The 405,521-nt window shown below is 56.5% G+C and carries 392 protein-coding genes, 11 tRNA genes, 1 other RNA gene and 2 pseudogenes (1 of these 406 cut by a window edge); 203 read left to right on the top strand and 203 right to left on the bottom strand.

Features of this window, described 5'->3' with window-relative positions:
- The first annotated feature begins 94 nt into the window (after positions 1-94).
- Positions 95-607: a GNAT family N-acetyltransferase gene (locus GOX73_RS05640; protein WP_171121665.1), complete on the top strand. Its 513-nt coding sequence runs from the start codon at positions 95-97 to the stop codon at positions 605-607.
- Positions 608-783: 176 nt separating this feature from the next.
- Positions 784-951, top strand: a complete 168-nt coding sequence (locus GOX73_RS05635) for a hypothetical protein (RefSeq protein ID WP_171121664.1) — start codon at positions 784-786, stop codon at positions 949-951.
- Positions 952-999: 48 nt separating this feature from the next.
- On the opposite strand, the gene GOX73_RS05630 is transcribed toward GOX73_RS05635, so the two are convergent.
- The 3 genes from GOX73_RS05630 to mazG form a co-directional block, all read right to left on the bottom strand.
- Positions 1,000-1,449 (bottom strand): N-acetyltransferase, encoded by a 450-nt coding sequence (locus GOX73_RS05630; RefSeq protein ID WP_171124695.1) that lies wholly within the window; start codon positions 1,447-1,449, stop codon positions 1,000-1,002.
- A complete protein-coding gene (locus tag GOX73_RS05625; RefSeq protein ID WP_171124696.1) occupies positions 1,446-2,387 on the bottom strand; it encodes a nucleoside hydrolase in 942 nt (313 codons plus the stop codon). The genes GOX73_RS05630 and GOX73_RS05625 overlap by 4 nt, the downstream gene beginning before the upstream one ends.
- A gap of 62 nt (positions 2,388-2,449) precedes the next feature.
- The gene (gene mazG, locus GOX73_RS05620; RefSeq protein WP_171125298.1) at positions 2,450-3,307 is read right to left on the bottom strand and encodes a nucleoside triphosphate pyrophosphohydrolase; all 858 of its coding nucleotides are present in this window, start codon (positions 3,305-3,307) and stop codon (positions 2,450-2,452) included.
- A 66-nt stretch (positions 3,308-3,373) separates the two neighbouring features.
- Between mazG and GOX73_RS05615 the strand changes: the two genes are divergently transcribed.
- The 4 genes from GOX73_RS05615 to GOX73_RS05600 all read left to right on the top strand — a co-directional run bounded on the left by GOX73_RS05615 (position 3,374) and on the right by GOX73_RS05600 (position 6,999).
- Positions 3,374-4,537 (top strand): M20 aminoacylase family protein, encoded by a 1,164-nt coding sequence (locus tag GOX73_RS05615; protein ID WP_171124698.1) that lies wholly within the window; start codon positions 3,374-3,376, stop codon positions 4,535-4,537.
- 12 nt (positions 4,538-4,549) lie between these two features.
- Positions 4,550-5,515 carry an agmatinase gene (gene speB, locus GOX73_RS05610; RefSeq protein WP_171124700.1) on the top strand — a complete coding sequence of 322 codons (966 nt, stop codon included), beginning with the start codon at positions 4,550-4,552 and terminating at the stop codon, positions 5,513-5,515.
- Positions 5,516-5,578: 63 nt separating this feature from the next.
- Positions 5,579-6,526 (top strand): agmatinase, encoded by a 948-nt coding sequence (gene speB / locus GOX73_RS05605; protein WP_171124703.1) that lies wholly within the window; start codon positions 5,579-5,581, stop codon positions 6,524-6,526.
- A 65-nt stretch (positions 6,527-6,591) separates the two neighbouring features.
- The gene (locus GOX73_RS05600; protein WP_171124705.1) at positions 6,592-6,999 is read left to right on the top strand and encodes a DUF1499 domain-containing protein; all 408 of its coding nucleotides are present in this window, start codon (positions 6,592-6,594) and stop codon (positions 6,997-6,999) included.
- On the opposite strand, the gene GOX73_RS05595 is transcribed toward GOX73_RS05600, so the two are convergent.
- Positions 6,940-7,227, bottom strand: coding sequence for a hypothetical protein (locus tag GOX73_RS05595; RefSeq protein ID WP_171124707.1), 288 nt, complete (start codon positions 7,225-7,227; stop codon positions 6,940-6,942). The two genes, GOX73_RS05600 and GOX73_RS05595, sit on opposite strands and share 60 nt — an antisense overlap.
- A 64-nt stretch (positions 7,228-7,291) precedes the next feature.
- Here GOX73_RS05595 and prfA point away from each other — a divergent pair, with 64 nt between their 5' ends.
- The 3 genes from prfA (at position 7,292) to GOX73_RS05580 (ending at position 10,002) form a co-directional block, all read left to right on the top strand.
- On the top strand, positions 7,292-8,347 hold the full coding sequence (gene prfA / locus GOX73_RS05590; protein ID WP_171124709.1) for a peptide chain release factor 1: 1,056 nt from the start codon (positions 7,292-7,294) through the stop codon (positions 8,345-8,347).
- Positions 8,344-9,189, top strand: a complete 846-nt coding sequence (prmC, locus tag GOX73_RS05585; protein WP_171124712.1) for a peptide chain release factor N(5)-glutamine methyltransferase — start codon at positions 8,344-8,346, stop codon at positions 9,187-9,189. The genes prfA and prmC overlap by 4 nt, the downstream gene beginning before the upstream one ends.
- Before the next feature lie 237 nt (positions 9,190-9,426).
- A complete protein-coding gene (locus tag GOX73_RS05580) occupies positions 9,427-10,002 on the top strand; it encodes a DUF4167 domain-containing protein (RefSeq protein ID WP_171121654.1) in 576 nt (191 codons plus the stop codon).
- 56 nt (positions 10,003-10,058) lie between these two features.
- Here GOX73_RS05580 and rsmA read toward each other — a convergent pair whose 3' ends face one another.
- The 5 genes from rsmA to lptG all read right to left on the bottom strand — a co-directional run bounded on the left by rsmA (position 10,059) and on the right by lptG (position 16,454).
- A complete protein-coding gene (gene rsmA / locus GOX73_RS05575) occupies positions 10,059-10,901 on the bottom strand; it encodes a 16S rRNA (adenine(1518)-N(6)/adenine(1519)-N(6))-dimethyltransferase RsmA (RefSeq protein ID WP_171121653.1) in 843 nt (280 codons plus the stop codon).
- 84 nt (positions 10,902-10,985) lie between these two features.
- Positions 10,986-11,951: a 4-hydroxythreonine-4-phosphate dehydrogenase PdxA gene (gene pdxA, locus GOX73_RS05570; protein WP_171124714.1), complete on the bottom strand. Its 966-nt coding sequence runs from the start codon at positions 11,949-11,951 to the stop codon at positions 10,986-10,988.
- Positions 11,948-13,201, bottom strand: coding sequence for a peptidylprolyl isomerase (locus tag GOX73_RS05565; protein ID WP_171124716.1), 1,254 nt, complete (start codon positions 13,199-13,201; stop codon positions 11,948-11,950). Before GOX73_RS05565 ends, pdxA begins: the two co-directional genes overlap by 4 nt.
- Positions 13,192-15,354 carry an LPS-assembly protein LptD gene (locus tag GOX73_RS05560; protein WP_171134814.1) on the bottom strand — a complete coding sequence of 721 codons (2,163 nt, stop codon included), beginning with the start codon at positions 15,352-15,354 and terminating at the stop codon, positions 13,192-13,194. Before GOX73_RS05560 ends, GOX73_RS05565 begins: the two co-directional genes overlap by 10 nt.
- The gene (gene lptG / locus GOX73_RS05555; RefSeq protein ID WP_171121649.1) at positions 15,354-16,454 is read right to left on the bottom strand and encodes an LPS export ABC transporter permease LptG; all 1,101 of its coding nucleotides are present in this window, start codon (positions 16,452-16,454) and stop codon (positions 15,354-15,356) included. Before lptG ends, GOX73_RS05560 begins: the two co-directional genes overlap by 1 nt.
- 240 nt (positions 16,455-16,694) lie before the next feature.
- On the opposite strand from lptG, the gene GOX73_RS05550 reads away from it, so the two are divergent.
- From GOX73_RS05550 to GOX73_RS05540, 3 genes are read left to right on the top strand one after another with little or no spacing between them, the layout of a single operon-like run.
- On the top strand, positions 16,695-18,161 hold the full coding sequence (locus tag GOX73_RS05550; RefSeq protein WP_171124721.1) for a leucyl aminopeptidase: 1,467 nt from the start codon (positions 16,695-16,697) through the stop codon (positions 18,159-18,161).
- A gap of 4 nt (positions 18,162-18,165) precedes the next feature.
- On the top strand, positions 18,166-18,624 hold the full coding sequence (locus GOX73_RS05545) for a DNA polymerase III subunit chi (protein ID WP_171124723.1): 459 nt from the start codon (positions 18,166-18,168) through the stop codon (positions 18,622-18,624).
- Positions 18,625-18,660: 36 nt separating this feature from the next.
- Positions 18,661-19,707 carry an aldo/keto reductase gene (locus GOX73_RS05540; RefSeq protein ID WP_171124725.1) on the top strand — a complete coding sequence of 349 codons (1,047 nt, stop codon included), beginning with the start codon at positions 18,661-18,663 and terminating at the stop codon, positions 19,705-19,707.
- 73 nt (positions 19,708-19,780) lie between these two features.
- Here the strand turns inward: GOX73_RS05540 and GOX73_RS05535 are convergent, their stop codons facing one another.
- Positions 19,781-20,767, bottom strand: coding sequence for a GlxA family transcriptional regulator (locus GOX73_RS05535; RefSeq protein ID WP_171124727.1), 987 nt, complete (start codon positions 20,765-20,767; stop codon positions 19,781-19,783).
- Between the two features lie 132 nt (positions 20,768-20,899).
- Between GOX73_RS05535 and GOX73_RS05530 the strand changes: the two genes are divergently transcribed.
- The 3 genes from GOX73_RS05530 to GOX73_RS05520 all read left to right on the top strand — a co-directional run bounded on the left by GOX73_RS05530 (position 20,900) and on the right by GOX73_RS05520 (position 24,106).
- Positions 20,900-21,814 (top strand): 3-keto-5-aminohexanoate cleavage protein, encoded by a 915-nt coding sequence (locus GOX73_RS05530; protein ID WP_171124728.1) that lies wholly within the window; start codon positions 20,900-20,902, stop codon positions 21,812-21,814.
- A gap of 67 nt (positions 21,815-21,881) precedes the next feature.
- On the top strand, positions 21,882-23,348 hold the full coding sequence (locus GOX73_RS05525) for a carnitine 3-dehydrogenase (protein ID WP_171124730.1): 1,467 nt from the start codon (positions 21,882-21,884) through the stop codon (positions 23,346-23,348).
- On the top strand, positions 23,345-24,106 hold the full coding sequence (locus GOX73_RS05520) for an SDR family oxidoreductase (RefSeq protein ID WP_171124732.1): 762 nt from the start codon (positions 23,345-23,347) through the stop codon (positions 24,104-24,106). Before GOX73_RS05525 ends, GOX73_RS05520 begins: the two co-directional genes overlap by 4 nt.
- Here GOX73_RS05520 and GOX73_RS05515 read toward each other — a convergent pair whose 3' ends face one another.
- Positions 24,107-24,289 (bottom strand): hypothetical protein, encoded by a 183-nt coding sequence (locus tag GOX73_RS05515; RefSeq protein ID WP_171121641.1) that lies wholly within the window; start codon positions 24,287-24,289, stop codon positions 24,107-24,109.
- A gap of 71 nt (positions 24,290-24,360) precedes the next feature.
- On the bottom strand, positions 24,361-25,221 hold the full coding sequence (locus GOX73_RS05510) for a helix-turn-helix domain-containing protein (protein ID WP_171124734.1): 861 nt from the start codon (positions 25,219-25,221) through the stop codon (positions 24,361-24,363).
- Between the two features lie 107 nt (positions 25,222-25,328).
- Here GOX73_RS05510 and GOX73_RS05505 point away from each other — a divergent pair, with 107 nt between their 5' ends.
- The 3 genes from GOX73_RS05505 to GOX73_RS05495 are packed head-to-tail and all read left to right on the top strand — an operon-like array spanning position 25,329 to position 27,333.
- Complete coding sequence (locus tag GOX73_RS05505) at positions 25,329-25,532, top strand: DUF2061 domain-containing protein (RefSeq protein WP_171121639.1); 204 nt, start codon at positions 25,329-25,331, stop codon at positions 25,530-25,532.
- Positions 25,525-26,409 carry a fatty acid desaturase gene (locus tag GOX73_RS05500; protein ID WP_171124736.1) on the top strand — a complete coding sequence of 295 codons (885 nt, stop codon included), beginning with the start codon at positions 25,525-25,527 and terminating at the stop codon, positions 26,407-26,409. The genes GOX73_RS05505 and GOX73_RS05500 overlap by 8 nt, the downstream gene beginning before the upstream one ends.
- 21 nt (positions 26,410-26,430) lie before the next feature.
- The gene (locus GOX73_RS05495; protein ID WP_171124738.1) at positions 26,431-27,333 is read left to right on the top strand and encodes a DMT family transporter; all 903 of its coding nucleotides are present in this window, start codon (positions 26,431-26,433) and stop codon (positions 27,331-27,333) included.
- Here GOX73_RS05495 and GOX73_RS05490 read toward each other — a convergent pair.
- From GOX73_RS05490 to GOX73_RS05475, 4 genes are all read right to left on the bottom strand, one after another.
- The gene (locus tag GOX73_RS05490; protein ID WP_171121636.1) at positions 27,330-28,688 is read right to left on the bottom strand and encodes a DEAD/DEAH box helicase; all 1,359 of its coding nucleotides are present in this window, start codon (positions 28,686-28,688) and stop codon (positions 27,330-27,332) included. The genes GOX73_RS05495 and GOX73_RS05490 overlap by 4 nt on opposite strands.
- Before the next feature lie 184 nt (positions 28,689-28,872).
- Positions 28,873-29,802 (bottom strand): glycosyltransferase family 2 protein, encoded by a 930-nt coding sequence (locus GOX73_RS05485; RefSeq protein ID WP_171134813.1) that lies wholly within the window; start codon positions 29,800-29,802, stop codon positions 28,873-28,875.
- On the bottom strand, positions 29,799-30,593 hold the full coding sequence (locus GOX73_RS05480) for a hypothetical protein (protein WP_171124742.1): 795 nt from the start codon (positions 30,591-30,593) through the stop codon (positions 29,799-29,801). Before GOX73_RS05480 ends, GOX73_RS05485 begins: the two co-directional genes overlap by 4 nt.
- Entirely contained in the window at positions 30,594-32,198 is a 1,605-nt protein-coding gene (locus GOX73_RS05475; protein ID WP_171124744.1) for a peptide chain release factor 3, read from the bottom strand. It abuts the gene before it with no gap.
- A gap of 109 nt (positions 32,199-32,307) precedes the next feature.
- Here GOX73_RS05475 and GOX73_RS05470 point away from each other — a divergent pair, with 109 nt between their 5' ends.
- The 8 genes from GOX73_RS05470 (at position 32,308) to GOX73_RS05435 (ending at position 39,730) form a co-directional block, all read left to right on the top strand.
- Positions 32,308-32,670, top strand: a complete 363-nt coding sequence (locus tag GOX73_RS05470; protein WP_171124746.1) for a SnoaL-like domain-containing protein — start codon at positions 32,308-32,310, stop codon at positions 32,668-32,670.
- Positions 32,671-32,743: 73 nt separating this feature from the next.
- Complete coding sequence (locus tag GOX73_RS05465; protein ID WP_171125302.1) at positions 32,744-33,523, top strand: SDR family oxidoreductase; 780 nt, start codon at positions 32,744-32,746, stop codon at positions 33,521-33,523.
- A gap of 3 nt (positions 33,524-33,526) precedes the next feature.
- On the top strand, positions 33,527-34,639 hold the full coding sequence (locus GOX73_RS05460; RefSeq protein WP_171125304.1) for a hypothetical protein: 1,113 nt from the start codon (positions 33,527-33,529) through the stop codon (positions 34,637-34,639).
- A gap of 101 nt (positions 34,640-34,740) precedes the next feature.
- The gene (locus GOX73_RS05455) at positions 34,741-35,787 is read left to right on the top strand and encodes a methyltransferase domain-containing protein (protein ID WP_171124748.1); all 1,047 of its coding nucleotides are present in this window, start codon (positions 34,741-34,743) and stop codon (positions 35,785-35,787) included.
- 80 nt (positions 35,788-35,867) lie between these two features.
- Positions 35,868-36,953, top strand: a complete 1,086-nt coding sequence (locus tag GOX73_RS05450) for an ABC transporter ATP-binding protein (protein WP_371808570.1) — start codon at positions 35,868-35,870, stop codon at positions 36,951-36,953.
- Positions 36,954-37,074: 121 nt separating this feature from the next.
- Positions 37,075-37,857, top strand: coding sequence for a 5'/3'-nucleotidase SurE (gene surE / locus GOX73_RS05445; protein ID WP_171134812.1), 783 nt, complete (start codon positions 37,075-37,077; stop codon positions 37,855-37,857).
- Positions 37,854-38,504, top strand: a complete 651-nt coding sequence (locus tag GOX73_RS05440) for a protein-L-isoaspartate(D-aspartate) O-methyltransferase (RefSeq protein ID WP_171124753.1) — start codon at positions 37,854-37,856, stop codon at positions 38,502-38,504. The genes surE and GOX73_RS05440 overlap by 4 nt, the downstream gene beginning before the upstream one ends.
- A 62-nt stretch (positions 38,505-38,566) precedes the next feature.
- Entirely contained in the window at positions 38,567-39,730 is a 1,164-nt protein-coding gene (locus GOX73_RS05435; RefSeq protein WP_171134811.1) for a M23 family metallopeptidase, read from the top strand.
- 63 nt (positions 39,731-39,793) lie between these two features.
- Here GOX73_RS05435 and GOX73_RS05430 read toward each other — a convergent pair whose 3' ends face one another.
- Both GOX73_RS05430 and GOX73_RS05425 read right to left on the bottom strand, forming a co-directional pair.
- Positions 39,794-40,465 carry a YafY family protein gene (locus GOX73_RS05430; RefSeq protein WP_171124757.1) on the bottom strand — a complete coding sequence of 224 codons (672 nt, stop codon included), beginning with the start codon at positions 40,463-40,465 and terminating at the stop codon, positions 39,794-39,796.
- Positions 40,466-40,486: 21 nt separating this feature from the next.
- Positions 40,487-40,792: a hypothetical protein gene (locus GOX73_RS05425; RefSeq protein ID WP_171124758.1), complete on the bottom strand. Its 306-nt coding sequence runs from the start codon at positions 40,790-40,792 to the stop codon at positions 40,487-40,489.
- A gap of 218 nt (positions 40,793-41,010) precedes the next feature.
- On the opposite strand from GOX73_RS05425, the gene GOX73_RS05420 reads away from it, so the two are divergent.
- From GOX73_RS05420 to GOX73_RS05405, 4 genes are all read left to right on the top strand, one after another.
- Positions 41,011-41,226: a twin-arginine translocase TatA/TatE family subunit gene (locus GOX73_RS05420; RefSeq protein ID WP_039531114.1), complete on the top strand. Its 216-nt coding sequence runs from the start codon at positions 41,011-41,013 to the stop codon at positions 41,224-41,226.
- 6 nt (positions 41,227-41,232) lie between these two features.
- Complete coding sequence (gene tatB, locus GOX73_RS05415; RefSeq protein WP_171121623.1) at positions 41,233-41,691, top strand: Sec-independent protein translocase protein TatB; 459 nt, start codon at positions 41,233-41,235, stop codon at positions 41,689-41,691.
- On the top strand, positions 41,688-42,566 hold the full coding sequence (gene tatC / locus GOX73_RS05410) for a twin-arginine translocase subunit TatC (protein WP_171121622.1): 879 nt from the start codon (positions 41,688-41,690) through the stop codon (positions 42,564-42,566). The genes tatB and tatC overlap by 4 nt, the downstream gene beginning before the upstream one ends.
- 118 nt (positions 42,567-42,684) lie before the next feature.
- Positions 42,685-43,527 carry an ATP-binding protein gene (locus GOX73_RS05405; protein WP_171124759.1) on the top strand — a complete coding sequence of 281 codons (843 nt, stop codon included), beginning with the start codon at positions 42,685-42,687 and terminating at the stop codon, positions 43,525-43,527.
- Positions 43,528-43,588: 61 nt separating this feature from the next.
- On the opposite strand, the gene GOX73_RS05400 is transcribed toward GOX73_RS05405, so the two are convergent.
- The 3 genes from GOX73_RS05400 to purF all read right to left on the bottom strand — a co-directional run bounded on the left by GOX73_RS05400 (position 43,589) and on the right by purF (position 46,317).
- Entirely contained in the window at positions 43,589-44,233 is a 645-nt protein-coding gene (locus GOX73_RS05400) for an SDR family oxidoreductase (RefSeq protein WP_171124760.1), read from the bottom strand.
- Positions 44,234-44,275: 42 nt separating this feature from the next.
- Entirely contained in the window at positions 44,276-44,524 is a 249-nt protein-coding gene (locus GOX73_RS05395) for a hypothetical protein (protein WP_171124761.1), read from the bottom strand.
- Between the two features lie 269 nt (positions 44,525-44,793).
- Positions 44,794-46,317, bottom strand: coding sequence for an amidophosphoribosyltransferase (gene purF / locus GOX73_RS05390; RefSeq protein ID WP_171134810.1), 1,524 nt, complete (start codon positions 46,315-46,317; stop codon positions 44,794-44,796).
- Positions 46,318-47,388: 1,071 nt separating this feature from the next.
- On the opposite strand from purF, the gene GOX73_RS05385 reads away from it, so the two are divergent.
- On the top strand, positions 47,389-48,837 hold the full coding sequence (locus GOX73_RS05385; protein WP_171134809.1) for an IS1 family transposase: 1,449 nt from the start codon (positions 47,389-47,391) through the stop codon (positions 48,835-48,837).
- Between the two features lie 389 nt (positions 48,838-49,226).
- Here the strand turns inward: GOX73_RS05385 and GOX73_RS21005 are convergent, their stop codons facing one another.
- Complete coding sequence (locus GOX73_RS21005) at positions 49,227-50,219, bottom strand: helix-turn-helix domain-containing protein (protein WP_171124764.1); 993 nt, start codon at positions 50,217-50,219, stop codon at positions 49,227-49,229.
- Positions 50,220-50,470: 251 nt separating this feature from the next.
- On the opposite strand from GOX73_RS21005, the gene GOX73_RS05375 reads away from it, so the two are divergent.
- From GOX73_RS05375 to GOX73_RS05350, 6 genes are all read left to right on the top strand, one after another.
- Complete coding sequence (locus GOX73_RS05375) at positions 50,471-52,000, top strand: amidohydrolase family protein (RefSeq protein WP_171106006.1); 1,530 nt, start codon at positions 50,471-50,473, stop codon at positions 51,998-52,000.
- Between the two features lie 117 nt (positions 52,001-52,117).
- A complete protein-coding gene (locus tag GOX73_RS05370) occupies positions 52,118-53,452 on the top strand; it encodes an amidohydrolase family protein (protein ID WP_171106004.1) in 1,335 nt (444 codons plus the stop codon).
- Between the two features lie 31 nt (positions 53,453-53,483).
- Entirely contained in the window at positions 53,484-54,239 is a 756-nt protein-coding gene (locus tag GOX73_RS05365; protein ID WP_171134808.1) for a DUF481 domain-containing protein, read from the top strand.
- Between the two features lie 108 nt (positions 54,240-54,347).
- Positions 54,348-55,880 carry a DUF3299 domain-containing protein gene (locus tag GOX73_RS05360; protein ID WP_171124765.1) on the top strand — a complete coding sequence of 511 codons (1,533 nt, stop codon included), beginning with the start codon at positions 54,348-54,350 and terminating at the stop codon, positions 55,878-55,880.
- A 210-nt stretch (positions 55,881-56,090) separates the two neighbouring features.
- On the top strand, positions 56,091-57,302 hold the full coding sequence (locus GOX73_RS05355) for a BamA/TamA family outer membrane protein (RefSeq protein WP_171105997.1): 1,212 nt from the start codon (positions 56,091-56,093) through the stop codon (positions 57,300-57,302).
- 130 nt (positions 57,303-57,432) lie between these two features.
- Positions 57,433-58,458, top strand: a complete 1,026-nt coding sequence (locus GOX73_RS05350) for a mechanosensitive ion channel family protein (protein WP_171105995.1) — start codon at positions 57,433-57,435, stop codon at positions 58,456-58,458.
- A gap of 347 nt (positions 58,459-58,805) precedes the next feature.
- On the opposite strand, the gene GOX73_RS05345 is transcribed toward GOX73_RS05350, so the two are convergent.
- The 4 genes from GOX73_RS05345 to GOX73_RS05330 all read right to left on the bottom strand — a co-directional run bounded on the left by GOX73_RS05345 (position 58,806) and on the right by GOX73_RS05330 (position 62,332).
- The gene (locus GOX73_RS05345; RefSeq protein WP_171121617.1) at positions 58,806-59,423 is read right to left on the bottom strand and encodes a CvpA family protein; all 618 of its coding nucleotides are present in this window, start codon (positions 59,421-59,423) and stop codon (positions 58,806-58,808) included.
- Between the two features lie 40 nt (positions 59,424-59,463).
- Positions 59,464-60,828 (bottom strand): DNA repair protein RadA, encoded by a 1,365-nt coding sequence (gene radA, locus GOX73_RS05340; protein ID WP_171125309.1) that lies wholly within the window; start codon positions 60,826-60,828, stop codon positions 59,464-59,466.
- 120 nt (positions 60,829-60,948) lie between these two features.
- On the bottom strand, positions 60,949-61,593 hold the full coding sequence (locus GOX73_RS05335) for a DNA repair protein (RefSeq protein WP_254429118.1): 645 nt from the start codon (positions 61,591-61,593) through the stop codon (positions 60,949-60,951).
- 286 nt (positions 61,594-61,879) lie between these two features.
- Positions 61,880-62,332: a paraquat-inducible protein A gene (locus GOX73_RS05330; RefSeq protein WP_171124769.1), complete on the bottom strand. Its 453-nt coding sequence runs from the start codon at positions 62,330-62,332 to the stop codon at positions 61,880-61,882.
- 31 nt (positions 62,333-62,363) lie between these two features.
- Between GOX73_RS05330 and GOX73_RS05325 the strand changes: the two genes are divergently transcribed.
- Positions 62,364-62,867 (top strand): hypothetical protein, encoded by a 504-nt coding sequence (locus tag GOX73_RS05325; RefSeq protein WP_171124771.1) that lies wholly within the window; start codon positions 62,364-62,366, stop codon positions 62,865-62,867.
- On the opposite strand, the gene GOX73_RS05320 is transcribed toward GOX73_RS05325, so the two are convergent.
- The 3 genes from GOX73_RS05320 to alr are packed head-to-tail and all read right to left on the bottom strand — an operon-like array spanning position 62,864 to position 65,420.
- A complete protein-coding gene (locus GOX73_RS05320; protein WP_171124778.1) occupies positions 62,864-63,610 on the bottom strand; it encodes an ABC transporter ATP-binding protein in 747 nt (248 codons plus the stop codon). The two genes, GOX73_RS05325 and GOX73_RS05320, sit on opposite strands and share 4 nt — an antisense overlap.
- Positions 63,607-64,389, bottom strand: coding sequence for an ABC transporter permease (locus GOX73_RS05315; protein WP_171124780.1), 783 nt, complete (start codon positions 64,387-64,389; stop codon positions 63,607-63,609). Before GOX73_RS05315 ends, GOX73_RS05320 begins: the two co-directional genes overlap by 4 nt.
- On the bottom strand, positions 64,386-65,420 hold the full coding sequence (gene alr / locus GOX73_RS05310) for an alanine racemase (protein ID WP_171124782.1): 1,035 nt from the start codon (positions 65,418-65,420) through the stop codon (positions 64,386-64,388). The genes GOX73_RS05315 and alr overlap by 4 nt, the downstream gene beginning before the upstream one ends.
- Before the next feature lie 228 nt (positions 65,421-65,648).
- On the opposite strand from alr, the gene GOX73_RS05305 reads away from it, so the two are divergent.
- The gene (locus GOX73_RS05305; protein ID WP_171121610.1) at positions 65,649-66,191 is read left to right on the top strand and encodes a GNAT family N-acetyltransferase; all 543 of its coding nucleotides are present in this window, start codon (positions 65,649-65,651) and stop codon (positions 66,189-66,191) included.
- Between the two features lies 1 nt (position 66,192).
- Here the strand turns inward: GOX73_RS05305 and GOX73_RS05300 are convergent, their stop codons facing one another.
- The 6 genes from GOX73_RS05300 to GOX73_RS05275 form a co-directional block, all read right to left on the bottom strand.
- On the bottom strand, positions 66,193-67,683 hold the full coding sequence (locus GOX73_RS05300; RefSeq protein ID WP_170383012.1) for a replicative DNA helicase: 1,491 nt from the start codon (positions 67,681-67,683) through the stop codon (positions 66,193-66,195).
- A gap of 238 nt (positions 67,684-67,921) precedes the next feature.
- Positions 67,922-68,599 carry an orotate phosphoribosyltransferase gene (locus tag GOX73_RS05295; RefSeq protein WP_171121609.1) on the bottom strand — a complete coding sequence of 226 codons (678 nt, stop codon included), beginning with the start codon at positions 68,597-68,599 and terminating at the stop codon, positions 67,922-67,924.
- Positions 68,600-68,742: 143 nt separating this feature from the next.
- On the bottom strand, positions 68,743-69,924 hold the full coding sequence (locus tag GOX73_RS05290; RefSeq protein ID WP_171124784.1) for an ammonium transporter: 1,182 nt from the start codon (positions 69,922-69,924) through the stop codon (positions 68,743-68,745).
- 145 nt (positions 69,925-70,069) lie between these two features.
- Positions 70,070-70,552: a CinA family protein gene (locus GOX73_RS05285; protein ID WP_171124786.1), complete on the bottom strand. Its 483-nt coding sequence runs from the start codon at positions 70,550-70,552 to the stop codon at positions 70,070-70,072.
- Complete coding sequence (locus GOX73_RS05280; protein WP_171124788.1) at positions 70,549-71,046, bottom strand: phosphatidylglycerophosphatase A; 498 nt, start codon at positions 71,044-71,046, stop codon at positions 70,549-70,551. The genes GOX73_RS05285 and GOX73_RS05280 overlap by 4 nt, the downstream gene beginning before the upstream one ends.
- Positions 71,043-72,173, bottom strand: coding sequence for a bifunctional 2-C-methyl-D-erythritol 4-phosphate cytidylyltransferase/2-C-methyl-D-erythritol 2,4-cyclodiphosphate synthase (locus GOX73_RS05275; RefSeq protein ID WP_171124791.1), 1,131 nt, complete (start codon positions 72,171-72,173; stop codon positions 71,043-71,045). Before GOX73_RS05275 ends, GOX73_RS05280 begins: the two co-directional genes overlap by 4 nt.
- Positions 72,174-72,357: 184 nt before the next feature.
- Between GOX73_RS05275 and dusB the strand changes: the two genes are divergently transcribed.
- The 10 genes from dusB to GOX73_RS05225 all read left to right on the top strand — a co-directional run bounded on the left by dusB (position 72,358) and on the right by GOX73_RS05225 (position 85,047).
- Positions 72,358-73,341: a tRNA dihydrouridine synthase DusB gene (gene dusB / locus GOX73_RS05270; protein ID WP_256367681.1), complete on the top strand. Its 984-nt coding sequence runs from the start codon at positions 72,358-72,360 to the stop codon at positions 73,339-73,341.
- On the top strand, positions 73,338-74,405 hold the full coding sequence (locus GOX73_RS05265; protein WP_171121604.1) for a nitrogen regulation protein NR(II): 1,068 nt from the start codon (positions 73,338-73,340) through the stop codon (positions 74,403-74,405). Before dusB ends, GOX73_RS05265 begins: the two co-directional genes overlap by 4 nt.
- 39 nt (positions 74,406-74,444) lie before the next feature.
- Entirely contained in the window at positions 74,445-75,812 is a 1,368-nt protein-coding gene (locus tag GOX73_RS05260; protein ID WP_171121603.1) for a response regulator, read from the top strand.
- Positions 75,813-75,911: 99 nt separating this feature from the next.
- Complete coding sequence (locus tag GOX73_RS05255) at positions 75,912-78,200, top strand: PAS domain-containing sensor histidine kinase (RefSeq protein ID WP_171124795.1); 2,289 nt, start codon at positions 75,912-75,914, stop codon at positions 78,198-78,200.
- Positions 78,197-79,606: a sigma-54 dependent transcriptional regulator gene (locus GOX73_RS05250; RefSeq protein WP_171124797.1), complete on the top strand. Its 1,410-nt coding sequence runs from the start codon at positions 78,197-78,199 to the stop codon at positions 79,604-79,606. Before GOX73_RS05255 ends, GOX73_RS05250 begins: the two co-directional genes overlap by 4 nt.
- A gap of 589 nt (positions 79,607-80,195) precedes the next feature.
- Positions 80,196-81,572, top strand: coding sequence for a Trk system potassium transporter TrkA (gene trkA / locus GOX73_RS05245; protein WP_171124799.1), 1,377 nt, complete (start codon positions 80,196-80,198; stop codon positions 81,570-81,572).
- Positions 81,572-83,110 (top strand): TrkH family potassium uptake protein, encoded by a 1,539-nt coding sequence (locus GOX73_RS05240; protein WP_171124801.1) that lies wholly within the window; start codon positions 81,572-81,574, stop codon positions 83,108-83,110. Before trkA ends, GOX73_RS05240 begins: the two co-directional genes overlap by 1 nt.
- A gap of 125 nt (positions 83,111-83,235) precedes the next feature.
- Complete coding sequence (gene hfq / locus GOX73_RS05235; RefSeq protein WP_010440340.1) at positions 83,236-83,475, top strand: RNA chaperone Hfq; 240 nt, start codon at positions 83,236-83,238, stop codon at positions 83,473-83,475.
- The gene (hflX, locus tag GOX73_RS05230; RefSeq protein ID WP_171134807.1) at positions 83,475-84,746 is read left to right on the top strand and encodes a GTPase HflX; all 1,272 of its coding nucleotides are present in this window, start codon (positions 83,475-83,477) and stop codon (positions 84,744-84,746) included. The genes hfq and hflX overlap by 1 nt, the downstream gene beginning before the upstream one ends.
- Positions 84,747-84,762: 16 nt before the next feature.
- Positions 84,763-85,047 carry a putative quinol monooxygenase gene (locus GOX73_RS05225; protein WP_171121597.1) on the top strand — a complete coding sequence of 95 codons (285 nt, stop codon included), beginning with the start codon at positions 84,763-84,765 and terminating at the stop codon, positions 85,045-85,047.
- 6 nt (positions 85,048-85,053) lie between these two features.
- Here GOX73_RS05225 and GOX73_RS05220 read toward each other — a convergent pair whose 3' ends face one another.
- The 4 genes from GOX73_RS05220 to hemB form a co-directional block, all read right to left on the bottom strand.
- The gene (locus tag GOX73_RS05220; RefSeq protein ID WP_171124806.1) at positions 85,054-85,449 is read right to left on the bottom strand and encodes a nuclear transport factor 2 family protein; all 396 of its coding nucleotides are present in this window, start codon (positions 85,447-85,449) and stop codon (positions 85,054-85,056) included.
- A gap of 107 nt (positions 85,450-85,556) precedes the next feature.
- Positions 85,557-88,019 carry a penicillin acylase family protein gene (locus GOX73_RS05215; protein WP_171124808.1) on the bottom strand — a complete coding sequence of 821 codons (2,463 nt, stop codon included), beginning with the start codon at positions 88,017-88,019 and terminating at the stop codon, positions 85,557-85,559.
- A gap of 174 nt (positions 88,020-88,193) precedes the next feature.
- Positions 88,194-88,766: a YSC84-related protein gene (locus GOX73_RS05210; RefSeq protein WP_171121594.1), complete on the bottom strand. Its 573-nt coding sequence runs from the start codon at positions 88,764-88,766 to the stop codon at positions 88,194-88,196.
- 140 nt (positions 88,767-88,906) lie between these two features.
- Complete coding sequence (gene hemB, locus GOX73_RS05205; RefSeq protein WP_171124810.1) at positions 88,907-89,905, bottom strand: porphobilinogen synthase; 999 nt, start codon at positions 89,903-89,905, stop codon at positions 88,907-88,909.
- A 120-nt stretch (positions 89,906-90,025) separates the two neighbouring features.
- On the opposite strand from hemB, the gene GOX73_RS05200 reads away from it, so the two are divergent.
- Both GOX73_RS05200 and mfd read left to right on the top strand, forming a co-directional pair.
- Positions 90,026-90,550 carry a component of SufBCD complex gene (locus GOX73_RS05200; protein WP_171121592.1) on the top strand — a complete coding sequence of 175 codons (525 nt, stop codon included), beginning with the start codon at positions 90,026-90,028 and terminating at the stop codon, positions 90,548-90,550.
- Positions 90,551-90,571: 21 nt separating this feature from the next.
- Positions 90,572-94,024: a transcription-repair coupling factor gene (gene mfd, locus GOX73_RS05195; protein WP_171124812.1), complete on the top strand. Its 3,453-nt coding sequence runs from the start codon at positions 90,572-90,574 to the stop codon at positions 94,022-94,024.
- Positions 94,025-94,050: 26 nt separating this feature from the next.
- Here the strand turns inward: mfd and GOX73_RS05190 are convergent, their stop codons facing one another.
- The 5 genes from GOX73_RS05190 to GOX73_RS05170 form a co-directional block, all read right to left on the bottom strand.
- Positions 94,051-94,704: an SH3 domain-containing protein gene (locus GOX73_RS05190; protein WP_171124814.1), complete on the bottom strand. Its 654-nt coding sequence runs from the start codon at positions 94,702-94,704 to the stop codon at positions 94,051-94,053.
- Entirely contained in the window at positions 94,701-96,365 is a 1,665-nt protein-coding gene (locus GOX73_RS05185; RefSeq protein WP_171124816.1) for a hypothetical protein, read from the bottom strand. Before GOX73_RS05185 ends, GOX73_RS05190 begins: the two co-directional genes overlap by 4 nt.
- Positions 96,366-96,422: 57 nt before the next feature.
- Positions 96,423-97,631, bottom strand: coding sequence for a multidrug effflux MFS transporter (locus GOX73_RS05180; RefSeq protein ID WP_171124817.1), 1,209 nt, complete (start codon positions 97,629-97,631; stop codon positions 96,423-96,425).
- 76 nt (positions 97,632-97,707) lie between these two features.
- Positions 97,708-98,367, bottom strand: coding sequence for a DsbA family oxidoreductase (locus tag GOX73_RS05175; protein ID WP_171121587.1), 660 nt, complete (start codon positions 98,365-98,367; stop codon positions 97,708-97,710).
- Entirely contained in the window at positions 98,364-99,881 is a 1,518-nt protein-coding gene (locus tag GOX73_RS05170) for a class I adenylate-forming enzyme family protein (protein ID WP_171124819.1), read from the bottom strand. The genes GOX73_RS05175 and GOX73_RS05170 overlap by 4 nt, the downstream gene beginning before the upstream one ends.
- Before the next feature lie 65 nt (positions 99,882-99,946).
- Here GOX73_RS05170 and GOX73_RS05165 point away from each other — a divergent pair, with 65 nt between their 5' ends.
- Positions 99,947-100,570 (top strand): helix-turn-helix domain-containing protein, encoded by a 624-nt coding sequence (locus GOX73_RS05165; protein WP_171121585.1) that lies wholly within the window; start codon positions 99,947-99,949, stop codon positions 100,568-100,570.
- Here GOX73_RS05165 and GOX73_RS05160 read toward each other — a convergent pair.
- Together GOX73_RS05160 and GOX73_RS05155 are read right to left on the bottom strand one after the other, a co-directional pair.
- The gene (locus GOX73_RS05160; protein ID WP_171121584.1) at positions 100,559-100,795 is read right to left on the bottom strand and encodes a hypothetical protein; all 237 of its coding nucleotides are present in this window, start codon (positions 100,793-100,795) and stop codon (positions 100,559-100,561) included. The two genes, GOX73_RS05165 and GOX73_RS05160, sit on opposite strands and share 12 nt — an antisense overlap.
- Before the next feature lie 483 nt (positions 100,796-101,278).
- Positions 101,279-103,093, bottom strand: a complete 1,815-nt coding sequence (locus GOX73_RS05155) for an extracellular solute-binding protein (RefSeq protein ID WP_171124821.1) — start codon at positions 103,091-103,093, stop codon at positions 101,279-101,281.
- Positions 103,094-103,385: 292 nt separating this feature from the next.
- Here GOX73_RS05155 and GOX73_RS05150 point away from each other — a divergent pair, with 292 nt between their 5' ends.
- Positions 103,386-104,159, top strand: coding sequence for a 3-hydroxybutyrate dehydrogenase (locus GOX73_RS05150; protein WP_171124823.1), 774 nt, complete (start codon positions 103,386-103,388; stop codon positions 104,157-104,159).
- A gap of 63 nt (positions 104,160-104,222) precedes the next feature.
- Positions 104,223-105,248, top strand: a complete 1,026-nt coding sequence (locus GOX73_RS05145) for a patatin-like phospholipase family protein (protein WP_171124825.1) — start codon at positions 104,223-104,225, stop codon at positions 105,246-105,248.
- Here GOX73_RS05145 and GOX73_RS05140 read toward each other — a convergent pair whose 3' ends face one another.
- The 4 genes from GOX73_RS05140 to GOX73_RS05125 form a co-directional block, all read right to left on the bottom strand.
- Positions 105,249-105,926: a DUF502 domain-containing protein gene (locus GOX73_RS05140; protein ID WP_171121580.1), complete on the bottom strand. Its 678-nt coding sequence runs from the start codon at positions 105,924-105,926 to the stop codon at positions 105,249-105,251.
- A 62-nt stretch (positions 105,927-105,988) separates the two neighbouring features.
- On the bottom strand, positions 105,989-106,894 hold the full coding sequence (locus tag GOX73_RS05135) for a pseudouridine-5'-phosphate glycosidase (RefSeq protein WP_171124827.1): 906 nt from the start codon (positions 106,892-106,894) through the stop codon (positions 105,989-105,991).
- The gene (locus GOX73_RS05130) at positions 106,891-107,784 is read right to left on the bottom strand and encodes a PfkB family carbohydrate kinase (protein WP_171124829.1); all 894 of its coding nucleotides are present in this window, start codon (positions 107,782-107,784) and stop codon (positions 106,891-106,893) included. The genes GOX73_RS05135 and GOX73_RS05130 overlap by 4 nt, the downstream gene beginning before the upstream one ends.
- A 45-nt stretch (positions 107,785-107,829) precedes the next feature.
- On the bottom strand, positions 107,830-108,447 hold the full coding sequence (locus GOX73_RS05125; RefSeq protein ID WP_171124831.1) for a thiamine phosphate synthase: 618 nt from the start codon (positions 108,445-108,447) through the stop codon (positions 107,830-107,832).
- A gap of 162 nt (positions 108,448-108,609) precedes the next feature.
- Between GOX73_RS05125 and GOX73_RS05120 the strand changes: the two genes are divergently transcribed.
- From GOX73_RS05120 to GOX73_RS05110, 3 genes are read left to right on the top strand one after another with little or no spacing between them, the layout of a single operon-like run.
- A complete protein-coding gene (locus tag GOX73_RS05120) occupies positions 108,610-109,353 on the top strand; it encodes an RNA methyltransferase (RefSeq protein ID WP_171121576.1) in 744 nt (247 codons plus the stop codon).
- Positions 109,354-109,412: 59 nt separating this feature from the next.
- Positions 109,413-110,558 (top strand): heme A synthase, encoded by a 1,146-nt coding sequence (gene ctaA / locus GOX73_RS05115; RefSeq protein WP_171124833.1) that lies wholly within the window; start codon positions 109,413-109,415, stop codon positions 110,556-110,558.
- A gap of 1 nt (position 110,559) precedes the next feature.
- On the top strand, positions 110,560-112,029 hold the full coding sequence (locus GOX73_RS05110; protein WP_171124835.1) for a carboxypeptidase M32: 1,470 nt from the start codon (positions 110,560-110,562) through the stop codon (positions 112,027-112,029).
- 211 nt (positions 112,030-112,240) lie between these two features.
- Here the strand turns inward: GOX73_RS05110 and gyrA are convergent, their stop codons facing one another.
- Complete coding sequence (gene gyrA / locus GOX73_RS05105) at positions 112,241-114,964, bottom strand: DNA gyrase subunit A (RefSeq protein ID WP_171124837.1); 2,724 nt, start codon at positions 114,962-114,964, stop codon at positions 112,241-112,243.
- A gap of 192 nt (positions 114,965-115,156) precedes the next feature.
- Here gyrA and GOX73_RS05100 point away from each other — a divergent pair, with 192 nt between their 5' ends.
- Positions 115,157-115,426: an usg protein gene (locus GOX73_RS05100; protein ID WP_171121572.1), complete on the top strand. Its 270-nt coding sequence runs from the start codon at positions 115,157-115,159 to the stop codon at positions 115,424-115,426.
- Positions 115,427-115,495: 69 nt separating this feature from the next.
- A complete protein-coding gene (locus GOX73_RS05095) occupies positions 115,496-116,194 on the top strand; it encodes a hypothetical protein (protein ID WP_171134806.1) in 699 nt (232 codons plus the stop codon).
- On the opposite strand, the gene GOX73_RS05090 is transcribed toward GOX73_RS05095, so the two are convergent.
- Entirely contained in the window at positions 116,195-117,148 is a 954-nt protein-coding gene (locus GOX73_RS05090; protein WP_171124840.1) for a radical SAM protein, read from the bottom strand. It lies immediately after the preceding gene.
- Between the two features lie 162 nt (positions 117,149-117,310).
- On the opposite strand from GOX73_RS05090, the gene zwf reads away from it, so the two are divergent.
- The 4 genes from zwf to GOX73_RS05070 all read left to right on the top strand — a co-directional run bounded on the left by zwf (position 117,311) and on the right by GOX73_RS05070 (position 122,827).
- Positions 117,311-118,759 (top strand): glucose-6-phosphate dehydrogenase, encoded by a 1,449-nt coding sequence (zwf, locus tag GOX73_RS05085; protein ID WP_171121569.1) that lies wholly within the window; start codon positions 117,311-117,313, stop codon positions 118,757-118,759.
- On the top strand, positions 118,756-119,427 hold the full coding sequence (pgl, locus tag GOX73_RS05080) for a 6-phosphogluconolactonase (protein WP_171121568.1): 672 nt from the start codon (positions 118,756-118,758) through the stop codon (positions 119,425-119,427). The genes zwf and pgl overlap by 4 nt, the downstream gene beginning before the upstream one ends.
- Before the next feature lie 5 nt (positions 119,428-119,432).
- A complete protein-coding gene (pgi, locus tag GOX73_RS05075; protein WP_171124842.1) occupies positions 119,433-121,043 on the top strand; it encodes a glucose-6-phosphate isomerase in 1,611 nt (536 codons plus the stop codon).
- A gap of 164 nt (positions 121,044-121,207) precedes the next feature.
- Entirely contained in the window at positions 121,208-122,827 is a 1,620-nt protein-coding gene (locus GOX73_RS05070; protein WP_171124844.1) for a long-chain-fatty-acid--CoA ligase, read from the top strand.
- Positions 122,828-122,847: 20 nt separating this feature from the next.
- Here the strand turns inward: GOX73_RS05070 and GOX73_RS05065 are convergent.
- The 3 genes from GOX73_RS05065 to GOX73_RS05055 all read right to left on the bottom strand — a co-directional run bounded on the left by GOX73_RS05065 (position 122,848) and on the right by GOX73_RS05055 (position 124,118).
- A tRNA-Asn gene (locus GOX73_RS05065) sits at positions 122,848-122,922 on the bottom strand.
- A gap of 131 nt (positions 122,923-123,053) precedes the next feature.
- Positions 123,054-123,128, bottom strand: a tRNA-Asn gene (locus GOX73_RS05060).
- Positions 123,129-123,203: 75 nt separating this feature from the next.
- A complete protein-coding gene (locus GOX73_RS05055) occupies positions 123,204-124,118 on the bottom strand; it encodes an MBL fold metallo-hydrolase (protein WP_171124846.1) in 915 nt (304 codons plus the stop codon).
- 44 nt (positions 124,119-124,162) lie between these two features.
- On the opposite strand from GOX73_RS05055, the gene GOX73_RS05050 reads away from it, so the two are divergent.
- The gene (locus tag GOX73_RS05050; protein WP_171134805.1) at positions 124,163-125,482 is read left to right on the top strand and encodes an ATP-binding protein; all 1,320 of its coding nucleotides are present in this window, start codon (positions 124,163-124,165) and stop codon (positions 125,480-125,482) included.
- Between the two features lie 346 nt (positions 125,483-125,828).
- On the opposite strand, the gene GOX73_RS05045 is transcribed toward GOX73_RS05050, so the two are convergent.
- A tRNA-Ile gene (locus GOX73_RS05045) sits at positions 125,829-125,905 on the bottom strand.
- A gap of 107 nt (positions 125,906-126,012) precedes the next feature.
- On the opposite strand from GOX73_RS05045, the gene purM reads away from it, so the two are divergent.
- The 3 genes from purM (at position 126,013) to rnd (ending at position 128,926) form a co-directional block, all read left to right on the top strand.
- Positions 126,013-127,059 carry a phosphoribosylformylglycinamidine cyclo-ligase gene (gene purM / locus GOX73_RS05040; protein ID WP_171124853.1) on the top strand — a complete coding sequence of 349 codons (1,047 nt, stop codon included), beginning with the start codon at positions 126,013-126,015 and terminating at the stop codon, positions 127,057-127,059.
- Complete coding sequence (purN, locus tag GOX73_RS05035; RefSeq protein WP_171124855.1) at positions 127,056-127,652, top strand: phosphoribosylglycinamide formyltransferase; 597 nt, start codon at positions 127,056-127,058, stop codon at positions 127,650-127,652. The genes purM and purN overlap by 4 nt, the downstream gene beginning before the upstream one ends.
- A 116-nt stretch (positions 127,653-127,768) precedes the next feature.
- A complete protein-coding gene (gene rnd / locus GOX73_RS05030; protein ID WP_171124857.1) occupies positions 127,769-128,926 on the top strand; it encodes a ribonuclease D in 1,158 nt (385 codons plus the stop codon).
- Positions 128,927-128,932: 6 nt separating this feature from the next.
- On the opposite strand, the gene GOX73_RS05025 is transcribed toward rnd, so the two are convergent.
- On the bottom strand, positions 128,933-129,460 hold the full coding sequence (locus GOX73_RS05025) for a hypothetical protein (protein ID WP_171124859.1): 528 nt from the start codon (positions 129,458-129,460) through the stop codon (positions 128,933-128,935).
- Between the two features lie 136 nt (positions 129,461-129,596).
- Here GOX73_RS05025 and GOX73_RS05020 point away from each other — a divergent pair, with 136 nt between their 5' ends.
- On the top strand, positions 129,597-130,007 hold the full coding sequence (locus GOX73_RS05020; RefSeq protein WP_171121559.1) for a SufE family protein: 411 nt from the start codon (positions 129,597-129,599) through the stop codon (positions 130,005-130,007).
- Positions 130,008-130,012: 5 nt separating this feature from the next.
- Here GOX73_RS05020 and GOX73_RS05015 read toward each other — a convergent pair whose 3' ends face one another.
- The 3 genes from GOX73_RS05015 to GOX73_RS05005 all read right to left on the bottom strand — a co-directional run bounded on the left by GOX73_RS05015 (position 130,013) and on the right by GOX73_RS05005 (position 132,644).
- Positions 130,013-130,681 (bottom strand): DUF1638 domain-containing protein, encoded by a 669-nt coding sequence (locus tag GOX73_RS05015; RefSeq protein ID WP_171124861.1) that lies wholly within the window; start codon positions 130,679-130,681, stop codon positions 130,013-130,015.
- 76 nt (positions 130,682-130,757) lie between these two features.
- Positions 130,758-131,792: a Hint domain-containing protein gene (locus tag GOX73_RS05010; RefSeq protein WP_171124863.1), complete on the bottom strand. Its 1,035-nt coding sequence runs from the start codon at positions 131,790-131,792 to the stop codon at positions 130,758-130,760.
- A gap of 153 nt (positions 131,793-131,945) precedes the next feature.
- The gene (locus GOX73_RS05005) at positions 131,946-132,644 is read right to left on the bottom strand and encodes a B12-binding domain-containing protein (RefSeq protein WP_171121556.1); all 699 of its coding nucleotides are present in this window, start codon (positions 132,642-132,644) and stop codon (positions 131,946-131,948) included.
- A 297-nt stretch (positions 132,645-132,941) separates the two neighbouring features.
- Here GOX73_RS05005 and GOX73_RS05000 point away from each other — a divergent pair, with 297 nt between their 5' ends.
- Entirely contained in the window at positions 132,942-134,006 is a 1,065-nt protein-coding gene (locus GOX73_RS05000) for a PA0069 family radical SAM protein (RefSeq protein ID WP_171124865.1), read from the top strand.
- Between the two features lie 53 nt (positions 134,007-134,059).
- Here GOX73_RS05000 and gltA read toward each other — a convergent pair whose 3' ends face one another.
- Positions 134,060-135,355 carry a citrate synthase gene (gene gltA / locus GOX73_RS04995; RefSeq protein WP_171124867.1) on the bottom strand — a complete coding sequence of 432 codons (1,296 nt, stop codon included), beginning with the start codon at positions 135,353-135,355 and terminating at the stop codon, positions 134,060-134,062.
- 121 nt (positions 135,356-135,476) lie between these two features.
- Positions 135,477-136,877 (bottom strand): glutamate--tRNA ligase, encoded by a 1,401-nt coding sequence (gene gltX / locus GOX73_RS04990; RefSeq protein ID WP_171125311.1) that lies wholly within the window; start codon positions 136,875-136,877, stop codon positions 135,477-135,479.
- Between the two features lie 78 nt (positions 136,878-136,955).
- On the opposite strand from gltX, the gene GOX73_RS04985 reads away from it, so the two are divergent.
- On the top strand, positions 136,956-138,383 hold the full coding sequence (locus tag GOX73_RS04985; RefSeq protein WP_371808569.1) for a ComEC/Rec2 family competence protein: 1,428 nt from the start codon (positions 136,956-136,958) through the stop codon (positions 138,381-138,383).
- Positions 138,384-138,392: 9 nt separating this feature from the next.
- The gene (locus GOX73_RS21000) at positions 138,393-138,995 is read left to right on the top strand and encodes a hypothetical protein (RefSeq protein WP_371808568.1); all 603 of its coding nucleotides are present in this window, start codon (positions 138,393-138,395) and stop codon (positions 138,993-138,995) included.
- Here the strand turns inward: GOX73_RS21000 and lexA are convergent.
- The 6 genes from lexA to GOX73_RS04955 form a co-directional block, all read right to left on the bottom strand.
- Entirely contained in the window at positions 138,989-139,687 is a 699-nt protein-coding gene (gene lexA, locus GOX73_RS04980; RefSeq protein ID WP_171124869.1) for a transcriptional repressor LexA, read from the bottom strand. The genes GOX73_RS21000 and lexA overlap by 7 nt on opposite strands.
- A 78-nt stretch (positions 139,688-139,765) precedes the next feature.
- Complete coding sequence (glp, locus tag GOX73_RS04975) at positions 139,766-140,938, bottom strand: gephyrin-like molybdotransferase Glp (RefSeq protein ID WP_171124871.1); 1,173 nt, start codon at positions 140,936-140,938, stop codon at positions 139,766-139,768.
- The gene (gene moaC, locus GOX73_RS04970; RefSeq protein ID WP_171124873.1) at positions 140,938-141,408 is read right to left on the bottom strand and encodes a cyclic pyranopterin monophosphate synthase MoaC; all 471 of its coding nucleotides are present in this window, start codon (positions 141,406-141,408) and stop codon (positions 140,938-140,940) included. The genes glp and moaC overlap by 1 nt, the downstream gene beginning before the upstream one ends.
- Positions 141,408-142,220 carry an indole-3-glycerol phosphate synthase TrpC gene (gene trpC, locus GOX73_RS04965; protein WP_171124875.1) on the bottom strand — a complete coding sequence of 271 codons (813 nt, stop codon included), beginning with the start codon at positions 142,218-142,220 and terminating at the stop codon, positions 141,408-141,410. Before trpC ends, moaC begins: the two co-directional genes overlap by 1 nt.
- Positions 142,217-143,236, bottom strand: coding sequence for an anthranilate phosphoribosyltransferase (gene trpD, locus GOX73_RS04960; RefSeq protein WP_171124877.1), 1,020 nt, complete (start codon positions 143,234-143,236; stop codon positions 142,217-142,219). Before trpD ends, trpC begins: the two co-directional genes overlap by 4 nt.
- Positions 143,233-143,814 (bottom strand): aminodeoxychorismate/anthranilate synthase component II, encoded by a 582-nt coding sequence (locus GOX73_RS04955; protein WP_171124879.1) that lies wholly within the window; start codon positions 143,812-143,814, stop codon positions 143,233-143,235. The genes trpD and GOX73_RS04955 overlap by 4 nt, the downstream gene beginning before the upstream one ends.
- 132 nt (positions 143,815-143,946) lie before the next feature.
- On the opposite strand from GOX73_RS04955, the gene GOX73_RS04950 reads away from it, so the two are divergent.
- The gene (locus GOX73_RS04950; protein ID WP_371808567.1) at positions 143,947-145,431 is read left to right on the top strand and encodes a divergent polysaccharide deacetylase family protein; all 1,485 of its coding nucleotides are present in this window, start codon (positions 143,947-143,949) and stop codon (positions 145,429-145,431) included.
- Positions 145,432-145,467: 36 nt separating this feature from the next.
- On the opposite strand, the gene trpE is transcribed toward GOX73_RS04950, so the two are convergent.
- The 5 genes from trpE to fabI form a co-directional block, all read right to left on the bottom strand.
- Complete coding sequence (trpE, locus tag GOX73_RS04945; RefSeq protein ID WP_171124881.1) at positions 145,468-146,979, bottom strand: anthranilate synthase component I; 1,512 nt, start codon at positions 146,977-146,979, stop codon at positions 145,468-145,470.
- Positions 146,980-146,990: 11 nt separating this feature from the next.
- On the bottom strand, positions 146,991-148,832 hold the full coding sequence (locus GOX73_RS04940) for a peptidyl-prolyl cis-trans isomerase (protein ID WP_171124883.1): 1,842 nt from the start codon (positions 148,830-148,832) through the stop codon (positions 146,991-146,993).
- A gap of 82 nt (positions 148,833-148,914) precedes the next feature.
- Positions 148,915-150,090, bottom strand: a complete 1,176-nt coding sequence (locus tag GOX73_RS04935) for an aminotransferase (protein ID WP_171124886.1) — start codon at positions 150,088-150,090, stop codon at positions 148,915-148,917.
- A gap of 46 nt (positions 150,091-150,136) precedes the next feature.
- Positions 150,137-150,646 carry a xanthine phosphoribosyltransferase gene (gene gpt / locus GOX73_RS04930; RefSeq protein WP_170413262.1) on the bottom strand — a complete coding sequence of 170 codons (510 nt, stop codon included), beginning with the start codon at positions 150,644-150,646 and terminating at the stop codon, positions 150,137-150,139.
- Between the two features lie 4 nt (positions 150,647-150,650).
- The gene (gene fabI / locus GOX73_RS04925; protein WP_171124888.1) at positions 150,651-151,457 is read right to left on the bottom strand and encodes an enoyl-ACP reductase FabI; all 807 of its coding nucleotides are present in this window, start codon (positions 151,455-151,457) and stop codon (positions 150,651-150,653) included.
- A gap of 135 nt (positions 151,458-151,592) precedes the next feature.
- Between fabI and pdxH the strand changes: the two genes are divergently transcribed.
- The 4 genes from pdxH to GOX73_RS04905 all read left to right on the top strand — a co-directional run bounded on the left by pdxH (position 151,593) and on the right by GOX73_RS04905 (position 153,443).
- Entirely contained in the window at positions 151,593-152,198 is a 606-nt protein-coding gene (pdxH, locus tag GOX73_RS04920) for a pyridoxamine 5'-phosphate oxidase (RefSeq protein WP_171124890.1), read from the top strand.
- A 121-nt stretch (positions 152,199-152,319) separates the two neighbouring features.
- Positions 152,320-152,847 carry a cold shock domain-containing protein gene (locus tag GOX73_RS04915; protein WP_171121541.1) on the top strand — a complete coding sequence of 176 codons (528 nt, stop codon included), beginning with the start codon at positions 152,320-152,322 and terminating at the stop codon, positions 152,845-152,847.
- 110 nt (positions 152,848-152,957) lie between these two features.
- Positions 152,958-153,323: a DUF192 domain-containing protein gene (locus GOX73_RS04910; protein ID WP_371808566.1), complete on the top strand. Its 366-nt coding sequence runs from the start codon at positions 152,958-152,960 to the stop codon at positions 153,321-153,323.
- Positions 153,324-153,366: 43 nt separating this feature from the next.
- Positions 153,367-153,443 (top strand) — tRNA-Pro (locus GOX73_RS04905).
- A gap of 7 nt (positions 153,444-153,450) precedes the next feature.
- Here GOX73_RS04905 and GOX73_RS04900 read toward each other — a convergent pair.
- Positions 153,451-153,888, bottom strand: coding sequence for a hypothetical protein (locus GOX73_RS04900; RefSeq protein ID WP_171124892.1), 438 nt, complete (start codon positions 153,886-153,888; stop codon positions 153,451-153,453).
- A gap of 530 nt (positions 153,889-154,418) precedes the next feature.
- On the opposite strand from GOX73_RS04900, the gene GOX73_RS04895 reads away from it, so the two are divergent.
- Positions 154,419-158,036 carry a vitamin B12-dependent ribonucleotide reductase gene (locus tag GOX73_RS04895; protein WP_171124894.1) on the top strand — a complete coding sequence of 1,206 codons (3,618 nt, stop codon included), beginning with the start codon at positions 154,419-154,421 and terminating at the stop codon, positions 158,034-158,036.
- Between the two features lie 299 nt (positions 158,037-158,335).
- Here the strand turns inward: GOX73_RS04895 and GOX73_RS04890 are convergent, their stop codons facing one another.
- Positions 158,336-159,880, bottom strand: a complete 1,545-nt coding sequence (locus tag GOX73_RS04890; RefSeq protein ID WP_171124896.1) for a trimethylamine methyltransferase family protein — start codon at positions 159,878-159,880, stop codon at positions 158,336-158,338.
- Between the two features lie 404 nt (positions 159,881-160,284).
- Between GOX73_RS04890 and GOX73_RS04885 the strand changes: the two genes are divergently transcribed.
- Positions 160,285-160,812, top strand: coding sequence for a porin family protein (locus tag GOX73_RS04885; protein ID WP_171124898.1), 528 nt, complete (start codon positions 160,285-160,287; stop codon positions 160,810-160,812).
- A 6-nt stretch (positions 160,813-160,818) separates the two neighbouring features.
- Here GOX73_RS04885 and GOX73_RS04880 read toward each other — a convergent pair whose 3' ends face one another.
- On the bottom strand, positions 160,819-162,006 hold the full coding sequence (locus tag GOX73_RS04880) for a pyridoxal phosphate-dependent aminotransferase (RefSeq protein ID WP_171124900.1): 1,188 nt from the start codon (positions 162,004-162,006) through the stop codon (positions 160,819-160,821).
- A gap of 265 nt (positions 162,007-162,271) precedes the next feature.
- Here GOX73_RS04880 and cysS point away from each other — a divergent pair, with 265 nt between their 5' ends.
- From cysS to GOX73_RS04865, 3 genes are read left to right on the top strand one after another with little or no spacing between them, the layout of a single operon-like run.
- Positions 162,272-163,669: a cysteine--tRNA ligase gene (gene cysS, locus GOX73_RS04875; RefSeq protein WP_171124902.1), complete on the top strand. Its 1,398-nt coding sequence runs from the start codon at positions 162,272-162,274 to the stop codon at positions 163,667-163,669.
- Complete coding sequence (cimA, locus tag GOX73_RS04870) at positions 163,669-165,303, top strand: citramalate synthase (protein WP_171124903.1); 1,635 nt, start codon at positions 163,669-163,671, stop codon at positions 165,301-165,303. Before cysS ends, cimA begins: the two co-directional genes overlap by 1 nt.
- Positions 165,300-166,082, top strand: coding sequence for a squalene/phytoene synthase family protein (locus GOX73_RS04865; RefSeq protein ID WP_171124905.1), 783 nt, complete (start codon positions 165,300-165,302; stop codon positions 166,080-166,082). Before cimA ends, GOX73_RS04865 begins: the two co-directional genes overlap by 4 nt.
- 3 nt (positions 166,083-166,085) lie before the next feature.
- Here GOX73_RS04865 and GOX73_RS04860 read toward each other — a convergent pair whose 3' ends face one another.
- Positions 166,086-167,312: an MFS transporter gene (locus GOX73_RS04860; protein WP_171121531.1), complete on the bottom strand. Its 1,227-nt coding sequence runs from the start codon at positions 167,310-167,312 to the stop codon at positions 166,086-166,088.
- Positions 167,313-167,411: 99 nt separating this feature from the next.
- Here GOX73_RS04860 and GOX73_RS04855 point away from each other — a divergent pair, with 99 nt between their 5' ends.
- Genes GOX73_RS04855 through GOX73_RS04840 form a run of 4 tightly spaced genes read left to right on the top strand, consistent with a single transcriptional unit; the run spans position 167,412 to position 169,510 of the window.
- Positions 167,412-168,044: a DNA-3-methyladenine glycosylase gene (locus GOX73_RS04855; RefSeq protein ID WP_171124907.1), complete on the top strand. Its 633-nt coding sequence runs from the start codon at positions 167,412-167,414 to the stop codon at positions 168,042-168,044.
- Entirely contained in the window at positions 168,041-168,706 is a 666-nt protein-coding gene (locus GOX73_RS04850; RefSeq protein WP_171121529.1) for an alpha/beta hydrolase, read from the top strand. Before GOX73_RS04855 ends, GOX73_RS04850 begins: the two co-directional genes overlap by 4 nt.
- Positions 168,707-168,728: 22 nt before the next feature.
- Positions 168,729-169,205: a GNAT family N-acetyltransferase gene (locus GOX73_RS04845; protein WP_171125315.1), complete on the top strand. Its 477-nt coding sequence runs from the start codon at positions 168,729-168,731 to the stop codon at positions 169,203-169,205.
- 2 nt (positions 169,206-169,207) lie between these two features.
- Positions 169,208-169,510 carry a putative quinol monooxygenase gene (locus GOX73_RS04840; RefSeq protein ID WP_171121527.1) on the top strand — a complete coding sequence of 101 codons (303 nt, stop codon included), beginning with the start codon at positions 169,208-169,210 and terminating at the stop codon, positions 169,508-169,510.
- A gap of 2 nt (positions 169,511-169,512) precedes the next feature.
- Here GOX73_RS04840 and GOX73_RS04835 read toward each other — a convergent pair whose 3' ends face one another.
- Both GOX73_RS04835 and GOX73_RS04830 read right to left on the bottom strand, forming a co-directional pair.
- The gene (locus GOX73_RS04835; protein WP_171121526.1) at positions 169,513-169,938 is read right to left on the bottom strand and encodes a VOC family protein; all 426 of its coding nucleotides are present in this window, start codon (positions 169,936-169,938) and stop codon (positions 169,513-169,515) included.
- Between the two features lie 31 nt (positions 169,939-169,969).
- On the bottom strand, positions 169,970-170,575 hold the full coding sequence (locus GOX73_RS04830; RefSeq protein WP_171124909.1) for a pseudouridine synthase: 606 nt from the start codon (positions 170,573-170,575) through the stop codon (positions 169,970-169,972).
- 213 nt (positions 170,576-170,788) lie between these two features.
- On the opposite strand from GOX73_RS04830, the gene GOX73_RS04825 reads away from it, so the two are divergent.
- A complete protein-coding gene (locus GOX73_RS04825; protein ID WP_171121524.1) occupies positions 170,789-171,376 on the top strand; it encodes an HNH endonuclease in 588 nt (195 codons plus the stop codon).
- On the opposite strand, the gene GOX73_RS04820 is transcribed toward GOX73_RS04825, so the two are convergent.
- Together GOX73_RS04820 and GOX73_RS04815 are read right to left on the bottom strand one after the other, a co-directional pair.
- Positions 171,373-171,840: a disulfide bond formation protein B gene (locus GOX73_RS04820; RefSeq protein WP_171124911.1), complete on the bottom strand. Its 468-nt coding sequence runs from the start codon at positions 171,838-171,840 to the stop codon at positions 171,373-171,375. The two genes, GOX73_RS04825 and GOX73_RS04820, sit on opposite strands and share 4 nt — an antisense overlap.
- The gene (locus GOX73_RS04815; protein WP_171121522.1) at positions 171,837-172,415 is read right to left on the bottom strand and encodes a YqaA family protein; all 579 of its coding nucleotides are present in this window, start codon (positions 172,413-172,415) and stop codon (positions 171,837-171,839) included. Before GOX73_RS04815 ends, GOX73_RS04820 begins: the two co-directional genes overlap by 4 nt.
- Before the next feature lie 145 nt (positions 172,416-172,560).
- Here GOX73_RS04815 and GOX73_RS04810 point away from each other — a divergent pair.
- Positions 172,561-172,646 (top strand) — tRNA-Leu (locus tag GOX73_RS04810).
- 136 nt (positions 172,647-172,782) lie between these two features.
- Here GOX73_RS04810 and GOX73_RS04805 read toward each other — a convergent pair.
- Entirely contained in the window at positions 172,783-173,556 is a 774-nt protein-coding gene (locus GOX73_RS04805; protein WP_171124915.1) for a bifunctional 2-polyprenyl-6-hydroxyphenol methylase/3-demethylubiquinol 3-O-methyltransferase UbiG, read from the bottom strand.
- A gap of 649 nt (positions 173,557-174,205) precedes the next feature.
- Here GOX73_RS04805 and wecB point away from each other — a divergent pair.
- The 8 genes from wecB to GOX73_RS04765 are packed head-to-tail and all read left to right on the top strand — an operon-like array spanning position 174,206 to position 183,117.
- On the top strand, positions 174,206-175,453 hold the full coding sequence (gene wecB / locus GOX73_RS04800; protein WP_371808565.1) for a non-hydrolyzing UDP-N-acetylglucosamine 2-epimerase: 1,248 nt from the start codon (positions 174,206-174,208) through the stop codon (positions 175,451-175,453).
- Positions 175,450-176,295: a glycosyltransferase family 2 protein gene (locus tag GOX73_RS04795; RefSeq protein ID WP_171134804.1), complete on the top strand. Its 846-nt coding sequence runs from the start codon at positions 175,450-175,452 to the stop codon at positions 176,293-176,295. The genes wecB and GOX73_RS04795 overlap by 4 nt, the downstream gene beginning before the upstream one ends.
- A complete protein-coding gene (locus GOX73_RS04790; RefSeq protein ID WP_171124922.1) occupies positions 176,295-177,521 on the top strand; it encodes a DegT/DnrJ/EryC1/StrS aminotransferase family protein in 1,227 nt (408 codons plus the stop codon). Before GOX73_RS04795 ends, GOX73_RS04790 begins: the two co-directional genes overlap by 1 nt.
- A 5-nt stretch (positions 177,522-177,526) precedes the next feature.
- Positions 177,527-178,552 carry a Gfo/Idh/MocA family protein gene (locus tag GOX73_RS04785; protein WP_171124924.1) on the top strand — a complete coding sequence of 342 codons (1,026 nt, stop codon included), beginning with the start codon at positions 177,527-177,529 and terminating at the stop codon, positions 178,550-178,552.
- A complete protein-coding gene (locus GOX73_RS20995; RefSeq protein WP_171124926.1) occupies positions 178,549-179,169 on the top strand; it encodes an acyltransferase in 621 nt (206 codons plus the stop codon). Before GOX73_RS04785 ends, GOX73_RS20995 begins: the two co-directional genes overlap by 4 nt.
- The gene (locus GOX73_RS04775; RefSeq protein ID WP_171124928.1) at positions 179,166-180,512 is read left to right on the top strand and encodes an FAD-dependent oxidoreductase; all 1,347 of its coding nucleotides are present in this window, start codon (positions 179,166-179,168) and stop codon (positions 180,510-180,512) included. The genes GOX73_RS20995 and GOX73_RS04775 overlap by 4 nt, the downstream gene beginning before the upstream one ends.
- Positions 180,509-181,522, top strand: coding sequence for a polysaccharide deacetylase family protein (locus tag GOX73_RS04770; protein WP_171124930.1), 1,014 nt, complete (start codon positions 180,509-180,511; stop codon positions 181,520-181,522). The genes GOX73_RS04775 and GOX73_RS04770 overlap by 4 nt, the downstream gene beginning before the upstream one ends.
- Positions 181,519-183,117 (top strand): DUF2723 domain-containing protein, encoded by a 1,599-nt coding sequence (locus GOX73_RS04765; RefSeq protein WP_171124932.1) that lies wholly within the window; start codon positions 181,519-181,521, stop codon positions 183,115-183,117. Before GOX73_RS04770 ends, GOX73_RS04765 begins: the two co-directional genes overlap by 4 nt.
- A gap of 14 nt (positions 183,118-183,131) precedes the next feature.
- On the opposite strand, the gene GOX73_RS04760 is transcribed toward GOX73_RS04765, so the two are convergent.
- Positions 183,132-183,485 (bottom strand): multidrug efflux SMR transporter, encoded by a 354-nt coding sequence (locus GOX73_RS04760; RefSeq protein WP_171124934.1) that lies wholly within the window; start codon positions 183,483-183,485, stop codon positions 183,132-183,134.
- A 258-nt stretch (positions 183,486-183,743) separates the two neighbouring features.
- On the opposite strand from GOX73_RS04760, the gene GOX73_RS04755 reads away from it, so the two are divergent.
- Entirely contained in the window at positions 183,744-184,751 is a 1,008-nt protein-coding gene (locus GOX73_RS04755) for a sterol desaturase family protein (protein WP_171124936.1), read from the top strand.
- A gap of 105 nt (positions 184,752-184,856) precedes the next feature.
- Here GOX73_RS04755 and GOX73_RS04750 read toward each other — a convergent pair whose 3' ends face one another.
- The gene (locus GOX73_RS04750; RefSeq protein WP_371808564.1) at positions 184,857-186,350 is read right to left on the bottom strand and encodes a BCCT family transporter; all 1,494 of its coding nucleotides are present in this window, start codon (positions 186,348-186,350) and stop codon (positions 184,857-184,859) included.
- A gap of 395 nt (positions 186,351-186,745) precedes the next feature.
- On the opposite strand from GOX73_RS04750, the gene GOX73_RS04745 reads away from it, so the two are divergent.
- From GOX73_RS04745 to GOX73_RS04735, 3 genes are all read left to right on the top strand, one after another.
- A complete protein-coding gene (locus GOX73_RS04745) occupies positions 186,746-187,714 on the top strand; it encodes a TAXI family TRAP transporter solute-binding subunit (protein WP_171121507.1) in 969 nt (322 codons plus the stop codon).
- A 103-nt stretch (positions 187,715-187,817) separates the two neighbouring features.
- Positions 187,818-190,427 carry a TRAP transporter permease gene (locus tag GOX73_RS04740; protein WP_171124938.1) on the top strand — a complete coding sequence of 870 codons (2,610 nt, stop codon included), beginning with the start codon at positions 187,818-187,820 and terminating at the stop codon, positions 190,425-190,427.
- The gene (locus GOX73_RS04735; RefSeq protein WP_171124940.1) at positions 190,424-190,855 is read left to right on the top strand and encodes a universal stress protein; all 432 of its coding nucleotides are present in this window, start codon (positions 190,424-190,426) and stop codon (positions 190,853-190,855) included. The genes GOX73_RS04740 and GOX73_RS04735 overlap by 4 nt, the downstream gene beginning before the upstream one ends.
- A 3-nt stretch (positions 190,856-190,858) precedes the next feature.
- Here the strand turns inward: GOX73_RS04735 and GOX73_RS04730 are convergent, their stop codons facing one another.
- The 3 genes from GOX73_RS04730 to GOX73_RS04720 are packed head-to-tail and all read right to left on the bottom strand — an operon-like array spanning position 190,859 to position 194,947.
- Entirely contained in the window at positions 190,859-191,899 is a 1,041-nt protein-coding gene (locus GOX73_RS04730; RefSeq protein ID WP_171134803.1) for a lipocalin-like domain-containing protein, read from the bottom strand.
- On the bottom strand, positions 191,889-194,303 hold the full coding sequence (locus GOX73_RS04725) for an ABC transporter permease (RefSeq protein ID WP_171124944.1): 2,415 nt from the start codon (positions 194,301-194,303) through the stop codon (positions 191,889-191,891). Before GOX73_RS04725 ends, GOX73_RS04730 begins: the two co-directional genes overlap by 11 nt.
- Positions 194,300-194,947: an ABC transporter ATP-binding protein gene (locus GOX73_RS04720; protein ID WP_171124946.1), complete on the bottom strand. Its 648-nt coding sequence runs from the start codon at positions 194,945-194,947 to the stop codon at positions 194,300-194,302. The genes GOX73_RS04725 and GOX73_RS04720 overlap by 4 nt, the downstream gene beginning before the upstream one ends.
- Before the next feature lie 170 nt (positions 194,948-195,117).
- Between GOX73_RS04720 and GOX73_RS04715 the strand changes: the two genes are divergently transcribed.
- Positions 195,118-195,552, top strand: coding sequence for an ion channel (locus GOX73_RS04715; RefSeq protein WP_171121501.1), 435 nt, complete (start codon positions 195,118-195,120; stop codon positions 195,550-195,552).
- Here GOX73_RS04715 and cls read toward each other — a convergent pair.
- From cls to GOX73_RS04700, 3 genes are all read right to left on the bottom strand, one after another.
- On the bottom strand, positions 195,549-196,961 hold the full coding sequence (cls, locus tag GOX73_RS04710) for a cardiolipin synthase (protein ID WP_171124947.1): 1,413 nt from the start codon (positions 196,959-196,961) through the stop codon (positions 195,549-195,551). The two genes, GOX73_RS04715 and cls, sit on opposite strands and share 4 nt — an antisense overlap.
- A 23-nt stretch (positions 196,962-196,984) precedes the next feature.
- Entirely contained in the window at positions 196,985-197,959 is a 975-nt protein-coding gene (locus GOX73_RS04705) for an HAD family phosphatase (protein ID WP_171124948.1), read from the bottom strand.
- 80 nt (positions 197,960-198,039) lie between these two features.
- Positions 198,040-199,650, bottom strand: a complete 1,611-nt coding sequence (locus GOX73_RS04700; RefSeq protein ID WP_371808563.1) for an arylsulfatase — start codon at positions 199,648-199,650, stop codon at positions 198,040-198,042.
- Positions 199,651-199,848: 198 nt separating this feature from the next.
- On the opposite strand from GOX73_RS04700, the gene GOX73_RS04695 reads away from it, so the two are divergent.
- Entirely contained in the window at positions 199,849-200,529 is a 681-nt protein-coding gene (locus tag GOX73_RS04695) for a Crp/Fnr family transcriptional regulator (RefSeq protein ID WP_171124949.1), read from the top strand.
- A gap of 3 nt (positions 200,530-200,532) precedes the next feature.
- On the opposite strand, the gene GOX73_RS04690 is transcribed toward GOX73_RS04695, so the two are convergent.
- From GOX73_RS04690 to GOX73_RS04655, 8 genes are all read right to left on the bottom strand, one after another.
- Positions 200,533-201,765, bottom strand: coding sequence for a BatD family protein (locus GOX73_RS04690; RefSeq protein WP_171124950.1), 1,233 nt, complete (start codon positions 201,763-201,765; stop codon positions 200,533-200,535).
- The gene (locus GOX73_RS04685) at positions 201,762-203,267 is read right to left on the bottom strand and encodes a VWA domain-containing protein (protein ID WP_171124952.1); all 1,506 of its coding nucleotides are present in this window, start codon (positions 203,265-203,267) and stop codon (positions 201,762-201,764) included. The genes GOX73_RS04690 and GOX73_RS04685 overlap by 4 nt, the downstream gene beginning before the upstream one ends.
- Positions 203,264-204,250 carry a VWA domain-containing protein gene (locus tag GOX73_RS04680; protein WP_171124954.1) on the bottom strand — a complete coding sequence of 329 codons (987 nt, stop codon included), beginning with the start codon at positions 204,248-204,250 and terminating at the stop codon, positions 203,264-203,266. The genes GOX73_RS04685 and GOX73_RS04680 overlap by 4 nt, the downstream gene beginning before the upstream one ends.
- Positions 204,247-204,720: a DUF4381 domain-containing protein gene (locus GOX73_RS04675; protein ID WP_171124956.1), complete on the bottom strand. Its 474-nt coding sequence runs from the start codon at positions 204,718-204,720 to the stop codon at positions 204,247-204,249. Before GOX73_RS04675 ends, GOX73_RS04680 begins: the two co-directional genes overlap by 4 nt.
- The gene (locus tag GOX73_RS04670) at positions 204,720-205,664 is read right to left on the bottom strand and encodes a DUF58 domain-containing protein (RefSeq protein WP_171124958.1); all 945 of its coding nucleotides are present in this window, start codon (positions 205,662-205,664) and stop codon (positions 204,720-204,722) included. The genes GOX73_RS04675 and GOX73_RS04670 overlap by 1 nt, the downstream gene beginning before the upstream one ends.
- Positions 205,665-205,673: 9 nt before the next feature.
- On the bottom strand, positions 205,674-206,651 hold the full coding sequence (locus GOX73_RS04665; protein WP_171124959.1) for a MoxR family ATPase: 978 nt from the start codon (positions 206,649-206,651) through the stop codon (positions 205,674-205,676).
- Positions 206,652-206,769: 118 nt separating this feature from the next.
- Positions 206,770-207,876, bottom strand: a complete 1,107-nt coding sequence (locus tag GOX73_RS04660; RefSeq protein WP_171124960.1) for an acetoin utilization protein AcuC — start codon at positions 207,874-207,876, stop codon at positions 206,770-206,772.
- Positions 207,877-207,879: 3 nt separating this feature from the next.
- Positions 207,880-208,998: an AI-2E family transporter gene (locus GOX73_RS04655; RefSeq protein WP_254428766.1), complete on the bottom strand. Its 1,119-nt coding sequence runs from the start codon at positions 208,996-208,998 to the stop codon at positions 207,880-207,882.
- A 133-nt stretch (positions 208,999-209,131) separates the two neighbouring features.
- Between GOX73_RS04655 and GOX73_RS04650 the strand changes: the two genes are divergently transcribed.
- The 3 genes from GOX73_RS04650 (at position 209,132) to GOX73_RS04640 (ending at position 212,179) form a co-directional block, all read left to right on the top strand.
- Positions 209,132-209,998 (top strand): YihY/virulence factor BrkB family protein, encoded by an 867-nt coding sequence (locus GOX73_RS04650; protein WP_171124961.1) that lies wholly within the window; start codon positions 209,132-209,134, stop codon positions 209,996-209,998.
- Complete coding sequence (locus GOX73_RS04645) at positions 209,995-211,893, top strand: cytochrome c3 family protein (RefSeq protein WP_171124962.1); 1,899 nt, start codon at positions 209,995-209,997, stop codon at positions 211,891-211,893. The genes GOX73_RS04650 and GOX73_RS04645 overlap by 4 nt, the downstream gene beginning before the upstream one ends.
- A gap of 145 nt (positions 211,894-212,038) precedes the next feature.
- The gene (locus tag GOX73_RS04640) at positions 212,039-212,179 is read left to right on the top strand and encodes a hypothetical protein (RefSeq protein WP_171121488.1); all 141 of its coding nucleotides are present in this window, start codon (positions 212,039-212,041) and stop codon (positions 212,177-212,179) included.
- Here GOX73_RS04640 and GOX73_RS04635 read toward each other — a convergent pair.
- A complete protein-coding gene (locus tag GOX73_RS04635; RefSeq protein WP_171124964.1) occupies positions 212,176-212,898 on the bottom strand; it encodes an RlmE family RNA methyltransferase in 723 nt (240 codons plus the stop codon). The two genes, GOX73_RS04640 and GOX73_RS04635, sit on opposite strands and share 4 nt — an antisense overlap.
- On the bottom strand, positions 212,898-214,010 hold the full coding sequence (locus tag GOX73_RS04630) for a Ppx/GppA phosphatase family protein (protein ID WP_171124965.1): 1,113 nt from the start codon (positions 214,008-214,010) through the stop codon (positions 212,898-212,900). Before GOX73_RS04630 ends, GOX73_RS04635 begins: the two co-directional genes overlap by 1 nt.
- Positions 214,011-214,250: 240 nt before the next feature.
- Here GOX73_RS04630 and GOX73_RS04625 point away from each other — a divergent pair, with 240 nt between their 5' ends.
- The 5 genes from GOX73_RS04625 (at position 214,251) to GOX73_RS04605 (ending at position 217,666) form a co-directional block, all read left to right on the top strand.
- Positions 214,251-214,547, top strand: coding sequence for a virulence factor (locus tag GOX73_RS04625; protein ID WP_171121485.1), 297 nt, complete (start codon positions 214,251-214,253; stop codon positions 214,545-214,547).
- A gap of 26 nt (positions 214,548-214,573) precedes the next feature.
- Positions 214,574-215,500, top strand: a complete 927-nt coding sequence (locus GOX73_RS04620) for a methylenetetrahydrofolate reductase (protein ID WP_171125321.1) — start codon at positions 214,574-214,576, stop codon at positions 215,498-215,500.
- A 9-nt stretch (positions 215,501-215,509) separates the two neighbouring features.
- Positions 215,510-216,571, top strand: a complete 1,062-nt coding sequence (locus GOX73_RS04615; RefSeq protein WP_171121484.1) for a methyltetrahydrofolate cobalamin methyltransferase — start codon at positions 215,510-215,512, stop codon at positions 216,569-216,571.
- A gap of 127 nt (positions 216,572-216,698) precedes the next feature.
- Entirely contained in the window at positions 216,699-217,526 is an 828-nt protein-coding gene (locus GOX73_RS04610; RefSeq protein WP_171124968.1) for a polyphosphate kinase 2 family protein, read from the top strand.
- Positions 217,527-217,592: 66 nt separating this feature from the next.
- Positions 217,593-217,666 (top strand) — tRNA-Gly (locus tag GOX73_RS04605).
- A 1-nt stretch (position 217,667) separates the two neighbouring features.
- Here the strand turns inward: GOX73_RS04605 and GOX73_RS04600 are convergent.
- Positions 217,668-218,525 (bottom strand): class I SAM-dependent methyltransferase, encoded by an 858-nt coding sequence (locus tag GOX73_RS04600; protein WP_171124970.1) that lies wholly within the window; start codon positions 218,523-218,525, stop codon positions 217,668-217,670.
- Between the two features lie 24 nt (positions 218,526-218,549).
- Positions 218,550-220,595: an ASKHA domain-containing protein gene (locus tag GOX73_RS04595; protein WP_171124972.1), complete on the bottom strand. Its 2,046-nt coding sequence runs from the start codon at positions 220,593-220,595 to the stop codon at positions 218,550-218,552.
- A gap of 217 nt (positions 220,596-220,812) precedes the next feature.
- Here GOX73_RS04595 and guaB point away from each other — a divergent pair, with 217 nt between their 5' ends.
- The 3 genes from guaB to GOX73_RS04580 all read left to right on the top strand — a co-directional run bounded on the left by guaB (position 220,813) and on the right by GOX73_RS04580 (position 225,885).
- The gene (gene guaB / locus GOX73_RS04590) at positions 220,813-222,261 is read left to right on the top strand and encodes an IMP dehydrogenase (protein WP_171124974.1); all 1,449 of its coding nucleotides are present in this window, start codon (positions 220,813-220,815) and stop codon (positions 222,259-222,261) included.
- Between the two features lie 71 nt (positions 222,262-222,332).
- Positions 222,333-223,490: an RsmB/NOP family class I SAM-dependent RNA methyltransferase gene (locus GOX73_RS04585; protein ID WP_171124976.1), complete on the top strand. Its 1,158-nt coding sequence runs from the start codon at positions 222,333-222,335 to the stop codon at positions 223,488-223,490.
- 103 nt (positions 223,491-223,593) lie between these two features.
- Positions 223,594-225,885: an ATP-binding protein gene (locus tag GOX73_RS04580; RefSeq protein WP_171124978.1), complete on the top strand. Its 2,292-nt coding sequence runs from the start codon at positions 223,594-223,596 to the stop codon at positions 225,883-225,885.
- Positions 225,886-225,890: 5 nt separating this feature from the next.
- Here the strand turns inward: GOX73_RS04580 and GOX73_RS04575 are convergent, their stop codons facing one another.
- Entirely contained in the window at positions 225,891-226,484 is a 594-nt protein-coding gene (locus GOX73_RS04575) for a sulfotransferase family 2 domain-containing protein (RefSeq protein ID WP_171134802.1), read from the bottom strand.
- 192 nt (positions 226,485-226,676) lie between these two features.
- Here GOX73_RS04575 and recA point away from each other — a divergent pair, with 192 nt between their 5' ends.
- The 4 genes from recA (at position 226,677) to GOX73_RS04555 (ending at position 231,831) form a co-directional block, all read left to right on the top strand.
- Complete coding sequence (gene recA / locus GOX73_RS04570; RefSeq protein ID WP_171124983.1) at positions 226,677-227,744, top strand: recombinase RecA; 1,068 nt, start codon at positions 226,677-226,679, stop codon at positions 227,742-227,744.
- A gap of 136 nt (positions 227,745-227,880) precedes the next feature.
- Complete coding sequence (alaS, locus tag GOX73_RS04565; RefSeq protein ID WP_171124985.1) at positions 227,881-230,550, top strand: alanine--tRNA ligase; 2,670 nt, start codon at positions 227,881-227,883, stop codon at positions 230,548-230,550.
- Position 230,551: 1 nt separating this feature from the next.
- Complete coding sequence (locus tag GOX73_RS04560) at positions 230,552-230,839, top strand: DUF1330 domain-containing protein (protein WP_171124987.1); 288 nt, start codon at positions 230,552-230,554, stop codon at positions 230,837-230,839.
- A 368-nt stretch (positions 230,840-231,207) separates the two neighbouring features.
- Positions 231,208-231,831 carry a transglutaminase-like cysteine peptidase gene (locus tag GOX73_RS04555; RefSeq protein WP_371808156.1) on the top strand — a complete coding sequence of 208 codons (624 nt, stop codon included), beginning with the start codon at positions 231,208-231,210 and terminating at the stop codon, positions 231,829-231,831.
- Positions 231,832-231,946: 115 nt separating this feature from the next.
- Here the strand turns inward: GOX73_RS04555 and GOX73_RS04550 are convergent, their stop codons facing one another.
- From GOX73_RS04550 to GOX73_RS04540, 3 genes are all read right to left on the bottom strand, one after another.
- Complete coding sequence (locus GOX73_RS04550; RefSeq protein ID WP_171134801.1) at positions 231,947-232,936, bottom strand: hypothetical protein; 990 nt, start codon at positions 232,934-232,936, stop codon at positions 231,947-231,949.
- 272 nt (positions 232,937-233,208) lie between these two features.
- A complete protein-coding gene (typA, locus tag GOX73_RS04545; RefSeq protein ID WP_171121474.1) occupies positions 233,209-235,026 on the bottom strand; it encodes a translational GTPase TypA in 1,818 nt (605 codons plus the stop codon).
- A gap of 76 nt (positions 235,027-235,102) precedes the next feature.
- Positions 235,103-235,438, bottom strand: a complete 336-nt coding sequence (locus tag GOX73_RS04540) for an SMR family transporter (protein ID WP_171121473.1) — start codon at positions 235,436-235,438, stop codon at positions 235,103-235,105.
- Between the two features lie 199 nt (positions 235,439-235,637).
- On the opposite strand from GOX73_RS04540, the gene GOX73_RS20905 reads away from it, so the two are divergent.
- Positions 235,638-235,769 carry a hypothetical protein gene (locus GOX73_RS20905; protein WP_256367684.1) on the top strand — a complete coding sequence of 44 codons (132 nt, stop codon included), beginning with the start codon at positions 235,638-235,640 and terminating at the stop codon, positions 235,767-235,769.
- A gap of 47 nt (positions 235,770-235,816) precedes the next feature.
- On the opposite strand, the gene GOX73_RS04535 is transcribed toward GOX73_RS20905, so the two are convergent.
- From GOX73_RS04535 to GOX73_RS04525, 3 genes are read right to left on the bottom strand one after another with little or no spacing between them, the layout of a single operon-like run.
- On the bottom strand, positions 235,817-236,974 hold the full coding sequence (locus GOX73_RS04535) for an HD domain-containing protein (RefSeq protein WP_171124991.1): 1,158 nt from the start codon (positions 236,972-236,974) through the stop codon (positions 235,817-235,819).
- Positions 236,971-237,216: a hypothetical protein gene (locus GOX73_RS04530; RefSeq protein ID WP_171121471.1), complete on the bottom strand. Its 246-nt coding sequence runs from the start codon at positions 237,214-237,216 to the stop codon at positions 236,971-236,973. Before GOX73_RS04530 ends, GOX73_RS04535 begins: the two co-directional genes overlap by 4 nt.
- Entirely contained in the window at positions 237,216-237,869 is a 654-nt protein-coding gene (locus GOX73_RS04525; protein ID WP_170450609.1) for an alpha/beta hydrolase, read from the bottom strand. Before GOX73_RS04525 ends, GOX73_RS04530 begins: the two co-directional genes overlap by 1 nt.
- A gap of 178 nt (positions 237,870-238,047) precedes the next feature.
- Here GOX73_RS04525 and GOX73_RS04520 point away from each other — a divergent pair, with 178 nt between their 5' ends.
- From GOX73_RS04520 to GOX73_RS04480, 9 genes are all read left to right on the top strand, one after another.
- Positions 238,048-238,506: an Rrf2 family transcriptional regulator gene (locus GOX73_RS04520; RefSeq protein ID WP_171121470.1), complete on the top strand. Its 459-nt coding sequence runs from the start codon at positions 238,048-238,050 to the stop codon at positions 238,504-238,506.
- Positions 238,507-238,566: 60 nt separating this feature from the next.
- A complete protein-coding gene (locus tag GOX73_RS04515; protein ID WP_171124993.1) occupies positions 238,567-239,610 on the top strand; it encodes a cysteine desulfurase family protein in 1,044 nt (347 codons plus the stop codon).
- 18 nt (positions 239,611-239,628) lie between these two features.
- Positions 239,629-241,149 (top strand): Fe-S cluster assembly protein SufB, encoded by a 1,521-nt coding sequence (gene sufB, locus GOX73_RS04510; RefSeq protein WP_170413089.1) that lies wholly within the window; start codon positions 239,629-239,631, stop codon positions 241,147-241,149.
- Positions 241,150-241,222: 73 nt separating this feature from the next.
- On the top strand, positions 241,223-241,978 hold the full coding sequence (sufC, locus tag GOX73_RS04505; RefSeq protein ID WP_171124995.1) for a Fe-S cluster assembly ATPase SufC: 756 nt from the start codon (positions 241,223-241,225) through the stop codon (positions 241,976-241,978).
- The gene (gene sufD, locus GOX73_RS04500; protein ID WP_171124997.1) at positions 241,978-243,258 is read left to right on the top strand and encodes a Fe-S cluster assembly protein SufD; all 1,281 of its coding nucleotides are present in this window, start codon (positions 241,978-241,980) and stop codon (positions 243,256-243,258) included. The genes sufC and sufD overlap by 1 nt, the downstream gene beginning before the upstream one ends.
- Positions 243,258-243,743, top strand: coding sequence for a YIP1 family protein (locus GOX73_RS04495; RefSeq protein WP_171124999.1), 486 nt, complete (start codon positions 243,258-243,260; stop codon positions 243,741-243,743). The genes sufD and GOX73_RS04495 overlap by 1 nt, the downstream gene beginning before the upstream one ends.
- Positions 243,740-244,306 carry a Yip1 family protein gene (locus GOX73_RS04490; RefSeq protein WP_171125001.1) on the top strand — a complete coding sequence of 189 codons (567 nt, stop codon included), beginning with the start codon at positions 243,740-243,742 and terminating at the stop codon, positions 244,304-244,306. Before GOX73_RS04495 ends, GOX73_RS04490 begins: the two co-directional genes overlap by 4 nt.
- A gap of 13 nt (positions 244,307-244,319) precedes the next feature.
- Positions 244,320-245,540: a cysteine desulfurase gene (locus tag GOX73_RS04485; protein WP_171134800.1), complete on the top strand. Its 1,221-nt coding sequence runs from the start codon at positions 244,320-244,322 to the stop codon at positions 245,538-245,540.
- Positions 245,541-245,606: 66 nt separating this feature from the next.
- Positions 245,607-245,683: transfer RNA gene (locus GOX73_RS04480), tRNA-Arg, on the top strand.
- A 686-nt stretch (positions 245,684-246,369) separates the two neighbouring features.
- On the opposite strand, the gene GOX73_RS04475 is transcribed toward GOX73_RS04480, so the two are convergent.
- The 4 genes from GOX73_RS04475 to GOX73_RS04460 all read right to left on the bottom strand — a co-directional run bounded on the left by GOX73_RS04475 (position 246,370) and on the right by GOX73_RS04460 (position 249,664).
- Positions 246,370-246,630: a hypothetical protein gene (locus GOX73_RS04475; RefSeq protein WP_170756673.1), complete on the bottom strand. Its 261-nt coding sequence runs from the start codon at positions 246,628-246,630 to the stop codon at positions 246,370-246,372.
- Positions 246,627-246,836 (bottom strand): hypothetical protein, encoded by a 210-nt coding sequence (locus GOX73_RS04470; protein ID WP_170756674.1) that lies wholly within the window; start codon positions 246,834-246,836, stop codon positions 246,627-246,629. Before GOX73_RS04470 ends, GOX73_RS04475 begins: the two co-directional genes overlap by 4 nt.
- A 646-nt stretch (positions 246,837-247,482) precedes the next feature.
- On the bottom strand, positions 247,483-248,715 hold the full coding sequence (locus tag GOX73_RS04465; RefSeq protein WP_171125011.1) for a lipopolysaccharide assembly protein LapB: 1,233 nt from the start codon (positions 248,713-248,715) through the stop codon (positions 247,483-247,485).
- 34 nt (positions 248,716-248,749) lie between these two features.
- Positions 248,750-249,664, bottom strand: a complete 915-nt coding sequence (locus GOX73_RS04460; RefSeq protein WP_170756676.1) for a transferrin-binding protein-like solute binding protein — start codon at positions 249,662-249,664, stop codon at positions 248,750-248,752.
- A 210-nt stretch (positions 249,665-249,874) separates the two neighbouring features.
- Between GOX73_RS04460 and GOX73_RS04455 the strand changes: the two genes are divergently transcribed.
- The 4 genes and pseudogenes from GOX73_RS04455 to GOX73_RS20705 all read left to right on the top strand — a co-directional run.
- Positions 249,875-250,480, top strand: a complete 606-nt coding sequence (locus tag GOX73_RS04455) for a thermonuclease family protein (protein ID WP_254429115.1) — start codon at positions 249,875-249,877, stop codon at positions 250,478-250,480.
- 126 nt (positions 250,481-250,606) lie between these two features.
- Complete coding sequence (locus tag GOX73_RS04450) at positions 250,607-250,852, top strand: hypothetical protein (protein WP_170756678.1); 246 nt, start codon at positions 250,607-250,609, stop codon at positions 250,850-250,852.
- A 57-nt stretch (positions 250,853-250,909) separates the two neighbouring features.
- Complete coding sequence (locus GOX73_RS04445; RefSeq protein WP_171134799.1) at positions 250,910-251,476, top strand: transglutaminase-like cysteine peptidase; 567 nt, start codon at positions 250,910-250,912, stop codon at positions 251,474-251,476.
- Positions 251,477-251,645: 169 nt separating this feature from the next.
- Positions 251,646-251,784, top strand: a pseudogene (locus tag GOX73_RS20705) (IS5/IS1182 family transposase); the annotation flags it as partial.
- Here the strand turns inward: GOX73_RS20705 and GOX73_RS04440 are convergent.
- Both GOX73_RS04440 and GOX73_RS04435 read right to left on the bottom strand, forming a co-directional pair.
- Positions 251,779-252,702 (bottom strand): AraC family transcriptional regulator, encoded by a 924-nt coding sequence (locus tag GOX73_RS04440; RefSeq protein WP_171125013.1) that lies wholly within the window; start codon positions 252,700-252,702, stop codon positions 251,779-251,781. The pseudogene GOX73_RS20705 and the gene GOX73_RS04440 overlap by 6 nt on opposite strands.
- Positions 252,703-252,714: 12 nt before the next feature.
- Positions 252,715-253,284: a DUF882 domain-containing protein gene (locus GOX73_RS04435; RefSeq protein ID WP_171121460.1), complete on the bottom strand. Its 570-nt coding sequence runs from the start codon at positions 253,282-253,284 to the stop codon at positions 252,715-252,717.
- Positions 253,285-253,640: 356 nt separating this feature from the next.
- Between GOX73_RS04435 and GOX73_RS04430 the strand changes: the two genes are divergently transcribed.
- Genes GOX73_RS04430 through GOX73_RS04415 form a run of 4 tightly spaced genes read left to right on the top strand, consistent with a single transcriptional unit; the run spans position 253,641 to position 257,877 of the window.
- A complete protein-coding gene (locus tag GOX73_RS04430) occupies positions 253,641-255,242 on the top strand; it encodes a murein L,D-transpeptidase (RefSeq protein WP_171125015.1) in 1,602 nt (533 codons plus the stop codon).
- Positions 255,243-255,277: 35 nt separating this feature from the next.
- Complete coding sequence (gene lpxD / locus GOX73_RS04425; RefSeq protein ID WP_171134798.1) at positions 255,278-256,369, top strand: UDP-3-O-(3-hydroxymyristoyl)glucosamine N-acyltransferase; 1,092 nt, start codon at positions 255,278-255,280, stop codon at positions 256,367-256,369.
- Positions 256,370-256,401: 32 nt separating this feature from the next.
- On the top strand, positions 256,402-256,659 hold the full coding sequence (locus tag GOX73_RS04420) for an acyl carrier protein (protein WP_171121457.1): 258 nt from the start codon (positions 256,402-256,404) through the stop codon (positions 256,657-256,659).
- Positions 256,660-256,668: 9 nt separating this feature from the next.
- Positions 256,669-257,877 (top strand): beta-ketoacyl synthase, encoded by a 1,209-nt coding sequence (locus GOX73_RS04415; RefSeq protein WP_171125019.1) that lies wholly within the window; start codon positions 256,669-256,671, stop codon positions 257,875-257,877.
- Positions 257,878-257,934: 57 nt separating this feature from the next.
- On the opposite strand, the gene GOX73_RS04410 is transcribed toward GOX73_RS04415, so the two are convergent.
- Positions 257,935-258,528 (bottom strand): invasion associated locus B family protein, encoded by a 594-nt coding sequence (locus tag GOX73_RS04410; RefSeq protein ID WP_171121455.1) that lies wholly within the window; start codon positions 258,526-258,528, stop codon positions 257,935-257,937.
- A 436-nt stretch (positions 258,529-258,964) separates the two neighbouring features.
- On the opposite strand from GOX73_RS04410, the gene GOX73_RS04405 reads away from it, so the two are divergent.
- Positions 258,965-260,506 carry a helicase HerA-like domain-containing protein gene (locus tag GOX73_RS04405; protein ID WP_171125023.1) on the top strand — a complete coding sequence of 514 codons (1,542 nt, stop codon included), beginning with the start codon at positions 258,965-258,967 and terminating at the stop codon, positions 260,504-260,506.
- 45 nt (positions 260,507-260,551) lie between these two features.
- Here GOX73_RS04405 and GOX73_RS04400 read toward each other — a convergent pair whose 3' ends face one another.
- The 7 genes from GOX73_RS04400 to GOX73_RS04370 form a co-directional block, all read right to left on the bottom strand.
- Positions 260,552-260,824, bottom strand: a complete 273-nt coding sequence (locus tag GOX73_RS04400) for a hypothetical protein (RefSeq protein WP_254428763.1) — start codon at positions 260,822-260,824, stop codon at positions 260,552-260,554.
- 140 nt (positions 260,825-260,964) lie between these two features.
- Positions 260,965-262,278: a branched-chain amino acid ABC transporter permease gene (locus tag GOX73_RS04395; protein ID WP_171125025.1), complete on the bottom strand. Its 1,314-nt coding sequence runs from the start codon at positions 262,276-262,278 to the stop codon at positions 260,965-260,967.
- Positions 262,275-263,285: a branched-chain amino acid ABC transporter permease gene (locus GOX73_RS04390; RefSeq protein WP_171125027.1), complete on the bottom strand. Its 1,011-nt coding sequence runs from the start codon at positions 263,283-263,285 to the stop codon at positions 262,275-262,277. The genes GOX73_RS04395 and GOX73_RS04390 overlap by 4 nt, the downstream gene beginning before the upstream one ends.
- On the bottom strand, positions 263,285-263,686 hold the full coding sequence (locus GOX73_RS04385; RefSeq protein WP_171125029.1) for a hypothetical protein: 402 nt from the start codon (positions 263,684-263,686) through the stop codon (positions 263,285-263,287). Before GOX73_RS04385 ends, GOX73_RS04390 begins: the two co-directional genes overlap by 1 nt.
- A 10-nt stretch (positions 263,687-263,696) precedes the next feature.
- Complete coding sequence (locus GOX73_RS04380; protein WP_171125031.1) at positions 263,697-264,527, bottom strand: ABC transporter ATP-binding protein; 831 nt, start codon at positions 264,525-264,527, stop codon at positions 263,697-263,699.
- The gene (locus GOX73_RS04375; protein ID WP_171121450.1) at positions 264,524-265,312 is read right to left on the bottom strand and encodes an ABC transporter ATP-binding protein; all 789 of its coding nucleotides are present in this window, start codon (positions 265,310-265,312) and stop codon (positions 264,524-264,526) included. Before GOX73_RS04375 ends, GOX73_RS04380 begins: the two co-directional genes overlap by 4 nt.
- 127 nt (positions 265,313-265,439) lie before the next feature.
- Positions 265,440-266,621: an ABC transporter substrate-binding protein gene (locus GOX73_RS04370; RefSeq protein WP_171134797.1), complete on the bottom strand. Its 1,182-nt coding sequence runs from the start codon at positions 266,619-266,621 to the stop codon at positions 265,440-265,442.
- Positions 266,622-266,774: 153 nt separating this feature from the next.
- On the opposite strand from GOX73_RS04370, the gene GOX73_RS04365 reads away from it, so the two are divergent.
- Positions 266,775-267,872 carry a PQQ-dependent sugar dehydrogenase gene (locus GOX73_RS04365; RefSeq protein ID WP_171125035.1) on the top strand — a complete coding sequence of 366 codons (1,098 nt, stop codon included), beginning with the start codon at positions 266,775-266,777 and terminating at the stop codon, positions 267,870-267,872.
- Here the strand turns inward: GOX73_RS04365 and GOX73_RS04360 are convergent.
- A complete protein-coding gene (locus tag GOX73_RS04360) occupies positions 267,869-268,873 on the bottom strand; it encodes a GlxA family transcriptional regulator (RefSeq protein WP_171121447.1) in 1,005 nt (334 codons plus the stop codon). The genes GOX73_RS04365 and GOX73_RS04360 overlap by 4 nt on opposite strands.
- 168 nt (positions 268,874-269,041) lie before the next feature.
- Here GOX73_RS04360 and GOX73_RS04355 point away from each other — a divergent pair, with 168 nt between their 5' ends.
- Positions 269,042-270,412: a class II 3-deoxy-7-phosphoheptulonate synthase gene (locus GOX73_RS04355; protein WP_171121446.1), complete on the top strand. Its 1,371-nt coding sequence runs from the start codon at positions 269,042-269,044 to the stop codon at positions 270,410-270,412.
- 39 nt (positions 270,413-270,451) lie between these two features.
- On the opposite strand, the gene GOX73_RS04350 is transcribed toward GOX73_RS04355, so the two are convergent.
- Entirely contained in the window at positions 270,452-271,126 is a 675-nt protein-coding gene (locus GOX73_RS04350; protein WP_171125037.1) for a PAS domain-containing protein, read from the bottom strand.
- A gap of 256 nt (positions 271,127-271,382) precedes the next feature.
- Here GOX73_RS04350 and GOX73_RS04345 point away from each other — a divergent pair, with 256 nt between their 5' ends.
- From GOX73_RS04345 to GOX73_RS04295, 11 genes are all read left to right on the top strand, one after another.
- Positions 271,383-272,261, top strand: coding sequence for a YicC/YloC family endoribonuclease (locus tag GOX73_RS04345; RefSeq protein ID WP_254429114.1), 879 nt, complete (start codon positions 271,383-271,385; stop codon positions 272,259-272,261).
- A 15-nt stretch (positions 272,262-272,276) separates the two neighbouring features.
- The gene (gene gmk, locus GOX73_RS04340; RefSeq protein WP_171121443.1) at positions 272,277-272,918 is read left to right on the top strand and encodes a guanylate kinase; all 642 of its coding nucleotides are present in this window, start codon (positions 272,277-272,279) and stop codon (positions 272,916-272,918) included.
- A complete protein-coding gene (locus GOX73_RS04335; RefSeq protein ID WP_171121442.1) occupies positions 272,915-273,436 on the top strand; it encodes a gamma carbonic anhydrase family protein in 522 nt (173 codons plus the stop codon). The genes gmk and GOX73_RS04335 overlap by 4 nt, the downstream gene beginning before the upstream one ends.
- 22 nt (positions 273,437-273,458) lie before the next feature.
- Positions 273,459-274,505 carry an ATP-binding protein gene (locus GOX73_RS04330; protein WP_171121441.1) on the top strand — a complete coding sequence of 349 codons (1,047 nt, stop codon included), beginning with the start codon at positions 273,459-273,461 and terminating at the stop codon, positions 274,503-274,505.
- Positions 274,506-274,701: 196 nt separating this feature from the next.
- Entirely contained in the window at positions 274,702-275,742 is a 1,041-nt protein-coding gene (locus GOX73_RS04325; RefSeq protein ID WP_171125041.1) for a substrate-binding domain-containing protein, read from the top strand.
- A gap of 84 nt (positions 275,743-275,826) precedes the next feature.
- A complete protein-coding gene (gene pstC, locus GOX73_RS04320; protein WP_171125043.1) occupies positions 275,827-277,299 on the top strand; it encodes a phosphate ABC transporter permease subunit PstC in 1,473 nt (490 codons plus the stop codon).
- Positions 277,296-278,657, top strand: a complete 1,362-nt coding sequence (pstA, locus tag GOX73_RS04315; protein ID WP_171125045.1) for a phosphate ABC transporter permease PstA — start codon at positions 277,296-277,298, stop codon at positions 278,655-278,657. Before pstC ends, pstA begins: the two co-directional genes overlap by 4 nt.
- 10 nt (positions 278,658-278,667) lie before the next feature.
- A complete protein-coding gene (gene pstB / locus GOX73_RS04310) occupies positions 278,668-279,465 on the top strand; it encodes a phosphate ABC transporter ATP-binding protein PstB (protein WP_171125047.1) in 798 nt (265 codons plus the stop codon).
- A gap of 16 nt (positions 279,466-279,481) precedes the next feature.
- A complete protein-coding gene (phoU, locus tag GOX73_RS04305) occupies positions 279,482-280,192 on the top strand; it encodes a phosphate signaling complex protein PhoU (RefSeq protein ID WP_171121436.1) in 711 nt (236 codons plus the stop codon).
- Positions 280,193-280,195: 3 nt separating this feature from the next.
- On the top strand, positions 280,196-280,885 hold the full coding sequence (phoB, locus tag GOX73_RS04300) for a phosphate regulon transcriptional regulator PhoB (protein ID WP_171121435.1): 690 nt from the start codon (positions 280,196-280,198) through the stop codon (positions 280,883-280,885).
- Between the two features lie 123 nt (positions 280,886-281,008).
- The gene (locus tag GOX73_RS04295) at positions 281,009-282,238 is read left to right on the top strand and encodes an acyl-CoA dehydrogenase (RefSeq protein ID WP_171125049.1); all 1,230 of its coding nucleotides are present in this window, start codon (positions 281,009-281,011) and stop codon (positions 282,236-282,238) included.
- A gap of 168 nt (positions 282,239-282,406) precedes the next feature.
- Here GOX73_RS04295 and GOX73_RS04290 read toward each other — a convergent pair whose 3' ends face one another.
- Positions 282,407-283,276: an acyl-CoA thioesterase II gene (locus GOX73_RS04290; protein WP_171125051.1), complete on the bottom strand. Its 870-nt coding sequence runs from the start codon at positions 283,274-283,276 to the stop codon at positions 282,407-282,409.
- Positions 283,277-283,522: 246 nt separating this feature from the next.
- Here GOX73_RS04290 and GOX73_RS04285 point away from each other — a divergent pair, with 246 nt between their 5' ends.
- Positions 283,523-284,128: a 2-hydroxychromene-2-carboxylate isomerase gene (locus GOX73_RS04285; RefSeq protein WP_171125053.1), complete on the top strand. Its 606-nt coding sequence runs from the start codon at positions 283,523-283,525 to the stop codon at positions 284,126-284,128.
- 90 nt (positions 284,129-284,218) lie between these two features.
- On the opposite strand, the gene GOX73_RS04280 is transcribed toward GOX73_RS04285, so the two are convergent.
- Positions 284,219-285,037, bottom strand: coding sequence for an SDR family oxidoreductase (locus tag GOX73_RS04280; RefSeq protein WP_171134796.1), 819 nt, complete (start codon positions 285,035-285,037; stop codon positions 284,219-284,221).
- A 388-nt stretch (positions 285,038-285,425) separates the two neighbouring features.
- Here GOX73_RS04280 and aroQ point away from each other — a divergent pair, with 388 nt between their 5' ends.
- Together aroQ and GOX73_RS04270 are read left to right on the top strand one after the other, a co-directional pair.
- A complete protein-coding gene (aroQ, locus tag GOX73_RS04275; protein ID WP_171125057.1) occupies positions 285,426-285,875 on the top strand; it encodes a type II 3-dehydroquinate dehydratase in 450 nt (149 codons plus the stop codon).
- Positions 285,872-286,621 (top strand): LuxR family transcriptional regulator, encoded by a 750-nt coding sequence (locus GOX73_RS04270; RefSeq protein ID WP_171121429.1) that lies wholly within the window; start codon positions 285,872-285,874, stop codon positions 286,619-286,621. The genes aroQ and GOX73_RS04270 overlap by 4 nt, the downstream gene beginning before the upstream one ends.
- A gap of 383 nt (positions 286,622-287,004) precedes the next feature.
- Here the strand turns inward: GOX73_RS04270 and tsf are convergent, their stop codons facing one another.
- The 5 genes from tsf to GOX73_RS04245 form a co-directional block, all read right to left on the bottom strand.
- Entirely contained in the window at positions 287,005-287,880 is an 876-nt protein-coding gene (tsf, locus tag GOX73_RS04265) for a translation elongation factor Ts (protein ID WP_171121428.1), read from the bottom strand.
- Positions 287,881-287,956: 76 nt separating this feature from the next.
- The gene (gene rpsB / locus GOX73_RS04260) at positions 287,957-288,754 is read right to left on the bottom strand and encodes a 30S ribosomal protein S2 (protein ID WP_171121427.1); all 798 of its coding nucleotides are present in this window, start codon (positions 288,752-288,754) and stop codon (positions 287,957-287,959) included.
- Between the two features lie 166 nt (positions 288,755-288,920).
- Positions 288,921-289,796 (bottom strand): 1-acyl-sn-glycerol-3-phosphate acyltransferase, encoded by an 876-nt coding sequence (locus tag GOX73_RS04255; RefSeq protein WP_171125059.1) that lies wholly within the window; start codon positions 289,794-289,796, stop codon positions 288,921-288,923.
- Entirely contained in the window at positions 289,762-290,517 is a 756-nt protein-coding gene (locus tag GOX73_RS04250; protein ID WP_171125061.1) for a GNAT family N-acetyltransferase, read from the bottom strand. Before GOX73_RS04250 ends, GOX73_RS04255 begins: the two co-directional genes overlap by 35 nt.
- Before the next feature lie 98 nt (positions 290,518-290,615).
- Complete coding sequence (locus GOX73_RS04245; RefSeq protein WP_170388360.1) at positions 290,616-290,798, bottom strand: DUF3553 domain-containing protein; 183 nt, start codon at positions 290,796-290,798, stop codon at positions 290,616-290,618.
- Between the two features lie 43 nt (positions 290,799-290,841).
- Here GOX73_RS04245 and GOX73_RS04240 point away from each other — a divergent pair, with 43 nt between their 5' ends.
- Complete coding sequence (locus tag GOX73_RS04240) at positions 290,842-291,438, top strand: histidine phosphotransferase family protein (RefSeq protein WP_171125063.1); 597 nt, start codon at positions 290,842-290,844, stop codon at positions 291,436-291,438.
- Here GOX73_RS04240 and GOX73_RS04235 read toward each other — a convergent pair.
- The 9 genes from GOX73_RS04235 to GOX73_RS04195 form a co-directional block, all read right to left on the bottom strand.
- On the bottom strand, positions 291,435-292,697 hold the full coding sequence (locus tag GOX73_RS04235; protein ID WP_171125065.1) for a glutamate-5-semialdehyde dehydrogenase: 1,263 nt from the start codon (positions 292,695-292,697) through the stop codon (positions 291,435-291,437). The genes GOX73_RS04240 and GOX73_RS04235 overlap by 4 nt on opposite strands.
- Positions 292,698-292,722: 25 nt before the next feature.
- Positions 292,723-293,829, bottom strand: coding sequence for a glutamate 5-kinase (gene proB / locus GOX73_RS04230; RefSeq protein WP_171125067.1), 1,107 nt, complete (start codon positions 293,827-293,829; stop codon positions 292,723-292,725).
- Positions 293,817-294,851, bottom strand: coding sequence for a GTPase ObgE (gene obgE / locus GOX73_RS04225; RefSeq protein WP_171125069.1), 1,035 nt, complete (start codon positions 294,849-294,851; stop codon positions 293,817-293,819). The genes proB and obgE overlap by 13 nt, the downstream gene beginning before the upstream one ends.
- A gap of 37 nt (positions 294,852-294,888) precedes the next feature.
- On the bottom strand, positions 294,889-295,425 hold the full coding sequence (locus tag GOX73_RS04220) for a GNAT family N-acetyltransferase (protein ID WP_171125071.1): 537 nt from the start codon (positions 295,423-295,425) through the stop codon (positions 294,889-294,891).
- Positions 295,422-295,580, bottom strand: a complete 159-nt coding sequence (locus GOX73_RS04215; protein ID WP_171121419.1) for a hypothetical protein — start codon at positions 295,578-295,580, stop codon at positions 295,422-295,424. The genes GOX73_RS04220 and GOX73_RS04215 overlap by 4 nt, the downstream gene beginning before the upstream one ends.
- A gap of 94 nt (positions 295,581-295,674) precedes the next feature.
- Complete coding sequence (gene rpmA, locus GOX73_RS04210) at positions 295,675-295,944, bottom strand: 50S ribosomal protein L27 (protein ID WP_010440093.1); 270 nt, start codon at positions 295,942-295,944, stop codon at positions 295,675-295,677.
- Between the two features lie 11 nt (positions 295,945-295,955).
- The gene (locus GOX73_RS04205) at positions 295,956-296,573 is read right to left on the bottom strand and encodes a 50S ribosomal protein L21 (RefSeq protein ID WP_171125073.1); all 618 of its coding nucleotides are present in this window, start codon (positions 296,571-296,573) and stop codon (positions 295,956-295,958) included.
- 209 nt (positions 296,574-296,782) lie between these two features.
- A complete protein-coding gene (locus GOX73_RS04200) occupies positions 296,783-297,583 on the bottom strand; it encodes a DUF2059 domain-containing protein (RefSeq protein ID WP_171121417.1) in 801 nt (266 codons plus the stop codon).
- Positions 297,583-298,425 carry a DUF2059 domain-containing protein gene (locus GOX73_RS04195; protein ID WP_171125076.1) on the bottom strand — a complete coding sequence of 281 codons (843 nt, stop codon included), beginning with the start codon at positions 298,423-298,425 and terminating at the stop codon, positions 297,583-297,585. The genes GOX73_RS04200 and GOX73_RS04195 overlap by 1 nt, the downstream gene beginning before the upstream one ends.
- Before the next feature lie 124 nt (positions 298,426-298,549).
- Between GOX73_RS04195 and GOX73_RS04190 the strand changes: the two genes are divergently transcribed.
- From GOX73_RS04190 to GOX73_RS04150, 9 genes are all read left to right on the top strand, one after another.
- Positions 298,550-298,639 (top strand) — tRNA-Ser (locus tag GOX73_RS04190).
- 177 nt (positions 298,640-298,816) lie between these two features.
- Entirely contained in the window at positions 298,817-299,275 is a 459-nt protein-coding gene (locus tag GOX73_RS04185; RefSeq protein ID WP_171125078.1) for a hypothetical protein, read from the top strand.
- A 204-nt stretch (positions 299,276-299,479) separates the two neighbouring features.
- Positions 299,480-300,508: an alcohol dehydrogenase catalytic domain-containing protein gene (locus GOX73_RS04180; RefSeq protein WP_171125079.1), complete on the top strand. Its 1,029-nt coding sequence runs from the start codon at positions 299,480-299,482 to the stop codon at positions 300,506-300,508.
- 75 nt (positions 300,509-300,583) lie between these two features.
- On the top strand, positions 300,584-301,459 hold the full coding sequence (locus GOX73_RS04175) for a branched-chain amino acid ABC transporter permease (RefSeq protein WP_171125081.1): 876 nt from the start codon (positions 300,584-300,586) through the stop codon (positions 301,457-301,459).
- A gap of 4 nt (positions 301,460-301,463) precedes the next feature.
- Positions 301,464-302,561, top strand: a complete 1,098-nt coding sequence (locus GOX73_RS04170) for a branched-chain amino acid ABC transporter permease (RefSeq protein ID WP_171125084.1) — start codon at positions 301,464-301,466, stop codon at positions 302,559-302,561.
- A complete protein-coding gene (locus GOX73_RS04165; RefSeq protein WP_171125086.1) occupies positions 302,558-303,322 on the top strand; it encodes an ABC transporter ATP-binding protein in 765 nt (254 codons plus the stop codon). The genes GOX73_RS04170 and GOX73_RS04165 overlap by 4 nt, the downstream gene beginning before the upstream one ends.
- Positions 303,319-304,092, top strand: coding sequence for an ABC transporter ATP-binding protein (locus GOX73_RS04160; protein ID WP_171134795.1), 774 nt, complete (start codon positions 303,319-303,321; stop codon positions 304,090-304,092). Before GOX73_RS04165 ends, GOX73_RS04160 begins: the two co-directional genes overlap by 4 nt.
- 5 nt (positions 304,093-304,097) lie before the next feature.
- A complete protein-coding gene (locus tag GOX73_RS04155; RefSeq protein WP_171125090.1) occupies positions 304,098-305,984 on the top strand; it encodes a long-chain fatty acid--CoA ligase in 1,887 nt (628 codons plus the stop codon).
- Between the two features lie 29 nt (positions 305,985-306,013).
- A complete protein-coding gene (locus tag GOX73_RS04150) occupies positions 306,014-307,174 on the top strand; it encodes an ABC transporter substrate-binding protein (RefSeq protein WP_171125092.1) in 1,161 nt (386 codons plus the stop codon).
- Between the two features lie 60 nt (positions 307,175-307,234).
- On the opposite strand, the gene rpsI is transcribed toward GOX73_RS04150, so the two are convergent.
- The 3 genes from rpsI to GOX73_RS04135 form a co-directional block, all read right to left on the bottom strand.
- Positions 307,235-307,720, bottom strand: coding sequence for a 30S ribosomal protein S9 (gene rpsI, locus GOX73_RS04145; RefSeq protein ID WP_170388395.1), 486 nt, complete (start codon positions 307,718-307,720; stop codon positions 307,235-307,237).
- A 6-nt stretch (positions 307,721-307,726) separates the two neighbouring features.
- Positions 307,727-308,185, bottom strand: a complete 459-nt coding sequence (gene rplM / locus GOX73_RS04140; protein WP_039536983.1) for a 50S ribosomal protein L13 — start codon at positions 308,183-308,185, stop codon at positions 307,727-307,729.
- Between the two features lie 163 nt (positions 308,186-308,348).
- On the bottom strand, positions 308,349-309,752 hold the full coding sequence (locus tag GOX73_RS04135; protein WP_171125094.1) for a PLP-dependent aminotransferase family protein: 1,404 nt from the start codon (positions 309,750-309,752) through the stop codon (positions 308,349-308,351).
- Positions 309,753-309,850: 98 nt separating this feature from the next.
- Between GOX73_RS04135 and GOX73_RS04130 the strand changes: the two genes are divergently transcribed.
- The gene (locus GOX73_RS04130; protein ID WP_171121406.1) at positions 309,851-310,078 is read left to right on the top strand and encodes a DUF1127 domain-containing protein; all 228 of its coding nucleotides are present in this window, start codon (positions 309,851-309,853) and stop codon (positions 310,076-310,078) included.
- Between the two features lie 56 nt (positions 310,079-310,134).
- On the opposite strand, the gene GOX73_RS04125 is transcribed toward GOX73_RS04130, so the two are convergent.
- Positions 310,135-310,578 carry a PaaI family thioesterase gene (locus tag GOX73_RS04125; RefSeq protein ID WP_171125096.1) on the bottom strand — a complete coding sequence of 148 codons (444 nt, stop codon included), beginning with the start codon at positions 310,576-310,578 and terminating at the stop codon, positions 310,135-310,137.
- 58 nt (positions 310,579-310,636) lie between these two features.
- Here GOX73_RS04125 and GOX73_RS04120 point away from each other — a divergent pair, with 58 nt between their 5' ends.
- The 4 genes from GOX73_RS04120 (at position 310,637) to gluQRS (ending at position 314,558) form a co-directional block, all read left to right on the top strand.
- The gene (locus GOX73_RS04120; RefSeq protein WP_171125098.1) at positions 310,637-311,422 is read left to right on the top strand and encodes an enoyl-CoA hydratase; all 786 of its coding nucleotides are present in this window, start codon (positions 310,637-310,639) and stop codon (positions 311,420-311,422) included.
- A 256-nt stretch (positions 311,423-311,678) separates the two neighbouring features.
- On the top strand, positions 311,679-313,019 hold the full coding sequence (gene trmFO / locus GOX73_RS04115) for a methylenetetrahydrofolate--tRNA-(uracil(54)-C(5))-methyltransferase (FADH(2)-oxidizing) TrmFO (RefSeq protein WP_171125100.1): 1,341 nt from the start codon (positions 311,679-311,681) through the stop codon (positions 313,017-313,019).
- Between the two features lie 37 nt (positions 313,020-313,056).
- Positions 313,057-313,671, top strand: coding sequence for a class I SAM-dependent methyltransferase (locus GOX73_RS04110; RefSeq protein ID WP_171125102.1), 615 nt, complete (start codon positions 313,057-313,059; stop codon positions 313,669-313,671).
- Positions 313,668-314,558, top strand: coding sequence for a tRNA glutamyl-Q(34) synthetase GluQRS (gluQRS, locus tag GOX73_RS04105; protein ID WP_171125104.1), 891 nt, complete (start codon positions 313,668-313,670; stop codon positions 314,556-314,558). The genes GOX73_RS04110 and gluQRS overlap by 4 nt, the downstream gene beginning before the upstream one ends.
- Here gluQRS and hisI read toward each other — a convergent pair.
- Complete coding sequence (gene hisI / locus GOX73_RS04100; protein ID WP_171134794.1) at positions 314,538-314,927, bottom strand: phosphoribosyl-AMP cyclohydrolase; 390 nt, start codon at positions 314,925-314,927, stop codon at positions 314,538-314,540. The genes gluQRS and hisI overlap by 21 nt on opposite strands.
- 48 nt (positions 314,928-314,975) lie before the next feature.
- Here hisI and GOX73_RS04095 point away from each other — a divergent pair, with 48 nt between their 5' ends.
- Positions 314,976-315,428: an iron-sulfur cluster assembly scaffold protein gene (locus GOX73_RS04095; protein ID WP_171134793.1), complete on the top strand. Its 453-nt coding sequence runs from the start codon at positions 314,976-314,978 to the stop codon at positions 315,426-315,428.
- A gap of 59 nt (positions 315,429-315,487) precedes the next feature.
- Complete coding sequence (locus tag GOX73_RS04090) at positions 315,488-316,126, top strand: MarC family protein (RefSeq protein WP_171121398.1); 639 nt, start codon at positions 315,488-315,490, stop codon at positions 316,124-316,126.
- Between the two features lie 185 nt (positions 316,127-316,311).
- On the opposite strand, the gene GOX73_RS20900 is transcribed toward GOX73_RS04090, so the two are convergent.
- The 5 genes from GOX73_RS20900 to GOX73_RS04070 form a co-directional block, all read right to left on the bottom strand.
- Positions 316,312-316,434 (bottom strand): hypothetical protein, encoded by a 123-nt coding sequence (locus tag GOX73_RS20900; RefSeq protein WP_256367685.1) that lies wholly within the window; start codon positions 316,432-316,434, stop codon positions 316,312-316,314.
- 111 nt (positions 316,435-316,545) lie between these two features.
- Positions 316,546-318,636 (bottom strand): ATP-dependent DNA helicase RecG, encoded by a 2,091-nt coding sequence (gene recG / locus GOX73_RS04085; RefSeq protein ID WP_171125106.1) that lies wholly within the window; start codon positions 318,634-318,636, stop codon positions 316,546-316,548.
- On the bottom strand, positions 318,633-320,759 hold the full coding sequence (gene ligA / locus GOX73_RS04080) for an NAD-dependent DNA ligase LigA (RefSeq protein ID WP_171125108.1): 2,127 nt from the start codon (positions 320,757-320,759) through the stop codon (positions 318,633-318,635). Before ligA ends, recG begins: the two co-directional genes overlap by 4 nt.
- Before the next feature lie 123 nt (positions 320,760-320,882).
- Complete coding sequence (gene ctrA, locus GOX73_RS04075) at positions 320,883-321,599, bottom strand: response regulator transcription factor CtrA (protein ID WP_171125110.1); 717 nt, start codon at positions 321,597-321,599, stop codon at positions 320,883-320,885.
- Positions 321,600-321,680: 81 nt separating this feature from the next.
- Positions 321,681-321,974, bottom strand: coding sequence for a DUF1153 domain-containing protein (locus GOX73_RS04070; RefSeq protein ID WP_171125112.1), 294 nt, complete (start codon positions 321,972-321,974; stop codon positions 321,681-321,683).
- A 128-nt stretch (positions 321,975-322,102) separates the two neighbouring features.
- Here GOX73_RS04070 and mnmA point away from each other — a divergent pair, with 128 nt between their 5' ends.
- Entirely contained in the window at positions 322,103-323,248 is a 1,146-nt protein-coding gene (gene mnmA / locus GOX73_RS04065) for a tRNA 2-thiouridine(34) synthase MnmA (protein ID WP_171125114.1), read from the top strand.
- 10 nt (positions 323,249-323,258) lie between these two features.
- Here the strand turns inward: mnmA and GOX73_RS04060 are convergent, their stop codons facing one another.
- The 17 genes from GOX73_RS04060 to GOX73_RS03985 all read right to left on the bottom strand — a co-directional run bounded on the left by GOX73_RS04060 (position 323,259) and on the right by GOX73_RS03985 (position 338,871).
- Positions 323,259-323,834, bottom strand: coding sequence for a hypothetical protein (locus GOX73_RS04060; RefSeq protein ID WP_171125116.1), 576 nt, complete (start codon positions 323,832-323,834; stop codon positions 323,259-323,261).
- On the bottom strand, positions 323,827-324,993 hold the full coding sequence (gene lpxB, locus GOX73_RS04055; RefSeq protein ID WP_171125118.1) for a lipid-A-disaccharide synthase: 1,167 nt from the start codon (positions 324,991-324,993) through the stop codon (positions 323,827-323,829). Before lpxB ends, GOX73_RS04060 begins: the two co-directional genes overlap by 8 nt.
- Positions 324,993-325,787, bottom strand: a complete 795-nt coding sequence (locus tag GOX73_RS04050) for an LpxI family protein (RefSeq protein WP_171134792.1) — start codon at positions 325,785-325,787, stop codon at positions 324,993-324,995. Before GOX73_RS04050 ends, lpxB begins: the two co-directional genes overlap by 1 nt.
- Before the next feature lie 3 nt (positions 325,788-325,790).
- A complete protein-coding gene (lpxA, locus tag GOX73_RS04045; protein WP_171125122.1) occupies positions 325,791-326,576 on the bottom strand; it encodes an acyl-ACP--UDP-N-acetylglucosamine O-acyltransferase in 786 nt (261 codons plus the stop codon).
- Entirely contained in the window at positions 326,573-327,046 is a 474-nt protein-coding gene (gene fabZ / locus GOX73_RS04040) for a 3-hydroxyacyl-ACP dehydratase FabZ (RefSeq protein WP_171121388.1), read from the bottom strand. Before fabZ ends, lpxA begins: the two co-directional genes overlap by 4 nt.
- Before the next feature lie 72 nt (positions 327,047-327,118).
- Complete coding sequence (locus GOX73_RS04035) at positions 327,119-327,646, bottom strand: OmpH family outer membrane protein (RefSeq protein ID WP_254429113.1); 528 nt, start codon at positions 327,644-327,646, stop codon at positions 327,119-327,121.
- 64 nt (positions 327,647-327,710) lie between these two features.
- Positions 327,711-330,071, bottom strand: coding sequence for an outer membrane protein assembly factor BamA (gene bamA, locus GOX73_RS04030; protein ID WP_171125124.1), 2,361 nt, complete (start codon positions 330,069-330,071; stop codon positions 327,711-327,713).
- Between the two features lie 127 nt (positions 330,072-330,198).
- Positions 330,199-330,327: a hypothetical protein gene (locus tag GOX73_RS20895; RefSeq protein ID WP_255431721.1), complete on the bottom strand. Its 129-nt coding sequence runs from the start codon at positions 330,325-330,327 to the stop codon at positions 330,199-330,201.
- Between the two features lie 90 nt (positions 330,328-330,417).
- Positions 330,418-331,770 (bottom strand): RIP metalloprotease RseP, encoded by a 1,353-nt coding sequence (rseP, locus tag GOX73_RS04025; protein ID WP_171121386.1) that lies wholly within the window; start codon positions 331,768-331,770, stop codon positions 330,418-330,420.
- A 4-nt stretch (positions 331,771-331,774) separates the two neighbouring features.
- Positions 331,775-332,947, bottom strand: a complete 1,173-nt coding sequence (gene dxr / locus GOX73_RS04020; protein ID WP_171125126.1) for a 1-deoxy-D-xylulose-5-phosphate reductoisomerase — start codon at positions 332,945-332,947, stop codon at positions 331,775-331,777.
- The gene (locus GOX73_RS04015; RefSeq protein ID WP_171125128.1) at positions 332,947-333,729 is read right to left on the bottom strand and encodes a phosphatidate cytidylyltransferase; all 783 of its coding nucleotides are present in this window, start codon (positions 333,727-333,729) and stop codon (positions 332,947-332,949) included. The genes dxr and GOX73_RS04015 overlap by 1 nt, the downstream gene beginning before the upstream one ends.
- The gene (locus GOX73_RS04010; protein WP_171121383.1) at positions 333,726-334,457 is read right to left on the bottom strand and encodes an isoprenyl transferase; all 732 of its coding nucleotides are present in this window, start codon (positions 334,455-334,457) and stop codon (positions 333,726-333,728) included. Before GOX73_RS04010 ends, GOX73_RS04015 begins: the two co-directional genes overlap by 4 nt.
- A 7-nt stretch (positions 334,458-334,464) precedes the next feature.
- Positions 334,465-335,028: a ribosome recycling factor gene (gene frr / locus GOX73_RS04005; RefSeq protein ID WP_171121382.1), complete on the bottom strand. Its 564-nt coding sequence runs from the start codon at positions 335,026-335,028 to the stop codon at positions 334,465-334,467.
- Between the two features lie 185 nt (positions 335,029-335,213).
- Positions 335,214-336,209, bottom strand: a complete 996-nt coding sequence (acuI, locus tag GOX73_RS04000; RefSeq protein ID WP_171121381.1) for an acryloyl-CoA reductase — start codon at positions 336,207-336,209, stop codon at positions 335,214-335,216.
- A 45-nt stretch (positions 336,210-336,254) separates the two neighbouring features.
- Positions 336,255-337,358 carry a dimethylsulfoniopropionate demethylase gene (locus GOX73_RS03995; protein WP_171125130.1) on the bottom strand — a complete coding sequence of 368 codons (1,104 nt, stop codon included), beginning with the start codon at positions 337,356-337,358 and terminating at the stop codon, positions 336,255-336,257.
- A 12-nt stretch (positions 337,359-337,370) separates the two neighbouring features.
- Positions 337,371-338,075 (bottom strand): DUF1326 domain-containing protein, encoded by a 705-nt coding sequence (locus GOX73_RS03990; protein WP_171121379.1) that lies wholly within the window; start codon positions 338,073-338,075, stop codon positions 337,371-337,373.
- A 4-nt stretch (positions 338,076-338,079) separates the two neighbouring features.
- Positions 338,080-338,871 carry a DUF2182 domain-containing protein gene (locus GOX73_RS03985; protein ID WP_371808246.1) on the bottom strand — a complete coding sequence of 264 codons (792 nt, stop codon included), beginning with the start codon at positions 338,869-338,871 and terminating at the stop codon, positions 338,080-338,082.
- Positions 338,872-338,956: 85 nt separating this feature from the next.
- On the opposite strand from GOX73_RS03985, the gene GOX73_RS03980 reads away from it, so the two are divergent.
- The 7 genes from GOX73_RS03980 (at position 338,957) to GOX73_RS03950 (ending at position 343,702) form a co-directional block, all read left to right on the top strand.
- On the top strand, positions 338,957-339,688 hold the full coding sequence (locus GOX73_RS03980; protein ID WP_171125328.1) for a FadR/GntR family transcriptional regulator: 732 nt from the start codon (positions 338,957-338,959) through the stop codon (positions 339,686-339,688).
- 10 nt (positions 339,689-339,698) lie between these two features.
- Positions 339,699-340,061, top strand: a complete 363-nt coding sequence (locus tag GOX73_RS03975; RefSeq protein ID WP_171125132.1) for a DUF4345 family protein — start codon at positions 339,699-339,701, stop codon at positions 340,059-340,061.
- A gap of 37 nt (positions 340,062-340,098) precedes the next feature.
- Positions 340,099-340,445, top strand: a transfer-messenger RNA (tmRNA) gene (gene ssrA, locus GOX73_RS03970).
- Positions 340,446-340,539: 94 nt separating this feature from the next.
- Positions 340,540-340,971, top strand: coding sequence for an ester cyclase (locus GOX73_RS03965; RefSeq protein WP_171125134.1), 432 nt, complete (start codon positions 340,540-340,542; stop codon positions 340,969-340,971).
- Positions 340,972-341,101: 130 nt separating this feature from the next.
- The gene (locus GOX73_RS03960) at positions 341,102-341,917 is read left to right on the top strand and encodes a sulfurtransferase/chromate resistance protein (RefSeq protein ID WP_171125136.1); all 816 of its coding nucleotides are present in this window, start codon (positions 341,102-341,104) and stop codon (positions 341,915-341,917) included.
- Positions 341,914-343,167, top strand: a complete 1,254-nt coding sequence (chrA, locus tag GOX73_RS03955) for a chromate efflux transporter (protein WP_171125138.1) — start codon at positions 341,914-341,916, stop codon at positions 343,165-343,167. The genes GOX73_RS03960 and chrA overlap by 4 nt, the downstream gene beginning before the upstream one ends.
- A 76-nt stretch (positions 343,168-343,243) precedes the next feature.
- Positions 343,244-343,702 (top strand): SspB family protein, encoded by a 459-nt coding sequence (locus GOX73_RS03950; protein ID WP_171125140.1) that lies wholly within the window; start codon positions 343,244-343,246, stop codon positions 343,700-343,702.
- Between the two features lie 17 nt (positions 343,703-343,719).
- Here the strand turns inward: GOX73_RS03950 and GOX73_RS03945 are convergent, their stop codons facing one another.
- Positions 343,720-344,283 carry a hypothetical protein gene (locus GOX73_RS03945; protein WP_371808562.1) on the bottom strand — a complete coding sequence of 188 codons (564 nt, stop codon included), beginning with the start codon at positions 344,281-344,283 and terminating at the stop codon, positions 343,720-343,722.
- A 207-nt stretch (positions 344,284-344,490) separates the two neighbouring features.
- Here GOX73_RS03945 and fumC point away from each other — a divergent pair, with 207 nt between their 5' ends.
- Genes fumC through GOX73_RS03925 form a run of 4 tightly spaced genes read left to right on the top strand, consistent with a single transcriptional unit; the run spans position 344,491 to position 346,946 of the window.
- On the top strand, positions 344,491-345,885 hold the full coding sequence (fumC, locus tag GOX73_RS03940) for a class II fumarate hydratase (RefSeq protein ID WP_171125142.1): 1,395 nt from the start codon (positions 344,491-344,493) through the stop codon (positions 345,883-345,885).
- Positions 345,885-346,061, top strand: a complete 177-nt coding sequence (locus tag GOX73_RS03935) for a DUF4169 family protein (RefSeq protein WP_171125144.1) — start codon at positions 345,885-345,887, stop codon at positions 346,059-346,061. Before fumC ends, GOX73_RS03935 begins: the two co-directional genes overlap by 1 nt.
- On the top strand, positions 346,058-346,273 hold the full coding sequence (locus tag GOX73_RS03930; RefSeq protein ID WP_171121370.1) for a ribbon-helix-helix domain-containing protein: 216 nt from the start codon (positions 346,058-346,060) through the stop codon (positions 346,271-346,273). The genes GOX73_RS03935 and GOX73_RS03930 overlap by 4 nt, the downstream gene beginning before the upstream one ends.
- A gap of 43 nt (positions 346,274-346,316) precedes the next feature.
- Positions 346,317-346,946, top strand: a complete 630-nt coding sequence (locus GOX73_RS03925) for a DNA-3-methyladenine glycosylase I (protein WP_171134819.1) — start codon at positions 346,317-346,319, stop codon at positions 346,944-346,946.
- Positions 346,947-346,952: 6 nt separating this feature from the next.
- Here GOX73_RS03925 and GOX73_RS03920 read toward each other — a convergent pair whose 3' ends face one another.
- From GOX73_RS03920 to GOX73_RS03905, 4 genes are all read right to left on the bottom strand, one after another.
- Positions 346,953-347,834 (bottom strand): fructose bisphosphate aldolase, encoded by an 882-nt coding sequence (locus tag GOX73_RS03920; protein ID WP_171125146.1) that lies wholly within the window; start codon positions 347,832-347,834, stop codon positions 346,953-346,955.
- Between the two features lie 72 nt (positions 347,835-347,906).
- Complete coding sequence (locus tag GOX73_RS03915; RefSeq protein WP_171125148.1) at positions 347,907-349,256, bottom strand: cytochrome P450; 1,350 nt, start codon at positions 349,254-349,256, stop codon at positions 347,907-347,909.
- Positions 349,253-350,467, bottom strand: a complete 1,215-nt coding sequence (locus GOX73_RS03910; RefSeq protein ID WP_171125150.1) for a hypothetical protein — start codon at positions 350,465-350,467, stop codon at positions 349,253-349,255. Before GOX73_RS03910 ends, GOX73_RS03915 begins: the two co-directional genes overlap by 4 nt.
- Positions 350,468-350,530: 63 nt before the next feature.
- The gene (locus GOX73_RS03905) at positions 350,531-351,283 is read right to left on the bottom strand and encodes a cytochrome c biogenesis CcdA family protein (RefSeq protein WP_171125152.1); all 753 of its coding nucleotides are present in this window, start codon (positions 351,281-351,283) and stop codon (positions 350,531-350,533) included.
- 105 nt (positions 351,284-351,388) lie between these two features.
- Between GOX73_RS03905 and GOX73_RS03900 the strand changes: the two genes are divergently transcribed.
- The gene (locus GOX73_RS03900; protein ID WP_171125154.1) at positions 351,389-351,622 is read left to right on the top strand and encodes a sulfurtransferase TusA family protein; all 234 of its coding nucleotides are present in this window, start codon (positions 351,389-351,391) and stop codon (positions 351,620-351,622) included.
- A 56-nt stretch (positions 351,623-351,678) separates the two neighbouring features.
- On the opposite strand, the gene GOX73_RS03895 is transcribed toward GOX73_RS03900, so the two are convergent.
- The 7 genes from GOX73_RS03895 to purC form a co-directional block, all read right to left on the bottom strand.
- A complete protein-coding gene (locus tag GOX73_RS03895) occupies positions 351,679-354,435 on the bottom strand; it encodes an Rne/Rng family ribonuclease (RefSeq protein ID WP_171134791.1) in 2,757 nt (918 codons plus the stop codon).
- Between the two features lie 512 nt (positions 354,436-354,947).
- Positions 354,948-356,282 (bottom strand): sigma-54 dependent transcriptional regulator, encoded by a 1,335-nt coding sequence (locus GOX73_RS03890; protein ID WP_171125158.1) that lies wholly within the window; start codon positions 356,280-356,282, stop codon positions 354,948-354,950.
- A gap of 12 nt (positions 356,283-356,294) precedes the next feature.
- Positions 356,295-358,073, bottom strand: coding sequence for an ATP-binding protein (locus GOX73_RS03885; RefSeq protein WP_171125160.1), 1,779 nt, complete (start codon positions 358,071-358,073; stop codon positions 356,295-356,297).
- 36 nt (positions 358,074-358,109) lie between these two features.
- Complete coding sequence (gene purQ, locus GOX73_RS03880; RefSeq protein WP_171125161.1) at positions 358,110-358,778, bottom strand: phosphoribosylformylglycinamidine synthase subunit PurQ; 669 nt, start codon at positions 358,776-358,778, stop codon at positions 358,110-358,112.
- 11 nt (positions 358,779-358,789) lie between these two features.
- A complete protein-coding gene (locus GOX73_RS03875; RefSeq protein WP_171125163.1) occupies positions 358,790-359,011 on the bottom strand; it encodes a hypothetical protein in 222 nt (73 codons plus the stop codon).
- A gap of 4 nt (positions 359,012-359,015) precedes the next feature.
- The gene (gene purS / locus GOX73_RS03870) at positions 359,016-359,246 is read right to left on the bottom strand and encodes a phosphoribosylformylglycinamidine synthase subunit PurS (protein WP_170683997.1); all 231 of its coding nucleotides are present in this window, start codon (positions 359,244-359,246) and stop codon (positions 359,016-359,018) included.
- A 173-nt stretch (positions 359,247-359,419) separates the two neighbouring features.
- The gene (purC, locus tag GOX73_RS03865) at positions 359,420-360,175 is read right to left on the bottom strand and encodes a phosphoribosylaminoimidazolesuccinocarboxamide synthase (protein WP_171121706.1); all 756 of its coding nucleotides are present in this window, start codon (positions 360,173-360,175) and stop codon (positions 359,420-359,422) included.
- 187 nt (positions 360,176-360,362) lie between these two features.
- Between purC and GOX73_RS03860 the strand changes: the two genes are divergently transcribed.
- Complete coding sequence (locus GOX73_RS03860; RefSeq protein ID WP_171121358.1) at positions 360,363-360,680, top strand: DUF1476 domain-containing protein; 318 nt, start codon at positions 360,363-360,365, stop codon at positions 360,678-360,680.
- Positions 360,681-360,803: 123 nt separating this feature from the next.
- Complete coding sequence (gene bmt, locus GOX73_RS03855; protein ID WP_171125165.1) at positions 360,804-361,817, top strand: betaine--homocysteine S-methyltransferase; 1,014 nt, start codon at positions 360,804-360,806, stop codon at positions 361,815-361,817.
- A gap of 3 nt (positions 361,818-361,820) precedes the next feature.
- Here the strand turns inward: bmt and GOX73_RS03850 are convergent, their stop codons facing one another.
- From GOX73_RS03850 to GOX73_RS03805, 10 genes and pseudogenes are all read right to left on the bottom strand, one after another.
- On the bottom strand, positions 361,821-362,597 hold the full coding sequence (locus GOX73_RS03850; protein ID WP_171125167.1) for an enoyl-CoA hydratase-related protein: 777 nt from the start codon (positions 362,595-362,597) through the stop codon (positions 361,821-361,823).
- Between the two features lie 74 nt (positions 362,598-362,671).
- Complete coding sequence (locus tag GOX73_RS03845) at positions 362,672-363,127, bottom strand: cytochrome c-type biogenesis protein (RefSeq protein ID WP_171125169.1); 456 nt, start codon at positions 363,125-363,127, stop codon at positions 362,672-362,674.
- Positions 363,124-365,088 carry a heme lyase CcmF/NrfE family subunit gene (locus GOX73_RS03840; protein ID WP_171134790.1) on the bottom strand — a complete coding sequence of 655 codons (1,965 nt, stop codon included), beginning with the start codon at positions 365,086-365,088 and terminating at the stop codon, positions 363,124-363,126. The genes GOX73_RS03845 and GOX73_RS03840 overlap by 4 nt, the downstream gene beginning before the upstream one ends.
- Positions 365,089-365,164: 76 nt before the next feature.
- Positions 365,165-365,743, bottom strand: a pseudogene (locus GOX73_RS03835) (holin family protein).
- Entirely contained in the window at positions 365,734-366,345 is a 612-nt protein-coding gene (locus tag GOX73_RS03830) for a holin-associated N-acetylmuramidase (RefSeq protein WP_171125176.1), read from the bottom strand. The pseudogene GOX73_RS03835 and the gene GOX73_RS03830 overlap by 10 nt, the downstream one beginning before the upstream one ends.
- 120 nt (positions 366,346-366,465) lie before the next feature.
- Entirely contained in the window at positions 366,466-366,912 is a 447-nt protein-coding gene (gene ccmE / locus GOX73_RS03825; protein WP_171125177.1) for a cytochrome c maturation protein CcmE, read from the bottom strand.
- A gap of 7 nt (positions 366,913-366,919) precedes the next feature.
- On the bottom strand, positions 366,920-367,948 hold the full coding sequence (gene argC / locus GOX73_RS03820; RefSeq protein ID WP_171125179.1) for an N-acetyl-gamma-glutamyl-phosphate reductase: 1,029 nt from the start codon (positions 367,946-367,948) through the stop codon (positions 366,920-366,922).
- Positions 367,949-368,042: 94 nt separating this feature from the next.
- The gene (locus GOX73_RS03815) at positions 368,043-368,852 is read right to left on the bottom strand and encodes a glutamate racemase (RefSeq protein WP_171125181.1); all 810 of its coding nucleotides are present in this window, start codon (positions 368,850-368,852) and stop codon (positions 368,043-368,045) included.
- Positions 368,853-368,860: 8 nt separating this feature from the next.
- Complete coding sequence (locus GOX73_RS03810; protein ID WP_171125183.1) at positions 368,861-369,739, bottom strand: lysophospholipid acyltransferase family protein; 879 nt, start codon at positions 369,737-369,739, stop codon at positions 368,861-368,863.
- An 80-nt stretch (positions 369,740-369,819) separates the two neighbouring features.
- The gene (locus GOX73_RS03805) at positions 369,820-373,239 is read right to left on the bottom strand and encodes an indolepyruvate ferredoxin oxidoreductase family protein (protein WP_171125185.1); all 3,420 of its coding nucleotides are present in this window, start codon (positions 373,237-373,239) and stop codon (positions 369,820-369,822) included.
- A 169-nt stretch (positions 373,240-373,408) separates the two neighbouring features.
- Here GOX73_RS03805 and GOX73_RS03800 point away from each other — a divergent pair, with 169 nt between their 5' ends.
- The 5 genes from GOX73_RS03800 to grxD all read left to right on the top strand — a co-directional run bounded on the left by GOX73_RS03800 (position 373,409) and on the right by grxD (position 380,062).
- The gene (locus GOX73_RS03800) at positions 373,409-374,314 is read left to right on the top strand and encodes a LysR family transcriptional regulator (RefSeq protein WP_171121346.1); all 906 of its coding nucleotides are present in this window, start codon (positions 373,409-373,411) and stop codon (positions 374,312-374,314) included.
- A 277-nt stretch (positions 374,315-374,591) separates the two neighbouring features.
- Complete coding sequence (locus GOX73_RS03795) at positions 374,592-376,841, top strand: mechanosensitive ion channel family protein (protein ID WP_171125187.1); 2,250 nt, start codon at positions 374,592-374,594, stop codon at positions 376,839-376,841.
- Positions 376,842-376,995: 154 nt separating this feature from the next.
- Positions 376,996-379,155, top strand: a complete 2,160-nt coding sequence (gene purL / locus GOX73_RS03790) for a phosphoribosylformylglycinamidine synthase subunit PurL (protein ID WP_171134789.1) — start codon at positions 376,996-376,998, stop codon at positions 379,153-379,155.
- Positions 379,156-379,290: 135 nt separating this feature from the next.
- The gene (locus GOX73_RS03785; protein ID WP_171121343.1) at positions 379,291-379,527 is read left to right on the top strand and encodes a BolA/IbaG family iron-sulfur metabolism protein; all 237 of its coding nucleotides are present in this window, start codon (positions 379,291-379,293) and stop codon (positions 379,525-379,527) included.
- Positions 379,528-379,699: 172 nt separating this feature from the next.
- Entirely contained in the window at positions 379,700-380,062 is a 363-nt protein-coding gene (gene grxD / locus GOX73_RS03780) for a Grx4 family monothiol glutaredoxin (protein WP_171121342.1), read from the top strand.
- Here grxD and GOX73_RS03775 read toward each other — a convergent pair whose 3' ends face one another.
- Genes GOX73_RS03775 through GOX73_RS03765 form a run of 3 tightly spaced genes read right to left on the bottom strand, consistent with a single transcriptional unit; the run spans position 380,063 to position 381,603 of the window.
- Positions 380,063-380,407 carry an MliC family protein gene (locus GOX73_RS03775; RefSeq protein WP_171125191.1) on the bottom strand — a complete coding sequence of 115 codons (345 nt, stop codon included), beginning with the start codon at positions 380,405-380,407 and terminating at the stop codon, positions 380,063-380,065.
- A gap of 3 nt (positions 380,408-380,410) precedes the next feature.
- Positions 380,411-380,806, bottom strand: coding sequence for a cell division protein ZapA (locus GOX73_RS03770; RefSeq protein ID WP_171121340.1), 396 nt, complete (start codon positions 380,804-380,806; stop codon positions 380,411-380,413).
- The gene (locus tag GOX73_RS03765) at positions 380,806-381,603 is read right to left on the bottom strand and encodes a hypothetical protein (protein ID WP_171125193.1); all 798 of its coding nucleotides are present in this window, start codon (positions 381,601-381,603) and stop codon (positions 380,806-380,808) included. Before GOX73_RS03765 ends, GOX73_RS03770 begins: the two co-directional genes overlap by 1 nt.
- A gap of 234 nt (positions 381,604-381,837) precedes the next feature.
- Between GOX73_RS03765 and tkt the strand changes: the two genes are divergently transcribed.
- Positions 381,838-383,859: a transketolase gene (gene tkt / locus GOX73_RS03760; RefSeq protein ID WP_171125195.1), complete on the top strand. Its 2,022-nt coding sequence runs from the start codon at positions 381,838-381,840 to the stop codon at positions 383,857-383,859.
- A 50-nt stretch (positions 383,860-383,909) separates the two neighbouring features.
- On the opposite strand, the gene GOX73_RS03755 is transcribed toward tkt, so the two are convergent.
- Positions 383,910-384,710, bottom strand: coding sequence for a thioesterase family protein (locus tag GOX73_RS03755; protein WP_171134788.1), 801 nt, complete (start codon positions 384,708-384,710; stop codon positions 383,910-383,912).
- Positions 384,711-384,795: 85 nt separating this feature from the next.
- The gene (locus GOX73_RS03750) at positions 384,796-385,767 is read right to left on the bottom strand and encodes a DUF808 domain-containing protein (RefSeq protein WP_171125199.1); all 972 of its coding nucleotides are present in this window, start codon (positions 385,765-385,767) and stop codon (positions 384,796-384,798) included.
- 182 nt (positions 385,768-385,949) lie between these two features.
- Between GOX73_RS03750 and gap (GOX73_RS03745) the strand changes: the two genes are divergently transcribed.
- The 3 genes from gap (GOX73_RS03745) (at position 385,950) to gap (GOX73_RS03735) (ending at position 388,253) form a co-directional block, all read left to right on the top strand.
- Positions 385,950-386,951, top strand: coding sequence for a type I glyceraldehyde-3-phosphate dehydrogenase (gene gap, locus GOX73_RS03745; RefSeq protein ID WP_171125201.1), 1,002 nt, complete (start codon positions 385,950-385,952; stop codon positions 386,949-386,951).
- Between the two features lie 71 nt (positions 386,952-387,022).
- The gene (locus tag GOX73_RS03740; protein ID WP_171125203.1) at positions 387,023-387,166 is read left to right on the top strand and encodes a hypothetical protein; all 144 of its coding nucleotides are present in this window, start codon (positions 387,023-387,025) and stop codon (positions 387,164-387,166) included.
- 82 nt (positions 387,167-387,248) lie between these two features.
- On the top strand, positions 387,249-388,253 hold the full coding sequence (gap, locus tag GOX73_RS03735; protein WP_171125205.1) for a type I glyceraldehyde-3-phosphate dehydrogenase: 1,005 nt from the start codon (positions 387,249-387,251) through the stop codon (positions 388,251-388,253).
- On the opposite strand, the gene coaD is transcribed toward gap (GOX73_RS03735), so the two are convergent.
- From coaD to GOX73_RS03720, 3 genes are all read right to left on the bottom strand, one after another.
- On the bottom strand, positions 388,245-388,736 hold the full coding sequence (gene coaD / locus GOX73_RS03730; protein WP_171125207.1) for a pantetheine-phosphate adenylyltransferase: 492 nt from the start codon (positions 388,734-388,736) through the stop codon (positions 388,245-388,247). The genes gap (GOX73_RS03735) and coaD overlap by 9 nt on opposite strands.
- Positions 388,737-388,820: 84 nt before the next feature.
- The gene (locus GOX73_RS03725) at positions 388,821-389,258 is read right to left on the bottom strand and encodes a CBS domain-containing protein (RefSeq protein ID WP_171125209.1); all 438 of its coding nucleotides are present in this window, start codon (positions 389,256-389,258) and stop codon (positions 388,821-388,823) included.
- A 60-nt stretch (positions 389,259-389,318) separates the two neighbouring features.
- Complete coding sequence (locus GOX73_RS03720) at positions 389,319-390,221, bottom strand: LysR family transcriptional regulator (RefSeq protein ID WP_171125211.1); 903 nt, start codon at positions 390,219-390,221, stop codon at positions 389,319-389,321.
- Positions 390,222-390,325: 104 nt separating this feature from the next.
- Here GOX73_RS03720 and GOX73_RS03715 point away from each other — a divergent pair, with 104 nt between their 5' ends.
- Together GOX73_RS03715 and GOX73_RS03710 are read left to right on the top strand one after the other, a co-directional pair.
- Positions 390,326-391,825: a CoA-acylating methylmalonate-semialdehyde dehydrogenase gene (locus GOX73_RS03715; RefSeq protein ID WP_171121329.1), complete on the top strand. Its 1,500-nt coding sequence runs from the start codon at positions 390,326-390,328 to the stop codon at positions 391,823-391,825.
- Positions 391,826-392,026: 201 nt separating this feature from the next.
- Positions 392,027-392,611 carry a L,D-transpeptidase gene (locus GOX73_RS03710; RefSeq protein WP_171121705.1) on the top strand — a complete coding sequence of 195 codons (585 nt, stop codon included), beginning with the start codon at positions 392,027-392,029 and terminating at the stop codon, positions 392,609-392,611.
- A 48-nt stretch (positions 392,612-392,659) separates the two neighbouring features.
- Here GOX73_RS03710 and GOX73_RS03705 read toward each other — a convergent pair whose 3' ends face one another.
- Together GOX73_RS03705 and GOX73_RS03700 are read right to left on the bottom strand one after the other, a co-directional pair.
- The gene (locus tag GOX73_RS03705) at positions 392,660-393,136 is read right to left on the bottom strand and encodes a fasciclin domain-containing protein (RefSeq protein ID WP_170485513.1); all 477 of its coding nucleotides are present in this window, start codon (positions 393,134-393,136) and stop codon (positions 392,660-392,662) included.
- Between the two features lie 71 nt (positions 393,137-393,207).
- Entirely contained in the window at positions 393,208-394,059 is an 852-nt protein-coding gene (locus GOX73_RS03700; RefSeq protein WP_171125213.1) for a class I SAM-dependent methyltransferase, read from the bottom strand.
- 141 nt (positions 394,060-394,200) lie between these two features.
- On the opposite strand from GOX73_RS03700, the gene GOX73_RS03695 reads away from it, so the two are divergent.
- From GOX73_RS03695 to GOX73_RS03675, 5 genes are all read left to right on the top strand, one after another.
- Positions 394,201-395,316, top strand: a complete 1,116-nt coding sequence (locus GOX73_RS03695; RefSeq protein WP_171125215.1) for a carboxylate-amine ligase — start codon at positions 394,201-394,203, stop codon at positions 395,314-395,316.
- 128 nt (positions 395,317-395,444) lie between these two features.
- The gene (locus tag GOX73_RS03690) at positions 395,445-396,587 is read left to right on the top strand and encodes an acyl-CoA dehydrogenase family protein (protein WP_171125217.1); all 1,143 of its coding nucleotides are present in this window, start codon (positions 395,445-395,447) and stop codon (positions 396,585-396,587) included.
- Positions 396,588-396,594: 7 nt separating this feature from the next.
- Entirely contained in the window at positions 396,595-397,635 is a 1,041-nt protein-coding gene (locus GOX73_RS03685) for an enoyl-CoA hydratase/isomerase family protein (protein WP_171125219.1), read from the top strand.
- A gap of 3 nt (positions 397,636-397,638) precedes the next feature.
- Positions 397,639-398,511, top strand: a complete 873-nt coding sequence (gene mmsB, locus GOX73_RS03680; protein WP_171125221.1) for a 3-hydroxyisobutyrate dehydrogenase — start codon at positions 397,639-397,641, stop codon at positions 398,509-398,511.
- A gap of 93 nt (positions 398,512-398,604) precedes the next feature.
- Entirely contained in the window at positions 398,605-398,994 is a 390-nt protein-coding gene (locus GOX73_RS03675) for a hypothetical protein (protein ID WP_254429112.1), read from the top strand.
- 19 nt (positions 398,995-399,013) lie between these two features.
- Here GOX73_RS03675 and uvrA read toward each other — a convergent pair whose 3' ends face one another.
- The 3 genes from uvrA to GOX73_RS03660 form a co-directional block, all read right to left on the bottom strand.
- The gene (uvrA, locus tag GOX73_RS03670) at positions 399,014-401,872 is read right to left on the bottom strand and encodes an excinuclease ABC subunit UvrA (RefSeq protein ID WP_171125223.1); all 2,859 of its coding nucleotides are present in this window, start codon (positions 401,870-401,872) and stop codon (positions 399,014-399,016) included.
- Positions 401,873-402,049: 177 nt separating this feature from the next.
- Positions 402,050-402,126, bottom strand: a tRNA-Asp gene (locus GOX73_RS03665).
- Between the two features lie 45 nt (positions 402,127-402,171).
- Positions 402,172-402,248, bottom strand: a tRNA-Asp gene (locus GOX73_RS03660).
- Between the two features lie 326 nt (positions 402,249-402,574).
- Between GOX73_RS03660 and GOX73_RS03655 the strand changes: the two genes are divergently transcribed.
- The 4 genes from GOX73_RS03655 to GOX73_RS03640 form a co-directional block, all read left to right on the top strand.
- Positions 402,575-403,312 (top strand): porin, encoded by a 738-nt coding sequence (locus GOX73_RS03655; protein WP_171125225.1) that lies wholly within the window; start codon positions 402,575-402,577, stop codon positions 403,310-403,312.
- 121 nt (positions 403,313-403,433) lie between these two features.
- Positions 403,434-403,508, top strand: a tRNA-Val gene (locus GOX73_RS03650).
- A gap of 128 nt (positions 403,509-403,636) precedes the next feature.
- On the top strand, positions 403,637-404,539 hold the full coding sequence (locus tag GOX73_RS03645) for a site-specific integrase (RefSeq protein WP_217350993.1): 903 nt from the start codon (positions 403,637-403,639) through the stop codon (positions 404,537-404,539).
- Between the two features lie 644 nt (positions 404,540-405,183).
- On the top strand, positions 405,184-405,521 hold the 5' portion of the coding sequence (locus tag GOX73_RS03640) for a hypothetical protein (protein ID WP_170603141.1). Its footprint extends 1,174 nt past the window's final position; only the first 338 of its 1,512 coding nucleotides appear in the window; it begins with the start codon at positions 405,184-405,186; the stop codon falls past the right edge of the window.

Raw genomic sequence — 405,521 nt, 5'->3', positions numbered from 1 at the left:
GAATCGCTGGGCGAGGTCGCCGAATACGCTGGGGCTTCGATCCTGAAGCGGTGAATGTTAACCTGATCCTCGAATTTGTTTCGAGGATCAGGTTTTGCTTTCAATCATAGACCCCAAAACGCCGGACCACTTTGATGCGGTCCGGCGTTTGTGTTGGGAATACCGCGCATTTCTTCTGACGCTGGATGAAAAATCCCAACGCATTGTCAGAACATTCTACCCGCGTGAGAAGTACGCCCGTTTGATGGATGCCATCGAGGTTGAGCACGCGGCACCCACAGGAGGTGTCCGGCTAGCGTTAAAGGATGATCAGCCTGTCGGATGTGGGATGTTCCATACGATTGAACCCGGTGTGGCTGAAATCAAGCGCGTATTCGTGAACGAGAAAGCCCGAGGTACCGGTGCCGGGTACGCGATCATGAGTGATCTGATCGAAACCTGCCGCCTGAAGGGGTTTCGTATTATTCGGATGGACACAGGAAAACCACTTGAGGCCGCAACACGCCTTTATTTGTCGATGGGGTTTGAATTGCGTGACGCCTATTCGGAAATCCCCGAGGTTGCAGATGGTCATCTGCTGTTTTTTGAAATGGATTTGCAGGAATAGCGCGATTTTGGGCTAAAAAAGTCGAAATTTTTCGACCTTCTTTCCTGTTGTTATTGAAGGAGAAATTTAAAAAACCGCTACTTAAGTGAACATTATTGCACTTATGTGTGAACTTTTCCCTATTAGGAGGGCCGGGTGGTCTCGTACCCTGACTGTATTACAGAAAGGAGAACACCATGACTGGTTCTAAATTCCTTCTCGTAGCGTCGGTAGTCGGCACTGTATTTTTGGCGGCATGTTCAGCACCTGGCACATATCCGATCACTGGCGATCCGGTTTCAGCAAGTGACCCGGTTCGGGATATGGAATCGCCCACTTACATCTATCGTGGTGAGGCTCGCTAAGGCCTGTGCGTGACATCACGGGCGGTGACGTCCGTGATTGATCTGAATTCAGAGCTTCTTGCTCATTAACATATACCGATCGCGCGGTTTGAACCCGGTGCGCAGATACAGTTTCTGAGCTGCCTCGTTTGTGCGGTCGACCTCAAGATGCAGGGCGGTAAGCCCAGCTCCGGCCAGTGCCTTTGGCAGGTCTAGCAATACTTCGGATGCAATTCCTCGGCCGCGAACGGCAGGGCGAATGTAGATCTCGTCCACAAAGCCGTCCATGCCGCCGAATTCGACGGACCAACCGAATGTCAGGATGATGTATCCCAACGGTGCCCGTCCGGGTCCGATCAGGTAGACACATCCGTGGGGGATGCCCTCTAATAGCGGGGCCAGAGCGTTGCGGGTCTGATCCGCATCCTGAGCGATACCTTCCTCGGTGTGGAATGCAGTGACCAGGCCCACCAAGCGGTCCAGATCTTCGGGGCGGGCAAGCCGCAGGGCAGCGCTCATAGTCGGGCCAGCCGTTCGGTCAACAGGGTAAAGAACCCGTCCGCGTCCACATCTCCTATGAATGTCGCGTTGGGTTTGCGATCGGTGACGTGCCACCAGTCGGCGACCGTCATACCCATCGTGAGTTCTGATTGGGTCTCAATCTCGACATTCACGAAACGACCCGAGAACAATTCGGGCTTGATCAGATAGGCTGTGACGCACGGGTCATGCAGTGGTGCCCCTTGGCTGCCGTATTTTTCCTTGTCAAAGCGTTCGAAGAAATCCGTCATCTCGGCCACGGCGATACCGACCTTGGTTCCCAGCGCGCGGAAGGCGTCGTTGCGGGGTTTGGTGACCAGCGCCTTGTGCGTGACATCCAACGGCATAACGACAATAGGGCGACCTGATTTAAACACGATATCAGCAGCTTCTGGGTCGACGTGAATGTTGAATTCTGCGGTGGGGGTAATGTTGCCAACCTCGAAATACGCGCCGCCCATCAGCACGATTTCCTGCACCCGATCCACGATATCAGGCGCTTTGGTAAAGGCGGTTGCGATGTTTGTCAGTGGCCCTAGCGGGCATAACGTGACCGTTCCTGGCTCATGCGCGCGCAGGGTGTCGATAATGAAGTCGACCGCATGCCCGTCGGTCAGTTGCACCTGCGGATCAGGCAGGTCCGGGCCGTCCAGACCGGTTTTTCCGTGCACATGTTCTGCCGTGACCAGCGCTCGATTCAATGGGCGGTCGCACCCGGCGTAAACCGGCACCTCGGTATGTCCGGCCAGTTCGCAGACGATACGGGCGTTCTTGGACGTCAGGTCTAACGGCACGTTCCCAGCGACGGCGGTTATGCCCAGAACCTCAATCTCTTGGGGGCTGGCCAGCGCCAGCAGGATGGCGACGGCGTCGTCCTGGCCGGGGTCAGTGTCGATGATGATTTTACGAGGGGGCATGGGCGTCTCCGGGGGCGTGAAGGTCGGACACTCGCAAGTGTCCCGGCACATGTCCAGCCGTTTTAGGTGTCCGCAACCGCATCCACCGGCGGGAGTTTGCCATTAGCGCGATGTTCTTCGGTTTTCACCTCGTCCCAAAGGGCGTCCATCTCGGCCAGATCGCTTTGTGAAGGCGTTTTGCCACGCGCCGCAAGGCGGGCCTCAACCTGTTCGAACCGGCGGGTGAACTTGGCATTGGTACGGCGCAGGGCTGCCTCGGGTTCAATCCCGAGATGGCGGCCCAGATTGACAATCACGAAGAGCAAGTCACCGAACTCATCCTCTAGTGCGTCGGCGTCCATGCTGTCGCGGGCCTCTTCCAACTCGGCGGCCTCTTCGGTGATCTTCGCCAGCACATGACTGGCATCGGGCCAGTCGAACCCCACGCGGGCGGCGCGTTTTTGCAGCTTATGCGCGCGCAACAGGGCGGGCAGGTTAGCCGCCACTCCATCCAGCGCGCCTTTTTGTTCGTTGCCAGCGCGTTCCGCTGCCTTGATGGTTTCCCAATCCAGCGTCTGCTGCTCGGCAGATTTGTCGCGGGATTCGTCGCCGAACACGTGAGGATGACGCGTGACCATTTTGTCTGACATGGTGCGGACTACGTCCTGAAAGGTGAAATGCCCGGCTTCCTCGGCCATCTGCGCATGAAAGACGGATTGGAACAGCAAATCGCCCAATTCGCCTTTCAGCTCTTCATACGCCTCACGCTCGATGGCGTCGGCGACCTCATAGGCTTCTTCGATGGTGTAGGGGGCGATGGTGGCGAAATCCTGTTCGATATCCCACGGGCAGCCGGTCTGCGGGTCACGTAGGCGGCGCATGATTTCCAGCAGGCGCTCGATCCCTGCGTCGCTATCGTGGATCAGAGGATTTTCGGCCATTGCGAACCCTTTCGTTCCGGTGTCAGATGCATCCATTCCGCAGTCAGGATCAGGAGTCCACCCCAGATGCCCGTCGTCAACCGAATTGCCGATTTTGCCGCCGATATGACCGCTTGGCGACAACACCTGCATTCGATTCCCGAGTTGGAGTTCGAATGCCATGAAACTGCAGCTTTTGTTGCCGACAGGCTGCGTGAATTTGACGTTGACGAGTTGCATGAAGGAATTGCCAAAACCGGGATTGTCGCGATCATCAACGGGCAGGGCGAGGGGCCGACAATTGGTCTACGCGCGGACATGGATGCCCTACCGATCCCCGAGGAAACCGGGGTCGAATATGCGTCGACTAAACCGGGTAATATGCATGCCTGTGGCCATGACGGTCATACGACAATGTTGTTGGGCGCAGCGCGTTATCTGGCTGAGACACGAAATTTCCGCGGCCGCGTGGCCCTGATCTTTCAGCCTGCGGAAGAAGAAGGCGGCGGAGCAGGCGTCATGGTCGAAGAGGGGCTTATGGACCGGTTCGATGTTTCCCAGGTCTATGCACTGCACAATGCGCCCGGTGTCCCTGAGGGGGCATTCCAGACGACGCCCGGGCCGATCATGGCCGCTGTCGACACGTTTGAAGTTCACATTCAGGGTCTCGGCGGCCACGGGGCCATGCCACACGAAACTCGCGATCCAGTGATGGCGGCCTGTGGAATAGCACAGGCCATTCAGACCATTGTCAGCCGCAACAACTATGCGCTGGACGATCTGGTTATCTCGGTCACCCAGATTCACACCGGAACGGTCAACAACGTGATCCCGGATACTGCCTATATCAACGGAACCGTCCGCACCTTCGATCCGTCTGTTCAGAAGATGGTGATGGAACGGATGGAGCAGATCGTGCAGGGGCAGGCACAGTCTTATGGGGTTGAGGCAAGGTTGGATTATGAGATCAATTACCCCGCAACGATCAATGACGCAGACAAAGCTGGGTTTGCCGCCGATGTCGCGCGGGACGTGGCGGGAGACGAATGGGTCTTCACGAACATATCTGCGATGATGGGGGCCGAGGATTTCTCGTTCATGCTGAATGCGCGTCCGGGGGCGTACCTGTTTCTGGGGCAAGGCGAAAGTGCCGGGTTGCATCATCCAAAATACAATTTTAACGACGAGATCGCGCCGGTTGGGGCATCCTTTTTCGCGCGGATTGTCGAAAAGGCGCAGCCGCTGGGCTGAACGGGGGAATAAATGGCACTGGAAGATGCAAAAAATCAGGTAGACGAGGCGTTTACCAATCCTGACCTCAAGGGGTTGTCCTATGAAAATACGTTTGGCGGGGCGACGTCCTTTCTGCGGCGGCTGTACACCAAGGACCTGAAGGACGTGGACATAGCCGTGACTGGAGTGCCGTTCGATCAGGCGGTGACCAACCGCCCCGGAACCCGACTTGGCCCGCGTGCAATCCGAGAGGCCAGTGCGCTGCAATCACCCGATGCGCCCTATGGCTGGCCTTTTGACGCGCTGAGTGAACTGGCGATCGTCGATTATGGTGACATGGCCTATGACTACGCCAATATCCCGGCGTTTCCAGATACGCTGACCGATCATATCTGCACGATACTAGCCGCCGATGTGGCTTCGGTCACTTTGGGCGGGGATCACTATATCAGCTTTCCGATCCTCAAGGCTTATGCCGAGAAATTCGGGCCGATTTCCTTGCTGCAGTTTGATGCGCATACGGATACGTGGGCCGATGACGACATGTCGCGCGTGGATCACGGAACGATGTTCTACAAGGCGGTGAAGTCGGGCATCGTGGATCCCAAGCGATCGGTGCAGGTCGGAATCCGGACCACCAACGAGGACACGCTGGGTGTCAACATCATCGACGCGCGCGAGGTTTATGAATCCGGCCCCGCTGCCGTCGCGCAGAAGATTAAGGGCATTCTGGGTGACAGTCCCGTTTATCTAAGCTTTGATATCGACGGTCTGGATCCCGCTTTTGCGCCGGGTACAGGTACACCCGTCTGGGGTGGGCTGAGTTCCATTCAGGCGCAGATCATATTGCGCGATATCGCCGGTATCAACATCAAGGGCGGGGACGTTGTCGAGGTATCTCCGCCGTTTGATACATCCGGCGCAACGGCGATCGCCGGCGCGCATGTCGCCACGCAGATTATTTGCCTTTTGGGGTGGAACAAGTTGCAGCCTTAACCATTGGTTAGCCATCTTTCCTCTATCACGTTAACCAAAATAACGGATGGGAAAGTTACTGGCATGAAAGACTTCAACCAGCCCCTCAGCGGCAATGATCTGGCGCGGTTTTCCGGGCCGAATACGTTCATGCGCCTGCCGCAGGTGGATACGTTGGCCGGGTTGGATGTGGCCGTTTTGGGTATTCCGATGGATATCGGCACCTCATGGCGGTCGGGCACACGGTTCGGGCCGAAACAGATCCGCAGCGAAAGCGCGATGATCCGGCCTTACAACATGGCCACATTCGCGGCTCCGTTCGACAGCCTGCAGATTGCCGATATCGGTGATCTTGCGATCAACACGTTTTCCCTGTCCGAAAGCCTCAAGATCATTAAGGAAAGCTATGATGCTATTCTGGCGCAGGATGTGACGCCCGTCGCGATGGGAGGTGATCATTCGATCACCCTGCCGATTTTACGGGCAATTGCGGCCAAGCACGGGCCCGTGGCGTTGGTTCACGTGGATGCCCACGCAGGTGTAGACGACGAAATGTTTGGTGAGCGTGAGACACACGGCACCGTCTTTCGCCGCGCCTACGAAGAAGGTCTGATCATTCCTGACAAGGTCTTTCAGGTCGGAATTCGCGGTTCGGGTTATTCAACGACGGATTTCAACGAAGCAAAGGAATGGGGATTTCGGCAGTTTCCGGCGTTGGAATTGTGGCAGCAGAACCTGACGGAAGTTGGCTCTCAGATACGGAAGACAATCGGGGATCACCCGACTTATATCACCTTCGACATTGACAGCCTTGATCCGGCTTTTGCTCCGGGAACGGGCACGCCAGAAATCGCGGGGCTAACCACGCCGCAGGCCTTGCAGTTGATCCATGCACTCAGCGGTCTGACCGTTGTGGGGTGCGATCTAGTCGAGGTCTCGCCGCCCTATGACACGACCGGCAACACGGCGCTGACGGCGGCTAACCTGTTGTTCGAGCTTATGTGCATCCTGCCAGGTGTGACGTCGCGGTAAAAGCCTGCCTCACGACTTGTCCAGGCCTGTATTCCGAATAAGGTTGCTAAAAGAATAGGGTCGAGATGAAGAAAATGCTCATTTTCCTTGTTGTTGCGGCGGTCTTCGCGGTGGGCGCTTATATTAGGTTGGCACCGTCCGATCCTACGCGATGGCACGTAGTGCCCACCGGTCAGGCGGATCGCGATATGCAAGGCGGAGTGTTTCGGGTTTTGGAAACTGGCCCCGACGGGCTGGCGCGTCTGGACGCGATTGCGCGTAACACATCCCGTACAACGGTTTTGGCGGGGTCCGTTGACGAAGGGATGGTCACCTATGTCACCCGCACCAAAGTGATCGGCTTTCCCGACTACACGACCGCCCAGCAGGATGGCGACACGCTGCGCATCCACGCGCGCTTGCGCTTTGGGCGCTCAGATTTTGGGGTAAACCGTAACCGTGTTGATGGGTGGCTGACTGCGCTCAAGCCCTGAGGACAGGCAGCCTTCCTGCACTTCGCGCCACATCGGTACGTTCAACGACATTTGGCACTGTGCCATGAACATACGGCCATCGACCTGTAGGCAGATCATCTCTCCCAGTTCGATGCGGGTGCCGGATGTATCGGTGCAATAGCAATCGCGCACCTTGCCATCCGGGCCAACATAGTCGGCCATGGCCGGTGTGGAAAACAGCGTCAGGACAAGCGTAAACCATCTCATGCGCAGCAGCTTAGCATACGGTCGGCCCTTGACCAAAGCCCCGGATTGTTAGACACCCCCGGGGATGATCCCCGAAGAACGCCTAGAACAGATAACTCAGCGATTCCAATACCTCGAAGCGGCGATGTCAGACGGCGCGGCGGGTGGGGACATTGCTGCTTTGGCCAAGGAGTATTCTGACCTCAAACCGGTTGTCGAACAGATCACGGCCTGGCGACTGTTGGTGGCGGATTTGGCGGAAGCGCAGGCGATGCTGGCAGACCCCGATATGAAGGAGTTGGCCGAAGAAGAAATCCCAGACTTGCAGGCCCGCATCCCCGAAGCGGAACACGCGCTGCAATTGGCATTGCTGCCCCGCGACGCGGCCGATGCGCGCCCTGCGATGCTGGAAATTCGCCCCGGAACCGGAGGGGACGAGGCTGCCTTATTCGCGGGAGACCTGTTGCGCATGTATCAACGCTATGCCGAGGCACACGGCTGGCGTTTTGAGATCATCGAAGAACAGGCTTCGGACCTTGGTGGCATCAAAGAGGTCGTGGCGCATATAAAGGGCGACAACGTCTTTGCGCGGTTAAAATATGAATCCGGAGTTCACAGAGTTCAGCGCGTTCCCGAAACCGAAAGCGGCGGGCGGATTCACACATCGGCTGCGACGGTTGCGGTGCTACCCGAGGCCGAAGATGTGGATATCCAGATTGACGCGAATGATATTCGTATCGACACCATGCGCAGTTCGGGTGCGGGTGGTCAGCACGTGAACACGACAGATTCGGCTGTGCGCATCACCCACCTTCCGACCGGTCTTGTGGTTACAAGCTCTGAGAAGTCCCAGCACCGTAATCGTGAAATCGCAATGCAGGTTCTGAAGACGCGACTTTATGATTTGGAGCGTCAGAGGATCGAGAGCGAACGGTCCGCCGACCGAGCCAGCCAAGTGGGCTCTGGCGACCGTTCCGAGCGGATCAGGACGTATAACTTTCCACAGGGCCGGATGACCGATCACCGCATAAACCTGACTTTGTACAAGCTGGATCAGGTCATGCAGGGCGATCTGGACGAGGTCATAGATGCGCTGACAGTCGATGACCAAGCCCGCCTGCTGGCTGAGATGGCGCAATGATTGCTGCGTTGACAGCGGCGCAGGCCATGGTCGCTGCAACGGCGCGGCTTCGGGCGGCCGGGGTTGCTGATCCGGCGCGTGACGCCCGAGTGTTGTTGGCCCATGCCGCGCGAATCGAAGCCAGCCGCGTCACGTTGATCGCCCCCGAGGAGCTTTCGCCGGAGATCGCCGAACGGTACGACCAATTGATATCCTTGCGCGCCATTCGAGTGCCGGTCTCCCACCTGCTGGGGGAAAGGGAGTTTTATGGCCGCCGCTTTCGGGTCAGCGGCGATGTGTTGGACCCTCGACCGGAGACCGAGGCGCTGATCGAGGCGGCGTTGAGCGAACCTTTCGGTCATGTTCTGGACCTTGGGGTCGGGTCCGGGTGCATTCTGATCACCTTATTGGCGGAAAGAACCAGCGCAACGGGGCTAGGCGTTGACCTAAGTGAGGCTGCTTGTCTGCAAGCCAGCGCGAACGCTGTTCAGCATCAAGTTCAAAACCGTATCGAGATTATCAAGTCTGATTGGTTCGGAGACATTAATGGTAATTTTGACCTGATTGTTTCCAATCCCCCGTATATTTCTCTGCCGGAAATGGCGGAATTGTCCCCCGAAGTGCGTGAGCATGAACCGCGCATGGCACTGACGGACGAGGGCGACGGTTTGGGAGCTTACCGTCGTATTGCTGCCGGTGTTCCTGATTTTCTGTTACCCGGCGGGCGTTTGCTGGTCGAAATTGGGCCGACGCAGGGCCTGAGCGTTTCTGCGCTGTTTGATGCTGCTGGATTGGTCGACATAAGGATAATTCCCGATTTGGATGGTCGCGACCGTGTTGTATTTGCCAGAATGTCGCAGTGAATCTGTGCGCTGAGGCTGAAATACGCCGATTGATGTAAAAAAGCTGCGAAATTTAGTACAAACCCCTTGTCTGCACGCGCCGGACATGTTTACTCAGGATTAGTCAGCGAGGTTGACGCCGTTACAGCGCGCCCCTGACGCCAAGCCCAAAAAGTCGACATCGCGTCACAGCAAAAGCCTTTGAGCAGTGCAAGACGCGAAAGGTTCGACATCGAATGACAAGGCTGACGAAAGTAGATGAGATCTTCCAAATCCCGCTCGCGGGCCAAGAATAACCGCAATCGTCCTTCTGGAGGCAACGTAGTAAACCGGGTTTTCGACAGCTCGGGCCCAGAGGGTAAAGTGCGTGGCACGCCCCAGCAGATCATTGACAAGTACAACCAGCTTGCTCGTGACGCGCAGTTGTCTAATGACCGCGTGGCCGCGGAAAATTTCCAGCAACACGCCGAGCACTACCTGCGTCTGCTAAGTGAAGCGCAACGCGAAATGGAAGCGCGCCGCGAAGAACAGGAGCGGCAGAACCGCGAACGTCAGGCTGAACGTGATCGCGAACGCGCTGAGCGTCAGGAACGCGAAGCTGCGCGCCAATCAGATCCGGCCGAAGCACCGCAACCTGACGTGATGGATTTCACACCCGCAGCCGCTTCGCCTGAATCCGGTTTGGTGGAGACCCCTGAAAATAAGGGTGCTGAAGGCGAAGCCGCCGAGAAGAAGGAAAAACCGGCGCGCCGTCCCCGTACGCGCAAGCCCAAGCCTGCGCCGTCGGAAGACGCATCGTCGGACAAAGGTGATGCGCCCGAGGCCGCCGAGTAATCAAAGGCGCACAAAACAAGACAAAGCCCCGAGGTTCGACCCGGGGCTTTTTTGCTTCAAGCGTTATCAACCTCGCGCGACAATGCACAGAAGGCTTCAAGCGGCACCTGCTCGGCCCGTTCAGTTGGTTGAATCCCGGCCGCCAATAACCTGTCTTCGATATTCGGGGCGATGCCCTTTAGCGATGCGCGCAGCATTTTGCGGCGTTGGTTGAAGGCTGCAGCCACGACACGGGATAGTGTGGCGGGGTTCGCGGGATACCTGGGTTCGGGCAGGGCAGTTAGATGGACCACGGCGCTTGAAACCTTGGGCGGAGGCGTAAACGCGCCGGGAGGTAAAGACATGGCAATCCGAGCCTCGGCGCGCCATTGCGCAAGGATGGCAAGGCGTCCGTAGGCTTTGCCGCCGGGCTGCGCCACGATCCGTTCAGCGACCTCGCGCTGAAACATCAGGGTCAGGCTTTGCCAGAACGGGGGCCATTCGGGGGGGGTCAGCCACCGCACAAGAAGCTCAGTTCCGACGTTGTAGGGCAGGTTGGCTGCGACCCGGATTGGTGGCGTTAGATGTGTCAGCGGGTCAATCTCGAGCGCGTCACCGTTGATGACCTCCAAACGGCCGGGATATGCAGCGGCAATGTCGTTCAGGGCCGCAATGCAGCGGGTGTCTTTCTCGACCGCGACCACTTTCCGCGCGCCCTCGGACAGCAAACCCCGAGTCAGACCTCCTGGGCCAGGGCCGATTTCCAACACATCGCACGCGGACAGATCTCCGGCCTGTCGCGCAATCTTGGCGGTCAGATTCAGGTCCAGCAGGAAGTTCTGGCCCAGCGACTTTCGCGCCGAAAGCTGGTGGGTTGCGATGACCTCGCGCAGAGGGGGAAGATTGTCGATAGCGCTCATTTTCAGATTACCGTGGCGCAGGAGGGATTGCGTGCACCAGAGATTTTTTGCCTCCGGCGGGGATATTTTCAGCCAGGTGAAGGATCAAGAGCTTTTTGCCATGCGGTGGGCGAGTTTCAAAGCTTCGATCAGGCTGGACGGGTTTGCGATACCTTGCCCTGCGATATCAAGGGCGGTGCCGTGGTCGGGCGATGTGCGTATGAAAGGCAGGCCGAGCGTCACGTTTACGCCGCGGTCGAAATCCAGCGTTTTGATCGGAATCAGCGCCTGATCATGATACATTGCAATGGCTGCGTCATAACGGGCGCGGGCTGCGGCATGAAACATGGTGTCCGCAGGGTGTGGGCCGCTGACAGTGTAGTCTTCCGAAGGAAGCGCAGAAATCAGCGGGCCGATCCAGTCCAGCTCTTCAAGCCCCATCTTACCACCTTCCCCCGCATGGGGGTTCAGCCCGGCAATGGCGATGCGGGGGTGAGCAATGCCGAATTGCTTTCGCAACCCCTCGGCTGTGATTTCAATCGTATCGCGCATCAGGGCTGGCGTGAGTTCGGACGGGACGCGGGACAGGGGAATATGGATCGTTGTGGGCACCACGCGCAATTCATCGCTGGCCAGCATCATCACAACGCGTTTACGCCCGGCCAGCGCGGCAAGAAACTCGGTATGGCCGGGATAGGCGAACCCGGCCCCGTCAATCAGTGCTTTCTTGTGGATCGGCGCGGTGCAGAGGGCCGACGCCGCGCCCGACTGAACCAGTGACACGCCTCGTTCAATCGCGTTTATGACGCCGGGCGCATTTGCGGCTGAGGGTGTACCGGGGCGATTGGGTTCGGGGAAGTCCAGTTGCAGAACAGGCATTGCCGAGGCGCTGATACGAAGTGACTCTGCCGGGTCGCTGATTTGATGCACCGGAGTTCCCTGAGGAATATGCGCCTCGTCCCCGATATAGAAAAACGGGCAGGTATCTCGTAGTTCTGCCCATGCTTTAGCCGCGATCTCTGGGCCTATACCGGCAGGGTCGCCACAACTGAGCGCGATCGGGGCGATCATTGCTCGATTATCGTTGCGTCCGCGCGTAGCCGCTCTAGCAGGCTTTCGGAAAAGGCCTGCAGCCGCTGTTGCGTCAGCGCATTGGCCACATCAACGCGCGAAGTTTCTTCGCCACGGTCGAGCGTCCGGGTGCACAACATCAGGAAACGGAGGGTCTGGCCGTTATTGGCGGTCAGATTCGTCGAAACTTCGTTAAGATCCAGCTTGGCTAGTTCCAGTGCGACGTCCCGCGGAATTTCAGAGGGGCTGGCTTCGATCCGTTGCAGAACCTCAGCCGGTTGGTCTTGTGCAATTCCATAGAGGTCATCGCAGGTGTCGATCTCTTCCCGCAATTTGGCGGCGCGGGCCAGCGTGTCAGCGCTGCGACCGCCGGCAAGGTTGTAGATGGCATAGTCGATTTTCGAATAACGCGGCGCGCCAGACGCGACCTCGCGCAGGCCGCGCATCTGGAACAGGGCAATGGCGTTTGGCAGGTTGATGGGCTGTGTTATATCCCCATTCTTGAGGCCAAGGATAACCGGCTGCAAGGCAGGGGGCAGATCGGTCAAGTTCAGCCATTCCAACCGACCGCCATTGTCCCGTGTGCCGGCGGCGGAATATTGGGTGGCTGCCGCTGAAAAGGCATCAAATCCTTCCAATTGCGCGATCTCTTCGGCCAACAACTCGGCCTGGGCGATGGTCTGCTGATTGACCGGAATGATGATCTCGGACATCAGAACCTGCAATCCACCGCCACCGGCTTGTCCCAGCGCCCGGTTGATTTCATCCTCGGACGGGCGCGCCTGCGACAGGAAACGGGCGCTGACATAGTCGCGCCACGAAAGCTGGTCTGCGACAAAATCCCTGACGGTTTCTTGGGACACACCCGCATCGGCAAGAAGTTGCAGGAACTGATCCGTCGACAACCGCCCGCGCGCAGCGAACTCGTCAATGCCGACCTGAACATCCTCTGGGTTGATTTCGATTCCCGCCTCTCGCATGGCTTGCTTGCGCAGACGGTCGTCGATCAGGGCCTCTCGCACCTCGTCCTCGGATGCTCCGGGAGCGCCCAGGGCTAAAAGGAATTGCAGACGCTGGTCCAGTTCGTACCAGGTGACAATATCCTGATTAACCTTGATCGCAGGCGAGAACGGGCTTTGGGCTTGCGCTTCCATGGGCGCAAGACTCAATACCGCAACGGCCAGTGCCTGAGCCACCGAGGGCAGCCAACCGGAACGAACGAAACTGGAGAAACGTGAAATCAACTGCATCTTCTCTTGAACTGTTGTCCGCCACCTTCAACAGAATATCCTGTCAGGGCTACGGTAAAGCCGAATTCTGTCGAAGGCTCAATACTCGAAGACGAGGTAAATCGTCTACTCACGATCATATTTGCCTGCACACATTCGTTTTGGTAGGTCACGCCCAACCCATAACGGATCGGTTCGGACTCGGCGAGGTCATAGCGGGCGAATGCACGGGTCAGCCAGTTTTGGTCGATACGGTAACGACCATTGACGCGAACTTCCGAGATTTCATCTTCCGCGTTTTCAGCTGGATCGGGTTCCTGCCAGACATAAGTGCCCGACAGGCTGGTTGTTTCTTGGCTCCAGGCAGCGCGCAATTCAGCCTTGGCGAAACTGAAGTCACCGTTGAGCAATCCGCGCCCTGCCAATGACCAGCCATTGGCCGTTTCCAACTGACCAGCAATCAACAGGTCTGACGCCGTTCCCTGCAAACCCGAGGTTACGTTGAATTCAGGGTCGGCATCCGCGCGAAAGACCTGACCAACTGTTGCCAGTGCGCGCCATCCCTTTGCTCCGTATCGGGCCCAGTTTATGCCGACCACTCCGGTTGCGCCGTCTTCCCGACGGTCGGGGGCCGGAAATCGCGAAAGGGACAGAAGGTTGCCCTGATCGAATTCCTGAAACGTACTTTCGTCGATCGGCACGTCGTTGGTTGAAACATGGGTCCAGCCGACTTGTGCGATCGGTTCAAGGACTTGGGTCGCGCCCGACTTTTCCCGCCGTGACATTGGGTAGCGCAGCGTCAGCGCCGCGCGTGGTGTGGTGCGGGTAACCTGACTAGGGAACCCGCTGTCATGACGAATATTGAACGTATCGACAGACGCGCCCAACCTGGCGTCCGCGCGCAGGCCCGTGGTGAATATCCAACTGCGCAACCATTCGGCATCGAAAGTTGCTCGCGCGACATCACGGCCCACGATGTCTTCGTCGCTGGTACGTTCATGGGCGTGTGCGACAAAGCCAAGCCGAACCTCGCCACCCACTGCGGTCGGGAAGTGGCGTTTCTGATAGTACAGGTCGAACACGCGCGAAGGGATTTCATCCTGATCTTCGCTGTCGCGCAAAGTCTGGTAGTGGATGAAGCTGGTGCGGAACGCCGTATCCCGTTTGATCCGTTCCAGCGCGACTTCGCTGCGTAATCGGTCGAAATTGGGCAGGCCGTAGTCGGCCAAATACGCATCGTCAGACGTGGTCTTCAGGTCAAAGGTGAACCGATAGCCGTCCCGCAGGTTGAATGCGCCATCCGCAAATAGATACCCGCGCTGCTCGTCTGGTTGAAGGTCATCTTTTGTATAGGCGCCCAAGATTCGGATACGTCCACGTTTGAACGCCTGACGATACCGGAAGCCCAGCGTTTTGGTCTTGGACGATACATATGGCGTCAGCGTCAGGTCCTTGTGGTCGCCCAACTTGAAGAAATACGGCACCTTTAGGCCGGTGCCCAGTTGCGACGTGGTTCTGACCGAGGGGACGAGAAAGCCCGTCGCGCGGTCCAGTGTGGGATCGGGAAGACGCAGGTACGGAAAATAGAATACCGGAAAGTCCAGAATTCGGAACTGTGCACCTTCAAAATATAACTGCCGTTCCAGCTGGTCATGGGTGACTTTGCGCGCACGGATCTGCCATATCGGAGGTTTACCGTTGGCGCAGACGTGGCACGACGTGGCCGAGACCTTGCTGAATTGCGTATAGCGCCCAGCCGCACGCTTGGCCTGGACCGACGCGATCTGGACTTGCTGCTGGAACACCATTCTAGCGCCGATGAGCAGGCCGTTTTGGATGCCGCTGTCCAATTCCGCTGAATCCGCCAGCAGAGTCGTTGCGCCGCCCTGATCAATGCGGACCGGACCCTCAAGCAAAAGTTCGCCGGTGTCGCGGTCATAGGTAATCCGTTGCGCAGTAACTTTAATGTCGCCTTGAAACGCTTCGACGTTGCCCTCGGCGACAAGCACTCTTTGCGGAGTGATGAAAATCCGATCTGCAACCAGAAGGGCTGGTTCTTCCTCTTGCGGAGTACTTTGCGGCGGGCCGCCAGCGGGCTGATTTTGGGCGCCCGCGCTCTGTGGTATGGCCAACGCCAGAGCGCCGGACAAAAACAGGCAGGATAGAAGCCGCATCAGCCGTCCTCCGCGTGCAACAACAGACCGAGGGACAGCAATATGGCTGCGAAGGGCGGAGCCCACGCCGCAACAAAGATAGGCAGTTGTCCGTTTTCCCCTAGAATTTGGGCAAAGTTGCGCACGAAGTATATGCCAAAACCCAACAGTACCGCGGACAGAACCGCGATCCCGGTTCCGCCAAAGCGGACATGGCGCATGGTGAACGCTGCCCCGATCAGGACCATCGACACCAAGAAGATCGGGCGCGCAAGTTGCACTTGCAGCCAGACTTCGTATTGCTTGGTGGAAAACCCGGCTTCGCCTAGGTCACGAATAAGCTGTGGCAAGTCGTAGACCGAAACGGCCCCTTGCCGCCCCAGCGTGTCCAAAATGCGCTCCCGCGTCAGCGACGTAGGGATTTCAAGCGTCGAATGCTCGACGGCGTTGATTTCCGGGTTGATGTCCTGATTCAAGGACCAGACTTTGGCGTTGGACAAAGTCCAGTTGCCGTCGTCAAGGACAGCGCTGTCGGCGGCAATCTGTTGCGTCGGCGTACCGTCCGGCGAAAATGCGATGATCGTCACTTCGTTCAACTTCAGCGTATCGCCATTTGACGTGCCCCGCGCGTGGATCACAGACTGGCCGTTTTGCGAGCCCTGCCGCAGCCACATGCCTTCGCCGCTGATCGAAAAGGCCGACCCGCCGTTGTTGCGATACGAGTCAGACAGTCGTGAGTATTCCTCGGACGTGGCTGCCGAAATCGGGTTCAGCAGGGCAACGGCAGCCGCCCCAATCGCCAGGGCCAATACTGCAGGGGCTAGCAGCGCACGAATACCCGAACGGCCAATGGCTCGGGTCACGACCAACTCAGAACTGCGCGCAAGGCCGACAAACAGCGCGATTGTCGAAAGAATCACCAGCAACGGCAGCATTTCACTAATGGCCGCCGGGGTATTCAGCAGCGTCAGGTGCAGAAGTTGGCCAAATGACAGGTCAACCTCGTCAAAGCGTCGCACCTGTTCGATCAGGTCGATCAGAATCAACAAAGTCAGGAAGATGCCGCCGATAACCAGAAAGCTTTGGATGAACCGGCGGGCAAAATAGCGGTCAAGGATCACGGGCGAAACCCCGCAGGGGTTGGGCGCAAGGCGGGCACTCTCAGGTTCAAGCAGGAATCATTGCAGCATGCGCCACGAAGCGATGGCTTATGCCTGCCCTGTCTTGCCACTGTACTCTCCCCCGATCTTGCCGGAATTTTTTCGGGACTGTACTGCAATTGCCGGTCGGGGAAAACTGCTATCTGGTCAATAGCGCCAGTGCGGGCTAGGTCTTGGGGAACAGATTTTCAGGAGTTCGCAATGAGCAGTCTAATCCCGATCCAGTTTCAGGCTTTTGACGTCGACGTAATGACGCAGGCTGAAGGCCGCGTTGTCATCATCATATCGCCGGACGGCAAGATGAGCCCCGCCGTTCGCCGCGCGAACCGTCTGACTCGTGGCACCGTGGCGCGTCTGGTTGAAAGCGACCGCTTTGCAAAGGTTAAGTCAGGGGATGTGCTGTCGCTTGCTTGGCCAACCGGCATGGCGGCCGAGGCGCTGGACATTCTGGTTCTGTCGCGCCGTCCGGACGCGGCCGAGGCCCGCCAGGCCGGTGCAAAGCTGGCGAAACTGGCCGACAACCGGGATGTACTGCTGATGGCCGGTAATCAGGTTCGGGCCGAAGAGCTGGCGCTTGGGATCGCCCTGCGCAGTTACGATTTTGATGCGCACAAGTCGAAAGAATCCGAACGCACCGCCAGTGTCACGATTAGCCACCAAAAACCGGATGAGGTTGAGGCTGCGTTTGCACCGCTTTACTCCATTGCGGACGGGGTGCGGATGACGCGCGATCTGACCAACGAACCGGCCAATGTTCTGACCACGACCGAATTTGCTGACCGTCTGGCCGAGATGAAAGACCTTGGTCTTGAGGTTGAAGTGCTGGAAGAAGACAAGCTGGCCGAACTGGGAATGCGCACGCTGCTGAGCGTTGGGCAGGGCTCGGTCAGCCCGTCCAAGGTTGTGGTAATGCAGTGGAACGGCGGCAATAAAGGTGACGCACCGCTTGCCCTTGTCGGTAAGGGGGTTGTGTTCGACACAGGCGGCATTTCACTGAAGCCCGCCGGTGGCATGGAAGATATGACCATGGATATGGGCGGTGCGGGTGTCGTCGCTGGCACAATGCGCGCGCTGGCCAAACGCAAGGCCCAGGCCAATGTGGTCGGGCTTGTGGGGCTGGTCGAGAACATGCCCTCGGGCAACGCAACGCGCCCGGGTGATGTAGTCAAGTCGATGAAGGGCGACACGGTCGAGATCATCAACACAGACGCCGAAGGCCGTTTGGTCCTGTGCGACGTTATGTGGTACGCGCAAGAGCGGTTCAGCCCCGTGGGCATGGTTGATCTGGCCACGCTGACGGGTGCGATCATTATCGGGTTGGGCCACGAAAACGCAGGGGTGTTTTCGAACAATGACACATTCTGCAACGCCTTCCTGAAAGCGGCTGGGGCTGAGGACGAGGGTGCCTGGCGGATGCCTTTGGGCAAGGCCTATGACGACCTGCTTAAGTCGCGCATCGCCGATGTGAAGAACGTGGGCGGACGGCCTGCGGGCTCGATCACAGCGGCGCAGTTCCTGCAGCGCTTCGTGAAAGAGGAAACCCCGTGGATTCACCTTGATATCGCCGGCGTCGCCTCGGTCGCGGCCGAGACATCCTATGCGCCGAAAGGCGCAACCGGGTGGGGTGTGCGCGCACTGAGCCGATTTGTGCAGGACAATTTCGAGTAAGTCCGTGGGTGCCGTCTATTTCTACCACCTGACCCGCAAGCCGCTGGAACATACTTTGCCGGTTCTTCTGGACAAGGCGCGGCAGGCCGGGTGGAAGATCGCCGTGCGGGGTACCGATCCCGCGCGGATGGACTGGCTGGACGAAAGACTGTGGCTGGGGCCGGATGAAGGGTTCTTACCCCATGGTCGGGCAGGAGGCCCGCATGACACCAAGCAGCCCATTTTGCTGACGACCGAGATGCAGGCCGCCAACGGACCGTCCTGCGTGATGGCTGTCGACGGCGCACCTGTCGAACCGGATGAGGTGAACGCTTTGGAACGTGTGTGCATACTTTTTGACGGCAATGACCCGCAGGCGGTTCAACATGCCCGGGGGCAGTGGAAAGCGTTGACCGGTGCTGGATGCGCCGCCAAATACTGGTCCGAGGAGTCGGACCGATGGGAGATGAAGTCCGAGGCGTAACGCCTTTTCTTCAATGATATTTCAGGAGATTGACAGATGGAAATGAAGCCCTTGGGCCGCACGGGTATCATGGTCACCGACCTGTGTCTGGGGACCATGACCTTTGGCACCCAGACCACCGAAGCCGATGCGCATACGCAGATCGACATGGCACTGGACGCCGGTATTAACTTTGTCGATGCAGCTGAGATGTATCCGGTGAACCCCATATCGAAAGAGACTGTCGGGCGCACAGAAGAGATACTGGGTAACTGGAACGCCGCGCATCCGTCCCGGCGGGCTGATTATGTTCTGGCCACTAAACACTCGGGGGCCGGTTTTGCACATGCGCGAGATGGCGCGCCGATCTCGGGTCAGACAATCCCCGAGGCGATCGAAGGGTCGCTGCGCCGCCTGAAAACGGACTGCATCGATCTGTATCAGTTCCACTGGCCGAACCGGGGCAGCTATATGTTCCGCCAGAACTGGACCTATGCGCCGTCGGGCCACAACACCGACGAGGTGCTGGACAATATGCGGGAATGTCTTGAGGCGCTTCAGGCGCAGGTCGACAAGGGCAATATCCGCGCCTTTGGCCTGTCGAACGAAAGCGCTTGGGGCACCGCGCAGTGGTTGCGTCTGGCTGAGAACGGAGCGGGTCCCCGAGTCGCTTCGGTGCAGAACGAATACTCGTTAATGTGCCGGCACTTCGATACGGATATGGCCGAGCTGAGTGTTCACGAGGATGTGGGTCTGATGGCCTTTTCGCCTCTGGCTGCCGGGTTCCTCACTGGAAAGTACCAGGGTGGCGCGTTGCCTGAAGGGTCGCGCATGTCATTGGTACCAGAAATGGGCGGGCGGCATCGAACGCGTGCTTTTGATGCGGTTGGGGCTTATCTTGAGGTTGCCGCGCGCCATGGACTGGACCCTGTGCATATGGCGTTGGCCTGGTGTCAGACACGCCCATTCATGATGTCCGCGATCTTTGGTGCAACATCAGTCGAGCAACTTGCCCACATCCTGAGCGGCAAGGACCTGCAGTTGTCGGACGAGGTTTTGGCGGACATTACCGAGGCGCACCGCGCGCATCCAATGCCGTTCTAGGGGGCTCTGCCCCCGCCGCGCGTGCCGCGCGACTCCCCCGGGATATTTTTAGCCAGATGAAGGGGGATCCAGCTCAGTGATGGGTGGGGTGCGTCCGGTCTTGTCGCAGATCGCGGGCAGACAAGCCGTGGGCGGTACGGAAGGCGCGGGCGAAACTGGATTGTGAGCCAAAGCCCGTAGCAAGCGCCACATCCATCAGAGGCATGTCGGTGTCGGTGACCAGACGGCGCGCCTCGGCCAGACGCAGTTGCAGGTAGTGGTCTTGCGGTGTGGTGTTGAGGCGCAGGCGGAACTGCTGCTGTAGTGTGCGGGGGCTGGTTCCAAGGGTCTCGGCGATATCGGCAAGCGGCAAGGGTTCATCCAGGGACGATTCCATCAGGCTGTTGGCTTTGGCTGTCAGCGCCGTGTGGCGGTGCGGTGCGCCAATGCGGCTTTGGGGTTTTGTCGGGGCAGGGGCACCGTCATAGAGGAACAGACCAGACACCCGCGCGGCAAATCCCGCCCCGTGCCGGGCGGCGATTATGTGCAGCATCATTTCAACGGCTGGAATGGCCCCGCCGGATGTCAGGCGATTGCCCGAGACTGTGAAACGGTCAGGGCGCACGTCAACCTCGGGGAACCGGTTGGCAAAGTTGTCCAAATCTTCCCAATGTGTGGTGGCGGCATGATCGTCCAGAAGACCAGCTTCGGCGAGCAGCCAGGGGCCGCCGTCTATGCCAGCGATGGTTGCGCCGCTGCTGGCAATGCGGCGCAAACCGGCCAGCAGGCTGGGGGTGGCGTGGCGCGCCAGTTGGAACCCGGCAACCACGATCATCAGATCGCAGCCCTGCAGGCGGGCCAGGGGAATTCCGGGAACGGTCAGCGCGCTGGTCAGCATCGCGGGTTCTGGTGTGGCGGTTACATAGTCCCAGTCAAAGGCGGGGCGATCTGCCAGGCGATTGGCTGCGCGCATCGGGTCAACGGCCGAGGCGAAGCTGAGCGTGTTGCATTCGTCCAGCACCAAAACCGCTGTTTTCAGGGCGCGGTGTTCGGGCTGCAGTATGTTTTTTGCGGATTTCATCAAGTCTGATTCGCATTCTGGCAAGTGTTTTCACAAAGCTGCGTCAGACTCGGGCCCGAAAGCAAATCGGAATCCGGGGAGAAGTCTGGGGAAAACTCAAGGCAAAACCGGGTATAACTTGGGGAAAACGTCATGCCTCTGGAAATGAACCGCGAAGTCTTCATCACCTGTGCCATTACTGGATCAGGTGGAACGCAGGATCGCAGCCCACATGTGCCGCGTTCACCGCAGCAGATTGCCGACAGTGCGATTGCAGCAGCCAAGGCCGGGGCCGCCGTTGTCCATTGCCATGTGCGCGACCCGGAGACCGGAGTCCCCAGCCGCCGTCTGGACCTGTATCGTGAGGTTACGGACCGCATTCGCGACGCTGATGTGGACGTTGTGCTGAACCTCACCGCCGGGATGGGCGGGGACATCGTGTTTGGCGGGGTGGAAAGCCCGTTTCCGGTGGCTGAAGGGACAGACATGATCGGCGCCTCCGAGCGTGTGGCGCATATCGCCGAATGCCTGCCTGAGATTTGTACCTTGGATTGCGGCACCATGAACTTTGCCGAGGCGGATTATGTCATGACCAACACGCCCGGTGCACTGCGGGCGATGGGGCAGATGATGACAGACATGGGCGTTAAGCCCGAGATCGAGGCCTTTGATACCGGCCATCTTTGGTTCGCCAAGCAACTGGTGAAAGAGGGGGTGCTGGAACCCAACGCTTTGGTTCAACTGTGCATGGGTGTGCCATGGGGCGCGCCGGATGATCTGAACACCTTTATGGCGATGGTGAACAACGTGCCGGATGACTGGACCTTCAGCGCGTTTTCGCTGGGGAGAAACCAGATGGCTTATGTTGCGGCCTCGGTGCTGGCGGGCGGCAATGTGCGCGTGGGGCTGGAGGATAACCTGTGGCTCGACAAGGGTGTGCTGGCCGAGAATTGGCAGTTGGTAGAGCGTGCGGGGACCATCATCGAAAATATGGGGGCGAAAGTCATTGGGCCTGCTGAGGTGCGCGAGAAGCTTGGTTTGACCAAGCGTGCGCCTGTGGCGGAGTAGGCATGGATTGGGGGCCAGCCCCCAAACCCCCGGAGTATTTTGGAAAAGATGAAGTTTGGGGCGTGATATGACAAACACGGCGGCAATCATTGGTGGTGGCGTGATCGGCGGCGGGTGGGCCGCGCGGTTTTTGCTGAACGGTTGGGATGTGCGGGTTTTTGACCCTGATCCTGAGGCCGAGCGCAAGATCGGGGAGGTTCTGGACAATGCGCGGCGGTCGCTGCCGGGGTTAAGTGATGTGCCGTTGCCGCCCGAGGGCGTGCTGAGTTTCCATGACGACTTGGCCGATGCCGTGCAGGGCGCGGAGTGGATTCAGGAAAGCGTGCCCGAGCGGTTGGACCTGAAGTTGAAGGTTTACAAGGGGTTGCAAGAGGCGTGTGATCCGGGGGCGATCATCGGGTCGTCGACCAGCGGATTCAAGCCTTCGGAACTGCAAGAAGGTGCGCTGCGGCCTGAACAGATCGTGGTGACGCATCCGTTCAACCCGGTTTATCTGCTGCCGCTGATCGAACTGGTGCCGACCGACAAGAACCCGACAGAAATGGTCGAGCGCGCGCAGGGGCTGCTGAAATCCGTCGGTTTCTTCCCTTTGCACATCAAGAAAGAGATCGACGCTCATATTGCAGACCGCTTTCTTGAGGCCGTCTGGCGCGAGGCGCTGTGGCTGGTCAAGGATGGCATCGCCACCACCGAAGAGGTTGATGAGGCGATCCGCATGGGGTTTGGCATCCGCTGGGCGCAGATGGGCCTGTTCGAGACCTACCGCGTGGCAGGCGGTGAGGCCGGGATGCGGCACTTTATGGCGCAGTTCGGGCCAGCGCTGAAATGGCCATGGACCAAGCTGATGGATGTGCCCGAGTTCACTGATGAGTTGGTCGATATGATCGCCGAACAGTCGGATGCGCAGTCGGGTATGCACTCGATTCGTGAATTGGAGCGTATTCGCGACAACAATCTTGTGGGGATGATGCGGGCGCTCAAGGCGCAGAACTGGGGTGCGGGGGCGGTCCTGAACCAACACGATTCCGTGTTGAAGCCCGGTGCCCTGCCAACTATCGACCAAGCCGACCTGAGCCAGCCGATTCTGACCGTCGCGCGCGCGGTACCTTTGGATTGGACGGACTATAACGGCCACATGAACGAGGCGCGGTATCTTGAGGCCTTCGCGGCCGCCACTGACCGGTTCATGGAGATCATGGGCTGTGATGCGGACTATATCGCCTCGGGCGGTAGCTATTTCACCGCCGAAAACCACATTCGGTATATCGACGAAGTACATGCGGGCGCGAAGATTGAGGTGCGCACGCAGTTGTTGCTGGGGCAGGGCAAGAAGCTGCATGTTTTCCACAGCATGTATGAGGGTGACAAGCTGCTGGCCACGGGCGAGAGCTTCCTGCTTCATGTCAGTCTTGAGACCCGCCGCCCCAGTGCTCCGTCAGCCGAGATTGAGGCAGCGATGGCCCGGATTTCCGAAGCGCAGGCCGCCTTGCCGTATCCCGAAGGCGCGGGTGCTGCGATCCGCAAACCGTCATGAGCGGGCGTGTTTTGATTACAGCCGGCGCTTCGGGCGTCGGTCGGGCCATGGCCGAAGCGTTTGACACGGCGGGTGCGCAAGTCTGGGTGGCGGACCTGGATCCCGAGGCCCTGTCGCATTGCCCGTCGCATTGGCGAAAGTCCGAAATCAACGTGGCTGAGGAAATCACCGTCGCGGATATTTTCGCGAAGATCGAAGCCGAGTGGGGCGGGTTGGATACGTTATGCGCCAATGCAGGCGTTGCCGGGCCGACGGCCGTGGTCGAGGACGTGGCGATTGAGGATTGGCGGGCGTGCCTGTCCGTTAATCTTGAAGGTGTGTTTCTGTGCGCGAAGTACGCCGCGCCGATCATGAAGCGTCAAAAAAGCGGGGCTGTGGTGATCACATCCTCGACTGCCGGACAATACGGATACCCCAATCGCGCGCCCTACGCGGCGGCGAAATGGGGGGTGATCGGACTGGCCAAGACGCTTGCCATGGAGCTTGGGCCGTTTGGCGTGCGTTGCAACACGATCTGCCCCGGCGCTGTAGAAGGCCCGCGCATGGAAGGTGTGCTAGAGCGTGAGGCGGCGGCCAAGGGGATGACCCGCGACCAAGTGTATAACGGCTACGCGTCCGGCACTTCGATGGGCCGGTTTGTCGAGGGACGGGACATCGCGGATATGGCCGTGTTCCTTGCCTCGGATGCGGCACGGCTGGTGTCGGGGCAGGTGATCGCCGTGGACGGCCACACCGTCAACCCCGATCCAAAACTCTGACTATCCCTGATTTGGCCCGCGTATTTGGCGGATGGTCTGACGAACCGCCTGCCAGTCCTGCGCTTGCTGTATGTTTCCGGCGGCTTGGCATTCGCGCATTTTAAGCGCGGCTTCGGCCTCGGCCCGGTCACCGTGCGCCGAATAAAGGGCGCGTGCGTATTGTGCGGTTTGTAGTGCGTCCATTCCTGTGGTCCTCCGTCTGTGGTCGGAATGCCCGTAAGTTCGCGCCAATCGACGATAACACAGGTTGGAGGTTAACGCATCCTTTCGCGTAACGACTTCAGGTGGCATGGAAAATCCCGCGCGGTCACGTCGGCCTCGCGGACCAGTGTGTCAAAGTGGCGCGTGAAGGTTTCGATACGATCACGGTCTCGGAACGCCATATAATGACTTCCGGCATAAAACACACACAGCAGCGGGCCAAATATCGTGACGGGCGCAGAATAAAGTCGCTTTGCATCAAAAAGATAGATGCGCATTCGGGGGTAAAGTTGTTCGCACAAGGCAAGCAGATGGTCGATCTGTTCCCGACGCGTCTGAAGGTCCAGTCCGTGATAGTAACCGGTCGCGTTAGCAAAGCTGTCGATTTCAAACAGCGGCATCGCGACTTCGTAGTCTGATTGTGCCTGGCGCATCCAGGTCAGGCGGTCTTCTGACGCCCCGATTGCTTGATCTGCTGTTCTGCCCAGATGCGGCGCGTATTCCCATTCCAGCACTGCGCGGGTTTTCAACATGTCAGGCAAAGTTGCTGGAACATAACGGATTTTGTAGCCTGCAGCCTCTTTGTGCCATTCAAATATCCGTTCATCCACAAGGGCGCGTGGCGCTTCTGTCATGGTGAGCGAGCTTGCCAGTAACTCTGCCGCGCTTTCAGGGCGGTCAGAAAGGCTCAGCAGCCAATCCGCCGACACACCCAAGGCCGAAGCGCAACTGCCGACCACATGCGCGTTCGGCAGCCGAGCGCCATCGAGCGTCAAAAGCTGCGACACAGTTGAACGGTCCACTCCGATCTCACGTGCCAGCGCGCTTTGACTGACCCGCCTTTCTTCCATGGCGCGAGCAAGGCGCTGTCGGAACTGTGCTGCGCGGTCTCGTTTGTCGATTTTATTCTGCATATGTTTGAAAATATCACATTTGATGAATTTTGTTAATCATATTCAGAATTTTCAACCTGACCTCTTGTCCGTAATTCTTGAGACATAACAAGAATATGGGTGACGGAATGGAAACACGACGAAGATCGGTCGTGAAGGCGGTGCTGTGGAATGCGATGGGGCTGATTGTCATGACCCTTGTTGGGTTGGTGGCAACTGGGTCCGCTGCAATCGGCGGGACATTGGCGATTGTGAACACCGCGATCGGTCTGACCTTGTACGTAATTTATGAACGCGTTTGGGCTGGTATCACGTGGGGTCGCAATGTCTGAGCGTGAGGGGCCCGAGTGGATCACCTTCGCGCTGATTCTGACATGTTATGCAGCTTGGCTGGGTGTGATTTTCTACGCGCCTTTATGGGTGGCAATCCCGGCGATGGGGTGTGTCGCCGCCATGCATTCCTCACTGACGCATGAAGCGTTGCACGGGCATCCATTCCGGCAAAACTGGTTGAACGAGGCTTTTATGGCCCTGCCGTTGACGCTGTTCATTCCGTATCAGCGTTTTCGAGACCTGCATCTTGCCCACCACAGGGACGCAACCTTGACCGACCCGTACGACGACCCGGAGTCGAATTACCTCGATCCGAAGGTCTGGGGTCGTCTACGCGGTTGGCAACGGCTGTTGCTGTCTGCGAATAACACTCTGCTGGGGCGTATCGTTCTGGGCCCGGCGATTGGGCAATATGTCTTCACGCGGGATGAGCTGCGCGCCACCTTTCGCGGTGACCGGAATGTTCTGAGGGCGTGGGCGCTGCATCTTGTCGGAGTCGCTGTTGTTCTTGGGGTCGTTGCGCAGTCCGGTATGCCGATTTGGGCCTATGTCACGTCTGCATATATCGGGTTGGGTCTGGTTAAGATCCGAACTTTTCTGGAACACCGGGCACACGAAGATGCAGGTGCCAGAACCGTCATCGTCGAAGACCGTGGTCCGCTGGCGTTTCTGTTTCTGAACAATAACTTGCACGTAGTTCATCACATGAACCCTGCCGCGCCCTGGTACAAGCTGCCATCTTTGTATCACGAGGGGAAAGACCGCTATCTGGCCAGAAACAGCGCCTATGTGTATCGCTCTTACGCCGAAATTTTCCGCGCGTTCTTCGTGCGTGCGAAGGACCCGGTTGCGCATCCGCTCTGGCCAAGGGATTGATTTAAGGCCACAAGGGTCGGCATGAGCCTTTGGATTCCCGTCACTCTCGCGGCTGCTTCGTTTCAAACCGTTCGCTTCATGCTGCAAAAATCGCTGAGTAGCGTGAAGCTGAGTGCGGCTGGCGCGACATTTGCGCGGTTTGCGTATTCGATGCCTCTGGCGGTGCTAGGGTTGGCTGTGGCTTTGATGCTGACAGGGTATGGCCTGCCGCATCTGACCGCCAAATTTTGGCTGTTCGCCGTGGTTGGCGGGACAACTCAGATTCTTGCGACAATCTGTGTGGTCGCTTTGTTCAAGCAGCGCAATTTTGCCGTTGGGATCACCTTCAAGAAAACCGAAGTCATCCAGACCGCCATTGTGGGTTTTCTGGTCCTTGGCGATCAGGTGTCGGCGGGGGCGTTTGCGGCGATCATTCTGGGGCTGACGGCGGTTCTGTTGCTGTCGAAAAACCCCGGCGGGGATGGCGCGTGGTGGAAACACCTGACCAATCGCGCCTCGCGATTGGGGCTTGGGTCGGGTGTTCTGTTCGCGTTTTCCTCGGTCAGTTACCGCGGGGCTTCGTTGGAATTGGGTGATATCGACGCGTGGTTCCGGGCGCTGGTGACACTGGCTGTTGTGGTGTCGTTCCAGTTTCTCAGCATGGGGCTTTGGCTTTTGTGGCGGGACCGGGCCGAATTACGGGCTGTCTGGGACACGCGCCGGACCGGAGTATTTGTCGGCCTCACCAGCCTGAGCGGATCATTTTGTTGGTTTCTGGCCTTCACATTGCAGAACGCGGCATATGTCAAAGCGCTGGGACAGGTCGAGTTGATCCTGAGCCTTTTCGCTTCGCTGCTGTTCTTCCGCGAGACCATCACCCGGCGCGAGATCGCCGGGATGACATTGCTGGGTGCGTCGATAGTTGTGCTGGTGTTGTCGATTTAACCGGCTCGGCGCTCATCAAAGCTGAGTGCGATAAAGCTGGGCATATGATCGCCCATTCCTACAACATTCGCGCCACCACCGTCGCGACGATTGCGGCCCCTGGGTTCTTTTTCCCTTTTACGGTCGCTCTTTTTGCTGTCGCTTTTCTTTTCATCCGACGGCTTGGCTTTTTTCTCTTGCTTGGGCGCGTCCGACTTCGGCTCGTCCTTGATCGGGTTGTCGATCCGGGGGATTTCCTTTTGGATCAGCTTTTCGATTGCATCCAGCGCCTTTTCGTCGCGGCCCGAGCAGATGGTGATTGCCTTGCCCTCACGACCGGCACGACCCGTCCGGCCAATCCGGTGAACGTAATCTTCGGCATGGCCGGGCACGTCAAAGTTGAACACGTGGCTGACCGACGGGATATCCAGACCCCGCGCAGCCACATCCGAGGCCACCAACAGGCGCAGCGACCCGTCGCGGAACCCGTCCAGCGTTTTCATACGCTGCGACTGGTCCAGATCACCATGGATGGCGGCGGCGTTATAGCCGTATTTCTTCAGCGACTTCGCGCAGATATCCACATCCGTCTTGCGGTTGCAGAAGATGATCGCGTTCGTACATTTGTCGCCTTCGGCGTCGATCAGTGCGCGCAGGACCTTGCGTTTATTGCTGGCCTCACGGTCGCGGCGACCACCTTTGAACATGACTACGCCCTGTTCGATTGTTTCAGACGCCGTCGCCTGACGGGCAACCTCGATGCGGGCAGGGGCTGACAGGAACGTGTCGGTAATACGCTCGATCTCAGAGGCCATGGTGGCCGAGAAGAACAGTGTCTGGCGGGTGAATGGGGTCAGCGAAAAGATGCGCTCGATATCGGGAATAAAGCCCATATCCAGCATCCGGTCAGCCTCATCCACCACCATGATCTGAACGCCGGTCAGCAACAGTTTGCCACGTTCGAAATGGTCCAGCAGACGGCCGGGCGTGGCGATCAGAACGTCGACGCCACGGTCGATCAGCGCCTCTTGTTCCTTGAAGCTGACGCCTCCGATCAACAGCGCCTTGGTCAGTTTCAGGTGCTTGGTATAGGTGTCGAAGTTTTCGGCTACCTGCGCGGCCAGTTCCCGCGTCGGGCACAGCACCAGCGATCGCGGCATCCGCGCACGTGCGCGGCCACGGGCCAGCAGGGTGATCATCGGCAGAGTAAAACTTGCGGTTTTCCCGGTGCCGGTCTGGGCGATACCCAGAACATCCTTGCCCTCAAGCGCAGGGGGAATTGCACCTTCCTGGATCGGGGTGGGGGTTTCGTATCCGGCTTCCTCAATGGCTTTGAGGACCTTCGGGTTCAGGTTCAGTTCGTTAAACTTTGTCATGTATGTCCGTTTTTGCGGACACTAGACCTGGCCCGCGCGTCAAAGGAATGCCGGGTCCGGATGACCATACGCAGCAGCGCGCATTTCGGCTTGGGCGGGGACATAACAAAAACGTCGATCAGCGTCAAATGAAGACACGTTAACGTAACGGCGGTCCGTGATAGTCTGGATTTCGCGCAACAATTCAGGCGGTTCCGGGGAAGTGTTTCGCGAGCTTTTCGTCCAGATTGAACGGGCGATAGCGGATCAACCCATGTTGCTTCAATCGCGCGTAAACCTCGGGGTCTGTACCGCTGATTTCATCGTAAAACGCGCGAAGCCCGGTTTCGCCGCCTTCGGTCATTATCCAGCTCAGCAGTTCGTTCATGTTCAACCCGCCCTGTTCGCGTGGCACGTTCGGGGACATTCCGGCCCTGTATGATCCGCTTTGCATCCGAAATAGGACATGCGCCCGGAAATGATCCCAGTCAGGCGCGTGGCGGTGGCACAGGTCGATTCCGGGTAACTCGGTCTTTACCGGGCACATCTCTCCGTTCTGAAACAGGTTGTGGATGCGGAAATTGATCTGGGGCAGGCCGGTACGCACGAAGAGCTTGCCCTGAACGTGGCTGAGGAATCCACCCAGAACAAATGCGCCGTAATTCGGATAAAGCGTTTGCATAATCCCGTCGCGGCCCTGACCGGTAGGAATATAGGCCTTGTACTGATCCTGCGTGCCCCCGACGGGTTCAATCGGACGGACACGAACCGCGGGGACGTCATCCGGAATCTCTGCCAACTGTTCATCAACAGGGGTCTGGGTCCACAGGAATTCGTCCAGATCAATATGAGTCAGCCAGTCAACTTGTGCCTTTCGATAAGTAAAGCTGGCATTTGCGGTCTGTCGCACCTGATGCGTATCGGGCCTTTTGCGTTGCCTGTAGGCCCAGAACCTTGTGTCGCAGATGCGGACCTCGACCATCGGATGGCGAATTAGCACATTGAAGGCGTCGGGGCAGGGCTCGTCCAGAAACAGAAAGATTTGATCGGCCCCAAGATCGAGGTGGTAGGCCACAAACCGCAGGATGTCCTTCGCCGTTCCCCGAACAGTCGATACGATGCCCCAAGTTGTCACTGCCGCGCCCTTTGCCGCGCCGCCCGCATCTCTCGCATTAGTTTCAGGCGTCGGAACACAGTGCCGGGGTCCGCGTTAAGCCTGTTCAGAAGATGATTGGCCAACGGCGCTATGGTTGGGTCGGTCAAAGCTTTGGACCAGATCGGCGCAATAAGGTTGATATCCAGACCACCACTATCCAGCGAAAACCCCTCCATCCCCATTGGCAGGGCGGCATCGACTTTGTGTCGCAGCCGAAAGGCATCCGAGGGTGGGTGGCCGGAAAACAGACGTTCAAACTCATACAGTTTGACCAGACCAAACAACATGCGCAAGGCATGACCGACCTCACGTTGGGTCGGGGTCATGCCGTGATCTGCAAATGTCTGCACCGAGGATACCAGCCAACGCAGGTCCAATACCTGCAACAGATGCGCCGATTGCTCGGCCCAGAGGCGCTGAAACAGGGTCGGGCATTGTGTCGGAAAATCCCTTTTACGCAGGTTTGCGATCAACTGAGCGTTCAGGAATGCCAGTTCGGTCGAGCCTACGAATTCTTCCGCGATCCGCGCCCGTTTTCGCGCCCAAGATGTGTTGGGCGACCCCGGACCCAGCCGCGCCGCATCCTCAGCAACGATCTGAACAGTCAAAGGCTCCAGAGCAGCATCAGCAGGCGGCAGCGTTTCAGCGCCAAAGTCGAACGGGGCGCGGCGGCCCTCAAAACGGTCCAGGACGCCTGTCAGACCGTCGGGATAGGTCAGGTCAATCTCGTTCATGCCCAAGAGATTGCGGCGGGGTGTTTGCCACTGCAATCAAACCATCATTTCCTTGGTCGCCGTCAGGTTCAATGCCGGATAGTCCCGCACCACCCGGTCGATATCCCATTGCAGGCGAGTCAGATAAACGATGTCGCCGTCATGGTCGTGCGCGATGTGCTGTTTGTTGGCGTTGACGAATTTTTCAACCTCGATCTTGTCACCGCTGACCCAACGGGCCGAGGTGAACTGCGACGCCTCGAACCGAACAGGCAGGCCGTATTCCATCTCGATCCGGCTGGCGAGCACTTCGAATTGCAGAGCACCGACCACACCTACGATAAAGCCAGACCCGATCGAGGGTTTGAACACTTTGGCTGCACCTTCCTCGGCGAACTGCATCAAAGCCTTTTCCAGATGCTTGGCTTTTAACGGATCTGCCGCGCGGACGGTTTGCAGCAGTTCCGGCGCAAAGGACGGAATTCCGGTGACGCGTAGCGCCTCGCCCTCGGTCAGGGTATCACCGATGCGCAGTTGCCCGTGGTTGGGGATGCCGATGATGTCGCCGGCCCATGCTTCTTCGGCCAATTCCCGGTCCGAGGCCAGAAACAGCACCGGGTTCGAGATCGCCATGGGCTTTTTCGACCGTACATGAGTCAGCTTCATGCCGCGTTTGAAATGTCCCGAGGCCATTCGCACAAACGCTACGCGGTCGCGGTGCTTGGGGTCCATATTGGCCTGCACCTTGAAGACAAAGCCTGCGACCTTCTTTTCATCCGGCGCGATCTGACGCGGTTCAGCCGATTGAACCTGTGGCTGCGGGCCGTATGCACCGATGCCTTCCATCAATTCCTTGACGCCGAACGAGTTAATCGCCGAGCCGAACCAGATTGGGGTCATATGCCCCTCAAGCACTGCCTGCGGGTCGAGCTTGGGCAACAATTCGCGCGCCATTTCGACCTCTTCCAGCAGTTTCTCCAGCAGATGTTCTGGGACGTGTTCGGCCAGCTTGGGATCGTCCAAACCGTCGATCTGAATGCTCTCGGCCACTTTGTTGCGGTCGGCGCGGTCCATCAGTTCCAAGCGGTCGCGCAGCATGTCATAGCAGCCGATGAAATCGCGCCCCACGCCAATCGGCCAGGCGGCGGGAGTGACGTCGATGGCCAGCATCTCTTGAATTTCGTCGATGATCTCGAACGTATCGCGGCTTTCGCGGTCCATCTTGTTACAGAAGGTCAGGATCGGCAGATCGCGCAGGCGGCAGACCTCGAACAGTTTCTGCGTCTGGCTTTCCACACCTTTCGCGCCGTCGATCACCATCACAGCAGCGTCTACAGCGGTGAGCGTCCGATAGGTATCTTCCGAGAAATCGCTGTGACCGGGTGTATCAACCAGATTGAAACGGAAGTTCCCATAGTCGAACGACATTGCCGAAGCGGAAACCGAGATACCGCGATCCTTTTCCATCTGCATGAAGTCCGAGCGTGTGCGCCGCGCCTCACCTTTGGCGCGGACCTGACCGGCCATCTGGATCGCGCCTCCGTATAGAAGGAACTTTTCCGTCAGCGTCGTCTTGCCCGCATCCGGGTGCGAGATGATCGCAAAGGTCCGGCGACGGGCGATCTCGGGCGGCAGGGAGGGTTGGTTCGAGGTATCAAGCATAATCGCGCGTATAGGCGGGGAATCCTGCCGAGGCAAGACAAAGGGGGTGGTTCGAATCGTACAGCTATGGCAATAAGAACATATAGTGAACAAATAGTGGAGTGGATAAATGAATTTGAAAGAGATTGCCGATGAGCTGGTGGCTGGTTGTCGCGAAGACCGCGCCAAGGAAAATCTGGATAAGCTCTATGCCGAGGATGCCGTTTCGGTCGAAGGGCAGGATTTCATGGATATGGGGCGTGAAACCCACGGTCGCGACGCCATTCGAGGTAAACACGAATGGTGGGAAGGCGCGCACGAGGTCTCGGGCGCTTCAGTCAGTGATCCCTTTCCTCATGGTGAAGATCGCTTTGCGGTGATTTTTTCAGTGCAGGGCAGGGTGAAAGAAACCGGTGAAGCCTTTGATATGCAAGAGGTTGGCGTCTATCATGTGGCGAACGGAAAAATTGTTCGGGAAGAGTTCTTTTACTGATCGTTCTTGAATTCTGGTCTTCCCTGTCTGGCTGGTGCTAGACATGGCAACAACAACAGATGGGGAGGATCAGATGGATCTGGGAATCAAAGGAAAACGCGCGCTGGTTTGTGCCAGTAGCAAGGGATTGGGTCTGGGCTGTGCCGAGTCATTGGCCGCAGCGGGGGTCGATCTCGTGATGAACGCGCGCGGTTCCGAGGCGTTAGAGTTTGAAGCCGCGCGGTTGCGCTCGGACCATGGCGTGGACGTTCAGACGGTCGCGTGCGATGTCACTTCGCCGGACGGTCAGGAGCAGGTCATAGAAGCTGCGCAGGGTGTTGATATTCTTGTGACAAACGCGGGTGGTCCCCCTCCGGGTATGTGGTCGGATTGGGAGCGTGAAGATTTCATTAAAGCGCTGGACGCCAACATGCTGACGCCGATTTCCTTCATGAAGGCCTTGCTGCCGGGAATGATGGACAAAGGCTGGGGGCGCGTGGTCAATATCACCTCGCAATCCGTGCGCGCGCCCATCGCCGTGCTGGGCCTGTCGAACGCGGCGCGGACGGGGCTGACTGGCTATGTCGCCGGAACCGCGCGTCAGGTGGCCCCCCAAGGGGTGACGATCAACAATCTGTTGCCCGGCATTCACGCCACCGACCGCGCCGATGCGCTGGACAGCGGGGTTTCCTTGCAAAAGAACATCTCGATGGAAGACGCCCGTGCCGAACGCGCCGCCACGATCCCCGCGCGCCGCTATGGCACACGGCAGGAATTTGGCGCGGCCTGCGCTTTTCTGTGTTCCCAGCACGCGGGGTTTATCGTGGGTCAGAATATCCTGCTGGACGGCGGTGGGACCAACCTGACGATGTAGATGATGGCGAAAAATTTTTCACTGAAAGATCAGTTATTTAATGCAGAAAAGACCCGCTATCTGGCGGGGCTTTTCGCGGCAGCCGACCCCGGTTTCGATGTGGATGCGCTTCAAGCGCAGGTCATGTCCCGCCTGTCTGGTCTTGAGTTGAAAGAGCGTATGGCGTGGATCGCCACGTGTCTGCAACAGGCCGTTCCCGGTGATCTGCCGGACGTTGCGCCGACGTTGTTGAACGCCTTGCCCCCTCCGTTGGACCCGACCAAGACGGATGATGATTTCGGTGACTTCATCTTTGCGCCCTTGGGCGATTGGGTTGTGGACGTTGGGTTGGACCATCCCGATCTGGCGCTGGACGTGATCGAAGAACTGACGCAGAGGTTTTCAATGGAATGGGCCATTCGCCCATTCCTTAACCACCATCCAGATAAGGTGATGGCGCGTATGGAAGTTTGGTGCGATCACGACAGCTATCACGTGCGCAGACTGGTTAGCGAAGGAACGCGGCCAAGGCTGCCGTGGGGGCAGGCGGTCGGGCTGGACCTGACTGATCCGTTACCATTGTTGGACCGGCTTCACGCGGACAAGACTCGTTACGTTACACGCTCGGTCGCCAATCATCTGAATGATATCACAAAGAAGGACCCCGAACTGGTTCTGAGCCGCCTGCAAAGCTGGTCGCAGGACGCGCATCAAGACGCTGATGAATTGCGATGGATGACAACGCACACTTTGCGCGGGCTGGTCAAATCGGGCCACCCCAAGGCCATGAAGATGCTGGGCTTTGACCCAGAAGCCGAGGTTTCGGCAAGCATCGCTGTTCTTGGTGAGGCCAGGATTGGCGGGGCGTTGGAGTTTGATGTGGCTTTGACCGGAGAGAGTGACCAACCCGTTTTGGTAGATTATATTATTCACTTTCAAAGGCCTGGAGGAAAAACTTCAACAAAGGTGCATAAACTCAAGCAATCGGCTTTGCGCGACGGGGCGTTAAAACTGGGAAAGAAGCACAAGCTTAAAGCCGATGCGACAACCTTCAAGCTGGTCCCCGGCGCACATCGGTTGGAAATTCAGGTGAATGGTCGGGTGCGCGCGGGCGTCGATTTCGAACTGCTGGGTTGAGGCGGGCAACTCACAGTTCTGTTAAATGTCGAAGGCTTGGATTGCACCTGACACCGCTCTGATCTAGCTGATGTCTGTCGCGAAACAGAGGGAAGCTCGGGATGAAGCATGAGTCGGTGCAGAATTACTATGGCGAAGTCTTGCAAGGCAGTTCTGACCTGCAGACCAACGCATGTTGCACGCCGGATGACATGCCGGATCATGTAAAGAAAATTCTTTCGCAAATTCATGACGATGTGTTGACCCGTTACTATGGATGCGGGTTGATCGCCCCGCTGGATCTTGAGGGGATGAGCATCCTCGACTTGGGCTGTGGGGCCGGGCGCGACGTCTACGCTCTGTCCGCTATGGTGGGCGAAAAAGGCCGCGTGGTTGGTGTGGATATGACGCCCGAGCAACTGGACGTCGCCCGAGCGCATCAGGATTATCACGCACAGGCCTTTGGTCACGGAGCGTCGAATGTTGAATTCCATCACGGCTATATCGAAAAACTGGACGAATTGGACCTTGAGCCCGGCTCGTTCGACATCATCGTCTCGAACTGCGTCATCAATCTGGCCACCGATAAAGAGGCGGTTTTGCGCGGGGCGCACCGCCTGCTGAAAGAAGGCGGCGAGATGTATTTCTCGGACGTCTACGCCGATCGACGCGTGCCTCAGGCTATGGCCGAGGATGAGGTTTTGTACGGTGAATGCCTGTCCGGGGCGCTGTATTGGAATGATTTCCTGTCGATCTCGCGCAAGGCAGGATTTGGCGATCCACGCTGTGTGACTCACCGACCGCTGACCATTGAAAACCCGGTGCTGGAGGAGCGCGTTGCGCCGTTGAAGTTCCTGTCCGCGACGTATCGTCTGTTCAAGCTGCCAGAGCTGGAACCGGCTTGCGAGGATTACGGGCAGGCGGTGATCTACAAGGGCACCATCCCTCACGCTCCGCATCTGTTTGAGTTGGATGACCATCATGCGATTGAAACCGGCAAGGTCTTTCCGGTTTGCGGTAATACGTGGATGATGTTGAAAGACACACGATTTGCCCGGCATTTCGACTTTATCGGCGATTTCTCGACCCATTATGGCATTTTCGAAGGGTGTGGCGGGGAAAGCCCGTTTGAAGCCGCCGGTGAAGCTCTGTCCGGCGGGTGTTGCTGATCCCTTGCGCCTGAGGGGCGGGGTTGCTATCCCCGCCCAAGTCCGATGGAATTGATCGGGAAAGGCAACGGGGTCCATCGGTGACAGTAGACGCAACTCCTCCACGTCTGGAAATTCGCAATCTGGTCGCGCGCTATGAAGGGCGGGTTGTGGTTGACGATGTCTCGCTGACCGTTCAGGCGGGGCAGGTCACCTGTCTGCTGGGACCGTCCGGTTGTGGTAAGTCAACGACACTGCGGATGATCGCCGGGGTCGACATGCAAGAATCCGGTGAGATTTACGTCGACGGGAAACTGATCTGCGACACCGTGTTTCGCGTGCCTCCGGAACGGCGCGAAATTGGGTTGATGTTTCAGGACTTTGCCCTGTTCCCCCATCTCAGCGTGGCGGACAACGTCGCTTTTGGCCTGAAGGGGCGCAGGGACGAGAAACGCGCGCGCGTCGAAGAACTGCTGCGCAAGGTCGACATGATGCGGTTCATCGACGATTTTCCGCATCACCTGTCAGGGGGTGAGCAGCAAAGGGTGGCATTGGCGCGTGCTCTGGCACCGCGCCCGCGTATCATGTTGATGGATGAACCCTTCTCGGGGCTGGACAACCGGCTGCGCGATGGCATCAGGGATGAGACCCTGGCGATCCTCAAGCAGGAAGACGCGGCTGTGGTTCTGGTCACTCATGAACCTGAAGAGGCCATGCGCATGGCAGACGAAATCGCGTTGATGCGACGGGGCAAGATCGTTCAGCAAGGCGCGCCCTATAACGTTTATACGCGCCCGGCTGATAAGGCGGCCGTGACCTTTTTTAGCGATCTCAATACTTTAAGGTCGCAAGTGAATGGGGCCTTGGCGGACACGCCGTTTGGGCAGTTTCTGGCGCCCGGCGTCGCTGATGGCACGAATGTCGAGATCGTTTTCCGCCCTCAGCACGTTCGCTTGGACTTTGATCGCAACGGCAAAGGGCCGCTCCCAACGGCGACGGATGGCGTCGCGGCCCGAGGCGTGGTCGAGCGTTCGCGGTTTCTGGGCAACGAAAGCCTTGTTGAGTTTCGCATGGATCATGACGGCTCGATCCTGAAAGCGACGGTACCCAACGTCTTTTTGCCCCAGCCGGGGCGCGTTATGTGGCTGACGGTCCGCCGGGACCGGTGTTTCGTGTTCCCCGAGTGACGCCTGTAACCACAGATTAGGGCCAAGTGGTGCGCGAAAGCCGCAGATTGCGTGCGCGGGTCGCTTGCCGCCGCGCAGGGGCGGGTCTATCAAGGAAAAAACGCAGGGACGGATGGGGCATATGCGTATTCTTCTGACCAACGATGATGGAATCAACGCCCCGGGGCTTATCGCGCTCGAGGCGATTGCCGCAGAACTTGCAGGGCCCGATGGTGAGGTTTGGGTCGTCGCGCCGGCATTCGAACAGTCCGGCGTTGGTCACTGCATCAGCTATACGCATCCGATGATGATGGCCCAGTTGGGTGAACGTCGGTTTGCGGCTGAAGGGTCGCCCGCCGATTGCGTGCTGGCTGGCTTGCACGACGTGATGAAGGATGCGCCGCCGGATTTGGTTTTGTCGGGTGTGAATCGTGGAAACAACTCGGCCGAAAACACGCTGTATTCTGGAACCGTGGGCGGCGCGATGGAAGCTGCCTTACAAGGTATCCCCGCGATCGCGTTGTCGCAGTATTTTGGCCCGCGTAATCTTGGGCTGGACGATCCCTTTGAGACAGCAACCCGGCACGGCGCCGACCTTGTACGGAAAATTCTGGATGCTACCCCAGCAGAACAGGGCGATTACCGATTGTTTTACAACGTGAATTTCCCTCCGGTTCCTGCGGACGAAGTGTTGGGGACGCGGATCGCGCCGCAAGGGTTCCGCCGGGATACACATTTCTCGGTCGAACCTCACAGCTCTCCTTCGGGGCGGCGCTTTTTGTGGATCAAGGGGGGCTATCAGCACAACCCGACCGCGCCCGGAACGGACGCCGCAGTAAATCTGGCCGGTTATATTTCGGTTACGCCGATGCGCGCGGACCTGACAGCGCATGACACGCTTGAGGCATTGAAGTCGATCGAATGAGCGGACCAAGCGCAGAAACCATTATGCAATTTCTGTTTGCCTTGCGCTCGCGCGGGGTGACGGATGCACGTGTTCTGGCCGCGATGGAGCAGATTGATCGCGGAAAGTTTGTCAAAGGCCTGTTTTCTGAGCGCGCCTATGAAGACACTCCGTTGCCGATTGCCTGTGGTCAAACAATAAGTCAGCCGTCAGTTGTTGGGCTTATGACGCAGGCGCTGGACGTGCGTCCGCGCGATACAGTTCTGGAAATCGGCACGGGGTCCGGATATCAGGCCGCCGTCCTGTCCAAGCTGGCGCGCCGGGTTTACACCGTCGAGCGCCACAAGAGGTTGGTCCGTGAAACGGGGGATCTGTTCCGCGATATGGGGCTGACTAACGTGACAGCGATGCTGTCGGATGGATCCTTTGGCCTGCCGGAACAGGCACCGTTCGACCGCATCATCGTGACGGCGGCGGCGGAAGACCCCCCCGGGCCACTCTTGGCGCAGCTCAAAATCGGCGGTATCATGGTTTTACCGGTGGGGCAGTCGGATGCGGTTCAGACGTTGATCCGCGTGCGGCGAACCGAGACCGGTCTGGAATATGATGAATTGTTGCCCGTTCGTTTCGTGCCTCTGCTAGAGGGGTTGGGAAAAGAAGGGGCGTAAAGGATTACTTTGCAGATGCACCGGAACCCCGGCCAACAGGGGCAGGTGATGAGGACAGCAAAATGAGAGCAGTTTCCAAGTCAGCGATACGACGCTGCGCAACCGGAGCCGCGGCTCTGGCCCTTTTGGCGGGATGTGAAGGCCCGCTCGATTATGATCTGCGCGGGCAGGTCGGCGGGTTTTCGACAACTGACGCGGCGCAATCCGCGACAACAAGCCGACCGGCGCCGGATGCACGCGGCGTGATCAGCTATCCAACATATCAGGTGGCCATAGCGCGCCGTGGTGACACAGTGAGGGACGTGGCCGCACGGGTCGGGTTGCCCGAGGGCGAGCTTGCCACCTTCAACGGCCTCAAGCCGACGGACACCCTGCGTGATGGCGAGGTTGTTGCCCTGCCTCGGGCGGTTGGTGCCGGCAGTACAGTGGATATCGCCGCGATCGCCGGAACAGCCATTGACGACGCACCGACGGATGGGTCCGTGCAAACGTCGACGCTGGAACCTGCGCAACCGGCCACGACGCCAGCCCCGGCCCCGGTGCCTGCGGGACCGGAACCGATCCGGCACAAGGTGAAACGGGGCGAAACAGCCTTTACGATCTCACGGCTTTATGACGTTCCGGTGGATGCGCTTGCCGATTGGAATGGTTTGGATTCAGACTTTACAGTGCGTGAAGGGCAGTTCCTGCTGATCCCGATCAAAAGCCAGCCTGCGCCGCAACAGGCAAGCCAACCGGCAACCAACGTGACGCAGCCGGGGCAGGGGTCGCCGACACCCACTCCGCCAAGCGCGACGCAACCTTTGCCGGAAGAAGTGATTGCGCCAGCAAAACCTGCGCCTGATGTTACGGCTGAAGCCCCAACCAACCAGAGCAACTCCCTGTTGGGTCTGCCCGTCACGGGGACGATTATCCGTACCTATAACAAGGGAAAGAACGAGGGCATTGATATCGCGGCGGCACCGGGAACTGCGGTGAAAGCCGCCGAAGCCGGTACGGTGGCCGCGATCACCGCAGACGCTGATCAGGTGCCGATCATCGTTGTGAAGCACAAGAACGACTTGCTAACCGTTTATGCCAATGTCGAAAACATCGCGGTGAAAAAGGGCGATCGCGTGCGCCGGGGCGAAAAGATTGCTGCATTGCGCGGCGGCGACAATGCTTATGTCCATTTCGAGGTTCGGAAAGGATTCGAGGCCGTCGATCCGGAACCCTACTTGAACTAAAGGGAATGGCCCTGATCGGGCCATACCTCCGGTGGGGATATTTTTAGCCAGATGAAGCGCGGATCACGCTTCGGGGTCGAAGTCGCTTAGTCTTTTGCCGGGCTCGTCGGCAAAGATTTCTGGCAAGGGGTGCACGAATTCGATCAGGTCTACGCGGAAGACACGGAAGCCTGCGCGCAATTCGCACCATGCCGTCAGGGTCCAGACGCGGCCCCAGTATTCCATATGCAGTGGGCGGATCGTGCGTTCTGTCAATACGCCGTCGATGCGGCGGTAGGACAGGAGGAGCTTTTGGCGCGACTTGATGGCGGATCGGATTGGCGCCATATGCGCCAGCCCGCGCGCGGCATCGGCAAAGGGATAAACGGCGAATTTCCAGGCGTCGGCCTCGGCCACGACCTGTGCCGGTAGCACCGCGTCGATCTTGTCGGCGAGAGTTTCGGCGGCGGCTTTCAGATCCGGGTCGGCGGCTTCGGCCACGATCGCCATGCCGAGGTTCAGCGCTTCTAGCTCGGCTGGGGTCAGGTTCAGGGGGGGCAGGGTGATTTGTTCGCGCACCATGTAGCCTACGCCGCGCTCCCCCTCGACCGGGACGCCCGAGGCGACGAGAGTATCCATGTCGCGGTAGATCGTGCGAACCGACACCTCATGCCGGTCCGCAATGTCCTGCGCGCGGTGCAGTTTACCGTCGCGCAGAATCTGGATGATGTCGAACAGGCGGTCAGTGCGGCGCATGACACACCGTTTCGACCGCGATCAGGCGGTCATGTTCCATAGCACATTCTCATGGCGCATCTGGATGCTTTCCGGATTGATCGCAGCCATCAGATCCGCGCAAAAGTCCTGCTGCGGGAATTGCGCGGCGGCGTCTTTGGCCGCTTTCATATCCGTCCAGATCACATAGTCGGTCCAGCGGCCATCTTCGCCCTGGCTTAAGTGTCGATGGGTGAAGCCGGGAGCAGACCGGACAAAGCCTTCGGAGGCCCGGCTAAGTTTCACAAACTCTTCCGGCGTGGTGCTATTGGCGAGGCTGAAGGTGACGATTTCTGCAACATGGGTCATTTGAGTCTCCGTTGACCAGGTTTCGATGTCCTCTACCTAGCCAACTACAACTGACATAAACCTGTCAGTTGCAAAAAGCGAGCCTCAAAAAAAGGGTAGGGCGATCAAATTTACTGCACAAATTGCAAGCCCTGACTTTTGCAATCGAGGATCCGGGCGTAGACACGAACTCAGATCACATTCCCGGCGCAGTGCGTCGATGTACAAGGAGATATGACATGCTCAACAATATCGGCCTTCCCGGTCTTCTGCTGATTGCGGTTGTGGTGCTAGTGCTGTTTGGCCGTGGCAAGATCAGCTCGCTCATGGGTGAAGTGGGCAAGGGTATCACTTCGTTCAAAAAGGGCGTCAAAGAAGGCGCGGATGAGTTGGAGCAGGACGCGTCCGAGCTCGCAAAGGACGTCACGCCCGAGACTGACAAAGATAAGGCATAAGACCAGATGTTTGATCTGGGCTGGACCGAGCTTCTGGTCATTGGCATCGTGGCCCTGATCGTTGTGGGGCCAAAGGACCTGCCTGTGCTGTTCCGCAATGTTGGCCGTTGGGTCGGCAAGGCACGTGGTATGGCGCGCGAATTCAGCAGTGCGATGAACGAGGCCGCAGATCAGGCTGGTGTCAATGAAATCAAAAAGGGGCTGAACGCGGCGACCAATCCGGTTGGCACAGCCATGGACGGCGTGAAAGAAGCCGCACAGGAAATGGCCAAGAGCATGGATCCGACCAAGTTCGACCCCGACAGCGAAACTGGCAAACTGGCGGCTGAACGGGCAGAGCAGGCGAAAAAGATTCAGGCCTCGACCGCGCGCGCGGCTGCCGAACGCAAGGCCAAGGAAGCTGCTGAAGCTTTGGCCAAAGCGGAAGAAGCCGAGGCCGCGCTGAATACCGAAAGCAAGACATGACCAAGACCGACGAGATCGAGGACAGCTCGGCCCCATTGATCGAGCATCTGGCGGAGCTTCGCACGCGGCTTATTCACTGCGTCGTAGCGTTTCTGATTGGCATGATCATCTGTTTTACGGTGGCCACGCCGCTTTTTAACTTCCTGACGCGCCCGTTATGCGATGTTCTGGCCGAACGCGGGCAGGATTGCGGACTAATCTTCATTTCGCCGCAGGAAGGTTTCTTTGTGGCCATCAAGGTCTCGCTGCTTGGCGGGTTCATTCTGGCGTTCCCCTACATCGGGATGCAGATGTGGCGGTTCGTTGCTCCGGGGTTGTATAAATCCGAAAAGAACGCGTTCCTGCCGTTCATGCTGGCCTCGCCCTTCATGTTCCTGCTGGGTGCAAGTTTTGCCTTCTACGTCGTTACGCCGTTGGCCTATGACTTCTTCCTTGGGTTCCAGCAATTCGGGGCCGAAGGTGAGGTGGTGACCGAAGGTGCAACTGCCGCCCCGCTGAGCGTGGTCTTCCAGGGCTCGGCGCAGGAATACCTGAACCTGACGATCAAGTTCATCGTGGCCTTTGGCCTGTGCTTTCAACTGCCGGTTCTGCTGACCCTGATGGGGAAGGCGGGGCTGGTGACGGCCGAAGGCCTGGGATCAGTCCGCAAATACGCCGTGGTCGCCATTCTGGTGCTGGCCGCGCTGGTGACTCCGCCGGACGTGATCACTCAGGTCATTTTGTTTGTGGTGGTCTACGGGCTGTATGAAATCTCGATCTTCCTCGTCGCCCGCGTCGAGAAAAAGCGCGAGGAACAGCTGCGCGCCGATGGCTATTACGATGATGATGAAGAAGAGGCGGATGCCGAGATTATTCGCGACGAAGACGGTAAATAACCGCTCTTTGAACTGAAAATCGGGCGCGCCACCGCTAGGCGCGCCTTTTTCTTTTCTGGACCTTGTTGCGCAAGCCAGAACATGGTTTGAAACCCCGACGACAAGACCGGAGGCCCCGATGGACAACCAAGCCCTGAACCGCATTGCTGACGCTCTGGAACGGATGGCCCCTGCACCCTTGGCCGCACCTGATTTCAGTGTGGCCCCGGCCTTTGTCTGGCACGTGGACCCCGACCGGCTTGAGCCGGTGACCAAGGTCAACCGGGTTGATCTGGACCTACTGGTTGGGATCAACCGGTCCCGAGACACGTTGTTGGATAATACCCGCCGCTTTGCATCCGGTTTCAAAGCCAACAACGCGCTTTTGTGGGGTGCGCGCGGGATGGGAAAATCCAGCCTTGTCAAAGCGGTCCACGGCACCTTGCAATCGGACCACCCCAACCTAAAACTGGTGGAACTCCAGCGCGAGGATATGGGCTCGGTCGCGCGTCTGCTGAACCATTTGCGCGCCGCGCCGTACCGGTTCATCCTGTTCTGTGACGATCTCTCGTTCAGCCATGATGACCAGCATTACAAATCGCTCAAGGCCGTGTTGGATGGCGGCATCGAAGGCCGCCCGGAAAACGTTGTTTTCTATGCTACTTCGAACCGCCGCCACCTGATGCCAAGGGACATGATCGAAAACGAACGCTCCAGCGCCATCAACCCGTCCGAGGCGGTCGAAGAAAAGGTCTCGCTGTCCGATCGCTTCGGGTTGTGGTTGGGCTTCCACCCCTGCGATCAAGATGAATACCTAGCGATGATCGATCGCTATTGCGCCGCCTACGGAGTCACGGTCGACGCTGACACTCTGCGCGCCGAAGCGATCGAATGGCAGGCCACCCGTGGCGCGCGCTCGGGCCGCGTCGCGTGGCAATTCTTCGTCGATCTGGCTGGGCGCAGCGGCACCCAAATAGGCTGATCCGCCCGCTTCATCTGGCTAAAAATATCCCCGCCGGAGGCATGGCCCGAAAGGGCCATTCCTAGAACAGGGCCAATATCCGCGCGGCTTCGTCTGCCGTGGGTGTCAGCGCGTCGCGATCCTCTCCGGGGTGGAACCTGGCGCGTACAGCCGTTGGCATAGGCACAGGCTCAATGATCGAAACGCGCGGACCGGTGCGTTCGGTCTCCGCCGCCCAACTCCGCGCCAACGCGATCTGGGCTGCTTTGGTCGCACCATAAATGCCATAGAATTTCTGGCCCGCTTTTGGATCATCGAAAAACATGGCGTGCCCCGTTTCACCCAACAAAGGGGCCACGTATGGGATAAGAACGGACGTTGCCGTCGCGTTGATGCTTGCGGCCTTTGCCCACTCTTTGGGATCTACAAAATGAACGGGCGTCAGCGCTGAGGTGTGGATAGCAGTATGCGCCCACAAATCCACCTTGCCCCAACGGTCATGGATGCTGCGGCACAGGGTGGCCATTGCGTTTGGATCGGCGATATCCATGGGGGCCAGCGTCGCTGAGCCACCTTTGGCCTGAATGCGGTCGTCCAGTTCTTCCAACCCGCCGGTCGTGCGGGCGACGGCAACAATGTGATACTCCGGCGCGAGGGCCTCGGCCAAAGCAGCACCCAGGCCGCGCGAGGCCCCGGTGATAAGGGCGATTTTGGTCTGATCGGTCATGGATGCGGTTTGGACCCCTAGGCGCAAAGCGTCAAGACAGGATTAGCTGCCGGGGATGGCGATCCGCTTGGTTTGGCCGCTTTGTCGCAGCATCACTCCGTCGTCATCAATGGCGACCACGGTGCCCGAGGCAATGCGGCTACCCGGTTTGATCTCTTTCACGCGGCCCGATGACAAGCGCACCAAAGCACGCATATCGGTTTTGGAGCCAAAAATTCCAAGTAAGGAAACTGAGTTCTTTTTTAACGCGCCCTTCTGCGTGGCAGCGCTTTTGACGGTGGCGTTTGACATGAACTGCGGCCGGGGCGCATGGCCCCAACCCCTTGTGTTGAGTGGTTGGTGACAAGGGGGCTATCAAAGGCGCGGCCGGAACAAAAGGTGCGGTTGGCAGGCCGTTCCGCCACATACCATACCGACCCAGCGAACCCATTGCGAATGCGCCTCCTTCGCCAGAGGGTTGTGCGCGGAAATCAACCAATCGTTCCCTCTCCGGGCATGAAAAATGGCCCGATCGCCTAAGCAACGCGGGCCATTGTCACAACTGATTCGCGATGTAGCTCTTAGCCAGAGGCTAGCTTGGCCGCGTTCCACGACCCGCCCGGTATCTGCATGTCCTCGCGCTTTTTGCTGACCCGAGTGCTGTTTTCCAGCGTGTCTAAATAGTCTTCGCTGACGCTGCCGGTGATGTACTTGCCGTCAAAGCATGAACAGTCAAAGGCCTCGATCTCGGGGTTGCCTTCCTTGGCCGCCCAGATCAGGTCGTCGAGGTGCTGATAGAACAAAGCGTCTGCACCCAACTCCTGCCGAATTTCCTCGATCTCTTTACCGTTGGCGATCAATTCATGCTTGGTGGGCATGTCGATCCCATAGACGTTGGGGTACTTCACCGGAGGCGAGGCGCTGGCGATATAGACCTTTTTTGCACCGGCCTCACGGCACATTTGGACGATCTTTTTGATCGTGTTGCCGCGCACGATGGAATCGTCGATCAGCAGCACGTTATGCCCATCGAACTCCAGCGGAACCGCATTCAGCTTGCGGCGCACGGATTTCTGACGCTCTTCCTGACCGGGCATGATAAAGGTACGCCCGACATAGCGGTTCTTCACCAAACCTTCGCGATAGGGAATACCAGTAATCTTGGCAGCCTCAAGTGCGACGGGGCGGGCGCTGTCGGGAACCGGGATGATCCGGTCGATCTCAAGCCCTGAATCCTGAATTTGTTTGGCCAGAGTCTGCCCCATGCGCATCTGGGTCTTGTAAACGGATACGCCATCCAGCAACGAATCCGGACGTGCAAGATACACATATTCAAAGATACAGGGTGTCAGCTTGCCTTCGACGGCCTGGAACTCGTGTTTGTTTCCGTCAAGGTCGATTAGGATCGCTTCACCCGGACGCAGGTCACGCAACTTGCTGAACCCGTTGATCCCAAAAGCAACATCTTCCGAGGCAAAGGCATAGTCATCTCCATTGCCGCCTTCCTCGCGGATCGCAACGGACAGCGGGCGGATGCCATGCGGGTCACGAAACGCCAACATGCCGACCCCAGCGATCAGGCAAATGACGGAATAGGCACCCTGAACACGTTCCATCGTCATCTTCACACCGGCGAAGATGTTGCGGATCGGATCGGCATTGCCGTTGACTTTGATCGCATCGGCCACTTTGTCGGCCAAAACGTTCAGCAAAATCTCGGAATCTGATGTCGTGCGCAGGTGGCGGCTGTACTTGCCCGTTACCTTTGCACGCTGTTGGGCGGTATTGGTGATGTTGCCGTTGTGGACCAGATAGATGCCGTAGGGGGCGTTCACGAAGAATGGCTGCGCCTCAGACGCGCTGAGCGACCCGGCGGTCGGATAGCGGACGTGGCCAATCCCGACCTTGCCCAGCAGGGTTTCCGCGTCCTTGGCGTTGAACACGTCCTTGACCAAACCGTTGGCCTTTTTCTCGCGAAAGAACTCTCCGGTATAGGTGACGATCCCCGAGGCATCCTGACCCCGGTGCTGCAACATCAGCAGCCCGTCATAGATTTCCGCAAACACATCATGCGTTCTGCTTGCGATCCCCAAAATCCCACACATGTACGGGCTCCAATTTCTATGACGTTTTGACGTGCGACGCGGTTTGGAACGGGCGCATGAGAGTATCTATGCTTTGTGCTGCCCGTCTAAACTTAGGGGCAGACGCGCCTGCGTCACGAAGGGTTGGCGCGAAGAAAGACAGATACAGCAAGATCGGTGGCTCCGATTCCATGTCAGTTCGGCTCTCACATAATGCCTTACGGTGCCGGTGTCATCAAAGGATCACATTTGCGATTTGACGCAGGTGGATTTTGTCACAATGAGCATCAAAAGGTGACGTTCGGTGCGGCTTATGCTGTCAATTCCGCAAGAATGATTGTCTGATATAGAAAAATATCGGGCAGGGTTTTGAAAAATGTGGCAGCACAAACAAGGACAAAAAAAGGAAGAGCCGTCCAAGCGGCGATGCCATCGTTGTCGTGGAATGGGCCGTGCTCCGTGCCCGATTTGCAATGGGGCGGGCGAGGTCGTCAAAAGCCGCGATGTCTATGGAAAACCTATCTACAGCAACTGTACCGGCTGTTTCGGCCTGAAGAACGTCCGCTGTACGGTGTGCGCGGGTGAAGGCTTTACCTGAAGCAAAGTCTCACGGCCAAAGAAAAAGCCCGGTCTGAGCCCAAGCCCTTGCAGCTAAATGTTGACGATATCCCACCCAGCGGTTAGCCTGCTGGGTGTTTTCGTTTAATATTAAGGGGATGCCGCTTGCCTGACCTGTCAGATCTCTCGCAAAAAGTTGCGAGGCTAGAGCGGTATCGCTTGACTCGACTTGTTGGCGGTTAATCAATCAACTTTTGTCGTAACCCAGTTTGCGAATTGTTCGGTGTTCTACCCGACCGCAAGGATGGCCGAGGTCGACGTTCCCAACCAGGTTCGAACATCGGACGAGGCCGCGTAATCGGCTCTGGGGATGAACGAACCTTTGTTTGTCCCGCTTGCAACCGATCCAGCATCGTAAAATCCAACAAGGCCGTGTTCGAAGAGTATGCGAGACTATCTCGACTGCATAGGAGAACAAAACGTGAAAGTTGTCCAACTGCTGCATGTATCAATCATGGGGCGACGATTTCACTAATGCCTAGCCGCTACAGAAAGTTTGGCAAGACCGCAAAAGGCGACCCGAGGTTTCAATGTAAAGCTTGCAAGAAAACCTTTTCCTTGGGTAAGTCGAGCAGACGTCATTTCCGCGGCGATCTGAACGGGAAAGTTCTCAGGAGTATTGTTAATGAAATGACGATCTCTGCGATTTGCCGGACACTTGATGTCCAGCCGGCAGAAGTTTACCGCAAGATCGACTTTATTCATAAGCAGTGCCAGGCCTTTGCTGCCGAACGAGAAAGGCTTTTACCAAGTGCCATTGCGGGCCAATCACCCTACTTCGCCACTGATACGCAAATTCTTCAGGTAAATTGGCCGGACAGGGGAGTTCGAAAGGCTGTTGACGTTCGCCATATCTGTACCGTCGCGCGTGACAGTAATTACGTGGTCGCCTCTACAACAGATGTAGATCCCGACGTTCAGCCAGCGGCAATTGAGAAGGTCATGGAAATTGTAGGTGACTTAGAAAAGCCCCGCTCAATGAGAAAAAATGCGAGGGTCTGGTTTGCGACTGAATACTTAAAAAATCTGCGTGATAAGCATGATGCTTTGAACAAGTCCCGAGGCGGGATGGAGAAGGGAACCTTCACAGCATCCGAGGAAGATGTGAAGCTTCTGGAGAAAGCAGCAAGGGTGAGACAGGACGCAGCTGAATTCGCCCATATCATGCTGGTCAAGAAAAAGCTGGGGAGCAAGTATGCAAAGTTGAATTTTTCAACTGACCGTGATGCTGGCCTTTCTGCTGCATATGCAGCTGTATTTGCAAAGGAAGTAAAGGCCAAGCGTGTCAGAATTGCGGATATCGCAATTACGAAATATCTGGTGGCGGACCAGCGAAAGGCGTTGGTCGCAGAAGGAAACAAGGAATACAGCAGACTTCAGAGAGCTCTTGATCGCTCAAACGTCCTTCTGGGTACAGGCGATCCGGTGTCACCCAGGAAGCAAGATGGTGTCATGGAAGTTTTAGTGCGCTCCTTATTGCAGCAACGCCCGCCAGAGGACTATCTGCACGAATTGATGAATTATTTCGGCGAGCGAGAAAGCAGGGATGAGAGGCTGTTATATCCGTTCCATTTCATCAATGAACCTGAGAAGCGAACAATCTTCAAAACGAACCCAAACGACTTGAATTATACTCAAATCGCCCAGTTCGCTGTGAGGTCCGGAACTCATCCCGTTGATATGTATCATGCGCGGGCCAGAACGAAGATCATGGGATTTGAACGTGGTTTGGTGTCTTCAGGGCGCAGTCGGCTTTGGTATTATAAGCAAAATTACAACCCCGTCATGGTCTCTAAAATGGTCGATATCCTGAGGTTTGCCCACAACTATACCAACCTCATGAACAAAACAAAGGATACACCAGCGATGAAGATTGGGATCGCCAAGGGATTTGTTTATGAGCGAGACCTATTTGCGTTTTAGTACGTCAAGCTGCCCAGTTTTATAAGTAGCGAAATGCCATAGACTTCGATTGGGTTACCGCGACTGGTATCTACAAACTGACTGCGCTAGTGGCTTTCAACCGTGTGCAGAACTCTTAAATGGCACCAGAGCTTACTTTCGCTGTACCATGTTCATTCGGCCTATTCACTCCCCTTGCAATTGTTCGAGGCCTGGTCGGAACAAGATTGAAGTAAGTCACATGAATTTCGAGAGTGTCGAAAAGCTTGGTTCAACTACTGCGAAAGCAGAACTAAATTTTTGACCAGTTTTCTAAAATGTAGATGCTTGAACAAGTGCCCATTCTGCTGAGAACTCTGTTGTGTTCTCCTATTTCGATGTCGCGCTGATACTGACGATTGTTCAAACGGTTATCTTGCCCTGAGAAGAGTTTGAGAAGGGCTTTCACCAAACAATTCACGATAAGTCTTTGCGAAACGTCCAAAGCTTACAAATCCGTATTTCAGTGCGGCCTGCTTGACAGATTGAGGTGGGTCAGAAGGATCTGACAGCCACTCTTTAGCGCCAGTCAGTCGCAACTTATAAATGAACTGCATAGGTGTAATTCCATAAACTCCTTCAAACGCTTGATATAAGGTGGTTCTTCCTACTCCGGCGCCTTCACACAGAGTAGCCAAATTAACATCTTCATATCTGGTCTTTCGCGCGAATTGGAGAGCTCGACCCACAGTCTTAAAATCGCGGCTTGGAAGCAAATTCTTGTAGGCCTTCTTAGGCACGCATTCGAGAAGAAATTCGCCTAGAAAGGAAAACATATCTTTTTCATGTGTTGGTGGCATGAACAAACCGCCAGTGAAGTCTCTATGGAATTTAGTGACGGAAAACATGCGTGTTATGCGGGATTTAAGTTGGTGTAGTTGAATGTCGTGGAGTTGCAGTAGCACGTGGTTCGGGTCGATCTCGATGAAATTGGATCCAGCAATGCGGTGAATCGCTTCGATCAACCGCGTTCTGCGTATTGCAAGCATAATGGATGTACGGTTGCCAGCGCTGGTAGTGAACTCAACTCTGCCATCAAGCAGGAACACATCTCCTGGTGCTGCTTCCCAACCATCCAGTTTGTAGGTTCCTTGCCAAGTGATTGGCAGGACAAGCCCGACCCAGTCTTTTGCAGCGAGCATTCTCCAAACTGTATTGGCATCACATTTGACCTTTGAGAGGACAGCGTCGGCGCCAAATACCATCTCTGCACGCAACCCAAGCGGCCCACCACCCAGTTGAACCAACTCGGCCTCTCTGACCGGGAAGTCATTCATGTAGGTGTGAAAAGTCGTTTTAGGTGACCACATTGCAATCAAAAATCTTTCAGACTCTCGGCGGTTATTCTGAAGAGTGTAATTCACGAACTTTAGTTGTCCCAACATTAATGCAAACTCGAAGTCGCAAAAATTTTAAGCAACGGAAGAATCGAACACTGAATCCTCTTTGATGAGAGCATCTTTCGTGGAAGCATCGCTAATTAAGCGGGTTAAAACCATTTAAATGCAGGAACTTAAGCAACTTTCTCCGAGGGCTTACGAGAGCTCGGTTCTCACGACCATTGGAGCAAATAGGTAAAGAAAAGGCGGAGGAGTTCCCCTGATGGGAGGCAAGAATGAACAAGAAACCAATAATTTCAGCAATTGGGCTTTCTCTTCTGTTAGCGCCATTTGCTTACGCCCAATCCTTTGACATCGTAATCAAAAATGGCCGCGTAATGGACCCCGAAACGGGTTTCGACGCTACGGCCAATGTTGGAATCAACAACGGCTTTGTTACTGAAATAAGCACTGACAACTTGGAAGGCATTAGAGAGATTGATGCGTCCGGACATGTGGTTGCGCCTGGGTTCATAGATTATCATTCACACGGTCAGGACCTATTTGCCCAACGCCTATATGCTCGTGATGGCGTAACAACTCCCATGGATTTGGAAATCGGTCAGTATCCGATAAACAGCTACTACGACTATTGGGACGGAAAATCGATTGTAAACTACGGCGCCAACGTATCCCACGCTTTCGCCAGATTGGCTGTTCTGGATGGATTGGACCCCGGGGGAAGGGTTTTTTACGAAGGTTCGGCCACGCGCGCGATGGATGATGGTCAGCAGTGGAAAACGAAGCTGTATGATCCCCTGGACGAGGCCGCAATTTTGGAGGCGGTCGAAGAAGGATTGCAGCAGGGTGGTATCGGGATTGCATACCCGATTGGGTACTACACCGTTGTTGGAAGTCCGGAGGTCATGGCCGTTACTTCTCTAGCGGCAAAGTACGATCTCCCGATAACAACACACGTTCGGTATCTCTCTCAAATTCCACCCAGCGGCTTCATGGGTATTACCGAAATGCTGACAATTGCCAGGGAAAACAACGTTCCGCTGCTGGTTCACCACGTCCCAAGCAATTGCCTTGGCTTGACAGAGAAGTGTTTGGATTTAATCGACAACGCACGTGCGCAAGGGCAGAAGGTCATCGGTGAATTCTATCCGTATAATTACGCAGGAACCTACGTGGATGCAGACTACAACAAGCCCGGATACAAGGAGCGATTGGGCGTTGAAGCGTCAGACTACATTGTAACAGAAACTGGAGAGCCGCTGACCGACGAAGAGTTTGATCGACTGCGGACGGAAGCGCCTGAAACACAGTTGCTAATGTACACAATGAAAGACGAATACATCATGGAGGCGATGACCAGGCCTGGTGTAATCGTTGGTTCAGACGCGATGCCCTACATAGTCGACGGCGGGCTGAATGGTGATTTCGAGACGCCGTACGGTGCCGGCGCCGGGCACGCGCGGGGTGCTGGTACTCATGCAAAAATACTCCGCATGGCGCGGGAAACTGGCGCCATCTCGCTGATGGACGCGCTTTCTAAGATGACCTACGAGCCAGCGGCTTTTCTGGAAGACCACGTCCCGCAGATGAAACTTCGCGGGCGCATTCAGGAGGGCTCAGTCGCGGATATTACAATTTTCGATCCGGAAAACGTGACCGATAATTCCGGGCCGGAAAACGGAAAAAACTCTCTCCCATCGTCAGGTATTCCCTATGTGATAGTCAATGGCACCATCGTTGTGGACGACTCAGTGGTTCAGAATGTCTCGGCCGGCGTACCGATTAGAGGCAAGGTGAGCCAGTAGCCATAGCCGGTATACCCGACTCAAAACAACAAATGTCACACCTCATCAAGCTCCATGGCGCCGCTTAACCGAAAAATCTTTGACCGGTAGAGAGCCCTTCAAATCAAGGAGAACATCATGACTTGCAACAGATTATTCGGAGCAATTTTTTACACGGCCTCGATCTTTGGAGCCACAGCGAACGCGCAAGATAGCTCTGTACTCATTACCAATGTTGATGTTTTTGACGGCGTAAATGAAACGCTCATAGAAGATGTGAACGTCCTCATCGACGGCAATATCATCTCAAAGATTTCGCAAGAAGAACTTTCGGCAAACGACGGCCTGGTTGTTGAGGGAAATGGGCACACTCTGATGCCCGGCATCATTGAGGGACACTCTCACTTAGCTTTGTCTGGGATTACGTTCGCTGACGTGCTTTTCGAGTTGCCAGGTTACCAATCCATCCGTTCGGTCGATACGGCTCGAAACATGCTGATGAATGGTGTGACCACAGCACGCGATATGGCCGGTGAGGTTTTTAGCCTCAAGCGTGCAATTGACGAGGGTTCTATTGTCGGACCTCGTATTTACCCGTCAGGTTCAATGATATCTCAAACAAGCGGCCATGCGGATTTCAGAGTTAGGAACGAGCGTAACCCATTGCTGGGTGGAGAACCGCCAATCACTGACTTAACGGGAAACAGTACACTGGTAGATGGGGTCCCAAAGGTGCTCGCCGCGACACGCGAACAACTGCGGCTTGGAGCATCACAGGTCAAACTTGCTATTGGCGGTTCAGTTAGCGGACCCAACGACCCATTAGACACTACGCAGTTTACGTTTGAAGAAATCCAAGCAGCTACAGCAGCCGCTGAAAACTGGGGAACTTACGTTACCGTACACGGCTACACTCCTCGAGCCGTTAATCAAGCAATTGATGCCGGAATTAAGGTGGTCGAGCATGGTCAACTTCTCGACAAGCCAACGTTGGAGAGGATGGCGAAAGATGGGATCTGGTTGAGTATTCAACCGTTTACGCTATGCAGCGAGCCTGGACTGAATGATGCACAGAACGCAAAACAAGCTATTGTGTGCCAAGGTACGGGATCAGTCTATGAGTGGATCAAGGGGCTTCCTGAACTAAAGGTCGTCCACGGAACCGACATCTTTATCAGCCCTGGGCCAGGAATTGGTGTCAGTGAGCAGGTCGAACAGATGGAACGGCTGCTGGACTGGTTTACGCCCTACGAAATACTGAAAATGTCGACCGGTAACTTTACAGAGTTGCTCCAGCTTTCCGGGCCAAGAAACCCATACCCAGGTGTGATCGGGCGCGTTGAAGAAGGCGCGTTGGCAGACTTGTTGCTAGTCGACGGCAATCCTCTCGAAGACCTAAGCGCAGTGACGGATCGCGAAAACATCAAAATCATCATGAAAGACGGGGTGATCTACAAAAACACTCTCGAGTGAAGGTGTTGTACGCAATCGGAAGGGATGAAAAGTGAATTTTCTCGAACCCAAAAGTCTATCACAACTTACACTATCTACCCTCGCCGCAGCGACACTTACAGCATCCACGGCAGCAGCTGAGGAAGATTGGCAATGGGGTGCCCAACTCTACTTCTGGGGAGCGTCCGTTGGAGGAGAAACCACAACTGGTGGCAATGTTGATATCAGCATAGACAAGATTATCGAGGACCTGAATTTTGGTGTCATGGGCACTCTCGTCGCGCGAAACGATCGATTGTCTTTGATAGCTGACGTCATCTATCTTGATGTAGATGAGTCTGATAGCACTTCCGTCAACTTGGGTGGAGCAAGTGTTCCAGTTACTGCGGATATTGGTCTCAAAGGCTTCATAACCACGCTAGGAGCCGGCTACCGCGTGCTTGAGACTAGTGGTGGGTCTCTTGATATCACCGGTGGCGCAAGGGCCTTGTATTTAGATGGCGACGTGAGTGTTAGTGGACTTGGCGCTCCAATCGCCGAGTCGGAATCTGGCACAAACTGGGATGCGGTGATTGGCTTCAGAGGTGAGACAAATATCAATGAGGATTGGTATTTCAGCTACTATGCAGACATCGGCACCGGCGACAGTGATCTAACGTGGCAAGCAGCGGCAGCCATTAACTACAGGTTAAATTCCGTCGACTTAACCGTCGGCTACCGATACTTGGACTGGGACTTAGGCGAATTTGGACTTTTCAGTGAAGTTACCCTTTCCGGCGCATTTTTGGGAGTGAAAGTACCTTTCTAACGTTGCGGTACGTAAAAGTTGAGCCCCGCGAGACTCGAATGGTTCGACTTAAAAATCTGAACGGAAGGGATTAGCCGGATGCCAAGATTCTCGATGCGCGGAGCCGCAATGGCTTTTCTTACATTCGCTTTCTTCTTTGCGGCGGTGCCGTTGCTGGCCGCAGAAGATAGCCTTGTTTCGTGGGATGCCCTTGTGCCCTCGGTAGAGCCTTATGACGACCCTTTTCTGGAAATGAAGTACGAGCATAAGTCCGACCTGCGGAAAATTCTGCTTGACCAAATTGCCAAAGAACAAGGCCAAAATAACCCCGAAGCTAGCAAAGCAGCCGAGCAGGCCCGCAACAGGTTAGATGCAGCTGGGCTCAATGCCGACCAGCTCTTGGAACAGCGTCTAGTTGTCATGGAGCGGCGCGAAGAAGAATCAACGGGTGTGACCACCAGACTCCTAGGTGCTGAGCTGACTTTGGACGGCTATGCGCTGCCACTGTCTGTCACGGCGGGAAAAGTTTATGAATTCCTTCTGGTGCCTTGGATAGGCGCTTGTATCCACACTCCGCCTCCACTGCCAAACCAGATCGTCCATGTGTCGGTCCCAAAAGGTTTGATTCTAGAAAACCGTTTTCAAAGTATTCGTTTGTCCGGCGTTCTGCGGCACGAGCCTAGGGTTCATAAACTGTTCCTCGTCGACGGATCTACTGACATCCCTGTGTCATACAGTATGGCAAACGTCACAATATCCGGAACGCCGCAGAATATTGTTGCATCATCAATGTCGGATCTGCCTGTTCTGGACCGCGCGCAGGTGTGGGTAAACAGCCTTTTCACCACGGCCATGACATCTATCCGGAATGGAGAAACAACCGGGGCATTGTTTACAGCCTTATTTCTTGCCTTCGGATACGGCGCTTTACACACCTTGGGCCCGGGGCACGGGAAAGCGGTCGTTATTTCCTATTTTGTCGGCTCTGGCGGTAGCTTGCGGCGCGGACTCGTGATGGGCTTCCGTATAGCAATAATTCACGTTGTTTCGGCCGTGGTAGTTGTATTCTTGTTGGATTTCGCCGTACGTCAAACCACTGGCGCAGCACCTTCAGACTATCGAGCCATTCGCCTAGTCAGTTACGGGCTGATTGTTGTGATTGGTATGTTCATGCTCTGGAAAGCGCTTTCAGCAACGCGGTTTGCGTTGAAAGCTGGGGATCTCGGAGCCCCGGCACATGATCACGATCACCACGATCACCATGTTCACGGATGCGCCGCCTGCGCCGCGAGCACCGCTCCAGCGGGCAGCGTTTGGATCGCGGCTGCTGTCGGTATTGTGCCGTGCACCGGCGCTTTAGTTGTCATGCTTTTTGGGCTTGCAAACGACTTAATCGTACCAGCAATTCTGATGGTTTGCGCAATATCACTCGGCATGGCTATGGCAATGTCAGCCATTGGCATTGCTGCCCTTTGGGGCCGCAGCTGGGCCTATGGCCGCTTTGACATGACGGATAAGCGGCGACAAACCTTCGAACTGAGTACGCGCTTGGTAGGTGCCATTTGTGTTCTTGCAATCGGCGTGACCCTATTCTGGATCAACTACAAGCATTCACCCGCTGCGACTTTGCCTCAAGCAGAGTTGGCTTCAAGCTTTTATTAGCGAGAGTTTTGTAAATTGACGACAGCAGGTTTACTCGCCCCGCTTCTATTAATCTTGATCTGGCGAGCGGTACGTCGAGCTAGAAGAATTCAACATGTTCTGACAGCTCACCTGTGGATTTTCGCAATTTGGAGAAAAAGCGTTCCACACATATTTGCTCTCGGTATCAAAAGGAATCGAATTAGCAGATTTTTTTCAGTCACAGACACCATGAAACGATTTGGTTCTGTCAAACTTGAGAGTTCGCAGACCAAGGACCTGTCGAAAGCAACATGTAACCTTGAGCTAAGCAGTCGGCTAAAATCCTTTTTCGTGGCTTCATTATTTTTGGTTTTACCTTCAACCCTGTGGGCCTTGGATCCCGCTAACCGAGCCGTGAGGATTACTGATGATGTAGCAACTGACTCCGACGTGGGCGTTCGAAGTGGAGATTTTATAGCTGCACCTATTCCGTTTTCGAACGAAACGATAGGAAGTGGCGCAACACTTGGCGCTGGATACCTATTTGCCCTCCCAGGATCAAAGACTTCCGGTATTGGTGCCGGATACTTCGGAACGAATGAGGGATCCTCTGGATATGGAATCGGAGGAACGGTTAACTTCAATCAAGGGAGATGGACTGTAGGTGCAATTTATGTAGATGCCGATTTGAATTACGATCTACCGATATCCGGCAGCTTTGAACTACCTTTAACGCAGTCAGTTGATGGTTATGCCATTCGTATGGAGTATGGTTTCACAGACACGACCAAAATCGGGTTTGGATATGCTTTTGCGGATTCTCAGTTGTCACTCAACTCCGATTTCATCCGCCAACTCCCAGATTTTCTCCAACCCGATTTGCATATCCTATTGAAAAGGCTGACATTCGATGTTGTGCACGACACAAGGGACGATACATTTTATCCAAGTTCAGGACTGTTGGTGACCGGCAACTTCTCGTATGGCGATGTTACAGACAAAATTCTCAATGATAGACTGACAATAAGTGACAGAAACTACGGCAAAGGTGTCTTGTCTTTGGCGTCCTACATTCCGGTGGGACGGAAAGGCGTTATCGCTTGGCGGGCGGTAATGTGCGGTGCAGCTAAAGAAGCTCCATTCTTTGATGGGTGTGGTGTCGGGTTTGTCGACGGGTTGAGGGGGTTTTCTGCATTTGATGCTCTCGCTGACTGGTCGACATCCGCACAGATCGAATACCGTGGCCGCCTCTCTCAACGTTTCGGATATGTCTTGTTCGCAGGAGCAGGTGTTGGTGGATCAGGTTTGGATTCCATGTCATTTGACCGAGGTGGTGCCGGGTATGGTACAGGCTTGCGTTATCGGTTGTCGAAGCAGAACAGGCTCGACTACTCTATCGACTACGCCTTCAATGACGATGGTGATGGCTTACTCTATCTATATATCGGCCAGCGTTTCTGAGACGAAAATGAAATCTGGGGCAAATGAGAAATTGATTCAAGCAAACGGCTTTAACTGTCTTGGCTCTGACTCCAAAAATTGGTCCCCGCCCGTGCCATCGCTAAAATCAAGGTAAGCGTAGAAGATTCCGATGTCTAATCCATCCGATGTTTTGACGGCAGAGTCACCACAACTCGTCCTCGCCTTTGCGGCCGTCGTTTTTCTTCTTGTTTGGCGGCTTGCGTTGCTAAGCCCACACATTCGAAATTTCGCGCGCGTTCATCTTTGGCCAGCAGCCATACTCGACATGTTCCTCCTGCCAGCTGGGGCACTTGGACTTTATGAGTTAACTGCCGCCCTGTCAGAAATCGGTGAGTCATTCTACTGGACGCGACATGTCCTGACACTATCCGAACTCCTAGTGTACCTCGCTGTCGCATCCAGTCTCGCAAGGCTGGTTGAAACCTGGGTTCGATATCACACGTACAGTGGCCACTCTGGCCAACACTCGCATCTTACACTGACAATTCTCTATGCACTCTTTTGGCTCATCGGCGTTTTGGTCTTTCTTGCAGTCAAGGATATAGCGCCAACCGAGCTGTATTTGTCGACAGGGGCTGTTGCCGCAGTTTGCGCTTTTGCAATGCAACAAACTCTTGGTGACTTTTTTGCCGGGATAGCCGTGGGAATGGAACGGTCTTTCAAAATCGGCGATTGGCTGCGGTTCGATGATGGAACGGAAGGCAAAGTCATCGACATCAATTGGCGCTCTACCCAGTTGAGAGGATGGAGCGGAGGAACTTATGTCATTCCAAATGGACAGCTGTCACGACAGCGTTTTTTGAACCTTCACGGTCAAAACAGCCCATATGCGGAAGTGTTCGAAGTACAAATTTCCAGCAAAGCAGACCCTACCACCATAGTTAATCTGCTTTCGGATGCGGTTGGAAAGTGTAGCACGGTCATGAAATCACCACAGCCGTCAATTCGCTTGAAGAACGGATCAAGCCAGCCCTACATCTACTATGCATGGGTATTTTTCCCTAACTATCCCAGCATGTTCCAAGGCCGGGAGGAGTTGTACACAAACATCCATGAAGCGCTGCTGAACGCCGGATTGGAAGTATCTGCGGATGTTTACGAAATCAAGAGCAACAAAGTATCGAACAAAGACTAATCGTTCTCCCGCAGCACCTTTTGTTATTCATCCGATCTTCGAACACTCGAATACACTTAGCAGTTCCACCGCTTTTTGTCGGATGTCAGGAACGGCGTCGCTAGATTGGTGTTAGACGGGTCATGTGTGGCTTCGTGCATAATCCCCCTCTAAGCGAATTTCGGACACGCAGCCGTTCAGGCAAAGGACCGGATCTAAAACCAGCTAAAGAGCGGAATTAACATTGATTTTGGGTGAGCTGGATGGCGTTAAAATTTCGGATTTAACCTTGAAACAGAAATGGGAGGTCACTTTGACCTCCCATCAACATTTTACCACAAGGCCTTGGTCTGAGCCGGGCTTTTTTGTTATTCGTTCGTTGTTGGTGTCGTCGTTTCTTCGGTCGGAGTAGAGCTTTCGGTGGGGGCTGACCCCTCTGTGCAGCTTGCGACCAGTTCTTCGTATTGCTGGGTGACCCAACCCAAAGCGGCCTCGGGGTTTTGCTCTTCGATCTTTTCCCCGAATTGTTCGAAAACTTTCGCCGAACGGCTTTCATCCACGATGGTATAGGATTGGCCGGTCATGACCGTGTCGTAGACGAAGAACGCGATGGCGACCAACAAGATGCCGCGCGCGATGCCGAAAAAGAACCCAAGCGCCTGATCCAGTCCACCTAGCGCCGAGCGTTGCACGACCGAGGAAAACAGGGGTGCAAATATGCTGACCACGATCAAGGCCACTGCAAATACGGCTGCGAACCCGGTTATCACCGACAATTCGCAACTGTCGCGCAGGAAATCACCAACGACGGGGATCTCTTTGATCAGCGGCACAGCTTGGGGTGCGAAAATAAAGGCAAGCACGGCGGCTGCGACCCAACCCGCAATCGCCAGAATCTCTCTCAAAAGGCCGCGGGAATAGGCCAATAGGCCGGACACCACGACGATCAGGGCAACCACCCCGTCAATAATTGTAAAACCTTCCATGGCCCTCGCCTGTATTTTTTTAGCCTCTCAAGGCGTTACCTTAACCTGCTCCGAAGGTTTCGCCAACAAACCCCACCAAATCAGAGGGTCGGGTGAGTGTCAGACCTGCCACACTACCAGTTTTGCCACCTGCCGGAGCTATGGCTGATGTGAAACCAAGTTTCTGGGCTTCTTTCAACCTATTTTCAGTTTGAGAGGCTGGCCTAAGTGCCCCGGATAACGAGATTTCCCCGAAGACGACCGTGTCTGCGGGCAGGGCCGTGTCTTCGCGTGCGCTGAGCAATGCGGCTGCAACCGCAAGGTCGGCAGCGGGTTCGCTGACTTTCAGGCCACCGGCCACGTTGAGGTAAACGTCAAGCCCGGTGAAGGGCACACCGCACCGTGCCTCTAGCACGGCCAGGATCATGGCCAGTCGCCCGCTGTCCCAACCCACGACCGTGCGGCGGGGCTGAGAGTGTGGGGAAGGTGCGACAAGTGCTTGTAATTCAACCAAAACAGGGCGCGTACCTTCGATCCCAGCGAATACTGCCGAACCGGGGCTGGGAGCGCCACGTTCGGACAGGAACAGGGCCGAAGGGTTCGTGACCTGAGCCAGACCTTTGCCCGTCATTTCAAACACGCCGATCTCATCTGCAGGGCCGAAACGGTTCTTGACTGCGCGCAGGATACGGAACTGTTGACCGCGTTCGCCCTCAAAATACAGCACTGTATCGACCATATGCTCGACGACCCGGGGGCCTGCGATTTGACCCTCTTTCGTGACATGGCCGACCATGATTATCGAAATCCCGTGTCGTTTCGCAAACGTGGTCAATTCATGCGCAGCGGCCCTTACTTGTGAAACCGAGCCGGGGGCGCTGTCGACATTGTCGGCCCACATGGTCTGAATCGAGTCGATAATGGCAAGGCCGGGCTTTTCCGCCTCAAGCGTGGTCAGGATGTTGCGCAGGTTGGTTTCCGCCGCCAGTTGCACTGGTGCGTCTTCTAGCCCAAGGCGACGCGCGCGCATCCGCACCTGCGCGCTGGCTTCTTCGCCGGACACATAAATGGTCTTGACGCCAGCACGCGAGAACCGGGCGGCAGCCTGCAGCAGCAGAGTGGACTTGCCGATTCCGGGGTCACCGCCCACCAGCAAGGCCGAGGCCGGAACAAGGCCACCACCCAGAACACGGTCCAGTTCATCAACCCCACACAGCGTGCGGGGCGGGGGTGTTTCCTCGGTCGACAGGTCCGTGAGTGCGATGGGCTGGCCACGTTTGCCGCCGAGGGATTTTTTTGCAGGGCCAGCCGAAAGGGGTACATCCTGCGCAATCGTGTTCCATTCGCCGCAACTGTCGCATCGCCCGGACCAACGGGAATGGGTAGCACCACAGGCCGAACAAGAAAAAGAAGTCGTCTTCACCATGCCGTCCTTGGTGCCCGAGGACGGTCGGTTCTTCAAGCCCTTATGGGCTTTCCTCTCCGACGGTGGCGGGCTGCGTCCTCAGACCCGACGGGTCATCGTCGACAGCAGGCGCTGACGCGCCTATTCCGCCGCGCGTGGTGGTGACATTGCAATTACGCTGGATGCCGAAGTTTCACGATCTTCGGCCGGCGTCTGCAACTGGGCTGACAGCTCTGGCAGAAGTTCGAACAACTCATCGCGCAGCCGAGCAAGCTGAGACTTGGCAATGGATTCTTCGATCTCGATATCGCGTGTCCACTGACGCAGTTCCTGCTGGATAGTCTGGGCGTCGCCGATCCGCTGCTGGAATTGTTCGATCTCTTCCTGTCGCTGTTGCAAGAACATACGCGCGCGGGAAACTTTGGCATCGCCATAGGTTTCAGCCAGCTCGTGACTGATTTGGCTCATCTGCGCAGCCAGTTCCAGGATTTCCGGCTCAAGCGATTGCAGGTCTGGATGGTGGCGCAGAAACGCCATCCGTTCCTTGACCGCATCGAATTCCGAGGACAGTAGAAAGGTATCCCCACGATCAGCCGCATGCGCCAACTGGTACGCGTAAGAGATGTCCTGCATGTTCAGCGAGAACTTCCGATGGGCGTTTTCCAGCGCCATCATTCGCGCATTTGCCGGCAGATAGAACGCCAGCATGAGAATCAGTGCGGTCAGCCCTATCTGTATGAACATACCCGCATCAACATAGGTTCCCGTGCCGAAACCGGCTTGCATGGACAACCATGGCAGCACGCCGAAAGCAGAAAGTATTGTCGTTAAAACAGAGAACAGTGCCGCAGCACAAATCAGCAAAAAAGTAAGTCTTAAAAACGCATTCTGAAATTGCAAAGTCATATTATGGAGGGCGGTCATGATAGACGAACTCCTTCTCAAACCGGTACAAACCAGGCCAGAGCGGGATGCAATTAACACACGCAGATTGATCCGCTGCGGACCTGAAACTACTAATTGTTGCTGCTCGAAATATTAAGATGATACCCAGATGAAGGTTTTCAATCAATTAGGTCTGAGGTTTTCGTGAACTGGATGTCATTTCCGTAATGTATCCCAGCGCGATTGAGGCCAGAATGCAGGCTGTAAACAGGTACAATCCCCATGCGGTTTCGATAGTGGCGTAGGAGATGCCTTTGGCCAGCGTGATGTACAGCGCGATCAGAAAGATGTCGGCCATCGCCAACTTGCCCATGATGTTGAGCGCGGGTTGAACGCGGGCATCCAGCAGGTCCCACTGCACCAGAGCCGTTCCAATTGTCTTGATATAGGGCGCGAACAGGGCAAAGACGGTGACGATCAGCGCCAGGAAGATATCGGATTTCCACAGGGATTGTAGGCCGGTGATGACGCTGATTTCGCTAAGGCCGAAGATTGGCAACAGCCCCGCGCGCATCAGCGGGGCGAACCACGCGATAGGGTAGAGGATCAGTAGCGAGAGGGTGGCGAGGCGGAGGGTCATTGGCAATCCCGAATAATCCGCATGAATACCTATGAGGCTGCATGAAGGGCTGCAAGTATTTGTTGTCGCGGACAAAGCTTTGGTTAAGGAGTATTTTGACTGGGGTGTTCTTGTGTGGGTTGAAGTGGTTGATCCAGTCATAAAAATACCGAATGGCCCTTCTGCGTTCAGCAAGGGTATTTCTAGTGCCGTAACAGGCGGTGCAAATTCTTTGCTTTCGGAAGGAAGCACCGCTGCAGACAGATTGCCGTTTGATCGCGAACAGCTTCTTGGAGTTCTGCATTTTCGGTTGTACGAACCGGACCGTGCCAGACGCAGAGCAAGTTGGTTCGGAGGGCGAATTTACAACAGGCTCTCCGGCGAAGATCCGGACTATTTCCCGGTTTCAGGAGCTCATTTGATGCAAGCATTGGGTGTTGTCCGAATTCAGGCGCCGGAATTTGTCGTCGCTGGCGGACAATATTTGTTGCGATATGACTATGCCAAACGTGCCTCTGACAAATTGGAGCGTGAACAGCAGGCAAATGTGAGTTAGCGCACCGCCTCAATCGGACCCTCAGCGCTGCCACTAATAAACTGCTCCACATAAGGATCACCCGAGGCATCCATCTGGCTGACCGGGCCTGTCCATTGGATGACGCCTCCGTGAAGCATGGCGACGTTGTCGGCAATCGCGCGGACTGAGCTCATGTCGTGGGTGATGGTCATGGCCGTCGCGCCCATCTCGGTCACGATTTCGCGGATCAGGTCGTTGATGACGCCAGACATGATCGGGTCCAGACCGGTGGTTGGTTCGTCAAAGAAAATGATCTCGGGCTCGGCAGCGATGGCGCGGGCGAGGCCCACGCGCTTCTGCATCCCGCCCGACAGTTCAGACGGAAAGCGGTCTGCCACATCGGATTTCAGGCCAACCCGGCGAAGTTTCTCAATCGCAATCTCGCGCGCATATTCCGGGGGGCGCTTTAACGGGCCACGCAGCAGGCGGAAGGCAACGTTTTGCCAGACGGGGAGCGAGTCAAACAGGGCTGCCCCCTGAAACAGCATCCCGAACCGCGCCAGAAACGCATCCCGGTCGCCCTTGGTGGCGTCCTTGCCGTCCACATAGATCATGCCACTGTCGGGTTTGATCAGGCCAAGAATACATTTCAGCGCAACGGACTTTCCGGTGCCCGACCCGCCGATGATGACCATCGAGGTGCCCTTGGGGATATCAAGGCTCATGCCGCGCAGAACCTGATTGGAGCCAAAGGCTTTGTGTACATTTTCCATCCTGATCATACCGAGAAGAACACCCCTGTCAGAATGAAGTTTGCGGCCAGAATCATGATTGCAGCAGATTCGACCGAGGACTTGGTTGCCCGACCGACGCCTTGCGCGCCGCGTCCCGAATTCATGCCGTAGTAGCAGCCCATGATCGCCGCGATCAGTCCAAAAGCCGCCCCTTTGACCAGCGACGAGACAATGTCGCGTGTTTCAAGGAAATTGACCGTGTTTTGCAGATAGGTCGCTGCGTTGAAGCCCAGATTCTCGGTCGAGACGACATACCCTCCGGCGATGCCGATGATATCCCCGATGCCTACCAGCAGGGGCACGGTAATTAGCGCGGCCAGAACGCGGGGCGCTGTTAGGTATTTCATCGGGTGGGTCGACAGCGTAACCAGCGCGTCGATCTGTTCGGTCACCTTCATGGTCGCAATCTCAGCCGCGATGGACGAGGTAACACGGGCGGCGATCATCAGGCCGACCAGAACCGGACCAAGCTCGCGCACCATGCCAATGGCAACGATCTGCGGTACCACGGCCTCGGCGTTGAAACGCGCGCCGCCTGCATAGATTTGCAGCGCCAGCGCACCGCCGGTGAAGATGGCGGTCAATCCGACAACGGGCAAAGACAGCCATCCGATATTCATCAGCGCAACGGCAAATTCGCGCGGATAATATGGCGGCCTAAAGATGTGCGAGATGGCATCTACGGCAAACAAGGCCACCTTGCCAAAGGTCGCAAGCAGGGTCAGCACTGCGCGACCAAGACCGCCCAGCAAGTCCAGCGCACTCATTCCACGTAGCCTCGGGAATATCGCGCGCCTAGCGATGTGAGGATTTCATATCCAATGGTGCCAGCGGCCTCGGCCAGATCATCGACAGTCTGGTGACCGTTCAGGATACGCATACGCTCGGGGTCATTGGGCAAATCGGTGACATCGACGGTAATCAGGTCCATCGAAATGCGTCCAACGACTGGGCAGGGCTGACCACCGGCGAACGCGTCGATCCCGCCGCCAATCGCCCTGTGCAACCCATCCGCGTATCCCGCCGCGACAGTTGCAATGCGCGACGGCCGCCGGGCCGTCCAACTGTTGCCATAGCCAACCGTTTCTCCGACCGCCAGTTGGCGGACCTGAATGACAGGCAAGTCTACGGTCACCACCGGTTTTGCGTCAGCGAACGGCATTCCACCGTACAAACCGATCCCTGGGCGGCAAAAGTCGAAATGGAATTCGGGGCCAAGCAGCGTTCCCCCAGTGGCCGCCAGTGAACGCGGCGCGGAAATTCCATCAGTCATCTCGCGGAAGGTTCGCAACTGCTGTTGGTTCATGGGGTGGTCAGGTTCGTCCGAGCACGCCAAATGCGACATCACAACAAGTGGTTTCAGCGGTTCGATCCTGGGGCGCAGTTCCGCCCAGTCCGCAGGCTCTAGGCCCAGACGGTTCATGCCGCTGTCCAGTTGAACCCCGAACACCTGATCGGGCAGGGCCTCGACATGGCGTAGGAACTGCTCGGGTGAATTGATTAAAGGTGTCAGGTCATGGTCGCGCAACAGATCTGTGTCGCCTTCCATATGGCCCGAGAACACGCCGATCATTGGCATAGGCCCGACCGCCTGACGGACGGCGGCCCCTTCTTCCGCGGCCGCCACAAAGAACTTGCGCACGCCTTCTTCGGCCAGCGTTGCCGAAACGGGCTCGGCCCCAAGGCCATAAGCGTCGGCCTTGACCACGGCGCCGGTCTCGACATTGGTTTTCGCGTCGAGCGCCTGCCAGTTGCTGGCCAGCGCATGAAGGTTGATCGTCAAACGTGCGGTACTCATGGCTCTGTTCATGACATTGGATCGCGGCAGGTCAAGGGGGTACTGGCCGATTATTGCCTCGATTGACGGGAACGTGGGCGGCATGCGGCCTGTATTTCGAAACGGGCGCGCCAAATTGCCGGTCGAGTTTTCGTTTTTACGGGTGCCCTATTGTGTTTAACTTGTGATCAACAGCAGTCAGCCAGGGGAATCGTTCACTTGGGCTGTGACGGCGGGAAAAGGGCGAACATGATTGAACTTACGTCGGGATACGCCGGTTTTGAGGCGCAGATACCATCGTTTTATGGGGACGTTTTCACAGCCTCCGAAGGAGTGGCCGAAGGTCAGGCTTTGACGTCGTTGGTGCAGGATTTGATGGGAACATCCGAAGACGACGATCTGCGCTGCTATCTGGCAAGCGAAGGTGAAGAGCTTTTGGGGTGCATCCTCTTTTCGCGCTTGTTTTACGATGAAGACCCGCGCAACGTCGTTTTGATGTCGCCGGTCGCCGTTAAAACCGATCGCCAGAAAGCAGGGATTGGGCAGAGGCTGATCCGTTTCGCGCTAGACGACCTGAAGGGGCAAGGCGTTGATTTTGCGATAACTTACGGTGATCCTGCCTACTACGGAAAGACAGGGTTCAAACCGATGGCGCAGGATTTCGCCCGTCCGCCCCAGAAGCTGAGCCAGCCGCACGGATGGATCGGTCAGTCGCTGGCTGAGGGCGACGCGGCCCCTTTCACTGGTCCGTCGCGCTGCGTTCCCGCGTTTGACAAGCCTGAATTGTGGTAGGTCAGTAGCCTTCGATCTGGCCGTCCTGCTGCCAGGGTTTGACCAGATTGCCGAAGCGGGTGAATTGCGCCTCGAACGACAGTTCGACCGTGCCGATGGGACCATGTCGCTGCTTGCCGACAATGACTTCGGCCTTGCCGTGCAGGCGTTCCATCGCCTGTTTCCACTCTTCCATCTTTTCCAGCTCATGATCGCCGGGCTTTTCGCGTTCTTTATAATATTCCTCGCGGAACACGAACATCACCACGTCGGCATCCTGTTCGATCGAGCCTGATTCCCGCAGGTCTGACAGTTGCGGGCGCTTGTCGTCTCGGCTTTCGACCTGACGGGAAAGCTGAGACAGCGCGATCACCGGGATGTTCAGTTCCTTGGCGATGGCCTTCATGCCCATCGAGATTTCGGCAATTTCGTTGACGCGGTTGTCGGACATGCCCCGACAGAGCTGCAAATAGTCGATCACCAGCAGGTCCAGCCCATGTGTCCGCTTCAACCGCCGCGCGCGGGCGGCAAGTTGTGAGATCGGCAGGGCCGGGGTGTCGTCGATGAAAAGCGGGCAGGCTTCCAACTCCTTCGCGGCGTCCACGAAACGGCGGAATTCGGATTCCGTCATGTCACCCTGACGGATTTTGTGACTTGAGATTTCGGACGCTTCGGCCAGAACCCGGCCCGCCAACTGCTCGGCGCTCATTTCCAGTGAAAAGAACCCGACCACGCCGCCGTCAACCGCTCCTTCGGACCCATCCGATTTGGTGCCGCGCTTGTATGCTTTGGCCACGTTGAACGCCACGTTGGTCGCAAGCGAGGTTTTCCCCATCGACGGACGCCCGGCCAGAATGATCAGGTCCGAGGGGTGCAGGCCCCCAAGCTGTTTGTCCAAGTCGGCCAGACCGGTGGAAATCCCTGCCATGCCACCGCCGCGCTGGTACGCTTCGTTGGTGACGTTGACGGCTTCTGTGACCGCCTTGAGGAAGGATTGAAATCCCTGTTCGGTCTGGCCCTGCTCGGATAACTGATAAAGCTGTTGCTCGGCCTCGACGATTTGTTCTTTTGGTTCGCTTGATACATCGACCCGCGCCGCCTTGTCCGAAATGTCCCGACCCAGTCGGATCAACTCGCGCCGAATGGCCAGGTCATAGATCATCTGGGCATAATCATGCACGGCAAACGCACTGATCGAGGCGCCCGCCAGTTTGACCAGATAGGCGGGGCCGCCCAATTCCTTCAGGCCCTCATCCTCGGCCATGAAGGATTTCAGCGTGACGGGTGAGGCCAGCGCATTCTTGGCGATGCGGTTGGCGGCGACTTCATAGATGCGGGCATGGACCGGGTCATAGAAATGCTCGGCCCCGATGATCGAGGCCACCCGGTCATACAGATCATTATTCGTCAGGATCGCGCCCAGAAGCTGCTGCTCGGCCTCGATGGAGTGCGGCATAGTTTCGGCATTCTGAATCTGCGCCGCTGCCTGCTCGATGCTGCTAATCTCGTTCATTTTGTCCCCGCTGCCCGTGCGACAGTTCTAATCAATCCGGCGCCCGTTGGGCCATCTGTAAATCTCTGAAGATAAGTTGCGTATAACTCGGCTTCAGCTTGGGATAAGTTTGGACAACTTTGCCAAAGAACGCTGCGCCGCGCAACATTTAGTGCGCCATCCAGCCGGCGACACTAGATGCAAGCGTCTAGGGGCGATTCTACGCCGAGTTACCCCCAGCTTATGCACAGGTGGATTATCAGCTTTTGTGGGTTTCCTGCCATCCACGCGGATCATTCAGGAAGGCTTCGACCCCATCAAGTGTCTCTGCATCAAAGGCTTTCTGCGCCTTCGCTTCGGCCAGAACATCCCACCAGGTGCACAGGTGATGCAGCTTCACGCCATGGTCGCCCAGGGTTTTCTCGGTCTCGGGGAAGATCCCATAGTAGAAGATTACTGCGGTATGGCCGCAGGTGGCACCCGTATCGCGGATCGCGTCGACGAATGACAGCTTGGAACCTCCATCGGTGGTCAGGTCTTCGACCAGCAAGACGCGCTCACCCTCGGACATTGCGCCCTCAATCCTGGCATTGCGGCCATAGCCTTTGGGCTTTTTGCGTACATAGGTCATCGGCAGGGCCATGCGCTCGGCCACCATGGCAGCAAACGGGATGCCTGCGGTTTCTCCACCCGCGATGTTGTCAAACGCCTCGAACCCCGCGTCCCGCATCACGGTAACGGTCAGGAAATCCATCAAGGTCGACCGGATACGCGGATATGAAATCAGCTTGCGGCAGTCGATATAGGTTGGGCTAGGCAGGCCCGAAGCGAGCGTGAACGGCTCACGCGAATTGAAGTGGACGGCTTTGATCTCCAGCAGCATCCGCGCGGTCAGGCGGGCGATTTCGGTGCTGTCGGGGTACGAGCTGGGGATCATGGTGCAAACCTCTGGGCTGAAAACACGTTGCGGGCTGATAGCGCGCCCCGCCACCCAGAGTCGAGAGGGCGGGCAAAAGAAAAGCGGACCCCGCAGATGCGAGGCCCGCCATGGCCCAAAAGGGCCCGAGCGCCAAGGTGGGCTTAGCTGCTCATGTCATAGGCCCGCTCACCGTGTACCGACAGGTCTAGGCCGTTTGTCTCGGTCTCGGCGTCTACGCGAAGCGGGGTGATCAGTGCAACCACCTTGATCAACACAAATGTGACAACTGCCGTAAAGGCACCCACGATAACCAATCCGCCCAACTGTGCGGTCCAAGCGCCAAGGCCGAACACGGCGATCATGATCGTGCCGAAAATGCCTCCGACACCATGCACGGCAAAGACATCCAGCGTGTCGTCGATTTTCAGCACGTTGCGGATGACATTGACGGCCTCTTGGCACAACACACCTGCGACAGCACCGATGATCAGCGCCTGCACCGGATCGACATAGCCCGAAGCCGGGGTGATTGACGCCAGACCCGCAATCGTGCCGGTCACCAGACCAACCATCGAGGCTTTGCCGTACTTGATCCGCTCGTACAGCGCCCATGTCAGCGAGGCGGTTGCGGCCGAGATATGTGTCACGGTCATCGCCATCGCGGCACCGCCGTCAGCGGCCAGTTGCGACCCGCCGTTGAAGCCGAACCAGCCGACCCACAGCATCGCGGCACCAATCATCACGAATCCGGGGTTGTGCGGCGGCGTCGTGCGGTTAAGGCGGGGACCAAGCACCACGGCAATGATCAACGCGGCCAGACCTGCGGTTTCATGCACCACAATTCCGCCTGCAAAGTCGCGCACGCCGACCTCACCCAGAATACCGCCATCGGTCAGCATGCCGCCGCCCCAGATCCAATGCACCACCGGCGCATAGCACAGCAGCATCCACAGGCCCGAGAAGGTCAGCACGAAGCCAAAACCAACGCGTTCCACATAGGCACCCACGATCAGCGCGGGCGTGATGATGGCAAATGTCATCTGGAACGCGAAGAAAAGAACTTCGGGCAGATTGCCTGAAAGGCTGTCTGCATCGACGCCGTACAGAAAGGCTTTGCCCAGACCGCCCCACAGGCCCGACCCGCCGTCGCCGAACGCAATCGAGTAGCCCGCGACCAGCCACAGAATGCTCATCAGGCAGGCGATCGAGAAACAGTGCATGAAAACGCTCAGCACGTTACGGGCACGCACAAGGCCGCCATAGAACAGGGCCAGGCCCGGAAGTGTCATGAAAAGGACCAGTGCGGTTGCAACTATGATCCAGGCGGTATCGGCTCCATTCATTGGCCGCTCTCCTCATCAGCATGTGTGGCGGGGCTTGAAGCGGAGGGAGAGCGTGGAAAAAAGAGGCAATGATCGAAAAACCCGCCTATTTTGGGGGCTTTTTGTGAAGTGATGGTTAAATGCGCATCAATTCTGGCAAAATGCCTTATTTTTGGGCGAGTGTGAAAAGCCCAGTTGAAAGCAAGTTCAACGCGTGATCGCGCGCGGCAACGCGAACCTTGTCACGGCCGAGCGTGCCGAATTCGATGGTTTCAACATGCGTTGGCATCCCGCTGGCAGCTAGTCCGAAGCACACGCGCCCTTCGGGTTTGAACTCGGACCCGCCGGGGCCTGCGATACCGGTAATGGACACGGCTAGTTGCGCCTCTGAATGCTTTAATGCGCCTTCGGCCATTTCGCGGGCGACCTGTTCCGAAACCGCGCCATGGGCGTCCAGTGTCCCGACCTGAACACCCAGCATCTGTTGCTTTGCGGTGTTGGTGTACGTGACGAAACCGCGGTCAACCACGGCCGAGCTGCCGGGAATGTCGGTCAGCGCCGCGGCCACCATGCCCCCTGTGCAGCTTTCGGCGGTGGCGATCATCACCCCTTGCACCTTGGCGCGGTCAAGCAGGTCAGTCACGTTCATAGCCCAAGAACTCCATGTGCAAGTCCGGCCAGCAGTATCACACCAATGGCGGCGAATACCCCGGCGATTACATCGTCCAGCATAACGCCCATCGCATCCCCCTTGCGGTCGGCCCAACCAACCGGACCGGGCTTGGTGATGTCGAACAGCCGGAATAGCAGGAAACCAGCAATCCAACCGGGCCAGAGTGCGGTAATGTCGATCCCATGCGCCCATGAGGGGTAGGAAACCGCCCAAAGCGCGATGAACTGGCCCGCGACCTCATCTATAACAATCTCGGACGGATCGTGATCCTCTTGCCCTGCAGTCATCACGCGAGTCGCCCAAAGACCACCCAAGAACGCTGCCAGCGTGGCGATCACCAGCAGGGGAAAGCCGCCCAGCGTATGCAGCAGCCATGCAAGGGGCAGGGCGACCAGCGATCCCCATGTGCCCGGCGCAGGGCGCAGATAGCCCACACCGCAGACCGTTCCGATCAGGCGCGCGGCGGTCATGACTTCACCAGACAGGCGGTGGCAAGCGAGGCGATCCCCTCGCTTCGGCCGGTAAAGCCCAGACGTTCAGATGTGGTCGCTTTGACCGAGACCTGATCGGTCCGTAGGCCCATGATCCGGGCCATTTCCGCGCGCATCGCGCTCGCATGGGGGCCGATCTTGGGGTATTGGCAGACAAGCGTGCAATCCACATTCGAAATTGCGTAACCCATCGTTTCGGCCAATTCGACCGCGTGACGCAGGAAAATCTCGCTGGCCGCGCCCTTCCATTGCGGGTCCGAGGGCGGGAAGTGCTGGCCAATATCACCCTGTGCCAGCGCGCCATAGATCGCATCAGTCACGGCGTGCATTCCCACATCTGCGTCTGAGTGGCCCTGTAGGCCGCGATCATGCGGAACTTTCACGCCGCACAGGATCACATGATCCCCGTCGCCAAACCGATGCACGTCGTACCCGTTGCCCAGTCTTACATCCATATTCGTTCCCAATATGCGTTCAGCCCGGGCAAAATCCTCGGGCCGTGTAATTTTCAAGTTGTCCGCATCACCTGGAACAATCGCCACGTCCAGACCCGCCGCGCGTGCGGCTTCGACATCGTCTGCTGCGCCTCCGGGATGGGCCGCGTGGGCTGAGACAATCGCACCATAGTGAAAGCCTTGTGGCGTTTGCGCAGCGAACAGGCTGGTTCGGTCCTGTGTTCCCGTAACGAAATGCCCATCTCCGGTCCATAAGGCATCCGTGACGGCAAGCCCCGGAGCGGCAGCAGGGGAATCGTTCAGGGCCGACAGAACACACTGAATAAGATCGGTGGTCACGCAAGGGCGCGCCACATCGTGAATCAGAACATGTTCGATTTCCAAATCGGCCAGCGCGTCCAGTCCGTTGCGCACAGACGCTGCCCTGTCCGACCCACCTGCGGCGAGGATCAGGTTCGTTCTTTCAAACTCGCTCCAGGCGGATTGATCGCCCTCGGACAGGACAACAACGATGTGGTCGACCTGACCCTGAAAGCGGTCAATCGTCCAGTCCGCGACGCGACGCCCTGCAAGTGGTCGCCACTGTTTTGGAATATCCCCTCCAACGCGCGTTCCGCGTCCTGCGGCGACGATGATAGCGGCGGTGGTCATGGGGCGGTCACTCCGGTGATTTGAGCGCAATGTTTAGGGTGCGGTGAATGCAGAGGCAATCACCCGCGTAACCGTGCCTAAAAAATAGGCACGTGATGATTTTCCGGGCTTTTGCCCCCCCGTTTTGTTGTTCATATACGCTCAATTCGATATCAAAGCCGCAACTGCCCAAGGATTAAGCACGTTGACCCCGCAACTCGCTGACAAACACCTAGACCCGCCAGTCATGCTGGCTCCGATGGCCGGAATCACCGACCGACCGTTTCGTGATCTGGTGATGCGCTTTGGCGCCGGGATGGTCGTCAGTGAGATGGTCGCCAGTCAGGAGATGGTTCAAGCTAAGCCCGGCGTGCGCGAACGGGCCGAGCTTTCGGTCGACGTCGAAAACACCGCCGTTCAACTAGCAGGGCGCGAGGCATATTGGATGGCCGAAGCTGCACGGCAGGTTGCAGATCGGGGTGCACGGGTGATTGACATTAACATGGGGTGCCCGGCCAAGAAGGTGACGAACGGCTATTCCGGATCGGCGTTGTTGAAGACACCGGATCACGCGCTGACGCTGATCGAGGCAGTCGTGAATGCCGTTGACGTGCCGGTCACGCTGAAGACGCGCCTTGGCTGGGACGATAACCTGTTGAATGCCCCTGACGTTGCGCGGCGTGCGCAGGACACGGGTATCCGTATGGTCACGATCCATGGCCGCACGCGGTGTCAGTTCTATAAGGGGCGCGCGGATTGGGCCGCAATTCGGGCTGTGAAAGAGGCTGTTTCGATCCCTGTCATTGCCAATGGCGATATCGTGGACGCAAGCGCGGCGCGGACTGCACTGGAAAAGTCGGGCGCAGATGGGGTCATGATCGGGCGGGGTGCCCAGGGTAAGCCGTGGTTGCTGGCGCAGATTTGCCACGACTTGTATGGCGCCCAAGCTCCGGTCGTTCCCACAGGTGATGATCTGGTTGAAATGGTGCAGGGGCACTATCAGTCAATGCTCGAATTCTATGGTGCAGACCTGGGGCTGCGGGTCGCACGAAAACACCTTGGCTGGTACATGGATGAGGCAGGTACCCCCCCGAGTTTGCGTCGCGCTGTGCTGACGTCCCGCGACACGGCTGAGGTTCTGCGTCTGCTGGGCGATGCGCTTATAGGCGATGCGGAGGCTGCGGCATGACTTCGGATCAGAGCATTTGGGCCTCATTGCCGGTTCCAGCCTTCATTATTGACGCCGAGGACCGGATCACCGATGTAAATTCGGCGGGTGAAGGGTTTTTGAATGCGTCCCGCAAGTCCGTAATCGGCAACCCAGTCTGGGACCAGATCGCTGTCGATGCCCCCCTGGAAGAGGCGTTTCTGCGCGCCCGTCAGCAAAGCACCCCGTTGTTCGTGAACGACGTTGACGTAGGGTCCGGCAGTCGCGCGCCGCTGCAATGCGCGTTGCAGATTGCACCTTTGGTTGGGCATACGGGGTCGATGATCATGATCATCTCGCCGCGCGAATTGGCAGGGCGGATGACACGCGGCAATACGGTCAAATCTGCGGCGCAGTCCGCCATCGGCATGGCCGAAATGCTGGCGCACGAGATCAAGAATCCGTTGGCCGGAATAACTGGGGCAGCGCAGTTATTGAGCATGAATATCTCGCAGCAAGACCTTGAATTAACGGATCTTATCGTCGCTGAAAGCCGCCGGATCGTAAAGCTGTTGGAGCAGGTGGAGCAGTTCGGCAACCTCTCGCAGCCCGATTTCAAGCCGGTCAATATTCACGATGTTCTGGACCGTGCAAGGCGCTCGGCGCTGCTGGGGTTTGGTGCCCATATGACGATCATCGAAGATTACGACCCCTCGTTGCCGTTGGCCTATGGAGACCCGGATCAGTTTCTGCAAGTTGTACTGAACTTGTTGAAGAACGCGTCGGAAGCAGCTGACCCTAAAGGGGGAACAATCCGGCTTCGCACGTATTTCGAACATTCCTTCCGACTGCGGCGCAGCGATGGATCGGGGCATTCGCTGCCCCTGCAGATCGAAATCATGGATGACGGGCCGGGTCTGCCGGATAAGATTCGCAGCGATATTTTTGACCCGTTCGTGTCGGGCAAGGAAAACGGCACCGGCCTTGGGCTGGCGCTGGTGAGCAAGATCATCTCGGACCATGACGGCTGGATTTCCGCCGACTCGGTGCCGGGTCGCACGGTGTTCCGCATCTCGCTGAGGCGGGCGCCAAAAGACGCAACGTAGAACACAGCCGGCAAGAGCTGAAGATAAGGAGAGCACCCGATGGATGGAACAGTATTGGTCGCAGATGACGATCGCACAATCCGCACGGTCCTGACACAGGCCCTGACGCGGGCAGGGTGCAAGGTACATGCGACATCCTCGCTGACCACGCTGATGCGCTGGGTCGGTGAAGGTAAGGGTGACGTCGTGATCTCGGACGTTGTCATGCCGGACGGGAACGGGTTGGAGATGTTGCCCAAGATCGCCCAAGATCGGCCCGGTCTGCCGGTGATCGTCATTTCCGCGCAAAACACGATCATGACGGCGATTCAGGCGGCAGAGGCGGACGCATATGACTATTTGCCCAAACCGTTCGACCTTCCAGACCTGATGAAGCGCACCGCGCGGGCGTTGGAGCAGAAACAGCGGGTTCAAACCGAGGTCACGGAACCGTCGGATGATCGCCCTGAAGAACTGCCGCTGGTCGGTAGGACACCGGTCATGCAGGCGCTTTATCGTCTGGTTGCGCGGGTGATGAATACCGATCTTTCAGTGATGATTTCGGGTGAAAGCGGAACAGGTAAGTCTCTGATAGCACGTGCTATTCATGATTTCTCTGATCGCCGGACGTTGCCGTTTGTCACAGCCACGGCTGCGGACTTGCGTGATCTGGAAGGTCCGGCCCGCGTGATGGCCCGTGTGCGTGGCGGCACGCTGCTGATTGATGAGATCGCGGATATCGAAGATGAATTGCAGGCCCGGATTGTGCGGATGATGGACACACCGGGCGATCATGTCCCCCGATTCATGGCCACCAGCCAGTCGGACCTGACTGAAGCGATGGAAAGCGGTCGTGTTCGGCAGGACCTGTATTACCGGCTGTGTGGCGCAACAATCCATGTTCCGGCCCTGCGCGAACGGGTGGATGACATCACGCTTTTGGCCGATCATTTTCTGGCGCGAGAGGAGCGCGAGCATGGCGCAAAACGCTGGCTCAGCCCCGAGGCGGTGGAACTGGTACGCCGGTATTCGTGGCCCGGCAACGTGCGGCAGCTTGAAAATGCGATCCGCCGTCTAAGCCTGACCAGCCGCGCCGACGAGATTTCGAAGGCCGAGGTCGAGATGGTCTTGGGCAGTCAACCCGAAGCCGAACCGGTTCTGGGGGATGGTGAGCGCGAAAAACTGTCCGCCTCTGTCGCGCGTCATTTGCGTCGTTACTTTGATCTGCACGGCAATTTATTGCCACCTCCGGGCCTGTATCAACGCATCCTGCGCGAGGTTGAGGCCCCTTTGATCGAGCTGGCATTGGACGCAACCGGCGGAAATCAGGCGAAATGTGCCGATCTGCTGGGCATAAACCGGAATACGCTCCGGAAAAAGATTACTGATCTCGATATTCAGGTGACACGGCGACGCAAACTGATGTAATATAGCCACACAAAGCGTGGCATCCGGGCCTATGTCCGGCAACGACCACGAAATATGGCGGTAAGCCGCGCAAGCGGCACATCAGGATGAGGGCAGACGGTGGCAACCCGGGCACAGAGCGGGCTGATCCTATCGATCAATCGGTGGAGAAAGTCACGAAAGCTGCGCAATTTTAGCACCTTGGGTCTGGTATTGCTGGGCCCCGTCCTTGCGTTGGCCACATACCTCGTCATTGGTCCATTCGATCTGGGAACGACGGCGCCAACGCTGCGCCTGATCTTGCTGGCTGACCTGGTATATGTTCTGGTCGTTGCGGCACTGGTCCTAAGCCAACTTGGAAGCCTGATCGCCGCGCGAAGGGCTAAATCCGCGGGTTCTCGTCTTCATTTGCGTCTGATCGGCGCTTTCACGCTGTTGGCGCTGGTGCCAACAGTCACCGTCGCGATTTTCGCAGGGCTGACGGTGAATATCGGGCTTGAAGGTTGGTTCTCGGACCGCGTCCGCGAAGTTGTAGGCTCGTCCTTGACCGCTGCTGAGGCTTATGAACAGGAGCACCGCGAAGGACTTACCCAAGACGCCACCGTTCTGGCGCGGTTCTTGGATACGGCTCGAGCGCGGGATTACTACATTTCGGACGCCGAATTGCGCACCGTTCTGGCGCAGGGTCAGTCGCAGATTCAGCGAGGCTTGCGCGAGGCTTACGTCATCGACGGCAGTGGCGAGATCAAATCCCGGGGCGATCGTTCGTACCTGTTCAACTACGAAGCCCCTACGCCTGAGCAGATGATCGAAGCGACGGACACCGGATTGCTGATAATTGCCGATTGGCAAAACAGCGAGTTTCGGGCCTTGGTACCCCTTCAGGCCTATTTGGATCGCTATCTTTACGTCAGTCGTGAGGTAGACGGGCAACTGCTTACCTTGTTGGATGACACCAAAGAAACAGTCCAGTTCTATCAACAGCTTGAAAACGAACGGGGCAGGGTACTGTTCGAGTTTGGCCTGCTTTATCTGGGCTTTGCGGTGATCCTGATTTTGGCGGCTGTGTCTTTGGGCATGTGGTTTGCCGAGCGACTGTCACGCCCTGTCGGACGATTGACCACGGCGGCGCAGCGGGTTGGGGCGGGTGACCTGAGTGTGCAGGTGATCGAAGAGGCCAGCGACGACGAAATCGCCATGCTGGGCCGTTATTTCAACCAGATGACTCGGCAACTGAAAGGCCAACGCGACACTCTGCTTGAAAATACGCGCCAGATTGAGCGGCGTCGGCGGCTGTTCGACTCGGTCCTCAGCTCTGTAACGTCCGGCGTTGTGGGTGTGGATTCCGATGGTTGCGTGACATTCGTGAACCGGTCGGCGGAACGCCTTTTGGACTGGTCCAGTAAGGAAGAACATCTGGCCATCGGTATTGCCGTGCCGGAGTTCCTTCCTTTGTTTGAAAGCCTCAAGGACAGCGGTCAGGAAGCCGTTCAGGGCGAGGTCAAAGTGACCCGAAAGGGCAGGTTGGAGAACCTTCTGGTGCGCATGGCAATCCGGCGGGGCGAGGATGGTGGTCTGGAAGGTTACGTTGTGGCCTTTGATGACGTAACCGATCTGGTCAGCGCGCAGCGCATGGCGGCTTGGGGTGATGTGGCCCGCCGCATTGCGCATGAGATCAAGAACCCGCTGACCCCAATTCAACTGAGTGCCGAGCGGATCAAACGAAAATTCTCTCGCAAGCTGGATGAGGAAGATTGCAACAGCCTCGAATCCATGACGGACGTGATTGTGCGGCAGACCAATGATCTAAGGCGGATCGTGGACGAGTTTTCGAAGTTTGCGCGTATGCCCGAACCTGACCGACACGAGGAAAACGTCGTCGATCTGGTACGCGAGGCGGTGTTGCTGCAACAATCCGGTCAGCCCGACGTTCAGATTGATGCAACGCTTCCGAACCACCCAGTCGTGGCGGATCTGGACGCGACGATGCTGAATCAGGCTTTGACCAATCTTATCAAGAATGCCGGAGAAGCGATTGAAACCTTGAAGAAAAAAGGTGCTCCGGAAAATCTCAAACCACAGATAAAAGTGGATGTAACCTGTGATGATGCAGGGACAATCATCTCCATTGCTGACAACGGAATAGGGTTGCCCGAAGATCGGGCGCGGCTGTTTGAGCCATACGTAACCACACGTGACGAGGGAACCGGTCTGGGACTGCCTATCGTCAAGAAGATTATCGAAGAACATGGCGGTGCGCTGACGTTGGAAGATGCACCGGTATTTGACGGACAGGACCATTTTGGCGCGATGGCCGTTATCCGTTTGCCGGGGGGCAAATTTACCCAGACGGCTGCGCCACAAAAGCAGGCAAATCATATAAACAAACTGAAAGCAGGCCAAAGATGAGTGACATTCTGATCGTAGATGACGAACGCGATATTCGCGAGCTGGTGTCCGACATTCTGGAGGACGAAGGCTATTCAACCCGGCTGGCTGGCAACTCGGACGAGTGCATGGCGGCAATCAATTCGGAACCGCCGGGGCTTTTGATTTTGGACATTTGGCTAAAGGACAGCCGCATGGACGGAATCGACATCCTCAAGGCTGTGAAACGTGACAATCCCGATGTGCCAGTGGTGATCATCTCGGGGCACGGGAATATTGAAATTGCCGTGGCTGCAATCAAACAGGGGGCTTATGACTTTATCGAAAAGCCCTTTAACATTGATCAGTTGATGGTGGTGATCCGGCGCGCAATGGAAACCTCGCGCCTGCGCCGCGAGAATGCATCGCTCAAGCGTAAAGAGGTCACGAATTCGGACATGATCGGCAAATCCGCCGCCTTCCGATCGATGCAAAGTCAGTTGGACAAAGTCACCAAATCTAATGGCCGTGTAATGTTGAGCGGCCCTGCCGGGTCCGGCAAGGAAATCGCGGCGCGTTATATTCACGCCCATTCCAACCGGGCGAATGCGCCCTTCGTGACTGTAAACTGCGCGGGTATCGAACCTGAGCGGGTCGAAGAGGTTCTGTTCGGACGAGAGTCGTCGGAGCGCGGTGTTGAATCCGGGCTTCTGGAAGAAGCGCATGGGGGCGTGGTCTACTTTGACGAGGTTGCGGATATGCCGCTTGGCACGCAATCCAAGATATTGCGCGTATTGGTTGATCAGCAGTTTCAGCGCGTCGGCGGATCTGACAAGGTGCGGGTGGATTTGCGGGTGATCTCTTCGACGAACAAGGATCTTGACGCAGAGATCGCGGCAGAACGGTTCCGGGAAGAGTTGTATCACCGTTTGAACGTCGTGCCGATTGATGTGCCTTCGCTTGAAGACCGGCGCGAGGACATCCCGGTTCTGGCGCAGCATTTCATCGAAATGTGCAATGAATCCCAAGGTCTACCCATGCGTGAGATATCTGAGGAAGCCGTCGCTCTGCTGCAGACGATGACCTGGCCGGGCAATGTACGCCAGTTGAAGAACCTGATCGAACGGGTGTTGATCCTGGGTGACGGCACGGGCCCAATCGAGGCCAAGGAGCTGCCCGCCGAGGATGAGAAAGCGGACGATTCCGGCCGTGTCGTACTGTCAGGTGCATTGGCCACGTTGCCTCTGCGTGAGGCGCGCGAGGCGTTCGAACGTGAATATCTGCTGACGCAGATCAACCGGTTCGGTGGCAATATCAGTCGCACCGCCAGCTTCGTCGGGATGGAGCGCAGCGCGCTGCACCGCAAGCTGAAATCGCTGGGTGTTGTGACGTCGAACAAGTCGGGTGCACGTGTCGCGCAATTGGATGAACCGGAGCCGGCAGAATAAGCTGCCGGTGACTTTAGCCCGGTACCCCGGGGGTTATGATCTGAAACGCGCCGTCGTTAAATTTGACGAAACACGACTCGGTGCTCAGCGGCGGGAGTTGTGTCGTTCGCTGCGCAGGAACCCGTGACTTCACATTTTGCCTGCACGGCGGCAAGCTGACGGGTCGATATCCCTTTTTGGCCATGCACTGCGCTTCGACATTGTTGCGCAGGCCTTGGTTCACATCCACGGTGTAGACTTGCCCCGGCTGCCACCATCCAGCCGATCGGTAGCATCTTCCGTTCCCGTGACAATAGGTTCGACCGGGCCAATATGTTGGCGGGGATTGCCGCACTTGAGTGGCGACCGGCACGTTGTTGACCGCCTGCACCCGACACTCGGTCGTGTCCGTTTGCATGCGCGATACGCTTTCACCCTCACGGTAATACATGGAAAGTGGGCCGCATGAGGTGAGCGTCAGAACAGGAATAAGCAATCGAAGCACTGTTTTCATAGGGTTATCTTGCCTTGAAAGGACAGGTATGACAATTCAATTGACCGCTATAAGGGCATCTGTCATTCAAAGATTTCAGGCAAGAGGGCCAAAAACATGAAGGTCATCATATGCGGTGCTGGTCAGGTTGGCTGGCAGATTGCACGGCACCTGTCGGGCGAATTGAATGATGTAACGGTTGTGGACAATAACCCGGACCTCGTGCGGCGGGCGACGGAAACACTGGACGTTCAGGGCATCGCCGGGTTCGCCAGCTACCCCGACGTGTTGGAACGCGCAGGTGCGCGCGACGCCGAGATGATCATTGCCGCCACCCATTCGGACGAAGTGAATATGGTCACCTGCCAAATGGCGCATTCGGTATTCTCGATTCAGCGGAAAATCGCGCGACTGCGGTCAAAATCTTATCTTGAGGCGATCCACTCGGATCTTTATCGCCGGGATCACCTTCCCATCGACGTGGTGATCAGCCCAGAGCGAGAGGTCGCAGCCGCCGCCATGCGCCGCCTTTCGGCGCCTTCAGCCTTTGATACCGAAATGTTCATGGACGGCCAGGCGCAGCTTTTGGGGATTCGCATCGACGAGGATTGCCCAATTGTGAACACCCCTTTGCGGCAATTGACCGATCTATTCTCTACGCTCAGCTCTGTTGTCGTCGGGGTGCGGCGCGAAGGCACCCTTTTTGCTCCCGAATCCGAGGACCAACTTTTCGTCGACGACGAATGCTATGTCTTTGCCACTGTCAAAGACGTGGACCGCACGATGGAAGTGTTCGGAAAGGCGCAAAAGAAACAGGATCGCGTCGTCATCGTCGGCGGCGGGAATGTCGGGCTCGAAGTTGCCCGCACGCTGGAAGAACGCGAAAGCCGCGTACGTGCCAAAATCATCGAACGGGACCGCAATTGCGCCGAACTCGCGGCCGAGGCGCTGGAGCGTACGATTGTTCTGAATGGCGACGGATTGGATGCCGCTTTGCTGCGCGAGGCCGGGATTGAACGTGCAGACGCGATGCTTGCGGTCACCGACGACGACCGTGCCAACATGCTGGCTGCCGTGCGCGCCAAGGCCGAAGGCTGTGCACTGGCGATTGCGCTGATCAATGACCCCAGCATGGTCGCTTTGATGGGACCTTTGGGAATTGATGCCTATATCAACCCACGCGCGACCACGGTCAGCTCGATCCTGCGTCACATTCGCCATGGACGTGTTCGGCAGGTTTATTCCATCGGCGATGCCGAGGCCGAAGTGATCGAGGCTGAGGTTCTGTCCACCTCACCTATGGCGGGGCAGCGGTTGCGCGATATCGACTTTCCCGAAGGTGTCCTTGTTGGCGCGGTTCGCAAAGGGGAAGAATTGTTTCGGCCAACCGGCAGCTTGCGGATCGAGGAAAAAGACGTGGTCGCCATCTTTGCCATGGCCAAGGACGTGCCCGAGGTCGAACGGTTGCTACAGGTCTCGATTGATTTCTTCTGATGGAGCGGGCGCAGGCACTCAGGATCGGGCTGGTGCGGCGATTGCCGTTGTTCCTGCTCATCTGGGGCATCGCTGCTTTGTCGATGTGGGTCCCCGCGATCTATGCGCTCGCGCTGGATGACCACGACACGTCCCGGTCTTTCTTCTATTCGGGGTTGTTGGGGTTGTTTGTCGTTGCAACCGTTGCGCTTGCATCATCCAACCGGGTTCCACGGCGCGGCACATTGGGGCAGTTGGCTGTGTTGCTGGCCTGTTTTACAATCCTGCCGATCTTTCTGGCGATCCCGCTGCATGATGCTTTGGGGAACACCACGTTCCTGAATGCGTATTTCGACATGGTCAGCGCATTGACGACGACCGGAGCGGACATTTTTCCCGACCCTGACCGATTGACCGCGCCGCTACATCTATGGCGGGCGCAAGTGGGATGGATGGGTGGCTTGCTGATGTGGATTTCTGCCGCGGCTATCTTGGCGCCCTTGTCATTGGGTGGATTCGAGGTGACGGCACGAGGGCAACCGGGACGTCCGGTCTCGGGCGTGGCTCAGAGTGAAAAGGTCGATCCGCGTGGTCGGTTGATACGTGTCGCGCGTACTCTGACGCCCGTCTACGCCGGTCTGACGGCAGTGATCTGGTTGCTTCTGCTGATCGCGGGTGAGCAGGGTTTGACCGCGATCTGCCATGCCATGTCTACCATGGCAACGTCCGGTATTTCGCCTGTGGGGGGGCTTGAGGGCGCGCAGGCGGGAATTACCGGCGAGGCGATTTTGTTTCTGTTTCTCTTCTTCGCGCTTTCCCGTCTGACGTTTTCGACCGATACAGCCATGACAGGGTATTCTCGGCTAGACAAAGACCCGGAATTCCGGATCGGGCTGATGATTGTCCTTTCGGTCGCGATACTGCTGTTCATTCGTGTGTGGGCGGGTGTGAATGAAATTGGCAACACGATGGAGCCGCTGCAGGCGTTGAACGTTATCTGGGGCATGACATTCACGGCCTTGTCCTTTCTCACGACTGCAGGATTCGAAAGTGCCAACTGGAACGACGCGCAGCAATTGTCCGGATTGGGAACACCCGGCCTGATCCTGATGGGGTTGGCCTTGATTGGCGGGGGCGTTGCGACAACGGCAGGTGGCGTCAAACTGTTGCGCGTGTTTGCCCTGTACCTCAACGGTGCGCGCGAAATTGATCGACTGATCTATCCGTCCTCGGTAAGTGGGGTGGGTGGCGGCAACAGACGCATCCAAAGCGATGGTGCCTTCATCGCTTGGATCTTTTTGATGATGTTTGCGCTGACCGCTGCGGCCTTCAACTTGCTGCTGGCCGCGACCGGGGCTGGGTTTGAACAGGCGATGGTTTTGACGGTTGCCGCGCTTAGTACGACCGGACCGTTGATCGAACTGGCTACGGATGTTCCGCTGCGGCTGGTGGATTTGTCGGAAGGCGCCAAGCTGACAATGTGCGCCGCAATGGTCATTGGCCGGCTTGAAACACTGGCGATTGTAGCGCTGATAACGCCAACACTTTGGCGGGGCTAAGAATCCACACCCGCAGAATGTCTTATTTTTCATCTGGAAACTCGGTTAACGACACTCCATACTCCGCCGGAGGGAGCGCGTTGGTCCGCAGCGCGTAGCAAGAACAATGGCGAGATTATAAAAATATGGCTTCGGACAGACAGAATCTGCAGGACGCGTTCCTGAATAATGTACGGAAAGCAAAGGTCCCGGTCACAATTTTCCTGATCAACGGTGTGAAATTGCAGGGTGTGATTACCTGGTTCGATAACTTCTGCGTGTTGTTGCGCCGCGACGGACAGTCGCAGTTGGTCTACAAGCACGCGATTTCGACCATCATGCCGTCGCAGCCGATCAGCCTGTATGAGGGCGAAGACGCCTCTTGATGGAACACGATAGGACGCGCACCCGCGCTTGGGTGCTGCATCCGGAAATCAAGTCAGATGAACAGCGCCGTGTTCCTGAACCGGCGCTGGAAGAGGCGGTGGCACTGGCTGCCGCTTTGCCCGACCTTGACGTGGTCGGCTCGGAAATCGTGCGCCTGCAACGCGCCCAGCCCGGGTTGCTGTTCGGCAGCGGCAAGATTGAAGAACTGGCAGAACGGCTGCACGATAACAAAATCGAACTGGTTCTGATTGACGGGCCGGTTACCCCTGTTCAGCAGCGCAACCTTGAAAAAGCCTGGAAGGTCAAAATCCTTGATCGGACGGGGCTGATCCTTGAGATTTTCAGCGATCGTGCGCGGACCCGCGAGGGTGTTCTGCAAGTCGAAATGGCTGCGCTCAGCTATCAGCGGACGCGCCTTGTTCGGGCGTGGACCCACCTTGAACGGCAGCGGGGCGGGCTGGGATTTGTCGGCGGTCCGGGTGAAACACAGATCGAAGCCGACCGGCGCGCCATTGACGAACAGCTTGTTCGTTTGCGTCGCCAATTGCAGAAGGTGGTCAAAACCCGCACCCTTCACCGTGCAGCGCGCGCTAAGGTGCCATATCCCATCGTTGCGCTAGTGGGCTACACGAACGCAGGCAAGTCGACACTGTTCAACCGGCTGACTGGGGCAGAGGTGATGGCCAAGGACATGTTGTTCGCCACGTTGGACCCGACCATGCGCCGGGTTGAACTGCCTGACGGCCCCGAGGTGATCCTGTCGGACACAGTTGGGTTCATCTCGAACCTGCCGACCGAGCTGGTCGCGGCATTCCGCGCCACGCTGGAAGAGGTTCTGGGCGCCGATATCATTGTTCATGTGCGCGATATCAGCCATGACGAAACCGACGAACAGGCGCGGGATGTCGAAACGATCCTGAGCTCGCTTGGGGTTGATGATGAACGTCCGCGGCTTGAGGTTTGGAACAAGATCGACCTATTGAGCGACGAGGATCGCGAAGCCGCCATAGCGCGTTCGGATCGCGATCCTGCGATCTTTGCGATTTCCGCAGTGACGGGTGAGGGGATAGAGCCGCTATTGGCCGATATCGCGGTCAAACTGCAGGGCGTACGGCACGAAAGCACGTTGACCCTTGGATATGCCGAAGGCGACAAGCGCGCGTGGCTGTTCCGTCAGGACGTCGTCCGATCCGAAAGGCAGACAGAGGACGGGTTCCAGATCACGGTTCTCTGGACCGACAAGCAGGCCGCTCAGTTTTCGGCGCTTTGAGTTGACGGGGGGCACAGTGTCCGAAAGCAAGGTCTTTTTGACTGGTCATATCGACGTACCGATAGATCGTCTTGAGCAAGTACGCGCCGCATTGCCCAAGCATATTGCGCTGACACGGGCGGAACCGGGGTGCTTGTCCTTCGAAGTCACCGAAGACGCGGAAACCCCGGGTCGGTTTAATGTCAACGAGGTGTTTCGGGATCAAACGTCGTTTGATGCGCATCAGGAACGCACGCAAAACTCGGACTGGTTCGGGATCACGCAGGGCATCCCTCGTTCGTACCAGATTACCAAGGGGTAGGCTGGGTCAGACCCCGTCGATCTGCCGCTGATAGTCTTCTGCGTCGTACCACCACATCGAAGACTGAACCTTGTTGTCAGCCGTCATGTCCCATTCTTCCCAACCCCGGGTGATGACGTGATTGCGGGTTTCGGCGTGGTGCCCTTCCAGTGTCCAGACAAAGATTGCGTGGGTTCCGGCCCATCTCAGCATATCGCATCGAACTTCTAGGTCGACAAACTCGTCAAAGAACCCGCGCGCCATATCCGCGATTGCCGAGCGTCCGACAAATGGATCACCACGATTGACTGTGATTGTTCCGTCCGGTGCAAAGAAACCGGCGACCGCTTCGGGGTCGCCCGAGCTCCACGCGATCGCGTAATCCCGTGCGAGGTTGTTCAACATATCCCGAATACTGGCCATGAATACCCCCCGGTTCCAATCAATGACCACTGGGATCGTAAGCCAAAACAAGGGGCTGCGTCCACGCAACCGTGAAAAAGGGGCAAGGTCTTGCCGAACAGACGAAATCAGCGCGGGATCAAATTCGTCACACCAACGGCCGCTGCACGGGCCAGATCAAGATCGAGCGACATCGGAATATACTCCCCACGCCGCCAAAGTTGCGCCTGATCGTCATAGTAGCGCGACAGGAAATGGCCCGATTGACCAGTGGCTGTGATGAAGACCGAACTGTCAGGGTCCGCGAAATCATAAACGCCCCGATAGCCCGCGCCGTGCACGTTCTGAAACGGGTCCGGCCCTTCGCCCGACGTGCGCCCACGCAGCAATGTATTGTCGCCGCCGCTGGTGGATTGGCGGATATTGACGAAGAACCGCAGAACCGGGACCGAGCCCAGAACCGGGTGATCGTGGGTCGCCTGATGAGCATCGCCCCAGCGCAGGGATTCCAGCGACCCGCCATATTTCTCGGAAATCCAGATCAGCGCGTCGTCCAGCGCCAGCCGCGCCATGTCGGTGCAGGTTTCCGTGGGCGCACTTTGACGTACGTCACACCATACTGCCGCGCCGTCGATATCGCGGTAAACACGTTCTATGAACAGCGGCTCAACATGTTTGTATTTGGCAGCCAACGGGCCAAGCTCGTCCGAGATCAGGCGGATTTGCAGCGCACGCAGCCAAGCGGCATAGATCAGAGGTTCGGGCAGATGTTCGTTCATCTCGCCATTCCACTCGGCCAGCAATCCCAGCGCGATCTGGCGCTGACGCTCGGGCGTGCCTTCTGGGGCCGATGCTCCGGTGAACCACAGGTCCGCGCCAATCAAGGGCAGCAGCGAGCGGGCGGTAAAGCTGACGGTGTCCAGTTGCGCCTCGATAAAGCTGTCACGCGTGTGAACCTCGCGCGATTGCATTAGGCGTTCCCAGCGGTGAATGCGCTGCGTGTCACCCCATTCAAATGAAACATGCTCGGGGAAGGGGCGGTCTATGACCTTGTTGTTTGTGTTGCCCAGTATGCCACCGGCAGGGGCCACAAATTCGGGGTTGTCCGCATAGGGCAGGCGGCCCTGCCAGCGGTTCTCGGTCAGCCATCCGGGGGTGGGGATACGTCCACGGCTTTGATTGCGCAGGTCGCGCTTGGGCATAGCCCCGATCAGCTTCATGCCGATCGTGTCCTTATCCACCAGCGACAGGTTCTGAGATGGGGAGATGACCAGTTCGGCTGCGTCAATCGCCTGCGGCACAGTATCAGAATTCATCAAGGCCATCGACGCGGTCATTGACGTGTCTTGCGCACTTAGGGCCGTCCAGGACAGCGATGCAACGTGGCCCTGCGGTGTTATGGTTCCCAGATCGTAGTGGCTGCCGGGCAGAACGGGTCCATTCTCCGTCCATCGGAGGGTCAGTGTGATGGGCGCCTCATCCTTGATCTCGATGATTGACGGGCGGGTTCGGAATGACTTGTACCCGTCCGGGGTCAGGTATTCTTCGGGATTGTCGGGGTTGAGCTGTTCAATATGAACGTCCTGATCATCCAGATAAGATGAGGTCAGCCCCCATCCCAGCCGATCGCTGCGCCCCGCCATGACCGAAGGAATGCCCGGAATCGTTGCGCCGATGACGCCACCTTTTTCAAGTTCCAGCCGGGCCAGATACCAAACTCCGGGTGCAGTGAAACCCAGATGCGGGTCGTTCGCCAGCAGCGTCCCACCAATGGCCGATCGTGATGGTGCTGCAGTCCAGGCGTTTGATGCCCCGGCTAATCCACGTTTCGGGAATGGCGAAAGCGGACTGTCTGGCATCGGCGATCCGTCTACATATCGGGGCAAACCCGGGAACAAGGCGGCATATTCGGGCAGGGCCGCAATTCCGGCACCCGGTACATCGGGCAGGATATCGGCCAGCCGCGCCGAGTTGTTCAGCATGAGCGACGTGCGCGCCCTCAGCACTTCGTCTTCAAGATGGCCGGACAACTGAAGGCTCATCAATTTGATCACAGCGAGGCTGTCACCGGGTTGCCAAGGGGAAACAGGCGCATTGAACAGGAACATTTCGGGCGCGCCACGCCCAAGCGCCATCTCGTTGATTTCGTCCAGCCGCGCGTTGACACCGGCCGCGTAAGCGCGCAGCGCAGCCTTGGTATAGTCGTCCTGCACATCGACCGAGCGATGGGCGAGGCCGTAAAGGTCAAGCCGACGCAGCAACTTGTCGATTGAAACCGTGCGCGCGCCGAACACTTCGGACAAGCGCCCTTGGGCGGTGCGTCGCAGGACGGTCATTTGCCACAGACGGTCCTGCGCATGTGCGTACCCAAGCCCGAAGAAGACATCCGGGTCAGTCTCGCCCAGAATATGCGGCACATTGGCGGTATCGCGCACGATTTCCACCGGCGCTGTCAGCCCGCGTACCTCGACGGTTTGATCGTATTCGGGCAGGGATTGGCTGGCCAGAAAGTAGACCAGTATGACGGCGGCCAGACTAAGAAGAACGAGGCCCGTGGCGAGGCGCACCAGCCAACGAAATACTAATCCCATCTGAGGCCCATTTTCTTATCTATCTCCGTTTGGCGTCAGATTAGTAGAAGCCCATCCCAACCGAAAGAGGAACGCCGGAAGATTGTGTATCTTTGCGCAACGTCGCAAAGAAAAACCCCTGCCACAGAGATACGTCCATGGCAGGGCTTAAGCACTGAGGGGGTTAGTGCTGTGTTACGGGATGATCCGAGTGTATTTCGTGCCATCGACGGTTGCGCCGATCTGCAGACCCGCCTGACCGAAAACGGCGGCCAGTACCGGGGAGCGCAACGTTGTTGTGTTGGTCGAAAGAGAGTCGCCCTGATCGCTGACCACGTAGCCGATATCCGCGCCAGCCGTCCATCCGCTGGAACGACGGAAGTCATTCAGCGCGTCCTGTGTCATGAAGAACAGGACGTGGGCGTATTGCTGTGCCCCGACCTGCAATCCAGCGGTGCCTTTTACGGCAGAATAGTAGTCCACGGTTGCGCCATTGATCCGCAATGCGCCACGGCCATAACCGCCGCCAAAAACGAACCCGGCTTCGGTTATCAAGGGCATGACCAGCATGCCGTTGGCTTTTTCTGCGATTTCCACCGTGTTCGGATAGCGTGAATACATTTCGGTCAGCGTGGCATCGACGCGCGCGTCGATCGTTGCCGCGTTCGAGTTGCCGACACCGTTGCCGCAAGCTGCGGTTAGGGTCAGCCCGGCCATGCCAAAGGCAAAGCCACGACGACTTAGTCGAATGGGATTGGAACTGCTCATGTTTTTTCTCTGTATGACTGCCTGAGTTGTCGGGTGTTCCCGATCTTATGGGCGAGGATACGCCTATTGAGTCCACGTGTCACGGGAAAGCTGCATCACCCCCGATCACAATAGGCGAATTATCGCGACAGTTTGAGGTCTTAGCCCTGAAGGTGCCGGGCGACCTCTGGGGCAAAGTAGGTCAGGATGCCGTCACATCCCGCGCGCTTGAACGCGAGAAGGCTTTCCAGCATGACCTTTTCCCCATCGATCCAGCCGTTCTGCGCAGCGGCCTGAATCATCGCGTATTCACCGGACACCTGATAGGCATAAGTGGGGGCGCCGAACGTGTCTTTGACGCGTCGGCAGATGTCCAGATAGGGCATGCCCGGCTTGATCATGACCATGTCGGCTCCTTCCGTCAGATCACGTTCGATCAGGCGCATGGCCTCGTTCGAATTGGCCGGGTCCATCTGGTAGGTCTTCTTGTCACCCGTCAGCGCACCAGACGCGCCAACTGCATCTCGGAACGGACCATAGAAGGCGCTGGCGTATTTGGCGGCGTAGCTCAGAATCATCACATTCTGGTGGCCTGCGGATTCCAGCGCGCGGCGCATTTCCCCGATCCGGCCGTCCATCATGTCAGATGGCCCGATGATGTCAGCACCCGCGTCGGCCTGGGCTAGCGTCATCTTCACCAGCGCCTCGACCGTCTGATCGTTCACAATCTCGCCATCGACGACATATCCGTCATGACCGTTGATGTTGTAGGGGTCCAATGCCACATCCGTCATCACTGCAATATCCGGAGCTGCGGACTTGATGGCGCGAATGGCGCGGTTCGACAGGTTGTCGGGATTCCACGCCTCGACACAGTCTTCGGTTTTCAGACTGGGGTCAGTGTAAGGAAAGATGCAGATCGCAGGTATTCCAAGTGCTTGTGCTTCGACTGCGGCCTTTGCAATCAGATCGACGGACCGCCGTACAACACCAGGCATAGAAGGAACCGGTTCTTCAATCCCTTCGCCGTCGCGCACAAATACCGGCCAGATCAGGTCATCTGTGGTCAGTGTGTTTTCGCGCACAAGACCCCGAATGGCCTGAGATTGCCGCGCTCTACGGAAACGAGCCAATGGAAAAGTGGCGATGGTCGGTTTCATGTCGCGCTCTCCTTGAATATTCCCGCATTGGGTGGCATGAATTCCGCGTAGTCTCAAGGGTAACGATGGACGCGCCTATGCGAAGAGGGTCCCTAAGGACAGTGAACAAAGGGCTGACGCGTGGACTTATACTCTTCGATTTTTGAACTCATCGACATGCGCAGCTTTTCCAACCTTTGGTATTGGATCGGTTTGGCCGTTCTATGGTCGTCGGCCAGCCACTGGGCCATGGGGGTTCCTTATGACCTGGTCGTTCGCGCACGCCGCATCGGTGGGCAGGCTGAAGAAGACCTGTTGGACGTCGTCAGGATCAACAAGAACCGGCTTTTATACATCGTGGATGTGTCCGGGCTGGTCATTTTGGCGTTAAGTTGCTTTTTCTTTACCGGGCTGGCGATACTTGGGTTTTTCTACGGAGTTGAGTTCGCTCAGGCGGTCTTTCTGCTTTTGTTTCCGCTTTGTGTGGTGATGCTGATCAACATTTCCGCTGCGCGCAAGTTACAACGGACCGAACCGGGCATGGATGTCGTGTCAAAAATTCTCACGCGATGCAGAATCTATACGCAGATCGTTGGAATAATTTCGATCTTGATCACATCGCTTTGGGGTATGTATCAGAACTTTTCCATCGGCGTTCTGGGATAGAGAATTCGGAAAGGCAAGGCGATGACGGCTCCGAACCATGTGACGGTTGGCGGCGCCCCCGAAGGGTTTGACGCACAGCTTGTTCTGAACGAAATGACCCGGAGCGGCGGTCCGGTCTGTCATGTCGCGCGTGATGACAAGCGGATGGAAGCGATGCGCGCGGCGCTGGCTTTCTTCGCGCCGGACGTTCCCGTCTTTGTGTTTCCCGGCTGGGATTGCCTGCCATACGATCGGGTGTCGCCGAATGCGGATATTGCGGCGGCGCGGGTGGCGACATTGGCAGCTCTGGTCCATCAGATGCCAGAACGTTTCGTTTTGCTGACAACCCTGAACGCGGCAACACAGCGCGTTCCAGCGCGGGACGTGCTAAGACAAGCTGCCTTTACCGCACGCGTGAATCATCGTGTCGATGAACAGGCCCTGCGCGCGTTTCTGGTCCGCATGGGATTTGCCCAAAGTCCCACCGTGATGGAGCCCGGAGATTATGCGGTTCGCGGTGGCATCATAGACATTTTCCCGCCCGGTGAGTCCGGTCCCGTGCGGCTGGACCTGTTCGGCGATGTTCTGGACGGTGCGCGCCGGTTTGATCCTGTTTCACAACGAACGACCGAAAAGCTTGAGGTCGTGGAATTGGCCCCGGTGTCCGAGGTTATTCTGGACGAGGCCGCCATTACTCGGTTTCGCCAAAACTACCGCATCGAATTTGGCGCGGCGGGGACCGATGATCCTTTGTACGAGGCCGTCAGTGCGGGGCGCAAACATCAAGGTGTCGAACATTGGCTTCCGTTCTTTCACGAAAGGCTGGAGACACTTTTCGATTACCTGCCGGGGGCGACGATCTCGCTGGATGATCAGGTGACGCCCGCGCGTCTTGCGCGGTGGGATACGATTGCCGATCAGTATGAAACCCGGCGCTTGGCTTTGGAAAACCGATCGCGCATGGATACGGTGTATAAGCCGACGCCACCCGGATTGTTGTATCTGGACGATGCTTCTTGGGAACAGGCGATTGGCGACCGGCGGGTTCTGCAGTTCGGCCCCCTGCCACAAGCCAGCGGACCGGGCGTGATCGACGCAGGCGGACGGATCGGTCGAAACTTTGCACCCGAACGGCAGCAGGAAAGCATCAGCCTATTTGGTGCCCTAGCTGCGCATATCACCGACAAAATGGCCAAAGGCCCGGTGCTGATCGCGTCTTATTCCGAAGGCGCGCGCGAACGTCTGACCGGGTTGATCGAGGATGAAGGGCTGGCCGAGGCGATCCCCGTCACCGATGGCACCCGCGTCGGCAAACGCGGCCTGCATCTGGCCGTCTGGGCGCTGGAGCATGGGTTCGAGACCCCCGACCTGACGGTGATTGCCGAACAGGACGTGCTGGGTGATCGCCTGATCCGTCAACCCAAGAAACGCCGCAAGGCCGAGAACTTCCTGACTGAGACCCAATCCCTGACGCCCGGCGATCTTGTGGTGCATGTGGATCACGGCATCGGTCGTTATATGGGGATGGAGGTCGTCACTGCCGCCGGTGCCGCTCATGAATGCCTGCTGCTGGAATATGCCGAGCAATCAAAACTGTACCTGCCGGTCGAAAATATAGAGTTGCTGTCCAAATACGGCCATGACGAAGGTCTGCTGGACCGTCTGGGCGGCGGCGCGTGGCAGGCGAAAAAGGCCAAGCTAAAAGAGCGTATCCGCGAAATGGCGGACAAGTTGATCCGCATCGCAGCCGAACGGGCCTTGCGCAAAGCCCCCATCATGGACCCTCCGCCCCATGCGTGGGAGGAATTCAGCGCCCGTTTCCCTTATCAGGAAACCGACGATCAGTTGCGCGCGATTTCTGAGGTGATGGAGGATATGCATTCGGGCGCGCCGATGGATCGCCTGATCTGCGGCGATGTGGGCTTTGGTAAGACCGAGGTTGCCATGCGTGCGGCCTTTGTCGCCGCCATGTCGGGCGTGCAGGTGGCGGTGATCGCGCCAACCACACTGCTGGCCCGCCAACACGCGGCCAGCTTCAAAGAACGCTTCCGGGGCTTCCCGCTTGAGGTGCGGCAGTTGTCGCGGTTTGTCTCCGCAAAAGACGCTCAGCAAACACGCGACGGGCTGGCGCGCGGCACGGTCGATATCGTGATCGGCACCCACGCGCTGTTGGCCAAGGGCATCCGGTTCAACAATCTGGGCCTGCTGATCATCGACGAGGAACAGCATTTCGGCGTCGGCCACAAAGAACGCCTGAAACAGCTGCGCAGCGACATCCACGTCCTGACCCTGACCGCCACGCCGATCCCGCGTACCCTGCAACTTTCGCTGACCGGCGTGCGCGACCTGTCGATCATCGGCACGCCACCCATCGACCGTCTGGCGATCCGCACCTATGTCAGCGAATTCGACGCGGTCACGATCCGCGAGGCCCTGCTGCGTGAACATTATCGCGGTGGCCAGAGCTTTTACGTGGTCCCGCGTATTTCGGACCTGCCCGAGATCGAAGAGTTCCTGAAGGAGCAATTGCCAGAGCTGACCTATGTGGTCGCCCATGGACAGATGGCGGCAGGCGAGCTGGATGACCGAATGAACGCCTTTTACGACGGCAAATACGACGTTCTGCTGGCCACCACGATTGTCGAAAGTGGTCTGGATATCCCAACCGCGAACACGATGGTTGTGCACCGGGCGGATATGTTCGGCCTCGCGCAGCTCTATCAAATCCGTGGTCGGGTGGGGCGCTCAAAAACCCGCGCTTATGCCTATCTAACCACAAAACCGCGCCAGAAGCTGACTGCCACGGCCGAGAAACGTCTGCGCGTTCTGGGCTCGTTGGATACACTGGGGGCGGGGTTCACGCTGGCTAGCCAAGACTTGGACATTCGTGGCGCGGGTAACCTACTGGGCGAAGAACAATCGGGGCAAATGCGCGATGTGGGCTATGAACTCTACCAGTCGATGCTGGAAGAGGCGATTGCCAAGATCAAAGCCGGTGAGATGGAGGGGCTGTCAGACAGCGATGACCAATGGGCCCCGCAGATAAATCTAGGCGTACCCGTTCTGATCCCCGAGGACTACGTGCCTGATCTGGATGTTCGTCTGGGCCTCTATCGTCGCCTGTCATCGCTGTCGACAAAGGTTGAACTGGAAGGATTCGCGGCGGAACTGATTGACCGATTTGGAAAATTGCCGAAAGAGGTGAACACATTGATGCTGGTCGTGCGCATCAAAGCCATGTGCAAACGCGCGGGTATTGCCAAGCTGGACGGAGGGCCAAAGGGCGCGACGATCCAGTTCCACAATGACAAATTCGCGTCACCTCAGGGATTGGTCGAATTCATCCAGAACCAGCGCGGGTTGGCTAAGGTCAAAGACAACAAGATCGTCGTGCGGCGTGACTGGAAGAAGGACAGCGATAAGATCAAAGGTGCCTTCTCTATTGCGCGGGACCTGGCCGAAAAGGTTATGGCCGAGAAAAAGGCCAAAACCTAAATCACATTGCTCGGTCCGGTGACGCCTTAGTCACCGGCGACGAAGGTGCATAATTGCCATTGACCGGCCTCGGACTTGGCGAATGCGGCGCGATACCCGACCATCGGCCAAAGGAACATGCTGTGCATGTAGCCCTGGCCGCCATCGGTCAGCAAAACCTGCTGGTATTCGTCAATCTCGGAATAGTCCCGGACTATGACGACCTCATGGCTGATCAGATCCAAAATGGGCGCGCCCCGGTTTGCAGACTGGCGCAAAGTCACGTCCGCAGCATTGACGAAATAAGCCATATAAGGGTCTAGCGTGGCGGGCAGGGTGATCTGCCACTGATGCGGCATCCAGAACTCACCATCTTCGTCGAAATAGCCGGGCTGTAACAAGGTGTTTTCAAGATCGGACCAATAGGCCTCGCCTCCTTGGTCCGACACGGTGGCCGGATCGGGGGCCAGAAGCTCTCGGAACTCTTCGGGGCCGCCATTCCCGCCGTGGCTAAGATAAATGTCAGGACAGGCCGCAGCTATGACCGCGTCAGCGTCACGCGCTTTGACCTTGGTCAACAACTCGGCCCGAAACGCCAAAAGGCTTGGGTCTTGGTCAGCCTCATCCACAGGGGGAAAGGTCTGGCGATCCGCCAGCGCCGGACCGCAGGCAAACGCGGCAACAAGCAGAAGTGGCTTCATTCAGCGGCCCTCATCGCCGCTTGGGCGCAAAAGCAGGATGCGCCGACGGCACGGTCGGCGCGGGCAAGTGCCAGATCCAGTCTTTGGCTGATTTGCTTGATCTCGTCGACCTCGCCACGCGCTTTCAGGCAATCGTGCAACCCCTTAAGGCTCCAGACATTGTCTGGATGGATCGAGGCGCGGCTAAGAGTGCCGCCCAGTCCCAAATCTTCGCGATAAACAGCTTCAGCTTCGGCAGTGTGGCCCTGTTCGAACAACAACGCGCCCAATGCGTGACGGGTCGGCTGCATCCAGCCCCACGGCTCATCATAAAGCAGGTTGTCGTCCAACTCGACCGAGCGTCGCAGATGGGCATAGGCCACATCGTAATTACGCTTGCGGTACTCAATCTCGCCCCTCAGCATCTCCTGCGCGATCTCCAGCAGGTCAGTAACACGGTTGTTGTGCATCAGCCGGGTGTCGGGGACGCGGGCCTTGGCAGCAAGAAAAAGCTGTTCCTCGGCCTCGGCTTCGGCCACCTGTCCCGTCGCTGCAAAAGCGATGGCGCGGGCATAGTAGGTCGTCGCGGTCAGGGTCAGGAACAGGTCGGTGTCTTCTGGTGGTTCAAGCGCCTTGGCCTCTTCCCAGCGGCCAAAGCGGATCAGGATGTGAGGGCCCATGGACATATAGCTTTCGAAGTAGTCCGCCATTGGCGGGCTTTCGATGCGCAGCATCTCTTCGGGTGTGGTGTCCCACATGCCCTGATTGGCGCGCAGGGCCGGCTCGATCTGACCCAGGAACAACGCGCCGTAGATGACAAAGTGATAATCGTGCTGGCGATAGCCTGTGTACACGTTGAAAGCGCCCTCGCGGTCGTAATACTTAAGGTCTGCCTCGATCGCCTTTTCGTTCCAATGAACGACGTTTTGATAGTGACCGCACAATACGTCGATATGGGTGGGCATATGCACCAGATGGCCCGCATCAGGCACCAATGTTCGCAGAACATCCCCTGCTTTCAACGCTTTTTCGGGGGTTGGCGACATTTCCATCAGGTGCACATATAGATGGAGAAGGCCGGGATGAGACATGGCTGCTGGATCGTTCGCCATCGCATCTTCCAGCGCTTTTTGGGCTTCAAGCGTCGCAGCACCCTCAGCTGGTTTCCCCGACTTCAGGTCCCACATCTGCCAAGGTGTGAGGTTCAGGAGCGATTCAACATAGATGGTACGCAGGTCCAGATGGTCAGGTCGTTCAGCAAACGCCGCGCGCATTGCGTCTGCAAAGTCATAGTCCCATTGGTGCATATCATCCGTTGGGTCGTCCTGCGGATAACGCGTGGGCAGGGCGTGGATCAGTGCCTGCTCGACTGGGGTACAGCCATCGACCAAAGCAAGCGCCCGTTGGGTCGCGTCAAATGCCAACGTCAGCGCCTTCTTCTTGCCGCGGTCATCCAACAGATTCCACGGCACATTATAGTTCGGACCGGCGGAGTAGGCGACGCCCCAATGTGCCATTGCGCAATTCGGATCGGCTTCGACCGCTCGCTGGAAACAGGCTACGGCCTCATCGTGGTTATAGCCGTAGGTCCAGACCAACCCGCGGTCGAACCATAGCTGCGCTTCGGCCGAGGCGGTGGTGACCGTGCAGGTATGGGTTCCCAGATCGTAATAGTCGCTCATTGAAAATCTCCACTCGGGTTGAGCGGAGGTTAACCTGATTCACCGGGGGTGCACAGATCAGGCTGGCAATCTGTTTTCGATCCGACCCATGTGCAGCATTAGGCCAAAACCCAGTGTGCTCATCGTCAGTATCCCGGTTGCCAAAGGTGCGATTGATCCGTCGAACAGCAGGCCAATGGGTGCAGCGATCGCCGCGGCAAGAACCGTTGAGATCGCTCCGATGACCGAGGCCGCCATGCCAGCGATATGGCCCATAGGTTCCATCGCGATGGCGTTGAGGTTGCCCATGGTCATGCCCGCCATAAAGAATACGGCGGTTTGCCAGCTAACGAATACGGCGAATGACAGGGTCGGTGACAGGTCCATGCTGTTCAGAACGATGACCGAAGTCGTGAAAACGATCTGCGCACCCAGAACCCACGTCACGATCCGGCGCATTCCCAGACGGATTACAAGGGCTGCGTTCAGCAGGCTCGCAGAGCCGGACATAAGCGCCACGAAACCGAACCAGAAGGGAAAGCTTTCGGCGCTGTCGTGGATAACGTCATAGATCGGCTGCACCATGGTCAGCATGGTGAATAGCATCCCAAGGCACAGGGTCTGCACCATAATCGAAACCCTTACCGTTGGATGTGCAAACATCTGGCGCGCCGCGTCCAGCATCAGCGGCAGACGCAAAGGACGTCGGTTTTCAGCAGCCAGAGATTCCGGCAGGCGCAGCCCCATCCAGACGATTGTGATCAGTGAAAACAGCACAAAAGACGCGAAAATTCCGCGCCATCCGGTCAGTGCGATAATTCCGGCGCCCATCATTGGCGCGATGGCTGGAACCAGCGTAAAGATCATCATCGCGATCGAGACAATACGGGCCATTTCGCGGCCGGAATACAGATCCCGGATAATTGCCATCGCGACAACGCGCGGGGCGGAACAGCCGATACCCTGAAAAATCCGCGCGATCAGCAGCATCTCAAGCGAGGAACTGGACCATGCCACCGCCGCCGACAGGATATACAGTGCAGAGCCGACGTAGATGACTGGTTTACGCCCGAATGCATCAGACAACGGACCGGTAAAGAATGTCCCGATCCCCATCCCCAGAACGAATGAGGTCAGGATCAACTGCGCTTGGTTGATGTCATCCGGGCTGAGCTGCGCGCCGATTTCGGGCAGGGCGGGCAGCATGGAATCGATCGAGAACGCTATTGTTGCGAACATCATCGCGACAAGTGCGACGAACTCTCCTCGTGACATACGACCGGCCATTGTGCCCTCCTGACCTGATCGCGCTATCACGGTAGGTCAGGTGGCACCAGAGACTAAATGTGCACAGAGGGCTGTGCTAATTTGCAGGGGAAGCCTCAAGTTGAGACATGATTTCACCGATCACGCGCTCCCACATTTCAGGAGGTTGGGCGCCGGGAACCGCGTGCTGGTTGGCGACGATGAAGGTCGGGACCGAGTTCACTCCCATCTGGCGCGAATGCGTGTCGCGGTCACTGATGTCCTGACGATCAGCATCTGATTTCAGCAGTTTCAGCACGATCGCAGCGTCCATACCGATACCGTCGGCGATGTCCGCCAGAACCTCGTGATCTCCGATGTCGCGTGTCTGAACGAAATAGGCGTCGAACAGTGCGTCGACCGCCGCGTTTTGTTTCCCTTCGATCCCGGCCCAGTGGATCAGGCGGTGGGCGTCCAGCGTGTTGGGAGTGCGCTTCATCCCTTCAAAGTCGATTTTCAGGCCAGCGTTTTCAGCGTGCTCAACAACCGGGGCGTAGGCACGGACAGCACCTTCTTTGCCGCCAAACTTGCGTTCCAGATATTCGCGGCGGCCCATGCCCTCGTCCGGCATGTCTGGATTCAGTTGGAAAGGGTGCCATTCGATGACAAAGGGGTGATCTGGGATCGCGGCCAGCGCCTTGTCCAGATGGGTCTTGCCGATATAGCACCACGGGCAGATCGGGTCGGACATGATGTCAAGCTTGACGGTCTGGGTCATTCGGTGGTCGCCTTGAAATAGGCCGGAAGCGCCCGGCGCAGGAGTTTGCCGTTGCCGCCAGTGGGCAGCTCGGGCAGGTGGATAAAGGCGCGCGGTTGCTTGTAGCGCGCCAGATTTGCTTCCACATAGGTGCGCAGGGCATCTTCGTCCAGCTTTTCCGGGCCTGTATAGAAGGCTGCTATCAGGAATGTGCCCTGTTTCACCTCGACGGCGGCGGCACCTGCCTGCGTGATGCCGGGGTATTGTGACAGCACGGCCTCAACCTCGACAGGGGACACGCGGTACCCGCCCGCGTTCATCATATCGTCGTCGCGGCCCAGATAAGTTATCTGCCCATCCACAGCCATCGCGCCCTGATCGCCGGTCAGAAACCAATCGCCCTGCATCCGCGCCTGCGCTTCGTCCGGGGCATTCAGATAGGTTAGCATCAGGCCAGGATCCGAGCGGTGGATGGCGATGGTGCCCTCGGTTCCTTGCGGGACTGGACCATCTGGCCCAAGGATGGCCACGCGCCGGCCGGGCTGCGGTTGGCCCAAGGCCTCACCCCGCGCGGGGTGTTCGGGGCTGGACGAGATGAAGGTCGAGCATTCGGACATGCCATAGGCCTCAAACAGTTCGGTCCCTGTGGCGTGTTTCCATTGTGTATGAAGCGTGGGCGACAGCTTCTCACCTGCGCAGAGCCCATGCCGTAGGTGCGGCAAGGTTAGCTGATCGGTCGTTCCGACGATTTTTCGAAAGACACCCGGTGCGGCCGCGAAAATAGTGGCTTGGTGGTCACGCAGAAGCGCAGGAAGGGTGGACAGATCGGTTCCGGGCTCGGGGATCAACGCTGTCGCGCCGATCGTCCACGGGTCCATCAAACCCGTGCCCAATGTGTAGGTCCAGTTGAACGCTCCGGCGTGGCACAGGCGGTCATTTTCGCGTAGACCGTACCACCCATCCACCATCATCTGCCGGGCCCAGATTGCGCGATGGGCGTGTGCGACAGCCCGAGGTTTCCCAGAGGTGCCCGAGGTATAGACGACGTAAGCCATCCTCTCGGGATCGCCCATCTGGAATGTGGCTGGGGACAGGTCCCGCATGGCGGTCAGATCGGACAAAGTGATCTGCACAGGATGGTTGGCGCAGGCCACGGTCAGGTCACGCAGAACGGCTGCTGGCTTTAGGTCTTGGATGATCTTTGCGGTTTCGGGTTCGGTCAATTGGGACGAGGTCGGCACAGGTACGATCCCCACCGATATCGCACCCAGATAGGCGATGGGGAAGTCGACCGTGTTGCCCAGCCTCATCAAAGCGATGTCTCCGGGGTTTAGGCCGGACTGCAGCAAACCAGTTCCGGTGCCAAGAATGGCGCGTTTCAACTGTGCGTATGACCAGTGTTGCGCCTTGGTCGACCCGACAACTGACAGGGCGGTTTTGTCGGCCAGCCGATTGGCCTGACGCAATACATGCGCCGCCAGATTGAACGGGGATGGACAGGCCAAAGCAGGGCCTTGATCGAAGACAGAAAGCATAGCGACTGGCTAACGCGACGTCTGTTCCGTTGCAAGCAGGTCAACCTGGCCCTATAGAATTGCACATGAGTACGCACGAACAGACATCCCTGATCCGATTGGCCCGAGACTCGGGCGAGCCCGCGGAGGTTGAGCCGCTGGACCTTGGCGCCCGCGTGCGCGAGCTGCGCAAGGCGCGCAAATGGACGTTGGAACAAGCGGCAACTCAGGCAGGGTTGGCGCGTTCGACACTCAGCAAAATCGAAAATGGCCAGATGTCTCCGACCTATGATGCGCTGAAAAAGTTGGCGACCGGGCTTGAGATTTCAGTGCCCCAGCTCTTCACCCCGCCACAGCGGGAACAGGTGATTGGCCGTATGGCCGTCACCCGGATGGGAGAGGGCACAGCCCATCCCACGACGACATACGAGCACGAGTTGCTGGCCGAAACGCTGACGAAAAAGCAGATGCTGCCCTATCGGGCGCGTGTGCGGGCGCGGTCGATGGACGAGTTCGAGGGTTGGGTTCGCCACGACGGGGAAGAATTTCTTTACGTGCTTACAGGCGTTGTACGTCTGTACACCGAGTTTTATGAACCTGTGGAAATGCGCCGCGGCGACAGCGCCTATTACGACGGCAGCATGGGGCACAACGTGGTGTCTGTCAGCGACGAAGACGCGACGATCCTTTGGGTGACGTCACTTAGTTAACGACCGGCTGAATTCTCGGTTCAGGCCTTCCGTGAACAGAAAGTCCTCAAGCTCTTCGTGGGCTTCGTTCACTGTCAGGTGGTGACGTTCTGCAAGGTAAGCCTCAAATCCTTTGCGATCCTTGCTGAACAGCGGCTTGTCCTTGTCGCGCAGGTTTGGAAAGCGCCGTTTGGCGCGCGAATACATTGCGTCCCAGTCTTGCGTCAGGTCATTCCAGTTCAACATCTGCAAGCTTTCCGGTTTCCAGGTTTCAAAGCTGCTCGGCCATAAACAGGGTACGAAGAGGCATGGGTCGTCAGCGCATGACAAAATGTCGCACCCATTTCCGATCTGCTGCAAGGATCAAAATGCCCGTTGCAGGCAATCCGCAACGGGCATACGGACCCAAGTTTGGAGTGAGTGGGGGCTGGTCCGTAAAAGGCGCACGCTGCGAGGCTGAGAAAAGGCTATGTTCCGAAATTCAAAGCAATAATCAGGTCGCGCAAAGCGCTATAATGCAGCAAGGCTACAACGCATGGATGCATTGCGTAAAGCTTTTTGTGCGAAGTTTTTGTTTATTAACTCAAATTAGTATCCGTACCAATCTGTAGTAGCCGTCCCAATTTGTGACGCAAGATGTTGGGCCTATTGGCGCGTGTGCCGTTTTTCGCCGAAAAGCCGAACGCAATTGAATTCCGCCTGAAATCGGGTCTGGTCCGTGCGTTTGCGTTACTCTTCGAACCACCAGACCTGCGGCATATACTCGGGCCCGTCGCCGTAAATTGGCAGGGTTTCCGGTTGCTTCAGTTCTTTGGCGTGCGCGATCCGCCCGACGTCGAAATTCCAGATCGGAATGACGTATCGTCCGGCTGTCAACACGCGGTCCAAGGCGCGGGTGGCGGCAACGAAGTCCTCATGGCTTTCTGACGCAAGCATGGCATCAATTAATCCGTCCACAGCAGGTGAGGCCACGCCCATCAGGTTGCGGGTGCCGGGCGTATCGGCATTTTCACTCCCCCAATACAGCCGTTGTTCGTTGCCCGGCGATAACGAGAGGGCGCGTCGGAAAAACGTCATGTCAAAATCCAGATCTGAGGTACGCCCGGTGAATTGCGCGCTGTCTACCTGTTCTGTTGATACTTGAATCCCCAGACGTTCCAGCGCACGGCTATAGATCTCGATGGCGGTCTCGCCTTCGCTGTCGCCCTGTTGCAGCAACACGTTCAGCGTGAACGCATCACCGTTTGCGTTGCGAAGGACGCCGTCCTGAATGGTCCAGCCTGCTTCAGACAGCAGCTTGGTCGCTTTACGGATGTTTGACCGGTTGCGGGCCGAGCCGTCACCTTCCGGCAGGACGTATCCCTCAAGCGTTCCGGGCGGCAGGTCTGCCGCGTAGGGTTGAAGCAGCTCTTCCACGCGGCCTGTCGCTGCGCCAGGTTGCATGGCGAGATCGGAGCCCGAGAAATAGGACGTGATCCTGGGCTGCGCCCCGCCGGTGATCGTGTCGTTGATGAACTCGAAATTGAAGGCTAGCGTCAGGGCTTCGCGAACGCGCCAGTCGTCGAACGGCGCTTTGCGGGTGTTCATGACATATCCGGTCATGCCCGATGGCTTACCATGAGGGATTTCGGTTTTTACTACATCGCCGCGCTGAACGGCTGGGAAGTTGTACTGTGTTTCCCACTTGTCTGCGTTGAACTCGCGCACGGCGGTCAGCTCACCAGCTTTGAAAGCCTCAAACAGAACGGTGCCGTCCCCGTAGAATTCGATCCGCATCTCATCAAGGTTCATCGTACCCTGACGGAAGGGAACATCGCTTCCCCAGTAATCGGGGTTACGTCGCAGGTTGACGTATCGTCCCGGCTCATAGCTGTCGATCACATACGGGCCGGTGCCGACGGGAATATCGTGCAGCGTGGCATTGGCAAAATCCTTACCGTCCCACTGTGCCTTTTGCAGGATCGGGCGCAGACCGGCGATCAAGGCCAGTTCGCGGTCGGGCTCGTTGAATGTGATCCGCACGGTGCGCGGGCCGGTTGCTTCGATGCTGTCGATCTTGCTCCAAAGACCGCGATACCGCAGATGCCCTTCGGTTCCCAAAATCTCATACGACCAGATGACATCATCAACGGTGACGGGTGTGCCGTCCGAAAATTGTGCCCCTTCGCGTAGTGTAAATTCGACCCAAGACCGGTCCGGCGCCGTCTCAACTGATTCGGCTAACAGGCCATAAAGTGTGAAAGGTTCGTCCCAAGATCGCCCCATCAGGCTTTCATGCGTCCAAAACCGCAACTGCCATGGGGAGGTCCCTTTTTGCACAAACGGGTTCAAACTGTTATAGCCGCCCGTATTTCCGAAAACGACTTTTCCGCCTTTGGGCGCGTCGGGGTTTGCGTAAGGCAGAGACACAAAATCCGGTGGTAGGGCGGGCTCTCCGTACATAGCTATGCCATGCGCCGATTCTGCGCTGGCGATTGCGGCCCCCAAAAGGAAAGTGATTCCCGTGATCACTGGGCGTGCGGGTCGTAGAAAATCGGGGCTCATTTTGGAAACAATCCTGCTCTGGCCTTATTTTGTTGGGATTCATCGTACCGATGATTTTTCTTCTTTTCAAACTTTTAGCTTGGACGAAGGCGTGGAATTGCTTATAAAGGGTGCACTGCTCGATAGGTTTCTTGCCTGTATGAAACCTGCCTCAATAACTTAACGCCCGCTTCGTGCGGGCGTTTTTTTTGGCCGAGTTTTTGTCAATCCGTTCCGCAAGGTCATTCTTCGTTTTCTTTGCACGTGCAGCATGGCACTGTGTCGCCGATACGGATTCTAAGGGAGAGCGGCCATGAGCCTTAAGGGAAAAACGGCAATCGTAACGGGGTCGAACTCAGGGATCGGATTGGGGATTGCCCTTGAATTGGCCAAGGCTGGCGCAGATGTGGTTCTGAATTCCTTTACCGACCTTGACGAAGATCACGCCCTTGCTGCGGAAATCTCTCAGGAGACTGGCACCAACGCGCGCTATATCAAGGCAGATATGTCCAAGGGGGACGAATGCCGCGCCCTGATCGAACAGGCCGGGGCTTGCGATATCCTTGTTAATAACGCGGGTATTCAGCATGTCTCGCCGATCGACCTGTTTCCGGTCGACAAGTGGGATGCAATCATTGCGATCAACATGAGCTCGGCCTTTCACACGACTGCCGCCGCTTTGCCGATGATGCGAAAGGCAGGATGGGGTCGTGTGGTTAATATCGCGTCGGCGCATGGGCTGACCGCCTCTCCTTATAAGGCGGCGTATGTCGCTGCCAAACACGGGGTCGTGGGGATGACGAAGACAATTGCGCTTGAGACCGCGCAGGAACCAATCACCTGCAACGCGATTTGTCCGGGCTATGTGCTGACGCCTTTGGTGGACGCTCAGATTCCGAACACGATGAAGGAATACAACATGAGCCGCGAGGACGTCGTGAAGAACGTCCTGCTGGAGCGGCAACCGTCGAAAGAATTTGCAACGGTCGAGCAACTGGGGGGCACGACGGTGTTTTTGTGCTCGGACGCGGCGGCGCAGATCACGGGGACGACGATTTCCGTGGATGGCGGTTGGACCGCTTTGTGAGATTACGTGGGGGCGCTGCCCCCACACCCCCGAAGTATTTCTAAACAGAAGAAGGGGTGGGTCGTGAAGAGGATCAATCTGGCTTTGCAAGGCGGTGGCGCACATGGGGCGTTTACCTGGGGTGTGTTGGATCGAATTCTGGATGAAGAGGATATCGAGGTCGCGGCGATCACTGGAACCTCGGCCGGGGCGTTGAATGGGGCGGCGTTCAAATCGGGCATGGTGCACGATGGCCGCGCGGGGGCGCGGGAAAATCTGAATGGTCTTTGGTCCCGGATGGGTGCGGTTGGTGACATGCGCCTTGCCAACTGGATGCAGTCGTTGGAGCCCGCGCAGATCGCACAGGCCATGGAATATTCGCTACCGTTTTCCGTGGGCGATGCATGGTCGAGATTGGTCTCGCCTTATGCGTATGGTCCCTTTTATCGCAATCCGCTTGAGCCCGTGGTGGATCGGTTCAATTTTGACGAGATTTGCGCAGATGACGGGCCGCAGCTTTTTGTCTGTGCAACCTGTGTGCGCAGCGGAAAGATACGGGTTTTTACCGGGCAAGAGGTTTCGACCGGTGCCATTTTGGCCTCGGCCTGTTTGCCGAACCTGTTTCAGGCGGTCGAGATTTTTGATCCCAAGTCCGGCAGAACCGAAGCTTATTGGGACGGTGGATTTACCGGCAATCCGGCGCTTTATCCGTTGTTCAATGGCGATCTGCCTGACGACGTGGTGATCGTGAATATAAACCCGCTGGAACGGGACGAGATACCGCGGACGCGGCAGCAGATTCAGAACCGTATCAATGAGATCAGTTTCAATTCCTCCCTGTTTCGAGAGCTGCGCGCGATCAGCTTTGTTCAGCGCTTATTGGCGGATGGAAAACTAAAGGCCGGAGAGATGAGCCGCGTTCTGGTTCACATGATCGCAGATGATGATCTTATGAATGATTTGTCGGTGGCCACCAAGACCGTGCCAAACCCGGTCGTGTTGCACAAACTCAAGGATGCAGGGCGCAGAGCCATGGATCGGTTTCTGGCGGAGCACAAATCCGACCTTGGCACGCGCAGCACGGTCAATCTACCCGAAATGTTCGGCTGATCACTCGGGCGGCTGCGACGGGTCTTTTTCGTTTGGATAAACAAGACCTGCCGAAATCACTAGTTTGGCCGCGTCCTCGATCGACATGTCCAGCAGGATCACGTCCTCTTCCGGGAAGAACAACAGAAATCCGGAGGTCGGGTTGGGTGTGGTTGGCACAAAAACACTCAACAGGTTGCCACCGGTTTCAGCGCGGTCGCTGACCTCACCCCGCGCAGTGGTCGAGACAAATCCGATCGCCCAGATGCCCCGGCGGGGATATTGGATCAGGCAGGCTTTTTCAAAGGACCGTTCCGTCTGGGCAAACACCGTTTCCGATATTTGCTTGATCCCGGAATAAACCGAGCGCACCACCGGCATCCGGTTCACAAGGCTTTCGGCAAAGTGGATCAGCGAGCGGCCAAGAATTCCTTTGGCAATCCAGCCGACAAGCACGGTGAAGATCAGGAAGATCACCACGCCCACGCCGCGCAGGTTCACCCCCACATATTCCGAGGGTTGGAATTTCTGCGGGATCAGCGGCAGGACTGCGCTGTCGATCCAGCCCACCACGGACCAGATCAGCCAGATGGTCAGCCAGACCGGAGCGATGACAACGATGCCCGTCAGAAATGACGCGCGCAGCCGGGAAAACAGGCCCGGTCGGCGGTGAGGTTCTTCGTCAAAGGGCGTGTTCATTACGGTCCTGCGTGTTTGCCAATTTAGTTAAGCAGTCCGGGGCTTTGGTACAATAGCTTTGCTCACTCGGACAGGGCACGGGCGATGCCGGCGGCCAATTTTGCGTTATTTCTGACCAATGCGATGTTCGCGGTCAGCGACCGCCCCTCGGTCTGTTCATAAATGCGCTGCAGTAGGTAGGGAGTAACGTCTTTGCCGGTGATCCTGTGTGCGTCGGCATCAGCCTGAGCCGAAGCGATGATCGGGGCCAGTTCCAGCGCCGGGATTTGATCAGCGGCGGGGATCGGGTTGGCGACCAACTGGCCGCCGGGCAGGCCAAGGGCGCGACGGGTGGCGTGGGCCTTGGCGATTTCTGCTGCGCTGTCCATGCGCAATGGCGCTGCGTAGGGAGATTGCGCCGACCAGAAGGCGGGGAATTCGTCCTGGCCATAGGCGATCACGGGCACGCCCAGCGTTTCCAACACCTCGAGCGTTTTGGCCAGATCAAGGATCGCTTTGGCCCCTGCTGCCACCACGGTCACCCGGGTTTGCGCCAACTCATGCAGATCGGCAGAGATATCGAACGAGGTTTCAGCCCCTTGATGCACGCCGCCAATGCCGCCGGTGGCAAAGACCTCGATCCCGGCATATTGCGCGGCGATCATCGTGGCGGCAACCGTGGTGGCGCCGGTTCCACCGGTGGCGATGCAAGCGGCCATGTCGGCGCGTGAGATTTTGGCGACGCCCTGCGCTTGTCCCAGTGCCTTTAGTTGGTCGGCCTCGAGCCCCACATGCAGCTTGCCTTTGATCACCGCCATGGTGGCGGGTACTGCGCCTGCGTCACGGATATCTTGTTCGACCTGCGCTGCGACCTCGATATTCTGCGGGTAGGGCATGCCGTGGGTGATGATGGTGCTTTCCAGCGCAACAATGGGGTGGCCCGCGTCTTTGGCGGCGCGCACTTCGGCCGAGTATTGGATGTCGATCACAGTGGGGTTTCTCCGGAAACGTAAGTGGCGGCGGCGTGCAGGGCGCGGGTCAGGGCAGCGTCGGGGGCGGCCCCGGCGGCCTCGGACGCGATATGCGCCGCCATGAAAGTATCGCCTGCGCCGGTCACACGGGTGACCAGAACGGACGGGGGTGTCTGGGTCAGGATTTCATCCGAGGTGCCGACAGTGGCAGAGTTACCGCCATCTGTGACCAACACCCGCAACGCGCCCCGGTCTAGCAGACCTTTGGCGGCGCTTTCGGAATCGGCAAACTCGCGTTGGCACAGAATGCCAGCTTCCTCAAGGTTCACGTATAACGTGGCGCGAGCGTGTTTGAGGAAGGGCAGCAGGCGCTCGGCCTTGCCGGGTGAGGCGGGAGCTACGCGCAGGTCGGCTTTGGCGAAGGCTGGGCTTTGGACGATTTCTTCCAGCAGGGTCAGTGTCAGGTTGCCGTCCAGCGCGATCGGGCCTTCGAACGGAGTGTTCTCGTAGCCCAGTGGCCCGTGCATCAGGGGTCGCAGAATTTTGGCCCCCGCAGCCTCGAGCGAGTGCGCGTCGGCGATGGCTGCGATCAGCCCGTTTGCCCCTTCGACGGCCATGTAACGATCGGTCGGCAAGTCCTGTGAGCGATAGACGTGATCCGTGACCATGCCCAGCCGGGCGCAGGCATTAACCAGCTCATCCCCTTCGGGGTCACGGCCAATGGCGGTCAGCAAGGTGGGCGTCATGCCGAACCTTACCAGCGTTATGGCGATATTCATCGCCACGCCGCCAGGCAGGCGTGTAATCCGCCCCGGTACGTCTGATCCCTGCCGCATGGCGCTGGCCGAGCGTCCGATCACGTCCCACAGGACCGAGCCGATACACAGGATGTCACTAGTCTGAGTCATGCCCGTGTCATGCCGCAGCGTCACAGTAGGTGCAAGGGTTAACGCTCACATCGCGTCGGTGAGCGTCTTCAGCGCGGCGACCGGATCGTCTTGCGACCAAATTTCGTCCCCGATGCCAAAGAAATCGGTATGGGGGGCGAGGTCACGGATCAGGTCTGGGGTCAGGCCGCCTTCGGCCACGACCGGAACCTCGATCATCTCGGACCACCATTGGAACAGGTCCTTTTCAGCGATGCTGCCATCACCCAAAGCTGACGAGCCGACCGGGCCAAAAGCCACGTAATCCGCTCCGTTTTCGCCTGCGGTCATGCCGTCATGGCTGGAGGCCGCGCAAAAGCTGCCGACGATGGCATCTGGGCCCAGTTCTTTGCGTGTAGCCCGGACTGATCGGGCACCATCATCCAGATGTACCCCGTCCAAACCCAGCCGTTGCGCAAGCAGGACGTGGTTTGAGATGACGATGGCCACATCCCGCGCATGGGCAACCTCGCGGCAGGCATCAGCGGCGCGGGCGATGGTGTCTTCGTCGCTGCCCGCCAAGGCCAACCGGATGCAGGCGATTTCGGTGCTGTCCAGCACGCGGCCCAATTGCTCGGGGAAGGTACTAAGCGCAATGGTCGGAGGCGTAATCAGGTAAATCTGCGGCTGCTCGGGGGTGTCCATGGCGCGTCCTTCAGTTTTCAGTTCTCGGCGCGGTTTAGCGGATTGAGCGGGGGAAGCAAACTTTTTAGCCTGCCGAGCGGGTATTTGGGAACAGAAGAAGCAGCGGCGGCTTGCCCTAATCAGGCGGGGCGATTAGAGCAGGCGGAACTTTCGGAGTAAGGTATGCCCAGCGATCAACCTCAGCCTTCTTTTGTGCTTGTGCGCCCTCAGATGGGGGAAAACATCGGCGCCGCCGCGCGCGCGATGTGGAATTTCGGGCTGGACCGAATGCGGATTGTGGCGCCGCGCGATGGCTGGCCGAACCCCAAGGCCGTTGCCATGTCCAGCGGGGCTGGGCGGTTGCTGGATGAGGCGCTGTTGTTTGACGATCTGGCTGGGTCGTTGGCGGACAGCACGTTTGTCTTCGCCACCACGGCGCGCCAACGGGGGCTGACCAAGCCGGTCTACAGCCCCGAGCGCGCGATGCAGATCGCCGCTGAAAAGGTCGCGGCGGGCGAAAAGGTTGCCGTGCTGTTCGGCCCCGAACGCGCCGGGCTTGAGAATGAGGATATTGCCAAGGCCAACGCCATCATCTCGGTCCCGGTGAACCCCGAATATGCCTCGCTCAACCTTGGGCAATGTGTGTTGCTGACTGCCTATGAGTGGATGCGTCAAAGTGCCGATGTGGTGCATGAGGCCACCGATCTGGGCAAGGGTGACTGGGCCACGGGGATCGAGGTCGAAAAGCTGGTCGAACATTATGAGGACCGGCTGGACGAGGCAGGCTTTTTCTATCCCCCCGAAAAGGCCGAAGGCATGAAGACCAACCTGCGCAACCTTTGGTCTCGGATGCGGCTGACGCGGGCGGATGTGCAGATGCTGCACGGGATCATGCGGCAGATGGTCCGCTGGAAGGACAAGGGCTGAGGCTGGACCTATCTTCCGCTTCACCCTAGCGTGCGACGAAACAAGGACATGAGGACAGCATGAGCGGCAAGCGCAGCATCTTCGAAGAGGTCTCGGGCGACCAGAAACAAGAGGCAATTCAGCCCGGTATGATCGACCGTGGGCGTGGCGGTGCACGCAAGGCGATCCGGGCTTGGCTGATGATGCTGTTTGCGCTGGTTGTGATCATGATCGCCGTGGGCGGTCTGACGCGCCTGACCGACAGCGGCTTGTCGATCACCGAGTGGCGGCCCTTCACCGGGGCAATCCCGCCGATGTCCGAAGCCGACTGGCAGTCCGAGTTCGACAAATACAAGGAAATCGACCAGTGGCGCATCCAGAACCAGTGGATGGAATTGGACGATTTCAAAACGATCTACTGGTGGGAATGGGGCCACCGCCAACTGGGCCGCGTGATTGGTCTGGTCTGGGCAATCGGGTTCTTTGGCTTCCTTGTGGCGCGGAAAATTCCAATTGGTTGGACGGGTAAGCTGCTGATTCCCGGTGCTTTAGGTGGGGTTCAGGGGGCCGTGGGCTGGTGGATGGTCGCCTCGGGCGTAACGCAGGGCGAGGGTATGACCGCCGTCGCCAGCTATCGCCTGGCTGTGCATCTGGGGCTGGCTTTTGTGATCCTCGGCTTCCTCGCGTGGTACATCTTAGAGCTAGGCCGCGAAGAACGTGATTTGATGCAGGCCCGCCGCGCGAAAGAGGCGAAATTGTTCTCGTTATCGACTGGCCTAATGCACTTTGCGTTCCTGCAAATCCTGATTGGCGCTTTGGTCGCGGGGATCGACGCGGGGCGGTCCTATACCGACTGGCCTCTGATCGGTGGGCAGTTTTTGCCGCCCGATGCCACGATGCTGGAGCCGATGTGGCGTAACTTCTTCGAAAGCCCCGGGTTGGTGCAGTTTATTCACCGTTGCGCGGGCTATCTGCTACTGATCTTCGGCGTCATCATCTGGCGACGGGGTGGCACCAGTGCGCATCCGCAGACGCGTTTCGCCTTTAATGCCGCCTTTGCGGCGCTGGCGCTGCAAGTGGTGATCGGCATCGTTACCGTGGTCTATGCCGCGCCGTGGCAGATCGCGATCTTCCATCAGTTCATGGCCGTTGTCGTCTGGACACTGATCCTGCGCGCGCGGTTCCTGACCGCTTATCCAATCGCAACCTCGATCCGCGGAGCGTGACATGACCGCCTTTGACGACCTGATGGCCTTTCAACGCGAAACTTCGGCATTGGGGCAGATTGCCGGGCGGCTGGGCTGGGATCAGGAAACGGTGATGCCGCGCGGGGCGGCCCCGCAACGGGCCGAGGAAATGGCTGCGATCGAATCCGTTCTGCACGCCCGCCGATCCGACCCGCGCGTGGCCGAGTGGCTGGATCAGGCCGACCCGCAGGATGAGGTCGGCAAGGCACAGATCCGCGAAATTCGCCGGTCTTTTGAGCGCACGGTCAAAGTGCCCGCCGATCTGGCCAAGGCCGTCGCCCGCGTGACTTCGTCGGCCCAGGGCACATGGGCGCAGGCACGTGCGGATGAGGACGTAGCGGCGTTTCTGCCTGTGCTGCAAGAGGTCGTAGCCCTGAAACGTGAAGAGGGTGCTGCGCTGGCCCAAGGCGGTGACGTCTATGACGCCATGGTCGAGGATTACGAGCCCTACACAACCGGCACCCAGATTGCCGATATATTCGACCAGATGCGCCCACGTCTGGTGGCCTTACGCGCCGCTGTACTGGACCGCCCTGTGCCGCAGGGCCTGACTGGCAAATTTGACGAACTGACCCAGATGCGCCTGTCGCAGAAACTGGCGACCACCTTTGGCTATGACCTGAACACAGGTCGTGTGGACAAGGCTGTGCACCCATTCAGCTCGGGTAGTGGACTGGATGTGCGTATCACCACCCGTACCAGTGAAACCGACCCGTTCAACTGTTTCTACTCGACCATTCACGAGGTCGGCCACGCCGCCTATGAACAAGGCATCGACCAAGCCTATGCGTTGACCCCGCTGGGCCGTGGGGTGTCGATGGGTGTCCATGAAAGCCAAAGCCGGATTTACGAAAACCAATTGGGCCGATCCCGCGCCTTTACCGGTTGGTTGTTCGATCAGATGACAGCGGCCTTTGGCGATTTCGGGATCAGCGACGCCGACGCCTTCTACGCCACCGTCAACGGCGTCCATAACGGGTACATCCGGACCGAGGCGGATGAGGTGCAATATAACCTGCACATCATGTTGCGCTTTGATCTGGAGCGCGCCCTGATGGCCGGCGATTTGCAGGTCGAGGATCTTGAGGCCGCGTGGAATGACCGGTTCAAGGCCGATTTCGGCTATGCGGTCGACAAGCCGTCTAATGGTTGTCTGCAGGATGTGCACTGGTCGGTGGGGCTGTTTGGCTATTTCCCGACTTATGCACTGGGTAATGTCTATGCCGGATGCCTTTACCAGACCCTGCGCGCGGCGCTGCCTGATCTGGATACGCAACTGGCGCAGGGCGATACCTCGGGCGCAACGGGGTGGCTGCGCGAAAATCTACAGCAATATGGCGGGCTTTATGCCCCGCGTGACATCATTACCCGTGCAAGCGGGGTTGAGCCGGGGCCAGAGCCTTTGATGGCGTATCTGGAAGACAAATTTGGCGAGATTTACCGCCTGTAGCATGCCCGCTTGAACGCGTAGGCACGTGAATTCCATCCCCCGGTCAATAGAGTGTCCCGGGTACGGATGGAGAGGGGTGTTCGTCTATCCGGAATGCGCTGAAAGCTGAGTAGTGACTGTGGTCCTTTGAAACCGGTCAAGCAGAGCGCGACGTAAACGAAAAACCCCGCAGGCTGGCCTACGGGGTCTTACAAATCCTTTTGGGGCTGGCTTATTCGTCTTCGTCCTCGTCGCCCTGATCGGCGATCCAGGCGACGCTGACGACTTCTTCGCCCTTGCCGGTATTGAACACCCGTACACCGCCCGCGCTACGCGAGCGGAAGGAAATGCCTTCTACCGGCACACGGATCGACTGGCCCTTGGAAGTGGCCAGCATGATCTGGTCGTCGATTTCAACCGGGAACGACGCCACCAGTTCACCACCGCGCATGGCCTTGTCCATTGCCGCGACGCCCATGCCGCCGCGCCCGCGCACGGGGTAATCGTGGCTGGAACTCAGCTTACCCGCGCCCCCCGAGGTGATCGTTAGGATTAGGTTCTCGGCTGCCGACATCTCGGCATAGCGTTCCTGCGTGATCGTGCCGGGTGCGGCTTCATCCTCGTCCGTTTCGCCGTCATCGGCGATGCCCGCAACGGCGCGGCGCATCTTGAGGTAGGCCGCGCGCTCGTCCGGTCCGGCCTCGAAATGGCGGATGACAGACATCGACACAACGCGGTCGCCATTGGTCAGCTTGATACCGCGCACCCCGGTCGACTCGCGCGAGTTGAAGACGCGCACTTCAGTGGTGCGGAAGCGGATCGCACGGCCAGAATTGGTGACCAGCATCACATCTTCATCTTCGGAACAGATGCGTGCATTCACCAGTTCAACATCTTCGGGCAGTTTCATCGCAATCTTGCCGTTGCGGCGCACATTGGTGAAATCTGACAGGCGGTTTCGTCGCACGTCGCCTGCGCTGGTGGCGAAGACGATTTGCAGGTTTTCCCATTCGTCGTCCGGCACATCCACTGGCATGATTGCGGCAATCGACACGCCCGTGGGGATCGGCAGGATGTTGACGATCGCCTTGCCCTTTCCGGTGCGGCTGGACTGTGGCAAGCGCCAGGTCTTGAGCTTGTAGACCATCCCCTCGGTGGTGAAGAACAGTAGTTGCGTATGTGTGTTCGCAACGAAGAGGTTGGTAACGACGTCCTCTTCCTTGGTCTGCATCCCTGACAGGCCCTTGCCGCCACGCTTTTGTGCGCGGAAATCAGCCAGCGGCGTTCGCTTGATATAGCCGCCCGAGGTGACGGTCACGACCATGTCTTCGCGCTCAATCAGGTCCTCGTCTTCCATGTCGCCGGACCAGTCGACGATCTCGGTGCGGCGCGGAACGGCGAACTGATCACGCACTTCGCGCAACTCATCGCCGATGATCGACATGATGCGTTCGCGCGAGGACAGAATATCAAGGTATTCCTTGATCTTGGCGGCCAGTTGCTCCAGCTCATCAGTGACTTCTTTGACGCCCAGTTGGGTCAGGCGTTGCAAGCGCAGCTCCAGAATCGCACGGGCCTGCACCTCGGTCAGGTTATAGGTGCCGTCGTCGTTCATCTTGGACAGCGGATCGTCGATCAGGCGTAGATAGCCTTCGATCTCGGCCGCAGGCCAACGGCGGGTCATCAGCTTTTCGCGCGCCTCGGCGGCATCTGCTGACGACCGGATGGTGGCAACCACTTCGTCCACGTTTGAAACGGCCACAGCCAGGCCACACAGGATGTGGCTGCGTTCGCGCGCCTTGCGCAGATCATAGGCCGTGCGGCGAGCGACAACATCTTCGCGGAAGTCGATGAACGAGGTCATGAACCGGCGCAGAGTCAACTGTTCAGGCCGACCACCATTCAACGCCAGCATGTTGCAGCCGAAGGACGTTTGCATCGGCGAGAAACGGTAGAGCTGGTTCAGAACCACTTCGGGCGTTGCATCGCGTTTCAGTTCCACAACAACCCGTACGCCGTTGCGGTCAGATTCGTCCTGTACGTGCGCCACGCCTTCGATGCGTTTTTCCCGCACGGCCTCGGCGATCTTTTCGATCATCGACGCCTTGTTCACCTGATAGGGGATCTCGTCCACGATGATGGCATAGCGGTCTTTTCGAATTTCCTCGGTCCGCGTTTTGGCGCGGATGATGACACTACCGCGACCTTCCAGATAGGCTTTGCGCGCACCTGACCGGCCTAGCATCACACCGCCGGTCGGGAAATCAGGGCCGGGGACGTATTCGATCAACTGTTCAGAGGTCAGGTCCGGATCGTCGATCAGTGCAAGCGTAGCATCGACCACTTCGCCCAGATTGTGTGGCGGGATGTTCGTGGCCATGCCCACGGCGATACCACCGGCCCCATTGACCAGCATGTTCGGGAACCGCGCGGGCAGGACAGTCGGCTCTTTGTCCTTGCCGTCATAGTTGTCCTGAAAATCGACCGTTTCTTTTTCGATATCGGCCAGCAGGGATGCGGCAGGCTTGTCCATCCGCACTTCGGTATAACGCATGGCCGCCGGATTATCGCCGTCCATCGAACCAAAGTTGCCCTGACCGTCCAGCAGCGGCAGCGACATCGAGAAATCCTGTGCCATCCGCACCAGCGCGTCATAGATCGCGCTGTCGCCGTGCGGGTGGTACTTACCCATCACATCACCAACGGGACGCGCCGATTTACGATACGCTTTGTCATGCGTGTTCCCGGTTTCGTGCATGGCGTACAGAATCCGCCGATGCACCGGTTTCAAGCCATCGCGCAGATCAGGGATCGCACGGGACACGATGACCGACATGGCATAGTCCAGATAGGACGTGCGCATCTCGGATTCGATGGACACCGTCGGACCGTCATAAACGGGACGCTCAGGCGGGGTTTCATCCATGTTTTCTGGGGTTTCTGGCGTATCGCTCACGTAAACTGCCCGATCTTTGGCTTGGGTCTATATCTTGTGTGTGCATCTTATCAGACCCGGCACATAAGGTGCAAGCCAGCTGAGCATTTCCGGCAAAAAACCACAGTAACACCGGAGTAACATATTGTTATTCAATAGTTTGAGGGTTTCCATGTTACCCTAACGAGACCTTGCAAGAAATTGGAGGTCTGCATGGAGCAAAGCGAAACCGAATTAATGCTCAAGGGATATGGGCTGACGACGGCGGAATTCTTCTATCACATGCCCGACTATATCCACGTTCTGAATACGTTCATCTGGCAGGATTACGATCTTGCCCCGGACCACCCGAAACTGTTTGATTTCATCGAATTCTGGCAGCGCGAGATTGAAGGACCGCTGCATTCGGTGAGGTACACGCACCGGAAAATGATTGCCCCCGGAGAATGGCGCAACATGGTCGGTGAATTCAGGATAAACTGAACAGGCATTCTCAACGCGGTTTTATTGAGTAGAGTGGCATGCAAACCGTTTGCCATATGGAAAGTCACAATGTCTCGAATTCTGTATCTCGCTTTTGCCGTCACAATGCTTGGCGGTCCCGTCGCTGCCGAAGGCGTCCTGGATAAAATCAAGAAGGGTGCTGAAAACACTGCAAACGCCATTGGGCGTGGGGCCGAGTCGGTTGGGAACACAGTCGAAAAGGGCGTGAGCGCCGTGGATGACGCCATCGACTCCACTGCCGATCTGATGTCGAACGAAGCCACCCCGGAAGAGACACGCGCGAAACTTGACGTCATGGCAAACGAGGTTCTTACCCAGCTTATGGCAGAGAACCCCGAGGCTCAGGCGCTTTACGATGTCAGCGCCGGATACGCGGTTTTTGATTCCAGAAAGGTGACGGTATTCCCGGTGTCCGCCGGATACGGGCGTGGTGTGGCCGTGTCGAAAGAGACCGGACAACACACCTATATGAACATGGGAACCGGAGGGGTCGGTGCCGCTATTGGAATCGGTGGGTTTGAAACCAAGTTCGTTATCCTGTTTGAAACGCAGGCGGATTTGGACAAGTTCATTGACTATGGATACGACGCTACGGCCCAATCGGACGCCATGTACGGTGAAGAACGCACTGACGAGACACTCAGGTTTACTGATGGCCGTTCCTTCTTTGTCCTTAGCAAGAAGGGGTGGCGCGTTTCGGCAGGGGCGTCGGGAACCAAATACTGGAAATCGCCCGAGTTGAACTGATCAGCCCGAACAGCTTGCGCCGCCCAATACGCAGAACTTGGCGCAGTGCGGGTGGTTCAGGTGCACATCAGCTTCGGCCTCGGCCAATGTTTCTCCCATCTCGAACTCTGGTTCGTAGGCCAGCAGGGTGCAGGCAAGCACGGCGGGTTTGTCAGAGCCCCTGCGTTTCACGACCATCCTTGCGTTTGAGCACATGACCGCCTCGGGTGATTTATCCAGAATGCCCCAGCAAGCGGTTGTGATCTCAGGCACTTCGATGGTTTCGTCCATCTCGGGGAACAGAACGGTCCGCGCGGGGTCCTGCGCGTCGATGTCAAAACCATGGGCCTCATATAATGCGGCATATCCTGCACGGCTTTCTGCGTCGGTATCCCCCCAAACCGAACGCCCGGCCACTGCCATTTGAAACCCGTTGTCGCGTAGCCATTTCATACCTTCGACGGTCTTGTCAAAGCTGCCTTGCCCACGCTCTTCGTCGTGAAGGTCAGGGCGGAAGTGATCGACAGAAATCCGCAAAGTCAGCTTGTCGCCGAAGTCACGTTGCAGGTCCAACAAGCCTTCGCGGACCTTGGGACGCATCATGGGCTGCATTGCGTTGGTGAGGATCAGCACCTCGAACCCACGTTCAAGCGCGGCGCGCGTCATCCCGATCATTTGGGGATTCATGAAAGGTTCACCGCCGGTGAAGCCTATTTCACGTACCGGCCACGCGCGTTCTTCGATCTGGTCCAGATATGCGCAAACCTCATCTGCGGTTATGTAAACCAGCGCGTTGTTGGTCGGGCTGCTTGCGATATAGCAGTTGGTGCATTCGATATTGCACAGCGTGCCAGTATTGAACCAAAGCGTCTGAGGATCCTTCAACGCCACGGATGCACGGGTTTGCCCGTCTGCTGTCACCAATTTGTTCTGAAATTTGCCAATATTGGCGCTTTGAGGGGCGTTGTCTTTCATTCCGGTTTCCGGTTCTTTGAGCTCGTGTGAAAGACTTAGCGCCTTGGCCTGTGTTCGTTAAGTGGGCAGAACCGAACTGACAGAGTTGTGAAGACGCAGATTGCCGCAAATATGGTTGCGCTAACATTGGACATGGCCTTAGGGGCAAGGTAAGGAAAACACATGGTTTCTCGTGTCATACCCGTCGACCCCTTTGATCTGGTCATTTTTGGCGGAACCGGTGATCTGGCGCAGCGCAAGATCCTTCCGGCGCTGTTCCGTCGGTTTTGTGCTGGTCAATGGGCCGATGGGGTGCAGATTATCGGCGCCGCCAGAACAAAGCACGACGGCGCAACCTTTCGGCAAGTTGTGGCCGAATCGCTGAAAACGCATGCCTCGGTCCAGTGCAAGGATGCGGCGGCGCTGGCGGCATTTCTTCATTGCGTCGATTACGTTGCACTAGATGGTGGTTCCGACGAAGGGTGGTCGACATTGGCGGCCAAGCTTCAGCCCGACATGGTGCGCGCCTTCTATTTTTCCGTTGGGCCAAGGCTGTTCGGTTCGTTGGCCGAGCGAATTCAGTCACATGATCTTGCGACCGAACAGACCCGAATTGTCGTTGAAAAACCGTTTGGTCACGATTTGGACAGCGCGAAGGTGTTGAACGCGACCTTGGCTGCGCATTTCAGGGAAAAGCAAATCTACCGGATCGACCATTATCTGGGCAAAGAAACGGTTCAGAACTTGATGGCAGTACGGTTCGGAAACATGTTGTTCGAGCCTCTCTGGAACAGCCAGTACGTAGATCACATTCAGATCACCGTGGCCGAATCCGTAGGTATAGACGGGCGGGAAGAGTATTATGAGCGCGCCGGTGCGATGCGCGACATGATGCAGAACCACCTGATGCAGCTTTTGTGCCTGATCGCGATGGAACCGCCGGCGAAATTCGACCCAGACGCCGTGCGAGATGAAAAACTCAAGGTTATCCGCGCCTTGGACCCGGTTGAACCGCACCATATCGTGCGCGGTCAGTTTGAAGGGGGCGGGCCAAGCTATCGTCAGATCGTGGGCAATCCACGATCGACCACTGAAAGTTACGTGGCGCTGCGGGCGCATGTCAGCAACTGGCGATGGGCCGGTACACCGTTTTATTTGCGAACGGGCAAACGGTTGGTGGCGCGCTCGTCGGTCATCAATGTTATGTTTAAGGATGCGCCGCACTCGATCTTTGGTGAACAGGCTGGTCGCCATGCGAATGTCCTGTCGATCCGCCTGCAGCCGAACGAAGGGATTACCTTGAAGGTGACGATCAAGGAGCCTGGGCAGGGGGGCATGCGTCTGGTCGACGTGCCCTTGGACATGAGCTTTGCCGAGGCGCTGGGGCCCGAAAACCAAGAGCCGCCGGACGCATATGAACGGCTGGTGATGGATGTGATCCGCGGCAATCAGACCCTGTTCATGCGCGGCGACGAAGTCGAGGCCGCATGGGCGTGGACCGACCCTATTATTGCTGGTTGGCAGTCGCGGGGGGACGTGCCGAAACCATATGAAAGTGGCAGTACCGGCCCGGGCGACGCCGAACTGCTGATGAAACGGGATGGTCGCCGGTGGCAAGGGATAAACCCATGAAAATACAGGAATACGCCGACAGGGACATGCTGGCCATCGACGTTGCCAACGTCTTGGCCGGAGATCTGGAAGCCGCGTTGCTGCATCACGACATGATTTCGCTGGCGGTTCCCGGCGGCACTACTCCGGGGCCGATTTTTGACGGGTTGTGTGCCGCTGATCTGGAATGGGACAGAGTGCGGATTTTACCGACGGATGAGCGTTGCGTGCCAGGTAGTAGCGACCGATCCAACGAAAAACTGATCCGCGAGCGTCTGCTGACAAATCGCGCATCAGCGGCGCAATATGTTCCGCTGTATCTGGACGGCAAGGACCCCGAGACAGTACTGCCGGAAGTCGAAAGCCTGATCACTCCGGTCCTTCCCTTGTCGGTTCTTGTTCTGGGGATGGGAGAGGACATGCATACGGCGTCACTTTTTCCTGGAATGCAGGGATTGGAAGAGGCCCTTGATAGGCACGCGCCGCCGCTGGCCATCGCCCGGACCGAAGTCCAGCCAGAGGCGCGCATAACCCTGACAGCACCAGTTTTGGACGGGGCCTTGTCCAAACATCTGGTGATCTTCGGGGCTGCAAAGCGCGAGGCGTTGAAACAAGCACTTACCTTGCATCCGGAAGAGGCACCGATCGCAGCGGTGCTAAGTGGCATGACGGTTCACTGGGCGGAGTGACGACAATGAAACTGGATAACCTCAGAACTTTGGCAGCCGGCGCGCAGGACCGCGCGATTTTGGACTTGTTCGAACATTCGGCCGACAGGGCGCGCATTTTCTCGGCTTCGACCGGGGACTTGCTGTTTGATTACTCGAAGACCCAGTTGGATACGACGATCCGCGATGCCCTAATTCAGTTATGCGATGAGGCAGATTTGGCCGACCGTCGCGAGGCGATGTTCAGCGGTACCAAGATCAACGAAACCGAAGGCCGCGCGGTGCTGCACACGGCTCTTCGCAATTTGGACGGTGGCCCGGTAGAAGTTGATGGTCTGGATGTCATGCCTGACGTTTTGGACACGCTTCAACGTATGCGGGTCTTTGCCGAAGAGGTGCGCGGCGGTGCCGTCATCGGGGCAGGGGGCAGCTTTACGGATGTGGTGAATATCGGAATCGGTGGGTCCGATCTGGGTCCGGTTATGGCCACTCATGCTTTGTCCCCGTATCACGATGGGCCAAGGTTGCATTATGTGTCGAACGTGGACGGCGCGCATATCGCCGACACGTTGAGACAACTGGATCCGACGCGGACGCTGGTCATTGTCGCCTCGAAAACCTTCACAACCATTGAGACCATGACCAATGCGCGAACGGCTCGGGCGTGGATGACCGAAGGTGGGGGCGACCCGGTGACACAATTCGCGGCGGTGTCCACCGCTTTGGACAAGACGCAAGCCTTTGGCATTCCCGAAAACAGGGTATTCGGCTTTGCGGATTGGGTCGGCGGAAGGTACTCGGTCTGGGGGCCGGTTGGTTTGCCCGTGATGATCGCCGTCGGATCGAATGCTTTTGATGCCTTTTTGCGGGGCGGTCAGGCGATGGATGTGCATTTCCGTGCGGCCGACTGGGTAGAAAACATGCCTGTCATGCTGGCGCTTGTCGGTATTTGGCATCGGCAAGTTCTTGGCCATGCCAGCCGTGCGGTTCTGCCTTATGATCAGCGGTTGTTGCGGTTGGCCGCGTATTTTCAGCAACTCGAGATGGAGTCTAACGGAAAATCCGTGGCGATGGATGGCACAGCGTTGGCGGTTCCTTCTGGGCCGGTTGTCTGGGGCGAGCCCGGAACCAATGGGCAGCACGCTTTCTATCAATTGGTCCACCAAGGTACCGACGTTATTCCCTGCGAATTCATGGTTGCAGCCGAAGGGCACGAGCCGGAGCTTTCGCATCACCACCGTCTGTTGTTGGCGAATTGTTTGGCTCAATCCGAGGCGTTGATGCGAGGGCGTTCGCTGCCCGAAGCACGGCAACGCATGGCCGCGAAGGGGTTGGAAGGCGCCGAGCTGGAACGTCAGGCCCGCCACCGGGTCTTTTCCGGAAACCGACCTTCAACCACATTGATATACCCAAAACTTACGCCGTTTGTTTTGGGGCAGATAATCGCGCTGTATGAACATCGTGTATTTGTCGAAGGTGTGCTGTTGGGAATTAACTCGTTTGACCAATGGGGTGTCGAACTAGGTAAGGAACTGGCAACATCGCTTGGCCCGATCGTGGAAGGTGAGGAATCGGCGTCTGAAAAGGATGATTCGACCGCCGCGTTGGTGGCGTATGTGATGCGCCATCGGGACTGAGGAAAAAACTTCTTTTTGCCGCAGCGGAATGCTGCATTCTATTATTGTCAGCAAATTAAATGCTTGGCAGGGTGGGACCCCGAACAGATGCCCTGCTGGTCGTTGCAGGGGGCGGAACAAATGCACTGTCGCAAAGAAATGGTGCAACTACAGGGAGGATGTCCATGCTGGGACAAATGATGACGCAGCCGCTGCTGATCTCGTCACTGATTGAACACGCGGATCGCTATCATGGTCAGACAGAGATCCTCTCGGTTGAGACCGACGGGTCCGTGACCGAAAGCACTTGGTCACAAGTAGCGGTGAATGCGAGAAAGCTGGCGTCAGCTTTGACCAAACTGGACCTCGAACCGCAAGCGCGTATCGGGACACTGGCGTGGAACAATCGGCGGCACCTGGAAATATACTATGGAACTTCTGGTGCAGGCTTTGTGTGTCACACGATCAACCCCAGACTGTTTCCCGAACAGCTCACCTACATCATCAACCACGCGAAAGACCGGGTTCTGTTCTTTGACACGACCTTTATTCCGCTGGTTGCGGCGATCAAAGAACATCTGACCGAAGTTCAGCATTTCGTGCTGATGGGGCCAAGGAACGATGACGCGATCGCGCAGGTTCCCGGTGTCCAGTTCTATGATGAACTGATCGAAACAGGTGATGAAGGGTTCCAATGGCCCAGCTTTGACGAAAACACTGCGTCCAGCCTGTGTTACACATCCGGCACAACGGGAAATCCGAAGGGCGTGTTGTATTCCCACCGTTCGACCGTGTTGCATAGCTTCGGTTCGAATACGCGAGATGTCATCGGGTACTCCGCCGTGGACGTTGTGATGCCAGTGGTGCCGATGTTCCATGTGAATGCGTGGGGGTCGCCTTATGCCTGCGCGATGTCAGGTTCACGAATGGTTCTGCCCGGACCGGATCTGCATGGTGAGGCGTTGGTGAACCTGATTGACGCCTACGGCGTTACACTGGCGATGGGTGTTCCGACGATCTGGCAGGGTTTGCTGGCCCACGCAGGAAAGTCGGGCAGTAAACTTACCAGTCTGGAGCGAACGGTTATCGGCGGCGCGGCCTGCCCACCCTCGATGATCGAAACATTCCGTGACACCTATGGTGTAGACACAGTTCACGCCTGGGGCATGAGCGAGATGAGCCCGTTGGGTACGGCGAATCAACCCATGGCGAAACACGCTGATCTGCCGATTGAACAGCAGCACAAGCTGCGCGAGAGTCAAGGCCGGCCGTGCTATGGCGTCGAACTGAAAATCGTTGACGATGACGGCAATGAACTGCCCCGCGATGGTGAAACTCAGGGTGATTTGTTGGTTCGCGGGTATTGGGTGCTGGACAGCTATTTTGAACTGCAGGATCAGAACCTGCTGCAGGATGGCTGGTTCGCCACTGGTGATGTGGCGACTTTGGATGCCGACGGGTACATGACCATCCGTGACCGATCCAAGGATATCATCAAATCTGGTGGCGAATGGATCAGTTCAGTTGAGTTGGAGAATATCGCCGTTGCCCATCCCAAGCTTGCGACGGCCGCTGTGATCGGTGTTCCGCACCCCAAGTGGGACGAGCGTCCTCTATTGGTTGCGGTTAAGGCCGAGGGGCAGGACCCGTCGGAGGACGAACTGCTGTCATACTTCGACGGCAAAATCGCCAAATGGCAGATTCCTGACAAGGTTGTCTTTGTGGAAGCACTGCCACTGAACGCTACGGGCAAAGTGCTTAAGCGCAACCTTCGTGCGGACTTTTCGGATGCCCTTACGGGCTAAGTATTTGAAATTAGGGAAAATGGCTCCGGCGGTAGGGATCGAACCTACGACCAATTGATTAACAGTCAACTGCTCTACCGCTGAGCTACGCCGGAACGGTTCGCGCCGTATATCAATACGACTCTGCGGCGTCCAGAGGGGTGCGCGAAGTTTTTTTGACGAAGGTTGACTGTCCACGGCGCAGGGAAATTCGCCGAACCATTCTTCTGAAATCTGAAGGGGAATATGGCTCCGGCGGTAGGGATCGAACCTACGACCAATTGATTAACAGTCAACTGCTCTACCGCTGAGCTACGCCGGAACTGAGGGCCGTATAGCAACCTCGTTTTTGGCCGACAAGACAAGATCGTCATAAGAGCTGAAAAAAGTTCTTTGGTTAGCCCAACCTTTCAAAAAGCGCATTCACGGAAAGTTGGCCTTTTGGTGAAGCCTTTGATTTTCCGCATAAATCGACAAGATGTGCAAAAACATTGCGCTCGGCGGCGGGTAGAACGGCCGCAGGGGTTTCTGTGTATATCCTCTCGGCCAGGTCGCGTGCGGTGCCGGGCTTTTCCTCCAGTGCGGTCAGAATCTGGGCTTCGCGTTCAAGCCGGTGATTGATCAGCCAGTCCAGACGCTCGGTTGGATTCTGAATCGGTGCTCCGTGACCGGCATGAAAACTGCTCCAGTCACGTTCGCGCAGGCGGTAGCAGGCGTTCATGAAATCAGTCAGATCACCATCTGGTGGTGACACAAGAGAGCTGGCCCAACCCATGACGTGATCTGCAGTAAAACAGACGTCCGACCAACCCAGCGCGATATGGTTGCCCAGATGACCGGGGGTGTGAATGACGTCGAGTTGCCAGCCGTCGCCTTGGATAACTTCGCCGTCTGAAACCTCGATATCCGGACGGAAATCGGTGTCGATGCCTTCGCCGCCGCCTGCGAGGCCCTGTTCCGCCAATTCGGACATAACTGCGCTGCGGCCAGATTCGGGGCCGCCAAATGCCAAAATCGGGGCACCTGTGCGGGCGGCCAATGGTGCGGCAAGGGGCGAGTGATCAAGATGCGTGTGCGTTACAATAATATGGCTGATCCGCTGGCCGGGCTGCAAAGCATCCAGAATCGCCTGAAGATGACCCTCATTCAGTGGGCCGGGATCAATGACGGCGCAGTCCTTTTCACCCAATAGATATGTGTTGGTGCCCCGATATGTCATTGGCGATGGATTGGGGGCCAGAATGCGCCTTAGGCCCGTCTGTAACTCGACAGCCATACCGGGGCGCGGGTTGAAATCGTCGGGAGCCTGCATTCTGTACTCTTTCTCTTGTCGGATCAGCCCGTTAGGTTTAGCGCATGTCCAGTCGGTGGCTCAAATCCTATATGCCGCGCAGTCTCTATGCGCGTGCGGTTCTGATCCTGGTTCTTCCGGTGATCGTTCTTCTGTTGGTGGTCGGCGTCGCGTTCATTCAAAAACACCTTGAGGATGTGACCGCGCAAATGACCAGCGCGGCTGCACGTGAGGTCGACCTGATTACAGACACGATGGCAGACGCCGAAACGCAGCATCAGGCCATTGCCGCGATTCGACAGGACATTGCCTCATTGGAAATGAAGGCCCGTTTTTTAGGGATCAATGAAGGGCCCGATATTGGATACCGCAGATGGTATGACTTCATCGCGCCACAGGTAGAAGCCGATCTGCACGAACAATTGCTGGATCTTGTGGCAGTCGCTCTGCCAACGGGCGATCAGGCGCGGCTGTATATGCGGACCCATCTAGGCTTGCTTGAGCTGACACTGGATCGCCGTCGCTTGTCCCCAACCGCGCCGCACCAGTTGATCGTGACCATGGTTTTCTTCGCGGTGATCATGACTTCGATTTCCTTTTTGTACATGCGCAATCAACTTCGGCCGATCACTCGACTGGCGAATGCAGCGCAGGCATTTGGCCGGGGCAGGGTTGTGCCTTATTCACCCGGTGGGGCAATTGAAGTCCGCGCAGCGGGCAGTGCGTTTCTGGACATGCGCGCGCGAATTGAACGCCAGATGGAACAGCGCACACTGATGTTGTCGGGGGTCAGTCACGATCTCAGAACCCCGTTGACGCGACTGAAACTGGGCCTGTCCATGCTGCCCGAGGATGAGGCCGCGCCGCTGCAACAGGATGTGGATGAAATGCAGTTGCTGTTGGACGCATTTCTGGACTTTTCGCGCGGGGCGGCAGAGGGCCCGCCGGAAACCGTTCAGCCCGAGATTTTGCTGAGGCAGATTGTCGAGGATGCACGTCGCGCAGGTCACGAGGCCAGCCTTGTCTCGGTTGAGGGCGAGGGTACGGCCTTGCTGCGTCCCACTGCCATTCGCCGGGCCGTTGAGAACTTGATCGGAAACGCGGTCAGGTACGGAAACCGGGCCGAAGTCAGTCTGTCGATGACACCCAAGACGATCCGTTTTCGGGTCGAGGATGACGGTCCAGGTATTCCACAGGATCAGCGCACCGAGGCCGTCAAACCGTTTTCTCGCCTTGATCCTGCGCGGAATCAGAATCAGGGCAGCGGTGTTGGTCTTGGCCTTGCGATCGTCTCGGACATCGCGCGCGCGCATGGCGGGGTATTACGCTTGGGCAAAAGCGAAAGGCTGGGCGGGTTGTGCGCGGACATAATCATCGGTCGATGACTCGGGGCAACTGGTCCGCTTTGGACGTAGGTTTTTTGACAATTGCCAAAATGTGCTAGGATGAACCCGAAGGAAGGGTAGAGAGCGTTTATGCTTTTGTAGGCCGTCTGTCGGGGATTCAGGTCAAAGGTCCGGTCGCGCGTGTTTCGCGTCGGTGTATTCACATTGACCGAAAGTCGAAATTTCTGATTTGCGCGCCTTGGTAAATAGTGAGGTTAAGATTTTGAATAAGTTGCTTATTTTTATTGGTGTCGTAATTGCAGGCGTGATTTATTTCGGGTGGTTTGAACCCTGTGACGAATTCTACACAGCCTGTCAGTATGTGGGCTTGCGTTGAAGCGGTTTTTGGTAGGCCCGGAGGGACTCGAACCCCCAACCAAAGCGTTATGAGCGCTCTGCTCTAACCAATTGAGCTACAGGCCCGCCTAAGCGCCTTGCGTACCACGGTGAACAGCCGCGTCAAGCCTGACCGTTGCAACATGTCCAACAATCGACTAACCCGCGCGTGAACCATTCATAAGGGGGTGGCCATGACAGCGGGCAAGAACGGAATCACCTATGCTGATGCAGGCGTTGACATTGATGCGGGGAACGCTCTGGTCGACCGGATCAAGCCTGCGGCCAAGCGGACGAACCGCTCGGGCGTGATGAGCGGTCTGGGCGGGTTTGGCGCGCTGTTCGACCTAAAGGACGCGGGCTATAGCGACCCGATTCTGGTGGGCGCGACCGATGGTGTGGGTACCAAGCTGCGCATCGCCATTGATACCGGCGTAGTTGACGGGGTGGGCATTGATCTAGTGGCCATGTGCGTCAACGACCTGATCTGTCAGGGCGCCGAGCCGCTGTTCTTCCTCGACTATTTCGCCACCGGCAAGCTGGACACAGATACCGCCGCGCGGATCATCGAAGGCATCGCTGAGGGCTGTGTACAGTCTGGTTGCGCCCTGATCGGGGGTGAGACCGCTGAAATGCCTGGCATGTACCCCGAAGGCGATTTCGACCTGGCCGGTTTCTCGGTCGGCGCGATGGAGCGTGGCGCGCATCTGCCCGCAGACGTGCAACAGGGTGATGTGCTGCTAGGGTTGGCCTCGAACGGGGTGCATTCTAACGGCTATTCGCTGGTGCGCAAACTGGTTGAACTCTCGGGGCTGGGCTGGGATGCCGCCTCGCCGTTCAGCGAAGGTTCGCTGGGCGAGGCGCTGCTGACGCCGACGCGTCTGTATGTCAAACAGGCGTTGCAAGCGATCCGGGCAGGGGGCGTTCACGCGCTGGCGCACATCACTGGTGGCGGCCTGACTGAAAACCTGCCGCGCGTACTGCCTGATGAGTTGGGTGCACAGATTGATCTGAATGCGTGGGACTTGCCGCCCGTTTTCCGCTGGATGGCTGACGTTGGCGGCATAGCCGAGGCTGAAATGCTAAAAACCTTCAACTGCGGTATCGGCATGATCGTCGTCTGCGACGCAGCGCACGCAGATGAACTGACCACTTTGTTGGCCGAGGCAGGTGAGACCGTTGCCCGGATCGGCAGCGTCACAGACGTGCCCGGCGTATCTTATTCGGGCCACCTGCTGTGAGCTACAAGCGCGTCGCGATCTTAATTTCGGGTGGCGGTTCCAACATGGTGTCGCTGGTCGACAGCATGACCGGCGATCACCCTGCGCGACCGTGTCTGGTGCTGTCCAACGATCCGCAGGCGGGCGGCTTGGTGAAAGCCGCCGACCGCGGCATCGCTACGGCTGCGGTTGATCACCGACCGTTCAAGGGGGACCGCGCCGCTTTTGAGGCCGAGTTGCTGAAGCCCTTGGAGCAAGCCCAGCCTGACATCGTGTGCCTTGCTGGTTTCATGCGGGTTTTGACGGCGGATTTTGTGTCGCGATTTCAGGGCCGGATGCTGAATATCCACCCGTCACTGTTGCCAAAATACAAGGGTTTGAATACCCACGCCCGGGCAATCGAAGCAGACGATGTTGAACATGGCTGCTCGGTTCATGAGGTCACGGCCGAATTGGATGACGGTCCAATCCTGGGTCAGGCCCGTTTGAACATTGAACCAGATGAGACGCCCGAAGCGTTGGCTGCACGTGTCCTGGTATTAGAGCACAAACTCTACCCGGCGGTGCTTAGACGTTATGCAGGCGCGGATCGCACTCCGGTGTTGCTGCCTTGAACATTTCAGGGTGATTTACACTTACGTGTTATTCGGCCTATGGTCTGCACTACGGCTCGGTATGTCAAAAAACTGACGGGCAGTCACAAAGAACAAAAGCAAGAATAGCACCACGAATGAAAACCCTGACAACGACGCAAGAGTTGGCCGAGTTCTGCACGGCGGCTGCGGATCATGACTATGTCACCGTGGACACCGAGTTTCTGCGGGAACGCACCTACTATTCCAAACTCTGCCTGCTGCAACTTGCGGTTCCTTCCTCGGACGAGGGCAGTGCTGTTCTTGTTGATCCTTTGTCGGACGGACTGTCGCTGGACCCGTTGTACGAGCTTTTTGCTAACGAAAGTGTTGTCAAAGTCTTCCATGCGGCCCGGCAGGATCTTGAGATTTTCTGGGTCGAGGCTGGCGTGTTCCCCAAGCCGTTGTTTGACACGCAAGTGGCGGCGATGGTTTGCGGTTTTGGTGAACAGGTTGGTTATGAAACGCTGGTGCGCAAGATTTGCAAACAAGGTTTGGACAAGACCTCCCGCTTTACAGATTGGTCCCGGCGGCCTCTGTCCGAAGCGCAAAAAACCTATGCTCTAGCAGATGTAACGCACCTGCGGCAAATCTACGAACATTTGGCCGCTGAGTTGGAGAAATCCCAGCGTAGCCATTGGGTCGCCGAAGAGTTGCGGACACTGACCTTGCCTGACACATACGATATTCGCCCAGAAGACGCTTGGAAGCGGGTAAAGACGCGGACAAATTCCGCCAAGTTTCTGGCCGTCGTGCGCGAATTGGCCCGGTTCCGCGAGGCTTATGCGCAGGAAAATAATGTACCGCGCAGCCGTGTGTTCAAGGATGATGCACTGATCGAACTTGCATCTACCAAGCCGAAATCGCCGTCGGACCTGGGTGGCTCTCGGTTGTTGCTGCGCGAAGCCCGCAAGGGGGCTATTGCCGAAGGGATTTTGAACGCTGTCAAAGAAGGGGTCAGTTGCCCGCCCGAACAAATGCCGCGCGTGGACACCAGCCGAGACAAGCTTAAGGTCAATCCTGCGTTGGCGGACCTTTTGCGCGTGTTGCTGAAGTCGAAAACCGAAAGCGCGGGCGTTGCGGCAAAGCTGATCGCAACCAGTTCCGAGTTGGATCAGATTGCCGCCGGTGAGCGCGACGTGCCGGCCATGTCAGGCTGGCGTTTCGAGGTGTTCGGCGAGGACGCCCTCAAACTGTGTGAAGGTAAGATCGCTTTGGCTGCCAAGGGGCAAACGGTGAAGGTCGTCACGCTTTAGCGACAGTTACCGGCGCCGGGATTCCAGTGCGTTCTGCTGACCGACGACCCGAACCAGACGGGTGTTTTGCAGGTCATCCAGGCTAACATTAACCGCATCGGACACCGCTCGTGACCGTTCTGTCCCCTGATTGGTGGCGTAGCTGGGGTAGCTGACCCGGAACGTGAACTCCAGAACCCCGTTCTTTTGATTCTCTGCGTTTTCAACCCGGACAAGTTGGGCCCCATAAGCGCCTTGGCGCGCAGCGGTACCCCTTACATAAATGATGGCACCCGAGGGCGTGGGGTTAATCCGCAGCTCATCAACCTTGGCGATCGGCACGCTGTTGTCCACGGGATCAGGTCTTGAAAACAGGCCGGACCCTTCGCGTTCTGGCGGTACCAGGACGTTGGGGTCATAGGCCGCCTCGGTGGGTGGTGGGGTCGACGTGCTGGACCCGAACCAGTTGGATGGGTTCGCCCGCGAGTCGCTCCAACTGTTGCAGGCAGACAGGGTCAGTGCGGCGATCATAAGGAGTGACAGTGATTTTTGCATAGACCCAGCTCAGAGCATTAAATTCCGCAATGGGTTATCGTAATTTGCAAGCTTTGAAAACCCATGGCAGGGCTGGACAGATGCGGGTGCGCGGCATAGTTCTCCTGTATGGTCGCAACAAAAGGATCGCCGCAAGATGGCAACGCCAGCCTTTGAAGAAATCGTTGAGGATTTCGAGTTTCTGGAGGACTGGGAAGACCGGTACCGCCACGTCATAGAACAGGGCAAAGCGATGGAGCCGTTGGACGATGCGCTCAAGGTGCCCGCGACCAAGGTGAATGGCTGTGCCAGCCAAGTATGGTTGCAACCCATTATTGAAGGTGGTGTGTTTCGCTTTGATGGCGACAGCGATGCGTTGATCGTGCGGGGCCTGATAGCTGTGCTGCGGTCGCTTTATAACGGCTTGCCGGTTGCAGAGGTGCCAAAGGTCGATGCAGGCGGAGAATTGGCGCGGCTGGGCCTGAATGATCACCTGTCCGCCCAGCGTTCAAATGGCCTGCGGGCGATGATCCAGCGCATTCGGGAAGTGGCTCAGGAAAACGCCTGACCCCGTTAGTTATTGGGCGTGCGAGTCGCCCAATCGGCAAGCGTGGTTTCAAGGTCTCCATACCCGGTAAAGCGACGCTCGAACGCCAGCCCCATCCGGTCGGCGCAGTCGCGGGCGCGATCTGTCAGATCCGGATCGTCCGTCTGTGCCTGATAGACCAGTTTCGTGTAATTCCCGAAATACATGTCCCTGAGTTCGGGGTGACGATCCAAGCCCAGCGGTTTCCAGACAAAGGCATCGAATTGGCGGGCCAGAAAGTCCGTCAGATAGAACGCCGTGGTCTCGTCTTCGCCACGCGCGTCGAAGGCCTGATTGCCTTCAAAAAACGAATAGCAGTGCGGGCCCTGAACCATCTCAACCCCCAATTCGGCACAGGCTTTTTGGAGCAGCCCCCCGGTGCCGCAATCAGCATAGACAACAAAGATCTGGTCATATTCGTCGCGATGCTTGGCGACGGCCTCTTCAACAGCTTGCGTGATCCGTTCTGGATGAACATGCAATATCGCGGGCAGGCAGGTCAGCGATATGTGATCCCAGCCGTTACGATTTTTCAGGTCAAGAATTTCACGCGCCAGCGCGCCACAGGCCAGCAGAAGAATACTGCCCGAGCGCCCGGTTTCACTATAGCCTTGCGACGTCAGGCTTTCGTCATCTGGCGGGCTGTTGTGCTGCATGGCTTTGTTCCGGCTGCGATTGCGACATCAAAGGCCGAAATCGGGGTGAAGACAAGCCTGCTTACGACATCCCGCGCTAAGCGACCGACGCTTGCGTCTCGAAGTGCTGCAGCGACGGACGGGCAGGGGGACCGTATGCGGTAATTCCTTGATCTGCCAGTGTCGGGAACAGGTTCAGAATCTCGGTCCGTGTCGCGTCGGTCAAACTATTCCAGGCTTGGATGCCCGGATGAAAGCTTTCGGTCAAACACCCCTCGGCCCAGACCAGTTCGTGTTGATCAAACATCAGGTGATAGTAGGTAATAAGGCCGCCTGCTTGCAGCACGATGTCATTGCCGTTCACCAATTGGGTTGCGGGCGCCAGCGCCTCGGAAATTCCGGTGTTCAATTCAACCTGCCAGGTGTCGATCAGCATTCTGTGCTGTTGGGAAACCAGCAAATCCCTGCTGTTTCCAAATGCTCCAGCCTTGAAAAGAACGGGCGCGAATGCCCCGGTGGCGCGAACGGTTCGGCGACCGACCCAGCGCAACGTCTGCAATCCGTGATCCAGTGTTTTAATCCTGTCGCCGATCCGAAGGTCTTCAACCGCGACAGTTCCGTTTTCTGTTTCAATCAGGGTGCCGGTGGTAATGCACGTAGCAATATCCCACTCTTGGCGGTTAGAGTTCAGACCGCTGGCTGTATCGGTGTTAATACTGTCGAAGGTTACGGAGCGGATGCCCTGATCCTCTAGCGCGGCCTGATCTGCGTTGGCTGAAAATTCCGGCACCAGATAGGTATTTCCAGCATCATCCTGCGCCACTACGGCAGTTATGTTCGCCGTAGTTCCGTCGACATAGGTAATTGTAGCGTTATACGCGACCGCCGCATCGAATTGGGCCGTGTTGCCATCAATCGAGAAAGAGTCGGTGTCGACATTTGCGTTGTTTTCATAGGTGCCGCCAGGATTTCCCACCGGGCTCCAGACAGCGGCTTCCTCGAACAGGGGGTCGCCTTGGCCACCAAAGGTCTGGCCGACAAGCGCACCCGCGTTTTCAACAGTGTTGTTGCCCTCGGTCGGGTCGATGATCGGAAGCGTTCCGAGGAAAAGCACATTGAACGTCGTAGGCATAAACTACCTCATAAAAACCGGTCACTTATCGAGCTTAAATCGCAATGCTCGGCATCACGAAACCAAACTCTAAAATAATGAAGTTTTTTTCAAGGCGTCCAACAAAAAGACCGCCCGGGTTGGGCGGTCTCGTTCAAATCTGTGTCACTATTGTCAACCGGCGAGTTGATTGTGTTTGCGAGAAACGAAGTCCTTGGCCATTTCCACGGCCACAGCCGCATCGCGGCAGTAGCCATCGGCCCCAATCGCTTTGCCGAACTCTTCGTTCAGCGGTGCGCCACCGACCAGAACAATATACTCTTCGCGCAGGCCTTGTTCGACCATAGTGTCGATCACAACCTTCATGTAGGGCATGGTCGTGGTCAGCAGGGCGGACATGCCCAGAATGTCGGGTTTCTCGGATTCCAGCGCTTCGAGGTAGTTTTCGACCGGGTTGTTGATGCCGATATCCACAACATCGAAGCCAGCGCCTTCCATCATCATCGAAACAAGGTTCTTGCCGATGTCATGGATGTCGCCTTTCACGGTGCCGATAACCATCTTACCAACGCGCGGTGCACCGGTTTCAGCCAACAGCGGTTTCAGGATGGCCATGCCACCCTTCATTGCATTTGCGGCCAGCAGAACCTCCGGCACGAACAGGATGCCGTCGCGGAAGTCATGGCCAACGATAGTCATACCACCGACCAGGGCTTTGGTCAGGATGTCATAGGGGGTCCATCCGCGCTCCAGCAGGATGTTCACACCTTCTTCGATTTCTTCTTTCAGGCCGTCATAAAGATCGTCGAACATCTGTTCGACCAGTTCGTCGTCATTTAGTTCGGACAGGACGATGTCTTCTTCATCGGACATGGGGCGTTTCCCTGAGCTGTTCGGGCATTGCGCCCGTGGTGGCATTTTTTCCGTTTTGGCCATTTCGCCGCAGTTCGACTGTGACGATTGCGACCTTGGCGGTTCCGGGACCGACCTATACGGCAAATTATTGATCAACTCGACGTCATTTTCTGCATGAACATCCTGCATTTCGTTCAGAAAAGGTGGCGGTACGCGGGTCTTTGTCCGGATGCTCAATTCCCAACGAAACTTCCGAAATGCTTGCCGCAGACGCAGAACGGGCGTATGCATAAGTGAGAACAAAAGGGAAACATCATGGTTTCGCACAACATCAAGGCCCGGGGAACCCTGTCAAATTCCGCAGGCCGGTTTGAGAGGTATGAGACCGAATCTTTTGACGATGGGTGGGATGCGGAGGACGATCTTCCTGTTCTTCGGACCGAGGTTCGCCAAGAGGTTGCGCGCAGCGTGATAAACTATAACCGATCGCCCGACTTGCCATTTGACCGTTCCATTAATCCCTATCGGGGATGTGAACATGGGTGTGTCTATTGCTTTGCGCGTCCAAGCCACGCCTATCTTGGCCTTTCCCCGGGATTGGATTTTGAAACCCGTTTGGTAGCGCGACCCAACGCGGCGGCGGTCCTCAGAAAAGAGCTGTCGGCGCGTGGTTATAAGGTCGCGCCAATTGCGTTGGGAACAAACACCGATCCATATCAACCTATTGAGCGTGACCTATCAATCACCAGATCTTGTTTGACAGTTCTGCAGGAGTTTCGGCATCCCATCGGAATTGTGACCAAGGGCACTCTGATCGAGCGGGATTTGGACATACTGTCAGAAATGGCGCAGGACGGGTTGGTGAGGGTCGGGATTTCATTGACCACCTTGGACGCTGACCTGTCTCGAAGGATGGAGCCACGCGCGCCATCACCCCAGCGTCGTCTAGCCGTTATTCGAAGGTTGACTGGGGCAGGGGTGCCGGTGCGCGTCATGACGTCGCCCTTGATCCCGGGGCTAACAGATCACGAGTTGGAGGCCCTGCTGGAAGACGGGCGAGATGCAGGTGCAGACTCCGCAAGCTGGATCATGCTGCGGTTGCCGCGCGAAGTATCGGGCTTGTGGCAGGACTGGTTGAAGCAACACGAACCGGCCCGCGCCGAAAAGATCATGTCAAAACTCCGCGAGATGCACGGGGGGCGGGATTATGATCCGCGTTGGGGGCACCGGATGCGCGGAGAGGGGGAATACGCAGGGGTGATCGCAAAAAGATTCGCCTTGGCCGTCAAACGGTTGGGTCTTGCGATGCGAACTCCGTCCCTGCGATGTGATTTGTTTTCCAAACCAGCGCAGGCCGGAGATCAACTTTGCCTGTTCTGAATCAAAACCGCCCCGGAGTTCTGATCCGGGGCGGTTTGTTTTAGTCTGGCAAATCAGCGGTTTTCGATATCCACATAGTCGCGGTTGGTTTCACCCAAATACAACTGACGCGGACGGCCGATCTTGTTCTGCGGATCCGCGATCATCTCTTTCCACTGGCTGACCCAGCCAACGGTGCGCGACAAGGCAAAGATCGGGGTGAACATCGACGTCGGGAAGCCCATCGCCTCGAGGATGATGCCCGAGTAGAAGTCGACGTTCGGGAACAGTTTCTTCTCGGCGAAATACGGATCTTCCAGAGCCTGTTTTTCCAGCGCTTTGGCGACCTGCAGCTTCGGGTTGTCCTCGATGCCCAAGAGGTCCAGCACTTCGTCCGCCGACTGCTTCATCACTTTCGCACGGGGGTCGAAGTTCTTGTAAACCCGGTGGCCAAAGCCCATCAGACGGAACGGGTCGTTCTTGTCCTTCGCGCGGGCGATAAATTCGGGGATTCGATCAACGCTGCCGATCTCTTCCAGCATTTCCAGACAGGCCTGGTTCGCACCACCATGGGCCGGACCCCACAAACATGCGATGCCGGCCGCGATACAGGCGAACGGGTTCGCACCCGAGGACGAGGCCAAGCGCACGGTCGAGGTCGAGGCGTTCTGTTCGTGGTCCGCGTGCAGGGTGAAAATACGATCCATAGCACGGCTGAGGATCGGGTTGACCTCATATTCTTCCGCCGGAACGCTGAAACACATGCGCAGGAAGTTCGACGCATAGTCCAGATCGTTGCGCGGATACACGAAGGGCTGACCGGTGTGATACTTGAATGCCCACGCCGCAATCGTCGGCATCTTGGCGATCAGGCGGTGCGAGGCGACCTCGCGCTGATGCGGGTCCGAGATATCGGTCGAGTCGTGATAGAAGGCGGACATCGCACCAACCACGCCGACCATGATCGCCATCGGGTGCGCGTCACGGCGGAAGCCACGGTAGAAGTACTGCATCTGCTCGTGCAGCATAGTGTGGCGGGTGATCGTGGTCTCGAACTTTTCAAGAACGGGTGCTGTCGGCAGTTCTCCGTACAGCAGCAGGTAGCACACCTCGAGGAAGTGAGATTTGCCAGCCAACTGGTCGATCGGATAGCCGCGGTGCAGCAGTTCACCCTTTTCACCGTCAATATAGGTGATGGTACTGTCGCAGCTCGCGGTTGAGGTGAAACCGGGGTCATACGTGAACACACCCGCCTGCCCATACAGTTTGCGGATGTCGATTACGTCAGGACCGGCGGTCGGCGAATGAACCGGCAACTCGTACGTTTCACCATGGACTGTCAGAGTGGCTGATTTATTGCTGTCGGTCATAGTGTCTCTTCCTCATTCATGCGCAAGTCGGATCGCTGTCCGAACTTACGGGCAACGGATGCGCGCAGACGCGCAGTCCGGGTGTTAGCGGAGCAGCGTTACCCAAATGTGAAGCTTTGGTTTAACTTGCTGCATCAGAAAGCCGTGCAAGGGTTTCTTCTCGCCCCAACACAAGCATCATGTCAAAGACCGAAGGTGTCACAGCCCGACCCGCCAATGCCGCCCGCAAGGGTCCAGCCAGCTTGCCGAACTTCAGCCCATTCGCTTCCGCAAAGGAATTCAGGGCATCCTCCAGTTCGTTTCGCGACCAGCTAACATTTTGCAACTGCGGCGTCAATTCATTCAGTATACCATCGGATACAAAGTTAAGGGCTTTTTGGGCTTTCTCATCTGGTTGAATGGGGCGGGATGCCAATACAAATTGCGCTTTTTCAAGGAGTTCAGGAAAGGTTCGGGCTCGATCCTTGAGGCAATACATCGCACGTTGTAGATCACTGGATTGTGTGTCGCTGAGAGCAGGCAATCCAGCCGCGGCAAGATAGGCTTCGATCTCTTGCCGCAATGCAGCATCATCTGCAACGGCTATGTGTTGGCCGCACAGGTTCTCGAGCTTTTTCAGATCGAAACGGGCCGGGCTTTTGCCGATTCCGTCAAGATCAAACCACTCTTTGGCCTGTTCGTCGGTAAAGAACTCGTCATCCCCATGGCTCCAACCCAGCCGCGCGAGGTAATTGCGCATCCCGGCAGCAGGATAACCCATGGCTTGATATTCCTGCGCACCCAATGCGCCGTGGCGTTTGGACAGCTTCTTGCCGTCAGGTCCGTGGATCAGGGGGATGTGGGCCCAGACCGGTACGTCCCATCCCATCGCCTCGTAAATCATCATCTGGCGCGCGGCGTTGTTCAGGTGGTCGTCGCCCCGGATCACATGGGTGACGCCCATGTCGTGATCGTCCACCACCACGGCCAACATATAGACCGGCGTCCCATCCGAGCGCAGCAGGATCATGTCGTCCAAGTGATCGTTGCGGATGGTCACGTCCCCCTGCACCTGATCGCGGATCACGGTTGCACCGTCTTGCGGGGCCTTGATGCGGATCACAAAGGGCGCGTCCGGGTGGGTCGCAGGATCCGCGTCGCGCCATGGGCTGCGGAACAAGGTGGACGTGCCCTCGGCGCGGGCCTGTTCACGGAACGCTGCAATCTCATCCTGGGTCGAAAAACATTTGTAAGCCTTACCCTCGGCCAGCAATTGACGGGCAACCTCGGCGTGGCGGTCGGCACCTTCGAATTGGCTGATCACGTCGCCATCATGATCCAGCCCCAGCCATGCCATGCCTTGCAAGATTGCCGCTGTCGCCTCGGGGGTCGAGCGTTCGCGGTCAGTGTCTTCGATCCGCAGCAGGAACTTACCACCACGTCCACGAGCATAAAGCCAGTTGAACAGCGCAGTACGAGCGCCGCCGATGTGCAAGAAGCCAGTGGGTGAAGGAGCGAAACGAGTGACGACCTGATCGGACATTGTGTGGATTAACCTTTTGGTAACCGTGTCGGGCATAGTTTGGCGCCTGTCTAACGAGCCGGAGGGACGGGGGCAACCATGCGTGTTCTGGCACGGGTCGAGGCGGCATTGCTGAACCAGACGGGCCATTTGTTCCAGTGGTCTCCAGTGTGTCTTGCCATTGGCATTGCGCTGTATTTCTCGCTCAGGCTTGAACCGGGATGGCACGTTTATGGAGCCCTATTGGGCGTCATCGCTGTGGGTGCGTGGGCTGTCAGACACTGGCGTTCGGTCTGGGTGTCCTTGGCGATTGGCGGTATGCTTGTCGCGGCTGGATTTGTTCTGGCAGGTGCGCGGGCGCACTCTGTTGCGGAACCGGTTCTTGGATGGCGGTACTATGGTCCGATCGAAGGGCGCGTGGTCGCAATTGATCGTTCCGCCTCTGACGCGCTCAGGGTGACACTTGATCAAGTGCGGCTGAATGATGTGCCGGAGGCCTTGCGCCCCCTGCGGGTTCGCCTGTCTCTGCACGGCACGGATGTATCAGTGTCGCCGGGGCAAAGGATCATGACCACAGGTCACCTATGTCCTCCGCAAGGCCCGGTTGAACCGGGCGGCTTCGATTTTCGCCGTCACGCGTGGTTTCAGGGGCTCGGGGCTGTTGGGTATACCCGTGTTCCTGTTCTGACGGCTTCCGCTGCTAACGAAACTGGACTGCGTATTACCGCATGGCGCATGGTGATATCCAACCATGTTCGAACGAAACTACCGGGTGAGGTCGGAGGGTTCGCGGCCGCTGTGACCACTGGCGACCGCAGCGGCATGGGGCAAGAAACGCTGACAACCCTGCGCGCGTCCAACCTTGCCCATCTTCTTGCGATTTCTGGCCTGCACATGGGGCTTTTGACCGGATTTGTATTTGTTGCCTGCCGGATCGCGCTGTCGGCGTTGCCCGTGATTGCCCTCAGGTGGCCGGTCCGTAAATTGGCGGCGCTGTGCGCATTGCTTGCGGCTGTCATCTATCTGATGCTGTCTGGCGGAAATGTCGCCACCGAACGCGCCTTCATCATGGCAAGTGTCATGCTGGTCGCCGTTCTGATCGACCGCCGCGCGATTTCTCTGCGCGCAGTTGCGGTTGCGGCCCTTATTGTCCTGTGTTTACGGCCGGAAACTCTGCTGAGTCCGGGTTTTCAGATGTCCTTCGCAGCAACAACGGCCTTGGTCGCGGTGTTTGGTGAATTGCGTGACTATGGCCCTTTGCCAGGCCCGAAATGGTTCAAGCCTGTAATTGGCTTACTTTTGTCGTCTGCCATTGCCGGGTTGGCGACGGCTCCTATTGGCGCTGCGCATTTCAACAGTTTGTCGCACTATGGATTGTTGGCCAACATGCTGTCTGTTCCCGTGATGGGAACCGTAGTGGTTCCGTCGGCGGTGGTCGCCGCCTTGCTCGCCCCCTTTGGTCTTGAGGGGGTGGCTTTGGGTGTAATGGGCCTTGGGCTTGAATGGATTCTGACAGTATCGGATTAGGTATCCGGATTGGATGGCGCGCAAAGTCACGTGGTCAGCCCGCCCTTCCATGTGTTGCCGATGTTCGCATTGGGCGCATTGTGGCTAGCGCTATGGCTTGGGTCCGCGCGGTGGATCGGTGGGGTGGTGGTCCTGGCCGCGTTCCTTCTTTGGGGGCAGGGTGATCGCCCCGAAGTCCTGGTCGCGGAATCCGGAGGTCTTGTTGGCGTCATGACGGACAAGGGCAGGGCGGTGAGCAAAAGGAAAGGCAGCGGTTTTGTCGCTACGGTCTGGTTAGAGAACGACGGGGATGGCGTGGATCAGATTCAATCGGCAGATCGCTGGCCTCAGGGGTCAAACTTGGTTCAACGCCATTTGTGGCGTGGCAAAGAGCTGATCCATATCACCGGCAAACGCGCCGCGCGCGCGTTTGACGAGTGTGCCGAGCATCAGATCATCATATCCGCTGTTTCTATGGACCTGCCGGGCAACTGCCAGATATTTGACCCTCAGCGCCTTTCGAATACCGGGAGCCTTGCGCTCCACGGCAACACGTTCAGAACCAGTAGAGATGAAATTGGCAACAGACTGTGGTCCCCATTTGAGGACAAGGACCACAAGTTCGATCAGTAGCTGCGGATCAAACCAACCAGCCGACCTTGAACCTTGACCTTTTCTTCGGGCAGGACGCGGGTTTCATAGGCGGGGTTGGCGGCCTCCAGTGCGATGGCGTGACCACGGCGGTAGAACCGCTTCAAAGTCGCCTCCTGATCTTCAACAAGGGCCACAACGATATCACCATTATCCGCGACAGAGGTTTCTTTGATCACAACGACGTCGCCATCATTGATGCCCGCGTCGATCATCGAATCGCCACGCACCTCCAGCGCATAATGTTCGCCTTTGCCGGACACCATGCTGCCGGGGACAGCAACGCGATGCGACACATGGCTGATCGCTTCGATCGGCACACCGGCGGCGATACGTCCCATTACGGGCAGTTCCATGGCGTCGACCGTCACCGGTTCAAAATTCGCTGGTCTCGGGCCTTGAGGTTTGTCGCCCTCAATCACGCGGGGTTTGAAAGCAACCGTTGGCTCACCGCCAAGACTTTCCGGTAGCTTGACGATTTCGATCGCACGAGCGCGATGCGCCAATCGACGAATAAACCCGCGTTCTTCAAGCGCGGTAATCAGTCGATGGATGCCTGACTTGGATCTGAGGTCCAATGCGGCCTTCATCTCGTCAAAACTGGGGGGAACACCATCCGCTTGCACGCGTTTGTGGATGAATTCCAACAAATCCAACTGCTTCTTGGTCAGCATTGCTCACACCTCGTCGGTCATGCGTTTTATTTTGTTCTACGCATGTTCACGTTTTGTGTCAATGGATTTGCGCGCCGTTCAGATTGGCAGGTACCTGACTATCTCTCCGGCAGCGCGTGCCGGATCATTGGGGTCGCGGACCAATAATGCGTTTGCATGGGCCAAAACACTAAGCAGCGAACTGTCCTGATTATCACAAGCCCGGATGCCGGTTTCGTCCAGAACCGCCCGCATGTAATGCTCGCGCGGGCCGTTCTCTGTTAATGGAGCTGTCAGCGCAGCGTTGCGGAAGGAGGGTACAGCCTGTTCAATCCCCAACATGCGGAAGACCATGGGAGCTAGGAACAAATACCCGCAAACCATTGCACTGACAGGATTCCCCGGAAGTCCAACCATTGGTTTGTCCCCCAACCGGCCAGCCATCAGAGGTTTCCCGGGTCGCATTCGGATTTTGTAAAAAGACCCCTCCATACCCAATCCGGTAGAGGCCTCTGAAACCAAATCATAATCCCCAACCGATGCCCCACCAATGGTGACAACTAGGTCAGCCCCCTGTGCGAGGCCAAAAGCGGCCTCCAGCGAAGAAATCGTATCGCGCGCAATGGGAAGGATTCTAACATCCGCCCCAGCTTTTTCGAGCAACGCCTTGAGGCCAAAGGTATTTGACGCGATGATCTGATCCGGTCCAGGAACCTCACCCGGCATAACCAGCTCGTCTCCGGTCGAAATCAGCGCAACCGACGGTTTGCGCGCAACCGGGACCACTGCGACATTCATGGCGGCCATCAGCGCAAGGTCTTCGGGTCGCAAAAGCCGAGGCGACGTGATCTTGGTGCCAGCTTTGAAGTCCACGCCAGACGGGCGGATGTTATCCTTGGCGCCGGGATTGTCGGTGATCGTAAGAAGATCTTCACGGCGCTCCGTATCTTCTTGAATTACAACGAAATCAGCACCTTCTGGAACCGGTGCGCCGGTAAAGATGCGCACGGCTTGTCCGGCACCGACTTGGCCCTCGTACCGGCGTCCGGCAGCGGATTCCCCCACGATCTTGAACATCGCGTGCGGTTCCACTTCGGACGATTTGACCGCATATCCATCCATGGATGAGGCCGCAAAGGGCGGCTGATCCCGCGTTGCGGCGATATCCTGCGCCAACACACGTCCAGCGGCCTGAGCCAGCGGAACCGTTTCGATGGGCTGTTGTTCGACCAGATCGAAAAGCAGTGCTCGCGCGTCTTCAACCGTAATCATCACGCCTCATAACGTCCTGATTTACCGCCGTCTTTTAAGATGACACGAATGCCGCCAATCTCCATCGCCTTGTCCACGGCTTTGGTCATGTCGTACACCGTCAGCGCGGCGGTAGAAACCGCCGTAAGCGCCTCCATCTCCACTCCGGTTTGCCCGGATGTTTTTACGGTGGCCTCAATTTGAACTCCGGGTAGATCGGGGTCTAACGTCAGTTCAACGGCTACCTTCGTCACCGGCAAGGGATGGCACAAAGGAATTAGGTCTGGCGTTTTCTTCGCCCCCATAATCCCCGCCAATCGAGCGATACCAAGCACATCCCCTTTTTTTGCGCGACCTTCGGATATTAAATCAAAGGTTTCCTGCGCCATCTGGATGTGTCCTGCGGCAACGGCAACGCGGTCGGTTACAGCCTTGTCCGAGACGTCAACCATATGGGCCTGACCCTGGGCATCAAAATGCGTCAAAGGCATCACATCACTCCGGGTATCAGTGGGTTCGCCAACAGGGTGCGCGTGGCAAGCGCAACGTCGTCTTGTCGCATCAGGCTTTCACCAATCAGGAAACTGCGCGCACCATAGCGGGCGATATCCGCTAGGTCTTCCGGGTTGCTGAGGCCACTCTCACACACGATCGTCCGATCCGCCGGTACCAGCTTGGACAGGCGTCTTGTCGTATCAAGTGTGGTTTCGAACGTCTTGAGATTGCGGTTGTTTATTCCAATCAGCGGGCTTTTAAGTTTTGTTGCGCGCTCCAACTCGGTTTCATCGTGAACTTCGATCAAAACGTCCATGTCCCAATCAAAAGCTGTCTGCTCAAGCTCGGCGGCTTGTTCGTCCTCGACCGAGGCCATTATGATCAGGATACAGTCTGCGCCCAAAGCACGGGCTTCGACGACCTGATATGGATCATACATGAAGTCTTTGCGTAGCGCGGGTAACCCACAAGCCTCACGCGCTTGGGTCAGGTATTCTTTGGCACCTTGAAAGCTGGGTGTGTCTGTTAGAACAGAAAGGCAAGCTGCACCGCCTTCCTCATAGGCTTGCGCAAGTAGAGGCGGGTTAAAATCAGCACGGATCAAGCCCTTGGACGGGCTGGCTTTCTTGACTTCTGCAATCAACCCATAGCCCTGACGCGCCGCGGTTTGGAGTGCTTTCGCAAAACCGCGAACTTCCGGGGCGGACTTGGCTTCACTCTCTAATGTTTCCAGTGACTTGTGCGTCTTATCTGAAGCAACTTCCTCAAGCTTGTAAGCCTTGATCTTGTCCAGTACCGTCTCGGTCATGCGGCCTCCTGAGTGATGCGGGCCAGTACCGCTATTTTTTCTTTGGCGCGCCCGCTGTCGATGCTTTCGGCAGCTTTGGCAACGCCTTCCTTCAAGTCGCCAGCCGCATCCGCCACAACCAGCGCAGCGGCGGCGTTCAGCAATACCGCGTCACGATAGGCTGACGGCGCACCGCCCAGAAGGGCACGAAAAGCGACGGCGTTTTCTTCGGGGGTGCCGCCGATAATATCTTCGAAAGGATGAACCGGTAGTCCGGCATCTTCGGGATGAAGCTCAACTTCTTTGATTACGCCGTCTTCTACTGAGGCAACCCAGCTCACGCCGGTTATGGTCAGTTCATCGGTTCCGTCAGAGCCATGGACCAACCAGGCGTGCTCTGATCCCAACAAACCCAGAGTTTCGGCCATGGGGCGGATCAATTCGCGGCTGAAAGCACCGGTCAGTTGCCGTTTGACCCCTGCAGGATTGGTCAGCGGCCCCAGAATGTTGAATATCGTCCGAGTTCCCAGCTCTTGACGGGTGGGCATGACATGCGCGATTGCGGGATGATGCATCGGGGCCATCATGAAACCAATACCGGCCTCTTCCAAAGCCTTTTCAACGGTTTGTGGACCGACCATAACGTTGATGCCCAGTTGCCCAAGCGCATCGGCCGCGCCAGACTTTGAACTGAGATTGCGGTTGCCGTGCTTGGCGACCGTGACACCGGCACCTGCGACGACAAACGCAGTCGCGGTCGATATGTTCAGCGTCCCTTTGCCGTCACCCCCGGTTCCAACGATATCCATGGCGCCCGCCGGGGCTTTGACGGCATTGCATTTTGCGCGCATCACAGCGGCGGCTGCCGCGTATTCCTCAACGGTTTCACCCCGTGTACGCATGGCCATTAGCAGCCCACCGATCTGGCTTGGAGTGGCTGCACCGTCAAATAGAATGCCAAAGGCTTGTTCTGCTTCGGTGCGGGACAAGGGTCGGTCCGCCGCAGCACCGATCAGCGGTTTAAGAGCGTCGCTCATGCAGGGACTTTCATTTCAGTCAGGAAATTCTTGAGCATGGCATGGCCGTGCTCGGAAGCGATGGATTCGGGGTGGAACTGAACCCCGTGGATCGGCAGTTTTTTGTGTTGTAGACCCATGATAGTGCCATCTTCCAATTCGGCGGTGACCTCAAGGCAATCGGGTAGTGTTTCCCGCTCTACGATCAGGGAATGATACCGCGTTGCTTCAAAAGGCGAGGGCAGACCCGCAAACAGGCCTTTGCCCGTGTGGTGCATTGTGCCCATCTTGCCATGTACGATTTCATGACAGCGAACAACGTTTCCCCCAAACGCCTGCCCGATTGTTTGATGCCCAAGGCAAACCCCCAACAGAGGTGTTCCGGTTTCAGCCGCCGCTTCGGTCAGGGCAAGGCAAATTCCGGCCTGATCGGGATCACACGGTCCGGGGCTAAGAAGGATACCGGCCGGGTTCATGGCCATCGCTTCCTGCACGTTCAGTGCGTCGTTTCGGCGAATGACCATTTCAGCGCCAAGCTCGCCTAAATAATGGACGAGGTTGTAGGTGAACGAGTCATAGTTGTCGATGAGCAGCAGCATTTGGGCACTTGTCTCGGATTGGGCATTTCGGGCTGGTGATGCAGCCCCGAGCCGCGATATAATGTTTGCACATACATGCTCAGGCTTGCGGGGCAGCGTCAAGAGGACATCCCATTCTTGACGAACCGGCAGGTGAGTGCTGCGCAAGATGGCACACTGGCGGTCGAAGCAGGAATTAGACGAGAGGCAATTGTTATGGGCGGATTTATGGGTGGAATGATCGCAGGCGCGGTCGTTGTGTTACTGCTTGGTGCAGTTTTGTCCCTGAATACACCTTTGACCAGAAAACCCATTGTCGCCGAGGACGCTCCGGAACCGGCGCCGGTGGAATCAGTTTCAAGCGACTCGGAGGTGGAAGAAAGCGTCTCCGATGCCGGGCTTGTCAAAATTCCACCGCAAGACGCTGAACCGGCCGAGGAACAGGCCGATACATTAGCAGGTTTGGATGAGGCGGAAACCGCCACAGACACGCAGCCTCAGGTCAACGATACGGCGACTCAGGTGGAACAGGCGACACAGCCGACCGAAGCACAGGATGTGACCGTGTCGACCGAAGCGCCTATCGCGCCGCAAGCACCTGCACCGTTGCCAGATACGCCGTTGGAAGAAACGGGTCCGGAGGTGGCTGAACAGTCCCCTGAACCTCCTGCGCCTGTAGTGGAAGAGGCCGAAGTGGAAGAAATTCCTCAGGATCAGAGCGACGAAATCGCAGATGCCGAAACGCTGGATCAGGACGAAACCCTTCCGCAGGATAACCCGATCGCAGTTGAAGGTGAGGAAGAGGTCGCGCCGGCCGAACTGCCGCGAATTGCGTCTGTTCCCCAGATCGGAGGAGAGCAGACTGATGCAAGCTCGAATTCGGTCGGCAAGCGGATTGTGCCCTTGACCGAGCGTGATGACGCACCGATTGTTGAATCGGCTGACGGAACCGTTGTTGCCACGGGAAAACCGATCGAAGCGTATTCGGCTGAGTTTGAAAATCCCGAAGCGAAACCCTTGATGTCCATCATTCTGATTGACGACGAAGGTGCGTTTGGTGCCGAAGCGCTGCAGGATTTCCCGTACCCAATCAGTTTTGCCATCAGCCCCGCTGATCCGGACGCTGCCGAAAAGATGGCTAAGCACCGTGCAGCAGGGTTCGAGGTATTGGCCATGGCAGATTTGCCCAAGGCGGCGAGCGCACAGGATGCCGAGGTCTCTTTGTCTGTATGGCTGGATATGCTGCCCGAAACCGTTGGTATTCTCGAAGGTGTTGAGACAGGAATTCAGGGCAACAGAAAACTCGCAGATCAGGTCGCTGCGATTGCAGGTGGCACAGGGCGTGGGTTGATTACGCAGGATAATGGTCTGAACACAGTGCAGAAACTGGCTGCGCGAAATGGTATCCCGTCGGGCGTGATCTTTCGTGACATAGATGGCGCCCGTCAGGACCCGAAAATCATGCGGCGTTTTCTGGATCAGGCCGCGTTTCGCGCTGGTCAGGAAGGAACCGTCGTTATGCTTGGCAGGTTGCGGCCCGACACGATCTCAGCCCTGCTGTTGTGGGGGCTGGAAGATCGCGGTGGTCGGGTCGCCATGGCGCCAATTTCAGCAGTCATGATGCAAGAAGTTCAATAACACTGTTGCGAGGCCAATCCGCGATTGGCCTCTGGCTTAACTGTTCCCGGTGCCGGTAAATCGCGCGGCATCTGCGGCTGCGCGCCTGATCGCGTTCGACTTGTGGACGGTCTCCATGAATTCGGCCTCGGGGTCGCTGTCGTAGACAACACCGCCGCCTGCCTGAATATAGAGTTTGTGGTCTTTCACGATTGCCGTTCTTAGCGCGATACACATATCCATGTCACCGCCTGCGCTGAAATACCCCACGCCGCCGCCGTAAATTCCGCGCTTTTCAGGTTCTAGTTCGTCGATGATTTCCATCGCCCGCACTTTGGGCGCGCCCGAGACCGTGCCAGCCGGCATTCCCGCAAAAAACGCGTCCAATGCGTCTTTGTCGTCGGCCAGTTCACCGACAACGTTCGATACGATGTGCATGACGTGGCTGTACCGTTCGATGATGAACTCTTCTGTCGGGCGCACAGTGCCGATCTTTGCGACCCGACCGGTATCGTTGCGACCCAGATCCAGAAGCATCAGGTGTTCAGCAAGCTCTTTCTTGTCGGCCAGCAGATCCACTTCGTTGGCCTTGTCCTCTTCGGGGGTCGCGCCACGCGGACGGGTTCCGGCGATCGGGCGGATTGTAACCTCATCCCCGAACACCCTGACCAGAATCTCGGGGCTGGCACCAACAACCTGAAAACCACCGAAGTTGAAGTAGAACATGAAGGGCGACGGGTTTGTGCGCCGCAAGGACCGGTAAAGCGCAAAGGGCGGCTGCGGGAAATCCTGCGTCCAGCGTTGCGCGGGAACGACCTGAAAGATATCGCCTGCGCGGATATATTCCTTGGCCTTCTCAACGGCCTCCATATAGCCGGATTTGGTAAAGTTGGATACCGGCGCGGCGACCTCGGACGCATCCCCCAAATCGCGTGTTTCGGCAGGCATGGCGCGTTCAAGATCGCGCACCGCGTCCATAACGCGCTCTGCCGCCTGAGCATAGGCCGCTTTCGCAGATTGTCCTTCGCTGACCCATGCAGGCGACACGACGGTTACCTCGCCCTTGACCCCGTCGAGCACAGCAACGACCGAAGGGCGCAGCATGACCGCATCCGGCAGGCCAAGCGGGTCCGGGTTAACATCGGGCAAATATTCGACCAGACGAACCATGTCATATCCAAGATACCCGAACAATCCAGCAGCGGCCTGCGGCAGGTCTTCGGGCAAGGCAATCCGACTTTCCGCCAACAGCGCCCGCAGGTTGTCCATTGGGTTGCCATCTTGCGGGGTAAACGCTTCGGGATCGAACCGGGCCGAGCGGTTCAGGGCCGAGGTTTCACCTTGGCATCGCCAGATCAGGTCAGGTTTCATACCGATGATCGAGTACCGTCCACGGACTTCACCGCCAGTCACCGATTCCAGCATAAATGCATCTTTTTGCGCGCCGGTCAGCTTCAGCATCAGCGATACCGGAGTGTCCAGATCAGCGGCAAGACGCGTGTAAACGACCTGATTTTCACCCGCCTCGTAAGCGCGCGCGAAACTGTCGAATTCTGGGGTAAGGGCCATCTTTGGTCTCTTTAATAGCTCGCTTGCACGGCGTTCAGGGCACGTTGATCCACGACGGGGCGCGCGCGCACCTGTGCATCGCGGACGTAAACGTCGAAAATGTTCTGTGCCAGAGCTTGATTCAACTGTGCGGCCAATGCCTCTTGCGCCTGGCGTAGCTCGTCAGTCTCATCTGGCGGCAACAGCTCATCCAGACGCACGATCAGGGCGGTTCCCGCGCCGGGAACTACCCGCAGTTCGTCCGGCTCCATCTCAAATACCTGCGTCATGAAGTCGGCAGGCACGTCATCAAGGAAGGCCGTGCGGGTAAGGGCATTTTCCACCCGGAACGGCAGACCCGTAGCGGTAAAGTCACCGTCTTCCTTCAGTTGTTCCAGAACCACGTTTGCCTGTTCTTCAAGGGCTTTGCCGGTTTCGGCCAGGGTCCACGCCATGGCCACGCGTTCGCGGGCTGTGTCCAGAGGTTCAGGTCGGCGGGGCAGCACTTCGTTCAGGCGCATCGCAAAGATCGAGCCATCTTCCAGAAAAGCAACCTCGGGGAAGTCACCATCTTGAACTGCCTCGGCGGCGGCACGGAAACCTTCATAGGCGGCAACACCGTCTTCGCTCTGGCGTGTCCAGTCGATCTGGCCCAACTGCATCTCGGTTTCCGCAACCAGTTCTTCCAATGTGGCGCCACCAGCCAGCAAGTCATTGATGTCTTCGGATTGCGCCTCGATCTGACGGCGGGCGCGATCTGCTGCCAGTTCTTCCCGCAGGATCGGGGCGGCGTCTTCAAAAGAGGTGTTGTTTTCAGCAAGCGATCCGTTGATCCGGAACAAGGCAGGGCCGAAAACCGACGGCAAAGGTCCGACGACGGTATCCAGTTCTGCCGCGAAAACGGCGTCGGCGGCACCTTCCAAATCCTCGCGGGTCACGTCGCCAAGATCGACGTCGCTGAGTTCAAGCTCGCGATCGCGAACAAGTTGCTCGAAAGACGTGCCGCCGACCTCAAGTTGCGCCATTGCGTCTTTTGCTTCTTCCTCGGACGGGAAGGGAAGGCGTTCGACCAAGCGGCGTTCGGGTTGCAAAAACTCAGCCGAGCGCTGGTCATACAGGCGGCGAACCGAATCCTCGTCAACCTCGACACTGTCCAACAGCATGTCAGGTGACAGAATTGCATAGGTTAGCTGCTTGGTGCGGGGCAGGGTGAATTGGTCGGAATTTTCATCATAGTACGCTTGCACCTGCGCGTCCGTCGGGTCGGCAACCGGCGTGGTCAGGGCATCAGGTGTCAGCGTAGCAACGGTAAAGTTGCGCCGTGCGCCGATGAAATCCGTCAGGACATCGGTCAGGGCCTGCGGCATCTCAATACCACCCATGATTGCGCCCTGTACGATGGTACGGGCCGACTCCTTGCGAAGGTCGGTCTCGAACTCTGTGTCGGTCATGCCGACCTGTTCAAGCTGGAACTGATAGGCCTCGCGGTCGAATGTGCCGTTAACACCCTGAAAGGCGGGGATCGCCAGAATTTCCTTTTGCAGGTTCTCGTCGCCGATCGAAATGCCAAGCAAGCCAACTTCGTTATCAATCGCGGCCAACGCGGTCAGGCGAGATAGGGCAAGCTGATCCAATCCGATCTCAATCGCTTGGGACATTTGCAGCGGTTGACCGGTCTGATTTTCGACGGCACGGATTTCTCGCTGAAGCTCGCGCACATATTCGTTGACCGAGATATCCTCGTCGCCCACCTGCGCCACTGTCCGAACTGTTCCGGTCAGGCTGGTTGCTCCGAACCCTGCCAGACCCAGCATCAGAAGGCCCATCAATATCCAGACAAAGGTCTTCGAAAGGTTTTTCATGCCTGCGGCCATTTTGCCCTCTTTGTGCTTTTTGGCAGGTTACTGCCCCGTCGGTTGCGGCCCTGAATACGACGCGTACCGCCGGGGGGCAAGCTCAGAAGGAAAGGGTACGTAGCCGATCGAACAATTGTCCCAGCCCGGTGCGATCCAGATTGGCGAATGCGATGCGTACCTGGCGTTTTCCTGCTGGGTTGCCTTTGGGCATGAACATGGTGCCAGGCAGTAAAAGCACACCGGCCTCTGGCACCAGACGACGGGCCAGCTCGTCAGACGGAATGTCGAACGGATGCTCAAAATACGCGAAATAGGCCCCAAGCCCAAGCAGACGCCATCCCTTGTCCGTTAACACAGGCAGCAGTTCCTGAATGGCAGCGCGCCGGTCCAGAATTTCTTGTCTTTCACCCGCAAGCCATTCTGGAAGGTTCTTCATTCCCCAAAGTGCTGCGAACTGGCCGATCTGACCGGGGCAGATCGTAACGGTATCCAGAAACTTTTCAATCTCAGCCAAAAGCGCGACATCGGTGGCGATTGCACCAACACGGTGGCCAGTCAGCCGGTAGGCTTTCGAGAACGAATAGAGATGCACCAGAGTTTTTTCCCACCCCGGCTGCTGAAACAAATCGTGCGGCGGCCCCCTGCGGCTGTCAAAGTCACGATAGGTTTCGTCCACGATCAACCGGATACCAGCGTCACGACATAGCTGGTAGAAGGCCAACACCAGATCGGCAGGGTATTCAACGCCGCCCGGATTGTTGGGAGTAACCAACGCAATTGCCCGGGTTTTATCGGTCAGCAGCGCTCGGGCCGCATCAGGGTCGGGCAGAAGGTCGTCGCCGGTCGGTAGGTCAACCGCACGCACGCCAGCCATATCCAGCCACATTCTGTGGTTGAAGTACCAAGGGGTTGGCAGGATCACCTCATCATCTTGATCCGTGATCGCTGATATCACCGCTGAGAATGCCTGATTGCACCCCGAGGTTATTGCGACCTGATCCGGGTGAACCTTTGCATCGTAATGTGCGCTGATCTGGCCTGCCAGTTCATCTCGCAGGTTCGTATTGCCCAGCACCGGCCCATAAAGGTGGGCCGCATCTTCGGAAATCGCGAACTCTGCCATTGCCTGTCGCAGAGCCAGTGGCGGTGGATCAACCGGGGCTGCCTGACTGACGTTGATAAGCGGGCGATCTTCGGGGAATTCCACGCCGTCTAGCCAACGCCTCGCCTCCATCACCGGTGGCGCGAAGGTTGAGGCAGTGCGTGTCCGGGGCATTTGTATTCTCTGACCGTTGGAAAACTGAGTGTTATTGCTGTTGGCGTCAGTCGGTTCCTCGATAGGGTTCGACATATTGCAGGGCCATGTCCCACGGGAAGAAAATCCAGGTGTCCTGGCTGACTTCGGTGATGAAGGTGTCCACCATTGGCCGACCCTTGGGTTTGGCATAGACGGTCGCAAAATGGGCGTTGGGATACATCGCGCGTACCAGCTCCAGCGTTTTTCCACTGTCGACAAGATCGTCGATGATCAGAACGCCGGTTCCGTCGCCCATCAAATCCGCGTCCGGAGCCTTGAGCACTTCGGCCTCGCCTTGTTCCTGATGGTGATAGGACCGCACGCTGATGGTATCGACGGTTCGAATGTCGAGTTCACGGCTGACAATCATCGCAGGGGCCATGCCACCACGCGTGATGGCAACCACAGCGCGCCATGCGCCGTCGTCGGGGCCTTGCCCGTCCAGACGCCACGCCAAAGCACGGGAATCGCGATGGATCTGATCCCAGCTGATGTGAAAACCTTTTTCGTGGGGCAGACGGTCCTTGGCGCTCATGCTGTTAACCCTTCTCAACGTCTGGCGCGTCGACAGCCTTCATGCCGACGATATGGTATCCCGAATCCACGTGCAGGTTTTCGCCGGTCACGCCGCTGCTGAGATCTGACAACAGGTAAAGGGCCGACTTGCCCACGTCGTCGATTGTCACGTTGCGGCGCAGGGGCGAGTTATATTCGTTCCACTTCATGATATAGCGGAAATCGCCAATGCCGCTGGCGGCCAGTGTCTTGATGGGGCCGGCCGAGATCGCGTTGACCCGGATGCCGTCCTTGCCAAGATCTTCGGCCAGGTACTTTACAGAAGCTTCCAGCGCAGCCTTTGCAACGCCCATGACATTGTAATGCGGCATAACCTGTTCGGCACCATAATATGTGAGGGTGACGGCGCTGCCGCCTTCAGACATCATCTTTTCGGCGCGCTGCATGACGGCAGTGAAGGAGTAGACCGAAACATCCATCGTCAGTTTGAAGTTTGCGCGCGATGTATCGACATAACGACCGCGCAGTTCGTTCTTGTCCGAGAACCCAATGGCGTGAACGACAAAGTCCAGCTTGCCCCACTTTTCCGACAGCGCCGTGAAAAGCCCGTCGATTGACTCTTCATCGCTGACGTCACAGGGCAGCACGATTTCGCTGCCGAGTTGCGCCGCCAAAGGGTCGACGCGTTTCTTCAGCGCGTCCCCTTGGTAGGAAAAAGCCAGCTCTGCTCCAGCTTCTGACAATGCACGGGCAATTCCCCAAGCGATTGATTTATCATTGGCCAGTCCCATGATGAGGCCGCGCTTTCCGGCCATCAACTGATTTGACATGTTCGGTTCTCCGCCTGTCTTCGCGTCATGTTGAGATGGTTTATGCCATTGGATGCGCGGCATCAAGGCCGCGCGCTCTTGCCCGAGGCGGGTTCTCGCCCTAGGGTGGAAGGCAAGAGTTTCCAGGGGATGGAAATGAACGAACGAGACGGCATTTTCGCCGGCACCGATCCGTTTGTTATCGCGGCGCGGTGGTTGGACGAGGCCAAGGATAGCGAACCGAACGATCCGAACGCGATTGCCTTGGCAACCGTGGATGATTCTGGTTTGCCGAACGTGCGCATGGTTCTGTTGAAAGAGATCGAACAGAACGCTTTTGTTTTCTATACAAACTATGAAAGCACCAAAGCTGCTGAGCTCGACAGTGCTGGCAAAGCCGCATTTGTGATGCATTGGAAATCTTTGCGGCGTCAAATCCGAGTTCGTGGTACAATAACACGCGAGAGTGGGCCGCAGGCAGACGAATACTATGCTTCCCGTTCTTTAAAAAGCCGTTTGGGGGCCTGGGCATCGAAGCAGTCGCAGCCTCTGAGTAGTCGCGCGGCTTTGATGGCTGAGGTTGCCAAAGTAACGGCGAAACTGGGGCCGAATCCACCGCGCCCTCCGTTCTGGGGTGGTTACAGGCTGGAGCCGGTCGAGATCGAGTTTTGGGCGGACGGAGCGTTTCGACTGCACGATCGGTTTCGATGGCAACGCGATCATTCGGGCTCGCCCTGGCAAATTCAAAGGCTGAATCCATGACGTTCGCGTATCGTGAAATGCAAGACTCGGAGAATAAAGGATTTTTTCGGCTTGAAATTGCAGACCATTCCCATACACATCGAACTCTTAACGAAGTGCTAAAACTCGCGATGGAAACACTGTGCCAGAAGACCTGAACAGCATGTACCGCGTCCGTGGACACGTAAAATGGTTCGATCCCGCCAAGGGGTACGGATTCGTTGTGTCTGATGAGGGCGGTCCTGATATTCTGTTGCATGTAAATGTTTTGCGCAATTTCGGCCAAAGCTCGGTAGCTGACGGCGCGGGAATCGAGATTATGACGCATCGCACCGATCGTGGTGTTCAGGCGGTTGAAGTGGTCAGCGTCGACCCGCCGGTGCGTACCGACTCGATGATGCTTGCCGATTTTGCCGAGCTCGATCCAGTGGTGATCGCGCAAGCTCCGTTGGAAGCTGCGCGCGTGAAGTGGTTCGATAAGGGCAAAGGCTTTGGCTTTGCGAATGTCTTTGGGCGCGACGAAGATGTATTCCTTCACATCGAGGTTCTACGTCGATCCGGATTGGCTGATCTTCAGCCCGGAGAGGCGTTGGCGATGCGCGTTATCGACGGCAAGCGCGGGCGTATGGCGGCTCAGGTGCTAGCCTGGGAAGCGGCTTTGGACGAATAAGTCGGACAATGCTCAGGTTTCTCACGGTTCTTGCTTTTATCTCTCTGCTATGGACCGAAGATGCGCTGGCCGCGTGCCGTGCAGATCGCGTTAACCTGAAGAATGACAAGATGCAGGCGGGTTTTGATGTCGAACTCGCCATCACGCCGCAAGAGCGATCCCGTGGGTTGATGTTCCGGGAATCACTGCCGACACGGTCGGGCATGCTTTTTGTTTTCGATCCTCCACAACCTGTTGTGTTCTGGATGAAGAACACACTGATTCCCCTCGATATCATTTTCATCGACCGGGCAGGTGTAATCACACACATTCATCAGGGCGCTGTTCCTGGCGATTTGACGCCGATTGAAGGCGGTGATTCCGTGTTTGCGGTGCTGGAAATCAATGCCGGGCTGTCTGCGCGGTATTCGATTACGCCGGGAACCGAGGTGCAGCACGAAATTTTTGCACAAGGTCCCGCAATTTGGCCCTGTTAGGGCTTTTCAAATCAGAAAGGCATCGTTAGGAAGGCGCACGGTCCGGGGCGTGGCGCAGTCTGGTAGCGCACCTGTTTTGGGTACAGGGGGTCGTAGGTTCGAATCCTGCCGCCCCGACCACTTCTTCTTAAATCGCTGGTGATCCACCCATAGCCTGATAAAGCGCTGTCAGCGCCTTATCCAGCGTTTCGCTTTCCACAGGGACCTGAACGGCAGGTCCTGTTCGTCGCGGTACGTCAAAATACAAATCAGCATCCACTCGGTACCCGGTTGAGTTCTTGGTCGATGTCAGCCGCATGACACTGGTGGGAAGATCCTGCGGGTAACCGTCGTAGTTGAGAATCAGGTAAGCCGTCTTATCCGGGGGCAGCAATTCGGAGCATTCAAAAACCCGATTCCCAAGCCGTTGAAACTGTTCGCCGGGCCCGTCGCATCCAATTTCAAAGGTTTTAAACAAGCGCTCTGGATAGTTTTCGAATTGCGCGCTGCGCGATGGAAGGGGCACATCTTGTGGTGCACAGGCCACGATCAGGCCAATCAGAGGAACCAATCCAAGCCGTCTCATCAGACTGCTTGCCCAATTTTTGGCCTGCAAAAATTTTCGACTGAGTTTTTCTTCATGACCGTCCTTGCACCGATTCTTTTTTGACACGGCAATCATAGCGCGGGTTTATCAAATGCCGATAACCATACTTGGCAACACAGTTAATTGGTTCTCCCAAACATGAGTTCATCGGCCAAGAGTGGTGGATGAAGCTGTGGAGGAATCGGCCACCAAAGTTCGAGAGTGTTCGAATGCGAACCGGTCAACAGTAAAGATTCAAAAAATGACCGAAAAATGACGTTGACGATCTATGGCTGAATGCGTCAACTTGTATGGGCCGAAGGTGGTGCCACTAAATCTGGTAGTAAATCCAGAGATGGTACAGGGCGAGGGTCGGAAAGCACAGCTATACTAACGTGCAACCGTTTGGACGGGTTGCGCTGTCATAGGCAGCGAACGGTCTTTTGCGCCCAAATTTCTGGCGCGGTCGAAGGTCTACAGTTTCGGACCTGAAACCAAAGAATAAGTTGATTGAATCTAGGGCGGCGGACATGAAGATTGACAGAAAATTCACTACATCGGGGCAGGATGCATATGCGGACCTGGACTTTGTGTCTGCAACGTCCGAGATTCGGAACCCAGACGGGACGATAGTATTTCGCCTGGATAACATTGAAGTTCCTGCCAGCTGGAGCCAGGTCGCAAGCGATGTCATTGCGCAGAAGTACTTTCGCAAAGCCGGTGTTCCGTCCAAGCTGAAAAAGGTTAAAGAGAAAGACGTTCCCGAATTCCTGTGGCGCTCGGTGCCTGCCGATGGCGCTGAATTCGACGGTGAGACGTCGTCCAAGCAGGTCTTTGACCGCTTGGCAGGTGCATGGGCGTATTGGGGCTGGAAGGGCGGCTATTTCTCGACCGAGGAAGACGCGCGCGCCTATTTCGACGAGATGCGCTATATGCTGGCCACTCAGCGCGCCGCGCCGAACAGCCCGCAATGGTTCAACACCGGTTTGCATTGGGCTTACGGCATCGACGGTCCTGCGCAAGGTCACCACTATGTCGACTATAAAACCGGAAAGCTGACAAAATCGAAGTCTGCTTACGAGCATCCGCAGCCGCACGCGTGTTTCATCCAATCCGTCGATGATGATCTGGTGAACGAAGGCGGCATCATGGATTTGTGGGTGCGCGAGGCGCGCCTGTTCAAGTATGGCTCGGGCACCGGGACCAACTTCAGCCATCTGCGTGCAGAGGGCGAAGCGCTGTCGGGTGGCGGCAAGTCCTCGGGCCTTATGGGCTTTCTCAAGATCGGCGACCGCGCCGCTGGCGCGATCAAATCAGGCGGGACAACCCGTCGAGCAGCAAAGATGGTAATCGTCGATGCAGATCACCCGGACATCGAGCAATTCATCGAATGGAAGGTGATCGAAGAGCAGAAGGTGGCCTCGATCGTTGCCGGATCGAAGATGCACGAGAAGATGCTGAACGGCATTTTCGAGGCCATCCGCTCATGGGACGGCGCGCAGGACGATGCGTATGATCCCAACAAGAATGACAGCCTGAAGAAAGCGGTTCGCGAGGCAAAAAAGGTCGCGATCCCCGAGACTTACATCAAGCGCGTGCTGGATTATGCGCGGCAGGGCCACGACAGCATCGAATTCCCCACCTATGATACGGATTGGGATTCCGAAGCCTACAGCTCGGTTTCGGGTCAGAACTCGAACAACTCGATCCGCGTGACCAACGCGTTCCTGACTGCGGTCGAGAAAGACGCCGATTGGGAGCTGATCAATCGGACCGATGGCCAAGTCGCCAAGACCGTCAAGGCGCGCGATCTGTGGGAAAAGGTCGGCCACGCTGCATGGGCCTGTGCCGATCCGGGTATTCAGTTCCATGACACCGTCAATGAGTGGCACACATGCCCCGAGGATGGTGAGATTCGCGGCTCGAACCCGTGTTCCGAGTATATGTTCCTGGATGATACGGCCTGTAACCTGGCGTCGATGAACCTGCTGACCTTCCTCAAGGATGGTGAGTTTCAGGCGGCCGACTACATGCATGCGGCGCGCCTGTGGACCCTGACGCTGGAAATCTCGGTGACGATGGCGCAGTTCCCGTCGAAGGAAATCGCGCAGCTTTCTTTTGACTTCCGTACCTTGGGTCTCGGCTATGCCAATATCGGCGGTCTGCTGATGAACATGGGCTACAGCTATGACTCGGATGAGGGTCGGGCGATCTGTGGTGCACTGACCGCGATCATGACCGGCGTGGCCTATGCGACCTCGGCCGAGATCGCGGGTGAACTGGGGCCGTTCAAGGGATACGAGCGGAACGCGGACCACATGCTGCGTGTTATTCGTAACCACCGCCGCGCGTCGCAGGGCGTCACGACGGGCTATGAAAAGCTGGCCGTGAAGCCGGTGCCTCTGGATCACGGCAACTGCCCCGATAAGCGTTTGGTCGATCTGGCAATGTCCGCTTGGGATGATGCCTTAAGCTTGGGCGAAAAGAACGGCTATCGCAACGCGCAGGCCACCGTGATCGCGCCGACCGGTACCATCGGGCTGGTGATGGATTGCGACACCACGGGGATTGAGCCGGACTTTGCGCTGGTCAAATTCAAAAAGCTGGCGGGTGGCGGTTACTTCAAGATCATCAACCGCTCAGTGCCGTCGGCGCTTGAAAAGCTGGGCTATTCCTCGGCGCAGATCGAAGAGATCGTGGGTTATGCGGTAGGCCATGGCACCATCGGCAACGCGCCGGGGATCAACCATACGTCGCTGACTGGTCACGGCTTTGGTCCGAACGAGCTGGCGAAAGTGGACGCTGCGCTGGAAAGCGCCTTTGACATCCGGTTCGTCTTCAACCAGTGGACGCTGGGCGAAGATTTCTGCACGGGTGTTCTGGGAATCCCAGCGACCAAGCTGAATGACCCAACCTTTGACCTGCTGCGTCACCTTGGGTTCACCAAGGCCGATATCGACGCAGCCAACGACCATGTCTGCGGAACCATGACGCTGGAAGGTGCTCCGCACCTTAAAGAAGAGCATTATGCGATCTTCGATTGTGCCAACCCATGCGGCAAGAAAGGCAAGCGTTTCCTTGGGGTTGATAGCCACATCACCATGATGGCCGCGGCTCAGAGTTTTATCTCGGGTGCGATCTCGAAAACGATCAACATGCCGAATGACGCGACCATCGAGGATTGCCAGAAGGCTTACGAATTGTCGTGGTCGCTGGGTGTGAAGGCCAACGCGCTCTATCGCGACGGCTCGAAACTGTCGCAACCGCTGGCGGCTGCGCTGGTCGAGGATGACGACGAGGCGGCCGAAGTTCTGGAAAGCGGCTCGCCGCAGGAAAAAGCCACCGTGTTGGCCGAAAAGGTCATCGAGAAAGTGGTCGTCAAGGAAGTCATCCGCAGCCATCGCGAAAAGCTGCCGCATCGCCGCAAAGGGTATACCCAGAAGGCGATCGTAGGAGGCCATAAAGTTTACCTGCGCACCGGTGAGTTCGAAGACGGGCAATTGGGTGAAATCTTCATCGACATGCACAAGGAAGGTGCTGGATTCCGGGCGATGATGAACAACTTTGCCATCGCGGTCTCGGTTGGCCTGCAATACGGTGTGCCGCTGGAAGAGTTTGTGGATGCCTTCACCTTTACTAAGTTCGAACCGGCGGGGATGGTGCAGGGCAACGACTCGATCAAGAACGCGACGTCGATCTTAGATTACATCTTCCGCGAACTGGCCGTCAGCTATCTGGATCGCACCGATCTGGCCCACGTAAAGCCCGAAGGTGCAACTTTCGACGATCTGGGCCGCGGTGAGGAAGAAGGTGTCTCGAATGTCTCCGAAGTCACTGATACTGCGGCATCCAAGTCGCTGGAAGTGCTGAAACAAATCAGTTCGACAGGGTATCTGCGCAAGCGGTTGCCGCAGGATCTGGCGGTGTTCAATCCCCAAGCGGATTTGTCCGGTATGGCCGAAGCTGCTGCGGCGTTTGAGGCCCCTGTCGCGGAAACCGCCGTCGCAACCGGAATGGACGCCCGGACCAAAGCCAAGATGCAAGGCTATGAGGGCGATCCTTGTGGCGAGTGCGGAAATTATACGCTGGTGCGGAACGGCACCTGCATGAAATGCAACACTTGCGGGGCAACAAGCGGGTGTAGCTAAGGCAAGCGCCCCGGCAACGGGGTGTAGGGACCGCGATCTTCCCCCCGGATATCCGGTCCCGACGAATACGGAGCAAGGCACTGAGACTTACCCAAGCTGCCTTGCTCCACTCGGTCGACATGCCCGTGTCGACCGGGAACAGGGTGGGGCGGAATATTGCTCTTTCCCACTCTTTCACGGGACGGGTGCGCTCGTCCCATGCGCAGTCCAGGCCGCAGGCAAAAAAACACCGGGCGGTCAACGATATGAGCCTGGATGGCGAAACTTAAAGGGGGCTTCGGCCCCCTTTTTTTCTTGGATTACGTCGGAAGGTGAATGTTGAACCGGGCGCGGATCTGGGCATCCAGCAGCGGATCAAACTGTGCAGGTGACGGGCTGGACAGGATTTCCTCTTTCCGCGCGGTCGCCTTTTCGATCAGGTCCGGCTTGCCTAGTTCGGCCCATTCTTTTGGTGATGTCCGGTCACCGAAGGTCGGATAGACATAGTCCGCCTGCATACGGCTGAGTGTTGCGTCGGTACCCAGATAGTGCCCGGGTCCGCCCATACAAACCTCGGCGATCTGATCCAAGGCCAGCGTTTCTTCGTTCACTTCAATTCCGCGAATGCAACGCTGGGCCTGTCCGATAAGATCGTCCCCCAAGATCAGGCTTTCAAAGCAAAATCCTAGCAGCGAAGCGTGCATTCCGGCTGCTTCGTAAACCATATTAACCCCAGACAGCCCCGCCATGACATTCGAGCACATTTGCTCCCATCCTGCTTGCATGTCCGGCAGTTTCGAATCCGACGCCCCCGCTGCAGCCCCACCGGGCAGGTCGTAGAACTGGTGCATCTGGGCGCAGCCTGCGGTCAAAAGGGCCTGTTCACCCGAGCCGATGGACATTGCCCCGGTGCGCAGGTCCAAACCAAATGGCCAAGTGCCAAAAACGGCTGGTGCCCCAGGACTTACGGCATTTACGTAAACCAATCCTGCAAGACATTCCGCCGTGGCTTGCGTGATGGCACCGGCGATGGTTGAAGGTGCGGTCGCTCCGGCCATCCCTGCGGAAAGAAGAAGAACGGGCATGCCTGCCTTGATGCATTCTTCCATCACTTCGCAGCTTTCGGTGGCGAACTTCATCGGCGGCACGACAAAGCAATTCGAGTTTGAGACGAACGGACGTTCGCGCCACTTGTCCTCACCACCCGCAATCATGTGGAGCATTTCCATGGCCGGGGCGACATGGCTTGGTTCAGTGAAAGACGTGCCGATATGTTTGAAAGTTCCCGAACAGCTTGCGTAGATTGTGTTCAGGTCCATTTCCTGATTGTCGAAAATGTCACGACACACCATAGGGCGTTGAACAAAATGGATATTATCAAGTTGCTGACAAATCCGGGCTGCGTCGTGCAGGTCCTGCACGGTCGAGTCGCGATATTCGCGCCCGTGCACGTCCACCATGCTGACAGCAGCCCCGGCTGTGCCGTAGTGAACGCGAGTGCCCGAGAGTTCCAGATCGGTATTCCCGTCACGACTGAACAGGGTAACTGATCGGTTGGCATTGGCGATCGTGTCTTCAACCAACGCCCGGGGAAACCGTATGCGGCCATCATCGCCCAATGTGCATCCAGCACCGACCAGATAGTCGATCCCGCTTTGCGGGGCGTCTGCCAAACCAATCGTTTCAAGCGCGGTCAGCGCTGCGTCGTGGATTTGTTCAACCTGAGTTTGGGTCAACGGCTTGTAGGTTCCGCCCTCAAGCCCCGGGCGTATGGGACGCAAATGATCCGGAAGGGCAGAGGCACGGGCGGCACGGCGCGCGGCGCGTCCGCCGCTGCGCGAATTATTACGGGATTGATCTTTCATGTTGAGATTCCGCTAGGTGGCACGTGAGGGGGTGAATGTGGTTACACCCCCGTCGGGCGCCCTCGGGCCGCGCGTCCTCGATCCGCGCCTATTGTGCGGCTGATCAGACGGATCTTCCAAACGTCGTTCTGCATGCAGGTCCTCACCTTATGCTATCAGTCTTTCAATACAGGTCGCGACATTCTGTCCTGTTTGCGACTTTGGGGTTCAAAAACGAAATGGATGCTTGGGTGCGGATCAAAGAAGCGAAAGAGTTCAATAATTTCTACCGAAACGCGGGAAATCTGTTATACTTCTGTCACTTATTTAAGAGCGGTTCGTGATCTCAATTGATTGTTAACGATTGCGACCCAGTTTTATGCGAAAGTGAACTAAATTCTCGAATTCCTTTTTGGAAGGTTTTGGTGAAAGTTGTGATACCCCGTTCGGCCCTTATCGCCACTCTGATCATAACGTGCGCTGCCCCAGCAGTTGCCGAGGATTGGAGCGGGGCCTATGCCGGGTTCAGCTTTGGGTATGCCGACGCAGATGGGCCCAATGGTTCAAGCGGCAGTGACCTGACTTTTGGTCCTCATGTCGGGTACGATCATGACTTCGGGAACTTCGTGCTTGGGGGTGAGTTGGAATATAACCGCTTGTCTCTGAATCTAGGGCAGGGTGAGGGTAGCCTGGACAGCATGACACGTCTGAAATTGCGGGGTGGATACGATTTTGGATCCGCGCTGGGGTATGTCGTGGTCGGAGCCGCGCGCGTGGATTCGACGGTCGATAATGACACCGCCGCTGTCTACGGCATTGGCGTCGCTTATCCGATCGGTGAGAACTTTGTCATCAGTGGCGAGGCGCTGCGCCAGAATTTCGACGATGTCACCCGCTCCGAAGGCGGCCTTGATTCCAACGTGTTCAACCTGCGAACAACGTTTCGGTTCTGAACACCGCTACTCGGCTGCGCGGCGGTCGGCCAGTTCACTTGCAAAGTTACAAATTGTCTGAAGCGCCGAAGCAAAGCGGTCATCGTCAATTGTCATAGCCACGCGAATGTGCCCCGCAGCAGCATCACCGAAACTTTCACCCGGCATGACCGCGATCGCGTGCGTATCCAGCAAGGCATTGGCAAAACCTTCGCCGCTTTGACCGGTGGCGCGGATATCCAACATCAGGTACATGGCACCTTGCGCCGGAACCAGACCAACCGTGTTTTGCGCCGCAAGAATTTCAACCGCCTTGGCGCGTCGCCTGCGAAATGGCGCGGCGATTTCCTCTTCCATTGCCACGCCTGCCGTCAACGCGAAACTGGCTGCATCCTGTATGAAACCGGGAACGCCATAGGTCGTATGGGTTGCAAGATTGATCAGATGTGAGATGACGTCCTCGGGGCCAACTATCCAGCCACAACGGGAGCCTGTCATCGCATGAGATTTTGACATCGACCCCACAATCAACGTCTGTTCGATCATGTCAGGCAAGCTTCGCGGAGAGATATGGTCGCCCTCCCAAACCTGAGTGTCGTAGACCTCATCCGAGATCAGCCACAGGTCACGCCTGCGGCAAACCTTGGCGATTTCCTCAAGTGTCTGCCGGGAATATGTCACGCCGGTCGGGTTATTGGGCGTATTAATCAGCAATGAGACAGCACCTTCGGCTGCTTCGTCGATCCGCTCGGCGCAGGGTTGAAAGGCATCTTCTGCGGTGGTTTGCACCGGGCGAGCAATTGCGCCCGCGCCACGGATCGTACCGGGATACGTGGCGTAGTATGGATCGAGAAACAACCCGACGTCACCCGGATTGCAGACCGCAACATGGGCGGCAAACAGTGCGGCTTGGCCCCCTGGCGTGATCAGGACGTTGCGGCGCGTGGTGGTTACGCCTGTGCGGGCCTGAACGCGGGCCGCGACCGTATCACGCAACAAATCTGTGCCAGGGACCATCGCGTATCCGGTGTGGCCTTGCCGGGCAGACAGGTCCATTGCCTGCAGGATTGAAGGGTCGGTGCGAATGTCATGTTCGCCAATAGTCAGCTCAGTAATGGCGTGGCCCCCACTGATCATCCGGCGCGCACGATAGAACACATCCCAGCCGTCGTTGCCGCCCGGGGTTAGATGAGTGATACGCTGCGACAGTTTCATGGCACGCTCCTGTGGTGGTCTTTTGGGCTGAAAGGGCCAGAGGGCGTTTCAATTGTCAATCGAATACCCGCCGGATCGTGGGGACTTGGCGAGAGTGATGCTGCGTGATAATCAGGGTGTCATGAACCGGATGACCTGCATCATTATCTGCTGCATTCCCTGCTGATTTATCAAGCGGGCCGGTTTCTTTCGTTTTCATCCCTGAGACAAGTTGCTATGCCCGCGCCAACGCGACACAGCCCATGCTGTTCTGAGGAGCCGACCGATGACGACGATCAAACTGCACAACACACGGACGCGGACGAAAGAGGATTTCGTGCCGATCAGCGCCGACAATGTGCGGATGTATGTCTGTGGTCCCACGGTCTATGACCGTGCCCATCTGGGCAATGCGCGGCCAGTGGTGGTGTTTGATGTGCTGTATCGGTTGCTGCGCCATGTCTATGGCGCGGATCACGTGACCTATGTGCGCAATTTCACTGACGTGGATGACAAGATCAACGCCACGGCCTTGGCGCGGCAAAAAGCAGGTTCGCCAGGCACGTTGGAGCAATTGGTACAAGAACGTTCGGACGAAACGATTGGCTGGTATCTGCACGATATGGGCGCTTTGGGCGCGCTTGAACCGAACGAGATGCCGCGCGCGACCGAGTATATCCCGCAGATGATCGCGATGATCGAAGGGTTGATTGACAAAGGCCACGCTTATGTCGCCGAGGGGCATGTTCTGTTCGCTGTGGATAGCTGGAAAGAACGTTACGGCGCACTGTCGGGCCGCTCGGTCGATGACATGATCGCGGGGGCGCGGGTCGAGGTTGCGCCCTACAAGAAGAATCCGATGGATTTCGTGCTGTGGAAACCGTCAAGCGATGAACTGCCGGGTTGGGACAGCCCATGGGGGCGCGGGCGTCCGGGATGGCATATTGAGTGCTCGGCTATGAGCTATGAACTGTTGGGTGAAAGTTTCGACATTCATGGCGGTGGCAATGACTTGATGTTCCCGCATCATGAGAACGAGATCGCACAAAGCTGCTGCGCGCACCCCGAGGGCGAGTTCGCCCGGGTTTGGCTGCACAATGAGATGTTGCAGGTTGAGGGTAAGAAAATGTCCAAATCTCTGGGCAATTTCTTCACCGTTCATGATCTTTTGGATCAGGGCGTGCCGGGTGAGGTGATCCGGTTTGTGTTCTTACAGACGCATTACCGCAAGCCGATGGACTGGACCGAGAAGAAGGCGCGCGAGGCCGAAGCGACGCTGCGCAAATGGCGGGCGCTGACAGCTGGCATCGAGCCCGCCGCCAGCGCGGCCCCCTCGGTGATCGCGGCGCTGAGTGATGACCTCAACACGGCGGGGGCTCTTACGGAACTGCACCGTTTGGCATCTGATGGTGATGCCGCCGGACTGTTGGCCAGTTCACGGGTTCTGGGGTTGTTGGAGCCTGAGATGGGTGATTGGGCCGATACGGGCTCGGCAGATCTTTCGGGCCATGCGGCGCGTCTGGCCGATGCGCGAGTCGAAGCGATGCAAAGCAAGGACTTCTCGGAAGTGGACCGGCTCAAGGCGGCCTATGTCGCGGCAGGGCTCGAAGTGCGGATGAGCAAGGACGGTGTGGATCTTGTACCCGGCGCGGGCTTCGATGCGACCAAGTTGGAGGGTGTGTGATGTCGAAGGAACGGCTTTATCTCTACGACACCACACTGCGCGACGGGCAGCAGACGCAGGGGGTGCAGTTCTCGACCTCTGAAAAGGTGCAGATCGCCAAGGCTCTGGACGAGTTGGGTGTGGACTATATCGAAGGCGGCTGGCCCGGTGCGAACCCCACCGACAGCGCGTTCTTTGAGGTTGCGCCACAGACCTCGGCCCGGTTGACGGCGTTTGGGATGACCAAACGATCGGGCCGGTCGGCCGAGAATGACGATGTGCTGGCCGCCGTGATGAATGCGGGCACGCAAGCCGTCTGTCTGGTGGGCAAATCGCATGATTACCACGTGACCCACGCGCTTGGGACCACGCTGGAGGACAATGTCGAGAACGTCCGCGCCTCGGTCGCGCATATCGTGGCGCAGGGGCGCGAAGCGTTGTTCGATGCCGAGCATTTCTTTGATGGTTATAAGGACAATCCCGCCTATGCGGTTCAGGTCTGCCGGGCCGCGTTGGAGGCAGGCGCCCGTTGGGTCGTGCTTTGTGACACGAACGGTGGCGCGCTGCCTGCCGAGGTTTCACGCATTGTGGCCGAGGTGATCGCCGCAGGGCTGCCGGGCGACCGGTTGGGCATCCACACTCATAACGATACGGAAAACGCGGTAGCCTGTTCGCTGGCCGCCGTGGATGCGGGCGCGCGCCAGATACAAGGCACGCTGAACGGGCTGGGCGAGCGGTGCGGCAATGCGAACCTGACCGCCTTGATCCCGACCTTGTTGCTGAAAGAACCCTATGCCTCGCAGTTTGAAATCGGCGTCAGTGCGCAAGCGCTGGCCGGTCTGACGCGGATCAGCCGGATGCTGGATGATATTCTGAACCGGGTGCCCAGCAAGCAGTCGGCCTATGTGGGGGCTTCGGCTTTTGCGCATAAGGCGGGGCTGCACGCCAGCGCGATCCTCAAGGATCCATCGACCTATGAGCATGTGGATCCGGGTGCGGTTGGTAATGCGCGGATCATTCCGATGTCCAATCAGGCGGGGCAATCGAACCTGCGAAAACGCCTGACCGAGGCAGGTTTGTCGGTGGATAAAGGCGACCCGGCATTGGGGCGTATCCTTGATCGGATCAAGCAGCGCGAGGCTGAGGGCTATTCCTACGACACTGCTCAGGCGAGCTTCGAATTGCTGGCGCGGGTCGAACTGGGGCAATTGCCAGCGTTTTTTGAGGTCAAGCGATACAAGGTCACGGTCGAGCGGCGCAAGAACAAGTACAACACGATGGTCAGCCTGTCCGAGGCCGTGGTCGTGGTGAAGGTCGACGGCGAAAAGAAGCTGTCGGTTAGCGAGTCTTTGGACGAGGATGGCAGCGATCGCGGCCCGGTGAACGCGCTGGCCAAAGCGCTGGCGAAGGATCTGGGGCAATATTCGCAGGTGCTGGCGGATATGCGGTTGGTGGACTTTAAGGTGCGCATTACGCAAGGCGGGACCGAGGCTGTCACCCGCGTCATCATCGACAGCGAAGACGGGCAGGGGCGGCGCTGGTCCACTGTGGGCGTCAGCGCGAACATAGTAGATGCCTCGTTCGAGGCGCTTTTGGATGCGATTCAGTGGAAACTGGTTCGCGATTGCGGACCGCAGACGGCGGTGGCCGAGTGAGCGTTGCCTTCGACGATGACGTAAAGGCCTGTGCCGCACTGGTGCATCGCGCCGACCCGGATCGGTTTATGGCGGCAATGGCTGCCCCTGTCACAGCGCGGGCGGTTCTGTTTCCGATCTATGCGTTGAATGTCGAAGTCGCCCGCGCACCATGGGTAACGCAGGAACCCATGATTGCCGAAATGCGCCTTCAATGGTGGCGTGACGCTTTGCAGGAGATTGCCGAGGGGCAGGCGGTACGCAGGCATGAGGTCGTGACGCCTTTGTCCCGTATTCTGTCGCCGCATTTGGCGGCTCAGTTGGATGAGTATGTGGCCGTAAGACGTTGGGATATATACCGTGATCCGTTTGAGGATCAGGCGCATTTTGAGTCCTATTTCAACCATAGCGCCGGAACTTTGATTGTCGCGTCCGCGCAGGCGTTGGGCGAGGCGGACGAACAGGTTCTGCGCAATTTCGGTTATGCAGTGGGTGTCGCGAACTGGTTGCGGGCGATCCCCGAGCTTGAGGCGCGCGGACGTGTTCCCCTGTTGGATGGAACACCGGACGGGGTGCAGCAATTGGCAAAATCGGCACTGGATCGACTTCACGCCGCCCGCGCTCAGCGACCTGCTGTCTCAAACGAAGCGCGTCCGGCCCTGTACGCCGGTTGGCAGGCAGAATGGGTGTTGCGGCAGGCGATTGCGCAACCAGATCGCGTCGCCGCTAGTGCGCTGGCGCAAGGTGAAATCCGGCGTAGGCTGTCACTGATGTGGAACGTCGCCCGGGGGCGCTGGTAACGGTCAGGCCGTTTCCGGTTCAGTCGGGCGCAGGACCAACCACAGCAACGCGCCCCCGGCCAAAGTCAACAGCGGGATCATGGCAAGGTTGACGGCAGTCCACCCCTCAACCGGGGACCCGCCCGAACAGTTCATCAACCCGCCCGAGGACAAAGAGGCCAACGTCACGCCGCCGAACACCAACAGGTCGTTCAGGCCCTGCATCCGACCGCGTTCATTTACGTCGTGTGAGGCGGCCAGCATCGTGGTTGCCCCGATAAAGCCGAAATTCCAGCCGACACCCAGCAAGATCAGGGCAATAAAGAAGTTTTCAAGTTCAACGCCTTGCAAGGCCACGATACCCGCACCGCCCAGAATGGCGAGGCCAAGCGCAACGATCTTTTCGACCCCGAAACGTGCGATCAACTGGCCGGTGAAGAAACTGGGAATATACATGGCCAACACGTGACCGGTTACCACATCCGCCGCATCATTCGCCGAGTATCCGCAGCCTACGACAGCCAGCGGGGTCGAAGTCATGACAAGGTTCATCAGCGCGTAGGACACCATCGCACAGATGACGGCCACGGCGATGCGCGGCGTCTTTAGCATCTCAAGCCGGGTTCTGCCCCTTGGTGTGCCTTTCTCGGCCATGTTGGGGGTTGGGGTGTCCAGAAAGAAGAACAGACCTGAACCAACAACGTTCAAAGCAATCACAGCCAGATAAGTACCGAGAAAAGGGATGACATATGCCGTCGAGGTAAGCTTGACGATCTGAGGCCCGATGATTGCTGCAACCAGACCGCCTGCCATAACGTAAGAAATTGCCTTGGGGCGAAACTCATCCGAGGCCGTGTCTGCAGCGGCAAAGCGATAGAAGCCGTGCGCGCTCATGTAGATGCCGGTCAGAAGGCTTCCAAAAAGAAACACTGGGAAAGACCCAAGGTACAGCCCATACGCGCCGACAAGCCCGCCTAGGGCACCGGCCGTTGCCCCCAAAAGAAAACCCGCGCGCCGGCCCCAGCGTTGCATGATCGCGGAGATCGGCGTAGCCGCCAGCATTGACCCCAGCACGATCAACGAAATCGGAAGTGTTGCCAGGCAAGCGTTGGTTGCCAGAGACTGCCCCGCCAATCCAGCGACGATAAAGATAATCGGCAGTTGCGCGCCAAGCACGGCTTGCACCGCGACCAGCACAGCGACGTTGCGCTTGGCCACACTATCATTTGGGGAAGAGGCGGTCATTGTCATGTGCCTATGCGTATCCGTGAAAAGCGTGGCATACAAGCGGGTTGCATATACGGCAAAGCAGCCTAACGTGCTCGTGATTATTCAGCCCCCGGAGCGCACATGTCCGTCGGACGTATCATCGAAACCAATGACTGTGTCAGCGAGGGTGCCGTGTGGCTGGCCAGCGCTTGCACGCGTATGGCTTACGCGTTGAATCAGGTGGGGCCGTTGCCTCTGCGTCGGCGACCGGACGGATTCGCTCAACTGCTTAGCGCGATTGTCAGTCAGCAGGTCAGCGTGGCCTCGGCCAATGCGATCTGGAAACGCTTGCAGGATGCGAAACTAACCGGCCCGCGCAAGATAATGTGGGCCACGGATGACGATCTGCGCGCCGTCGGATTGAGCCGACAGAAAATACGCTATGCCCGCGCGCTGGCGGAGGCACGTATAGATTACAAAGCGTTGCGGGATGCCCCAAACGACGAAGTTGTCGCGATCCTTACCGAGGTTTCGGGCATTGGCGTCTGGACCGCCGAGATCTACGCGATGTTTTCGCTGGGCCGAGCGGATGTGATCGCGCCCGGTGATCTGGCCCTGCAAGAGGCCGCGCGTATTCTCTATGACCTGCCCAAGCGTCCAACCGACAAAGAACTGAGACAAATGGCCGAGGCGTGGTCGCCTTGGCGGTCGGTTGCGGCGCGGGTGCTGTGGGCCTATTACCGGGTGGCAAAGGAACGAGAAGGGATCAGATGACTCGAGTTTTAAATGCGCTCCGAAAAGAGCCGGTTTCGGGCGACACGCGCTCGGTCGTGGTGTTTGTGCATGGCTATGGGGCCAATGGCGCAGACCTGCTGGGGATCGCGGATGTACTGGGCGAACATCTGCCCGACACGCTTTTCGTGGCGCCTGATGCACCGGAACAAATCCCGGGAATGCCGAATGGTTACCAGTGGTTCCCGATCCCGTGGATTGACGGATCGTCCGAGGAAGAGGCGCGGCGCGGAATGGCGATGGCCGTTGAAGATTTCAACGCGTTTCTCGATGCGCTGATGGTGGACGAGGACGTTCTGCCCGAACAGGTGGTTCTGTTTGGGTTTTCGCAAGGCACGATGATGAGCTTGTATGTCGCCCCCCGCCGCGAAGACCCGGTGGCTGGGATCGTGGCGTTCTCGGGCCGCTTGCTGGAACCTGATCTTTTGCCTGATGAAACAGTCAGCCGGATGCCGATCCTTCTGGTGCATGGTGATGCGGATGACGTGGTGCCACCGCAATCCCTGCCCGAGGCGGCCGAGGCGTTGCAGGCCGCCGATTTCAAAGAGGTCTTCGCCCATGTCATGAAAGGCACTGGTCACGGTATCGCACCCGACGGCCTCAGCGTTGCGCTGGCGTTTATGCGCGACAAGCTGAGCCTCTGACCCCGTGATCGCGGTCCGTCCGATGATGCGAGAGGACGTGGCAGTTGCCTGCCATGTCCTCAACCAAATCATAGACATCGGCGGCACGACCGCACATGAAATCCCGTATTCCGAGGCCTTATTCACGCAAAGCTACTTGGATGGGCCGGACAAGATTTGTTGCCATGTCGCGCTTGATGAACAGGGCGAAGTCGCCGGCTTTCAATGGTTGGGTTTGAACGAAGCTCTGCCAAACGGATGCGCCGACATCGCCACATTCACGCGCCGAGAGCCTCTGTTGAAGGGTGCAGGGCGGGCGTTGTTTGCCGAGACTTCGAAACATGCCGGGGCGCTCGGGCTGCGGGCGATCAACGCGACGATAAGGGCCGATAACCGGCAGGGGTTAAGCTATTACGAAAAAATGGGGTTTCAGGATTACTCGGTCTCTTATGGTGTTCCTCTTAGGGACGGTACCCCGGTGGATCGGATTTCCAAACGGTTTGAATTGAGAAAGGGCTAAGAATGCTGGTTGTCACAGGAACGGTTGAAGTTGCGCCGGAAGGTGTTGAAAAGGCTGAGAAAGCGGCTTTGGAAATGGTGGCGGAAACGGTCAAGGAAGCAGGCTGCATCACCTATGAGTTCAGTCAGGTCCTAGGCCACACCAACCGGTTCCGCGTGTATGAGGAATGGGAAAGCCAAGCTGCACTCGAGGCGCACTTTGCCGCTCCGCATATGGCCGCGTTTCGGGCGGCATTGGGCGAAGCAGGGGTGACGTCTAGCGATATCTGCCGCATCGTCGGGGGCGAAAAGCAACCCCTTCGCTAAGTCTAGCCCCAAAGGTGAGGTTCGGCGAATTCCACCGAGTTTCCAGCCGGGTCACGGATATAGAGTGAGCGCGCGCCATTCGGCCAGTCGAACTCGGCCTCAATGGGTACATTCCAGTCCAGCAGATGTTTGCGCATCACTTGTATCTGCGCGCGTGGCATGGACAGGCAGACATGCCCGGGCCCGCGTGCCCCGTGGGGCGGAACAGGAAGGTCCAGGTTCGTTGGGGCCTTTTCAGTTTCATCCGCATTGAAGATCAGCAAAACCGTTGCACCGAGGCGGTAGAAAACATGGCGGTCGGTGACACGTTGAATTTTCTCCAGCCCCAATATTTCGCCATAGAACCGTTCTGCTGAATCCAGATCATCGACGTAAAGTGCGGCCTCCAGAACACCTTGTGCTCTTGGTATGTCTGGTGTGACTTTCATGGCGTAAGTCTATCACAAAACGCGGTTTTTGTCACCGGCGCGGGCGGCGGTCCCGTTTGCGCTGAGGCGCGACATCGATTGCAGGTGCAGGCAGGCTGTCCCATTGGCCCGGTTCCAGCCCGTCAAGTGTCCAGTCTCCGATGCGGGCCCGGATTAGGCGCAGGGTTGGGTGGCCAACCGCGGCCGTCATCCGGCGGACCTGCCGGTTCTTACCCTCGCGCAGGGTCAATTCGATCCAGCAATCAGGCACTGTCTGACGAACCCGTATCGGAGGTGTGCGCGGCCACAGCCGGTCGGGTTCATTCATCAGGCGTGCCTTTGCGGGGCGGGTCAAACCGTCCTTCAGTTCGACCCCGTTCCTCAGCGCCTTCAGCGCGGAAGCATCGGGCAGACCTTCAACCTGAACCCAATAGGTTTTTAGCATCTTGTGCTGCGGGTCAGATATCTGCGCCTGCAACCGGCCATTGTCGGTCAGCAGCATCAACCCTTCGCTATCGCGATCCAATCGTCCGGCGGGATAAACGCCGGATAAATCAATGAAGTCAGACAAGGTGCTGCGCGGCGAATCTGCATTGGCGCGATCGGTGAACTGCGGCAACACGTCGAAAGGTTTGTTGAAGCGGATGAACCAGGACATAAGTCACGCCATAGCCCGAGCGACACAGGCAACGCAACCTGTGGATAACTGTCACGTGCCTGTTACTTAGGCAGCTTACCCCATGCCCGAGATATTGTGGAAACTCAGGGCTTGTCAGAGTTTTAACACGATATATAGTTGAGTTAAGGCCGGGGCGGGTGTTCCCCGCTCTGATGTCAAAACGGGCAGAGCAGAGCGAGGAGCGATTCTGATATGGATGGAGACTTCAGAACCGAATTTGTCAGGGAACCCGGTGCGCTAAAGCATCATCCGGCATTGGTTTTGAACGCCGATTACCGCCCCTTGTCCTATTACCCACTGTCATTGTGGCCCTGGCAGGAGGCGATCAAGGCGGCCTGGCTTGACCGGGTGGACATCGTCGCAGAATATGACGAAGTCGTGCGAAGCCCGAGTACCGAGATACGAATACCCTCGGTCGTTGTCCTCAAAGATTATGTAAAACCCAGAAAGCGCGTGGCCTTCACGCGCTTTAATTTATTTCTGAGGGATGAGTTCCGTTGCCAATACTGCGGCGCACGCGGAGACCTGACGTTTGACCACGTCGTCCCCCGCGCGGCAGGTGGCGTGACAAGCTGGCAAAACGTTGTGGCAGCGTGCAGCCCCTGCAACTTGAAGAAGGGGTCAAAATCGTTGCGTCAGGCCGGGATGGCGTTGCGCAAGCCCCCACGTCAACCGGACGCCGAGGCGCTTCGGAATATCGGTCGGAAATTCCCGCCAAACCACCTGCACGATAGCTGGATTGATTTTCTGTACTGGGATGCAGAATTGGATGAGTTTTAATCGCTGGCGCGTCGCGCTGCGAGCCAGATCATAACCAGCACGGCCGAGATAGCCGCATTCCAGCCGGCCATGGATAAACCAAGAAACTCCCACGGGATGTCGTCGCAGCGTACCAATGGGGCAGACATGATCTGGTCCATCAGTTCTTGTGTGGACAGGCCTCCAATGTCACCTGAAGTGCAGCTTGACGGGCCTTCCCACCATTTCTGCTCTACGCCTGCGTGAAAAACGCCAATGGCGGCGGTTGCCATCGCTGCAAGAGCGCCCAATACCGGAAGCAACGTGTTACGGGGCAGGGCTAGCGCCAATACACCAATCAAAACGGCCGCCCCATGCGGGTATCGCTGCCATATGCACATCTTGCAGGGCGGCAGTCCACCCAAATACTGAAAACCCCAGGCCCCAAGTAAAAGCGCAGCAGAGCCTCCGGCGGCGATCAGGACATAAAGGTTTCGACGCGTCATAGGTACTTCACCGCAATAAACCCGCCAAACAGCAGGATGATAAACAGCGTGAACATGAGGCCAAGGCGCTTTTCGATAAAGGCGCGAATGGGTTCCCCGAATCCCCATAGCAGCCCTGCCACAACGTAAAAGCGCAAAGCACGCGCCAGAATAGACGTCGCGACGAAGGTGCCCAAGGGCATACCGGTCCACCCGGACATGATCGTAATGACCTTGTAGGGAAACGGAGTCACTCCCGCGCCGAGAACGGCCCAGAATCCGAAATCGTTGAATCGCGTGTTGAATTCCTCCATGGCGTGCGCCTTGCCCATGGATTCCAGAATGGGCTGTCCAATGCTTTCATAGAAAAACGCACCAATGGCATAACCCAGCAATCCGCCCAATACCGAAGCAACCAAGGCAACGGTCGCGATCAACCACGCGCGCGACGGTCGGGCGATGATCATTGGAATCATCAGTACGTCGGGGGGAATCGGAAAAAACGAGCTTTCGATAAAGGCAACCACGGCCAGCGCCCACAGCGCGTGCGGATGTTCGGCCAGACGAATGGTCCAGTCATAAAGCGATCGCAACATTAGGTGCTAAAATCCTGTTGGTTTGATGTTCAAGCAAAATCACGGGCCAGATGTGTCGTCAACCTACCGGAGGAAAACAATCTGGCGTTGGAGTGTTTTTTGCCTCTGGACGTTCCGGTTCTTGGGCGATAATTCAGTGACCGTGGCCCAAGTGGCGGAATGGTAGACGCAGGGGATTCAAAATCCCCCGCCTTCACGGGCGTGAGAGTTCGAGTCTCTCCTTGGGCACCACAATTCCGGTTTCGACGATTGTGAATTTGTTGCGCAATGCGGCAGCCATATTTTTGGCGCTTCAAGACAAGCGATTTCCGCCAATGCGTTTGGTCCGTCCGTCCAGTCGGCTGTCTACTTGGTGGTTTCCTGCACGTTACCGGCGGCGATACAGCCTCCATTCAAGATCAAATGACGGATAGCGGATTTTCGCGTCAGGATGCAGCATTCGTAGGGGTTTAACAGGCATCTTGCTGCCCAGAAGATGTTCCAGCAACGACGCGGCGTGTCCTGCGGATATGTATTTCTTTGGTTTGCCGCTATCTATCACCGAAAAAGAATGGCGCCGCATCAACGTATCAAGCCCGGAACGCGTAAACCAATGCAGGACGCTTGGGGGTGAATACTCGTGCCAACGCTTGCCCATCAGCCGGGCCATCCAACTGTCCAGACGCCAGTATTCAATCACGCAAATACCGCCTGGCCGCGTCAAATCCGCGACCGATTTCATGGCCTTGGGCAGGTCGTGAAAGTGGCCGATAACCTGTATCAAACTGACGGCATCGAAAGGTTCCAGTCCTTTGCAGTCTTCAAGGCTTCCCTGCAGCGCGTTCAGACCCAGCGTGTCCCGAGCGTGCGAAACCATCGTCTGGTTGGGGTCCAGGCCTGTCGTCGCCCAGCCTGCATCCTCCATCCCGGCTTGAAGAAAGCCTGCGGCACTACCAACCTCAAGAAGCCGCCCATTTTTTGAATGGCGGGACAGGAGTTCTCCGTACCGTCGGCCTTGGTCTCGCAACAACTGAGCCTCGCTCAGGTAATCGGAATACCCAGCGCCACCACCAAAAAAATAGCTATCGTCATAAACTGATGCAACGTGGTCCTGATCAAACAAGCCTGCAACCGAGCGGTTTCCGCAGGCCGGGCATTGCATAATCGAGTGTCCGTTTTTGGCGAATGCAAATTCGGTTCTATTTTCACAGGCCGGGCAAATTGAGCTTTGGCCTGTTTTTAATTCACGTGCATGTTTCACTCGGCAAATCCCGCCGCAATTGTTCAAATCGGTCTTCAACATGTCGCAAATCTGTGCACGATCGTCAAAATTAAAGGCGTATGGATTGAATGATCGCCAATTAAATTGACATCAAGTCGCACTTAATTCTGGCGCGTTGACGGCTGATTTAAAGTCAGATCTTTGTGATGGTTGATGGGATAAATTGGGCGTCAATATTTCCAAAATAGCCATAATTGTTTCTCTTTCGTGGACACTTTTTTTGTCGTTCAGTTTCCCTTTCGCCTTGCCCTAAATTGTTAAAAAGACTGGATGCTCGGGGGGGAATTCAGGCCGTTTTAAACGAATCGGTTGACAATTCTGCATCCCATAACGGACTTTGAATGTGGGGGCAGGCAATTTTTGCGAGTAAAAATCTCGCGACTATTCATAGCAGAGCAGTACGAAAAGTATTGTGACTTGGGCGGAATTTTACGCCCGGGGTAATGATGAATAGTGGGGTGTTTGGTTTGTGTGAATTTGGTTATTTGTGCGCTCGAATGGGCGCAGTTTTCGGCGCTGTTTAAGCGTTATGGGGAACCCTCATTCGGAAAATAGGTCTGAACAAAAGGTGTTTGGAAAAGCACCTTTGGGTCGGCGTTCGGGCAGACAATCACGTCGTGCGGCGTTGAAAGTAATGTTGGTTTTTGGAACGCGCCCGGAATTAATCAAGATGCTGCCGATCATTCGCGAAGCGGGTGAGCGTGAAGATGTTGAACTGATTACAGTGATGACGTCCCAGCACACTGACCTTGTGCGGTCTCTGGCTAAAGAATGGGCAATCCCCGTCGATTACGACCTTGAAGTCATGAAGCACGCGCAGTCATTGAATGACGTGATTTCTCGGGTTGTTGGACGGATTGATCGCGTTCTGGAGGAAGAGAGGCCAGATGTGGTTCTTGTTCAGGGCGACACCTCAAGCGCGTTTGGCAGTGCTTTGGCTGCGTGGCAGCGCCAGATACCTGTTGGTCATGTCGAGGCTGGACTGCGGACTGCGAGTATCGATTCTCCGTTCCCCGAAGAGGCGAACAGGAGGCTGATTTCCCGCATAGCCAGTTTTCATTTCGCACCAACCCTAAGCAATAAAAACGCGTTGCTGGCCGAGAAAGTACCAGCGCAGGGGGTTTTCCTGACTGGCAATACGGTGGTGGACTCGATCAGGCATGTAATGGGGCAGAGGCGTCCCTCCAAGCCTGTTGCGTCGTTGATATCCAGCCTTAAGGGGCGTCGAATTATTGTGTTGACGACGCATAGAAGAGAGAGCTTTGGGTCCGTTATGTGCGATCGCCTTAAGGTCTTGCGTCGCTATGTCGAAGAACGGCCGGATATCAGCCTCGTGTTCCCGGTCCACCCCAATCCACAGGTCAAGAATTTAGCGCGCGCCGAGTTATCCGGGTCCGATCAGATTCACTTGGTTGAGCCTTTGGACTATCCGGATTTTCTGCACGTACTGGCGGCCTCGTGGGTTATTCTGTCAGATTCAGGAGGCATTCAGGAAGAGGCACCAAGCCTCGGGAAGCCGCTGCTGATTTTGCGGGACGAAACCGAACGTCCGGAAGCCGTGAGCTGCGGGATCGCGCGGCTTGTCGGTCAATCGGCGCAACGCCTGCAGGAAGAACTTCTGGAGCTTGATTGCCCCAAAAGTTGGGCCACAAAGGTCGGAGAAGTTGAAAACCCATTTGGCCGGGGAAACAGCGCAGCCAGGATATTGGACATCCTGCAAAAAAGGCAGACGGTGGCGCGTGCCGTTGAATTGGCTGCTGCGGGGACGGTGCAATGACGGGCATGTCCGATCCCACTCCGGCGGACAATCAGCGCGCACAAAGTGAGGCGGATATCGTCCCTGATCATCGGTCCTTGACCGTGGTCGCACCGTGTTTCAACGAGGAAGAGGGGCTGCATTATTTGGCAGAGAAGCTTGCCAAATTGCAGACGAACCTTGGTTCGCAAGTGGTTCTGTCGATCGTACTGGTCGATGACGGAAGCACTGACAAAACGTGGGATGTCATGCACGACCTGTTCGGGCGTTCGCCGAACGTTACCTGCCTGCGTCATAAGGAAAATCTTGGTATCATGGCGGCGACGGCAACCGGGATAGCGGCATCGACAGACGAGGCGGTCGCGGTCATCGACAGCGATTGTTCTTACGATCCGGCGCTTATTTCCAAGATGCTGCCCTTGCTGAAAGAAGACACGTCGATCGTGACGGCATCGCCGTACCATCCGCAGGGACAAGTGGAAGGTGTATCAGAATGGCGTCTGTTTTTGTCCAAGGGCGCGTCTTGGGGTTATCGGCAGTTGCTTCGGAACAATCTGGCTACTTACACGTCGTGCTTTCGCCTGTATCGGAAAAGCTCGGTTGTATCTTTACCCCGCCGGCATGACGGGTTTTCCGGTGTGGCCGAGGTTCTTGCTTTGCTGGACCGTCGTGGGTGGCGCATTGACGAGGTTCCGGCCGTTTTGACAACACGCAAATACGGGCAGTCCAAGCTGAAGCTGATGCGGGTGGTTCGCGATCACCTGTCCTTGATGTCCAGTATCGCAGTCGGAAAGATTTTTTTTAACCGTATCCCCCCGCAGGAAGTTTCTGCGGGCCCTCAAGTTCGTGGAGAAAGAGATTAATGACGAGTACATCTGTTCCCGATTTCCCTTCAGATCAGGATGCTAGCGGTCGCCAGTTGGGTGAAGAAGAAATCGTGGCCCTGACGTCCGCAATTCGCTCTGGTACGCTTACGTCGACCAAAGGTCATTTCGTAAAAGAGTTTCAGTCCAAATTCGCCCAATCCATCGGGGCTGTGTTCGGGTATGCCTGCAGTTCGGGTACGGGGGCGATCCATGCTGCGGTTTCCGCAATTGACCCAAGTCCTGGCGACGAGATTATCACGTCGGCGATCACCGATATGGGTGCGATAACCCCGATCTTGTACCAGACCGCCATACCTGTTTTTGCGGATGTCGACCCGATCACGGGAAACCTGACCGCGGAAACGATTGAGCGCGCGATTAGTGACCGCACGAAAGCCATCATCGTCACGCACCTTTTTGGGTATCCCGCAGACATGCGGGCGATTTGCGCTGTTGCCCGTCAGCATGGAATTCCAGTGATTGAAGACTGTGCGCAAGCGTATGGCGCAACCATAGACGGTCGTCATGTCGGGACATTTGGCGACATCGGGTGCTTTAGTCTTCAGCAAGGTAAACACATCACGACCGGCGAAGGTGGAATTGTAACGTCCAACGACGAAGGTCTTGCTCGGCGCATACGGTTGTTTATCGACAAGGCGTGGGGTTACGGAGATCCAAAGCCGGATCATTATTTTGTCGCGCTGAACGGGCGGATGACCGAACTTCAAGGCGCGGTGGCGCTTGCACAGTTCGCCAAGCTTGATGACAGCGTGCACCAAAGAAAGGCGATGGCCCAAAAGCTGACGGACGCGATATCTGGCCTGCCTATGCTGGTGGCTCCGTACTCGGATGACCAAACTGTTCACAGCTATTGGAAATATCCGCTGATCGTTCAGCCCGAAATTGGCGGCCCGGTTCGTGTTGCTGAGGCGTTGCGCGGATTTGGCATCAACTCGGCGCCACGATACATCCAGAAGCCCGCGTTTGAGTGCGCCGTGATACGCGATCAACAGACCTTCGGAGACAGCGGCTTTCCCTTCAATCTTGCCCGGCCCGAAGCTGTTGATTATGCGCCCGAGCGATTTGAGGGAACCTATTCTTTCCTTAACGATGTTCTCGTTCTGCCGTGGAACGAGCGTTACACCGACGAGCACGTCGATTACTTGGCACAACAGATTGCCGCTGCGTGTTCTGACGTGCCTCGTCTGGACGTGGCGGAGTAAAGCTGATGGTACGATTTGGTATTGTTGGGGCTGGCGCGATTGCAAAAGCATATGCCGAAGCACTGGAGCAGGCCGAAGGCGTTTGCCTGACTGCCGTTGCAGATACGGTATTTGATGCCGCAAGTTCGTTGGCCGATGGCAACGGCGCTGCGACGTTTGCGTCGCATCGGGAATTGGCGTTGTCAGGGCTGTGTGACGCGGTGATCGTATCAACACCGCCCGCGACCCATGAAGCTGTGGTTTTGGATCTGATTGAGGCGGGTTTACCCGTGCTCTGCGAAAAACCTTTTGCAATTAACGGTGTAAGTGCACGCAGAATGGCGTCGGCGGCTGGTGAGAAAGGCATTCTGATCTCGATGGCGTCAAAGTTCCGCTATGTGGATGACGTTCAGATCGCGCGGGAAAAGGTGGCTGCGGGAGAGATTGGCGAACTCAAACTGATCGAGAACGTCTTTACGGGCGTGGTGGACATGACCGACCGGTGGAACGCGCAGCCTGATATATCTGGCGGTGGCGTCTTGGTGGATAATGGCACGCATTGCGTGGATATAGTGCGCTTCTTCACGGGCGGTATTGTCGCCGCCTCTGCCATGGTGGGCCCAAGTCTTCAGGATATTAGCGTTGAAGACCACGTCTTCATGTCGCTCAGGACGGCAAACGGGGCTCTGGCGCAGATCGAAACGTCTTGGAGTATCCACAAGGACAGTTCGGACTACTTGGCGTTGTACGGCGACGAAGGCGTCATTGAAGTCGGTTGGAAGTCCTCGCGCATACGGCGTCCTTTGACCGGACAGTGGGAAACCTTTGGCACCGGTTATGGAAAGGTGCAGGCATTCTCCAATCAGGTCTTGGATTTTGCAGCCGGAGTTCGCGGAGAACCAACCAAAAGCCTTGCGACAGGGCGGGATATTCTGGCGTCAGTGGACGTGATATCCGCCGGTTACACATCGATTGCAGAAGGCGGCAGATGGGTTGATGTTGACGGCGTTGCCACCATCGACAGGGTCATGCCCAAGAGTGTGGTGTCGTGACGCCCAGGATTCACCCAACGGCGATCGTCGAGAAGGGCGTGGAAATCGGCGCCGGCACATCGGTATGGGACAACGTTCATCTGCGCGGTCCCAGTAAGATCGGCAGCAACTGCATTATTGGTGGCAAAAGCTATATCGCGTACGGGGTCGAAATCGGCGATTTCGTAAAGATAAACTCGTTTGTCTACATTCCGAATGCCGTCAAGGTCGGGAATGGCGTGATGATTTCTGCGGGCACTATTTTTACCAATGACATCACACCGCGTGCCACTGACCCCGACATCACACAGCTTTTGGATTCCGGTCCGCAGGATAGTACGCTCCCGACCTTTGTTGGGGACGGTGTCACCATCGGAGCGGGCAGCAGAATCTCTGGCGGGATAACAATTGCTGAGTTCGCAATGGTTGGAATGGGATCGGTTGTCACCAAAGACGTGGGCGCGTTCCATCTGGTATTTGGTAACCCGGCCCGGCTGAAGGGGGCTGTTTGCAAATGCGGCCACGTTTTGGTCCGTGGAAGCCTTGAAGGGCAGGGAAGGGTGACCTGCCCAATGTGCGACCGGCAATACAGTTATCAAGACGGGGTCGTTTCGTCCGAGTTGGAAAGCGTGTCATGACTGTTGGGCAGGCGGATACGTGGGCGGTCCTTGGCGGGGGGATTTTGGGTCAGGCACTGGCGCTTCGGTTGCAGAAAGCCGGTAAGCGCGTGACCCTGATTGAAGCCGCGCCAGAGTTGGGCGGTCTTGCAATGGCGCAGCAGGTCGGAGGTATCACCTACGACAAGTTCTATCACGTGATTTTACCGTTTGATAAACGAACTCTCGCTCTGCTCGACGACATAGGGTTGGGGGACGACGTTGAATGGAGGTCAACGCGAACAGGTTTTTTCAGCGACGGACGGCTGATGCCGCTGAACGGAGCACTCGACTATCTGCGCCTCAGATCAATTGGTTTGGTGACCAAGATGCGGGTTGCCTATCTGTTGATGGCGGCTGGACGGATCAGGGATGGGGCTCCGCTTGAGCAGATCAGTGTTCAGGAGTGGTTAACCCGCTGGTGTGGACAGGCTGGGTTTGAACGGCTCTGGCGGCCGCTACTCAGGGCAAAGTTGGGTGATAATGCATCGCGGGCATCGGCGGCGTTCATTTGGTCAAGCATACGCCGTTTGTACCTTGCGCGGCAGGGTGTTCAAAAAGTTGAACAGCTTGGTTTTGTAAAGAATGGTGGCTATGCCCGTATCCTGAACGCCCTTCGCGATACGTTGACCGCAAGAGGGATCGAGGTGCAAACAAACACCCCCGTAAGCCGGGTTTTTGGTTCCGCCGCAGGTGTTTGCGTCGAAACCCCATCCGGCAGGCAGGTATTCCAAAATGTTGTCTCGACACTTCCGACAAAAGCAAATCTGGCAGTGTGCGAGGGGCTGAATGCCGAGGAGAAAAACCGTCTGGATGGGGTGGTTTACCAAGGCATAATTTGCGCGTCCGTTGTGCTGAATCGACCGCTGGCCGGTTATTATCTGACCTACCTGACAGACGAGGCGCTGCCTTTCACAGGCATCGTTGAAATGTCTGCTTTGACGGGCACCGATGCGTTTGACGGCAAAACCCTGGTCTATTTACCGCGTTACGTCACGCAGGATGATCCGTATTGGGCCCAAAGCGATGAAGGGATCGCGCTGCAATTTATTGACGCGCTGCGAAAGGTGCATCCGGACGTCGCAAGCACCGATGTTCTGGACATAAAAGTATCAAGAGTACGCGAGGTGATGGCCGTGCCAACCATTGGGTATCGTGAGAACGCTCCGCAATCGGTGACTTCGGTGCCTGGCCTTTACTTTGTGAACTCGGCCCAGATCATTGACGGGACGTTGAACGTCGATGCGACACTGGGCGTCTTAGACGAGGCTATGGCGAAACTCGAACTGGGTCGCACCACAACCGAGGCGAGGCCAGCAGCATGACAAAGAAGCTCGCAAGCCTGTCGCTCGATCTTGATAACCTGTGGTCCTACATGAAAACGCATGGCGATCCGGGATGGCAGGATTTTCCCGGATATTTGGACGTTGTCGTGCCGCGGTTTCTGGACATGCTTGACGAGCTTTCCATAAGCATGACGGTTTTCATTGTCGGGCAGGATGCGGTGATCAAGGAAAACAAGCCGATCCTAAAATCCATCGCCGATGCAGGTCACGAGATCGCCAATCACTCATTCAACCATGAACCTTGGTTGCACCTTTATTCCCCCGAGGAGATCGGTAAGGAAATTGAACGCGCGGAAGAGGCGATCCACTCTGCTACAGGCGTTACGCCTAAGGGGTTCCGGGGTCCGGGTTACAGTTTGTCAGAAACCGTTTTGGACGTACTGAAACAACGTGGGTATGACTATGACTGCTCGACCTTTCCCACGATCGTCGGCCCTCTGGCGCGGGCTTATTATTTTGCCAAGTCGCGCTTGTCATCAGATCAAAAGGAAAGGCGAAAAGTCCTGTTCGGCGGGATAAAGGATGGCTTTCGACCCTTAAAACCTTATGCATGGGACCTGAACCGAGAGCGGATAGTCGAAATCCCAGTTTCGACTATGCCGTTTGCTCGAATACCGTTCCATTACAGTTATTTGCACTGGATCGCAGGCGCGTCCGAGGGGCTGGCTTCGGCCTATTACGCATCCGCTTTACGAGCTTGTGATATGGCCGGTGTAGCCCCTTCGATGTTACTGCATCCGCTGGACTTCATGGGGGGGGATGACGTGCAGCAGTTGGCTTTTTTCCCCGGTATGAACCAACCCTCTACTGAAAAGCTTGCCCGCATGAAGCGCTTCTTGTCCAAACTGAACGCCGAGTATGACGTCACGACGATGGCTGGGCACGCGAAGACTCTGAATAGCACCGAGCTGCCTTTGCGAAGACCGGATTTCGCCGTCGAAGACACGGATGCCGTCGATTTGGCCCAAGAAACGAGCGCCACCCGATGATTGCGGCACGGCATACTCAATCCTATCAGGCGCTGCTGAGAGTCAGCGTGTTCTGCATTCTCACTGTTTCCTATCTGGTGACTGCGCCTGAGTATCATACGACAGCAATCGACTCGTATTATTTCGCCGAGATTATCTCGCAACATGACCTTTTCGAGGCGCCGGTCCGGCTGTTGTTGTGGCTGTCTTCGATGCAATTGCTTTACCGGATAGTTTCGGTTTTTCAGGCCGAGCCCGATCCGTTTTTGATCCTGAGTATCGCCAACGCGATATTTGCCTCGCTTTCTGTCATCTTGCTTGAAAGGTTATTGTCGCGACAGTTCGCAGTGCCTTCACCGGCGTCTTGGCTTACCGCCATTACTTTCGGGGTCAGTTACGGCACATGGCGATACGCAACCGAGCTTGAGGTTTATCCCTCAGCGATGTTGTTCACGATAGTTCTGCTTACCTTGGCCTTCTCTTCGGCGGGGATGGTGCCCTCTGCGCGGTCAAAACGGATCTGGATCACTGCGATAGCGGGTGCAGTTGCTTCGTTTTTCTATCAGCCGTTGGGCATCGTCGCAGGCATAGCAATCCCGGTATTCTTCCTGTCCCGGCGGGTCATGAAAGACCTTATTCAATACTGTGCAATCTACGGTCTGTTCTTGGCGGCGGGGTTCCTAAGCTTGGCACGCACCGGGGGATCCAGCGATCCGTTGCACACAATTTTAGATACGGACGGCAAAGTTGTTGTGCTGCCCGACATGGTCAGCCTTTCCGCTTCGGCGGTGGCGTTCTTTCAAAACCTGTTGTCGGCGAATTGGATGTTTGCGTTCCCACCAACACGGGATGTCATCGAAAGCAAGTTTGCGGACCATTTCATGCACGAGTTGGTCGCCACTGACCCGGCCTATTGGGGTTACCGCCTATTCCTTCTTACGATTCCGGCAGCATTGGTTTTGTTGCTGCTTGCAGTCGTTCGCGTTCTTAAGGCGCGTGAAAGACGCCCGCTGACCAGCCCTGAACTAAGTGCGATTTCGCTTTTGACCGTGCAGGCGCTTATGGTGCTGGGATTGCACCCCGAAGGTTTCGAAGCGTGGTTGCCAACGCTTGTGCCTGTATTCTTACTGTTGGGAAGTCGTATTTCCGGACCTCTGCAACGCTCTGGGCATGTGTCGGTACTTGTTTTAATTGTCGCGGTCTTTGGAGTTCATAACTGGTTTGCAGGCGTTGGAGTGTTTGCCAATGCAACGCGGGACTACAATCGCATACTGGCCGAACCCGCCATTACCCGCCTTGGCGAGAAGGACTTGGTTATCATTGGGGCCGACTGGCCGTTGTTTAAATATCTAAATTATGTAGGCGCCGCCGATACGATTTTTGCCAAGGACACACAGACCGACGTCATTCTTAGTCGGCTGGAAGGTACCATGGATAGTGGTCATCAGGTCATGATCTACCCAGACGTCATTGCACCCTCTGCCTTGGCTCTGAAGCAAGCCAGTAATCTGACGGAAGTTTACTCAAAAATGCCCAAGCAAGCGATTGCCAATGGCGAGAAGATTGAGTTCGGTGACCTTGGATACGGTTTGCTTTTAAAAAACAATAGAAATTGAAACTGCTGGACAGGTCACCCGGTTGTCAGAAGCCCGACTCCAACAATAACAAAGGCAATTCCAAGTACCGCTTTCAAACCTATGGCCTCGCCAAAAAATATCATCCCGACGCTTGAGATTCCGACGATAGAGAGGCTTGTCGCAAGCGTGTACGCGGTGCGCAAAGGAAGCCCGCGCAAAGCATATAGATAACTGAGTAAAAGCATGACACCCAACGTCAGTCCAACCCACAGCATCGGGTGCAGTGCGGCAGACAACATGGAAGACCACGAGCGGGATATCTCGGTTTCAACCGTAAATTTCTTGAAAGCAAAGTTCGCGCCAATATTTCCGCAAATCGCAAGCAACAAAGCTAACCAGTAACTCATCCGACAAAGCTCCGAAAATAAACTAAGTCTTCAAGTGCTAATCTGGAAGCGGTCTTAGGTCTAATGAAAAGTCGCGCGTGCGCGACCTGCGGTGCTTGCTGCCATTCCGTTCAGTGCTGGACCCACTGTTTCCAAATAGACTGGTTGAGGCGCACGTTGACTTGCGGCCTCGTTCCGCTCACTGTTTGGGAAAAGAAGTAAAAGGTACATCCAGCAGTGTTTGTTGATCTGTTCAAAGACGGAGTTATTCAGAACTTCATGGCACCACTGTTGCCATCAACAAGCCTGTTCTATCTCTATGTTGTTTCAGCGTTTATCATCTCGGCTGCGGTGTTTTTCTTCTTCGAAAGAAAAGAGGGCGAGCGCCGACCTGATGAGATCGAGAAGGGTCTTTTTGGGTATATTTTTGACCGAAAAGTCTGGCTTCACCCGTCTTCAAAGCAGGATTATTATTTCTTTATCGTAAACACTTTTATCTATTCTGGGATCATTGCCCACTTTATGATCTCGGGGCATATCGTGTTCAACGCATTCGGTAACGTCTTTGAGTCAGTGCTCGGACCGCGTCAGGAGGCCCTGTTCACGTTGTCCGTATTCACGTCACTGGCATATACTCTGGTGGCGGTCCTTGCGATTGATTTTGCCATTTTCCTAACCCATTACGTGCAGCATAAGTTTGCACCGCTGTGGCATTTCCATTCTGTTCATCACTCTGCCGAAGTGCTGAACATCGTAACTGTCTATCGTCAACACCCGGTCGACCTGTTCATTACGGGTACGTTCATGGTGGTTCTGACCGAGGTCGCTTTTGCGTTCTATGCCTATCTGACGATGTCCGAACCCGCGCAGCTTACGATCGGAGGGCTGAATGTTGTGCTCTTTGGATTTTACCTATTGGGGTACAATCTGAGGCATTCGCATATCTGGCTCAGTTATCCGCGCTGGCTGTCTTACATCTTCATCAGCCCGGCGCAGCACCAAACCCATCACTCGATTGACGAAAAGCACTTTGACAAAAACTTTGGCTTTATCTTCGCGATTTGGGATTGGTTGTTTGGCACGCTTTACGTTCCAAAAGGATACGAAAAGCTGGAATTTGGCATTTCACGCGCCGAACCCAACCCGTTTGGGTCGATCGTCGAGCTATATTTGAAACCCTTTCAACTGGCGTGGAAGGAAATCACGGGGTCAAAGCTGTTCAGTCGCTTTGCTATGGGGTTCGGCGTGGCGGCTGTTTTGTGCGTGGTGTTCAGCGTCGCCTTCTAAGTTGTGCAACCGAGGATCACGGATCCGGGCGCTGGCTGAGCCAAATCAGAAAGCCTACATAGGCGAACACACTTAGGTTCAGCACTGTATCAATCAGTCCACCAGTCATGCGTTTTCCTCCTTGGTGAGGGACTTGAACAAGCAAACGACCAGAACCGGAACAATAAACACAAAAGCAATGGCGGATAGCGCGATGATCGAGCGCACTAGGCCGATATCCCCGACCAAAATCATTGCAAGTCCAAGGGCCCCCAGAATCCCGCCCCAAATTGTACGAATGCGGGGCGAAGGGTTCTCATCCCCTCCGGCGCCAATCATAGCAAGGGTAAAGCCTGCGCTGACTACGCTCGTAACGACGAACAGGAACGCTGCCAGAACTGTCGCCGTACGGGTCAAACCGTCCAGCGGAAACTTTTCAAGCAATGCAAATGTGGTCGCGTCAAGGTTTTCGGCATTTACCGCGGCCAGCGTTCCATCCTGTCTGAGAGTGTCAAAGAATCCCAGCCCCCCGAAGATTCCGAACCAAAGGATGGAAAACAGGGTGGGGGTGACAATAACGCCGATCAAAAACTCTCGTATAGTTCGCCCGCGCGAGATGCGGGCGATGAAGATACCCACAAATGGTGACCAGGCAAGCCACCAGATCATGTAATTCAGCGTCCAGCTATGGAACCAGTTGACGATCTTTTGGTCAAAGAATCCGGCCGTTGAAAAACCTGCGGGCAGAACGCCGAACAGGTAGCGCCCAAACCCCGATACGATGTCGTCCATCACATACGAAGTCGGGCCGAAGATCAAAAGGTAGATCATCAGCCCTACGGCTATCAGCATCGCGGCATTCGACAAAAGCGCCATGCCGTCGCCGAGGTCTCTGCGCAGGGGAATGATGAAGGCGATGCATAGGGCTCCAAATATTGGCAGGGTCAGGCTATCGGGCTGCTCAACACCAATCAGACCGGCCACCCCGGTTTGAATTTGAAAGACGCCCATCGCCATAGATCCCGCCAGACCAACCGCGATGGCGACGATTGAAAGCAGATCGAAAACCCAGCCCAACGCCTTGACCCAGCGAGCCTCTCCCAATGCGGCGAGCAGTGGTGCGCTTAGCAACAGGGCGCGGCCTTGTCGGTATGCAAAATAGGCAATGACCAACGCTACAATCCCGTATATCGCCCAGGCGTGGAAACCCCAGTTCAAGTAGGTCACGAACATGGCGTGACTGGCGGCTTCGGCATCGTCGCTATAGTTTTGCAAAAGCTCAAAATGCGTCAGGGGTTCGGCCGTTCCGTAAAACAGCAGACCCACGCCCATCCCGGCTGCAAACAGCATCGCGATCCAGACGGGCGTTGAAAATTCGGGCTCGGACGTATCGGTCCCCAGACGTATTTTGCCAAAGCGCGAAAAGGCCAGATAGATTGCAACAAACAGCAGGCCGCTGACTTCGAGCATGATAAACCAGCCACGGCTGTTGAATTGCGTTGCAACAGCCGAAGACGCAAGGCGCCCCAATCCTTGCGGATCGGCAATGCCCCATGCCGCGATTGCCGCGCTGAGAGCCAGTGCAATCATCAAAAGCGGGCTGGGGGATTTCCTGTCCACGGTCCGGCGCCTTTCTGCACGGTTTTCACCATCTTAGTCCAATTTTGCGCAAGTCTGAAAGGATTGGAATACGTTGCACGCTATGCGGCCATGCAATGGGAACCGGACGCGCATAACTTCGTATAGCTGCAATTTGCCCGGTTTGGCCCGATTTCCCTTATCCGGGGGGAAAGTTCTGGAAATTCTCTCACATTTGCTGCTCGGGGCGGTTGAGGGGGGCGCGGGGGTTGACAAGCGGAGTGTCTGAATGAAACGTCAAATAAGTTGGGAGATTTTGAAAATTCAGATGCTTTACCCTGTTGCAAGACGGGGTGGCTTGTCGTACCGGCAAGGTCCCAGATTAGGGACCGCTGAAAAGTCTCTCATCCATAATAAGAGTTTGGGAGTTCTCAAAAATGAAAAACAGCAGCAAGCTTAGCCTTGGCGCGGTCGTAACCGCGGCATTTATGGCTCCGGCCGCTTACGCCGAGGAATTCATCACAATTGGTACCGGCGGTGTAACCGGTGTGTACTATCCGACCGGCGGTGCGATCTGCCGTCTGGTCAACAAAGGCCGCAAAGAGCACGGCGTGCGTTGCTCGGTAGAATCTACCGGTGGTTCGGTCTACAACATCAACACCATTCGCGAAGGCGAGCTGGAGTTTGGTGTTGCCCAGTCCGACTGGCAGTTCCACGCTTACAACGGCACCTCGAAATTCGAAGAGGCTGGTCCCTTCGAAAGCCTGCGCGCGGTGTTCTCGGTCCACCCCGAGCCGTTCACCGTTGTGGCCCGTGCTGACTCCGGCATTGCCAGCTTTGAAGACCTCAAGGGCAAGCGCGTGAATATCGGCAACCCCGGTTCCGGTCAGCGCGGCACCATGGACGTGGTTCTCGAAGCGATGGGCTGGAGCCTTGACGATTTCGAACTGGCGTCCGAGCTGAAGGCGGCTGAACAGTCGGCGGCTCTGTGCGACAACCAGATCGACGCGATGATCTACACCGTTGGTCACCCGTCGGGTTCGATCCAGGAAGCGACCACAGCTTGTGATTCCGTTCTGGTCAACGTGACCGGCGATGCGATCGACGGTCTGATCGACGGCAATTCATACTACCGCACCGCGACCATTCCGGGCGGCATGTATCGTGGGTCGGACGGCGACACCACAACCTTCGGTGTGGGTGCAACCTTTGTGACCTCGGCCGACGTGTCGGATGACGCGGTTTACGCGGTTGTCAGCTCGGTCTTCGAAAACTTCGACGACTTCAAAAAGCTGCACCCGGCATTTGCCAACCTCAAGCCCGAGGAAATGATCGCAGACGGCCTGTCGGCACCTCTGCATCCGGGTGCCGAGAAGTACTACAAAGAAAAAGGCTGGATTCAGTAAGCCAGACCTGACGCGGGGTGCCTTCGGGCGCCCCGCAACCCAAGCCCGGCTCGACCGGGCAGTAAATAAGGTCAAAAAGGCCGCATGACGGGGAGACATCTTGATGAGTTCCGACACCCAATCCAACCGACCGCTATCCGAAGAAGAGCTACAGGACCTTGTCGCCTCGTCCGATGCGGGCGGGCGTAACCCGGTCGGTAATGTCGGAATTTTTCTGGCTGTTGTCGCGGCGCTGTGGTCCGTGTTTCAGGTTGTTTTGGCCTCACCTGTTTCGAATGTGGTGCTGCCGGGCAGCGTGGTGAACAACTCGCGCCAGATTCATCTGGCTTTCGCTATGTTTTTGGCGTTTGCCGCCTATCCTGCGCTCAAGTCCAGCCCGCGGGATTACATTCCTGTGCAGGACTGGATCATGGGCGCGCTTGGCGCCTTTGTGGCGTTGTATGGGTATTTCTTCTACGACAAGATCGTAAACGCAGGCGGTCTGGCCGATGACACCGATAAATGGGTCGCGCTGGGTGGTCTGCTGCTGCTGTTTGAGGCCGCGCGCCGTGCGCTCGGCCCTGCGATGGCAATCATCGCAACCATATTCCTGGCCTATGTCTTCTTCGGTTCCTCGGAATGGGTGCCCGAAGTTATCCGTTGGAAAGGGGCCAGCCTCAAGAAAGCCATGAGCCATATGTGGATCACGTCCGAGGGCGTGTTCGGCATCGCTCTCGGCGTGTCCACCAAATTCGTATTCCTCTTCGTTCTGTTCGGTGCGCTTTTGGATAAGGCGGGGGCGGGGAACTATTTTATCAAGATGGCCTTTGGAGCATTGGGCCACCTGCGCGGCGGACCTGCCAAAGCAGCCGTTGTGGGTTCGGCTGCAACCGGCCTGATCTCGGGCTCGTCGATTGCGAACGTGGTGACGACCGGTACTTTCACCATCCCGCTGATGAAGCGGGTAGGCTTTAGCAGCGAACAGGCAGGCTCGGTCGAGGTTGCCTCCTCCGTGAATGGCCAGATCATGCCGCCCGTTATGGGCGCTGCCGCCTTCCTGATGGTGGAATATGTGGGCATTTCCTATGTCGAGGTGATCACCCATGCTTTCCTGCCAGCCGCGATTTCTTACATCGCACTGGTCTATATCGTCCACCTTGAGGCCGTGAAGCGGAACATGCCTACGCTGGGTGACCGCGATGTGCATCTGGCGCGGACTGTTGTGGGAATGTTGTCCTTCTTCCTGGTCTTTGCCGGTCTTTGCTATGGCTCGCAGTTCCCGGTCGAGGCCGTGACAAGTTGGGCACCGTCCTCGGCGGGTTTGATCCTGAGCCTTATTGTCTGCGCGGTGTACGTGGCGCTGCTGTATCTTGCCGCGCAGGTGCCTGACCTTGAGCCCGACGATCCGAATGCCAAGGAAGTTACGCTGCCGGTGATCGCGGATATCTACAAAGCCGGTCTGCATTACCTGCTGCCGATCATCGTGTTGGTTTATTTCCTGATGATCGAACAGAAATCTCCCGGGTTGTCGGCGTTCTGGGCGACGACGCTGTTGTTTGTGATCCTGCTGACGCAGAAGCCGCTCAAGGCGCTGTTCCGGGGGCAGAGCAATCTTTATGACACGTTCATCGACGGGGTTGCCGACCTGTGGCAGGGCCTGATCGACGGCGCACGCAACATGATCGGGATCGCTCTGGCCACGGCCACCGCGGGTGTGATCGTGGGTACCGTGACCCTGACCGGAGTGGGGCAGGTCATGGCCGACCTGGTCGAGTTCCTGTCAGGCGGAAACCTAATCCTGATGCTGGTGATGGTCGGCCTGCTGAGTCTGATCCTTGGCATGGGCCTGCCAACCACTGCGAACTATATCGTGGTCAGCTCATTGATGGCCGGGGTTGTCGTTGAACTGGGCGCACAAAGCGGACTGATCGTGCCGCTGATCGCGGTCCACCTGTTTGTGTTCTACTTCGGTATCATGGCGGATGTGACACCGCCTGTGGGCCTGGCCAGTTTCGCCGCCGCTGCTGTATCTGGTGGGGATGCGATCAAGACCGGGTTCACCGCGTTCTTCTACAGCCTGCGCACCGTGGCGCTGCCTTTTGTGTTCATCTTCAACACTGACCTGCTGTTGATCGACGTGACTTGGGTAGAAGGGATAATCGTCGCGATATTTGCGACCATAGCGATCCTTGTCTTTACGGCGGGAACGATGGGGTACTTCCTGACCCACAGCCGCATCTACGAAAGCGTGGCGTTGATCGCGGTGGCCTTTGCATTGTTCAGGCCGGATTATTTCATGGACCGCATCGCGCCGCCCTATACATCGGTCGAGCCTGCTGCATTTGTGGAAACCATCGGGGAGACCCCGCCCGGAACCGAAGTACGCATGGTCGTCAGCGGCCCGGATTTCGACACGCTCGAGATGACAGACACAACCGTTGTTGTCATGGTCGGCAGCGAAGAGGGCGGCGCGGCGCGGGTTGATGCCATGGGCTTGCTTCTTCTGGAAGAAGACGGGTTGGTCAAACTAGAAGAGCCGCTGTTTGGCACGCCCGTGGCGGATGAGCTGGATATGTTCGACTATTACGGCGATGACGCGGTGCGTCTAACCTCGGTCAGCCTGCCGTCCAGCCAGCCTCCCAAGCAATTGATCTACATTCCCGCTATGATCTTTCTGGGTCTGATCGCATTCCTGCAACGCGGCCGAGCCGCCAGACAAGAGGTGCCCGCATGACGAACTCGGTGCTTTGTGCCGTCGACATCAGCAACGGCGAACTGGATAGCAATGTCTTGAGCAAAGCCGCGGCTCTGGCGGATCAGGATAATGCGCAACTGGATGTGGTGACGGTGCTTCCCGATTTCGGGGAAAGCTGGGTTTCCGGGTTCTTCCAGCCAGACTTTCACGACAAGGCGATGGAAGAAGCGCATTCCAAACTGGTCGAGATGTGCGTCGCAGCGGTTGGCAAAGAGCGGAACGAAAAAATCCGCCATGTTGTCGCGACGGGAACGGCCTATCAGGAAATTCTGAAAACGGCCGAGGGCGCAGGCAGCGATCTGATCGTGATCGGGGCGCATAAACCGGACCTGAAGGATTACTTGCTGGGCCCGAACGCTGCGCGGGTTGTGCGGCATTCGACGGTTTCGGTCTACGTCGTGCGCTAGGGCTCAGTATCCTGTCATCTCAAGGTATCCACGCCCCGAGTGGCTGCCCGAGATCGTAACCGGACCTTCCCAATATTCGAACCTTGTCGCCATCCAAGCCTGGGGCGTCAGTGCGGACACTTCGACATCGAGGTTCCGGTCAGGTAGCGTCACGCGCCAGCGGGTCGGGATCGTGCGGCCAGCGACCGTGGACGTTTCGAGCGGGCTGAACGTGACGGACCCATCGGGCAGGGCGGTTGTCTCGCCATCTGCCGAGATCAGGGTCGCAGCGGTAAAGTCACTGCGATCCCCGCGAAGGCGAAACGCCATAAGTTTGTTCCCGTCGTCGAAGCTCAGCGAAAACCAGTCCCACCCGCTTTGATCTGCTGCCAGCGGTTGCGATGACCATTCGCGATCCAGCCAGCCTTGACCGGTGACCGCGATATCCTGATCCGGCAGGTGCAACGTGCCCTCGACCGCGAAGAATGGCTGTGAGTAATAGTAGCTGGCCTGCCCATCCGCCGATTTGACCGAATAGCCTTGGTCGCCGTGAAACACCAATGGACCCTGCGCCTGCAGGGTCAGGTCATATCCGAAATTGCCGCCATTGGCAGAAAGGGACAGGGTGCCCATGTCAGGCCCGCGCATGTGCCACTCGTCGATCCAAGCCTCGAACGGTTGCGCGGTGACGCCAGCCTGCCCGATGCCGCCGCGTGATAGTCTTTCCGCAAAGTAGTGGTGATCCGGGGTCGTAACCGCCGCGTGCCCCATCCATAGTTGGGGGCTTTGCCAACCCTCGGTTTCTTTGGGTTTGAGGGCAGAACGAAACAACGTCCATTGAATACCGTAGGGCCGCCCGTCCTCTCCGGTCAGGTTTGCCGTTAGGTACCACCATTCAATGCGAAAGGACGGGTGTGGGCCGTGATCCTGCGGAAACTTGAATCGGTATCCCGGCTGCGGAATGTCGAACCCTTCAGCCGATCCGCCCAACCCCGCATATCCTTGGGCCTGTGCGAAGGATGGAAGCAGCAGAGCAAGGATCAATAGCCACGATTTAACGTTCATTGGCGAACACCCTTAGCAATTCAGCCGGAGGCAGGCGCAGAAGGCGCATGGCGGGTAAAGCCGCTGCAACCAAAGCCGCCAGCAAGGTTAGAAGGAATAATCGGGCCCAATCTGCGGGAAACAGGTACATCGGCAGGCGCCAGCCAAATGCCTCGACATTGATGATGGCCAAAAGGGTCCAGGCTAGAGCCAAGCCAAGGGGCAGCGCAATAATCGCGGTAATCGCCGCCAGCAACACGCTGCGCAACAGCTCAAACTGCGCGAGTCTGGCGCGGGTCAGGCCCAACGCCCAAACGGGGGCAATCTGCGGCAGGCGTTGGGTCCAGAGGGTCAGCAGGCTGGTCAGAATGGCGAACCCCGCGACACCCAGCGTCAGCACATTCAGCGCCGAAGTGACCACAAAGGTTTTTTCAAACACGGCCATGGACTGTGCCTTCATCGCGGCCTGTTGGATCACGGCCTGCCCTGGAAGGTCAAATCTGTCCCGTAGCGCGTCTGCCAGTTCCGTTGCACTTTCGGCGCGCGTACGTATCCCGAAGCGCCTTGCCTCAACCCCCGGGGCGATTTGATCCAGCCGCGTCATCGAGACAATCGCTTGTCCGGTAGGGTTGCCATAGTCAGAGTACACGCCAGCAACGGGCAATGTGTATTCACGGTTGATCATAAGATCGTCACCGGGCCACAGGTCCTGACGGCGGGCGAGTTGTTCATTGATCAGCACCGCTTCGCCCGCATTCACGCGATCCCAGACATCCGCACCCGAGGCGATCAGAGGCCAATGCTGGCGGTAGGTTTGATCGTCGACGACTCCGTACAGAAAAAGGGGTCCGCTGGGATGCGCCAGTTCCACGCTGCGAATTGGCAGAATTGCGTCTACTTGCGGCGCTAACCAATTTGAGATTTCGCGCCCTTGCTGGTCATCCTTTGCCGTCAGATACAGCTCGGACGTCAGGCGTTGATCCAGCCAGCCTGTGAAGGTCAGGCGAAAGCTGGAAACCATCGTTCCAACGCCGATATTGGCCGCAAGGGCCAGTAGAAGCGCCATCAACGCCAGGGATAGGCCGGGCAACTGCGCGCGCATATCCGACCAGATCCACTGGGCTATTGGGCCTTTGGTAAAGCGTTGAAAAATCGAGATCACCAGCGAAAGCAAGGACGGCAAAAGCATCGCCGCACCCAGCAGCATACCGGCAACCAGTGTAAACCCGGCGACCAATCCACCAATGGACAGTTGCACGATGATGCCGACCAACATGATCAACAGGCCCAAAAGCGGGGTGGTGAAACCGTTAAAGGCGGCTGTCCGCCACGCTTGAACTCCGGCACCGGACAGCAGGGGCATATGGGACAATCGGATTAGTGCGTGACCACTGGCCAGCAGCGTTCCGCCCAGAGCCATTGCCAAACCAGCCACCGCCCATTTCGGCTGTAATGCAATTTCGCCGCTTACCGGAGCGCCGTACAGCCCCCGCAAGGTTGCTGCGACATCAGGCAAGAGCGCACCCGCCAGAAAGTACCCAAGCATCAGCCCTGCCAACCCGCCGAACAGTGCCAGCAAGGACAGTTCCAAAAGGATCACCCAGACCAGTTGCCGCATGGAAACGCCAAGCGCCCGCAGCGTTCGGATCATCCCCCGACGCTGCGCAAAAGCCAGCCCAACCGTTCCGTGCACGATGAACAGGCCAACGGCGAAAGACAGCAGCCCAAAGGCCGACAGGTTCAAGTGAAAACTGTCGGTCAGTTGCGCGGTGTCCAGTTGCGACGACGCTTCGACCCGCTCCAGCTCGGGTGTAATCGCGGCGATTTCAGGAAGCGTGCGTGGCTGGTCTGGCAGAATGATCAGCCTTGAGATTTGGCCCTTCCTGTCCAGCAAAACCTCGGCCACACCGATATCTGTCAGGATCAGATCAGGGGGAAGGTCCGGGCTTGTCAGAACGGGCGGCAGTCCGGTTTGGTTGCTCAGAAACCGCGCCAAGTCAGGTGAGGCCAGCAACCGACCGGGGGCGGTCAGCATGTCAGCCGGGTCCGGTGGGGTGGCGCTTTGCTCAATGCCCGTAACAGCAGGCAGAGCTGGATAGGCGACCATGTCGACGCCCATGACGCGGATGCTGCGCCCCCCTATGCGCGTGGTTTCTTCCAACACGGCCGCAACTTGCCATCCGGCCCGCCGCAATGACAGATATCTGTCGATCGTGATTGGACCAGCCGGATTTCTCAATTCGTCGTGTTGTCCCAGCGCGAGTTGTTCGTTGGCGCGCTGATAGCTTGCCCGTGCTTCGGCGTTGATAGCCTGAACCGCTGACCACAGGCCGGTCGCCAGCGCAATCCCGATTAATAGGGTTGCAAGTTGCAAGCGGTGCCGCCGCCAATGAGACAGCAGCACCTGAATAATCGCCACAGTCATGTGATACGCCCACCGGACAGATGCGCCCTTCGGTCCAGCCGTGCGGCAATATCCTGTGAATGCGTGACCAGCAGCAGCGCGGCCCCGGTTTCGGCTACAAGAGATAGCATGAGGTCCAGAACGGTTGCGCTGGCGGTTTCATCCAGATTTCCGGTGGGTTCATCTGCAAGCAGCAGTTTAGGCTGCGCAGCCATAGCGCGCCCAATCGCAACACGCTGCTGTTGGCCGCCCGACAGATTTTCGGGATAGCGGTCCAGTAAATCCGACAGCCCAAGCCTGTCCGCAAGATGGGTCGACCACGCTTCGTCCAGTCTTCCTGCCAGACGCGCGTGAAAGGACAGGTTCTGCGCGACGGTCAAAGAAGGGATCAGGTTGAATTGCTGAAACACCAAAGAAACGCTCTGACGGCGCAACGCGGCACGACCGGGATCTTCCAGCCCGGACAGATCGGTTCCGTCTAGCGTGATCTCTCCGCCGTCAAAACTGTCCAGCGTGGCGGCAAGGTTCAGCAGCGTGCTTTTCCCGCTGCCGCTTTCACCGGTAAGCGCAAGCGTTTGCCCCTTGTCCAGCGCCAGTGATACACCGCGCAGGACAGGGCGCCCTCCGGGATAGGATTTCTGAACATTGTCTATTTTCAACAGCATCAGTAAGCCTCGGGTCGTATTTGCAACAATGTGGAACCCACCCGGGCAGAGTCCAGACCCGACACAGATTCGGTTCTATTCGTCGCGGTGCCCGAGGCGGGGTTGTGAGCCTTTGCCTAAACGGTCATTCTGACGCTGCATTCACTGACCAAGACAAGAGATACCGAATTATGACCTTAGCGCAGCAGATTCTTTGGGGCAGTATCTATCTTGGTATTTGCTTTTTGATTGAACTTGTTCTGCTGACTTGGTGCACGCAGACAATCCGCAGCATGGCGTTGAAACTGGAAGAAAGTAAACGGTTTGTCACAATCGCCGCACCGATCTGCGTTGCCTTGGTGTTTATCGTCGCGATTCACACGTTTCAGGTGTGGCTATGGGCGATCGTCTGGGTTCTTGGGGAAACCCTGCCGGATTGGAATTCGGCGCTTTATTTCTCTTTGGTGACCTTCACGACGCTTGGCTATGGCGACATCGTTTTGGGTGAGGACCTGCGGATTTTTGGCGCGTTTGCTTCCGTCACGGGTTTGCTGGCCTTTGGATTGTCGACGGCCTTTATGGTTGCCTTGATGACTCAGGTGTTCAAAGAGGAATTGATGTCCTAAAGGATCGGGGCAAACAGCCGCGCCAGTGGAGAGCCAAAGCGGATAAAGGCGGGTTGTTCAGGCAAGTTCCGCTCTAGTTCGTAACAGTCTTTGAAATCGGCCTTTAGCATATCGTCCACAGCCTGCGCTGCGCGTTCGTCAAAGAACAGGGCCATCGCCTCAAAGTTCAATCGGAAAGAGCGATTGTCCAGATTGGTCGTGCCGACCGCCGCGAGAGTATCATCAACGACAAATGCCTTTTGATGCATGAACCCGTTGGTATAGCGAAAAACGCGCGCACCGCATTCGCGAATTTCGTCAAAATAGGCAAAAGCGGCCAGCCAGGGCAGGCGGTGGTCAATCACGTCAGGCACAAGAATTCGAACATCCACTCCGCGCAATGAGGCATGTTGCAACGCCGTCATGATGTCGATGTCAGGCACGAAATAGGGGGATGCGATCCAGATTCTTTCTTTTGCTGCAGTTATGGCAGCAAAGAACATCATTGCCCCGGTCTCGGTATCGTCGCCGGGTCCGGTGGCAACCAGAAGCGCGTTCATGTCCTGCTCGGCTTCTGTTCCTGCCCAGTCCAGTTGATCAATCAGATCCTCTTCATGTGCCCAATGCCAGTCTTCGCAAAAGATAAGTTGCAACTGGCGGACAATATGGCCGAACATTTTGATATGCGTATCCCGCCAATGGCCGAAATGCGGGTCCTGTCCCAGATATTCGACACCCACATTGTGCCCGCCGATAAAGCCGGTTTCCCCGTCAATGATCACGGTTTTTCTGTGGTTGCGGTAATTGAGCTGAAATCGGTTTTGCGGGCCGCGTCGGTCACGTGGATTGGCGATCTCAACCCCTGCAGAGCGTAGTTTGTCCAGATACGCCGTGGGCAGGCCATAACTGCCGACCGCATCGGTCATGAATCGAACACTGACACCGCGTTCAGCCGCTTCGATCAGCTTTGCCTGAAGTTGTTGGCCCAATGCGTCATCGCGCACGATGTAGAACTGGATCAGGACGTAATTCTGCGCGGCGTCAATCGCCTCGAAAATGGAATCGAACGTGGCCTGACCGTCGATCAGCAACTCGGCCCCGTTTCCACGAGATACAGGCAGGTGCGCCAGCGCCTCAAACGGTCTTGGGTTCACCTGCATTGTGTCTGGGTCGGGTTTTGAGAAGTCGGCGAAAGTCTTGATGCCTTCGACCACGGTTTCGCTTTGTTTGCGCGCAATCCGATACCCGCGAAACCGGTGGTGCCCTAAAAACAGATAGAGCGGCACGCCGAACACCGGAGCGGAGATCAATAAGACAACCCATCCAACTGCACCTTGTGGCGTGCGCGCCGTTTGCGCTGCCCGGATCGCAAAGAGGATCGCGGTGACATATAGGATAAAGACAAACGCGGAAACAAGTAGTGTCCACATGGGGTTATCAGTCTCTGTTCTACCTAGTTTGCCCCAGTGTAGACGCGTTTCCAATCTTCCGCCATATCGACGATGACCCATCCCATGTCCGGGCCTTTGTCCAGCCCGTCAACAAGCTTGCCAATCGGGCTTTCGCGGTCATAGGCCCATTCACGTTCAGAATCCGTGTGATGGATCAATACCCCAAGACGATTGCCTTCCCCAGCAGTCGTCCATTCCAACATCGCAAAATCGCCATCCGAGTTGCCAGCCGCCAATATGGGACGTCGGCCAATTGTACGTTCTATGTTGATGGGTTTTCCCTGTTTGTCGTCGATGAACGCAATTCCGGGTGACTTTACAATAGTGGGCGTACCGTCGATGGATTCGTATGTGGCGTCAGCATATGTGCCAAGCACTTGCTCGGGTGGAATGCCATATGCGTCTTCGGCGAAAACGCGCATGAAGTGCAGGCCGCCGCCGGACACGATATAGGTGCTAAAACCCTCGTCCCGGAGATACCGCAGAAGTTCCACCATCGGCTGATAGGTCATTTGGTCGTAAGGCAGGCCCGTGTCAGGGTGGCGCGCTGATTGCAGCCAGTCGGCTACGGAAGCCTGAAACTCATCGACGCTGGCGCCCGCGTGTGAGGCGTTGATTACCTCGATCAATGCTTCATGCCCGCCTTCTGCAATGGTTTGGACATCGCCTTTGGCTGCGGCTTCCAAAATGGGGGAGTTCAGGATGGACGGGTCTGTTTTTGCAAGTTCTTCAAGCCGATCCATGGCAAAGATCAACTGAAAATAGACCGGCTGTTCGGCCCATAGAGTGCCGTCGTTGTCGAATACTGCGATCCGTTCGGCTGGAGTTACATAATCCGAGTGGTTTGGGTCGGTCACCGTACTGACGAATTCAACGATCCGGGACTTGGAGTCTCCATCTTCCCAACTGGGCAGCGGGTCGGCGAACAAGGTCGTCGCTGTTATCGAAAGGAACGTGGTGAACAGAGCTGCCTTCATAGGAAATTCCAAAACCCTAAATAAATATCTTAGAAGGGCCGCCATGTGCGTGGCGGCCCCTTGTTTGTTGTTGTCTGGCCTCAGTTGTTTGTCGGTGTGGCCAGTTTCTCCATCACTTGATCCAGGTTGAAGCTGGCCGCCTTCTGTCGAGGCGGAAATTCCTGGAATGTTTCAAGGAAGGTTCCGACATACTGCTGCGCCGGCACCAGGAAGTACGCACGTTCCAGCAACCAATCGTAGTAAGTGTTGGACGTACGATAGGCCCGTTCATACGGATCGCGGCGCAGGTTGACGATCAGCGGAATGCGCAATTCGGTCCACGGCTCGATCCACGCACGAAGCGTTGCCCAGGCTTTCTGCTCAAGGAAGATCAGTTTCCAATCCTCAAAGCGCAGCGCCGTCAGGTCGCCATCGTCTGAGAAATAGAAGATCTCCTTACGCGGGCTTTCGGTCGCCTCACCAGTCAGAAGGGGCAGGATGTTGTAGCCATCCAAATGCACCTTGTAATCACGGCCCATGCCCGAAGAGCTGTATCCCGCCTTCAGCTTGTCCTTGATTTCCGGATCACCGGCGACGGCCAGATAGGTTGGCAGCCAGTCCATATGGTGAACGATCTCGTTGGTTACAGAACCGGCTTCGATCTTGCCGGGCCAACGCACCATTGAGGGCACACGCCAGCCGCCTTCCCAGTTGGTGTTCTTTTCGCCCCAGAACGGGGTCGCCGCCGCATCAGGCCACGTGTTCATATGGGGGCCGTTATCGGTTGAGTAGTGGACGATGGTGTTGTCGGCGATGCCGAGTTCATCCAGCAGATCAAGCAACTGACCAACATGCATGTCGTGTTCGATCATGCCAGCGGTGTATTCGTCAGCCACTCCGCCAACGATTTCGTTGGCTTGAGCGCGCATCTCATCCTTGACGTGGGTCCGGAAATGCATGCGCGTCCCGTTCCACCAGACATAGAAAGGCTGACCCTGTTCGTGGGCACGCTTGATAAAGTCGATCGCTGCGGCAACGGTTTCGTCATCCACCGTTTCCATACGCTTTTTAGTCAGCGGACCGGTGTCTTCGATGGTGCCGTCGGCCTTGGACTTGATCACGCCGCGCGGGCCATAGGCCTCGCGGAAGGTGCGACCGTCAGCCAAAACAGTATCACCGGGATAGTCTTCGTTCTCGGGCTCTTCCTCGGCGTTCAGGTGATACAGGTTTCCGAAAAACTCATCAAATCCGTGGTTTGTCGGAAGATGTTCATCCTTGTCGCCTAGATGGTTCTTGCCGAATTGACCCGTGACATAGCCATGATCCTTAAGCAGACCGGGTATGGTCGGATCTTCGACTTGCATACCAAGATCGGCGCCCGGCAAACCCACCTTGGACAGCCCGGTCCGAAATACGGATTGACCCATGATGTAAGAGGATCGACCGGCGGTACAGGATTGCTCACCGTAGTAATCGGTAAAGATCATTCCCTCTTTCGCGACACGGTCGATATTTGGCGTCTGATAACCCATCAGACCCATCGTGTAGGCCGAGATGTTGGATTGCCCGACGTCATCGCCCCAGATCACCAGAATATTTGGCTTTTGGTCTTGCGCCCACGCGGGAACCGCCAGCGCGACCGCAACCGTTGCGACAGCGAATCTACGTAAGCCCCTGCGCCAAGTGTCTGCCATTGAACGTGGTGGTGACATGGTTTTCTCCCGTTTTTCTGGGCCCTGTACGACCCTTTGTTGAAACTTAAATTTGGCGCGATAACTAATTAAAAACGCGGCCTGAAAGTTGGTTCGATATTGATCTGCGATAATGCGTGATAGAAGGAATCGAACGGGATTAGCATAAGCGATGATCTGTGTTAAAAACTTATCATTTGATGAGTTTGGAAAATTCTAATGTTTAACAAATCCAACAATCTTAAGACCTTGCGGAAAGGCGGCTGGTTCAGCAACCGATCGACCGCATTTCAACGCGACTTGCTGGAGTGTGGAATCGCGAAGGACTTTGAAGCGAGCGAGGCGTTGTATCATCACGGCGATACAGTGAACGGTATTTTCGCCGTCCTTGAGGGGGGCGTACAGATAACCGTGCCAGCCGATGATGGGCAGGAGTTCGTCATACACCGCGAAGGCGCAGGTTTCTGGGTTGGCGACCTGGCTTTGTTCGCCGATTCCTCAAGGCTGGTCAGTGTTGTCGCGACACAGACAACCTGCGCCCTGTTCTTTCCAAACTCGCGTGTTACGAAGTTAGTTCAGGAGAAGCCTGATTATGTTAGGGATTTCTATGCGCTCAGTCATGAGAATATGCAGACCGCGCTGCGTATCGTGGCGAACCTTGTAGTGACTGGTACGGAAAAGCGCCTTGCGCTGCGCCTTCTCCATCTGGACGAGGGCACTTCGAAGTCCGACGGCTGGATTGAGGTGTCGCAAGAGGAGCTGGCCGAGATGATAGCGGTCTCGCAACCGACACTTCACCGCAGTCTGCACCGCTTGGCTGATCTTGGTTTGGTTGAGGTGGGCTATGGCCGCGTGCTTCTAAAGGACCGGCGTGGCCTTATTGCAAATTGTCAGAACTAAGCATCATGGGTTCAATGGGGGCAACGAATTGGCGTTAGCCCCTCGCCGCCGGACAAAGGTGTCAAGGGTGGCGATAGCCTCGGACCAATGCGGGGCCTGCCGGCCGGCATCAGACCCGTAGCGCGTTGCGCCGATCAATGCCATCTGCGCTTCAAGCTTATGTAAATCCATGGGTGTTTCTGCGCGTGCCTTCAAAAGATCCAGTGCCGAATAGGCGCCTGACAGGTCGTGGTTTTTCAAAGACAGCCTGAGCTGTGCAAGGGCATATTCGGCTGAGGACCTATAAGCACGTTCGCGTTCTTCCCGGCGCGTCCTGAAGCGGGGTGCAACCCAACGCCAGCCGGTCCAGATCATCAGCAACACGAGTGTTACCCCTAAGCCAAGCCTAAGAAAATCGCCCATGTCTTTCGGGGGCGTTTTGGGTGCAGCCAAGGTTAAGTCGACTGCAGGGATATCAACAGTTTCAACCTGTTGGGTCGTCAGGTTGAACCAGTCGATCGAAACAGCAGGAAGTTGCGTCTGCCCACCTGCCTGAGCCAGATAAATAGCTTCATCAACGCGCTGACCTGACAAAACTCCGCGATCTTCAGCTTCGGTAAAACGCGGCTCTTTTGGGTAAGCACGCAGAAGTTCATCCTGATTTTCCGGAATAAGAGGAGGTATCAAGATCGGAGTAGTCCCCGAAATTTTGGCTGTGAGCTTTCGCGTAATCGCGCCCCCCGTCTGAATGTCGGTGTCACCATCCAGCGTTTGTTCAATGGAAAAGTCCGACGCCAGAATAAGCGGGTCCAGATTTTGCGCGCCTTGCGGGATCACAGCGCCAAACGATATCGGTGGCAGCGGGACCGAAGATTCAATCGGTGCGTTGGTATCAGGATCGGCGTAAGTAACCAGAATATCCATCTGGCCCAACTGGATTTTTCCAACTTGCAAAGGATAAAGGCGATAGCTGCGCTGAACACCAGACCACGTGTCGCCTTGCACAGTTTCGCTGACCGGGCCGGATGCGCGCTCGGGCAAGCGGACCAATAAGTTTTCTTGCTCCAATGACGGAAAGACCGGAGGGGCCGGCATGAAGGTAGGAACCAAAACCTTGACGCGCAAAATGGTGGGTTGCCCGACGATCACATCGCCCTCTGCAAGGTCCACTGTTACAAGTGGGGCAATATCTGTTGGGGTCTGCGGTGTGACCACCGTTGGAAGGAGCAAGAAAATGAGGAACAGAAGGTATCTCATTGCGATTGCACCTGATTTTCCAGCAGGAACCGGTTTCTCAAAAAATCCTGCATGTCGGTATCAATTGCGCTGATCCACTGGTCTGCAGACATTGGCTGCGCGGCTTCGGTCTGGGCTTGCACCGTGGTGTCCTGACCACGCGCGTCTTCATTATCAAATACCGTATCATCCGCGCCGATCCCGGCCTCTTCGCTGGTATCCGATTGCTCTCGGGTGGTTTCAACATACTCCAGAATTGCTGTCGCAACTTCCAAATTGTGCTGGGCTTCTGGCCAGTCTGGTCGACGCTCTAACGCGGTTTCAAATGCTGCAATCGCTGGGCGGTACTCGCGGTTACGGATGCGCGCCATTCCTTCCGCAAACGCGGCTTCAGGTGTGTTCAACGACGAAAAGACCTCGGTCGCCTCAGGATAGCGGCCTGCTTTGAGCATGGCGTATCCTTGATGGTAGGGGTCCTGAAACAAATCGGCCGCGTCAGAAAAGCGCTTTTGGTTCATGGCGATTTGGCCTTGTTGATCAGGTGTCAGGAACCAGTCCTTCCAACCTTCGGCCCGCGCAGGATCGGATGGGTGCGTGATGCAAAAAAGCAAAAATGCCCACCGAATGACCCAGCCGCGCCGGAACCACAAAAGTGAGAGCAACGCCGCAGGCCAAGCCAAAATCCAACCCTGATCCTGCCAATCCAACTGATCCTCTTCGTCCAGAGCGTCGACATAGGCGTTGTGAATACTTCTGTTGAGCCGCGTAACATCCTGATCGCCCGTCGAAAATGGCACGACGGTCGCGGATGATAACGCGTCTAGCTGAACCAGTCTTTCGCCTTCTGGCAGCATCGTAAGAAACAACAGGTCGTCCTCTTCATTATTCATTGCCTTAACCTGCGACGGGTCGATATCGTCCAGCACAAACAAAATGGCGCCCGGGGTTTCGGCATCGCCGAGTATGTTCTGAGCCAGTGCAAGGGCATCGGCTGCCGCGTCGCCCTTCAGCGGCATAACGGCGGGCGTTAACCCTTCCAGCAGCGGGCGAAGGATGTTGGCATCCTCGGTCAGGGGGGCAACGCGGTGCGGACTGCCTGCATACGCGATCAAAGCGGTCCGCGCCCCTGAGCGCGTGTTGATCAGATCGGTGATCTTGTATTTCGCACGCTCAAGCCGGGATGGGGGCAGGTCGGTACCTTCCATGCTTTCGGTGACTTTCAGCGCAATAACCAACGGCGCGGTGTCTGCAATCAGTGGGTTAGGGGCGCGCGACCACGTTGGGCCCGCGGCGGCCAAGGTGACCAGCACTGCAATGGCCATGACCCCGTCTACGGGGTTCAGCTTGCGTTTGTCCGTGTCGCCCACCTCAAGGGCTTGGGCCAGGTGCGGGGCGATACCGTCTGGAATTTGAGTGGACCGTTTCGATCTTGGACGGATCAGCCACCAAACTGCAAAAACCGGTATCAGGAAAAGAAGCCAAGCCGCTCGGATAAAGTGGAAATCTGCGAGTGCTTCGATCATCGAACACTCCGCCGGTGTTGCGCGATATGAAATCCTGCGGAACTGAACAGGATCACGGCAATGACGATTAAAAGCGGTATATGGGTAAGGCTTTCGCGCGGTCGATAGCTTTGGGTTTCAACAACTCTTGGATTTTGCTCGTCGATCTGTTGGTAGGTCTGCGTCAAAGCGGCTTCGTCATCGGCAAAAAAGTACTGTCCGCCAGTCGTTTGCGCGATGTCTTGAAGGGCTTGCAAATCTACGCGGTCTTCACCTGTTGCGTTCGGGTCGCCAACTCCGATCGTATAAATGACCACATTTTTGCCCGCAGCGATTGCCGACGCGTTGACGGGTGTCATGCGGCTTGACGTGTCGGCCCCGTCGCTGAGGACGATCATCAGGCGCTGATCGACTTCGCTCGAGTCAAACAGCCGTAAGCCCAACCCAATGGCATCGCCAAGCGCCGTGTTCGGCCCAGCCATTCCCACTTCAGTCTGGTCGAGGAACCCATTCAAACTATTCAAATCTTCGGTGAACGGTGCCTGCACAAACGCGCGTGTCCCAAAGATGATCAGGGCCATTCGATCCCCCTGACGCGCGGCAATGAAGTCCCGCAGTACATCCTTGACCGCTGCGAGGCGCTGTTTGGGGGTTCCATCTTCGGACGTGAAATCCCGTTGGTCCATTGACCCGGATATATCTAGGGCCAGGACCACATCCCTCGCCGATTTTTCCACCACGATGGGATCCGCCAGCCGTTCAGGGCGTGCCAGCGCTGTAACCAACAAGACCCAAACCAGCGTCGCAATTATAGATTGCAACCATGTTCGTCCTAGAATGCTTGATCCGGTCTTGGGTTCAAGGCCGGTCGCGGCCGCGATGTGCCGGAAAAACGGAATGCGTGTGGCTTGCACCTTTTCCTTATGTGGTGGGGCGAACCAAAACACGACCAAAGGCAATGGCAACAGAACAAAGATCCAGGGCGCAGCGAAGGTGTAGGTCATGCCCCTTGGTCCCTTTTGTGGAGTTTGATCCAACTGCGAACCAGATCGGGGACGTCGTTGTTTTGAACGGTTTCTTGATAGGGCGCGGCAAGGAGGACTTCGCCGGAGGCGCCTTTAAATTCTTTCTTTTCATACGTCTGATTTAAAAAATTCAACCACTCTTGCCCGTGAAGACTTGCCACAGTCGCACGCGGAAAAGCGACCAGAGCGGTCCGCCGCAGAATCTCGGCCGCGCGTGCCGCATCGGTTCCAGCCCGATCCAGTTCTGCAAGGGCCGAGCGTCGGTAGGCATTTGCCGACCAATGTCGACGGGCCAGATAGAAGCAATAGGTCAAGGCCGCTGCCAGCACCACTGCAAGAACCGCCCAACCCCATGTTTGCGGGGTCATTGCGATTGGATCTGGGGCCGGAGCAGGCTCTAGCATATCCAAAAGTTCAACCAGTGATTTGCCCGAAACATCGACCGCCATCATCGTCCCCCCGGATGCCCGAACAGCTTCAGCAACTGATCCAGAGCAGGGACCGCTGTTGTCAGGGGGACAATTGGGAAGCCATAGCGGCGGGACCACAGGTTCAACTGCGAAAGCCTGTCCTCCATCGCTGATCTGATGCGATCGGGCAGATCAGGGATTGAGCTGTCGATTTCGATCTGGTTGTCCCCGTCGGATACCGTCAGTTTTACCCCCGGAGGTAATGCGCGCGAACTTGGATCAAAAACATTGAAAAGGATCAGATCATTTGATCGCGATAACCTGCTGAAAAGACGTTCGGACCTGTCGTTGATCCCGTCGAAGTCGGAAAACACGCACACCAAGGCATTCGTGTGTGCAAGTCGGACTGCCTGTTTCAGTACGTCGTTCAGTGTCACAGTTGGTTTTGGGCGCAGCTTCGCGTTCAGGCTACAATTCAATTCTCCAACAGATGATAGGAACCGCGTCAGTGCAGCAGGGCGCCGTTGCGGGTGATGCTCGGCCAAGTCCGTATCACCGAAAACAATCCCGCCAACACGGTCGCCTTGCCCCAGAACCCGATGTGCGGCAATGGCCGCGGCTTCTGCCGCGATCACGGATTTCATATAGACCTCGGTTCCGTAGAACATGGATACCCTTTGGTCGACCAACAAAAGGGCGGGGCGATCGCGCTCTTCCGTATAGACCCGAACATGGGGTGTGCCGGTGCGTGCGGTGACCTTCCAGTCAATTGTTCGAATGTCGTCACCTGGCATATACGTGCGCAATTCCTCAAAGTTCAGGCCACGTCCGCGTAAACGCGATGCGTGACGTCCATTGAGGATTGATCGCGCGGGTTGCCGGGGCAAAAGGCTGAGCGATCGCGATTTCGGACCCAGCCGTTGTAAATGTTCGGCATTCACATGGATGCGCGTGTCTGAGAGATATGTGGCTGTCTGCGCCATGTGGGGCCCTTACGGCAACGCCACAAGGCGCAGGATTTCCGCAATGACGTCATCGGCGGTTTTGGCGCTGCCCTGCGCTTCGAAGCTTAAGGATATGCGATGGCGAAAGACGTCATGGGCAATAGCGCGAATGTCGGCGGGGTCGACATAGTCGCGCCCGTTCATCCAGGCATGAGCGCGCCCGCACTTATCAAGCGCCAATGACGCGCGGGGGCTGGCCCCGATCTCGATCCAGTTAGCAAGCTCTTCGCTCAGGTTTTCTGGTGTTCGGGTCGCTTGCACAAGATCTGCCATATACCTGTCCATCGCGTCCGAGACATGGATCTGGCCGATTTCCGAACGCGCGGTGAACACAGCGTCCTGTGGGATTGGGGCAGGGCGTTCCCCAGACATTTCCCGGCCTGTTGCGATTTCCTCGTTCCGGACCAGGCGTATGACTTCGACCTCGTCTTCGACCGGCGGGTAGGTGATCTGAACATGCATCAGAAACCGGTCCATTTGCGCTTCGGGCAGGGGGTACGTGCCCTCTTGTTCAATGGGGTTTTGCGTGGCCATTACGATGAACAACGGGTCCATTTTATGCGTTGTTCCGGAAACCGTGACCTGCCGTTCTTCCATCGCCTCAAGCAGCGCGGCCTGAACCTTGGCCGGGGCTCTGTTGATTTCGTCCGCCAATACGATGTTGGCAAAGATCGGGCCGGGATCGAAGCGAAACGTGCTGCCCGTATCGGTTTGCTGAAACACTTCGGTTCCGGTCACGTCTGACGGAAGAAGGTCTGGCGTGAACTGAATCCGGCTGAAACTGGCGTCCATGTTGCGCGCCATTGCTTTGACGGCGCGGGTCTTTGCAAGGCCGGGCAATCCTTCGATCAACAGGTTACCGTTTGCCAGCAAACCGATGATCAGGCGATCAATGACTTCGGTCTGGCCAATGATGGACTGTCCCATTCGGGCCTTGAGGTCGCTTATTTGTTCGTGTGCATTCATTTTGGTGATCCAATTGCAGCCAATCGGTTAAAACAGGCTGGCAGGTTTCCAAATTATCCGGGCGGTCAGAAATATTTCGTAATGACTGCAGGTTAGCAGCCCTTCCGAAGTCAATCCACTACGAAATCCGGCTTGCAAGCCGCCTCATATCCGCCAACAGATCGGGCCTGATCTCTCCGGTGTTTGGATTGTCGCGCAACGTCTTGAACCAATGGTCCGGCGGCTGTTTGCCAGCGGCCCGGTTCCACGTCAAAGCGCCGAGGACGGATTGCGCATCGGCGTTTAATTCCTGAGGGATTTCAAAGCCATTAAGCACCGCCCAAACGCCGGTCCACAGCCGGGCGACTGACCATGGGTTATAGCCGCCTCCGCCCAGAACAAGAAACCTGGGTGCCATATCTCTTAGGTGTGCCGCGGCGCGCCAATGGGCGTTGTTTGACAGAGACAGGCGTGACAGCGGGTCCTCGGCGACAGCATCCGCGCCACATTGAAGGATAATCGCCTGCGGGCGAAACGTGGCCGTGGCGGGCAGGATCACCTGATCCAGTATCGCGTAGAACTCACTATCGTTCAGTCCGCGCGCGACTGGCAGGTTGAACGCAGCACCCCCAGCCGTGTCTTCAAGCGCACCGGTAAAGGGCCAGCGTCGCGCCTCGTGGACCGAGATCATTCTGACTTTGGAAGATCCGCAAAAGGCGGCTTCGACCCCGTCACAATGATGCGCGTCGATATCCACGTAAACGATACGCTCTAGACCTGCGTTCAGAAAGGTCAGGATCGCAAGTACAGGATCGTTCAGATAGCAGAACCCGTTTGCGCGGTCAGGCAGGCCGTGATGCGTCCCTCCGGCCGGGTTGTAAACGATCCCGCCGTCCCGCAGTAGTTCTGCGGCCAGCAACGATCCCCCTGCGGCGGTAGCTGGCCTGCGAAACATTTCGGCGAAAACTGGATTTGAAAGTGTGCCAAGGCCGTATTTCTTGCGCGTTTCATCGGAAACCGACTGTGTCTTTTCCGCTTTTTGAAGCGCTGCAATATAATCGGGCGTGTGAAAGAGGCGCAGGGCGTTAGGCTTGGCCCGGGGGCTGACCCGATATGCCTCGGGGGGAAGCCATCCTTGTGCCCGGCATAGATCAATAACCGTTGAAACGCGCGGGATCGCAAGCGGGTGTTTCGAACCATAGGTCGAGTTTCGATAGATCTCTGATCCGATGAACAGTGGGCGCATCGCTCAGGTGGTGGAAGTTGGTTGTTGATCTTCACCCAGTCGTCCATCCAGCGACATCAGGATTGCGATCGGGCGCAGCGCGGGGATGTGGCTGAAGACAATAAGGATGCAGACCGTCAGAGGTACACTTAGAAAGGCGCCGATCATGCCCCAGACGGTTGTCCAGAAGGTCAGCGCGAGAATGACCAGAAACGTCGACATGTTCAGCGAACGCCCCAGCATGGCGGGGTCCAGAAAATTGCCGATGAGGAACTGGATTGTCCCGCATCCAAATACGATGATGAGGAACGGACCGATGCTGTCGAACTGAACAAGTGCAATCATCGCAGGAAAAATCACCGCAATGATCGAACCGATTGAGGGGATGAAATTCAGCGCAAAAGTAAGTACAGCCCATGTTTCGGCGTATTCAAGACCCAATAGTTTGAAAACCGAATAGCTGATTCCGGCGGTGATCAGGCTGATGAATGTCTTAACACCGACATAACGCTGCAGGCTGTAAGAGATCGCGTCCAGTACCGACGCAAATTCGGCCCCGGTCTGAGGGTTTCCTGCCGCCAGTTGTATCTTTTTTCGAAAGGCCAGCCGTTCAGCCATGAGGAAAGCCACATAAAGGCTGATCAGGAAGAAATGGTTCAGCAAGGACGTGGCGCTGCCCAACAGAACGCGGGCGACATAAGACATGTCGATGCTGATTAGGTTGTCCCTGATAAAGGTGGTCACGTCATTGCCGACCAGCCCTGTGACCCGGTTTACCGCGCCGTCGAACTGATTTTCATAGGTGCTGATGGACCGCGCGAACTGGGTCGCTTGGCTGCCCAGAATATACATGATCATGAACAAGCCCGCCAAAACGACTGTCACACCAGCGACATTGGCCAGCCAGACAGGGGCGTGGGTGACAGAAATCACCCGGTCGCTTAGGGCGATAATCAGAACGTTGATCAGCAATGCCATCGTCAAGGGAATAAGAAATGCGGACCCGGCATACAGGCCCAGCACGGTCAGCGTGGCAACAATGGCGGTATCGCGGACGACAGACAGCTTCAGCCGGGGTGTCGTATACGTATCGTTTTGGTCCAAGGGCATCGGTTTCCCGCCGCTGAGCTGAGATTGCCTCAAGCTGGTTATCCTATCCTGATCCTGCACAGCCGCGCGGGATTATGCAATGCACCCAGATATTTGTACGGATTAATTTGTCTTTATACTGGATTTGATGGTTCTGTGATCCAATGAGCCGGGGTAGGCTTTCGGCATGAGCGCGAACGTGATTCCCCTTTTTGGCCGACCTCTTCAGGCGCTGTGGCTGGCCCTTGGTCGCTTTGGTGCCAAGAACGGGTTGGTGATGAGCAGCCATGTCGCCATGTCCCTTATGCTCGCCTTGTTTCCGTTCGTCTTGTTCACTGTGGCTTTGGCCGGATCCTTGTCTCAGGATTATGTCACCAACGAATTGATTGAGCTGATCTTTGGGGCTTGGCCGCAAGACGTGGCCGACCCTATTGTGGCCGAGCTGCGGGCCGTGCTGGAAGAATCCGGCTCAGGCGTCATAACCATCGGGGGTTTGTTGGCCGTGTTCTTCGCATCCAACGGAGTTGTGGCCGTTCGTGCAGCGATGAACCAGGCATATCATGATCACGATAGCTGGCCGTTCTGGAAAACCCGGCTGTACTGTCTGGCGCTGGTGGTAATCGGTGGTGCCACGATTCTGGCGATCGCTGCGGTCGAGGTGGTCTTGCCGGTCTATACAAAACTTGTGTCTGAAAGGACTGATGTAAACGTATCAGAGTGGTTGTCCGTGGATCGGCTGCGATGGACCTTTACGGTTGCCGTTCCAGCCGGAACCGTGATTCTGGCGCATCTTCTTTTGCCGACACGTCGACATTCCGTGATGCAGATTCTGCCCGGCGTGGTTCTTACGCTGGCGCTATGGGCAGCAGGGGGATGGGCGTTCTCGATCTATATCGGTCAGTTTGCGTCTTACAGCACGACCTACGCCGGATTGGCCGGTGCAATGGCGGCCTTGATCTTCCTGTATCTATGCGCCGCGATCCTGATCTTGGGCGCTGAGTTTAACGGCGCTTTGATGGACCTTCAGAATTCCGGCGAAGGGACCGTGGATTGAGACATTTTCTTTTCGGTTTGTTAGTGCTTTTCCCGGCGTTTGCTTGGGCACAGGTTCCGTCTTATGTCGGTTCGGAAAAATGTGTTGAGTGTCATCAGGCCGAAGCCGACGCATGGGCCAAATCTCATCACGCATTGGCGTGGACCGAGGCAGATGCCGGTCATGTTGTCGCTGACTTTGACGGCACCAGATTTGAGCATGACGGCATGTCTGTCGAGTTTTCCAGCGACGATACGCTGCGTGCTCGGGTCACCGAGAAAGACGGTGTAGCGACCAAGTATGATGTGCATTCAGTGGTCGGAATCGCGCCACTTCAGCAATATCTGTTCGAAACCGAACAGGGCAGTTTGCAAAGCTTTGACGTGGTTTGGGATACCGAGCAAAAGCGTTGGTTTCACCTTTACCCCGATCAGGATTTGCCCCCGGATGACGGGTTGCACTGGACAGGACCGTATAAAAACTGGAATGCCCGCTGCGCAGAATGTCATGCGACGGGGTTCGAAAAGAACTATGACGCGCAAACCCGCAGTTACGCATCAACACAGGCGGAGATCGGCGTCGGGTGCGAGGCGTGCCATGGCCCGGGTTCTGCCCATATCGACTGGATCAAAGGTCAAAGTGTCGGCGGCGACCTGACAGAATACGGGTTCACTATGGATTGGGGCAGCGGTCAGACCGAAGCTGAAATCCAGCAATGTGCCGGATGCCATTCACGCCGTGAAGCACATGGTGACGGCAACCCCTTGCCGGGAACGCCGTATCATGATGCCTATAACCTCGCGGTCCTAAGGCCGGGATTGTACCACCCGGATGGGCAGATACTGGATGAAGTCTATGTCTATGGCTCGTTCCTGCAGTCCAAAATGTACGCGCAAGGCGTAGGGTGCATGGATTGCCACGAGCCCCACAGCGCAACGTTGCGGGCCAAGGGGAATGGTGTTTGCACACAGTGCCATTCTCCCGCTGGGAACGGCCGCTTTCCGACTTTGACGGCAAAAGAATACGACGCGCCTGATCACCACCACCATCCTGACGGCAGCGACGGCGCACAGTGCAAGTCGTGCCACATGATCGAACGTGTCTACATGGGGGTCGATGGTCGGCGTGATCACAGTTTCCGTATTCCGCGCCCGGACTTGGGGCTTGGCGAAGATGCCTGCACCGATTGCCATAAGGACGAGGATCAGGAATGGGCGGCGACACAGATTGAGGCATGGTTTCCCCAGTCGGAACAGCGTGGCACGCATTATGGCACGTCGTTTCAGCAAGCGCTGACAGGCCGCGCGGACGGACCCGCCGCGTTGCTTGATATCGCCACCGATCCCGGGCAGGCGGGCATCGTTCGCGCGACAGCGGCGTATTTGCTGCAGGATTTTGGCTCGGACGAAATTGCGGCTCAGACGGCGTCTTTGCTGGCGGACGTTGATCCGGTTGTCCGCGCCAACGCAGCCCCTCTGCAACGATATGCGAGTATGTCGGATCGGGTTCAGCGGTTGGAACCGTTGCTGTCGGACCCGCGCCGTAATGTTCGGATTGCAGCGGCGAAAGAGTTTCTGACTATTCCGCCGCAACTAATGACCCGCGAACAAGGGCAACTGGCCGGGCAGGGTATGTCCGAGTGGCAAGGCGCGATTGCCAACCGTCTAGATTTTCCCGAAACGCACATGGTGCTGGGTGGCATGGCTTTGACGCTTCGCAATCCCGAAGCGGCCGAGCGCGCCTTTGCCGAAGTGATTACCCTTGACCCGCAGCGTGCTGAAGCGTGGCCGATACTGGTTCAACTCGTTCAACTGAACCGTGGGGTCGAGGCCGCGCAGAGCGTTCTTGCTGAAGGGTTGTCGCGGGTTCCAAACCACCCCGAATTGCTGCAATTAAAGGCCCAGATCGGGCGCTGAATTGGCATTGTAATACCCGCTTTCGGCCACGTTCACGGCAAAATCTATCGGTATCCAAGTCGGAAGGAGTAGAAGCTTTTTTCGGTAAGGGGTTTAAATGCTTGGAAAACCGGTTCGGATATCCCAATTGCAACGACCGCTATCAATGTCCCAGCGCATTGAAGATCTACGCACACGGAAGCCGCAATACCTTAACCATGGCGAGGCTCTGCTGCTACAGGGCATCGCGGCTGCGTCCCTGCGCGAGCAGGTTCTGACAGGAGAGCGGGTTTCGTTAGAGGATTAAGAGTCGCCCCGAAACCCAGTCGCTACAACAAATTTCTCGGAACTGTCTGAGCGGGACGCAGGTGGTTTGACGTTGGCAACCTTGGTGAATTTCTGTTTCAGAAGTTTTTGCAGATCGCCCTCGGCACCACCGGCCAGGACTTTAGCGACGAAGGTGCCGCCTTCTTCCAAAACGTCAAATGCGAAATAGGCGGCTGTCTCACACAGTGCCATGATCCGTAAATGGTCGGTTTGCTTATGCCCCGATGAGGCGGCTGCCATGTCCGACATTACCACATCGGCCTTGCCGCCCAGCCATTCTTTAACCTTTTGGTCGGCGTCGTCTTCCATGAAGTCCAGCACATGGGCCGTTGCGCCAGCGACCGGCTCGACTTCTTGCAGGTCCACGCCCAGAACCGTGCCGATCCGCTTGCCGCTTTTTTCGCCCAGCGCATTCACCCGCTTGACAGCGACCTGCAACCACCCGCCGGGCGCGCAGCCCAGATCAACGACGCGCGCGCCGGGGACCAGAAAGCGAAACTTGTCGTCCAGTTCCAATATCTTATAGGCCGCGCGTCCGCGATACCCTTCGGCATTAGCGCGCTTGACATAAGGGTCATTCAACTGCCGTTCGAGCCAGCGGGTTGAGCTGAGCTTGCGCCCACGTGCAGTCTTGACCTTAACCTTCAGGTCGCGCTGCCCGCGGCCCGAGTTGTTTTTGCCAGTCGGTGTCTTCGCCATCAGAACGGTCCGTCTTCCAATACGCCGTCCGCGCTCATTTGTGCATAAAGCAGACCCTCGCGCAGCCCACGATCCGCCACGGAAAGGCGGTCGGTGGGCCAGCAGCGTAATAGTGCCTGCAAAATGGCCGAGCCGGACATGATCAGGGCCTGCCGGTCATCACCGATACGCGGATCCCGGCGCCGACCCTGAGGGCCGAGTTCTAGATAACCACGTATCACTTTGTCAATCTGATCGCTGGTCATGCGCAGGCCATCGACCTTGGTTCGGTCATACCGTTTGAGCCCAAGGTGGGAGGCAGCAACGGTTGTGACCGTGCCGCTGGTGCCTACAATCTGAAACCCTTCACGTGCCTGCTCATCTTTGTAGGGGGCGAAATCGGCCAGGTTCTCTTCGAAAAACCAGCTCATCAAGGCAAACCGAGCCGAGTCATCCTCGACGTCATTGAATTGGTCCCGGAGGGTCGCGACCCCTAAGGGAACACTGATCCAGTCCACAACCTTGGCCGCAGGAAATGGGCTTTCGGCCGCGTGGAACCCATTGTGCAGGCGCATGATCGCCGCAGGTCTGTCCCGGCGCGGAACGGATGAGATGTCGATCCACACCAGTTCGGTCGAGCCGCCGCCGATATCCACGACCAGCAATTGTTCGGTCTTGGTTGAAACCAGCGGCGCGCAGGAGATCACGGCAAGCCGTGCTTCTTCCTCGGGCTGGATGATCTCAAGCGTCAGCCCGGTTTCGCGCCGCACCTGCCGGATGAAGTCGCGTGAGTTTTTGGCGCGCCGACAAGCTTCGGTCGCAACCAGCCGCATTCGTCGGACTTTATTGCGTTTCAGTTTTTGCTGGCAAATCCGCAGCGCCTGAATGGTGCGCGCCATGGAAGACCGGGACAAACGCCCGGTCCGCTCAAGACCCGCGCCCAATTGCACGGATTTTGAGAAGCTGTCGACCACATGGAACCCGCTGCCCTTGGGCTGGGCTATCAACATGCGGCAGCTATTTGTCCCCAGATCCAGCGCCGCATACAACGCATCTGGATCGGGTCTTGCCGGCGCGGGGCTTTCGACCGCCTTCGGGAACGCGCCCGCACCTTTGGGACGCTTGGGCGCCATCGTAACGCCCTCCGATTTTCGAGTTACCCCGACCATAGGTCGCGCGCCTGCGTCGTGCAAGACGCTCATTAAGGTGATGAGAATTTTGATGTGAGGGTTTGCTCAAGACTTCGTTACAAGGCCGGTATCCCATCGTGGGTAAAAAGGTCGTTAGAACTCTGCCTTGTGTCGAAAATCGACCGACCTGAGCCCATATTGAAGTTTAGAACCGATCCATCTGGTTAGGAGGAATCAAACGCGATGCCTGACGTCACCATCGTTTTTTGGCGCGATATCCCAGCTCAAGTCATCGTCGGCAAAGGCCGCCGGGGCGCAAAGCGGCAGTTGGAGGAACGGTTCGAGCAAGCCATCGACCGCGCGGCTATGAAGGTGAACGCCAAGGATAGCGACGCCTATCTGGCCGAGTGGCGCAAGGCCGAACCTTTTGCGGTTGAGGGCGACCCGTCCGAGATCGCCGAGGCCGAGGCCGTGCGTCTGGAAGCGGAATATGATCAGGACCGCATCAAGGCGCTGATCGCAAATGACGGTTGGGCATGAGCCCGAAATCTATATGGGAGGCCGCGATGGCTTTGCTGAACTTCAAGAAACGTGATGCGGCCGAAAACGGCCCTGTGAACCCGACCGTCGAAGCCTTTTTGCAGGGCTATTCGATCGAAGTAATGCCCCGTACGGCCGAAAAGGTCGAGGATTTCCGCGCTCTGCTGCCCGAAGGCACCCGCGTCTACATCGCCCATATCGAGGGCACCCCGATCGAGGACATGGTCAAGACCGCCAAGCGCATCGCTGCCGAGGGCTATCCGGTCATGCCGCACTTTCCTGCGCGGATCATTAAGGACGCGGCGACGCTGGAAAACTGGATTTCTATGTATCAGGGGGAAGCGGGCGTGGATCAGGCGCTGCTGCTGGCCGGTGGACTGGACAAGCCGCAGGGTGATTTTGACAGTTCGATGCAACTGATGGAGACCGGCCTGTTTGACAAGGCAGGTTTCAAGCGTCTGCACGTGGCTGGCCACCCCGAGGGCAACAAGGATATCGACCCGGACGGCTCGACCAAGAATGTTGACGATGCGCTGCGTTGGAAACAGAAATTCAGCGAGACAACCGACGCCGAAATGGCGCTGGCGACACAATTTGCGTTCGACGCGAAGCCGATCATCGAATGGGCAGACGGTCTGAAGGCCGCGGGGATCGACTTACCGATCCATATTGGTATTGCGGGTCCGGCCAAGTTGCAGACCCTGATCAAATTCGCGATTGCCTGTGGCGTTGGTCCATCGCTGAAGGTTCTGCAAAAGCGCGCGATGGATGTATCCAAGCTGTTGCTGCCTTATGAGCCGACCGATGTGATCACCGAATTGGCCAACCACAAAGCCGCCAACCCGGATTTCAACATCACCAACGTACATTTCTTCCCGCTTGGCGGCGTCAAGACTAACGCCAACTGGGCTATCAACAATGGCGGCGCTTCGGCAAAGCCTGCAAATACCTAAGGAACGGACATGACCCGTACTGTCGTAGAATCAAAAACAAAAACCGCCGTTCTGGGCTTTGACGAACCGTTCTGCGTGATCGGTGAGCGGATTAACCCCACTGGCCGCAAGAAACTGGCCGCAGAACTGGAAGCGGGCGATTTCTCGACTGTCGAGAAGGACGCCATCGCGCAGGTTGCAGCAGGCGCGACCGTTCTGGATATCAATGCGGGCGTTGTCTACAACTCGAACCCCAACCCGAACGAGACCGAGCCACCGCTGATGACCAAGATCGTTGAGCTGGTTCAGGGCCTGGTTGACGTCCCGCTCTGTATCGACTCGTCGGTTCCGGGCGCTCTGGAAGCCGGTCTTGAGGCGGCTGAGGGCCGCCCGCTTCTGAATTCGGTTACCGGTGAAGAAGAGCGTCTGGAATTGGTGCTGCCGCTGGTCAAGAAATACAACGTGCCGGTTGTGGCAATCTCGAACGACGACACCGGGATTTCCGAAGACCCTGATGTGCGGTTTGACGTCGCTAAGAAGATCGTTGAACGCGCCGCCGATTTCGGCATTCCGGCCCATGACATCGTGGTTGACCCGCTGGTTATGCCCATCGGCGCGATGGCAACCGCTGGCCAGCAGGTATTTGCATTGGTTCGTCGCCTGCGCGAGGAACTGGGCGTGAATACGACTTGCGGTGCATCCAACATCTCGTTCGGTCTGCCGAACCGTCACGGCATCAACAATGCCTTCCTGCCGATGGCAATGGGCGCTGGAATGACCTCGGCGATCATGAACCCTGTGGCCTTGCCAGTTGGTCCCAAAAAGCTGGCTGAAAAGAAGGCCGAGGTAGCAGCCAAAGGCATCGTACTGCCTGCGGATATGGATGATGAGACCTTCTGCCAACTGTTCGGCCTGGGCTCGACCCAACCGCGCGCCGGCAAAGAGATGGAGGCCATCCGCGCCGCTAACCTGCTGACCAACAACGACCCGCATGGCGGGGCATGGATCAAGTTCAACAAGTCGCCTGAAGAAGCCGCGGCAGCCGGTGCCGCAGGTGGTCGTCGTGGTGGTGGACGTCGCCGCCGCGCGTGATCCGCATCACATTTTGAGTCAAAGCCGGGCCAAGTGCCCGGCTTTTTTTCGTTTGACACCGATCAATGCCTCTCGTGGCCGTTGTAGTGACACTGGTTGTGATTTTTTCGCAGATCAGGGCGCCATTATGACCAAGCATGTTCCCCCGAAACTGACCGAGGCAGATCTGTCGCTGAGGCTGGGCAAGAAAGAGTATTTTGAGGAACTGGTAGAGTTGCAGGCGCAACTGGCGTTGATCCAACAGGCGTTTTTGTTTCACGGGACCAAGGGCGTGCTGGTGTTCGAAGGATGGGACGCGGCGGGCAAAGGCGGCACGATCCGGCGGATCAGTCAGGCGTTGGACCCGCGCAGCTTCAAGGTTTGGCCGATTGGTGCGCCGCGCAACTACTACCTGAATCGTCATTACCTGTTGCGGTTCTGGGAACGGCTACCGCCCGAGGGCGCGATCTCGGCTTTTGACCGAAGCTGGTATGGGCGGGTGCTGGTCGAGCGGTTGGAAAAGTTCACCTCCGAAGATCGCTGGCGCGCCGCTTATGGTGAGATCAACGATTTCGAGCGAATGCTGGTGGATGACGGCACGCGGATCGTAAAGCTGTTCTTCCACATCTCGTCCGAGGAACAGATGGCGCGATTCACCGAACGTCTACGCAACCCGCTGAAGCGCTGGAAACTGACCTATGAGGATTTCCGCAACCGCGAACACTGGTCCGAGGCGGAAGTCGCGGTGGATGAGATGCTGGCGCGGACCTCGACCCAGATAGCGCCGTGGCACGTGATCCCCGCCAACAACAAGAAATACGCCCGGATCAAGACGATGCGAACGATTGTTGAGGCGTTCTCAAGGGACATCGACCTGAGCCCGCAACATCTGGATCAGCGAACCCTTGATGCTGCGTGCGAAGTGTTGGACGTTGAAAAATCGCTGATCGACAGCCTGCGAGCCCGGACAGAATAATCTTGCGGCATCCTGTCGAAACGCGCTTGAAGCTGGTCGTGAGCCAATGTTATTCAAACCCGCGCGGCGGGTATGATGTAATGGTAGCCTGTCAGCTTCCCAAGCTGAACGCGCGGGTTCGATTCCCGCTACCCGCTCCAGTTACTCGGGCCCACGTGCCTGAAACAAGTTTATGAGCGCAGGTACGTTGACCATATCCCCTGCCTGATAGGGCTGGAATTCACCTGCTACTGCGTCCCGAATGACCGCGATATCTTCGGGTCCACCGTCGAAGTGGGCGATCACCCGCGCCGCTGGGCCAACTCGTGTACAGAGTGCAGCGCAATCCTCTAGCGTTCCGTATACCGGTAAGGTCAGGTCAACCGCGTCGACCTTGATGTCAGTCAGTCCGGCGTCTGCCAGCAAACCTGTGACGCGATCCTGATCATGAAAGGCCAAAGGTCCGGGTGCGTTGCGATCCACTTTTGGTGGTGTTCCTAGGCGCGCGGTGGCCGCAATGTGTGGAATAAAGAACCAGGGGTTGCCGGAGAGCGGCCCCCAAGCGGCAAAAGTCATTTGCCCGCCGGGCTTCAGGGCTCGTGCCATGTTTGCAAAGGCAGCAACCGTATCATCGAAGAACATCACGCCAAAACGCGAGATCATGGCATCCCGGTCGCCTTCGTCAAAAGGGTGGGTCTGCGCGTCTGCGAATTGAAAGCCGACATTTGAATGCCCGGCTGCCTCTGCGCGTACCGCAGCTCGATCCAGAAAAGGCTGTGAAAAATCAGCGGCTAGAACGTGACCTTTGGGGCCAACGACCTGGGCGGCCTGAACCGTGCTCGCGCCCGTGCCGCAGCCGATGTCCAACACACGATGCCCCGGTTGAAGAGCGGCGCGATCCAGCACCAGATCCAGAACCGGGGCCAGAAGGGCATCCATCTGATCCTCATAGGTCAGCCATTTCGCACCCGAGGGTGAGTTGCCCCAGAATTCAGCCTGTTCTTCGTTTGTTATCGCCATGTCGCCTCCGGTTCTTTGGGGTAACTATGACCTGCGGCGACGACGGCGGCCAGATTTTTCCTCATCCCCGCCACCGGTGTTGAATGAAGGCGAGGGGAGGGTGACCACCTGCGCCAGTTCCGGAAATGGGTCGGTTTTGTGCGGGATCGCGTTGGCGGCTACGAAATGATCCTGAAACTTGGGCTCAATCGCGGTTTCGACTTTGGTGATCTCGCGCACGACACGTTCAATTTCCTTGCGCGATCCGATGTTGCACAGGGCGATCCGCGCGCCGGTACCGGCCGCGTTTCCTGCGCTGGAGACCTTGTCCAACGGTGCGTCGGGGATCATCCCCAAAACCATCGCGTGTTTGGTCGAGATATGCGCGCCGAACGCCCCGGCCAGAACCACGCGATCCACGGTGTCGACCTGCATCTCATCCATTAGCAGGCGCGCACCGGCATAAAGCGCCGATTTCGCCAGTTGGATGGCGCGGATGTCACCTTGGGTCACAGTGATACGCGGGCCGCCTTCGGCGCTGGCGTCGTGGATCAAATAGGAATGTGTACGCCCTTCGGGGATGCAGCGCGTGGTGCCGGTTTGTTCAGCCGATCCGATCAGGCCGCTTTCATCCAGCAGCCCGGCGATGCGCATTTCCGCCACGGCTTCGATAATGCCTGAGCCGCAGATGCCAGTGATTCCGGTGGTGGTGATGTCCTGATCGAACCCGTCCTCGTCGGACCACTTGTCAGACCCGATGATGCGGAAGCGGGGTTCCTTGGTAATGGGGTCGATCTCGATCCGTTCAATCGCGCCGGGCGCAGCGCGCTGGCCAGAACTGATCTGCGCGCCTTCAAAGGCGGGGCCGGTGGGCGAGGAACAAGCCAGCACGCGTGTGGTGTTGCCCAGCAGGATTTCGGCGTTGGTGCCGACATCGACGATCAGCACAAGGTCTTCCGACTTGCCCGGTTCCTCGGACAGGGCAACGGCGGCACAGTCGGCCCCCACATGTCCCGCAATACAGGGCAGGATATAGACCTGTGCGCGGGGGTTCATCTTGGTCAGGTCCATCTCACGCGCGGGCAGGGACATGCTTTCCGATGTCGCCAGCGCGAAGGGGGCCTGCCCCAGTTCAACCGGGTCCAGACCCAGCAGCAGGTGGTGCATGACCGGGTTGCAGACGAACACCGTTTCCACGATCAGCGCGGCGTCGATCCCGGCCTCATCCGCGATCGAGGTGGTCAGGTCATTGATCGCCTCACGCACGGCGCGGGTCATCTCGGCGTCGCCGCCGGGGTTCATCATGGCGTAGGACACGCGGCTCATCAGGTCTTCACCAAAGCGGATCTGCGGGTTCATCAAGCCGGACGATGCCTTGACCTCACCGGTTTCCAGATCAGTCAGGTGGGCGGCGACGGTGGTTGAGCCAAGGTCGATGGCCAGACCGTACAGCCCTTGCTCATGCAGGCCGGGCCAGATTTCCACGATCTGCGCTACCTCATCCTTGTGGCCTTTGTGGACGGCTACCGTAACCTCCCACTTGCCTTTGCGCAGCACAGGCTGCAACTTTGCCATCAGCGACAGATCGGCGGTGACGGCGTCGATCTTCCACTGCTCGCGCAGGGCGCGTTCCAGCCGCTCCAGATCGCCGGTGGGCGAGTGCATGTCGGGTTCCTCGACCACCACGAAATACAGCCGCGTCGCCGGATCCATGGTGATGGCACGGGCCGCAGCCGCTTTGCGCACGACCTGACGATGGACCTGAGATTCGGGCGGCACGTCGATCACTACATCGCCCTGTACAGTGGCCTGACACCCCAAACGGCGCCCCGGCTTCAACCCGCGCTTGTCGTCATAGCGTTGTTCCACCGCGTTCCATTCGCTCAGCGCGCCTTCGGATACCGACACGCCGTGCTTGGGAAACTCACCATAGCTGGGCGTGATCTGGCATTTCGAACAAATCCCGCGCCCACCGCAGACCGAATCCAGATCGACACCCAACTGCCGGGCAGCGGTCAGGACCGGAGTGCCAACTGGGAAGTGCCCACGTTTGCCCGACGGGGTAAAAACGACAAGGGGTTCGGTGGTCATATCTGGCCTGCCTTTTGTATTCGCGCATCTGCCGCGCAAGATATGGGTTTGTGCGCAAAGGGAAAGGGCAATCAGCGGCAGGTTTTGACCGTCTTGCGTCGTTTTTTGCCGCGGCAATGTCCCGCAGGGCAAAACTAGTTTAGGTCAGGGGCTTTTCCTTAGCTTGAATCCATGCAATAGGGTCGCCGTCAAACGGGGTTTTGCATGGGGTTAGCAGATGCAGATTCGTGAGGCACTCACCTTTGACGACGTTCTTCTGGTTCCGGGCGCATCTTCTGTGCTGCCCGCAACGGCGAACACGACGACGCGCGTGACGCGCGAGATTACCATGAACATCCCGCTGCTGAGTTCAGCGATGGACACAGTGACCGAGGCGCGCATGGCCATCGCCATGGCGCAAGCGGGCGGCATCGGCGTGATCCACAAGAACCTGAGCACCGAGGAACAGGCCCGCGAGGTACGCCGGGTCAAGCGGTTCGAATCCGGCATCGTCTATAACCCTGTGACATTGCGCGCGGATCAGACGCTGGCTGATGCCAAGGCGCTGGTCGAGCGGTATAACTTCACCGGTTTTCCCGTTGTCGACCCCGAGGGGCGCGTTGTCGGTATCGTGACCAACCGCGACATGCGGTTTGCGACCTCGGACGACACGCCGATCCACGCGATGATGACCGCCGACAATCTGGCGATGCTGCAGGAACCCGCCGATCTGGAAGAAGCTAAAAGCCTGATGAAGGCGCGCCGGATCGAAAAGCTGCTGGTTGTTGACGCCGAAGGCAAACTGACTGGCCTGCTGACCCTGAAAGATACAGAACAAGCGGTGCTGAATCCGACTGCGTGCAAAGACCGCCTGGGCCGTTTGCGCGTTGCGGCGGCGACTTCGGTCGGGGATGCCGGGTTTGAGCGTTCCGAGCAATTGGTGGATTCAGGCGTCGACATCATTGTTGTGGACACCGCACACGGCCATTCACAAGGCGTTCTGGACGCGGTGAAACGGGTCAAGACCCTGTCGAACGAGGTTCAGATCATCGCCGGTAATGTAGCCACTGGCGAGGCGACCAAAGCGTTGATCGACGCGGGCGCGGACTCGATCAAGGTGGGGATCGGGCCGGGCTCGATCTGTACCACACGGATGGTGGCCGGTGTGGGCGTGCCGCAGTTGACCGCGATCATGGATTGCGCTGCGGCGGCCGGGGATGTGCCGATAATCGCCGATGGCGGCATTAAATTCTCGGGCGATTTTGCCAAGGCAATCGCGGCGGGGGCGTCCTGCGCGATGGTCGGTTCTATGATCGCGGGCACCGATGAAAGCCCCGGTGAAGTGATTTTGTATCAGGGCCGCTCGTTCAAATCTTATCGCGGCATGGGTAGCTTGGGCGCAATGGCGCGAGGCTCGGCGGATCGGTACTTCCAGAAGGACGCCGCCAACGACAAGCTGGTGCCCGAAGGGATCGAAGGGCAGGTGCCCTACAAAGGCTCGGCCAGCGCCGTTGTGCATCAGTTGGTCGGCGGTCTGCGCGCGGCGATGGGCTATACCGGCTGCGCAACTGTGGAAGAGATGCGGCGCAACTGCGACTTTGTCAAAATCACGGGCGCGGGGCTTAAGGAAAGCCATGTGCATGACGTTCAGATCACCCGCGAAAGCCCGAATTACCGCGTGATGTAAACTCTCGAATTGTGCGATGCGGCGCCTGTTGGGGCGCCGTTTTGCGTTTCTAAAGAGCAAGGGACAGCCCGATGACACCAGCAGCCCGCGTTCAGGCCTCCATCGACATTCTGGACGAGATTCTCGGCGGAGTGCCGGTTGAAAAGGCGCTTACGGGATGGGCGCGACGCAGCCGTTTTGCGGGGTCCAAAGATCGTGCTGCCATTCGTGACCATGTTTTCGGTGCTGTGCGATGCAAACGATCCTTTGCAGCACTTGGCGGAGCGGCAACCGGGCGGGGGCTGATGATTGGCGCGTCACGCGCAGCCCAGGCTGATCTTGCCGCGCTTTTCACCGGCGAACGCCACGCGCCGACTGCTGTGCTGGAAACGGAAGCCGGGCGAGACTTTGCATCTGATGCAGAGCGGTACGATATCCCCGATTGGTTATGGCCGGTGTTCAAGGATTCCTTGGGGGATCAGGCTGTTCCTGCTGCAGAAGCGTTGCAAAGACGTGCTCCGATCCATCTACGCGCCAACCTGATCAAAACCAATCGGTCCGACGCAATTGTGGCACTGGATCAGGTTGGGATCGTTGCACGCGTTCATCCAGCTAGTGACACGGCACTTGAAGTCGTCGAAGGGGCCCGCAAGATCGCACAAAGTCCGGCTTATAAAGAAGGGCTTGTCGAACTTCAGGATGCGGCAAGTCAAGCTGTCGTATCTGCGCTGGACTTGCAGCCCGGTCTGCGCGTTCTCGACTATTGCGCTGGCGGCGGAGGAAAGTCTTTGGCCTTGGCTGCGCATGACGGTGTCGAAGTTTTCGCACATGATGTTAACGCAGGTCGGATGCGTGACATTCCTGCACGCGCTGACCGCGCTGGTGCCAAGATTACGACAGTGTCCACGCAAGACGTTCGGAAACACGGTCCTTTTGATATCGTGTTGGTTGATGCACCATGTTCAGGAAGCGGCTCATGGCGGCGTGCACCTGCCGGGAAGTGGGCATTGACCCCACAGCGCCTGACTGAGTTGACTGAATTGCAGTTTGAAATTTTGGAGGCAACGTCGTCGCTGGTCGCTCAAGGCGGAACACTGGCCTACGCGACCTGTTCGATGTTTAGGCCCGAAAACGATGAAGTCGTCGACAGGTTTACGGCGCTGCATTCCGAATGGAGAGAGGCATTTAGCAAAAGGTGGTTGCCGACTGAGGGCGCGGACGGTTTCTTCGCATCACATATAAAGCGGTAATTTTGACGCATCAAACAACTTGGGGTAGATTGTGGCGAGAAAATTAATAGGGTGTTAATCAATTTGGGCTGATCTCCAAAAAATCTTTTGATCCGAGTTGTTAATGCCTGAAACCCTAGCCTTGATTTCTGAACATTCCCTCAGGAAATTTCCTGCCAACGTAAGGCTTGTTGCTTTGGTCATGCTGGGTGGCGCACTTAGTTTCGCACCCTTTGCCAAAGACCTACCGGAAGCTATTGCAACTGGATTTCTGGTCGTCGGTGCCTCATTTCTGTCGACTGCATTTTTGGTCGTGCTCAGGGGGCAGATCGCAGAACTATTCCTTCGGCAGGCCATCAAGGTCATGGCATCGTTCGCAGAACAGGACATGTTTCCCTGCGTGATCGCGGATTCCGAAGGGTGCGTGCGCCACGCGAATTCCAGGGCTTCGGCTCGGTTCCGTGCTTTTCCGGGGGTCAGGCTTGACAGTTCTCTCAAGTCCGTGTTTGCCAACCCGTCTGCGGTTTTGCTTCGTCTGCAAGCTTTGGCGGAAATTCACGGAAAGGCACGTGAAGACGTTGTCACCGTTGGGTCGACTGTGCCGGTCTCGGTCTTTGATGTTGGGCACGGCTTATATTGCTGGCGCTTCAAAATGGACGAGCGGGGGCAATGGGACGATGCGGATGTTCCTGTTCTGACGCACGGAAGAAATGGCACGCTGCTGCGTGTCAACGGGGCTGCAGAAAGTCTGCTTGGTTTCCGGCCTGAGACCATAGAGCAAGTCTTTGCGACAGAACTCCCGCCTGCTGGTGAAATTGTGCGTGCCGAAACTGCCGATACGTCAATCCCGGTGACAGTGTGTGAGCTTTCACGCTCGGGATCAGTTCAAGATACACTTATTCTTCCAGTGAATGTGTCAGCCGGCCCCGCGCCTGAGGCCCCATTTGATGATTTACCAGTCCCCCTCATGTGCCTTTCGCTTGACGGGCAGATCAAAGAGGTCAACCGTCTGGCCGCCAAGCTTGCCGGGGATATCCGCCCGGGTGAAACGAACGTGGCGCAGATCATGCAAGGGCTGGGCTATCCAATCCACGAATGGCTGGCACGTTCTGCCGCCGATGATGCAGTACCGTGTTCGGAATTTCTTAGGTTAAGTCGCAAGGATAAAGAGGTCTTCGTTCAAGTCACTCTGAGCAAGGTCGTCAACAAGGGCGAAGTTTGCCTGATCGCCGTGCTGAACGATGCGACGGAGCTTAAGACTTTGGAGGCCCAGTTCGTTCAGGGACAAAAGATGCAGGCCGTTGGGCAACTGGCGGGTGGTGTCGCGCATGACTTCAACAATCTGCTAACGGCGATCTCGGGGCATTGTGACCTGTTGCTGCTTAGACATGATCAGAATGATCCAAACTACGGAGATTTGGTTCAGATCAACCAAAACGCCAACCGCGCGGCTGCGCTGGTAAGTCAATTGCTGGCGTTCTCACGCAAACAGACCCTTCAGCCCGAAGTTCTGGACTTGCGGGATACAATTTCTGACCTCATCCATCTGTTGAACCGACTGGTCGGAGAGAAAATTCGCCTGATCCTCAGCCATGATCCGGTTCTCAAACCCGTGCGGGCAGATAAGCGCCAACTGGAACAGGTTTTCATGAACCTTGTCGTGAATGCACGGGACGCCATGCCGGAAGGGGGGGATGTGCGAATTGAAACTGAGGTTGTTCGTATGACAGAGCCACTTCGCAGGGACCGCGCGACGGTTCAACCCGGCGAATACGTTACTGTTAAGGTCATTGATAGCGGCACCGGGATTGCTTCGGACAAATTGCAAAAGGTGTTTGAACCCTTCTACACGACGAAAAGAACCGGCGAAGGCACCGGGCTGGGCCTGTCTACTGTTTACGGAATCGTAAAGCAGACGGGGGGGTTCATCTTTGTTGACAGTCTGATTGGGTGCGGAACCGAATTCACGGTATTCCTGCCGGTCTCTGGCGCAGAGGAGCGGGTTGTTCCCGAAGAAGCCACCTTGCCTGACGCTCAGGGTGCTCGCTCGGGCGAAGGCGTTGTCCTCTTGGTTGAGGATGAAGCACCGGTCCGCGCATTTGCCACCCGCGCGTTGAGGTTGAAAGGGTACACGGTGCTTGAGGCGGATTGTGCGGAAGAGGCTTTACGGTTGCTGGAAGACGGGTCCTTGAATGTGGACGTTTTTGTCACCGATGTCGTTATGCCCGGCATGGATGGGCCGACATGGGTTCGCAAGGCGATGGAAGATCGTCCCGATGTCCGGGTCATCTTCATGTCAGGCTATACCGAAGGCGCATTCGGGAACTCGGACCACGATATCAGCAATTCGACCTTCCTGCCGAAACCCTTTTCTTTGAACCAACTTACAGAAGCGGTGTTTCAACAAATCAATTGAAACGGTCAGAGCGCGGCGTCATGACATGCGAATTCGGCGGCATGTGATTGGCGAAATGCCTTTTCCGTTTCCGGGCTCAAACTCAAATCGCGTTTTGGCGAGACATTCTCTTGGGTCAAAGATATCTCTGTGCCAAGTCGGTCTTGCAGGAAATCCAGTATTTTGTCCTGATTTTCGTATTTGAAAATGTGACTTGCGCCAACACCGTTGTTCCGTGTGCGAAAAAACTGGCTCTGACTGCCTACATCCGCGAATTCCGGGCGCGGGGTCTGCATGTAAGCTTGAACGAAATCATCAAAGCTCAGGTCGTGGGTGGAATGAGGGTGGCCCAGACGCTCGGGCCGGGCGCGAAACTTGTACCAACTGCCAATCCAGTCGATCGGCTCTCGGACGACGGCCATGATTTCCATCTCGGTGTCGTACATTTTTCGAAAGATATTCTGAAAAAAACGATCATAGCGTCGGAACGGCGCGTGTTTCAGGTCCGGCGGGCCGGTAATCACAAAGTCAGCGCGATCCTGCAACGCCGTGTGGTACGCTGTACTTCCGGTTTTAGGTACGGCCAGGAACGCAAGACGTTCTTTATAGAAAACAAGCAATTATCGCGTCCTTGGCCAAGTTTGTCACAAGGGCAGAGTGGCGTAAACGACTCTTTAACACAATTGCTGAACAGTACTTTCTGTAAGTTTTTATTGAAATGTTCTCTTTTTGGTCCCATAAGGAACAAGAGGCGAACAAAGCAGTGATTGCCGCCCGTTAAAGGGTGTGACAAAAGGGAAGGCGACAGGACAATGGCGGATCTTCTGACGATGAGCGACAAGAAAAACGCAGACAAGCAAAAGGCGCTCGACAGTGCGCTGGCACAGATCGAACGGCAGTTCGGTAAGGGCTCGATCATGAAGCTGGGCGAAGATACCAAGCAGGATATTGACGCTAGCTCAACCGGGTCGCTGGGGCTGGATATCGCGTTGGGAATCGGTGGCCTGCCGATGGGCCGGATTGTTGAGATTTACGGACCCGAAAGCTCGGGTAAGACCACGCTTACGTTGCATTGTATTGCAGAACAGCAGAAGCGCGGCGGTGTCTGTGCGTTCGTCGACGCGGAACATGCGCTGGACCCGCAATATGCCCGCAAGCTGGGTGTTGATCTGGATGAGCTGTTGATCTCGCAACCCGATACCGGCGAACAGGCGCTTGAGATTACTGATACGCTGGTGCGCTCGGGCGCGGTGAACATGGTCGTGGTCGACTCGGTCGCAGCCCTGACGCCGAAGTCTGAACTGGAAGGCGACATGGGCGACAGCAATGTCGGCGTTCAGGCCCGTTTGATGAGCCAGGCGATGCGCAAGCTGACCGGCTCGATCAGCCGCAGCAACTGCATGGTGATTTTCATCAACCAGATTCGGATGAAGATCGGCGTGATGTTTGGCAGCCCTGAGACCACGACCGGGGGCAACGCTCTGAAATTCTACAGCTCGGTTCGTCTGGATATCCGTCGCATCGGCGCGATCAAGGATCGGGACGAGGTTGTCGGCAACCAGACCCGTGTGAAGGTCGTCAAGAACAAGGTGGCACCTCCGTTCAAGCAGGTGGAATTCGACATTATGTATGGCGAAGGCATCAGCAAGATGGGCGAGCTGCTGGATCTGGGCGTCAAGGCTGGTGTGGTCGAGAAATCTGGCTCGTGGTTCAGCTATGGCGACGAGAGGATCGGGCAGGGGCGTGAGAATGCCAAGCAGTACCTGCGTGACAACAGCCGGATCGCGCTTGAAATCGAAGACAAGATCCGAGCCGCGCATGGGTTGGATTTTGATATGCCGCCCGGCGCGGCCGAGGATGACGACATCCTCGAAGCCTGATCCGATCCCGATTTCTGACAGACGGGCGGTCCTTCGGGGCCGCCTTGTTTCGTTTGGTCTTTCAATCCTGTGGACTATCCCATGGGACGGGGATAAACCCTTCTGGAACAAGATGACTGCGCGCTGAGAGAGCCTTATGCCAACGCTGAACGATATTCGATCGACCTTTCTGAACTACTTTGCCAAACAAGGGCACGAAGTGGTGGCGTCCAGCCCTTTGGTGCCCCGCAATGACCCGACACTGATGTTCGTGAATTCGGGCATGGTGCAGTTCAAGAACCTGTTTACCGGCGTTGAAACCCGCGACTATCAGCGCGCGACGACGGCGCAGAAATGTGTGCGTGCAGGCGGCAAGCATAACGATCTGGACAATGTGGGTTACACCGCACGTCACCATACGTTCTTTGAGATGCTGGGAAATTTCTCGTTCGGGGATTACTTCAAGCATGACGCGATCCCCTTCGCGTGGGAGCTGATCACCAAGGAATTCGGTATCGACAAGAACCGCCTGCTGACAACGGTCTACCACACTGATGATGAGGCGTTTGAGATCTGGAAGAAGGTCGGCGTCCCCGAGGATCGGATTATCCGCATCGCCACCAGTGACAACTTCTGGCAAATGGGTCCGACCGGACCCTGTGGTCCGTGCACCGAGATTTTCTATGATCATGGCGACCACATCTGGGGCGGCCCTCCGGGTTCGGCCGAGGAAGACGGTGATCGGTTCATCGAGATCTGGAACATCGTTTTCATGCAGAACGAACAGTTCGAAGACGGCTCGATGGTGGAGCTGGACATGCAGTCCATCGACACTGGCATGGGGCTGGAACGGATTGGCGCGTTGTTGCAGGGCAGCCATGACAACTATGACACCGACCTGTTCAAAACGCTGATTGAGGCGTCGGCCGATGCGACCGGCGTTGATCCGTACGGCGATCAAAACGTGCATCACCGCGTAATCGCTGATCACTTGCGGTCGACTTCATTCCTGATTGCCGATGGGGTGATGCCCAGCAATGACGGGCGCGGATATGTTCTGCGCCGGATTATGCGTCGCGCCATGCGTCACGCGCATTTGCTGGGTGCGAAAGACCCGGTGATGCACCGCCTTGTGCCCTCTTTGGTGCAGCTGATGGGCGCGCAATACACGGAACTGGGACAGGCGCAGGCGCTGATCGAAGAAACGCTGCTGCTTGAGGAAACCCGGTTCAAGCAGACACTGGATCGCGGTCTGAAACTGCTTGATGATGAGGTTGCGGGCCTGCCCGAAGGGGCCGCTCTGCCCGGTGAAGCGGCATTCAAACTGTATGACACTTATGGTTTCCCGCTGGACCTGACGCAGGATGCGCTGCGTGAAAAGGGCCGAACCGTGGATACCGATGGATTTGATGAGGCGATGGCCGAACAAAAGGCCAAAGCACGCGCCGCATGGGCGGGCTCGGGCGAGGCCGCCGATCAGGCAGTTTGGTTTGACGTGCTGGACAGTGGCGGAGCCACGGATTTTCTGGGCTATGATACTGAAAAGGCCGAAGGGCAGGTGGCTGCTCTGGTCGTGGATGGCGCGCTGGCCGACACTATCGAACAGGGCGGCACCGGCTGGGTCATCGTGAACCAAACTCCCTTCTATGGTGAGGCCGGTGGTCAGGTTGGGGATACCGGTGAAATCCGACGGCTTGAGAATATGCAGGATGTGGCCGAGGTCGAAGACACTCGTAAATTCGCCGAAGGTAAGGTCTATGCGCATCGTGTGACGGTCAGTCAGGGTGTGCTGTCCAAGGGTGACGGCGTCGAGCTTGAGGTGGACCATACCCGCCGCAGCGCGATCCGGGCCAACCATTCGGCCACGCACCTGCTGCATGAGGCGCTGCGCGAAACGCTGGGTGATCACGTGGCACAGCGCGGGTCGCTGAACGCCTCTGATCGGCTTCGGTTTGATTTCAGCCACTCCAAGGCGCTGAGCACAGAGGAACTGCAAAAGGTCGAGCGTGAGGTGAATGCCTTTATCCGCCAGAACTCGACCGTGGAAACTCGGATCATGACGCCGGACGATGCGCGTGAACTGGGCGCGCAGGCGCTGTTTGGCGAGAAATACGGCGACGAGGTACGCGTTGTCTCGATGGGCAAAGCGCCCACGGGTAAGGGGCAGGACGGCGAAACGTGGTCGATCGAGCTGTGCGGTGGTACGCATGTCAAACAGACCGGCGATATCGGAACCTTTGTTGTTCTTGGCGACAGCGCCAGCAGCGCGGGTGTGCGCCGTATCGAGGCATTGACCGGGGATGAGGCTTTCCGCCATTTGTCGGCGCAGGATCAGCGGTTGGGGCAGATTGCGTCCGAACTGAAGGCCCAGCCCGACGACGTGGTCAGCCGGGTGAAGACCCTGTTGGACGAGCGCAAGGCCTTGCAGAACGAAGTGGCGCAGTTGCGTCGCGATTTGGCGATGGCCGGGGGCTCTGGTCAGGGTGGCGCTGAAGCAAAAGACGTGAACGGCGTGCCTTTCCTGGCGCAGGCGCTAACTGGTGTGTCCGGAAAGGACCTGCCTGCATTGATCGACGAACACAAAAGCCGTCTGGGATCGGGGGCTGTTTTGCTGATCGCGGATGCAGGCGGCAAGGCGGCTGTCGCGGCTGGTGTAACGCAGGACCTGACCGAAAAAGTTTCGGCGGTCGATCTGGTTCGCGCCGCTGTCGCGGAACTGGGCGGTAAGGGCGGTGGTGGCCGCCCTGACATGGCGCAGGGTGGCGGCAAGGATGCTTCGAATTCTGATGCGGCGATCAAAGCCGCGGAACAGGTACTGGAGGGGTAAGATGCCCGCACTTTGGATCGCACATGTCACGGTGACGGACACCGAGGCTTATGGAAAATACGCCGAGCTTGCTGGACCAGCGATCGCCAAGCACGGCGGAAAATTTATCGCGCGCGCCGCGCGATATGTGCAGCTTGAAGGCAAAGAACGGCCGCGCAACGTGGTTGCCCGGTTTCCGTCCGTAGAAGCTGCGGTCGAATGCTATAACTCGCCCGAGTATCAAGAAGCCCTGGACCACGCGCGCGGCGCAAGTGAGCGTGAACTCGTGGTCGTGGAAATCACCGAGTAGAATCAGTTTTTTCGGTCGCCGGGTAACAACAAACCCGGCGACCGTGTTTATTGCGCGGATTTCAGCCAACGCGCAAAATCCCAATTGTGGCCTTCGCCGGACTCACAATATCATTCTAATTTTATATTATTTACAATGGGTTGCATCGGGTTTCTGAACGCAGCTCGCGCCCTACGTGCCATAATTGTGGCTGGCTCAACGCAATTCTTGCCCCAAATGGTCAAATTGAGTCACGAAATTCCGCCTCTTTTCCTTCGCACGGTCACGTCAGATTGCGCAGACGGTTCCGTTTACCGATAGTTTCCGAACTGGGGATACGGTCCGGTCTGTTTGCAATCGCTTGGAGACACAAGGATCGAGGGACAGGCATGGATTCTGTTGGGATTGAAAACAGAGCAATTGTTAAGAGGTCGGCCCTGTCGCTAGGGCGGGCCATTGGAATATCTGCTTTGGCATGCGCCGCCATGTTTGGTGGCTCAAATGTTCAGGCAAGCGAAGGAAGCTTTATCCGCGCGGTGGCTGCGTCGCCCCCTCCGTCGGGTGCGCGCCAGTTGTGCAGACAATATTCATGGGCGTGTTCAAGTAAGGCGTCACTTTCCTTGTCGACCCAGCAGGAAATGCAGATCGTCCACAGGGTTAATCGCCAAGTCAACGCAACCACCCGAGAAGTCACGGACCAGTCGCAGTACAGAACTGTCGAGCGATGGGCGCTGCCCACCTCGCGCGGGGGTGATTGTGAAGATTTTGCACTACTCAAGAAGCGGGATTTGATCCGGGCAGGCATTGATCCAAGTAAACTTTTGATCGCGACCGTATTGGATACTCGGCGGCGGGCACATGCTGTTTTGGTGTACCGCTCTGCGGGCGGGGATCTGATCCTGGACAATCTGACCAACCGGATAAAACCTTGGTCTTCAACGCGTTACCTCTTTCTTAGGATGCAGGACCCAAGACAGCCCAGTAATTGGGTTGGTGTCTACAGAAAAAGCTAGACCCAATCTGGAACTCGAATCTGATTGGAGTAGAGAGAAAAATAAAAGGGCGGCCGTAGGGCCGCCCTTTTGGATTGAGTTATAGGCAGGTATCTCCGGCCCGACCGAAATTGTATCAGTCGAAAATACCACCACGGCCCGGTCCGCGCGAGTTGCCTCCGCCACCGTTTCCGTTGCTTCCGCCCTGGCCGTTTCCGCCGAAAATATCGACGTTGTTGTTTCCGCCGTTGCCGCGCCCGTTGGTGTTGCCGCCATTATTGCTTCCACCGTTACCGCCACCTGGGTTATCGGAGCCATTCGGGTTGTTGGTTTGGCCGCCGGGATTAGTGCCGTCGTTATGGCCAGAGCGGTTTGTGCCGCCGTTTCCATTTCCGTTGTCGTCGCCGTCGCCATTGTCGCCGCCGTTTCCGTCACCGTTGTCGTCTCCGTCGCCGTTGTCGCCGCCGTTTCCGTCACCGTTGTCGTCGCCGTCGCCATTGTCGCCGCCGTCTCCGTCACCGTTGTCGTCACCGTTTCCGTTATCGCCGCCGTTTCCGTCGCCGTTATCGTCACCGTTTCCGTTATCGCCGCCGTTTCCGTCGCCGTTATCGTCACCGTTTCCGTTATCGCCGCCGTTTCCGTTTCCGTTATCGCCGCCGTCGTCGTTATTACCGCCACCTGGTGCGCCGCTAGTCGGTGACGGGCTAGACCCGCCGCCAGAACCGCCGCCGGAACCACCGTCATTACCGCCACCAGATCCACCACCAGTACCGCCGCCGCCCGAATCGTCAGAAGCAGTTTGAAAACTAGGATCGGTATTTGCAGGCCCGTCGCCGGAGCGTTGTGAATTGCCAATGGCCGCTGTCGGAATATCAGTCAGAACAGCCGCGAACGCGGGGCAGGCCTCTAAAGTGCGCGCGAGAATGTCGTCAAAGTCTGGCCTGCGTTGAATGTAACGCAGCATTCGGGCGTCTACCGTCTGGCAACTACAAAGTGTTTCGGTGGACACTGATTGCCGCGCGGTTTTGACCGTGCACATTTCGTTGGCCTGAGCGGCCCCGACCGAAAGAAAGGGGAAAGTTGCGGACACAAAGACCACAGATAACAAACGGGATTTCACGCGCATAGCGTCACTCCTTCGAACTCTTTAACACGTCACTACTGGACACAATGATGTCACAGTTTGACCACAAATACATCCATCCTTCGCCATAATTTCAAGAAGTGAGGGTAAAAGAAAAGTTAATTTTAATCGCCCATAGGTAGAAAGTCGTTTCTAAACAAGGAAAAAGCCCACCGGGTGGGTGGGCTTTTAGGGTGCGATTGTCCCCAAATGGGGATCAAAAATACAACACTCATGTCATTGTTTTTGGGTTGTGAAGTTATTCACTGAAAACCCTATGCAGACTTGGCCATCCGCTTGCGTTCATGCGGATCAAGATAGCGCTTGCGAAGCCGGATGGCGTTGGGCGTAACCTCAACAAGTTCGTCGTCGTCGATATAGGCAATCGCCTCTTCTAGCGAGAACTGGACATGCGGCGTCAGTCGTACCGCGTCATCAGACCCGCTAGCGCGCACGTTTGTCAGTTTTTTACCCTTGAGTGGATTCACTTCCAGATCGTTGTCGCGGGAATGTTCGCCGATCACCATACCCTGATAGACATCGGTCTGCGGCGCCACGAACATGCGTCCACGCTCTTCCAGGTTCCACAGGGCGTAGGCGACAGCCTGTCCGTTCTCCATCGAGATCAGAACACCTGCACGACGACCGGGAATTTGGCCTTTATGGGCCGCCCAGCCGTGGAACACGCGGTTCAGCACGCCGGTGCCGCGCGTGTCGGTCAGAAACTCGCCGTGATAGCCGATCAAACCCCGCGACGGCACATGTGCGATAATGCGGGTCTTACCGGCGCCTGCAGGGCGCATTTCCACCAACTCGCCTTTGCGCGCGCCGGTGACTTTCTCGATCACAGCGCCCGAGAATTCGTCGTCGACGTCGATGGTGACTTCTTCGATGGGTTCCATGCGCTGACCGTCTTCTTCGCGGAACAGAACCTGTGGGCGCGAGATGCTGAGTTCGAACCCTTCGCGACGCATGTTTTCGATCAGAACGCCCATTTGCAATTCGCCACGGCCTGCGACCTCGAACGCTTCGCCGCCGGGCGTATCGGTGATGCGGATGGCGACGTTCGATTCGGCCTCTTTCATCAGACGGTCGCGGATCACGCGGGACTGAACCTTTTTTCCGTCACGACCGGCCAGAGGCGAGTCGTTGATGCCAAAGGTCACTGTGATGGTCGGCGGGTCGATGGGTTGGGCGGGCAGGGCCTCTTCAACCTGCGGGGATACCAGAGAATCCGCAACGGTCGCTTTGCTCATGCCAGCGATGGTGACGATGTCACCGGCCTCGGCTACGTCGATCGGTTGTTGCGCCAGACCACGGAAGGCCAGGATTTTCGATGCGCGGAAGTTCTCGATCAGCGTGCCATCGCGGCTGAGCGCCTTTAGGCTGTCGCCCGCTTTCAGTGTGCCGCTCTCGACGCGGCCGGTCAGGATTCGGCCGATGAACGGGTCGCTGCCCAGCGTCGTTGCCAGCATACGAAACGGCTCGTCTTTCTTGTCGGCCTGTTTGGGGGCAGGGACGTGATCGACGATCAGGTCGAACAAGGCGGTCAGGTCCTTGCGCGGACCGTCTAGCTCCATATCCGCCCAGCCGGATCGGCCCGAGGCGTACATCGCCGGGAAGTCCAACTGGTCATCATCAGCGCCGAGATTGGCGAACAGGTCGAAGCATTCGTCCAGCGCCCGGTCGGGTTCAGCGTCGGGTTTGTCTACCTTGTTCAGCACCACGATTGGACGCAAGCCCAGCGCCAGCGCCTTGGAGGTCACGAACTTGGTCTGCGGCATCGGGCCTTCGGCGGCATCGACCAGCAGAACCACACCGTCGACCATCGACAGGATCCGCTCAACCTCGCCGCCGAAATCGGCGTGGCCGGGGGTGTCGACGATGTTGATGCGCGTGCCTTTCCATTCGACCGAAGTTGCCTTGGCCAGGATTGTGATCCCGCGCTCGCGCTCCAGATCGTTGCTGTCCATGGCGCGTTCCGCCACGGCCTGATTTTCCCGGAACGCGCCGGATTGTTTGAGCAGCTCATCCACCAGGGTCGTCTTGCCGTGGTCCACGTGAGCGATGATTGCGATATTGCGCAGGTCCATGAGAGGTCAGCCTTTGAACGGGAAGTTGCCGCGCGCATAACGTGGTTTGACCAAATAGACCAGCCCTAACCGGCGATCAGTGGCCAGCGGTTTTTGAAAACAGATGAATGACAAGGATTCCGGTCAATATCATTGTCAGTCCGAGTACGGCTGGCCAGTCCAGCTTTTGGCCGAAGACAATAAACCCGATGATCGCAATCAGAAAGATGCCAAGACCGGACCAAATCGCGTAAACGATTCCGACTGGCATGTACTTCAACGTCAGACCCAGCAGATAGAACGCGATGCCATAGCCCACAACAACAAGTACTGATGGCCAGAATCGGCTGAATTGCTGGCTGGCTTGCAATGACGTTGTCCCAACGGTTTCAGCAATTACTGCCAGAAGAAGGATCAAATAGGCTTTGGGCACGGTAGGTCTCGATATGATTGAACCAAGCGTTGTTGAGCACGGTTTTTCTGATCACTGCAAGACCTTTTTGGATGATCAGGTTTTTCGAAGGGGAAAGAGCAAGAAACTCCGTTGAAGGTCCGGTTTACCTTACTGTTTAGACACGCAAATTTGTGGCATTCGGGGGGTGTTAGAAGGTTGTATTTTATGAGTATTTTTCATGACGAAATTTGCAATTTCTGTCATTGCTGTATCGGCTTTGATTGTGGCGCTGGGGCGGCTGACTGACGGAGGGGAAGTAAACGACAGTGTGGCCGACAATGTTGAATGGTTAAATGGTGCTCGGGTCTAAGCGCCCGCCGGTTGCGGGGAGAAGGGGCATTTTCGCCCCTTCTTTCGTTATTCGGCCAGCGTTTCTGAAAAATACCTATCCAGTTGGGGGCGCAGCCATGACCACAGTTTTGGGGCGCCCCGCGAAATAGGTTTACCGACGCGGCTTTCGATCTGGGCAAAGGTCACGTTGTAATCCACCCACGATCCGCCACCGGTTTCCAGATTTCCGATCGGGGTTTGAAACCGGTCAATCGCTTTGGCAAAACATGCATCTGTCGTCTCCGCGGCTTCGAACTCCTGCCAAAGTGCATAAAACTTCATGTTCTGCTCAGGCGGGAGCATTCCGAACAACCGGGTCGCCGCAGCCTGTTCCTCGGCTTCCTGGGCGGCGTGGTCTACCTGACCGTGGATTGGATGATCACCGGCGTCAATTTCGACGATGTCGTGCAATAAGAGCATTTTGAGGACCCGGTCGATTGATACATCCGGGTCGGCGTACTCGGACAACACCCACGCAAACAGCATGATGTGCCAGGAATGCTCGGCAGAGTTTTCGAACCGCTCTCCGGACAATAGCCGTGACGCCCGCGACACGGATTTGAGCTGGTCAGACTCGGCTAGGAAAGGAAGACGTCTTGCAAACGGTGTGTCTTGGCCATCCGTGTTTTCCTGCATTGCACGGACAAGCCGGAACGCATCGGGGAAGTCTGTTTCCAGATAAGCCGCACGTCCGCCGTTCAGGTTGTCGCGGACGACGTCCAAATGGTCAGATCGCGGTTTCGGCGCGCACAGTACCTGGAACATGGGTTGGCACCGATCAAGGATCTTGGCGAAACGGGCGTCTGCGGATGTGTCCGCCTCAAATTCTTGCCATAGCGACAGGAACGCCTGCGACTGATCGTCAGGAAGCAGCCCGAACAACTCTGCTGCCGCTGCTTGTTCCGCACGCTCAACGGCCTGCCAGTCTGTCTCTAGGTGGATCGGATGATCGCCGACTATGATCTCAACCAGATCATGCAGCAGAAGCATTCGTATGACGCGGTCGATATCAACGTCATCGCTAGCCAATGGCTGCATGACCAAGGCCCAAAGAGCTAATTGCCAGCTATGCTCGGCCGCATTTTCGGCACGGGACTGATCCAACAATGCGTTGGCGCGATCAACCGATTTCAGTTTGTCCGCGCGATTCAGGAACTCAACTTGCGCGGACAGCCTGTCAGTCATTGCTTTTCAATCGCTTTTACTTGCTTGCGGTGTTCCGACAGGCGCTTGATGACGAACTGTCGCGCCTTGCGTTCGGCCAGTCGCACCCGGATTTCCGTCAGAAATGCCTCTTCCAATGTCTGAGAGGATGCGCCCAGCAAGTCGCCGACCTCGACAAAGAAGCGATCGTCACCGGTTTCATCCATGACTTTCAACGTGTCTTCGGCCAGTTTCGCCGCAAGCGAGTTGAGCGTGTCAGACATCAGCGCGTGGTCTCGGTCAGCCGGCGTTTCACATAGTCGCTGACATCGGTGATCAGGGTGTCCATGTGGCGATCCTGGAAAAAGTGGTCAGCGCCTTCAACCTCGTTATGGGTGATGGTGATGCCCTTTTGCTCGTGCAATTTGTTGACCAGCGATGTCGTGTCCGCAGGCGGTGCAACACGGTCTGCGGAACCGTTGATGATCAGCCCGGACGAGGGGCAGGGGGCCAGGAACGAAAAGTCGTACATGTTGGCCGGGGGCGATACACTAATAAAGCCGGTGATTTCAGGACGACGCATCAGCAGTTGCATACCGATCCATGCGCCGAATGAGAATCCGGCCACCCAGCAGTGTTTCGAGTTGTTGTTCATCGACTGCAGGTAATCCAGCGCCGAGGCGGCATCGCTCAGTTCACCGACGCCTTGATCATACTCGCCCTGGCTGCGGCCCACTCCACGGAAATTGAACCGCAGAACGGTGAAGCCCATGTTGTAGAACGCATAGTGAAGATTATAGACCACCTTGTTGTTCATGGTCCCGCCGAATTGAGGATGCGGGTGCAGCACGATGGCGATCGGTGCGTCTTTTTCCTTTTGCGGGTGGTAACGGCCTTCCAGGCGGCCTTCTGGTCCGGGAAAAATCACCTCGGGCATGTGTGCGTCGGTCCTGTCTTTTTCTTCTGGGTGCCTGTCTATACTTGACTGTTATCGTCAGGCACCTTAGAACGGTTCTAATTGTAATGCTGCGCGCTTTGGCGCTGTCAGTCGGAGATACGCACTGGCAGCGGCGGCGTCAATGTTTTCGCGCGATGTCAGCCAAGAGGGAAAGAAAATGAAGCTGTCGACCAAAGGTCGTTATGCGATGGTCGCTTTGGCTGATATCGCACTTCAACCGCCCGACGGGCTGGTGACGTTGGGCGAAATCTCGGAAAGACAGGACATTTCCTTAGCTTATCTCGAACAATTGTTCGTCAAACTGCGTCGCGCCAATCTGGTGTCGTCAGTCAGAGGGCCGGGTGGTGGCTATCGGCTGGCGCGACCCGCTTCGGAAATCCGTGTTGTCGAAGTTTTGGCTGCGGTTGATGAGACTGTGGATGCGCTGCAAAAGGGCGCAGGAGCGTCAGGCGGATCCTCTGGCAGTCGCGCGCAATCCTTGACCAACAGGTTGTGGGAAGGTCTGAGCGCACATGTCTATGTCTTTTTGCATCAGACCCGTCTTTCTGACGTCATCAAAAATGATCTGGCGCCTTGCCCGGCAGTTCCAAATCTATTTTCGGTCGTGGACGACTGAAATGATCAATTGCGCATTCAGGAGAATCACACGACATGATGAGCCGTTAAAGGTGCATCCATGAATCGCGTTTATCTGGATCATAACGCGACAGCTCCTCTGCGGCCCGAAGCACGGGACGCTATGCTGGCGGCAATGGATTTGTGTGGCAATCCGTCGTCGGTCCATGCGGAAGGGCGTGCAGCCAAGGCGCTGATTGAGCGGGCGCGCGCCCAGGTTGCTGCGGCGTTTGGGGCGGATGGTGCCGATATCGTTTTTACCTCGGGATCGACCGAAGGTGCGGCGCTGGCGTTGGAGGGCCGCGGCTTGCATGGAGCCGGGATTGAGCATGATGCGGTCAGGGCCTGGATACAGGAAGACCTTACAGTTTCCGAAAACGGACTGGTCAATGTACCAGAGCCGCAAAACGCCACCTTGCAGCTTGCTAATTCCGAGACGGGGATCATCCAGTCTTTGCCTGCGGGTCTGGCAGTAACGGATGCGACGCAGGCGTTTGGAAAATTGCCCGTGGCGTTCAACTGGCTGGACGTACAAGTGGCGTTGATCTCGGCGCACAAACTGGGTGGGCCAAAAGGGGTTGGCGCAGTCGTAATGAAGCGTGGAACTGATCTGGCCGCCCGAATAAAGGGCGGCGGACAGGAAATGGGGCGTCGGTCCGGCACCGAAAATGTCATTGGAATCGCGGGTTTCGGAGCGGCGGCTGAGGCGGCGGCGCGCGATCTGGCCAATGGGGTTTGGGCGCAGGTTGAAGAATTTAGAAATATTCTAGAAATGGCTCTTGAGGCTGGTTCTAAAACTACTATTTTTATCGGGAATGGTCAGGATCGCCTGCCGAACACGCTGAGTTTTGCCACTCCCGGCTGGAAAGGCGAGACGCAGGTCATGCAGATGGATTTATCAGGTTTTGCGGTCAGTGCTGGCTCGGCCTGCTCCAGCGGCAAGGTCCGGGCAAGCGCGGTATTGACCGCAATGGGTTTTGATGAGGAGGTGGCATCCAGCGCAGTGCGCGTGTCGCTTGGAAATCAGACAACGGAAGAAGATGTGCTGCGTTTCGCGGAAACGTGGCTGGCAAAAGAAAAGAAACATCGCGCGCGGGCCGCGTGATCTGACGGAGGGTGACTTATGGCCGCTTTGGACCAGACCCAGGTAAAAGAGGGTGTCGATCAGGAAACCGTGGACGCGGTACGCGAGGTCGGAACCTATAAATACGGTTGGGACACTGATATCGAGATGGAGTATGCGCCCAAGGGCGTGAACCCCGATATCGTCCGTCTGATCTCGGAAAAGAACGAAGAGCCCGAGTGGATGACCGAGTGGCGTCTGGCCGCGTTCGAGCGCTGGACACAGATCGAAGAGCCGAACTGGGCGATGGTCAACTATCCCAAGATCGACTTTCAGGACCAGTATTACTATGCCCGGCCCAAGTCGATGGAAGAAAAGCCCAAGTCGCTGGACGAGGTCGATCCCAAGCTGTTGGCCACTTATGAAAAGCTGGGTATTCCGCTGAAAGAACAGATGATTCTGGCTGGCGTCGAGGGGGCCGAGGATGCGCCCGCCGAAGGTCGCAAGGTTGCCGTGGACGCGGTGTTTGATTCGGTGTCCGTCGGAACAACATTTCAGGCCGAATTGAAGAAAGCCGGTGTGATCTTTTGTTCGATTTCCGAGGCGATCCGCGAGCACCCCGAACTGGTTAAGAAATACCTTGGGTCAGTGGTTCCGGTCTCGGACAACTTCTACGCCACGCTGAATTCGGCCGTGTTCTCGGATGGCTCGTTCGTCTACATCCCGCCGGGTGTGCGCTGCCCGATGGAGCTGAGCACCTATTTCCGCATTAACGCGGAAAACACCGGTCAGTTTGAGCGGACGCTGATCATCGCCGACAAGGGATCGTATGTGTCCTATTTGGAAGGCTGCACCGCGCCGCAGCGCGATACCGCGCAACTGCACGCCGCTGTGGTTGAGATCATCATCGAGGAAGACGCCGAGGTGAAATACTCGACCGTTCAGAACTGGTTCCCCGGGGATGAGAACGGCAAGGGCGGTATCTATAACTTCGTGACCAAACGCGCCGATTGCCGGGGGGATCGCTCCAAGGTGATGTGGACGCAGGTTGAAACCGGTTCGGCTGTGACGTGGAAATACCCGTCCTGCATCCTGCGCGGTGAGGAAAGCCAGGGTGAGTTCTATTCGATCGCGATCACGAACAACTACCAGCAGGCCGATACCGGCACCAAGATGGTTCACCTTGGCAAGAACACCAAGTCGCGGATCGTGTCCAAAGGCATCAGTGCGGGTAAGGCGCAAAACACCTACCGTGGGCTGGTCTCGATGCATCCCAAGGCCAAGAACAGCCGGAACTATACCCAGTGTGACAGCCTGCTGATTGGCGACAAATGCGGGGCGCATACGGTGCCGTATATCGAGGTTAAGAACAACTCGAGCCGGGTTGAGCATGAGGCAACGACATCCAAGGTGGATGACGATCAGCTTTTCTATTGCCGTCAACGCGGCATGGACGAGGAAGAGGCCGTGGCGCTGGTTGTCAATGGGTTCTGCAAGGACGTCCTGCAGGCGCTGCCGATGGAGTTTGCCATGGAAGCGCAGCAATTGGTTGCGATCAGCCTTGAAGGTTCTGTCGGGTAACCCTGAACTCTCTCTTGAAATCTGAATTTATCGGGGCCGGGTGGTCCCTTGCGATACGCTAAAGGGTCAAAAAATGCTGGAAATCAAAAACCTGCACGTGAAACTCGAGGAAGAGGAAAAGCAAATCCTCAAAGGTGTCGACCTTACCGTCGAGGCGGGAAAAGTGCATGCGATCATGGGGCCGAATGGCTCAGGTAAATCGACACTCAGCTATGTGCTGTCGGGTAGGGACGGATACGAAGTCACCAATGGGTCAGCCACGTTGGATGGTGAGGACCTGCTGAAGATGGAGCCCGAGGAACGCGCCGCCGCCGGTGTTTTCTTGGCCTTCCAATACCCGGTCGAAATTCCGGGCGTTGGCAACATGACCTTCCTGCGCACCGCTGTGAATGCACAACGCAAAGCACGCGGCGAAGACGAACTGTCGGCCGCTGATTTCCTGAAAGAGGTTCGGGCCAAGGCGAAATCCTTGAAGATCGACGCGGACATGCTGAAACGCCCCGTCAATGTCGGCTTCTCGGGCGGTGAGAAAAAGCGTAACGAGATCCTGCAAATGGCGATGCTTGAGCCCAAGATGTGCATCCTGGATGAAACGGATTCGGGTCTTGATGTCGACGCGATGAAACTGGTCGCAGAAGGCGTGAACGCGCTGCGCGACGAAGGTCGTGGGTTCCTGGTAATCACGCACTATCAGCGTCTGTTGGATCATATCAAACCGGATGTCGTGCACATCATGGCAGATGGCAAGATCGTCAAGACCGGCGGTCCTGATCTGGCGCTTGAGGTTGAAAACAACGGTTACGCTGACATTCTGGCCGAGGTGAACTGATGGCGCTGCCCGAAGTGAAACAAACCGCAACCGAGGCGCGCCTGGCCAATCTGGTTATGCCCGACGCTGGTTGCACACGTGCCGCGCGCGAAGATGCGCTGGCGCGGGTTCTTGAAATGGGTCTGCCGGGGCGGCGTGATGAGTATTGGAAATATACACGCCCCGATACGCTGGTCTCGGCCGAGGCGCCCACTGCTGCCTTGTTCCACCCTGATGAGGCGATGCTGTTCAGCGAGTTTGACCGCCTGAAAATCGTGTTCGTGGACGGTGTTTTCAGTCCCGAAGAGTCGGATGATCTTGAGCTGGAAGGCATCACGATTGATCGGATCGAAGACATCTGCTGCAAAGACATCCACTGGGCAAAAGAACTGTATGGCGTTCTGGAAGCACGTGGGCAGACTCCGGTGCAGCGTCCGCTTGCTGCGTTGAATACGGCATTTGCCGCAGACGGTATCGCGATTCATGTGACTGGGAAGCCCTCGAAGCCGATCAGCTTTATTTATCGGCATGCGTCAGAAACCTCGGATGCGATGTTACATCATATCATTCGCGTGGAATCCGGAGCAGAAGTGACCATTCTTGAGAATGGGCCCGCCGCGTCGCGTTTCAACAAATGCATGGAAATCGACATCGCCGATGAAGGCGTTCTGCACCATATACGCGCGCAAGGCCGGGACCATGAGCGTCGGGCCGCCACTCATATGTTCACCCGTTTGGGTAAGGAGTCGGTCTACAAGTCCTTTACACTGACCGTGAACGGAGTGCTGACCCGCAACGAGCAAGTCATCGAACTGACCGGCGATGACGCCGTGGCGCATGTGGCGGGTGCTTGTGTTGGCGACGGTGATTTTCACCACGATGATACGGTGTTTGTCACCCATGACGCGGTGAACTGCGAAAGCCGTCAGGTGTTCAAGAAGGTTTTGCGCAACGGCGCTACCGGCGTTTTCCAGGGCAAGATCCTTGTGAAAGAGGGCGCGCAGAAAACTGACGGGTATCAGATCAGCCAATCGTTGCTGTTGGACGATGACAGCCAGTTTCTCGCCAAACCCGAGCTTGAGATCTATGCCGACGACGTTGCATGCTCGCATGGCTCGACTTCGGGCGCGATCGACGAAACGGCTCTTTTCTACCTGCGCTCGCGCGGAGTTCCGACCAAAGACGCGACCAACATGCTGACGTTGGCGTTTCTGGCCGAGGCCGTGGACGAGATCGAGGATGAAGCCTTGGCTGAAGCGATCGTGAGCCGGCTGGAAGGCTGGTTGTCGCGACATAGCTGATGCCGGTTACGTCCGATATTGTGGCCACATATCGAGGGCCGGGCCGTGTCGTGCGCCGGCTTCTCGAATTGGGGCAACGTGAAGATCGCGCTTTGGTCTTTGTCATGGCGTTTTGTGTCGTGGCCTTCATTGCGCAACTACCCAGCCTGTCCCGACGCGCGCATCTTGAAGGGCTTGAGTTGAACATGCTCATGGGCGGTGCGCTTTTGGGTACGGTGATTATCCTGCCTCTCTTCTTTTATTTGCTGGCGTTCATATCGTACGGCGCAGCGCGTTTGATTGGCGGCAAAGGTTCGGCCTATGGCGCGCGGGTCGCGCTGTTCTGGGCTCTTTTGTCATCGACACCGCTGGTTTTGCTAAATGGGCTGGTTGCGGGATTTATTGGGCCGGGGCCAACGCTATCAGCGGTCGGCCTGATCTGGGTCGCGGTATTTCTGTGGTTTTGGATGTCCGGTTTGCGGCAAGCGCAGGGGTTCTCAGAATGAATAGTGCCTCTCTCAGCCATCTTGCGGTTCTCACCGTAACCAATCCAGCCGAAGCCGCCCGCCGCTTGCTGTCACTGCGTCCGGGGCGCGAGGTTTTATGGTTGGCCTTTTTCCTGGCGGTTGTTCTGAATGGACTCGTTCAGGTTGGAATCGACCAACTTATCGTAGTTCCGCAGGGACAGGGCGTGTTGGAACCTGAACCGGTGCTTTTGAACCTTGTGCGATCGGCGGGTGCCATGCTGCTGAGTATCGCGGCCTTCCTGTTCATTGGAAAGTTCATGGGTGGTACCGCCTCATTTGAAGACATCATGATTCTGTCCGTTTGGTTGCAGTTTCTTCAAATTGTCGCGCTTACTGTGACTCTGCTGGTGTCACTGGTCGTGCCCTTCTTTATGGTCATGTTGATGCTGGCGACGGCGATACTAAGCCTTTACGTCACACTGCATTTCCTGAACGAAGCGCATAAGTTCGGCTCACTCCTCAAATCCTTTGGGGTCATTGTGTTGTCGGCTTTGGTTGCATTGCCATTTGTCCTTGTGCTGACACCCAGTGGTCCGGTGTAGGAAAGAAAATACCATGTATGATGTGCAGAAAATCCGCTCTGACTTCCCGATCCTGTCCCGAGAGGTGAATGGAAAGCCGCTAACCTATCTGGACAATGGCGCTTCGGCGCAGAAACCTCAGGTCGTGATTGATGCGGTGACGCGGGCGTATGCCGAAGAATATTCAAATGTTCATCGCGGTTTGCATTATCTGTCGAACCTCGCGACCGAGAAATACGAATCCGTTCGTGGCACCATCGCGCGGTTCCTTGGCGCCCAAGATGAAAACGAAATCGTTCTGAATTCGGGCACGACTGAGGGAATTAACCTTGTTGCCTATGGCTGGGCGATGCCGCGTCTCGAGGCCGGTGATGAAATCGTCCTGAGCGTCATGGAGCACCATGCCAACATCGTTCCCTGGCACTTCCTGCGTGAGCGGCAGGGCGTTGTCCTGAAATGGGTCGACATTGATCCGGACGGCGGGCTGGACCCGCAAGCGGTTATTGACGCGATCGGCCCCAAGACCAAGCTGGTTGCCGTAACACAGTGTTCGAATGTTCTTGGCACAGTTGTCGACGTAAAGGCAATTACCGAAGGCGCACACGCCAAGGGCGTTCCAGTGCTGGTGGACGGAAGTCAGGGCGCCGTACACATGCCGGTGAACGTGCAGGAAATCGGCTGCGACTTCTATGCGATCACGGGGCATAAGCTGTATGGTCCGTCCGGTTCGGGTGCGATCTACATCAAATCCGAGCGCATGGCCGAGATGCGCCCCTTTATCGGCGGTGGCGACATGATCAAAGAAGTCAGCAAAGATCAGGTGATCTATAACGACCCTCCCATGATGTTCGAGGCCGGTACCCCCGGCATAGTTCAGACCATCGGGCTAGGTGTCGCGCTGGATTACATGATGGATCTAGGCATGGAGAACATTGCCGCGCATGAGGCGGGGCTGCGAGATTATGCGTTTGAGAAACTTGCTGGTCTCAATTGGCTTCAGGTTCAAGGCATGCGTCCGGACAAGGCCGCGATCTTTAGTTTCACGCTGGATGGGGCCGGACATGCGCATGATGTGTCCACCATTCTGGACAAGAAGGGCGTCGCGGTCCGCGCCGGTCATCATTGCGCGGGGCCACTGATGGATTTCTTTGGTGTTACCGCAACTTGCCGCGCGAGCTTTGGTCTTTACAACACGACGGATGAGGTCGATACGCTGGTCGACGCGCTTGAACTGGCGCATGATTTGTTTGCGTAAATGCCGGCGCTATGGGGGCGATTTGCAGTTGCACCCGGATCGGATCAAGGTTAGCTAACGACCAAGGCACCTGTAGCTCAGCTGGATAGAGCGCTGCCCTCCGAAGGCAGAGGCCAGAGGTTCGAATCCTCTCAGGTGCGCCATATTCCTGATTAAGCTATTGATATTACATGGCAATAGACTTCGACGTGTCTCAGTTTTGTACACCTTTGCGGGCAACTTAACCCTCACACCCGTACCAGCGACACTATCAACGCCGGACGGACCGCACGGTCCGTTGCGGGACATACTACGGAAGCCGCGAGTCTCTGGCCTAGTTGTCTGCAGTGCAGCGTCCTAGCCGCCAGATCGACACCTTGCAGACCAAACCCCGTGCCATTGGCCGGGCTTTTTTGCGTGTCGGTCACACGAATAAAGAAACCCCCTGCCTGCCGGGTTTAGACAGGGGGTTCTGAACATTATGATTTATCCAAAACCTCAATCAGAATAAGTAATACGATTTCAATAAGGATTTGTTTGTAATCAACCATTTCTACTCCTTTCGTTTAATGGTCTGCGGCTCTTGTACCGCATCGCCGGGAGCAAAAAGTTTCAAAGTCCTTAACAAATCCAGAAAGTTCATTGGCTTGACAGTCGTAAGAACAAAAATAGAACATGCGGTATGAACAGATGGCCGCGAACAATCCCGTATGACTTACGATGCAAGCTGGAACAGTTGCACGAGTACCGCAGCGCACCCAGCATCCAAACCCAATGGGGTGAGGTTTTGGAATGGCTGGAAAAGCATGGTGTCGAGCCACCAGATCACCCGCTGCCGATTGAGCCAGAGTTAGGTGGGGCGGTCGGGCATAGTTAAACTGACATCACCTCTCAAGTGAATCGTATCTGCATCAGGGTCGGACAGTTGGTGCGTGATCAAAAAAATCACACTTGCACAATCTCTGGCCTTTACCCAATCCGCTGCCTCAATGTAGCGGTTCAAGTTCGCCATGCCTGTTTTCAGGTGTATTTCAGCAGTAATGCGCGACACTGTTTCTTGCAGTTCCGGCACCGCATCCGTCTGAAATTTGATTACGTTGTCGTTGCTCATGATCCGGCCGCCGGTTGCTCTGGTGCCTCACCCAATGCGAGCAACAAAAGGATGGCCAGTAAGGGTGATCCGACAAGGCCGATCAGAAACCAGATCAGGCCGGATCGGTTGCGCCGTCCCGCCATCGTAATCGGCAGGATGTAGAGCCAAATCACGAACACCGCCAAGACAAGTAAAACGAGAAGTTGAATGATTGGCGCGTCCATAATTGACCCTCAAATTTTTGACGAATCTGCCCGTCCTGCACGCAGTGTCAACACAATCCGTAGAGTACGTGTTGACCGATGTGTTGACATTTGCCGGACCGAACGCACTACCCAATCGTCTACCTTGTTACGATATATGAGGGATTTTGGCAGGAGCAGCAGGGTTCGAACCCGCGACCTACGGTTTTGGAGTGCGCCATTCATAAAGGAAACAGTGTTTATTGTTCATTCTGTACGCTAAATTCGGCGCTAAAGGACGGTTTGAATGTCCTGCTCTTAGCAAATGTGTTGACCGGATTGTTGACACACAGCCGGTCCATCGCAAAAAAGTCCCGCCATCGGGCGGGACTGACACTCGTTACACCCTCACTAAGCGCCGAAAAAAATCCTGCATCATTCGGAGGGAAACCACGTGAACAATGCAGGCTGTAGTTTCGGGGTAAACTTGTTACGGCAAGGATCACGGGTTGGATCATAAGTTCCCCGCGTCACCTTAATCTGGGATGATAGGCAACGCGGGGATTTAGTCTGACCATGGGACTGCCCAGACTAAATGGGGCAAGATAGGTAAGTTGACTGGACAGCGGCGGCGTACCTGGCAACTAGGGAGCGGGCGTCGAGTCTGCACAGTGGGATTGAAGCCGCATCAGAAAGCATTTGTGAAGCCAACGTTGAACAGTGTTTCGTTGTAGCTAAAGGCGTCAATTCCGCTGTTCACTCGATTGTATTCCAGCTCTGCAAATGGAACGAATCCATTCCCAACAATGTAATTTCGTTTTTCGACCCTTAGCATTGCACCGTATTGATCTTCGTCGGGGTTACCAACAAACAGGGGGTTAATGTCTTGGAATGCCTTCTTGGCCAAATACACCCTCGGCTCAACTACGTATCCCCGCCCAACATCAAACGATCCAAATGCCTCCAAGCCGGCGATGGTATAAGTATCAATATCTCGTTCAGTGGATTTGGTTTCGCCGTACAGGGCGACCCCGATTGTGCTTTTGCCGCCGAAGGAACGACGCATACCCAAACGAGCAATCGCCGAATTGCCGCTAAAAGTTTCGTCGAGTTTATTGTCCACTCTGTAACCCGAGATTGACCCAAAAATCGAGTAAGCATTGAGGTTTCGTCTCTCGAACGCGACTTCCATTCCCAATCTGTTTTCAAAACTCTCATCAGCCAAGTATCGCGTTGTCAAAACTGGGCTGATGACAGCAGTACTTTCGGGAAAAACAAACCTCGCGCCCCCACGAACGCCAATTGTAACATCGCGATATGTTTTATCTTCGGATAGATCGCCAAATGAGAAGACTTCGCCGAACGCGACAACAAGTCGTTCTTTGCTCGAGATGCCGTCTAAACTCGTTCGCCATAGAGCCGAACCAGAGTATCCAATGCCATAAGGACTTTCATCGGAGCGATCCAAAGTCGCCGGCAACGTTATGCCAGAAAAATCAAGATCGATTTCGTCGGTGTCATAATTGCGAGTTGAACCGAGTCTCTTAACGCCGATTTCAAAATCCCATTCGAACCCTCGCCTCGCGTCGATTGCTCGAATAAAGCCAAGCACTTTTTGTCTTACTGGCTCAGGTATATCCCCTGAGAGAACCTTAAAAAACTCTGACCTGGATCTGTTCCATTGCTCATCCAGAAAGTAAGCCCGCGCTAACTCCAGCCTAACCCGCGTAAGACTTGGGTCACTTGCTAGAATGTTTTGAAAAATGGCGATTGCACTTTTGTAATCGCCACTAGACACAGCGGTTAATCCTGAAAGAAACTGGCTTTCTGTGGCCTGCATATTGGCTGTTGACGCGGAAACTGCGCCAATTTGGGAAAACACCGCCAACGCACAAAGTACCACCAGTCGAGCCAACTTCATCGTCCCGCCTTTCACAGATTTTTGGTTTTAGCCTTTAGCGTTTGGCACCAAAAGCAGCACCGTACTTAAACTCCGCACCATCAAGTGAACCTGAGGTTCCCCATTCGCCTCCAACCTCCTCGGCATTCGGCCCATAGAACGCAACTGATGCAGTTCCGGATTGGGTCGGTGTCGAAATCGCCCCTACGCCAAATCCATCTTCTACGTCGTTTATTGTTGTAGAGAAGTCCAAGCCAGTAGCAGAATTTGAAACTCCAGTTGCCGCATCCGTGATGAAGGTGTCACTGCTAGACAATGTGGCTGATTTAAAGTCTGTAGAGACGGTCACCTTACTATCAGTCAGCCCGGAGGCTCCAGATTCAGTTGCGAAAATCCCAACTGAGTTTCCTGAATAGGTCGCTGACGTACCAGTTGGTACATTTGACGCCGCAGTACGTTGACCAAACGAACCGGCATTTGCCCAACCTGATCGGCCATCTGGGGTATTCAACCAAGCACCATAGGTTTGGTACTCATGATTAATTTGGTCCGGGTCCGCAATTACCGCTAAACCGGTTCCGTCCGGCTTTGTTACCAATAGGGAGCCGTTATAGAAGGAAAAAGTAGCGTCGTTCGGCCCGAAAGAAATGTCGGGCTGCCCCTCTTGCTTAAAGACAATTGTACGGTCGCCGTTACTTTGTGGTGTCAAGTCCGCCGAGGTGACAGCAAATTGCGTCCCTTCGAATCTTAGTGTTCCATCCGCATTTTGGGAAAATGGGATTACTCGGACACCACCGCCCGATGTTAAACGCGTCGTTTTCCCGTTTTGCAGATTCGAGAAACCGTCAAAGGGCAAAGGATTAGATGGAGTGCCTGGTGCTGGTGAAGAATCTGAAGACCCGCCTCCGCCGCCTCCGCACGCTGCTACCGATAGTGCTAAAGTCGTTGCTACAGTTGTTCTTAAGATCATTTCGTTCCCCTTCATCAACTCAACAATTGAGTGGATCACTTTTCTGTGAGCCTTGCCGGGGACTTATGATTTGATAAAAGCACTGACTTGTTATTTTCAGCCAAAGTGTTGTTGTTTAGTGCCAGATTTGCATTCAGGTCTTTACTCTTGTTTAGCTTACATGCGCCTTGAGAGCCGTCTAGCACACAGTCAAGAAGCCGAGAAACCGTTTTGCCCAATATTGAGAACCCCGCCCTAATACTTGCGGCTGTCATCGGTCTTATTCTGTTCATTTCGCTGATCGGCTCCACAAGGCACTATTTTTCTGGCCGGCACTACACCGGAAACGTCGTTCCATTTCGTCGCAGATCGCGCCTTAAGTTGCCGCGTTCACTGACACCGGGACGGTCGGTAGTAGTCTGGATGGCCGCTCTGATCGGTGTCGCAGTCTTTCTGACTAGCTTCGGCCCAGACCAAACCGACCGGCGCACAGTGGAAGGTATCGCCCGAGTCCGAGACGTAGATACCGTAGTCGTTCAGGGCGTTCCGGTTAGGCTGAACGGCGTAGATGGACCGGAATTAAGTACAAGCGCCGGGATGGCTGCGAAGCAATGGATGGCGGATCACCTGCGCGGCAAGACCGTCACCTGTAAATTGAACGGAGAACGTACATACGACCGCTGGGTAGGCGTATGCTACGTTGATGGGGAAGACATTGGCGCGGCCTCAATCGCCGCCGGGCATGCGCTGGATTGTCGCCGGTACTCAGGGGGCCGCTATCGTAGCTTGGAAACCCCGGAAGCCAGAGCAAGAATTGTGCGAGCCGGGTATTGTTAGGTTCTGGCCTCGCATCCCAAAAAGGCGAGTTTCGCAGATAAAGTCTGCAGCACTGGACTGAGGCTCGGCTTGTACGAGATACACATTTCTGGCAACGCTAGGCTAAAACCAGAACCGGAGACTTCAATGCTTAGGATGATGGCCTTACTTGCCCTGTTTCTGCTTGCCGCTTGTGCTAGCAGAACCGAACGTTTGACACGGGAATATCAGGTCGGAGAGGAGCTGATGAATGACTGTCGGGAAAATGGCCAACGCTGCTCTGAGTATATTGATTTCAAAAATCGCTTTGAAGCAAGCTATGGAAACATAACGACGTTTGAACAAAGTCTTGCTACCCACAAAGCACGGTTGGCGAGAGGCGGCGCTATTTGATTTTGCCCTTTGGCCGGACATTAACTGGTTTGGAAATTTCGAGGAAGAATTGTTTTTATGATTAATAGGTTAGGTTTTTTAGCTCGTCTTTGTGGTGTCCTTTGCATCCTAGCACCTGCATCTAATGCGGACACCATCATGCATTTGGGCCGGGAATGGCCAGCGCCCAAGGGGTTTGAAGGTGTCTGCCAGACTTATCCGCCAATTTGTCAAAAATCACCGCACACTCATCAGATCACAGATGCTGACTGGAAGAAGATTAAAAAGGTTAATCAGAACATTAACCAAAAAACTCCAGAGGTTTCCGACGAGAGCCAGTATCACGTTCTTGAAAAGTGGGCGCTGCCCTCGCGCCTAGGCGGAGATTGCGAAGACATCGCGATGCTCAAGAAGGTTGAACTTCAGAAATTGGGCATATCTCCGGATCACTTGCTTCTTGTAACGGTGTTGGACCTTCACCACGAGGGGCATGCGGTATTAGTCGTTAGGACATCGATGGGAGATTACGTGTTGGACAACCTGACCAACCGGGTGCTTCCTTGGAACAAAACCCACTACGCATTCATCGAGGCACAAGATCCCAACGACCCAGCGCGATGGGATATTGTCCTGCAGGATCGATGACCTGCAGTCTGAGACACGTCAATGCTATCGGCTCTAAGCATTCGTATTGAATTTCAGGCTTCAGAGGTAATACAGAAACGAAAGACATGATCCCCGTTCTTGCACGCGGTATCACTGCGTGCATTCAGCGCGTTGGGGACAAGGAAATCTTGCCGACCACGATGCTGAGCGGTATCGCAAACGCCATCGTGTAAAAACCTGTTTGCCGATCAAAAGATTGGCGGCGCACCGTGACCCGTTACGGCCGATGCGGAGAACTGTCTTCGTCGGCAATTTGCATCGCCGCTACCGTCATCTTTTGGTTATGAGTCCTGGCCCTTTACAGATGCTGAGGGTGGTGAACCAGACCACCTTTTGAAAGCTGTCGAGAACGCGGCTTGGTCAGCGTAACCTAGTGAAAAAGCTACTTCAGTCATGCTCATACCGTCTTTGATAAGAGTTTTCGCTAGGTCGTACCGCAAGTCGTCAACAATTGTTCTGTAACTGAGGCCACTTTCTGTCAGTCGTCTCCCAAAAGTGCGAGTACTCAACCCCAAATTTCCTGCAACCTCCTCTGCAGAAGGCACTTTGCCAGGAAGCACCGCGATAATTTGACTTTCAATCATTGCGCGAAGGTTTTGTGTGGGTTTGTCGACTTCTGATAGAAGCCTATTTCCATAAGCAATTAGGTGATCCCGCAGCTTCGGATCGAAGGACGGAATTGGGAGTTCGAGCGTTGTGTGGCCCAAGACAATTTCTGGTTTTTCTGCCTCAAAAACAACTGGGAATCCTCCGATCTTGGAAAATGAACTAGCAGACTTCCCGGCTTGGTGATCAAAGCGGATTTCCAAAGGATAGAAACCTGTCTTGGCCAAGTGACGCATCCGAGATAGAGCGAGGAAAAGCAAGTACTCGGTGTGACGGTGAAACTTCCCGAAACTGGCATCTTTCCAACTAACTTCGATCGAGGCTGCATTGCTTGATACTCGTAAGTTAAAGGCAAGGGCCGGATCGATAAGATCATGAAAACGGGCTGTATTCTCGATAGCATCGCCCAAATTTCGAGAGTATTTGCCGATGTATCCAGTAATGGTCGTACTTTCACGGAAAGAGAGTGCTGACGCAGCAGCAAACGTCACATCGTCGACGGCATCGCAAGCCGCGCGAACCAATTCCGCCTCTTCCAGGTAAGTGATTTTCTCAGGGACGGGCCAGACAGATTTTTTTGGAATTCCGCAGCGCGTCAAGGTGGGTTGTTATTAGCCGCCCCAGCTTCGGATTTCACCGCAATCCATGTGGACGAAATTCGAGCGGGAATATTTGCCAACACCACCGGCCCGGCAGGACATTGCGGCCTTGGCCATTTGCGAGACTGAACGGGACGATAGGCGCAGGTCAGCAGCCTGACCTTTCATGTGCAATGAGTTCTTGGCAACGCGACGCGACCGTGACCGCAACATCGCGTTTGTCTGCGGCGAGCGATAACCCGACAGCAGCATATAAGGCTCGTCAACATTCAGGAGATTGTGAGAGGCAGCCATGATGTCGATGGTGCGCAGATCCATAGGTTTGACCTGATCGGTGCGCCAATCACGCATGAAGTGGTTCACTTCCTTGACGGCATCCTTGATGTATTTGCCGTCGACCCAGTAGATCATGTCGATCCGTTCACCGGTGCGACCCGAATACATGCGAATACGGCGAATGTCGCCACCGCCGCGGAGAAATCCTGCTGCATTGGAATAAGTCGGTGCCGCGACAACTGCCGTAGCTGCAAATGCGCCCAATAGGGCACGCCGGGTCAAGCCCGAAGTACTGCTCGTAGTCATTATAGTTTCGTCCCGTACTGTTCCTGCCTGCACACGATGTTACGCGCGCGTTCTTAATTTTTTCCCATCCCAGATGCCAAATTTATGGCACAGACGCGAAAGACCGCCAAGAAGTCTTTCATACTCATCTATTCAAGGGGGAATTTTCGGCAGTTTTTTGCGCAGATGATGCATTTCGGTATAGTCTTTAAGCAGATGGGTCATGCTGGTCCCTTGACGATGCAAACGCGCATCACGGCCAAAAAGAAGATTTGAAGTGATGCATTTGTGAATGGACAAGCGGTCTGACCCGCAATCATATTTGTTCGACGTGAACTGAAGAAACGTCCAAGTTATTGAATAATCAGGGTCATCCCATGCGAGCATTTTTACGTGCGCCATCTGGTTTCATCTTCGCAGCCTGCATTGCGGCGTCTGCGGCGCTGGCGAACACCGATTCCAATCCCGCGACCGCGTTTCAGATGTCCGTTGCCGAATTTCTGCCCTCAGGCTCTGGAATGTCCGATTTTTACCGCTCTAACGGGTTTTCTCCGGTTTGGGTTGGCAATTCGCCCGCACATCAGGCACGCAGGTCAGGTTTGATCCGGGCACTGTCCAGCGTTGACATGCACGGTTTGCCACAGGGCGCTTACGACGTGCAGGGTTTGCTGGCTCAGATGCAGGACGCGCAAACCCAGCGCGATCTAGGTGCGGTCGAAATGTCGCTGAGCCGTGCTTTCGTCGCCTACGCCAATGACATGTACTCGGGCGCCTTACGCCCATCCCAGATTGACGACGGGCTGGTGCGCAAGGTCGAACGCCGGACAGCCGCCCAGCATCTGCAGGGCTTGGTGGATCACGATGCCGCGTATTTTGATCTGCTTACCCCGCAAAACGCACAGTACCGCGCGCTGATGAAGCAGAAGATCGCGCTTGAAAACCTTATTCGACAAGGCGGCTGGGGGGCGGGCGTTCCCTCGGATAAGCTGGAATACGGTGACACGGGGCCGAATGTAATTAAACTGCGCAATCGTTTGATTTCCATGGGGTATTTGAAGTCCACGGCAAGCCCTGAATTCGACGATGCGTTGCTGGATGCTGTAAAGAGGTTTCAATCCGATCATGGCCTTGCTGCGGATGGGGTGGCCGGTCAAGGAACAATCTCAGAGTTGAACCGGACGGCATCTGACCGCCTGAAGTCCGTATATGTGGCGCTCGAGCGTGAACGCTGGTTGCCGAAAGAGCGGGGCGCGCGGCATATCCTTGTCAATCAGGCGGATTTTTCTGCCAAGATTGTTGATGATGGCTTGGTCTCATTCGAAACCCGGACGGTGATCGGTAAGAACACTCATGATCGGCGCAGCCCTGAATTTTCGGACGAAATGGAGCATATGGTTATCAACCCCAGTTGGTACGTGCCACGTTCGATTATCACCAAAGAATACCTGCCAAAGCTGCAGTCCAACCCTAATGCTGTTGGGCATATTCACATCACCGACCGCAGTGGTCGGCAAGTGAACCGGGGGGCCGTGGACTTTACCCAATTCAACGCTCGCAACTTTCCGTTTGCCATGCGACAGCCGCCGAGCCAAAGCAACGCTTTGGGGCTGGTAAAGTTCATGTTCCCAAATCAATACAACATCTATCTGCATGATACGCCTCAGAAATCTCTGTTCGCGCGTGAGGTTCGGGCGTTCTCGCACGGATGTATTCGTCTGGCTCAACCGTTCGAGTTTGCCTATGCGCTTCTGGCCAAACAGGAAGAAGACCCCAAGGCGTTCTTCCATCGCATTCTTGCCACCGGAAAAGAGACCACGGTGCCGTTGGAGCAACACGTGCCGGTTCATCTGATCTATCGAACGGCCTATATCGGCCCGAAGGGTGAGGTGCAGTATCGGCGTGATGTCTACGACCGCGACCGGAAAATCTGGGAGGCGCTCCAGAAAGCAGGGGTAGCCCTGCCGGACGTTCAGGGGTAATCACCGGGTTAAGTCCTAATTCCGGGAAGCCCGACATGCAGTACACAATTCTACAAATCGCCGAAGCCCTGGGTGCTGAATACCAGGGCGAAGGTGATCTTGCCATTGAGCGCGCAGCAGAACCCGGTGATGCGGGGCCTTTGGATTTGGCAATGGCCATGTCGCCAAAATATGCCGACGCTCTTGGTGCGGGGAACGCGCAGGCGGCGGTTCTGTGGGCAGGGGCCGATTGGCGGGCATTGGGCCTGAAGGCCGCTATTTTTGTTGCTCGTCCCAGAATGGCCATGGCTGGGATCACTTCGATGCTTGATCCGGGGCAGGGTGTTGCGCACGGTGTTCACCCCTCGGCTGTGGTTGATCCAACTGCGGAACTGGCCGACGGCGTTTCGATTGGTCCATTGGCGGTGATTGGCGCGCGCGCAAAGATCGGCAAAGGGGCCGTGATTGGCGCGCATTGTGTGATCGGAATGGATGCCGTCTTGGGTGAGAACGCGTTGCTGCGCGAGATGGTCGGCATCGGCGCCCGAGCCCAAATCGGCCATCGTTTCATTGCGCAACCGGGTGCCCGGATTGGTGGCGACGGGTTTAGCTTTGTTACGCCCGAGGTATCAGGCGTAGAAAACGTGCGTAAAACGTTGGGTGACCAGGGCGATGCGCGGGCGCAAAGTTGGTTGCGTATCCACTCGCTTGGCGCGGTTGAAATCGGGGACGATGTCGAAGTCGGCGCAAATTGCACGGTCGATAACGGCACAATCCGAAACACGTATATCGGTGATGGCTCGAAATTGGATAATCTAGTGCATGTCGGCCACAACACGCGTGTTGGTAAAGATTGCCTACTGTGCGGACAAACAGGCGTCTCAGGTTCGGTCGAGATCGGCAATAACGTGGTTCTTGGCGGTCAAACCGGTGTGGTCGATAACATTTTTATCGGCGACGGTGTGATCGCAGGTGGGGGTACGAAAATCCTTTCCAATGTGCCGGCCGGGCGTGTGATTATGGGGTATCCGGGCGTAAAGATGGAAACGCATACGGACATGTACAAAGCCCAGCGCCGCCTTCCACGCATGGCGCGTGACGTAGAGGCGCTCAAAAAGGCTGTTTTCAAACAGGCTCCGAACGATTAAATCACCCTCAACGGGACAATCAGAGGTTCGACATGAGCATCACCGAACGCGTCATCGCCATCATCGCCGAACAGGCCGTGTTGGAACCTTCGGATGTGACGCCCGAAAGTACGCTCGAGGATCTTGGAATCGACAGCCTTGGTCTGGTGGAAAGCATTTTCGCCATCGAGGAAGAGTTCGATATCACTGTTCCATTCAATGCCAACGAACCCACGGCAAGTGATTTCGACATCTCGAACGTGGCAGCGATCATTTCCGGCATCGAAAAACTTGTGTCGGAAAAGGTCTGACACAAGATCATGAAACGCGTTGTCATTACCGGGGCCGGGACGATCAATTCGCTGGGCCACTCCGTTCCCGCCACACTTGAAGCAATGCGTGAGGGCCGCTGTGGGATTTCCGAACTGGAGTTCCGCGACGTTGAGAGGTTGGCCATCAAAATCGGTGGTCAGGTCCGGGGGTTCGAGGCCGAGGGCCGGTTTAACCGACAGCAAATGACCCTGTACGATCGGTTCACGCAGTTCACGCTGACGGCTGCTAAGGAAGCAATCGAACAATCCGGTATCGAGTTTCACGGTGATCTGGCCGCGCGGTCCGGTGTAGTGCTGGGCACGGCCGGAGGGGGCGTTTCGACGTGGGACGACAATTATCGCTCAGTCTATGAGGATGGAAAGAACCGGGTTCACCCGTTCGTCGTGCCCAAATTGATGAATAATGCTGCTGCCAGCCATGTGTCGATGGAACATAACCTAAAGGGGCCAAGCTTTACTGTTTCGACGGCCTGTGCGTCCTCGAACCACGCTATGGCGCTAGCATTTCAGATGGTGCGCAGCGGCGCTGCGCCAACGATGCTGACCGGGGGTTCGGAATCCATGCTCTGCTTTGGCGGCGTCAAAGCCTGGGAGGGACTGCGCGTCATGTCCAAGGACGCCTGCCGCCCGTTCAGCGCGAACCGGAATGGAATGGTTCAGGGTGAAGGCGCTGGAGTTTTTGTGTTCGAGGAATATGAACACGCGCGCGCCCGTGGTGCGGACATATTGTGCGAGGTCGTCGGCTTCGCGATGTCATCCGATGCATCGGATATCGTAATGCCCAGCAAGCAGGGCGCGGCGCGGGCCATGTCTGGTGCGTTGTCCGATGCGGGTCTGAACACAGATCAGGTTGGTTATATCAATGCGCACGGCACGGGGACGGCAGCCAACGACAAAACCGAATGTGCTGCCGTTGCTGATGTCTTTGGGCCGCATGCGGACGAGTTGATGATCTCGTCCACCAAGTCGATGCACGGTCACTTGATTGGAGGAACCGGAGCTGTTGAGTTGCTGGCCTGCATAATGGCTTTGCGCGACGGGGTGATCGCGCCAACCATAGGTTATGAAGAACCTGATCCCGAGTGCGCCTTGGACGTGGTGCCAAATGACGCGCGCGACGCCAAAGTAGATGTGGCGCTGAGCAATGCGTTTGCCTTTGGCGGCCTGAATGCGGTTTTGGCGCTGAAACGTGTCTAAGCACGTCGGGCGGAAAAGAAAGGCGACTATTTCTTCAGCCGCCTTTGTCTGCCGTTCTTAGTTTTGCTGTGCCGTCAGGCTGTCAAACCCCGACGTGAATCCCGCAAGCGACATGTCCATTGACAGAACCTGATCCGGAAAACGGGCCGGAACCAGCGACAGAACCGCTTTGCTACCTGCTTTCATTGCGTCGACATCGCCTTGGCTCAACCCAAGTTGGGCAACGCAGCCGACAGGAACACAGTGGTGGTAATTGTAGAGTTTGCGCGGTGCTCCGTCGATTGACAGGGCAAGCTGCGCCTGAAGCAGGGTTTCAAGGGGAACGATCACACTGGCCCATGCAGCGGCAGCTCCACCAGCGGGCAATTTACCAATGGTGACTTCGGCAATAGGTTCACCCTGCTGACCGTTCAGGATCTGGACCAAGGCGCAGGGGTCATTGCCCTCTTCGGCCTTGATGCAGGAAACCTCCCAGTCGCCTGACTTTTCCTTGATGAACTGTTCGCCGACACGCGGCCCGGACTGACCCAGATCAAGACCACTGTCTGCCTGCGCCGGTTGAGATTCACCGGATTGAGTTTCCTGAGCTGCAACCGCGCCTGATAGAAGCACGGCGCCAACAATGTTGAGTGAGAGAAGTTTCTTGAACATGAACGCCTCGGCAGATTGGTTAAGCTTTTTGCCCGGTTTAACATCCTTGTGGCAGGGTGTCAGGCACTAAGCTTTCAAAATGCAGGGAAGTGATCGGAATCTTGCCGGTTTGCCGCGATTTTCGCGGCTTTTTCCAACGAAGAAGGGAGCCGGTGGAGCGGCTCCCTTCAACTGAATTTTCTCCCCGTCGGACTGGCCGACTTAGTTATGCGCAGACGTTACGAGAGGGGAGCGCATCGGTCAACTGCAAACCTGAAAATTTAATGACATAGGCCGCAATCTTAAAAAAAAGCCGCGCCCGAAAGCGCGGCCAGTCGACAGGGAGGAAGATCGTTGCCTCGCACCTCTCACTGCGGAGACAACGAATAGACTATCGCAGTTAAATATTAAATTTGTATGCTGCCGTCAGATCGGTGGATATTGGGACCATAATCATATGGAAAATGGTATTTTTTTAGGTGGCGCGGGTGACGAGTATGGCCAGCCTCAATCCTTGACGTTGAAATATGCCAATCGGCATGGATTGATCGCTGGTGCGACTGGAACCGGAAAAACGGTGACATTGCAAATTCTTGCCGAGGGATTTTCGCAGGCAGGTGTTCCGGTGTTTTTGTCCGATGTTAAGGGTGATCTGTCCGGGTTGGCCAAGGCGGGTAGTGAAGCGCATAAACTGCACAAGTCTTTTCACGAACGCGCCGAAAGAATTGGCTTCACAGATTATTCCTATGCGGCGTGCCCTGTCGCCTTTTGGGATCTGTTTGGCAAACAAGGGCACCCCGTCCGTACAACCGTAACTGAGATGGGACCGCTTCTTCTGTCTCGTCTAATGGATCTGAGCGAGGCACAGGAAGGTATTTTGAACATCGCCTTTCGTGTGGCGGACGAAGAAGGGTTGCCGCTGCTGGACCTTAAGGACCTGCAATCGTTGTTGGTGTGGATCGGTGAAAATCGAACCCAGTTGTCCTTACGCTTTGGCAATGTCTCGACGGCTTCGATAGGGGCCATTCAGCGACGCCTCTTGGTTCTTGAAAACCAAGGTGGCACTAACCTGTTCGGCGAGCCAGCTTTGGAACTTGCGGATTTGATGCGCGTTGATGAAAACGGGCAGGGCGTCGTGAATATCCTTGCCTCGGACAAGCTGATGGGTGCGCCGCGTCTTTATGCGACGTTCCTATTGTGGCTGCTTAGTGAACTGTTCGAAGAACTGCCCGAAGTCGGCGATCCGGATAAGCCAAAGTTGGTGTTTTTCTTTGATGAGGCGCACCTGCTGTTTGAAGACGCCCCAAAAGTTTTGGTGGACAAGGTCGAACAGGTTGCGCGCCTGATCCGTTCGAAGGGGGTTGGTGTTTACTTCATTTCTCAGAACCCCGCAGATATCCCAGAAGATATTCTTGGTCAGCTCGGAAACCGGATTCAGCATGCACTGCGCGCTTTTACGGCGCGGGACAGGAAGAACCTGCGCCTTGCAGCCGAGACATATCGCGAAAACCCGGCCTTTGATACCGAGGCCGCAATCCGTGAGGTCGGGGTTGGCGAAGCCGTTACTTCGATGCTTCAGAAAAAGGGCGTGCCGGGTATTGTCGAACGTACTTTGATCAGACCGCCGGGCTCGCAGCTTGGCCCGGTAACTGCGGCCGAGCGTCAGGCCGTGATGGATACGTCCCCGATGAAAGCAAAATATGATGCGCTGCAAGACCGAGAGTCCGCCTTCGAGATTTTGAAATCCCGTGCTTCGGCCGCCGCCGCAGCCGCTGCTGAAGCGGAAGAACACGAAGAAACTCAATCCGTGGCCGAACGTGAATTTTCGACAGCGCGACGCTATTCCGGCAGCAGGGTGGGGCGGTCTTCGTCCCGCGTCACCCGCAAAAAGGATACGTTTACGTCGGCGATGAGCGAGGCGGTCATCAAAGAGCTGAAAGGCACTACCGGACGCCGCATTGTTCGCGGTATCCTTGGTGGATTGTTTAAAAACAATTAGGGGCCGCGCGCCGGACCAATTTGGTTCAGCGCGCAGCCAGCCGGATCACTTCAGGCGGCGCTGGCCTTCCTGCTTACAGTAGGCGTCCGCCTCTGGCACCGACATCTTGTCAGCCGGGAAGTCAGTGGCGCGATCCCAGATTACCCGGTCCAGGCGATAAAGCTGGCAGGTGACTTCGCCCTTGGGGGTTTGAACTTTCACCGGTGCGCTTTCGACGTCTTCGGGTGACGGAATACATCCCGACAAACCTGCGACAAGCGGTAGAAAAAGAACTGTTTTGGTGATCAAGGTTTTCATGTGAACTCTTTTCATACTCATCAGGCCGTCCGCGTTATCCAGGGTGAGAGGAACACCGGCCTGAAGCACTGCGGTCACCTATCGTGTAAACAAGCGATACGCTGAAATCAACAAACCGCGCCAAACACTTGGCGCGGTTTGAAACTTAACCTTGGGTCAGTCTATTTTTCGGGTATCAATCCTCGTGGGCTGAACCTGAGCACGATGAGAAGGATCAGACCCATAGTGAACAGCCGCATATGAGCGGCACTTTCAATCAGGTGTGCCTTAAGCGCGCTGCCGTCCGGCATTCCTGCCGTAATCAGGTTCATCATCCACAAGCCAATCGGCTCGACCTGGACCCACAGGAACCAGATCAGGAAAGCCCCCAGAACTGCGCCGAAATTGTTGCCGGACCCGCCGACAATTACCATGACCCAAACAAGGAATGTAAACCGCAGCGGATTGTAGGTGCCGGGCGTCAACTGGCCGTCAAGCGTGGTCATCATCGCGCCAGCAATGCCGCAGATCGCCGACCCCAAAACGAAGATTTGCAAGTGGCGGAGGGTGACGTCCTTGCCCATTGCTTCGGCCGCGACTTCGTTGTCGCGAATGGCGCGCATCATTCGACCCCATGGGCTTTTTAGCGCCATTTGCGCCATCCATAGCAGCGCCAGCAGGACGATTGTGAACAGCAACGAATAGCCCAGCTTGACCGAAAGGGTCGAGGCCGTGACGGGATCAAGCCCCAGCCATTCGGCGCGGGCGATAAAGCCGGGATCGGCCTGCAACTCGACCTCATAACCCACCACTGGGGCGGGGCGCGGGATGCCGTAGACATTCTTGACGCCACGAGCCAGCCAGTCTTCGTTCTTCATGACGGCGATGATGATCTCGGCGATACCCAGCGTCGCAATCGCCAGATAGTCTGACCGCAGGCCCAGCGCAGTTTTCCCGATCAACCAGGCCGCGCCCGCTGCCAGCAAGCCGCCCGCAGGCCATGCCAACAGAACCGGCAGGTTCAAACCGCCGATATTGCCTGCGACTGCTGGATCAATCGCCTCGACCGCGGCGATGCTGGGATCGAACACCGCGCGATAGATAAAGAACCCGGCGATGAGAATACCGATGATAGACAGGGTTTGCATCCGTCCCTTTGGCATTCGCGTGGCGACAAGCACGGCTGCGACCACTGTCGCGGCACCCAAAAGCAGGGCTAGCAGAATACCGTACCCCCCGGCCGACCAAGCGCCCGGCGTGGGCGGGGTTGAGATCAGTACCACAGCCAATCCGCCCAGCGCGACAAATCCCATGACGCCTACATTGAACAGGCCCGCATAGCCCCATTGCAGGTTCACCCCGATCGCCATGATCGCCGAGATCAGCCCCATGTTCAGGATCAAAATGGCCGAGTTCCAGCTTTGCGTGAATCCTGTCAGCAGGATCAGAGAGCCGACCGCAATGAAAAGCAGCGTGTTTTTGACGGACTCGGTCATACCGCTTTCCCCTTGAACAGGCCCGTGGGCTTAAACAGAAGCACGATCAGCAGGATCACGAAACTGACGGCGAATTTGTAATCGGTGGACAGGAACTGAACGAGGCCCGAGGGCTCCAGACCTTCGGGTGCTAGATAGGTCAGCACCTTTTTCCACGCATAGGTGATGGTCACTTCGGAAAACGCGATGATGAAACCACCGGCGATGGCACCAATCGGATTGCCAAGACCGCCGACAATGGCCGAGGCGAAGATCGGCAGCAGAAGCTGGAAATAGACGAAAGGCTTAAAGCTTTTGTCGAGGCCGTAGAGCACACCCGCCGTGGTCGCCAGCGCCGCGACAATGATCCATGTGATCATCACTACGCGTTCTGGGTTGATGCCTGACAGCAGGGCCAGATCTTCGTTATCGGAATAGGCGCGCATCGACTTGCCGGTGCGGGTCTTGTTCAAGAACCAGAACAACAGCACCACGGCGACAACCGCAACAACCACGGTAATGCCCTGAGAAGTCTTGATCGCCAGCCCTTCACGTAGCCCGGTCATCGCTTTGAAGTCACGAGCCGAGACGATGAATCGCGCGCCGTCCGAGAAGCGTTGATCATCCGGTCCGATGATGAATCGCACGATCCCGTTCATGATGAACATCACGCCCATCGACACGATTACCAGAATGACCGGTTTGGCCTTTTGTTCGCGGTAGAACCTGTAAACCAGCCGGTCGGTGACCAGAACCAGAACGATACAGCCCAGTATGGCAAAGGGCAAGGCAAGCAGAGCGGTCGGCAGCGGCCCGAATCTGACGCCTGCCGCTTGCAGACCCCAAGTTACCAACACAGCAATCATCGCGCCAAAGGCCATTGTGTCGCCATGGGCAAAGTTCGAGAACCGCAGGATGCCATAGATCAGTGTCACCCCCAGCGCCCCCAGCGCCAATTGGCTGCCATAGGCGATTGCGGGAACAAGAACGAAGTTGGAGAGCGCCACAAGGGCGTTGAGGAAGTCCATTAGTTTATCACCTCGCAAATTCCTACCAACGTCCACAATTTGCGCTGCACGGAATCTTCGATCATATGTTCAAGGGAAAACGATGGTTCGTTGGATTCATTGTCGAAAGCAACATTGATCAAGCCACGAGTGTCGGTCATGCCGGATTGATACCAATCGACATCTTGCCAATAAGGCCGAGCTTCCTTCAACACTATTTCTAAACCGCCGCCAGCAAGGGTCATTCGACGTTTGTTTATGGAAACCTCGAACGCTCGATTATCCTTCTGGCAGCCCTGCGGAGTCGAGTAAGCCGCGTTCCAACAGAATTTTTCTGCATGACAAGTGTAGGTTTCAGCAGACGCGGGCATAGTCGCAAAGACGAACACGTGAAAAACCGCAAGAGCGGTAATGACTTTCATACGAAGCACCTCACCCCCCCAAGAAACTCTTACGTACTTCGGGATCGGCCAGCAGTTCCTTGCCCGTTCCGGTATAGGCGTTCCGCCCCTGAACCAGCACATATCCCTTGTCCGCGATCTCCAGTGCCTGACGGGCATTCTGTTCGACCATCAGGATCGGCAATCCGGTGCGGGAAACCTCGATGATCCGGTCAAACAGCTCATCCATCACGATGGGCGAGACACCGGCGGTGGGTTCGTCCAGCATCAGCACCTTGGGCTGAGTCATCAGCGCGCGGCCCACGGCGACCTGTTGGCGTTGGCCGCCCGATAGCTCTCCGGCTGCCTGATTGCGTTTATCGCGCAAGATGGGGAATAGGTCATAGACCTGCTCCATCGTCTGGCTGATATCGTCGCGGCGGATGAAGGCACCCATCTCAAGGTTTTCCTCCACCGTCATTGAGGTGAAGATGTTCGACGTCTGCGGAACAAAGCCCATCCCCTTGATCACCCGGTCCTGCGGCGACAGTTTGGTGATGTCTTCGCCGTCCAGTCGAACAGCTCCGGCGCGGACGTCTAGCATGCCGAATACAGCCTTCATCGCGGTCGATTTGCCCGCGCCATTAGGGCCGACGATCACCGCAATCTCGCCTTTGTCGACGGCGATGGAGCAATCGTGCAGGATGTCTGGCCCTTTGCCGTAACCACCGGTCATGGTGTCACCAATCAGGAAAGGGCCACCTTCGACTTTATGTGTCTCGCCACTTTTGCGATGGGCGGGGGTCATCGTGCCGACGCCATGCGCGTTGGTGATCGAGGCGTCCTTGTTGCCCTTGTCGTCGTGATAAGGATTGTCGCTCACGCCCCGGCCTCCAGCTTGTCTTTGTTTTTCAGGCCGGTACCCAGATAGGCCTCGATGACGTGCTCATTCGCTTTGATCTCATCCAAGGTACCTTCGGCCAGCACCTTGCCCTCGGCCATACAGATGACTGGGTCGCAGATTTTGCCGATGAAATCCATGTCATGTTCGATGACCACAAAGGTATAGCCGCGTTCCTTGTTCAGGCGCAGGATCGTGTCGGCGATGGTCATCAGCAGGGTACGGTTCACGCCTGCACCAACCTCGTCCAGAAACACGATCTTGGCGTCGACCATCATGGTGCGGCCAAGCTCTAGCAGTTTTTTCTGGCCGCCCGAGACCTGACCGGCCTTGTGATCGGCCAAATGTTCGATGGTCAGGAACTCAAGCACCTCATCGGCCTTGGCGCGCAGCGCGCGTTCCTCGTCAGCGATGCGTTTGCGCCCAAACCATGTGTTCCAAAGCGATTCACCCGATTGCGCGCCGGGCACCATCATCAGGTTTTCACGGCACGACATCGAGGAAAACTCATGCGCGATCTGGAACGTGCGCAGCAGGCCTTTGTGGAACAGCTCATGCGGGGGCAGGCCGGTGATGTCCTCACCGTCCATATGAACCTTGCCGCTGGTCGGCGGCAGAACGCCCGCGATCACGTTGAACAGAGTGGTTTTTCCGGCCCCGTTCGGCCCAATCAGACCGGTGATCGAGCCCTTTTGGATTTCCAGCGATGCCCCGTCCACCGCATGAAACCCGCCGAAATGCTTGTGCACGTCTTCGACGACGATCATCTTTTCCCCTAGCCGCCGTTTTCGGCGTTGTTGTCCCATCCCCGTTTGCCGGGGTGCGGCCTTTTTTCATTGAAACAGCCCGGACACAAGGCCCGGGCTGCTTGTTTTTATGACTATTTAAGTCCGATCAACGGAAGTTGACGGTCTTGTTTTCGCCGTCGGTGACTTCGATCTCACGATACGAACCGGCGCTTTCACCGGGGCCGATCAGTTCAACGCCCGACGCGCCGACATAGTCGATGTCCTGACCTGCGGCCAGCATTTCCAGACCCTTGGCCAGTTCACCGGGATAGATCTTTTCACCCGGAGCGTTGGCGACGTCCACAATCTTGGCGCCATAGTCCGCAGGGTTGGTGGACCCGGCGGCCTGCATTGCCAGCATGAACAGCGCTGCGGCGTCATAGCTTTCGGGCGAATAGGGCGAAGAGCCGTCGAAACCCGCAGCTTCGGCCATGGCAAAGTACTTTTCAGCACCTTCACCGCCCGAACCGGCGATCTGACCGAACGAGCCGTTCAGGTCGGGGCCGACGTTATTGGGCAGCGAGTCACCGATCATGCCACCGGGCAGACCGAATGTGTCAAACGCACCGCTGTCCAGCGCCGACTGGATGATGCCCAGACCGCCCTGATCCAGATAGCCTGCGACCACCAGTATGTCGCCACCGGCCGAGGCCAGCGCGCCCACTTCGGCCGAGTAGTCGGCCTTGCCGTCTTCGTGCGCGGCCACGATGGTGACTTCGCCACCCGAAGCCTCGAACGACGACTGGATCGCGTCCGCCAGACCTTTACCGTAGTCGTTGTTGGTGTAGGTCAGAGCGATCGAGCTGATGCCACGGTCGTTCAGGATGTCGGCCATTACCTGACCTTCGCGCGCATCCGATGGTGCGGTGCGGAAGAACAGGCCATTGTCTTCCATGGTCGACAGGCCGGGCGAGGTTGCCGACGGTGAGATCATGACCATGCCGTTCGGAATCGCGACGTTCTGCAGGATCGCTCCGGTCACGCCCGAGCAGTCGCCGCCGATGATGCCAGCGACACCGTCTGCGATCATGCGCTCACCGTTCGAGGTGGCCAGACCGTTGTCGATGCAGCCGGTGTCAGCGCGGGAAGCCGAAACAGACGAACCGTCCAGCAGTTTTCCGGATTCGGTGACTTCGGCCATTGCCAGTTCTGCGCCCGAGCCCATGGCAGGTGCCAGCGATTCAATCGGACCGGTAAAGCCGAACAGAACGCCCAGTGTGACATCTTCGGCCATTGCGGTGCCGGACAGCAGAGCGGTTGCTGCAGTTGCTGTAAGCAGCTTTTTCATATGGTTACTCCCTATTGTGAACGTATTCGTTCTGGGCATGACCCTAGGCAAGCTGTTCGGAAAAGAAAAGTCCTAACGCAAACGTGTTTTTGCGGCCCATAATCCTATTTGTTTTGTTGCGGTTGTCGCAGTGCCCCTAAAGTGGAGATCCCCATGCTCAGAGCGTTCGCGGTTTCACTCCTGTTGTTCGGTCCAATGGTGGCCGACGCCGATGAACTAAGAACATCAGCCGGTCCGGTGCAGGTGAGCGCACTTATCGATGGGCTGGATACCCCGTGGGCGGTTGGGATACTGCCAGACGGTACGTTTCTGGTGACCGAGCGTGACGGACAGCTATTATATGTCACTGACGGGGACGCACGCCGGGTGCGCGGTGCACCGGATGTGGTGGCCAAAGGGCAGGGTGGGTTGCTGGACGTGACCATCGCACGCGATTTTACCCAAAGCCGCGAGATTTTTCTTACTTTCTCAAAACGTCAGAAGGGTGGTGCAGGAACTGCCGTGGCGGTCGCACGCCTGTCAGAGAACGGAAAACGCCTTACAAATCTAAGGGTGATCTTCGAAGCCATGCCGGGGGGATCTGGTGGTCGGCATTTTGGGTCTCGGGTCGTAGAAGCCGATGACGGAACCTTGTTTGTCACAATCGGTGATCGCGGTGACCGGCCTCAAGCTCAGGACAGGTCGAACCATATCGGCTCGGTAATCCGGATAAACCGGGATGGTTCGGTCCCGTCTGACAACCCGTTTGTCGGTCAACCCGATTTAAGGCCCGAGATTTGGTCTTATGGGCATAGAAACCCACAGGGCGCGGGTCTTGATGCACAAGGGCGACTGTGGACGTCGGAACATGGTGCGCGGGGCGGGGATGAGGTGAATCTTGTTCTGCCGGGTCAGAACTTCGGTTGGCCGGTTATTTCCTACGGTAAGCATTATTCAGGCAAGTCAATCGGCGAAGGCACCGCGAAGTCCGGGATGCAGCAACCGAAATTCTACTGGGACCCATCCATCGCACCTTCGGGATTGATGGTGTATTCCGGAAAACTCTGGCCCGAGTGGAAGGGCGACATCTTCGTGGGGTCGCTCAAGTTCAACTACATCGCCCGGCTTGAGGGGTCACCCCTAAAGGAAGTCGAGCAAATCAAAGGAGCCGAGACCGAGCGCGTCCGGGACATTGTTGAAGCGCCTGACGGGTCCATTTGGTTTATTTCCGTAGGAGAAGGCGCGGTTTATCGGATGGCGCCCCAGGGTTAAACCGAAAGGCGACCACTTTGGGCACCACGCTCCCGGTATGGTGTCGTATTATAGTGAGCGCGGTAGCATTTCGAGAAATGCGAGGGGCTGGCGAAGCCGCAGGCAAGCGCCACGTTAATGACACTCATATCTGTCTGCATCAGCAGGTTGCGCGCTTTGTGCAGCCTAAGCTCCATGTAGTACCGCTTGGGAGAACGGCTCAGGTAGCGACGGAACAGGCGTTCCAACTGGCGCGTGGACATGCCCACATCCTTGGCAAGGATCGAAGGTGAGATCGGCTCCTCGATGTTTTTTTCCATCATCAGGATGACCTGGCTCAACTTGGGATGGCGCACGCCGATGCGGGTAGGGGTGGACAGGCGCTGCGTGTCCTGATCGGTGCGGATCGAGGAATAGATCATCTGGTCGGCGACCGCGTTGGCAAGATCTTCGCCGTAATCATCAGCGATGATCTTCAGCATCAGGTCGATGGATGAGGTCCCGCCCGCAGTTGTCATCCGGTTGCCATCAATTTGGAAAACAGACTTTGTTAGTTCGACCTCATCGAATTCCTCGATAAAGCTGTCCGAGTTTTCCCAGTGGATCGTCGCACGTTTGCCGTCCAGAAGTCCGGCCTTGGCCAGAGTATAGGCCGCTGTGCAAAGCCCGCCGATTTTCAGACCACGCCGTGCCTCGCGCCGAACCCAATTCAGAACTTTCTTGGTGGTCGCCGCCTGAACGTCTACACCGCCGCATATGATCACAACGTCGTCGCGCTGCAATTCGTTCAGATCGGTGTCCAGCTTGAACTCGGTCCCGGCCGAGCATTTGACGGTATCACCGCCTTCGCCTGCAAAAGTCCACGAATACAGTTCTTTGTCGGCCATGCGATTGGCAATACGCAGGCTGTCCAGCGCCGAAGCAAAGGACAGCAGCGAAAATTTGTCCAGCAAGACAAATACGAAATTCTTAGGGTTGGCCGCAGTGTCTTCCACCGTGACAACTTGGCGTTGCTCTTGCATGGCGAGGTGTCCTTGATTCGGCGCCTAATGACGTTGCGTCGGCGACAGATTTGACAGCAACCATGATCAAAGCTTGTTTCCCGCGTCAAGAGGCGCAAATCGTATATGGTCACTCTTCAATGCATTTTGTATAGAGACGACCTGAATACTTCAGCGGAGATCAAAGCTATGACCGAGTGGCAAAAATCGAACTGGCGCAACAAGCCCCGGGTTCAGATGCCAGATTATACCGACGCGGACGCGCTGTCTAAGGTCGAGGCCCAGCTTTCGCAGTATCCCCCGCTGGTTTTTGCCGGGGAAGCGCGCCGCCTGAAACAGCTTTTGGGTGCCGCCGGACGTGGAGAGGCGTTCCTGCTGCAAGGTGGCGACTGTGCTGAAAGCTTTGAACAATTCAGCGCCGACGCAATCCGTGATACCTTCAAGGTGATGCTGCAAATGGCGATGGTGCTGACGTATGGCGCCAAAGTTCCCGTGGTCAAAGTTGGCCGGATGGCGGGACAGTTTGCCAAGCCACGCAGCGCCCCGACCGAGGTTGTCGATGGTGTGGAACTGCCAAGTTATCGTGGCGACATCATCAACGAACTGGCGTTCACGCCCGAAGCGCGTATTCCGAATCCCGGCAAGATGTTGCAGGCCTATACGCAGGCCGCGGCGACACTTAACCTTTTGCGGGCCTTCTCGACCGGAGGCTTCGCGGATATGAGCATGGTGCATTCGTGGACTTTGGGCTTCACGGACGAACAGGACGTTCAGAAATACTCTGAGATTGCGGACCGGATTCAGGACACGATCGACTTTATGCACGCGGCTGGTATCACCGCCGACACCACGCATGAGTTCTCGACCGTCGAGTTCTATACCAGCCACGAAAGTCTGCTGCTGGAGTATGAAGAGGCGTTGACGCGTCTGGATTCGACCTCGGGCAACTGGCTGGCCGGGTCTGGCCATATGATCTGGATCGGCGACCGCACCCGTCAGCCCGACGGCGCGCATGTGGAATTCTGCCGCGGTGTATTGAACCCAATTGGTCTGAAATGCGGTCCGACCACGACGGCGGAAGACCTGAAGGTTCTGATGTCCAAGCTAAACCCCGAAAACGAAGAGGGTCGCCTGACACTGATCGCGCGGTTCGGAGCGGGCAAAGCCGGTGAGCATCTGCCGCGTCTGGTCAAAGCCGTGAAGGAAGAGGGTGCTAATGTGACTTGGGTCTGCGATCCGATGCACGGCAATACCATCAAATCGGCAACGGGCTACAAGACGCGTCCGTTTGATTCAGTCCTGCGCGAAGTTCGCGACTTTTTTGGCGTACATCAGGCCGAGGGTACTATCCCCGGTGGTGTACATTTCGAGATGACCGGTCTGGATGTAACCGAATGCACGGGCGGCGTGCGCGCCGTGACGGAAGAGGATCTTTCAGACCGCTACCACACCGCCTGCGACCCTCGTTTGAACGCGTCGCAGTCCCTTGAACTGGCCTTCCTTGTGGCCGAGGAACTGACTAACCTGAGGCGCGATCGCAGCAAACGAGCGGCGAGCTAAATCATAGAAAAAGCGGGCAAAGGCCCGCTTTTTTGTTACCTAATCATCTCGCGATACAACCAGACGCAAATGGGACTTTGAGTGATCAAACTCCCTTTGTCCCTCGGCAAATCCTGCTGAGGTCGGTTCGATCTTCGTGCGCGGTGATTGAACGGACGCCACTGTGCGAACCTTCTGACCAAGCACGCCGAACCGTCTGGGCGTGGCACCGATGGCGCCATTGCTGGCAAGTACGCCCAAGACGCGGCTTACGTCCCCCAAATCGCTTTTCAGTGGCAGCAGGATCATGCGCGCAACCAGATGGGCGCGCCCCGGTTTCCCAGCGCCTGCAAGTTCAAACTCGGCAATCGCAGGTCCTGCAAAAACCTGTTCCAATATCTCTGTAATCTGAGATCGTGCCGACGGTTCGAAAAAGGCGGTCAGAGGCATGCCCCGAACCTCCATCCCGGCAAGCCTGTTCAGATGACTGCCCGCAAGGCGAAACCTGGCCAGGCCGGGTGCTATGCGTTCGAGGATAAAGGTGTTTTCCAAAATGTTCTCAAGTCCGCGTGGATCAATCTGCGATCGCGTTGGAATCTCGCCGCCCGATAGCAGCGCGCTCCAATAAGCCTCAGCCTGGCGAATGGGCGAAAATATGCGGCCACTGTCAAAGCGATCCATCGCGATGATCTTTCCAAAGTTAGACCCGGACCCGTTTCCGAAAAAGGTTGTCATTTCATAGCCCTAACGCCAAGTGGTCATCATTTTCCTAAAATGCCAGATATCGGGGGCATCTTTCGAATGACCAGTTCTGACAGGGGCCAAACTGACATGGTTGGTGCCACTCTTGGAGGAATTCTTTAATGAATGGTTAACTTAGCTGTCTTCAGGCGAAACCCAGCAAACTCTTGCCCTGCGTGCTGTGATGGCATTAGGTGCGGTCAAGTATTCTGAGACGAGCAGCGACGAAAGGGCGGGCATGATCAGATCCATGACTGGATTTGCCTCTGGCAAGGGGGCGTTTGGGCCGCATAGCTGGACGTGGGAGTTGCGCAGCGTCAATGGCAAGGGGCTAGACATGCGCGTGCGTGCTCCGGACTGGTTGACGGGGTTAGAGGTCGCATTGCGTGGGCAATTGTCCAAGGCCCTGAGCCGGGGAAGCGTCACGCTGTCCCTGCGGCTTAACCGTGATGAATCTGCGCCGGACCTTGTTTTGAACGAAGTCGCAATGGGGGCTGCGCTGGAGGCCCTGGCAAAAACGCAGCAAATGGCAGAAGCGCGGGATATCATGCTTGCCCCGTCGCGTGCTTCTGACCTTATCGCGTTAAAAGGTATGCTGGATGCAGGCAGCGACGTAGACGATCCTGCGCCATTGGTCGGACATCTAATCGCTGAGTTCCCGGGGCTTTTGACCGAATTTATCGCGATGCGCGAGACCGAAGGTCAGTCGCTTTCACAAATATTGAATGGTCAACTGGAAACGGTGGCGGAATTGACAGAACAGGCTGCAAATCTGGCGGAGCAGCGAAAGGATAAGGTCGCAGAAACGCTGCGCGAGAACCTGACGCGCGTCATGGATAACGCGCAGGGTGCCGACCCGGACCGTGTTGCGCAGGAACTTGCACTGATCGCGGTCAAGGCCGATATCACCGAAGAAATTGATCGCCTGAAAGCGCATGTCTTGGCGGCGCGGGACTTGCTGGAACAGGACGTTGCAGTTGGCCGAAAGCTTGACTTTCTGATGCAGGAATTCAACCGAGAGGCCAATACCCTGTGTTCAAAAGCGCAAAGTGCCGATCTGACTTCGGTAGGGCTTGAGTTGAAAGCCGTTATAGATCAGATGCGCGAACAAGTTCAGAACGTGGAATAACGACAGGAGCGCCAAATGGCGGATCGACGCGGCCTACTTATCATTCTGTCCTCGCCCTCTGGTGCAGGAAAATCTACATTGGCCAAACGGTTGATGCAGTGGGATACCGATCTGGAGTTTTCGGTCTCGGCCACCACCCGCGCGCCGCGTCCGGGCGAAGAACACGGTCGCGAGTATTTCTTTCTGACGGAGGATGCGTTCAAACAGCAGGTCGCCGAAGGGCAGATGCTGGAACACGCGCATGTTTTCGGGAACTTCTACGGCTCACCAGCCGGGCCTGTCCGCGAGTCGATCAACAGCGGAAAGGACGTTTTGTTCGATGTGGATTGGCAGGGTGAAGTTCAGATCCGCAACTCGGACCTTGGCAAACACGCGCTTTCGATCTTTATCCTGCCGCCCTCGATCCCGGAACTGCGCCGTCGGTTGGAAAGCCGTGGCCAGGACAGTGACGACGTGATCGCCAAACGGATGCTCAAGAGCTGGGACGAAATCAGCCATTGGGGGTATTACGATTACGTACTGGTCAATGACGATCTGGATTCGACGGAAGAAAAGCTGAAGACCATCGTCAGCGCCGAACGTATGCGCCGTATTCAGCAACCCAGCCTTCAAAACCACGTTCGCGCACTACAAAATGAATTTGAGGGCCTGTCATGACAATCTACGCCTTGGGCGAGCATACGCCGCAAATTCACGATGACACATGGGTTGCACCGGACGCCAACCTGATCGGTAAAGTGGTGATGGAGCAGGGCGCCTCGGTCTGGTTTGGGTCCACCATCCGCGCCGACCATGAAGAGATCCGCATCGGCGAAGGCAGCAATGTTCAGGAAAACTGCGTCATGCATATTGATGCAGGTTTTCCCCTGACTATTGGCAAGAACTGCACCATCGGCCACAAGGTTATGCTGCATGGCTGTACGATTGGCGAGAACTCTCTGATTGGAATGGGGGCGATCGTCCTGAATGGGGCAAAGATTGGCAAGAATTGCCTGATCGGGGCAGGGGCTTTGATTACGGAAGGCAAAGAGATACCGGATAATTCACTTGTTATGGGATCACCGGGCAAGGTTGTGCGCACATTGGACGATGCAGCCGCGAAGGGTCTGACCCTAAGCGCCCTGCATTACCAGAGCAATATGCGCAGGTTCCGGGATACGATGACGGCGGTCTGATTACCTCCAAGAGGTTTTTTCCATGTCAAATGACCAGCTCACCGAATTTGTCGCGGCCGTTCCTATGCCGGCTTTGGTGGTCGATCAAACGGAACGCATTATCGCCGCCAACACGCACGCCAAAACCTTGCTTGGCGCGGGGATCGAGGGTCGGCACTTCGCAACGATCCTGAGGCAGCCTCAGGTCATCGAAGCCATGGAGCAGAGCCTGCGCACAAAAGGGCCGGCGAAAACGCGTCATCTGGCGAACGACGGGGCGCAGGACACAACCTTCGAAGTTCAGTGCCGGTATATGAACGGCGTCGGAGCGGTTTCCGGCGGCGCCGTGTTGGCCATCTTTCAGGATGTCACCCATCTGGAGCAGGCCGGTCAGATGCGTCGTGACTTCGTTGCCAATGTCAGTCACGAGCTGCGAACCCCTCTGACCGCCTTGATGGGGTTCATTGAAACCCTACGGGGACCTGCCCGTGACGATGCCGTCGCGCGCGAGCGGTTTCTTAAGATCATGACTGAGGAAGCCAACCGCATGAACAGGTTGGTGGGTGATTTGCTTTCATTGAACCGGGTTGAAAGCGAAGAACGCGTCCGCCCGAAAGAGCAACTGGAACTGACGGGAATGATGCAGTCGATTTTGAACTCGGTACGTCCTTTGGCCGAGGACGCCGGTGTCGAACTGACCCTTTCGGCGGATCAGGGGCCTGTTACGTTAACCGGTGACAGCGATCAGCTGCGTCAGGTTTTCACCAACCTGATCGAAAACGGAATCAAATACGGCGGCAGCGGTGGAGTGGTCAAGGTACGCATCACGTCCTCGGACCGGGATACGGCGATGCGTGGTCCTGCTGTAAGGGTACAGGTCATCGACAAGGGGCCGGGAATCGATGCGACACACTTGCCGCGTCTGACTGAGCGATTCTATCGCGCCGACAGTCATAGATCGCGTGAGCTGGGCGGAACGGGGCTGGGCTTGGCCATTGTGAAGCATATTGTAAATCGCCACCGTGGTCGCCTGCGCGTGGAAAGCGACCTTGGAAAAGGTTCTGTGTTTACAGTTATTTTGCCGCGATAACTCGGTTCAGATTCTGTCTGTGGTCGTCCAATTTGTCAGTTTTTGGCCGATATTTCTTTCGTAACGTCACCTTCAAACAAAGCAAGGTGTCATAAAAGCGTTACAAACCTGTCACAAAAGGCTTACGCACGGCTCTTAGGGGTGCCGCAGGATCATCATGGGGGTGATCAAATTCTATCCTTTCAGGGAGACTGAAATGTCCTTTGTAAAACTGTCGGCTTCGGCTCTTGCCATCTCTGCAATCTCGGCCACTGCTGCCGCTGCTCGTGATCAGGTTCAGGTAGCTGGTTCTTCGACCGTCCTGCCTTATGCTTCGATTGTTGCTGAAGCCTTCGGTGAGAACTTTGACTTCCCGACACCGGTTGTTGAATCGGGCGGTTCGTCGGCTGGCCTCAAGCGTTTCTGCGAAGGTGTTGGCGAAAACACCATCGACGTTGCCAACGCATCGCGCGCTATCCGCGAGAAAGAAATCAAAGCCTGCGCCGAAAACGGTGTAACGGACATCATCGAAGTTCAGATCGGCTATGACGGCATCGTTTTCGCATCCGACATCAACGGCAACTCGTTCGAGTTCACGCCGGAAGACTGGTACAAAGCGCTGGCAGCCAAAATCGTCGTGGACGGTGAAGTTGTCGACAACCCCAACAAGACCTGGGCCGACGTGAACCCGGACTTCCCGGCGCAGCCGATCGCTACCTTCATTCCGGGCACCAAGCACGGCACCCGTGAAGTGTTCGAAGATAAGGTTATCTTGGCTGGCTGTGAGCACCTGGGCGATTTTGAAGTGTTCAAGGCAGCTGCCGGCGACGACAAGAAAGCAGCCGAAAAACAGTGTATCGCGATCCGCACCGACGGCGTGTCGGTCGACATCGACGGCGACTACACCGAAACTCTGGCTCGTATCGACAGCAACAAGGACGGCATCGGCGTCTTTGGTCTGGCCTTCTACGAGAACAACACCGACAAGCTGCAAGTTGCGACCATGTCGGACGTCGTTCCCTCGACCGAGTCGATCGCATCAGGTGAGTATCCGGTTTCGCGTCCGCTGTTCTTCTACGTGAAAAAAGCCCATATCGGCGTGATCCCCGGTCTGAAAGAATATGCTGAGTTCTTCGTCGCGGACGAGATCGCAGGCCCCGACGGCCCGCTGGCAGAATACGGTCTGGTCTCGGATCCTGAACTGGCGAAAGTACAGGAAACAGTTGCGAACGAAACCGTTCTGGGCGGCGGTTCCTAATATATCTTGTGAACGGAACCGGGGCGTAATATTCGCGCCCCGGTTCTTTTTGACTCCTCCACTTGCGATACCATCGGAGTTCTCATGGCATTATCCTGGCTGCTGCTTATTCTGCTTGCGCTGGCAGTGATCGGTTTCTTCACGGGTCGCTCCCGTGCCTTGGCAAGCGCAGGAGGAGACGCGCGCGATTTGCATTCGCTGCCGTCCTATTATGGGTACAATGTCGCCCTGTCTGCGTTGGTTCCGGCACTTGGCGTTTTGATTGTATGGCTTCTTGCCCAGCCGATGATCGTGAACAGTACGGTTTCCAGCCTTATCCCCGAGCAGTCGATCCCAGAAGGTTCTGATCGCGGCCTCATAATGAGCGAAGTACGTCGTGTGGCCGTTGGGTTGGATGGGGCAGTCGCCGCAGGCGCAATGACCGAAGCGCAGGCCCAAGACGCGAATTCGGATATTGATCAACTGACGGCAACACTAAAGGACGCCGGGCAGGTACTGACACAGGAGATTTCTCAGCCGATCCTGATTGCGGCGCAAAAATACCGCAGTATGACGTCGACCGGATCGGTTGCCATGCAGGCCATTGTTCTGGCTGTCGCACTTTTGGGGGCAGCGTTCGCTTATATCCGCACGCATAAAGAATTCCGCGCCCGTAACGTGGTCGAGCAGGCTGTTTTGGCGCTGCTGCTGCTGGCGGCCTCTATCGCGATCCTGACGACCGTGGGCATCGTTTTGTCGATGTTCTTTGAAACGCTGAACTTCTTCCAGCTTCATTCGTGGAAAGACTTCTTCTTTGGCAGCACATGGGCCCCCAACTTCCGTGGCGGGTCAGAACTGTCGATCCTTCCGCTGCTGTGGGGTACGCTCTATATCTCATTGATTGCGTTGCTGGTCGCGGTACCGATTGGCCTGTTCGCGGCGATCTACCTGTCGGAATACGCCACGGGCGCGACGCGCGCTGTGGCGAAACCGCTGCTTGAAATCCTGGCCGGTATCCCGACCATCGTTTACGGTCTGTTTGCCCTTTTGACGGTCGGCCCCGCATTAGTGTCGATGTTCGGCGAAGGTGGTGCGCTGGGGGTTGGCTGGATGGCCAGCTCGAACGCGGTGCTGACTGCGGGGCTGGTAATGGGCATCATGCTGATCCCGTTCGTGTCCTCGCTGTCGGACGACATCATCAACGCGGTTCCGCAGTCGATGCGCGATGGGTCGTTGGGATTGGGTGCAACAAAGTCCGAAACTGTGCGTCAGGTGGTTCTGCCCGCCGCTTTGCCGGGTATCGTGGGTGCGATCCTGCTGGCCGCCAGCCGCGCCATTGGTGAGACAATGATCGTGGTTATGGCCGCCGGTGCAATCGCCAAGTTCTCGGGCAACCCGTTCGAGGCGATGACGACCATCACAACCCGGATCGTCAGTCAGTTGACCGGCGATACCGACTTTGCCAGCCCTGAGACGCTGGTGGCCTTTGCGCTGGGTCTGACCCTGTTCATCATCACGCTGGGGCTGAACATCTTCGCCCTTTATATCGTACGCAAATACCGGGAGCAGTACGAATGACCGATATTTCCCAAACGCCTGGCGCTGCTCCTGCTGCAAAGCCCAGGGATGGCTCACTGTTCGAGAAAGACGCGCGCACCAAACGCCGTAATGCCGCCGAGGGTCGGTTCAAGCTGTACGGGGTTGGCGCCATCGGGATCGGACTGCTGATGCTGATCATTCTGGTCACGAATATCGTGACAGCAGGCACCGGCGCCTTCCAGCAGAGCTTTCTTGAGCTGAACGTCGAACTAAAGGCCGACAAGCTGGACAAGAAGGGCAACCGCAACATCGAAGATATCAAAAAGGTCTCGACCTTCGGATATGCCCCGTTGATTGCCTCGGCGCTTGAGGCCGAAGTACAGGAACTTGGTATTCAGACGGATCTGAAACCCAAAGAAATGGGTAAGATCCTGTCAAAGTCGGCGCAGGCTCAGTTGCGGAACTACGTGATCGCCAACCCTGATCAGATCGGCAAAACCGTCAGCTTCCGCTTTCTGGTCAACAGCCGCGTCGATGGGTATATGAAAGGCCGCGTCACCCGTGAGTCTATCGCCAATGACAAAAGCATAACGGCTGCACAGTTGGATTTTGTAGATCAATTGCGGGACGCGGGTGTGCTGTATAAGGCGTTCAACCCCGATTTCATCTTCGGCTCTGACGCTTCAGACCAACGGCCCGAGGCCGCGGGGATCGGTGTGTCTATGCTGGGATCGCTGTTCATGATGTTCGTGGTGTTGGCTTTGGCGCTGCCGATCGGTGTTGCGGCCTCGATCTATCTTGAGGAGTTTGCGCCACAGAACCGGCTGACAGATATCATTGAGGTGAACATTTCGAATCTGGCCGCCGTCCCGTCGATTGTGTTCGGTATTTTGGGTCTGGCCGTGTTCATCAACTATATGCACTTACCGACCTCGGCGCCGCTGGTGGGCGGTCTGGTGCTGACGCTGATGACGTTGCCGACGATCATCATCTCGACACGCGCGTCGCTGAAGGCGGTGCCGCCGTCGATCCGCGATGCAGCCCTTGGGGTAGGGGCCTCGAAAATGCAGGCGGTGTTCCACCATGTGCTGCCGCTGGCCGCTCCCGGCATTTTGACCGGGACCATCATTGGTCTGGCGCAGGCGCTTGGCGAAACCGCACCGCTGCTTTTGATCGGGATGGTGGGCTTTATCGCCTCGAACCCGCCGGATGGGATTGTGGCGGGGTTCCTGTCGCCGAACTCGGCCATGCCGGCGCAAATCTACGAATGGTCCAAACGCGCTGACCCTGCTTTTTACGAACGTGCTTGGGGGGGAATCATCATTCTGTTGATCTTCCTCGTGACAATGAACACCATCGCGGTACTCCTGCGCCGCCGCTTTGAACGCCGCTGGTAAGGGGCTAATTATGAACGATATGACACGAGTGGAGAGAGCCGTGGACTCCAAAGCTATCAAGATCGCCGCGAACAAGGTTCAGGTCTATTACGGCGACACTCACGCCATCAAGGACGTGAACGTTGAGATTGAAGAAAAAACTGTGACAGCGTTCATTGGCCCGTCGGGTTGCGGCAAGTCCACTTTTCTGCGCTGTCTGAATCGGATGAACGACACGATCGACATCTGCCGGGTTGAGGGCGACATCCTGCTGGATGGTGAAGATATCTATGACAAGCGCGTTGACCCGGTGCAACTGCGCGCCAAAGTGGGTATGGTGTTCCAGAAGCCGAACCCGTTCCCCAAGTCGATCTATGACAACGTGGCCTATGGCCCGCGCATCCACGGTCTTGCCAAGAACAAGGCGGAACTCGATGAGATCGTTGAGAAATCCCTGCGCCGTGGTGCGATCTGGGATGAGGTCAAGGATCGTCTGGATGCCCCCGGCACCGGCCTGTCCGGTGGTCAGCAGCAGCGTCTGTGCATCGCACGCGCCGTTGCGACTGCACCGGAAGTCCTTCTGATGGATGAGCCGTGCTCGGCCCTTGATCCAATTGCAACCGCACAGGTCGAGGAACTGATTGACGAGTTGCGCTCGCGCTATTCGGTGGTGATCGTGACCCACTCGATGCAGCAGGCTGCGCGGGTCAGCCAGAAAACCGCATTCTTCCACCTCGGCAACCTCGTCGAATTTGGCGAGACAGGCCAGATCTTCACCAACCCCGAAGATCCCCGCACCGAAAGCTACATCACCGGCCGGATTGGTTGAGGACAGGTATCAGATCATGACTGAACAACATATTGCATCCGCTTTCGACCGCGATCTCGAAGCGATTCAGGCCCACATCATGAAAATGGGTGGTCTGGTTGAGGCCGCCATCATGGGCGCCGCTCGCTCGCTGGAATCACGAGATGAAGAACTGGCCCAGCAGGTCCGCGCAGGCGACAAGGCCATCGACGCGCTGGAAGAGCTGATCGACGAAGAAACTGCGCGTCTTATCGCCTTGCGTGCGCCAACGGCCAGTGATCTGCGTCTGGTGCTGTCGGTGCTAAAGGTTTCAGGCAACCTGGAACGTATTGGGGACTATGCCAAGAACATCGCCAAGCGCACTACGGTTCTGGTCAATGCGGGTGAGATCAACGGCAGCGCTGCGGCCCTTCGCCGTATGGCCCGCGAGGTTGAACATATGCTGCGTGACGCGCTGGACGCCTATATCCAACGTGACGCAGAACTGGCCACCGATGTCATCAACCGTGATGAAGAGGTGGACCAAATGTATAACGGCCTCTTCCGCGAGTTTCTGACCTTCATGGCCGAAGACCCACGCAACATTTCGTCCTGTATGCACCTGCATTTCATTGCCAAGAACATCGAACGCATGGGTGACCACGTCACCGCCATTGCCGAACAGGTTGTCTATCTTGTCACGGGTGAACGCCCCGCCGAGGCGCGACCCAAGGCCGATATCACGTCGCACACCCCGCAGGAGATCTGACACATGTCCGCCGACCAACCCACCGTTCTTGTGGTCGAAGATGAGCTGGCACAGCGTGAGGTGCTGGCGTACAACCTTGAGGCCGAGGGGTTTCGGGTGGCCAAGGCCGAGAACGGGGACGAGGCCCTGCTTTTGGTCGATGAGGACAGTCCGGACATCATTGTTCTGGACTGGATGATGCCAAATCTCAGCGGGATCGAGGTTTGTCGCAGGCTGAAATCAAGGCCCGATACGCGTTCCATTCCGATCATTATGCTGTCTGCTCGCACGGAAGAGGTCGACAAGGTGCGCGGTCTGGAAACCGGAGCGGATGACTATGTGGTCAAGCCATATTCGGTTGTCGAACTGATGGCCCGGGTCAGAACTCAACTGCGGCGCGTACGGCCTGCGACAGTGGGCATCAGGTTGGAGTTCGGCGATATCATTCTGGATTCCGAAACGCATAAGGTCAGCCGAGACAGTAAACCTCTGAAGCTTGGCCCGACGGAATTCCGTCTTCTGAGCACGTTCATGGAAAAGCCGGGGCGTGTTTGGAGCCGTGAGCAGCTATTGGACCGCGTGTGGGGCCGCGATATCTATGTCGATACACGGACGGTAGATGTGCATATCGGGCGGCTGCGCAAAGCTTTGACTCAGCATGGTGGCGAAGATCCTGTTCGCACCGTACGCGGTGCAGGTTACGCTCTGGGGTAAAGCCGGGCAGGGGACACGCGTAATCGACCATGAGAAAAACTCATGGTTGGTTGCGAATCCCTTACTGTCATTTGAAAGGCTGACAGGTTAGTTTGCGCCCAGAGATTTGAGCGGAGATACACCATGAACGCCCCCAACACGAAGCCCACCTTGCGCGCCAAAGATGCACCGGACTTGGGGCAGTTCACCTGGGACGATCCATTCCGTCTGTCTGATCAGTTGACTGAAGACGAGCGGATGATTTCCGACAGCGCACGGGCTTATGCGCAGGAAAAGCTGCAGCCCCGAGTCACCGACGCCTTTCAGAACGAAGAAACCGACCCCGAGATCTTTCGGGAAATGGGTGAAATGGGCCTGTTGGGGACAACGATCCCTGAAGAATACGGTGGCTTGGGCGGGGGATACGTTTCCTATGGTTTGGTCGCCCGTGAAGTAGAGCGCGTGGACTCTGGTTATCGTTCGATGATGTCGGTTCAAAGCTCATTGGTGATGTACCCGATCTATGCCTATGGCAGCGAAGAACAACGCCGAAAATATCTGCCCAAACTTGCCAGCGGTGAATGGATTGGGTGTTTCGGGCTGACCGAACCGGATGCTGGTTCAGACCCGGCCGGTATGAAAACCCGTGCCGAAAAGATTGACGGCGGCTATAGGCTGACTGGCAGTAAAATGTGGATTTCGAACTCTCCGATTTCGGATGTCTTCGTGATCTGGGCCAGGTCCGATGCGCATAACGATAAAATTCGTGGGTTCGTTCTGGAAAAAGGCCTCAAGGGGCTGAGTGCTCCGAAAATTCAAAACAAGATGAGCTTGCGTGCGTCGATCACTGGTGAGATCGTTCTGGATGGTGTCGAAGTGGGCGACGACGCTCTGTTACCGCATGTGCAAGGTTTGAAAGGCCCGTTTGGCTGTCTGAATCGCGCACGCTATGGAATTAGCTGGGGCGTCATGGGCGCAGCCGAGGCTTGTTGGCATGGCGCACGTCAATACGGCTTGGACCGCAAGCAATTCGACAAACCCTTGGCCCAAACACAGTTGTTCCAACGCAAGCTAGCTGACATGCAGACCGAGATTGCGTTGGGGTTGCAGGGCAGTCTGCGTGTCGGTCGTCTGATGGATCAGGCCGAAGCAGCGCCTGAGATGATTTCGATCGTCAAGCGCAACAACTGTGGTAAGGCGCTTGAAATCGCACGCATGGCCCGCGACATGCATGGCGGCAACGGGATTTCTCTGGAATTCCAGGTGATCCGCCACATGGTCAACCTTGAGACGGTAAACACCTATGAAGGAACGCATGACGTGCATGCCTTGATCCTCGGACGCGCGCAAACCGGATTGCAGGCGTTTTACTAAGGGGATTCTACTGTTGAATCGCAGGATGGAAGTCCTGCGATTTTTCATTGTAGGGCTGCAATGATTGTTCGCATAATCGGTGTTATGGTTAAATTTTGAATATGCGGCGTTAGAAAAACAGCCGCACAAACAGCGTTTTTCTTGGAAATTTGATGTTAAAACAGAACCTTAAGAACTCTTTTGGACTTTCCGCATTAACCCTTCCTGAGCAACCGATGCCACCAGGATACCGTCTTCGGAATAGATTGAGCCTCGATTAAAATTCCGGCCTCTGCCGGTCCACGGGGAATCCATTGAGTATAAGTGCCAGTTTTCGAAGCGCACCGGGGCGTGAAACCACATGGCGTGGTCAAGGCTTGCGCCATTAACTTCGCCTGTGAACCAGCTCAGCCCATGTGGTCGCATCCCAGAACTCAACAGGCTCATGTCGGACGCATAGGTCAGTAGTAATTGTTGCGTTCTTTCATCTGCTTGCTTTGCGGCATTCATGCGCATCCACATTTGGTTGCGATCATCTGTTTTCTCGGGTTTCAAAGGATGCACATGGTTGACTTCTCGCACTTCAATTGGACGTTCACGCATCAGTTCGCCATGCAATCGTTCCGGAAGCGCGCTCAGGTATTTTTCCTTTAGTTCTGTGCGTGCTGGATAATTTTCCGGCTTTTCCAGTTGCGGCATATCATGCTGATGATCCCAGCCTTCGTCGCGCACATGAAACGATGCGGACATGTTCAGGATTTGCTTTCCGTGTTGAATTGCAACGACCCGGCGCGTTGTGAATGAACCTCCATCTCGGGCTCTATCAACTTGATAAATAACAGGTATTGATGGATCGCCAGGTCGAATAAAATATGCATGTAAGGAATGGCACAGCCGTTCGTCCACTGTGCGATACGCGGCGGCAAGCGCCTGGGCAACCACCTGCCCGCCGAATATCCGTGTGGATGTTTCGCCGCCTGACCCTACGCCCCGATAAAGGTCAACTTCCAATCTTTCGAGGTTCAAAAGGTCTATGAGAATACGTTCTGCCTCGGTCATACGGGGTCTCCAATTGGATTTAAGACATGGCGTAACAGTCTAGTCCGTTTCGTTCAATCATTGCCCTGACTGAATGCCGTAGGGTGAATCGATTTCATGAGGCATCACTAAGCAGATCGGCAGGAAATCGGCGGAGTTCGCCTGCTGTCGCACTTTAGGGGCATCAGTCTGTTAAACTGTTAGCAGTTGGAGAATCATTTGCTTGTGGTGAGTGCGTAGTAGCCATATTCCTTCAGGAGGAAGAACATGTCGCAAGCCATAGATTTTATTTATGATTTCTGCAGTCCAAATGCGTTTCTTGCGCATAAGATACTGCCGGAATTGGCCGACAGACACGACGTGGAAATCAACTTGGTGCCAGTGTTGCTGGCAACAGTTTTCAAGGCCACGAACAACCAAAGCCCGTTTCAAGCCTTTTCTGATATCCGTCAGAAAAGCGCTTACCTCACGCATGACCTGCACCGTTTTGCCAGACGTCGCGGTTTGAGTTTCCACATGAGCCCGCACTTTCCCGTAAACACGAAATTTGCCATGCGGGGTGCAGTTTTTGCCAAGGGAAAATCATGGGAAAACAAATATGTATATGCCATATTTGACGCGATTTGGGTGCATGGCCAAAAGGTTGATGAGCTTGGCGTTTTGATGGATATCCTACAGGAAAACGAATTACCTGTTCGCAAGCTTCGCGAGGCGATGACAAGTGTTGAGGTCAAACAGCAGCTTAAGGATCAAACAAAAGCTGCTGTAAGAAAGGGCGTATTCGGTGTGCCTACGTTCTTTGTTGGGTCTGAGATGTTCTTTGGAAAGAACAGCCTTGGCAGCCTTGAACTAGAGCTGTCCGGTCCGTCGTGATTAATTGTCGCCCGTTGGCCGAAGTGCGTATGCTCAAACTGTTAGTCAGTTTAAAGGCTCGGAAACTTCGGCATCTACCGCAACATAGTCTTAGAGGGCCTCAGCGAAGATGTTTCCAGCGGTCACCACGTTAATGCCACCTGAAACCGGAATGACGGCTCCAGTTACATAGCTGCCGCCGCGCCCGCAGAGAAACAGCATACAACCGGCGATGTCTTCTTCGCTGCCGACCCGGCCAAGCGGAACGGATTTCCCTACTTTGGCCCTTACGTCCTCGTCTGCAGTCGCGAACGCTGTCATTCGGGAAACAAACGGCCCCGGGGCCAACGCGTTCACGGTGACATTGTATGGTGACAGTTCCTTTGCCATGATCTTTGTCAGGTGCAGGACCGCCGCCTTCGATGCCGAGTAGCTATAGGCACCGTCCCCCATTGGGACCTCTCCCATCACGGATCCGACGTTGACCACGCGAGCAGGATCATCGGGCGTGCCGGACTTCATCAATATTGGCAACAGTTTTTGGGTCAGGTCAAAAATCCCGGCGACGTTTACAGACATCACTTTGTCCCAGGCTTCGTAGGGAAACTGCCCCATCGGCGCGCCCCAAGTAACGCCCGCATTGTTCATAAGGATGTCGAGTCTTTCCGTCCGCTTCCCAACCTCGGACACCATGTCATCGATACCCTCTTTGGTGCCGACGTCGCCTCCGAACCCTTCGGCGCTGCCCGGGGCATCCAGGGCATTCAACTCCTCTGCCACGGCTTCGCAGGCATCGCGGTTTCGCGAGGCGATCAGAACATGGGCCCCTGCCCTAACCAAGGCTTCGGCGGCCATGCGCCCAATTCCAGTCGCGCCACCTGTCACGAGCGCTGTTTTGCCGTTCATTGAGAACAACGTTTCTGGGGTCATGATCTTACTCCTCCGAGCTTTGGTTGGCGTGCAAAGACTGCCGCGATCCGGTGCGCAACTGCAATTTGAAGGTGCGCATGGCCGGGATAGTGATGTTTATTGCGGTGACGCCAGTGTTCTTTCTGATTGGATAACAGGGATAACGGGGACGACATGCAAGCATTACTCAACGTCGCGCCTGAAGGAGCGTGATCTTGGTTTCGCTGACACCGTCGGACAGTCGCATCTTGGGTAAAGCTGTTTTCGTCGTGGCGCGTAGTTCGGGAAGGCGAACAGCCGCCCCATTAACTGTGTGGGAAGGGCCATTCCCTTATGTTCGAAAAATTGCAGGCGGTGGACATTCCTACCTTTTCGCGTTTATGAACTTGTAAACAGGAACAGTGAGATTATGCACAAAGCTCTGATTTTAAACGGTCCGAACCTAAATCTTCTGGGCGCGCGTCAGCCTGAGGTTTACGGTAGCACCACGCTTGAAATGATTGAAAGCTTGTGTGTAAAACACGGCAATTCTGTCGGATTGGACGTATCGCATTTCCAATCCAATCATGAAGGTCAGCTTATTGATGCAATTCACGTTGCCAAGGGCACCCAGCACGGAATCGTTCTGAACGCTGGAGCGTATACGCATACGTCGATCGCGTTGATGGATGCCATCGCATCAGTTGAGTTGCCTGTTGTCGAAGTACACCTGTCCAATATCCATGCGCGTGAAAGCTTTCGGCACAACTCGTACATTGCGCGTGTGGCAATCGGGCAAATTTGCGGGTTTGGACCGCAGAGCTATATATTGGCGCTGGATGCATTGTCTGCCCATTTGAACGCAAGGGCTTCTACATGAAGCTAACAGAGTATCTCCATTTTCTCAGCTATACAAAAACGCTGGAGGAGCTTTGGGACGCTCATTGCAGACAAATGGCCGAGTATGGTTTCGATCGCCTGCTCTATGGGTTCACGCGCTATAGAACTGAAACGTCGCTGGGTGATCCCGAAGACTTTGTGATCCTGACCAACCATGGCAGGGATTATCTGGACGGGTTCCTGCGGGATGGTCTGTATTTCAACGCTCCGATGCTGAAATGGGCACTGCAGAACGAAGGCGCCGGTAGTTGGAAAATTACTCAGGACATGATGGAGGACGGCACGCTTACAGAGCTTGAGCGCAAGGTTATTGAGTTCAATCGTTCCAAGGGTGTTGCGGCCGGTTATACGGTCAGCTTCAATTCTGTATCTATGCGCTCGAAGGGTGCAATCTCTCTTTCAGGCTGCGGCTCGCGCACACAGGAAGAAGTTGATGAGGTATGGGCCGAGCATGGCGAAGACATTTTGTTGATGAACAATGTCGCGCATCTCAAGATTTTGACCCTGCCCTACAATGCCCCCAACCGCGCGCTGACTAAGCGGCAGCGCGAAGCTCTGGAATGGGTGGGTGACGGTAAAACAACGCAGGACATCGCCCTGCTGATGGGGCTGACCGCAGCGACTGTCGAAAAGCATCTCAGGCTTGCACGCGAGTCGCTTGCCGTGGAGACGACGGCTCAGGCTGTTCTCAAAGCATCGCTGCAGAACCAAATGTTCATTATGTAGGCAAAATCGCTGAGTTATTGACGCTTCTCTGCGTCAATTTACCCTAGGTAAGGAAAACATGACTTCCCGAATCTGAGCGTTTGGTCGCAAAGTGATAATGTTCCGTGAGTGGTGGCTTTAGCCTGGGAACATTTGGTCGGATCTTTGCAATAACAAAGCTCTCTGATCGCTCTGGCAAAGGGGCGTCTATTCGTCCACGTACCTATGTCGGAAATTGTGGGGGGCCTCGACCATCCCCATCATGCGGGGCCCCTCATTCTAACCAATGAGCACTGGACACTTCGGTGTCCTTTTTTATTTGCGCAAGCAAAAGGCCGGCCACGCAATGCGTAACCGGCCTTTGCAGTTATCTCAGAACCCCAAAGCAGGTCCTGAGATCAAATTTAGCCCTGAGCGGCTTTGGCAACTTCGGCTGCGAAGTCTTCTTTTTCGACAACGATGCCTTCGCCAACTTCCAAACGGATGAAGCCGGTGATGGTTGCGCCCGCCTCTTTGGCCGCTGCTTCAACGGTCAGGTCGGGGTTCACAACGAATTGCTGGTTCAGCAGAGTCGATTCCGCCACGAACTTCTTCATGCGGCCTTCGATCATCTTCTCGATCACCTGCTCCGGCTTGCCGGATTCGCGGGCGATGTCCATCTGAACCTGCTTTTCCTTCTCGACAACCGCCGGATCCATATCGGCTTCGGACAGAGCTGCAGGGTTCACAGCCGCGATGTGCATCGCAACCTGCTTGCCGATTGCTTCGTCGCCACCGGTCAGCGCGACCAGAACGCCGATCTTGCCCATGCCGTTGGTGGCCGCGTTGTGGACATAAGACACAACAGTGTCGCCCGACAGCTTGGCCATGCGGCGAACCGACATGTTTTCGCCGATGGTGGCGATCTTGTCGGTCAGTGTGTCTGCAACGGTCTTACCACCCAGGTCAGCCGCCAGCAGTGCGTCAACATCAGCAACGCCTTCAGCCGCATAAGCGATCTTGCCAACCATTTCCTGGAACTCGGCGTTCTTCGCAACGAAGTCGGTTTCCGAGTTCACTTCGACAGCAACACCGTTGCCGCCGTCAACGTGAACAGCAACCAGACCTTCGGCTGCGGTACGGCCCGATTTCTTGGCCGCTTTGGCCAGACCCTTGGTGCGCAGCCAATCAACGGCCTCATCCATGTTGCCACCGGTTTCGGTCAACGCTTTTTTCGCGTCCATCATGCCTGCGCCGGTCGAGTCGCGCAGTTCTTTTACCATTGCTGCTGTGATTGCCATTTTTGGCTCTCCTCAATTCAAACGGAATTGGGGCAGGTCATACCCTGCCCCATATGTCATTTACGTGACGGGCAGCTTACGCTTCGGCAGGGGTTTCTGCGTCGGCTTCTGCGGGCGCTTCTTCCGCAACGGCTTCTTCAACCGGAGCTTCTTCGAACGCGCCCAGGTCAACGCCTGCGGCACCCATCTGAGCGGTCATACCGTCCAGAGCTGCACGCGCGGCCAGGTCACAGTACAGGCCGATTGCGCGGGCTGCGTCGTCGTTTCCGGGGATGATGTAGTCCACGCCGTCGGGCGAGCAGTTGGTGTCGACAACAGCCACAACCGGGATACCCAGCTTGTTGGCTTCGGCGATGGCCAGTGCTTCTTTTTTGACGTCGATGACGAACAGCAGGTCAGGAACGCCGCCCATTTCGCGGATACCGCCCAGCGAAGCCTGCAGCTTAGCTTGGTCACGCTCCATGCCCAGACGCTCTTTCTTGGTCAAGCCTTCGGCACCGGATTCCATCGCTTCGTCGATCTGGTTCAGACGATTGATCGACTGGGAAACGGTTTTCCAGTTAGTCAGCGTGCCACCCAACCAGCGGTGGTTCATGTAGTACTGAGCCGACTTTTCAGCCGCTTCAGCGATCGGGCCAGCGGCCTGACGCTTGGTACCAACGAACAGAACACGGCCGCCTTTTGCAACGGTGTCACGAACGGCCTGCAGCGCCTGATCCAGCATCGGAACGGTCTGGGTCAGGTCCATGATGTGGATGCCATTGCGCGAGCCGTAGATGAACGGGCCCATGCGGGGATTCCAACGCTGTGTCTGGTGACCAAAGTGAACGCCAGCTTCCAACAGCTGACGCATGGTGAACTCGGGAAGAGCCATGCTATTTTCCTTTTCCGGTTTACGCCTTGGCGGGGGTGAAAGAAGCGGATGCTCCAACCGGCGGTCCTGATGAGGATGTCTCCCTCAAAAAGCCCAAACCCCGCCTGCGGGTTTGAATGGCGCGCGTATACGGCAGCTTTAGTAGCAGCGCAAGAGGCTTTTGTCCTTATTTTTCAAGCTGCGCCAGACTGTGTGCGTGACGAACCGCCGCTTCGCAATGCGCAGCCAGTTCTTTGCGGTTGGCGAAGTCGCTGACCTTAGCGGGTGTGTGGTAAATCAATTCGATAGACCCTTGCCGCCGCGCCCCTAGTGTTTTCAGCAGATGCGGTCCGAAGTCCATGTCGCCCCACCATCCGTAAAACCTGTCTGGCTCCCCTCGGGGCGCGTGATAGATCACCGAAACCGGCTGTACGTACATGAAGTCACGTAGTTCATCTGTGAAGAACGCCGCAAAGAGCGTTGTTTTAAAAGGTAAAACGCGCAACCCATCCGTCGATGTGCCCTCGGGGAAGAACAGCAATTTGTGACCGGCGGTCAAACGCTCTTGAAAAAGAAGCGTCTGTTCGCGCGCCTTTTTGCGGTTTCTTTCGATGAAAACCGTGCCAGTTGCGCGGGCCAGCCAACCGATGCCGGGCCACTTGGCGACCTCGGCCTTTGACACAAAGTACACTCTTTTCCGCGCGTTCAGCGAAAAAATGTCCAGCCAGGATGAGTGGTTTGCGACAACCGCGCCGCGCTGAGTCATCAACTCACCGGACGTTTGGAATCCGATGCCGAGAATACGCAGGGCATTTCGGCAGACGAATTGCGTAATGAACGGAGTCACTGGGCGACGCAGCCCGAAAAAGGGGATTTCGATCAGACGCAGGACGAGAAGGATGGCAAGGCCGCCAAGCAGCAACACAACCAACGGTACACCCCGCAGGATGGCAAGCGCCCAGCCCGAAACGCCAAGTTCGATGGGGTCAGGGGCATCTTCGCTGTGCCATGACGATTCACTCAACGCTTCATGCTCCGCTATAAATTCGCCGTTGGCGTTCATTCATGCGCGCCGTGTCGAGGATCAGGCACACATCCGTTGTGTTAAAGGTGTGGTCGATAAACGCCCCCTCGCCCACGAACCCGCCCAGTCGCAAGTAGGCTTTGATTAGGGCGGGCACTTGCACCATGGCCGCGCGGCGATCCAACGCGTCCGCGTCGACGATATTCATAGACTGAAACACGTCAGGTTGCGCCCGGACCCTTAAGTCCGGTGGGGCAAGATGGTTGTGATGCAGCATGGACAGAGGCTGCGCCAGAGCCTGCACATCGGTGCCGTGAAAGCTGGCAACGCCGAACAGAACTTCGATCTGTCGTTCTGACACATACCTCGCCAAACCATTCCACAGATGGTACATCGCCGTACTGCCCCGATAGTTGGGGTGCAAGCAGGAACGGCCCAGTTCCAACAGCCTACGGCCGCTGTCTTTTAGGACGGTCAGATCGTATTCGTCTTCGGAATAGAACTGACCCAACTCTGCGGCACGTTCGCCCGGCAACAGCCTGTAAACACCCACAGTTTCGCCGGTCTGGTCGTCGATTGCCAGCATGTGATCGAAATAGGGATCGAAGCGATCCCGCTCAAGCCCGGCCTCGTGGTCGACCATCTCTCCACCGCCGCCCAGCTCGCGCACGAACACGTCATAGCGAAGGCGCTGCGCCGCGCGCAGTTCGGCCTCTGTCTCGGCAAGTTTGACGGTGAAGGATGGGCCCGCGTCCGGCATCTGAGGTTCCGTGTTGTTTCAGCGCTGATACCGCAGGTTTCGGGGGGATGGCAACATAGGGTAGGACCGACCGGACGTTAACCTTTCCTAAACCAGTTTCACGGATCAAAGACAGGCATCAGGGCGATGCGCGATCCGTCAATCACCACTTTCCCCTGCTCGCGGAAGTTAACGGTGATTTTGCCACCGATGTTGGACTGCACCTGTCCAATGCCCCAATCGGGGAAATCGGGGTGGCGGACATACATGCCCGGTGCAAGAATGGCATTGAGGTCTGACATGACTGGGCTCCGGGTCCGGTGGCAGATACAGCAGGAGGTACGCATGAGCGCTACAGACGTCAACCTGGCCGAACTGATCGGCTCGCGGATCTGCCACGACCTGATCAGCCCAATTGGCGCGATCACCAACGGGCTGGAACTGCTGGAGATGGTTGGCGGCACGCAAGGTCCCGAGATGGAGCTGATCGCGGGCAGCGTGGGCAGCGCCGGGGCGCGGATAAGGTTCTTTCGTGTGGCGTTTGGCGCGGCCAGCGATCAGCCCTTGGGGCGGGCCGAAGTGTCGGAGCTGCTCAGGGATGTCGAGGCCGCTGGCCGCGTTCGGGTCAACTGGAACCAGACCGAGGCGGTGGCGCGCAGTCAGGTTAAGCTGGCCTTTCTGGCGTTGATGTGCTGCGAAAGCGCCATGCCCTTTGGGGGCGAGGTGACGATCCGCAGTGATGGGGAAATCTGGTCGGTGACGGGCGTTGGCGACAAGCTGAATCTGGACAGCGATCTATGGAAAAACCTGCCATCGGGACGGTTTTTCAACAAGGTCACACCGGCTCAGGTGCAATTCGCATTGCTGCCCGCGGCCGCTGCTGCGATGGGGCGGCGGGTTGCAGCGGAAACCACCTCAACCCGCGTTACTATCCGGTTTTAGGACCGGGTCGTGCCGTTGCCGCGCACCAAATATTTGAAACTGGTCAACTGAGCCGCCCCCACCGGCCCGCGTGCGTGCATTTTACCGGTGGCGATCCCGATCTCGGCGCCCATCCCAAACTCACCGCCATCAGCAAATTGGGTCGAGGCGTTGTGCATCAGGATCGCGCTGTCGAGACGTTCAAAGAACCGGGCAGCGGCCTGCGTATCTTCGGTCATGATGCAGTCGGTATGGTTCGAGCCGTACTGACGGATATGCGCGATGGCCGCGTCGATATCCGCGACGGGCTTGGCGGCGATGATACTATCGAGGAATTCCTTTCCCCAGTCTTCATCGCTGGCGGCTTGCGTGCCTTCGACGGCCAAGGCCCCCTCGGCATGAACCTCGACCCCGGTGGCCAGCAAGGCGGCGATGACATCGTGGCCCAGCGTCTCGGCCACATCCTGATGGATCAGCAGGCATTCGGCAGCACCGCATATCCCCGTCCGGCGGGTCTTGGCGTTCAGCACCACGTCGAGCGTTTTGGCCGGGTCCGCAGCTTTGTCGACATAGATGTGCACGATCCCTTCGAGATGCGCAAAGACCGGTACGCGGGCTTCGCGTTGCACCAACCCAACCAGACCTTTGCCGCCGCGCGGGACAATGACGTCGACATAGTCGGTCATTCGCAACAATTCCTGAACGGCCGCCCTATCCCGTGTGGGGACTAACTGAATAGCGTCTTCGGGCAGGTTCGCGGCCTTCAATCCTTCGACCAGGCAGGCATGGATCGCGCTCGAAGAGTGAAAGCTCTCGGACCCGCCGCGCAGGATCACGGCATTCCCTGATTTCAGGCACAAGGCACCGGCATCCGCCGTCACGTTCGGGCGGCTTTCATAGATGACGCCAATGACGCCGAGCGGTGTTCGCACGCGCTGAATGTTGAGGCCGGACGCCATGTCCCATTCGGAAAGAACCTCACCGACTGGGTCAGCCTGATCAGCCACGGTTAGCAGCCCATCGACCATACCTTGCACACGGGCTTCGTCCAGCATCAGACGATCCATCATGGCCGGGCTCAGGCCCTTTTCGCGCCCGAACTCGAGGTCTTTCTTGTTGGCTTCGACGATCTCTGCGCGACGTGCCCATACTGCATCGGCTGCCGCGATCAGGGCGGCGTGCTTACGCTCGGCACTGGCAAAGGCCAGTTCGGACGAAGCGGCCTTCGCCCGTGCACCGAGATCAGCCATCAGGGCGGGAATGCTGTCAAAATCCTTCATCTCAGGTGCCTTTCTCGTGTGTTTTTCATAGCGCCAGGTCGTCCCGGTGGATGAGAACAGCGCGGCCGGGATAGCCCAGCGTGGCTTCGATCTCTGACGACTTGCGGCCCTTGATTGCGTCCGCCTCTTGCGCGGTATAGCGGCTGAGTCCTTGGGCCAACCGCCGCGCCTGTGGGTCGATGATTGCCACAGGATCGCCGCGCCCGAAATCTCCGGTCACTTCGACTATACCCGCTGGCAGCAGGCTTTTGCCATTGCCAAGGGCCCTCGCCGCGCCCGCATCAACCACGATTTCACCACGCGGTTTCATGGCCGAAATCCAGCGTTTGCGCGCCGCGTGCGGATCGACCGTGGCGGTGAACCATGTGCAATTGGCACCATTTTTTAGTGTTTTCAGTGGGTTCAGTGGTGAACCTTCGGTGATTGCCATATCGCAACCTGCCGCCGTCGCCATCTTAGCCGCCAGCAATTTGGTTTTCATCCCACCCTTGGACAGGCCTGAACCGGCGTCACCCGCCATTTCTTCAATCTCTGGCGTGATTTCCTCGATCACGTCATAGCGTGTGGCCGAGGCATCCTGAACAGGGTTGCCGGTATAGAATCCATCCACGTCCGACAGCAGGATCAACTGATCTGCACCGACTGTAACGGCGATCTGGGCAGCCAGACGATCATTGTCGCCGTACCGGATCTCATCCGTTGCGACCGTGTCATTCTCGTTGACAATCGGCACCACGCCAAGGCTTAGCAATGTCTCAAGCGTCGCGCGTGAGTTCAGGTAGCGGCGGCGGTCGGCGCTATCCTCCAAGGTCACCAGAACCTGTGCTGTCGTAATATTGTGCGGGGTCAGCGCCTCTTCATAGGCGCGGGCCAGCCGGATTTGACCAACGGCGGCCGCGGCTTGTGATTGTTCCAGAGGCAGGGCATCCATAGGCAGCCCTAAGACACCCCGCCCTAAGGCGATCGACCCGGACGACACCAAAATGACGTCAGTCCCCTGCCCCTTGAGCCACGCTACGTCCTGTGCCAGTGAATGCAGCCAATCTGAACGCAACAACCCTGAATTTCGGTCCACCAGCAAGGCGGACCCGATCTTTACAACCAGTCGTTTCGCCGACGTCAGGGTTGCCAAGGTGCGGCCTCCTCGGCGGGTTTGTGGCGCACGCGATTGTCGTCAATTTCGGCACGTAACGCACGCAGCACCTCGGTCACGCCCAGATGCGCAACACCGGACATGGCCATGACGGGGCCGCCCACCGCTTCTTCCAGTTCGGCTTTGGCTAGTTCTTGTTCTTCGTCATCTAGTGCGTCGACCTTGTTCAGCACCGTGATCCGAGGTTTCTCGGCCAGTTCTCCGCCATAGGCCTCAAGCTCGTGAATGATGGTGCGATAATCTTCGGCCACGGATTCCGAGGTTCCATCGACCAGATGCAGCAACACAGCGCAGCGTTCGACGTGGCCCAGAAAACGATCACCAATGCCGCGCCCCTCATGCGCGCCTTCGATCAGGCCGGGGATGTCGGCGACGACAAATTCCACGTTATCCACGCCCACAACGCCCAGATTGGGGTGCAGCGTGGTAAACGGATAATCCGCGATTTTGGGCCGTGCGTTCGAGGTCGCCGCCAGAAAGGTCGATTTGCCCGCATTGGGCATCCCCAACAGACCGACATCGGCGATCAGCTTGAGCCGTAACCAGATGGTGCGGTCGATCCCTGTCTGCCCCGGATTGGCCCGGCGCGGCGCCTGGTTGGTGGCCGACTTGAAATGCAGGTTGCCAAAGCCGCCATTACCGCCCTTGGCCAGCAGCACGCGCTGCCCGACCGAGGTCAGGTCGCAGATCACGGTCTCTTCGTCTTCGTCCAGAATTTCGGTCCCAACAGGCACGCGGAGGACGATATCATCGCCATCCTTGCCGGTACGCTGCTGGCCGCGGCCAGGCTGGCCGTTCTTGGCAAAGAAATGCTGCTGATAGCGGAAGTCGATCAGTGTGTTCAGGCTGTCTACAACCTCAACCCAAACGGAACCGCCTTTGCCGCCATCGCCGCCATCAGGGCCGCCATATTCGATGTATTTTTCGCGCCGGAAGCTGACGCAGCCGCCCCCACCTGCCCCGGACCGGATGTAGACCTTTGCAAGATCGAGAAATTTCATGTCTGTCCCCTACTGCAAAGGCCCCATCGGCCACAAGTCAGAGTTTCTTTGTATATGTCCAGGTGGGCACATTTGCATCGCGCGCCACCGAATAGCTTTCCGCATCGCCTAGATATTCAAACCCACAATGGGTCAGAACCCGCGCCGAGGCAGGGTTGTCCTGAAATACACTGGCGAACATGTTGGCGTTCTCCAACGGGTTGGAGTTTACCAACGCTTCTACAGCCAGCGAAGCGACGCCCGTGTTCCAGTAGACGGGCGCGACCCAATAGCCAACCTCGGATTGGTTGCGATCCAGTCGCGTCAACGAAATCAGGCCGATAAGCTCGGGGCCGCCATCCTTGGTCGCGTCCATGGCCCAAACATCCTCGACCCGGTCATCAGACATGGCACGGGTCACAAAGGCTTCGGTCGATCCAGGCGGCAGCGGATGTGGGATTGCTGTCGTCATCCGCGCCACGCGTTCATCACCTGCAAAGTGTTCAATGAGACCCATATCCGACCGGCGCAACGGGCGCAGGTCGAACCGCTCGGTTTCTATCACCGGCTGGTTTATTATTGTCTCAAGCTTCATGAGTGCGTTCCTCCTCCGAACAACACGTAAATTGCGGACGCAACAGTGAAACCAATTAACGCCCACATCAGATATTTGCGGCCCAGACGATCTTCAACCGCATGGGCAATCCGTCCCTGAAACAGGGGCGGTATGGTGCTTGCTGCGTGTGTCATCGGGCTCATAGGTCAAAACTGTGTTAAAAACGAGAAAGGGGACCGGCATTTTCTGCCGGTCCCCCATTTATTTCTAAACCTTATGGGTTTCGGCTTACTCTGCGGCCTCCGCCACTGGCAGGACCGAAATAAAGGTGCGGTTCTTGAGTCCCTTATGGAACTTCACGGCGCCATCAACAGTTGCAAAGATTGTGTGATCCTTGCCCATGCCTACGCCTTCGCCCGGCCAGAACTTGGTGCCGCGCTGACGTACGATGATGTTGCCTGCGATGGCCGCTTGGCCACCATAGAGTTTTACGCCAAGGCGACGACCCGCTGAGTCGCGACCGTTACGGGAGGAACCGCCAGCTTTTTTATGTGCCATTCTCTCTCTCCTTAGCCTTTGGCCAGTTCTTTGGCCTGTTCAACCCATTCGGGTTTCACTTTGACGGTGTCGATAGCAGCAATCTGCTCGTCCGACAAGGCGGCCAGAGCGGCAAAGCTCTCGATACCAGCGTCGTTCAGCTTTTTGGCGGCGGCGGGGCCGACACCGTTCAGCTTGGTCAGATCGTCAGCGGCAGCAGCAGCGGGTGCTTCTGCTTTGGCTTCAGCTTTCTTCGCAGCGGGCTTTTTCGCCGCCGGAGCAGCTTCGCCAGCAGGCACGGAACCGGTTGCGGCTTTGATGCCCGACTTGTCAGCGCCCGACGACAGGATGTCAGTGATCTTGACCAGAGTCAGTTTCTGACGGTGGCCAACGGTACGCTTCGAGCTGTGCTTACGACGGCGCTTGACGAACTTGATGACCTTGTCACCTTTGATCTGTTCGATCACTTCGGCCTGTACGCCTGCGCCTTCAACGAAAGGTGCGCCAACGACCGGAGCGTCACCGCCCAGCATCAGAACATCGTTGAATTGAACTTTTTCACCTGCGTCGGCAGCCAGCTTTTCAACGCGGAGGATATCGCCCGCCTGAACCTTGTACTGCTTGCCGCCAGTCTTGAGGACCGCAAACATTGCGTCTTTCCTTTGTCTAACCGCGTTCTGTGGTCCCCTTGCGGGCATTAATGGCCTCAGCCACCTCGAACAGCGCGCCCTTTTCGGGCTGTGTGACGACCTTTCGGGGTATCCCCTTGGGTCAATAATAACGAGACCCGGCGCGGAAAATCCGGCCGGGATGCGCGCTTATCCATAGATTGAAGAGGAAAGTCAACATCAAATACGGTTTACAGGTCCGATCCGCTCAGGACATGCGAAACTGCTAGACCGAGGCGGTAATACACGTCGTCGTACATACGATTGAAGCCAAGAAAAAACGCATCATTCATGGCACGGCCCGTGTCCGTTCGCGAGAATGCAATGTTTTCACGCATCTGTGCCTCGGTCAGTGGCTGATAGGCCAAAAGCAGGAAGGAATACAACCATGTAACGGTTTCCCGTTCAATGTTGTCTTTGTCGAGAAGCAATTGCTCAATCAAGTCAGTCCCGTCACCGCCAGCATCTTCTGTGAGTGCACGGAAAAAGTTGTAGTCGGCGTTTAGGGAACTCTGGACATTCTTTTCGATCAGGTCGTTGACCTCGATATATTCGTCAATCAGCCGATAAGATTGCGAGGATCGGTCGATTGCGAAATAGCTGTCCTGCGCCATTTCCTTGATGGTTTCGTCCTGAATTGCCAATCGCGCCGAGTTTTCAAGCGAAACAATCGTTTGACCCAAGTCGCTTTCAAAAAACACGATTGCGCGGTCCAACTGGCTGTCTGTCAGGGTTTCGAGGAAAGCCATGGAAATCTGATCATGTATCCAGTCCGGATTATAGATGTCTTCTATCTGGGTGTGAAAGTACTCACCTCCTGAGTTTCCCAGAAAGGTTTCGTTCATCGTGTGCGCTTGCGCTTTACCTTCGCTTGTCAGGATGTCGACAACCTCGGACAGGCGCAGCGCCTCCATAAGGCGGTCCACTTTTTCTGCGGCACTCAGCGGAGTGATCCACAACACAGCGACGAACAAAGTGGTCAAGAAGCGCATCAGATATCCTGTGCGGGATGTAGATCCGCCATTCGTACTGCCAGCACCTCGAACTTCATCGCCATGATTTCGTACTGAATCGCGTTTAACAATTCATATACTTCCTGCATCAGGGGGTCTTCCAACGCTTCGGCATAGGCGATCACCTCGTCGTCGGAAAAGCCTTGATAGGTGTACGCCGCGCCTGCCAGTGCGGAAAGCTGCAAAGCCTGTCGCATACCGATTTCGTTTTGCTGCATCATCTGGCGCAGTTCGTCGGCGCTAAGCTGAAGGTCAATGACGCCGGACGCGCTGGCGGCCAACAGGAATCGGACCTGGATTTCCTGAAGGGCGCGCAAAGCCGTACCACTGGCGTCAATGGCCGTGTTCATGCGTTTGAGGCTTCCCACCCTCTTGGATCCCTCCTGGACCAAACTGGAAACGATTTCCTGACCCTCAAGCTGTTTGGTGTCGTCATCCTCGATCATATGAGATTCGTTCTCGGCCTCGACCAGACGCTGCCCAAGATCCGAGGCATAGAACTCGACCGCGTGGTTCAGGGCATCGTCGCTGAGTGTTTGTTCCAATATCGACACGGCCGTTTCGTGCATGTCTTCGGTGTCAAAGACCTCTTCGGTCAGGCGTGTCCAGTCCGAGCCGAATCCCTCGGGGTCAATTCCCAGCATTTGCGGTGCCGACGCCGACGCCAGCGCGATGCTTTCCAATGCGACGTCGAAACCGGTGGTGGTGAGAAAGGCTTCGATCCGGTCCCTATCCGCCGCACCAGCCGGAAGGGACAGTGTGGCAAGCGTGGCAACAAGGGCTGAAATCGACTGAAAGGCAGAGCGTGCAGAGTGTATCATGGTATCAGAGCCTAGGCGTTTTACGCCAACAGGCAATGGAAAATCCCGTCAGATTGAATTTCAGGAATTTTCTGCTTGCACCCCTGCGCGTTCCTCACTAAATCCCCCCCTCACAGACCCCCGCGGAGAGGTGCCGGAGTGGTCGAACGGGGCGGTCTCGAAAACCGTTGTGGGTGCAAGCCCACCCAGGGTTCGAATCCCTGTCTCTCCGCCACTATCCCCAAACGTATTGTGCGCTTTTTTGCCTTTGTGGCGCGATGTTGCCGGTGTTTCGCATGGGATCGGCGTTGCCCGGCTTAAACTCGCTTATTGATGACGTGGCCGAGGATTTCCCCTTGGATAATCCCTATCTTTAAGCCATCCCGGTTACACATATTTTGAGGAGATTTCGATGTCGCGTACTATCGTTTTAGGTGTAGTGGTCGCCGCTATTGGTGCTGGTATCTACTACTATTTGAATCAACCCGAGCCGACCCCAGCGGAACGGTTGCAATCAGCGGCTCAGGATGCAGGTGATGCCGTCAGTGACGCCGTGGAGTCGGTTACAGAACAGGCCTCTGACGCAACAGATCAAGCAGGTCAGGCAGCGGCGGACCTTGCAAATCAAGCTGGCGAAGAAGTGGCTGCTTTGGCAGAGCAAGGTCAGGACCTGCTGAATTCCTGGATCGAAGAAGGCACGCTGACGGTGCAAAATTTCGATTATGATGCGATGGTCGCGTCGGTCCAGGACAGCGCATTGGCGCAGGATATGAAAACGAAGGCCATATTCATTCTGGACGAAATCAAAGCCTCTCCTGAATTGTTCGCAGCAAAACTGCAGGAATTGCAGGCCTTGCTTCAGGGACAATAAAAAACGGGCCGCCAAATTGGTGGCGGCCCGATGCGTTGGCCGCGTGGCGGAGTTCCGTTAGGTAAGTCTCCGACAAAGTTGACGTAGCGCGAAACCTTTGTTTGGCTGACTGAAAACCTGACACGTACCTGGAAGTGTTTTCGCGAAGTCTTGTCAAAATTTTTGGCACGGCGTGGAGATAACACCCAAAGAAGAGGATTTGCGATGGCCGCCCTGCCCTCTAAAATGTTTGCAGTTATTCAGACGCATGACGGCTATTCGGACACAGCCTCAGGACCATTCATTGATGATGCCGCCGATTGGCTTGCGGAAGCTGATCTACCGGTACCGGTACCCGGTCCCGGACAGGTTTTAATCAAGCTGCGGGCTTCTTCTGTAAATCCGTCGGATATCCATTTCATCAAAGGTGAATACGGCCAGCCACGTGTCAAAGGGACCGCAGCGGGGTTCGAAGGCTGTGGGGATGTCGTGGCAACGGGCACAGGCGCCGAGGCGTTACAAGGGAAACGCGTGGCTTTTATTGCGGCGGGCGCTGGGGCTTGGGCCGAATATGTCGTGACACAGGCGCTGATGTGTATTCCGCTTCGACCAGATGTCAGTGACGAGGATGGATCGGCACAGATCGTAAACCCGCTGACCGCCATGGCCATGGTCGATATCGCAAAGAACTCGGGCGAGGCCTTCATCGTGTCTGCGGCGACCAGCCAGTTAGGCAAGCTGATGTGCAGCTTGGGGCGCGACCTGGGGCTAAAGCCCATCGCGATCGTTCGTCGCGCAGATGCAGTTGAAGCGTTGAAATCCTTGGGGGCGCACGACGTGCTGGTTACCTCGGATCCAATGATGCTGGAGAAATTTTCCAAGCTGAGTTCTGAGTTGAAGCCACGGGTTTTTCTGGACGCAGTTGCTGACCAGATATCTGAGCAGATTTTTTGCGCCATGCCTAACGGTGCACGTTGGGTTTGTTATGGCAAGCTCAGCACGGAAACCCCCGCGTTGACGCAGACCGGCCAGTTAATTTTTATGGGAAAGCAGATTGAAGGGTTCTGGTTGACGAAATGGATGACCTCGACCCCGCCTGAGGATCAGATACGCGTTGTTGGTGAAGTGCAGGCGCGTTTCGCTGACGGTCGCTGGAAAACGGATGTATCGCAACGGATTCCTCTTAGGAACGTGGTGACGGGTCTGGCGGATGCGCTGAAAAAGGGTGACGGCAAGGTGATAATCGCGCCATAGTAGAAAAAAGCTCTGAACAAAGGAGGAGGTTCGGAGCGCCAAAAATACCGGTTGAACCGGTAATGGGAGGTGAACTTGGATAACGCTCAGCTGTTGATCAGCGGGCTGGCGAATGGCTGTGTCTATGGCCTGATCGCTCTTGGCTTTGTTTTGATTTATAAGGCGACCGAAGCTGTGAATTTCGCGCAAGGCGATTTCATGATGCTGGGGGCCTTTGTCACCATCGGGCTTACAAACACCGAATATATGGGGCTTCCTTTCTGGATGGCGTTGCCGATCTCGTTGGGGATTATGGGTGCGCTGGGGTATTTGCTGGACCGGTTGATCATCCGAAGACTGTTCGGTGAAAGCCAGACGGCGGTTGTGATTCTGACTATCGCATTGGGTTTCGTGATCCGGTTTGCCGCGGGTTTGATCTGGGGGCACGAGCCGCAAACGCTGCAGAACCCTTTGGCCGGGAAAGAGGTCCGTTTTGGCGGCCTCGTGCTGGGGATGGAGGATGTTGCGGTTATCGTCGTCACAGTCTTGCTGACTTGGGGGCTATACATCTTCTTTAGCCACACGAAGTTGGGATTGGCCATGCAGGGGGCATCGCAAAACCAGTTGGCGGCCTATTACATGGGTATCCCCGTCAAACGTGTTCAGGGGTTTATCTGGGGGCTGGCTGGCGTGGTCGCTGGTATCGCGGGTATCCTGTTTGCCGCCAAAGGTTCGGTCGATCCAACTACGGGCCTGCTGGGGATCAAGGCCTTTGCCGCGGCTGTGATCGGCGGGTTCGGCAGCCTGCCCGGTGCGCTGGCCGGAGGGTTGATCGTCGGCGTCATCGAGCCCTTTGCCAGCCGCTACATCGCTGCAGGATACAGCCAGATTGCACCTTATGCGCTGTTGCTGGCGGTGCTGATCTTCCGCCCCAACGGGCTGTTCAGTCAGGTTCGGGTCAAAAAGGTCTAGGCATATGAGGATTGTTTTCAAAACCAACTACATGCAGGACATCCGGCCTTGGAAAGACTGCTATCAGCTTGGCCTTTACCTTGCTCTGCTGGCAGTGGTGGCGGCGGCCCCCTGGTGGCTGGACGACTTCTATCTGGGTGAGCTGACGAACGTCCTGATCTGGGCCATCGCCGGTCTGGGCCTGATGGTGCTGACGGGCCACACCGGGCAAGTCAGTCTGGGCCACGCGGCGTTTCTAGCTTTTGGCTGCTATGCCAATGTCATCCTGCTCGAGGCCGGGGTACCCTTCCTGATCGCTTTCCTGTTAGCCGGTATCCTAACAGGCATCGCCGGCGTGACGGTCGCCATCCCTGCCCTGCGGTTGCACGGTATTTACCTCGCGATCTTCACCATGGCACTTTCGATTCTGATGGATGACGTGATCGTACTGGCCGAGCCTCTTACGGGCGGTGTCGGCGGAAAATTCATCGGAGGCGTCGATATCTTCGGCCTGACGATCGACCGTTGGGGTACCCCGGTTCAATTCTTCTGGCTGGTCTTGGGCGTTACGGTTCTGGTCACGCTGGGCTATATCAACCTGCTGCGTGCACCTTTGGGGCGCAGTTTTATCGCCGTTCGCGACTCTGAAGTTTCAGCGCAGGCGATGGGTGTTGATATCGCGCGGACCAAGATGATCTCATTCGCGCTATCCTGCGCCGTCACTGGATGGGCGGGTGCGCTGATGGGGATGTTCTCGGGCGCGTTCAACAATGAAACCTTCAGCGTTGTAATCTCGATTCAACTGCTGATGATGATCGTGATTGGTGGGCTGGGGTCGATCCACGGCGCATTTCTGGGTGCTGTTGTTATCGGGTTCCTTCCGCAATTCCTGTCGATCTCAAAGGAATATGTGGGCGCTCTGTTCGGCGGCAATACCGTTGCTATTCCAGGGCTGGAGTTCGGCATCTTCGGCATGATTCTGATCGCCTTCATCTTGTTCGAACCGATGGGCATGTATGGCCGATGGCTGAAAATCCGCACATGGTTCGAACTGTTCCCCTTCTACCGCAAAGACATGTTCAAACGTCAGAAATCTTACCTCAAGACGGAGCGCCTGAGATGAGCTTGCTTGAGTTCCAGAACGTGACCCTGAAATTCGGTGGCCTGACGGCGGTGAATGACCTGTCCTTTGCGGTTGAGGAAGGCGAAGTCTTTGCCATCGTTGGCCCTAACGGCGCGGGCAAGTCGACCGTGTTTAACCTGATTTCGCGGTTCTACGATCCGTTTGCCGGGTCGATCCGTTTTGACGGGCATGATCTGCTGCAGGTCAAGCCCTCGGGCGTGGCGGCGTATGGCGTGGCGCGGACGTTTCAGAATATCGAATTGTTCGAACATGCGACTGTGTTGCAGAACCTGCTGGTCGGGCGGCATCGGCACCGCAAAACCAACCTGCTGTCCGAGGTGCTATTCCTGCCTTCGGCTCGGCGGCAAGAACTGGAAAACCGCGAAAAGGTCGAGGAGATCATCGACTTCCTCGATCTGCAGGCCTATCGCGACAAGATGATATCGGGCCTGCCCTACGGGGTGCGCAAAGTGGTCGAGGTCGCCCGTGCATTGGCCACCGATCCCAAGCTGCTGTTGTTGGACGAACCTGCCTCTGGCCTGTCGGTCGAGGAAACAACGGATATGCGTTGGTGGATCGACGATATCCGGCGACAGATGGGGATCACGGTGCTGATGGTCGAACACGATATGGGGCTGGTCTCGGGCGTGTCCGACCGGGTGTTGGCAATGGCCGATGGCGCTATGCTGGCGCTTGGCACTCCGGCGCAGGTCCAGTCGCATCCGGCGGTGGTCGAAGCGTATCTGGGGAAAGCCTCATGAGCGCGCCGATCCTGACCATCCGCAATGTCGAAAGCTTCTATGGCCCGATCATGGCCATTCGCGGCGTGTCGCTGGATGTGCATCCGGGGCAGATCGTCTCGATCCTGGGCGCGAACGGTGCAGGCAAGACGACGCTGATGAAAACCGTGTCAGGCGTTATGGACCCAGAAAAGGGCAAGATCACCTTTGACGGCGACGAAATCCAAGGATCAGAGCCGCATAAGGTCGTGCAAAAAGGCATCGTCCATGTCCCCGAAGGACGCGAAGTGTTTCCGCTTCTGACGGTCGATGAAAACCTCAGCCTCGGGGCCTATACGGCGACGGATAAGGGCCAGATCGACCATGACCGCGAGCTGGTATTCTCGTACTTCCCGATCCTCAAAGAGCGCCGCAATCAAGAGGCCGGAACCCTGTCGGGCGGACAGCAACAGATGCTGGCAGTCGGGCGTGGGCTGATGGCGAACCCGAAGATCATGCTGTTGGACGAGCCCTCACTAGGGCTGTCGCCCCTACTGGTGCAGGAGATTTTCGGCATCCTAAAACGCCTTAATGACGAGCAGAACATGACCATGATGCTGGTCGAACAGAACGCCAACGCTGCGCTGGAGCTAGCGCATCATGGGTACGTGATGGAGGTCGGGCGGATCGTGATGGATGGCGACGCAGATGTCTTGATGAAATCCGAAGACATCCAGAATTTTTATTTGGGCGTTCAGGAAGAAGGCGCGCGGGAAAACCGCCGCTGGAAACGCAGAAAGACCTGGAGGTGAGTTGAATGAATATCAGCACCCTGCCCCCTCAGACCAAGATCAACGGCGTGCAATTCAACGCCACCCCCGGACAACGCCCCGTTCTGGTGGACGAATGCCAGACCATCAGCCAGCTATTCCAAAAACGCTGTGCCGATCTGGGTACGCGCACGGCGCATCGGGAAAAGGACTTCGGCATCTGGAAAGCCTATTCCTGGGCAGATTACTGGCAACACGCAAAGTGGATCGGGTTGGCCCTGCGAAAGCTGGGTTTGCAAAGGGGTGAGGTTGTCTCGATCCTGTCCGAGGACCGCAAGGAATGGGCCTGGTTCGATATGGGCATTCAATGCGTGGGCGGGATCGCTTCGGGGGTCTACACGACTGATTCCGCCAATCAATTGAAATACTTGGTGAATGACAGCGATAGCCGGTTTCTGGTGGTCGAGAATGAAGAGCAACTGGACAAATTCCTTGAAATTGAAACCGAAGTTCCCGGCCTGTTGAACGTCATCATCCTTGAGGATGAGGGCCTGCACGATCTGGACCACGACCTTTGTATGATGATCGACGCCCTATACGACATCGGGCGTCAGGCCGAGGCCGAAGAACCCGATCGGTTCGAGGCCGAAATCGCCTTGGCATCACCGCAGGACACGGCGCTGCTGGTCTATACATCGGGTACGACGGGCGCCCCCAAGGGGGCAATGCTGAGTCATGAAAATGTTCTGGCGGCAATCGAGTGTGGCGCCAATTCTCTGCCGACCCATGAAACGGATGAGCAACTGTGTTTCTTGCCGCTGTGCCACATCCTGGAACGGGATGTGTCCGTGTATTTCCCATTGGCTGCTAAGTGCGTGGTTAATTTCGCAGAAAGCCCCGAGACTGTCTTTTCGAACCTGCAAGAGGTTTCTCCTTCAACCTTCACCGCGGTTCCGCGCGTTTGGGAGAAAATATATTCTCAGGTCCAGATCATGACGCAGGATGCAACCCCTGCTGGTCGTGCCGCTTTTGGGATGGCGTTGAAGGCGGGGCTTGCCCGGGCAGAGTACATTCTGTCTGGCCAACCCGTGCCTGCGGGTGTGGCTGCAAAATTCTGGCTGTGGGACCGCCTTGTGCTGCGCAACCTTCGCCGAATGCTCGGCATGGACAAAATGCGGCGGGGCGGTAGTGGGGCCGCTCCGATCTCGACCGATCTGCTCAAGTGGTATTGGGCCATTGGTGTGCCGTTGGTCGAAGGATTCGGTATGACGGAGACCTCTGGCTTGGCGACGCTGAATACCATCAAGGACAATAAGATCGGCACGATTGGCAAACCGGTTCCCGGCAATGATGTTCGCATCTCAGATGAAGGTGAGATTCAAATCAAGGGGCTGAACGTCTTTCAGGGATATTGGCGTAATAACGCAAAAACCGCCGAGACATTCACGGCCGATGGCTGGCTGAAAACCGGTGACATGGGGCAGATTGACAAGGAAGGCTATGTTTCCATCACAGGCCGGTTAAAGGACATCATCATTACCGCAGGTGGCAAGAACATCACCCCGGCCGAGATCGAAAGCCGACTGAAATTCAGCCACTATATTTCGGACGCAGTGGTGATCGGTGACAAGCGAAAGTTCCTGACGGCGCTGATTATGATAGATCAGGAAAACGTCGAGAAGTTCGCGCAGGATCGAAAAATTCCGTTCTCTAACTTTGCATCTTTGTGTGCAGCAGCCGATGTGAAGGATCAGATCGCGTCAGAAGTTGCAGAGGTCAACAAAGAGTTCGCGCGCGTAGAACAGATCAAGGATTTTCGTCTAATCGACGTTTTGCTGACAGCAGATGACGATGAACTTACTGCGACCATGAAACTTAAGCGCAGCTTTGTCGAAAAGAAACACGGGCACCTTATTGAAGACATGTACAAATAGACAAGGGATTACCCAAAGGGAGGAAAAACATGAGGACTCTGATCAAAGGGATGGCTGCAGCCACTGCGCTGACCGCTTCGGCGACATTCGCCAGCGCGCAAACTCAGGGCGTGACAGATGATGAGATCGTCATCGGATCGGTCAATGATCTGAGCGGTATTTTCGCTGCGGTTGGTGTGCCGTCCACCAAGGGGGCCAACGTGGTGTTTGATCGCGTGAATGCCGAAGGTGGCGTGCACGGGCGCACGATCCGGTTTGTCGTTGAAGACAACGGTTATCAGATGCCGCGCGCGATGCAGGGCTATAACAAGTTGCTGAACCGAGACAAGGTTTTTGCGATGATGCAATCATTGGGCACACCTATGAACCTTGCAGGGTTCAAGCTGTTGGATCCAAAAGGTATTCCGAACGTTGCCCCTTTGACCGCCGCGCGTCAGATGTTGCAAGAGCCGATGAAGAACAAATTCACGTCCTTCTCGACTTACTATGACCAAAGCCGTGTTGGTGTGAAATACATCGCCGACCAGTTCGGGTCGCAAAAGGTGTGCACGATGTACCTGCCCACGGATTTCGGCGAAGAAATTCTTGAAGGCAGCAAGGCCGGTGCCGAAGAAGCCGGAATTAAATTCGCCGCTGAAACAACGCACAAGCCTGATGAAACCGATTTTGTGGGATCGCTGAGCAAGCTCAAGGAAGAAGGCTGCGACATTGTAACGATGGCCTTGGGGGTCCGTCAGGTGATTACGGTCGTCGGAACAGCCAAGAAGATGGGTTTGGAGGATATGAAATTCCTCGGAACGTCGGCCAGTTTCCTGACCGTGGTCGCTCAGGTACCTGGCGGAGTGACCGACGGGTTTTATGCCGCCGCCTCGTGGCAGGACCTGTGGGCGCGTGCGGAGGAACCTGCCCCGGCCGCCTTTATCGAGGAATACAAAGCCGCAACCGGTGAAGACCCTGTAGGATTTTCGATGCTTGGCTACGCAGCGGCTGAAATGATGGTCAAAGCGCTGGAAGCCGCAGGGCCCGATCTGACGCATGACAGCTTTATCGCCGCTATGGAGTCGTTGAACTACACAGATGAGTTGGTTGGGAATGAGATCACCTACGGTCCCGACGATCACCAGGGTGCGGATACCGTCTATGTCAGTGTTGTTGACAACGGCGTCTGGAAAAAAGTCTACGAAGAATAACCGTTCCAAAGAAAAAGGGCTCGCAGACGCGAGCCCTTTCCAATTCGATATCCGCAGCGATTAACGCTTCGAGAACTGGAACGAACGACGCGCTTTGCGCTTACCGTATTTCTTACGTTCCACAACGCGGCTGTCGCGGGTCAGGAAGCCAGCGGCTTTCAGTGCGCCACGCAGCGACGGATCATAGAGTTGCAGTGCTTTCGAGATGCCGTGCTTGACCGCGCCGGCTTGACCGGTCAGGCCACCGCCTTTGACGGTTGCAACAACGTCGAACTCACCTTCTACACCGGCAACCTGGAAAGGCTGGCGCAAGATCAGCTGCAGAACGGGACGAGCGAAGTACTTGTCCTGGTCTTTGCCGTTGACAGTGACCTTGCCGGAACCCGGCTTGATCCAAACGCGGGCAACAGCGTCTTTACGCTTGCCGGTGGCGTAGGAGCGGCCCAGCTCGTCACGCACGGGCTCACGTGCGATGACTTCTTCGGCCACGGTTTCAACGCCTGCGACGGCGCTCAGCTCTTCGAGAGTATTGATCTGATCAGCCATCGGTCATTAGCTCCGGGTGTTTTTCTTGTTCATGGACTTAACGTCCAGAACTTCGGGCGCTTGCGCCTCATGAGGGTGCTCGGCACCGGCATAAACGCGCAGGTTGGTCATCTGCTGACGCGCCAGACGGTTGCCCGGCAGCATGCGCTTGACCGCTTGGGTCACGACGCGCTCGGGGTGTGCACCCTCGAGGATCTGCTGCTTGGTGCGGGATTTAATGCCGCCCGGGTGACCCGTGTGCCAGTAGAAGTTCTCTTCGCGCTTCTTGCCGGTCATCTGGATTTTGTCAGCGTTGATCACGATGACGTTGTCGCCCATGTCCATGTTGGGTGTGAACGACGCTTTGTGCTTGCCACGCAGGCGCATGGCGACGATCGAGGCAAGACGACCCAGAACAACGCCTTCTGCGTCGATCAGGATCCATTTCTTGTCGATGTCTGCAGGTGTTGCAGAAAAGGTTTTCATGGCAGGATAGTCCTGTTTGATGTGAAAGACCGCCCCAAGACAGAGCGGCCCGAATTCGATGGAGCGTATCTAGAGGGGCGCGTGGTGCACGTCAACAACGTTAAGTCTAATAAAATTGTTTAATAACAATGATTTGAAAAATAGGTATTATTTTACCCCATGATTAGACGCTGATTTGCTCGGGTGGATTGTCCAACAGGGATCTCAGCCGCTGCATTGCCTCTTCAAACCGTTCCAGAGAGACATGGCCGTTCATTGCAATGCGCACCGCGTTTGGGGCGCGACCGTCACGCAATGCGAACTCGTCGGCTGACCTCAGCTGTATACCTTCCCGCTCGGCAGCGCGGCTGAAGGCGGCGGCGCGCCAACCTGAGGGCAAATTAAGCCACACAAATGGCACATCCGGCGCCCAGCTCAGGTCGAAACCGCCAAGAGCGTTGACAGTCACGCGCACGTATTCGCCCATTTTCAGGCGCACATCCTTTGCGATCCGTCGGGTTCTTGGGTCTGACAACAGTAACCGAGTCAATTCCGCCAGAGGCTGTGCAAGGCCAAAATACCCGTATTCCGCAGATCGACGCAGATCGACACTTCGTTCCCGCGGCGCGATCGCAAAGCCAACCCGCAATGCCGGTGTCAGCGTTTTTGAGATTGACGACACATGCCACCCGCGTTCCGGTGCTAGTGCGCGGTAGCTGGGTTCGCGGGCATCGCCCATGCGATAGCAGTCGTCTTCGATGATTTGCAGATCAAAGCGGCGGGCGACTTCCACGATTTCCTTGCGCCGCTCCAGCGGAGCGTGGGCGCCAGTTGGATTCTGCACCTCGGGCGAAACACAGACGGCTTGCGCGGCGGTTTGGCGCAAAACTTGTTCCATGGCTTGTGGATCAATCCCCCACTTGTCCATTTTCACGCCGACAACTTCGGCGCGCATCAACTCTCCGGCGCGGCGAAACCCTGCATAGGAAAGGTCTTCGACCAGAACGACAGGTTTAGGTCCACGCAAGATGGTTTGAAACACAAGGCAAAGCCCGTTCTGGCCGCCATGTGTCAGTACAATGTCTTCATGTGACAGCGCCCCCAACGGCAGGTCTGACAACCATTCGACCACAGTTTGTCGTACGGATTGATAGGCGTCGCGGGTCGGATAGTTCAGGAACAGCCCCGGATCTGCCTGCGAAACCTTGTTAAGGCATTCCCGGATAAGGGTCACCTGCCCCACATCTGCCAATCGCGGGCTGAACAAACTGACATTGGCATTGTATTTGTCGTCCCGCAGATGCAACTGCCGCGCCCAGACATCGTCCAGAATCGGTGACTTCGGAGGGGCCACGAATGTACCACGCCCAACTTCGGCTTGTAACAATCCCTCATCAGTCAGAATCGTGTATGCTCGTGCAACGGTCCCGGGCGTGATTTGTAACCGATACGCCAACTCACGGACCGGTGGAAGCTTGGCTCCGACGTCCAGTAACTTGTTATCAATGGCTTTTCGAATTGTGTCGGCCACCAATGTATACTTGGGGCCTTTGGATTTTGGCAGTGACTCCGGCCAAATTGTATCCATTACAATTCTTCCTTTGATTTCGACACAATTGGAAATGTATCAATCACACATACCGAACATATTACGTTTGTGTCAATACAATTGAAAGGATACCCACTATGACACGCGCAATGCACACCCCCGCCCTTTTGCTGCTGAACGACAGCCCTCGGCTGCCTTTGATCGCTGCGCTGGCCGTGCGGTTTGCGGCGACTGTCACCAAGTGGGAACGTCAACGCCGCAGCAGGGTCAATTTGTCAAAACTGGATGATCGGATGCTGCGTGATGTCGGGCTGACCCGCCATCAGGCAGACCGCGAGATCAATCGTCCGTTCTGGCACGGATAGGTTTTCCCCAGTCCCATAAGGGACCTCTTCCTTGGCCGGGCTCGCCCGGCCATTTTTTATCCAAAAGATTCGGCAGAAGACCCTTCCGGCGGAAGTGAATACGTCATTGTGGCCCGGGCAACCGGCTTGTCCGAACCTACCGAATACATAAGCACATCCCCGACCGCCAAAGTCCTTCCAAGCTTTAGCAACCTGCAACGGGCAATCATGTCCTTGTCTCCATCTGGTTTGCGCATGAAATCCATCGAGCATCCTGTTGTAACCGCAAGGGACAATCGCCCCTTTCGCGCAAGGATGAGCGCGTAAACGCAGACATCCGCCAAGCCGAACATCGAGGGCCCCGATACGGTTCCGCCCGGCCTCAGGTGCCTGTCCTCGACGACGAGTCGCATGACGATCGTATCTTTTGTCACGTCTTCAACGACAAAGTCATCCTGTACCTGCGGAAACACCTGCGCCATGTAATCCGACAGCTCTTCGCGGTTCAAAACCAACGACATACTTCCCCTCCTCGAATTGCCGACCTAGAGTTGGCCTCACATCAGATCGGAGGGCAAGATGGGAATTCTGGAACGTAGCGACACAGGTGCCGTTGCCAGGCTGAAGATGAACGCGCCGGATCGCCTGAATGCCCTCAGCGAGGAGATGCTGGCCGCCCTGCAGGCGGAATTTGATGCGCTTCGAGAGGACAGTTCAATTCGCGTCGTTATCCTTTCCGGGGCCGGGAAAGGGTTTTGCGCTGGCCACGATCTAAAGCAGATGACCGCTGGTCGTCAGGCTGAAGATGGCGGAAAGGCCTATTTTCTGGATTTGTTCGCCCAATGCACCCGAATGATGCTGTCGATCCAATCCCTGCCCCAGCCTGTCATTGCACAGGTGCATGGGATTGCGACGGCTGCGGGTTGCCAATTGGTTGCCAGTTGCGATCTTGCGGTTGCTGCCGAAGGGACGCGGTTTGGTGTCAACGGTGTGAATATCGGCTTGTTTTGTTCAACGCCGATGGTGGCCCTCAGCCGCAATATCCCGCGCAAGCGTGCTTTCGAAATGCTGACAACAGGCGACTTCATCTCGGCGGAACGGGCGTCTGAACTGGGCCTGGTCAATCGCGTGGCACCTGAAATGTTGCTGGAACACGAGACACAGGCCCTGGCAGATCAACTGGCGACCAAGCTTGGATCAGCGGTGAAAATCGGGAAGCAGGCCTTCTATCAGCAGTTGGATATGCCGATCGAACAAGCCTATGCCTATACGGGTGAGGTAATGGCACAAAATATGCTTCACCGGGATACCGAAGAAGGCATATCTGCATTTATCGAAAAAAGACCACCAAATTGGGATCAATAAGGCGACGATATTAAACCTTTTTCGCCACTGTTCGTATTTTTGGACTTTTCAAAAGGGCGACACTGTGGCAATGCTGAGACAAGGCTAAGGCCTTGCTTAAACTTTTGGGTCGCCGTGGGCGGAAGGTCCCTCCGAGCTGGTTTCTCTCACTGGCGTTGACATTCCCGCAGCGGCGATCCCAAAAAACCTCCCCTTTTTCTTTCCCCTGATCAACACTCGTTTGCGTTGGCGTGCGCTCTGCCCTATGTGGCAGCACATGACACAGACATTGCATATCGTGGGCGGCGGCATGGCCGGGTCCGAAGCAGCTTGGCAAGCAGCGGAAATGGGCGTTGACGTGGTCATCCACGAAATGCGGCCCAAAGTTGGCACCTTTGCGCATCAAACCGGTAACCTGGCCGAGATGGTGTGCTCGAACTCGTTCCGATCGGACGATGACGAGCAGAATGCGGTTGGGCTGCTGCATTGGGAAATGCGCGCGGCAAACGGTTTGATCATGACCACGGCTGATGCACACCGCTTGCCAGCCGGTGGTGCGCTTGCCGTGGATCGCGACCCGTTTGCCGAGGCCGTGACCGCAAAGCTCAAGTCGCATGACCGTGTGCAGATCTCGGAAGAGGAAGTGACCGCCCTGCCCGATGATGGCAAATGGATCTTTGCGACGGGGCCTTTGACTTCGACAGCCCTCGGAGATTCGATCCGCGCGGAAACCGGAGCGGACTCGTTGGCGTTTTTCGACGCGATTGCACCAATCGTCTATGCAGACAGCATCGACATGAGCAAAGCGTGGATGCAATCGCGATACGACAAAGGCGAGACCGAGGAAGAGCGGACCGCCTATTTGAATTGTCCAATGGATCGGGAACAGTATGAGGCGTTCATTGATGCGCTGTTGGCCGCCGAAAAGACCGAGTTTCACGAAGGCGAAACTGCTGGCTATTTCGACGGCTGCCTGCCGATTGAGGTTATGTCTGAACGCGGGCGCGAGACTCTCCGACATGGCCCTATGAAACCAGTCGGCCTTACCAACCCGCATCAGCCTGATGTGAAACCCCATGCGGTTGTTCAGCTTAGGCGTGACAACGCGCTTGGTACGTTGTTCAACATCGTAGGCTTTCAGACCAAGATGAAATACGGCGCTCAGACTGAGGTGTTCCGGATGATCCCTGGTCTGGAAAATGCAAGCTTCGCGCGTCTGGGCGGTATCCACCGGAACACTTTCATCAATTCGCCCACGCTTTTGGATTCGCAAATGCGGTTGAAGTCCAAGCCCAACATTCGATTTGCCGGGCAAATCACTGGTGTTGAGGGTTATGTGGAAAGCGCGGCCATGGGATTGCTGGCGGGGCGTCTGGCCGCCGCGGAAATCCTTGGGCAGGATATGCCGACGGTCCCGCAGGACAGCGCCATGGGTGCCTTGATTCACCACATTACAGGCGGGGCCGAAGCAAAGACGTTTCAGCCCATGAACGTAAATTTCGGCCTGTTTCGTCCTGTTGATGGCCTCAAAGGGGGCCGCCGAGGGCGGAAAGACCGTTACAAGGCCTACACAGACCGTGCCAAGGTCGAGTGGTCCAAGTGGCTGTCACATTGCTGACTGGACGCAGCCCGTGTCAGCGGCCTAACATACGGGCATGAACGACGATTACCTAAAAGATGCGTATGGGCTGGACACACCCGAAGCCACGCGTGCGCACTATCAGAAATGGGCGTCGTCATACGATTCCGAAGTGGCTGCCCATGGCTATGTCACTCCCGGTCGCGTTGCCGAGGCGCTTTGGTCGCATATGCCCGAAGCTCAGACGCCTGTTCTGGACTATGGCTGTGGCACTGGTTTGTCCGGCGAGGCGCTGCACTCGGTTGGATTCAGGGTCATCGACGGCGTAGACCCTTCACCAAAGATGTTAGAAGGCGCCGAGGCCAAGGGGGTTTACAGACGGTTGTCGACGTTCGATCTGTCCGATCCAAACCCTTTGCAGCAAGGTGCGTACAAGGCGATTGCCGCCATTGGTGTCATCAGCGTCGGCGCCGCCCCGCCCGAGACATTTGATCTGTTGATGAATGCTTTGCCCAAAGGGGGTCTTCTGGCATTTTCATTCAATGATCACACACTTGCAGATCACACCTATACCTGTCGGCTGAACGATTGGCTGGACATGGGGGCGACGCGCCTGCTGTTTCGTGAGCATGGCCCTCATCTACCGGGCATGGACCTCAAATCAGATGTCTATATTGTTGAAAAGTCGTGACATTCGTAACTAGGTTTGCGCCCTCTCCGACGGGCCCCCTGCATCTTGGACATGCGTATTCGGCGCTTTTGGCCTGCGATATGGCCACGTCGCATGAGGGTTCATTTCTTCTCAGGATAGAAGACATCGACCGCGCACGTTCGCGTCCGCAATGGGAAACCCGGATTTTCGACGATTTACACTGGCTTGGAATTACTTGGCCCACGCCGGTTATGAGACAATCTTTGCGGCTGGATGTGTATGAGCACGCCCTTGAAACGCTCTGGAATAATGGTTTGCTTTATCCTTGTACGTGCAATCGCCGCGATATTGCTGCAGCAGTTGGGGCACCGCAGGAAGGTGCCCCTTTGCTTGGGCCTGATGGCATAATCTACCCGGGTACATGCCGGAAAAAATCGGATAGAACCGGACCGATGCCACGAACAGTACCGCTGAGATTGGACATGGTTGCGGCGGTGGATCGCACAGTTGATAAGTTTGGAAAATCAGCAGGGTTTCAAGAAGATGGAGCGGGGCCTGAAGGTGAAACCGGGTGGATTACTTTCAGCGGGCAAGAAATGATCGAAACGATCGGTGACGTCGTTTTGTCCCGGCGGGATATGGGCACTTCATACCACCTGTCCGTTGTATTGGATGACGCGGAACAGGGCGTTAGCCACGTGGTGCGCGGGCAGGATCTGTTTGAGGCAACACGGATCCACATTCTGTTGCAGTCTCTGCTTGGCTTGACCTCTCCGGTTTACCATCATCACAAATTGATCCGTGATGACACCGGCAAACGACTAGCAAAACGTGACGATGCGCGAGCGATCGCAAAGTACCGCGCCGAGGGCCAAAGCCCGGCGGATATAAGGGCGATGGTGGGTTTATGTCATAGGCGACATTAGTTCGATCTCGTCACCTTCCCGAACGGCAGTATAAAAACAGCTCCGCCGATTTGTGTGGCAGGCCGGGCCGGTCTGATGAACGAGAACAAGCAAGCAATCGCGGTCACAATCCACACGGAAATCCACCAACTCCTGCGTGTGGCCAGAGCTTTCTCCTTTGATCCAAAAGGACTGACGTGAACGCGACCAATAGGTGACGCGGCCCGTTTCCAGCGTTTTTTCAACGGCTTCCGCATTCATCCACGCCATCATCAGAACTTCGCCCGAAGTTTCGTCCTGAGCAATGGCAGGAATAAGACCCGCATCGTTATATTTCAAAGTGGTCGGGTCGAATGTGGCGGTTGCTTGCATCATAAAAACCTTTTGCATCCGGGTGGATGCTCACTATGTATGAGGAACAATCAACGAGGGAAAGCCATGTCCGGCGATAATGACCTGATTAAGTTATACTCTGGCCGAATTCTGGCGCTGGCTTCGGAAATTCCCCATTTGGACCGGCTTGAGAATCCGGACGCGACGGTGAAGAAACGCTCGCCTCTTTGCGGATCGACCGTGACCGTTGATGTCAAGGTTCAGGATGGGCGTGTTGCGGAATTTGGGCAGGATGTGAAAGCCTGTGCCTTGGGTCAGGCATCGGCCGCCGTTGTTGGGGGCGCTGTCATCGGCGCAACCAGAGCGCAGATAGAAACGGCGCGCGATCAACTGGCCGATATGCTCAAAAAGGATGGCCCTGCCCCTGACGCCCCGTTTGACGGGTTGGAGGTTTTGATGCCTGCCCGCGAATACAAGAACCGCCATGCTTCGATTCTACTTGCTTTGGACGCAACGGCCGAAGCGATGGAACAGGCTGAACAGGCAAACTGCGCGTAACCATAGTTTTTTCCGGCAATTCAGTCTAACCTCCTGCGAAATCAGGGGGAGTTTGTGATTTGAACAACTTGCTGGAACATTTCGTTACGCTTTGGGTTGTGATTGATCCCATCGGCACGATCCCCGTTTTCATTGCCGTTACCGCCGGGCTGGAGGCTGCAGCAAGGCGCAAGATGGCGTTGGTTGCATCAATTATCAGCGCTGGAATTCTTCTGTTCTTTCTAGTCTTCGGGCAATTGCTGATCGAGGCGCTGGATATCGGGCTGAACTCATTTCAGGTTGCAGGCGGCATTATTCTGTTCCTGTTCGCGCTGACCATGATTTTTGGCGAAAGCAAGCAGGACACTGAACAACGCGCCGCCGAGGAAGATATCAAAGACCAGATGCACCAGCACAACCCGGCCATTTTTCCGCTGGCGGTTCCATCTTTGGCCTCGCCCGGTGCTATGTTGGCCATCGTAATTCTGACGGACAACAACAGATACAGCGTTGCTGACCAGGGAATTACGGCACTTGTCATGATTTCGGTCGTGGCCATTGCATTTGTGCTTATGCTGCTGGCCGAGCCTATCATTCGGCTGATTGGTCATTCTGGTGCCGCGATCATAAGCCGTGTCATGGGGATGATATTGGCCTCTGTCGCCGTGAACTCTGTTCTGTCGGCGATGCTGGAAATTATGAAAACCGGGCAATTGTAAAAAAACCGCCGCACCTTCCGGGCGGAAAGGGCGGCGGCAGGATGTGCGTTTCTCGTGTGGGTCCGGAGGTCCGCACGGGGCCGAGGCAAGGCCCCTTCAAGGGAATTGGGACAGGCAGGTCACCCTTGACTGATATGGGGATGACAGCGCGGGTTTGGTCGGCACGAGATCGCAGGCAGAAAAGGTTAGAACGCTCCGGGCAGGTGGAGGGCAACCATCAGAATAACCACCAAAGAAACGGCACCGGCTGCATCCTGCAAAAGCGTAGATTGCGAGCGGGTGATGGCGGTCTTTATCTGGGTCAACATGGGTCACCTCCGGTCAGAGCTTTAATCCTTTGTTGACCTTTTGTTCTCACATTTCATTGAGTCGGTAAAGAACTTTTTGAGAACATTTGTGAACTAATGGTAAATTTTTCTCTAACCAACTGAAATCAAACGGATCGCCTGATCCTGCTTCATCAGCCACAGAAGAACACGCACCGCTTGCCCCCTGTCCGAGCTTAGTTTTGGGTCTTTCGCTAGGAAAGCTCTGGCATCCGTTTGCGCGATGGCCATCAGACCGGCTTGCCGCTCAAGATCAGCGATCCGAAATTTGGGTAACCCGGATTGGGCCGTCCCAATAAGGTCTCCGGCGCCGCGCATCTGCAGGTCTGTTTCGGATATCCGAAATCCATCCTCGGTTTCGCGCAGTACTTCCAGACGTTTGCGCCCGCCCTCACTCAGCGGGGGTTGGTACATCAACAAGCAGGTCGAATCCGCTTCTCCACGACCGACACGGCCTCGCAGTTGGTGTAATTGCGCCAAACCGAAGATCTCGGCGCGCTCAATGACCATGATGGTGGCGTTGGGAACGTTTACGCCGACTTCGATAACAGTGGTTGCGACCAGAACCTTGGTCTGACCTTCCTGAAACGCTTTCATGGCGGCGTCTTTGTCTGCCGGTGGCATTTGGCCATGCACCAAACCCACCACGTTATCCCCGAGAATTGCTCGCAACCGCTTGAAACGCTCTTCAGCGGCTGTGAGGTCCGATACTTCGGACTCGTCAACCAGCGGGCACACCCAATAGCATTGCCGCCCCTCGTCTATCGCCCGTCGCAGGTGGGTGATCACTTCTTCCATACGGTCTGTGCTGACAACAGCCGTCTTGATGGGTTTGCGGCCCGGAGGCTTTTCATCCAGAACAGACACGTCCATATCGCCATATTGGGCCAAAGCCAGACTGCGCGGGATTGGCGTTGCCGTCATCACCAATACATCGGCACCACGCCCTTTTTCGGACAGTTCCATCCTTTGCCGAACACCAAATCGGTGCTGTTCATCCACGATCGCCAGTCGCAAGTCGCAAAATTCTACGTCATTTTGGAAGACCGCATGGGTTCCGACCAGAATTTGAATGTCACCCTTTTTTAATGCATCCAATTTGTTGCGCCGTTCGCCCCCTTTATCGCGTCCTGTCAGTATCTCCAGAACAATTCCGGCCTCTTCGGCAAGGGGGCGCAGCCCTTCAAGATGTTGACGGGCAAGTATCTCGGTCGGAGCCATCATCACGCCCTGCCCTCCGGCCTCGACCGCGACCAGCAGCGCCATGAATGCCACCAGCGTCTTGCCGGCACCGACATCCCCCTGCAACAGACGATTCATCCGCGCGTCCGAGGCCAAATCCGCCGCGATCTGATCAATTGCCCGCATCTGCGCGCCGGTTGGCTTGTACGGAAGGCTCGCCAGAACCTTGGATTGAAGCGCGCCTGTTCCAACACTGACAACGCCCCTCGCCTTTCGCTCCCGTTGCCGGGCCAAAGCGAGGGTCATCTGATGAGCGAACAACTCATCATAAGCCAAGCGTTGTCTTGCAGGGGCATGGCTTGCGATATCATCCGCGCCTTGTGGGTTGTGGGCTGCTTTGACTGCAGTTGCCCAGTCAGGCCACTCTTGTTTGGTGACTTGCGCCGGATCAATCCATTCAGCCAGTTCAGGCGCATGGGACAATGCGCTACGAGCTGCTTTGTAAGCCGTCTTTTGCGTTATCCCCTGAGTCAGGTGATAGACCGGTTCAAACTCCGGTATGTCGCAGGCGTTTTCCAACGGAAGCATATGATCGGGGTGAACCATCTGGGCCATGCCGTCGAACAGCTCTAGTTTGCCCGATATCACCCGTCGCGATCCTTCGGGCAGAACCTTTTTCAAGTAATCTCCGCGTGCATGGAAGAAAACCAATTGGAAATCTGCCTGCGAATCCTCGACGTGAACACGATAGGCACCACCCTTATTGCGCGGCGGTCTATGCGGTCCCACCGTCACCTCAACCGTCAAGGTTGTCGGGAGATCAGCGCCCTGGATCGTATCCCTTTTACGTCGATCTATCACTGCATAAGGCAAACCGAAAAGCACATCTCGGGGTGTTTCAACCCCGGCCTGCACCATGGTTTGCGCGGTCTTGGGACCCACTCCTTCCAGTGTTTCTAGCCCGGCAAACAGTGGGAACAGGACTTCGGGCCTTCCGCTCATGACGCGCCGATCAAGGTCAGCCAGCCGTCTTCGTCCAGCGTTTGGATGCCCAATTCCGCCGCCTTTTTTGCCTTTGATCCAGCGCCCGGTCCAGCCACGAGCAAATCGGTTTTCTTACTGACCGAGCCGGATACTTTCGCACCCAGGGATTCGGCCCGTGCCTTGGCTTCGGCGCGGGTCATTTTTTCCAGTGTGCCGGTGAAGACAACCGTTTTGCCAGCCACAGGACTACCAGAGGTGTCGGGTCTAGTCGCTTTCTGTACGTCCAACTGCGCCACCAGAGCGTCGATGCTGGACCGCTCGGCATTTTGGGCAAATGCTGAAACTAATGCGCGGGCCATGATCTCTCCGATCCCGTCAATGGCCAGCAAATCTTCCCACTCAGGACCGACAAAATCCGCGGCGGCGGTGATGGCTTCTTCGAACTCGTCCCAGGACCCATAATGGTTGGCGATCAGGTTTGACGCGGCTTCGCCCATGTGGCGGATGCCCAGCGCAAACAAAAGACGTCCGAACGGTATGTCCCGCTTTTCATCAATCGCAGCCCACAGGTTACCAGCGCTTTGCGCGCCCCAGCCCTTGCGGTTCGCCAGCTTGTTTAAGTTAGCGGCGTCGCGGGTTTGCAGGGTGAAGATATCAACCGGGGTTCTGACCGGAAGGTCCGGGTCGTCATAAAACATCTCAATTTGTTTGGCACCCAGACCTTCGATGTCGAATGCCTTACGCGAGACAAAGTGCTTCAGCTTCTCAACGGCTTGGGCCGGGCAGATTATGCCTCCTGTACAGCGCCTTACGGCGTCGCCCTCCTCGCGCACCGCGTCGCTTTGGCATTCTGGGCAAGTCGTTGGGAACACATAAGGTTCTGCGTCAGCCGGGCGTTTCGAAATGTCGACATCCGCAAGTTTGGGAATTACATCACCTGCCCGGTAAACCTGAACCCAGTCGCCGATGCGAAAATCCTTACCCTCCCGAATAATCCCACCCTTGGCGTCGCGCCCGGCGATGTAGTCCTCGTTGTGGAGCGTCGCATTAGATACGACAACACCGCCGACTGTCACCGGATGCAGGCGCGCGACCGGGCTAAGCGCCCCTGTTCGGCCAACCTGAATGTCGATCGCCTCAAGCCGGGTCCATGCGAGTTCTGCTGGGAACTTATGAGCAATTGCCCATCTGGGTGTCGTTGACCTGAATCCAAGCCGAGATTGCAAAGACAGGTCATTTACTTTGTAAACGACGCCATCAATATCATACCCAAGCGTTGCGCGCTGCGCTTCGATACTTCGGTAGTGGTTCAGGATTTGGTCCTTGGTGTCACAAACGGCGGTCAGTGGATTGGTCGAAAACCCAAAACCGGCCAATCGTTCAATTGCGCCCATTTGCGTGTCGGCTAAAGGTTCGGATAATTCGCCCCAAGCATAGGCAAAAAACCTGAGCGGTCTCGATCGCGTGATTGCCGAATCCAGTTGCCTGAGAGATCCGGCAGCCGCGTTGCGTGGGTTGGCAAAAAGTTTGTCACCCAAAGCCTCCTGACGTGCATTCAGGTCCTCAAAATCCTTGTGAGACATGTAAACTTCGCCCCGGACCTCAAGAATATCGGGAGCATCTGATACGCTCTGGGGAACATCGGAAATCGTACGCGCATTTGCTGTCACGTTTTCGCCGACCTCTCCATCCCCTCGGGTCGCTGCCTGAACCAAAATTCCCTTTTCGTATCGGAGCGATAGAGACAGACCATCTATTTTTGGCTCCGCCGTAAAGGACAGCGGCTGCGTATCCGACAAACCCAAATATTTGCGAACTGAGCGGTCAAAATCGACGACATCTTCTTCGCTGAACGCATTTCCAAGAGACATCATTCGGACGGCGTGGGAGACCTTAGAAAACCCGTCAGAAGGTCGGGCACCTACCTGGTCGGATGGGCTGTCCGTTCTTTTCAGGTGCGGAAAGCGGCGTTCAATCTCAGCGTTTCGCTGTTTGAGGCTGTCGTACTCGGCGTCCGAAATCTCGGGTGCGTCTTCCGAGTGGTACAGTGTGTTGGCCTGTAAAATCAGCGGGGCCAGCCGCGCAAGCTCGGATCGGGCCTGTGCTTCTGTCAGCTCGGATACTGGTGTTGAATCGCTCATGCCCTCGCCCTGTCACGTAATCTTGGAACTCAGTGATAGGGCGAGGTTATTCTCACGTCCAGACGTGCCGTTCACAGACTGAAGGTACCGCTCTGAACCAACGGCCAGATTTCAAAATCCGGGTTACGCACCGACCGCCACCCGCCCGTCGACCATTCTGTTACTTTGTGGGTCTCGCAGGACGTATCCCCTGCCCCAAACTGTCTCGATATAGTTTTCGCCGCCCGTCGCGTTGCTGAGTTTCTTGCGGAGCTTGCAGATAAAGACGTCGATGATCTTGAGTTCGGGTTCGTCCATGCCGCCATAGAGGTGATTCAGGAACATCTCCTTGGTCAACGTCGTGCCTTTGCGCAAACTCAACAGTTCTAGCATCTGGTATTCCTTGCCGGTCAAGTGCACGGCTTTGCCTTCGACTTCAACCGTTTTGGCATCCAGGTTCACCGCGTCGCGGCCCGTGTGGATCACGGATTGGGAATGGCCCTTTGATCGGCGTATGATTGCGTGAATACGTGCAACCAGTTCTTCACGGTGGAAAGGTTTGGTCATGTAGTCGTCAGCACCAAAGCCGAAACCTTTGATTTTGCTTTCGGTGTCGTCAGCGCCGGATAGGATCAGGATCGGCGTTTCAACCCGCGCGATGCGTAACTGGCGTAATACTTCGTGCCCATTCATATCAGGCAGGTTCAGGTCCAGCAGGATCAGGTCGTAATCATAAAGTTTTGCTAGATCGATACCCTCCTCGCCGAGGTCGGTCGCATAGACATTGAGGTTGGCGTGGGTCAACATCAATTCGATGCTTTTCGACGTAGTGGGATCATCCTCGACAAGAAGTATACGCATTTACTGCTCCAATTCGGTTCAACGTACCAATTAGGTTAAGCCTGCTCAAAAATGGTTAACCTGACGTTACCGTTGAATCACTTATTCACTTTCATCTTTAGGTTGTCGATATTTTTTTAAATCCGTCACTTTCAGGGCGTCTTTTCCATGCTCCGCAACGGCCGAGACCCAGGAATTGAACTCCTCATCGCTCAACCCATACCGTGACTTTGCGACAGACAGCGTGATCAGGCCGTAAAGTACGCCGCGAACAACAACGATTTTTCGCGACGCCACCCATCGTGTCGTGTCCGCAGGAGGAAGGTCTGCGCGCGACAAAACCGTTCCATCCGGCAGGGTTACGGATCGTGGTCCTTCAACTTTGTGCAAATACATCTTCATAACCTTTTCTGCTGCGACAAAGCTGAAGCCAGCGTACTTAACGCTGGGTGAAACCACCCCTTGAGAGTGTGTAGAATTTTCCTATATTCTGCCGGTCTTTCTTAATCCGCACTGGAATCGTCATGGCCCTCGATACCGAGACACCGCTGAACTCGCTTGGCATTGCTAAACCCCCGTCGAAAACGCGGGTGGTTGTGGCCATGTCCGGCGGTGTGGACAGTTCTGTTGTGGCGGCACATCTGGCCGATCAGGGCTATGACGTCGTGGGTGTGACGCTGCAGTTGTATGACCATGGTGCGGCGCTGGCCAAGAAAGGCGCGTGCTGTGCAGGGATCGACATTCACGATGCGCGGCGCGTAGCGGAAGAACGCGGCTTTCCGCACTACGTTCTGGACTATGAGAATATCTTTAAGGACGCGGTGATCGACGAGTTTGCCGACAGCTATCTGGCGGGCGCCACCCCGGTGCCCTGCATCCGCTGCAATGAGCGGGTAAAGTTCAAGGACCTGCTGGAAACCGCCAAGGACCTTGAGGCTGACTGCATGGCCACCGGTCACTATATTCAGCGCAAGATGGGCCCGAACGGCCCGGAATTGCACAGCGCCGAGGATGCGAACCGCGATCAGTCCTATTTCCTGTTCTCGACGACGCCTGAACAGTTGGATTTCCTGCGGTTTCCGCTGGGCCACCTGCCCTCGAAAGACGCGACGCGCGAGATGGCGGCGCAATACGGGCTGGCCGTGGCCGACAAACCCGATAGTCAGGACATCTGTTTCGTGCCCGATGGCAACTATGCCAGCGTGATCGAAAAACTGCGCCCCGGTGCGGCTGAACCCGGCGAGATCGTCCATGCCGACGGTCGTGTGCTGGCACAGCATAACGGCGTAATCCACTATACGATTGGCCAACGGCGCGGGCTTGGCATTGGCGGCCTGAGCGAACCGCTTTATGTCGTCAAGCTGGACGTGGACAAGAAGCAGGTGGTTGTCGGCCCCAAGGAAATGCTGGCAACCCGTACAGTACCCGTGCGCGAAATCAACTGGCTTGGGGATGAGCCGTTCACGTCGCGCGAGGAATGGCATCTGAAGGTCAAGGTCCGGTCCACTCGCCCACCGCGCGAGGCGATCGTTCGCCCCCTGTCAGACACCACCGCCGAAGTCGAGCTGCTGACGCCCGAGGAAGGCATTTCTCCGGGTCAGGCCTGTGTCTTCTACGCGTCTGAAGGCAGCCGAATCTTTGGCGGCGGCTGGATTTGGCGCGGCTACTGATCCGCTAAAATCACATGGCGTCGGTTGGGCTGTTGATCAGGATATAAAGACCGACGGAAATCATGATGTAGGGGGCTATTCTGTCCAGTCGTGCGATGCGTGGACCAAGGTTTTGCGCACGAGGGGCACCCCAGCTCGCCAAGGCAACCAACCCGGTAAGCGCGAAGGCCGCACCGATCAGTGCGGTTACCCGGAACGCAGGTGTTGAATCCGCCAACAAAGGCGTCATCGCCGCAAGTGTGTCGATTGACAGGCTCAGAAACAGGACAACGACCGATGTGACCGCGCCACGCTCAGGTATCTTGTGATCATCTTTCCCGGACATCTGGTGCCAAATACCGCGCAGGCCAAGCGCAAGAGGAACAATCCCAAGATACCCGACCCAGTGCAGAAAGCTCGTTTGATCCAACCCGCTGGCAATAGCGAGCGACAAGGACAGGATCAGAACTTGCGCAACCGCAAAACCGATAACGGCGCGTGCCGTCTTCATCACCATTACCAGACCAAACAACATGACAAGGTTGTCCAAGTTGGTCGAAATCGTCACAATCCCGGCAGAAATGGCAAATAGAATATGTTCAACCATGGCGCGCGGGCAGCCTGTCCAACACCGCTCGTGCCGCACGAAGGCCCGGAGCCTCGCCGCCGCGTCCCAAACGATTCATTGTCACGTCCATCGCTGTCTGCTGCGCCTTGGGGTTGGAATAAACTTCAGCCAACGCCTCAGATATGAGTTCCGGAGTGCAGTCATCCAGCAGACGTTCCGGAACCGCATGGGTATCAGAGACTAGATTCACAAGCGTCACGGTTTTCAGCTTTACCATCCGCTCAGCTATTTTTTGGGTCAGCCAGCTTAGCTTGTAGGCGATGACCATCGGCGTATTTTGTGCGGCCAATTCCAGTGAAACAGTGCCCGAGGCTGCAAGCGCCAGATCCGCCGATGCAAACGCGGCCCGTTTTTCGGCTACGGCTTGATCTGTTGGCAGGTCGCGCGGGTCCACAACCACCGGATTGCCCGGCCAGTCTTTGAGATGTTCACGGACCGCATCGACCATATGCGAAACCGTCGGAACAACCACCCGCATGTCCGGGTGATCACAAAGAAAAAGCGTAAGCGCCTGCCCAAATACCGGAGCCAAGCGATCAACCTCACCCCGGCGTGAACCCGGTAGAGCAAGCAAAAGCGGAGCATCACCCAATTCATGGGCCGTACGAAAATTGGTGATTTCCTGATCCGAGGCGACCGGCTCATTGGCGACAGGGTGGCCGACAAAATCACACTCCATCCCCGCCCGTTCCATGTAGGGGGGTTCAAAGGGCAGCAGCGCCAGAACGTGATCAATGACTTTGGCCATTTTATCCGCACGCCCCGGTCGCCACGCCCATACGCTTGGGGCGACATAGTGTACGGTTCTGATATTGCTTTGAGCTTTGACAATCTTGGCGACACGCAAGGAAAAATCCGGGCTGTCGATTGTAATCAGAACATCCGGCTTCATATCCAAAACCGCCTGAGCAGTTTCGGCAATGCGACGTTTGAGGTGAAAGAACTTTGGCAGAACCTCGACCAAACCCATTACCGAGAGTTCCGACATTGGAAAGCGGCTTTTTAGACCCTGCGCCTGCATCAAGGGGCCGCCAACACCGTCGAACTCAACATCCGGAACAAGGCTGCGCAACCCTTCCATCAACGATCCGCCAAGACGGTCGCCCGAAGGTTCGCCGGCAACCAGAAAAACTCGCATCAGTTGGCCCGCTCGCGGACATATAGGAACAGGCCGAGGCGGTCGCATTCTTCAATGACACGCGCCTGATCCAACACAATGACACCGCCCTTTTCGATAACGATTCCGGTCAGACCCGCAGCCACGGCGCCCGAGACTGTGCCGGGGCCGATTGTTGGAAGATCGGCACGACGGTCCTGATCGGGTTTAGGGGCTTTGAACAAAACTCCTCCGTCCGCATCAGGGCGTTGGGTCAGCGATTGCAGCATCCAGTCAGTTCCAAAGATGCTTTCAATAGCAAGCGCTTGCCCTTTTGAGACCGCACAGGCCTGACCGATGTCGGCCGTTCCCATTGCGCGCAGAATACCAGCCGCCCTGTCTGCATCGGCCAGATCGCCATCCGACGGCTGCGTGTTAGTCAAACAACCAAGTTGCGGCAACAAGGCCGGAGCGATTTCATGTGCTGCGCGTACTGTCAGACCGGATTCTTCAAGAATGCCGATCACAGCGCGCAGCGCACTATCATCCCCGGACATCAGCGCCTGCTGAATCACGGGCACAAGAGGCAACGTGGCGGCATCAATGCGCGAGGGGTTTATCTGAGGCCGCTTTACAGCGCCCGCCATACAGATTTCGGTGACACCACGCCCTTTCAGATCGGCAATGAAACTGCCCAGATGCTCCAGCGGAAAGACGATATCGGCGGTAAGCTTATCTGGAGTGAACCCTTCCATCGCGCAAATGATCGGTTTGGTTTCGAGGTGGCCAACCACCTCATCCGGCAATGCGCCCGTTCCCGCAATCAGCGCCAGCATGGGTTACTTCCTCGGGGTCAGGAAAGAACGGTCTGTCTGTCCGGTGACAAAATCGACGATCCGTTGCACGTATTCGCTTTCGTTTTCTGCGCCGACACGCTGCGCACGTTCCATAAATGTGCCATCTCCCGTCGATAGCTCACGGAAGGCCGCGCGCAGGGCCGAGATATCCTCGCGAGAAACACCTTTGCGTTTCAGACCAACCAGATTCAGCCCGTCCAACTCGCCGCGCGGTGCCTGAACCAGCCCATAGGGAATGACGTCGTTCGGCACCATCGTCAGCGCACCGATGATCGCGCCGCGTCCGACACGCACCCACTGATGCAGACCAGAAATACCACCCACGATCACGTCATCTTCGATGATGCAGTGCCCAGCCGCACCGGCGTGGTTCACCATGATCACCCGGTTGCCGATCTGAACGTCGTGCGCCACGTGAACGCCTGCCATCAACAGACAATCATCCCCGATCCGGGTCACGCCGCCACCGCCATCCGTGCCCGTATTTACTGTCACATGCTCGCGGATTCGATTGCGCTTACCGATCTCAAGTCGGGTATTTTCGCCGCCGAATTTCAGGTCCTGCGGAATCTCACCGATCACCGAGAAATTGAAGATGACCGTTTCATCCCCGACCGAGGTATCGCCGGTTACGACCACATGCGACTTTAGCTCGACCCGGTCGCCCAGTTTGACCTGAGGCCCGACATAGCAGAACGGCCCGATGATGCAGTCTTCACCGATCTGCGCACCGTCTTCGATGATTGCGCTGAGGTGAATGCCGCTCATGTCGTTTTTTCCATGTCCCAATCAACATAAGCAGAGAATTCAGCTTCGGCGGCTACCTCGCCTTCAACAGTCGCGCGGCCGCTGAACTTGAAAATCTTACCGCCTTTTTTACCACGCACAGTTTCCACATGCATCTCAAGCACGTCGCCCGGTACGACTTTGCGGCGGAATTTGCATTTGTCGATATTCATGAAATAGATCAGCAGTTCGCTGTCAATCACATCCATGCCCACGCCCAACATCACACCGGCGGTCTGCGCCATCGCCTCGACGATGGTGACGCCCGGCATGATCGGAGTACCAGGAAAATGCCCCTGAAAATGCGGTTCATTCATGGTGACGTTCTTGATGCCAACCGCAGACTGATAGCCCGAGATGTTGATGACCTTGTCCACCAGCAGAAACGGATAGCGGTGCGGCAATATCCGCTGGATCAGCTGAATGTCTGCGCTCTTGGTTTCCGTACTCATGATGAAGGTGTCCCGTTCTGGATTTCTCTTTCCGGCGTGGTTAGCAACACCGCGACCCAAGGGCAAGCAAACCTATTCGTTCGCCTGGTTTTCTATTGTGCTTCCGTCCCCGATTACCACGTTAATCCGGGCAATCGCAGATTCGGTCACATCTGTGCGGTCCGAGCTTAAAAAAACACTTGAACGTTCTATAATGACAGTTGCTCCGGATTCACGAAGCAGGTCTATCAGCACGGGCTGAATCAACTCAAAAAACATCTGCTGGGCTTCTTCACTTCGCCGCGCAAGTGCGTCCAGCTTTGCCCGCTGCCCGTCCCGATGGGATTGCACCTTTTCATCGAATGCTTCAGCCAGCGGTCGAAACTCTTCCGGCGGAAGCTCAGCCCGTTGCTCTGTTAAGTCTTTTTCTTCACGACTAAGCTCAGCAACGATCCGTTCATTCTCTTCGGCCAGCAATGTGCCCTCAGCCTCGATCTCACGCAGGACACGTTGGCCAAATTCGGAATCTGCGAACAGACGCTCACTGGAAATCGTCAGAACCGCCGTTTGCGGAACCCCCAGTTGCTGAGCCTGAGCAAAACCGGCAAAGAAAATGGTCAAAAAAACACACAGGGCCCGAAGGGGGCCCTGCAGTTTAAGAGATAATGTGTTCATCATCCTCTGGTCAGAATTGTGCCTGAATGGTCAGGTCGAAATTCTGCTCCTGGTCGAAGTCTTCTTTCTTCAACGCCTTCGAGAAGTTGAACCGCAAAGGTCCAAACGGTGTTTCCCAAAGCACCGACACCCCTATGACGTGGCGAATTGAGCCATTTGCACCAACGATATCAGCACCGGCCGTATTCACATCGTCGATGTTATACAGGTTACCCACGTCATAAAACACGCCACCGCGTAGTCCCAGTTCCTCGGGCAGGCCCAGCGGGAAGTCCGATTCAAATCTAGCAACCCAGTAGTAGTTGCCGCCAATCGCGTCGTCCTGACCGTTGGACAGATCGCGCGGACCAAGACCCGCGGGTTCAAAGCCGCGGAACGTGTTCGGACCAAGCACAAACCGGTCGATCGTCCGGCTAAAGTCGTCGCCTCTCCAATGCAGTGCACCCGCTTCAAGCGTGGCACGCAAGACGACTTCTTCGCTGAGCACACGGGTTTGAGCGATCGCTCTGGCGGTTGATTTGTAGTACTCGTTGTCTCCGCCCAGTCCGGCGGCATCAAGACCAACTTCGAACAACACACCAGCATTCGGGTTCAGACCGCCAATCCGGCTGTCGTACACATAGGAAACGCCCAAGGAACTGGTTGTACGCTTACCCTGATCAATCTCTGACGAAATCACAGCGCCGTTTACTTCGTCATCCTGTTGCGTCATCTCGCTGCGGTCCCAGCCATAGCGCACGCGCAAGGCGGAAAGTTCACCAATCGAGTAGCTAAGCTGTGGGTTGAAGAAAACCCGTTCTGTGTCGTAGCTTGCAAAGCTCGAGTTCGTGGACGCAAGGCCCAGACCAAGATCAAAACGCAACCTACGTCCCAACAGGTAGGGTTCGGTGAAGTTCAGCGTATATTGCTCGGCATCCTGCGCGGTCGACAGGGTCACACCCAGGTTCTGACCTCGGCCAAGGAAGTTCGATTCATTCAGGCCGATCGCAATCCCGAAACCGTCTGAAACCGAGTAGCTACCACCAAGGCTCAGCGAGCCGGTCGGCTGCTCTTCCACGTCCACGTCAACAATGACCTGGCTGGCCGTCGAGCCTTCGCGCGGTTCAACGTCTGCCACCGCAAAGAAGCCCAGTGCACGGATACGTTCGGCTGCCTGCCGGATTTCGCGCGGATTGAACGGATCGCCTTCAACGGTGTCGAACTGACGGCGAATGACACGGTCCAGCGTTGTGGTGTTGCCTTCAATGTCGATGCGTTCAACAAAGATACGCGGTCCTTTGGTCAGGACGAACTGAACATCCAACGTCAGGTCGCGTGGGTTACGTGTGACACGCGGTTCGACGCGCAGGAAATCAACGCCCTGCTTGATACCCAAACGCTCCTGACGAGCGATCGAGTTCTCAACCAACGACGGTGAATAAGTCACACCGGGCTTGATTTTCAACGCCTGCTGATACGGAGCCGCATCGACGCCGGGAATTTCGCTGACAGTCGAGATTTTACCGAACGAGAACTTTTGCCCTTCGGTGATATTCATCACTAGGAAGAACGCATCACGTTCGCGGGTGAATTCCACATTCGCGCTGTTGACGCGAAAGTCGACATAGCCGCGAGACAGATAGAAATCGCGGATGACCTGTTTGTCGAATTCGATCCGGTCCGCGACAAACGTGTCGCCCCGCAGGAAAGTCCGCAGGAAATTGGCTTGCTTGGTCTCAAGCACCCGACGCAAGCGGCGGTCGGAAAACGCGCGGTTGCCGACAAAGCTGACGCGCTCAACCTCGATTGTCGTGCCTTCAGCAATTTCAAAGACAAGATCAACGCGGTTGTCGCTGCGGCGTATGATGCGCGGAATAACGGTGGCCGACACCCTGCCCTGTGCCGAATAAATCTCGGCGATCAGATCCGCGTCGGCTTCGGCGACTTGTGGCGTGAACACGCGGCGTGGCTGCGATGAGATCGCCTCGATCAGAACGTCATCCTTTACGCGGCGGTTTCCTTCGATGCTGATCTGGTTGATCGTCGGGTATTCCTGAACCTCGATCAGCAGAGTATTGCCGCGCGGGGTCAGTTCGACTGTCTCAAAAACACCACTGTCAAGCAAACGCTGAAACGCGTCGTTCAATTCTCCGGCGGTCACGGTCTGACCGGGCTGGATGCCAGTACGGGCAATAATTGTGGATGTTTCGATCCTACGGTTCCCGTCAACGTCGAAGGAATTGATGGTGTAACTCTGCGCCTGTGCGACCTGCGGTGCCGACACTAAACTCACTAAAACAATAAGGGAAAAAACGGATAGCGTTCGCCACAAAATATTGTTTATTAGCTTCTGCCCCCCGCAGGATGTGCCTGCGCCTCGCCTATCAGTCATATTTTTCTCTACCCAAATTTTCAGGACTTTAAGTTTGAGTAGCGGTATTCAGAAATCTTGTCAAAAGCCCAAAAAGTAAAGCGACCCAGAAGGTCGCCAACTGTTGTTTTTCAGTGGAATGCGAGAATCACATTGTGATCAAATAAGCGCATCCAAACATCGCCAAAGCGGTCGCGCCGAAGAACAGGATCGAGTCCCAGTTCAACAGGAATAGGAAGCTGAAGCTTTTATACGACTTTTGCAGGGCCCGTGTCATGGCATCCTCTGAAACAATCATCCGATTGCCATAGAGATTACCCATAAATTAGGGCGGAATTGCGGCCTTTCCGCGCCGAACGCGCCACAATCAGCAGAACAAATCGTTGGATACCGAGAAAAGCATCAAGCCCAAGATCAACGATACACCGACACCCATCAGCACGCGCAGTACACCATCGCTGGGTGGTTTACCTGCAACCGCCTCGTAAGCGTAGAAAACCAGATGCCCGCCATCCAAAGCCGGGATGGGAAACAGGTTCAAAAGACCAACCGCCGTCGACAGTACCGCTATGAAAAAGATGAAGTTCTGCGCGCCTTGGCTTGCCATCGCCCCTGAGGTTTCGGCGATACCGATAGGCCCTGACATGTTACATGTACTGATAGCACCTGTAACCATATGCCAAATCCCCGAAAGGGATCCTTCAACGATCCGAATTGTCTGCCTTACGCCACCGGAAAGGGAATCGCCGATACCCGCCGGTTCCGTAGCTGGTTCCAGCATCATGCCGCCGACAATCCCGATCCGCCAATGGGTGACAAAACCGCCGTCCGGCTGAGGTTCATCGGTGCGGCGTGGTGCCAGCGCAAACTCCAGCTCTGCTCCGTCGCGCCATACATCCAGCAAAAGAACCTTGCCGTCAGACGCTTCCACATGGTCCTTCAACTGTTCGAACGCAAAGATCGGCTCACCGTCAACCGCAGTGATGACGTCACCCTGCTTCAGGTCGATATCCATTGCGGCGCTGCGCGGGGCCACCTGCTGGATTAGCGGAGGCATTAGCCAGGGGGCGGAAACGTCCAATGTCTGACCATCTCTGACGACCGTGTAGTCCAGCACAGGTTCAACTGGTAGCGCTTCCAAGAATTCGGACCACACTCCCTCTTCTCCAAATTCGGGTAGTGGAACGCCTGCGATGGCGATGATCTCATCCCCGTCACGAAGCTCCTGAACCGTACCCGGCAAGGGGGCGAGTGCGCCAACCGTCAACGGCTCTTTCGTTACGCCCTGAGACAGGAAGATCATCCCAAAAACCAAGATGGACATGGCGAAATTGAAAACCGGCCCGGCAGCGACCGTCGCCGCACGCGCCCAAAGCGGCGCGCCATGCATCGTTCTGCGCAACTCTTCCGGGCTTTGCTGCGTGATCTCGGACATGGCGGCTTCGTCCTTGCCCGATGCCGCATTGGCGTCGCCCAGAAATTTCACATATCCGCCAAAGGGTAGCGCCGCGATCTGCCACCGTGTTCCACGCTTGTCGACTCGGCTCCAGAGGACTGGGCCAAACCCGATCGAGAATACTTCGGCGTGGATCCCTGACCAACGGCCAACAATATAGTGGCCGTATTCATGCACCGCCACGATCACCGACAACGCAATGACAAACGCAACAATGGTGTAAACCAGATTACCGAATTGGGGGATCAGTGAAAGTACGTCCAAAATTCTATCCTGCGCGTTGGGCTACGGTTTCATCTACCCACTTACGTGCCAAATGGTCCGTTTGCAGCACGTTATCAAGTGTCAAAGGGGCATCAATAAGGCTGCTTTCGGCCTCTGCCCTGTCCAGAGCGGTTTCGACGATGTCAGCCATTTCCAAAAAGCCGATCTTGCGGTCGATAAAGTGATCCAGCGCCCGTTCCTTGGCCGCGTTGAAGATTGCGCCTGACAACCCGCCCCGCTGCATCACATGACGCGCCAGCCTTAGGGCCGGGTATCGTGCCTCGTCCGGGTCGTGGAACCGAAGTTGACCCAATTTTGCAAGGTTCAACCGGTCAACCGGCAGGTCGCGTCGGTCCGGCCAATTCAGGGCGTATCCTATGGCGTGACGCATGTCGGGCGCACCCATATGGGCCATGACCGCGCCATCAGTAAATCCCACCAAGGAATGAACGATGGATTCGGGATGAACCAATACTTCAATCTGATTTAGTGCGACGCCAAAGAACTCTTTTGTCTCAATCAATTCCAGGGCTTTGTTGAACATCGACGCGCTGTCGATAGTAATCCTCTGGCCCATATTCCAATTTGGGTGGCTTGACGCCTGTTCGACCGTGGCGCTTGCCAAATCGCTAAGGGGCCAGTCGCGAAATGCTCCGCCGCTTGCCGTTATGATGATACGTTCGACGGCCTGCATATCCTCGCCAACCAGTGCCTGAAACACGGCAGAGTGTTCGCTGTCGACAGGCAGAAGCTTTGCGTCATGCTTGCGCGCTGTCTCAAGCACTAGAGCGCCTGCGCAGACCAGCGTTTCCTTGTTGGCCAGTGCAAGGGTTGCGCCTTGCTTCAGCGCCTCAAGGCCAGGCGGAAGGCCTGCCGAGCCGACAATGGCCGACATAACCCAGTCTGCCGGACGCGCGGCTGCTTCGGTCAGGGCTTGCTGCCCGGCGGCCGCTTCAATACCGCTGCCCGCCAATGCGTCGCGAAGATCGCCCAGCTTGTCCTCGTGGGCTGTCACAGCCAAGTCGGCGTTCAAATGAAGCGCGTCCTTGGCAAGCTGTTCTATCTTGGCGCCCCCAGTAAGTGCAACGACGTCATATGCAGACGGGTCCCTGCCAATCAGGTCTATCGTGTTTTGACCGATGGAACCCGTCGCGCCAAAAATTGAAACTTTGCGCATTACATTGCACCCGGAGTGTATATCAGACCCGCAATCAACACGAACAACGCGGCCCCCATCATCCCATCGAAGCGATCCAGAAAGCCACCATGGCCGGGAATAAGGTTCGAACTGTCTTTTACTCCGAACTTACGTTTGGTGGCGCTTTCTATGATGTCTCCGGCCTGACTTGCCATCGACGCCAGTACCGAAACCAGAACGAACAAGACGCCAAATCCGGCATAGACGGCAAAAATAGTCCCGACCAACGCAGCGGCAACCCACCCGCCGGCGGTGCCCGACCACGTTTTCTTAGGGCTGACTTTCGGCCAGAATTTCGGGCCGCCAAATGCCTTGCCGACGAAATAACCCGCAACATCTGTGGCGACCACGACGGCAATCAACCAGACCATCCAGCCAAAGCCCATATTTTCGCGGATTGAGATGAACCCAAGGCCCGCAGCGGCAATCCACACGGCAAACAGTGCATATGTCCCCTTGGCGCGACTGATCTGCCCCGCCCCGACAAGGGCTGGTGCCAGCAGGAACGGCAACTTATAAAGCGGCGGCACGTGGTAGCTTAGAACAACGGCCACACCCGTCAGGATAGACAATTGCACAGCCACCGCAGTTCGATCCGGGTCGATCATCCGGACCAGTTCCCATGTCATCAGGCCACAAGCAATTGCGATGAAGGCTTCAAACCAAAGACCGCCCAGCCAAACCTCGATCGAGCCAATCGCGACAAGAACTGCCGCCGACAGGACGCGCGCCGTCAGGTCAGACCATCGGCCTTCGCTCATGCTGAAATTGCTCCGAACCGACGCTCTCGCGTCCCGAAATTGCGGCACAAACGTTCGAGTTCCTCTGCGGTGAAATCAGGCCACAGCGTGTCGATAAACTCATATTCCGAGTAGGCGGATTGCCACAGAAGAAAATTGGAAATTCTTGCTTCACCGCTTGTGCGTATAACAAGGTCAGGATCCGGAAGAACATGTGTGTCCAGATACTTGGGCAGGGTTTCCTCATCCACATCTTCTGGTTTCAGACGCCCTTCCGCGACATCCTTTGCCAGACGTTTGGTGGCCCGTGCGACCTCATCCCGACCGCCATAGTTGATGGCAATGGTCAAGTGTACCAGATCATTGTTCTTGGTAGCGTCTTCCAGAGTATCCATCAGGTCGATAAGCTTTCGATCCAGACGAACGCGATCACCGATGAACCGAACCCGCACCCCATTGTTGGTCAGGTTTCGTGTTTCCTTGATGATATAGCGCCGGAACAAACTCATCAGACCGGCAACTTCTGCCTGTGTGCGTTTCCAGTTTTCGGTCGAGAACGCAAAGACGGTCAGATATTTTACTCCCAGGCCCGGGCACGCCTCGACCACGTCACGCACGCGGCGCGCGCCTGCCTGATGCCCGAACAGGCGCGGCCTGCCCCGTGCCTGAGCCCAGCGACCGTTGCCATCCATGATTATGGCAACGTGACGAGGACCATCCACTGGTGCAGTATGTGCGGTGTCAGGCATAGTGGCGTCAAACCTGCATGATTTCAGACTGTTTCGTTTCAAGCGCGGCGTCGACGGACTTGATCATCTCGTCGGTCAGGTCCTGAACTTCGCTTTCCCAGAACTTCTGGTCGTCTTCGGACATTCCGTCAGCCTTGGCTTTCTTGATCTGGTCCATACCGTCACGGCGTACATTGCGGATCGAAACCCGTGCATGTTCTGCATACTGTCCCGCGACCTTGCCAAGCTCGCGGCGGCGTTCTTCGTTCAATTCGGGGATCGGCAGCATAATGATCGTGCCGTTCAGTTGAGGGTTAATTCCCAACCCGCTTTCACGAATGGCCTTTTCGACTTTGCCGACAAGACCTTTGTCCCACACGTTGACCGTAACCATACGGGGTTCGGGAACGTTTACCGTGCCAACCTGATTGATTGGGGTCATGGAGCCATAGGCGTCAACCATTATTGGTTCCAGCATCGACGCTGACGCGCGACCAGTCCGCAGTGACGCAAACTCGGTTCTGAGGTTGGACATGGCGCCATCCATGCGGCGCTTTAGATCGTCAGTGTCCAGTTCGAAATCGTCAGACATGCTGCTCACTCCCCGTCTTCAGGTGCTATTTGCTAGGCTCATAAGACATCACGGTTGGGATGTATAGCAATGATGATGGGGAAATGCGTCAATGACCAGAGTTGTTTCCGGTATTTTCGAGTTCTTCAGAGGGCAAAAAGACCGACCGGTCCACTGACCGGTCGGTCCCCAGGAAGACTTCGGGATCAGGCGTTTACGTCTACAACAACACGCCCTTTAACCTGCCCTTTAAGGATATCGCCCCCCAATTGTGGCAGATCATTCAGCGTGGCGGGCTGAATCATCGCATCAAGCTTGTCCATCGGCAGGTCGGTTGCCACCCTTTGCCACGCACGCACGCGGTTTTCATAAGGCTGCATCACGCTGTCGATGCCCAAAAGATTCACGCCACGCAACAAGAACGGAATGACCGAGGCCGGAAGTCCAGCCCCTCCGGCCAGACCAACCGCTGCAACGGATGCCCCATACTTCATCTGACCCAGAACGCGCGCCAGCATCTCGCCGCCTACCGCGTCGACGCATCCCGCCCACGTTTCGCTCTCCAACGGGCGTTTGACAGTCTCGTTCAGGTCCTCACGCGGAACGATGGTGGTCGCACCCAGTGATTTGAGGTATTCGCCCGCTTCTGGGCGGCCGGTGACGGCTGCGACCTCATAGCCCAGATTGGCAAGAATTGCGGTCGCTACAGATCCGACACCACCAGCGGCGCCAGTCACCAAAACAGGTCCGTTACCAGGTGTCAGACCGTGGTCTTCCAGCGCCATTACGGCCAGCATGGCCGTGAATCCCGCAGTACCAACTGCCATCGCTTGCCGTGTGTTCAATCCGTCGGGCAAAGGCACCAACCAATCGGCCAAAGCGCTGGCTCTTTGCGCATATCCACCCCAATGAGCTTCGCCGACGCGCCAGCCGGTTGAAACCACTTTGTCACCGGGTTTGTAGCGATCGTCGGTCGAAGATTCGACTGTACCGCTGTAATCGACACCGGGCACGTGAGGATAGTTTCTGACCAGTCCGCCGCCCTTTGCAGACAAGCACAGGCCATCCTTGTAGTTCACGGTAGAATATTCGACAGCCACGGTGACTTCACCGTGAGGCAGGTCATCAGTCGAAAGCTGCTTTATCGAGGCGCTTGCAAGCCCGCTTTCTTCATCCTTATCCATAACCAGCGCGTTAAACATATGACTTCCTTTCATTTCTTGTGTGCTGCACGTCTGGCGACGTGATCAAATCCAGAATTTTTCCTGAACGACGGCGCGGCGTGTTCCTCGCGGTGTTTCAACCATGACTTCAGTTCCCGCGTCCCAATGGCTCAGCCGGAGCATCCCAATCGACACGTTTGTCTTGAAGTCAGGGGACCACGCGGCCGAGGTCACCTGCCCTACCCGTTTTCCGTCGGCCAGAATCGGCCACGTGCCACGACAGGCAGGTACCGGGTCTCCGTCGATTGCCAGGGGCCGAATTTGCTGAACCGGGCCCTCCTTGGCCACGCGCAACAAAGCGTCCCGCCCGATGCAACCGATGGCCGTATGCGTGTTGCAGAACTTGCCCAAGCCACATTCATGCGGCGTGTTGTCGTCGGTCATATCATTGCCGTATGACAGTAAACCGCCTTCGATGCGTTCAATTAGGTTCGGACATCCCGCACGAACGTTCAGGTCCTTTCCTGCCTCGAACAAGGCGTTCCACAGCGGCATCCCGATGTCGGACCCTTCGACATAAATCTCGAACCCGCCCTGTTTGGAATACCCTGACCGGGCCACGGCCAGATCGCGCCCTTGAAAGTCGAACATGTCGAACTTGAAAAAGCGAACGTCCCGAACGCGATCACCAAAGACCCGTGACATCAATTCGTCCGCCTTGGGGCCTTGCACTGCAAGCGGTGACACGTCTGGCTCATCAACGAGCACGTCAAGACGGTATCCGTTCGCAATGCCCTTGACCCACAGCAGCAAATCGCTGTCTGCAATCGAGATCCACCAGCGGTCTTCAGAAAGTTTCACTGCGACGGGATCATTCAACATCCCGCCGGTTTCATCTACGATGGGAACATAGAAACACTGCCCCGGAAGCATGCCCCGCAGATCACGCGGAGTCAGCATCTGCATCAAGCGCGCCGCCTCTGGCCCGCGCAATTCCACCTGCCGCTCGCATGAGACATCCCATACCTGAACATGGGTTTTCAGATGTCGGTAATCGTCTTCGACGGATTCGAAAACCGTTGGCAAAAGCATGCGGTTGTAAACCGTGTATGCCTTGACACCCGCAGCCTCAACGCCTTCGGAAAAAGGGGTACGGCGCAAACGACGGGAAAGCGAAATCTGTGCCATTGCAAATCCTCGCTACTTGGGGCCGTGCCAGTCGATCGGGCAGATTTCCGCAGACTTTCCACCAAAGTCCCAGACCCTGCCATAATCGCGCACCTTGGACTTTGTTCCACGGGCGACAATGATATCTGGCCCCATCCAGTATTTGGAGTTGGATACCATGACCGGATGGTCGGCATCTTTGCCTGCCATCATTTCGATCTCGCCCTGAATTTTGCGGCCAATCGAGATGCGGCGTTTGTTCCCGTCACGCTCAATCTGCACCGGGGCGCGTTCGGCGCCAATTATTTCGCTTACCAACATGGTGAACAGACCGGTTGTACCGCCCGCCTGACCGCTGAAGATTTGCAGCAAGCCGTTATAAGCTTTTCCGCTGGAACGTTCGTCCACGTAGGCGGCGACTTTCCATTGGCCCTCGCCCATTCGACCCGGAATATCGACCAACAGCCCGACATTCAGCCCCGAGAGGTCTTCGCCTTCATAGTGACCTTCGTCGATGATCACGCCCATCCATGCATGGCAATGCCCTTCCGTCGGAGGGTGCGCCCCCAAGGATACGACGCATGGGCAGAACACATCGCAGGAACAGTTAAGTATCAGCTCACCCTTGATCGCCCAATCTGTCGGGCTCATTTCGCGCCGCTTTGGATTGGGCATACGGCTGTCGATGCGTTGGCTGATCGGTAAACGGTCAGCGTCTTGTTTTCTGTTTTTAGCCATATACTTATCCTCCGTAAGCAAAAGGGTAAACGAGCAGAACAAGTCCGCCCGCTATCAGAGCAAACCCCAGGGGCCGCGTCACGGCGTGCCCGATCTGAGGTAGTTTTTCGAAAACCATGAACAGGGTCGCCAGACCCATCCACAACAGGCTCATCACGCCGCCGACAAACCCAAGCGCCATGAAGCCCCAACAACATCCCACGCAAAACGCGCCCAGGCCCAGCCCCATGCGCAGCCCGCCGGAAAACCCTGTTTTCCAATGGCCCAGAAAATAGGTCATCGGGGCGTGGCACACACCATGGCAGACTTCTTTTGCGCGGGTGAATTGGAACGCTCCAACGGCGATAAGAAGCCCGGCAGCAAGTATGTTAGACTTGGAAACGCCCAGCATATCCACCACGCCGCCATACAGAAGAACAAGCTGCACGCCGGTGATGAGCGCGGCAAAGCCGACCCAGACCAGAAAATAGCCGCTAAGAACGCCAAGCCATCCAGCACGCGTACCATCAGCACTGCGGATCAGGTCATCATAACTGCGCAAGGTTGGAACCAGCGTGGGCAGCATCATGGCCGCCATCATAATCGCCCACATCCAGAACAAAGGGCCGAACTCGGCCATGGGCATGTACATATCCATACGCGGGTCCATGGCTGCCATCGCCTGACCCATCGGACCCGGGCGGCCAATCCAGTCAAGGTCCATGTCACGGCTCATGGCGAACATCATCCACCACGCCCAAAGGATCAAAGCATAAAAGCCCAGCCAAAAGCCGTTACGTAGAACTGCGCGACTCACTTGTGCCTCCCGACTCAATCCTTGCTTTTCAAATGTCAGACTTTTAAATGTCAGACAAATAAAAATTAGAAAAATGTCTAAGATTATGAAAATCGACCCTCAAAAACCTGTAGATCTGTCCGCGCAGATCGCTCAGGCTATCCGCGACGCGATCATCTCAGGGCAGTTGATCGTTGATGAGCGGTTGCCGTCCGAAGCGGAACTTGCCGATCAATTTCAGGTTTCGCGCCCGACCGTCCGCGAAGCCCTGAAACGGCTTGCTGCACAGTCTCTGATCCGTACGCAGCGGGGCGCGACCGGTGGGGCCTTTGTCAATCGTCTAAGCTTTGAAGACGCGTATTCGCAGCAAATCACGACATCGACCCTTTTGCTGTCTATGAACGCCGTAGACTTCGATACTGCGTGTGAGGCGCGGTATGCGCTGGAACGCGCCTGCGCGCCTTTGTCGGCGCAGCGTCGAACAGCGGATCAATTAGCAACGATGCGGGCTGAAATTTTCAGGCAAGAACAACCCGGCCTTACGGATGTGGCATTTTGTGCCTCAGACGTGGCCTTTCATCGCGCGTTGGTCGACGGTGCAGGAAATCCGGTTCTGTCCTACCAATTGGCGGGCGCGGTTGAGGCGATGCAGCCCTTGATGAACATGATTACCTTTACGGCAAGATCACGCGAAGAGATCATCTCGCTGCACAGCCGGATCGTGGATGCTCTGCAAGAAAGAGAACCCGACATTGTTGATGAAACACTCGTAAAGCTGGAAAACTATACCCGAAAGCTGGCGCAGGATGTCGCTGATCGGCGCAAAAAAGCTGTTTAACGAGGGCATGATGACCACAGGACTTAATGTAATTGTCGCGATCCTGACCATCGGTTTCGGCTTGTTTGGATTCCTTGCCCCGGCCTTCACCGCGGCCTCGCTGGACTTGGCTCCAACCGACAGCAATATGGGGTTGAGCGAAATGCGCGCGTCGGTCGGAGGGCTGTTTGTCGTGACCGGTGCAGTGGTTTTGCTGCTGAATAATCCAATGGGCTATGTGATGCTGGGTGTCGTCTATGCGGGTGCCGCACTGGGGCGGTTCGTATCGGTCGTGCTGGACAATCCACCACTGGTCAAGGCACTGACCTTCGGTGGAATCGAATTGGTCCTGGCGTTGTGGCTGATCCTCGCGAACTTCAACAAGACCACCTAATTATCTAAAATTTATAAGAAAGACTGCATACGTTTCCGCGTTTGCATCCGGGCGTATGCTCACTTATATAGAGAGAGTCCTTCGGGACTATGGACATAAACGCGCTCGTAATAAGCGGATCGGACCCGGGGGCGGTACCCGGCGGCTCCACCAATATCTCTCGTTTGGGGATCATGGGGCCGAAATAGGATCGACGAACGTCTAAAGGGGTTAGCTTTGTCTCGGCTGTCTGCCACCGTTACCGGCGAAAATAGTACAATTGCAAACGACAATCGTGCTCCGGTTGCAGTTGCTGCGTAAGCAGTAACAAGACCGAAACTTAAGCCCTTGCGCCTAGCCGCGTAAGGCGGGGTTCGCAGGTACCTGGCAACAGAAACCTGCATTTTCCCAAAGCCGCTCCGGAAGTCTTCTGTTCTTATGTTCAGAGTTTATTCACTGATTGCAGTGATGCTCTGTTCATAAAGACAGGAGAACTGAGATGTCGCATGCAGAAGTGCTCAGAGAGTGGTATTCTGAGGTTTGGGAAAACGGCAATACCGACGCTATCGACCAATACTTTGCCCCGGAAGCCATGGCTGAGGGGCTGATCCCGGAAATGCAGGTCGGCGCGGACGAATTTCGTGATCTGGTCATGGCATTTCGGCATATTCTTGGCGACATACAGGTCAACATTCCCAAGATTATCGAGGATGGGGATTGGGTTTCGGCGATTTTGCATGTCAGCACAACCCGGGCCGACAACGGTGCCCCGCTGCAGGCAACCGGAAGCATGATCGGGCGTATCAAAAACGGGCGCGTAGTTGAGGCGTACAATCAGTTTGACTTTATTTCACTGTTCGAGCAGCTCGGCCAATTTCCACAAGACACCGTGCCCGTCTGCATGACAGGTCAAAGGCTGGATTGGGCCTGAGAGTCCCGGTAAGAAATCTTGACCCCCCTGTCCCAAGCGCTGTAGCAAGGGGCATGGGGTAAGATTGCGAACGCCCCGTGAGGCGCCTGCCCAAGTTTCGCATGTATCCGACTAACACAGGAAACATGCTATGCCCGCGCCCAATTCGATGACCCCCAAGCAGCTGTTACGATTGATCGGAACACCTCAAGCCCCGGTGTTGGTCGACATTTGCGTCGATGAAGACTTTCAAAAGGACCCTTTCCTGATACCGGGATCGTTCCGCTGTTCCGCCCTTGATTTTGACAGCTTGAAAGAGACCGTTGGCGACCGCCCTGCTGTGATCATCTGCCAAAAGGGCAAAAAACTAAGCCAAGGAGTTGTTTCCTGGTTGCGAAGTGAGGGGGTAGATGCCGAGTATCTGGACGGCGGGATGCATGCGTGGCGGGAAACACCAGATGCGCCACGGATCCCCGCATCAACTCTCTCTGGATTGGGGGGTGAGAATACTCTTTGGGTCACGCGCCATCGGCCAAAGATTGACCGTATAGCCTGCCCCTGGTTGATCCGACGGTTTGTGGACCCCAAAGCGCGGTTTCTGTTCGTAGCCCCGAATGAGGTTCAGAGTGTTGCAGACGTTTTTGAAGCCACCCCCTTTGACGTCGAAAACGTGTTCTGGAGCCACCGTAACGACCAGTGCACCTTTGATACGATGCTGGATGAATTTGCCCTGCGCACCCCAGCATTGGATCGGATGGCAACCGTTATTCGCGCGGCGGATACAAACCGTCATGACCTATCACCCGAAGCCGCGGGATTGCTGGCGATCTCTGTAGGCGTGTCCCGGCAATACCGCGATGATCACCAGAATCTTGTGGCCGGACTGCAGCTATATGATGCGCTGTATCGCTGGGCACGCGACGGTTTCGAAGAACGTCACGACTGGCCAACGGACAAGAAATCATGACGCCGACTATTGCCGACTTGATCAGGGTTTTCGGACGGATTGGGCTGTTGTCTTTCGGCGGGCCCGCCGCGCAGATTTCGTTGATGCATCAGGAATTGGTGGAAAAGCGTCCGTGGCTGGATGAGCAGACGTATCTTAGGGCGTTGTCCCTGTGCATGTTGCTGCCCGGGCCAGAAGCTATGCAGTTGGCCACATTCGCTGGATGGCGTCTTCGTGGGGTATCAGGCGGTCTGATCGCAGGTGGTCTTTTCGTTCTGCCCGGGGCCCTTGTCATATCGGTTCTGGTTGGGCTCTACGCTGCGTTTGGCACTCTGCCTTTGGTTCAGGCCGGCTTTCTTGGCATTAAGGCGACTGTGATTGTGATCGTGCTGCAGGCTTTGCATAAACTGTCACGCAAGGCTTTGTCGGACACCGAACATCGCATTATCGCCGGGTTGGGGTTTCTGGCAATTTTTGCGTTGAACCTGCCCTTTCCTCTGATCATCCTGGCGGCCGCCGTTTGGGGATACGCACGGTACAAAAATACAGGTGCTCAGGTGAGCTCCTCACCGCCCGTACCGGCGACGCATCCGGTTCGAACCTGCGTAATTTGGTTGAGTCTATGGCTGACCCCTTTGTTTCTGTTGGGACTAGCAGGACAAAAGCTGCTGAGTGATCTGGGGTGGTTCTTTGCCCGCCTTGCAGTTGTCACCTTTGGGGGCGCTTACGCAGTCCTTGCGTATATGACACAGACAGTTGTGGACAAGTATCAGTGGATCAACACAGACCAGATGATTGACGCCCTTGGGCTTGCCGAGACAACCCCGGGACCTCTAATTCTGGTAACACAGTTTGTCGCCATGCTGACGGGCCAGATCGAAGGCGGTGTGTCTTTGGCGATCGCAGCAGGTGCAGTCGCGCTTTGGGCGACGTTCGTACCGTGTTTCCTCTGGATATTTCTTGCCGCGCCGTATCTGGAACACTTGGCCGCGCGCCCACGACTGTCCGCTGCGTTGCATGGGATAACGGCGGCCGTAGTGGGTGTGATTCTCAATCTGTCCGTTTGGTTTGGCCTTAATGTTCTGTTTGGCGATATTTCGCAGAAACAGCTGGGCATTGCCTCGGTTCCGTGGCCTGATCCTGCCAGCCTAAATCCGTCGGCGGTAGTGCTGACAATGTTGGCTGGGGTGTTGATATTCAAACTAAAATTTGGCATGGGGCTGACGCTGGCGGTCATGGCTGCGGCTGGTATCGGATTTCATTTTCTTTGAACAATCTGTGAATACGCGGCCTTTCGTTTCCGTTGGAATCCCTTATGCTTGGGGTAATTACTTTTGAGGATGGCACATGTCGCAGGACATTGATTATGGCAACTTGATGCACACCGCCATGCGCGGCCTTATCAAGACTGTTTTGACAGAAGTTTCCGAGCGCGGCCTACCCGGTGCGCATCATTTCTTTATCACTTTTGACACAGGCCACGAGGGCGTCGAACTGGCGGATTGGCTGCGCGAGCGTTACCCCGATGAAATGACTATCGTCATGCAGCATTGGTTCGAAAACCTCGAGGTGGGTGATAACGGATTCGCAATTACGCTGAACTTCGGGGATGCGCCAGAACCCCTTTATATTCCCTACGCGTCGATTAAGACATTTGTGGACCCGTCCGTCGAATTCGGCCTTCGCTTTGAAAGCCCGGAAGATGACGAAGAAATGCCGTCCGTCGCCGAGGAAACGATCGAGGTAGAAGAACCTCAGGATCAACATGATGCGGATGTTGTGTCACTAGACAGCTTTCGGAAGTAACAACTCCCGGGCTTGTTCTACTGACGTTTTAGAAAGGTCTCCACCGACCGGGATTTGATCCCATTTCGGAACCTTGAAAATGAAAGGTTTAGTCCGCCGTCGGCAAGCGTCCGGTCAAATTGCTGAAGTTCGTATCCGCCGTTTTCGTCAATAAACAACGAAAACACAGTCATAGTGTCCCGTTCGATCCGGCCCCAAACAAAGGGCTCGCCCTGCATCGGGTCCAATGGGACTTCGTGACCGAAGACATTCCGTCTCATTGCGGCAGAATAAACGTCCGACCGTTCGGATTCTTTGAAATCAATCGAAAAAGATTGCTCTTTCACACGGCCATCCGCTTTGTACGTCGTGGTTTTCCAACTGACGTTGAAGCCGTCCTTGGTGGCTTGGATTGACACGCTCATATCACGCGGTGTTTCGCTGCCGTCCTGATCCACAACATTCGCCGAACCGACGTAATCGCCAACAAAATCTTCAATGTCTGCGGCGCGGGCCTGAAGGCTGTATAAGAAAACGAAAAGAGTGATGCCCGTGAAAAAGGCGAAGAATTTCAGGGGGTGAAGCCGTGTTAGTTGGGCCACCTTAGCCTCCAAATTTATGATCTGTTTATCTTAGCCTACCCGGTGGCACAGACAATGGCGCGAATTGTCATTGGTTCAAGAAAAATCAGGCACGCGCTTATCTATACCTTTCCATTCCCTAAGTTTAAGGTGCGCGAAACTGGCCGATTGCATGGTGGCTCTGCTGCAGGTAAACGGCATACGACTGTATACACGACGGAGTGACCGATGTCTCAGACCCGCACCGAATCCGATAGCTTTGGCCCGCTGGAAGTTCCTTCTGACAAATATTGGGGCGCGCAAACTCAGCGTTCAATCATGAACTTCCCGATTGGATGGGAAAAGCAGCCCGTCGCCATCGTTCGCGCGCTTGGTGTGATCAAAAAAGCCTGTGCGATGGAGAACAAGGCGATCGGCAAGCTTGACGCCAAGATCGCGGACGCTGTTATTCAGGCCGCTGGCGAGGTGATCGAGGGCAAGTTTGACGACAACTTCCCGCTTGTCGTTTGGCAAACCGGATCGGGTACGCAGTCCAACATGAACTCGAACGAGGTGATTGCGAACCGCGCGATCGAGATTTTGGGCGGCGTGATCGGCTCGAAGGATCCGGTTCATCCCAATGATCACTGCAATATGGGGCAATCGTCTAACGACACCTTCCCGACCGCGATGCACATCGCCACCGCCATGAGCGTGCGCGATGTTCTGCTGCCTGGACTGGAAAAACTGGCGTCGGGGCTCGAGAAGAAATCCGAGGAATTCAGCGAGATCATCAAGATCGGGCGCACGCATACACAGGATGCCACGCCTCTGACTCTGGGTCAGGAATTCAGTGGATATGCGCATCAGATTCGTCAGGGAATTGAACGGGTCAAGGCTGCGATGCCGGGAATTTATGAGCTGGCCCAAGGCGGTACGGCCGTCGGAACCGGCCTGAACACGCATGACGGCTGGAGCGAAGCCGTCGCCGCCAATATGGCCGAGATTACTGATCTGCCCTTCGTCACCGCCCCAAACAAGTTCGAGGCTTTGGCGTCGCACGATGCGATGGTCTTCCTGTCTGGTGCTTTGGCGACCATTGCAGGAAGCTGCTACAAAATTGCGAATGATATCCGCCTGTTGGGCTCTGGTCCGCGCTCGGGTCTGGGTGAACTGATCTTGCCTGAAAATGAGCCCGGATCGTCTATCATGCCGGGCAAGGTAAATCCAACGCAGGCCGAGGCGATTACCCAAGTCGCCGCGCATGTTATGGGCAATGACGCCGCAATCAAATTCGCGGGCAGCCAGGGACATTTTGAACTGAACGTCTATAACCCAATGATGTCCTACAACCTGCTGCAGTCCATTCAGTTGTTGGGCGACGCAGCCGACGGCTTTACCGAGCGCATGTTGATGGGCATTCAGGCTAACGAGCCTCGGATCGAAAAGTTGATGAAAGAATCTCTGATGCTGGTGACCGCTCTGGCCCCCACGATCGGGTATGATAATGCCACGACCGTCGCGAAAACGGCCCACAAGAATGGGACAACCCTCAAGGAAGAGGCGATCGCCCTTGGATTTGTTGACGAAGAAACCTTTGACGCAGTGGTCCGTCCGGAACACATGATCGGACCCAAAAGCTGATGGGAAAGCCGGTTAACCTCAACCGGTATCGAAAAGAAAAAGCGCGGGCTGAGAAAAAAGCCCGCGCGGATCAGAACTCTGTCGCAATCGGGCGTAGCAAGGCTGAAAAAGAAGTCTTGCAAAAACAACAGGAAAAGCAACGCTCAGACCTCGACAATCACGAGTTGGATAAATGAGCGGCCGCCCTGTCAAACGATCTTTGACGCTCAAAGGGCACAGGACATCCGTGTCGTTGGAGGATGAGTTTTGGCTGGCGTTTCGGGATATCGCCAAGTCAAAGAATACTCCAATCAATGCGTTAGCTGCGGAAATTGATGTGCAGCGGGACCCAGATGTGGGGCTTGCATCGGCCATCCGCGTTTTCATTCTGAATTGGTACCGGGCCTGACGGAAAGCGGTTGAGTTTTTCGCACAAAACTTATTAGTGTTACCTGAGAACAAAAAGGGTACGCGCAACGAGCAAGACAGTAGCCGGACCAGACGGTGAACCACGCTGTGCATGGTGTAACTCCGCGCCAGAGTTTTTTGACTACCACGATCAGGAATGGGGTTATCCCGTCGCGGACGACCAGCGGCTATTCGAAAAACTGTGCCTCGAGAGTTTTCAGTCTGGCCTAAGTTGGCGTACGATCTTGTCTAAACGCGAGAACTTTAGAAAAGCGTTTAAACACTTTGATTTCAAACAGGTGGCTGAGTTTGATGAGGCAGATGTTAACCGTCTGCTTCAGGACGAAGGGATTGTTCGCCATCGTGGAAAGATCGAAGCTGTTATCAACAATGCCCGGCGTGCTCAGGAACTGATTGCAGCCGAAGGATCCCTTGCCGCCTACGTCTGGAGGTTTGAGGCTGATACGCCAGAAAACCCGCAGACAGCTTCAACATCGCCAGAATCTATTGCGATGTCGAATGACCTTAAGAAACGGGGGTGGAAATTTGTAGGGCCAACAACGGTATTCGCCTTTATGCAGGCGATGGGTCTGGTGAACGACCATGCTGTTGGTTGCATCATGCGCGAAAAAGCGGCGCAGTTGCGCCGCGATTTCACGAAACCAGTAAGCTAACCGATTTTAGACGGAGGCTTTGAAAATCTTGTCGATGTTCCCACCCAAAGCGGTGTTGAACTCTGCATCGGACTGTTGCTTTGAAAGGCCTTCGGTCAAGGCGCGTGAGAAAGACGCGATCATCTTTTCATTTTGATCCAGCAGATCACAGGCTTGCTCGGTTGAGTACCCACCTGACAAGGCCACTACACGGACGACGCGTGGATGATCGGCCACTTCATCGTACAAGTTGGCTTGGCTGGGGATAGTCAGTTTAAGCATCACATCCTGCCCATCCTGCAACTGATCCAGATTCTTCAGGATTTCGGCTTTCAGGATGTCCTCGGCTTCAGCTTTGGTCGCAGAGTTAATATTTACTTCTGGCTCAACAATCGGAACCATACCAGCGGCGACAACCTCACGGGCGACGTCGAACTGTTGGGCGACAACGGCCGCAATGCCTTCGGTGTTTGCTTCGTGAATGACCGAGCGTTCTTTGGTGCCAAACACTCCCTCTGCCTTGGCCAGCGTTTCGGCCAGCCCCGGGATAGGTTTCATCATCTGAACGCCGTTCGCTTCGTCCTCTAACCCTTTGTCGATCTTAAGAAAAGGAACGATTCCCTTGACCGACCATAGGTAGTCGGCGACGGGGCGCCCGTCGATCTGTTCGGACAGAGTGCGCTCAAACAGGATTGTGCCAATCACCTTATCCTTGGTGAAATCATTACCCAGAATAATCCGCGCGCGCATCTTCTGGATTTCACCAAACATCTCTTCATCCGAAGAATAGTCCGATGCCTCGACCCCATAAAGCGCCAGTGCCTTGGGGGTTGAACCGCCACTTTGATCCAAAGCGGCAATAAAGCCCGCTCCGTTAGACATTTGTTCGCGCTGTTCAGATTTGGACATAAGACTTTCCCGTTCGAAATGATTCCGCTGTTTTCAACCGCATACAGCAAGGCGTCGGATGTTGATAGGCGTTTAGCGCTCACGCACGCGCAACCAAATCCCATCTTTCGATCTGACCGTTAGATGGGCAACGGGTACGGGTTCGCGCCCCTCAATCAGCTCAAAGCGGAAGGATTTCAGAAGCATCGACAACAACAAAGGCCCCTCGATCATCGCAAATCCGGCACCCGGGCAGACGCGCGCTCCAGCCGAGAAGGGAATAAAGGCTTCCCTTTGACATGAGCGTCCGTTTTCGGTTTCCCATCGGGCCGGATCAAATGCGTCCGGGTTTTCCCACAATCGCTCGTGCCGGTGAAGATGCCAAGGACTGATAACTATTTGCGATCCTTCTGAAACCACCCGGTCCCGAAACGTTACCGGGCAGGAATTCTCGCGGACCATCATCGGAACCGGCGGATACAATCGCAATGCTTCGCGAAACACGTCCCGACTGAGTTTCAACCGGGGAATGGTCGTGAAACCTTGGTCGAAAAGGCTTTGCGCTTCGTTGGCGACATTGTCCTGCCAATCTGGGTACAACGCCATCAGATAGAGGGCCCAGGCCAATGCAGAAGCACTGGTTTCATGACCGGCGAGGAAAAAGATGGCGACCTGATCCACCATTTCATCTTGCCCAAAGCATTGCCCCGTTGCCGGGTCGGGCGTGGTCATGATCTTGGTTGCCAGGTCGTTCGGGGCGCAACCAGCGGCGATTTGTTTCGCGCGGTCAGCCGTAAGCTGTTTGATCAGAAACCTGATCTCCTTGGCATTTCGTTTGGTTTCGGACGAATGAAATCGCGGGGCCCACTTTGGCAGTGGAAAAAGGGCTGCAAGGTTCAGCAGAGGTTGCGCGCGCTGATACCTGTGAAATTTATCAAACACTTCGGCTGCGATCTTGTGGTCAATCGGGACTGAGAACAGCGTCCTAAAGATGACATCCGCCGCCGCGTAACTGGTGAACTGTTCACATTCCAATTCAGAGCCCGCAAGAGGCCGTAACCGCTCGACCGCAGCGTTCGCCGCGTCCAGCATTGCTGGATACGTGTCTTTCAACCGGCCTCCGTCAAATGCCGGGTCGATAATGCGCCTCTGGCGTTTCCAAGTTTTGCCATTGGTCAGGAACACCGAATTTCCTAACAATGGGCGAAGCCCTTCGCTGATCCGTTCCGATTTCGGAAACTGATCAGGTTGCTTTTTCAAAACTTTATCAACAAGTTCAGGTTGGTTGATCAGGTATGACCTGAAGAACGGGGTTCGAAACTCTGCCATCCACGCCCGGTACAGACGATGCGGTTGTGCTGACAGGATATCTTTTCGAAAGAGTTTGAAGTAGCGCCAAAGCGAGACCTTGTCGGGGCGCGAGACTGGCTTTGGCGGGGTCATGCTTGCACCGACCTGAATTTTGACACAGGTGCGTCTATCCGGGACTTTGAAGGCGCACGCCCTTCATATCTTTGCGCCAATGTCATTGGACCGGCGGTAATCCGAAAATAGTCATATGTCCCCACCCGGTCGAACGCGCAAAGGTACTGAAAGTGCAAGCGAAAGAAACGCCAGCGAAGCTCTTTCCAACGCTCGGCGGAAAGCGTTTGCGTGAAAGCCGCCGACAGAACAAGTGGCCATTTGGACTTGTCCGTTCCAACACCCGAAACCGCAACCGGATCGCAAAGTGCAAATGAACACCCATCTCCGGGCGCTGAAACGTCCAGCCATGTCAGATCGTCCCGCTGAGACAGATAGCGAAGGTCACTACGCAAACAATGCGCGTCCGGTAAAAACGACACCATGGGAACGACCTGCCCCAACGTAAGAAACGAAAGCTCTGGCCCTATTGCCGGACGGTCTGTTGACCGTAAGACCTGCGCCAGCACACTAACTCCGAGATGTGCCCCTGAACTGTGTCCTACGACCAGAATTTCGTCGACATCTGTTTTCAGGGCTTCCGCTATCAGCGTACTAAATTCTGACAGGCGAGTTTCGAGGGCATCCGGCGTCACTCCTTTTTCTGATGCCGAATAGGCGTAGTCGTGCATCAAGTAGTAGGCAAACAACTTGTTGTCTGCCTTTCGAAACCACCTCAACAGACCGTAGCCGGTCAGAGCCGACGGCAGGATCGCGAACCAAGATGCAACTGGCATGAGAATAGCCGTCAGAGCCCATGCTGCACCGAACGCCAGAAACAGTTGAAACAGCAGCATCGCTACGGGATACAGCGCGGCAATCACGGGGCCTTTTCGCAAACGCATCAGCCGCCAAAGCGTTCCGGTAGAGATGTAAACCCACGCTGTTTGTGCCAGTTGCAAGTAGGTCGCGAGGATCGAATTGGACATGCTTTCCCGAACGATGTCGGACCAGACCAGAACCTCGACATCGCTTTGGACTTGTGCACCATCCTGTTCCGAGCGCACATGCCAGCCATATGGCCCTTCGCCCGACTTGGCGGATACGGATATTTCGAAACCCGAGAGTTTGGCCTGAACAGCGCTTTCCTTGCGGTACAGCTCACGATACCTGCGTGGATGGATCGGGTCGTATCCGGGAATGTAGAACACCCGGCGTTTGCGAACCCGTGATTGTTTGGTCTGACTGCTCATGATCTTACCTTCTGCCACGCAAGTTACCGCAGCATTACCGACAAGGTAAGACAGATCAGGTTATCAACCGAAATTCGCCAGTGCCGGGAAGGTTTCCAGCAACCACCAACTGAATTCGGTAAACAAGCCGGTGATCAGCATGATGCCGACAAACAACAGCAAGCCACCCATGACTTTTTCAATCGTCGCCATGTGCGGTTTGATCTTGTTCATCACAGTCATCGAGCGGTTGAGGAACATCGCCGCCAGAAGGAAGGGTATTCCCAGCCCCGCCGCATAGACCCCCAATAGCAGCGTTCCACGCACCACGGACGCCTCGGATGCAGCAAGAGACAGAATCGCGCCCAATTGGGGACCAATGCAGGGCGTCCATCCAAAGGCGAACGCAAGACCTAGAATGTAAGCGCCAAAGACCGAGCCACCTGAATCACCGGTTTCGATACGGGCCTCTCGGTCAAGAAACGGAATTCGAAACACGTTCAGGAAATGCAAACCAAAGACAATCACAACCGCGCCAGACAGTTTGGCGAAAAGAACCTGATTCTGCAGTACAAACGCGCCAAAGGCAGACGCTGTAAAACCCAACAGCAGGAATACCGTTGAAAGACCCAGAACAAAGAACAAGGCCGTCAGGGTCGCCTTTCGACGTGCCTGCGCCTGATCCTGCATGTCGTTGATGGACACGCCGCTCATATACGCCAAATATGGTGGTACAATTGGTAAAACGCAGGGTGACAAAAAGCTAATCAGGCCGCCCAGCATCGCGATGAACATGGCAGGCAAAAGGCCCGCGTCTATGATGTCAATTCCGAACATGACTCAGCACATAAGTTATGACTCCGCCGACGTCACGGGGCAATTCGGTCACATCCTCGTGGTTGCATGCTGGACACCCGATAAAACTGGAAATATTTGATATTTATGTCTGACACGCCGGAAACACTCGACGCATTGGGGCTGTTGTGCCCCCTGCCCGTGCTCAAAGCGCGCAAGCGGTTGAAATCTATGCCGAAAGGGTCGTTGTTGCGCATTCTGGCCGACGACCCCGCTGCTGTTGTTGACGTTCCACATTTCTGCGCCGAAAGTGGACACGTGCTTATCTCGCAAGAGGATTCAGACGGGCACCAGATCTACGTCATTCAAAAGGCGGGCTGACAAAAAACCACAGCTTTCAAAGAAAAAAGGCGGGTCTTGAAACCCGCCTGATCCTGTTATTGTCCCAACGACCACCAACCCCGTCGCTTGGGTTTGGCAGGATCGCTTGGTGCCTCAGGCTCTTCTGCAACCACTTCCAACACCGGCTCTGCGGCGGGTTCTTCCGGTTCTGGGTCCTGAGCAGGCTCTTCCGGTGCTTCCGCTACTGGCTCGGCAATCTCTTCGGAAACCGATTCTGATTCTGGTTCCGGTTCAACAGCGGCTTCGGCCTCGGTCACAGGTTCACTCTCAGCGACCAAAGGTTCGGTCGTTTCGGTGTCCGCCGTTTCATCAGGCTTTTCATTGCTGGTGTCCGACGCCAGACTTTCCTCAGAAGCTTCAGCCGTTTCGGGGTCTTTTTTCTTGCGGCGGGGTGAACGGCGACGTTTTGGTTTAGCCGGTTTTTCTTCTTCGACCGCGTCATCTGCAACAGCTTCTGCTTCCGCCTCATCCGAAGGTTCAGCCGGTGCTTCTTCGCCCTCTTCTCCATTTACCTCAGGCGCGTCACCCGAATTGCCGCTCTTTTTGCGACGGCGACGACGACGCTTGCGCTTGGGCTTTGTCTCATCTTCCGCCTGAGGAGCTTCGTCCTCAACCTGCTCTTCGTCAGAAGCATCCACAAGGTCCATCAATGAGGCATCGACGGAAACAACCGGGGCACTCGCCTCGGGTACAATACGGCTCGCTGTCTTGAACTTCTCCAACGAGAAATCAGGGCTGACCAGATGCACGTCCCCTTCGATCCGGACGGACAGACCATACCGGGCTTCGATTTGGGCAATGTGCTCGCGCTTTTGGTTCATCAAGAAGTTGGCGATACTCACCGGGCAGCGAACAAGAACCTCACGCGACCGGCGGCGTGTACCCTCTTCTTCGATTTGGCGCAAAATGGTGAGCGCCATATTGTCGTCCGAGCGAATCAGGCCGGTGCCATGGCAGGACGGGCAAGGCTGCGTCGTTGCCTCCAGCATTCCGGGGCGTAGACGCTGACGGCTCATCTCAAGCAAGCCAAAGCCGGAAATCCGGCCAACCTGAATGCGCGCTCGGTCGGTTTTCAGCTTGTCTTTCAGGCGCTTTTCAACGGCCGTGTTGTTCTTGCGCTCGTCCATGTCGATAAAGTCGATGACGATCAGACCAGCCAGGTCACGCAGGCGCAATTGCCGGGCCACCTCTTCGGCCGCTTCAAGGTTGGTCTTAAGTGCGGTGTCCTCAATCGAGCCTTCCTTGGTCGCCCGGCCCGAGTTCACGTCAATCGCAACCAGTGCTTCGGTCACGCCGATCACGATATAGCCACCGGATTTCAACTGAACGGTCGGGTTGAACATCCCCGCCAGATAGCTTTCAACCTGATAGCGCGCGAACAGAGGCAGCGTGTCCTCATACCGTTTCACGTTCTTGGCGTGGGACGGCATGATCATTTTCATGAAGTCCTTGGCGATCCGGTAACCGGTTTCACCTTCAACCAGAACTTCGTCGATGTCGCGGTTATAAAGATCGCGGATCGACCGCTTGATCAGATCGCCTTCTTCATAAATTTTCGCCGGCGCGATGGACTTCAATGTCAGTTCGCGGATCTGTTCCCACATCCGCTGAAGATATTCATAGTCGCGCTTGATTTCAGACTTGGTGCGTTTGGCTCCAGCCGTTCGAATAATCAGTCCTGCGCCAGTTGGCACATCAATCTCGGCTGCGATTTCCTTCAGCTTCTTTCGGTCAGGCGCATTCGTGATTTTTCGGCTGATCCCGCCGCCGCGCGCTGTGTTGGGCATCAGAACGCAATAACGACCGGCCAAAGACAGGTACGTCGTCAGAGCAGCGCCCTTGTTTCCACGCTCTTCCTTGACAACCTGCACCAAAAGGACCTGTCGAACCTTGATAACCTCTTGGATTTTGTAACGACGCGGCCGTGGTTTACGCGGTGGCCGAATGTCCTCACTGTCATCCTCATCCGCAACGGATTCGATTGAATCGTCTTTGGCGGCCGCATCCGCACGGGCCTCTGCCTCGTCACTATCTTCTTTGGTTTCGCCTTCGTCTGACGTCTGCTCAGCAGCTTCGGCGGTGGGGGCAGCGTCGCCCGCATCTTCCCCACCGGAGTCACCGTCCGAACTGTCCTCGGCGGTGCCTTCAGCAGCCGGCGTTTCGACAGCTGCATCCGCTTCTTGGGTTTCTGGTGCCTCATCAGCCGCGCTTTCAACGCCTTCGCCCGCCGCGTCTTCGGATGCCTCCGGTGCGTCGTCAACAGGCTCCTCAACAGGTGTTTCGGCAACGCGATCTGCTGGGGACGTCCCCTCCGGCACCTCTAGATCGGGATTTTCTTCCCCATCGCCGAGGTCAATTGTCTCCATACCAGTAGGCTCGTTCGAAACATCAAGCGTTTCGACTGCGTCCTCGGTTTTTACGTCAGCAGCTTTGGTCCGAGAGCGCGAGCGACGTTTCTTGGGCTTGGATTCCTCCGCCTCATCGCGTGCTTTCAACGCTTCCGCATAAGCCCGCTCTTCTTCCATCAACGCTTCACGGTCAGCGACAGGAATCTGATAATAATCCGGATGGATCTCTGAAAACGCAAGAAACCCGTGGCGATTGCCACCGTAGTCAACGAACGCAGCCTGAAGGGACGGTTCGACCCGCGTTACTTTTGCAAGATAGATGTTGCCAGCAAGCTGGCGTTTGTTTTCGGATTCAAAATCGAACTCCTCGACCTTGTTTCCGTCGACCACCACAACGCGGGTTTCCTCCGCGTGGGTGGCATCGATAAGCATTTTCTTAGCCATGTGTCCTTGGTGCACCGCGCCAAACGCGTTGTCCTGGCCCGTCCGGGTGGACAGGCGCTTTTGGGGTGGTGTCTTGTCAGGGCGATTTCGGACGGCGCGCAGCAGGGTCCGGCGCTGTGGCCCCCTGCCCGTATGGTCAATCGTTGCGCGCGCGTCATCGCGGTTCTTCTCCGACAGGCGCGGTCCTACGCTGCCTGCCCATTTATTCCTATCACCCGTATCGACGGGTTCAGGCGTTCACTTGCCCCGATACGGGGCACAATCGGTCTGCGCAGCCTGTGTGGGAGATTGTCACCACCTGCAGCATTGCAGCGAAACTCAAAGATTCGGGACTTGAGGGCGCAAAAAGGCCCGGCCCGTTCGGTTACAATAAAAGCAGTCCTGTGGAAAAGACAATGGGCAAACTGCATGACAGCGCCTCCAAGCAGGCATCTGCACCTTCTTCTGTTCAAAAATACTTCGGGGGTGAATTGAGCCAAAGGCTCAAGAGGGGGCTGGCCCCCTCCTCGCCTTTACAGATAGTCCGAACGCTGAAGCCCGTACTTGGCCATTTTCTCGTTCAAGGTACGCCTTGGAAGGCACAGTTCCTCCATCACGGACGCGATTGAACCTTTGTGGCGGCGCATCGTATTGTCGATCAACATTCGTTCGAATGCCTCGACATACTCTTTCAGGGGTTTGCCTTCGGTCGTCATCACCGGTTGCATTTCTTCGTGATCTGACATCAGCAACGAAGCAATGGTGCCCGAGCCGCGACGCGATTGCAGAACGGCACGCTCGGCAATATTGATCAGCTGACGCACGTTGCCCGGCCACGGGGCCTGCAACAACTGCGCTGCTTCCTGAGCACTGACCTGAGGTGCGTCACAGCCATATTCCTCGGCAAATTGCTCACTCAGACGGGTGAACAACGTCAGGATATCCTCACCACGCTGCCGCAACGGGGGCATAGTAATCCGCAACGCAGCCAAACGGTAGAAGAGGTCCGGGCGCAGCACATCCTCGCTGGTCTTGCCAGCTTCTTGAAGGTTTGAAATCGCTATTATACGCGTTTCGGCCGGTGTTCCCTGATCGTTCATCACACTCAGCAGCCGCGCCTGTAACGTATCGCTCAGGGCTTCGATATCTTCCAAGACCAAAGTCCCGCCGCGCGCCTCTTCGATCGCTGGTAATTGTGCGTCTTCGGGCATCATCGGTCCGAACAGGCGCTTTGACAGGGCCTCTTCCTCAAGCGCTGCACAAGACACCAGAACAAACTTCTTACCGGCCCGGCTGCCAACAGCGTGCAACGCATGAGCCACCAGCGTCTTGCCAGTACCTGTTTCGCCGTCGATCAGCACGTGGCCGTCGGCCTGACCCAGATCCAGAATGTCTTCACGCAGACGGTCCATCACAGGGCTGGCACCGATCAACTTGTTCATGATCTGCGTGCCGTCCGATAATTCCCGCCGCAGGGCACGGTTGTCGAGCGTCAGGCGCCGCGCGTTGCTGGCGCGCTTGGCAAGCTCTGACATCCGATCCGGGTTGAACGGCTTCTCAAGAAAATCGAACGCCCCGACACGCATGGCCTCTACCGCCATGGGAACATCGCCATGTCCGGTGATCATGATAACCGGCAGAGTACTGTCCGCACCCATCAGCTTTTTCAACAATTGAATGCCATCCATGCCCGGCATCTTGATGTCGGAGATGACGATCCCCGGGTATTCCGGCCCAAGAACCTTGAGCGCATCTTCGGCACTGGAAAAGGTTTCCGTGTCATATCCCGACAGCGCCAACCACTGACTGATCGACTGGCGCATGTCCTGTTCGTCGTCCACGATGGCAATCTTCATGGCTTGAGCCATAGTCTTTCCCCGTTATTCCGCGGCCTCAAGGCCGTCGCTTCCTAGTGTCGGCAGTTGCATCTCGAACACCGCGCCTCCGTTCGGGCTGTTGCGCGCGGTCAGCCGTCCGCCATGGTCGTTTACGATCCCGGACGAGATGGCAAGCCCCAACCCAACGCCATCGCCGGGTTGTTTGGTCGTGTAGAAGGGCTCGAACAGGTTTTCGATGTCTTCGATCCCGTGACCGTTATCCCTTACAGTCAACACCGCCATGTCGCCCACGGCCAGAATTATTTCGACATCTGGCTCTGTTACAGATTTGGTGGCATCCAGCGCATTCCGCAAGAGGTTCACCATGACCTGTTCAATCCGCATCCGATCCCCCATCACAAACACGGGTTCTTCCGGGAGAATTTGCGTGATCTTAACATGGCGCTGCCGCAATTGCGGTTCCATCATCGACAGAGCCGAGGCCAGCGCTTCACCAAGATTTACAGGCGAAAACGCATCCGCGCCCTTGCGCGCATAGGACTTGAGCTGTCGGGTAATGGCTCCCATCCGCTCGATCAAACCGTCGATGCGGCCAAAGCTGGCCAACGCCTCTTCTGGGCGGTTTCGGCGCAGCAGCAGGCGTGCGCCCGCCAAATAGGTTTTCATTGCAGCCAATGGTTGATTCAACTCGTGGCTGACAGCCGCCGACATCTCACCAAGGGCCGCAAGTTTTGAGCTTTGCGCAAGCGTCTGTTCTGCCACTTCCAGCGTCTTTTCGACCCTCTCACGTTCAGCAATTTCCCGCTGTAGCCTTGTGTTCAATGCGCGAAGCTCTGCCGACTCGCGCTGGAACAGGGCCATGCGGAACGTTGCCCGGCGACTGAGCGCATAGAAGGCAAGCGCCAGAAGAATCGCAAAACCCATGATTTCCAGCGCGATGACGCTGTTCACCTTTTCCCGAATTGAGGAATAGGTCGTGAACGACGTCATTTGCCATCCTCTGAACGGAATCCGCGTGTCTAGTCTCATCACGGCTTCGCCTTGCAGATAGGCGTCCGGTGGCAATGCCGTCCAATCGGTTGTCGCACGGATGGCACGCTCAATCGCGCCTTCGGGTGGTTGACGCACCAGGGCTGCACTTTCTTCCAGTCCCCGCCACTTCGGTTCAGTCGAAAGAATAATCGTGCCGGTACTATCGGCCACCATCACCGCGTCAGAGATACCCGCCCAAGCACGCTCAAACTTTTGCAGGTCAACTTCGACAACGATTACCCCAAGAATATCCGAACCGGCGTCCATTCGGCGTGAATAGGTAAAGCTGTACGACCCGGTTTCATTCTCGATAACGGTGAAAATTGTCGAATTCGCGCGGACAGCTTCCACGTAGTAAGGAGAGTTTCGGTGCGCTTCACCCAACCTGCTGCGATCTGTGGCAGCAACGGTGCGCCCGTCACTGTCCAACAACATCAATGATGCCGCACCAATTTCTTCAACAAATGATATAAGGCGCTGTGTTGAAAGCGTAAAATCGCTGGATTGCAACGCCGAAATCAGGGTGGGATCCCGCGCTAAAAGTTGTGGAACAATTGCGTTCCTGCGCAGTTCACTCAGCAGGTTGCCGGAATACAGGGCCAGACGCAATTCGGCCCGATTGCGCGTGGATTCCGTAAACCGATCTGTCAGCAACCGATTGGTCACCCAGATCGTTGCAACGGTTGCAATCAGCAGAATGGAAACCGCAACACGTAGGCGCCAACCCAATGGCGCGCCGCGGAAAGGTTTTTGCAGTGAAGCCCACCCTGAGCGATCGTCGGAACTCATACCCGGAAACTACGCGGGCTTGTCTGCGACCTCAAGTCATGCGGGTGCAAGCACGCCTGACAATGCGCGGAACAATGCCGTTCCGTCTGTTCCACCGTGACCTTCGTCTGCCGCACGTTCGGGATGCGGCATCATTCCAAGAACGCGGCGGTTTTCAGACAGGATACCAGCGATGTCGCCAACCGAGCCGTTCGGATTCTCGGTATAGGTGAACGCCACCCGATCCTGGTCCCGTAGTTGAGCCAGCGTGTCGTCATCGGCGAAATAATTGCCGTCGTGGTGCGCGATTGGAATCCCGATCACATCCCCTGCGTTATATCCCTCGGTAAATGCACTGGCGCTCGTCTGGACTTTCAGGCCGACCTTTCGGCAGATGTACTTGAGGCCAGCATTTCGCAGCAAAGCGCCCGGAAGGATGCCGGTTTCGGTCAGAATCTGAAAACCGTTGCAAACACCCAGCGCGTAGCCGCCCCGCTTTGTGTGATCCACGACGGCCTTGCAGATCGGCGACTGCGCAGCGATCGCACCGCAGCGCAGATAATCACCGTACGAGAAACCACCGGGTACGCCGACAATGTCCACCCCCTCGGGCAAGGCGGCGTCCTTGTGCCAGACCATATCAACCTGAAAGCCTGCCTGTTCGAAGGCTACGGCCAGATCCCGGTCACAGTTCGAACCGGGAAATACGATGACTGCTGCGCGCATTACGGGGCCTCCTAATGCAAATAATCGGCGACCACGGCAACGCCGAGTGGCGTCGGATGATCAACAGCGGCAAGTTTTTCACTTACCAGAGACAGTGAATTCTGACGTGACGCCAGCGGGCTCAGATCAACACCGCCCCCAGCGATCAACGATATAAGTGAAGGATAGCGCCAACTTGGCATTCCACCGGTGCCAAACACGGCCAACCGCCCGGAATAGAGCGCATCCCGCATCCCGTCAGACCAGTTCGATTTCGTAGCGTTCGATGACCGTGTTGGCCAACAGCTTTTCGCACATCTGGGTCACGTCGGCCTCGGTCGCGCCTTCGGCCAGTTCCAGGTCGATCACTTTGCCCTGGCGCACGCCTTCGACCTGATCGAAGCCCATAGCGCCCAATGCATGACGCACCGCTTCACCCTGCGGGTCCAGAACCCCGTTCTTGAGCATCACATGCACCCGTGCTTTCATTCCTGCAACTCCAGCTAAGGGCCTTCGGTCACGGCCCGTTCCGTTGCGCGGGGGATAGCGCGCCTTTGGCCATTCGACAACCCTTGTCCGCACGCAGTTTGCCGCAGGTCCGTCGGCAATTAAAAAACGCCGCAATTAGATGCGGCGTTTCAAGGTCAGAATGTGGGCATGCCTCAATTGATGAGTGTGGGCTTGGTCACATTGCTTTTGGGAAGAACGCCCAGACGACGCGCCACCTCGGAATAGGCATCTGTCAGGCTGCCCAAATCGCGGCGGAATACGTCCTTGTCCAATTTCTGGCCCGTTTCAATATCCCACAGGCGGCAACTGTCCGGGCTGATCTCGTCGGCTACGATCAGGCGTTGGAAATCGCCTTCGAAAACACGGCCGATCTCGATCTTGAAGTCGACCAGACGGATACCAACCGCCAGCATCATGCCGCTCATGAAGTCGTTCACACGCAACGCAAGACTAAGGATATCGTCCATATCCTGCTGGCTAGCCCAACCGAATGCTGCAATGTGCTCTTCAGTTACCAGCGGGTCACCCAGAGCGTCATCCTTGTAGCAATACTCAACAATAGGACGCGGCAACTGCGTTCCCTCAGCAATTCCAAGGCGCTTGGACATGGTTCCGGCCGCATAATTGCGCACGATCACTTCAAGGGGCACGATCTCGCAGCTACGAACCAGTTGTTCGCGCATGTTGAGGCGACGAATGAAATGGGTCGGCACGCCTATCTGGTTCAGGCCGTTCATGAAGAATTCGCTCAGGCGGTTGTTCAGAACGCCCTTGCCGTCGATGACATCCTTTTTTTCCGCGTTGAACGCGGTGGCGTCATCCTTGAAATACTGCACAATGGTACCCGGCTCGGGGCCTTCATACAGAATCTTGGCTTTGCCTTCATAGATTTTCTTGCGACGCGCCATAAGCGACCCTTCCAGACTGTTGAGCCGGGGATTTCCCATGCTTCTTGGCGCTCTCATAGTCCAAGCCCCACTTTCCCGCAAGTTCGACGACCCGAGGGTCTTTGACGCAGCGCAAATACCTTGCGTCCGGGCGCAGCTATAGTCATATCATCAATTAAGAAGATGTAATCCAAGGGGTCCCCAATCAATGACCACGTTTGACGAACGCGAAAACGCCTTTGAAGCCAAGTTTGCGCATGATGAAGAGATGCAGTTCAAGGCACAGGCACGCTGCAACAAGCTTTTGGGCCTTTGGGCCGCGGAAAAGCTGGGCAAGTCCGGTGCCGAGGCTGAAGATTATGCCAAAACCGTTGTGATCGCCGATATGGAAGAAGCTGGCCACGAGGACGTGGTTCGCAAAGTGTCCGGCGACCTTGGCTCTTTGTCATCCGATGATGAAATCCGCGCGAAAATGGCCGAGCTTTTGCCTGAGGCCAAGGCGCAGATTCTGAGCGAAGCTCAGTAAGGCCAACGCCCAACTCATGATCTTCATGAGTTTTATGAATTTGATTTGATGCCCCGTCCATGAGAGACGGGGCATCTTAGTTTATACGGCCTTGTTCGGCCTTGCCGACATCTGGAAACCTCAATGACAAACGCGCTCAACACATTTCTGGAAACCAATGATACGATTCTGGCTGATGGTGCCACCGGAACAAACTTGTTCAATATGGGTTTGCAATCTGGTGACGCGCCTGAGCTGTGGAACGTGGATTCTCCCGAAAAAATCAAGGCTTTGTATCAAGGTTCGGTCGATGCGGGCAGCGATCTGTTTCTGACAAACACGTTTGGCGGAACTTCGGCGCGGTTGAAACTGCACGATGCTCAAAATCGTGTGGCCGAGCTGAACCGGGTCGGCGCTGAATTGGGCCGCGAGGTCGCTGACAAAGCCGGACGCCTCGTAATCGTCGCCGGTTCGGTCGGTCCGACGGGCGAGATTATGGAACCCATCGGAAGCCTGTCCCATGCTGGCGCTGTCGAGATGTTCCATGAACAAGCCGAAGCGTTGAAGGCTGGCGGTGCGGATGTTCTGTGGCTTGAGACAATCAGCGCCCCGGAAGAGTTCCGGGCCGCAGCCGAAGCTTTTGCACTGGCCGAAATGCCCTGGTGTGGCACGATGAGCTTTGATACCGCCGGGCGGACCATGATGGGCGTCACTTCGGCGGATTTGGCCCAATTGGTCGAGACCCTACCGAACCCGCCCGTGGCCTTCGGTGCGAATTGCGGCACAGGTGCATCTGACATCCTGCGCACTGTTCTTGGTTTTGTGGCCCAAGGGACCGAGCGCCCTGTGATCTCAAAAGGCAACGCGGGCATCCCGAAATACGTCAACGGCCATATCCACTATGACGGTACGCCCGAGTTGATGGGGCAATACGCAGCGATGGCTCGCGACTCCGGCGCAACGATCATTGGCGGCTGCTGTGGCACCATGCCAGCGCATCTTCGAAAGATGCGCGAAGCCCTTGATACCACTTCGTGCGGCTCTCGCCCCACACTGGATCAGATTACTGAGGCACTCGGGCCGTTTTCGTCAGCCTCGGACGGCACCGGAGAGGCCGACGTGCCCGAACGCAGGGCCCGCCGCCGTCGCAGAGCATAAGGTTCAGCGCCCCTCGAATTTCGGGGGGCGTTTTTCCATGAAGGCCACCACGCCTTCAGCAAAGTCTCGGGTTCGTCCGCATTCGCCCTGTAAATGGGCTTCGATTTCTAGCTGCTGACTTAGCGTTTTGTCGTAAGTGCCCCGAATGGCTTGCTTGATGGCTCCGAAACCGGCAGTTGGACCTTTGGCAAGGTAGGATGCGCGCTTGCGCCAATGCGCCTCAAATTCGTCATCAGGAACGGCTTCCCAAATCAAACCCCAATCATCAGCTTGCCGCGCGCTGATCTTTTCGGCGAACAAGGCAGCACCCATGGCTTTAGCGAACCCCATTTGCCGCGGTGTGAACCATGTGCCGCCCGCGTCGGGCAACAATCCAATTCGCGCAAAAGCCTGCAGGAAATACGCACTTTCCGACGCGATCACAACGTCGGCACACAGCGCTAGGTTGGCCCCTGCCCCAGCCGCAGCACCGTTCACCGCAGCGATGGTGGGAACCGGACTGTTATAAATCGTTTCAAGCATTGGCTCGTACTCATCCCGCAGAGTACGCTCAAGGTCGATCTTGCCGGTGCTTGAGGAATCTCCCAGATCCTGACCCGAACAGAATGCGCCGCCCGCGCCCGTCAATACGACTGCGCGGGCATTGCGGGCTGCGTGTTTCATGGCATGTGTGACTTCGGCCCGCATCTGCGCGGTCATCGCATTCATTTTGTCTGGCCGGTTCAAGGTGACTACTGCCAGATCGTCAGCAACCTCCAATAACAGCGTTTCGTAGTCCATGCGTTCCTCCCGTTCGTCCTGGATTTCTCGCGACCCTGACGCAATTACCTTGAGAGGGAAAGCCCGACGACCCGTTAGTCCTTAAGAATTTGTTCTAACCGCTCTTTTTCAGCGTCGGTCAGGGCCTCACCGCCTGTGGATTGTTGCGCGTTTGACCGCTTGCGCACAAAGTTCCAACCCAGGCCCGCAGCGATCAACAGCATGATTGGACCGGCCAACCACAGCATAAGGTTTGCCCCATAAGAGGTAGGCTTCAACAGAACGTATTCACCGTAGCGATCCACGATGAATTCAATCGCCTCATCATCGGTGTCGCCTGCGACCAGCCTTTCCCTAACCAAAAGGCGCAGGTCACGCGCAAGGTCGGCATTGCTTTCATCAATACTCTCGTTTCGGCACACAAGGCATCGCAGACCCGTGCTCAGGTCGCGCGCGCGCTGTTCCAAAACCGGATCATCCAGAATTTCGTCCGGTTGAACCGCCCACGCAGGCGATGCAAGAAACGCGAGGATCAAAAACAGTCGTTTCATTCTGCGGGAACTCCACCCGAAGGGGCCTTGCGCGCACCTGCCGCAACACGGAAGCGGCGGTCCGACAAGCTTATGAAGCCACCAAGGGCCATAAGAATACACCCACCCCAAATCCAGTTGGCCAGAGGTTTGATATAGGTCCGCATCACCCAGCCACCGTCAGCCTGTTGATCACCGATCACGACATATACGTCGCGTAGAAAACGATAGTCGATTGCCGCTTCGGTAGTGGGCATTCTGGCAACCGGATAGTCTCGTTTCTCTGGGTATAGGGTTGCAACGGGTCGTCCGTCCTTTTCCACCAGAACCTCGGCCATGGTTGAGAAGTAGTTCGGCCCCTCTACCCGCCGGACATCTTCCAATGTGAATGTAAACTGTCCCACATCGAATGGTTTTGCCGGTTGGGCGACACGAATATCCTCAACCTCCCACGCGGTAAGGCCCGCTATGGCAAACATTGTAACGCCAAGCCCGGTGTGTGCGACGGCCTTGCCCCAATCCGCGCCAGGAAGGCGAAACAGGCGCGACAGGTTGCCTTTGCGCCCGGTGCGGCTCCAAAGATCCACGGCTGCGCCAAAGGTAATCCATGCACCCAGAAACAGACCTGCAGGCCCCAATGAACTGCGACCCGTCTGCATCGCCCAGACCAACAGCGCCAGAGCCACCGCCAGAACAAAGGCAAAGCGCAATGAATAGGCGGCTTTCGCAATCTTGCCCCGTTTCCATGGAAGCATGGCCCCAACAGGAAGGGCAATTCCCAAAGCGATCATGAAGGGCGTGAAGGCCGCGTTGAAGAACGGCGGACCAACCGAAAGTTTCCGGTCAAAAGCCATTTCCGCCACCATCGGCCACATCGTTCCGAAGAATACGACAAAGCAACTTACGGCCAGCAGGATGTTATTGAGAACCAGCGCACTTTCCCGGCTTACCATGCCAAAGACGCCCTTTGCCTCCATCGCCTGAGCACGGGCCGCAAACAGGGTAAGCGCGCCGCCAATAAAAATGACAAGAATGAACAGGATGAACACACCGCGTTCCGGGTCATTCGCAAAGGCATGAACGGATGTCAGCAGGCCGGATCGAACGATAAACGTCCCGATAAGCGAAAAGCCAAAGGCAATGATGGCCAGAAGGATCGTCCAGCTTTTCAAAGCCTCACGTTTTTCGACAACGATGGCGGAATGCAACAAGGCTGCAGCCAGAAGCCATGGCATGAACGAGGCATTTTCAACCGGGTCCCAGAACCAAAAACCGCCCCAGCCCAGTTCATAATACGCCCACCAAGATCCCAGAGCGATGCCAATCGTCAGAAAAATCCACGCCGCCAAAGTCCATGGCCGAACCCAGCGGCCCCATGCGGCGTCGATACGCCCCTCGATCAAGGCGGCGACGGCAAAGCTGAACGCCATGCTCAGACCCACATAGCCCAGATACAAAAACGGCGGGTGAAACGCTAAGCCCGGATCCTGCAACAATGGGTTCAGGTCCTGCCCGTCGAACGGAGCGACGATGAGCCGGTCGAAAGGATTAGAGGTGAACAAGATGAATGCATAAAACGCGACACCGATGGCGGCCTGTACTGACAGTACACGGGCCTTGAGTGTGGGTGGCAAACCTGCACCAAAGAAGGCAGCCATTGCACCAAACAGCGCAACGATAAGAACCCACAGAAGCATCGACCCCTCATGGTTTCCCCAGGTTCCGCTGATCTTGTACAGCATCGGCTTCAGAGAGTGGCTGTTTTCCACCACGATGCGTAGCGAAAAGTCAGAGGTCGCAAAGGCCCAGACCAGCGCGCAAAAAGAAAATGAGACTAGCGCGAATTGCGCAATTGCAGCCGTTTCACCGAACTTCATCCAACCCGTCCAGCGGTAGCCCGCGCCAATAAGTGGAAAAACCGTCTGAACGATTGCGACGAGAAAGGCGAGTATCAGGGTGAAGTGACCGAGTTCAGTAATCATGGCCCCGCATATAATCCTGATGCGGGGCGATAACCAATAACTTTCGCCCCGTAGGGGCGCACATAGTGTCGCGGCTTCAGCCGGATCGCTGATGCCGCCAATCCTCTAGCGCGCGGTTCGCATCGGGCCGAAGCGCGTTTTCCGCCAATTCGGCGTCAGTGCCGGGGTCTGCGGAACCTATGGCCTCGGTACGCAATCCCTCAATTAGCCTAATATTTTCCACGACTTGGGGCGCACGCTTAATTGCCGCGGATAGCTCTCGTTGCAAATCTTATGCCTTGGCCTGATGGCGGGCGCCAAAATAAAAGGACACGATCACACCCAACAACCACCACAACGGCTCAGGGACCAAAGAAATCCCCTGCATCCGGGCTGCGAACCAAAGCGGATCAACCATTGCGGCGACAAACAAGCCAAGTGTGCCAAGGGCCAGCGCCGGTCTAGGTAAACGATTAAGACCATCCAGAACCCGATCGTACCTGCTTTTGTTGGCCGCGCGGAATTCGGTGCCGAATTGAAGCATTGCCTGTTGTTGTAAGGTCAGATCACGAACGGCCGCGCTTTCAGCATTTTGGCGAAAAACCTCAGTTGTTTCGCGCACCACGTTCCTTCCGCCGCCAAAGAGAAACGTCAAAACCTCGGATATTAGTCCCATCCCGCAACCCTTGTCTGAAACTCTGCATCACTCAGATGGTAGACCGGCGAGATGAACTCCTCAGCCCGGCGTATCCAGCCACCTTTGCCGCCTGCCCGCGTCCGTGCATATTTTCTGGCCGAGGGTCGGTGGTCTGCTAATCGGAAGTAATAGTTCTTCCGGGCCACGCCATAGGCGTCTTTCAAGACCACAGGCTCTGGCCGCGATGCCTTTTGTGCGGCGTATGCTGTCTGCGGTCCAACGACCCCATCCACGGCCAGTGAAAACCCCATATCGCGCAGTAATATCTGCAATATTTTAACAGCTTGCGCGCCAGAGTTGACGTGCATGTCAAATAACGAAGGCTGAAGATCAAATGGCAAAAGCCCCAGACGCGGACCCTTGAAGTAGTGGGTTACAAAAATGTCGAACGCCTGTGATTTGGTGAGCAGCCTCACATCTTCCCTGTTTATCTTTCCGTCACCAGAAAGGTCCAAACCAAGTCGTCGCATTGTGTGAATTGTAACGCCATACTTGGTTGCGCCGCCCGGGTCGTCTGGGTCATCAACAAACCCGCCCTCTCGGGCTACAATCTGTGTGGCGATTTGTCGAACCGTCTGCACCGCACCCTCCTTCAAAGTGTGAGGGAACGGTCAGTCAAAAGTGTTAAGTCCGGGAAACAAGAAAGGGCGCTGAATAGTCTTCCTACGCAACGCCCTTTTACCTAATGGAAAATCGTCGGATCAGCCTTCGTCGGCGTGTTGATATACGCCTTGTTCCTTGAGGGCACCCACTACCTCTTTCGGCATGTAAGTTTCATCATGTTTTGCAAGTATTTCAGTAGCTTCAAAGACACCGTTTACGTAACTTCCGGTGCCGACCATGCCCTGATTTTCCGAAAACAGGTCTGGCAGAACACCCGTAAAGGCGACCGGTACGCTTTCTCCGCCATCCGTCACAACAAATGTCACTGTTTCACCCTGACCGCGAACAATCGAGCCTTCTTCGACAAGGCCACCGATCCGAAACACTTCGGTAGGTTTGGGTGGTTCAGCGATCACTTCACTGGGCGAGCGGAAAAAGTTGATACCGTCCTGCAATGCCCAACCAATCAACACCGTCGAGGACACCAAGGCCACGACGGCCAGCAGAATGATTTGTACGCGACGACGTTTCTTGAGTGACTTCATGATATCCTCACGGGAACAGAGGGGCCATCATCAGACCAGCGGTTTCAGCTTCACCTAACATCAGATTGGCATTCTGCAAGGCTTGTCCACTGCTACCTTTTGTCAGGTTATCAAGTGCACCGATCACAATCGCGCGGCGTTCAATCCGGTCTGCAACCACTCCGATATGGCAAAAATTAGACCCCCTCACATGGTGCGTCGAAGGCGTTTCGCCAAAGGGCAACATCTTGATGAACGGCTCATCCTCATAGGTCTTGGACAATACCTCATAGACACTGGCAGGATCGCCCTTGACGTAGGTGGTCGCCAGAATTCCCCGGTTCGTCGGAATCAAGTGCGGCGTAAACTGAACGTGCACAGGGCGTCCGGCCAAGGCGGAAAACTCCTGATCAAACTCTCCGAGATGCCGATGCGTGCCGCCAACAGCGTAAGCGTTATACCCTTCGCTGAGTTCCGCGTGCAGCAGGTTTTCTTTGAGTGAGCGCCCTGCCCCCGAAACGGCGCATTTCAGGTCCAGAACGATATCGTCCAGATCAATCACCCCGGCCGAGATTAACGGGCGCAGCACATATTGCCCCGTCGCGGCGTTGCAACCTGTTCCCGCAACAAGTCGAGCTTGGCGAATGTCGTCGCGATAGAACTCGGTCAAGCCATAGACGGCTTCGTCTTGCTGTTCCAAGGCCACATGAGGGTTGCCGTACCACTTTTCGTATTCGTCTGGGTCACGCAGCCTAAAGTCTGCGGACAAATCAACGATCTTTAACCCTTTAGGCAGATTGCGGATGACTTCCTGACTGGTCTTATGCGGCAGCGCGCAAAAACACAGGTCGACTTGCGAAAAGTCGATTTCGGATATCTTGCACAGATCAGGGAGGTCCATATGGCGCAGATGAGGAAAGACCTGCGCCATCGGCTGGCTCGCTTTGCGCTCGGCGGCAAGAGCGGTGATTTCCATGTTCGGATGTTCGGCGATCAACCGAACAAGTTCAGCGCCGGTATATCCCGAAGCGCCCAGAATTGCGATTTTATGGGTCATCTGAGACCTCTTGTTTCTGAATGTCACATATCACGACCGCCGACGTGACGATCTTTGAACTAAGCGGCCAGCCTTTAACTATCCTTGACCTAAGTCAGGCGGCCTCGAATGTGATTTGTCGTCGGAGGAACTGTGTCGCCCGATCACTGACAACGTCTGGCTTCCCGGTTGTCAGAAAACCGCCTTTCCCTTCGCCAAGCATCTTGGGATGGCGCTGCAGGTAATCCGCCAGACTCTCCGCGACCAGATCCCCCTGGCTGAACACTTCAACATTGGTGCCAAGTGCCTGCTGGAACGTGTCTGCCATCAAAGGGTAATGTGTACACCCCAAAATGGCCGCCTGCGGTTCCGGCATCTTGCGTTTCAGCGCATCGACATGGCTACGCACCAACGCCTCGGCCAGGATCATATCGCCATCCTCGATCGCATCCACCACACCGCCACAGGCCTGAGCTTCGACGTCCACACCGATCGCCCGGAATGCCAGTTCGCGTTGAAACGCTCGGCTGGCGACGGTGGCCGGGGTTGCAAACAGGGCAACATGCTTCACGGCGACTTCGCGCGGGGGGCTATTATCGCCCCATTGACGTTCAGTCAGCGCTTCGATCAATGGAACGAACACACCCAGAACCCGCTTGCCTTCTGGCACGCCCTCTTCTTGCATCCGACGCAGGGCGGCGGCGCTTGCCGTGTTGCACGCCAGAATCACCAGATCACAGCCGCGGCTCCACAGATCGTTCACAGCGCTGCGCGTCAGATCATAGATGTTTTCGGCGTCCCGCACCCCATAAGGCGCGTGCGCGCTGTCTGCGAAATACAGAAACTCTACGTCCGGCAGACGTTGCTGCGCGGCGTCCAGCACGGTTAAACCGCCCAAACCAGAATCAAAAATACCTACTGCCATTTGCCCCTTCAGGCGCGATGCCGTTCCTCGAATTCATAGCCGTAGTCATAGGACCTTAGCGGCTTTGGAGACAGCTCATACGTGGCTTTGCGCAGGAAATCCATCATCTTGCGCGTATCCTTCGCCAAAGGGTTCAGAACGTCGCGGCCAATCGGCTCTCCGATGGCGACTTTGACAGGTGTATCTACGCGTTTTTTGAACTCTTTGATCAACAAACCCATACGTAGGGTGCTGTGCAGATGGCTGGCGATCTGAAACAGGCGCGAGGTGTTGCCGTCGAAAAAGACAGGAACCACAGTAGCATTCGACTTGGCGACCATCCGCGCGGTGAATCCACGCCACCCCGGATCCATCGGGTGGGAAAACGGCTTTGCGCCCGTGCTGACAGTGCCACCGGGGAAAATGCCGATTGCGCCACCCTCACCCAGGTAGTTCAAGGCTGTTTTCCGAGTCTCCAGGTTCAGCTTCACCGCCTCTTTCGTGTCATCAAACGAAATTGGCAGGACGATGCGGTTCAGGTCCTCGGCCTTGCGGAACACTCTGTTCGCCAGAATGCGGAAATCGCCACGGGTCTGGGATAGCATATGCCCCATCATCATCCCGTCCAGAATGCCATAGGGATGATTGGCGATCAGGATCAGCGGCCCAGTCTTGGGAATATTAGCTAGTGACCCGCCAACCACATCCAGCGAAAGCCCGTACCGATCCACCATCACCGACCAGAAATCGCGCCCGTTGGCGACTTCTTTCTCGTACCCGTCGGCCCGCTTGATCAGCCGCATCCGGCCGGTTGTATTCTCCATCAGCTTAATGACCATGCGTCCACCTTTGGTTTCGGCGGAATAAGCATAAGAAATGTCACGAGCGACATGGCGGCGCGAGGGCATGGACGACTCCGGGGTTTGTTGCCTGCTATTTATGTGCAGGCATCAAGTTTGCCTAGATATCGTGACAGGGCTGTGACGATTTACTCGGCTGCCGCGCGCAAATCGGGCCCTCCGCTTCGGATCGTTGCCAGCAGTTCTTCGCGACGCTTGGCTGCTTTGGCCTCGTTTTCCTTCAAAACAGGTCCGAAACCCCGGATATCCAGTGGCAACTGGGCCAACGCAACAACGGCGTCTTTTGTCTGCGGCGTGACCAGCGAAGACACCTCTTTGAAATCACGCTCAAATTGCTTGATCAAAGCACGCTCCATGCGCCGTTCCGCGCTGTAGCCGAAGATATCCAACGGTGTACCGCGCAGGAATTTGAACTTGCTCATTATCTTAAGCGGACCCAGCATCCATTCGCCAAAATCGCGTTTGCGTGGACGTCCGTCCGGTCCGGTGCCGCCCAGCAATGGAGGGGCAAGGTGGAAGGTCATCTTGAAGTCCCCATCGAATTCAGCAGCAGCCTTTTCGCGACTGGACAACAGCAAGCGAGCAACCTCGTATTCATCCTTATAGGACAACAGCTTGTGATACCCTTTTGCTGCAGCCTCTTTGATTTCCGTATCTTCGAACGAGTCAATCAGTTTCCGATATCGCTTTACCAGCCGGGCACTTTGGTACTCGGATAGATGGCTTGCCCGGAACTCGATCAGTTGATCCAGAGTTTTAGGCAGTTCGGCGACCTTGGGGCGCAGAATTTCACCGACCTTTTCGGGGTGCAAAACGGCCCAGCGTCCAATGTCGAATGCCCGTTTATTGCGCTCAACGGCAGTTCCATTCAGCTCGATCGCAGTCAAAACGGCTTCATGGCTGATTGGTAGCAACCCGCGCTGCCACGCGGCCCCAAACACCATCATGTTGGAATAGATCGAATTGCCCATTACGGCACGCGCCAGTTCGGTGGCATCGAACAGGGAAACGTCGTCCTTCAAACGCGCCTGCAATGCCAATTCCAACCTGTCACCTGGAATGCGGAACTTGGTGTCACGGGTGAAGTCACCCGTGACTGTCTCGTGGCTGTTCACCACTGCTCCTGTCTGCCCTGCGCGGGTCAGACCAAGCGTCGCGGACCCGGCGGACACAACAAGGTCACCGCCGATCAATGCGTGGGCTTCACCCGTGGCGACGCGAATTGCGCTGATGTCTTCGGGCCGGTCGGCTAGGCGACAATGAATGTGCACCGCGCCACCTTTTTGCGCCAGTCCAGCCATCTCCATCATCCCGGCCCCTTTGCCGTCGATCTGAGCGGCCTGCGCCAAAACCGCGCCAAGTGTAACAACCCCGGTGCCGCCAATACCGGTAATCACCACGTTATGAGTGCCGTGGATCGTCGGCAGAGTGGGCAAAGGCAGGTCAGGCAGGTCAATCTCGGTCGTGGCTTCCTTACGGATTTCCGCCCCTTCCAGGGTTACAAAAGACGGGCAAAACCCTTTCAAACAGGAAAAATCCTTGTTGCAACTGGATTGATCAATCGCGCGCTTGCGCCCCAGTTCCGTCTCTTGGGGCACGATCGACACACAGTTCGACTGAATGCCGCAATCGCCGCAGCCCTCGCAGATATCGGTATTGATGAACACCCGCTTGTCCGGATCGGGGAAAGTACCGCGCTTGCGACGCCGCCGTTTTTCGGCAGCGCAAGTCTGTACGTAGACGATGACGGAAACCCCTTCGATGTTTCGGAACCGCTCCTGAACCTGCATGAGTTCCGCGCGTTCGAATGTCTCGACCCCGGCGGGCAGAGCCTTGAAGTTAACATCCTCTTTCTCGTCATAGACCAAAGCAACGTCCTTTACGCCCATCGCCTTAACTTCGGCTACGATCCGCTCGGCGGTCAGATCGCCCTCGTTCCCCTGCCCGCCGGTCATAGCAACCGCGTCATTGAACAGGATCTTGAAGGTGATGTTCGTTCCCGCAGACAATGCCGCCCGGATGGCTTGCACACCCGAGTGGTTATAGGTGCCGTCCCCAAGGTTCTGGAAAACGTGCTGAGTGGTCGAGAACGGCTCTTCACCGATCCAGTTCGCGCCCTCTCCGCCCATTTGGGTAAAGCCGGACGTATTCCTGTCCATCCACTGAACCATATAGTGACACCCGATGCCGGCATAAGCGCGGCTTCCGTCAGGCACTTTGGTCGAGCTGTTATGCGGACAGCCCGAACAGAAATACGGAAGGCGTGTTGCGATCTCTTCGGCGTTGTCAGCGCGTCGGGCTGCGGACAACGACTCGAGGCCGCCGCGAATGCCGTCGGTTTCACGACCTTCCTCGATCAGGATTTCTCCTAATTTCTCGGCGATCATAATCGGGTCAAGTGCACCACGTGTCGGGAAAAGCTCTTCCCGGTGCAGCGTACCTGCACCGCCCTTGTACCATCCATAGACCCGGCGCCCCCGGCGATCATCGAAAATGGCTTCTTTGACCTGTACTTCGATCAGCTTGCGCTTTTCCTCGACGATCACGATCAGGTCCAGCCCTTCGGCCCATTCGTGGAACCCGGCCATGTCCAGCGGGAATGTCTGCCCGACTTTATAGGTCGTGATCCCAAGCCGTTCGGCCTCGGCCTCGTCGATGTTCAAAAGTGACATGGCGTGAACAAGGTCAAGCCAGTTCTTCCCGGCAGCGACAAAACCGATCTTGGCACCGGGTTTACCCCAAACCCGCTTGTCCATCTTGTTGGCGCGCGAGAATGTTTCCGCCGCGAACCGCTTATAGTCTATGATCCGCGCTTCTTGCAGGTGCGGTGTGTCGCCAAGCCGGATGTTCAAGCCACCCTCAGGCATCTCAAAGTCCGGCGTTATCACCTTCATTCGGTCAACGCTGCCATCCACGACGGACGTCACTTCGATCGTGTCCTTCATCGTCTTCAGGCCAACCCAGACGCCGGCAAACCGGCTGAGTGCAAATCCATAGACCCCGTAATCCAGAATTTCCTGAACCCCGGCCGGGCTGACCACGGGCATATAGGTGTCGACCAGTGACCACTCGGATTGATGCAATACGGTCGAGCTTTCGCCAGTGTGGTCATCGCCCATCGCCATTAGAACGCCGCCGTGCTTGGCCGTACCAGCCATATTCGCATGGCGCATCACGTCACCAGATCGGTCAACACCGGGACCTTTGCCGTACCAAAGGCCGAAGACACCGTCGTATTTTCCATCCCCGCGCAAACCAGCCTGTTGGCTGCCCCACAGAGCGGTGGCCGCGAGGTCTTCGTTCAAACCGTACTGAAAAGTTACATCGCTTTCGGCCAATTGCTTCTGAGCGCGGATCATCTGCTGATCAACGGCCCCAAGCGGTGATCCCCGATACCCGGTCACCAAACCCGCTGTGTCTAGTCCCGCTTGTTTGTCCCGTGCTTTCTGGATCAACATCAGGCGCACCAAAGCCTGTGTTCCGTTCAGCAGAACCGGGTTCTTCTCAAGATCGAACCGGTCATTTAGTGATATCAGTGGCTGACTCATCAGACGTCTCCCCTCGTCAGATCAGTGTGCTTCATTTATACACATATTAGGTCACAATTCCTGACCTGTATAGGGTTTATCCTCTGAAACATAAGGATTTCACCGTTTGAATGTGGAAGTTGTTACCTATTTCATATAGGCATTCCGAAGGATAACGAAAGTTGCGGCGATGGACTGGGACAAGCTTAGGATATTTCATGCAGTGGCCGATGCAGGCAGTCTGACCCATGCGGGGGATCGATTGAACCTGTCGCAATCCGCCGTAAGCCGCCAAATTCGGGCATTGGAAGAATCGCTTGATTCGACCCTGTTTCACCGTCACGCCCGCGGCTTGATCCTGACCGAACAAGGTGAGCTGTTGTTCGACGCAACCTCGGCCATGTCCAAACGACTGGATGCTGCGGCAGCACGCATCCGCGACAGTGAAGAAGAGGTTTTTGGTGTTCTTCGCGTCACTACGACCTTCGGGTTCGGAACGCTTTGGTTGGCGCCGCGCCTCCCGAAACTTTATGAGCAATATCCTGACCTGAATATCGACCTGATGCTGGAAGAACGTGTGCTGGACCTGCCAATGCGCGAGGCCGATGTCGCCATCCGTATGAAGGAACCCAGCCAGGCCGACCTTGTTCGCAAACGGTTGATGACCGTTCAGATGCAGCTTTATGCGACAAAGGAATACCTTGCCGAAAACGGTACGCCCGGGTCACTCGAGGAAATTTCGACCCATCGGCTGATTTGTCAAACTCCGGCAGCCCCACAAGTGGGCGCAAGTGCATCAATGGTTCGCCATCTTATGACCTATAACCCCGGGTCGTTGCTGACTGTGAACAACTATTTCGGCGTTTTGCAGGGCGTTTTGCACAATCTTGGTATCGGTGTCTTGCCGGACTATGTGACCCAGGATTTCCCGCATCTGGTTCCGATATTGAGCGATATCGAAGCCGCCGATGTTCCCGTTTACCTCGCCTACCCCGAGGAATTGCGCCATTCCAAGCGCGTTGCGGCGTTTAGGGACTTTGTTCAGGATGAAATTATTGAACAACGCAAGCAATTGAAGCAAATGGGAAAACTTTAGCTATGCACGAAAGGCATAGCGGACATTCCCATTCATCAGTCTGAAAAATCTTGATCGTTCATAAACTGATCCCTAAATGAGCACTCGAAGGCGGTGATGCTGAAACGCTCATCATCTTCATACCTCCCTGTTGGACTATGGCCGAGCTTAGTGCTCGGCCTTTTTTTGCCTTCAAGCATCAGAACGGGCCCTGAGTTGGTGAAACATCTGGGAATGCCGGGCACTTAGACCTATGATCCGAAAAAAATACCAATAGATGTGTTCGAGGACAGATTCGATGTTTCACCCATTTCGCCTGCTTTTGGCGATGCTGTCAGTTATTTTACTTTCAGGGCCTCTGACCGCGCAGGAAAGCGGTACTTCCGGTTCGACAGCCTCCATCTCAATTCCCGAGGATCTGACACCCGAGCAGGTGGACGACCTTGTTGCGCGCATGTCCGACGATCAGGTTCGCGCCATTCTGCTGGAGCGCCTCGACGCTGTGGCGGCGCAACAGGCCGAAACCACTCAGGCCAGAAAGGGCCTGATTCAAACAATTTCTGACACCGTCACCAGCATGACCGCCTCATGGCTGGATGTGATCCGAAAGATACCCCTGCTGGTAAGCGCCCAGGTCGAGGCTTTCTCGAATTTCGGAGCGACCTTCGGTTCAAGTGGCCTCATGTCACTGTTTGGATTTACGTTCCTGGCGCTGGCGATTGGGTATGCGGCGGAAAACGTCGTCGGTCTGTGGACGCGCCGCTGGATCAAGGTCGTCGATGGCGACGCATCATCGAACCTTCGTGGGGCCGTGACCTTTCTATTCAAACGGTTCCTGTTTGAGTTTCTGGGCCTGCTGGTCTTTTATTACACCCTCGTTTTTGTCGGACGGCAGTTGTTGAACGAACAGCAGATTGCTCAGGCGGCCCCCTTTGTATTCTACATGATCTGGTTCCCGCGTCTGGGTGCGGCTATTTCGCGGTTTATTCTGGCGCCCAAACAGCACGACCTGCGGCTTGTGAACGTCGACGACCATTGGGCAAAGTACCTGCATCGGAACCTGATTGGCCTGTTCCTGCTGATCGGCTTCACGCTGTTCATTCTGGACTTTAATGCGCTCAATGGTGTCATGCCGGGTGAGTCCCGCTTGGGATTCTGGCTCAATACAGCGATTCATATCTATATTGGCGTAATCGCATGGCGAGCACGCGATGGGCTGTCTGACATGATGCGGGGGTCTGACCCTGACCGCACGCGTTTCGACGAAGAAGTCGCGCGCCTATATCCATATCTGGCCATAGGTGTCTCGGCGGGTACATGGCTGCTTGTTGAATACCTTTCGGCACAGCGCAACCCGGCCGTGTTCGAGTTGCTGGCGCATGGTGCCCATTTCACCACCATGTTCTGGCTTCTGATCGCTCCGGCGTTGGATACGCTGATCCGTGGGCTGGTCCGCCACCTTCAGCCTCCGATGCTGGGCGATGGACCGGTTGCAGAACGCGCCTACAAGTCGACCAAGCGCAGCTATATCCGCATTGGCCGTGTTCTGGCCGGTATCCTGATCATTCTAATGATCGCGAACGCCTGGGATCTGGATCTGCAAGAGATTGCGGGCGGTGGCACGGAATCTGGCAGCAAGGTCATTCAGTTCTTTATCATCATCGCAGTCGGCTACATTCTGAACGAAGCGGTATCTCTGTGGATCAACCGCCGGCTGGCCAAGGAACAGACCGCAGCGGAACAAAGCCCCGACGAGGAAGCTGGCGAAGGCGGCGGTGCTGGCGGATCACGTCTGGCGACGGTTTTGCCCTTGCTGCGCGTGACGGCACAAGTCTCGATCGCGGTAATCTTTGTGCTGCTGGCGCTGGGGGCGCTGGGTATCAACATCACCCCGCTGCTGGCCGGTGCTGGTGTTCTCGGTCTGGCCATTGGTTTTGGCGCACAGAAGTTGGTGGCTGATATCGTCGGTGGCATCTTCTTCCTGATTGATGATGCCTTCCGCGTCGGTGAATATGTCGATGTTGGCGGCACAATGGGAACGGTCGAGAAGATTTCAATCCGTTCCATGCAACTGCGACACCACCGCGGACCGGTTCACACGATCCCGTACGGCGAAATTCAGAAACTGACCAATTTCAGCCGCGACTGGGTGATTATGAAGCTGAAATTCACCGTTCCATTCGATACCGATCCAAACAAGGTCAAAAAGATCTTCAAAAAGATTGGGGCCGAGATGATGGCAGACGAAACCCACAAAGACGGGTTCCTTCAGCCATTCAAATCTCAGGGTGTGTTTGATTTCGACGATGTTGGCATGATCATCCGGGGTAAGTTCATGGCCAAACCGGGCAAGCAGTTCACGTTGCGCAAGGAAATCTTCAATCGCGTGAAAGCGGCCTTCAAGGAAAACGGCATCGACTTTGCCCGCCGCGAAGTGCGCGTGGCGATCCCCGGTTTGGAAGAAGCCGAGAACCTGACGGAAGAACAAAAGGCGGCGGTCGGAGCAGCCGCAGCGGATGCCGTCAACAAGGGCGAAGCACCCGCCTGACCCGGCTCTTTATTATTCAATACACGGGCCCTGCACGAGTGCGGGGCCCGATTTTGTTCATCTAGACCGCCCTGCGGTGACTTGACCCTTCCCACGGGCGCGTCCTTGCCCTACAAGGCGCGCAATCTCGGCCCCTTTGGACACAGGACAGACGATGCAAGAGCCCGCCATCACCCCGGATCTGATTGCCGCACACGGGCTGAAGCCCGACGAATATGTCATGATCCTCGAGATCATCGGGCGCGAGCCGACCTTTACAGAGCTGGGCATCTTCTCGGCCATGTGGAACGAACATTGTTCGTACAAGTCGTCCAAGAAATGGCTGCGCACCCTGCCCACCTCGGGCCCTCAGGTGATCTGCGGACCCGGTGAAAATGCGGGTGTGGTCGATATCGGCGATGGTCAGGCCGTGGTGTTCAAAATGGAAAGCCACAACCACCCCTCGTACATCGAGCCTTATCAAGGCGCGGCGACCGGTGTCGGCGGCATCCTGCGCGACGTCTTCACTATGGGCGCGCGGCCCATCGCGTCGATGAATGCGCTTTCCTTTGGTGAACCCGGCCACCACAAAACCCGTCAGCTTGTGAATGGCGTGGTCGAGGGCATTGGCGGCTATGGCAACTGCTTTGGCGTTCCTTGTGTGGGCGGTGAGGTTCGATTTCACTCTGCCTATAACGGCAACTGCCTTGTAAACGCCTTCGCCGCCGGTCTGGCCGACAGTGACAAGATATTCTACTCGGCTGCCTCGGGCGTCGGGATGCCAGTCGTGTATCTGGGCGCTAAGACAGGCCGCGACGGCGTGGGCGGCGCAACCATGGCCTCGGCCGAATTCGACGACACGATCGAGGAAAAGCGCCCCACCGTTCAGGTCGGCGACCCCTTCACCGAAAAGCGCCTGATGGAAGCAACGCTGGAGCTGATGCAGACCGGCGCCGTGATCTCGATTCAGGACATGGGGGCTGCGGGCCTGACGTGCTCTGCGGTTGAAATGGGCGACAAAGGTGGCCTTGGTGTTCGTCTGGATCTGGAAAACGTCCCCCAGCGTGAAGAGAACATGACCGCCTATGAGATGATGCTTTCGGAATCTCAGGAACGGATGCTGATGGTCCTCAAACCCGAGCTTGAGGCCGAGGCCCGCGCCGTGTTCGAGAAATGGGATCTGGATTTTGCCATCGTCGGCGAAACCATTGCCGAGGACCGCTTCCTGATCGTCCACAATGGCGAGGTCAAAGCCGATCTGGTGCTGTCGAAACTGTCCTCGACCGCGCCGGAATATGACCGCCCGTGGGTGGAAACACCCGAGGCCGAAGATCTGGCCGAGGTGCCGCAGATCGACCCGATTGACGGGTTGCGCGCCCTGCTCGCCTCGCCCAACTATGCGGGCAAGCAATGGGTATACGAGCAATACGATACCATGGTCATGGCCGACACGGCGCGCACGCCTGGTCTGGGCGCGGGCATGGTCCGCGTGCATGGCACCGACAAGGCGCTGGCCTTCACCAGCGACGTGACCCCGCGCTATGTGCGCGCCAACCCTGTTGAAGGCGGCAAGCAGGCGGTGGCCGAAGCCTATCGCAACCTGACCGCTGTTGGGGCCACTCCGCTGGCGACCACCGACAACCTGAATTTCGGCAACCCCGAAAAGCCCGAGATCATGGGCCAGTTCGTCGGCGCGATCAAAGGTATTGGTGAGGCTGTCGCCGCGCTGGACATGCCCATCGTGTCTGGCAACGTCTCGCTGTATAACGAAACCGACGGTCAGGCGATCCTGCCCACGCCCACCATCGGCGCGGTTGGTCTGCTGACTCATACTGATGACATCATCGGCAACGAAGTACGTGAGGGACATGTGGCGCTGGTTATCGGCGAAACGACTGGCCATCTGGGCCAATCTGCCCTGCTGGCCGAGGTGTTCAACCGCGAAGACGGCGATGCGCCCAATGTCGATCTGGACGCAGAAAAGCGCAATGGCGATTTTATCCGCGCCAACCGCGAGATGATCAAAGCCTGCACCGACCTGGCCGATGGCGGCCTTGCGCTGGCCGCGTTTGAATTGGCCGAGGCGGCTGGTGTGGGCGTTTGCCTCGACGAAGCTTCGACCGAGTTTCTGTTTGGTGAAGATCAGGCCCGTTATCTGGTCGCCTGCAACTTTGATCAGGCCGAGGCGCTGATGATTGCTGCAGCCCAGGCGGGTGTACCAGTGGCCTCGGTTGGCCGTTTCACCAAAGACGCGGTTCGCATCGGAAGCTCCGAAGCCCCGCTAGAGGAATTAACCGGGACGTTCCGCAGCAGCTTTGCCGCCGCTGTCGCCTGATCTTAACAGGGATTTGCAATGCGAAACCTGCGCTGTTTCAAGCGCAGGTTTTGTGCGTTTTAGCCCGACACCACACCCTTGCACGCCCCGCCCGGGCACTCTACATCTTGGGAAAGACCTTCAGGAGTTACCTACATGCCGATGAGCGCCCACGAAATCGAACACCTGCTGCGCGAAGCTTTTCCGGATGCGGAAATTCAAGTCGGCGGCAACGATGGTGTACACATGTCCGCCATGGTTGTGGATGAGAGTTTTCGCGGAAAAAACAGGGTTCAACAGCAGCGTGCGGTCTATGCAGCCTTGAAAGGCAAAATGGACGGCCCAGATGGAGAACTACACGCGCTGGCGTTAACGACTAAGGCGCCCGAATAACGCGAGTGGCTTGGGAACTTCTGGCTTTTTCAATTTGGCCGGAAAACCCTTGTCACGACGAAGAACCACCTTTGAGGCTGAAGATTGCCAATATGACTAAGGTGCGGGTGGAAAACGAACGAATTGAACACGAAACTGGCGCTCATGAGCGCTATCGACAAGGAAACGCAGGATGAGCGACGTTAAGACCCAGATCGACGAAACCGTCAAAGCCAATGACGTGGTGTTGTATATGAAAGGCACCAAGGAAATGCCTCAGTGTGGGTTCTCGTCCCGCGTGGCTGGTGTGCTGAATTACATGGGGGTCGACTATACCGACGTAAACGTTCTGTCCGACGAAGAGGTCCGTCAGGGTATCAAGGATTACTCCGACTGGCCGACCGTTCCGCAACTGTATGTCAAAGGCGAATTCGTCGGCGGGTGCGATATCATCACCGAAATGACCCTGTCGGGTGAATTGGATACGCTTTTTGACGACAACGGTGTTGGCTACGACAAAGATGCTGCGGACAAAATCCGCGAAGCGAACGCCTGATTAACGGCTGGAGCAATCCTTTAGAATGTCCTGCTCACTGGCGGCGTCGCCCGTCGCCAGAAAGCTGACCATTGCATCCCAGCCTTTGGACCGCAGAATATAAGTGCCGTCCTCACCCGTAGATTCATAGCGGATACCCGAGGCGCTGGGTGCTTGCTTAAGTGAGATCAGGGTGTCATCAACCAACATCGCCGCCGCGCTGGATCCGTCAGTCGCGTTGAAATACGTCACTTGAAGCGAGACGTTGTTCTCACAGGTGAATGTCACAGGCAGGATGTCGATCTCAGCCTGCGCCGATCCGCCTGACGCAAGCATCGCAGCGGCAAAAATGCCATTCCTGAACATGCGTTATCCTGCTGTTTTGTCTTCGATGACCGAGGCCAGGGCCTCAGCCCTTGCAGCCAGTTCCGCCAGCGTATCCGTCACCGAAGGTGGCACAACTGCGACTTCCACCCTTTCGGGCTCTGGCTTTGGCATCTCACGAAGGGTTTTGACCTCTGCTTCCACCTCGGACAACTTACGTTCAAGCATCTTGATCTTGTCATCATTCGCTGCGGTCTTATCCGCAAGCATCAACCCGGCCATAAGAAGCATTCGCGACTCGGGCATACGCCCAATCTGGTCTGACAATACCTGCGCCTCGTCATCCAGCATTTTTGCAGCGGCTTGCAGGAATACTTCCTCCCCCTCCTGACAAGAGACATCAAAGCCACGGCCACCTATTTGAATGGTTACTTCGGGCATTACTCCACCTCTCCATCAGCCAGTTTCGCCCGCGACAACAGCGGTTCCAAACGCGCCAGAACTGCATGGGCTTCGGCAGCATCTGTTGCCTGCGCCGCGCGGGTTGCTTCCAGTTCCGCCACTGTGGCCCGGTTCAACAGTTCCGCATCGGGCAGACCGTTCTGCGACGCTGCCCGAAGCTCATCAACAGACTTGCGCAACTGCTCATTGGCTTTGCGCATACGTTGCAGATCATCATCCAATCTGGACATTGCGGCACCATGGCTGCTGCGCTCCGCGCGCAACATCTCAAGTTCCGAACTAAGTTCGGCTACACGCTCACTATCGGCCAATTCGGATTTCAATCGGGCGTTCTCGGCTTCCAGTTCCTGAGATTTTGTTGCCGCGGCCCTCAGTTGCTCATTCTCTGCGCGAAGCGTGTCGACCTCATCCTGATTTTCCAAGGCGGCCTTTGCGTCCGCCAGTTCCGCGCGAGCGGCTTCAACCGCCTCTAGCTTCGCAGTCGCTTCGGCCAACTGCTCTCGCAATGCGCCGTTTTCGGGGTGGTCGGAAGGTGCTGAACGCAGGCTTTCCATGTCAGCACGCATTGCGTCGACTTCTTGTTCGTGCCGCTGTTTCAGTGTCTTCAGGCGTTCTTCCAACTGCGCATTGGCGACACGTTCATCATCCAGTGCCGCGCGCAAGCTATCGTCTTGGACTGCCCCGGTCGGAGCTGCGTTCTGTAAGGCATCGACCCCAGTTCCAATTCTCTCCATCGCAGAGACGATACGGCGGTGTAATTCTTCGATCTGGCTCATGCCCCTGCCACCTCTTTATCAAGGTTCCTTGTGTCGCGGTTCATCCGAATCAACATAATCCGCGTCTTGCTCTAGTCTAACCCAACGGCGCAGAAAATACCCACTCTTTGCTTTCAACAACTTGGACTGCGTTCTTGATCCATGAATATGACGCAACCCCCAGTTATGCTTGCACTTTGAGGGCTGAGTGGTATTGAGCGGCCCATCTGCCTGTAATCCAAAGGAACAACGCCCGTGGACCTGACTGCGCTGCGCAATGCAAACCCCGAACACTGGGACAAAGCTGCGGCCATCCGCACACTGACCCTCGACGCCGTCGCGGCCGCCAATTCCGGCCATTCCGGCATGCCCATGGGCATGGCCGATGTTGCGACCGTGCTGTTCGAAAAGCACCTGAAATTTGACGCCTCTGCCCCGAACTGGCCAGACCGCGACCGGTTTATCCTGTCTGCCGGACACGGCTCGATGCTGATCTATTCGCTGCTCTATCTCACAGGCCATGCAGACGTTACGCTGGACGAGATCAAGAACTTCCGCCAACTGGGCGCGAAAACCGCGGGCCACCCGGAAAACTTCCTTGTCGACGGAATCGAAACCACAACTGGCCCGCTGGGTCAGGGTATTTCGAACGCCGTGGGTTTTGCCATGGCCGAAGAAATCCAACGTGCACATTACGGCAAGAAAGTCGTCGATCACTACACTTACGTGATCGCGGGCGATGGGTGCCTGATGGAGGGCGTCAGCCAAGAGGCGATCACCCTTGCCGGTCGTCATGAACTGAGCAAGCTGATCGTCTTCTGGGACAACAACAACATCACCATTGACGGCACCGTGGACATCGCTGATCGCACCGATCAGGTGCGCCGTTTTGCGGCATCGGGCTGGCATGTGATTGAGATTGACGGTCACGACCCGCAGGCCATCGATGCCGCAATCGTGGATGCGAAAAAATCGAACAAGCCGACCATGATCGCCTGCGAAAGCCACATCGCTTTGGGTCACGCAGCGCAGGATACCTCGAAAGGTCACGGGGCGCTGACGGATCAAGATCAACTGAAGGCCGCCAAGGAAGGCTATGGCTGGCCGCATGACGCGTTCGAAATCCCCGCCAACGTGAAGACCGCATGGGAAGCAATCGGCGCGCGTGGGAGTGCCGAGCGCACCGCGTGGCAGACCCGCTTTGCTGCGCTATCCGAGCGTAAGCAGGCCGAGTTCAACCGCGCCTATGCGTTCGAAGCACCCAAGAAACTGGCCGGTGCCATCCGTTCATTCAAAAAACAGATGTCGGAAGACCAGCCAAAACTGGCCACCCGCGCCTCGTCGGAAAAGGTTCTGAACGTCGTCAACCCGATCATGACCGAAACCGTGGGCGGTTCGGCCGACCTGACTGGCTCGAACAACACTAAGTCGGCTGATATGGGTGTGTTTCTGCCGGAAAACCGCAAGGGCCGTTACATCCATTACGGTATCCGTGAACACGGCATGGCCGCTGCGATGAACGGTATGGCGCTGCATGGCGGTATCCGCCCCTATGGCGGGACATTTATGGCCTTCACCGATTATGCCCGCCCGTCGATGCGTCTGGCCGCGCTGATGAAAGTGCCGTCGGTCTTCGTAATGACACACGATTCCATCGGTCTGGGCGAAGACGGCCCGACTCACCAACCGGTCGAACATCTGGCAATTTCACGCGCGACGCCGAACACCTATGTGTTCCGCCCCGCTGACACGGTTGAAACGGCCGAAGCCTGGGAATTGGCGCTGACCTTCAAGGGCAGCCCATCGGTCCTGTCGCTGACCCGTCAGGGCGTGCCGACCGTTCGGACCCAGCACAAGACCAAGAACCTGACCGCTCAGGGCGCTTATGTTTTGGCCGAGGCCGAGGGCAAACGTCAGGCCATCCTGATTGCCACCGGCTCCGAAGTGTCGCTGGCGACGGAAGCCAAAGCGATGCTTGAAGCCGAAGGCATAGGCACCCGCGTTGTGTCCATGCCCTGCATGGAACTGTTTGCACAGCAGGACGAAGCATATCGTAAGCGTGTTCTTCCGGCTGGTCCCGTCCGTGTGGGCATCGAAGCCGCCGTTCGCGCGGGTGGCTGGGATCGCTGGTTGCTGGGTGAACGCGGCCGCGAAGCCAAGGCCGGTTTCATCGGCATGTCAGGCTTTGGCGCCTCGGCCCCAGCGGGTGAACTGTACAAGCATTTTGGCATCACGGCTGAGGCTACAGTTGCGAAGGTTAAAGAACTGCTCGGTTGATCCCGGCAGCAATAAAGTCAAAAGCCCCGGCCTGCGCCGGGGCTTTTTTGTTAAACAAAGATGATAACTGACTGCATCCCGCCCACAATAAGGTCACCGTCGGTGTTCCAGACCCGCATGACTTGAGAGCTATAACCGTTTCGCCCCGCAGTCAGTTGATGTTCCAGCAACCACCAGCCTTCTCGCGTCCTGATCTCTTCGGCCAACACATTGAAAATCCAGTTCATCGATGAGTTTGGACCCGGCTTTTTGAGCGTTGGATAGATTGCAGGCGGCGGCAGATCAGCAACCGAGATCAACCCTTCCATCCGGTCCCACATGCACGGATCTTTATGCCGTGCCCAAAGGCGCATGTACCCTTTCTCAGCGCCTGAGAAAGGCAAAGCACCGTCGATAAGCCTAACATCAAAATTTTGCAGAAACGGTTTGGGTGGCTTGGGTAAATCTGGCGGAAAATAATACCCCGTGTTTTCGGGTTCCTCTGCTGAATTTGCCGGACATTCGAACGCTACGTGGCTATCCTGAGGATAATCAAAGGAAAAAGTCGCCATCGCCGCGACCTTCCCGTCAATCTCAGCACGGGCATTGATGATAGTCACATTCCGTCCCTGCCTTAGAACCTCGGTGCCGATCGTCGGCGAGGTTCCAATAGGAGCGGTGAAATTCACCAGGGCCGAGCGCAAGGACGGTAAATCCTGATGCTTAGTGCGAACCGCATCTAACATAAGCGCCGAGGAAAAGCCGCCAAAGGTTGTCCGACCCTGCATCCACTCGGATGGCACGGGATATCTAAGATCATCGCCTTCCGGCATACGGCTCTCAAGAACCTCGGCTAAAGTGTGAGACGACATTTGGTTTCCGATTCTTGCAATTCAGCCCACAACTTAACTGCCGTATAACTTCCGGCTATAACGACCCGACGTCAAAACAGAGTATTCAATGCTGTTTGTCTGGCCCCGAAAACATAGCCATCAATGGCGCGATAATCTTGGTTGCAATTGGAATCAGCACTAACCCGTAGGCAAGACCAAACACACCATCCATCGCGGCCTTGGATATCCACTCCACCGCACCGGTCCATTGCTCGGACACGGTATGCCCCAGCGCATAAGCCCAGTCGTGAATGTGGTGGCCCAACCAGCCAAAGCCCAGTTCTTCCATGCCATGAATGAGGATTGACCCGCCGACCCACAACATTGCAGCCGTGCCGACAACGGACAGAACCTTCATGACAATGGGCATCGCCTTGACCAACCCACGACCGAACCCGCGCCCGATCGGGGTGAACGCGTTCTGTGCCATGTACAGCCCGATATCATCCATCTTTACGATCAGCGCCACCGAGCCATATACCGCGACCGTGACACCGACACCGACAACGGCCAGAGTGGCCGCCTGCATCCAAAGGTTCGGGGCCTCAACTGCGGCTAACGCAATGGTCATGATCTCGGCGGACAGGATAAAGTCTGTCTTTATCGCCCCTTTGACCTTTTGCTCTTCAAGCTGGCCCGGTTCGCGGATGGCCATATCCTCTTTGATGACATGGCTGCCGTGCGGAAAAAGGACGTGGAAAATCTTCTCCGCCCCTTCGAAACACAAGTAAGACCCCCCCAACATCAACAAGGGCGTGATCATCCAAGGTGCGAAATTCGCTAGCAACAAGGCGACGGGCAACAACAAAACAACCTTGTTGAACACCGAACCGCGCGCAATGCGCCATATAATCGGTAGCTCTCGGGCCGGAGCAAAGCCCTGAACGTATTTGGGGGTAACTGCCGCGTCGTCGATTATCACACCTGCAGTTTTTGCCCCGGCCTTGCCCGCTGCAGCAACCACATCGTCAACTGACGCCGCCGCAACCTTTGCGATCCCCGCCACGTCATCCAACAATGCCAAAAGACCGCTCATGCTGCTTCCTTTCCAGTCACCTGCCGCAATCCGACCCTACCCGATCCCACGGCTAGCGCAAGCGTTAGCGATACCGGTCGAGGTTTGCGCTAACACGTTCAGAATATGTCACTTTTACTCTTTTGGGAACGCGTTCGGGCCGCTATATCGCCTGCAACGCAAGCGCATTTTGGAGACGTCAGATGACCATCAAGGTCGGCATCAATGGTTTTGGCCGTATCGGCCGCTGCACCCTGTCGCATATCGCGGCATCGGCCCGCAACGACATCGAAGTGATCAAGGTCAACGCGACCGGCCCGCTGGAAACCACTGCGCACCTGCTGAAGTACGACAGCGTCCATGGCCGGTTCCCTCGTGATGTTGCCATCAACGGCAATACGATGGATCTGGGCCGTGGTCCGATGCAGATGTTCTCGACCTACGATATGAACGAACTGGACTGGGAAGGCTGCGACGTCGTTCTTGAATGTACCGGCAAGTTCAACGACGGCCTGAAGGCAAAGACTCACCTTGAGCGCGGCGCGCAAAAGGTTCTGTTGTCCGCGCCTGGCAAGAATGTCGACAAAACCATCGTGTATGGCGTGAACCACAACAGCCTGGCCGCAGAAGACAAGATGGTCTCGAATGGTTCTTGCACCACGAACTGCCTTGCTCCGCTTGCCAAGGTTCTGGACGAAGGTATCGGGATCGAGCATGGCATTATGACCACGATCCACGCCTATACCGGCGACCAGCCCACACTAGACCGTCGCCACAGCGACCTGTACCGCGCCCGTGCCGCTGCTATGTCGATGATCCCGACCTCGACCGGCGCGGCCAAGGCGCTGGGTGAAGTGCTGCCGAACCTAAAAGGGCGTCTGGATGGATCGGCCATTCGTGTTCCGACGCCGAATGTTTCTGCCGTAGACCTGACCTTCCGCGCGACGCGTGACGTAAGCGTGGACGAAGTGAACGCCATCGTCCGCGAAGCCTCGCAAGGTCATATGCAGCGCGTGCTGGGCTATGAGCCCGCGCCGCTGGTTTCGACCGACTTCAACCATACCGAAGAAAGCTCGATCTTCGCGCCGGACCAGACTCGCGTCGTCAATGACCGCATGGTCCGTGTGCTGGCGTGGTACGACAACGAATGGGCCTTCTCGGTGCGTATGGCCGACGTCGCTGTTGCGATGGGGCGTCTTAACTAAGACGTCATTGAAATCTTGAACATATTTACCCGCCCAGGTTATCTGGGCGGGTGTTTTCGTTCGGGGCCCAAATGACCAATCAAATCGCAATCTGGCTGGGTCTATTGCTTCTGGGCGGCGCTTTTCTGGACTTTGCCCTGTTTGGACCCGAACATTTCGTGTTCCTCGGCAAGAAATTCTATGCCTTTCTGGATTGGATCGCCTTCTGGCGATGACAGAGGTTTTGCTTGACTTTTTCGTCGTTCTGACGTTGTTAGCGCTAACCAGAACATGGCCGATACACGGACGGAGCAAACCATGACACTCAAACTGGCAATCAATGGATTTGGACGCATCGGACGCAACGTGTTGCGGGCTGTTATGGAAAATGGCCGGACCGATGTTGAAATCGTCGCCATCAACGATCTGGCAAAACCGGAAATGAATGCGCATCTGTTCGAGTTTGACAGTGTCCATGGCCGCTATTCCAAACCCGTAACCCTGTCGGATGCCGGTATGGATGTCGGTGCAGGCCCTATCCGACTGACCAGCGAGCGGGACCCTGAGACTCTTGACTGGTCCGATGTGGACGTTGTCCTGGAATGTACCGGCGTATTCCGCACGCGCGAGGCAGCCGCCCGCCATCTGGAGAACGGGTCGAAAAAGGTTCTGATCTCGGCCCCGGCACGTGGAGACGGTGGCGTTAAAACAGTCGTATTCGGCGTAAACGACCACGAACTGACGGCGCAGGACACCATCGTTTCAAACGCCTCGTGCACCACAAACTGCTTGTCACCAGTCGCTGCCGCTTTGGATGCCGGCCTTGGCATTGTCCACGGCAACATGACGACGGTTCATGCCTATACCGCCAGTCAGCCGGTGCACGATTCCGCGGGCAAGGACCCCTATCTATCACGCGCGGCGGCTCTGTCGATGATCCCGACAACAACCGGTGCTGCGTCCGCAGTTGGTCTTGTATTGCCGCAGTTGCAGGGCAAACTGACCGGTCAAGCCATCCGCGTGCCGACGCCGAATGTCTCGGTCGTTGATCTGGTGGCCGAAGTCTCGCGTGCGACCACAGAAGACGAGGTCAACGCCTTGTTTGTCGAAGCGGCGGCTAAAATCCCCGGCGTATTGGCGACCGAACAACGCCCGCTTATCTCCGTCGATTTTAACCACGATTCCCACAGCTCAACCGTGTCCCTGCCCGAGACAAAGGTCACCGACGGTACTCTGGTCCGCGTGTTGGCCTGGTATGATAATGAATGGGGATTCTCGAACCGGATGCTGGATACCGCAGCGGCGATGGGAGCGTTATCCTAAGCGCGCTTTCAATGCTGTATTGACGCGGGGTGTGACGAATTTCGATACGTCTCCGTCCAGCCGGGCGATTTCTTTAACCAATTTCGACGCGATCGCCTGGTGACGTGCTTCGGCCATCAGGAAAACGGTTTCCACCGAATTATCCAACGCACGATTCATGCCAACCATTTGAAATTCATACTCAAAGTCGGCAACCGCGCGCAAACCACGCACGATAATCTGCGCGCCGACATCGCGGGCGCAGTCGATCAGAAGGTTTTCAAAGGGATGTGCGATGATTTCAGTACCCGTTTGCTCCGTCAGTAGTGCGCATTCCGCCTCGATCATGGCGACGCGTTCTTCCAGGGTGAACAAGGGGCCTTTGTCCCGATTGATTGCGACGCCAATCACCAGCTTGTCGACAAGCGCGGAAGCGCGGCGAATGATGTCGATATGACCCAAAGTGATCGGATCAAAAGTTCCGGGATACAATCCAACCCTCATCGCGGCCTCCTGCGCAACAAAATTTCTGCGCAAGCAAACATAACTCTGCCGCAGGTGCAATAGGAAGTAAGGTTTGAAGGGTGATTAATGCCCCATGATCATCGTTTCCAGCGCTTCCTTTTCCATTGCAAGTTCTGACAATTGCGCTTTGACAACATCGCCCAGGGTGACAATTCCAATCAACTGTCCGTCTTCCACAACCGGCATGTGGCGAAAGCGGCCGGTCGTCATGCGTTGAAGAACATCTTGCACACTGTCCTGCCGCGTTGCGGTTTCCAGATTACTCGTCATATAGGCACTGACGGACCGATTCAGACAGCCACTGCCACTTGCGGCCAATTCCCGCACGATGTCACGTTCGGAAAGGATACCGGATGCTGTTTCCCCACCATCCACAGACACCACGACCGTACCGATCCGTTTTTCCGCTAGTATTTTCGAAGCCTCGGACACGGTAATATCGGGGGTAACAGTAACGACCCCCTCGGTGGCCTTGGATTTCAGAATGGTCTGTACAAGCATATAGAAAACCTCCGAAATAACTTCCTGTTTTACAAAGCGTTGCCGGAATGTCTAAACCTGTCAAGGTGAAGCTTCAGCCTCAAGCCGCTCAACTTCTTCGCGAATACCAAGCGTCAGGGCCTGCGCAAAACGGTTCAATCGTTCATTTCGTTGGTCCCCCTGATGGCGGACAAGGTGAAAACTTCGGGTCAGACTTACCTGATCCGTCAGTATTTTCTGCAAACATGGATGGAACGGCAGGGTAAAGTCATGCGCCATGCAAATACCTGAGCCCAGCGAGACTTGCCTCAGTTGAACCGAAACCGAATTCGATGCAAGCGCGACACGGTCAACACCGATATCGACCAGATAATCCAGTTCGCGATCAAAGATCATGTCCGGGATGTAACCGATCAGCCTGTGCCCACTCAAAGCCTCGACTGAGTTGATTGTGGGGTGAGCGTGCAGGTAATCCTGCGTTGCAACCAGATGTAACCTATAGTCCGTGATCTTCTGAACCAGCAACTTCCCCGCTGTCGGCGCGCTTACCGTCACCGCCATGTCCGCTTCACGGCGTGACAGGTTTATGACGCGCGGTAAGGCCAGGATTTGAATATCCAGTTCTGGATTGGCTTCGCAGATCTTTGCGCAAACCTGCGGCAAAAGATAATTGGCGCATCCATCAGGTGCCCCGATACGAATCTGGCCGCTCATTGTTTTGGACGATCCAGCCAACGCACCAGACGCAGCACGCATGGCCTCTTCCGCCTTCAGCCCGTATTCCAGAAGGCGCTCACCGGCGGTGGTCAGCAAATATCCCTGCGGGGCCTTTGAAAAAAGCGGTGTGTCCAGTGACATTTCAAGCCGCCCGATCCTGCGCCCGACCGTAGCGGGATCAATTTTGAGCAAACGTCCAGCCGCCGAAAGGCTTTCCTCGCGGGCAACCGCAAGAAATACACGCATATCATCCCAGTTTGGCGTCACGTTTTATCCCATTGCATTTTTGCAAAGCACCTTTGGGAGATTGCCTCTGTTCACGCGATTTATGCAAGCCTATTCTGCCCGCAAATCTATCGGAGGAAATGGAAATGTCCGAACTGTCCCACTTTATCAATGGCGAGAATGTCGCTGGCACGTCTGGTCGCTTCGACGATGTGTTCAATCCGGCAACAGGCGAAGTTCAGTACAAATGCCCCATGGCAAGCGCTGCTGAAACCACCGCTGCGATCGAAAGTGCGGCGGCTGCACAACCTGCTTGGGGCGCGACAAACCCTCAGAAGCGCGCGCGTGTTATGATGGCAATGGTTCACTTGATGAACCGCGACATGGATAAACTGGCCGAGGCACTCAGCCGTGAACACGGCAAAACCATCCCGGACGCCAAGGGTGACCTTCAACGCGGGCTGGAAGTGATTGAGTACTGCATCGGCGCGCCTCAGATGTTGAAGGGTGAGTTCACGGACAGCGCGGGTCCGGGCATCGACATGTATTCGATGCGTCAACCGTTGGGTGTTGTGGCCTCGATCATGCCGTTCAACTTCCCGGCGATGATGCCTCTATGGCATGTGGGCCCTGCTTTGGCCTGTGGTAACGCGGTCGTTTTGAAACCGTCCGAACGTGACCCCTCGGTTCCGCTGATGCTGGCCGAACTGTTCATCGAGGCAGGTCTGCCCAAAGGCGTCTTTCAGGTCGTGAATGGCGATAAAGAGGCCGTCGATACCCTGCTGGACAGCGAAATTATTCAGGGCGTGTCTTTCGTGGGCTCGACCCCGATTGCACAGTACATCTATTCCCGCGCCACGGCGAACGGCAAACGTGCTCAGTGCTTTGGCGGTGCCAAGAACCACATGATCGTGATGCCGGATGCAGACATGGACCAGGCCGCCGATGCGCTGGTCGGTGCGGGATTTGGCGCTGCGGGCGAACGCTGCATGGCGATTTCGGTTGCGGTTCCTGTAGGGGAAGAAGCAGCCGACGCGTTGATCGAAAAGCTGATCCCGCGCATCGAAAAACTCAAAGTTGGCCCCTATACTGCAGGTGATGACGTGGACATGGGCCCCGTTGTTACAGCCGCCGCGAAAGAACGCATTTTGGGTCTGATCAACTCGGGCGTGGAACAGGGTGCAAAACTGGTCGTCGATAACCGCGATTTCAGCCTGCAAGGCTATGAGGACGGTTTCTTTGTCGGTCCTCACCTGTTCGACCACGTGACGCCTGAGATGGATATCTACAAGCAGGAGATCTTCGGTCCTGTCCTGTCCACCGTCCGCGCCGGTTCTTATGAGGAAGCGCTGAAGTTGGCGATGGACCATGAATACGGCAACGGCACCGCGATCTTTACCCGTGATGGTGACACCGCACGCGACTTTTCAAGCCGCGTGAATATCGGCATGGTCGGCGTCAATGTACCGATCCCTGTTCCGCTGGCCTATCACACCTTTGGCGGCTGGAAGAAGTCCATGTTCGGTGACCTGAACCAGCACGGCCCTGACAGCTTTAAGTTCTATACCCGCACCAAGACCGTTACGGCCCGCTGGCCCTCGGGCATCAAGGAAGGTGGCGAGTTTAACTTCAAAGCCATGGACTGATTGAAAGCGTCCCCCATGAACACCAAACCCGGCCTGTATTGGCCGGGTTTTTTCGGCAAAGCTCTGCCGAAATCCAAGTTTTTGGCGAACTCACGATAAGTTCAAACTGACACCACTGGCAAATCCGTGCCGGCAGCAATATTTTACCTCAGATTTGTTCGAGCAGTTCCTGATCCGGAGGCAACATTGTCAAACCCCCGTATGACCCGCCGCACAGCTTTGTTGGGTGCAGCGTCCTTGCTGGCAACACCTGCTTTGGTGCGCGCGCAAAGCACGGATGCATTCCCGCAAACAGAAGATGCGATCAGCACACAGTTGCCTGTACGCCGCAATGTATCCTCGTTCTCGCAACAGAACTGGCAGGATCACTTTGACCAGTTGGGGGTTGGGTGTCTGCTGGCCGATATTACCAGCCGCGCGGTCCACTACTGGGGTCCGGATGGAACCTATAAACTGTACCCAAGTTCCGTTCCCATGAGCGAAGAACTGACCAAGCGCGGATATACCGAAGTGGTACGCAAGCGAGAAAACCCAAGTTGGACACCAACCGCGTCAATGCGCGAACGCGATCCCTCGTTGCCCGTTAGAATGGAGGGCGGAGACCCCGGTAATCCATTGGGCACCCGCGCGATGTATTTGGGCTGGCCGGCGTATCTGGTTCACGGAACACACGACACGCGTAAGATCGGACGCCAAAGTTCGTCTGGGTGTATCGGTCTGTATAACCAGCATGTTGAGGAGTTGTATCCTCTGGTTAAAGTCGGAACCCAAGTTCGACTGATCTGACAACAAAGCCCCGGTCACAAGGACCGGGGCTTTTTTTCTGATGAGTGATTACTCAGGCAGGATCACCGCGTCCACAACATGAATGACGCCGTTGCTTGCTTCGATGTCGGCTTGTACGACCTCTGCACCATTCACTTTGACGCCGTTCTTGGCATTCACGCTCAAACGATCGCCCTGAACGGTCAGAACCTTGGCGCGCTTCCCGGCAATATCACCCGACATCACCTTGGCGGGAACAACATGGTAAGTCAGAATCTCGACAAGTTGATCCTTGTTTTCAGGCAGCAGCAAAGTTTCCACGGTGCCTTCGGGCAGAGCGGCAAACGCTTCGTCGGTCGGCGCGAAAACTGTGTAAGGTCCGTTCCCTTTCAGCGTGTCGACGAGACCGGCGGCCTGAACGGCTGCGACCAGCGTATTGAATGACCCGGCAGAAACTGCGGTGTCCACGATGTCAGCGGCCTGAGCCTTTACTGGCAGTGTCAGTGCGATTGCGGCGGCTGCGCCCATGAATGTGCGGCGGAACATGGCTGTTAACTCCTCTCCAGCGTTGTGTGGAAAGGGGTACGCACCTTTGCGGAAGCCGGATCACAATGAGGTCAATTTTCTTTTATCTGCACCCAGATACTTTGCGCCCGACCGTCCTTTAGGAAAGGCAGGGCTTCCACCGCATCCAGACGATCCTGTTGCAGGTAATATCCCGGCCAAAGCATTGAAAAGGCGTCAGATTGCAACAGGGCGTGCAGCATATACTGCTCGCCCCAACCCGGACAATCATAGAAGAAACGCTTGGGATATTCGTAAGGCAGAAAAACGTCGTGCACGTGGATGACGACGCCGGGTTTCAGGTTCGGAATGATCCGACAGAACAAATGCGCGACGTCGTTGCTCATACGGACAACATGGCTGGAGTCGATGAACAAAACGTCACCGGATTCAAGCTGATCGAATACCGATGGATCGACATCTTCCAGCCGTTTTTGCTCGAACTGATCCACCACGTGCGCGATGTCTGCACGCGGAAACGGGTCGATCGCGGTTATCTGCGTGTCCAGCCCTGCGTCAATGATCGCCTGACGTGTAACGCGTGTCGAATTTCCGCAGCCGACCTCGATCACCCGTTTGGGCTGAAACCTGCGGATCATGAGATACAGCGCGTCTGCGTCGGGGCTGTCGTAATACCCGTTTCCAACGCGATACCCGGTTTGATTGCGCGCGGGGTCTTTCAAGGCATCCAGTGCGGCTGCGTGCTGGCGATATTCGTCGGCCAACTGCGTGATGTCGAACCTATCCATCCCAGGAGAAAGCGCATAGGCCGGGCGGATCAGCCCCCCTGCCCGTTCAAACGCCTCAAGACGGGCGCGCTCCTCGCGCTCTGTCACCTTGTCGATCAGTTTTACTCCAAACTGGTCAAGCACCGTATTCAGCCGAGGGAATTTCCTGGGTTTCAATCGAAGACTCCGGGTTTGGATTTCATTTGATCCTGTCCTTACATTTGGAGACAGGCAGTCCGCAAGCACCGCGCGGGTAAACACTTGGCAAAAATCCAAATTCCGTATTCACTGGTCCGATAATCAACCACGAGGGCCGCCATGCAGCAGGAATTCACACTGGGCATCGAGGAAGAATATCTGCTGGTTGACCGCGACAGTCTTGAACTTGCCGAAGCGCCCGAAGCCCTTATGGAAGCGTGTCAGGCGGATTTCGAAGGGCAAGTCAGCCCGGAATTCCTGCAATGTCAAATTGAGGTCGGCACCCGCCCCCACACAACGATCGGTTCAGCCCGAGAAGACCTAAAGCGGCTGCGTAGCTGCGTCGCAAGCCGTGCCGCAGACTACAATCTGGCGCCCATTGCGGTATCTTGTCATCCTTTTGCGGATTGGAAGAAACAGCATCACACACGAAAAGACAGGTATGATGCCCTGCATCACGCGCTGGGCGGTGTCGCGCGCCGTATGCTCATCTGTGGGATGCATGTCCATGTCGGCGTCGAGGACCCGGCTTTGCGGGCCGACCTGATGCCTCAGTTGTCATATTTTCTGCCGCACCTTTTGGCCCTGTCCACGTCCTCGCCCTATTGGAACGGCGAGGATACCGGCCTGTCGTCCTATCGCCTGACCGTTTTCGATAACCTACCCCGCACGGGTCTTCCACCAGTGCTGGCAAGCTGGGCAGATTATGAACGGACGACCGGGATACTGGTCGAGTTGGGGGTCATCGAAGACACCTCGAAAATCTGGTGGGACTTGCGACCGTCCCATCGTTTTCCAACGCTCGAGACCCGGATAATGGACGTTCAGCCACGCTTGGAACACGCCTTGTCCCTGGCCGCTATGGTGCAAGCCCTGACGCGTATCTTGTGCCGATTAAAGGATCGTAACCTGCGGTGGCGTCAATACGACCGTTTTCTCATTGGAGAAAACCGGTGGCGTGCGCAGCGTTACGGCGTTGGTGAGGGGATGATAGATTTTGGCGATCGTTCCATCAAACCGATGCCCGAACTCATGGGGGAGTTGATGGGATTACTTGCCGAAGACGCCGAGGCCTTGGGGACCATGACCGAACTGGCCCGCCTACAGCAAATCGCTCAGAACGGCACATCGGCCACCCGCCAACGTCGCGTTTATGCAGAAGCCACAGCCCGGGACGAAGATCCCGGAAAGGCCGTCGTCAAACACCTGATAGAGGAATACCACGCGGATCTCTGACTAGGAATTCGGCGGCTTAATCCCGAACCGCCGGTACCGTGCTGGGGAATTGCTGACCATGAAAAATTTCTGTAAGAATTCGGAAATAAACACTTGTTCAATTCATCCGACGGCGTGGGAGGCAAGCCATGGATTTCGCAATGACCGAAGAGCAAACAGCGATCTTCGATATGGCCTATGATTTTGGCCAGGAAAACATCGCCCCTTACGCGCGCCAGTGGGAGGCCGACGGAACGATCCCCAAGGACCTGTGGCCCCGGATCGGCGAACTGGGGTTCGGAGCGCTATATGTTTCAGAAGACGGTGGTGGATCGGGCCTCAGCCGATTGGACGCCACCTTGGTGTTCGAAGCACTGTCCATGGCCTGCCCCTCAGTCGCGGCCTTTTTGTCGATCCACAACATGTGCGCCAAGATGCTGGACAGCTTTGCCAGCGATGAGTTGAAGTCGCGCATCATGCCAGAGGTTCTAAGCCTGAACACCGTACTCAGCTATTGCCTGACAGAACCGGGTTCGGGCTCGGACGCCGCGGCGCTCAAGACACGGGCGGCGCGTACGAACGAAGGCTACACTCTGAACGGAACCAAAGCTTTCATCTCGGGCGGTGGCTATTCCGATGCTTATGTTTGCATGGTTCGCACGGGCGAAGACGGACCAAAGGGCATTTCGACCGTTTACGTCGAAGACGGAACGCCCGGCCTTAGCTTTGGTGCGCTGGAACAAAAGATGGGATGGAAAAGCCAACCCACCGCGCAGGTTCAGTTTGACGATTGCAAGATTCCAGCTGGGAACCTTGTCGGTGCCGAAGGTGACGGGTTCAAATATGCCATGATGGGGCTGGATGGCGGGCGCCTGAACATTGCCTCGTGTTCTCTGGGCGCAGCGCAAACCGGGTTGAACATGACCTTGCAATATATGTCCGAGCGCAAAGCCTTTGGGCAATCTATTGATCAGTTTCAGGCCCTACAGTTCCGTCTTGCCGATATGGAGATTGAACTGCAAGCCGCCCGCACCTTCCTGCGTCAGGCCGCGTGGAAGCTGGACCAAGGCGCGCCCGACGCGACAAAATTCTGCGCCATGGCGAAGAAATTCGTGACAGAAACCGGGTCAAAAGTCGTGGACCAATGTCTGCAGCTTCATGGCGGTTATGGCTATCTTGCTGACTACGGGATCGAAAAGCTTGTCCGCGACCTGCGTGTCCATCAGATTCTGGAAGGCACAAACGAGATCATGCGCGTCATCGTTTCGCGCCAAATGCTGGCCCAACGCTGAGGTCCGAATGTCAGACATCGAAATCCGTACCGAAGGCCGCGCTGGACGCATTACATTGACCCGGCCGCAGGCGCTTAATGCGCTCAGCTACGACATGTGCATGGCTATTGACGCAGCGATGCGAAATTGGCGCGAGGATGACGCCGTCGATTTAGTCATTTTGGATGCGGTGGGGGAAAAGGCATTCTGTGCAGGTGGCGATATTGCCGAACTGTATGAAACAGGCACAAAGGGCGATTTCGACTATGGACGAACGTTCTGGCGGGATGAATACCGGCTTAACGCGCTGATCTTTGAATACCCGAAGCCAGTTGTCAGCTTTCTACAAGGTTTCACGATGGGTGGCGGGGTCGGAATTGGATGCCACGGCAGCCACAGAATTGTTTGCGAATCCAGCCAGATCGCGTTGCCTGAATGCGGCATCGGTCTGATCCCTGACGTTGGAAGCTCGCTTATGTTGGCGTTGGCACCGGGTCGTCTGGGCGAATATCTGGGAACGACCGGCTACCGCATGGGGCCCGGCGACGCAATTTATGCAGGGTTCGCGGATACTTTCATACCCTCGTCCCAATGGCCCGATATCATCCAGCTTTTGGAAGCATCCGGCGACGTTAACCATCTTGCCAACCATGCGCAGACACCACCGGACAGTAGCTTGACCATCGCTCAAGCTGAGATCGACACTGGCTTCGGGGGGGAAGGCCTGGCCGATATTCTGAACACTCTGCATCATTCAGAGGATGAGTTTTCAGCAAGCGCCATGAAGATGATGCAACGTAGTTCACCCTTGTCGATGGCCTGTACCATTGAAATGCTTCACCGTTTGCGCAGTTCAAACCTGTCGATCCGCAAAGCATTGGAGCATGAATATCGCTTTACCTTCCGCGCAATGGAGAGCGGTGATTTTCTGGAAGGTATTCGCGCCCAGATCATCGATAAAGACCGCAAGCCGCGCTGGCGCCATAAGGATCAAATTGTTCCGGCTGTGGAGGTATCGAACATGCTTCGGCCGCTCGGTGCGGACACCCTGACATTCGAAGAGGAGTAACGGATGAAAATCGGATTTATTGGTCTTGGGAATATGGGAAATCCGATGGCGGCCAATTTGGCGAAAGCTGGTCATGCCGTAACCGGGTTCGATACCGCGAATGCAAGCGTTCCGGGTGTCGAGATGGCCAGTTCCAGCGCGGACGCGGCTTCGGGCGCTGAAATCGTGATTACGATGCTGCCCAACGGTCAAATCCTGCGTGCCGTCGCCGAAGACATCATTCCATCCATGTCCGAAGGATCGGTTTGGATTGATTGTTCAACCGTCGACGTAGACAGCGCCCGCGCCGTCGCATCACAGGCTGCCAAGGCCGGAATATTGGCCGTTGACGCCCCGGTCTCGGGCGGTATTGGCGGGGCCGCTGCAGGAACCTTGACGTTCATGGCGGGCGGCAGCGATGCAGCCTTTGCAAAGGCAGCGCCATTGTTTGAAATCATGGGCCAAAAAGCAGTCCATTGCGGCGAATCCGGGGCCGGGCAAGCAGCGAAGATCTGCAACAACATGATCCTTGGCGTTACCATGATCGCAACATGCGAAGCATTCGCCCTAGCTGACAAGCTGGGGCTGGACCGACAAAAGATGTTCGACGTGGTCAGCACCTCGTCCGGTTATAGCTGGACAATGAACGCCTATTGTCCTGCTCCGGGTGTAGGCCCGGCTAGCCCTGCAGACAATGACTACCAACCCGGCTTCGCGGCAGAGCTTATGTTGAAAGATTTGCGCCTTAGCCAACAGGCCGCCGAAAGTTCGGATGCTGACACGCCAATGGGACAAGCCGCAACTTCACTGTACGAGCGTTTTGTTGAGGTCGAAGATGGTTTGGGCAAGGATTTCTCGGCCATGCTGCCTCGCTTCGAAAAGCGGGGGCGGGAATAACGTATCACCTTGGCAGCTTATTGCCCATCGGGTTGACCTGAAAGTTGCCAAGGGCCAACTATGTGACAGAGAAATCGAGCATAGGTGACACAGATGCTGCGGCATTTTAAGGTTCTTTTCCTGACATCGGCTATCGCGTGCAGCTCAACGGCTGTATTCGCGGCCAATGACAACAATCGGGCAAACGACAAAGTATTTCGCGTCCCGAATTCCCCGGTGGTGCTTGCAAAGGGCAAAGCAGGCCATTGCCCTCCGGGGCTTGCGAAGAAAGCCGTGCCGTGTGTGCCGCCCGGGCAAGCGAAAAAATACTACCGAACAGGTGACTACATTGATCGCGACTACCGTTGGATTAATGATCCGTACCGCTATGGCCTGACCCGTGGCGGATCGTATATCCGCGCCGGAGACTACGTTTACCGCGTTGATCCGGAAACGCGAAAGGTTCTGAACCTGATCGGGGCGGTGGCGGACATTCTGTACTGACCGTCGGTTATCACCACCATCACTCTGCCGCGACGCGTGCGCCATCCAGCATCTGTTTCAAATACCTCCCTGTGTGGCTGCGCGCCACATCGGCGACGTCTTCTGGCGTTCCTGTGGCAACGATTTCACCTCCCCCGTCACCGCCTTCGGGGCCAATATCAATGATGTGATCCGCCGTTTTCACGACATCCAGATTATGTTCGATGACGACAACTGTATTACCCTGCTCGACCAGCTCATGAAGCACTTCGAGCAGCTTGCGCACGTCTTCGAAGTGCAGGCCCGTCGTCGGTTCGTCCAGAATATAAAGCGTCCGACCGGTTGAGCGTTTCGACAACTCTTTTGACAGTTTTACCCGCTGCGCTTCGCCGCCAGATAGTGTCGTTGCCTGTTGGCCGACCTTGATATAGCCCAGTCCGACGCGGGCCAGCGCATCCATCTTGTCGCGGATCGAGGGCACGGCCTTAAAGAACTCTTGCGCATCTTCTACTGTCATATCAAGGACATCTGCGATGGACTTACCCTTGAATTTAATCTCAAGCGTCTCGCGGTTGTAGCGCGCGCCTTTGCAGGTTTCGCAGGTGACATAGACATCGGGCAGAAAGTGCATCTCAATCTTGATGACGCCATCGCCCTGACATGCCTCACACCGGCCACCCTTGACGTTAAAGCTGAAGCGACCGGGTTTATAGCCGCGTGCCTTTGCTTCTGGCAGACCGGCAAACCAATCACGGATCGGTGTGAACGCCCCAGTATAAGTCGCTGGATTCGAACGCGGAGTTCGGCCAATAGGCCGCTGGTCGATGTCGATAACCTTGTCCAGATGCTCCAACCCTTTGATCGTCTCACAGGGCGCTGGTGTTTGCCGCGCCCCGTTCAGGCGCATCGAGGCCGTTTTGAACAATGTCTCAATTGTCAGAGTGGATTTACCGCCGCCAGAGACCCCTGTCACGCAAACGAACTTGCCTAATGGAAATTCCGCCGTGACATTCTTGAGATTGTTTCCGGTAGCTTTGACAACGGTGACTTTCTTCTTGTTGCCCTTGCGGCGCTTTGCGGGAACCGAGATTTCCCGCGTTCCGGCCAGATACTGCCCCGTCATCGAGGCCGCATCTGCCGCAATTTCAGACGGCGTACCCTGGCTCACGACCTGTCCACCATGCACACCGGCGCCGGGGCCGATGTCGAATACATAATCAGCCTCACGTATGGCTTCTTCATCATGCTCGACAACAATGACGGTGTTGCCTTGATCCCGAAGGTTTTTCAAAGTTCCGAGCAGCCGATCATTGTCGCGTTGATGCAAGCCAATTGAGGGTTCATCCAAGACATAAAGCACCCCAGTCAGACCCGACCCGATCTGGCTGGCCAAGCGAATGCGCTGACTTTCCCCACCCGAAAGCGTTCCACTTGAGCGCGACAGCGTAAGGTATTCCAATCCCACGTTATTCAGAAACCCAAGGCGTTCGCGAATTTCCTTTAGAATGGCCCGCGCGATCTCATTCTTCTGAACGCTCAGGTGGTTTGGAGCATCCTCGACCCACGCCAGGGCCTCACGGATCGACATCTGAACCACCTGCCCTACATGCAGGCCCGCGATCTTAACCGCCAGAGCTTCGGGCCGCAGACGGTAGCCTTCGCAGGTCCCGCACGGCCGGTTGTTCTGATACCTCTCGAATTCTTCGCGGATCCATGCGCTGTCGGTTTCACGATAGCGACGCTCCATGTTCGGGATCACGCCTTCAAAGCTGCGTGTCACCTGATAGACGCGCCCACCCTCATCATAGCGGAACTGGATTTCCTCATCGCCCGAGCCCCGCAAGAACACCTGCTGGACGTTCTTGGGCAAGTCTTTCCACTGGGTATTCTTGTCGAACTCATAATGCCGCGCGATGGCTTCGATCGTCTGCAGAAAGTACGGGGATTTCCCTTTGCGCCACGGGGCCAGCGCCCCGTCATACAGCTTGAGCGTTTGGTCCGGCACCACAAGGCGTTCGTCAAAGAACAGTTCAACACCCAGCCCGTCGCAATCCGGACATGCACCGAAAGGCGCGTTGAAGGAAAACAGACGGGGTTCGATCTCGGGGATGGTGAACCCACTGACCGGGCAGGCAAAGTTTTCGCTAAAGGTGATGCGCTCGGGGTCGCCCTCACGCGGAGCAGTTTCCAAGATCGCAATCCCGTCTGCCAAATCCAGCGCAGTGCGCAAGCTGTCTGCAAGCCGCGTTTCCATTCCTTCCCGCACGACAAGGCGGTCAACAACCACGTCAATGTCATGCCGAAACTTCTTATCCAAAGTCGGCGGCTCATCCAGTTCGTAGAACTCTCCGTCTACTTTGACGCGCTGAAAGCCCTGTTTACGAAGTTCAAGGAACTCTTTCTTATATTCGCCTTTCCGGTCTCGTACGATCGGAGCAAGAAGGTATCCGCGCGTGCCCTCATCCATGGACATGATACGGTCGACCATATCCTGAACCTGCTGCGCTTCGATTGGTAAGCCCGTTGCGGGGCTGTACGGCGTTCCAGCACGCGCGAACAGAAGGCGCATGTAGTCGTAAATTTCGGTCACCGTTCCCACGGTCGAACGCGGATTCTTGGAGGTCGTCTTCTGCTCGATGGAAATCGCCGGGGAAAGACCGCTGATGTGATCCACATCCGGCTTTTCCATCATGTCTAAAAACTGACGGGCATAGGCAGAAAGGCTTTCCACATAGCGCCGTTGGCCTTCGGCGTAGATGGTGTCGAACGCCAAGGATGACTTGCCCGAACCGGATAGCCCGGTGATCACCACAAGCTGATCCCGAGGGATATCCACATCAATACTTTTGAGGTTATGTTCACGCGCGCCGCGCACCTCGATATTCTTCAGCTCAGCCATATTCGGCCCCCAACACACAAGTGTCCTAGAAATAGGCGAGCCGCACTGAGTCTCCAACAGAAAAATTAGAACAAAGTGTGAACCGACGGAATATCGCCCATCCCTGCTGACACATACTGACGTACTGCCGATACTCGGCGAATTTCGCTCGGAAAAAAGGCAGGTTTTGAGGAAAAGTGGCGCGGTTGACGGGGCTCGAACCCGCGACCCCCGGCGTGACAGGCCGGTACTCTAACCAACTGAGCTACAACCGCGCACTTATTTTCATGGCCTTTACCCTGGACCAAGGTTGGCAGCGATGGCGCGGTTGACGGGGCTCGAACCCGCGACCCCCGGCGTGACAGGCCGGTACTCTAACCAACTGAGCTACAACCGCCCGCTGCCCGTTCGTTGCTGAACGTTGGGGTGTATTATGGCTAGGCTCGGACATCGTCAAGCGGCGTTTTGAAGATTTTTCCGAATTCCAAAAATTTCTTGGCCCACAGGTCGGCGCGCCTGCCCATCTTCGCAGTACACATTGTTATTTCACGACGACACGAAGTCCTTAACCGACATTCTCCCTATAGGTGTGTCTGGCCTGCAACATCGACACGATTTCATATCGACTCAGTACACATTCCAGACCTAGGTGACTAGAGCAGCGCCCACCGGAAGAGTCTCAATCAGACGCTACCGAAAATAAGAAAAAGACGGAGCAGAAGAATGAAAAAATTATTCATCATCAGCGCACTATCGGTAACTATTGCCGCAAACCATGCCAACGCAGTCGAAGTGACCGGTGGCTATCTGGATTTAGGTTACAGAACTTTCACAGACAGCGATCTGGGTGATGTATTTAACCTGAACGGATCTGGTGAGCTGGCATTCAATCGTGCATTCAGCGCGCAGTTGGACCTGGGCGGTTACCGCTTTCAGGATTTGGGTGAAAACGCGACAAACTGGACGCTGCACGCAAACTGGCACACTAGCAAAAACGCCTCATTCGGTGCGTTTTATGGGCAGGAAAGCATCGATTCTCTTGATGTGGAATTCTACGGTCTGGAAACTGGCTTCGACGCAGGACCAGCTGAGGTTGAAGGCTATATCGCACGTCAACAGTTGAGCGATTTTTCGGACGTTGATGGCAATATGTTCGGTGTATCGGTTACCGCAGACCTGAACGACAAATGGGAATTCACCGCCAGCTATGATCTGGTGAATGACGTTGTCGGAGTGTTGGATTTTGATCTGTTTGCACTTGGCGCGAATTACGCAGCCAGCGACAACGCCGAGGTCTACGGGATTCTTGGGGTTGCGCATATCTCCTCACCTGTCGTTTCGGGTAACACGAACGAAGCTTATATCGGTGTCGGGGTACGGATGAACTTCGGCAACGAACGCGGAACCACATTCGGGCGCCGTGGAGTTTTCGACAAGCTTCCCGGTCTGCCTGGCCTGTAAAGACCAAAGCCCCGGAGATTACCTTCGGGGCTTTTCCTTCCAGGGGATATCAAACGACACACCAAATCTCATTTGGCCCCTCTTGCAGACGTCAATGACTCGCTGTAAGACGCCGCCTTACGGGTGATTAGCTCAGTGGTAGAGCGCTTCGTTCACATCGAAGATGTCAGGAGTTCAAATCTCTTATCACCCACCATCTTCCTCACGATTTATCAAGGTCTTACGCGACTAGCACCTCTTGCAGTGCTGCGTGTGAAGTTGTGTCCGCTGCACCTCCGCTGCACCTACATTGAAAAGATGTCTCCAACACAGGAGATATTGACCATGGCAACAATCGTAAAGCGGCCTAGCGGAAAGTGGCAGGCGACGGTGCGAAAGGACGGACGATCCCGATCTAAGTCCTTTCTAAAGCGTGCTGATGCGACCAAGTGGGCACGTGAAACAGAGTTGAGCGCTGACAGAGGATTGCTGACCTCAAACTCTGCTGCCAATGCGTCAGTGATGACTTTGGGAGATGTGCTTCGGAAGTACCAGAACAACGTGACGAGCGCAAAACGGTGCGCGAACAACGAAAGCTATGCAATCAATGGGTTCTTGAGGAAATGTCGCAAGCTGGCCAGTATGAGGGTCAGCAAGCTGCGATCCGCTGACTTTGTCCACTATCGTGACCATCGCATTAAATCCATGAAGGCGGCGACTGTGGTGAGGGAACTAGGTTGGTTGCAACACGCCCTTGATGTCGCCTGTGAGGATTGGGGGCAGAACCTGCCACAGGGGAACCCGGTCAAGCCTGTCCGGCGACCCAAGATCGACAACCGCCGCGAGAGACGATTGCAACAAGGAGAATGGCAGGCTTTGTTGGGTGCCGTGAACCAAGCTCGGTCTCCGCTGATGAGACCGTTGTTGACACTGGCCTTGGCGACCGGGATGCGACGTGGGGAATTGCTGTCAATGCAATGGAAGCACGTAGACCTTGAGCGCCGGACGGTGTTCTTGCCCCAAACCAAAAACGGTCGCGCCCGTACTGTTCCTCTCAGCCCAAATGCCGTTGCCGTGTTGATGGACCTGCCACGCGGTGACGAACGGTGTTTCCCCCTGTCTGGTAACTCTGTGCGATTGGCCTTTGAACGCCTCAGACAACGTGCAGGTGTGGTTGACCTTACATTTCATGATATTCGGCACGAGGCCGTATCCCGCTTTGTGGAAAGCGGGTTATCGTTGGCGTAGGTCCAAATGATCAGCGGACATCGAGATTTGCGGATGCTGATGCGTTACACCCACCTGCAGACCGATGACATCGTGGCAAAGTTGGCAGCCGTCGAACATGCTTAAATCGGCGTGATGCTGTTCAGGGTGGTCGTAGTCTCTCGATGCGTCAGTTTTTGACCACCCTACTCCCTATCAAGCGACAACACTGCTCCCCTAGCCTTTTGGCTGTCCCGTGGCTGGCTTTCTGTCCCGCACACATTTGGAAATGGCTTTAACCCTTCCTTTTGTGAACACACCGGCGCTAACCCTCCGTCTTGTGAACTAACAAGCGTTACCACTCCCTCATTTGAGCAAAGCCCCTCCCTCAGTTGAGCATACAGGTTTCGCTTGGTCAGTGTTGATCGGGTCACTTAGACAACTTCGCCTTCCTTCACTCCAATGCGAGTGGAGTAAGAGGCAACTAAGCCTAATTAAATAAACACTAAATCACGCCGACCTGTAAGCAAAGGTACTGAATAGAGGGCTATTGATCCCTCTAGTTTAGCCATTGCGCGTTCACCGGGATTTTTCCCAGTCGCCCCAATGGGGCAATTCCATTTGCTCGGCATCCACCAGAGCGCATTCCCCAAAATGGTCCAATGGACCAAACACAGGAGACTTTCATGTCCCATATTCGTATCGTCGACATGCCTTGTGGCTATGGCAAATCCACAGAAATCAACCGCAGCTTCAAAAAGTCGGAAAAATATGTCGCCGTTGTCCCTTACCTGAGCGAAGTAGACCGGTTCATTAAAGGTGCCCGAACAGGTTCCGATTTCATCCTCACACAGCCTATTTGCAATGGCGGTAGCAAAAGCGATCATTGCGAGAAGTTGATCCGAGCGGGTAAGTCAATTGCTTGTACTCACGCACTTTTCTATCGACTTGGAACTTTAGCAACCCAGAATACCGGCGTTGCGAGATGTACTGAGTTCGACAGCGACGGCAAACCAACCATCGA

The sequence above is a fragment of the Ruegeria sp. HKCCD7221 genome (assembly GCF_013031225.1).
In the GTDB taxonomy this organism is placed as follows: Bacteria; Pseudomonadota; Alphaproteobacteria; order Rhodobacterales; family Rhodobacteraceae; genus Ruegeria.
This window is presented reverse-complemented; position numbering and strand designations above follow the sequence as displayed.

Coding starts and splice junctions, on each gene's coding strand:
- GOX73_RS05635 (WP_171121664.1), top strand. CDS start 784: ATGACTGGTTCTAAATTCCTTCTCGTAGCGTCGGTAGTCGGCACTGTA.
- GOX73_RS05630 (WP_171124695.1), bottom strand. CDS start 1,449: ATGAGCGCTGCCCTGCGGCTTGCCCGCCCCGAAGATCTGGACCGCTTG.
- GOX73_RS05625 (WP_171124696.1), bottom strand. CDS start 2,387: ATGCCCCCTCGTAAAATCATCATCGACACTGACCCCGGCCAGGACGAC.
- mazG (WP_171125298.1), bottom strand. CDS start 3,307: ATGGCCGAAAATCCTCTGATCCACGATAGCGACGCAGGGATCGAGCGC.
- GOX73_RS05615 (WP_171124698.1), top strand. CDS start 3,374: ATGCCCGTCGTCAACCGAATTGCCGATTTTGCCGCCGATATGACCGCT.
- speB (WP_171124700.1), top strand. CDS start 4,550: ATGGCACTGGAAGATGCAAAAAATCAGGTAGACGAGGCGTTTACCAAT.
- speB (WP_171124703.1), top strand. CDS start 5,579: ATGAAAGACTTCAACCAGCCCCTCAGCGGCAATGATCTGGCGCGGTTT.
- GOX73_RS05600 (WP_171124705.1), top strand. CDS start 6,592: ATGAAGAAAATGCTCATTTTCCTTGTTGTTGCGGCGGTCTTCGCGGTG.
- GOX73_RS05595 (WP_171124707.1), bottom strand. CDS start 7,227: ATGAGATGGTTTACGCTTGTCCTGACGCTGTTTTCCACACCGGCCATG.
- prfA (WP_171124709.1), top strand. CDS start 7,292: ATGATCCCCGAAGAACGCCTAGAACAGATAACTCAGCGATTCCAATAC.
- prmC (WP_171124712.1), top strand. CDS start 8,344: ATGATTGCTGCGTTGACAGCGGCGCAGGCCATGGTCGCTGCAACGGCG.
- GOX73_RS05580 (WP_171121654.1), top strand. CDS start 9,427: ATGAGATCTTCCAAATCCCGCTCGCGGGCCAAGAATAACCGCAATCGT.
- rsmA (WP_171121653.1), bottom strand. CDS start 10,901: ATGAGCGCTATCGACAATCTTCCCCCTCTGCGCGAGGTCATCGCAACC.
- pdxA (WP_171124714.1), bottom strand. CDS start 11,951: ATGATCGCCCCGATCGCGCTCAGTTGTGGCGACCCTGCCGGTATAGGC.
- GOX73_RS05565 (WP_171124716.1), bottom strand. CDS start 13,201: ATGCAGTTGATTTCACGTTTCTCCAGTTTCGTTCGTTCCGGTTGGCTG.
- GOX73_RS05560 (WP_171134814.1), bottom strand. CDS start 15,354: ATGCGGCTTCTATCCTGCCTGTTTTTGTCCGGCGCTCTGGCGTTGGCC.
- GOX73_RS05550 (WP_171124721.1), top strand. CDS start 16,695: ATGAGCAGTCTAATCCCGATCCAGTTTCAGGCTTTTGACGTCGACGTA.
- GOX73_RS05540 (WP_171124725.1), top strand. CDS start 18,661: ATGGAAATGAAGCCCTTGGGCCGCACGGGTATCATGGTCACCGACCTG.
- GOX73_RS05535 (WP_171124727.1), bottom strand. CDS start 20,767: ATGAAATCCGCAAAAAACATACTGCAGCCCGAACACCGCGCCCTGAAA.
- GOX73_RS05530 (WP_171124728.1), top strand. CDS start 20,900: ATGCCTCTGGAAATGAACCGCGAAGTCTTCATCACCTGTGCCATTACT.
- GOX73_RS05525 (WP_171124730.1), top strand. CDS start 21,882: ATGACAAACACGGCGGCAATCATTGGTGGTGGCGTGATCGGCGGCGGG.
- GOX73_RS05520 (WP_171124732.1), top strand. CDS start 23,345: ATGAGCGGGCGTGTTTTGATTACAGCCGGCGCTTCGGGCGTCGGTCGG.
- GOX73_RS05515 (WP_171121641.1), bottom strand. CDS start 24,289: ATGGACGCACTACAAACCGCACAATACGCACGCGCCCTTTATTCGGCG.
- GOX73_RS05510 (WP_171124734.1), bottom strand. CDS start 25,221: ATGCAGAATAAAATCGACAAACGAGACCGCGCAGCACAGTTCCGACAG.
- GOX73_RS05505 (WP_171121639.1), top strand. CDS start 25,329: ATGGAAACACGACGAAGATCGGTCGTGAAGGCGGTGCTGTGGAATGCG.
- GOX73_RS05500 (WP_171124736.1), top strand. CDS start 25,525: ATGTCTGAGCGTGAGGGGCCCGAGTGGATCACCTTCGCGCTGATTCTG.
- GOX73_RS05495 (WP_171124738.1), top strand. CDS start 26,431: ATGAGCCTTTGGATTCCCGTCACTCTCGCGGCTGCTTCGTTTCAAACC.
- GOX73_RS05490 (WP_171121636.1), bottom strand. CDS start 28,688: ATGACAAAGTTTAACGAACTGAACCTGAACCCGAAGGTCCTCAAAGCC.
- GOX73_RS05475 (WP_171124744.1), bottom strand. CDS start 32,198: ATGCTTGATACCTCGAACCAACCCTCCCTGCCGCCCGAGATCGCCCGT.
- GOX73_RS05470 (WP_171124746.1), top strand. CDS start 32,308: ATGAATTTGAAAGAGATTGCCGATGAGCTGGTGGCTGGTTGTCGCGAA.
- GOX73_RS05465 (WP_171125302.1), top strand. CDS start 32,744: ATGGATCTGGGAATCAAAGGAAAACGCGCGCTGGTTTGTGCCAGTAGC.
- GOX73_RS05460 (WP_171125304.1), top strand. CDS start 33,527: ATGGCGAAAAATTTTTCACTGAAAGATCAGTTATTTAATGCAGAAAAG.
- GOX73_RS05455 (WP_171124748.1), top strand. CDS start 34,741: ATGAAGCATGAGTCGGTGCAGAATTACTATGGCGAAGTCTTGCAAGGC.
- surE (WP_171134812.1), top strand. CDS start 37,075: ATGCGTATTCTTCTGACCAACGATGATGGAATCAACGCCCCGGGGCTT.
- GOX73_RS05440 (WP_171124753.1), top strand. CDS start 37,854: ATGAGCGGACCAAGCGCAGAAACCATTATGCAATTTCTGTTTGCCTTG.
- GOX73_RS05435 (WP_171134811.1), top strand. CDS start 38,567: ATGAGAGCAGTTTCCAAGTCAGCGATACGACGCTGCGCAACCGGAGCC.
- GOX73_RS05430 (WP_171124757.1), bottom strand. CDS start 40,465: ATGCGCCGCACTGACCGCCTGTTCGACATCATCCAGATTCTGCGCGAC.
- GOX73_RS05425 (WP_171124758.1), bottom strand. CDS start 40,792: ATGACCCATGTTGCAGAAATCGTCACCTTCAGCCTCGCCAATAGCACC.
- GOX73_RS05420 (WP_039531114.1), top strand. CDS start 41,011: ATGCTCAACAATATCGGCCTTCCCGGTCTTCTGCTGATTGCGGTTGTG.
- tatB (WP_171121623.1), top strand. CDS start 41,233: ATGTTTGATCTGGGCTGGACCGAGCTTCTGGTCATTGGCATCGTGGCC.
- tatC (WP_171121622.1), top strand. CDS start 41,688: ATGACCAAGACCGACGAGATCGAGGACAGCTCGGCCCCATTGATCGAG.
- GOX73_RS05405 (WP_171124759.1), top strand. CDS start 42,685: ATGGACAACCAAGCCCTGAACCGCATTGCTGACGCTCTGGAACGGATG.
- GOX73_RS05400 (WP_171124760.1), bottom strand. CDS start 44,233: ATGACCGATCAGACCAAAATCGCCCTTATCACCGGGGCCTCGCGCGGC.
- GOX73_RS05395 (WP_171124761.1), bottom strand. CDS start 44,524: ATGTCAAACGCCACCGTCAAAAGCGCTGCCACGCAGAAGGGCGCGTTA.
- purF (WP_171134810.1), bottom strand. CDS start 46,317: ATGTGTGGGATTTTGGGGATCGCAAGCAGAACGCATGATGTGTTTGCG.
- GOX73_RS05385 (WP_171134809.1), top strand. CDS start 47,389: ATGCCTAGCCGCTACAGAAAGTTTGGCAAGACCGCAAAAGGCGACCCG.
- GOX73_RS05375 (WP_171106006.1), top strand. CDS start 50,471: ATGAACAAGAAACCAATAATTTCAGCAATTGGGCTTTCTCTTCTGTTA.
- GOX73_RS05370 (WP_171106004.1), top strand. CDS start 52,118: ATGACTTGCAACAGATTATTCGGAGCAATTTTTTACACGGCCTCGATC.
- GOX73_RS05360 (WP_171124765.1), top strand. CDS start 54,348: ATGGCTTTTCTTACATTCGCTTTCTTCTTTGCGGCGGTGCCGTTGCTG.
- GOX73_RS05355 (WP_171105997.1), top strand. CDS start 56,091: ATGAAACGATTTGGTTCTGTCAAACTTGAGAGTTCGCAGACCAAGGAC.
- GOX73_RS05350 (WP_171105995.1), top strand. CDS start 57,433: ATGTCTAATCCATCCGATGTTTTGACGGCAGAGTCACCACAACTCGTC.
- GOX73_RS05345 (WP_171121617.1), bottom strand. CDS start 59,423: ATGGAAGGTTTTACAATTATTGACGGGGTGGTTGCCCTGATCGTCGTG.
- radA (WP_171125309.1), bottom strand. CDS start 60,828: ATGGTGAAGACGACTTCTTTTTCTTGTTCGGCCTGTGGTGCTACCCAT.
- GOX73_RS05335 (WP_254429118.1), bottom strand. CDS start 61,593: ATGCAAGCCGGTTTCGGCACGGGAACCTATGTTGATGCGGGTATGTTC.
- GOX73_RS05330 (WP_171124769.1), bottom strand. CDS start 62,332: ATGACCCTCCGCCTCGCCACCCTCTCGCTACTGATCCTCTACCCTATC.
- GOX73_RS05325 (WP_171124771.1), top strand. CDS start 62,364: ATGAGGCTGCATGAAGGGCTGCAAGTATTTGTTGTCGCGGACAAAGCT.
- GOX73_RS05320 (WP_171124778.1), bottom strand. CDS start 63,610: ATGATCAGGATGGAAAATGTACACAAAGCCTTTGGCTCCAATCAGGTT.
- GOX73_RS05315 (WP_171124780.1), bottom strand. CDS start 64,389: ATGAGTGCGCTGGACTTGCTGGGCGGTCTTGGTCGCGCAGTGCTGACC.
- alr (WP_171124782.1), bottom strand. CDS start 65,420: ATGAGTACCGCACGTTTGACGATCAACCTTCATGCGCTGGCCAGCAAC.
- GOX73_RS05305 (WP_171121610.1), top strand. CDS start 65,649: ATGATTGAACTTACGTCGGGATACGCCGGTTTTGAGGCGCAGATACCA.
- GOX73_RS05300 (WP_170383012.1), bottom strand. CDS start 67,683: ATGAACGAGATTAGCAGCATCGAGCAGGCAGCGGCGCAGATTCAGAAT.
- GOX73_RS05295 (WP_171121609.1), bottom strand. CDS start 68,599: ATGATCCCCAGCTCGTACCCCGACAGCACCGAAATCGCCCGCCTGACC.
- GOX73_RS05290 (WP_171124784.1), bottom strand. CDS start 69,924: ATGAATGGAGCCGATACCGCCTGGATCATAGTTGCAACCGCACTGGTC.
- GOX73_RS05285 (WP_171124786.1), bottom strand. CDS start 70,552: ATGAACGTGACTGACCTGCTTGACCGCGCCAAGGTGCAAGGGGTGATG.
- GOX73_RS05280 (WP_171124788.1), bottom strand. CDS start 71,046: ATGACCGCCGCGCGCCTGATCGGAACGGTCTGCGGTGTGGGCTATCTG.
- GOX73_RS05275 (WP_171124791.1), bottom strand. CDS start 72,173: ATGACCACCGCCGCTATCATCGTCGCCGCAGGACGCGGAACGCGCGTT.
- GOX73_RS05265 (WP_171121604.1), top strand. CDS start 73,338: ATGACTTCGGATCAGAGCATTTGGGCCTCATTGCCGGTTCCAGCCTTC.
- GOX73_RS05260 (WP_171121603.1), top strand. CDS start 74,445: ATGGATGGAACAGTATTGGTCGCAGATGACGATCGCACAATCCGCACG.
- GOX73_RS05250 (WP_171124797.1), top strand. CDS start 78,197: ATGAGTGACATTCTGATCGTAGATGACGAACGCGATATTCGCGAGCTG.
- trkA (WP_171124799.1), top strand. CDS start 80,196: ATGAAGGTCATCATATGCGGTGCTGGTCAGGTTGGCTGGCAGATTGCA.
- GOX73_RS05240 (WP_171124801.1), top strand. CDS start 81,572: ATGGAGCGGGCGCAGGCACTCAGGATCGGGCTGGTGCGGCGATTGCCG.
- hfq (WP_010440340.1), top strand. CDS start 83,236: ATGGCTTCGGACAGACAGAATCTGCAGGACGCGTTCCTGAATAATGTA.
- hflX (WP_171134807.1), top strand. CDS start 83,475: ATGGAACACGATAGGACGCGCACCCGCGCTTGGGTGCTGCATCCGGAA.
- GOX73_RS05220 (WP_171124806.1), bottom strand. CDS start 85,449: ATGGCCAGTATTCGGGATATGTTGAACAACCTCGCACGGGATTACGCG.
- GOX73_RS05215 (WP_171124808.1), bottom strand. CDS start 88,019: ATGGGATTAGTATTTCGTTGGCTGGTGCGCCTCGCCACGGGCCTCGTT.
- GOX73_RS05210 (WP_171121594.1), bottom strand. CDS start 88,766: ATGAGCAGTTCCAATCCCATTCGACTAAGTCGTCGTGGCTTTGCCTTT.
- hemB (WP_171124810.1), bottom strand. CDS start 89,905: ATGAAACCGACCATCGCCACTTTTCCATTGGCTCGTTTCCGTAGAGCG.
- mfd (WP_171124812.1), top strand. CDS start 90,572: ATGACGGCTCCGAACCATGTGACGGTTGGCGGCGCCCCCGAAGGGTTT.
- GOX73_RS05190 (WP_171124814.1), bottom strand. CDS start 94,704: ATGAAGCCACTTCTGCTTGTTGCCGCGTTTGCCTGCGGTCCGGCGCTG.
- GOX73_RS05185 (WP_171124816.1), bottom strand. CDS start 96,365: ATGAGCGACTATTACGATCTGGGAACCCATACCTGCACGGTCACCACC.
- GOX73_RS05180 (WP_171124817.1), bottom strand. CDS start 97,631: ATGGCCGGTCGTATGTCACGAGGAGAGTTCGTCGCACTTGTCGCGATG.
- GOX73_RS05175 (WP_171121587.1), bottom strand. CDS start 98,367: ATGACCCAGACCGTCAAGCTTGACATCATGTCCGACCCGATCTGCCCG.
- GOX73_RS05170 (WP_171124819.1), bottom strand. CDS start 99,881: ATGCTTTCTGTCTTCGATCAAGGCCCTGCTTTGGCCTGTCCATCCCCG.
- GOX73_RS05165 (WP_171121585.1), top strand. CDS start 99,947: ATGAGTACGCACGAACAGACATCCCTGATCCGATTGGCCCGAGACTCG.
- GOX73_RS05160 (WP_171121584.1), bottom strand. CDS start 100,795: ATGTTGAACTGGAATGACCTGACGCAAGACTGGGACGCAATGTATTCG.
- GOX73_RS05155 (WP_171124821.1), bottom strand. CDS start 103,093: ATGAGCCCCGATTTTCTACGACCCGCACGCCCAGTGATCACGGGAATC.
- GOX73_RS05150 (WP_171124823.1), top strand. CDS start 103,386: ATGAGCCTTAAGGGAAAAACGGCAATCGTAACGGGGTCGAACTCAGGG.
- GOX73_RS05140 (WP_171121580.1), bottom strand. CDS start 105,926: ATGAACACGCCCTTTGACGAAGAACCTCACCGCCGACCGGGCCTGTTT.
- GOX73_RS05130 (WP_171124829.1), bottom strand. CDS start 107,784: ATGACTCAGACTAGTGACATCCTGTGTATCGGCTCGGTCCTGTGGGAC.
- GOX73_RS05125 (WP_171124831.1), bottom strand. CDS start 108,447: ATGGACACCCCCGAGCAGCCGCAGATTTACCTGATTACGCCTCCGACC.
- GOX73_RS05120 (WP_171121576.1), top strand. CDS start 108,610: ATGCCCAGCGATCAACCTCAGCCTTCTTTTGTGCTTGTGCGCCCTCAG.
- ctaA (WP_171124833.1), top strand. CDS start 109,413: ATGAGCGGCAAGCGCAGCATCTTCGAAGAGGTCTCGGGCGACCAGAAA.
- GOX73_RS05110 (WP_171124835.1), top strand. CDS start 110,560: ATGACCGCCTTTGACGACCTGATGGCCTTTCAACGCGAAACTTCGGCA.
- GOX73_RS05100 (WP_171121572.1), top strand. CDS start 115,157: ATGGAGCAAAGCGAAACCGAATTAATGCTCAAGGGATATGGGCTGACG.
- GOX73_RS05095 (WP_171134806.1), top strand. CDS start 115,496: ATGTCTCGAATTCTGTATCTCGCTTTTGCCGTCACAATGCTTGGCGGT.
- GOX73_RS05090 (WP_171124840.1), bottom strand. CDS start 117,148: ATGAAAGACAACGCCCCTCAAAGCGCCAATATTGGCAAATTTCAGAAC.
- zwf (WP_171121569.1), top strand. CDS start 117,311: ATGGTTTCTCGTGTCATACCCGTCGACCCCTTTGATCTGGTCATTTTT.
- pgl (WP_171121568.1), top strand. CDS start 118,756: ATGAAAATACAGGAATACGCCGACAGGGACATGCTGGCCATCGACGTT.
- pgi (WP_171124842.1), top strand. CDS start 119,433: ATGAAACTGGATAACCTCAGAACTTTGGCAGCCGGCGCGCAGGACCGC.
- GOX73_RS05070 (WP_171124844.1), top strand. CDS start 121,208: ATGCTGGGACAAATGATGACGCAGCCGCTGCTGATCTCGTCACTGATT.
- GOX73_RS05055 (WP_171124846.1), bottom strand. CDS start 124,118: ATGCAGGCTCCCGACGATTTCAACCCGCGCCCCGGTATGGCTGTCGAG.
- GOX73_RS05050 (WP_171134805.1), top strand. CDS start 124,163: ATGTCCAGTCGGTGGCTCAAATCCTATATGCCGCGCAGTCTCTATGCG.
- purM (WP_171124853.1), top strand. CDS start 126,013: ATGACAGCGGGCAAGAACGGAATCACCTATGCTGATGCAGGCGTTGAC.
- rnd (WP_171124857.1), top strand. CDS start 127,769: ATGAAAACCCTGACAACGACGCAAGAGTTGGCCGAGTTCTGCACGGCG.
- GOX73_RS05025 (WP_171124859.1), bottom strand. CDS start 129,460: ATGCAAAAATCACTGTCACTCCTTATGATCGCCGCACTGACCCTGTCT.
- GOX73_RS05020 (WP_171121559.1), top strand. CDS start 129,597: ATGGCAACGCCAGCCTTTGAAGAAATCGTTGAGGATTTCGAGTTTCTG.
- GOX73_RS05015 (WP_171124861.1), bottom strand. CDS start 130,681: ATGCAGCACAACAGCCCGCCAGATGACGAAAGCCTGACGTCGCAAGGC.
- GOX73_RS05010 (WP_171124863.1), bottom strand. CDS start 131,792: ATGCCTACGACGTTCAATGTGCTTTTCCTCGGAACGCTTCCGATCATC.
- GOX73_RS05005 (WP_171121556.1), bottom strand. CDS start 132,644: ATGTCCGATGAAGAAGACATCGTCCTGTCCGAACTAAATGACGACGAA.
- GOX73_RS05000 (WP_171124865.1), top strand. CDS start 132,942: ATGGTTTCGCACAACATCAAGGCCCGGGGAACCCTGTCAAATTCCGCA.
- gltA (WP_171124867.1), bottom strand. CDS start 135,355: ATGACCGACAGCAATAAATCAGCCACTCTGACAGTCCATGGTGAAACG.
- gltX (WP_171125311.1), bottom strand. CDS start 136,877: ATGTCCGATCAGGTCGTCACTCGTTTCGCTCCTTCACCCACTGGCTTC.
- GOX73_RS04985 (WP_371808569.1), top strand. CDS start 136,956: ATGCGTGTTCTGGCACGGGTCGAGGCGGCATTGCTGAACCAGACGGGC.
- lexA (WP_171124869.1), bottom strand. CDS start 139,687: ATGCTGACCAAGAAGCAGTTGGATTTGTTGGAATTCATCCACAAACGC.
- glp (WP_171124871.1), bottom strand. CDS start 140,938: ATGATTACGGTTGAAGACGCGCGAGCACTGCTTTTCGATCTGGTCGAA.
- moaC (WP_171124873.1), bottom strand. CDS start 141,408: ATGCCTTTGACGCATTTTGATGCCCAGGGTCAGGCCCATATGGTTGAC.
- trpC (WP_171124875.1), bottom strand. CDS start 142,220: ATGACCGAGACGGTACTGGACAAGATCAAGGCTTACAAGCTTGAGGAA.
- trpD (WP_171124877.1), bottom strand. CDS start 143,236: ATGAGCGACGCTCTTAAACCGCTGATCGGTGCTGCGGCGGACCGACCC.
- GOX73_RS04955 (WP_171124879.1), bottom strand. CDS start 143,814: ATGCTGCTGCTCATCGACAACTATGACTCGTTCACCTACAACCTCGTC.
- trpE (WP_171124881.1), bottom strand. CDS start 146,979: ATGGCCCTTACCCCAGAATTCGACAGTTTCGCGCGCGCTTACGAGGCG.
- GOX73_RS04940 (WP_171124883.1), bottom strand. CDS start 148,832: ATGGCCGCAGGCATGAAAAACCTTTCGAAGACCTTTGTCTGGATATTG.
- GOX73_RS04935 (WP_171124886.1), bottom strand. CDS start 150,090: ATGCCCCGGACACGCACTGCCTCAACCTTCGCGCCACCGGTGATGGAG.
- gpt (WP_170413262.1), bottom strand. CDS start 150,646: ATGAGCGCCAAGGACCGTCTGCCCCACGAAAAAGGTTTTCACATCAGC.
- fabI (WP_171124888.1), bottom strand. CDS start 151,457: ATGTCAAATCAGTTGATGGCCGGAAAGCGCGGCCTCATCATGGGACTG.
- pdxH (WP_171124890.1), top strand. CDS start 151,593: ATGAACGAACGAGACGGCATTTTCGCCGGCACCGATCCGTTTGTTATC.
- GOX73_RS04910 (WP_371808566.1), top strand. CDS start 152,958: ATGCAGGCGGGTTTTGATGTCGAACTCGCCATCACGCCGCAAGAGCGA.
- GOX73_RS04900 (WP_171124892.1), bottom strand. CDS start 153,888: ATGAGACGGCTTGGATTGGTTCCTCTGATTGGCCTGATCGTGGCCTGT.
- GOX73_RS04895 (WP_171124894.1), top strand. CDS start 154,419: ATGAAGATTGACAGAAAATTCACTACATCGGGGCAGGATGCATATGCG.
- GOX73_RS04890 (WP_171124896.1), bottom strand. CDS start 159,880: ATGAAAGATCAATCCCGTAATAATTCGCGCAGCGGCGGACGCGCCGCG.
- GOX73_RS04880 (WP_171124900.1), bottom strand. CDS start 162,006: ATGAAACTGTCGCAGCGTATCACTCATCTAACCCCGGGCGGCAACGAC.
- cysS (WP_171124902.1), top strand. CDS start 162,272: ATGACGACGATCAAACTGCACAACACACGGACGCGGACGAAAGAGGAT.
- cimA (WP_171124903.1), top strand. CDS start 163,669: ATGTCGAAGGAACGGCTTTATCTCTACGACACCACACTGCGCGACGGG.
- GOX73_RS04860 (WP_171121531.1), bottom strand. CDS start 167,312: ATGACAATGACCGCCTCTTCCCCAAATGATAGTGTGGCCAAGCGCAAC.
- GOX73_RS04855 (WP_171124907.1), top strand. CDS start 167,412: ATGTCCGTCGGACGTATCATCGAAACCAATGACTGTGTCAGCGAGGGT.
- GOX73_RS04850 (WP_171121529.1), top strand. CDS start 168,041: ATGACTCGAGTTTTAAATGCGCTCCGAAAAGAGCCGGTTTCGGGCGAC.
- GOX73_RS04845 (WP_171125315.1), top strand. CDS start 168,729: ATGATGCGAGAGGACGTGGCAGTTGCCTGCCATGTCCTCAACCAAATC.
- GOX73_RS04840 (WP_171121527.1), top strand. CDS start 169,208: ATGCTGGTTGTCACAGGAACGGTTGAAGTTGCGCCGGAAGGTGTTGAA.
- GOX73_RS04835 (WP_171121526.1), bottom strand. CDS start 169,938: ATGAAAGTCACACCAGACATACCAAGAGCACAAGGTGTTCTGGAGGCC.
- GOX73_RS04830 (WP_171124909.1), bottom strand. CDS start 170,575: ATGTCCTGGTTCATCCGCTTCAACAAACCTTTCGACGTGTTGCCGCAG.
- GOX73_RS04825 (WP_171121524.1), top strand. CDS start 170,789: ATGGATGGAGACTTCAGAACCGAATTTGTCAGGGAACCCGGTGCGCTA.
- GOX73_RS04820 (WP_171124911.1), bottom strand. CDS start 171,840: ATGACGCGTCGAAACCTTTATGTCCTGATCGCCGCCGGAGGCTCTGCT.
- GOX73_RS04815 (WP_171121522.1), bottom strand. CDS start 172,415: ATGTTGCGATCGCTTTATGACTGGACCATTCGTCTGGCCGAACATCCG.
- GOX73_RS04805 (WP_171124915.1), bottom strand. CDS start 173,556: ATGCAATGCCCGGCCTGCGGAAACCGCTCGGTTGCAGGCTTGTTTGAT.
- wecB (WP_371808565.1), top strand. CDS start 174,206: ATGGGGAACCCTCATTCGGAAAATAGGTCTGAACAAAAGGTGTTTGGA.
- GOX73_RS04795 (WP_171134804.1), top strand. CDS start 175,450: ATGACGGGCATGTCCGATCCCACTCCGGCGGACAATCAGCGCGCACAA.
- GOX73_RS04790 (WP_171124922.1), top strand. CDS start 176,295: ATGACGAGTACATCTGTTCCCGATTTCCCTTCAGATCAGGATGCTAGC.
- GOX73_RS04785 (WP_171124924.1), top strand. CDS start 177,527: ATGGTACGATTTGGTATTGTTGGGGCTGGCGCGATTGCAAAAGCATAT.
- GOX73_RS04775 (WP_171124928.1), top strand. CDS start 179,166: ATGACTGTTGGGCAGGCGGATACGTGGGCGGTCCTTGGCGGGGGGATT.
- GOX73_RS04770 (WP_171124930.1), top strand. CDS start 180,509: ATGACAAAGAAGCTCGCAAGCCTGTCGCTCGATCTTGATAACCTGTGG.
- GOX73_RS04765 (WP_171124932.1), top strand. CDS start 181,519: ATGATTGCGGCACGGCATACTCAATCCTATCAGGCGCTGCTGAGAGTC.
- GOX73_RS04760 (WP_171124934.1), bottom strand. CDS start 183,485: ATGAGTTACTGGTTAGCTTTGTTGCTTGCGATTTGCGGAAATATTGGC.
- GOX73_RS04755 (WP_171124936.1), top strand. CDS start 183,744: ATGGCACCACTGTTGCCATCAACAAGCCTGTTCTATCTCTATGTTGTT.
- GOX73_RS04745 (WP_171121507.1), top strand. CDS start 186,746: ATGAAAAACAGCAGCAAGCTTAGCCTTGGCGCGGTCGTAACCGCGGCA.
- GOX73_RS04740 (WP_171124938.1), top strand. CDS start 187,818: ATGAGTTCCGACACCCAATCCAACCGACCGCTATCCGAAGAAGAGCTA.
- GOX73_RS04735 (WP_171124940.1), top strand. CDS start 190,424: ATGACGAACTCGGTGCTTTGTGCCGTCGACATCAGCAACGGCGAACTG.
- GOX73_RS04730 (WP_171134803.1), bottom strand. CDS start 191,899: ATGAACGTTAAATCGTGGCTATTGATCCTTGCTCTGCTGCTTCCATCC.
- GOX73_RS04725 (WP_171124944.1), bottom strand. CDS start 194,303: ATGACTGTGGCGATTATTCAGGTGCTGCTGTCTCATTGGCGGCGGCAC.
- GOX73_RS04720 (WP_171124946.1), bottom strand. CDS start 194,947: ATGCTGTTGAAAATAGACAATGTTCAGAAATCCTATCCCGGAGGGCGC.
- GOX73_RS04715 (WP_171121501.1), top strand. CDS start 195,118: ATGACCTTAGCGCAGCAGATTCTTTGGGGCAGTATCTATCTTGGTATT.
- cls (WP_171124947.1), bottom strand. CDS start 196,961: ATGTGGACACTACTTGTTTCCGCGTTTGTCTTTATCCTATATGTCACC.
- GOX73_RS04705 (WP_171124948.1), bottom strand. CDS start 197,959: ATGAAGGCAGCTCTGTTCACCACGTTCCTTTCGATAACAGCGACGACC.
- GOX73_RS04700 (WP_371808563.1), bottom strand. CDS start 199,650: ATGTCACCACCACGTTCAATGGCAGACACTTGGCGCAGGGGCTTACGT.
- GOX73_RS04695 (WP_171124949.1), top strand. CDS start 199,849: ATGTTTAACAAATCCAACAATCTTAAGACCTTGCGGAAAGGCGGCTGG.
- GOX73_RS04690 (WP_171124950.1), bottom strand. CDS start 201,765: ATGAGATACCTTCTGTTCCTCATTTTCTTGCTCCTTCCAACGGTGGTC.
- GOX73_RS04685 (WP_171124952.1), bottom strand. CDS start 203,267: ATGATCGAAGCACTCGCAGATTTCCACTTTATCCGAGCGGCTTGGCTT.
- GOX73_RS04680 (WP_171124954.1), bottom strand. CDS start 204,250: ATGACCTACACCTTCGCTGCGCCCTGGATCTTTGTTCTGTTGCCATTG.
- GOX73_RS04675 (WP_171124956.1), bottom strand. CDS start 204,720: ATGGCGGTCGATGTTTCGGGCAAATCACTGGTTGAACTTTTGGATATG.
- GOX73_RS04670 (WP_171124958.1), bottom strand. CDS start 205,664: ATGGCGCAGACAGCCACATATCTCTCAGACACGCGCATCCATGTGAAT.
- GOX73_RS04665 (WP_171124959.1), bottom strand. CDS start 206,651: ATGAATGCACACGAACAAATAAGCGACCTCAAGGCCCGAATGGGACAG.
- GOX73_RS04660 (WP_171124960.1), bottom strand. CDS start 207,876: ATGCGCCCACTGTTCATCGGATCAGAGATCTATCGAAACTCGACCTAT.
- GOX73_RS04650 (WP_171124961.1), top strand. CDS start 209,132: ATGAGCGCGAACGTGATTCCCCTTTTTGGCCGACCTCTTCAGGCGCTG.
- GOX73_RS04640 (WP_171121488.1), top strand. CDS start 212,039: ATGTCCCAGCGCATTGAAGATCTACGCACACGGAAGCCGCAATACCTT.
- GOX73_RS04635 (WP_171124964.1), bottom strand. CDS start 212,898: ATGGCGAAGACACCGACTGGCAAAAACAACTCGGGCCGCGGGCAGCGC.
- GOX73_RS04630 (WP_171124965.1), bottom strand. CDS start 214,010: ATGGCGCCCAAGCGTCCCAAAGGTGCGGGCGCGTTCCCGAAGGCGGTC.
- GOX73_RS04625 (WP_171121485.1), top strand. CDS start 214,251: ATGCCTGACGTCACCATCGTTTTTTGGCGCGATATCCCAGCTCAAGTC.
- GOX73_RS04620 (WP_171125321.1), top strand. CDS start 214,574: ATGGCTTTGCTGAACTTCAAGAAACGTGATGCGGCCGAAAACGGCCCT.
- GOX73_RS04615 (WP_171121484.1), top strand. CDS start 215,510: ATGACCCGTACTGTCGTAGAATCAAAAACAAAAACCGCCGTTCTGGGC.
- GOX73_RS04610 (WP_171124968.1), top strand. CDS start 216,699: ATGACCAAGCATGTTCCCCCGAAACTGACCGAGGCAGATCTGTCGCTG.
- GOX73_RS04600 (WP_171124970.1), bottom strand. CDS start 218,525: ATGGCGATAACAAACGAAGAACAGGCTGAATTCTGGGGCAACTCACCC.
- GOX73_RS04595 (WP_171124972.1), bottom strand. CDS start 220,595: ATGACCACCGAACCCCTTGTCGTTTTTACCCCGTCGGGCAAACGTGGG.
- guaB (WP_171124974.1), top strand. CDS start 220,813: ATGCAGATTCGTGAGGCACTCACCTTTGACGACGTTCTTCTGGTTCCG.
- GOX73_RS04585 (WP_171124976.1), top strand. CDS start 222,333: ATGACACCAGCAGCCCGCGTTCAGGCCTCCATCGACATTCTGGACGAG.
- GOX73_RS04580 (WP_171124978.1), top strand. CDS start 223,594: ATGCCTGAAACCCTAGCCTTGATTTCTGAACATTCCCTCAGGAAATTT.
- recA (WP_171124983.1), top strand. CDS start 226,677: ATGGCGGATCTTCTGACGATGAGCGACAAGAAAAACGCAGACAAGCAA.
- alaS (WP_171124985.1), top strand. CDS start 227,881: ATGCCAACGCTGAACGATATTCGATCGACCTTTCTGAACTACTTTGCC.
- GOX73_RS04560 (WP_171124987.1), top strand. CDS start 230,552: ATGCCCGCACTTTGGATCGCACATGTCACGGTGACGGACACCGAGGCT.
- GOX73_RS04555 (WP_371808156.1), top strand. CDS start 231,208: ATGGATTCTGTTGGGATTGAAAACAGAGCAATTGTTAAGAGGTCGGCC.
- GOX73_RS04550 (WP_171134801.1), bottom strand. CDS start 232,936: ATGCGCGTGAAATCCCGTTTGTTATCTGTGGTCTTTGTGTCCGCAACT.
- typA (WP_171121474.1), bottom strand. CDS start 235,026: ATGGACCTGCGCAATATCGCAATCATCGCTCACGTGGACCACGGCAAG.
- GOX73_RS20905 (WP_256367684.1), top strand. CDS start 235,638: ATGACGAAATTTGCAATTTCTGTCATTGCTGTATCGGCTTTGATTGTG.
- GOX73_RS04535 (WP_171124991.1), bottom strand. CDS start 236,974: ATGACTGACAGGCTGTCCGCGCAAGTTGAGTTCCTGAATCGCGCGGAC.
- GOX73_RS04530 (WP_171121471.1), bottom strand. CDS start 237,216: ATGTCTGACACGCTCAACTCGCTTGCGGCGAAACTGGCCGAAGACACG.
- GOX73_RS04525 (WP_170450609.1), bottom strand. CDS start 237,869: ATGCCCGAGGTGATTTTTCCCGGACCAGAAGGCCGCCTGGAAGGCCGT.
- GOX73_RS04520 (WP_171121470.1), top strand. CDS start 238,048: ATGAAGCTGTCGACCAAAGGTCGTTATGCGATGGTCGCTTTGGCTGAT.
- GOX73_RS04515 (WP_171124993.1), top strand. CDS start 238,567: ATGAATCGCGTTTATCTGGATCATAACGCGACAGCTCCTCTGCGGCCC.
- sufB (WP_170413089.1), top strand. CDS start 239,629: ATGGCCGCTTTGGACCAGACCCAGGTAAAAGAGGGTGTCGATCAGGAA.
- sufC (WP_171124995.1), top strand. CDS start 241,223: ATGCTGGAAATCAAAAACCTGCACGTGAAACTCGAGGAAGAGGAAAAG.
- sufD (WP_171124997.1), top strand. CDS start 241,978: ATGGCGCTGCCCGAAGTGAAACAAACCGCAACCGAGGCGCGCCTGGCC.
- GOX73_RS04495 (WP_171124999.1), top strand. CDS start 243,258: ATGCCGGTTACGTCCGATATTGTGGCCACATATCGAGGGCCGGGCCGT.
- GOX73_RS04490 (WP_171125001.1), top strand. CDS start 243,740: ATGAATAGTGCCTCTCTCAGCCATCTTGCGGTTCTCACCGTAACCAAT.
- GOX73_RS04485 (WP_171134800.1), top strand. CDS start 244,320: ATGTATGATGTGCAGAAAATCCGCTCTGACTTCCCGATCCTGTCCCGA.
- GOX73_RS04475 (WP_170756673.1), bottom strand. CDS start 246,630: ATGAGCAACGACAACGTAATCAAATTTCAGACGGATGCGGTGCCGGAA.
- GOX73_RS04470 (WP_170756674.1), bottom strand. CDS start 246,836: ATGGACGCGCCAATCATTCAACTTCTCGTTTTACTTGTCTTGGCGGTG.
- GOX73_RS04465 (WP_171125011.1), bottom strand. CDS start 248,715: ATGAAGTTGGCTCGACTGGTGGTACTTTGTGCGTTGGCGGTGTTTTCC.
- GOX73_RS04460 (WP_170756676.1), bottom strand. CDS start 249,664: ATGATCTTAAGAACAACTGTAGCAACGACTTTAGCACTATCGGTAGCA.
- GOX73_RS04450 (WP_170756678.1), top strand. CDS start 250,607: ATGCTTAGGATGATGGCCTTACTTGCCCTGTTTCTGCTTGCCGCTTGT.
- GOX73_RS04445 (WP_171134799.1), top strand. CDS start 250,910: ATGATTAATAGGTTAGGTTTTTTAGCTCGTCTTTGTGGTGTCCTTTGC.
- GOX73_RS04435 (WP_171121460.1), bottom strand. CDS start 253,284: ATGACTACGAGCAGTACTTCGGGCTTGACCCGGCGTGCCCTATTGGGC.
- GOX73_RS04430 (WP_171125015.1), top strand. CDS start 253,641: ATGCGAGCATTTTTACGTGCGCCATCTGGTTTCATCTTCGCAGCCTGC.
- lpxD (WP_171134798.1), top strand. CDS start 255,278: ATGCAGTACACAATTCTACAAATCGCCGAAGCCCTGGGTGCTGAATAC.
- GOX73_RS04420 (WP_171121457.1), top strand. CDS start 256,402: ATGAGCATCACCGAACGCGTCATCGCCATCATCGCCGAACAGGCCGTG.
- GOX73_RS04415 (WP_171125019.1), top strand. CDS start 256,669: ATGAAACGCGTTGTCATTACCGGGGCCGGGACGATCAATTCGCTGGGC.
- GOX73_RS04410 (WP_171121455.1), bottom strand. CDS start 258,528: ATGTTCAAGAAACTTCTCTCACTCAACATTGTTGGCGCCGTGCTTCTA.
- GOX73_RS04405 (WP_171125023.1), top strand. CDS start 258,965: ATGGAAAATGGTATTTTTTTAGGTGGCGCGGGTGACGAGTATGGCCAG.
- GOX73_RS04400 (WP_254428763.1), bottom strand. CDS start 260,824: ATGAGTATGAAAAGAGTTCACATGAAAACCTTGATCACCAAAACAGTT.
- GOX73_RS04395 (WP_171125025.1), bottom strand. CDS start 262,278: ATGACCGAGTCCGTCAAAAACACGCTGCTTTTCATTGCGGTCGGCTCT.
- GOX73_RS04390 (WP_171125027.1), bottom strand. CDS start 263,285: ATGGACTTCCTCAACGCCCTTGTGGCGCTCTCCAACTTCGTTCTTGTT.
- GOX73_RS04385 (WP_171125029.1), bottom strand. CDS start 263,686: ATGAAAGTCATTACCGCTCTTGCGGTTTTTCACGTGTTCGTCTTTGCG.
- GOX73_RS04375 (WP_171121450.1), bottom strand. CDS start 265,312: ATGATCGTCGTCGAAGACGTGCACAAGCATTTCGGCGGGTTTCATGCG.
- GOX73_RS04370 (WP_171134797.1), bottom strand. CDS start 266,621: ATGAAAAAGCTGCTTACAGCAACTGCAGCAACCGCTCTGCTGTCCGGC.
- GOX73_RS04365 (WP_171125035.1), top strand. CDS start 266,775: ATGCTCAGAGCGTTCGCGGTTTCACTCCTGTTGTTCGGTCCAATGGTG.
- GOX73_RS04360 (WP_171121447.1), bottom strand. CDS start 268,873: ATGCAAGAGCAACGCCAAGTTGTCACGGTGGAAGACACTGCGGCCAAC.
- GOX73_RS04355 (WP_171121446.1), top strand. CDS start 269,042: ATGACCGAGTGGCAAAAATCGAACTGGCGCAACAAGCCCCGGGTTCAG.
- GOX73_RS04350 (WP_171125037.1), bottom strand. CDS start 271,126: ATGACAACCTTTTTCGGAAACGGGTCCGGGTCTAACTTTGGAAAGATC.
- GOX73_RS04345 (WP_254429114.1), top strand. CDS start 271,383: ATGACTGGATTTGCCTCTGGCAAGGGGGCGTTTGGGCCGCATAGCTGG.
- gmk (WP_171121443.1), top strand. CDS start 272,277: ATGGCGGATCGACGCGGCCTACTTATCATTCTGTCCTCGCCCTCTGGT.
- GOX73_RS04335 (WP_171121442.1), top strand. CDS start 272,915: ATGACAATCTACGCCTTGGGCGAGCATACGCCGCAAATTCACGATGAC.
- GOX73_RS04330 (WP_171121441.1), top strand. CDS start 273,459: ATGTCAAATGACCAGCTCACCGAATTTGTCGCGGCCGTTCCTATGCCG.
- GOX73_RS04325 (WP_171125041.1), top strand. CDS start 274,702: ATGTCCTTTGTAAAACTGTCGGCTTCGGCTCTTGCCATCTCTGCAATC.
- pstC (WP_171125043.1), top strand. CDS start 275,827: ATGGCATTATCCTGGCTGCTGCTTATTCTGCTTGCGCTGGCAGTGATC.
- pstA (WP_171125045.1), top strand. CDS start 277,296: ATGACCGATATTTCCCAAACGCCTGGCGCTGCTCCTGCTGCAAAGCCC.
- pstB (WP_171125047.1), top strand. CDS start 278,668: ATGAACGATATGACACGAGTGGAGAGAGCCGTGGACTCCAAAGCTATC.
- phoU (WP_171121436.1), top strand. CDS start 279,482: ATGACTGAACAACATATTGCATCCGCTTTCGACCGCGATCTCGAAGCG.
- phoB (WP_171121435.1), top strand. CDS start 280,196: ATGTCCGCCGACCAACCCACCGTTCTTGTGGTCGAAGATGAGCTGGCA.
- GOX73_RS04295 (WP_171125049.1), top strand. CDS start 281,009: ATGAACGCCCCCAACACGAAGCCCACCTTGCGCGCCAAAGATGCACCG.
- GOX73_RS04290 (WP_171125051.1), bottom strand. CDS start 283,276: ATGACCGAGGCAGAACGTATTCTCATAGACCTTTTGAACCTCGAAAGA.
- GOX73_RS04285 (WP_171125053.1), top strand. CDS start 283,523: ATGTCGCAAGCCATAGATTTTATTTATGATTTCTGCAGTCCAAATGCG.
- GOX73_RS04280 (WP_171134796.1), bottom strand. CDS start 285,037: ATGACCCCAGAAACGTTGTTCTCAATGAACGGCAAAACAGCGCTCGTG.
- aroQ (WP_171125057.1), top strand. CDS start 285,426: ATGCACAAAGCTCTGATTTTAAACGGTCCGAACCTAAATCTTCTGGGC.
- GOX73_RS04270 (WP_171121429.1), top strand. CDS start 285,872: ATGAAGCTAACAGAGTATCTCCATTTTCTCAGCTATACAAAAACGCTG.
- tsf (WP_171121428.1), bottom strand. CDS start 287,880: ATGGCAATCACAGCAGCAATGGTAAAAGAACTGCGCGACTCGACCGGC.
- rpsB (WP_171121427.1), bottom strand. CDS start 288,754: ATGGCTCTTCCCGAGTTCACCATGCGTCAGCTGTTGGAAGCTGGCGTT.
- GOX73_RS04255 (WP_171125059.1), bottom strand. CDS start 289,796: ATGAACGCCAACGGCGAATTTATAGCGGAGCATGAAGCGTTGAGTGAA.
- GOX73_RS04250 (WP_171125061.1), bottom strand. CDS start 290,517: ATGCCGGACGCGGGCCCATCCTTCACCGTCAAACTTGCCGAGACAGAG.
- GOX73_RS04245 (WP_170388360.1), bottom strand. CDS start 290,798: ATGTCAGACCTCAATGCCATTCTTGCACCGGGCATGTATGTCCGCCAC.
- GOX73_RS04240 (WP_171125063.1), top strand. CDS start 290,842: ATGAGCGCTACAGACGTCAACCTGGCCGAACTGATCGGCTCGCGGATC.
- GOX73_RS04235 (WP_171125065.1), bottom strand. CDS start 292,697: ATGAAGGATTTTGACAGCATTCCCGCCCTGATGGCTGATCTCGGTGCA.
- obgE (WP_171125069.1), bottom strand. CDS start 294,851: ATGAAATTTCTCGATCTTGCAAAGGTCTACATCCGGTCCGGGGCAGGT.
- GOX73_RS04220 (WP_171125071.1), bottom strand. CDS start 295,425: ATGAAGCTTGAGACAATAATAAACCAGCCGGTGATAGAAACCGAGCGG.
- GOX73_RS04215 (WP_171121419.1), bottom strand. CDS start 295,580: ATGACACACGCAGCAAGCACCATACCGCCCCTGTTTCAGGGACGGATT.
- rpmA (WP_010440093.1), bottom strand. CDS start 295,944: ATGGCACATAAAAAAGCTGGCGGTTCCTCCCGTAACGGTCGCGACTCA.
- GOX73_RS04205 (WP_171125073.1), bottom strand. CDS start 296,573: ATGTTTGCGGTCCTCAAGACTGGCGGCAAGCAGTACAAGGTTCAGGCG.
- GOX73_RS04200 (WP_171121417.1), bottom strand. CDS start 297,583: ATGCGCTTCTTGACCACTTTGTTCGTCGCTGTGTTGTGGATCACTCCG.
- GOX73_RS04195 (WP_171125076.1), bottom strand. CDS start 298,425: ATGATACACTCTGCACGCTCTGCCTTTCAGTCGATTTCAGCCCTTGTT.
- GOX73_RS04185 (WP_171125078.1), top strand. CDS start 298,817: ATGTCGCGTACTATCGTTTTAGGTGTAGTGGTCGCCGCTATTGGTGCT.
- GOX73_RS04180 (WP_171125079.1), top strand. CDS start 299,480: ATGGCCGCCCTGCCCTCTAAAATGTTTGCAGTTATTCAGACGCATGAC.
- GOX73_RS04170 (WP_171125084.1), top strand. CDS start 301,464: ATGAGGATTGTTTTCAAAACCAACTACATGCAGGACATCCGGCCTTGG.
- GOX73_RS04165 (WP_171125086.1), top strand. CDS start 302,558: ATGAGCTTGCTTGAGTTCCAGAACGTGACCCTGAAATTCGGTGGCCTG.
- GOX73_RS04160 (WP_171134795.1), top strand. CDS start 303,319: ATGAGCGCGCCGATCCTGACCATCCGCAATGTCGAAAGCTTCTATGGC.
- GOX73_RS04155 (WP_171125090.1), top strand. CDS start 304,098: ATGAATATCAGCACCCTGCCCCCTCAGACCAAGATCAACGGCGTGCAA.
- GOX73_RS04150 (WP_171125092.1), top strand. CDS start 306,014: ATGAGGACTCTGATCAAAGGGATGGCTGCAGCCACTGCGCTGACCGCT.
- rpsI (WP_170388395.1), bottom strand. CDS start 307,720: ATGGCTGATCAGATCAATACTCTCGAAGAGCTGAGCGCCGTCGCAGGC.
- rplM (WP_039536983.1), bottom strand. CDS start 308,185: ATGAAAACCTTTTCTGCAACACCTGCAGACATCGACAAGAAATGGATC.
- GOX73_RS04135 (WP_171125094.1), bottom strand. CDS start 309,752: ATGGATACAATTTGGCCGGAGTCACTGCCAAAATCCAAAGGCCCCAAG.
- GOX73_RS04130 (WP_171121406.1), top strand. CDS start 309,851: ATGACACGCGCAATGCACACCCCCGCCCTTTTGCTGCTGAACGACAGC.
- GOX73_RS04125 (WP_171125096.1), bottom strand. CDS start 310,578: ATGTCGTTGGTTTTGAACCGCGAAGAGCTGTCGGATTACATGGCGCAG.
- GOX73_RS04120 (WP_171125098.1), top strand. CDS start 310,637: ATGGGAATTCTGGAACGTAGCGACACAGGTGCCGTTGCCAGGCTGAAG.
- trmFO (WP_171125100.1), top strand. CDS start 311,679: ATGACACAGACATTGCATATCGTGGGCGGCGGCATGGCCGGGTCCGAA.
- GOX73_RS04110 (WP_171125102.1), top strand. CDS start 313,057: ATGAACGACGATTACCTAAAAGATGCGTATGGGCTGGACACACCCGAA.
- hisI (WP_171134794.1), bottom strand. CDS start 314,927: ATGCAAAAGGTTTTTATGATGCAAGCAACCGCCACATTCGACCCGACC.
- GOX73_RS04095 (WP_171134793.1), top strand. CDS start 314,976: ATGTCCGGCGATAATGACCTGATTAAGTTATACTCTGGCCGAATTCTG.
- GOX73_RS20900 (WP_256367685.1), bottom strand. CDS start 316,434: ATGTTGACCCAGATAAAGACCGCCATCACCCGCTCGCAATCTACGCTT.
- recG (WP_171125106.1), bottom strand. CDS start 318,636: ATGAGCGGAAGGCCCGAAGTCCTGTTCCCACTGTTTGCCGGGCTAGAA.
- ligA (WP_171125108.1), bottom strand. CDS start 320,759: ATGAGCGATTCAACACCAGTATCCGAGCTGACAGAAGCACAGGCCCGA.
- ctrA (WP_171125110.1), bottom strand. CDS start 321,599: ATGCGTATACTTCTTGTCGAGGATGATCCCACTACGTCGAAAAGCATC.
- GOX73_RS04070 (WP_171125112.1), bottom strand. CDS start 321,974: ATGTATTTGCACAAAGTTGAAGGACCACGATCCGTAACCCTGCCGGAT.
- mnmA (WP_171125114.1), top strand. CDS start 322,103: ATGGCCCTCGATACCGAGACACCGCTGAACTCGCTTGGCATTGCTAAA.
- GOX73_RS04060 (WP_171125116.1), bottom strand. CDS start 323,834: ATGGTTGAACATATTCTATTTGCCATTTCTGCCGGGATTGTGACGATT.
- lpxB (WP_171125118.1), bottom strand. CDS start 324,993: ATGCGAGTTTTTCTGGTTGCCGGCGAACCTTCGGGCGACCGTCTTGGC.
- GOX73_RS04050 (WP_171134792.1), bottom strand. CDS start 325,787: ATGCTGGCGCTGATTGCGGGAACGGGCGCATTGCCGGATGAGGTGGTT.
- lpxA (WP_171125122.1), bottom strand. CDS start 326,576: ATGAGCGGCATTCACCTCAGCGCAATCATCGAAGACGGTGCGCAGATC.
- fabZ (WP_171121388.1), bottom strand. CDS start 327,046: ATGAGTACGGAAACCAAGAGCGCAGACATTCAGCTGATCCAGCGGATA.
- bamA (WP_171125124.1), bottom strand. CDS start 330,071: ATGACTGATAGGCGAGGCGCAGGCACATCCTGCGGGGGGCAGAAGCTA.
- GOX73_RS20895 (WP_255431721.1), bottom strand. CDS start 330,327: ATGACACGGGCCCTGCAAAAGTCGTATAAAAGCTTCAGCTTCCTATTC.
- dxr (WP_171125126.1), bottom strand. CDS start 332,947: ATGCGCAAAGTTTCAATTTTTGGCGCGACGGGTTCCATCGGTCAAAAC.
- GOX73_RS04015 (WP_171125128.1), bottom strand. CDS start 333,729: ATGAGCGAAGGCCGATGGTCTGACCTGACGGCGCGCGTCCTGTCGGCG.
- GOX73_RS04010 (WP_171121383.1), bottom strand. CDS start 334,457: ATGCCTGACACCGCACATACTGCACCAGTGGATGGTCCTCGTCACGTT.
- frr (WP_171121382.1), bottom strand. CDS start 335,028: ATGTCTGACGATTTCGAACTGGACACTGACGATCTAAAGCGCCGCATG.
- acuI (WP_171121381.1), bottom strand. CDS start 336,209: ATGTTTAACGCGCTGGTTATGGATAAGGATGAAGAAAGCGGGCTTGCA.
- GOX73_RS03995 (WP_171125130.1), bottom strand. CDS start 337,358: ATGGCACAGATTTCGCTTTCCCGTCGTTTGCGCCGTACCCCTTTTTCC.
- GOX73_RS03990 (WP_171121379.1), bottom strand. CDS start 338,075: ATGGCTAAAAACAGAAAACAAGACGCTGACCGTTTACCGATCAGCCAA.
- GOX73_RS03980 (WP_171125328.1), top strand. CDS start 338,957: ATGAAAATCGACCCTCAAAAACCTGTAGATCTGTCCGCGCAGATCGCT.
- GOX73_RS03975 (WP_171125132.1), top strand. CDS start 339,699: ATGACCACAGGACTTAATGTAATTGTCGCGATCCTGACCATCGGTTTC.
- GOX73_RS03965 (WP_171125134.1), top strand. CDS start 340,540: ATGTCGCATGCAGAAGTGCTCAGAGAGTGGTATTCTGAGGTTTGGGAA.
- GOX73_RS03960 (WP_171125136.1), top strand. CDS start 341,102: ATGCCCGCGCCCAATTCGATGACCCCCAAGCAGCTGTTACGATTGATC.
- chrA (WP_171125138.1), top strand. CDS start 341,914: ATGACGCCGACTATTGCCGACTTGATCAGGGTTTTCGGACGGATTGGG.
- GOX73_RS03950 (WP_171125140.1), top strand. CDS start 343,244: ATGTCGCAGGACATTGATTATGGCAACTTGATGCACACCGCCATGCGC.
- fumC (WP_171125142.1), top strand. CDS start 344,491: ATGTCTCAGACCCGCACCGAATCCGATAGCTTTGGCCCGCTGGAAGTT.
- GOX73_RS03935 (WP_171125144.1), top strand. CDS start 345,885: ATGGGAAAGCCGGTTAACCTCAACCGGTATCGAAAAGAAAAAGCGCGG.
- GOX73_RS03930 (WP_171121370.1), top strand. CDS start 346,058: ATGAGCGGCCGCCCTGTCAAACGATCTTTGACGCTCAAAGGGCACAGG.
- GOX73_RS03920 (WP_171125146.1), bottom strand. CDS start 347,834: ATGTCCAAATCTGAACAGCGCGAACAAATGTCTAACGGAGCGGGCTTT.
- GOX73_RS03915 (WP_171125148.1), bottom strand. CDS start 349,256: ATGACCCCGCCAAAGCCAGTCTCGCGCCCCGACAAGGTCTCGCTTTGG.
- GOX73_RS03910 (WP_171125150.1), bottom strand. CDS start 350,467: ATGAGCAGTCAGACCAAACAATCACGGGTTCGCAAACGCCGGGTGTTC.
- GOX73_RS03905 (WP_171125152.1), bottom strand. CDS start 351,283: ATGTTCGGAATTGACATCATAGACGCGGGCCTTTTGCCTGCCATGTTC.
- GOX73_RS03900 (WP_171125154.1), top strand. CDS start 351,389: ATGTCTGACACGCCGGAAACACTCGACGCATTGGGGCTGTTGTGCCCC.
- GOX73_RS03895 (WP_171134791.1), bottom strand. CDS start 354,435: ATGGCTAAGAAAATGCTTATCGATGCCACCCACGCGGAGGAAACCCGC.
- GOX73_RS03890 (WP_171125158.1), bottom strand. CDS start 356,282: ATGGCTCAAGCCATGAAGATTGCCATCGTGGACGACGAACAGGACATG.
- GOX73_RS03885 (WP_171125160.1), bottom strand. CDS start 358,073: ATGAGTTCCGACGATCGCTCAGGGTGGGCTTCACTGCAAAAACCTTTC.
- purQ (WP_171125161.1), bottom strand. CDS start 358,778: ATGCGCGCAGCAGTCATCGTATTTCCCGGTTCGAACTGTGACCGGGAT.
- GOX73_RS03875 (WP_171125163.1), bottom strand. CDS start 359,011: ATGCGGGATGCGCTCTATTCCGGGCGGTTGGCCGTGTTTGGCACCGGT.
- purS (WP_170683997.1), bottom strand. CDS start 359,246: ATGAAAGCACGGGTGCATGTGATGCTCAAGAACGGGGTTCTGGACCCG.
- purC (WP_171121706.1), bottom strand. CDS start 360,175: ATGGCGCGTCGCAAGAAAATCTATGAAGGCAAAGCCAAGATTCTGTAT.
- GOX73_RS03860 (WP_171121358.1), top strand. CDS start 360,363: ATGACCACGTTTGACGAACGCGAAAACGCCTTTGAAGCCAAGTTTGCG.
- bmt (WP_171125165.1), top strand. CDS start 360,804: ATGACAAACGCGCTCAACACATTTCTGGAAACCAATGATACGATTCTG.
- GOX73_RS03850 (WP_171125167.1), bottom strand. CDS start 362,597: ATGGACTACGAAACGCTGTTATTGGAGGTTGCTGACGATCTGGCAGTA.
- GOX73_RS03845 (WP_171125169.1), bottom strand. CDS start 363,127: ATGAAACGACTGTTTTTGATCCTCGCGTTTCTTGCATCGCCTGCGTGG.
- GOX73_RS03840 (WP_171134790.1), bottom strand. CDS start 365,088: ATGATTACTGAACTCGGTCACTTCACCCTGATACTCGCCTTTCTCGTC.
- ccmE (WP_171125177.1), bottom strand. CDS start 366,912: ATGAAGTCACTCAAGAAACGTCGTCGCGTACAAATCATTCTGCTGGCC.
- argC (WP_171125179.1), bottom strand. CDS start 367,948: ATGACCCATAAAATCGCAATTCTGGGCGCTTCGGGATATACCGGCGCT.
- GOX73_RS03815 (WP_171125181.1), bottom strand. CDS start 368,852: ATGGCAGTAGGTATTTTTGATTCTGGTTTGGGCGGTTTAACCGTGCTG.
- GOX73_RS03810 (WP_171125183.1), bottom strand. CDS start 369,739: ATGCCCTCGCGCCGCCATGTCGCTCGTGACATTTCTTATGCTTATTCC.
- GOX73_RS03805 (WP_171125185.1), bottom strand. CDS start 373,239: ATGAGTCAGCCACTGATATCACTAAATGACCGGTTCGATCTTGAGAAG.
- GOX73_RS03800 (WP_171121346.1), top strand. CDS start 373,409: ATGGACTGGGACAAGCTTAGGATATTTCATGCAGTGGCCGATGCAGGC.
- GOX73_RS03795 (WP_171125187.1), top strand. CDS start 374,592: ATGTTTCACCCATTTCGCCTGCTTTTGGCGATGCTGTCAGTTATTTTA.
- purL (WP_171134789.1), top strand. CDS start 376,996: ATGCAAGAGCCCGCCATCACCCCGGATCTGATTGCCGCACACGGGCTG.
- GOX73_RS03785 (WP_171121343.1), top strand. CDS start 379,291: ATGCCGATGAGCGCCCACGAAATCGAACACCTGCTGCGCGAAGCTTTT.
- grxD (WP_171121342.1), top strand. CDS start 379,700: ATGAGCGACGTTAAGACCCAGATCGACGAAACCGTCAAAGCCAATGAC.
- GOX73_RS03775 (WP_171125191.1), bottom strand. CDS start 380,407: ATGTTCAGGAATGGCATTTTTGCCGCTGCGATGCTTGCGTCAGGCGGA.
- GOX73_RS03770 (WP_171121340.1), bottom strand. CDS start 380,806: ATGCCCGAAGTAACCATTCAAATAGGTGGCCGTGGCTTTGATGTCTCT.
- GOX73_RS03765 (WP_171125193.1), bottom strand. CDS start 381,603: ATGAGCCAGATCGAAGAATTACACCGCCGTATCGTCTCTGCGATGGAG.
- GOX73_RS03755 (WP_171134788.1), bottom strand. CDS start 384,710: ATGTCGTCTCACACTTTAGCCGAGGTTCTTGAGAGCCGTATGCCGGAA.
- GOX73_RS03750 (WP_171125199.1), bottom strand. CDS start 385,767: ATGAGCGGTCTTTTGGCATTGTTGGATGACGTGGCGGGGATCGCAAAG.
- gap (WP_171125201.1), top strand. CDS start 385,950: ATGACCATCAAGGTCGGCATCAATGGTTTTGGCCGTATCGGCCGCTGC.
- GOX73_RS03740 (WP_171125203.1), top strand. CDS start 387,023: ATGACCAATCAAATCGCAATCTGGCTGGGTCTATTGCTTCTGGGCGGC.
- gap (WP_171125205.1), top strand. CDS start 387,249: ATGACACTCAAACTGGCAATCAATGGATTTGGACGCATCGGACGCAAC.
- coaD (WP_171125207.1), bottom strand. CDS start 388,736: ATGAGGGTTGGATTGTATCCCGGAACTTTTGATCCGATCACTTTGGGT.
- GOX73_RS03725 (WP_171125209.1), bottom strand. CDS start 389,258: ATGCTTGTACAGACCATTCTGAAATCCAAGGCCACCGAGGGGGTCGTT.
- GOX73_RS03715 (WP_171121329.1), top strand. CDS start 390,326: ATGTCCGAACTGTCCCACTTTATCAATGGCGAGAATGTCGCTGGCACG.
- GOX73_RS03710 (WP_171121705.1), top strand. CDS start 392,027: ATGACCCGCCGCACAGCTTTGTTGGGTGCAGCGTCCTTGCTGGCAACA.
- GOX73_RS03705 (WP_170485513.1), bottom strand. CDS start 393,136: ATGTTCCGCCGCACATTCATGGGCGCAGCCGCCGCAATCGCACTGACA.
- GOX73_RS03695 (WP_171125215.1), top strand. CDS start 394,201: ATGCAGCAGGAATTCACACTGGGCATCGAGGAAGAATATCTGCTGGTT.
- GOX73_RS03690 (WP_171125217.1), top strand. CDS start 395,445: ATGGATTTCGCAATGACCGAAGAGCAAACAGCGATCTTCGATATGGCC.
- GOX73_RS03685 (WP_171125219.1), top strand. CDS start 396,595: ATGTCAGACATCGAAATCCGTACCGAAGGCCGCGCTGGACGCATTACA.
- mmsB (WP_171125221.1), top strand. CDS start 397,639: ATGAAAATCGGATTTATTGGTCTTGGGAATATGGGAAATCCGATGGCG.
- GOX73_RS03675 (WP_254429112.1), top strand. CDS start 398,605: ATGCTGCGGCATTTTAAGGTTCTTTTCCTGACATCGGCTATCGCGTGC.
- uvrA (WP_171125223.1), bottom strand. CDS start 401,872: ATGGCTGAGCTGAAGAATATCGAGGTGCGCGGCGCGCGTGAACATAAC.
- GOX73_RS03655 (WP_171125225.1), top strand. CDS start 402,575: ATGAAAAAATTATTCATCATCAGCGCACTATCGGTAACTATTGCCGCA.
- GOX73_RS03645 (WP_217350993.1), top strand. CDS start 403,637: ATGGCAACAATCGTAAAGCGGCCTAGCGGAAAGTGGCAGGCGACGGTG.